This window comes from Anaerobacillus alkaliphilus, from assembly GCF_004116265.1.
Taxonomy (GTDB): Bacteria; Bacillota; Bacilli; order Bacillales; family Anaerobacillaceae; genus Anaerobacillus; species Anaerobacillus alkaliphilus.
This window is the reverse complement of record NZ_QOUX01000046.1, coordinates 576,715-1,038,087: the sequence shown is the minus strand read 5'-3', so window position 1 is coordinate 1,038,087 and position 461,373 is coordinate 576,715. Positions and strand designations below refer to the sequence as shown.

The window sequence follows — 461,373 nt, the reverse complement described above, 5'->3', positions numbered from 1 at the left end:
ACGTACTGATGTTGAACTTCCATGGGAGTTTACAGATAAAGCCGAAGCATTAAAAGCACAAGCTCTAAAATAAATATATGATTAAAGTGATCTTTTTCCTTTGGGAAAAGATCACTTTTTTTTGTTGAAAGCATTTTATGAATAATTTCTTATAATTGTCACAATTGGAATGTTAGATTTTGTCGTTACTGCGTAAGCGTTTACCGTTGCCGTTATAAAAAGAATTTTTTCTAAGGTTTTGTAAAAATGAATAATTATTCACAATTCTTTGTAGGATTTTGTCACAAGAAAAATATGAATTTTCACTATTTTTGGTATTAATATAGAGGTATTAGTTTTTTTGTAATAGAAATTTATTAATAGTGAAAATTTAGAAGATTTAGTAATTTAATATAGTAAAGTTAGGAAAGGAAGGGACTTGTGGGAACTACTCCAATCATAAGTGATCATGATCTATATTTATTTCATCAGGGAAACCTATTTCAAAGTTATACAGTTATGGGGGCACATCTCCTTAACGAAAAAGGGAAAAGTGGAGTTCGTTTCACGATGTGGGCACCAAATGCAGAAAATGTTAGTGTTGTAGGAAATTTCAATAGCTGGAATGGAACATTACATGAAATGAATCGAGTGAGTGAGAACGGTATCTGGTCACTATTTATTCCTGGATTAAAGGATGGAGATTTGTACAAGTATGAAATACATACTGAGAAAGGGGATATACTTCGAAAAGCAGATCCCTATGCTTTTTTCTCTGAAGTTAGACCAAATACTGCCTCTAAAGTGACATCCCTAAGCGGTTACAAATGGAATGATCAGAGTTGGTATAAACGCAAGCAACAACAAAATATATATGAGGAACCACTCTTAATCTACGAAGTACATCTAGGATCTTGGAAGCTACATGAAAATGGGGAATTCTATACATATCGCGAACTTGCCCATGAACTTGTGGATTACGTAAAGGAGTTGGGATATACACATATAGAGATTTTGCCTGTGTCAGAACATCCTTTTGATAAATCATGGGGCTATCAGTTAACAGGTTATTTTTCAGTAACAAGTCGCTACGGCACACCTGACGATTTTAAATATTTCATCGATTGTTGTCATCAGAAAGGGATTGGTGTCCTACTCGATTGGGTACCTGGTCATTTTTGTAAGGATGACCATGGATTGCGTCTTTTTGATGGTAAACCAGTTTTTGAGTACGAAGACATACAGAAAGCGGAAAAGAAAGAATGGGGAACTTTGACGTTTGATTTTGGTAGACCAGAGGTAGTCTCCTTTCTAATTTCAAATGCACTATTTTGGATGGATGTTTACCATATTGATGGTCTCCGAGTAGATGCTGTGTCTAGCATGCTTTACTATAATCACGGAAAAAGTGATGAAGAGGCAGAGGTTCGTAACCAATTTGGAGGATATGAAAACTTAGAAGCAATCGCTTTTTTACGTAAATTAAATGAAACAGTTTTCCATTACTATCCAGAAGCTTTAATGATGGCTGAGGAATCGACTGCCTGGCCTAATGTTAGTGGACCTACATATCTTGGAGGACTAGGCTTTAACTTTAAATGGAACATGGGCTGGATGAATGACATGCTTAAATATATGGAATTAGATCCAATTCACAGAAAATATCATCATCATTTAATTACATTCTCTTTTCTATACGCATTCTCAGAGAACTTTATCTTGCCTCTTTCTCATGATGAAGTTGTTCACGGGAAAAAGTCATTGTTAAATAAGATGCCTGGGGACTATTGGCAGAAATTCGCTAATTTACGGGTGTTTTTAGGATACATGGCTACACACCCTGGGAAGAAGCTCTTGTTTATGGGTGGGGAATTTGGTCAGTTTGATGAGTGGAAAGAGCTTGAGGATCTTGACTGGGAACTATTAGATTATGAAATGCACTTGAAAATGAAACGTTACGTCGAAAAATTAAATGAACTGTATTTAAATGAGAAAGCTCTTTGGCAACTAGATCATGAGCAAGATGGGTTCGAGTGGATTGACCCTAATAACTATGAACAAAGTATTATTTCATTTATTAGGAAGGGCCTAACAGAAAGAGAACAGTTAATTATTATTTGTAATTTCACACCTGTGGTGTACCACCAATATAAGATTGGTGTTCCATTACTTACTGATTATCAGGAAGAGTTTAATAGTGATTCAATTGAATACGGTGGTTCAGGTCAAATAAATACTGGGCTTATCAAAGCAAGAGATGAGAATTGGCATAACCAAGCTTTTACAATCGAGGTTACCGTTCCACCATTATCAATTAGTGTATTTCGACCAATTAACATTCCAATTTCGCAAACTTTACAGGGGGGTATTCACAATGAACAGAAAAAAAGAGTGCGTCGCAATGTTACTAGCAGGGGGAGAGGGGAAGAGACTAGAGCTTCTAACAAAAAACCTAGCTAAACCTGCTGTTTACTTTGGCGGCAAATACCGTATCATTGATTTTCCATTAAGTAATTGTACCAACTCTGGTATTGATACTGTTGGTGTCCTGACTCAGTATCAACCTCTTGTTCTTAATTCCTACATTGGGATTGGTTCCGCCTGGAGCTTAGATCGAAAACATGGTGGGGTTACAGTACTGCCACCATTCCAAGCTCAAAACGGTGGAGATTGGTATAAGGGTACTGCGGATGCAATCTATCAAAATATAAATTTTATTGAGCAATATAACCCAAAATACGTCCTTATATTATCAGGGGATCATATTTACAAGATGAACTACGCAAAGATGCTTAAGCATCACAAGCAAAAAGAAGCGGACGTAACAATATCTGTCATTGAAGTACCTTGGGAAGAAGCGAGTAGATTTGGAATATTAAACACTACAGACGATTTACGTATTCATACATTTGATGAAAAACCTGCAAATCCACAAAGCAATTTGGCATCAATGGGCATTTATATCTTTAACTGGGAACTATTAAAAAGTTATTTAATCGAGGATGCTCAAAATCCACACTCAAGTCATGACTTTGGGAAAAACGTCTTACCAACTTTATTACAAGATGGTAAACGATTGTATGCTTATCAATTTGAAGGTTACTGGAAAGATGTAGGAACTGTAGAGAGCCTTTGGGAAGCAAACATGGACTTACTTGAAAATGAACCACAGTTTAACTTAAATGAGTCTGGTTGGCGAATGTATTCTGTAAATCCTAATCAACCTCCACAATACATATCTAGTAGAGCTACCGTTAGTCAATCACTGATTAACGAAGGATGTTTGGTTGATGGTAACATTGATCACTCTATTTTGTTCTATGGAGTTCAAATTGGCGAAGGAAGTATGGTTAAGGATTCGGTGATCATGCCAAATGTAAAAGTAGGAAAAAATGTGGTCATTGAAAAAGCAATTATTGGTGAGAACACAGTAATTGAAGACGGAGCAATTATTAGGGCAAAGGTTGGAGACGAAAGAGATATTGTCTTAATAGGTGAGAATAGCCGAATTATGGCTGAAGAAGATACAGTTCAGACGAAAGTACACTAAGGGGGTCTACGGGACTATGGAAATTATGGGAGTAATAAATTTAGATAATGAGCAAGATTTCTTAAACGAGTTAACGTACTTTCGTTGTGGTGCTGCTGTACCGTTTGCCGGAAGGTACCGTCTGATTGACTTTGTTATATCTAATATGACACATGCAGGTATGACGGATATTGCGGTCTTTACAAGAAAAAAATACCGATCGTTAATGGATCACTTAGGGAAAGGGAAGTCTTGGGACTTAGATACAAAATATGGCGGTTTATTTATCTTGCCACCAGATTGGAATGATCCAACAGACATATCAAAAGGTGATTTGCAACATTTTCATAATAACTTAGACTACTTTTATCGTGGAAAAGCAGAATATGTACTCGTTTCCGGGAGCCAACATATTTGTACTGTTGACTACCAAGAAGTCTATGAACATCACCTAAAAACAGGTGCGGATGTAACGGTGATTTATAAGAAAGTTGAGATGTTAGAGCCAGAACATAAGCACTGCAGAAAATTAGAAACGTCTGATGAGGGACGTGTCATTAAGGTAACAAACGAGGAATATAACAATAATGTTTATATGAATATGTACTTAGTTAGTAAAAAACTATTATTACAGCTTGTTGAGTATGGTATTGCCCATGGTGCAACTCATTTCTTCAATGATTGTATTGCAAGCGAAACTGCAAATTTAAATGTTCAGGCTTTTGAATATAAAGGTGTTTATTCAGTGGTAAATTCAGTGCAAAGCTATTATAAAAATAGTTTGCAGATCTTAAACCCAGATTTTTACCGAGAGTTATTCTTCAGCGAACAGACAATTTTGACTAAAGTTAAGAATGAACCACCTGCTAGGTATTTACAAGGGTCTGTTGTATCAAATTCATTAGTAGGAAATGGTTGCATCATTGAGGGCACAGTTGAAAATAGCATCTTGTTCCGAGGTGTCGTTGTAAAAAAGGGTGCAGTGATTAAAAACTCTATTGTCATGCAACGTTGTGATATTCAAGAAAATTCAATTTTAGAAAATGTCATTCTAGATAAAGATGTAACACTAACAGAAGGAAAACGATTAATTGGAAATGAACAAATGCCATTTGTTATTCCAAAGCAAAAAGTAATTTAATAGAGTCTTAAAAAGATAGGACTAAGGAGTATGAAATAGTCATGCTTCTTAGTCTATATTGAACAGTATTCATAAGGAGATGTTAATTAATGAAAGTCCTATTCGTTGCTACTGAATGTACCCCATTTATTAAAACAGGGGGACTTGCTGATGTGATTGGTGCACTACCAAAAGAATTAAAGAAAGAAGGCATAGACGTTCGTGTCGTTCTTCCTAAATATGAAGCGATCCCTGAAGGTTTTAAGACAGATATGGAGACAATCTACACGGGTACTGTCCCAGTAGGATGGCGAAACCAATACGTTGGTGTAGAAATGTTAGTAAAAGATGAACTAACCTACTATTTCATCGATAACGAATATTACTTCAAGCGGGAAGGTCTTTATGGATTTTATGATGATGCAGAAAGATTTGCATATTTTAATCGAGCAGTCTTAGAAATGTTACCACAGATTGATTTTCAACCTGATGTGATCCATTGTCATGATTGGCAATCAGCGCTAATCCCTTTATTTTTAAAGACTCACTATTGTGAACAGCCGTTTTATCATGAAGTAAAAACAATGTTTACAATTCATAATCTAAAATACCAAGGGATATTTCCAAAAGAAGTTCACTTTGAATTATTAGCTTTAGGGGAAGAACATTTTGAGGGTGTGGAGTTTGATGGTTGTGTGAATTACCTCAAAAGTGCTCTCATCCATGCAAACATTCTTACAACGGTAAGTGAAACGTATGCCAATGAAATTCAAAATCCTTATTATGGTGAGAAGTTAGATGGTTTATTAAGATACCGTAGTGGTGAACTACACGGCATCGTTAATGGCCTTGACTACTTGGAATATGATCCTATGAACGATCCAAATTTAACGTTCCCTTACCGAAGTGCCAAAAGCAAAAAACAAAAAAATAAACGTGAATTGCAACAGCAGTTAGGTTTACCTGAGCAAGAAGAGGTACCGATGCTTGCTATCGTTACACGTTTGGTAGAACAAAAAGGATTAGACTTGGTTACTCATATCTTTGAAGACCTTGTAAAGGAAGATGTTCAAATTGTAATACTAGGTACAGGTGATAGAGAATACGAACAATACTTCTTAGACGCTGCAACAAGATATCCAGAGAAAGTTTCCACTCATATTACATTTAATGAGGGATTTGCCAGAAAGATTTATGCAGCAAGTGATCTATTTTTAATGCCATCACGGTTTGAGCCATGTGGTATTGGGCAGTTAATTGCTCTTCGTTATGGAAGTGCACCTGTTGTTAGAGAAACTGGTGGACTAGTTGATACAGTAAGACCTTTTATTGTAGAAACGCTGCAGGGTAATGGATTTAGTTTTGCTAATTATAATGCCCACGACTTTCTGTTTACAATAAAAGGCGCGTTATCTGTTTATGAGGATCCAACTTTATGGTCTGCGTTGATGAAGAACATGGCAAAGTCGGATAACAGTTGGAATAAATCAGCAAGAGGATACGTTGATCTTTATCTCAGCGTAACAGGAGGCTATTAAATGACTTTTAGCTCGAATGAAAACAATCCGATTATTACTTTAGAAGAGTCTAATATATTTGCAGATAAACAAACTTTTATTAAAGAATTTTTAGAAACATTAGCCAATATACGCAGTAAAACTCTTGATGAAGCATCTCCCCTTGATCTTTACAATACGTTAGGTACGATGGTTCGAAATCATTTGAGCAAAAACTGGATAAGCACAAATAAGCAATATCAAATGAGCGGACAGAAGCAGGTCTACTATTTCTCTATGGAATTTTTAATGGGGCGCCTTTTACATTCAAATATGTTAAATCTAACAATTGAAAACGTTGTAAAAGAGGGCTTTGAAGAACTAGGAATTAATCTCGCCACTATATTTGAGGAAGAACATGACGCAGGTCTCGGGAATGGTGGATTAGGTCGCCTTGCTGCGTGTTTCTTAGATTCTATTGCTTCTTTACAGTTGCCGGGACATGGATGTGGTATCCGCTATAAATATGGTCTTTTCGAACAAAAAGTAATTGACGGATATCAAGTTGAACTTCCTGATTACTGGTTAAAAGAAGATTATGTTTGGGAAGTACGTCGTTCGGATCGATCAGTCACGGTTTGCTTCGGAGGGCATGTTGAGAGTGAGGAAATAAATGGGAAGTTAGCATTCCAGCATAAAAATTATGAAGCTGTATTAGCTGTTCCTTATGATGTTCCAGTAGTTGGTTTCGAAAATAAAACCGTTAATACCCTAAGACTATGGAGTGCTGAACCATCGATTAACGAGCATGAAATTCAAACATCAGATCGAGAAAACTACTACAAGTTTCTAAACTATAAACGATCAATTGAGTCTATTTCAGAGTTTTTATACCCAGATGATTCTCATTATGAAGGTAAGAAGCTTCGTTTAAAGCAACAATATTTTCTTGTTTCTGCTGGACTTCAAAGCATTATAAACTCATTGAGAAGAAAGTCTAAGCATAGTTTGTTAGATTTACCCGACAAAGTAGTTTTTCACATTAATGACACACATCCAGTCTTAATTATTCCTGAGCTAATGCGAATACTAATGGATGAAGAGGGACTTAGTTGGGACGAAGCTTGGGATATTACAACAAAAACATGTGCTTATACGAATCACACTACGCTCGTTGAAGCTTTAGAAAAATGGCCAATTAATCTTTTTCGAGAGTTATTGCCACGAATTTATATGATCGTTGAAGAAATAAATGAGCGTTTTTGCCGTCAGCTCTGGGAAAGGTATCCTGGAGAGTTTGATCGAATAAGTAATTTAGCAATCATTGCTCATGATCAAGTTCGAATGGCACATTTAGCGATTGTGGGTAGTTTCAGTGTGAACGGAGTTGCAAAGCTTCATACAGAAATTTTAAAGCACAGGGAAATGAATAACTTCTTCACCGTATATCCAGAAAAGTTTAATAATAAAACCAATGGGATCACTCATCGCAGGTGGTTAATGAACGCAAATCCAAAGCTTGCGGAGCATATTACTGAATCTATTGGCCAGCGTTGGTTAAAGCAACCACGTGACTTGATTGGTATTTTAAAATATGCGAATGATGCATCTTTTCAAGAAAAGGTATCGCAAGTCAAATTGGAAAACAAAATTCATTTAGCAAAGTATATTAAAGATAAGACGGGGATTGTTATTGATGAGCATTCAATATTTGATGTTCAAGTAAAACGACTCCATGCTTATAAACGCCAGTTATTAAATGTTTTTCATATAATGGAGTTGTATAATCTTCTGCGTGAGAACCCTAATATCGACATGGTCCCACGAACATTTATTTTTGGAGCAAAGGCAGCACCAAGTTATTTCTTTGCGAAAAAAATAATAAAACTAATTAATACAGTTGCAAATGTTGTTAATAATGATCCAAATATAAAAGGGAAATTGAAGGTTGTATTTTTGGAGAATTATAGTGTTTCAATGGCAGAGAAGATCATCCCAGCGGCTGATGTAAGTGAGCAGATCTCCACAGCAAGCAAGGAAGCTTCAGGAACTGGTAATATGAAGTTTATGATGAACGGCGCTTTAACAATCGGTACACTCGATGGTGCTAATGTAGAAATTCATGATATGGTAGGGAAGGACAACATATATATTTTTGGATTAACATCAGATCAAGTATTAAATTATTATAGCCATGGTGGCTATGTGGCAAGAGATATTTACAATAGTGATATAAGACTTAGAACAGTTCTAGATCAACTACTTGATGGATTTTTTGGGGAAGAAAAGGTTGAATTTAAAGATATTTACTATCAAATTTTATCTAATAACGACGAATATTTTGTGCTGAAGGATTTTGATAGTTATGTAGAAGAACATCAAAAAGTGGACCTCACTTATCGGGATCAAAAAGAGTGGTTAAAGAAATCAATTATTAATATTGCTCACTCTGGTAAGTTTTCAAGTGATCGAACGATTAGTGAGTATGCAACTGAAATATGGGGAATAAGACCATATAAGATAGAGTAACGAATGGAGGTCTGTGCGGATGCACAGACCTTTTTGGGGATTATTTATCTTTATTATGAGTCTACTACATTGGTTTATAGGACAAGAGTACATTTTAAGAGATTTTAGTACATTCATCTAATCGGGTTGTCCGTTCTTCTCGTATCTTACTATAGGGAGAATTGAAAGGAGGACTATTTATGAAGCCTTTAAGAACTCCGATGACAACGATAGGGAATTTAAAAATTACGAATGTTTCTGGTGGCGCTTCTCTTAATTTCGGTCCAGCCATTCATAAGGGGCACCAAGCAAATATGAAAATTGAGACTGGGGAGTATATCATTGGCGATGAATTTAATTTTGGATGTCCGCCAGAGGAAGAAGAAAATAATGATAATGATGATAATGGTAATGGTAATGATGAGATGGAAAATGATGATGAGAACTATTTTAGTGATAACGAAGATGAAGATGAAGACGAAGAGCTTGAGTACGACAATAAAAAACCCACCAATGGTAAGCGGTGGAAGTGGGTCGATGGAAATTTAAAAAGGGCTGATCAAATAGAAGAAGACGATGATTAAAATAACTGGTAGCGAGGGCAAAGTGAAAGAATTTTAGAGTTGGTCTTTATTCGGACTACTTTCCCAACAGAAGTAGTCCGAATAAGGGGCGTTTTGGAATGGATCAACAGTTAATATTATTCTTGGTTACCAAATCCTCCTAGCAACTGGAAAACACGCGCAGCAAGAACAATCTTGGTTACCGAATTCTCCTAGCAACTGGAAAACACGCGCAGCAAGAACAATCTTGGTTACCGAATTCTCCTAGCAACTGGAAAACATGCGCAGCAAGATCAATCTTGGTTACCAAATTCTCCTAGCAACTGGAAAACATGCGCAACGAGATCAATCTTGGTTACCAAATTCTCCTAGTAACTGGAAAACACACGCAGCAAGATCAATCTTGGTTACCAAATCTTCCTAGAAACTGGAAAACACGCGCAGCAAGAACAATCTTGGTTACCGAATTCTCCTAGTAACTGGAAAACATGCGCAGCAGGATCAATCTTGGTTACCGAATCCTCCTAGTAACTGGAAGATATGCGCAACGAGATCAATCTTGGTTACCGAATCCTCCTAGTAACTGGAAAATATGTCCATTAAGATTTATTTCGAAATTCCAATAAGGTGCCTATTCACTTCTCACCCATACCTATACAAAAAAACTAGTCCGAATAGCTAAGTCGCACATTCAGACTAGTATATTATATTGAAAATGACTTTCACTTCTCTTCATCTTGCAAACTTTTATAATATTGACCTTTTTCTACATACTCACGGCGTATTCTTGCCATATCATTAAGATCATTCTCAGTTAGTTCTCTTATGACTTTGGCAGGGCGACCAAATGCTAACGTATTAGGAGGAATTTTTTTCCCCTGAGGAACAAGGCTACCTGCTCCGATAAACGCACCCTCACCAATTTCAGCTCCGTCAAGAATAATCGAGCCCATCCCTATTAATGCATTTTTACGAATGCAACAACTGTGTAAAAGTACTTGGTGGCCAACAGTCACATCGTCTTCAATTATTAATGGATATTGTGGGCTTTGATGGAGTGTACAATTGTCTTGGACATTTACACGGTCTCCAATTAAAGTTGGAGATACGTCACCACGAATAACTGTGTTAAACCATATGCTTGAGTGTGCCCCTATTTTTACATCACCTGTCACTGTAACGAAATCGGCAATAAATGCAGTTTCGTCAATTTCCGGTAATTTTCCTTTATAAGGATAGATCATAATTTGAATCCCCCTGATTGTCATGTTATTTTTATAGTACCAATATATTTATAGTAAGGAAACTACTCTCAATTTTATCAAAATTAGGAGTTAATAGATAGTAAATAGGGGGATGATCGTATGTGGGTTTGGGAGAGTAAAGACGCAAAAGCGGTATTTGTGTTAGTTCATGGAGCAAATGAACATCATGTTCGTTATCAATGGTTAGTCCAGAAGTTAATCAACGAAGGATTTCATGTTGTCATGGGAGATTTACCAGGTCAGGGGAGAAAGCCAAAAGCAAGAGGGCATGTAGAGAGCTTTCAAGAGTATATTGATACGATAGAAGAGTGGTATAAACGTGCACAGGAATTTCACTTACCAATCTTTCTTCTAGGCCATAGTATGGGCGGTTTAGCCGTCATACAGACTATGCTTCAAAAAAAACTAGACGTTAATGCAATTATTCTATCTTCACCATGTCTAGGTTTAGTCAATCCACCATCTAAGTTTTTGCAGTATAGTGCTATTCCCCTTAATAAATTCATTCCGAAACTACGTTTGGCAACTAACCTTGCACAAGTAACACGATGTGAAGAGATGCTAAAGAGAGATGAGTCAGATATTCATATGGTGAAAAAGGTTTCAATCCGCTGGTTTATGGAATTAAAAACTGCAATGGCCAATAGTCACCGTGATGTTCATAACTTTCCCAATGTTCCACTTGCAGTCCTTCAAGGGGGAGATGATTTAATTGTCGACAAGTCTGCTGTACTAGATTGGTTTCATAATGTCCCATTAACCGATAAATATTATAAAGAATTTCCAGGTTTGTATCACGAAGTATTTAATGAGCCAGAGAAGGAAACAGTGTTTGAGATAGCAAAAGGGTTTATGGAGTCACATCTATAAAATATATTTTTATATGAGACATATCTTAGACGCGCTCAGTGTTTCTAGAAAGGAGTTTATCTTGAGTATACCAAAGCAACCTTTGACGTTAATGACGAAAATTTACAAAGACGTATTGCCGCGAGTTCACCAAAATCTAAATTATTGGAAACAAAAGGCGGATGATATCCCTGATCCAGAATTACGAAAACAAGCCTTAGCAAGTATTGAAACAAAAACCTTTCATTGTGAGGGTGGGAGTATCTACGGATTGTTAGCTAAAGCAGATATTGATAAAACCATTGAGTTTATCGTTGCTTATCAAACAATTAGTGATTACTTAGATAATTTATGTGACAGGAGCACATCTCTTGATCCTAGAGATTTTCGTACTTTACATAATTCGATGCTACACGCACTTACAGCAAATGCTCCTTTAGAAAATTATTACCGCTATCGTGAAGAACAAAACGATGGCGGCTATTTACAGGAGTTGGTACGAACATGTCAGCAAGTACTTCAGAGTTTACCATCATATGAGAATATAGGTGAACAGATTATCGAGCTTGCGGAATATTACTGTGACCTTCAAGTACATAAACATGTGAAAGTGGACGAACGTGTACCCAGACTAGAAAACTGGTTTAATACCCATAGAAACCAACTACCTCCAATGAGTTGGTATGAGTTCTCAGCGTGTTCAGGCTCTACATTAGGTATATTTTGTTTAGTCGCCTATGCTACAAGCGAAGGTTTTACAAGAGAAGAAGCTCAAAAGGTCAAGGAAAGTTACTTTCCTTGGGTTCAAGGCCTGCATATTTTACTCGACTATTTCATCGATCAAGAAGAAGATCGACAAGGTGGAGATTTGAATTTTTGCTTTTACTATGATGATGAACAGCATTTAATTGAAAGGCTAGAGCATTTTGCTAAAAAAGCAGATTTAAGTATTCAGAGTATGCCACACCAATCATTCCATTATTTTATTAATAAAGGTTTATTAGCGATTTACTTAGCCGATGAAAAGGTACGGAAACAAAGAAACGTGAGAGAACTAGCTAAACGATTAATTCGCATTGGTGGAGGTTCAACAATGTTTTTCTATATCAATGGTTGGCTTTATCGAAGGTTAAAAAAATAGTATGAGGCTTAGAGGATCAATTTATTTCTCTAAGCTTTTTTTTTCATCCAAAATGATCTGAGAAAACCAATCAAAAATTTCATAGGAAATTGAGTTTTTCATTAAGCAATGGGTAAGATAATAATACTTAGACTGAACAAACTACTTAGTAAGGGGAGTTTTTTCATGAAACTTACACCAGAGCAGAGAATTACCTTGCATGGGTTCAATAATTTAACAAAATCACTAAGCTTCAATATGTATGATGTTTGCTATACTAGGACAAAAGAAGAGCGTGAAGCTTACATAGAGTATATTGATGAGCAATACAGTGCAGAAAGGTTGACTCATATACTAAACACCGTTTCTGATATTATTGGTGCACATGTGTTAAATATTGCGCAACAGGACTATGTTCCTCAAGGAGCAAGTGTGACAATGCTTATTTCCGAGGAACCGGTAGTAGAAGTACCAACAAGTCAGTTTGAGGAATCACCTGGTCCGCTCCCAGATAATGTTGTTATGCAATTAGATAAAAGTCATATAACGGTTCATACGTATCCAGAATACCACCCTGATGAAGGAATAAGTACGTTTAGAGCAGATGTTGATGTTTCCACATGTGGAGAGATTTCACCATTAAAAGCACTGAATTATTTAATCCATTCTTTTGAAACAGATGTGATGACAATTGATTACCGTGTTCGTGGTTTTACGAGAGATATTAGTGGCCATAAGCTGTTTATTGATCATGAAATAAATTCAATCCAAAATTACATTCCGGATGATGTGAAAAACCTGTTTGATATGATTGATGTAAATGTTTATCAAGAGAATATCTTTCATACTAAATGTAAATTAAAAGAATTTGATTTAGATAATTATCTGTTTGGATATAAAAAAGACAAATTAGCTAGAGAAGAAGCTGAAGAAATTACACAGAAGCTTACAATGGAAATGGATGAGATCTTTTACGGTAAAAATATGTATAATTAAGAGCAATTCAAGCCCGGTATTAAAGGGTTCCTAGTTTTTTTTGCCGAAATTCCGCTCATACCTAACTCAGATTTCTCCCTGATTGCATAGGTTAGAATTATGTAACAGGGAAGGTGGTGTTAGAATGTTTGGACCGGTAACTGGTGCAGCTGCAGGTACAGCAGCTGGCTTTGCTGCAGCTCCATTTGCAGGCCCTGCAGCTCCTTTAGCGGGTGCGGCAGCGGGCGCAGCTTATGGTGCGGCAACGCCTACGTACGGCGCTGGCTTTGGAGCAGCTCCTATGCACGGCGCTGGATTCGGAGCAGGCCCTATGCACGGCGCAGGCTATGGTGCGGCTCCTGTAACAGGATGTGGATACGGTGCAATGCCTGTAGCTCCTGCAGCTCCTATGCATGGAGGCGGACGTGGCTTTGCGTTAATCGTTGTATTGTTTATTTTGTTGGTGATCATTGGAACGGCTTGGGTAACACCAACAGTTTAATTATTAAAAGGAAAGAGGCTGACATAAGTCAGCCTCCTATTTTTTATCGTTTTTCAATCGCAACGATAAAAGGTGGATTATTCTTTTGATTTAAAAATTGATAACTTAAGACATGGGCTTCCGTTTGATCGATCTTACTAACAAAGTTTAACACTTCGTCTTTTTCTAATTTTCCTTCTTCATGACCATAGTAAATAACTAATACGATGATTCCACCTTTTTTAAGCATAGAAAAAATATCGGTAATAGCAAGTAAAGTTGTATCAGGTTTGGTCACAATCGCTTTGTCTCCACCAGGAAGGTAGCCAAGGTTAAAGATGGCACCGGCAATATTACCTCTAGATGATGTAGGTAATAGCTCTTTAACTGCTTCGTGACCTTGTTGGTATAGAGTTACTTGAGAGAGAGCATCGTTAGTTTCTAGACGTTCTTTTGTACTTAGAATAGCTTGTTCCTGGATGTCAAACGCAAACACGTGACCCGTTTTTCCTACGAGTTGAGCTAGAAATAACGTATCATGACCGTTTCCTGCCGTTCCGTCGATAACAGAGTCACCTAGAGAAACGGCATTTGTCAGGAGTTGTCTAGCAAAAGGGAGAATTCCTAAGACCTTCAATACCATTACCCCCTTTGATAGTGCTTACCTTGCCAGCTGTTTCTGTTTTTCAATTCAGCCTCTATTCCGTTCAGTACTTCCCATTTGTTTAAACTCCACATTGGTCCAATCATTAAATCTGCAGGACCATCACCCGTTAAACGGTGGACGATCATGTCGGGCGGAAGAACTTCTAACTGATCACAAACCAATTTAATATAGTCTTGTGCACTCATAAACTCGAGCATCCCTTTTTCATACTGTTTTACCATTGGAGTTTTCTTAAGTAGATGAAGTAGGTGTATTTTAATCCCTTGAACATCTAATTTTGCAACTTCTTTCGCTGTTTCCATCATCATGTCATAATTCTCTAATGGCAAACCATTGATAATATGGGAGCAAATTCGAATGTTATGTTTTCTTAGTTTTTCTACTCCCTCAACATATGTTTGATAGTCGTGGGCTCTATTAATTAAATCAGCAGTTCGTTGGTGAACAGTTTGTAATCCTAATTCCACCCAAAGATAAGTTCTTTTGTTTAGCTCGCCTAAATATTCTACGACGTCATCTGGTAAGCAATCAGGTCTAGTAGCAATTGACAAACCTACGACACCTTCTTGCTCTAAAATAACTTCGTACATTTCTCTTAACTGTTCTACAGGTGCATAGGTATTGGTATATGCTTGAAAATAACCTAAATATTTACCATTAGGCCACTTTTCGTGCATCTTAGCTTTAATGGTGTTAAATTGTGTTACAAGGTCATCTTTTCTGTCACCAGCAAAATCACCTGAGCCTCGTTCACTACAGAATGTACAGCCGCCACTAGCAACCTTTCCATCTCGATTTGGACAATCAAAACCTGCATCTAGCGGAACTTTAAATATTTTCTGCCCAAACTGCTGGCGCAGATGAAAGCTCCACGAATGGTATCTTTTCTCACCAAACATAATTGGGATTTGTTCATTTAACTTATTCATAATATTCCTCTCTACTTAACATAATTAGTGTTTTTTAGTACCACTACAGACTTACAACCTTATCTATAGCTTGCTCAATTTGTTCACTACTTAAATCATAATGTGTGGTAAACCGAACAGTTGTCGGACCAAAACCTACAGCAAGTATTCCTACTTCTTTTAATTCTTCAATAAACTGAGCAGAGTCTTTTCCTGTTCTCGTTATATCAACTAAAACAATGTTCGTGTCGACACTATTAACAACCTCTAATAGTGGATGTTTGCTAATTCCTTCTGCTAGACGTTTTGCATGATCGTGATCTACAGCTAAACGATCTATCATCTCTGTTAAAGCGATCAAGCCAGCCGCCCCTAATATTCCAGCTTGCCTCAACCCACCGCCCAATCGTTTTCGCCACTTACGAGCTTTATCAATAAATTCTTTTGATCCTGCTAAAATAGAACCAACTGGAGCACCTAGCCCTTTTGATAAGCAAACTTGAACCGTTGTTGTGTATTGGGTAAAAGCTGTTAACGGTTCACCTAAGGCAACAGCTGCATTGAAGAGACGTGCACCGTCTAGGTGGATTGGAACATTATGTTCTTGTGCAATGGCAAATAATTCTTTCATATGGCTAGGTGGTATGACAGCCCCACCTCCACGGTTATGGGTATTTTCTAAGCAAATAAGCGTTGTATCAGGAAAATGAATATCATTTGTCCGAATCGCTAGTCTAAGTTTTTCAGGATCAATCATTCCGGCATTTGACTTAATTGTACGGGGTTGGACACCTGCAAACGCGGAAATGGCACCACCTTCATAATAAACAATGTGCGAGTCTTCGTCTAAAATGATTTCGTCCCCTTGTCTACAATGAGTAAGCACAGCAATTTGATTTCCTTGAGTTCCACTTGTTACAAACAAGGCAGCTTCTTTTCCTAACATTTCTGCCGCTAATGTTTCCAATTGATTAATGGTTGGATCTTCTCCATATACATCATCGCCAACTTCTGCTTTATACATAGCCTCACGCATTTTTTGCGTTGGTCTTGTAATTGTATCACTTCGTAAATCAATCATGTTTCTTCCCCCTGAATCTTGGCTTTTTGAGCATTTTATCACAGATTGGCTTTAAACATCTAGAAAAAGCTCGAACAATCATTTGAAGATTATGGGATAATAGTTTATTATTGTTTGTTTTTAAAAATTGCTCTTGGCATAGTAAATTAAAAAGCTACACTAACGAATACTAATGAAACAAAAAGTTAAAGAAAGTTGGTGTGACAGTTATGAGGGAAAAAAGTATTGCAACGTTTGGGATGGGGTGATTTTGGGGACCTGATGCTCGGTTCGGGCATCTTAGTGGTGTTTTAAGGACTCGTGTTGGCTATGCAGGTGGAACCACATGTAATCCTACTTATAAAAAAATGGGCGATCATACTGAGGCACTTGAGCTAGAGTTTGATCCAAAGTCTATATCGTATGAAGAGATACTTACATTTTTTTGGCACAATCACAATCCAAATCGCGGCAATTACAAAGGGAGACAATACATCTCAATCCTTTTTTATCATGATCAATCTCAAAAAAAAGCAATTGAAGTTGTCAAAAAAAAGATAGAGAATAATCTTCAGCAAGAAATACAAACAGAGATTGTGCCATATAATGGTTTTACACTAGCCGAGGATTATCATCAAAAATATTATTTAAAAAGATACCCAATAGCAGTAAAAAGGTTAATGGAAGTGTATCCAAGTATAGAAAGATTTCACAATTCAACCTTGGTCGCAAGATTAAACGGATTTGTAAAAGGATATGGCAATCTCACGACGATTAGGCAAGAAGTTTCTAGTTGGGATATAAGTGTTTCTGAACAACAAAGTCTGTTAACAGCACTATCTACTATACGTTGGTAAAAACTTGGCTTAGTTATTGAAGCCTCTGACCATCTCGAAAGTAACATTTTTCTACAAAATTCTGCGTTGCTAAATATAGAGATATAACATACAATTCTTAGAGATACGAAATAAGAAAATAAGAGATAGAGATAAAGAGAGAGGTAGAGGTCATTATGCCTAAAGCGTTATGGTTACTAGTCATCGCAATGGTGATAAACGTAACAGGCGCTTCTTTTTTGTGGCCACTTAACACGATCTATATTCATCAAGAGTTGGGGAAATCACTGAGTGTTGCCGGTCTTGTTTTAATGGCAAATGCAGGAGCAGGAATTGTTGGTAATTTGCTTGGTGGACGACTTTTTGATCGAATTGGTGGGTACAAAACCATTCTATTGGGAATAACCATTACAATGGTTAGCGCATTTACGTTAGCATTTTATCACACTTGGATTTATTATGTTGTATTAATGGTTGGCTTAGGTTTTGGATCAGGGATCACCTACCCGTCTATGTATGCGATGGCCGGTTCAGTTTGGCCTGCAGGAGGTAGAAAAGCCTTTAACGCCATCTATGTTGCTCAGAACCTCGGTGTTGCTGTTGGAGCAGCGCTAGCAGGTCTTGTAGCTTCGTTTCGGTTTGATTATGTATTTTTTGCAAACGGATTTATGTATATTATCTTCTTCTTAATTGCTTTCTTTGGTTTTAGAAATATTAAGGTAGATCCGTCAGAAACAGTACAAACGAATATTTTTGAACAAGGGTTAGCAGTGGAGAACAAAGCAAGATTTAAGGCTTTATTAATTTTATGTATCGGCTTTATTATTTGCTGGATTGCGTATGTTCAATGGCAATCAACGATCTCTGTTCACACACAAGCGTTAGGTATTAGCTTAACTCAATATAGCATTATCTGGACTGTGAATGGTGCCTTAATCGTACTTGGTCAGCCAATCATCTCTCTAATGATCAAAAAATGGTTCCATACATTAAAGGGGCAGATTTATTTTGGTCTTGCTATTTTTATGGTCGCATTTTTCGTCGTGGCTCAAGCAGAAGTTTTTCTAGTTTTTGTTGTTGCGATGATCATATTAACGATTGGGGAAATGTTTGTCTGGCCAGCGATACCAACAATCGCTAACCAGTTAGCCCCTAAAGGAAAAGTAGGGTTCTATCAGGGTGTTGTAAATAGTGTAGCTACTGCTGGTAGAATGGTTGGACCATTTTTGGGTGGTGTAGTGGTTGATTTGTTTGGAATGCAAGCATTATTCTATGGATTAATGATGTTTTTCATGGTGGGTTTTATCTCTACTTACCTGTACGATCGTCATCTAGTAGGTACAGCAGTTCACAAAGAAGCAAATGCAAGTTAATGAAAGGTCTTGGATTATATTCATTTTCCAAAAAAAATATTTCACAATTATGACATGTTGTATAAAATATAAAAACTTTGACAAAAATGTGAAATAAGCTATTGACTTTTATTCGACAAATTTATACAATACGAATTATGAGTTATTAATCATAACTTCTATATCTAGTAAAAACAATGATGAGGAGTAGTAATGGAACCTCGTGACCTAGAGAATTGACGGTTGGTGCAAGTCAATCACAAAGTCCATGAACTCGCCTTAAAGTTGCAAGGGTGAACGAATAGTAGCTCTTGACGTCTGGCCTCGTTACGGTGTCAATAAGTGAGTGTATCCAACACTAAATTGGGTGGTACCGCGGGAATAATTTTGTTAATAACCTCTCGTCCCTAACGTTAACGTTAGTGGTGGGAGGTTTTTTATTTTGTCTTAAAAGCAATTACCACAACTTTACAGTCTATACTCGAAGCTTTACACTACTAATACATAAAGAGAAAAATAAGGAGGTTATTTACATGTCATTTTCACATCAAGATATAGAGAAAAAGTGGCAAACGTATTGGGAAAACAACAAAACATTTAAAACAGGTGAAGACGAGACCAAAGAGAAGTTTTACGCATTAGATATGTTTCCATTCCCATCAGGGGCGGGGCTTCATGTTGGTCACCCTGAAGGTTATACAGCAACAGACATCCTTTCAAGAATGAAACGTATGCAAGGCTATAATGTGCTTCACCCAATGGGGTGGGATGCATTCGGTTTACCAGCTGAGCAATACGCACTTGATACGGGGAACGATCCGGCTGAATTTACAAATAAGAATATTGATACGTTCCGTCGACAAATCAAATCACTAGGTTTCTCTTACGATTGGGATCGTGAAGTAAGTACGATTGACCCAGATTACTACAAATGGACGCAATGGATTTTTCTAAAATTGTATGAGAAGGATCTTGCTTATATTGATGAAGTTGCGGTTAACTGGTGCCCTGCTTTAGGAACAGTTTTAGCAAACGAAGAAGTGATTGATGGAAAAAGTGAGCGTGGTGGACACCCAGTTGAACGCCGCCCGATGAAGCAATGGATGCTAAAAATTACAGCTTACGCTGACCGTTTATTAGACGATCTTGAAGAACTTGATTGGTCTGAGAGCATTAAGGATATGCAACGTAACTGGATTGGTCGCTCTGAAGGAGCAGAAATTCATTTTGAGATTGAAGGCCATGACAAAACGTTTACAGTCTTTACAACACGTCCTGACACGTTATTTGGTGCTACTTATGCAGTATTAGCTCCCGAGCATAAACTTGTCGATCAAATTGTGAATGCTGAACAAAAAGAAGCGGTTGAAGAATACCGCAAGCAAATCTCGATGAAAAGTGATTTAGAACGTACAGAACTTTCGAAAGAGAAAACAGGTGTTTTCACAGGTGCCTATGCCATTAACCCTGCTAATGGTGAAAAACTACCGATCTGGATTGCTGATTATGTATTAGTAACATACGGAACAGGAGCTATTATGGCAGTTCCAGCACACGATGAGCGAGACTATGAGTTTGCTCGTGCCTTTGAGCTACCGATTATTGAAGTAGTAGCTGGTGGGAATGTAGAGGAAGAAGCATATACAGGTGATGGCACACTTGTGAACTCTGACTTCCTGAATGGGTTAACGAAAAAAGAAGCAATTGGGAAGATGATTGCTTGGTTAGAAGAAGAGAAGAAAGGTAATAGCAAAGTAACTTTCCGTCTGCGCGATTGGTTATTTAGTCGTCAACGCTATTGGGGGGAACCTATTCCAATCATTCACTGGGAAGATGGTACTATGTCAGCTGTTCCAGAAGAAGAGCTTCCATTACTTTTACCTAAGATGGACCAAATCAGACCATCTGCTACTGGTGAATCACCGCTAGCTAACAACCAGGAATGGTTGAATGTCCTTGATCCTGTTTCAGGAAAAAAAGGTAGACGCGAAACAAATACGATGCCAAACTGGGCAGGTAGTTGCTGGTATTACCTACGATATATTGATCCAAAGAATCCAGAAGCATTGGCAGATCCAGAAAAATTAAAGCAATGGTTGCCAGTAGACATTTACATTGGTGGAGCAGAACATGCAGTTCTTCACTTGTTATATGCTCGCTTCTGGCACAAGTTCCTATATGATTTAGGGATTGTTTCAACAAAAGAACCATTCCAAAAACTATACAACCAGGGCATGATTTTAGGTGAAAACAATGAAAAAATGAGTAAATCTAAAGGGAATGTTGTCAACCCTGATGATATCGTATCAAGCCACGGAGCGGATACACTTCGTTTATACGAAATGTTTATGGGTCCATTGGACGCTTCGATTGCCTGGAGCGAAAATGGATTAGATGGAGCCCGTCGTTTCTTAGACCGAATTTGGCGTTTACTAGTAACTGAGGAGGGGCAACTAAGCCCAATCATTACTGAGACGGAGGGAACCGAGGCGTTCCAACGCTTATATCATCAAACAGTCAAAAAGGTAACTGAGGATTATGCAGGGTTACGCTTTAATGTGGCAATCTCACAACTAATGGTATTTATTAACGAGGGCTACAAGCAACAGCAATTACCAAAAGCACTTGTTGAAGGCTTTGTAAAGTTACTAGCACCAGTTGCACCGCACATTGCCGAAGAGCTTTGGGAAAAGTTAGGCCATAACGAAACGTTGGCATATGCTGCTTGGCCAACTTTTGATGAGAGTATGCTTGTAGAAAATGAAGTTGAAGTAGTTGTTCAAGTGAACGGCAAGTTGAAAGGCAAGCTATTAATGCCTAACAACTCTAGTCGCGAAGAAATGGAAGAGCTAGCGAAAAATGATGCAAAAATTAAAGAAGAACTTGAAGGGAAAACGATTCGTAAAGTCGTTGTCGTACCAAATAAGTTAGTGAATATCGTCGCGAATTAAATGATAAGAGAGTGTACCAAAAGGGAACGTAAGAGAGTCTCACGTGACATTTGATGGCAGAGGAAGTTTCAAAAGGGAACGTAAGCCAGCCTCACGTGACATTTGAAGCGAGAAATTGTTCCAAAAGGTAACGCAAGCCAGCCTCACGTGACATTTGATGGCAGAGAAAGTTTCAAAAGGGAACGTAAGAGAGTCTCACGTGACATTTGAAGCAAGAAATTGTTTCAAAAGGTAACGCAAGCCAGCCTCACGTGACATTTGAAGCAAGAAATTGTTTCAAAAGGGAACGTAAGATAGCCTCACGTGACATTTGAAGCAAGAAATTGTTTCAAAAGGGAACGTAAGAGAGTCTCACGTGACATTTGATGGCAGAGAAAGTTTCAAAAGGGAACGTAAGAGAGTCTCACGTGACATTTGAAGCGAGAAATTGTTCCAAAAGGTAACGCAAGCCAGCCTCACGTGACATTTGATGGCAGAGAAAGTTTTAAAAGGGAACGTAAGAGAGTCTCACGTGACATTTGAAGCAAGAAATTGTTTCAAAAGGTAACGCAAGCCAGCCTCACGTGACATTTGATGGCAGAGAAAGTTTTAAAAGGGAACGTAAGAGAGTCTCACCTGTAAATAGGTTCCCTTTAAGGCTATGTTTTTACTTCATAAACATTTCACGTGTCCACATTAAGTTTTATATAAAATAAAGAGGCTGAGCTCGAAAGTCATTTTTCAATGATCTTTTGAGTCAGCCTTTCTTTTTGAAATTAAGCTAATACGCCATCTGCTGCACCTTTCCCAGCAGTATATCCAGTAGAAAAAGCAACAGTTATGTTAAAGCCACCTGTATACCCGTGTATATCTAGGACTTCCCCACAAAAAAATAGGCCATTCATGAGCTTTGATTCCATTGTTTTAGGGTTTATTTCTTTTACGGATACACCACCACCGGTAACAAAGGCTTTTTCAATCGAAAGGGTCCCGTTTACTTTAAATGTAAAGTTCTTAATCAGAGAAGCTAAGTGGCGTAGTTTTTCGTTTGAAATATTGGCAAATGTATCATTTGGATCAATCATTGATCTTTCTAAGAAAAAATGCAGAAGACGCTCAGTTAGGTATCCGTATCCTTTCAAACTATTTTTTACAGCTTTCTTTTCATTTTCTTTAGCAATAGCTCTTAATTCTTGGAATACTTCTTCGCCACTTTTCAGTGGAAGTAAATCAACACTCATTTCAATTGTATTAACAGAGAATTTCTTTAAAGCTTTTACTACGTATTGGCTACAACGTAATGCAATTGGACCTGAAATACCAAAGTGAGTAAAAATCATATCTCCTTCATGACGTTTAAGAACTTTCCCTTTTGGACTAACCACCGATAATCCAACATCTTTTAACGAAATACCTTGCAATACTTTTTCTTTAATGAAGGGTTCATTTGAGGTAATCGGCACTTCGGTTGGGAATAGTTCCGTAATTGTATGTCCAGCTTTTTCAGCCCAAGGATAGCCATCACCAGTACTTCCAGTGTGAGGAACGCTTTTTCCACCTACGGCAATAATGACTGCTTTACTATGAATGGTTTTCCCATTTTCAAGCTTAATGCCAATGACCTTACCTTCTTCGTAAAGTACCTCGTCTACAGAAGTATTTGTCCACATTTGAACACGTTGTTCCTGAAGTTTCTTTAATAGTGTTTCAACGACGGTTACTGCTTTATCAGTGATCGGGAACATCCGTCCACGATCTTCTTCCTTTAATTTAATCCCTAAATTTTCAAAGAACTCGATAATATTTTCGTTATTAAAGACGGCAAACGGACTATACATAAAGCGCCCATTTCCAGGGATATGAGCGATTAATTCTTTCTCTTCCATCCGATTTGTCACGTTACACCTTCCGCCACCAGAGATCGCTAATTTCCGACCGAGCTTGTTACCCTTATCTACTAGGAGGACATTAGCACCATGCTCACTTGCAGAAATCGCTGCCATAAGCCCTGATGGCCCCCCACCAATTACTATTACATCATACATATGTAAACACCTACCATTTTTAAATACGGCTCTTTTCGTAAACTTTTATGAATATTACAACAAATTATATAGATTAAAATAAGTGGTTTTATTGATAATTCAATTTAAAGTCTAGAAAAGATGCCCGCCAAACCTTGTGTAATGCGTATACTGCTTAATTTAAGAAACAACAATTTATATGAAAATTGCTTTATATAAACACAACCTTTGTATTTTAACATGAAAAGTTTATGATCTACTAATCCCTATTTTAGGTTTGTTAAACTTTTTTCATACTGTCTATACCTGTGAGGAGCTTTCCAAGCATAAAAAAGCTATCGTTTTAAACAACGATAGCTAACTTTTTAAAAATGGAATTCAATCTGGTCTTCATATTTGGTTAAAAGCTCGGTTCGTATTGTTTCTACCTGAGCTTCAATATCTGACTCTGGTCCTTCTGTAAGATCTACGTATTCCATTAAGTAATTATTTGCGATTAATTTTTTTCGTAAGCCATCTTTCCAAATCGTATCAATATACTCTTTTGGAGTTATATTGTAAAGTTTACTTTTAGCAGTAAGAAACGTAATGGCTTCCTGATCATATTCAAAAATCTGATGAGTTTGGTCTACTAATGCATCTAACGTAAATTCATCATATGTAATTCCAGCTTTTTCAGCTTCAGCCAACAGCATTTCTTGAAATAATAGGTCATTAGCTGCATCTTCTAGAGTTTCCTCATCGGATACTTTGGCATTTTCTGCATCTTTTTCAGTGATTGTTTCATTTAAAAATGTAATTAATGGTTTTGATTCATTTGTAGCTTCATCGTTGTTTCCGCAAGCTACTAAGAGAACGCATAAAAAGCAGATTAACATAAAACCTAGCTTTTTCATCAAATTCACTCCTATCTATTTGTTTTGGATTTATTAACTGTACCATAGTCACGAATGGAAAATCTAGAATTAGAGACAAGTATTGTAGTAAGTGGGCTTAATCAGCGATATCTGCTAATATTGCTAATTTCTCTTTTCGTTTATTTTCTTCCTCAATAGCAATACTATTTGGACTAATCATATCTAGTATAAATAGCGTAGGAATAGAAGCTAGATTGTATTCCTGTACTTCTAGCGTTAGTACTTCTTCATTTTGAAAATCACCTTCATAGACACCTATTACTGGGCGGGTAGGAAGTGCCGGATTTTGCCTAACGACTAGCCCTTGCTTCGAATTGGAAAGCTTCACAGAATGTCCATTTGGAAAAACAGAAAATGTCCTTATAAATGCATTCATGACGTCTATATGGACAATTTTTTCCGTTAATACCATCATAAATTCAATGGCTTCATATGGTGTTAATGTTGGATAATCTGAAAATTGTGATGATAAGTTATCGATACAATCTGCAACAGTTAATATTTCGGCAAAACGTTGAACGTCTTTATTGTGATTTGGTTTATATGGAGGCAACGGTATTTTTTCTTTTAGAAAAAAATCAACCTTTTGCTTCATTTCCCTAAATAACGTAAATACTTCTGCACTTAATGTGTTTAATTCAGTTAAATGCTTTCTACTATTATCACTCTTGATCATTTCGTGAAGAAGTGCGGTAGTAGTAATTGTTTTTAAACCTTCTTTATTAATTCCTAATTTTGTTCCAATGGTCGTAGCTACGATACAGACATGAAGAGTGTGGATAAATACGGCATTTTCTTTTGAACGAATGTCTATTAGTTGAACTAATATATCCTTATGAAGCTCAATCTCTTGGATCAATTTATCAACATTTTCTTTAATAAGGACCAAATCGATCGCTTGGTTATTGTTAATTGTATCCACAACATAGTATAGACAAGCTAATGTCTCAATTTTCGTTTCCTGAGAGACGTTTTCCTCCAACTCAATAGAGGGCATATTGATATGTTTAACGAATATTCCAGTAATCCCTAATTTTTTCAGTTTTGTAATCATCCCAACAGTTAGGACGATATCCTCTTTAACTAGAATTATCTTACCGGCTCCGTAGATGTTTCTCCCGTTAATGTCACCTGAAACAACATCATTGATTGGCTTATATAACATTTTTCTGTATCTCCTCATCCATGTTTACAATAGGTTGTTTTCGCAAAGTTTGTTTCTTTCGTAAAAATCCCAAAAGCCGGATTTTTACACAAATCACTAAGAAGTTACCACTAGGGCTTTTTTATCTTAAAATAATCGGAAAAATACCCTAGATGAAGATATCAGCCAATAAATTATGTAAGAAAAGAGTACAATGTTTACGAAAAGAGCCTTACAATAAATACATTATATAGTACAACTATCCAAAGGTAATAGCTTTTTAGATAGAATGTTTACAAAAAGAATCGAACCTCGAATTGGTTATGTATGTTTGTCGTTGTACCTAGTGACACAAACTGCTAAAATGAATGACAGTAGAATGCTTGAATAAATCATTATTATATATAATTTTAAAATAGAAGAGGTGCTTTATGGCGGACTCTAAGTTGGTAAGAGGTACATTGATATTAACAGCCTCTATCTTCATTTCGAAAATACTAGGATTAATTTACATATTTCCTTTTCAAGCAATCGTAGGGCTTGAAGGGTTAGCTTTATACAGCTTTGGTTACATTCCCTATACCGTTCTTTTAAGTGTGGCTACTCTCGGGATCCCATTGGCTGTTTCAAAGTTTGTTTCAAAATATAATGCCCTAGGAGATTATGAAACGGGTCGAAGGCTTTTTAAATCTGGATTAATCGTTATGTCGATTACTGGACTAATTTCGTTTTTCATTCTCTTTTTATTAGCAGAACCTATTGCTAATCAAGTAGTAGATGGGAAGGACCTAAAAGGAAATACTATTGATGATGTCATATTAACTATACGGATGGTCAGTGTAGCCCTATTGGTCGTTCCGATTATGTCGTTAATTCGAGGATATTTTCAGGGGCACCAGTCGATGGGACCCACAGCGGTATCTCAAGTTATCGAACAGATTGTTAGAATTATCTTTATCCTTTGTTTAACATTTGTGATCGTCCATGTCATGAATGGATCAATAGCGCTTGCAGTTGCGTTTGCTACTTTTGGAGCTTTCGTTGGAGCGCTTGGTGGTTTAACAGTGTTATTATACTATTGGTTTAGGCGTCGAGTGCACTTAAATAATCAACTCCTTGAAAGTAAAGTAAATCATCATTTGCCATTAACATCGATTTATAAGGAGCTAATCACCTATGCGCTACCGCTATCGTTTGTAGGACTTGCTATTCCCTTATATCAAATGATTGACTTAATGACGTTTAATAAGGCTCTATATGGAATAGGATATGATCAAGTAGCGGTTGATAAGGCATTCGGAGCATTTTCACAAGCAGCGCACAAACTCATCTTAATCCCTGTTTCCATTGCTACAGCGATGTCATTAACCATTTTGCCAACGATAACAAAATCGTATATAAATAACGATCAAACGTTATTACAAAGACAAGTCACTCAAACGTACCAGATTATTCTTTATTTAACTCTACCTGCTGCGATAGGACTTTCTTTACTTGCAAATCCTGCTTACGGGGCACTGTTTGGTCTAGAGGATATCGAAATTGGAGCGTGGATTTTACGATACTATGCGCCAGTAGCTGTGTTATTTTCAATCTTTGCCGTAACGTCAGCAATTCTCCAAGGGATTAATCAGCAACGCTTTGCTGTTATAGGTTTACTGGCTGGTTTAATTGTAAAATTAAGCTTTAATACGTTTTTTTTAACACAACTAGGAGCTGTAGGAGCCATCTATGCTACAGGGTTGGGGTATTTAACTTCTTTGGGGGTAAATATCTGGGCCATTGGAAAGTATGGCAATTACAATTATACGTTTGTCCTGAAACGGTTCTTACTTATTTCTATCTTTTCTTTAATCATGGCGGTTATCGTCGTAGTGACAAAAGAAGCTGTAAGCATTGTACTACCGTTGGAAAATCGTCTAAACGCCTTTATTGTCTTACTAGTCTCCGTGGCTGTAGGAGGACTTGTCTATTTATATTTAGGCATACGTTCCAACCTAGCGGGACAGATATTAGGTTCTCGCTTTAAGTTTCTAAATAAGAAGCAAAGAAGTCAGGAGAGTGGCAGTTAACCGTTAACTGCCACTCTAATATATCTATTAGTATTGTGGTCCACCAATTCCAAAGCCTAATTGACGTTCCAAGCGGCGGAGACGGCGATTTAACCGTTCAATTTCTTCTCCTTGACGCTGTGTTACTCTTTCTAACTGAGTTACTCTTAGCTCTAAGTCCCTTGGTCGTGGTGGTGTTGGGCCAGGAGTAGGTCCTGGTGGAAAAAATGGAAAACCAGGATAAAACTGGTTTTCAGGGAACTGACGATAGTCGTACATAAGATCGCTCCTTTTGATAGGTATGTGTCACTCAGTAATTAGTCTATGTCTAGATAAAAGGGAAGTTTTAGGTCAGAAGCCTAATTATAAAAATTGGGCCCAAGGAATCTCTTTTTCTAGGAATATCTGTCTGCTATAATTAAACGTAATCGGTCAAGGAGGGATAGTATGGAAGTATCGTTAAAAAAAGAAAATGATTGGATTTTAATCGGAACGGTACTCTTGCTAGTCTCGTTTGGTTTAATCATGATTTATAGTTCGAGCTATGTAATTGGATATGATCGTTATCAAGGGGCTTACTTGCATTTCTTTAAAAAGCAATTACAATTTATTATCGTTTCAGGAGTCCTTTTTATATTCTTTATGATGTTTCCCTATAGATACTATCAAAAATTAGTCTTTCCAATCGTCCTAACATCGTTTGTTTTGCTAATTTTAGTCCTTACTCCGCTAGGTGTTGAAGTTAAAGGGGCGCAACGTTGGTTAAATCTTGGGTTTATGAGGCTTCAGCCATCAGAATTTGTGAAGCTTTGGATGATCATCTATTTAGCTCATGTTTATTCGAGAAAACAAGAGTATATAAATCAATTTGTCAAAGGGGTCTTACCTCCTTTATTAATTGTTGTAGGGATATTTATCTTAATTATGCAACAACCCGATTTAGGTACAGCGTCATTGATATTGGCCGTGGCGGGGTTGATTGTATTTTGTTCTGGAGCAAAAATGTTTCATTTAGTAACATTAGGGAGTATTTCGGGTTTTGTTGTTTGGATTTACGCCAGATCAGAGGAATATCGGATGAATCGAATTACCGGTTTTATGGATCCGTTTGCTGATGAAACTGGGACAGGCTATCAACTTATTCAGTCCTATATAGCCATAGCACACGGTGGTATAACAGGTGCAGGCTTTGGTCAAAGTGTTCAAAAGTTATTCTATTTACCAGAAGCTCATACTGATTTTATTCTAGCAATTGTAGCAGAGGAGCTGGGCTTGTTCGGGGTCATATTTGTGTTTCTTTGTTTAGGAATTATTGTTTTCCGAGGGGTAGTAATTGGGACAAGAGCCAACACACCTTTTGGGAGTTTGTTAGCCTTTGGGATAGCCTTTCAGATTGCTTTACAGGTTTGTTTAAACGTTGGAGCGGTCTCAGGGGTTCTACCTATTACAGGAATTCCACTACCATTAGTGAGTTACGGTGGATCATCATTAATGATTACAGCGATAAGTCTTGGTATTCTTGCAAACATTGCTAGATATACGAATAAGAGAGTAGAATCGAGTAATGAATTAAATAAGGTAAGTTAAAAAGGTACTTTTTTGATAAGTACCTTTTTATATTCTAAGAAGAAGAGAAGTTCCCGAAAAAATACCTTTGTTTAAATAAAACTGCTATGATAACATTAATAGTTAGGAATTTAAAACAGTCCACAATAGTGGTTTTGATAAATACAGGAGGAAGCGAGTGCCATGAACGAACGTAAAACATATTTTCAACAGTTAGATTATACGTTATTGTTTTTAATCTTTTTACTTATGTGTATCTCCTTACTTGCTATATATAGTGCAGCAATGGCGGGGCAATATAATATTGAACCTGCAGCTTTTGTGAAACGACAGGTAGTATGGTTTATTATCGGGTCTATGTTAATGATCGGAGCAATGTTAATAGACTATGACATGTTTAAAAATTTTACAATTCCTCTATATGTCATAGGGTTAGTCTTACTAATAGCTGTACACTTTTATGGGATTGAAAGAAATGGTTCCCAACGTTGGATAAGCATTGGGGGAAATTTATTTCAACCATCCGAGTTTGTAAAAATCTTTTTAGTCCTTGCTCTAGCACACTTACTTTTCCTAATAACTAAAGATTATCGCGAGCGCTCGTTAAAAGAAGACTGTATTGTCGTGTTAAAGGTAATGGCAGTAGGATTTCCACCCTTCTTTTTAATCTTAGTACAGCCGGACTTAGGAACTGCCTTAGTTATTGCAAGTATTATGGCAACGATGTTATTAATGGCAGGAATATCGTGGAAGATATTTGCCTTTCTAGGTGCTTTAGTAGTCTCTTTTCTATCTACCTTGATTTGGCTTCATAATAACTTCTTTGAATTGTTTACAAGCATTATAAAGCCACATCAATTGAGACGTATATATGGTTGGTTAGATCCAGAGAGTGATCCAGGAGATATGGGTTACCAACTACTTAATGCCATGCAAGGGATTGGTTCAGGCCAGTTGTATGGCAAAGGATTTACTGAAGGAGTTTTATCGAAAAGTGGGGCTGTACCAGAAATTCATACTGATTTTATTTTTACTGTGATTGGGGAAGAATTTGGCTTCCTCGGTGCGACAATCTTAATTGTTATCTATTTCTTACTTTTTTATCGAATGATTATTATCGCCTTTAGTTGCAATAATATTTTTGGTAGTTACTTAGTAGCTGGTATTATTGGACTTCTCGTTTTTCAGATTTTCCAAAATATCGGTATGACTATTGGGTTAATGCCAATAACCGGTTTAGCACTTCCTTTCGTTAGCTACGGTGGTAGTGCATTATTAACAAATATGATCGCAATTGGTATTGTCCTGAATGTTAACATTAGAACAAGACACTACATGTTTGGATCAGAAGAACTAGCATAACAAAGAAAGGTTGTTAATCAAATGATTACAACCTTTCTCTTCGTCTATATATAGGAGAATTTACCACCGTTGTGAGAATAAAGTCTACAGATGTTAAAAAAGAGAGGTGTAAAAAATGTACTTAGTCGTTGGATTTGGAAAACTGGCTCAAAGTGTTTTACAATTGAATTCATATCATCAAGAGATATTTATTTACTCAAAAACAAGAGAAAAGGTAGAGACTTATCGAGATCCGCGTATTACATATCTTACAAAAGAAGAGTTCGGGAGAGTTAGGTATGTTTTGTTAATGCTTCCTGCCTCAGAAGTGAACGAATTTATGCAAATGCATGAAAAGTATTTTGGTGACGGAACCTTGTTTTATAGTTTTGCAACAGCGTTGAAAATTCAAGCGATAAAAACGAGACATGAAGTCATCTCTTGTAAACTAGCCGGTCACGCAAAACAAATGGTCGAAGATCAGCACGGATTATTTGTAGTTTCAAAAAACGTGAATGTTGTTCCTCTAAAGACCTTTCTTGGCGAAAGCTTTACCATTATCGAAGGGAATGAAGAAGAAGTCTTGCTTGCAAATTCGTTAGGAACAAGAGCAGCAATCGAAATGATTATTGAATTAGAGGAAAAGCTAAAGAAAGCAGGTATTCAAAAAGCTGTTATTGATCAAACGCTTTTCCAAGTCACTCGTGGAAATATTAAAACTTTTATTAACGGTGAATTAGGCGACTTTGCAAGAAAAATTGTGGATGAAATTAAAAGGGGAGGACAATGAGTTGAGGTTAGATAAATTCTTAGCAAATATGGGGTTTGGAAGTAGAAAAGAAGTAAAAAAGCTATTGAAGACAGGAGCAGTTCAGATTAATGATACTGTTATAAAAGATGCTAAATTTCATATCGAAGTAGATCAGGATCTTGTTACAGTCCACGGAGAAGAAATTGAGTACAAGGAGTTCATTTATTTAATGATGAATAAACCTCAAGGGGTCATTTCAGCGACTGAAGACTCAAAGGATGAGACAGTCGTTGATTTACTAGAACTAGAAGATGCTCATTTCGAACCGTTTCCGGTAGGTAGATTAGATAAAGATACAGAAGGATTTGTTTTGCTAACAAATAATGGGAAATTAGCTCATGAGTTACTATCACCCAAAAAACATGTACCTAAAACATATTTTGCTCGTATTGATGGTAATGTTACAGCTGAAGATGTAACAAAGTTTAAAGAAGGTGTGACTCTTGATGATGGTTACTTAACTAAGCCAGGTGATTTGGTTATTCTAAACTCAGGACCAACCTCGGAAATAGAACTTACAATAACAGAGGGGAAATTTCATCAAGTAAAGCGAATGTTTATTGCAGTTGGTAAAAAAGTTACATATTTAAAACGCCTTTCTATCGGTCCGCTAAAACTAGATCCATCATTAGAGCTTGGTGAATACAGAGAGTTAACGGAAGAAGAAGTAGACAAACTAGTAAATAGAGAATTGTAGTGACAAAAAGAAAGTCCCCAGCTTTCTAGTTGGGGAAGTTTTCTTGCTATATTATTTTTCTATAGACATTTAATCGTAATTAAGAAACTCTCGTTTTTTTGCTTGTTGTGGTCCATTTGCCACGGCTAGGACTTTTGACTAACTTATTGTACTCTAGTACATTTAAGTCTCTTTGTACCGTCCTAGGGGTAATTCCAAATTCTTCAACTAATTCATTCGTCGAAACAGTTCCCCTTTTTTTAATGTAAAGGTAGACGGACTTAATTCGGTTTAGCATCCGATCAGTTGAAGTTTCCAAAATACCACTCCTTATCATTTTTCATTTCTTCAATCATAAAGAAATACCTTGTATTTCTAATACAACTGCAGGCAGCTGTAAAAATGAAGGTTACTTCATTTTTATGGTGAATACATGAGCTTTATACGCTTTTTGTGTTTCAAATGGATTAGCCTCTTTAGATTAAGCTGGTTACCTAAGAGTGGATGAGGGGCCGATGCCACTGCGTCAATTTTCAAGCGTGGTAACTGCTTGAACTGCTTGAGTATTCATGGAGCACTTAAGTAAGCTGAGGGTTAACATTTGTTGTAATTGTAAAGTAGAAGAAACCATCATTTTACTAAGGTTCACATCAAACCCTCCTTTATCGCAATTGTACAACAATTACAATAATTTAGCAAAGGAATGCGATAAATTGGGTGTTAATATTATGTTAAAATATTACATTATTATTAAATTATAAAAATTTAAGAATAGGTTTGGAGGTAGGAAAGATGAATATTAGCTGGAAAAATGAAGTTGAGAAAAGAAAAGACGCATTACTCAAGGATACTTGTAACCTAATCATGATAAAAAGTGTGTTGGACGATCAGGCAAATTCAGTTGCTGCTCCTTTCGGAGAGGGGATAAATCAAGCATTAGAGTTTATGCTTGATCTTGGCAATAATTCAGGATTTGAGACAAAAAACATAGAGGGTTATGCAGGGCATATTCAATGTGGTTCAGGCGAAGAATTAATTGGCGTATTAGGTCATATTGATGTTGTTCCAGAAGGAGATGGTTGGTCTACTGATCCTTATGGAGCTGAAATCCTTGAAGGGAAGATTTATGGCCGTGGAGCGATTGATGATAAGGGCCCGACAATGGCTGCCTTTTATGGTATGAAAATAATCAAAGAATTAGGTTTACCTCTATCTAAACGGGTTCGCTTAATTATAGGAGCAGATGAAGAAAGTCAATGGCGGTGTGTAGATCGCTATTTTCAAGTAGAAGAAATGCCAACTATGGGGTTTGCTCCAGATGCAGACTTTCCCATAATCAATGCTGAAAAGGGAATTTGTGATATGGAGCTAGTGTTCCAAAACATAGGAAATGATATAAGTCCATTAAAAGCATTTCAGGCTGGTAGAAGGTTTAATATGGTACCGGATTTGGCAACAGCAACCGTGAAGGTAGATCAACCAGAAGAAGTTATCAAAAATTACAAGCAATATTTAGATGAAACTAAATTGCATGGAGAAGCAACGTACAATGGTGATGACGTTAGCTTTACTCTCGAAGGTCTGTCGGCACATGGGATGGAGCCAGACAAAGGAAAAAATGCAGGCATCTTCCTAGCAAACTTTTTAACTACATTAAATTTAAAAGGTAATGCAGGTGAATTCCTAGCGTTTATTACAAAATATTTTTATAAAGACTCTCGTGGACGTACATTAGGACTCAATTACGAAGATAAGCAAACTGGTCCACTGACAATCAATGTTGGGAAAATCAACTTTAGTAGTGATAGTGCAAGGGTAGGATTAAATCTACGTTATCCGGTTACATATGATTTTGATAAAGGTCTTAACCATCTTGAAGAGATGATTAGGGAAAAAGGTATTGTCGTTGATTTAAAGACACATGCTAGACCACATTATGTAAATGCTGAACACCCATTAATTCAGACCCTTCAAGAAGTGTATACACGACAAACAGGTGAGACTGCAACCCTCTTATCGACAGGTGGCGGAACCTATGCAAGAAGCCTAAATGCAGGAGTTGCTTTTGGCGCACTCTTTCCAGGAAGACCAGAACTCGCTCACCAAAAAGATGAATATATTGACATTGAAGACCTATTAAAAGCTACGGCACTCTATGCTGAAGCTATTTATGAATTAGCGAAATAAATATACATCGGAGGCAAGCCAGGTAATAGTATGAATGGTTTGCCTCTTCATTAATTATCTTTAACTAACATAAAGAATAACGACTATTTTTTATATTATTCTCTGGAAAGAAAGGGTCATGTTCTTTGATAGCAACATTACTAGCAATACTCATCTTCATTCTTACGCTCCTTTTTGTGATTTGGCAGCCGAGAGGTTTATCTATTGGCTGGTCGGCTTGTGGTGGAGCTGTCTTGGCATTAATCTTTGGCGTAGTTAATGTAGGAGACGTTATAGATGTCACAGCAATTGTTTGGAATGCCACGTTAACCTTCATAGCAATTATTATCTTTTCCCTTATTTTAGATGAGATTGGTTTTTTCGAGTGGGCGGCTCTACATATGGCAAGATTCGCTAAAGGGAATGGAGTAAGAATGTTTATCTATGTTTCCATTCTTGGAGCAATTGTAGCTGCTTTTTTTGCAAATGATGGAGCAGCACTAATTCTGACGCCAATTGTACTTGCAATGGTTCGTAATCTTAGGTTTGAAGAGAAAATGGTATTTCCGTTCATCATTGCTAGTGGCTTTATCGCTGATACGACATCATTACCTTTTGTTGTTAGTAATTTAGTTAATATCGTATCAGCGGATTTCTTTGGCATAGGTTTTGTGGAGTACGCAACGAGAATGGTTGTCCCAAATCTTTTTTCGCTTACAGCTAGTATTGTAGTTTTATATTTATACTTTAAGAAAAGCATTCCTACAAAGTATGATTTAGCTAATGTTAAGGAACCTAAAGAAGCTATTAAGGATGAGAAGTTATTTCGGTTTTCCTGGTACGCATTAGCTGTACTTCTAATCGGATATTTTATTAGTGAGCCATTACATATCCCGGTATCCCTTATCGCTGGTATAGTTGCAGCTATGTTTTTATTGATGTCTCGAAAAAGCCCTGCTGTTCAAACAAAATTAGTTTTAAAGGGAGCCCCTTGGTCCATTGTCTTTTTTTCGATTGGTTTGTATGTAGTCATCTACGGATTACGTAACGTAGGACTTACATCTGTTTTAGCTGATGTTATTCAAGTAGCAGCAAATCAAGGTCTATTTGTAGCTACCATTTCAATGGGGTTTATTGCGGCCATTCTTTCATCTGTTATGAACAACTTGCCAACTGTAATGATTAATGCCTTGGCTATTGCAGAGACACAAACAAGTTTAGAGATAAGAGAGGCACTTATTTATGCCAATGTTATTGGCTCAGACCTTGGGCCAAAAATAACCCCAATTGGCTCTTTAGCTACTTTGCTTTGGTTACATGTACTAAGAATTAAAGGGATTAAGATTTCATGGGGAACATATTTTAAAGTAGGGGTCGTATTAACGGTTCCAACCCTACTTTTTACTCTCATTGGTCTTTACCTAGTACTACTATGGGCATAAAGAAAATCCACCAAGGTCATTTGCCTTGGTGGATTTTTTAGATTGGTTTAGAATTTCCTTTTTTTAATTCTTTTTTTAGCTCTTTGAACACACGACGATAGTGCTCTTTTTCAGTTTTAGATACTTCTTTATCTCCATACCTAACGCTTTCATAGGTGGTCACGATGACATCTTTATGATCGTCGTTAAAGCTCATTCTCTTAAACCAGTCCTCAACAGTTTCATTATGTCTTCGTCCTTCGCCTTGTTTAGCCATGAACTTTTCGAAGTCATAAAACAATCTGCGAATTTCATTTTTAGGACGGCTACTACTGAACCAACTAGTTTTTGGTTCTCTTTTCCTAATAGGCGATGCTTCCTCTTTGTCACTAAACTGCACGTATTCGCGAAGCGTAAATACTCCTGCCTTCTTAAAGATAAGATAAAGAATGACAATGAATATGATAATTCCAATAATCCAAGGCAGAATGTCTAGATTTGTAGCAGTGACTTCTTCAAGAATTATTTCCTCACCTTCATTATTATAGAAGCCTGCTTCTTCTGCCGGGCCTCTTCTTCTTAACGGAATATTCAATAAAGAGGCTAGGTAAACGAATGGGACACCTAATAGCCATACGACATATAATACTTGCCTAAAAATAAACGTGACGACTAGTCGAATGAGATCATAAGAGACTACTGCAAGAACAGTAAAACTACCAAGTGCAGCGAGACCCCCTAACTGCCATTTCATTTGATTCCATTTATCAGTTGCTGATTTAGAAGATAGAAAAGATAACTTAAGTACTTTTAAACTAAGGATTAGAAAGAACTGAACGAAAGTGATAACTAAAAATACTTGATTTACCTCCATATAGAAAAAATAAAGGTAAAAAACTACACCTACCAAAAAAGTCACAATTAGCAAGCCCATTTCATTAGGATCATTATCTTTGACATGATAGAGAACTCTCCAAAAAACAATGGTAGCTAATAATAGCCCTAAGAAAAATGAAAATCCAAGCGACATTCCGACAAGTGCAAGGATAGGAATTAGTAACAGTCCAACTTTTTCAGATTTATATTTTTCTATAAAAGGTTGGTAGAAAATAATCCCACAAGCAACTAAAACAGTAAAACTAAAGATAGGTAGCGGTGTTCCTTCTGCCGTATAGAACGGTATTAATAACATAAATAAGAAAAGCATTTCTAATGAGAGATGGAAAAAACGTGTCACCCTAATTTGCCATGGTTTCATTTTTACTCCCCCCTAGTAAAACTACTTTCCCTACATCCTCAGAAGACTCAACTCGATAAATAGAAGCGCCTGATCTCTTCCAATCCCGATAAACCACATCTTCCTCCTCACCAGTCGGTCCAAAGTGTAAGATGAAAGGGGTTAATGTTGTTCGCATTTTAATTAGCTTTAGCATCGCGAAGGCCGGGGTTGTTACCGTATACTTACTTACTCTTGCTAGAAGCTCTAATGCTTTTAGCAAATGGTCTTTCCCAAGACCTTTTGGTAAGTGGATAAACATCGATTTAGGAATCCTAGTATTAATATAAATCTCAAATGATATATTGTGTTTTGTAGCGAATTGACAGACAAATGCCACATGACTTAAGATGTCTTCAAGATTTTTCACTGTTAATTGTGATCGATCTTTATTGTAGAGATTGATGACGATTGTCCAATTTAAGATCGTTGTTTTTTCGTAAAGTTTTGTTTGTAGAGTCGTTGTCCTTGCTGAAGCTTTCCAATGAACTCGGTTAAAGGGATCACCTGAAACGTATTCCCGAGTCCCCATCGTCATCATCATGTCTTCATGGAGTGACCTTTGCCTTGGAATGTCACCTTGACGTTGTTGAACGACCTGGTCAATTCCTGACACGGTTTTAGGTGTAGGGTAGACAATGATTTCACGACGGAAATAGTCTCGATAGTAGAGTTCTAATTTACTGAGTTTTAATAAATCGTATACAGTAACATCAATCGTACGAATCGTAGCAACGCCACGTTTTAGTGCTGTTACTTCAATATTCTTTTTCTTTTGTGTTAATGGCGAGATAGATAATGGAAATGAGTACGTTTCTTGAGGTGTTTCACTATTCCCGACTTGAACAGCATGATCATAATCATAGAAGATAAACGATACTTCACTGTTGAAAATTGGTATCTTACCTGAGTTTTCTAGTGGAATGGTAATGTTTCGTTTGTCTTCAGGGAACATTCGGATAACCTCAGTTTCGTCAAACACCTTGGTTTTTTCTGCAACATATTTTAAATAGTAATGATTCACTAAGATAAAGATTGTAAATAAAAATGCTAAACCAAAAATGAGCGGTGATCTCATCACTAAGGCTATGAAAAGAAGAATAGGAACTGACCAAAATAAGGTCCCATAAATTGCTTTAGGAATACTGTGTTCTTGGTTCCAACTCATTAAGATACAGCTCCTGCTTCCACTGGTACTTCCACTTTACCCAAAATTTCCAATAGTACTTCTTCCTTTGTTTTTCTCATAGAACCTTCAATAGAGAGAACTAGGCGGTGTGAGAGCACATAAGGTGCCATTACTTTTACATCTTCAGGAATAACAAAGCTTCTTCCAAGGATATACGCTCTTGCTTGTACAGCTCTCATTAAAGCAAGTGTTCCACGAGGACTCACCCCTACTTCTACAAACTCTGATTGCCTTGTTGCAGCAATAATTTTTAACATATATGTTTCAACATCATCTGAAAGAGTCACTTTTTTAAGTTCATTTTGCATTTCCTCAATTTCATTTAGTGAGAGAACTACTTTTAGGCTTTCAATTGGCTCACTTTCACGATACATAGAAAGCATTTGCTTTTCTTCTTTTAATGTCGGATAGCCGACTTTTATTTGCATTAAAAAACGATCCATTTGAGCTTCTGGTAATGTAAAGGTTCCTTGTTGCGAATCAATCGGGTTTTGTGTCGCAATAACAATAAATGGTTTTGGTAGTGGTAATGTTTCACCATCAATCGTAACCTGACGCTCTTCCATTACTTCAAGTAGACTAGATTGTGTTCTAGGTGTAGCACGGTTTATTTCATCTGCTAATAGAATATTCGTCATCACTGGACCTGGACGGAGTTCAAATCCTTGTTCTTTTGGGTTAAAGAATTGAATACCAGTAACGTCACTTGGTAATACGTCTGGCGTAAATTGTACGCGGCGGAATTTTGCATCTAAGCACTTAGCAATTGATTTTGCTAGCATTGTTTTTCCAGTCCCTGGTACGTCCTCTAAAAGGATATGGCCTCTTGCAAGGATAGAGATCATCACTAATTCAGTCATGTCTTCTTTGCCTACTAGTACAGTGCCAATGGAAGATTTAATTTCTGTAATTTTTTCATTTCTATTCATCATTTTACCCCTTATCTAGTAACTTTGTTTTTCTCCTATACTATTATTTCACGATTTTCAGATAAAGTCGAATATTTTTAACATTAAAAATAACTATATAGAAAGCCCTACATTATGTAGGGCTTTCTTATAGTTATTTTTCAAAATCAAATAAATCTGTCGACAAATACCGTTCCCCAGTATCACATGCTATTACAACAACCACATCATTAGGAGATAAGCGTTTCGCAACTTCAAGAGCAGCAAAACAGGCAGCGCCAGAAGAAGGTCCAACAAGGATTCCTTCTTCACGAGCTAAACGTCGTGTTACATTATAGGCATCTTCATCTTCAATTTTTAGAATTTCTCCATACACATCCTGGTTTAAGATTGGAGGAATGAAACCTGGACTTGTCCCTACTAATTTGTGAGGACCAGGTTTTCCTCCAGACAAAACAGGCGAGCCGGCAGGTTCAACCACATGTACAGATACATCTGGGTAGAGTTCCCGTAATTTTTCTCCTGTTCCCGTAATCGTACCACCAGTACCAGATGCCGCAACAAATGCAGAAAGTGATCTTCCAATACTATCAAGAGCCTCTTTGATTTCAAGAGCAGTAGTTAAGCGATGAGCCTCTGGATTAGCATCATTTTCAAATTGCATTGGCATAAAGCTATTGGGGATTTCCTTTACTAGTTCATGAGCCTTTTGAATAGCACCAGGCATTTTTTCGTCCCCAGGTGTTAAAACGACATCTGCCCCGTATGCTTTCAAAATATTAATTCGTTCTTTCGACATTGTATCTGGCATTGTTAAAATGGCTTTATAGCCACGAGCTGCAGCGTTCATAGCAAGGCCGATACCAGTATTCCCGCTAGTCGGTTCAATAATTGTAGAGCCTTTTTTTAATAAGCCGTCTCTTTCTGCTTGTAGGATCATTTGATAGGCAGCCCGATCTTTTACACTTCCACTTGGGTTCATAAACTCTAATTTCAGATAGACATCTGCCCCTGTTTTACTTGGGAGATGGTTTAACTTTACTAATGGAGTTTCACCAATTAAATCTGCGATATTGTTTACTACGCGCACAGCCAAACACTTCCTTTCCTTCTCCTAAAGAGTTACACTTACTACTATTATATACATATAAGTTTATCATAATTATCGTGATAATTCCTATCATTTAAATTGGGATTATGTTAGGAGGAAAGTTATGAAATATAAAGGTGTTATGTTTGATATGGATAACACAATCTTACAATCAAACATTGATTTTAAAAGGATGAAAGAAGGCTGTAAAAAAATTCTAGTAGCAAACCAGGTTGATAAGTGGAAAAGTATTGATAGTCTTAGTACAACTTCACAGTTAATCGAGCTTGGAAAAAAGTATGAATTAGTCTTTGGTGATCAAAATAAGATTGTTGAACAGATGCTAGCGGTAGCTACTGTGTGTGAGACTGAAGGAATGCGAGGAGCTACTTTAGAAAAGAGTGCCCAACAAGTTCTTCAAGTTCTGTCATATACGAAAACATTAGTAATTGTTACTAATAACGCGACAAAAGCCGCAAGAGTAGCCTTAAATGATACAGGTGTCAATCGTTACTTTGATCAAATTTTCGGTAGGGAGCAATTCCCAGCTCTAAAACCCTCGTCAGAGGCAATTATTACGGTCCTTGAGCAGTATCCAGGAATTCCTGCTTCGGATTGGGTAATGGTCGGTGATTCTTGGATTGATGGGAAAGCAGCCGAAGGAGCTCGGGTAGACTTCATTGCGTACCAAATGACCGAAGATAAATTGATTGAACATAAAATTCAACCAGTAAAGGTAATCTCCAACTTAAGGGAATTAGTTTAAGTTACTGTATTAAAACAATCAATTCTGTGATATAACAATATAATAAGGAGTGTGGAAGTATGACAAACCAACCTCATTTTTTTATTGCTGTTCCAATAAATGAGAAGATGAAAGAAAAATTGGGTTCCTGGCTTCAGCAATCTCAGCCACCATTTCAAAAATTTGTTCATGAAAAAGATTTCCATATTACTTTGGCCTTTCTAGGTGGAGTAGCCCCTAAACTCTTAGAACAACTTAAGGGTGGGCTACAAACCGTTTCCGAGCAACATCCTCCGTTTTCGTTAACCATTCAAGATCTCGGTTTTTTTGGTCAAAAGGCAGGACCAAGAATTTTCTGGGCAGGTGTGAAGCATGAACAAAAGCTATTTGACTTACAAAAACATATCTACGAAACTTGTGTTAACGTCGGAATTGATCTTGAGAAAAGGGCGTATAGTCCACATATAACATTGGCTCGTAAATACATCGGTGACGTTCCTTACAATGATCAGGAGCTAAAACAATCATTCTTCACTACTTTTAAAGATGATGAAAGTTGGAGGGTATCTTCCTTTGTTATTTATCAAACTCATTTAAATCGAACTCCCAAATATGAAGTAGTTGCATCGTTCCAATTAGAATAATTTTATGAATGGGAATGGAGGTGTGGTAAAGCATGAAGCTCTTTCAAATCATGGTTCAAATAGCTGTTTTATACGGATTTTTCTTAACTGGGAAATGGATCCAAATGGTTCTCGGTTTAATGATTCCAGGTAGTATTATTGGAATGATCCTTTTTTTTATTATCTTGCTATTAGGCCTGTTTCCAACAAGATGGTTTGAGAATGGTTCAGAACTTATGCTTAGTCACATGCCGTTCATGTTTTTACCTGTGACCGTAGGTATAGTAAATTATTTTTCACTTTTTCAGGGGAAGGGTCTATTACTAGTCGTAGTCGTATTAGTTAGTACTATGATTGTTATAGCTAGTTCAGCTTATATCGGTCAATTGATGGTAGAAGGGAAGGAGCGACAGCAATGAACGAAATGGGAATAACGATCGTTGTGATTTTAGCTACGGTAGGTACTTATATTCTCTCCCGGAAATTTTACCAAAAATATCCTTCGCCAATTACAAATCCACTATTAATTGGTACGTTTTTGTTAATCCTATTATTAGTAGGGAGTGGTACCTCCTACGAAACGTACATGATAGGTGGGAAGTGGATAGAACATTTGTTAGGTCCCGCAGTAGTTGCTTTAGCCTTTCCGCTATATAAAAATAGAAAAATATTAACAAAATATCTTCTCCCTTTATGTTGTGGAGTAACGATAGGAGCATTTTTAGGGATTATCAGTGGTGCTGGACTATCGAAATTACTCGGAATTGAAGATTTACTGATTTACTCTCTAATTCCGAAATCCGTGACTACACCAGTAGCGATGGAAGTCGCAGCTACACTTGGAGGTATCCCAGCCTTAGCAGCTCTATTTGTAATGATTGCTGGAATTGGTGGAGCGATCTTTGGTCCAGTCTTGTTAAAGTTTTTAAAGGTTACTCATTTTTTAGGCATAGGTGTTGGTCTAGGCAGTGCAGCTCATGCAATTGGGACATCTAGAGCACATGAATTTGGAGAGTTGGAAGGAGCTATTAGTACAGTATCAATGACTCTAAGTGCAGTTATTGTTTCCTTCCTTGGTCCTATATTATTTTATGTCTTTTATTAACATATAGAATAATCGTAACATTACTATAGTTACTGACTTAATTTGTTGAATTGTGATAATATTTTATTACAGTCTTTTTTTAGTTATTTTAGATAAATACAAACCAAAACTGTAAACCTAGACTACATGGAGGATTATTTGTGGCTCACTTAATAAAATTAGAGGATTATGTATCCCGGTATCAATATGATATGTATCGGTACCCGAGTCAGTTCTCCCGCCTAAAAAGAGAACGTTGGGATCGACTAAAGATAGAATGGGAAAATTCAAAAATTAAAAATAAAATTACTACAGAACAACCTGTAATAGAAGAACAAAAAAGTACTATTATTAACGCCTTTAGTATGATAAAAAAATGGTATAAAGGAGAAGAGGAAGAACAGGACAACGAGCAAGATGAAGTGGATAGGTATCGATTTAGGTATACTACATTAGAAGAATTAAAGCCAATCTTTCTGAGGGAGCTTTATGACTTTCAACTAAATTGGGCAAGCTCTACGCTACGAGAAATTTCTACCCTGAAAAAACAATACTATTACGATGCAACATTAAAGTGGTTATTACAATCGTTTCCTGACAATTATTTTGTCTTATATTACCCTACGGTATCATACCCGAAGGCACCGGTTCAATTTGATATCTTATTAATTGGTCCAACCGATATTTGGTGTATTGTTAATCTAGATGGCTCTGAAAACACAATCTTCCATAAATTTTCAGACAGATATTGGCTGGAAGTAAAAGCTGGAGAGGAACGTAAAGTGGTTAACCCGTTCTTGTCACTAAACAGAATGAGTACGATTGTAAAAAGAATTTTAGCTGATACTGATTTGGATATGAATGTTAAAAAGGTAGTCTATACAAAAAATGGTTATATCGACGTGGAAACACCTAAAAATGTAGCAACTTTTCTTGATCAGCGGTCGATTTATGAATGGAATGAGAAAATGAAGAAGAATTCTTCGCCAATTAAATCCGTCCAACTTAAATTTTCACAATGCTTACTTGATGTGTGTCAAACTAACTCTAGATTGAGGAACAATTTGGAACAATCTGATGAAGATTTAAATGAAATTGATCCTGAAGATTATTAAAGCTATAATGAGAAAAGAAAGATTGAGCCCTCTAGTTTAGAGGGTTCTTGTTGAAGGGACGAAAAAGTACAAATGGAAAAGCATGTTTTGTCTGAGGCAACATTTTGTCCTATGTCTTATACTTGGATTGTCCAAAAACAATTAAGTTGTTATGGCGAAACAGAGTATATGATTGAGATTAAGGAATTAGATGGTTGTGTTAGCTATGGAGCAACATATGGCGAAGCTAGGGCTGGTTTAGGGGAAGCAATTCAAATTTGGTTTAAACATAGGAATGAACAGAGAAGATTTCACAAAACAACGAAAATGAAAACACACTTCATTCAACTTGAACCGAAAATGACAAAAGAAGAATTTGAACAAATAAATAGAAGATTGCTAAAATTATTATTAAAATAGAGGCTAGGTAATGGAAAAACCTAGGACCTCTATTTTTTATTGAGTGGGTGATCTGCTTACAACTAAAAGGATCAATGGAATATCAGCGTATAATTTCTGGAAGCATTGGGTAGGATAGCTTGGCGTAGTGTATATAAAGCAAAGTACAATTTCAGAAACGATAGAATTTAACATGAAGTACGTCGACTTTCCCCGTCAATCTATCCTCATGAAAAGTTTATTCTATTGTCTTAAAGAAATGAACATGTTTTTAACGGATTTCATATAAATAATATAGGTCAATTAACTAATTTATCTAATCCTTACTAGCAAATGTATTAAGAAGAAATAAGTGAAAGGAGAGAATCCTGTGGCGAAACATGCATATATTGATGAACTGAGATTAATTACAATTCCATTTGCAGAAGTTGAAGAGGAACTCTCCAATTTTAAACTTATTAATATGCTTAGCCAAGAAGAAGTTCATATTACAAACTGGGAAAAGAAGCCAGAAAGATTACGCTATGAAATATATTTACAAGATGAGATTGAATTAGGTGTAGAATACAAGCTAATAGTCAATATGCACCTCGAATATGAAACCAAAATTGGTCAAGTTGTTCGAACAATACCTTTTGACGATCGTTTTTATTATGATGGTGAGCTAGGTGTTAGCACTAGTAGTGAAGGTACCACTTTTAAGCTATGGGCCCCAACGGCAACTAAGGTTGTCCTTGTTTTTTACAACTACGAAGAAGATGGGGAACAGATTTTTTCACCTAGTAGAAATAATAAAGGTGTGTGGGAACATACTACCCCTCAGAATTTAGATGGAACTATCTATATGTATCGTGTAAAAGTTGATGGAGTATGGAGAGAAGCGGTGGATCCTTATGCTAAGGCGGTAACGGTTAACGGGGAAAAAGGAGTTGTCGTTAACTTAACTTCTACAAATCCTAATGGTTGGCTCGAATTTAACAAGCCAGAGTTCTTGCATCCAACAGATGCACTGATCTACGAGTTGCATATAAGAGACTTTTCGAGCTGCGAAAGTAGTGGAATCACTTACAGAGGGAAATTTAAAGGTTTAATTGAAAAAGGAACAAAAGGACCCTGTGGCACCATTACTGGTTTCGATTACCTAATTGACTTGGGGGTTACTCATGTTCAATTACTACCAGTTCAAGATTTTGGCAGTGTAGATGAGACAAGACAGTTTGATAAATATAATTGGGGTTATGATACCATCCATTACAACGCGCTAGAAGGAAGTTACTCACTATATCCGAATTGTCCAAAAGCAAGAATAACTGAACTCAAAGAGGTCGTTCAACAGTTTCATCAGAACGGATTAAGGGTTGTATTAGATGTAATCTATAATCACGTTTATATTCATGAAGAATCAAACTTTGAAAAAATCGTACCGGGTTACTATTTCCGCTACAATTTAGATGGCAGTTTAGCAAATGGGACTGGTGTAGGAAATGATTTGGCCTCCGAACGCAAAATGGTTAGACGGTTTATTGTTGATTCAGTTACGTATTTAGCCAAAGAGTTTCATGTTGATGGATTTAGATTTGATTTAATGGGGATTCTTGATATTGAAACAATGAGAAAAATTAAACAAACCCTTGATGAAATTGATCCAACAATTTTAGTGATTGGAGAAGGATGGGATTTAGCTACTCCGTTAGCTAGTGAGGAAAAAGCTATTATAGCAAATTCTGATCATTTACCTGGAATAGGTCATTTTAATGATCAGTTCCGAGATAAATTAAAGGGAAGTATCTTTCATCAAGAAACAAAGGGTTTCTCTAACGGTAACGGTGGATTAAAAGAAGACTTTAAAATGCTAGTCAGCGGAAGTACAAAAGATTTTTATCATGTCCCTGGCCTTTTTAGTGACCCGTATAAATCTGTAAATTATGTCGAGTGTCATGATAATCACACACTTTGGGATAAACTAATTCTTGCAAATCCACATGATGATGAACAAACCAGAAAATTAATGCATCGTTTAGCTACAACTATTACAATCCTAAGTCAGGGTATTCCATTTCTTCATGCAGGTCAAGAATTTTTTCGGACAAAAAGAAATGTAGAAAATAGCTATAATTCCCCAGATGATATTAATAGGTTAGATTGGAAACGCAAAGCGCTTAATATCGACAATGTGGATTATATCAAAGGGCTAATTGCACTACGAAGTCAAAACTCTGTTTTTCGTTTTGTGAAAAGGGAAGATGTAAAAAAACATATGTATATTCTTGATACACCTTCTTATGTACTGGCTTATCTGTTAAAAAAGGAAGATGGCATCTTTGTTGTCGCTCATAATAGTGCAAAAGAAAGCAAAGAAGTAATCTTGCCTTCGAGTGGTAGATGGGAAGTTTTTGTTGAGGAAATTACAGCCTCTCCTACGCCATTTCGGTACTTTGAAGGAGCAAAGATTACGATACAATCACTAACTACAACAGTACTTTATCATCGTAAATAAGAGTTTTACTATATTGTAGGATATAGAAGCGAGGTTATAGGTCTCTAGTCTATATTCTACATTTTTTTTATATTATCTAAAAAAAATAGTAATACTTTTGGGAAAGATGTTTTTTTCATATGTTCTTTACAAAAAATGCGTTATACTAGTATCATAAGAGTTTAACGAAGTTTTTTTGTAACATTTTCAGAAATTGAGGGTGAAGTAGTTGGAACATTTATTAGGCGAAGGATGGCAGGTAGTACCTGCTGGAGGTGCAACAGGAGAAGCATACTATGCCCAGCACGGTGAAGATGAGCTGTTTTTAAAACGGAACTCCTCCCCTTTTCTAGCAGTATTATCGGCAGAAGGCATAGTTCCGAAACTACTTTGGACAAGACGTTTAGAAAATGGAGATGTTATTACTGCTCAAAGGTGGGTTAACGGTAGAGAATTAAAGTCCTTTGAAATGAAAGGCGAACTAGTAGCTCAACTGTTAAGTAAAATTCATCGTTCTAAGGAACTTCTTGATATGTTTAAACGAATTGGTAATGAACCCTTGACTCCAAATTTAATCGTAAATGAACTTACTGTCAGAGTTAGTGAGATGTCTTTGGAAAAACCAATCATCCATCATGCGATTTCTTATTTAAGAAATCAAATGGCAGAGGTACAACCAGAAGAATTTGTGGTTTGTCACTGTGACATTAACCACAATAATTGGGTTTTAAGTGGAGACGGTGACTTATTTCTTATAGACTGGGATGGGGCAATGGTGGCCGATCCTGCTTTGGATTTGGGTTTACTTTTATACTGGTACATTCCTCGTAATGAATGGGCAGGCTGGTTAAAAAGTTATGGAATTCTATTAAATGACGAATTATGCAAACGAATGCATTGGTATGTCATTTCACAAACAATATATGCAATTCTCTGGCATAAACAAAGAAGTACTGTTGCTGAGACGAATTACTGGATCTCTTATTTAAGTGATTTACTAGAAGTTGAAACTGTTATTGAACTATAAATCATATAAAAATAAAACGCTCATGTTGAGCGTTTTATTTTTTAGGAGATCTAATAAGTAAAGCCTAGCATAAGTCTCCAGTAAATACCGTACTATTTAGTAAAGGAAGTTTTTTTCAAGGAGTTAGCTGGATGAGAGCAATTTTTCGACTATGCCTATTAGTACTATTTTTCTTTTCTCAAGTAGACCAAGTCTTTGCACATAAGATGTTTATTGAACCCGTTAAAGAAGGGACAGTCAAGGTACAATACGAGGATGGTAGCTTTTCAAAACGAACAGTTGTGTATGTTTATGACGAAAAAGGAAATGAAATACAAAAAGGCGCACTAGATGATAAAGGATACTTTTATTTTGATCCATTACAGGCAAAGGTGCTAAATGCAAGTGATGGAATTGGCCATTATACGGAATGGCAGGTAGGAGAAACAATGAATGGGAAGAGTTTATACTCTCGTTGGGCCAGTGCAATTGTTGTTCTACTGTGTTGTTTAGTAATTGCGCTATTGTTTAGTAGCCGTAGTAAAAAAAAGAAACAGCATCACCTGGCTTAATGTCAAGTGTGCTGTTTTTTTGTTCACCATTTTATGACATATTTCCAGGGCAATATTTCCATGGACGCTAAAAATGTTGAAGCTTTATAATATTTCGTGTCTTATTGACAAAAATACTTACTTATTTGAAATTTTCAATAGATTCGATCCATTGATCTAATTGAGAAGTATTTTCGTTACAGTTTCCATTTGTACAATAACTAGAGATACTTGCCATGGTTTGTTTCATCGTTTGATCTAATTGTTCCTGGTTTTGTAGTGCTAATGCGAGGCGGGACATTTGACTAAATTCATCTTCAGTTCCAAAACCTGCTTGTTGTTGGTTTTTTAAAATGTCTGACAATAGGGTTAGTTGATCTTGATAATTCATTCTTACACATCCTTTTAAAACTATTCTGCATGTTAGGATGTGTATTGAGAGTTGCTTTTATCCATTAATAATACGTAACGAAGGTATTAGTAACTTTATCAGCAAGTGACTGTTTATTCTTAGATAGAGTTAAAAGAAACCCAGGGAAAAAGAGCCATTTTAGTGCTTCTCTTTTTAAAAATGTTGACTTTGATATTTCTTTTGCGCTTGTATCTAAAAACTTTATTCCTGCAATCATCATACCAATTGTTCGATGTGTTTTGAACGTTAGTGGTAAAATGAAAGCATACGCAAGAAGAGCGAGAACTTGGATCAAAATTGCTGTATAAAATAAGTGCGGTTCAAATTCAAGAATATAGGATCTAATATAAGCAAAATCATCATTAGGTGAATTCGATGTAATAATCATCCAAGATGTAGTGATAGTTCCGACAATAACCCATAAAAAAAACATTGTTAAAACATCGTAAATAAATCCTAATAATCTACTAAATGGGGTAGCTCGATAGTGAGTAGCAGTTAATTTTTCAATCCACTTTTGATTTAATGACATATATTCACCTCCAATCCACTTATTCTTACGTAAGAGATTGGAAAAAGTTTCAAATTTCCCAAAAAAAATCTTTAATGGCGAATAGCTAATGAAAATGGACTAAGTTCGTTAATTGACATTTTCCTCACATGTTGGAGATAATTCAATTTAGTAAAAATTTTGGTCAATGCTTTTTCGCGACCTTTTTGGGTTGAAATGTTCAATTTTTTAGTTAAATGTAATAAGTTTTCCGCCTCTCTGAGTAGCCGCGGATAATGCTTATGAAAGTGGTTTTTGTATTGCCTTAATAGTTCTTCATCTATATGTGCTAAATAGTATAACTTTGTCAATAGGAACAGAGCATGTTCATTTTCATATGGTGATACTGTTCGAAGAGAACTCCATTGCACTGCATTTTCGAAGATATCAGTTGCGACTAAATGTTCTCGTTCGGAAATTCGATACCCTTCTTTTTTTAAACGCTTTGAAATATGTATTTCTTCTAATGTTTGTTGCATGTCGTCAACAAATATTTTGATAGTATCTTCTACATCTTCTTTGTAAAGGAATCGAATAAACTGCTCTTTATCCATTAATAATACCTTTTCTAACTCCTGAGCAATGGCAATATCCAAAAGTTCACTAGTAAATTCCTCTAAGTCTGTTATCCCAATAATGATGATGGTTTTTTCTTTATCTACTAAAGTTGTTGTTACATCGCCATACTCTTTTGAAATCGGATGTAGTGCTCCAAAAATAATAAATAACTGCTCTTTTTTTAGGGCTTCAAGATATTTTGCATAGGTTTTTTCTGATACAAACACCTCATCTGTATCCCCTTGTGAAGAAGTGTAATAGGGGATAGTATAACTATATACGGGTTCGGGTTGGTTAATCATTACTTTTCACCTTCTAACTAAAAATTGATGGCTAAACTAGTCGGATACTAATGGAATTGAGCTTCCTACGTTAAGTTTTATTTTTATCATCTTAACCTATTGTATCGATTTTTAACGGATAGTTAAAGATTGTTGTAATTTATGATAAACTTACCCTTGGAACTAAAGAGAAGTGGGTGTGAAATATGATTTTTTCAAATATTATTATTGATGGTATCTATGCAGATACAAAATCATTATTACCAAATGTGTTGATGAAAAAGGAAGAGTTGTTAGAAGAAATAAAGATGTTTGAATACACAATGGCTCAAGTAAAAAAACATCCGTGGCAAGACATAACAATAAAAGAAGTAAGGCGTGATCAATCTAGCCCGTTATACCAAAAAATTCAATCCTCTTATGTAGGTAGTGATCCTGAAGAGGACTATAAAGAGGTGATTGTTTGGGAGATTGCTGAAATGCTTTATATAACAGCTGCTGTTGATCATGATCCTACAATTGCTTTGAAATGGGATGTAGTAGTTTTTAATTAAACAAAAGCTCTATATTTTCATTTTGCAGGATTTTTATAAAAGGCTCTTTTCGTATACATTGTGGCTTTTCTATCCTAAAATTATCGGAAAAATACCCTAGATGAAGATATCAGCCAATAAATTATGTAAGAAAAGAGCATTACTTACTAAATTAGTGGTGAATTCTTAGTAATTTGTGTAAAAATCCGGCTTTTGGGATTTTTACAAAAGCAACAAATTTTGCGAAAACAGCCTTATAAAATGAGATTGAATTTACTTTTTTAAGTGAGGATGAAAAGACATGAGATTAAGAAATAAACCAGGTGCAACAGATGAGTTGTTGCAGCACCCTACAATTGTTATTCAACATGCAGATACAATGAAGGGAAAATGGCATGACGAAGTCTTTGGTAATCGCAATCCTATTCATATAGAAGTAGGTACTGGTAAAGGACAATTTTTGACCGGTATGTCTCAACTTCATAAAGATATTAACTACGTTGGTGTTGAGAAATATGATAGTGTCATTATTACAGCTCTAGAACGTATTCAAGAAGTTGGAGTACCAAATTTTAAGCTTTTAAATGAAGATGTTACGAATATCACCAGCTACTTTGCCGAGGACGAAGTTGACCGAGTGTATATTAACTTTACTGATCCTTGGCCAAAAAATCGCCATGAAAAGCGACGTTTAACTCACGAGGGTTTTTTACGCATGTACGAGCAGATTATGAAGAAAAATGGCGAAATTCATTTTAAGACTGATAACCAAGCACTCTTTGAATACTCGCTACACAGTTTTTCAAAATACGGTATGATTTTAAACAATGTTAGTTTAGATCTTCATAATAGTGATATAGAAGGAAATGTCATGACAGAGTATGAAGAAAAGTTTTCAAGAAAAGGAATGAGAATTTATCGATGTGAAGCGCAATTCAGGTAACGGTACTTGAATTAAAGGGGGAATAATTTGTGGAACAATTAAAAGTAGGCGAAGTAACTTTTACGTGGTTAAATGGTGGTGTTACTCATATGGATGGAGGGGCTATGTTTGGGGTTGTACCTAAACCTTTGTGGTCTAAAAAATATCCTCATAATGAGTTAAATCAAATTGAATTACGAACTGACCCAATTCTAATACAGTTTGCTGGAAAAAACATCTTAATTGAAACGGGCATTGGAAATGGGAAGTTTTCAGATAAACAAAAACGGAATTACGGAATTACAGAAGAATCGTTTATTCAAGAGAATCTAGTAGAGTTAGGTCTATCAACAAAGGACATTGATTATGTCTTAATGACACATATGCATTTTGACCATGCTAGCGGGATCGCAAAATGGAAAGGTGAAGAACTAGTCCCTACTTTTGAAAATGCCACAATTTATACAAGTGAAGTGGAATGGAATGAATGCAAAAACCCAAATATTCGTTCACGGAATACCTATTGGGAACAAAACTGGAAGCCAATTGAGCAACAGATATTGACTTTTACAGAACAAATAGAAATACTTCCAGGTATCCGTATGCATCATACAGGCGGTCACAGTGATGGGCACAGTATTGTTACAATTGAGAGTAATGGTGAGTTATTTATTCATATGGCGGATTTAATGCCTACTCACGCTCATCAAAACCCGCTTTGGGTATTAGCTTATGATGATTATCCAATTTCTTCAATTGCAGCTAAGGAAAAATGGGCAAAAGTTGGACTAGATAGAGAGGCTTGGTATATTTTTTATCATGATGCTAAATATCGCGCCTTAAAATGGAATAAGAATTTAGAAGTAGTACAAGAAGTCTTGCGAGAAATAAAATAGCATATACAGTTGTAAGAGTTGATATCTGGACATATCAGCTCTTTTTTTCTGTTTAGCTAGATATGGTTACGCTTTCATTCACTATCTCGAGCAGATACATATGACTTTCCTTCGACCGGTTGTATATGATTGAGTGCCATGTTAGCATAAAAAGGCATGGAAAAAGATAGGAGGCAATTTGATGTTTACAAATGAAACGATCACTTTTATAGGGGCAGGATCAATGGCTGAGGCAATGATTGCAGGCCTACTAAAAAATGAAATTGTAGCTCCACAGCAAATTATCGTGACAAATAAAACAAATGTTGAACGTAGAAGCGAATTGAAGGAAACATACGGAATTAACGAAACAAATAACCTTGAATTTGCAATAAAAGAAGCAACAATTGTTATATTGGCTATTAAGCCAAAGGATATAACAACTATTACGAATAAATTACGAGGGGTAATAACAGAAAAACATGTTATTATGTCCGTTTTAGCTGGTATAACCTCTTCCTTTATAGAAGAAGAACTAATGGCAGCTATACCAGTTATACGTGTCATGCCAAACACCTCAAGTATGATTGGCGAATCTGCTACTGCTATCGCTGGAGGGAAGTATACCTCGATGCCTCAGATGCTAATGGCAAAAGACTTACTAACAGCTATTGGTCAAGTGTTTGTTATTGAAGAAGAACAAATGGATGTTTTTACAGGTGTTGCTGGTAGTGGCCCTGCCTATTTTTATAAACTTATCGAGCATCTCCAAAAAGCTGCTTGTGATGGCGGTCTAAAGCCCCCATTGGCTAAAGAAATAGCTGTCCAAACGATAGTAGGTGCTGCGAAAATGCTAGAGGAAACGAGCACAGAACCCGCAACGTTACGTAAAAATATTACTTCACCAAATGGAACGACTGAAGCTGGCTTAAAGGCATTGGAAGCAGCAGGTGGATGCACAGCAATTGAAGCAGCAGTTAAAGGAGCGGCTAGTCGTTCAAAAGAATTACGTACGGAGTATGAAGCAGTAATATCAAAATAAAAAATTGGAGAATATAGATTAATAGCCCTTTCCACTACTTTGGATGGGGCTATTGTTTTTTGATAGGATACTTAATAATTCATTATGTCTGCCATATGAAGCAGTTCCATAAATTTTTAGTGGAAAATTGTAGAATTTATTATATGATGAATTTAGCTAGTCATAGAGTAATTGAGAGGTGCACATTGAGTGAACAGTATAGAAACACTTTTATTAAATATCCTCTTTATCATTATATTTCTATTGTTTGTACCGTTATTTTTAGAAAGATACTCGAAATCATTTTCATTTACACAGAAGAAATGGGTATTAACAATTTCAGCTAGTATAGCAATTGTTAGCTGTATGTCTTTTCCTGTTCATATTCTTGATGGTTTTATTTTTGATTTAAGATGGATCCCTGTGATTGTGGTCGGTTTATATGGAGGACTACCAGCAAGTGTATTCTTAGTTTCAATTACGATCGTTTACCGGTTCTTTCTTGGTGGTGGAGGAATTTATTCTACAATTATTATTGGTGTAATCGTATTGTTTTACTTGTTTTTAGTAACCAAGCCGTTTGTAAAATCTTCATTAAAGAAGAAATTGATGATTGGAAGTTGCTTTTCATTTTCTGTAGGAGTTTTCGTTTTAATAGTGCTCAATATAATAGCTGGTATTTCAATAAATTTCTCACTTATTTTACTCTATTTATTTTTAACTCCATTTACCTCGTGTTTAATTATTTATATCCTAGAAGTAATTAAAGAAACGATTTTTTTTAACAGTAAATTAATTAAGGCTGAGAAGATGGAAATTGTAAGTCATCTAGCCTCGTCAATATCCCATGAAATTCGCAATCCTTTAGCCGTAGTAAGAGGTTTTCTACAAATGATGGAGCAAATGGATTTGTCAGCACAAAAAAATAAAGAGTTTCTCGATATTTCGATTGCTGAAATTGATCGAGCAAATGATATTATTCGAAACTATCTAACTTTTGCTAAACCGTCACCTGAAAATATTGAAATAATAGATATTAAACAGGAACTAGAGCGAGCTTTAAACATTATTACCCCATTAGCAAATATGAATTGCGTAGAAATAGATGCTAATTTAGAACAGTCTTATTACATAATAGGGGAAGCGCAATTACTTCAACAATGTTTGCTAAATATTGTAAAGAACTGTCTTGAAGCAATGCCCGAGGGGGGGCAACTTCAGATTAGTACGTCAAAACTTAGCCAAGAAATTATGATTACCATTACAGACAACGGGCAAGGAATGACAAAGGATCAACTCTCTCGTTTAGGAGAGCCTTATTTCACTACAAAAGGGAGAGAAGGAACTGGTCTTGGCATGATGACAGCTATCCAAATAATTAAAATGATGGATGGGCGTTTGAATGTGAAGAGTACAGTAAATAAAGGGACAACCTTTCAGATTACCTTACCCCTACAAGAAGTAGCATTAAATGAAGTTGCTGCAACAAATAATTAACAGAAAAGCCCCCATAATGAACTGCACCCCAATTGTTAGACACAACTAACGATTGGGGTGCAGTTTTATTTATGACTAAATTTACAAGTGATACGAAATTAATGATCATTGAAGGCTATAACTCGAAAATAACTTCTCAAAAAGAATATGCAAAGCAGCTAGGTGTTACAAGAGCACAATTCCAATATTGGTTGAAGTTATATGAATTACATGGAGAAGAAGGACTTAAAAACACCTATACAAACTGTTCTGTTGGATTTAAACTAGATGTACTAAACTACATGGTTCAAACTGGTGCGTCATTAATGGATACCGCAGCCCTTTTTAAACTCTCTAGTTATACAATGGTGTATGATTGGCAGAAAAAGATGGAGGTTGGTGGTGTAGAAGCCCTTGAACCGAAACAAAAGGGACGTCTATCCATGAAAAATAAATCTACTAACCAACCAAAAGAGGCACCAGCCAAAGGATCAGTCGAGGCATATGAAGCGCGTATAAGACAATTAGAAATGGAAAATGAGTATTTAAAAAAGTTGAATGCCTTAGTTCAAAAAAAATCACCAAACAAGACAAAGCACAAGTAGTCTATGAATTAAGGCATAAATACCCGGTGAAGGCACTCGTGAAGCTCGCTGATATTCCACGTAGTACATACTATGATTTAGTGAAGAGAATGAAACGTCCAGATTCAGACAGTGATTTAAAAGCTGAAATTAAGGCCATTTATGAAGAACATGAAGGTCGTTACGGTTACCGTCGTATTCGTGATGAGCTAACAATTCGTGGGCAAAAAGTGAATCACAAAAAGGTTCAACGTATCATGAAAGAGCTTGGTCTAAAATGTCTGGTACGCATGAAAAAATATAAATCTTACAAAGGTACTGTAGGAAAAATCGCGCCGAATCATTTAGATCGCCAATTTACAGCGGATGCCCCAAATCAGAAGTGGGTAACGGATATTACAGAGTTTAAATTATTTGGTGAGAAACTCTATTTATCACCTGTATTAGATTTATTTAATGGAGAAATTATTACGTATACAATCGGCTCAAGACCAACATATTCACTTGTTTCAAAGATGTTAGAGAAAGCTCTAGAGAGGTTACCAGAAGAGCATGAACTACTAATGCATTCAGACCAAGGTTGGCATTATCAGATGAAACAGTATTGTCATGCCCTCCAAGAAAGAGGAATCATTCAAAGTATGTCTCGTAAAGGAAACTGTTACGATAATTCGGTGATGGAAAATTTCTTTGGGATTATGAAATCAGAATTCCTTTATTATAAGGAATTTGAAAGTATAGAGCATTTTATGCAAGAACTGGAAAAGTATATGAAATACTATAATACGAAACGGATGAAGGCAAAATTAAAAATGAGTCCGGTACAATACCGAACTCATTTTGAGCAAGCTGCCTGACAAAATAACCGTGTCTAACTTTTAGGGGTCACTTCATAATCGGGGGCTTTATTTCTTACTATTATTCTACCTTTATCTTATCAATTTCATAAATTGAGATAAAATCAATTTCCTTATCGGAATACCCTGGTTGATTGTTCGTTGACATTGGGATATAGAATGCATTAGAGTCCTCATCCCAGTGAGCTAAGACTTGGATAACTGCTGGCGTTTCAACCTTTTCCATTATACGTATGCTTCTTAACAGTTGATTTCCTTCAAGCGTTGCAATATAGACATTGTTTAAGTGCTCATCGTTTTCATAAACAATCGTATCAAATAGCAACTTAGTACCATCAGGAGATACACTGTAAGAAGGCGTCCAAGTACCTTCAGAATCCCTACCACCAGAAACCACTTTATTTACTTCTTCGTTAGCGATATCGTATAGGAATATTCCAGGTTCATTATTATAAACCCCGTTAAAAATGAGTATATCTTCGTTTAATAACTCGAACTGCCAAATGCTATCTTGCTCATGTGGAAAACTAAGGACCAAATCTTTTTTACTATCTAGCGACAATCGATAGATAGCATTACCTTCCTTTTGATTGTAAAAGGAAAAGTAAAGAGCCCCATCATACATTTTTGGCGAACCGAACGAACTATTTTCCAGATTAAATAATTCCTTGTAATTTAGAGTTGTTTTTTCTTGTGTCTCAGTATCTACAAAAACATAATGAGAAGTGTTGAAATCATAATAAGTAATGTATTTTCCACTGGGATCGGCAAAAGTAATATCTCCTACAGCGTTAGTACTAGTTGCTATTCTTACAGATTCTTCCGTCTTGAAATTGTAAACAATTGCCTCGTTATTCATAACACTTAATACTTTCGTTCCATCTTTGGAAAGTTGCTTTGCCTGTAAATCTGTTATTTTACTCGTTTTTTCATTGCTAAGGTTGGATTGGTATAACCAATTTTCTTTTGTAATTAGTAGCTCATCTTTGGTGATTTTTAGTAACTCACCGTATGTTACCTTTTCCCTTAATGCAACCTGCACAGCTTGAGAGACTGCAACTTCTGCATCTGCCATCGTACTCTGTGAAGCAACGTTGTCGTAAACTATGACTGTTTTCCCTTCACTGTTTACTCTGTCCATTAGCTGACACCCTGACAATGTTGATAGTGCAATTGTTATTCCTAAAATACCTGTTACTATCTTCATACTCATACCTCCTAAATTTGATTTACAACTTGAGTTTAACCAATTCATATTGCCAAGTTATTCGTAGATATTGCCAAGTTGTTGCCAAATCGGAAGTTTGACAGAAAAAGTGACTAGATTATTTTCTCCTTGAACTGTGATTGTTCCAGAGTGATTTTCGACAATCTGTTTGCAGATAAAAAGTCCAAGTCCGCTGCTGCCTTTTTCGACTCTATTCGTTTTACTGCCCTGATAAAATGGTTCAAACACTTTTTCTAAGACTTGCTTAGAGAGATACTGGCAGTGATTTGTGATGTGTAACACAATTTCTTCAGAATTTCCTATGCCGACTATGTGAATGACAGAGTGTTTATCTCCATACTTGATCGCATTATCTAACAAATTAAGGAGCAACTCACGTAATTTATTTTCCCTTCCAGCTACTAGTAGATGTGTCTCTACGTTAGAAGTGATTTTCATTTCATATTTTGTAGCCTTTACCTGCAGATCCTCAACCGATTGTTTAATAATGTGGGTTAAATCTACTTTTTTTATCTCTTGGTGATCACGCTTTGATAGTTCAATCACTTCAATAACCATTTGATGTAGGCGATCACTCTCCGTTTTAATTCTTCCTGCGGCTTTAGCTAGAAACTGTGGGTCATTAAAGTCTTTATCGGATAGGATCTGAGCATAGCCAGAAATCGTTGTCAGTGGTGTTTTTAATTCATGAGTAACATTATTAAAGAATTCACGCCGACTTTTCTCTAATTGAATAACCTTTAACTTTTCAGTCTCAATCGTTGTGATATTCTCTTTAATTTGTGTCTTCATTTCGTGGAAGCAATTTGTTAGTTCCTCAATTTCGTCGCCTGTTTCTACCACAAGCTTTGTTTCATAATTCCCATTAGCTACGTCTGTAAATGCCTTTTGCACATCGGAAAGCGGTCGAACGATTTTATTAGAGAGTATGTATGAAAAAACAAAGATCGCTATAAATAAAAATAATGTGAATACGGTCAAGCTTGTTAACACTCTCTGGTTGGCTTCAAAAAGGGCTGAATAGTCTTTAGACAGCCGGATAATTCCAAGCGACTTACCATTAATAAAGACTGGAAAAGAAAAGTTTACCCAAGTTCGTTTGTCGATGAGATTAATTGTAAAAGCAGCTTTGTTTTGCAACGCGAGATTTACGTCCTCATTGGAACTATTCTCGATAATTTTACTCGGGTTGGTATTAGTAATGATGTACTCATTTCGATCGCCAACGGCTTCGTACAAAAATAAGCCTTCTTCGTTATAGAGGGAGATGTTGCCTATTAGATTAGAACTTAATTCTTGTACTAACCGCTCACCATCTTTCTGAAAAACACTATTTTCTGTTAGATTTTTTAAAAGTAAATACTGTTTTACATATTCTCTTGAATACTTCTGAAAGCTTACCATGTCATTCTTTATAATCGTCTCACTATTTTTGTAGAGCATGTTACTAATGACCGCATTTAATAGAAGTAAGGCAATAGTAAAGATCAATAGAAATCCATATAAAAATTTTTTTCGGATGGATAATTTCAGCTTCATCGTTTTTCGCCTTTCATTTTATACCCTATTCCGAATACAGTTTCAATAATAGAAGGGTGCGAGTCAATGTCTAATTTTTTACGCAAACGTTGAACATGAACGTCGACTGTTCTAAGATCACCTTCGTAGTCCATGTCCCAAACATAATCTAGTATTTCTTGCCTCGAAAACACGCGGTTTTTATGTTCAGCAAGTAAAAGAAGAAGCTCGTACTCTTTTGGCTTTATTTTTACTTCTTGATCTGCCTTTAACACAGTTCTTGACTTTGGTTCAACCTTAATGAACTGGTTAATTGTTAGATAGTGTTCTTTTGATACTAACCCTTCAGTTCGGCGGAGAGCAACTTTCACTCTAGTAAGAAGTTCTCGAATATCGAAAGGTTTTGTCATATAATCATCTGCCCCAAGCTCAAGTCCTAAAATTTTATCAACAATATCATTTCTAGCAGTCAGCATAATAATCGGAATATGTTGGTGTTGTTGAACAACGGCTTTACAGATATCAAAACCGCTCATATCCGGAAGCATCACATCTAGTATTAGCAAGTCCGGTTGTGAGTTTTCAATTAAAGCAAATGCTTCTTTACCAGAGAAAGCACACTGCACAAAATACCCTTCTTTTCGTAACGAATAGCTAATGATATCTGAAATAGACTCTTCATCTTCAATAACAACAATTTTCTTTGTAATCATACGTTCTCCCCTGAAATTCAGTTTATATATCTATTGTACTACCAAGTTGTTGCCAAGTTATGAACGAATTGTAAAAACATGAAAAAGGTTATTGTTCAAACGAACAACAACCCTCAATCTATTAGTAGGATTTTCCATCAATTAGTATTTGTGATGCGTTCATATAGATAGGGCGCATAGCTTCGTAGTATGGTTGTAATCCTAGATGAATTTGGTCCCAAATCGTCACTGAAGACTCCCAATCACCCTTTTTATCAAACTCTACTACTTGCTCATATAATGGTTTAATGGCTAGCTTATCTTCTTCGGTTAAGGTAAATTCTTGAAAACTTAAAAACTCCTCAAAACTAGGTGCTTGAAAGTTTGCTAAGTAATATGGTTTTAGGACTTCATGAAAATTAACCCACTTTTCACTTGCTAGTTCCCATTCACCATTTGCTTCGGCTGAATTTGCTTCATTGTAAAATGTCTCTAAGCGTAAAAGGTCCTGTGACTCAATTTCAAACTCGATTCCTTGCATATATTCTAGAAAACTAGGTGTAGTATAAGTTGTATCTCCGTAGTACTTATTTAAAATGTTGTGGAACTCGACCATTTTTTCATCCGACAAAGCTACCTGGCCACTTTTTCGAAGAGAAACATGCTCATTATAAATAGCCTCAAGTCTCGTTAAATCGTTTTCATCTACCTTTAATCCATAGTGGCTAAAGTAGTCAACGAAAGTTTCTGGAACCCAGGCAGCAATATAATAAGGCTCAAGAATTTGATGAATACTTTCCCAGACATACATGGACTCATCCCATTTTTTTTGCTTGTCAAGCTCTATAGTTAGATTATATAAAGTTTCGACTTTTTTGAAATCGTCATTTGTTAATTCCTCAGGCAAATGAATTTTATAATAAGAAAAATCTTGTAGGTCCTCAAAAGAGATAAACGTTCCTTCAATCGTAATTGATGAACCTTCTTTAATATTCATTGCCTCAATTTCTTGTTTTGTATAATGGCTTAAAATAACATGATATCGTTTTCCATTCGTATCTAAGAGTTGCAATTCTTTTCCATAAATAAATTCAACAGTGCCAGTTACCTTCTCCTCTACTTGAATGAGATACTCAGGTTTAGTTTCATTTGGATTAGTTAGAGTTGTTGCATACGTAGAAGTGAAAGAAGTAAAACCGATTGTGAAAACAGACGCAACGATCATTACTTGTTTTACGATTTGTTTTTTCATAGTACATGCTCCCTTTTGAGTGATGATATAAAAAGTTAATTTCAAAGAGTTAGTCGCTTCGGCATGAGATTTGTTACAAGGCAAGAAAAATATTTTTTAATAGAAAATACCTAATGTAATTTACTGTACATATTTTGGAAAATGTTGATATGATTGAACTAACTAAAGGAGGCGATTTTATGACAGTTGAGAGCTATCATCGAGCATTCGGAGTGTATGGAATATGCCTTCAAAATCGAAAGCTGTTGGTGATTAAAAAGAACATTGGACCATATATTAACCGTTATGACCTACCTGGTGGCAAATTAGAGGATGGAGAGAGTTTACTTGAAGGAATGCACCGTGAGTTCTTTGAGGAAACTGGATTTTATGTTAAGGTGAAAAAAAATCTAGGTGTTGCAGACTTTATTTTACCTTGGAAATGGCGAAAGATTACCCACGTTCACCATATCGCTGTTTTTTATTTAGTCCAATTAACCCGTGGTGGATTTAATGACCCTGAACAATTTGAGGGACAAGATTCAAATGGAGCCCTCTGGTTTCCGATTGATGAGATAACAGCTGAGAATGCTTCACCGTTAGTACTAAAAGCAATTGAATGGTTTGAAACTAGAAAATTAGGTATGGATGTCCATCGCTTTGAGCAGTGGGAAGTAAAGAGTAAAGGGTGAAAAGCTATGGGGAAAAAGATTTACTTAATAAGACATTGTGCAGCAGAGGGGCAGGCTTCCGAAGCAAAACTCACGAAAGAAGGTGAAATTCAAGCAGAGGAACTGGCTCAGTTTTTTAAGGATATGCGGGTAGATCGTATCATTTCAAGTCCGTTTCAAAGAGCTCTACAAACGATTCAACCATTGGCAGCAATACGTGACATTCAGATTGAAATGGACGATAGATTAGCTGAGAGAATTTTAAGTTCAGAGAATTTGGTGGACTGGCAGAGTAAGCTAATGGAAACTTTTAGCGATCTAGATCTTACATTTCCAGGTGGAGAGTCTAGCCGTGATGCGATTAAACGTATAGTAAGTGTTGTTGAAGATATTTTTCTTAGTGAAGAGGAAAACACCATTATTGTTACACATGGAAATCTATTAAGCTTGTTTTTACATCATATTGATGAAACTTTTGGCTTTGATGAATGGAAAGCTTTAAGCAATCCCGACGTTTTCTTAGTAAGGGAAGGGGAGGTAGAAATTCAACGATTATGTGGCGATAAAATGCAGGCTTATTGGTAGAAAATTTGTTTTCTGGACATGGACTTCATTCTTGCGGACGTACGTTCCGTTATTTTGGCAAAAAACGCACTTTTCAAAAATAAGAGGACACACGTTCCGCTATTCTGCTAAAAATCGCTGTTTTTTCACGATTTTACTTAAATAGGGAAGGTATGTCCTCCAAATTCAAAAAAGAGCCTTTTTTGAAAAAATAACGGAACCTCTGTCCGATTGGAAGGGCTTGTCCTTATTTTGTTTCTGCTAGTAATTCTTCGTAAGGCGTTAAGTCAATTTTTTTGGCTTTCAGTAGCTTAACTGCGCGATCCTGCATTGCTCCTGGTGAAGCAGTAATATACCCTTTAATAACATCATCTTTTGTGATGGTGTCACCTTCAGCTACGGCAATAATCTTCTTTTCGATTCCTTTTCGTGCCATAGGTCGAGCAAAAATGGGAATAGGTTTTAATAGCTCCTCCAACAATTCTTTTGCTTCTGTATTCCATTCCATTCAAATCAATCCCTTTCATTTATGTAAAAAACTAAATCGTATGTAGAAAATCATATACTTCTAACATCATTATTGCAATGAGGTCTTATATCACTAAAATAAGTTTTGTTAAATAACACCAATTTTATACATGTACTGAGACTAAAAAAGATAGACAATTGCTAATAGCCTTTATCTATCTTTTTATTGTCTATAGTCCCTCATCTTCAAATCTTTTTAGGTCATTATTATGACCGATAACTATTAAAATATCATTTTCAAAAATTTCGTGAGTAGGTGGTGGTGAGATGATAACTTCTTCTCCGCGTTTAATACCGAGAATTGTACATCCATATTTTGCACGAATATCTAACTTTGCAATCGTTTGGTAGGATACTTTTCGGCTTGCGATGAGTTCTACAATACTGAATTCTGGAGATAATTCAATATAATCAATGATTTTTTCCGAGACTAAATAATGGGCAATTCGAACTCCCATATCATGTTCTGGATGAATAATGCGATCAGCACCAATTTTTTCGACAACCTTGTGGTGGTATTGGTTTTGAGCTTTCACCCAAACTTGTTTTACATTTAGTTCTTTAAGTAAAAGTGTACAAAGGATACTCGCTTGGATATTATCACCGATAGCGACAATGACATGCTCAAAGTTACGTATTCCTAGTGATTGTAACGCGTTTTCGTCAGTGGCATTAGCAACAACTGCATGCGTGGAATACCGGGAAAAGTTGTTAACTCTATCTTCGTTCGTATCTATTGCTAAAACCTCATGCCCCATTTGATATAGCTCTCTGCAAACGCTGCCGCCGAAACGACCTAAGCCGATAACGGCAAATTGCTTTTTCATGTTGTAAGACCCCTTTAATTAATTATCAAATAAAAAGGCTCTTTTCGTAAACATTGTTGCATTTTACCCTAAAATAATCGGGAAAAATACCCTAGATGAGGATATCAGCCAATAAATTTTGTAAGAAAAGAGCAATACTTACTAAATTAGTTGTGAATTCTTAGTATTTTGTGTAAAAATCCGGCTTTTGGGATTTTTACGAAAGCAACAAACTTTGCGAAAACAGCCAATAAAAAAGATCATTACAAAGAATGATCATTACCTATCTCTTAGATCTTACTCTTTTAAATGCTTACGAGATAGCTTCCGGATTAGGGACTAAAGAGTAACCTTTGCCCTATGTGCGAGTTGGAAAAAATGTTTCCCCGCTCAATAAGTAACTTAGCTTTTTTGATTTTGCAATGTAAATTTACTCCTGAAACAGGTAAAAGTCAATGTCTTTTTAAATAATACTTTTTATCCGAATATTCTAAAATAGCTAAACGGAAACTGGTCTGTCATGAGAAAAATTATGTACAAATCTATGGAAAAATGACCGAAAGACTCTTCCATTTTTATACTATTTGGACTATTCTAAAAGAGCAAGACTAACATCGGGTTGGTAAGGGGTGAGATAAACATGTATGATGTTGAAGGATTGCTATTAAATGTGCTAGTTTTAGTTTTTTTTCTATTATTTGTTCCATTAGTAATGTTGAGAAACAGAAAGTCAGCTACTCGTCATTATAAAAAGAAAATCTTTATCGTATCTTCTAGTTTAGCAATTATGACATGTATTACGTTCCCCATCGATTATAGCGATGGTTTCTTTTACGATTTACGTTTTGTTGCGCAAATCATTGGCAGTTTATATGGTGGGTTGCCTGCAAGTGTTATTTTATGGGTCATTACTGTTGGTTACCGGGGTATTTTTGGTGGTCTAGGTGTATACTCAACGCTCATTGTTTCAACTACGATATTGTTTTTAACCGTCCTATTTAGACAAAAATTCTTCTTCGCCTCAAAAAAGAAAAAGGTTACGATGGGAGCTTGTTTTTCCATCATTACCAGTAGTGTAGTAATCCTAAATACAATGTTTTTATTTAATCTACCAGTGATCAACTCTGCAGATGTGGCACATTTTATTTTACAGTTGTGTTCAATTGTAAGCTTAATTTACATAATGGAAGTGGCACGAGAAACTACCTTTATTAACAAAAGAATTATCAAAGCCGAAAAAATGGAGGTAGTGAGTCATTTAGCTTCCTCAATATCCCACGAAGTAAGAAATCCCCTTGCAGTAGTTAGAGGATTTCTTCAAATGATGCAAGAGACAGACTTACCTATTGAAAAAAGAAAAGAATTTCTGAAGATCTCAATTGATGAAATTGATAGAGCAAATGATATTATTAGAAATTACTTAACATTTGCTAAGCCCTCACCAGAAAATGTTGAAATTCTTAATATTAAACAAGAGCTTGAACGAGCCATTGAAATTATTAAACCGTTAGCTAATATGAATTGTGTGGAAATTGCAACCAATATTCACCAATCCTATGTGAAAGGAGAATCTCAACTTCTTCAACAGTGTTTATTAAATATTACTAAGAATTGTATAGAAGCAATGCCTAATAGCGGAGTCCTACATGTTCGTACAGAAGAAAAGCATGATCAACTACTAATTGAGATTGTTGATAGCGGAACAGGTATGACTGAAGAGCAATTATCAAGACTTGGTGAGCCTTATTTCACTACAAAGGGAAGAGATGGGACAGGTCTTGGTATGATGGCGGCTATCAAGATTATTGAACTTATGAACGGGAAAATCCAAATACATAGTAAAATAAACGTAGGAACCAACTTTGAAATTTCTCTTCCTCGCGTTTCTATTGTTAACGAGCAAATAGCGGCAACTACAGAAGAATAAGAGTAAGAGGATAAGAGGAACAATTCTTATCCTTTATTACTTTTTTGCTGAAAGGAACTGTGTAAAAAAAGAGTTTTCATCCATAATTTCAAAGCGAAAATTTTGATTTCTTAGGTCCTCGATAATCTCTACTAATGCTTCTGGCGTGGTAGTTTTTGGTTTGCTATCATGGAATAAAATCACCAATTCATTTTTTCCGTTTGTACTATCTACCACTTGTTCAATAATTTCCTTTTTTGACCTATTATTAGAAAGTGAATCTTGAGAATCGACATTCCAGTCCGTATGAAGATAACCTAATTCTGTCATCATTCCTACAATTTCGTTCATAATATCTTTTCCACCATAGCGTTGACTAATTGAGTTGTTAGATCCACCTGGAAATCTCATTAATTTTGGTGCAAAACCAATGGTCTCAATCAAGAGACTTTCTAGTTTTCTGAAGTCTTCTAAAAAGGCTTCTTTTGATTTGTAGATGATACTGTAATCATGTGAATAGGTGTGATTCCCAATAGCATGACCTTCGTCTACAATTCTTTTATATAGAGACTTTTCATAATCGCCACGTTTGCCATTAACAAAAAAAGTAGCCTTAATTCCTTCAATTTTCAATAAGTCTAGAATTATTTCTGTATTTTTTGAGGGTCCGTCATCAAATGTAAGGAAAGCAATCTTCTCATCACTTACATTACCAAAGTAAGTAGGCCCAGCGAAAAAGGATCGTTTCACTACTGGAGGCTCATTTATGACGATGCCTTCAATTTCTTTTGTAACAAAGCGGATACTCTTCTCAGAAGAAATCTCCTTTTTAAACATGTATTTCGTGCCAATTGTTTCACTAAATTGAACTGGATTTCTATCGAATACATATTCTTTCTTTTCATTATGTTCCCTAGCATATGTATCCAATGCTTGAAAAGTAATGAGCGAAAAATGGATCATTAATAGAATAAGAGGTATTAAGTATTTCAAACAAATTCCCCTTCCACTGCAAAGAGATAAAGTAGTCTTACTTAACCTTTATGAGTGTAAGTGCTTGTCCCATAACTACTTTTAAGGTATAAAAAAATAAATTTATAAAGAGAAATAACTAAAGCTTTTTTCTTCATAGGCCACTATAATTTTAAAAGAAAGATCTATTATGGAAAGTTGAGGAATTTTTATGGGTATATCATTAGTAGTAATCGACAGGAGTAATTGGGAAGACGCCATTCAGCTATCAGTAGCAGAAGAGCAAAAATCTTATATTGCATCTAATCTGTATTCTATTGCTGAAGTTCAATTTTTAGAGACTTTTCAGGTTATGGCGGTTTATCTAGCCGATACGATGGTAGGCTTCACGATGTTTGGTATTGATCCTGATGATAATAATTTTTGGATTTATCGATTAATGATAGATCAGAAGTATCAAGGGAAAGGTATTGGGAGACAAGCCATTCAACTCATTATCGAGGAAATACATAAACAGAATATAGATAACATTCCGTTCATAATGATTGGGTACCATCCGAATAATTTATTAGCAAAAAAGGCTTATCAAAAAGCAGGGTTTATTGAAACTGAGTTAGCTCCCTGGGGGGAACAACTTGCCATGTATCAGCTTTAAGGCTTAGGCTCCTAAGTAGTTACTACGTTTTTTATTATTAATCTCGTAAAACGGGTTATACTTGATGTATAATAATTTAGTAAATGCCGTAACTACAATGAGTAGTTGCTTAAACCATACTTGATTTGAATTGAAAGAGAGTGAGACATAATGGGTCGTAAATGGAACAATATTAAAGAAAAAAAAGCGTCAAAAGATGCAAACACTTCTCGTATATACGCCAAGTTTGGACGCTTAATCTATGTGGCTGCTAAGCAAGGTGAACCTAATCCAGAGTCAAACCAAGCTCTAAAGGTTGTTCTTGAACGTGCAAAGACGTATAGTGTACCTAGAAACATCATTGATCGTGCGATAGAAAAGGCAAAAGGAAGTTCAGATGAAACTTATACTGAATTACGTTACGAAGGTTTTGGACCAAACGGATCAATGATTATTGTTGACACGTTAACAAACAACGTTAATCGTACTGCTGCAGAAGTACGAGCTGCTTTTAGTAAAAATGGTGGGAATATGGGTGTAAATGGCTCTGTTTCTTATATGTTTGATGCTACTGCGGTTTTCGGTATTGAAGGTAAGAATTCAGAAGAGGTGCTTGAGCTTTTAATGGAAGCAGACTTAGATGTTCGTGATATTTTAGAAGAAGAAGATTCTGTCATTGTATATGCAGAGCCTGATCAATTTCATGCAGTTCAGGAAGCATTTAAAGAGGCTGGAGTTACTGAATTTACAGTCGCAGAACTTACGATGATCGCGCAAAATGATGTAACACTTCCTGAAGATGCACAAGTGAAGTTTGAAAAGATCATTGATACATTAGAGGATTTAGAGGATGTTCAACAAGTGTACCATAATGTTGATTTAGGTGAATAAGTAATTAATAAATGCAGACCTCTAGTAGGTCTGTTTTTTCAAGGGAATGAGTTGAAAAAAGTTACTGTAGGAAAACGGACAATGGAGGTTACCTATGCTTCATCATGTTGAAATTTATGTTTCAAATTTACCCAAATCTCTAAGGTTTTGGGGTTGGTTATTAGAAGAACTAGGTTATGAGGTTTATCAACAGTGGGAGAAGGGACAAAGTTGGAAGTATGAAGGCACCTATATTGTCTTTGTTCAAACTGAGGAACGTTTTTTGGATGTTGAGTATCATCGTTGTCGCGTTGGTTTAAATCATTTGGCGTTTCATGGAAAATCAAAAGAGCATGTGGACCTGATTACCAAGAAACTTAGAGGAATGGGTGAGAAAATCCTTTATGATGATAAACATCCTTATGCTGGTGGTAAAGATTACTACGCTGTTTTCTTTGAGGACCCAGATCGAATTAAAGTGGAGATAGTAGCTCCTTAAATCTTTAGCAGGGTTAGAGGTCAACTTGTACTAAATTTCCTTGGTGAAGGGGATTATCAAAGACTACAAAAAAGATGGTGGTTCATTTTATTTGAACCCCATCTTTTTTACTCTATTGAAAAGGTAACCAATTCACTTTCCAAATACCTTTTTCATTTAAGGTTAATCCAAAGCTTAATCCTGGTTCTAAAAGGATTGAAATGCTGGCATAACCATCTTCGTTATTAATAACTTCATGGAATTCACCATGAAGTATCTTTTCTTCAATAAACTGGCGGCGCTCGCTATCACTTTGACTTTCAATGGCCTCCACGAAATCTTCAAGTGTAGGGAAAGCTCTTAGATATTCGTCTGTAATAAAGAAAGAGTATTGTGTTTCGTAGTCTTCTAGGTATTCTGCATAATAATAGAATTTAAAAATATCTAGTGGACGTATTCCACGTAGCACTTCTTCGTCTTTGCTGTTTGCATATTGAGTAAAGATAGCTAGTAGGTCTTCAGTTAGAAAAATAGACTCTGACTTTTCAGTGCTTCCATAGGTATCGGAGGCAGTATCCTCAGTCTTATATAACCTTGTTTCGACTCCAGATCGAGCGGTTTCTGGCATACTAGACTCGTGTTGTGAGAAATGTAAATTTTCCATAAGGAGATTACCAGTAAAGAAAACCCCGATCAATAGTAGACATGCAGTTAGTAAATTAGGAATTAAGCTTTTCGAATAACGATGATTATTTTTAGTTTGACTTATTTTTCTACGAATCCGTATTTTATCTTCATCCGTAAAAACTTGTTTTGTTGACAAAAACTCATCAAATTGATCTTTTAGTTGATTTAAATCTTTATTCAATCGTCTCACCTCTAGTTCCCATGTAAAGGGTGTGTAGTTTTTCTCTTGCACGCTTTAGTCTAGTTTTAACTGTACCTTGGTTTATTCCTGTAACAACTGAAATTTCTTCGACAGAGAACTCCTTATAATAAAACAAGAGAATTACTTCCCGGTATTTAATTGGTAGTGACATGACTTTGTCCATTAAAAAATTGTCGTCATCTTTTTGAATAGCTTCAACCTCAGGTGTTCTATTGTCCGCCTTTGTAAAGGAGATAACCTTTTCAAATAATTGCATGTTTTTAAAATGCCAGCTTTTTTTAAAATCTTTACATCTATTTATGGCAATCGAGTAGATCCAAGTACGAATTGCTGATTTTCCTGTAAATTGGTCAAGCTTCATATAAATCTGAACAAATACATCTTGAGTTAAGTCATCAGCTTGGGCCCAATTCTTTGTGTAGGTGTAAATTAAACGTTTTATTTCTTCCCCGTATTGTGTCATAAGTTGCTCAATAGCATCATCCTTGTCCATGCTACTGAACTTGTGATCACAACTAACATTTTCCTTATGCGCTTGCAAGTAAGTTCCCGCCTCTCTTATTTACCTTTAATTATAAGACGACGCTCGCCAAACATCGGTTTCAAATTGATTGTTTAAAAATTGTTATCAAATCTTTAAAAAAAAATACAAGTATTAAGGGAGCGCTAGACTCCGACCTTTATTACTTGTATTTTTCGTCATGAGGGATTTTATGTTTTTTATTGATTACCTCATAAAATAAATTACCATCAACATCTGGACTTTGATTTTGAAGTTGCACCATATGCGCCATTAGTTTCTTAAATTCCCTTACAGTTAAAGGTCTTGCATCAGGTATTAATTCATAGCCGAGCTGTCCGTTAGCTTCAATTGTTGCGTTTTTTACATCTGAGATATTGGAAACACCGTTTTGTCGTAGTTGCATCTCTATCTTATCAATCGTCAAACGCATTTTACGTAAATTTTCTAAGTTAATCTGGCCATTTTCAATAACACTTTTTGCTTTACCTGTAAATAACTTTTCCAAGCCATTAAAATGAACTTGCAAATACTCAACAATGATAAGAACTCCAATAAAAATACCAATTGAAATAATTGTTTTCGTTACACTATCCTCGATGATTGGTTGAACAATAATCGAACCAATTGAAATCATGATAACTGTTGTTGTAACAGTCATCTGTGCAATTGATTTTCTTCCAGAAACCCTCAAAAAGAGAAAGCCTACTAAAACTAATAATATCGATTCCCAAATAAAATCTAACTCCATAAAACCACCTCATAAAAACATTGTATTATTAGTATTGTTATCAATAAATCTATCTGTATGTATATAAAAAAAAGAGCTTGCATTTGCAAGCTCTAATCCTGTGATGTTAACTCCAAAATGGTACCTGTATGACCATCAACGATAAAATCAAATTGATAAAAATCTCCTTCAATCGTACAAGATACACCGCCACGATACACCGTATAATCTAAAAGATTTTTTTCATAACTTTCTGGGATCATGTGAATCCAAGATCCTTCGACTACGCCTTGTTTATTTAGTTTCTGCTTCACAACTCGTAATGCTTTTTCAGGTGAAATGAGTTCCTTTGTAAGTTGATCTTTGAGGACCGCACCTACAACAAAACCGATCCCTGCTCCTAATAAAAATCGCTTAAAGCTCATAATTATGTCACCTCTTTCTAAATGTTAACGCTTTATTTATTATAGTTAATTTTTCCTTTATAATAAATAAAACTAAGTAAATTTTAAAAATAACTACACAACTTAGTATAACTAATTTTACCATAAAAACAAAATCAACAAAAAAATGAGGGGTATGGGTGGAAAGGTTCTGAAACTTTCGTTAAAATAGAACTGTACATAATATTACGGTATCCGAAGGGAGTATAAAATGAATCAAGAAACATTACAACTGTTTAAAACGTTAACCGAACTTCAAGGGGCTCCAGGGTTTGAACATCAGGTTCGTAAATTTGTTCGTAGCGAATTAGAAAAGTATAGTGATGAAATTATTCAAGATCGTCTAGGAAGTATCTTCGGAGTCAAGCGTGGTGACGAAAACGGACCTAAGGTAATGGTTGCAGGTCATATGGATGAAGTTGGATTCATGGTAACATCAATTTCAGATAAAGGTCTCATTCGTTTCCAAACTCTAGGAGGTTGGTGGAGCCAAGTATTACTTGCACAGCGTATGCAAGTTATGACTGACAATGGTCCGGTCATCGGGGTAGTTGGTTCAATTCCGCCGCATTTATTAGACGAAGCTAAACGTAGTAAACCAATGGAAATTAAAAATATGTTTATTGACATTGGTGCTGACGACAAAGCGGATGCAGAGAAAATCGGAATTAAACCAGGCCAGCAAATTGTCCCAATTTGTCCATTCACACCAATGGCGAATGAAAAGAAAATATTGGCAAAAGCATGGGATAACCGTTACGGTTGTGGGCTTGCAATTGAGTTACTAAAAGAATTAAAAGATGTAAACACCCCAAATATCTTATTCTCTGGTGCTACGGTCCAAGAAGAAGTAGGTTTAAGAGGAGCTCAAACAGCTGCTAACATGATCGAGCCTGATATTTTTTATGCACTAGATGCTAGTCCAGCCAATGATGCAACTGGAGACAAAGACTCTTTTGGACATCTAGGAAAAGGTGCTTTACTTCGTATCTATGATCGAACAATGGTTACTCATCGAGGAATCCGTGAATTTATTCTAGATACAGCAGAGACAAATAACATTCCTTACCAGTATTTTATCTCCCAAGGTGGTACAGATGCAGGGAAGGTTCACATTTCTGGAAATGGAGTTCCGTCAGCAGTGATTGGTATTTGTTCTCGTTACATTCATACTTCAGCCTCAATTATCCATGTTGATGATTACGCGGCAGCTAAAGAACTGTTAGTGAAACTTGTAAGAACAACTGATAAAACTACTGTTGAAACTATTAGAAACAATGGTTAAAATATTTTTATAGATGGTATTATACATCTAGTACAAACCCACATAGTAAAATTGCGGAACAGACTCGGAAACAAGCCGAGTCTGTTTTTTAAATAAAAATATCGAACAAATGGGAGGTTTAGATGAGAGTAGCAATTGGTTCAAAAAACCCTACAAAGGTTGCTGCAGTAGAGGGTGTCCTAGGAAGTTCATTTGAGATCGTAGCGTTGGACGTGCCTTCAGAAGTAAGCGAGCAACCGTTCGGAGATGAAGAAACAATTAGAGGAGCCGTTAATCGTGCAAAGGCTTGTTTAAAATCAGTAAATGTTGATTTTGCGATCGGTCTTGAAGGTGGAGTGACTGAAACTGAATATGGGTTAATGGTTATTAATTGGGGAGCGCTCGTAGATTACAAAGGGAACGTATTTATCGCTAGTGGTGCTAGAGCAGTTCTTCCAGGTGAAGTTTCAGCTGAGATCAATCATGGCAAAACATTAGGGCAAGCAATGGATGTGTACACCAAGAGAAACGGTGTAAGTAAAAAGGAAGGTGCAATGGGGATTATTACAAATGGGCGATTGAATAGAGATGAAATGTTCGCTCATGTTATTAAAGTGCTTATTGGTCAATATGACTTTCATAACGCGGTGAACGTAAAATAATAGCTAGGCTTGAATAAATTCAAGCCTAGCTATTATTTATATACTAAGTCATAAACTTCATCAGTAAATTTTTCAGGAAGATCATCAAAAATTACTTTTCCTTCTTTTAAGGCAATAATTCTAGTGGCATATTGTTTAGCCAATACGACATCATGTACATTGATAACCGTAAGTAAGTCATACTCATTATGAAGAGACTGTAGCAATGAGAAAATACGGTTAGCTGTACCAGGATCAAGACTAGCAACAGGCTCATCTCCTAAAAATACTTTGGGATTTTGAAGTAACGCACGAGCGATCGCTACTCGTTGTTTCTGCCCACCACTTAGCGCTTCTACGCGTTTGTCTTTATGTCCGACTAAGTCAACATGTTCTATCATGCTGATTGCCAACTTTTTTTCCTCTTGTGAAAAAATTCCGAACAAATTCTTCCAAGGTGAACGCTTTCCAAACATCCCGGTTAATACATTTTGAAAGACACTAAGACGGGGGATAAGGTTGAAATGCTGAAAAATCATTCCCATTTCTACACGAACTTTTCTAAGTTGTCCCTCTTTTAGGCGAGAAAGGTCTTTGTCATTCCAAATGACTGCCCCTGTAGTTGGACGCTGTAATCCATTTAAACAACGAATAAATGTTGATTTTCCAGCGCCACTCTTTCCAAGAATACAGATGAATTCTCCTTTTTGAAAAGAAATGTTGATGTTTGAAAGGGCATGTTCCTTGGCTTTTGGGTATTTTACATATAGTTCGTTTACTTGTAACATTTCAATCACCTCAAATAACCCTTTCTCGAATTTTTCCACCGATAAAATCTACAACGATGACTAACACAATGATGACGAAAATATCCATGGCTACCGACTTGTATTGGAAGGTTTGAAAATGATTAAACAGTTGTTGCCCTATTCCACCAGCGCCGATAAAGCCTAAGATTAATGATGTTCGGATAGCAACTTCAAAACGGTAAAAAAAATGACTAAGAACATTTGGCCATATTTGCGGAAGAATTGAAAATAAAACAGCAATCCATCTTGTAGCACCAACCGATTTCATAGCTTCTTGTGGTCCGATTTCTGCTGATTCAATAAGCTCAGAGATTAACTTTCCTAGCACCCCAATATTATGTAACATGATAGCGAGCACGGCTGGGAAAGGACCTAGTCCAAGCGAAACAACAAAAATTAAGCCAAATACAATTTCAGGGATAGAGCGAAGTCCACTGAGCATCGAACGGTTAAACCAACAAAATAGTGGGTGTCGACTCGTATTCCTTGCAGCCATAAAACTAAGTGGAATAGCAAAAATTAATGCAAAAACAGTTCCCAAAAAAGCCATAGCCAGAGTTACAAACGATGCATCGATTAGCCTTGGCAGAATTGTCCAGTTTGGAGGGAAAAACTGATCTCTAATAAAATAAAACATATTAGGAACATTTTTAAACTTTTCAAATTGAAATTGTGTAAGTTCCATACTATACCATATGAGTAATGCAAAAATAATTCCGAAAAAAATGTATCTAGGTTTAAACCAGACCATAGATTGTTCTCCCCTAATGTTAAAATAGTTGAATAGCTTTAAACTCAAAATTCGAGTGTAACTGAATGAATTTCATATTTACCTTAATGGCGATCCAATGAATGATGAAATTCAGTGAACAATAAAGTTAAAAGAGGAACGCCAAAGCGCTCCTCTTCAGTATAACACTTCATAGGTTTTACTTCCTATTTTCCACCTAAATCATCATCCATCCTACCATCTATAATCGCCGCATTACGAATTGCATCGTAATCCTCATTTGTTGCTGTTGTAAAAGCAGTCGCACCAAAAGCATTTAATATATCTTCATCTGTAATACTAACAAATGCTTCTTGAAGTGCAGTAATCGTCGCTGTATCCATGTTAGGTTTTACAGCCCATGGATATTGGAAAATTCTTTCTGATTTCCAAACGATTTTAAAATCATCTGCATTAAGTTTTCCAGAGCGAATTTGCGCTTCAAAAATAGCACTGTCAATAGCTCCTACAAGAACACTACCATTTAGAACTGATTGTGCTGTAATATCATGACTACCAGTATAAGTTACTTGTGCAAAGTCATGATCATCTTCAGAACGGAAAACACCTCGTTCTTTCAACTCAACACCGGGAATTAAAGAACCTGATGTAGAAGAAGGACTTCCGAAAGCTAAGCTAACATTTTCTTTGTCCTCCAATAATTCGTCAAGTGTTTCCCAAGGTGCATCAGCCTTTGTAATAAAATAAGAATGATAGTAAGGCTCTCCATTTACAAGCTGTGTAATAATGGCTTGAGCTCCACTGCGTTCATGTGCTATTACATATGTTAGTGGACCAAAGTAAGCCATATCGATATGTCCGTAGTTTAAAGCTTCAACAACACCGTTATAGGCTGGATAATGGTCAATTTTTACCGGTCTCCCTAGTTTTTCCTCTAATTCTGCTTGAAGTTTATCCATAGCAGTTTCCATTTCACCTTCAGATTGCGAAGGAATAAGACCAATTACTAGCTCGCTAGTTTCTTCAGTAGCTTCTGATCCCTCTGTTAGCGTGCCTTCTTTTGTTTTCTCTTTGCTTTCTTCTGTTTGACCGCCACATGCTGCGATAACTAGAATGAGAGCCAAAAGCATCATCAGTAAACCCTTTTTCATCTCTTTCTCCACCTCAATAATTAATAGTAATTTGTATAATAACAAATTATTATTAACTTACCATAATTATTATATGAAATCTAATATTTATTGTTGGGAATTAAAAGTATTTTTTCTAAAAAATACTCTGGTACAGCTGAAAATTGAATAGTATCAATGCTTGTCACCTATTCCTAGGTGATGTATGATTATAGTAAATAAGTGCAAATCCGTTTAAATCATATAGAGAAAAGTTTATAGAAATCACCAGAGGAGGTGAAGGAATGAAACTAAAGTTCGTTATAAACAAATTAATGCTTTTATTAGTTATAGTTCTTATCACTGGTTGTAGTGTAAGCAAAGAACAAGCGATTGAATTAGCGAAAGCATCATTTGAAGTTGGAGTGTCGGAAGAAGCAAAAGAGCAAAATCAAACAACCGATTTATTTAGCTATTATCTTCCTGCAGATTTACAAGTGGAAGAAATAACAGAGAATAACTTAATTTTATCGAAAGGTGACCAGTTATTCTTAATCTTCTCTAATCCAGCAGAAGGCTCGCTTAGTCAAGTAAACTTTGAACAAGATAAGTTAGTAGAAGAAAAAGCAATACTAATAGAAAAACAAGAGATAGACGGTTTATTTAGTTATATTATAGTTTCTCCTTTTGAGGATGGTAAATATAAAGTAATCGTAGGTATAGGTGGCGAAAAAGGGACAACCGTTACAGAAATCGGGGATTTTAAGAACAGTGTGGATACGTTGTTAGATATTATTAAGTCAATTAAATATTAGGAATAGGATGTCTTAGCCAAGTTGGTATAGACATCCTCTTTTTTATTATAGCTGTATATACATTTAACTTGTCATATGTAAATTAATTAAATAAGATAGAATGGTAAATAATGATTGTAATATTAATTAGGAAGGTGTGTTCACTTGCGAAGTTTTTTACATAAAAAAGGTGTAGACCTATCATTAAGGACCTATTTTGTTACAGCTTTAAGTTTTATGGCATTGGGGCTTTTTTCCTCTCTAATCATTGGTTTAATTATCCGTACAGCTGGACAGCAAATTTGGTTTTTAGAGCAATGGTTTGTACCGATGGGACAATTGGCTATGGATTTAATGGGTCCAGCAATTGGAGTAGCGGTAGCTTTTGGTTTAAACGCACCAAGGCTTGTTCTATTTCCTGCGGTTGTAGTAGGCTCAGCCGGTGCAATACTTGGAGGACCAGCTGGTGCATTCGTTGCTACTGTTTTAGCTACTGAAATTGGGAAGTTAGTTTCTAAAGAGACGAAATTAGACATCATTGTTACACCGTTTGTAACGATTTTTACTGGTTATGTCGTAGCAAACACAATTGGTCCTGTAATTTCTAGAGGTATTGAAGAGTTTGGTGCATTAATTATGTGGTCAGTAGATCTTCAACCGCTTCTAATGGGCATTTTGGTTGCTCTTTTTATGGGCTTAGCATTAACGGCACCGATATCAAGTGCAGCGATTGCGTTTATGCTTGGGTTAGAGGGAATAGCTGCGGGGGCTGCAACAGTAGGTTGTGCTGCACAAATGATTGGCTTTGCAACTAGTAGTTATCGTGAAAATGGTTTCTCAGGCTTTATTGCCCAAGGGATTGGAACATCTATGCTTCAAGTACCTAATATTGTAAAGAATCCATTTATTTTAATTCCGCCTACCGTCGCCGGAATGGTTCTTGCACCGTTTGCAACGATTTTTTTTCAAATGGTTAATAATCCTGCGGGTGCTGGAATGGGAACAAGTGGTTTTGTAGGGCAGATTATGACTTTTACCGTTATGGGCTTTACTGGCGACGTCTTTATGAAAGTTTTCCTACTGCATTTTGTGGGTCCAGCTGTGATAAGCTTAATTTTGTCAGAGATCCTAAGAAAAGTTGGTCTAATAAAATTTGGAGATATGAAGATCGATCAATAATTTTGGTGATGAAAAATAAAAGAGATGGTGGGGGAAATTAATGAAAGTACTAGAGTCCAAAGATATGTATAAGAGTCAACTACAAACAGGTCTTTCTGTCGTGATGTTCTCAGCAAACTGGTGCCCAGATTGTGTCGTAATTCAACCTGTATTACCAGAAATTGAAGAAAAATTTTCACAATTTACTTTCTATTATGCGGATCGAGATAAGCTGATTGACTTATGCGTAGAATTAGAGGTATTTGGAATTCCAAGTTTTATCGCATATCACAATGGCGAAGAAATTGATCGCTTTGTTAGTAAGGATCGTAAAACGAAAGAGGAAATTGAGAAATTTTTGCAAGACACTTTTGATAAGTTATCAAAATAAAGTTGAGAAGCAGGTAGTCACTTGGGTGACTACTTTTTTATATAGAAGCATTATTTTTTGATCAAGATGTATAACATGTTAAAATGATAAGGTGAATTAGAAAAGGAGGCTTATTTTATGAAGCCATTAGAGATAAAACGAGAATTAGAAAAACGATTGCAGCAACCACAACGTCGAATTTCCTATGATAGAGATGAACAAAAATTAAGAATAGATGATATCAATGTGAACAAAGGTGTTACCCTTTCTATCTCAAAATTAGCGGCAAAATGGTCGGAGAAAAAAGAAACTGCCATTGATGAGGCGGTTCACTATGTTGAATCTGCATTACAAGCAATGGCTACACCATTTACATTAAAGGGCAATGAGAAGGCCATTTTTCCGGTTCTTCGGTCAACTTCTTTTACGACACTTTCGGGAGATGGAAAAGAGTTATTATTTGAGGAACATACTGCCGAAACTAGAGTCTATTATGCAATAGATCGTGGAACAACCTTTACTTTATTGACTAGAGAAATAGTTGAAAGTGAGCAGCTTGATCCAGCCAAAATTAAGGAAATGGCGATGTTTAATCTTCGTTCACTTAAAACAGAAGCCAAGAAAGATGTTGTTGCAGGGAATACTTACTACTTTATAAATACCAATGACGGTTATGATGCAAGTAAGATTTTAAATGAACAACTATTAAAACAATATGCCAAAACAGCAGAAGGTGAACTCGCCCTTGCAGTTCCGCACCAAGACGTATTAATTATTGCAGATATTGTTAATGAAACTGGTTATGACGTGCTTGGACAAATGGTTTTCTCATTTTTCACGAATGGCAGAACTCCAATTACGGCTCTACCTTTTATTTATGAAAATGACAAGTTTGAACCAGTGTTTATCCTTGCTCAAAGAAAACCTAAACAATGATTTTAAAAATGGTGAGTGATGCTCACCATTTTTTTGTTTTTGTGATAATTCCATCAGGAAATCACACTCTAATGGAGAGGGAGGTGTAATGATGGAAAAGACAAACCCAGGAAATGATAACATGCCTGACTTCGAGAAATTATCTGATCGCGTCATAGTCGAACCTACAGATAGCCCGTTTTTAGTCATGAAAACAAACTTAGACCCAAAAGATGTCACAGAGGATAATCCATATTTTCAAATTGAAAGTAAGAAAGAAACAAAAAAGTTTAAGGAATATTTTGACCAAGAATAGCAGAAAAGAAACGAGCCCTAAATTGGGCTCGTTTTAGCTCATCTCATAAACCAGCCATTCAGATATTTTTCCGCCCATCTTGTTGTAAAGTGATTGAGCGATTAAATTGTCTTTGGCTGTTTCCCATGTCATATAAGCAAAGTCATTTTCTCTTATATAGGATAAGCTAGTTTGAAAAAGTTGTTCACCTATCTTTTCTCCTCTAGCATCCTCATTGATAAACATGTCATTTAGAATTGCAACCTTCTTCAATTGCAGTGTACTAAATGAAAAGTAGAGCGTAGCAAAACCTACTAATTTTTCTTCTTTTTCGGCTACAAACTGAATGCCACTAGAAGGCTCCATAATTAATCGGTGTATTAAAGCCTCAACATCTTCTTCTTTTGGCTCAGGTTTTTGATAAAAATCAACAATGTAGTTTTTCATTAATTGAACTAAATCTTTTGCATCCTCTTTGACTACTTGTCTAATGATAAATTGACTCATCTTGCACGTCCTATTCTTAATAAATAATGTTTAGTGGTAAATTCGCTAAAAATATTAAAAATTCCTACTAGAATGTAATTTTAGGTATTTTTTCACAATCTCCATTTGTTCCTAGAAAAAACTAGTGGTTTTTTCCTTTTTTACGTTATTATTAAACTAGCAGATAGGAAATTCATCCTTGATAAGCATAATACAATTACTTCCGCATTCATATCAGAGAAAAGGTGATTTCATGTACAAACGATTAAAAATAGCCTATAAAAAAATTCATTCTTTTTTATTCGGGCAAGAAGAGGAACATATACATACTCGTGAAGAACGAAAGAAATATTATGGGAGAATTAGGTCTGAGGCAGAAACAGAAGCAAAAATGATTCATCAGTATCCTAAGGAAGGTAAATTTCGCTTTCCGATGATTGCGGATGAACCTTCTGTTACTAAAGCAAAGCCAACAACTAACCAGGTTTTTCAGAGAAATCAAGAGCAAGTTTCTAATAAACAGAAAAAAGTAACACCATTGGAAAAATCAAAAGAGCAAAAACGAGTAAAATCTGAAGATAATGCTGAAGTTAGTCCAGTTCAGGAAAAGGTACGGAAGAAGTTTCAGGGAGTTAACTTCAAGGCGACAAATATTCCCTCACCAATATATGCGTTTGGTAAACCGCCAGGGTCGAATAGGTCAGTATTGACAGATGATGATGTTCCCAATGAAACCTTGAATATCCCAATTGAACTTGACGAAAAGATAGTAGAACTCAATCGAGATGATTTTTCTAAATTACTGATACCTATGCCTGCTATGCAGATCAATGGAGTAGAGTTTACAACTTTGACTGATGAAACTTTAGAAGCTGGCGCTGTAAATGAATTATATAGAAAAGATAACTTTATCGTCTCTGATTTGGATCATGCACGAGATAACTTAGTAGAGCAAATTGACCAAGAGGACAATGGTTTACAAGAAACGATTAATGAACTAAACCATGAACTTGAACTGCACGTTTATGAAGAGGAAGATATTTGGGACGAAAACTCCAATGAGGACGAGGGCTATAATGACTCTTTAGAAGGAATAGAACGAGTAGTAAATTCGGACAATTGCCTTCTAACACACGAGGAATATGTAACTGAAGAACCCTCTCCTACTGCAATTGAAGATTTTGAAGAACTGATGGTGCAATCGATAAATGAGACTCATGAAGAGATTGCAGCAGCATTTACTGAGGTAAGTGAAGAAACTACTGCCCAAGATAGGGAGGAGCTTGAACAATTACCGTTGAAGTTGAATATAAATAACAATGAAACTACAAAAGATGACAAGGATGTTCCAAGAAAAACAGTTGTCCCTTTTAATGTATTAATGTTTCATAAGGATCGCCTAGCACAAAAAAGAACAGAAGCAATACCTGAGAAGACGTACCAATTTCCTACTCTACAACTATTAAATATACCTCCAAGGCAGCCTGAGAACAGTCATAAGTGGCTTGATGAAAAAAAAGATACACTTGAAGTTACTTTAGCCAATTTTAATGTTCAAGCAAAGGTTGTTGGTGTAACTAGAGGGCCTTCCGTTACTCGCTTTGAAATTCAGCCAGAGCCAGGGGTGAAGGTAAGCAAGGTAACAGGGTTACAGGATGACATTAAACTTAGTTTAGCTGCAAAGGATATTCGGATGGAGGCACCTATTCCGGGTAAGAACGCAATTGGGATTGAAGTTCCTAATGATGTGAGTGATCCAGTTGTGATCAGAGAAATCTTACGTAGCTCTGAGTTTCAAAAAAGTCCATCTCCTCTAACAGTTGCGCTCGGGTTAGATATTGAAGGAAAGCCGATCGTCACTGATATTCAAAAGATGCCACATGGATTAATTGCTGGTGCTACTGGCTCGGGGAAAAGTGTCTGTATTAATTCCATTCTAGTCAGCATAATGTTTAAGGCAACTCCGGAGGAAGTAAAACTAATGCTTGTCGATCCGAAAATGGTCGAGCTCGCTCCATATAATGATATTCCACATCTGGTAACTCCAGTAATTACCGATGCTAAGCAAGCAACAATTGCACTAAAATGGGCCGTTGAAGAAATGGAACGTAGATACGAACTATTTGTTCAAAATGGCGTTAGAGATATCAAACGATATAATGAGGTTATGAAAATCGATGGTGACCCAACACCTGCAATGCCGTATATTGTCATTGTCATTGATGAGTTAGCGGATTTAATGATGGTCTCCCCTCATGATGTGGAGGAAGCCATTTGCCGTATTGCTCAAAAAGCTAGAGCTTGTGGGATCCACTTGCTTCTTGCTACTCAAAGACCATCTGTTGATGTTATTACAGGATTAATTAAAGCGAATATTCCTACACGAATTGCCTTTTCTGTGTCTTCTCAGGCTGACTCTCGAACGATTATTGACTCAGGCGGTGCCGAAAGGTTGTTAGGCAAAGGTGATATGCTGTTATTTGAAAATGGTTCGTCCAAACCTGTTCGAGTACAAGGAAACTATGTCTCAGATGAAGAAATTGATCGAGTAGTTGCATTAGTTAAAGCGCAACGAAAACCTAACTTTCTTTTTGATAAAGAAAGTCTCATTAAAAGCTATGAAACTGTAGTTGATCAAGAGGATGATTTGTTTGAAGAAGCTTGCTACTATGTTTTAGAGCAAGGTGGTGCATCTTCCTCAAGTCTACAAAGAAGATATCGGATTGGTTTTAATCGAGCTGCTCGCCTTATCGATATGATGGAGGCTAGAGGAATTATTTCTGAGGCAATGGGTTCAAAACCAAGAAATGTTCTTATCTCTGAGGAAGAGCTTTCTGATAGAATGTAAATAATCTTGTCGAAGTAGTAAGTTGTAAGTGCGATCTAAATTACTAACTTATTCTATTTTACATTCTAAACTATTACGTTTAAAATAGAATGAAATAAGGTATGTCTACAAATATTTTTACCTTGTTTTCTGTAAAAAGGTTCTATATGATTAATATGTTGGTGTTTTATTGGTAATAATTGAATAAGGGATGTAAGTGAGAAAGGCAAGTTTTTACTTTAAGTTTTTCTGTTATATGAGTCTAGCTATACCATACTTTATCATTAAGGAGTGGTCACGATGCAAGAGATTCAATTATCAAGCTTAGTAAAATCTATTTCTCCTCAATGGCTTTCCTTATTGACGGACGAAGAGCTAAACATGCTTATCGTATTAAAGCATGGATTTACCAATTTAAACGAGTCTGACGTGAAAGAAATTATTGAAGCGGCAATACTTGAGCAGCATAAAGGGATTCTTTTTCATTAAATTGTCTTTACATTGCCCGTGACAGGAGATTTGTCCGTCACGGGCATTCTAACATTTACATAAGGATTTTGCCTCGCTGAAGAGGCTCTTATATAAAGGAAAATATCGTTACACAACAAGGAGTATCGTTATGAAAGAGATCAAGTTAAAGTTAGAAGGAAAAATTAAGAGGTTAACAAATCAAACATTTAAGTTCGATGAAAGAATTAGTGAAGGTTGGTTTTCAGCTGTATACTTTCTTAAGACTAAGGAAATCGTTGAACGGTTCAAGAAAGATAATATTGTTACGATGCAATTTTTTCAAAAAACCGACGCAATCCTTTGTGGAACGGATGAAGTAATTGCACTTATTAAGACGTTTGCTAGTAATCCAAATGATTTAGAGATTTATTCATTAAAAGATGGCGATAAAATTGTTCCGTTTGAAACGGTGTTAACAATTACAGGTCCTTATCAAAACTTCGGTTATTTAGAAGGAATTATAGATGGAATTCTAGCTAGACGTACATCAGTAGCAACAAATGTATACAATGTAGTGAAAGCAGCTAGTTTATCTGGCGTGAAGAAGCCCGTAATATTTATGGGAGATCGTGATGATCACTTTACTCAACAAGCTGGAGATGGCTATGCAGCTTACATTGGAGGCTCTACTGCCCAAGCAACTCATGCCATGAATGAATGGTGGGGAAAAAAGGGTATGGGAACAATGCCACATGCCTTAATACAATTATTTGAAGGCGATGTAGTGGCAGCAACACATGCTTATAAAGAAACATTTCCAGAAGATGACCTTATGGCTCTTGTTGACTACAATAATGATGTCATCACTGATGCTCTTAAAGTTGCTCGTGAATTTGGAAATGAATTAAAAGGTGTTAGAATTGATACATCAAAAACAATGGTTGACCAATACTTTTTTAGGAATCCTGATGTACTAGGCTCGTTTGATCCTCGTGGCGCAAACCCCGAGCTTATTTTTGCCTTAAGAGAGGCTTTAGACAATGAAGGGTTTGGGCATGTGAAAATTATTGGCTCAGGTGGTTTCGATGCTAACCGTATTGAAGAGTATGAAAAAAGAGGGGTACCAGTTGATATTTATGGTGTTGGTAGCAGCTTGTTAAAAATACATATAGGCTTTACTGGAGATAATGTACGTTTAAATGGGCAACACCAAGCAAAAACAGGTCGAAAGTATCGATCAAATCCACGTCTAGAGAAAATAGACTAAAAATGAAACACAAGTTCTATGACTTGTGTTTTTTCATTTTGAAATCTGAAAAAGGGTATTCATACTTTATGAAGAATAGTTCTATATTAGAGGTGAGAGGAGTGAAAATGATGTTTCCAACATTAGAAACCGAAAGACTTATCCTAAGAGAAATTACGAATGCTGATGTAAACGGGATATATAGTTGCTTCTCCAACGAAGAGGTAACAAAATTCTATGGTCAAAATTCAATACATACAGTTGAAGAGGCAAAGCAATTCATTGAGTTTTTTGCGAAAAGTTATCAGGAACAACGTGGGATTCGATGGGGAATTGAATGTAGAGATACAAAAGAATTCTTAGGAACGATTGGCTTTAATGCTCTTTCACGGAAACATAAAAGAGCAGAGTTGGGCTACGAACTTCATCCGAGTCACTGGAGAAAAGGGTACGCAAAAGAAGCTATTCGAGCAGTTCTCACTTATGGCACGAAAGATTTAGGCTTAACACGAATTGGCGCTGTAGTATTCTTAGATAATATTGCCTCCAATAATCTGTTGGAAGGTTTAGGATTTATAAAGGAAGGTGTATTAAAGAAATATATGTATCAAAATGGTGTCGCTAATGATACCAATGTATATGGCTTTATTCCTCCTGAATAGCATTTTGTTAATTTCTACTCCAAAAGGGAAATAATATAACTAGGAAAGGGGATGTTAGGATGAATTATGTCGGTTGGTTATTTGTGTTAGCAGCCTATATTGCTGTCATCGGAATTTATATCTCATTTAGACAAATGTTGAATGTTGTTTCGAGCAAAATTCAGAATGGAGAACAAGTCGATCAATCAGGCTTCCAAAAAGAAATGGGGCATTTCTTCCTTCGAGTAGCTTTAATCGAGACTATTCCGATAATTTTTATTGTTGCAGGTTTTATTCAAATGGAAAGTGTAGCCTCTGGATCAGGTATTTATGACATTATTTTGCAACTAGGTTTAGTTCTTATTATTCTTTTCTTTGGTATTATTAATTTGTTTCGACTTAGGGGACAGATCATTAGTTTACCAGGAATTGATCAAATGAGTAGGAGTTTTGTGAATACATTAGTTTTTATTGGGTTAGGGCTGATTACTGCTATTCCAATTATATCAATCGTAGCATTGTCGTTATTGACGGCATAGTAGAAAGAAGCATTGCAAAGCAGTGCTTCTTTTTGGGGTTAATAAAAACTACTTGAAAATAGATGATAAATTATTTATAGTATTCTCAAGCTTCATAATTTGAGTTGTAATTGAGGTATCTGAATGCAATATTTGACTATACTTCTTACCATTTTACTAGGTATTTCGTTTCCACAATCCCAAACTATGATTGTGGATAAAGGCGAACTTATTCAATTAGATGAAACAATAACAGAAAACGCAATTTGTCTTTTGACAAACGAAGATAACGATAAAATCGTTAAGCAACATAAGATTTTTTCTCAGTGGGCTATAGATCAACAAGCTACCTTTAGCAGGGTTTTACTTTCATCTCCAATCTACCTATTAAAGCGACAACAATTACTGCTTGTAATTAAATATAATACTACTTATTACACCCATCTCTTTTAGGACAATTCTTAAAAGAGAGGTGAAAAACAAATGAGCAACCTTAATGAAAAGGAAAACTACGAAGCTAAGTTTTTTGTTAAAGAGTCATTAAATGGCTTATTAATTGGCTTAGTTTTGATGGTATTTGTATTTGCTTTCGTTCATTTTGTATTAGGTATTAAAGCTTTTTCATAATTTAGAGGCTACCCTTGGGTAGCCTTTCTACTTTCCAATTTAAAAGAAATAACGGATAATATAAAGAAATCTACTATAACGAGGTATGAAAATGGAGTTAATAGAAATTCTTTTATCACTTCCTATATGGGTCGATATAGGAGTCTCAGTATTTATTTTTGTGTTTTTTCTTCTCCTAAGAAAGCTTTTTACAAAATATGTATTTCGATTAATAATTAGGATGAGTAAAAAATCTCCTACCGCTTTATTTACTAATGTATTCCTCGCATTTGAGAAACCATTAAGGTGGTTTTTTGTATTCCTTGGATTATATTTAGCAATTAATGCTCTACCCTATGAACATGGGTTTGAAGCACGTATCACTCAAATGTATCGAACTTTGATTATCGTTTTAATTACATCTGGTCTTTATAATTTAGCATCAACCTCATCCCCTATTTTTGAAAAGGTAGGTAAGAAGCTTCATTTAGAGGTTGATAAAATATTAATACCAGTTCTTTCAAAACTCCTGCGTTTTTTAATTGTTGCAATAAGTTTAAGTGTAATTGCTCAAGAGTGGAATTTTGATATTAATGGTTTTGTAGCTGGATTAGGGTTAGGAGGACTTGCGCTTGCCTTTGCTGCACAGGAAATGATTGAAGATTTTTTTGGTGGAATTATTATTATGACTGAAAAGCCATTTACTATAGGAGACTGGATAAAAACGAAAGATGTAGAAGGTACTGTAGAAGAAATTAGCTTTCGAAGCACAAGAATTCGGGCGTTTCGCCAAGCAGTTGTTACAGTGCCGAATTCTACTTTAGCCAACACAGCAATATTAAATTGGACAAAAATGGGAAAAAGACAAATTACCTTTCATTTAGGTGTAACAAAATCAACGTCTAAAGCAAAGCTAGAAGCCGTTATTAAAGAAATTGAATTAACTTTAAGAAGTCATCCAGATATCCATCAAGAAACAATTTTTGTTCGTTTTGATGGATTTAATCAAAACAGCTTGGATATATTTTTATATTTCTTTACGAAAACAACGGTCTGGGGAGAGTACTTAGGAGTAAAAGAGGATATTAATCTTAGAATACTAGAGATTTTGCAAAAAGAAGGTGTCACAGTTGCTTTCCCTACTAGGACATTATATGTTGAATCAAAACCTCAAAAGAAAGAAGTTGTCACAGAAAAGGAAGTTAACCTAAACTAAGTTCTAAAAGTCTTTGCACGCGGCAAAGGCTTTTTTTACAATTGAAGTACTGTAACTATAAAGAGAATTGAATATAATTTCATTTTTTTTAACAAAACTGCGACGAATTTATATCCTTTTGCGTCTACATAGAGAATATCTAAATGAAAGGGGGAATAATCAATGTTTAACAAGAAACGTGATATTAATGATTGGTATATCGAGCATAGTCATTCTATTTTTAATTATATATACATGTTAACTCATGATTATCAAAAGGCTGAGGATTTAACTCATGAAACGTACATTAAGGCCTATAAGTCGTATGAAATGTTTCAACATAATTCAAGTCCAAAAACTTGGCTGTATCGTATTGCTCATAATGTGACAGTTGACTACTTCCGAAAAAGTAAGCCATTGGTTTTCTTTAAAAATTTATTCTTAGCTTCAGACCCCACTCCTTTACCTCAAGATATTGTAGAAATGAAAGAGGAGGTAAATGAAATCTATATGATTTTACAGAGATTAAAATCCTCTTATCGTGAAGTAATTATTTTACGGAAGATTAAAGAGTTTTCTACTAAAGAAACATCAGAAATCTTAGGCTGGTCAGAAAGTAAAGTCAAGTCAACCTTATCAAGGGCCTTAGTAGAATTTGAAGAAAGATTAATAAAGGAGGGTTATGAATATGAGCAAAAAGTGGAATTTTTCAGATCTAAATCAGGTTCGTTGGAGTGAACAACGAAAACAAGCCGTTCATTATAAAATAATGGAAGATATCGATAAGCTAGATCGCAAAAGAGGAAGAAAACATATTATGGCCTATTTAACGAGCTGTGCTTTATTTCTAGTTGTTTTATTTGGGGCTTACCAACTATTTCTGAATGAAGAACAGAACCCTGTTGTTGGAGAAGACGAAAAATTAGTGGTAGATGAGAACAAAGAGGAAATAAATATTCAGGAAAAAACGCTCAAGGTGAACGATGATTATAAAACTCTTCGTTACCATGGGACTATTTCTAGTAGTGAAGATTACTACGAAGTAGCGATGACTGACAACGATGTTATGTATTTTATTCCGGTAAGTACAAGGGCAACAATTGATATTTTGCAGCAGGTCAATTTCGAGTATGACTTTAACCAAAATCATAGAATTGCCTACGGTTTGCAGTTTGCCCGATCTGATATTCCGCTGGAGTCATACGAAATAAAAGACGGACATCTACATCTATATTTTCAAAAGAAGGACTTGATGAATTTACGAGGATCAACAGGTGCAAGTATGGGAATTTTTAGTATTCATACATTTGCTCGAAACTTTAGTGATCAAGTAACCCACTATACAGCTTATGGCGATGGTGAACCGTTTCTTCATGAAGGAGAAGGTTTCGATCTTATTAATGTTCCATTAGATACGAGTATGATGTACTTCCCAATGAAAACGCACAGAGGGATATTTCTTCAACAACAATACAATTACCAACTAGAAACAATTGAAACGGTACTAGGCCGACTGTTTGCTGTTCATAAATTAGCGGTAACAGATGAAGAGATAGACCTATCAATGATTTCTTTAGAAAAGATAGAAGAAAGGGATACTATGACGGTTTTTCGATTAGCAGGTGATCTCAACGAGGCTGTTAACAAAAATGACATCGAAAAAGTAAGCTTAAAGAACTTGATCATCCATGGTGTTGGAGCAAATGCTAGAGAACAGTTAGACCATGATCAAGTTCAAATCTATTTAAACGATGAATTGCTCTTTGAAGGAAATCTAAGTCACATTAGAATTAATGATATCGATGACATAATTTACCGAAAGACTGAGTCAACAATTAGAGCAACGCTAATTCCGAAAGCTAGTGCTGCGCTCACTCATTTAGAACATGAAGCTTGGGAGCTGTTAATGAGATTTATTCATCCTGACAAAGGGTTGCTATTTTCCCCATTCGCTAATGTAGATAAAGAACAAGATGTTAAATTTACAAGAGAAGAAGTTGCAGCTTTTGCTACAGATGAAAAGACTTATATTTTTGGACACCATTTTGCTATGGATAACTATGAATATGAGTATACTCCAAAAGATTTTGTGAAATCTATCTTCATAAATTTTGAATATCAAAATTTGATTGAGGAAAAAGTTCCTTATCAAATCGTAACGTTTAACCAAGAGTATAAGTCAAGTGGAGGGATCATTAATAATATTCCAGAAGCTTATCCTGAAGGAAGGTACGTAGAATTCTTTGCTCCGGCTCCAAGTGATAATGAGGTGCTATGGCAAGCACTACGGTTTGTATTCGAAGAAGGGGAAGATAAGCAATGGTATCTAGTTGCGATTGTACGAGATGTTCATTCCCCATAATTCTAAGCTGGTAGCTGCAGGTTTTGTAGCTACCTTTTATTAATGAATTCATTTATCCTTGCATAGAATTAATACTGGAGAGAAAAAAATCTCTTACTAACCCTTGGAATTCAAACTAATGTTAATTAAATTGTGAAATGATGGATAGAATAAAATAAAAATATAGTTTTATAACTAAGCATCCTGCATAATATTTAAGAATTTTTTAATCATTAGAAATATAAAATTTATTGTTACTATTCGCTAAGTTAACTGATACGTGGTTATGAACGTGGATATCTGTTATAATATTTCAGAATGTGTTCGAAAAAATAACATTTATACATATTAGGCATATACTTAATTGAGGTTGTATTTCACGTTTATTCAAAAGAACGAATACGAATACGTTACTAAATGTTTGGATGCATAGCAACAATAAATAGGTTAATACAGAAGTGTGGAGGTCCAACGTATGACAATCTACCATTTTATTGGAATTAAAGGGTCTGGAATGAGTGCTCTAGCTCAGGTACTACATGACATGAAATTTAAAGTACAAGGTTCAGATGTCGATAAAACTTTTTTTACACAAAAGCCTTTAGAAGCGAAAGGTATTGAAATCCTACCGTTTCACAGAGGAAATATTCAGGAAGGCCAAACATTGATTGCTTCACCTGCTTATAGTGAAGATCATGAAGAAATTTCTGAAGCACTTCAAAGATCAATGGATGTGCATAAATATCCGTTATTTTTGGGTCAGTTTATTCAAAACTTTACTAGTATTGCAGTAACAGGTTCACACGGAAAAACGTCGACAACAGGGCTTTTATCTCATGTCTTAGGTGCAGCAAAGCCTACATCGTTTTTAATTGGTGATGGTACTGGGAAAGGTGAAGTAGACAGTGAGTACTTTGTATTCGAAGCTTGTGAATATCGTCGTCATTTTTTAAATTATAAGCCAGACTATGCGATTATGACGAACATTGATTTTGATCATCCTGATTATTTCTCTGATGTGAATGACGTATATTCTGCTTTTCAAGAAATGGCCATGCAAGTAAAAAAAGCGATCATTGCTTGTGGGGATGATGAACATTTACAAAGTATTCAAGCACAAGTACCTGTAGTTTTTTATGGATTAGAAGATCATAATGATTTCCATGGGACGAATATTCAAGTTACGCCGGCCGGAACAACTTTTGATGTATTTGTTCGCAATACTTTTTATGGCACTTTTACAATACCTGGATATGGTGGGCATAATGTTAAAAATGCGCTAGCAGTTATTGCTTTATGTCATTATGAAGATGTACCTACACAAATCATTGCTGATCAACTTCAAACTTTCCCGGGTGTTAAAAGACGTTTTAGTGAAAAGTTTATTGGCGATCAAGTAATTATTGATGATTATGCACATCATCCAACTGAAATTTCTGCAACAATTGAAGCTACGAAGCAAAAGTATCCGCTTAGAGAAGTTGTCGCCATCTTTCAGCCACATACGTTTACAAGAACAAAAGCTTTCTTAGAGGAGTTTGCAGTTAGTTTAAGTAAGGCTGATCAAGTCTATTTATGTGATATCTTTGCTTCCGCAAGGGAAAATGGAGGAGCGCTAACGATCGAAGATCTACGAAGCCTAATTCCGAATGCAAAGTTAATTCATGAAGATACAATTGACCAACTTAAGCAACACCACTCAGGTGTGTTGTTATTTATGGGTGCCGGTGACATCCAGAAGTTTCAACAAGCGTATGAAGGGAAATTACCATAGGATGACCTCGGTCATCCTTTTTATTTTACCTTGACGAATGAATGGATTAAGTTTTTCTAACAGATTAGGCAACTAGAGAAAAAAAGTAGGTCTTATTTGCTTTAAAGAAGTATAAAAATAGGATGTAAAAAATTATATTTGCTCTCATTTCATTGTGTGGTAACATTTTCCTATGAAAGTACTGTATTGATAAAAGGTGGGATACTATGTTTGCTAGAAAAACACGAAAAATGAATAGTGACTTAGGGATAGCTGTGCTTGAAGAAGTAGAAATTGGAAAAGTTAAGCAAACTATTTTAATTAGAGGCGAAGATATCCATAATCCCATTATGCTTTTTCTACACGGTGGCCCTGGAACAGCACAGATTGGCTTTGCTCCTAAATTTCAAGGTGAACTTGAGAAGGAATTTACGGTAGTCAACTGGGATCAACGTGGATCTGGTTTATCATACTCTACGGAATTAAAGAAAGAAGACCTTTTAATCGAGCAGTTTGTCTCAGATACGATTGAGCTAATTACCTACTTACTGGAAAAATTTAAGCAACCAAAGTTATTTTTAGTTGGACACTCATGGGGGACCGTATTAGGAATACTTGTTTCACAGAAATCACCAGAATTATTATATAGTTATATAGGTATTGGGCAAGTAGTAAATATGAAAGAAGGAGAGAAGATCTCCTATGAATATACAATTAGAAAAGCTCAGGAATTAAACAAAAAGAAGGCCATAAAGCAGCTAGCAAACTATGATATAAATGACTTGAAAACGTTGGATATCCAAAGGAAATGGCTAACAGAATTTGGTGGCTCTTATATTAATGTCAGTATGTATAACCTAATTTATTCTAATATGATTTTTGCAAAGGAATATACATTTCGTGATTGGATGAATTATATGAAGGCTGGTAAATCGTCTTTACATGCACTTTGGGATCAAATGCTTGAAATTGACTTTCTCACAACTGCGACTGAATTACAAGTACCTGTCTATCTATTGACTGGGAAACACGATTATCAAACTCCATTTTCGTTAGCAGAAAGATATTATGATAAATTACAATGTCCTTATAAGGAACTAATTTGGTTTGAGAAATCAGGACATTTGTTAAATTATGAAGAAACGAATAAGTTTAACTATGTTTGTATCGAGATAAAGAAAGAACAGTGTATAGTTGTTTAAAGGAAAATATTATAAAAAGATGCAAGGAAGCTCGGCTTCTCTTGCATCTTTTTATTTGGCTGTTTTCGCAAAGTTTGTTGCTTTCGTAAAAATCCCAAAAGCCGGATTTTTACACAAATTACTAAGAATTCACCACTAATTTAGTAAGAAATGCTCTTTTCTTACATAATTTATTGGCTGATATCTTCATCTAGGATATTTTTCCGATAATTTTAGGATAGAAAAGCCACAATGTATACGAAAAGAGCCTTTTATTTGGCTGTTTTCGCAAAGTTTGTTGCTTTCGTAAAAATCCCAAAAGCCGGATTTTTAAACAAATTACTAAGAATTCACCACTAATTTAGTAAGAAATGCTCTTTTCTTACATAATTTATTGGCTGATATCTTCATCTAGGGTATTTTTCCGATAATTTTAGGATAGAAAAGCCACAATGTATACGAAAAGAGCCTTTTATTTTTATTTAAGATTTTCAGGATTTAACCCTTGTAATTCTTCAATCACAAATCTGCCATCTTTACGAATTAACACATCATCGAAATACATTTCACCGCCCCCGTACTCAGGGCGTTGAATGTTTACAATATCCCAATGAATGGAGGAATGGTTGTCGTTGAACGCATCATCGTAACATTGACCTGGCGTGAAGTGAAAGCTTCCATCTATTTTCTCATCAAATAAGATGTCTTTCATTGGGTGTTGAATAAATGGGTTTACGCCGATGGCAAACTCCCCTATATATCGAGCACCAGCGTCGGTGTCAAAGATCTTGTTCAAACGTTCCGTATCATTTGCAGTTGCTTCGACTATTTTACCATCTTTAAATGTTAATTTAATATTCTCAAATGTGAAACCTTGATATGGTGAAGGTGTGTTATAGGTAATTGTTCCGTTTACTGAGTTCTTAACAGGTGCAGTATATACTTCTCCATCTGGAATGTTCATTTCCCCTGCACATTTAATAGCGGGAATATCTTTAATAGAGAAGGTTAAGTCCGTCCCTTCCCCTGTAATCCGAACCTTATCAGTTTTGTTCATTAGGTTTACTAATGAATTCATAGCTTTATCCATTTTTCCATAGTCTAAATTACAAACATCGAAGTAGAAGTTCTCAAATGCTTCAGTACTCATGCTTGCAAGTTGTGCCATAGATGCACTTGGATAACGAAGAACAACCCACTTTGTTTTTGGAACGCGTATTTCTCTATGTACTTTTGTCCCTACTGTTTTGCCGTGAAGTGCCATTTTATCAGAAGGAACATCGGATAATTCACTAATATTATCTCCAGCTCGTAGGCCAATATAGGCATCCATTTTTTTCATTACATTTGCTTCAAATTCGGCAACACTGCTTAGTTGCTCTTCGTTTGCATTGAGCAAGAGAGCACGATCAACTTCGTGATCTTTAAGAGAAACAAAAGGGTTTCCTCCCGCTTTATATGCTTCTTCGATTAAAGCTTTAACAAGTTCTTTTTGAAGACCGAAATTTTCAATTAAAACGTTTTCTCCTTTTTGTAGTCTTACGGAGTAATTAATTAAGTTTTTTGCTAAGATTTGAATTCTTGGGTCTCTCATAAGGCACCTCCAAAATAAATAATTCGATTATAAAAATATTTTACCCTTTAAACGTTCCTACGTCTAATTTCTTCAAAATAATTTAAGAAATAAATTAAGAGGAACTTAGGACATTTTGTAGAATAGGTATAGGAGTGATAAAATATAATTGGATATTTTTATAGAATAAATTAGTACGTAGAAACTTTAATCTTGTTTGATTTTTTTGGATTTAGGGTAAAGCTTCATTATGGAAAGTATTACTTCAAGGGGTGTAAAAAAGAATGGAAATTATTTTGTATTTAAGTATTGCTTTAGTAGCAATAGCCTTTACTGTTTTGGTTATTTATATTGCGAGAACCTTAACGGCAGTTCAAAAAACATTACTTAATGTTGCGAATACGATGGAAGGGTTAAATAAACAAATGGACGGGCTTACACGTGAAACGACAGAACTACTTCATAAAACCAATCAATTAGCTGATGATATACAGGAAAAATCTAAATCATTAAATAGTGTTTTTCATTCTGTAAAAGACCTTGGTGGTTCACTAAATGGTTTAAATCAATCGATACGCAAAGTATCTGACTCAGTTGCTAGAACTACCGAGCAACAAAGTGATAATATTGCCCAAACAGTTCAATGGGGAAATGTTTTAATCGACTTATATTCGAAATGGAAAGCTAAAAAAGCGACAGAACAATCAAAACAGATGTAAATTGCTACTAAAATTAGGCATTTTTTTAATGTACTTACACGTTTTGCCTATATTTTGAATAAATAATGTTAAATAAGGGAGGAAGAAAACAATGAGTAATGATAATAATATGAACACAAAAGATTTCGTTATTGGTGCATTAGTAGGTGGTATTGTGGGAGCTGCTTCTGCTCTACTACTAGCCCCTAAGTCTGGAAAAGAACTAAGAGAAGATTTAAATCAGCAAGCTCTTACAGCAAAAGAGAAAACTTCAGGATTAACACAAACGGCTATAGAAAAGAGTTCGCAATATGCAAATATTGCTAAGGAAAAATCTTCAACCATTGCTAAAACAGTATCTGAGCAATCTTCACAATTAATAGGTCGTGTAAAAGAATTAACAGAGAGCGTAAAAAAAGACGTAGAAGAGTTAAGTCAATCAGCTGATGAGTTAACTACAGATTTTGAAGAGGCTGGAATTGAGATTGCTAACACTGTGAAAAAAGAAGTAGCAGAATTACATGATGCTGTCGTAGAAGAAGAAATTAGTGAAGAGGAAGTTATCCCTACCAGAGCATAAAAAACTTTGATTAGGATTACGGGAAGATTGCATAAAGGCTTTCTCTAAAAATTAGGGAAAGCCTTTATGTATGAAGCAAAACATAAATAAAAGGGGTTAAAACATGCCATTACAAAAGCTGTCTACATTTGAAGAGTTAGAGCAATTGCTTTCTGAAAAAGATACCTTATTATTTTTAAAAAATAGCACGACATGTCCAATTAGCCATGAAGCATATCGTCAGTACGAGAAACTCGCTAATGAATTAGAAGAAACCATTTATTTCCTTAATGTTCAAGAAGCGAGGCCGTTCTCAAATGAGATTGCTGAAAAATTTTCTGTAAAACATGAAAGTCCACAAGTTCTTCTTTTTAAAGATAATAGTGTGACATGGAATGCATCTCATTGGGATATTACTTATAAAAACTTGAAAAACAATTATCATCAATAAATGGACAGAAAAAAAAGCTAGGTACCTAGCTTTTTTTTTCTGTCCATTTAATTTCAAGTTGATCTCCTGTATGAATAGGGGTTGAAAACGAGGCATTATTTTCGTTTCTTAAGATGGATAATGTCTTGCTTTCTTGAGCTGATAAATTAAATTCTACAAAACGAAAGACATCTTGAAAGATAAAAGGATCTTTTGCCTTTACAGTGACAGTTATTTGGTCACTAGGAAGTATTTGTGAATGTAATTCTAACGTTTGTCCTTGACGGTTTACCTCGACTAATGGTTTTGTTATTTTTACTTGCTGACCATTAAAGAACACGGTGATCTCATGTAAAGCCGGAATTTCTTGATGGGTAAGAAGAGTCTCTACGGTTAGAGGATGTTTCTCAATCCCTTTAATATTTATGACATCTCCATTTTGTACCCATGTATTTGGATGTGCTTTGACTCCATTTTTTGTAATGAGATCCTCAAGCAATATGGAAATTTTCTTTTTGTTAAGAAAAACCACAAATGGTTTAAGGCTTTGACTAAGGTCGTAAAGGTGAAGTGTAGGGAGGATCTCCTCAATTGTATAAGAATGCTTCATATCAATAACATCACGATCTTTAATTGCATCTTCTAAAGTTGTGGTGTTCCCATTCTTTATTATTTTTGCAGCTACTTGATAGCTCTTACCGTTAATAGTAACAGTGGAAGAAGGAAGAGCTTCTAAAACATCGCCTACTGTAGCAACGGCACTTTTACCATGAGCACCAGCTTGGACAAAAATAGCATCACCTTCTTTAAGTGGTGTATCTAAGTTACAAGCCTCACCATTTCTTTCAAGTATAGGAGGTTGTCCATGTTCTCCGGGAATAGAAATGAGCCGACCATTTACAGTTACCATAATTGCCATCCCTGGCTTTCCATATAACTTCGATAACTCTACTCCAGCAGCTATTAGTCCATCACCCACTGTTAACTGTTTGATATCAAACAGTCGGATTGTCTGTTCATTTACTCTTACACTAACGTATTCAACTGGACTTTCTTTAGCTGCAATTGCTATTCCAATTGGTGTGACTAGTTCTGGACCAGCAGGAATTGAAGGGGGAATAGATAAAGATTTTATTGCATCAATACCCCTTATTGCTACCCTATTCTCAGGTAGTTGAAGTGATTTAGCAATTTCTTTCGCTAAATTTGGTGTCATTGAACCGCCACCAACTAACATAACTGCTTTAGGTGGTTTCTTATTTAAGTTTAGTATCTCAGATGTAATACTATGAGCTAGATTTTCAATGGCACCGGAGATAGGTTGAATAATATCTTCTCTTGAATAACTGGTCTCGAACCCTAAAATATCAGTTATAATAACTTCTTCGTGTGTAGTTAACTGTCTTTTAACTAACTCAGCCTCAGGAAAATCGAGTAAAAATTGATCACTAATGGCCTCAGTAATCTCATCACCTGCAACGGGTACCATGCCGTAGGCAGTTACTGTTCCTAAATCGGTAATCGCAATATCCGATGTCCCTGCTCCAATATCCACTAGCGCTACATTTAGCCGACGCATCGAAGGAGGAATTAAAACGTTAATAGCTGCAATTGGCTCTAGTGTCAAAGCTTCTAATTCTAAACCAGAACGGGTAAGTGCAGCAAGTAAAGACTCGACAACGACTTTAGGTAAGAAAGTTGCAATAACTTCAGCAGATGCAACATACCCGCTTTGATCTACAAGACTACCAATTTCTTCACCATCAAGTTGGTAAGATAGCACTGAATAACCAACACAGTAGTAGTTGATACTGTGATGATCTTCTTGTTCTAATGCAATTTCATATTGTGCTTTTTGTACGGCACTCAGTTCAAGGTGTAAGATATCTTTTCGTTCAAACATTGGCTTTTTTGTAATATCTACTTCGACTTTTGCACGTTTGGTTTTCAATGACCGCCCAGCAGCAGCTACGCAAACCTTTCGGAGTGGCCCATGTTTTTGTTCAAGTTTTTCTTTGATGGTAGTAATGACTTTTGTTACAGCCATCACATTATGTATTTGACCGTCAACCATTGAACGCTCATCATGTTCTTGGATCTCGATATCAATGATCTCGTAACCATCGTCACTATCTTTTAAAAGCAAACCAACAACTGAACGTGTTCCAATGTCTAGTCCGAAAATTGGTGATGATTCCATAATTACTCACCTTCTTTATCTAGGTAATTTAATTGATTTTTATTGAAAAAATGCATTCAAACAAAGTTGTTATCACTTTAACACTTAAAAGCGTTTAATTATTAAAGAAAAAATTGGTGACAAGACTTGTATAATCGTTTATAATAATCCCTAACTTATAAGAAATGTACCATACTTTGAGAAACTTTTAAATAACTAAACGAGGAGTGGAGTAGGAATGGGTAATGAACAGTTAGAAGAGCTGAGAAGTAAGTTAGATGAGGTGAACCTTAAGTTATTAGATACAATTAACGAAAGAGCAAAGTTGGTTCAAGAAATTGGTAAAGTTAAAAGTGCCCAAGGTGTTAACCGCTTTGATCCAGTCCGCGAACGCAAGATGTTAGATTTAATTTCAGTAAATAATGAAGGGCCTTTTGAAACGTCTACTTTATTGCATTTATTCAAGCAGATCTTTAAGGCGAGTTTGGAACTTCAAGAAGACGACAATCGTAAAGCGCTTCTAGTATCTAGGAAAAAACATCCTGAAGATACAATTGTAAATATTAAAGGTGAAGCAATTGGTGATGGTATACAACGCTTAATAGCTGGGCCATGCTCTGTTGAGAGTTACGAGCAGGTAGCAAGTGTTGCAAAGGTTCTTAAAGCACAAGGCGTGAAGATATTACGAGGCGGAGCATTCAAGCCAAGAACTTCTCCTTATGATTTCCAAGGACTTGGATTAGAAGGACTACAGATCCTTAAACGTGTAGCGGATGAATACGATATGGCTGTAATTAGCGAGATTGTTGATCCCAAGGATATAGAAGCAGCTGTTGAGTATCTTGATGTCATTCAAATAGGTGCAAGAAATATGCAAAACTTTGAACTACTTAAAGCAGCAGGTTCTGTAAATAAGCCTGTGTTATTAAAGCGTGGGTTAGCAGCAACAATAGAAGAGTTTATTAATGCAGCTGAATATATTATTTCAAAAGGGAACGGAAACATCATTCTTTGCGAACGAGGTATTCGTACTTACGAAAAAGCTACGCGTAATACATTAGATATTTCAGCAGTGCCGATCTTAAAACAGGAAACACATTTACCTGTAGTAGTTGATGTAACGCACTCTACAGGTAGAAGGGATTTACTCCTACCTACTGCTAAGGCTGCTTTAGCAATTGGTGCTGATGCGGTTATGACAGAGGTTCACCCTGACCCAGCAGTAGCTTTATCAGATTCTGCACAGCAAATGGATTTCGAACAATTTAGTAAATTTATGGGTGGTCTTAGAGAATCAGGATTGTATAAGTTATAAGATAATACACTATGGAAAAGTGGCTTAGAGGTTCTAAGCCACTTTTCATATATTGATTGCTTAAGTTCTCGCGTAAAAAAGAATAGTTCACCATCCAACGAGATATCCTAACAAAAAATGGGTAGGAGTTGGAAAATAATGAAGGGTATATTTACAATGGTAGTTCTAGTACTATTTATCTGTAGTAGTTGTAATGTAGGAAATTTTCAAGGTCAAATGGATACACCACTTGAGTATTCTCAGTATACTGCTCCAGTCATTAATGACTATGAATATGAGCAACTTATTTCTTTTTTATATGAAGCTGAAATCATGATGAGAAAGCCGATTGAAGACGCCACAATGAATGATGATGGAATAAAAATATTTTCAAATCCAATTAAAACAAAACATGATCTTTTTTTGTATTATCAAACGTATTTATCAAATGAACTTGCTGATACGATGTCACGTAAGTTGAGCGATTTAAGTAAAAGTCGCGACTATGAGTATTTAGCTGTGTCTAATGATGACATTGAATGGTTCAGTATTCATGATGCTGACCGTGACTCAATTAAGGTTATTCAACATACCACTGTTCAAAGTGTAGTAGAAATGAATGTAAAAACAGACCCTAATACGCGAATTCAGTATACGGTTATGAAAGACGGTCTTGGAGAAAATCCGAAGATTGTTCAAAAAACTGTTTTGTATAACTAAGGTTGATCTCCTTAGCTTCTTTCATACATAGTCGTTGAAAAGTAAAAATAAATTTAGGAGAAAAATCCGACAAAAAATATGAAATTCTTAAAACATTTATCTTTTTTGTCGATATAAGTAATGTAAAGGATTGAAGACCTCCTAAATGTATCGTATGATAAGGTTAAATTCTTGAAAACATGAAAACCATTTTATGGATATTATAGAGGAGGCTTTTTTACGTGAATACGACAATTTATGATGTAGCAAGAGAAGCAGGGGTTTCAATGGCAACTGTATCCCGTGTAGTGAACGGGAATCCAAATGTAAAACCGACGACAAGAAAAAAGGTCTTAGAAGCAATTGAAAAATTAGGTTACCGCCCTAATGCTGTAGCGCGTGGTTTGGCTAGTAAACGCACAACAACAGTAGGAGTAATTATTCCCGATATCTCAAGTATTTTCTTTGCAGAGCTAGCAAGGGGAATTGAAGATATTGCCACTATGTATAAATACAACATCATTTTATGTAATTCTGATCAAAACAAAGAAAAAGAAATTCACCTTATCAACACGTTATTAGAAAAACAGGTAGATGGGATTGTATTCATGGGTGGAGAGATTACTGAAGACCACGTAGAAGAGTTTAAGCGTTCACCAGTACCGATTGTATTATCAGCAACAGTAGATGCAAAAAAAGAATTTCCGTCTGTAAACATTAACTATGAGCAAGCTGCTTATGATGCAGTGAAATTTTTGATCGAGAAAGGTCACAAGCGAATTGGCTTACTTACAGGTTCCCTTGAAGATCCAATAAATGGATACCAAAAGTTTGTAGGCTATAGAAGGGCGATTGAAGAATTTGCGAGCCCATTCCATGAGGAAAATGTTGTAATTGGAGACTATACGTACGACTCTGGTATTGAAGCAATGGACAAGTTCTTAGAGTTTCCTGAACGCCCGACAGCAATCTTTGCTGGTTCAGATGAAATGGCACTTGGGATTATTCACGGTGCACAAGATCGTGGGTTACATGTACCAGAAGATTTAGAGGTTATTGGCTTTGACAATACGAGATTAGCTGCCATGGTTAGACCGACGTTAACTTCAGTTGTTCAACCAATGTATGATATAGGTGCAGTTTCTATGCGTTTGTTAACGAAGTACATGAATAAGGAAGAAGTAACAGATGAAGTTGTACTACTTCCACATAGAATTGAATTTAGAAATTCAACCAAATAAAGAGAGTGAGTTTCAGTTAGGGAGAGGAATATGAAAAGATTTGACATGTTGACACCAATCGGAATATTTTTAGGGTTAACCATGGTTATGTTTGCTATTTATAGTACTAGTAGATCCTTTGGTGGTGTGATTTACTTTGTACAGTTATCCTCTATTTTTGTTGTGTTTGGTGGATTAATAGCAGCTCTCTTAATCAATTTCTCGATGAAAGAGATTAAACTAGTCCCAAAGGTCTTTAAAGAAGCATTTAATGAGGATCGTCAGGACTTAACAACCTTAATAAATACTTTCGTAGAGCTATCTACAAAGGCAAGAAGAGAAGGATTACTTGCACTAGAAACAACACTCGAAGAAGTAGAAGATCCCTTTATCAAAAAAGGTGTTTTACTCGCTGTAGACGGAATTGAACCCGAGATTATTAAAGATATTATGATGGCAGAAGTTGTTGCGATGGAGGAGCGCCACCGTAAGGGCCGAGCAATTATCGAAAAGTGTGGGGAATATGCTCCCGCTTGGGGTATGATTGGAACACTAGTTGGTTTAGTGTTAATGCTTCAAAATTTAAATGACCCATCCACATTAGGACCTAATATGGCAATAGCTTTATTAACAACGCTTTATGGTTCTTTACTTGCAAATCTTGTATTTATACCTATGGCTAGTAAACTTGGAAACAAAACTGATGAAGAGGTTTTTGTCAAGCAAATCATCGTTGAAGGTGTTATTGGCGTTCAATCAGGCCAAAATCCGAAAATATTAGAAGAGAAATTAAGTGCCTTCCTACCTGAAACTAGCAAGAATAAGTTTGAAGTTGAAGGGGAAGGAGCAGCCGTGGATGGAGCGTAGACGTCAACAAAAACAAGATAAGGGTGCACCGAAATGGATGGTAACCTTTTCCGATTTAATGACTCTTATTCTAGTATTCTTTATACTTTTATTTTCCATGTCAGTTGTAGACGCAACTAAGTTTCGAGCAGTTGCAGAATCTTTTCAACAAAGAGCAATTTTTGAATTTTATCCGTCATTAATACCTTTTGAAAATCCAGCTGAGGACACGAATGTAAAGAGAGACCCATCTAATGATGTGAATGATCCTTTTCGCGACCTTAAAACTAAAGAAAAAGATAATGATTATGAACTAGATTTACTAATTCAAGAAGTTGAACAGTTCCTACAAGAAAACCAGTTAACCGAGGTTATTTCAGCCTCAAGAGATGATCGTGGAGTGGTACTGGTTTTGCAAGAGCGTACGCTATTTGAAACTGGAGAAGCTCAAATTCTAGAAGGGGCTAAACCGTTCCTAGCAAAAGTGGGTAGCCTACTAGAAACAATTCCAAACTTAGTTAAAGTAGAAGGACACACGGATAGTAGACCAATTAGCACATTTCGTTACCCATCTAATTGGGAATTATCAGGAGCAAGAGCAAGTAGTGTTATTCGTTATTTAATAGAAGAAAATGAAATTGAGCCTTATCGTTTCCTAGCTGTTGGATATGGCGATACAAGGCCTGTCGTACCAAATACGACGGTTGAAAACCTTCAAAAAAATCGCCGTGTTGTCATAGTTATTTCTGACCCTAATTATAATGAAAGTGAACTATATTAATTACCTAGGAGGTTATCCTAGGTTTTCTTTTTTTGGACAAAAATGTACAATGGTAAAGACTACGAAATGTATTGAATATTGAAAGGGTGTCTTGAATGAAAATAGGGATTATTGGAGCAATGGACGAAGAGATTAAACGATTAAAGGAAAACATTGAGATACAAGAAGAAATAGTAAAAGCAACAATTACTTTCTATGTAGGAACGTTCGAAGGTAAGCAAGTAGTAGTTTGTAAATCAGGTGTTGGAAAAGTCAATGCAGCTATTACTACTCAATTACTTGTTGACATTTTTGCAGTGAACAAGATTATATTTACAGGTGTAGCTGGAGCAGTTGACCCAGAACTAAATATTGGCGATATTGTTATTTCTACGAGTGCTGTTCAACATGATTTAGATGCGTCTGCCTTAGGGTTTAAAAAGGGTGAAGTTCCGATGTTTGCTTATTCATCAGATTTTCCAGCAGATGAGCAGTTAATAAAGTTAGCTGAACAAGCGGCAAAAAATCTTGATGATGTAAAAACTGTGAAAGGTAGGATATTAAGCGGCGATCAATTTATTGCTGACCATAAAAAAGTCGAGGAACTAGGACACCTCTTTGAAGGAAAGTGTGTAGAGATGGAAGGGGCTTCGGTTGCCCATGTAGCGATGCTAAACGATATTCCGTTTGTGATTATTCGTTCTATGTCGGATAAAGCTAACGGTGAAGCTGATGTGAATTTCACTGAATTTACCAAGTTAGCATCAGAACGTTCTTTCTCAATTGTTCATTCTATGGTAGCGGGTATGTAATAAATTAATGTAGGTCATTATCAGTAGTCTTGGTTGAAAAGACTATGATAATGACCTTTTCCATGCAATTTAACCATCCCTCACTCTTTTATAACCATGTTAATCCTCTCTCTTCCTTAATTTCTCCTTCTCATTCCTAAGATGTGAAAGAGCTTTTTCTAGGGTAAGTGAGTTTTTTTCGGAAATCTCTTTTTTTCGTGGTATTTCTGGATAGAGAGGTGACGGATCTTCCCAAGTTGTTGGTAACTCAACAGGTGCATCTTTCTGCCACCTTTTTAACCATTCTCCCGGAAGAGAACCAGTGCCTATCTGATTGTCTGTCATCTCTAACCAAAGCATGGACCAAGCCCGTGGGACAACTCTCCATATATCATATCCACCACCACCAACGGCAATCCATTTCCCACCGCAATATTCGTGGGCAATCTCATGGGCTAGCTTTGGGATCTCTCGATATATTTCCATCGTTGAGCAAAGATGTGTTAGTGGGTCATAATAATGTGAGTCCACTCCGTTTTGGGTAAGTATTACGTCAGGTTTGAAAAAATCAGCGACCTCTCTTAACGATGTTTTGTAAGCATGGATCCATGATTCATCCTCGGTAAATGCATCTACAGGAACATTAATGGAATACCCATAACCCTTTCCACTACCGCGTTCATTGACGTTACCCGTACCAGGAAATAGGAAGCGACCAGTTTCGTGGATGGAAAGGGTACAAACGTCATCATCATCGTAAAAAGCCCATTGGACACCATCTCCGTGGTGGGCGTCAGTGTCTACATAAAGGACTCTTGCATTATATTTTTTGCGCATATATTCAATGGCAATAGAACTATCGTTATAGATACAAAATCCAGAAGCTCGACCTTTAAACCCGTGATGTAGTCCTCCACTAAGGTTACAGGCGTGTAAGTAGCTGCCACTCATGACTAGATCAACAGCAGTTAAAGTTCCTCCTACAAGGAGAGCGGCTGCTTCATGCATGTTAGGGAACATTGGCGTATCGTCCGTACCAATACCATAGCTTGTAGCCATTGATGGTCTTAATTCTCCTTTGCTTGCAAGTTTGACAGCGTTTACGTATTCTTTATCGTGAATAAGTAATAGCTCTTCATCTGTTGCTAATCTTGGTGGAATAATGTCTTCTGGTTTTAAGGCATTACATTTACCAAGTAAATCATACGTTAAATCGAGACGTTTTTGATTAAAGGGGTGATCATTAGAGAATTTGTAGGTTTGCTGCTCTTCAGAATAAATAAAAGCGGCATTCTTCATAATGACATCCCCGGTAAGTTTGGCCATAAGACTTTATAGCCTTCCCTTTCTATATCAGAAATAACCCCCCGTGGATCCATCGTCTGTAGTCTGAAAACAAGTACTTTTTTTTCTAAGTCTTGACTTGGGTATACCAAAACACTTGTGATGTTTATATTGCGTTTTTTAATAATTGTAGCTATTTCCGCAAGCATTCCTGCAATATTCTCTACTAGCACTTCAATTTGCGAGCTAGGCTGATGAGCCCCCATTAGTTGTACGAGTGTGTGTAAAATATCAGTTTCTGTAATGATTCCGACTAATTTATCATCTTCTTCAATTGGCAAGCAACCGATATTATGTTCATAGAACATAGAAGATACATCTTCAACGAAATCGAGAGGATGTGCAGTAATGACATCTGTTATCATAATCTTTGAAACAGGGTTTGCAAAATAATCAAGATGTTCTTCTGTATCAAAAACAGATGACCTGGCATCTCGAATATCCCGGTCGGAAATTATTCCAACTAGATCATCAGTTTCATTGACAACTGGCAAATGGCGAACGCGATTTGCATTCATTAGTTCATGTGCTTCATTAATGGTAGAGCTATCTAATATCTTTATGACATTTCGTTTCATTATTTGTTCAACAATCATTTAGAATTCACTCCCCTATCATGGATTAAGATTTTTTATGTAGAATTTTTTCTGGGAAGTGCTAAGTCATGAGGTAATACCAAATTCTACAGCTCATTTATTAGTACATAAAGCGATTTTGGAATCGAATCCTATCAAATCTTTGAATTGAGTCCTGATCTATTCTATTTCCAATTCGGACCATTAAACAATTTGCCGGGTGAGAACAGATTTCAGGATCATCAGTTGCAAACCAGACTAATCCGCCTGCATTCATCATTTTCTCCATAGCTTTACGATAGTCCCAAACAGATAAACCAGTACCTTTTAAATCCCAGTGCCAGTAATATTCTGTTGTAATGATTATATAATCGTTCATAGCGTCATCCATCATGGAGACCCGGAGCATATTCTTACCTACCTTACACCCACGATAAGGTGCAGCAACTTCAATGGCACCTAATTCAAGCAAGTTGTCCATGTTTGCTTCGGACCATCTTTCTAATTCGTCCGGATATATAAATGTTGCATATCCGATGATGGTGTCATGGTCTCTAGCAATGATAATTCGCCCTTCTGGTAGATCGGCAATGCCTAGTAGAGCATGAAACTGTTTTTGAGCTGGTCTAAAGGCTACTAAACCTTCGTGAAATTTATAGGAAGCAAGTTCCTTTGCCGAGATAGGTCCTTCAATAATTAGCGTATGTTGTCCTGCTTTTAATTCTAGTGCATTGTAAGTTTTTTTGTGTATCATTCAAGCACCACCTTAGAAATAAAGAATAATAGAAATTAACTATATTATACATGAAAAAAAGGATTTTTTTATCATTTTGGAGAATTTGACTTATAAATAGTTAAAATAATTTAAACAATTGAGAAAATTCTATAAGTATATTACAATAAATATATTGTTATAGAACATAAGTATAGAGGGGGAAATATATGAAAATGCCAATAATTCCTGCTGTAAAAGGAGACTTTCATTTAGAAGATTATGAAACAGTTGTGGAAAGCTTTGATTGGAGTCAAGTTGAGGAACAATTTTCTTGGTATAAGACTGGGAAGATGAATATAGCATTTGAAGCAATTGACCGTCATGCTCAAGGTGTCAAGAAAAATCAAGTTGCCCTCTACTATAAAGATGATTTTAGACGTGAGAAATATACGTTTAAAGAAATGATGGAAAATACAAATAAAGCAGGTAATGTTCTAAAGCAACTTGGAGTTGAGAAAGGTGACCGAGTCTTTATTTTTATGCCAAGGTCTCCTGAACTATATTTTTGTTTGCTAGGAGCAATTAAATTAGGTGCTATAGTTGGGCCACTTTTCGAAGCATTTATGGAAGCGGCTATTTTTGACCGTTTAAATGATAGCGCTGCAAAAGTTTTGGTTACGACACCAGATTTAGTGGAGCGTGTTGCTAAAGATAATTTACCCAACCTTAAGAAGATCGTATTAATTGGTGATGAAGTAAGTGAAAATGACAAAGTGGTTAATTTTAAACCATTATTTGAACAGGCGAGTAAAAAATTAGAAATTGAATGGGTTGACCGTGAAGATGGGATGCTTCTTCATTATACATCAGGCTCAACTGGAAAGCCTAAAGGAGTCATGCATGCACATAACGCAATGATACAGCAGTACCAGACAGCAAAATGGGTACTCGATTTAAAAGATGATGATATTTATTGGTGTACAGCTGATCCTGGCTGGGTTACTGGAACTGTCTATGGAGTATTTGGACCATGGCTTCATGGTGTTTCTAATGTCGTTCGCGGTGGACGTTTTAACCCCGAAGATTGGTATAAGACCATAGAAGAGTATGGAGTTACCGTTTGGTATAGTGCACCGACTGCATTTAGGATGCTAATGGGCATAGGAGAAGAATTAGTTAATCGTTTTGACTTAACCTCATTACGCCATATTCTTAGTGTTGGTGAGCCGCTAAATCCTGAAGTCGTTAAGTGGGGAGTAAAAGTGTTCCATTTACGAATTCATGATACTTGGTGGATGACTGAAACCGGTTCGATGATGATTTGTAACTACCCATCATTAGGGATAAAGCCTGGTTCAATGGGTAAGCCAATTCCAGGAGTTGAAGCAGCTATTATTGATGATCAGGGTAACGTTCTACCACCTAATCGAATGGGGAACCTAGCTTTGAAGAAAGGTTGGCCATCAATGATGCGTGCGATCTGGAATAATCCTGAAAAGTATAAAGAATACTTTACTCATAATGGTTGGTATATTTCAGGAGATTCTGCTTACATGGACGAAGAAGGTTATTTCTGGTTCCAAGGAAGAATTGATGATGTCATTAATACTTCTGGGGAGAGAGTTGGTCCATTTGAAGTGGAGAGCAAACTGGTTGAACATCCGGCAGTTGCTGAAGCAGGAGTAATTGGCATCCCTGATCCTATTCGTGGCACAATTATTAAGGCCTTTATTTCGCTTAGAGAAGGCTATGAACAAAGTGATGAACTAAAAGAAGAAATCACCCTATTTGTTAAGCGGGAGCTTTCTGCTCATTCAGCACCTAGACAAATTGAATTCCGTGATAAGTTGCCAAAAACAAGAAGTGGTAAGATTATGAGAAGGGTATTAAAGGCGTGGGAGCTAGATTTACCTACAGGAGATCTTTCTACAATGGAAGATTAAACGGTTAAAAAGAAAGTGCATGGTCCTCATAAAAGGAAACCATGCACTTTCTTTTCTTTTTTATATTCGAAAACTAACGAGTAGATTTCGAAAGAATTTCTTTATAGAGTGGTTATAGGTAAGCTCATCTAATGGATCTGGAATTACGCCATTATCATCGTCGTCGTCATCACCATCACCATCACCAGGTGGCTTTGGAGGTTTATTTTTATCTCTATCTCTAGGACCATCTTCATTAGATGGGTCATCGAAATCGTCATCACCAGGAGCATCTAGCGAGTTTCCGGTATAGACAACCTGAGAACCTGAAGACTCTCTACCTAATACGTCAACTGCAGTCACTTTATAGGTAAATGACCCTGTATTAAGCTTCATTTGAAGCTCTTGATCAGACCTAACTATATTAGCAACTGCAAATGAGTCGCTGCCGCTTGCAGCACGGTATACTCGATATCCTACAATATCCTCATCGTCGTGAGCACTCCAGAGGAGTGTATCACCATCTACCCAAACCGTGGATATTGGTCCAGGAGTTTTCCCGTTGTCCTCTGCAAATCGATCAGGAATAATACGTTCCCAATCAATCGGGATAAATTCTAAGATACTCTCATCTTCAAAGTATTCGTTTTTAATCGTTATTCCAGATTGAGTAAACTCTTCTGGTGTACTCTCAAGTGCACGGTATGGTTCACCTTGGAGCATCACAAATCTTACTCTTTCAAGGCTATCATCGTTTGCTGTAGGAACATATTTTACATTGAACAAGTCAGTTTTTACAAGTCCTGCTTCATGACATAATTCAGATGGAAGCAATCCAGAAATTCCACAAAACATTTGGCTGACTATCCCACTAGGCATTTTAAAACCTTCAGTTGGTGAGATATAATCTGGATCCACATCGTAGGCAGCATTTGCTAGAGTTGCCCAGATTTTCTGAGTTCTTGGTCCAGTTCTTCCTTTTAATGGGCGATTTGTATCGTATCCAATCCAGACACCCATCGTAAAGTTTGGATTAAAGCCTACATACCAAGAATCGTACGCACTATTCGTCGTTCCAGTTTTACCTGCTAAGTCAGTTTTGAAGTTTAGCATACCAGGTAAGCCAGGTGCTGTTCCAGGTGGAACATGTACATCTCTTAGCATATCTAAAGTAAGATATGCCGTTTGTGGAGAAAATATTTCGCTCTCCTGATGCTCGTGTTGGTAAACAAGTTTTCCATCCTTTGATACAATTTTGTCTATCATATAAGATTTTATAAATTTGCCTTCATTCGCAAACACTGTATAGGCATTTGTGTTCTGTTCTACGGTAACCCCTAAATGTAAACCACCGATTGCTGTTGGTTCAAAAGGCTCACCTTTGATGAGATTGTTAATTCCCACTTTTTCGAGTGTTTCTCTAGCGTAATCATGCGGAACACGGTTAAAAGCTTTAACAGCAGGAACGTTTCTGGAACGTTGAAGTGCCTCACGAGCTGTCATCAAACCAAGGTGATTATTACCAAAGTTCGTAATTTCCTTTTCTGGTTCATTTTTATAGTACATTGTTGTATCAGCTAGGATATATCCAGGTTGTAATAAACCTAATTCCATAGCTGGAGCATATGCAAGAAGTGGTTTCATTGTCGAACCGTTTTGACGATATGCTTGTGTAGCATGATTGGTGCTCTCACGGCTATGGTCACGTCCACCAACGAAAGAGATAATCGCCCCTGATTTGTTATCAAGAAGAATTGCACCAACTTCTTCAGGTTCACCTAAATCATTTACTCCACCAAATAAACTACTATCCTTTATAGCTTGTTGGTGTGCATCATAGATGTCTTTATTAACAGTTGTGTAAATTTGATAGCCGTTTCGACGTAAATCACGACGAGCTTGCTCGCGATATTTACCAGCTAGTGCGATTCGTTCTTCGCGTTCTTCAATATCTTCTAATATTACTCCGTCTTTTTCCATCATCTGCATAGAAAAGATCTCAATAGCTCTTCGTTCCACTTCTTGTAATAAGAATGGATATTCAGAGAGAGTAGTTGGTGTCGGGTCAGTTAAATTTGCACGAATATCATATTTTAGGGCAGCATCAAATTCTCTTTCCGTAATATAACCTTTATCTCTCATCCTTGTTAATACAGTCCTCATTCTGTTTAAAGATGGTTCAAGATTTTCCTTAACTCCACGTCCTTGAGATAAAAATGGGGTATACCCAAATGGACTTTGTGGCAAACCGGCGATATAGGCTGCTTGTGGTATAGATAAATCACTTGCATCTACACCAAAAATACCTTGAGCGGCTGCTTGGATACCTGCAATATTTCTACCATTTGCGTTCCTACCAAATGGAACAACGTTTAAGTATGCAGCCAAGATTTCATCTTTCTCAAAGAAATTTTCAAGACGCATGGCCAAAAGAATTTCTTTTGCTTTTCTTTCAAAGGATACTTCATTTGTTAATATTTGGTTTTTAATTAATTGTTGTGTTAGTGTACTTCCCCCAGTTTGAATAGAGGAGTTAGAGAACTCTTGATAAGTAGCTCGTAAAATAGCTTTAGGGACAATTCCATCATGTTCAAAGAAGTATTCATCCTCAGTTGCAATAAATGCATTAATAAGGTGTTCTGATACGTCTTTAATGTCAATTTCTCTTCGCTCTAATTCAGATGGTAGGTCACCTAAATAAACATCATTAGCAAAGTATATTTCAGTAATTTCTTCATAGTTATAGATATCCATTCTCATTTCTTCTTTGTTTCGAATTGGCTCGTTCATAACCAGTGAGGCAAAGAAACCGGCACCTGCTCCGCCTACAAAAAGCATTAGTGAAATAACCCCAACAAAAAAGATTAATAATAAATTCCATACTACTTGATAGGTTATTCTAAAGCTTTTAAAAATCTTTTTGCCATTTAAAAAATTTACGATAGATTGTATTGAGAATCGTCTATCAGAACGTTTATTATCCATGGATTAATACCTCCTAAATGTTCACAAAATATTATATCATATATTGTCGTTTGTTGGATATGAAGCCAGCTGAAAAAGTAAACATTGACAATATGGTATATATTTGATAAAAATATAGCAATAATACATTCAATATGTAAAAGCTATGAATGGACAACAGTAGTAGGCAAATCCCTGTTAAAGTATTGTTCCAGACAATTGATTTGGAACAACTTGTTAGAGAGCTGGTGGAAGGTGCAAACCAGTACAAACTTGCTTATGAATTACTTCCAAGAGCTTCCTTTGCGAACAGTGTTTTACGTTAAGTAGTAAAGGACGGATTAAACCGTTATTTTTACCGAAGTGGAAGGTAATAATTACTTTCAACAAGGGTGGTACCGCGACTAAATAGCTCGTCCCTTTTTTGGGATGGGCTTTTTCTATTTTTAGAAGGCTCTTTTCGTAAACATTGTGGCTTTTTCCCTAAATTAATCGGATAAATACCCTAGATGAAGATATCAGCCAATAAATTATGTAAGAAAAGAGCAATACTAACTAAATTAGTTGTTAATTCTTAGTATTTTTAAGCAACAAACTTTGCGAAAACAGCCTTTTAGAAAGAAGTCTAGGTAGATGTATTCTAACTAAGAAGGAGAGAAAGAAAATGGATTTGTTAAAGGATTTAGAATATCGTGGGTTAGTTAATCAAGTAACAGATTTAGAAGGGTTAACAAAGCAGTTGGAAGAAGGGAAAATAACTTTGTACTGTGGGTTTGATCCAACTGCGGATAGTCTGCATATTGGCCATCTACTAACAGTACTAACATTACGTCGTTTTCAATTAGCTGGTCATAAGCCCCTTGCTCTTGTTGGGGGAGCAACAGGCTTAATTGGTGACCCAAGTGGAAAGAAAGCTGAAAGAACACTTAATGAAAAAGAGATTGTAGTTCAATTCAGTAACCGTATTAAAGAACAACTATCGCAATTTTTAGATTTTGAAGGTGAAAATCAAGCGAAAATAGTCAATAATTATGATTGGATTGGAAATCTAGATGTTATTTCCTTTTTAAGGGATGTAGGGAAAAATTTTGGGATCAACTATATGTTAGCAAAAGATTCGGTAGAATCACGCATTCAATCAGGAATTTCTTTTACTGAATTTAGTTACATGATTTTACAATCGTATGACTTTTTAAAATTATTTGAACAGGAAAACTGCCGACTGCAAATTGGTGGAAGTGATCAGTGGGGGAACATAACGGCTGGTCTAGAATTAATTCGGAAATCTACTGATGAGCAGGAGAAAGCTTATGGTTTTACAATTCCATTAGTGACAAAAAGTGATGGGACTAAATTTGGTAAAACTGAAGGTGGAGCGATTTGGTTAGATGCAGAAAAAACTTCTCCATACGAATTGTACCAATTCTTTATTAATACCGATGATCGCGATGTAATCAAGTTTATTAAGTATTTTACATTTTTAACTCACGAAGAAATTAATGCATTAACTGAGGAAGTCGCTACTGCTCCAGAGAAGCGAAGTGCGCACCGTAAGTTAGCAGAGGAAGTAACAAAACTTGTTCACGGTGAGGAAGCTCTAAAACAGGCAATTAGAATCTCAGAAGCGTTGTTTAGTGGTGAAATTGCTAGCTTAAGTGCAGCGGAAATTAAGCAAGGTTTTAAAGATGTTCCTTCATACGTATGTGAAGAAGAGGAAATTGGGTTACTTGATTTATTAATTGCTTCCAAAATTGCTCCTTCAAAGCGTCAAGGTAGAGAAGATATCCAAAATGGTGCTATCTATGTAAATGGAGATCGTGTGACTGACTTAGAGAAGGTTATTAGTAAGGAAGATCGAATTGAGGGACAGTTTACAATTATCCGTCGAGGAAAGAAGAAATATTACTTAATTAAATACAGCTCTTAATAGTAAATGGCAAGCCTAGCTTGCCATTTACTACTTTTGTTTGGACACTAAGGAAGCTACTCTCTCTGCATTTTCCAGAAAATACGATAAAATAAAAAAACCACGCAAAGGCGTGGTTTTTTATTAACAACATCTTAACGAGAGTAGAACTCAACGATAAGTTGCTCAGTAACTTCAGCAGGTAATTCAGAACGCTCTGGTAAGCGAGTGAATGTAGCTTCTAGTTTGTCTTCATTGAAGTCAAGGTAAGCAGGTACGAAGTTGTTCACTTCTACAGCTTCTTTAACTACAGAAAGGTTTAATGATTTCTCACGAACGCTAATTGTTTGACCTGGTCTAACGCGGTATGATGGGATATCAACGCGTTTACCATCAACCATCACGTGGCCATGGTTAACTAATTGACGAGCTCCACGACGTGTACGAGCTAATCCCATTCTGTATACTAAGTTATCTAAACGAGACTCAAGTAAGATCATGAAGTTCTCACCTTGGATACCAGCCATTTTACCAGCATCATCAAAGATACGACGGAATTGACGCTCATTTACACCGTACATATGACGAAGTTTTTGCTTTTCTTGTAACTGAACACCATATTCAGATAATTTCTTTCTTTGGTTAGGACCGTGTTGTCCCGGTGCGTAAGGGCGTTTTTGTAATTCTTTTCCTGTTCCGCTTAATGAAATTCCTAAGCGACGAGATAATTTCCAAGATGGACCTGTATAACGAGCCATGAATGACTCCTCCTTTGTTATTTTAATATTGATAAAATAACAACAGTTCTTAGTAATCCCTTCAAAAGCTCATTTTATATTCATGCACTTTCGCTTCGACAGCTGGAAGTTACACAATGCACCTCATTAAAACTTTTCAGCCGCAGTTAATGAGGTATAAAATAAGAAGAGGTCATTTGAAGTTTACCTTGGCTGTCATATTTTACACAAAGAATAGTATATGTTCTAGCTAATAGAAAGTCAAGAGCTGATTAGAATACCGGGAGAAATTAACATAGGTGTGTTAGCAAAATAGTCAAATTTATAGTACTAAAAAATAGCAATTTCATGAGAAACTGTTAGTATACCAAGTATGACTACTCTAGTATAAAATAACTAAATTCAAGTTCAGTAATTGTTAAATTTTAGTTTATTATAGTAAATAATAACTATATATTCTATAATTAAGAAGTCAATATCAATTCTCAGCGAACGGTGGTGAGCTCATGAAAATAGAGAGAAACAAAAATAGTCCCGTCAATCTATCTGAAATATTCCAGGCTACATTGGCCCTAGATAATGAAATTCAAAAAACAATTCCTTCAGCTATCTTCTTTTTGGCTAATGAAAATGGACAGGTCGTTGTAACAAACAAAACTACCCCGGGATTTCCTAAAGTAGTTGAGGAAGGCATGCCGAGTTTTCTGACGAAAGGTCAGTTTCCGGTTGTTGTTACAAGCCGTTACCATGTTGATGTAATTTCATTGATTTTGCCACAAAATGACAAGACTTGGGATGGTTTTTTAGGTGTAATAGTAGATGTAGTTGATGCAAATAATGAATCACTTCGAACTTTCCTATTGTGTTTTAAACAAACTCTTCTCATGACCGCTCATTTATTAGAAACAAAGCAAAAGTTATTGCTGCTACAGAAGAAAGAAAGCAGTGAACAACTGTTATCTACGGTTTTAAAAGAGACTGAGTACACCGAAAACGTTGACGTTTTTATAACTGTTTTTTTAGAAAAAATAAAAGAGTTTGTTGGTATTGGTGAGTTTACGTTTTTGCTAGTAAATCATATTGAGGATAGGTTCATTCCACGCTATTCAACAGATAATAGTGGTGGTTTAAAAGAAATGATAGAAGAGCATCCACTAACAGTAAGTGACGTTAGTAATGCACTAAACATGTTAAAGGTTGACGAAGATTTGATACTAGTAAGAAATCATCCTCTCCAAATGGGAGTTACAGCCTTAAATGAATTGTATGAAGACTATGCATTCATTCCTCTAGTAAAAGAAGGAAAACTATTCTCTGCTCTTGTTTATGGAGTTAATCAAGAGAGGATAAGTTCGTATTTAGAAACTCATCTGATAGACTTACTAGTCGATGGAATGGGTATTATCTATAAATTGTATAATTATGAACTGGTTTTAAATTCACAAAAACGAAAAGATCTATTATTAAATGTAACTAAAAAATTTCATTCATCAATGGATGTAAGTGCAATTTTAAGCGACATTATAGATGCTTTAAAACAGGTATTTCCGAGTTTTGATGTTTATCTACTACTTTCTCATGAATGGGAAGTAAGTGATGAACTCCCAATTATGCAGCTAAGCTATGGAAAAGACAAATCAAATGAAGTAGCAACTAACGCCTATCTAACAGGTAAAATTCAGATAGAGGATATCATTTTAGATAGAAAATCTGTTCTTTATGCCCCTTTACGTGGAAAACAAGGCGTTTATGGGGTGTTAAAGATCATGGCAAGTAATTCTTTCGTATTCCCACAACATGAAATAGATTTTATTGAAGTTTTAGCAGACACTGGCGGAAATGCAATTGAAAATGCTGAACTATATCAGCAATCGAGGCAACTTGTAGAAGATCTACAACTAATAAACCGCACATCTCATGAATTAAATTCAAATTTAAGATTATCAGAAACGATTAGTTATATGAAAAATCAAATAAAAATGTCTTTTGATGCACAGGAAATAGGCTTCTTTCTATTTCGTCCCAATGGTGAATTTGAAGTGATTGAAGGGAGTTCAAATTACTTTCTCAAAGACTCTAATTTATCTGAAATTGTAACGATTTGTCGGCGAATTAAAAATAATCAGGATCCTTTGTTCATTGGAGATTTATCATCAGAATTTCCATATTTATTAAAGCCACTACGGTCCTTTATAGGGGTACCAATGGTACAAAGTGGTAAAATAATAGGAGCTGTATTTATCGTTCATGAGTATGCTTATCATTTTTCATTTAATCAGTTTAAGTTACTTCAATCTCTAATCCATCACTCTACATTAGCCTTTACAAATTCCATGCTCCACGAAGAATTAGAAACTTTAGTGATCACTGATCACCTTACTAGACTTTATGCTAGGAACTTTTTAGACGAAAAAGTACAAGTGTCTATGGAAAAAGATGCTTATGGGTGTTTTTTATTATTTGACATTGATGATTTTAAACAAATAAATGATGTATATGGTCACCAAGTAGGGGACGATATTATTATTCAAGTTGCTAATATATTGAAGCAAAATATAAAAAATACGGATATTGCAGCTAGATGGGGTGGAGAGGAACTGGCAGTTTATTTACCAAAAGTAGATCTTGAGGTTGGAGCAATTGTGGCAGAGCGCATCCGCAAAAAGGTCTCTCGAGAAACCTCACCACCAGTTACAATCTCTTGTGGGATCTCACATTGGAAGCAGTCCAATTTGGATAAATCACTTAAAACACTATTTAATAATGCTGATAAAGCCTTATACTCTGCAAAACGTACTGGAAAAAATGTTATTGTTAGTTTTGATAAGGACACATGTTATTTATAAAAGGCTCTTTTCGTAAACATTGTGGCTTTTTTATCCTAAAATAATCGGAAAAATAATCTAGAGGAAGATATCATCCAATAAATTATGTAAGAAAAGAGCAGTACTTACTAAATTAGTGGTAAATTCTTAGTGATTTGTGTAAAAATCCGGCATTTGGGATTTTTACGAAAGAAACAAACTTTGCGAAAACAGCCTTATAAAATGACAGGGGGCATTAGGATAAATTCTTCTAATGCCCCCTGTTTTCGACTTTTTCAATGTTTTTTTGCAGAAAAAAGTGGTTTGACAACTAAAAGTATCACTATATGTAGAAACATCTTGTCTTATTGTCGATAAGAAATAGCAGGACTTATCCAACTTTTTTTGAAAAGTTATAGTAACAAAAAAAATCGTAAACACAACATATATCATGGATAAGAGGTGAGTATCGTGGAAAAGGGTGAGAATACGAAACGAAGAGTGATGGAAGCGGCAGTATCACTATTTAACGTGAAAGGGTATAGTGGTACCTCAATACGAGCAATTGCAGAAAAGGCTGGAGTTAACGTTGCCCTCATTTCATATTACTTTGGTAACAAACAGGGTCTTATGGAAAGGCTAATGATTGACTTTTTAGAGGAGTATACAAACATAACTGAAAAGGGCTACCGTGATCTAGCAAACTCAACTGCAAAAGACTGTTTATCTTATGTTGTAGAAAACTTATTAAAGTACCAACAACAAAACCATCATCTAGCAAGATTTGTGCATCGTGAAGTAACATTAGATTCTACATTAGTCAGGGAACTAATGATGACTTACTTTATGAAAGAAAAACATTTTATGAAAAATATAATTGAAGCAGGAGTAAAACAAAAGGAGTTTCGACCTGTTGCTAGTGATTTTGCCTCAATACAAATCCGAGCGCTTGTAACTATGCCGTATTCACAACCACAATATATCCGTGAAGTCTACCATCTCAATCCACATGAAACGTACTTTAGCCAAAAATATTATAGTCATATTGAAAAGTGGCTTAATGAATTTTTATATAAGTCTGTCCTTGTCTAAAAACATACAATCTTCTAAAAAACAATTAATTGGGTTCATTCTTTTTCATGCGTAGTTCGTATAGAAAGAGGATGAAATTTTTTTTGTTCAAATTAAGAAAAACTTTGAAAAAAATAAGTCAAAAATTGTTATTCATGGTATCATGTTAATATCGAAATTTATCGATTTTTATAATTTAATGATAAAGACAAAATAAAATCTAATTTTCTAGTGAATATTACATAAACAACAATGGTTGATGGAGGCTTAAGAATGCTGCAATATTTTATTTATGCAATTTTAATAGTTATCATAACTATTATCATATACGGAGCTGTTTCAAGAAAAAGAGTTTACAAAGAGGTTGACCGCTTGGAAGGTTGGAAAATAAAAATAATGAATAAACCGGTCACCGATGAAATTGCAAAAATTAAAGGGTTAAATATGTCTGGTGAAACAGAAAAGAAATTTGAAAGTTGGCGGAACGAGTGGGATGAAATTCTTACACTAAAGCTCCCAGACATAGAAGAACGTCTTTTTGATGTAGAAGAAGCTGCAAACAAATACCGATTTGTCAAAGCAAAAAATATGTCTGAGAATATAGCGAGGGAACTAAAGGATATTGAAGAGAGTATCCAATCTATGTTAGACGACGTGAACTTGTTAATAAATAGTGAAGAAGATAATCGTAAACAAATTGATGACATCCGTAAACATTTTAAGGATGTAAAGAAGTATTATAAACAAAATCTTAATATCTTAGGAACTACCGCTTATGCTTTTGAACAAAGATTAGAACTCATTGATCAGTCTTTCCTTAAATACGAGGCAGCCACAAAAGAAGGGAACTACTTTGAGGCTAGAGAAATTCTATTAATGATGAAAGAAGAAATAGATATAGAAAAGTGGAAAATGGATGAGGTTCCTAAAATCTTAGTTCAAATTGAAACAGAAATACCTTCTCAGTTAGACGAAATCTTTCAAGGAATTAGAGAGATGGACGAAGATGGTTATGTAATTGAGCATTTCTCATTTAAGCAAGATCTTCAAGAAATGAAAAATCATTTACATAAGTTGCTACCTCTACTTGAGGAAGGAAATATTGAAGATGCTGCCAATGCAGTTCACGATATTTATAAAGAGATTGATACTGTTTATGAAACTCTTGAACAAGAAGTCTTGGCTAAGCAATACGTAACCTATGAACTACCTGAGGTTAGAGAAGAATTAGAACAATTAAGAAAAGGTTTCTATGATTTAAAGGCTGATGTTGAGACGATAAAGTTGAGTTACAGAATTCCCGAAGAAGAAATCAAGACACATCTGAAACTTGAAAAGCAAATTAAGGAACTTGTGTATAAACTAAGTGTCATTGAAGATGTGGTGGCAAATGATAAACAATCAAACCTAGCCATAAAAGTATTACTTGAAGAATTTAAAGCTGAGTTGAACTCTCGTAAAGAGATCTTAGATGAATGTGTCGAAACGTTAAATTCCTTACGTAGTGACGAAATAAAAGCAAATGAAACGTTGACAGAATTAAGAGCTAAAGTCCGGCAAGCACAAAGGTTAATTAAAAAGAGTAATATTCCAGGATTGCCAGAGCATGTCCTAATTAAATTGGATGAAGCACAGATAAGTTTACAATTAGCGAATTCTAAGTTGGAAACTATTCCACTTGTCATGAATGATGTCAATGAGGCAATGGAGCAAGCCTTAGATACAGTGAACGATGTGTATGATGTAATCTCTAAGACTATTGAGATGGCACTTACTGCAGAGCGAGTGATCCAGTACGGAAATCGATTTAGAAGTAATAATACCTTTGTTCATGTTGAATTACTTAGAGCTGAAGAGATATTCCGCCTTTATCAATACGAGGAGGCACTAGAAATTGCTCTTAATGTCATTGAAGATTTGGAACCACAAGTACTAGAAAAAATAAATAACTACACATTAGAAAAGGTTTAGCGAATAGCTAAGCCTTTTCTATTAAAATGTAGAAGGAATGAAAGAAAATACTTGCTGTTCTATGTGATAAGAGGCTAAAATGGTGAAAAGGAAATTGAGGTGTGTTGGTTGGGAAAATGGGTTTTGCTTTCGTCAACTGGACTTGCATGTCTAACAGTATGGGGTATCGTTATTTGGTCTATTGTTTTTGCTGATAAGCAACAGTATACGAAATTAGAAGAGGTCGAAAGTGTAATTCAGAGTGAAGAATTAGTAGTTCTTACAAAAACTTCATGGGATGAGGTTGTCGATCATGAGGCTGCTGAAATGCCAACCACAATTGCTGCACTTTTCATGCATTACGGTATCACCAAAACCGATGCGTTAAAAATAGCTCCTAACGGGGTCATATCTATTGATGATTTATTAATAATTGTTACTCATAATGACCAACATTAGCTTGTTGGTTTTTTTTCTTTACAATGTTTTAGTTTAACTTAAATGAAGAGATTTGGGAAAACTAAGAAAGTATTGGTACGTTCACCATCATAGTATTTTATTAACAATTTAGATATGATATTATATTTAGATGCGAAGGAAGTGTAAAGGGGTTATACAATGATTTATTTGGACAACAGTGCTACAACTAAGCCATATAAAGAAGTAATTGATACGTATATGAAAGTCTCAGAAATGTATTTTGGAAATCCATCTTCCCTACATACCTTGGGTAAAGAAGCAGAGGTATTATTAGACCAAGCTAGAGATCAAATAGCGAAACTTCTTAAAGTGTCTAAAAAAGAGATCGTGTTTACTTCAGGTGGGACAGAAGGAAACAATTTAGCTATAAAAGGGACAGCTCTTGAACATCAGGGACGTGGAAAGCATTTAATTACGACTAATGTGGAGCATGCGTCTAATTATGAGGCCTTTGGACAATTAGAAAAGTTAGGTTTTGAAGTTACCTACCTTAATGTAAATGAATCCGGAGAAGTAAATATTGAAGAATTAAAAAAATCATTGAAGGATGATACAATTCTAGTGTCAATGATCCATGTGAATAATGAGTTAGGTTCCATTCAACCTATTAAAGAGGTTGGTGAGTTGTTGAAAAGATACCCAAAGATATACTTTCACGTTGACCATGTTCAAGGGATGACAAAAGTACCAATCTCCTTTAAAGATTGTCATATTGATTTATGTACAATTTCGGGTCACAAATTCCATGGACCAAAAGGCACAGGTGTCTTATATGTCAGGGAGGGGGTAAGGTTATTTTCTTTGTTTACCGGAGGTGTACAAGAATATAACTTACGTGCAGGTACAGAGAATATTCCTGGTTATGTTTCATTGGCAAAAGCACTTAGACTTTCTATGGAAAGATATGTTGCGAATAAAAATCATTTATTCCAACTTCGAGAGCAACTACTAAACGATTTGGTTAAAATTGAGGCTGTAATCTTGAATAGCCCTAAAAATGGTGCTCCTCATATTGTTAATTTCTCTTTACCTGGGATCAAACCAGAGGTTGTCATTCAAGCCTTAAGCAAGAAAGAAATTTATGTTTCGACTAAATCAGCCTGCTCTTCAAAATTAGCTGAACCTAGTCGAATATTAATGGTCTCTGGATTAGGTGAAGAGCGCGCAAAAAGTGCTATTAGGGTAAGCTTTACTTTTGATAATACCATTGAAGAAATTAATGAGTTTGTTCGAACGTTAGTAAGTATTGTTTCGCAATTAAAAGAAGTAATGAGGTAATGAAAATGAATTATAATCATATTGTTATTCGCTATGCAGAATTAGCTTTAAAAGGTAAAAACAGATCTCAATTTGAACGCAGACTACAAGAAAATATAAAAATGGCATTGAAGTCCTTTCCAAATGCAAAAATTGAACGGACGTTTGGAAGAATGTTTATTCAATTGAATGGTGAAGATCATGAACAGATTGCAGAAAAACTTTCAAAAATATTTGGCATTCACTCGTTTAGTTTAGCTGTAAAAGTGGAAAATGAATTAACAAAAATTCAAGATGGAGCCCTTCGAGCACTTTCAGAAATATTAGACGGTAAAAAAACCTTTAAAGTATCAGCAAAACGTGCTAATAAAGGCTTTCCAATTGGTTCACAACAGCTAAATTATGAAGTTGGAAGTTATATTCTACAGAACATCGAAGGACTTACAGTTGATGTTCATCACCCTGATGTTGAAGTGAAAGTTGAAGTTCGTGAAGTGGCTACATATATTACATGTGCTGTTTACCAAGGTTCTGGAGGCCTGCCAGTCGGAACTGGAGGAAAAGTTGTCCTTATGCTTTCAGGAGGGATTGATAGTCCTGTAGCAGGTTATTTAGCTATGAAACGCGGTGTCAAGATCGAAGCTATTCATTTTCATAGTCCGCCTTACACAAATGAACGAGCCAAACAAAAGGTAATTGATTTAACAAAGGTGTTAACAGAATACGGTGGAAAGATTAAACTACACGTTGTTCCTTTTACAAAAATTCAAATGGAAATCCATAAGTCGATTCCAGGAAACTACACAATGACGGTTATGCGACGAATTATGCTTAGAATTAGCGAGCGCATTGCTCTGAAACAAAAGGCTTTAGCAATTACAACTGGCGAAAGTCTAGGTCAGGTAGCAAGTCAAACTTTACACAGTATGCACACGATTAATGAAGTAACGAATATGCCTGTTATTCGACCATTAGTTACAATGGATAAGCTAGAGGTCATTGATGTTGCTCAAAAGATTGGTACATTCGATTTATCGATATTGCCATATGAAGATTGCTGTACGATTTTCCTACCACCAGAGACAAGTACAAAACCTTTACGAGAGAAAGCAAATAAATTTGAAGAAAAATTAGAGATAGATGCTCTAATTGAAGAAGCTTTAGCAAACTTAGAAAGTATGGAGATTACTCCAGGGCAAGAAATAAATAAGGATTTTGAAGGTCTTTTATAGAATTTAATTGACTTGAAACAATTACCAAGAAAAAAAAAGTATTGATTTGCTCTCTTGTACACATCATATGTTTACAAGGGAGGTGAGACACAATGGCAAACAACAACAGCAACAACTCAAACCAACTTTTAGTACCAGGAGTTCAACAAGCTCTTGATCAAATGAAGTATGAAATTGCTTCTGAGTTTGGTGTTAACCTTGGTCCTGATGCAACAGCTCGCGCTAACGGTTCAGTTGGTGGTGAGATTACTAAACGTCTAGTTCAAATGGCTGAACAACAATTAGGCGGCGGTTACCAACAATAATTAAATAAAAATGGCTGTGAGAGGTGACGAGAGTCACCTCTCTTTTTGTATTATGCACAAATTAAAAAACAACAGACCACGAATGGTCTGTTGAAATTTTTGGAAATCAGTTGCAAAAATATCCTAATTTTGTAACTATAGTAAAGGGGGGAGATTATAAAAAGGTTTTTTGAACCCTTTGAAAGAATGAATTATCCTTAAGTTTAAGCATCTTAATTTGCTTTTCTGCTAGTTGAATTTTAATATCATGACAGTGACGGATACTTAATGCTTCATTATCAGCGCCAATGATTGGGTAATCATTTCCGTCTTGGACAACTTTTAATGTTAACGTACTTTCGCCACTTAAAATGAGTGGTGCTCCTAAAGTTCTAAATTCGTTATTATTTAATGAAGCAATTTCGGTCAATTGTATTCCTTTGAGTCTTGGGTCAACGATAGCGCCACCTAGTGATTTGTTGTAAGCTGTACTCCCAGTTGGTGTTGATACTACTAAGCCATCACCTCGGAATGTTTCAAAGTACATATCATCAATAAAGACATCAATAACAAAGGTGCGGATAACATTTGAGCGAATGGAGCACTCGTTAAAGCAGTAAAAGGGCTTTTCGTCATTAACACTAACCATAATTGTAGGATTTTTACGAACTTCTACTTGCTCGTTTTTCATAGCTTCTGTTATAGCATTAATGTCATTTATAGAGAAGTCCGTATAAAAGCCTAAATGGTCACCGGTATTTATTCCAAGATAGAGACAATCTTCCTGAAACTCTGTTTTTCTGAGTGCTTGTAAGAAAGCTCCATCTCCACCGATACTAACGATGATGTTAGCTTGGCGATAGTCATTGACAATGTGAAAATTGTGCTCTTTTGCCAGTGCTTTTAATGGAGTTATTTTTTCTTCAAGTTCCATTGTTGGTTTGTAAAATAAAAAAACATTTCTGCGTGTTGGCATGAGTTTCTCTCCTTTTTGCATAGACGATTATCGTATATATAGTAGTATTTCTTTATTATTTTAGGAAAATCCTGCTTTGTTTATTTTATTAAATTTTTAAGGAGTGTTGAATATGACTAGTAAACGTTGGATCGCATTAGGTTTAGCTTTTTCATTATTTTTTTTATCATTGGCTGTAAATGTGCTAACCTCTGGTATAACTGGCCAATGGACAGGCTTATTTGCAATGGATGATGAAGATGTATGGATTGAAAAAACTATTGAAAAAGGAAATGGTCAAGGAAAGATTGTTGTTTTATATGTAAATGGTGTCATTCAAGAGGGGTATGACGCCCCATCCATCTTTGAATCAGTTACATATCATCACCGTCAATTTCTATCCATGCTTCGCCACGCGAGTGAAGACCCAACTGTAGAAGGAATTATTATTAGAGTAAATTCACCTGGTGGCGGTGTCGTTGAAAGTGCGGAAATTCATGAACTAATTGTGGAAGTACAAGAAGAGTATCGAAAGCCAATTTTTATCTCGATGGCGAGCGTTGCAGCTTCTGGAGGATACTATATCGCAGCCCCTGCTGATAAAATATTTGCTCATGAAGCTACCATTACCGGTTCACTAGGTGTAATTATGCAAACATTAAATGTTAGTGAATTAGCTGAGAAATATGGAGTAAGGCAAGAGACGATAAAAAGTGGAGTGCACAAGGATATCATGTCTCCAATGCGTGAAATGACAGATGCCGAAAGAGCTATATTACAATCTGTGATTGATGATTCCTACCAGTCGTTTGTGGATGTAATTGCAAATGGTCGAAATATGGATCGTACGAGGGTCCTAGAATTAGCAGACGGGAGAATTTACTCTGGTAAGCAAGCTCTTGAGTTAGGTTTAGTTGACGGTCTCGGGAATATGGACCATGTTATAGATGTTTTGCGAGAGGATATTGGTAGAGGGGAAATCGACGTCATAAAATATGAGGTTCCATTTAGTTTTCCAGGTTTCTTAACTATGACAACACAAAACCTTTTGTTAAAGCAACAAGATCCTCTAGGATTAAAGCAACTATTGCGATATTCAAATTCACCAAACTTAATGTATTTATACAATATGGAATAGGGGATGGGTTTTGTGGAGATAGAATTTATTAACCAAGACGATAAAGGATATCGTTATGCTGGTTTTTGGATGAGGTTATGGGCGTATTTATTAGATTTACTTGTTATAGCTAGTATAAATGGCATTCTGATTACTCCATTATCTGCTATAGGTAATTTTAGAGAAGTTGAATTGGCATTTTTTAATGTTGAGGTAATACTTATGGCTGTAGTAACTTTCCTATATTTCCTTCTCCTCACTAAAAAATGGGGTCAAACAATCGGGAAAAGGGTTTTGGGTTTAAAAGTTATTAGTCAGAATGAACATACACTTACCTGGACTTCGCTTATTTTTAGAGAAATTGTTGGAAGATATATTTTACAGGCCTTTTTAATAACGTATACCCTCTATGGGATTGTTGCGTTTCAAAAGAAAAAGCAAGGTATTCATGATTTAATAGGGGAAACCTATGTGATCCACGATGAAAGCTAAAAGTGTAGAATTTCTATTTCGAATGTTTTATTAGATAAATAAACATTCCTGATAGAATTTCTACATTTTTTGTTTAATTTTAACTAGACAAGGTGATAATGGTTGGGAGAAGGAGGAATTTAAGCATGCATTGGATTTGGTGGGTAGTAATTTCGATCGTTTCATCTATCGTTTTGCTTCCTTTTGCAAAGATTACTGTTAATCTTACTTATTTTCATGATCAAGATAATGATGAGCTTAAGGTAAAAATATCAACCTTCTTTGGCTTGGCCTCCTATCGGATTAATATTCCTATTTTGAAAATTGACGAAAATTCCACTTCAATCATTGTGAAAGAAGAACAGCATTCTGCTCTAGGCGATAGTGAGAAAACAGCTAAAATTACACCTGAAATAATCTTACGTGATCTTCGTAAAGCAAAGGACTTTCTTAGACACGTTATTGGTTTTCATACGATTGTAAGAAGGTTTTTTAAAAGGATTTCGATTACAACATTTACTTGGAAAAGTATCTTTGGACTCGGAGATGCGGCATTGACTGGGACGTTAATAGGTGCGGTATGGGGAATAAAGGGGAGTACTCTTGGTATTATTTCAAATTATATGAGACTTAAGGTTGAACCACTTATTGAAGTCCATCCACACTTTCAAAAATTAACCTCGCATACAGAGCTTGCGTGTATTTTTTCATTCAGGCTCGGGTATGCTATAATCGCAGGTTTACAAATCGTTAGACATTGGAAGAAACGTCCGATGTTTACGAGTGATGAAAAAATCTTCAAACAGAACGGAATTTCAGGTTAGGAGGATAAAAAAATGTCAGAACATCCAATTCAAGGTTTAATGAAAACTGCAATGGAAAACCTCAAGGAAATGGTTGATGTTAATACAATCGTAGGTGATCCAGTAGAAACTCCAGATGGAAGTGTAATTATCCCGGTCTCTAAAGTAGGGTTTGGTTTCGCTGCTGGTGGTAGTCAATTTGTCATGGATAAACCTACAACTGGTACAGGCGAAAAAGAACACCCATTTGGTGGAGGTAGTGGTGGAGGTGTTTCCATTACACCAATTGCATTTTTAATTGTGAGTGCTTCTGGGGTTAAAATGGTGCATTTAGATGAAAATACACATCTTTATGAGAAGCTTATGGATTTTGCACCACAAGTTGTAGAAAAAATTCAACAAATGATAAACGGTAATGGAAATAAAAATCAAAATCAAAATCAAAATCAACAAGGTCAGACACCTACGACTGAGGTAAACATTACAGCTGATAAATTAGATTTATAAAATAAAACGGTTGGGCTAGTTCCTTGGAACTAGCCCTTACTCATTACATACATTAATTTTCCTTTAAAGCATATATCTTGAATAAAATTAGAGAAACGACTATATTAACAATGTATGTTAATTTACCGAGGAGGAACATGAAAATGGCAAATGTTACATTTAAGGGAAATCCGATTACATTATTAGGAAATGAAGTTAAGGTAGGAGACGTTGCTCCTGAGTTTACAGTATTGGCTAATGATTTATCTCCAGTTACGGTCGAGGACCTAAAAGGAAATGTAACTGTTATTAGTGTTATTCCATCAATTGATACGGGTGTTTGTGATGCACAAACTCGTCGCTTCAATGAAGAGGCTGCTCAGCTAGCCGGAGTTCGTATTGTAACAATTAGTGTGGATCTTCCATTTGCCCAAAAGCGTTGGTGTGGAGCTGCGGGAATTGACAATGTTCAAACGCTCTCTGACCATCGTGAATTATCTTTTGGAAAAGCATTTGGAGTAGCTATTGAAGAATTACGCTTACTTACTAGATCAGTATTCGTATTAGATACAGATGGTAAAGTTGTCTATACTGAATACGTACCAGAAGCTACTGATCATCCAAATTATGAAGCCGCTATATTGGCAGCAAAAGCTTTAGTATAAATCTAATGAAGCAGACGTTTATCGTCTGCTTTTTGTATCATAATGATAGTAGGAAGAAATGAGAAGGGAGAGCAAAACAGTGGTAGAAAAGTTAGATTTCGAAAACTTTTTTAAAGGGATAGACCAGAGTGCAGAAGCTTTGCAAAATGAAACTGAATTTACATATTTAGAAGCTCTAATACATACAGGAGAATTGTTGTTTAAAGGGGAGACTAATCTTCACTTAAGTGAATTAGCACTCAAAAAATTCAAGAACTCCTTATCAAACATCGACTTAAATAAAATTTCGAAAGAGCAAATTAGAAAGGCGTTTCAACTAGCCATCCTAAAAGGTATGAAAGAAGCAACTCAATCAAACCATGCTATGACACCAGACGCAGTAGCACTTTTTATTAGTTACTTAATAAACAAATTAACGGAGGAAATGGAACATTTTCGTATTCTTGATCCAGCAGTTGGTTCAGGAAACCTCCTTACAGCTATTTTAAATCAATCAACAAAATCTATTTCTAGCTATGGTATAGAACCAGATGAAACTTTACTTCAATTGGCTTATGTAAGTGCGAATTTACAACAACATAATGTTGAACTTTTTCATCAAGATGCATTAATGGATATAATGGTTGACCCTGTTGACATCGTTGTTGCTGATTTACCAATTGGGCATTATCCTAACAAAGAAAATTCAAATCGATATAAACTAAAAGCCAAGGAAGGTTTATCCTTTACCCACCATTTAATGATTGAGCAATCAATAAATTACACAAAGGAAGGAGGATTTTTACTTTTCTTAATCCCTAACTTTCTGTTTGAGTCTGAACAAGCCCAACAACTTCATACATATATTAAAGAGAGTACCTATATTTATTCATTGCTACAATTACCAAAGTCAATGTTTAAAGATGAAAAACATGCAAAAAGCATCTTTATCCTGAGAAAAAAAGCTGATGGTATAAAAGCTCCTAGTCAGGCTTTACTAGCAGAGTTACCGTCTTTTTCTAATAAAACAGCCTTAAGTGAAATGATTAAAAGTATGAACAATTGGTTAGATGCTTATATAAAATAGGTATAAGGAGTGAGTAACCTTTTAGGTGAAAGCTTTTTTTATTTTTAATACAGCAGCACTTTTCATACATTTCCTTTTTTTATCTTAATAAAAACAAGTGATGACAGGTAAGCTAATAACAGTTAATTATAAATGTTTAAAAGAAGTTTACCACTATTGTAATAGTAGTAACACAGACTTTACTATCCGTATGTTACAGTTTCATTATGGTACGGCTAATTAACCAATAATAATAAAGAAAATTTTATGACAAAGATAAAACTGTACTACAAAATATTACGCCTATTTTCTATAAAAGTATTGAATTCTTATAGTAACAATGTTTAAATAATAAAGGTAAAACAACCGGAATTAAATTGAAACTTTTTTAACTTTGAAGGAGATGTAGTAAATGGCAAAAATCATGGCGATAAATGCTGGTAGCTCGTCATTAAAGTTCCAACTATTAGACATGCCAAATGAAACTGTTGTAACGAAAGGTATTGTAGAGAGAATAGGCTTAGGTGATTCTATTTTTCAAATAGATGTAAATGGTGAGAAACAAAAAGAAACACGAGATATTGGAGATCATTCTGAAGCAGTAAATATATTATTAGAAAAATTAACAGGCCTTGGTATAATTAGCTCTTTGGATGAAATAGAAGGTATTGGTCATCGTGTAGTGCATGGTGGTGAAAAATTTAACGATTCAGTAGTTATTACTGAAGAAGTACTAAAAGGAATAGACGAAGTATCAGAATTAGCTCCTCTCCATAATCCAGCAAACATTGTTGGGATTAAGTCATTTATGGAGGTTCTCCCAAAAGTACCAGCAGTAGCAGTATTTGATACGGCCTTCCATCAAACAATGCCGGAGCAATCGTTTTTATACAGTCTTCCATATGAATACTATGAAAAATTTGGCATCCGCAAATATGGTTTTCATGGAACTTCTCATAAGTACGTTTCTGAACGTGCGGCGGAGTTACTAGGAAGACCGATTGAGCAATTACGTCTAATCTCTTGTCACCTAGGTAATGGTGCATCCATTGCAGCAATTGAAGGTGGTAAATCGATCGATACATCGATGGGGTTTACTCCTTTAGCTGGGGTAACAATGGGAACCCGTTCAGGGAATATTGACCCAGCTTTAATTCCTTTTATAATGGATAAAACCAATAAATCAGCTACAGAGGTTTTAGATGTATTAAATAAGAAAAGCGGTATGTTAGCCTTATCTGGTTTTTCAAGTGATCTTCGTGACATTGAGCAACTAGCTGAAGAGGGGCATGAACGAGCAGAATTGGCATTAGAAGTATTTACATCAAGAATTCATAAATATATTGGATCTTATGCAGCTAGAATGCATGGGGTTGATGCAGTTATATTTACAGCAGGTATTGGTGAAAACAGTGATGTTATTAGAGCGCGTGTTCTCAAGGGTCTAGAGTTTATGGGTATTTATTGGGATCCTTCATTAAACCAAGTACGGGGAAAAGAAGCATTCTTAAACTATCCTCATTCACCGGTGAAAGTCATGATTATCCCAACGAACGAAGAAGTAATGATTGCAAGAGATACTGTACGGTTAACCAAATAGGATTAAAAGCATCTACAAGCGAAAGTAGATGCTTTTTTGTTGTCTTTTCATTTCAGTTCCTTAAAGATATTTAGTAAAATATAAATAGCAACATATAGGTGGAGTGATGGTAGTGAAACATATTGCTGACGCAATAGAGGGTGAGCGATTTATCGGATTTCTTCTGGTAAAAGAATTAAATCACCGTATTGCAACAAATGGAAGTGAATATTTTGACCTTATGCTAGGGGATCGTTCTGGTCTGATTGGATCGAAACTTTGGGACGTAACCGAAGAGCAAAAAAGTACAATTACGGTAAAAAAAGTGGTGAAAGTAGATGGCATTGTAACAATTTACAGGAATCAAAAGCAGTTATCTATTCAGAGAATTCGTATAGCATTACCTGAAGACGATGTCGATATGCAAGCTTTAGTTCAAACTGCTGAAGTGCCAAGAGAAGAGTTGTGGCAAGATTTAAGAATGATGATTGAGGAAATTCAGTCGCCTACCTTACATAAACTAGTGAAAACAATTCTAATGTCAAAGGAAACTCGCGAAGCTATAACTACTTTACCTGCCGAGAAGAAAATGCACCACTCATATTATGCGGGATTACTTGAACATATTGTTACCTTATTAAATAGTGCTAGTCAACTTTTCCCTGTTTATCCCCAGTTAAATAAAGATTTAGTAATTGCTACGTGTATTTTACATGATATCGGTAAAACGAAAGAACTGACCGATCCAATTTTTCCTGAATACTCGACTGAAGGGGAGTTAATTGGACATATTGTCTTAGGGATTGAATTAATTAATGATGCGGCCCTTGAAGCAGGAATTAGTAGTCGAGACGAAGAGTTACTGGCACTTAAACACTGTATTCTTTCACACCACGGTGATGTTGATTTAGGTTATGGAAGTGCAATTTCAGGAAAGTTACCTGAAGCTATTTTCTTTCACTATCTAGATCAAATTGATGCGAAATTGAATGCGATGAAGCAAACAGTTTCAGGTAGTTCAGAAGAATGGGTTTATTCCCCAATGTTCAAACGGAAAATTAGAAATAGCTAAGGAGTGGTTCTAGTGGGGTTAACTAGCAGAGAAGAAGCAGTATGGGAAGCAATTGAACAGTGGGAAGAAGAGTATTTTATTGAAGGTGATAAAAATACTATTTACTCTCTTGAAACTAGCCTTAATAAGGCAATTGAAAAATGGCGCCCAGATCTACAGGAACGCTTATTTAATACCATTGATAGTCTTATTTTTCATAGCCATGCTATCTCACAAAACAGCAAATACGATAAAGAAACGACTGCCAAAGTTTTAGACTTTGGAAGAGTATTTAATAGTGATATCAATGAAATTGCAGATATGAAATACTTAACGATTGACCAATTGCGTTTCATTACCAATCAACAATTGGCAAAACAAAGGCTGCTTTCATTAGCTCAAGGTGGTTTTTCAGGAATAGGCGGCTTGTTAACAATTAGTTTAGATCTTCCTCTAATGCTTACAATTAATTTACGCTCAATTCAACTAACGGCTATGACATATGGTTATGATTTGTATAAACCGTATGAGTTAATGCTAGCACTTAAGGTTTTCCATGTAGCAACTTTGCCAAAAACGATGCAAAAAGAAGGTTGGAAGCAGTTAGTAATGGAGCTAAATCATATCGAAGACGAATGGCTTATGTTTGACGAAAAAGACAGTTATAAGTCCACTGTATGGTTACAGCAACCTGTTAAGCAAATTGGTAAAGGAATGGTCTTGTTTCTGCTAAGAAATAAGTTAATAAAGGGGATTCCTCTTTTAGGAATAACAGTAGGTGCTGCAGCAAATTACTTTCTTGCGAAACAAGTGACAGAAATAACTCACCAATTTTATCAAAAACGTTATCTTTTAGAAAAATAAACATTCAACATTCTTAAGTATATATCTTCAATACCCTGCTAAGATGTTGTAAAATTGAAGATACATATTGGGGGTGTCTCTGTTGTATCAATTTGAGTTTGACGAACGTTTAGGTATCGCAATTCCTGATCTTAAAAAAGATTGGAATTCGTACGATAAGGAAACACAAGAAGAAATTTTAACGAAATGGGAAGAAATTCGAGGGGATATCCCAGATCGAGTGAAACACTTAGAAGGAAAAATAAATCGAAAACAAGATGAATTGTATAATGAAGATGATTTTGACAGGTCTTGTACGTTAAATTCTGAAATCTCTGACCTGGCTTCAGCCATAAATGATCTTTGGTTATGGTTTAGGGCGCAAGGAGAAATTACTGGAAGAAGCCACTTTTAATTAAAGAATTATGAATTATGAATTATGAATTGGGTTGGATAAACCTTAAGTTACATGAAAGCTCCTTTATTTGCTTATTCTATAGAATATAGCAAGAAAGGAGTTTTTTATATGGGGCACATGGAAATCGAGGGTACTAAAATTAATTACGAGGACAGTCTTTATGGTGAAGAAGTACTCGTATTTGTCCATGGTTTTATAAGCTCGCTAATCTGTTGGAACCCTATAGTAAGTCATTTATCGAAACGCTTTCGTGTTATTGCTTTAGATTTACCCGGATTTGGCGATACAAAAGCAAGCACCGAATTTGAGTATACATTGGCGAATTACGGGATACTTGTAAACAAATTCATTCAATCGCTCGGGGTAGAGAAAGCTCACATTATTGGACACTCTCTTGGTGGTCAAATTGCTTTGCAAGCAGTGAAAAATAAGCCTGATTTGTATGATAAGTTATTTTTAATCGCGGCATCCGCCCAAAGAAAACGTCCACCATGGATTGCTAGGTTATTCTGTTACTTTCCACTTATTGATGAGGCTGCTTATCAGTTCTACTTTCAAGATGAGTTAGTTAATATTGCACTGAAAAAAGTACTGGCTGGTGGTGTAGGACTTGAGGATGAGATTTTACAGCCATACATAGACTGCTGCAAAAAAAGAGAAGTAGTTCAGGCTGTCATTCAGCTTGGTAAGGAACGAGAGGATGATATGTTGGATGAGGATATTCAAACCATACTTCACCCTACGTACTTGTTATGGGGAAGAGAAGATCAAGTTGTCCCATTAAAAGAAGGTGAGTTTTTGCATAAGAATATGCAAAATTCTACCTTGGCCATCCTAGAGCACTGTGGGCACTTACCAATGGAGGAATATCCTATAGCGGTTTTACATCATATCTATTCGTTTCTTCACCCAAACTTCTTAAATAGTGAATAAAAAAACTAATAAATATTACTTTTTTTTTATGAATATGTATTGCAAAATAATTCGAATATGTTAAAGTATTGATTAACGAATAGAGCAACTGTTGAATAAAAAGTAGAGAGCTTATTATATGAGCCTCTTTTCTTTTGGGACCTGTTGTATAAATATAATAAATAAAGCATCAATATTCATAATTGGAGGAATGGAAGAATGGGGAAGAAAAAAGTAGTTTTAGCATATTCAGGTGGATTAGATACATCAGTAGCAATTAAATGGTTAGGCGATCAAGGGTATGATGTCTATGCTGTTTGTTTAGATGTAGGTGAAGGAAAAGATCTTCACTTCGTTAAAGAAAAAGCGTTAACAGTTGGGGCAGTTGAATCTTATACGATAGACGCAACGAAAGAATATGCAGAAGACTTTGTATTGACTGCATTACAATCACAGGCAATGTATGAAGGGAAATACCCACTAGTTTCAGCTCTTTCTCGTCCACTAATTTCTAAAAAACTAGTGGAAATTGCTAACGAAGTAGGTGCTGATGCAGTAGCACATGGTTGCACTGGAAAAGGAAATGACCAAGTTCGTTTTGAAGTATCAATTCAAGCTCTTAACCCAAATTTAGAAGTGCTTGCACCTGTACGTGAATGGGGCTGGAGCCGTGATGAAGAAATTGAATATGCAAAAGAACATAATGTACCAATTCCTGTAAATTTAGATAATCCATATTCTGTGGATCAGAACCTATGGGGGAGAAGTTGTGAGTGCGGTGTTTTAGAGGATCCATGGGCTACTCCACCAGAAGGGGCATACGACTTAACGGTAAGTATCGAGAACGCACCTAATACTCCAGAATATGTAGAAATCGGTTTTGAACAAGGTGTTCCTATCACATTGAACGGTGAACAATATGACCTTGATAAGCTAATCTTAGAGCTTAATAGACTAGCTGGTAAACACGGAGTTGGCCGTATTGATCATGTTGAAAATCGTTTAGTAGGTATTAAATCTCGTGAAGTATACGAGTGTCCGGGGGCAATGACTCTTCTAAAAGCACATAAAGAACTTGAAGATCTAACATTAACAAAGGAAGTTGCTCATTTTAAACCTGTGATTAGCAAGAAAATTACTGAAATGATTTACGATGGCTTATGGTTTTCACCTTTAATGCCTGCTCTTCAAGCATTTTTAAAGGAGACACAAAAAACGGTTACAGGAACTGTTCGTGTAAAATTGTTTAAAGGTCACGCAATTGTTGAAGGTCGTAAATCTGAATTCTCTCTATATGATGAAAAGCTTGCAACTTATTCTACTGAGGATGAGTTTGATCATAGCGCTGCCGTTGGCTTTATTAAGCTTTGGGGACTACCGACAAAAGTTAGTAGTATGGTAACGAAGAAGGGAGTCAATTAACTGTGTCTGAAAAGCTATGGGGTGGAAGGTTTACAAAGAAAGCTGAAAGCTGGGTGGATGCCTTTGGGGCATCCATCGGCTTTGATAAAGAGTTAGTGAAAGAAGATATTCAAGGCAGCTTGGCACATATTCAAATGTTAGGCAAGTGTGGAATTGTACCTCAATCTGATGTTGAAAAAATCGTAGCTGGACTTATGATTATTCAAGAAAAAGCGGCACGTGGACAACTGGAATATTCTGTACAAAATGAAGATATTCATTTAAATATTGAAAAATTCTTAATTGATGAAATTGGTGAAGTTGGAGGTAAACTGCACACAGGTAGAAGTAGAAACGATCAAGTTGCTACGGATATGCACCTTTACTTACGAAATCAAGTAATAGAAATTTTGGAGTCAATTAAACATCTTCAAGAAGCAATCCTTGAACAAGGGAAGCAACATGTAGAGACAATCCTTCCTGGATATACTCATTTACAAAGAGCACAACCAGTTTCATTTGCTCACCATGTAATGACGTATTTTTGGATGTTACAACGTGATTATGAGCGTTTTTCCGATAGCTTAAAGCGGATAAATATATCCCCATTAGGAGCAGGTGCATTAGCTGGTACGACCTTTCCGATTGATCGTCAATATACAGCCGAGCTATTAGGATTTGAGGGGATTTATGAAAATAGTATGGATGCTGTTAGTGATCGTGATTTTATCGTAGAGTTTTTAAGTAATTCTTCAATGGTTATGATGCATCTTTCCCGTTTTTGTGAAGAATTAATTCTTTGGTCTAGTCAAGAATATCAGTTTATTGAATTGGATGATGCTTTTGCTACGGGAAGTAGTATCATGCCGCAAAAGAAAAACCCTGATATGGCTGAGTTAATTCGGGGAAAAACAGGGAGAGTATATGGTAATTTGTTCTCATTACTAACGGTATTAAAGGGTCTACCGCTAGCCTATAACAAGGATATGCAAGAAGATAAAGAAGGTATGTTTGATACAGTTCACACAGTGAAAGGTAGCCTGCAAATTTTTGCTGGTATGATTGAAACGATGAAAGTATTAGACGCTAATATGGAGAAAGCAACAAATGAAGATTTCTCTAATGCTACAGAATTAGCGGATTACCTAGCAACGAAAGGTATGCCATTCCGTGCAGCACATGAGGTCGTAGGGAAATTAGTGCTTCATTGTATTCAAAGCAAAAAGTACCTATTAGACTTAACTATGGCCGAATTTAAGCAAGCTAGTTCCTTATTTGAGGAGGATATTTATCAAGTACTTGAACCAAAGACGGTTGTTGCAAGACGGAACAGTGCTGGTGGAACTGGTTTTGAACAAGTAAAAATAGCACTAGTTAAAGCTGAAGATATAATAAAAAAGAAATAGTAATAGAGAAAAGAGGATAACCTTTAGGTTGCCTCTTTTCTCTATTTATTGAACATTTTTTAGTTGCGAACGATTAGTACATCACATTTTGCCGTGCGCGCTATATACTCTGAGACGCTACCAATTAGGAGTCGTTCGATTGCACTTAACCCAGTGGCACCGGTAATAATTAAGTCCACTTCATATTTCTTTGCAATATCCTTAGAGACTTTTACCTTTGGAGAACCAAAATCTAAGACACAAGTAGTCTCAATTCCAGCCTTTTCAACTATTGCCTTGTATTCTGAAAGCATATCTTTAGCATATTCCTCAGCCCTAGTAACAATAGCACGATCATATTGTTCAACTGTAGCAAACGTTCTGGTGTCTACGATGTGAGTAATAATTACTTTAGCATGGTCTTTTTTAGCTACATCGATTGCTTTTAGTAAGGCTTTTTTTGCTTCATTTGACCCGTCTACAGCTACTAAAATGTTTGAGTAGTTTCTCTCCATAGGTTTCACCCCTATTTTCAAAATAATGTCATGCTTACAACTAAATTATACCATGTAAAGACTTCTATATTTTGGTGAAGATGTCATAAATCGTGAATGTTTGATGAATAATATCTGAGAAGAAAAAAGGAGGTGATAAAATAAATGAAAGATCCCAAGTATCAGAATACCATTTTTGACGAAGAAGGCGATGCTGTTGTTAGACAACAGTTGTTAGACTCTTATTATGAAGGAACAACAGACACAAACAGAAGAACTGATGACGCTAGTGAAGATACTCAATAAATGTTGGTCAACTACCTTGGTTTTTGTTACCAAGGTATTTATTTTATCTATAGAGATTACTTTAAGAAAAAATATTAGAACTAAGTTTATGAAGCATTCTTTTTTACTTTGAATTACCATAACAATATAATAAAAGTATCATGTAGCTATTACGTTATTGGGGGAGGAGGAGAGTTTCATGCGTCATGCTTTAATTACAGCGGGGACAAAGGGATTAGGAAAGAAAGTATCTGAAAAGTTATTAGAAGATGGTTATAAGGTTTCTGTTAGTTATCGCAGTGATCAAGAAGCTGTTGAACGATTAACTAAGGAATGGGCAAGATATCAAGGTTCATTTCAATTTATTAAAGCAGATGTAACTCAAAAAACTGATATTGAACATTTAGTTGATCAGGCAGCTAATTCTTTTGGGGCTATTCATATTTTAATTAATAATGCAGGACCATACGTGTTCCAACGAAAAAAACTTTTAGAATATAGTGACAGTGAATGGTATGAAATGCTAGAAGGAAACTTAAGCAGTGTGTTCCACTTAGTAAAAAAAGTAGTTCCAATGATGAGAAGAGAAAATTTTGGTCGAATAATCACCTATGGATTCCAAGGTGCAGAAGGAACGCCAGGTTGGTTATATAGATCTGCCTTTGCGGCTGCTAAAGTTGGACTAGTCTCCTTAACTAAAACAATAGCTATAGAAGAGGCTGAAAATCGTATCACAGCTAATATGGTTTGTCCAGGGAATATAGTTGGTGATATGAAAGAGGCATCAATTGAGGATGCTAGAAAGTTTGTTGATAAAGATACTCCTGTTGGACGATCCGGAACAGGTGAAGATATTAGCCGAGTTGTGTCATTTTTGTGCGATGAAAATTCCGATATGATTACAGGTACAGTTATTGAAGTAACAGGAGGAGTAGATGTATTACATCGCTTCCGGTAATACCAATAAAATTGTCCATTATAGGGAAGTATAAATCATCCATTACTTACTAATAGTAGTAATGAGGTGATGAACGTGAAAAAAATGCTTATTTTGTTAATGTTAATTTTGGGTTTATTTATATTACCTTCTCAAAGTAATGCCTTAAATCTAATGGAGAGTTTCTTTCTTAAGATCACAATTAACGAGAATGACTCTGAATTTCAATGGGAGTATACTAGTCCAGGAAAGTATGAATTTGAAAAAGGGACAGAGGTTATAAAGTCCGAGGTAGCTAAACAAGAAATGTTGGCGATAATTAAAACGCTTCAATTATCTGAAAAAGCAAAGGCTGAAGAAATGGTTGAAAGACTAAAAAAAGACAAATATCCCGACATAGAAAGGCTCGATATCCGTTGGATGACAGGAGATCATAAGCTCTTTACATGGGTATGGGAGAAAAAATAAAAAAAGATTGTCTCTCAAAAGATAAGGGTATGGCATTTTGCCATACCCTTATCTAATTTACACAATGATTAATTCCTTCGGAAAACTTGTTAAGCTCTCAAAGCCATCTTTGGTAATAACGATGTCATCTTCGATACGGACCCCACCAATGTTTGGTACATAGATCCCAGGCTCGACGGTAAAAACAGCACCTTCTTGTAAGAGGTCATTATTATTTTCACTCATTGAAGGGAATTCATGAACTTCGATGCCTAGACCATGTCCAATTCTATGTGGAAAGTAATCCCCATAACCAGCGTCATTAATATAATTTCTTGCTGCTAGGTCAATGTCACCAATTCTCGTACCAATCTTACAAACAGAAAGTGCTTGCAATTGTGCGCCTAGTACAGTCTGATAGATTTCTCGTTGTTTTTCGCTAATATCTTGGAATGCTACTGTTCTTGTAATGTCTGAACAATAACCATCAAGTACAACACCAAGATCAAATAATACGAAGTCACCACGTTTGATTTCAGTAAGACCAGGGTTTCCGTGAGGATCAGCAGATTTAGCACCAGTAAGCACCATAGTCGAGAAAGACATTTCGCGAATTCCTTTTTTCTTTAACTCATATTCAATCAATGCCAAGACATCCATTTCGCACTTTCCAGCCTTAATAGCATTTACACCAACCTCAACACCATAATCAGCGAGCTTGGCTGCTTGTTTTAGAATGGCTAGTTCTCCATCATCTTTGATTAATCGAAGGGAATAAAGCTTCTCTTCTACTGATACTAGGTTTCCTTCGGGATAAATGCTTAGTAATGCATTTGCTCTAGTATAAGAGATATGCTCTTTCTCAATAGCAATTGTATTAACGGAAGAATGTTGCTTTTTAAGACGCTGTTCTAGTAAGTGCCACGGGTTCTCAGAATCACTGTAGCTAATGATTTCGTACTCCCAACCTGCAGCTTTTGCTTGTGGTTTTTCCATGTTTGGACAAATCAGAATAGGTTCAGAAGTCGGAAAAATTACGATTCCAACTAAACGCTCATGAGGTTCTGTATAAAATTTTGATAAATAAAAAACATTAGCTTTTGTCTGTACAAAAGCCATATCTATTTGTTTCTCTGCTAACCAGTTCATTACTCCTTTGAGTCGCTGATTCATAAAGACCACCTTTCTTAATTACAAATATATGTATGGTTTCACTTTACCATTTAACTGTTCGTTTGTTAAACAGAACTTCTTTTTTTGTGAAAATTCTAAGAATAAAGCAGGAATTTCTAGTTTTAAAAGGAAATAGATTTGTGAATAAAGGTAAGTAAATAAATTTAATTTGGGGTGTTTATATATGAAACTAACGTATCACGGTCATTCAGTGGTTTTAATTGAAGCTAATGATAAGAGAATTATAATCGATCCTTTCATTAGAGGAAATGGTTCAACAACCTTAAATGTAGAGGAACTTAAAGTAGATGTCATTCTATTAACACATGGTCATAACGACCATGTTGGTGATACCGTTGAATTGGCAAAGAAAAATCATGCTCTTGTCGTAGCTCCATTTGAATTGGCTACGTATTTAGCATGGCAAGGAGTAAATGTTCATCCGATGCACATTGGTGGGGCTTATCAATTTGATTTTGGTAAGGTGAAACTTACACCAGCGTTCCACGGCTCAGCCTATGAAGAAGTAACTACGAAAACGATTGTTTATACAGGTATGCCTGCAGGTATTCTCTTTTCTGCTGAGGGAAAAACAATTTACCATGCAGGTGATACAGCCTTATTTTCAGACATGAAAATGATAGGTGAGCGAAATAACATTGATGTTGCTTTCTTACCAATTGGAGATAATTTTACTATGGGACCTGAAGATGCGGCAACGGCAGCTTTATGGCTTAATGCCAAAACAGTTGTCCCAATTCACTTCAATACATTCCCTGTTATTGAGCAAGATCCACACGCGTTTGTAGCTAGCTTACAAAACGGGATCGATGGAAAGGTTCTAGCTTCAGGCGAGACACTAGAAGTGTAAAATAACCTAGAGGAGACCAGTCACAGTAATGTGGTTGGTCTTCGTTTTTTAAAAGGCTCTTTTCGTAAAATCTGTGGTTCCAATGAGTCAAAATGGTAGGCGATTTAAACGGCATCCTCCTAAAGTCTGGAAAAGTTAGTCAAAATAACGGGTGATTTAGACCGTATTCTCCTAAAGTCTGGAAAAGTTAGTCAAAATAATAGGTGATTTAAACCAGATTCTCCTAAAGTCTGGAAAATTCAGTCAAAATAACGAGTAATTTAAACCGGATTCTCCTAAAGTCTGGAAAAGTTAGTCAAAATAATGGGTGATTTAAACCAGATTCTCCTAAAATATGGAAAAGTTAGTCAAAATAACGAGTGGTTTAAACCGAAATCTCCTAAAGTCTGGAAAAGTTAGTCAAAATAACGAGTGATTTAAACTGTATTCTCCTAAAGTCTGGAAAAGTTAGTCGAAATAACGAGTGATTTAAACTGTATTCTCCTAAAGTCTGGAAAATTCAGTCAAAATAACGAGTGATTTAAACCGTATTCTCCTAAAGTCTGGAAAAGTTAGTCAAAATAACGGGTGATTTAGACCGAATTCTCCTAAATTCCGGAAAAGATAGTCGAAATAACGGGTGATTTAGACTGAATTCTCCTAAAGTCTGGAAAAGTTAGTTAAAATAATGGGTGTTTAAACCACGTTCTCCTAAAGTCTGGAAAAATCAGTCGGAATAACGGGTGATAGTAATGATAGGATATTAATTAAACCAAATCGACCTAAATCTGTAAAAAGTTAATCGGAGTAATGAAATATAAATGATAACTTAATATTAAAGATGTCCGCCATATCTACTGCAATGTCTATCCTAATAATTTGAAAATAGCAATCTTTTGTGAAAACAGCTTTTAAAAACACCAATAACCAATCATCATTATTGTATCCCTGCATATAATTCAATAAGACAACCTATCTGAAGGGGAGAGAAGTATGCGAAGAAATCGTTTGTTATTATGCTTTTTACTTGGTATAGCCATTATGTTTTATGGTGTGCCTTATTTAAACTTCCAGGGAGATACGAAAACTATCGTATTTTCAATAGCTTGGATAGTGTTTGCACTCATTGCTATTAGTGGAAATATGATTGCCCTTCTTTATGGTAAAAGAGTTGAGAGAAGTAGAACAACGAGACAGAAGGCATCACCACAAAGAAAACAAAAAGTACGACAATATAGTTAATTGCCTTGAAAACAAGCTCTCTCATCTATATACTTGTATTAGTACAGAAAAGATAAAGTATGAATACAGGTGGAAAGTGGGGGAGCTTAATGACAAAACATGAACAGATTTTACAACACATACAATCCCTAGAAATTGGTCATAAGATTTCCGTGAGACAAATTGCAAAAGCATTGACTGTTAGTGAGGGGACGGCTTATCGTGCAATTAAGGATGCTGAAAATCAAGGGTTAGTAAGTACCATTGAGCGCGTAGGTACGATACGTATTGAGAAAAAACAGAAAGAGAATTTTGAGAAACTTACTTTTGCTGAAGTTGTAAACATTGTTGATGGACAAGTTCTTGGGGGAAGAGACGGACTACATAAAACACTGAGTAAATTTGTTATCGGTGCGATGAAAGCGGAAGCAATGATGCGTTATGTAGAGGCAGGTAACTTATTAATTGTTGGTAATAGAAATCAAGTACATAAATTGGCCCTACAAGCTGGGGCAGCGGTCCTTCTTACAGGAGGATTTGATACATCTGAGGAAGTGAAGAAGCTAGCTGATGAATTGAACTTACCAATCATTTCAACTTCTTATGATACGTTTACTGTAGCCACTATGATTAACCGAGCTATCTATGATCAATTAATCAAAAAAGAAATTATACTTGTAGAAGATATATATATAAAGTTAGAAGCTACTTATTTCTTAAAGACGAATGATAAAATAGAAAAATGGTTTGAATTTAACGAAAAAACCGGTCACAGCCGCTATCCTGTCGTAGATGAAAACATGAAAGTTCAAGGTATGGTTACCTCAAAGGATGTTATGGGTGTTGAAAAACATATTGAGATTGAAAAGGTCATGACGAAAAGTCCCCTTTCAGTAAACGGCCAGACCTCAGTTGCTTCTGCTGCACATTTAATGGTTTGGGAAGGAATTGAACAACTGCCGGTTGTTGACAACTATAAGAAGCTAATTGGAGTTATTAGCCGTCAAGATGTTCTAAAAGCATTGCAAATGAACCAGCGTCAGCCTCATATTGGTGAAACGATTGAAGACTTAGTAACGAGTAGATTTCAAGATGCAACAATTGGAAATGAAATATGTTATCGTTGTGAAGTCACACCGCAAATGACGAATCAATTAGGAACGATATCTTACGGGGTTTTTACGACGATCGTGACTGAAGCAGGTAGTAGAGCGTTACGTGTTCATAAAAAAGGGGATTTAGTAGTAGAGAATATTACTCTCTATTTTATTAAACCTGTACAAATTGAAAGTATGATTGAGATATTCCCAAGGGTCTTAGAAATTGGACGTAAATTCGGAAAAGTAGATGTTGAGATCTTCCATGAAGGGACAATTGTAGGAAAAGCGTTAGTGATGGCGCAAATTATTGATAGATAAAAAAGAATGTTGCGTAAAGGGCGAGTGCCTTTAAAGCAACATTCTTTCTTAAATGGCTTCTTTTATTTACTATATACTTCTAAAGCAATCTAGCTCTTAGCGTTTGCTTCTTCTAGAACTAATGGGGAATAATGCTTGTATGCTTTAAACCCAAAGATAACATTAGCAGCACCGAGTAAAATAAATATCGTCCCGACAATAAGTGCCACAGGTGTTATTAGGATAATTTGATTTATTCCAAATGAGACTAGAAACACACCGACAGCAATATTTGCCTTTGTTCCAATCCATTTCTTCTCGATAGGGGATTTTGAACGGAAATAATTCACTTTATAGAATAGATAGAAGACTGCAGAGACAACAATTAAAAAAGTAGTAATCAACGAATCCACCTCTTAAAGAATTTTTATAGTTATATTGTAACTTGATTATGTAGGAAAAGCTAATATTAAAATTGTTGGGAGAAAAGGAGAACAGGATGAAGCACGAAATTATTGAAATGATAGAGAAGTATCAAAAAATTATTATTCACCGACACGTCAGACCAGATCCAGATGCTCTAGGTTCCCAGGGGGGTCTAGCATACTTATTGAAAGAGCATTACCCAAAGAAGGAAGTTTATGTCGTAGGTGATGAAGAACCTTCACTTCAATACATCATTGAGATGGACGAATTACAAGATGATATATTTGAAGATGCCTTAATTGTTATTTGTGACACTGCTAATGTAGAACGAATTAGTGATGAGAGGTATAGTAAAGGAGATAAAATAATTAAAATTGACCATCATCCTAACGAAGATCCTTATGGCGATATTATTTGGGTAGATACTAATGCAAGCTCTGTAAGTGAGATGATCTATGAGCTTTTTGAGACATGGAATGATTTAAAAGGGATGGAAATGACCGAGAAGGCTGCAAGATGTTTATTTGCAGGAATAGTTGGTGATACAGGAAGATTTCGTTATCCTAATACAACAGAACGCACATTCCAATATGCAAGTGAGTTAGTAAAACAACCCTTCTCTTTGGTTGACATCTATGAACCGATGGAACGAATTAGTTTAAATGATGCTAGACTTCAAGGCTACATATTAAATAACTTTGAACAATATGAAAATGGGGTAGGGGCAATAAAATTATCTCAATCAATTCTTCAAGAGTACAAAGTGACACCTAGTGACGCATCAAGATTAGTAAACACGTTTGCGAATATAGAGGGAATAAAGGCTTGGGTGTTCTTTGTGGAAGAGCCAGATCAATTAATTAGAGTTAGGTTGCGTTCAAAAAAACCAATTATTAACGGTTTAGCTCAACGGTTTAATGGTGGTGGTCATCCCTTAGCAGCAGGAGCATCTGTTTTTTCTTGGGAACAAGCGGATGAAGTTTTAGCTGGGTTACACGAAATATGCCGTGAAGGTTAAGAAAAAAAGTAATGTAAGCTAAAAAGCTACATTACTTTTTTTTGTGGGATAAACCAAAAACCAGAGGAGGTTACATCTTCATAGACAGTTATTCCAAGGCGTTCCAACTCTTTTTTTACATAAGAAGCCACTTCTTTTGATTCGGTATAAGCAGAGTAGCCAGCTTTAATTTGTTCCACTTTTACCCTTGCTAATTTCTTTCGGCTAATAATCATTGAAACTCCTCCTTATTATTGTTCTACATATCTAGTATACAACAATTTATGGAAAGAAGTGTTTGTCTTGATGATTTATCCGAAAATTTTTAAAACTTTTTTGTCACAATTCGTACAAAGTTAATCAGCTAGGCGAATTTCTACAAATACTTGAAGTTTTGTATACAAAACAAAGTCTCTAACCACAACATGGTATCTCTTGTCATTGACTTCAAATACTTTATTTTCAATTGATTGGTATAAAAGATCTTTACTCTCTGCTACGGATTCAATATTTCTATTGAGAACAGCAGATAGTTCTTTTTCAATTTGACTTCGTAGGTCATGAGTAGAAAGTTCACTCAGTCTAAATGCTTTATCATTTTTGAAGTAAACCTTTACTTCTTGGACCGTCAACTTTTTCTGATTTTCTTTATTCAGTTCATCTTTATCACTTCTTAAGATCTCAATTGTATCTTTTTGGTTTTTAATGGTGGCCTCTTGCATTTTGATTTTTGTAACGAGCTTTTCTTGAACTTCACCAAACTCATAAATGAAAAAGAACCAGCCGATAATCATACCTATAATTACCCCAGCAAAAAAGCGTTGCCATCCAGCCTGTTTATAGTAAGGAGGTATCCGCATCATTCATTAGGCCTCCTGAGTGATCCACTGAATCAGTACTCCCCCCGAATGAGCACCTGAAAGAGCGGCGAAAATCATAAACAATGTTTTGGCAATATCTATATGTGACCCATCATAAATTCCTCTTTCAATACTGTAGATGGCGTCAAAGGTACCGCCAATGGCAGCTACCATTGCCCAAATCTTTAACCCAGTTGCAAGATCATTTATCGTGGACAACGGTGGCTTTCCGATTAAGAATGCACCTATTCCACCAACAATCGCCCCTCCAATTACCACACCAAAGGCGACAAAAAAATCCATGATCAGTGTTGCAATAAATTCTTTATCCATCTGAAAGCCTCTCCTTTATTGAATGTAGAATGTAAAATGAAAATCTGATCAAAAAATTAATAGGGATAAGTTCCTTTCAAAAAGTGGAATTTTCATTCTTAATTATCTTTACTAATACTTATGGGACAAAGTTATTATATATACTTGTAAAGAGTTTTTTTTATGGGTTTCATGATATAAATAAAAGTTCTAATTTGTAGTTCACTATTGGTAGTAATATAATGAAAGAAAAAGATCGTACGTTCTGTTTCGAGTGATTTTGATTGAATGTTGAATGGTCTAATTTTTGCATCTGCCATTCGAAAAGGGGGAAAGAACGTGGAGTTTGTTCATCTTCATGTCAATACTGAATATAGCTTATTAAGAAGTTCTGCGAAAATTGAGGCGCTTGTAGCTCGTGCGAAGGAATTGCAATTTTCTGAGATTGCTATCACTGACCAAAGTGTACTGTATGGAGTAATTCCTTTTTATAAGGCTTGTAAACAGGTGGGAATTAAACCCATTATTGGTCTTGAACTATGTATAACAACCAAAAATAAGGACGAAACATGGATCATCCTTCTAGCAAAATCACAGGTAGGATATCAAAACTTAATGAAACTATCTAGCATTTCTCAGGTCCTTGGTTCTAACCAAAAGAAGCAAGTTGAAAAACATCATTTATTTTCATATTGTAAAGACCTAATTGCAATCAGTTCTCCCTCCAAAGGTGAGATTCAACAGCTAGTTTTGGAAGGTAAGAGTGAGCTTGCACTTCTAACAATAAAAGAATATCAAACGCATTTTGGAGACGACTTTTACATCGGAATTCATGATCATGGTATGGCCACTGAAAAAGAATTAAATTTAAAAATCGTAAAGCTCTCAAGAGAATATCAAATGAACTTGGTAGTTACCAACCAAGTCGTGTATATAAGGAAAGAAGATGCGCTTGCGCAAAGGTGCTTATTGGCGATAGAACAAGGTACAACATTAGAGGAAATAAAAACGGAATTCCATACAAATGAGTACTACTTAAAATCTAAACAGGAAATGGAACAACTATTTTCTCAAATTCCTGAAGCGCTCCTAAATACAAAAAAAATTGCAGATAAGTGTAATCTAATATTGAACTTTGGAGAACATGCTTTACCGAAGTTTCCGCTGCCAGCAGGAGTGAATTCAAAAGAATATTTATTTAAGTTGTGCCAAGAAGGACTACTAACACGTTATAAACTACTTACAGATGAAATACAAGAGCGTTTACTATTTGAACTTAAAATTATAGATCAAATGCAGTTCAATGATTATTTTCTAATAGTGTGGGATTTTATGAAATTTGCACACGAAAAAGGGATGATTACAGGACCAGGAAGAGGTTCTGCTGCAGGGTCATTAGTTGCGTATGTCTTACATATTACCAATGTAGATCCAATTAAATATGATTTGCTTTTTGAACGTTTCCTCAACCCTGAACGTATAACAATGCCAGATATTGATATTGATTTCCCAGATACAAGACGGGAAGAAGTTATCGAGTATGTTTTTCAAAAATATGGTAAAAATCATGTTGCGCAGATTATCACATTTGGGACACTAGCAGCAAAGGCAGCACTTAGAGACATTGGGAAAGTCCTTGGAATCCCTTTAAAGCAAATTGATAGTGTTGCTAAACAGATTTCTTCAAGACCAAATTTGACGATTGATGAGGCTGTTAAAGAGACACCTAGCTTGCAGAAACTTATTCAAGAGAGTGATGTAATAACCGATTGGTTCCACTTAGCAAAAAGGGTTGAAGGTATTCCTAGGCATGCTTCTACTCATGCAGCGGGTATCGTCATAAGTAAGGACCCTTTAACTGATAAGGTGCCAGTACAAAAAGGCCATTACGAAGTTTTGTTAACACAATATCCTATGACAATTTTAGAGGAGATAGGTCTATTAAAGATGGACTTTCTTGGTTTAAGAAACCTATCATTCCTAGAAGAAATTGTTTCTCATATCTATCAAATGGAAGGAAAAAAGATTAACTTGGAAAGTATCCCTTTTGACGATCAAAATACGTTCCAATTATTAGGAGTTGGTGATACAACAGGTGTTTTTCAGCTAGAATCTCCGGGGATGAGACGAGTGCTATCTAATTTAAAACCAACTGAATTTGAAGATATTGTGGCTGTTAACGCTTTGTATAGGCCAGGTCCAATGGAAAACATTCCGCTTTTCATAGCGGGAAAACATAATAAACGCCAAGTTAATTATACTCACCCAGACTTAAAGCCGATATTAGAAAAAACGTATGGGGTTATTATTTATCAAGAGCAAATTATGCAAATTGCTTCTAAATTAGCTGGTTTTTCTCTCGGTGAGGCTGATATCTTAAGGAGAGCAGTTAGTAAGAAGAAATTAGAAACATTGGAAGAACAGAGAAACAGATTTGTACAAGGATGTTTAAAGCGGGGCTATGATCAGAAGATTAGTAATGATGTTTACGATTTGATTGTCCGTTTTGCTAATTATGGTTTTAACAGAAGTCATTCGGTTGCCTATAGTGTTATATCATATCAATTGGCTTATCTAAAAGCCAACTATCCTTCCGCTTTTTTCACTGCACTATTAACAAGTGCGATTGGACAACCTGAAAAAATAAACCAATATATTATTGATGCCAAGAAGAAGGGTATCATTGTTCTTACGCCTTCTATTAATAAATGTAGCGCAGGTTTTATAATTGGTAGTTCAAATGACATAGAATTTGGTCTTGCTGCAATAAAAAATGTCGGTATTAGAGCAATTGAGGAGATTGTTCGAGAACGTCAAAAAGGGGGATATTATAAAAATATCTTTAATTTTTGTGCTAGAGTGAGCACAAGGTATATAAATCGAAGAACCTTGGAGTCACTAGTAGCAGCTGGAAGTTTTGATGATTTTGGTCAACATCGAGCAAGTCTTTTAGCTACGTTGGATTATGCTTTAGAGTTTGGAGAACAGGTGAGGCAACAAACAGAGGATAGACAATCGCAACTTTTTTATGAAGAAGTTAAGGTGCCTGAAGGAATACAAGTTCCACCATTTAAAGATTCTGAAAAACTTCATTATGAAAAAGAGGCATTAGGTTTTTATCTATCTAGTCATCCAATTGAGGACTATTCTGAAGTTGCTAATTCTCATAATCGGATCTTGGTTGCGGATGCTCTAGCCAAAGGCGAAGGAATTGTACGTCTTGCTGGACTTTTAGAGACCATTCGAGTCGTTAAAACCAAAAAAGGGGAACAGATGGCATTCTTAAAGTTTAGCGATGAGAGTGGTGAACTAGAATTGACCGTCTTCCCAAAACAATACCGAGAATTCTTTGCTTTAATGAAGATTGGGCAGTTAGTTTTCTTAGAAGGAAAACTAGAGGTATCCAACGAACGAACGCAAGTAATTATCTCTAAGGTTTTAGATGTAAAAAACCTTTCTAGGAGTCAAATTAAGGAAGGTATATTGTACTTAAAAATAGATCAAAATCATGCTAACCAAACTAAGCTTGTTCAGTTAAAAAGTACGTTAAAAATGTTTCCTGGCAATAGTAAAGTAATTCTTTATTATGAAGAGCGGAAGCAAACAGTTCAATTGTCTGATGAATTTCGAATTACAGCGTCAAATCAATGTATAGAAGCTCTTAATGAAATGCTTGGAAAAGGAAATGTGGTTCTAAAATCGTAAGGGTATGTACAGAATGTCATCATCTGTTATAATGAATAAGGGAGAGTGGTCTGACCACTTTAATACCTGGTTCTAAATTAGTAAGGGGAGAGTGAAGGTTTTATGGCAACATTAAGGGAAGAAGCTTTACATATGCATCGTATTAATAAGGGGAAGTTAGAGACAATATCTAAAATTCCAGTACGTAATGCTTATGATTTAAGTTTGGCATATTCGCCAGGAGTTGCAGAGCCTTGTAAGGAAATATTTGATGATGTTAGCAATGTATATGAGTACACAATGAAAGGCAATATGGTTGCAGTTGTTTCAGACGGAACAGCGGTACTAGGTTTAGGGAATATTGGACCTGAAGCAGCCTTGCCTGTTATGGAAGGTAAGGCACTATTATTCAAATCGTTTGCTGGTGTAGATGCATTTCCGATTTGTTTAGCTACAACAGACATTGAAAAAATTATTGAGACAGTTAAGCTTCTTGAGCCAACATTTGGTGGTGTTAATCTTGAAGATATTGCTGCTCCTAATTGCTTTGTTATTGAAGAACGTCTTAAAAAGGAATGTAACATTCCGATCTTTCATGACGATCAGCATGGAACAGCGATTGTTACAGCCGCTGGTTTATTAAATGCCTTGAAACTTACAGGTAAGTCCATTTCGGAAGTGAAGGTAGTTGCAAATGGTGCAGGAGCTGCTGGTATTGCTTGTGTGAAACTAATGCAACGTATGGGAGTTAAGGATGTTATCTTGTGTGACACAAAAGGTGCTATATACGAAGGCCGTCCTGTAGGGATGAACCCAGTAAAAGATGAAATCGCAAAAGTTACAAATCGCGACAAGGTTCAAGGCACGTTAGCGGAAGTAATCAAAGGTACAGATGTTTTTGTTGGAGTTTCAGTTGAAGGAGCTGTGACAAAAGAGATGGTTGAGAGTATGAATCCAGACCCAATTATCTTTGCTATGGCAAATCCAGTTCCTGAAATTATGCCTGAGGATGCGAAAGCTGCAGGAGCTAGTGTGATTGGAACAGGTCGCTCTGATTTCCCAAATCAAATTAATAATGTTCTTGCGTTCCCAGGTATTTTCCGTGGAGCACTAGATGTTCATGCAACAAATATTAATGAAGAAATGAAAATTGCTGCAGTTGAAGCGATTGCCAGCTTAGTAACTGAGGATCAGCTAAATGCAGATTACGTAATTCCTGCACCATTTGACCCACGAGTTGCTCCAGCGGTAGCAAAAGCAGTGGCGAAAGCTGCCATGGAAACTGGAGTTGCAAGAAGAAAAGTAAATCCTGACGATGTAGAGGCAAAAACAAAAAAACTTGCAATTATTGAATAATCTTTTTTGACAGTCTACATTTCTAAGAGTTCGGAGGAGAGAGTGCATAGCGGATATAGGTAAAACAATTCTGATAAGGATTACTCTAGTCTCTGAACTCTATAAATATAAAAAAGGGTGGTGATAAATTTTTATGTCATCACAACAGGATAAGGTTTATATTGAAATTATTCGAGAGCTAAACCATATTATTCAAGAAGACCACCTTAGTACAGGAGACAAGCTCCCGTCTGAAAGAGAACTATCCGAGCGTCTAAATGTTGGCCGATCTTCGGTTAGAGAGGCGCTTCGGTCACTTGAATTATTGGATTTGATTGAAACTCGTCGTGGTGAAGGAACTTTTATTAAAAGTATCGGTGGGCACCGCTTAGTAGAAATTCTAGCGAGCTTTTTTTTAAGAGAGAAAAAAGCAAGAAATGATTTGGCAGAAACAAGAAAAATTGTGGAAATCGAAGCGTTGAGGCTTGCTTGTGATCGAATTGATGAAAATCAACTCTCAAAACTAGAAAATCTAATTACTCAATCAAAACATAGCTGGGAAAATGGTAACTTTCCAGTCGAAGAAGATTATTTATTTCATAAAACAATTGTTGAATCCTGTCAAAATAGGTTGTTACTTAACATTTGGATTTCACTTGTAGAGTATAGTAAAGTTGCATTACGGGAATCCTTGTCTAGGGAAGGGCGCCCTGAACAATCCATCATGGAACATGAAAAAATCTTTCTAGCATTAAATGCTAGAAATGTAGAGCTAGCCATTGCCGCATTAAAAAATCACCTCGAAAATAGTCGGTTTTAACCGTTATTTGGGGATTATCGTTGGATTGTTTACCTTGAAACTGTTATTTTCTGTATGATATGATTTATGAAAATTTTAATAAAAGATCTTGTCCAAAAGAGAGGTGTTACAGTGTTAAGGGACTTATTTTCTAAGAAAAAGAAGTATGCAACAATTCCTTCAGATCAAGTAAAAATGGATATTCCTGAGGGTTTAATGACAAAATGTCCAAAGTGTAAAACGATTATGTACACCAAGGAATTGAAAAAGAATTTGTATGTATGTGATAGTTGTGGTTTTCACCATCGCATGTCTGCTTATGATCGAATTGCTAGCTTACTTGATGAAGGCACGTTTATTGAGTTTGACAGCAATATGATCTCAAAAGACCCTCTTGCTTTTCCTACTTATGCTGAAAAAACAAAAGCAGATAGAGAGAAAACAGGATTAAATGAAGCGATTGTTACAGGACAAGGAACAATGTCTAATATGAATGTTGTTATTGCAGTCATGGATGCACGTTTTAGGATGGGAAGTATGGGCAGTGTTGTAGGTGAGAAGATTACAAGAGCAATTGAAAAAGCAATTGAATTAAAAGCACCTTTCATTCTTTTTTCTGCCTCAGGTGGTGCTAGAATGCAAGAAGGTGTACTTAGTCTGATGCAAATGGCAAAAACAAGTGCTGCGTTAAAGAAACTTGACACTGCAGGTGGTCTCTTTATTTCAATTATGACACACCCAACAACTGGTGGGGTATCTGCAAGTTTTGCATCACTAGGTGATTATAACTTCGCTGAGCCAGGTGCATTAATAGGCTTTGCAGGTAGAAGAATTATTGAGCAAACGATCCGTCAAGAATTGCCAGATGATTTCCAAACTGCAGAATTTTTGTTAAAACATGGTCAGTTAGATAAAGTTGTATCTAGATTAGAAATGAAACAATTACTTACGACAATCTTTGATATGCATAATGATGTACTGAAGGAGGTGTAGAAACTTGGCTAATGAATTACCATTTGAAAAACCTATAACAGAACTAAAAACAAAGATTGAGGAATTAAAAAAGTTTACTGTTGATAAGGGCATTGATTTATCCGGTGAAATTAGTAAGCTTGAAGAACGTTTAGAACAATTAGAAAATGATATTTACGGCAACATGAAGCCTTGGGATCGTGTACAAATCGCACGTCATAATGAACGACCTACTACTTTGGACTATATTTCTTATTTATTTACTGATTTTATTGAGTTACATGGAGATCGTTTATATGGTGACGATGAAGCAATTGTTGCGGGAATTGCAAAATTTCAAGGAAAACCAGTAACTGTTATAGGTCATCAACGTGGGAAAGATACAAAGGAAAACATACGTCGAAACTTTGGAATGCCCCATCCAGAAGGTTATCGAAAAGCCTTACGATTAATGAAACAAGCAAATAAATTCAAAAGACCAATTATTTGCTTTATTGATACAAAAGGAGCGTATCCTGGAATTGCCGCAGAGGAACGAGGACAAAGTGAAGCGATTGCTAGAAACCTACTAGAAATGGCTGGTTTCGCAGTGCCAATCATTTGTATCGTGATTGGTGAGGGTGGTAGTGGAGGAGCTCTAGCTCTAGGTGTAGGAAATCATATTCATATGCTAGAAAATTCTACATACTCTGTTATATCTCCTGAAGGAGCTGCAGCTCTCTTATGGAAAGACTCAGGCCTTGCTCAAAGAGCAGCTGAAACTATGAGAATTACAGCGCCAGATTTGAAAGAACTTAATGTGATTGATGAAATTATTCCAGAAGTAAGAGGCGGCGCTCATCGAGACGTTAAACAACAAGCCAATGCGATAGGTAAGGTTCTCGACAAATCGCTGACTGAATTAGCTGAACTTTCTGAAGAAGAGCTAATAGAGCAACGTTACGAAAAATTTAACAATATAGGTGAGTACGACACTGTAAACGATGTCATTAGCGTTAAATAAGGGTTAGGCTTTCTCTAAGTGTAGAGAAGGCTTTTTATTTGTCGCTTTTCGTCTATTGTCATAATGAATTAGAAGTGGTATTTTTAACACGTATAGATAATACTAGTACCGAGGACATAGAAATGATGAATGGTTTTTAGAGCTTTAGCCATAAACTAGTTACTAGGATTTGATCTAGAATATTGTTATTGAGGTGAATAGCGTGAAGCGTATAGGAGTTTTAACAAGCGGTGGGGACTCTCCGGGGATGAACGCAGCCATTAGGGCGGTTGTTCGTAAAGCAATTTATCATGATTTAGAGGTTTACGGTGTGTACTATGGTTATGCTGGATTAATTGCTGGCCAAATCGAAAAGCTAGAAATTGGGTCTGTAGGAGATATTATCCATCGAGGTGGAACGAAGCTTTATACTGCTCGTTGTGAGGAATTTCGTACACTTGAAGGTCAAAAAAAGGCAATCGAGCAATTAAATAAATTTGGAATTGAAGGTTTAGTTGTTATTGGTGGAGATGGCTCTTTCCAGGGGGCAAAGAAATTAACAGAACATGGTTTTCCATGTGTTGGGGTACCAGGAACAATCGATAATGACATCTCTGGAACTGATTTTACTATTGGGTTTGATACAGCATTAAACACAATTATTGAAGCGATTGACAAAATACGTGATACAGCAACTTCACATGAACGTACATATGTAATTGAGGTAATGGGCCGTAATGCTGGTGACCTTGCCCTTTGGTCTGGTCTTGCAGACGGTGCCGAAACAATTTTGATCCCTGAAGAAAACTACGATATGGAAGAGGTCATTTCACGTTTAAAACGAGGACATGCTCGTGGGAAAAAGCATAGCATTATTGTTGTAGCAGAAGGCGTAGGAAGCGGTATGGAGATTGGAAAAGTTATTCAAGAGCAAACAAGTCTTGAAACAAGAGTGACTGTTTTAGGTCATATTCAACGTGGAGGCTCACCTACTGCATTTGATCGTGTTCTTGCAAGTCGTCTTGGCGCAAAAGCTGTAGAGCTTCTTATTGCAGGTGAAGCTGGGAAAATGGTAGGGATTCAGAACAACCAGTTAGTTTCCCATGGAATTGATCAAGCCTTATCAATTCCCCACAAAATCGATCAGGATATGTATCAATTATCTAAAGAATTGTCAATTTAGATGATATTTAGATAAATTATGACATACTTTATTCGGATTGGCAACCATAATAGTATGTCGAATTTGAATTAATTGAAGAGAATATGTTATTTAGGAAAGTAGGAGGTTTTTTCATTATGAGAAAAACAAAAATAGTATGTACAATAGGACCTGCGAGTGAAAGTGTTGAAAAACTCTCGCAATTAATTAATGCTGGTATGAATGTCGCTCGTTTAAACTTCTCTCATGGAGATTACGAAGAACATGGTGCAAGAATAACTTCTATTCGTGAAGCCGCTGAAAAAGCAGGGAAACATATTGCGATCTTACTTGATACTAAAGGTCCAGAAATTCGCACAAATAACTTCGAAGATGGAGTAGCAGAACTAGTTGCAGGTAATGAAGTTATTATCTCGATGGAAGAAGTAGTGGGAACAGCTGAAAAGTTTTCTATTACTTATCCTGGATTAGTAAATGATGTTCATGTTGGTTCAAAAATTTTACTAGACGACGGCTTAATCGAACTAGAAGTGATTGAAATAGGTTCTAAAGAATTAAGAACAAAAATTCTTAATAGCGGAACAATCAAGAATAAAAAAGGTGTAAACGTTCCTAATGTAAGTGTGAATTTACCAGGGATTACAGAAAAAGATGCTAATGACATCCGTTTTGGTATTGAGCAAGGTGTTGACTTTATTGCAGCATCATTCGTTCGTCGTGCATCAGATGTCTTAGAAATTCGTGAACTTCTTGAAAACAATAACGCAGGGCATATTCACATCATTCCTAAAATTGAAAACCAAGAAGGTGTAGATAACATTGACGAAATCCTAGAAGTGTCTGATGGGTTAATGGTTGCTCGTGGAGACCTAGGTGTAGAAATCCCAGCAGAAGAAGTTCCGTTAGTTCAAAAGAACTTAATTAAGAAATGTAATGCACTAGGAAAACCAGTTATCACAGCAACACAAATGCTTGATTCAATGCAACGCAATCCACGTCCAACACGTGCAGAGGCAAGTGACGTGGCAAATGCGATCTTTGATGGAACTGACGCAATCATGTTATCTGGTGAAACAGCCGCAGGCCTATATCCTGTAGAAGCTGTGCAAACGATGTATAAAATTGCTGTTCGAGCAGAGTCGGCATTAAAATATGAAGAGTTGTTAAAGCGTAAAGGTAGAGAGAGCCAAAGAACGATTACAGATGCAATTAGTCAATCAGTAGCCCACACAGCTTTAAACTTAGAAGCAGCTGCAGTGGTAACAGCTACTGAAAGCGGTCATACTGCAAGAATGATTTCTAAATATCGACCGAAATCACCAATTGTAGCAGTCACTCACTCTGCTGAAGTTTGCCGCAAGTTAGCTTTAGTATGGGGTGTTTATGCACAACTTGGAACAAAAGCTACTTCAACAGATGAAATGTTAGAAATTGCCGTTCAGGAAGCTGTTAAAACGGAATTTATCGATCATGGTGATTTAATTGTTATTACTGCTGGAGTCCCAGTCGGTGAAACAGGAACAACGAACTTAATTAAAGTTCATGTTATTGGCGAAGTGGTTGCTAAAGGACAAGGGATTGGCCGTAAGACAGCTACAGGTAAAGTGATTGTTGCAAAAACTGCTAGTGATGCTTTGTCTAAAATGGAAGATGGGGCAATATTGGTAACAGTCGGTACCGATAAAGACATGATCGAGGCATTTGAAAAAGCAGCTGCAGTCATTACTGAAGAAGGTGGGCTAACTAGTCATGCAGCGGTAGTTGGCTTAAATTTAGGAATTCCAGTAGTTGTTGGTGTAGAACGGGCAACACATCAATTTGAAGACGGTGACGCGATCACAGTTGATGCTACTAGAGGGAATATCTATAAAGGACATGCAAGTATTTTATAGTCTCTTTTGGACCGCTAAGGTAATCTTAGCGGTTTTTTATTAGCATAATCTACTAGCCTGTCATATAATATAATGACAAGCCATTTTAAAGGAGTAGGTCAAATGTTAAAAATTTTCATCTTACTATTAATTATTGTGCCTGCGTTAGAGATTGGCGTCCTAGTTCTCTCTGGTAATACAATTGGCATTCCTTGGACAATATTACTTGTTATTTTTACTGGAGTACTCGGGGCATGGTTAGCAAAGAAAGAAGGATTAAATACACTTAGATTAGCACAGTTACAATTGCAACAGGGCCAGATACCTAGCGGGGTTATTTTAGACGGGCTATGTATTCTAATTGGTGGAGTAGTATTATTGACTCCAGGTTTTATTACCGATGCCATTGGTTTTTTTCTATTAATTCCTGCTAGTAGAGGAATTGCAAAAGCCTTCATTCAAAAGATATTTGATCGATTGTTGCAGAATGGTTCAATTATTTTTATTAATCGACGCTAAAAAGCTGGTTTATCGATATTTTGATAAATCAGCTTTTTTTTTAGTTAATCTTAAAAATATAATTTCGTAAGTCGCGAAATACATGGGCGTTATGCAAAGTTTGTATAAAGACAAGAATTATTGGCCCTAGTATGAGTCCTAGAAACCCAAAGAGTTTATAGCCTACAAACAAAGACACTAGTGTAGCTAATGGGTCAACTCCAATACTTGATGATAAGATTTTAGGTTCCATAATTTGTCTTTGAACAACTACAACACCGTATAAAATAGAAAGTCCGATTGTCAGTGATAATTGTCCAGAAAAGAAGGTATACAAAATCCAAGGGATAAAGATCAGTCCTGTCCCTAAATATGGGAGTAGATCAACGAAGGCTATGATTAAAGCGATGGTAATCGGGTAATCAACCTTAAGGACTAATAATCCTATTAGTACAATACAACATGTGATAGAGATTAAGGTTATTTGAGCTAGAATAAAACCCACAAATGCCTTCTTTAAGCTTTTCATTACGTCTTTGGTTCGCTCGGCAATCACGTTTGGAAGCCATTTCCGAAAAATAAAGACTAACTTATACCAGTCTTTACTAATAAAGAAGGTCGCTAATAAAGAGAAAATAATAACTGTAGCTAAGTTAGGTAAAGCTAATAAAAAATCGGATATCCCTGTAAGTACAGACTGAATTGTCGAGCTAGCGTTTGAGGTGATATGGTTCGTTATCGTCTCTACATAAGCCTTAATTGTAACTTGTTGATCACTATCTAAAGAATAAAAAATGGTTGATATTTGTTCATAGATGGGCATAATCTTACCAGTAAATATTTTTTGGAATTCATAAATAAGTGATTGGAAGTGAATAGGTACAGATTGTGATAGATAATTAGTACCCATAATAATTTCAGAAATTAAGATTGTAATTGAGCCTATAGTTAGTGACAAAAGCCCAAGTAAGACGATTGATACCGATAACCATCTAGAAATTTTCATTCTCTCTTGAAAAAAGTTAACAATAGGGTTTAAGAAAAAAGCCAGAACTAGTCCAATCATAAAAGGATATGCTGTTTTAAAGGTAATAAATCCTAAGACTGCTATTAAAAATATAATACTTACGACAAGAGTGAGTCTAAGTAGTATTTGAAAGTAGTTAGAGTTCATATTTCTTTCACCTCTTTCAGAAAGGCTTTTTAATAGCGTATGGCTTGTTTTATTATTTTAGAAGCGTAAAAGACAATAATGGATAAATCCTTTTTCGATATCTCTTAATGATAAACAAACTTAGGGACACAAAATTTAATTCGAAATATTGACACAAAAAAGACTTGAAACTTGGCGAAAAAATGAGATTTATGTTAAGATAACAATGGTAAGGCCTACCAAGGAAGGATGCATCAGGTTTGATAACACAGGCAACTGCTTTTATGATAATTCTGCTACTTATTGGTATTATTGCAAAAAATCAATCATTAATTGTTGCAGTAGTAGTTTTGTTACTGATTAAATGGGTTGGTCTAGGTGAGAAAGTGTATCCGTTTATTCAGCAAAAAGGCATTAATGTCGGTGTTACAATTATTACAATTGCCGTACTTGTACCAATTGTTACTGGTCAAATTGGTTTTAGAGAGCTAATTGACTCAATGAAGTCTGTGTATGCTTGGATTGCGTTGGCGGCAGGGATTTTTGTAGCTATTATTGCATCAAGTGGAGTAGAACTGTTGCAAACAGATCCTCATATTACGGCGGCGCTAGTTTTTGGAACAATTTTAGCAGTTGCTCTTTTTAACGGGGTAGCAGTGGGGCCGTTAATAGGTGCAGGCATTGCTTACATGGCAATGAGACTTGTGGCTTTTTTTAGCTCTTTTGGTTCGTGAAAGTTATCACAAGAATTAAAATAGTCGGAATTATTTTCAAATAAAAGTTCACAAAACTGTGGAAAATGTTTATAATTAGAATTGGTTAGAAACTCTTTTGTACATAATAATTTCTATATAAGGAAAAGAGTATGTTCAAAAAGACCCTAAACACTATTTTAAATGATGCTGACGTTTTGGAACAATATGTTCAAAAAAGAACAAAAAAATATTTTACAATAGAACTTTTAAGCTATTGAATAATAGATTACTAGAACTATATCGTCGGCAAACAACTGCTTTTTAGGACTTTTTGGCAAAAGGCCGTCTTCGTTTTCATATGTATTACCTTTAAAAATGAATATTCTATTTGTAAAGGAGAGGTTGAGAAATGAGTACAACTCGTGGTCTTGAAGGTGTTGTTGCAACAACGTCGAGCGTCAGTTCAATTATTGATGGTGTTTTAACGTATCATGGTTTTGATATCGATGATTTAGCAAATAACGCAAGCTTTGAGGAGGTTATCTTCCTATTATGGAATGGCCGTCTTCCAAAAGAAGAGGAATTAAAGCAATTAACTGAGGATCTAGCAAATTATGCAGAGGTTCCACAAGGCGTTATTGATCAAATGAAAATGTACCCAATCGATCAAGTTCACCCTATGGCTGCCCTTAGAACAGCTATTTCATTCTTAGGCTTATATGATTCAGAAGCAGATGACCAATCTGAAGAAGCAAATAAGCGAAAAGCACTTAAGCTACAAGCGCAAATCCAAACGATCGTGACAGCGTTTTCACGTATCCGTGAAGGAAAAGAGCCTGTTGCTCCTCGTAAAGATCTTGGATTTGCAGCAAACTTCTTATACATGCTTACTGGGGAAGAACCTGATGCGATCGCTATCGATGCGTTTAATAAAGCATTAGTGTTACATGCTGACCATGAATTGAATGCGTCAACATTTACAGCACGTGTATGTGTAGCTACATTATCTGATATGTATTCAGGAATAACAGCAGCGATTGGTGCATTAAAAGGTCCTTTACATGGTGGTGCAAACGAAAGAGTTATGGCCATGTTAATGGAAATCGAAAATGTTGAAAATGTAGAACCTTATATTATGAATGCTCTAAGTAACAAAGTGAAAATTATGGGCTTCGGTCACCGTGTATATAAAGATGGCGATCCGCGTGCAAAACACTTAAAAGATATGTCAAAACAATTAACAGCGATTACCGGAGAAGAAAAATGGTATGAAATGTCTGTTAAAATCAATGAAATTGTTACTCGCGAAAAAGGATTATTACCAAATGTTGATTTCTACTCTGCAAGTGTGTACCATAGCCTTGGAATAAAACATGACTTATTTACACCAATCTTTGCAATTAGTAGAATGTCGGGTTGGATTGCTCATATTCTAGAGCAATATAGTAACAACAGACTTATTCGACCTCGTGCGGAATATGTTGGACCTGATAAACAAGTGTACGTACCAATTGACCAACGTTAATTTGATGTGTCGAGAGGTATGATAATTTTTAAAGACAGAAAAAAATTATCAGTATGAGGGCCCGTGAAACTTTGGAGGGGGACTTTTGTAATAAATTATAATCTTTATTCCGCCAATTCATTGGGTTCTCACACTCTCATTACATAATTTTTAGACAAAGAACTAGTAGGAGGTAATAGTGATGGCAAATGGAGAAAAAATTACTGTTCAAGATGGAGTATTAAACGTTCCTAATAATCCTGTAATCCCTTTTATTGAAGGTGATGGAATAGGGCCAGATATCTGGGCTGCAGCTTCAAGAGTATTAGATGCTGCTGTTGAGAAGGCTTATAATGGTGAGAAGAAAATTGTTTGGAAAGAAATTCTTGCTGGAGAAAAAGCCTTTGATCAAACAGGTAACTGGTTACCTGAAGAGACTTTAGACGCAGTGCGTGAATACATCATTGCAATTAAAGGTCCTTTAACGACTCCAATCGGTGGAGGTTTCCGTTCTCTTAACGTAGCACTTCGTCAAGAGTTAGATTTATATACTTGCTTACGTCCAGTGCGTTATTTCAATGGGGTACCATCTCCAATCAAACGTCCTGAAGACACAGATATGGTTATCTTCCGTGAAAACACTGAAGATATTTATGCTGGTATTGAGTGGCAAAAAGGTTCACCAGAAGTTCAAAAAGTGATTGAGTTCTTAAAAAATGAAATGGGTGTAAACAAAATCCGTTTCCCTGAGACATCAGGTATTGGAATTAAACCTGTTTCTGAAGAAGGAACTCAACGTTTAGTTCGTGGTGCAATTGAGTATGCTATTAAGCATGGTCGTAAGAGTGTTACTCTAGTTCATAAAGGAAACATCATGAAGTTTACTGAAGGAGCTTTCAAAAACTGGGGTTACGAGCTTGCTGAAAAAGAATACGGTGATAAAGTATTCACTTGGGCCCAATACGACGAAATCGTTGAAAAAGAAGGTCAAGAAGCGGCTAACAAAGCACAAGCTGATGCTGAAGCAGCGGGCAAAATTATTGTTAAGGATGCAATTGCTGACATCTTCTTACAACAAATTCTTACTCGTCCAAAAGAGTTTGATGTTGTTGCAACAATGAACTTAAATGGGGATTATATTTCTGATGCTCTTGCTGCTCAAGTAGGTGGAATCGGAATTGCTCCTGGAGCAAACATTAACTACGTAACTGGTCATGCAATCTTTGAAGCTACTCATGGTACAGCTCCAAAATATGCTGGTCTTGATAAAGTAAATCCTTCTTCAGTATTATTATCTGGAGAATTAATGCTTCGTCATTTAGGTTGGAATGAAGCTGCTGACTTAATCATGGCTTCTATGGATAAAACAATTAGTGACAAAGTTGTAACATATGATTTTGCTCGCTTAATGGAAGGCGCTACAGAAGTGAAATGTTCTGAGTTCGCTGACGCATTAATTAATAACATGAACTAAAGTAGGTTGACTTACAAGTGTAAATTCAGTTCCGTTTAGAGAACAAGAACTACTTGTAAGTCATCCTTCTCTTTTTATTGAATATTCATCATCAGAATATATGATATCTTTTGAATAGCAACATTATCTGTAAGTATCCTTTTCATATAATTTAAAAGAATAAGGAGCGATATGAAATGGCAATTAAAAGAAGAAAAATTTCTGTTATTGGTGGCGGATTTACCGGTGCGACTACAGCATTAATGGTAGCACAAAAAGAACTAGGAGATGTCGTACTTGTTGACATCCCACAAATGGAAAACCCAACAAAAGGAAAAGCGTTAGATATGTTAGAAGCAAGCCCTGTGCAAGGATTTGACTCAAACATTGTTGGAACATCTAGCTATGAAGATACAGCCGATTCTGATATCGTTGTTATTACTGCAGGAATTGCTAGAAAACCTGGGATGAGCCGCGATGATTTAGTGAATACCAATGCTGGTATTATGAAAGCTGTAACAAAAGAAATCGTAAAATATTCTCCAGATTGCTATATTGTCGTACTTACAAATCCAGTAGATGCAATGACATATACTGTGTTTAAAGAATCTGGTTTCCCAAAAAATCGTGTTATTGGTCAATCAGGAGTTCTTGATACTGCTCGTTTCCGTACATTTGTCGCACAAGAGTTGAATGTATCAGTGGAAGATGTTACCGGATTTGTTCTTGGTGGGCACGGCGATGACATGGTCCCTCTTGTCCGTTATTCTTATGCTGGAGGAATTCCGTTAGAGAAGCTTATACCAGCTGAGCGTCTAGAACAAATAGTTGAACGTACTCGTAAAGGTGGAGGGGAAATCGTAAATTTATTAGGAAACGGAAGCGCTTACTATGCTCCGGCAGCATCGATTGTTCAAATGGTTGAAGCGATCCTTAAAGATAAAAAACGAATTATTCCAACAATTGCTTATCTAGAAGGTGAGTATGGTTATTCAGATCTTTACTTAGGTGTTCCGACTATTATAGGTGGAGACGGAATTGAAAAAATCATTGAACTAGAATTGACTGATGAGGAAAAAGCGGCACTACAAAAATCAGCAGATTCTGTTAAAAGTGTTATGACAGTACTTAAGTAATAAGATGTAGAAATCCGGTTTGACTGACCGGATTTCTACTTATAATTAATTGTAAGCGCTTCATCTTGTGTTTTTCTACTATTTGCTTACATAGTATTATTGATACATAATTGAAAGTGAGGTTACATAATGTTTAATAAAAAGCGTAGATTAGGTAGAAAAATTCAAACAATCAAAGTTGGAGAAAAGTTAGAACTAACCAAGAAAATTGAGGACAAAGATATTTTGTTGTATCTAGGGTTAACTGATGATGCTAATCCTATTTTTATTCAACATGACTATGCATCACAAACTCCATTTCAAAAACCGATTGTACCTCAAATTATGTTAGCAGGAATTATTACATCTGCTATCTCTAAATATTTGCCTGGTCCTGGAAGTTCTGTTCTTAAACAACACTTAACTTTTCCAAAGCCTTTGTACCATTATGGTTCATTGAACTTATTGCTTGAAACTATTGCTGTCAACGAAAGTGAGCATTATGTAGAAATAAAAGTAGAAGGAAAAGATGAATTTGGCACTGTTGTTGTCGAAGGTATTATGGGGGTTTGTCCTCCACATGAGTTAAAATCAATTGCCTATAATTCAGGAACATTTGAGAATTTCTAGTCATTAGCAGTGGTGGTGGGCTTAGCTCCTACCACTTTTTTTGTTTATAGAATTCAATTCTTGTCTACTAGGTACATATAACTTAACGTACAGTAAACACTAAGAATATAAACTTTAATAAATCTTTACATAAAATTTACAATTACCGTTTTGTATAATATCTAAAAAGGTAGTACTATTAATCTTAAAGCATTATGAAAATTCTATGGACAGCCATAGTTACTCTCGGAGGGAAAACTATGAATCAAAGATTATTAGTTGTAGACGATGAAGAATCTATTGTAACACTGCTACAGTTTAATTTAGAACAAGCTGGATATGATGTCGTTACAGCGATGGATGGTAAAACTGCTTTTGAAAAAGCGAAAGATGGCAATTTTGATTTAATAATCTTAGATTTAATGATACCTGAATTAGATGGTCTAGAGGTATGTAAGCAATTAAGACAAAATAAAATTAGCACGCCAATTTTAATGCTTACTGCCAAAGATGATGAATTTGATAAAGTGCTAGGATTAGAATTAGGTGCTGACGATTATATGACGAAACCATTTAGTCCTAGAGAAGTAGTGGCTAGAATTCGAGCGATACTTCGTCGGGTAACTCCAATTCAAGAAGAAAAACTAACAGATACAAAGGTAGTAGCGATAAAAATAGGGGAAGTTGAAATATTCTCCGAAAACTATGAGGTTTTTTATCAGGGTAACCAGCTTGAATTAACTCCAAAAGAGTTTGAATTGCTATTATATCTTGCAACAAATAAAGGCCGAGTATTAACTAGAGATCAACTATTAAATGCTGTTTGGAACTACGAGTTTGTTGGTGATACGAGAATTGTAGATGTTCATATAAGTCATTTGCGGGAGAAAATAGAACCAAATACAAAAAAACCAATATACATCAAAACAATTCGTGGATTAGGCTATAAGCTAGAGGAGCCTCAATTGAATGCATAAATATAGAAATAAGCTTACGATCTCTTTATTGATTGCCATATTTTTTGTATTAGTTGGTTTGGGTCTATTACTGGGGCAACTGTTTAAAGAGTTTTATTTTGAACAGCTTAGTGAGCGCGTATCTAAGGAAGCCAAAATCGTGGCAATAAGTATACTGGAAACTGGATTAGATCATACCGATTTAGGAACTATCGTTAATGATATGGGGGATCAATTAGCCTCAAGAATAACAGTAATAACAGCAACAGGAGAAGTAATCGCTGAAACTGCCACAGACAAAAAACAAATGGAAAACCACCTTAATAGGCCAGAGATTATTCAGGTCCGAGAAGAGGGGGAAGGGCAAGCAATAAGATTTAGTGATACAGTTGGTGCAGATCTTCTCTTTTACGCTGTTCCTCTTCTTGAAAGAGAAGAAATCATTGGATATGTCCGTTTAGGCTTACCCATTCACCTTTTAGATGAAGTTCATAAAAAAGTTTGGGGATTGTTACTTTTTAGTTTCTCCATAGCATTTTTAGTTATCATGCTTTTAAGTTCGAGGATTACGAATGAATTGGCCAAGCCAATTGAAGAGGCAACCTCAGTAGCCAATCAGTTAGCTAAAGGAAACTTTAAAGTTCGAGCTTCTCATGGGAAAAATGATGAAACTGGCCAATTAAGTCGTTCACTTAATGTATTAGCCCAAAATCTAGACGAAGTCACAAAAACATATAAGGCACAACAAGAACGTCTGGAAACGCTGATTGAAAATATGGGTAGTGGACTAGTCTTAATTAACTATAAAGGTGAAATAAGTATTATAAATAAATCCTGTAAAACAATTTTTCAAGAAGATGTTGAACATTGGCTTCATAAAGTTTATCACAACGTGATACCGCATAAACAAATCGTAAAAATTGTACAAGAGATTTTTTTGACTGAAAAGGGACAAAGAAAACAAATCATTTTGCCAATTCAATTAGAAATGCGTCACTTTGATGTATACGGAGCACCTATTATTAGTAGTGGGGAAAAAGAGAGATTAAAGGGAATCGTCCTAGTTTTTCACGATATAACTGAATTAAAAAGACTAGAACAGATGCGTAAAGATTTTGTAGCAAATGTTTCCCATGAATTAAAAACACCTGTAACTTCTGTTAAAGGCTTTACTGAAACGTTATTAGACGGTGCAGCAGAGGATGAAGCTTTACGTAATCGCTTCCTGAAAATCATCTGGGATGAAAGTGAAAGACTTCAAAGTTTAATTCAGGATTTATTAGACTTATCAAAAATTGAACAAAGCAAGTTTCAGCTTAATTGGCAACGTGTGGATTTAAGTATGTTAACTGATGATATTATTGTCATGTTAAGTAATAAAGCTGAAGAAAAAGGTATCATGTTATCAAAGACGAAAGAAGGCTCAGGTGTTATTGAAGGTGACCCGTTACGTATCAAACAAATCATGATTAACCTAATAAATAACGCTATTACCTATACTCAAAAAGGTGGACGAATTGATGTGTTCATTCAAGAGTATAGTGATAAAGTATATTTTTCAGTAAAGGACACAGGGATTGGCATCAGTAAAGAAGAGATACCAAGAGTATTTGAACGGTTTTACAGAGTTGATCGAGCAAGAAGTCGAAATTCAGGTGGAACTGGATTAGGTCTGGCAATTGTGAAGCATTTGGTTGAAGCACATAACGGAGAAATTGTTGTTGAAAGTGAAGTGGGTAAAGGTACAGCATTTACTATTAAATTTAATAAAAACCAGTTAAAATAAGGAATGTTTACAAAAAATTAACAAGTAGTTTATAGTAACTTAATGAATAGTTGCTATAGTTAGTTTTGTAAACTGTAATTGTAAGCAAATAAACACTACACTGTAGTCGGAAATTGACTTACACCCCCTTTTCTTTCGGAAAGCAATTATTGCTTTCCTTTTTTTTGTTTTTTAAAACTGTAAAGTTATGAAACTTTTATTTTATCTAATACGTAAGTATAATGGGTAAAGAGTAAATAAAAACAAAATGGAAAGTGGGGAACATTCATGGTAACAGTGAAGCAAATTATCGTCGGCTTCCTTTCACTCATTGGAATCGCAATTTTAGCTCTGTTCTTAACGACTGGTTGGTATATAGTTGATGAGTCTGAACAGGCAGCACTAATTACTTTTGGTAAGGTTGATGAACATATTACAGAACCAGGATTAAAGTTTAAGTTGCCTTGGCCAATTCAAAAAGTAGAAATCCTCTCAAGAGGTACGTTTACCACTACGGTGGGTTATGATGAAACAAATGGTCAGGTAGTAGAATATCGTGATGAAGCAAAAATGATTACAGGGGATGAGAATATCTTGCTAGCGGACTTAGTAGTTCAATGGCGAATTACAAATCCAGAGAAATTCCTATTTAATTCTAATAACCCTGAGCAAATTTTATTTAGTGCAACCTCAGCATCGCTCCGTGGTGTAATCGGGAGTTCTCGCATTGATGATGCTTTAACAGATCAGAGACCTGCAATAGAAGCTCACGTTTGGGATTATCTTGTTGATCTGATTGAATCTTATGATATTGGTATTTCAGTTATGGATGTAAAACTTCAAGATGTTGAATTACCTACTGAAGAAGTACGTCGTGCTTTTACCGAAGTTACTGATGCTCGTGAGGAACGTTTGACTAAGATAAACGAAGCAAATAAATATCGTAACCAAAAGATGAATGAGGCAAAAGGTGAACAGGATGCTATCATCTCAAGGGCAGAAGGAACGAGAACGGAGCGTTTAGAGCGTGCTCGTGGTGATGTAGCTAGATTTGATGCCCTTTATAATGAGTATCTAATTAACCCTGAAGTAACGAGAACTCGTTTGGTATTAGAGACCTTAGAAAGAGTTCTACCTAATACAGAAATTTATATTATGGACAGTAGTTCTGACACTGTGAAATATCTACCAATTCGTTCACTAGAAAGAACGACTGAGGTAAATCCACCCGCAACGACAACTTCACGACAAGGGAGTGGAAATTAATGACCGATAAAATTATTGATTTTAGTGAAAGAAAACCAACGGATGATTGGAAAAAATATACGAAACTAGGAATATTGTTAGTAGTAGTTATTGGCTTGCTTATGTTATTACTTACTAATATTTTTATTGTACATCAAGGTCAGTTTAAGGTTGTAAGACAATTTGGTGAGGTAGTTCGAGTTGAACAAGACCCAGGGTTGAAGTTTAAAGTTCCTTTTATCCAGTCGGTTTCTACGTTAACGAAAAAACAAATGATATTAGACGTAGAACCAACTGAAATTAATACTCGAGACAAAAAGAGAATTCTAGTTGATAATTATGCGATTTGGCGAATTGATGATCCTCAACAAATGATAGGTAGTGCACAAACAATCGATCGTGCAGAAACAATTATGATGAATTTTATTTATTCAGTCATTCGAGCAGAATTAGGTCAGTTGGATTATGATGAAATTATTAATGAAGAAAAATCTTCTCGAGGTAGCTTTAACGACCGCGTATTAGAACGAGTGAATGAACTCTTAGCTCGTGATAATTATGGTATCTCAGTTACTGACGTGAGAATGAAGCGTACAGATTTACCAGAGGAGAATGAGCAAGCTGTATATCGCCGAATGATTTCTGAGCGTAACTCTATTGCTCAAGATTACTTATCTCAGGGGGATGCAGAAGCTAATCGTATCCGTGCAAATACAGACCGTGAAGTGAAAGAGATTGTTGCAAAAGCAAATGCTGATGCAAACGTAATTATTGCTGAAGGGGAAGCAGGAGCAGCCCAAATCTATAATCAGTCATTTGGTAGAGATGTAGAGTTCTATAATTTATATCGAACATTATTGAGTTATGAGAAGACGATTGATGATCAAACGGTAATTGTCCTACCTGCTGATGCTCCATACGCTCGTATTCTTATGGGGTACAGTAATTAATAGAGTTAAACAAGGGAAGTCTATTTTTGTAAATAGGCTTCCTCGTTTTTTATTCGGCATTGAACATGGTAAAATAAAAGGACAATATTAGATAAATTGGGGTGCATTCTCTTTGAAGAATAAATTAGTGATGATTGATGGTAATAGTATTGCATATCGTGCTTTTTTTGCTTTACCACTGTTAAATAATGATAAAGGTGTTTATACAAATGCTGTATACGGTTTTACAACGATGCTGCTAAAAGTAATTGAGGAAGAAAAACCAACTCACCTGTTAGTTGCCTTTGACGCTGGGAAAACAACATTTCGTCACAAAACTTTCCAAGAATATAAAGGAGGAAGACAAAAAACTCCACCAGAACTTTCTGAGCAATTTCCTCTAATAAGAGAGCTATTAGATGCTTTTAATGTAAAACGCTATGAAATTGAAAACTACGAGGCTGATGACATCATCGGTACCTTAGCGAAAGAAGTTAGTGAACAAGAAGATTGGGAAGTGAAAATCTACTCTGGTGATAAAGACCTGCTTCAACTTGTTTCCGAAAAAGTAACAGTCGCATTAACTAGAAAAGGAATTTCTAATGTAGATACATATGATGAAACATTCGTTTTAGAGAAATATGGCATCAACCCAAAACAAATTATTGATATGAAAGGCTTAATGGGTGATCCTTCCGATAACATCCCTGGAGTACCGGGGATTGGTGAAAAAACAGCAATTAAGCTTTTAAAAGAGTTTGGTTCTGTTGAGAAGCTGCTCGAGTCAATTGATTTAGTCTCAGGGAAAAAGCTAAAGGAAAACCTCACAGAAAATAAAGAAAAGGCTGTTATGAGTAAGGAGCTTGCTACAATTTATTGTGAGGTTCCAATTACGATCCCAAGAGACGAATTAGTCTTTGGGGAATATGATGAACAGAAAGTTATCTCCTTGTTTAAAGAGCTAGACTTTCAATCATTATTAGATCGTTTTGACTTTGATGAGACAGAACTAGTCGAGGAAATAGAAGCGCTTGATTTTACAATTGCTAACGAAATAACGGACGAGATGCTTACAAAGGAGTCGGCAATTGTAGTGGAAGTGTTAGATGAAAACTATCACCAAGCTGATATCATTGGTCTAGCAATTGTTAATGAAAATGGACGTTATTACATTCCTACAGAAATGGCTATAGCGAGCGACACTTTTAAAGAGTGGGCGAAAGATAAAGAAGCCAAAAAAGCGATATTCGATGCAAAACGTGCGGTTGTTGCCCTTGGATGGAAGGGAATTGAACTAGAGGGTATTAACTTTGATCTTCTAATTGCTTCCTATATTCTTGATCCATCAGCTTCTTCCCATGAAGTAGCAGACATTGCTAATCGCAAAGGTAAACGAATCGTCTCTTTAGATGAAGCTATTTATGGAAAAGGTGCAAAACGCAGTATACCAGATCGAGATATAGTAGCTGAGCATCTTGTGAAAAAGGCAAACACAGTCTACACATTAAGAGAAGAAGTTTGTGAAGAGTTAACAGCAAATCAACTAAATGAACTTTTTTACGATTTAGAAATGCCGTTGACGATTATTCTAGGAAAAATGGAAATGACAGGTGTGAAAGTTGACGTTGAACAATTGCGGTTGATGGGAGAAGACTTAGGGGAACAATTGAAAAACCTTGAAAAAGAAATACATAGTCTTGCTGGAATTGAATTTAACATCAACTCTCCAAAGCAGCTAGGCGAAGTCCTTTTTGAGAAACTTAATTTACCTGTGCTCAAAAAAACAAAAACAGGAGCTTCTACATCAGCAGATGTATTAGAAAAGTTAGCGGACAAGCATGAGGTCATTCCGAGTATATTGCATTACCGTCAATTAGGAAAACTAAACTCAACCTACATTGAGGGACTATTGAAGGTTGTCCATCAAGATACAGCAAAAATTCATACGATGTTTAATCAAGCACTGACTCAAACCGGCCGGTTGAGTTCGACTGAACCGAACTTACAAAACATTCCGATTCGCTTAGAAGAAGGAAGGAAAATAAGAAAAGCATTTATACCATCAAGTCCTGACTGGATTATTTTCGCTGCTGATTATTCACAAATTGAATTAAGGGTACTAGCTCATATTGCAAATGATGAAACGCTAATAGATGCTTTCAATAATGGGATGGATATTCATACGAGAACAGCTATGGACGTTTTTCACGTTGAAAAAGATGCTGTGACAGATCTAATGCGACGTCATGCTAAAGCGGTTAACTTCGGGATCGTATATGGAATTAGTGATTACGGATTATCACAAAGTTTAGGAATTACTCGAAAAGAAGCAGGCAGTTTTATTGAAAGATATTTAGAAAGTTTTCCTGGTGTAAGGGATTATATGGATAATATTGTTCAAGAAGCAAGGGAGAAGGGGTTTGTAACGACACTTCTCCACCGCCGAAGATTTTTACCAGAGATTACTAGCCGTAACTTTAATTTACGGAGTTTCGCAGAACGCACAGCTATGAACACACCAATTCAAGGGACAGCTGCTGATATCATAAAAAAAGCAATGGTAAATATTGCGTTAAGAATTGAAGCAGAAGGTCTAGAGGCAAAGTTACTTTTACAAGTACACGATGAATTGATCTTTGAAGCCCCGAAACAAGAGTTGGATAAATTAAAACTGATCGTACCAGAAGTAATGGAATCGGCGATTGACTTAAAAGTACCATTAAAAGTCGAATATGCCTACGGCAGCTCTTGGTATGATGCGAAGTAGTTAAAATTTTGAATTGTGAATTTTGAATTATGAATTAATCAGAAATGCTTCGAAGCAATTCATAAAAGCCATTCAAAATTCATAATTTCTAATTCATAATTGGAATGGGGTGGTTTTATGCCGGAATTACCAGAGGTTGAGACAGTTAAAAGAACGTTACAACAGTTAGTTGTCGGAAAAACGATTCAAGAGATCACTGTTCACTGGGGGAAGATCATTAAAAGACCAGATGATGTTGCAGAATTTTGTCACTTATTAATTGGTCAGACCATTAGGGGAGTTGAAAGAAGAGCAAAATTCTTGAAAATCATCCTTGATAATTATGTCATTGTATCTCACCTTCGTATGGAAGGGCGTTATGGTTTACACGAAAAGGAAGAAGAAATTGATAAACATACACATGTTATTTTTTCGTTCACTGATGGAACTCAGTTACGCTATCGTGATGTAAGAAAATTTGGTACAATGCACCTCTTCCTTAAAGGGGAAGAGGATATCAGTCTTCCTTTAACTCAGTTAGGAATTGAACCTTTTGATGAGAAATTTAAGCCTAGCACCTTAAAGGAAGTGTTTAAGGACTCTAATCGCAAAGTAAAGGTAACCTTATTAGATCAAACTAAGTTGGTCGGACTAGGAAACATTTACGTAGATGAAGCACTTTATCGTTCTGGAATTTATCCAGAACGTGTTGGAAAGGACTTAACAGAAAAAGAGGTAAAAAGACTTCATAAAGAAATAAAGGCTACGCTTCAAGAAGCTATAGATTTAGGTGGTAGCTCTGTGAAGTCTTATGTTAATGGTCAAGGAGAAATGGGCATGTTCCAACAACAATTATTTGTTTACGGTAGAAAAGGTGAGCCTTGTAAAGCTTGTGGAACGGCAATAGAAAAAATTGTTGTAGGTGGAAGAGGAACCCACTTTTGTCCGAAATGCCAAAAGAAATAAAATTATGAATTGTGTATTAGAAATTATGGTGAAAGTTTTGCTTCGTAGACTTTCACTTACATCAATTCATAATTCATAATTCAAAATTAATAAGTACATTGGATGGGCTCCTACCATATACTATCGTATCAGTGGTTGGAAGGAGCTTTGAATATGGTTGAAATTCTTTCCTTACTTTTATTAGCGTTGGCAGTAAGTCTCGATAGCTTTGGAGTTGGGCTAACCTATGGCCTAAGGAAGATGAAGCTTCCTTTTAAGTCTTTGCTGTTTATTGCTTCATGCTCGGCGGTGTCTATTCTTGTTGCCATGACTATTGGTAACATGATTGTCAAATACTTATCACCAAGTATTGCAGAGTCTATTGGTGGCTTGATTTTGATAATGATTGGAGCATGGGCTCTTTATCAGATTTATCGACCAGCGAAAAGAGATGAAAAGAATAAGGAAGACGACGTAATAGTTAATTTTGAGATTAAAGTTTTAGGAGTAGTAATAAAAATTTTGAGAAAACCAATGGTTGCAGACTTTGATAATTCAGGAACAATTACTGGTAGAGAAGCTTTTTTTCTAGGGATTGCCCTTTCATTAGACGCATTTGGAGCAGGGATTGGGGCTGCATTGATTGGATTTTCCCCTTGGTTTATGGCAGCAAGTGTCGCAATTATGAGTGCTCTATGCGTAACACTTGGGATGAAAAGTGGCTATTTCTTTTCAGATTCAAAAATAATGCATAAGTTTTCATTTATACCAGGCTTATTACTGATTATCATAGGGATTATTCGTTTGTAACATTTGTTTTAGGGAGTAAAACGATGATTATTGGATTAACCGGTGGAATTGCTAGTGGAAAAAGTACAGTATCAAAAATGCTAACAGATATTGGTATACCTGTTGTAGATGCAGATGTAATTGCTCGTGAAGTTGTGGAAATAGGAGAGCCAGCTTATGAAAAAATCATTGAAACATTTGGAGCTGATATCTTAGCTTTTGATCGGAACTTGGATCGAAAAAAATTAGGGACAATTGTCTTTAATAATGAAAAACAGCGTTTAGCACTAAATGAAATTGTACATCCGGCTATTCGAAAAAGAATGAAGGACAGAGTCGCACAATGGCAGGAAAAGGGGTATCGGACAATTGTTTTAGATATTCCACTTTTATTTGAAAGTAAATTAACATCAATGGTTGAGAAAATAATTGTTGTGTACGTTGATGAAGAATTACAGCTTGAGCGTTTAAAGTTAAGAGATCAATTTACTGATCAGGAAGCCATGGCACGAATAAGTTCACAAATGCCTTTGCAAGATAAAATTCTCCTCGCTGATGAAGTTATTCATAATCATGGTTCCATTGCTGAGTCAAAAGATCAATTATTAAGTATTTTAAGAAAATGGGACTGTATATAAAGTAGTGGTAGCTTTTTGTTATTATACAAAAGGCTATCTTTTTTGTTTAAATCTATAGACATTCGTACATTTATTAACTATTTTTCGAGAAAAGTGCAAAAAGAACTTCATATATTCATACTATATGTTATACTAATCTTAGAAAACATTTATTTAGTATGACATAATTTTGTGGAGGGATATCATATATGAAAGCGAAAGTAGCAATTAATGGGTTTGGAAGAATTGGGAGAATGGTGTTTCGTAAGGCAATTCTTGATAATAAATTAGAACTTGTTGCAATTAATGCGAGTTATCCTGCAGAGACCCTTGCTCACTTAATTAAATATGATAGTATCCATGGCGAGTTTATGGGGGAAGTGAAAGCTGAAACTGATGATACACTCACTGTTAATGGAAAAAAAATACAGTTAATCAGCGAACGTGATCCTAAGAAATTACCTTGGAAAGAGCTAAACGTTGATATTGTAATTGAAGCTACTGGGAAATTTAAATCGAAAGAAACAGCAGGTTATCATCTTGAGGCTGGTGCTAAGAAGGTAGTTATAACTGCCCCTGGAAAAAATGAGGACATTACAATTGTGATGGGTGTTAATGACCATAAATATAACCATGAGAAACACAACATTATTTCGAACGCTTCATGTACAACAAATTGCTTAGCTCCAGTTGCAAAGGTAATTCATGAAAAGTTTGGTATTGAAAGCGGTTTAATGACAACCATTCATTCGTACACAAATGACCAAAAAAATATAGATAATCCACATAAAGATTTACGCAGAGCAAGAGCTTGTGGTCAATCAATTATTCCGACTACGACAGGAGCTGCAAAAGCTTTATCATTAGTATTACCTGAATTAGAAGGGAAAATGAACGGGCTATCCCTTCGTGTACCAACCCCAAACGTATCGCTTGTGGATTTGGTTGCTACTGTTGAAAAGGACATAACAATTGAAGAGATTAATGAAGCACTAAAAGAAGCTGCAAACGGCTCATTAAAAGGTATCCTTGGCTTTACAATGGAACCACTAGTGTCAATTGACTTTAATGGTAATGAAAACTCTTCAATAATTGATGGTTTATCAACAATGGTAATAGGGAAAAGACAAATTAAAGTATTGGCTTGGTATGACAATGAGTGGGGGTACTCTTGTCGAGTAGTTGACTTAGTAAATTATGTGGCAAGTGAGATCGTAAAGCACTCAGAAATTGGGGTTTCTTAACAGCGACGTTTATAAATAGTACAGCTTTTTAAAGGGTATAGTAAGTTGTATCACCCATCGTTCTGCTATACTTGGGTTCTAAAATATGCAGATTTATCATTGCAAATAAAATCCAAAACAAGTATACTAAATTTCGTGAACTTCATATAAGCAATTAAGGACAGCTTGGTTACTTGAAAGGGTTAGGACCTCTCTGGACTAACTTTCCCCCTTAGTAATCAAACTTCCTGCATGCATGAGAAGGCATGAATATTTAAACGAAGGGGGATTCAACTATGGATACAATGGGTCGTCATGTCATAGCAGAATTATGGGGCTGTGATGTAGAAAAGTTGAATAATATCAGTTTTATTGAGCAATTATTTGTTGATGCAGCATTAGAAGCTGGTGCTGAAGTAAGAGAGGTTGCTTTTCACAAGTTTGCACCTCATGGTGTAAGTGGTGTAGTTATAATCTCTGAGTCACATTTAACAATACACAGTTTTCCTGAACATGGTTATGCGAGTATTGATGTATATACATGTGGTGATCGTATTGACCCTAATGTGGCATCTGATTATATTTCGAAAGGACTTGGAGCCAAAACAGTAGAGCATGTTCAAGTGCCTAGAGGAATGGGTCCAATCCGTGTAGGAAAACTAGAGGTAACTTCATTAAAATCGTAAAGATCCGTAAGGGGTGTATTCGTACACCTCTTTTTTGAGTTTTCTAGCAATTTTTTCATTTTTTGTCTATAATTTTACTAAGGTAATTATTAGAGAGGTGGAGAAAGCATGGGATTTAAAGAAACAATTAATAAATACTTTTCTACGCATACAGAAACAGCTGAGTCACATTATGATGAGGCGTTAAAAACAAGATATTATAAAGCAATGAAGGACAAAGCATTTAACGAAGTCCTAACCTTATTGCATAAAACACAAGGATTTCAAGTGAAGTCAAATTCAATTGATCGAGGAGAAATTATTGTTGAGGGGAAAGCAAAAAAGAAATTCTTTTTGGTAGCTACGATTATTATGGTATCCCCAAATAGAACAGCTGTCGACTTTGCTGTAACAACAGAAACAGCACTTCCTTTAGATTTTGGGTTTAGTGCAAGTGTAATTAAAGAAGTCTACAAAAAAATAGACAAGCATTTAGAATATGTAGGATCCGGACTAGGGGCTTAGACCTCTACAAAGTCAACATAAATAGAGCCTGGTAAAAGTATCACTTGTACTTACTATCATTTTTTTATATCATAATAAAGGACAAGTATTTATTTCGTGATACTATAGAATTATGAAACACTTAGTGTTCTAGTCGTATAAGTGAAAGATTATTTAAGGCAAACATATGGAGATGATTGTTATGCGCTGTCCTACATGTAGTTATAACGGTACTCGAGTACTTGACTCACGCCCAAGTCACGAAGGGCGCTCGATTAGAAGAAGACGAGAGTGTGAAGAGTGTAACTTTCGCTTTACGACTTTTGAAACAGTAGAGGAAACTCCTTTAATCGTTGTAAAGAAAAATGGTAATCGAGAAGAGTTTAGTAAAGAAAAAATCCTCCGTGGCCTTATCCGCGCATGTGAAAAACGTCCAGTACCGTTACAGAAGCTCGAGGAGATAGTTGATAAGGTTGAGAAAGATCTTAGAAACGCCGGTTTTGCTGAAGTTAAAAGTGAGGATGTCGGTGAAAGTGTTATGGAATATCTAGCTAATGTTGATGACGTAGCATATGTTCGCTTTGCATCAGTTTATCGGCAATTTAAAGATATTAATGTATTTATAGAGGAATTAAAAGACCTTTTACAAAAAGCTGATACTAAATAAAAGAGCTTAAGATATGATCTTAGCTCTTTTTTTGTTCTAATTGACAATAGAAAATAACTCTAACAGAAAGTTTTGTTCTTATTTGTACATTTTTCCCTAAATGGTTGTAAAAATTGATTTGAGTTTTTATGTAATTATAAAAAAAAGTGTTAAAATAGATTAGTAAAATACTAGATACGGGTGATGAAAAAATGGCGTTACATTGGATGCATTTATTACCTGTTGATCGTTATATAGTTCGAGCGAACTCCTATATAAACGAAACAGACCGAAAAATTATTACCCTTTTATATCAGCCACTAATTGGAGCAGTTGCCCATAGTCTTTATTTCGCTCTTGAGAGCGAGTTAGAAAAAGATCAATTTACAAGTTTAGAGACAACACACAAAACTTTAATGACAATGATGGGTCTCCCTTTAGATAAAATATTCGAGGAACGGAAAAAGCTTGAAGGAATTGGACTTTTAAATGTTTATAAACAAAAGCTAGATGATGATGTCAGCTATTTATACGAACTACAAAAGCCTTTTAGTCCGCAAGAATTTTTTAAAGATGATGTCCTTAGTGTTTATTTATACAATAGGGTTGGAAAATATCGATATCTCCAGCTAAGAGATCGTTTTACGATCAGTAAGGTCAGTAAAGAGGAGTATAAGGACATTACTATGTCATTTGGAGATGTATTTACTTCCTTGCATCACTCTGAAATCTCTTCACAGCAAGGCGAACTTTCATCTTCACTTGCAATTGATTTGAATCGAGATATCGTCGGTAATGACGATAGTACCCAATCTTATTCAATACTTGAAGATACGTTTGACTTTTCATTATTAACTACTCACCTCTCGAATCTGATCAATCCAAAGACATTATTAACCGAAAAAGTAAAGGATATGATTGTCCGTTTGGCATTTGTATACCGAATTGATCCTTATGAGATGAGTAAAATCATTCAAGACTCCCTACTTCATGACGACAAGGTTGATCTAGATCTTATGAGAGAAAAGGTTAAAAATTGGTATAAGTTCACACACGAAAGCGAACCACCAGGATTAGGGTTACGAACACACCCTCAAAAACATCGAACAATGACAGGAAAACAACCATCAAATGAGGAAGAAGAAATGATCTTCCTTTATGAAACTGAATCCCCTTTAACTTTGCTAGAAAGTAAGTCGGATGGTGCAAAAGTTCCGATTGCAGATGCAAAAATTATTGAATCACTATTATTAGATTACAAACTTTTACCTGGAGTGGCGAATGTACTGCTTGACTTTATTCTCGAAATTAATGATATGAAATTAACAAAATCCTATGTAGAAAAAATTGCAGCGCAATGGGCGAGAAAAAATATAAAGACAGTAAAAGAGGCCATGATTTTGGCCAAGGCAGAATATAAAAAACGTAGTCAATGGGAGCAGGGACTTTCAGAGACAGCTGCTACTAAAGAAGTTTCGGCAAAAACACGTCAGAACAATAACCGCTACGTTAGGAAAGATCGCTTGCCAAAGTGGTTAACAGAAGAGAAAAAGGAAACAAAACCAGGTCAAGAGGATGATATCTCCAAAGTGAAAGAAGAGTTAGAGGCAAAACTAAAGCAGTTAAAATTACAACGTAAACAGGAGGGTTAGAGAATGGAATCTATCCAAGAAACGTTACAAAAAATGAAAAATTCTACTAAATTTTTAAATCAATTCCAACGTTTGAAGGAGGAAGTTCTAACTGATAAAGCAATTATGAACTTTATTCAAGCTAACCCTGATATACTTGAAAGTGAGATTGAGCGGAATATCTCCAGACTATTTGAATTTCGGAATGAGAGAAACCACTGTCATCGATGTACAGGTTTAGACCTGTGCCCGAACATGATGAAAGGATACCAACCAGAATTATATTTAGAGCGAGCCCAAATTCAGCTTAAATATAATCCTTGTCAGATGAAACTAAAAGCTGAAGAAAGCAAACGCCAACAAAAATTAGTGAAAAGCTTATATATACCAAAAGAAATTCTTGCTGCTACCTTTGATCATCTTGACCAAGATAATCGCTCAAGGATTTTAGCCATTGCAAAAGCAGTTGAGTTTGCAACAACGGCAACTCCTGGAACATCAGGAAAGGGTCTCTACTTACATGGTAAGTTTGGAGTAGGCAAAACCTATATCATGGGAGCAATTGCCAATGAACTTGCAGAGAGAAATATCTCAACGATGCTTGTTTATACACCGGATTTTTTCAGAGAATTAAAGTCGGGTATTCATGATGGTTCTTATAACGAAAAACTTGATCTTGTAAAAAATGTACCTGTACTAATTTTGGACGATCTTGGTGCTGAAACAATGTCTAGTTGGGTAAGGGATGATATTTTAGGTGTAATCCTTCAACATAGGATGCTAGAAAAGCTACCAACATTGTATACATCAAACTATGATTTTGAAGAGTTAGAAGAACATCTATCCTATTCACAAAAAGGCGGCATCGAACAATTAAAGTCTAAACGCATCATGGAACGCATCCGTCATTTTGCTGAACCAATTTTCATTGAGGGGAAAAACCGTAGAGGTTAGACGATGAAAACGAAGTAAATCTAATTATACATTTTTTCCTAAAGTATGTTACCATAATAAAAGGTGTTTCTTCTGAAATTATTGATATATTAATAGATATGCTGGATTTACTAAGAGAGATGGGGGTTTTTATATGACAATTGACCGTATCCTTGAACGCGCAGTTAGTGGAGAGCGATTAACGATTGAAGACGCTATTCTTTTATACGAGAGCAACGAAGTGGAGAAAATTGGTGCTGCTGCTAATGAAGTTATGAAAAAGTGGCATCCTGAACCAATTACAACGTTTGTTATCGGTAGAAATGTTAATTATACAAATTTTTGTGATACGTACTGTCGCTTTTGTGCTTTTTATCGACCTCCAGGTCATAAGGACGGATATGTATTAGATGATGAAGTAATACTGGATAAAATTCAAGAAACTGTTGATGTTAATGGAACAGAAATTCTCATGCAAGGTGGAACACATCCGGATTTACCTTTAAGCTACTATACAAATTTACTAGTGAAAATTAAGCAACGTTTCCCTACTATTACGATGCATTCTTTCTCTCCTGCTGAGATCTGGAAAATGGTAGAGGTTTCTGGCCATAGTCTAAAGGAAGTTTTACTTCAGCTTAAAGAGGCAGGACTCGATTCTGTACCAGGTGGTGGAGCAGAAATTCTTGACGATCGTACAAGAATGAAGATTAGTAAGAAAAAAGGCTCTTGGGAACAATGGATCGAGTGTATGAAAATGGTGAAGACCGTTGGAATGCACGGTACAGCTACAATGGTAATTGGCTTTGGCGAATCATACCACGAGCGTGCTTTACATCTTCAGCGTGTTCGTGATGCTCAAGACGAAACAAACTGCTTTTTAGCATTTATACCTTGGACATTCCAACCAGATAATACAAATCTTAAAGCTGAAAAAGTAACACCAGAAGAATACTTGAAAAATTTAGCTATTTCTAGATTGTTTCTGGACAACATTCCAAACTTCCAATCTTCTTGGGTTACAATGGGACCAGAAATTGGTAAAAAATCACTTTCATATGGATGTAATGACTTTGGAAGCACAATGATGGAGGAAAATGTTGTTTCAGCTGCAGGAGCAACTCACAAGGTAAATACAAATCTTATCTTACGATTAATTCGAGAAGCGGGGAAAGTACCTGCTCAACGAAATACGAAGTATCACACCCTGCGTGTATTTAAAGAAGAGGAACAAACAGATAAAGATTTTGTGATGCAAAATTAACCAGCAAAGCCGATGACTTCATCGGCTTTTTCTTTTTCCTAGGGTGACGAACTAAGATCTAGATAATTAATTTCTAGTTATACGCATTATTTTGGATAAGCCCCCATATATATGTATAGAAAAAATAGACACTAGAAGGTAGTTTGCGTCTAATTGTTGTGGGAGGGGCTTTCATTGATAGAGATTTATTTACAAAATAAGCTCGATCGTTATGATTTACTTACTAATTTTAAGGCTGGGCTTCAGGCCTTTATAAAGAATGAGGAAGTTGAACTTTCGGAAGTAAGCGATAAACTATTTATAAAAGTAGATGACACAGTTGATTTTAATGAAACAATAAAACCAGCTTTAACTAAAGTATTAAAAAAGCATGTGGTTGAAACAAAAGAAGATGCCTGGCTTTTAGATATTATTGAGAATATATTTTTTTACGAAAACGAAGAAGAACAGTCTCATATTTTAGTAATGGCGAAGTCAATTTTAGCAGGTGAAAGATTAGATTTACCAAATGTAACAAAATTGTTTTCTACCGAAAAAATTATTGAGGATGCATTTAATACTTTTTTAACTAGAGATTGTAATTTTTGTTATGATTCATTTCTAACATTTCGTTTAAGAGGCTATTTGGATAAATTAATTGATTGTGTAGAAATGGCTATTGATGAGTTCCGTCTAGAACAAGAATATCAAAACCTTTTAGAGAGCTTACGATTTTATTTAAAAAAACGTCTACCGAGATTAAATTGTGTTCATCTAGTTATTGATAAAGAAATCTTTTTTTATGATGAGTTCTTCCAACCAATTTCTGACGAAAAACTAGAAACCTTTTTAGACCGTGAAATTGTTTTTGAAAAGGAAATTCCAATTCAAGAAATGGTAATCAGTCCATTAGTTAGTATTGCCCCAAAGGAAGTTCATCTGTATAGTAATGATATTGATAGTGGTGTGATACATTCTATTCAGAATATATTTCAAGAAAAAGTTCAAATATATAGTAAAAGTGTGTTCGAAAAGAAGAACTATAAAATGCATTAAGGTCGTGGAGAGGTATTTTTTTCTAAAAACCAATTTAAACTTGCTTTTCGTAAAATAAATTCATATAATAACGTACATAAGCAAATTACATCCAAAATAAGTTATGATGAGGACATGAGTTTTATTTTACGGTTTAAAGAGAGGGAAGTATAGCTGAGAGCTTCCTAACACGAAAATAGTACTTACCACCTCTGAACTTCAGTAGGGAACTAATAGTATCTACTGACGGCCACAACCGTTATATCTCATGAGACACAAACGTGTACTGAAGCCCCTATTCTGGGTTACTTAGGTACTTGTGTGAATGAGGGTGGAACCACGAGCGCTACACTCGTCCCTTTTTAGGGATGGGTGTTTTTTGTTTTTTATTTTAATTTTTCAGAAAATAAGGAGTGTTAACTATGGAACAAGTGAAAGTAACTTTCCCTGATGGCGCAATACGAGAGTATGATCAAGGAGTAACGACTGAAGATATTGCAGCTTCGATTAGCCCAGGTCTTAAGAAAAAGGCGGTAGCTGGTAAAGTAAATGGTAAAGTTGTTGATTTATTATTACCGATTACGGAAGATGCGGCAGTAGAAATTGTGACACTAGACTCAAAAGAAGGATTAGAAGTTTATCGTCATAGTACTGCTCACTTAATGGCACAAGCACTGAAACGACTGTATCCAGACATTAAACTAGGAATTGGACCTGTTATTGAAAATGGTTTCTATTATGATGTTGACATGGAGCATGTATTAAAGCCAGAAGACCTACCACTAATTGAAAAAGAAATGAAAAAGATTATTAATGAGAATTTACCGATTAGCCGTAATGTTGTTTCTCGTGAAGAAGCTCTTCGCATTTATGAGGAAATTGGCGATCACCTAAAGCTTGAACTTATTCGTGAGCTTCCAGAAGGACAAGAAATCTCTATTTATGAGCAAGGAGAATTTTTCGATCTTTGTCGTGGACCACATCTTCCGTCTACAGGAAAAATTAAGGCTTTAAAGTTAATGAGTATCGCGGGTGCTTACTGGAGAGGAAGTAGCGATAATCAAATGCTGCAACGTATTTATGGAACAGCATTTCCTAAGCAGGGAGATTTAGATGAATATTTACATTTCCTTGAAGAGGCACAAAAGCGTGACCATCGTAAGCTAGGGAAAGAGCTAGACTTATTCATGTTCTCGGAGGAGTCTCCTGGTATGCCTTTCTATCTACCAAAGGGACAAGTTGTTCGTACAGAACTTGAGAACTTCTCAAGAGAATTACAGCGTGCTGCAGGCTACGATGAGGTACGCACACCATTTATGATGAACCAACGTTTATGGGAGCAATCCGGTCACTGGGAGCATTACCATGAAAATATGTATTTTTCAGAGGTAGATGATACGAAGTTTGCAATGAAACCAATGAACTGCCCAGGGCACATGCTGATCTTCAAGAATGAACTTCATTCTTACCGTGACCTACCAATCCGTATGGCTGAGTTTGGTCAAGTTCACCGTCACGAATTAAGTGGAGCATTAAACGGGATGATTCGTGTACGTACGTTCTGTCAAGACGATGCACATATCTTTGTAACACCAAAGCAAATCGAAAGTGAAATTAAAGAAGTCTTTACACTGGTTGATAAAATTTATAAGACATTCGGTTTCGAGTACTCTGTAGAACTTTCGACTCGTCCAGAAAATTCAATGGGTGACGACCGCCTTTGGGAGCAAGCTGAGAACGCTCTTCGTAATGTGTTAGAAGATTTACAACTACCATATCAATTAAACGAAGGTGATGGCGCATTCTACGGTCCAAAAATCGACTTCCACATTAAGGATGCTCTAAAACGTAGCCACCAATGTGCGACAATTCAAGTTGACTTCCAAATGCCAGAGAAGTTCGACTTAACGTATGTTGATGAAAACAACAACAAAGTTCATCCGGTTGTTATTCACCGTGCAATTTATGGATCTATCGACCGTTTCTTTGGTATTCTAGTTGAACACTTTGCAGGAGCTTTCCCAACATGGCTTGCTCCAGTACAAGTGGAAATCATACCAGTAAGTGATGTTCATCTTGAGTATGCAAACCAAGTGAAAGCTAAACTTTCTGAAGCTGGAGTTCGTGTTCACATTGATACTCGTAATGAAAAAATGGGTTATAAAATCCGTGAAGCACAAATGCAAAAAACTCCTTATATCCTTGTATTAGGTGATAAGGAAATTGAAGACAGTGCTGTAAATGTTCGTAAATATGGCGAACAAAATTCAGAAGCTGTTGGTCTTGAAACATTTATCTTTAACATTAAAGAAGAAATCGCTACTAGAAAAAATAACTTAGTTTAATTTAAAAAAACTGCTGAAACAAGTTTCAGCAGTTTTTTTGTGCGCTACTATTACTTAGGTAAATATTTTTCTTCTATAATAAGTTCAATACTGTTTTAAACGGAATAATTAAAGGCTCTTTTCGTAAACATTGCTCCTGCGGTTACTCGTCGCACTAAAAACTGTTGCTTTATACCCTAAAATAATCGGGAAAAATACCCTAGATGAGGATATCAGCCAATAAATTTTTGTAAGAAAAGAGCAATACTTACTAAATTAGTTGTGAATTCTTTGTATCTTTAAGCAACAAACTTTGCGAAAACAGCCTAATTAAAAGAAAGCAAAAATAAAAAAGTTAACAAGATGTACTTACGCAAATGATCAACTTCAGGATATAATAGAGTTTAACTTCTAGTAAAATACAAGTAAAAGTATAGAACAAATACTGGAATATTATCCGAGCTAGAATTACTGGTTATCATTTTATTGATAACTAGAAACCGTTAGTATTATATAGATATCTTAATTGGTAGAATTTTATAAAAGGCTCTTTTCGTAAACATTGTGGCTTTTTATCCTAAAATAATCGGAAAAATACCCTAGATGGAGATTTCAGCCAATAAATTATGTAAGAAAAGAGCGGTACTTACTAAATTAGTAGTAAACTCTTAGTAATTTGTGTAAAAATCCGGCTTTTGGGATTTTTACGGAAGCAACAAACTCTGCGAAAACAGCTTTATAAATATATAAATCGTGATTACTATTAGGTAAGGAGAAGATTTGGCTTCTCAAGGGGGAATGAAAGATGAGCAAGGATGCAGATCGAATTATAACACCGACCAATTTAGTCTCTGACCTAAGAAAAGAGCTCGTTGGACTTCATTTAAATAATATGGAAGTAACGGCTATTTTAGACGAATTAACTGACCTATACACAGTAATTGATCGCTCTACTATTATTGCGATAACTGATGGAAGTGGAACGATCTTAAGTGTTAACGATACCTTCTGTGAAATTTCTAAATATGCAAGAGAAGAGCTCATAGGAAAAAATCATTCAATCTTAAAATCCGGACACCATACCGTAGAATTTTATCAAAATATGTGGAGAACGATCACTTCCGGAAATGTTTGGGAAGGTGAAGTGAAAAATTTGGCTAAGGATGGTAGTTATTATTGGGTGAAAACTACCATTTTTCCATTAATAGACGACACAGGTGAGCCTTATAAGTTTATAGCAGTTCGCACTGATATAACAGAAGGTAAGCTCTATGAAGATAAAGTAAGAGAGTTACTAAAAAATGATTTTGTTCAGGTGATGCAAAGTCTTGATAACCTCGTTTTTAAACTAAAAAAATGTTGTGATGATGACTATGCTTTTACTTTAATTGCGGGTAAATTAGCTAGTGAGCTCGGGCTAAGTGAAGAGGAGCATCTTCATAAGTCAGTCTCAGCTATCTTGCCAGAAGAGACATTAAAGAAATTATTGGTACCTGTAGAGGAAACATTTTTAGGTGTCACGAAAAATTTTGAACTTAAGTTTAAAAGAAAACATTTATTTATTACTTTTTCCCCGTTTTATCGAGACGGAGAGGTGAAAGAAATTGTGGGTACGATTAGTGATATTACTGAATTAAAGAATTCAGAACTAATTGTTGAACATATGGCTTATCATGATTCTTTAACAGATTTACCAAACCGAAGAGTACTTGATAAAGATCTTTCCAACCTAATAGGTGAGGCAAAAGATTTAAGTAAACAAGTGTCTGTTTTATTTATTGACCTTGATCATTTCAAACGTATTAACGACACATTGGGACATCCTGTAGGAGATTATGTTTTAATCATGGCTGCTCATCGCTTACAAAAAGTGAATATCCGAAAGTTTGTTGATCGATATACTCTTTATCATTTAGGTGGCGATGAATTCGTCTTTGTTTTATACGATACCGATGAAGACAAAACAAAGGAAGTTTGCCAATTTTTATTAAATGTTTTTGAGAGTCCATTTCTTTATAAACAAGCTGATATTCATTTGAAAATAAGTATTGGGGTCAGTGTTTATCCTTCTGGAGGAGAAACCCCAGAAGATTTAGTGAAGAATTGTGACATTGCGTTATTTGCAGCAAAAGATAAAGGAAGGAATACCTACTTATTTTATAATTCAGAGATGAATGAGACGCTTGTGAATAAGTTGAATATCGAAAACGATTTACGAAAAGCGTTAGCAAGTCAAGAGCAACTGCAGCTTTTTTATCAGCCTCAGCTCGATTTACACACAGGAAAGATTGTTGGTTACGAGGCACTTATTCGCTGGTTTCATCCAGAAAGAGGATATATTCCGCCACTCGATTTTATTCAAGTGGCAGAAGATTGTGGCTTAATTATTCCCTTAGGCGAATGGGTTCTTAGAGAAGCTTGTTTGCAGCTGAAAAAATGGCAAGACCTCGGTTTTTCCGATATAAGGGTAAGTGTAAACATAGCAACAAAACACTTTCAACATCCTAGCTTCGTCTCAGATGTGTTGAATACTCTCAAAGAAGCTGAACTCTCGGCTAAATACTTAGAGCTAGAAATAACTGAAAACAGTCTATTGGATAGTACACAATCAACAATTGAAACTTTAACCAAAATTAATGACTTAGGTATAAGGATTGCTATTGATGATTTTGGGACAGGCTATTCATCGTTAAGTTACTTGAAGAATTTTCCCATCTCTACATTAAAAATTGATCAAACCTTTGTGTATGAATTGCCTACTAATACTGGAGATCGTGCAATCGTTTCTTCGATCGTTAATCTTGCTCACAACTTAGGGATGAGAGTGGTTGCTGAAGGTGTGGAAAATAATGACGCTCTTAAGTATTTACAGCAAGAAAAGTGTGATGAAATGCAAGGGTACTTTTTTAGTCGGCCACTTCCTGCCGACAAGGTTTTAGAATTTATGGAAAAACATACCTTGAATATTTAATAAAAAACTAAAAAAAAGACTTGAAATGTTTAATAGTTTCTTGTTAAGATAAACAAGTCAATTTACTAATAGTTTTTATTGGCAATCATGTTTTCTAAAACGATTTACCTTTTGACAAGTTGACAAATGGTTTGCTTCTTGGTATACTTGCTTAGTGAATTAAATATTGGAACCAATGCAAGAAGAAGCGCCCGCTTCTCACCTGGCTGACAAAGAAATGTTTGCAGGTTACTTAGTTGATTAAAATCAATACAGGTGTGGGCGCATTGTGCGTCTACATCTTTTTTATTTGGAAAAAGACAGTCGAATAGTATTCCAAATGAGTAAGTCGTTTTTTCGATTGCATGGATCCTTTCAACGCAGTAGTTTAACTACTTAGCAAAACTAGGTTTACGTATTGCTTATTAAGCAAATTTTTTTAAAACCATGGAGGTGGCTAGTTATTAGTAAAGACATGTTAGTCAATGAGGGTATTCGTGCCCGAGAAGTTCGTCTTATTGGCCCAAACGGAGATCAGATTGGGGTAAAGACGAGGCAAGAGGCTTTAGAAATGGCTCAAAATGCAAACCTTGACTTAGTTATGGTTGCACCTGCTGCTAAACCGCCAGTATGTCGGATAATGGACTTTGGTAAGTTTAGATATGAACAGCAAAAGAAAGATAAAGAAGCTCGTAAAAATCAAAAGATTATTACAACGAAAGAGGTTCGCTTGAGCCCAACTATTGAGTTGAATGATTTTAACACAAAGCTTCGTAACGCTAGAAAGTTTCTTGAAAAAGGAGATAAAGTAAAAGCGGCGATTCGTTTCCGTGGTCGTGCAATTACTCATTCTCAGATCGGTAAAGTTGTTCTAGAGCGTTTGGCAAAAGAATGTGAAGACATTGCATCGATCGAATCGGCTCCAAAAATGGAAGGCCGAAGCATGTTTTTAATTTTAGCTCCAAAAGCTGAAAAGTAAGCTTAACTGGTTTTTAATAGTAGTAATGAATAAGGGAGGATTTACCGATGCCTAAAATGAAAACTCACCGTGGTGCTGCAAAACGTTTTAAGAGAACAGGCTCTGGGAAACTTAAGCGTTCGCATGCATACACAAGTCACTTATTTGCAAACAAATCAACAAAAGCAAAACGCAAGCTTCGTAAAGCCGCTATTGTTTCTAGTGGAGACTACAAACGTATTCGTGAAATGTTAACGTACAAAAAATAATTGATTATTTTCAACACAATGTTGAGAATTTGAGGAGGGAAACACGATGCCAAGAGTAAAAGGCGGTTATGTCGCTCGTCGTCGTCGTAAGAAAGTATTAAAGTTAGCAAAAGGTTACCATGGTTCTAAACATAGATTATTTAAAACTGCGCAAGTTCAGGTAATGAAATCATTACTTTATGCTTACCGTGATCGTCGCCAAAAGAAACGTGACTTCCGTAAGCTTTGGATTACTCGTATCAATGCAGCTGCTCGTATTAATGGTCTTTCTTATAGCCGTTTAATGCATGGATTAAAAGTTGCTGGTATTGACGTAAACCGTAAAATGCTTGCTGACTTAGCTATCAATGACGAAAAAGCATTTGCTCAATTAGCAGCAAAAGCAAAATCTAGTCTATAAATCGAATTAAATTAATAAAGTCACTCTCAAGCACGAGGGTGGCTTTTTAATGTATAATGTATAATATAAAATTAATCTCTATAAAGGTATATTAACTCTTTTAAATTCTACATTATTCATTAAGAAAGTAGGTCAATGTAGTGGCACTGAAGGTCCTTTTAACATATGCTTTTTCTATGACTGTTATCTCTATAGTTACTATGTATGTTGACAAGCAAAGAGCCAAAAAAGGCCAATGGCGTATTTCAGAATATAGCCTATTTATGCTAGCGATTGCTGGTGGAAGTATAGGTATCTATCTTGGAATGAAACTTTTTCGTCATAAAACGATGCATCTTTCCTTTCGTTATGGAGTACCGTTTATCTTTTTTATACAATTTGTCCTAATCAGTTATTATCTTTAATTTTCTTTCATATTTGTTAATAGAGAGGAGGGCGCGCTCATGATTGAACACCTATCAGAAGCCATACCCGTCTATATTGAACAAAGTGGAATACTAGCTCCGATCTTATTTATTTTATTTCACTTAATTCGTCCTTTATTATTTCTTCCGGTCCTCTTTGTTTGTATGGTTGGGGGGTACTTATTTGGGGTATTCTATGGTTCTGTTTTTTCTATTATAGGATTAACTTTAATGTGTATCATCTTTTATTTTATCGCTCAGAAATTCCCTAATGTCCTTTCAAGATTTGCAAAAATGAATCAAAAAATGCTGAAAAATGGTCCATTAACAATGAATCAAATTATGGTTCTTCGTTTAGTTCCATTTGCTCATTTTCACTTACTTTCATTGTATGTTATGGAGCAAACAAGTTCATTTAAGGAATATACAAAATACTCATTTTTAGGGGTCATATTACCCGGAATTATCTTTACTAGTTTTGGTCAGTTACTCATCGATTTACCATTGTTTTATTCAGGAATTCTCTTGTTATTTTTATGTATCATCTTTTTTGGCGTGAAGAGAAGAGGGTTTGAAAAACAAACGAGTATCCAATGGAAAAAATTCTTTAAGGCGAGTTCATAAAAAGCTGTAAATGTCTAATAGAATGACATTTACAGCTTTTTTTTTGTAACAACTGTAACTGAACTTAGGTTCAATACACCTATCCTTTTTATAGAAAAGGATTACTTCAGTAGCAGATCTTTTATCGGGCTTTTCCAAGTTATTTGGGAGTTAGGGTAGGATAAAAGAATTTCCTTCTCTATAAAATAGAAATCTTCTTTATTTAAACCTTGCAGCTTATCGGTATTGTTAGCCCAAACTTGTACATTAACCACTTCAAATGCGCTGTCGGTTGTTCCTAAATATTTTTCCCCTTCAAATATGACTCCGCGATAAGTGATTAAGAAGTTCTTTCTTACATTTTGTTTATCATCTAAAAAGTAAAACTGTTTTTTTTCATGCGCTAGTTCTAACTTCCGTTTTGGATTAACTAAGTATTTAATGGCACTATATGCTAAAATAAAAACGGCTATTAGTAATAAAATTCTGAACAAAAAAACAGCCATGGTCATCACCCCTAGATATAATATCTTTTCTTAGTATATACGTATTAAGATCAATGCACAAAAAACAACTCCTACCATACCTACGTTAAAATAGGATAAAAGGTTTCAAAATTACAGTTGAAAGGAATTTTTATAATGAATGTAACGAAAATGTTTCAAATGCAAAAAGAATTAGACGATAGAATTCGAAAAGAACATGGTTTAATGGACGAAGATCTGATTGATAAAAAAATATTGGCTTTTCAAGTTGAACTGGCTGAATTGGCCAATGAAACTAGATGTTTTAAATACTGGAGTTTAAAGCCTCCTAGTGACAGAGCAGTTATTTTAGAGGAGTACGTTGATGGCCTTCATTTCTTATTATCGATTGGGCTAGAAACCAGTACGACGAACGTATTAGATGAATCATTCAACCAAGAAAAAGTAAGTTTAACAGATCAATTTGCTACGCTATTTGAAGTAACTTCTCAGTTTCGAAAAACAAAAAGCGAAAAACAGTTATCAATTTTATTTCAACAATATATCTACCTAGGTAGCTTATTACATTTTACAATTCTTGAAATAGAAACAGCTTATGTTGGAAAAAATGAAGTGAACCATGAACGACAGGATAAAGGATACTAAGGTAAAGATCGAAAGTGATGCTTTTGTTTGAGAATTACTTCGAGTATCGCTATAATTATGTATGGTACATAATTTTATATAGGGGGTTTACATATGGATAATACATTACAAATGTTAAAAGATTTAACAGATGCAAATGGGATACCTGGTAATGAGAAAGAGCCGCGCGATGTTATGAAAAAGTATATTGAACCATTTGCTGATGAAGTAATTCAAGATAATATTGGAAGCTTAATTGCCAAGAAAACAGGAACAGCTGCTGAGCCAAAGATTATGGTGGCTGGTCATTTAGATGAAATTGGTTTTATGGTAACTAGTATTGATGATAAAGGATTTGTTAGGTTTCAAACTGTAGGCGGATGGTGGGGGCAGGTTATGCTTGCACAACGTGTAACGATCATGACTAGAAACGGCTATGTTCCTGGTGTCATTGGATCAAAACCGCCCCATATATTGCCTCCTGAAGCTCGTAAGAAACCTGTGGAAATTAAAGATATGTTTATTGACATTGGTGCTTCTAGTAGGGAAGAAGCGATGGAATTTGGTTTACGTCCAGGGGACGCGGTTGTACCAGTTTGCGAATTTACTGTCATGAAAAATGAAAAAATGCTCATGGCAAAAGCTTGGGATAACCGTATTGGTTGTGCAATTGCTATTGAAGTATTGCGCCAACTAAAGGATGTTGACCACCCAAACACGGTTTATGGGGTAGGAACTGTTCAAGAAGAGGTTGGCCTTCGTGGTGCCCGTACATCCGCAAATTTAATTCAACCAGACATCGGTTTTGCTGTTGATGTAGGTATTGCAGGAGATACACCTGGAGTGACAGACAAGGAAGCATTAGCGAAAATGGGTAACGGACCACAAATCATCATGTATGATGCTTCTATGGTATCTCATAAAGGATTACGTGATTTTGTTACGGATACTGCTGACGCAGCTGGAATTCCTTATCAATTTGATTATGTTGCCGGTGGAGGAACTGATGCAGGTGCGATTCACCTTACTGCAAATGGATCGCCAGCATTAGCAATCACAATTGCAACACGTTATATTCATAGTCACGCAGCTATTCTTCATAGAGATGACTTTGAAAATGCTGTAAAATTGATTGTAGAAGTCATTAAAAAATTAGATAAAGATACGGTAGCAAAGATTACCTTTGATTAAGAGAAAAAAAGCGCTATTTATTTAGCGCTTTTTTTGCATTTTTCCGAATCAAAAACTAAGTAATAAATTCTAACAATGTTACTGTTAGATTTGGTATCTTCCTTTAAAATAGCTTTTAATAATAATAAAGGCTCTTTTCGTAAACATTGTGGCTTTTTCACCCTAAAATAATCGGAAAAATACCCTAGATGAAAATATCCGCCAATAAATTATGTCAGAAAAGAGCAATACCTACTAACTTAGATGTGATATCTTAGTATCTTTAAGCAACAAACTTTGCGAAAACAGCCTTAATAAAAGACTATGGGGGCGTTAGAAATGAAAAAAGAGGCGATTAAGTTAGCGACCGAAATAATACGTCTCGACTTAATCAGAGATGAATTATTGGAAGAGTTACTTTTGCTTGCGGGGAAGGATGCCCATGAGATATTAAGGGAAGTTCAAAATAAAGGATGGTAAATAAATAAAAAAAGCGGACCAGTTTGGTTCGCTTTTCTTATCAAAATAATTATCTCTGTAAACCTTGTGCAATTGAAGAAATTACTTGCTGTCTGCTTTGTTCGTCCGCTTGCTTCCAGTATACTTCAAAAAGTACACCTAAGCCCGGAAGCATTTTTTCTTCACCGCTTTGCATTGCATCGTCAATTGTTGCTTTTACATCATTTTCAGTGCTATTAGCGACATTTGCTAAAATTGCACCACGTAGATTAAAACCCATTGTGTGCCACTCCTTTTATGGTAAAATAAAAAATAAATCAGAGCCATTTGGCAGTTCTGTTATAGTATGTCAACAATTGGACGAAAATATTTATAATGTAAAGTACAAATCTTTTGTATAGGTTTACTATTTTACATTCTACATTCTAGAGTGAAAAGGGAGTACAAAATGGAACGGATTGAATCACCTAAAAATGTAAGAGTAAAAAATGCTAAAAAGTTGCATTCTCGGAAAGGAAGAGAAAAGCTTGGAAGCTTCATCATTGAAGGAGAGCACTTAGTAGAAGAGGCGCTTAAGTGGAACGTGATTATTAATGAAATATATATTGAAGAAAATTTCCGCATTCCTTCTAGTTGGGAATTAAATAATGTTCAGGTGTTTCTCGTAAACGAAAAGATCATGAAGGAAATTTGTGAAACGGATACACCACAAGGAATTGTTGCAGTATGTGAACTTATTGGTAGAAAGCCATTGCAACTAGAGGAGAATGGAAAATATCTTTTAATTGACCAAATCCAAGACCCAGGAAACTTAGGAACGATTATCCGAACAGCTGATAGTGCTGGCTTATCTGGAGTTATTTTAGGGAATGGAACTGTTGATATTTATAACAGTAAGGTCCTTCGTTCAACTCAAGGGTCTCTTTTTCACTTACCTGTTGTAAGAGGGGAGCTTTCTGAATGGATTGAACAACTCAAACAAGCGAATATTCCTGTCTATGGGACGGCATTAAATGAAAAAGCAAAATCGTACAAAGAAATTGAAGCTCAAGATCGTTTTGCACTTATTTTGGGTAATGAGGGAAGTGGTGTTGCCAAAGAGCTACTTGAACAGACAGAAGAAAATCTTTTTATACCAATTTACGGTAATGCTGAATCTTTAAATGTCGCCATTGCATCAGGTATTTTACTCTACCATTTAAGAAAGTAATAGTCACTTTAAAGAACATTTGCCTTTATGAAAAAAATAAACTATAATTGAAAACGAATTTCATATTGAAAAAGATGAAGAAAGAGAGTAGTAAATTGACCTACGTCATTCAGGGAAGAAGTGCCTAGACTGAAAGCACATCTATGTTCGTATCAATTGAATTCGCTCTGGAATTGGCACCGGAACATAAGGAATAATCTTCTTATTAAGGTCGCATCGGTCATGACCGTTATCAAGTTTGAGTGAACGTTTCTTAAAGTTACGTTAATTAGGGTGGTACCGCGAAGCTTTTCGTCCCTTTGGGATGAAGGCTTTTTTGTTTTTTACAGAAAAGCAAAGGCCTTCAGAGATTAGCCTACCTTGATAATATTTAAAACAAATTGGTTACAATGATGTCTAGCGAAAGCTGCACATTTCAAAAAGGAGGAAAAAACATGCAAGAGCGTTTAAAAGAGCTTCAACAAGAAGCGTTAAATCAAATTAACGCTGCCGAGTCGTTAAAAGAGTTGCAGGAAATTAAGGTTTCTTACTTAGGGAAAAAAGGACCAATTACTGAAGTGCTTAGAGGAATGGGAAAGCTCTCTGAGGAAGAACGTCCAGTGATGGGACAATTAGCTAATGATGTTAGAGCAGCGATAGCTGATAAGCTTGAAGAGAAGGTTGCAAGACTAGAGGAACTAGAAGTAGAAAAGAAACTAGCTAATGAAAGTATTGACGTAACTCTTCCAGGTCGGCCTGCCCAAACCGGAGGTATGCATCCACTTACTTCAGTAGTAGAAACAATCGAAGATATCTTTGTTGGCTTAGGATTTGAGGTTGCTGAGGGTCCAGAAGTAGAAACAGACTATTACAATTTTGAAGCTCTAAACTTACCAAAAGATCATCCAGCTCGTGATATGCAAGATTCTTTCTACATTACTGATGATATTCTCCTTAGAACACATACTTCACCAGTTCAAGCAAGGACTATGGAGAAGTTTAAGGGACAGGGACCAGTTAAAATTATCTGTCCTGGTAAAGTATTCCGTCGCGATGATGACGATGCAACTCACTCTCATCAATTCATGCAAGTAGAGGGACTTTACATAGACGAAAATGTTCGTATGAGTGATTTAAAAGGTGTACTTTTAGAGTTTGCTAAGAAGTTCTTTGGTCCTAATCAAAAAATACGTTTACGACCGAGCTTTTTCCCATTTACAGAACCATCTGTAGAGGTCGATATTTCTTGCGTGATTTGCAATGGAGAAGGCTGTCGTATTTGTAAAGAAACAGGCTGGATTGAAGTACTTGGTGCCGGAATGGTTCATCCACGTGTACTAGAAATGGGCGGATTCGATCCAAAGAAATACTCAGGTTTTGCCTTCGGTATGGGAGTAGAACGTTTAGCGATGTTAAAGTATGGCATTGATGATATTCGCCATTTTTACTTAAATGATAAACGTTTTATTGAACAATTTAAGCGAGCGTAACTATACATTGAATATAGGGAGGAAATAAGCGTGTTAGTATCTTTTAATTGGCTTAAAGATTATGTCCAGCTTAGTGACATTACAGCTGTAGAATTAGCAGAGCGCCTAACAAGAAGTGGTGTAGCTGTTGATATTGTTCATCAATTAAACAAAGGGGTTTCTAACGTTGTTGTTGGCCATGTTGTCACTAGGGAACAACACCCTGATGCTGATAAGTTAAGCCTTTGCCAAGTTGACATTGGTGAAGAAGAGCTTGTTCAAATTGTTTGTGGTGCCAAGAATGTTGCTCAAGATCAAAAGGTTGCTGTTGCAAAAGTAGGAGCAGTTCTACCAGGTAACTTCAAAATTAAAAAAGCAAAGCTTCGTGGACAAGCGTCCAATGGAATGATCTGTTCTTTGCAAGAATTAGGTGTTGAAACAAAGTTCGTACCAAAGGAAGTATCAGAAGGAATATTTGTATTTCCAAAAGGCGCTGAAGTTGGCAAAGATGCATTGGATTACTTAAACCTACACGATGAAGTATTAGAGCTTGATTTAACTCCAAACCGTGCAGATTGTTTAAATATGATCGGTGTAGCCTATGAGGTAGCTGCAATTTTAAGCAGAGAAGTTATCCTTCCGATCCCAAGTCTTACTCAATGCTCTGATCTAGCATCAGACTATATTGAGGTTCGTGTAGATGCTATTGAAGATAACCCAATCTACCGGGCAATGGTTATAAAAGGTGTAAAAATTGCTCCATCGCCATTATGGCTTCAAAATCGTCTAATGTCTGCTGGTATTCGTCCTATTAGTAACGTGGTAGACGTTACCAATTACGTTCTTTTAGAATATGGCCAACCTCTTCATGCGTTTGACTATGATCGTTTCGGTTCAAAAGAGGTTGTCGTTCGAAGAGCTAAAGATGGTGAGGAAATTGTTACATTAGACGATACAACTCGTAAACTAACAAGTGACCATCTAGTTATTACAAACGGAATTGAGCCTGTTGCGGTTGCAGGTGTGATGGGTGGAGCTAAATCTGAAGTTCAAAACGATACAACAACCATTCTTTTAGAGGCAGCATACTTTAAAGGAACAACGGTAAGAAGAGCTTCAAAAGATCTAGGATTACGAAGTGACTCAAGTGTTCGTTATGAAAAAGGGATTGACCCTAACCGTGTAGCATTAGCAGCTGAGCGGGCAGCACAACTCATTTGTGAATTGGCTGGTGGATCAATTCTTGAGGGCTGTGTAGAAGTGAACGAGCTTGAGGCCAAACCACTAGAAGTAGAGATAACTGTTGAAAAGATTAATAAGGCACTTGGAACAGAACTTACAGATGATGTTGTTGCATTAATTTTCAAGAGACTACAATTTTTATATACACAAGATGGCGACATGTTCAAAGTGTTTGTCCCAACTCGTAGACCAGATATTACAATTGAAGCGGATCTTATTGAGGAAGTTGCTAGACTTTATGGCTATGATCATATTCCAACAACATTACCAATTGGTTTAACGACTGCAGGTTCGTTAACACCTAACCAAGTTCGACGAAGAAAAGTTAGACGTTATTTAGAGAGCGTTGGTCTAAATCAAGCAATTACTTATTCTCTAACAAGTTCTAGTAAAGCAATGAGCTTTATTAAAGATCTTGGAGATATTTCACCAATTCGTTTAGCAATGCCAATGAGTGAGGATCGTAGCACGCTTAGAACAAGTTTAATTCCTCATGTATTGGATATCATTCAATATAACCATAATCGTAAGCTAGATGATGTGGCAATTTACGAAGTCGGTTCAATCTTCTTATCTGATGAAAAAGAAGTGACAAAACAACCTCTAGAAAGAGAGATTGTTGCGGGTGCTTTCACTGGAAATTGGATTAGTCATTTGTGGCAAGGTGAGAAAAAGAAAGTTGACTTCTTTGTAGCAAAGGGCGTCCTAGAAGGTCTATTTACCAACCTAGGTGTAGACGGTAGCATTCGTTATGAGACATCAAAAAAGGAAGGCCTCCATCCTGGTCGTACTGCGGCAATTACATTAGGTGGTAAGGAAATAGGTTTTGTTGGCCAACTTCATCCTTCACTTCAAAAGGAGTTGGATATCAATGAAACGTATGTTTTCCAAGTTGATTTAGAAGCAGTTCTTGCTTTTGAAATGAAAGATGTTATGTACGAAGAAATCCCTAAATACCCTTCGATTTCAAGAGACATCGCATTGGTTGTAAAAGAAGATGTTCAAGCACAAGCTGTAAAAGATGTTATTGTAGAGAACGGTGGAAGCTTACTTAAATCTGTTCATCTTTTTGACTTATATCAAGGAGAAAAAATGGAAGCTGGCTTTAAGTCATTAGCATTTTCATTAACTTACTTTGATCCAAGCAAAACACTTACTGACGAGGAAGTAACAAAAGTCCACAGTCACGTGCTAGATGGACTAAAAGAGACTCTAGGTGCAATATTAAGAGCATAACTAATTAAAGCGGAAGGGGGGGCCTCTTCCGTTTTGTACATTGAGGAATAAGCGTATGAGGGTGTTTTCAAGAGGGGGAAAGACTATGTTTAAGGTCTCTAACATAAGTTCGTTGAAGCAGGTTGACTATTGTGTTTGGCATGTTGTTTTCAATATAGAGAACCTTCCACTAGAGTATGCGACTGACTTTCTTTATCTAATAAAAGAACAAAAATGGGTAGTGAATTCGTTGATCACTCACGAATTGACTAGTTTAATGAAAGGTCATACATGTAAATATTGTGGTGAGACAAAGATTGCCTGTTTTGTAGCAAGTCATGATTTTAAGATGATTAAGCAAGGGATAGCAGGACATGAATATTTTCGTGCTCGAGTTAGTGAAGAATTGCAAATAGATAAAAACATCGCTACAGAACTAATGGTAGTGAATAAAAAGTCTGAGTGGGAAAAATTAGCATCTGAAAACCGCTTTTATGGTAATCTTCAACGAATAAAAGAGCGACAAAATGAATAAAAAAACACCTAAAGCTTGGTTAAAGCTTTAGGTGTTTTTTCGCTTTTTCAGTATTAGCAAAATGGATCTTACAATAACTATTTAATGCTTCAATTCCATGTGTTCTAATCAGTTTCGCAGCTGCCTGATCAACATGGGAACCAGCCCCTTTGGGAATTTCAAAGCCGGCACTTTCGCTTAATTTATCCATTTCCTTCACAAATGCATAACGCGCAATAATTGAAGCTGCTGCAACTGACAAATGAAGAGATTCAGCTTTTGTCTGGAAAAACATGTTGTTTTCTTGGACCTTTTCCTTTTGATCAGCAATATAACGAAAATAAATACCACGTTCAACAAACTGATCAATCAGTATCCCATCATAAGGTTCATGATTTAATTTCTTTTTCAGGTGAAGAATTGCTTGATTGTGTAAAATTGCCTTCATCTTTCCTTGATTAAACCCCTTAGCCTGCAAGGAATTATATTTTGTATTCGGAAGTACTAATAGGCTGTAGGGAATTTCTTTTATCAATTGTTTCGCAATTTTGCAGATTTGATCGTCCTTCATTCCTTTTGAATCCTTCACACCTAGTTCTGTGAGATTTGCAAAGTTTTCTGTTCTAACGAAAGCAGCAACAACCGTAATTGGTCCAAAATAATCACCTGTACCTACTTCATCGGACCCTATTAAAGACATGGTTGAAAATTGTGATTGATTTGTAGCTTCTTTTTTAGTAACTGTTTTAGTAGTAGGCGGAGCTGTACCGTTGTTTGCAAATTGTTCCCAAATAGCAGCTTCTTCTTCATGTTTGGCTCCTTGAAAAAGAACCTTACCAGATTTATACGCAGTCACTGAACAGTTAAACGGCTTTGCTGCAAATAGTGCACCAGGAGGTAGTTTTGAAGCTAAATCATCTTGATAGAACTCCTTCATTTTTTCAATCGTTTTTGTATCTAATAGTAAAACTCGCTGTGACAATAGGAAAACCCCTTTATTCATGTGGATTATGAATGCAAATTAGACTCTCTAGCAATACATCATTCTCAATTGTATCACTGCTCCCCAATCTTTCTCAATTATCGTTCGACATATTTCCAATTATGGATGTTCATGTTATGATAGAATGTAGAATTTTTCGTAAATGAAAAAGGTAATTATTAAGTACGTATCTGTATTTGTATTAATGGGATTGTATTTTAAGGGAGGCTCGTTGTGGGAGAAGATCAGATAAAACGACGAACAACGGTAACGATAAATAGCCAAAGTTATGTGATTTCAGGAAAAGTAGATGTAGGTCACATACATGAAGTGGCTAATTTCGTTGATCAAAAAATGAAAGAGATGCGCAAAATCAGTCCTTATTTAGATAAAACACAACTTGCTGTTTTAACTGCTGTCAATATTAGCGATGAATATTTACGGTTAAAAAAACAACTAGAGCAAGAACGTCAAAAGAAAGATGGGGAAAAATAAAAAATGCTTAGCTTAATATTAATCATTCTTTTAATTACTAGCTTTTTTGTAGGATTTCGCAGAGGTTTTATCTTACAACTTATTCATCTAACTGGGTTTATCGTTTCTTTTTTTGTTGCTTATCTATACTATGATGATTTAGCAAAACATATTAGGTTATGGATCCCGTACCCTCAATTTCCAACAGATAATCCAGCATTTATGTTAATAGAGGCATTCAATTTTGAGCATGTATATTACAGTGGTATTGCATTTGCTATTTTATTTTTTGCTACCAAAATTGCCATGCAAATTATCGGATCGATGTTTGATTTTTTGGCTCATTTACCGATACTAAATTTTATCAATGGTTGGCTAGGTGGAATTCTATGCTTCTTAGAAACATTACTAGTACTAGTAGTCCTATTACATATTGCCGCATTACTACCAATTGAGCTAGTACAAGACGTGCTAAAGGAATCTACACTGGCTAAATTAATCTTAGATTACACACCAATTTTATCTAATCAGTTGAAGGAACTTTGGATTGAAAATAGGTTTTAATAGTAGAAGGGGCTGACAGTCGATTAAAGTCAGTCCCTTCTACTGTAAATAAGTTGCTTTGTCCTATCTAAACTAGGTATCATTAGGATTGAGTAGGAACTCTCCAACTTATGTATCTTAATAGACAGGAGATGAACAATGATGAATAAAAAACAAGTCATTCAAGCGTTAGAAACGATTGCAATATATATGGAAATTAAAGGTGAAAATAGTTTTAAAGTGTCTGCATATAGAAAGGCAGCTCAAGCACTAGAAAGTGACGAGCGGACCTTAAATGAAATTGAAGATGTGTCTAAACTAAAAGGAATTGGAAAAGGGACTGCTACTGTAATAGAAGAACTTATGAATGAAGGAAAGTCAAACCTATTAGAAGAATTAAAGGGGGAGCTACCTTCTGGGTTACTGCCATTACTAAAGCTCCCTGGACTTGGTGGAAAGAAGATAGGAAAGCTCTATCAAGAATTACAAGTAGTTTGTATTGAGACCCTAAAACAGGCTTGTACGGAAGAGAGAGTACAGGCTCTAGCTGGCTTTGGTAAAAAAACAGAAGAGAAAATCTTAGCTGCTATTGAGGAGTTTGGGAAACAGCCTGACCGCTTGGCTCTACCGTTAGTAATCCCGGTAGCGGAAAAGATTGAAGAAAACTTAGCCAAAATAGCAGGGATTATTCGATTTTCTCGGGCAGGAAGCTTACGTAGGTTAAGAGAAACGGTAAAGGATTTAGATTACATTATTGCTACAGATGAACCGTTAAAAGTGAAAGAAGAGCTGCTTAAATTTCAAAATGTTGGTGAAATAATTGCAAGTGGTGATACGAAGGTTTCGCTACAACTAAATCTTGATGTCTTTAAAATTTCCGTCGATTTTAGACTGGTAACAGAAGCTGAGTTTGCAACTGCTTTGCATCACTTTACTGGATCCAAGGACCATAATGTTCAAATGAGGCAACTTGCTAAGGATCGCGGTGAGAAAATTAGTGAGTATGGTGTTGAGATTTTGGAAACGGGTGAAGTGATCACCTTTTCTACCGAAGAAGAGTTTTTTAATCACTTTGGCCTTCAATTTATTCCTCCTGAAGTTAGAGAAGGGAATGGGGAGATCGAAGCTTGGAGTCAACCAAACGAACTGATTTCGTTAAATGATATTCGAGGCGATCTTCACATGCACTCAACATGGAGTGACGGGGCCTACTCAATTAAGGAGATGGCTGAAAGAGCTCGCGAAAAAGGCTATTCATACATTGCAATTACTGATCATTCAAAGTTCTTAAAGGTAGCGAATGGTCTAACAGTCGAACGCTTAAAAGCGCAACATGAAGAAATTACGAAGCTTAATGAAAAGTGGGATGATTTTTGTATTTTAACTGGTGTCGAGATGGACATTTTGCCTGATGGTACACTAGATTATAACGACGAAGTAATTGCAGAAGTAGATTTTGTCATTGCCTCTATTCATTCATCGTTCTCCCAAGATAGAGAGACGATTATGAAAAGGTTAACTACAGCATTACAAAATCATCATGTAGATTTAATTGCTCATCCCACAGGAAGATTACTAGGAAAAAGGGATGGCTATGATGTAGATGTACAGTTACTCATAGACTTAGCGAAAGAAACGAATACTGCTTTAGAGTTAAACGCAAACCCTCATCGTCTTGATCTATCCGCCCATTGGGTAAGAGTAGCCCAAGAAAGCGGAGTGAAAATAATCATTAATACAGATGCACATAATCTTGAGATGTTAGATGATATGGAAATTGGTGTAGCTAGCGGGAGAAAAGGCTGGCTAAAGAAAGAGTCAGTAATAAATGCTTGGGAACTAGAAGATGTTTTAAAATTTTTAAACAGAAACAAATGAGGAGTTGGGGTAGTTGTTACAACAGCGTGTATGTCGTCTCCTAGAGTACGATAAAATGAAAAATCAGCTTATAGAACATGTAAGTTCATCGCTTGGAAAGAGAAAAGTTGCGGAACTCCAACCGATGGTAAACATAGATGAAATACAGCATGCACAAAATTCAACGTTTGAAGGAACCAAGGTATTACGCTTAAAAGGGCAGGTTCCTTTAGGTGGTATTCGCGATATAATTGCTAGTGTGAAACGCGCCCAAATTGGTGGGATGCTAAATGAAATGGAATTATTAGATATCTCAAGTACGGTATATGGTGGCAGACGGTTTAAAAAGTTTATTGAAGATATGATTGAGAACGCAATTGAACTACCAATTTTAGAAGAATTAGTAAGGACGATTACACCTTTAACTGATGTAGAACGAGAAATTAAAATGTGTATTGATGACCATGGGCATGTTCTAGATTCAGCTAGTCCAACATTAAGAACAATTAGACATCAAATAAAAAGTCATGAAGCGTCAGTTCGTTCAAAGCTTGAGAGCATCATTCGTTCCTCCAGTAGCCAAAAGATGCTATCAGATTCAATCATTACCATTCGAAATGATCGTTATGTAATTCCAGTTAAGCAGGAATATCGCAATAACTTTGGGGGATTAGTTCATGATCAATCTGCTTCAGGTGCCACATTGTTTATTGAACCTCAAGCAGTAGTAGCGATTAATAATCAATTAAGAGAGGTCCGAGTAAAGGAAAAACAAGAGATCGAAAAAATCTTACATGCCTTGTCTGCTGCTGTTGCAGAGGTAGGTGAGGAGTTACTCCAAAATGTGCGTACATTAGCTGAGGTTGATTTTATTTTTGCGAAAGCGTTGTATGCAAAGGCGATTAAAGCTACACAGCCTAAGTTAAATGATATTGGTTTTATTAATATGAAGCGAGCTCGTCATCCACTGATTGCTCATGAAGAGGTTGTCCCCATTGATATTGAACTTGGGAAATCGTATAGCTCCATCGTTATCACTGGACCTAATACTGGTGGTAAAACAGTTACTTTAAAGACGACCGGACTATTAACATTAATGATGCAATCGGGTTTACATGTTCCTATAGATGAAGGCTCAGAAATGGCAATCTTTCAGTCAGTCTACGCAGATATTGGAGATGAGCAGTCGATTGAACAGAACTTGAGTACGTTCTCATCTCATATGGTGAACATCATTGATATCTTAGAGCATGTTGATCATCAAAGCCTGGTTTTATTTGATGAGCTTGGTGCAGGTACAGATCCAACTGAGGGTGCTGCATTAGCAATTGCTATTTTGGATGATGTCTATCAACGAGGTGCTAGGATTGTTGCCACTACACACTATAGTGAATTGAAAGCATACGCCTATAACCGCCCAGGTGCAATTAATGCGAGCGTTGAATTTGATGTTGAGACATTAAGTCCGACTTATCGATTATTAATTGGAGTTCCTGGTCGTAGTAATGCCTTTGCAATTTCAAAACGACTTGGTTTAAATATTGATATTATTGAAAAGGCTAAAGCACAAATTTCAACTGAGACTAATAAGGTTGAAAATATGATCACATCTCTCGAGACTAGTCAAAAAATGGCTGAAAAAGAAATGGAAGAGGCTGTGAAAATCCGTGAAGAGGCCGAAGCACTTAGAAAAGATTTAGCCGATAAGTTTGCTCAATTTGAACTAGAAAAAGATATGCTTATTGAACAAGCAGAAAAGAAAGCATTTAAAGTGGTTGAAACCGCTAAGGAAGAAGCAGAATTCATTATTGAAGAATTAAGGGAGCTCCAAAAAGAGGCGAATGTGGTAAAAGAGCACCAGTTAATTGATGCCAAAAAACGACTAGATGAAACTGCACCAAAACAGAAGGATAAGAAGAAAAAAGGTGTGGTGAAAAACATCATTAAGGAGCTTTTTCCAGGTGATGAAGTGAACGTTACTAGCTTCAATCAAAAGGGCCATATCGTAGACAAAGTTTCTGATAGAGAATTTCTTGTACAGATTGGCATTATGAAGATGAAGGTAGCTATGGATGATCTTCAGCTGATCGATAGACCTAGACCAATTGAGAAAAAACCCGTAGCAACTGTCCGTGGCAACTCACATCATGTGAAACCGGAATTAGATCTTCGTGGCGAACGTTTTGAAGATGCTATGCTCCGTGTCGAGAAATATCTAGACGATGCTTTACTTGCAGGGTACAGTCAAGTATCCATTATTCATGGAAAAGGAACAGGGGCACTTCGAAAAGGAGTGCTGCAGCTACTAAAAACACATCCTCATGTAAAAAGCTCAAAAATGGCTGGAATGAGTGAAGGTGGGCTTGGGAATACAATTGTGGAATTTAAATAATAAGCTCTTTTCGTAACATTCTTGCTTTTTACCTTTAAAAAATTGGGATTATACCCTAGATGAAGATATTATCCAATATATTATGTAAGAAAAGAGCAATACTTACTAAATTAGTGGTGAATTCTTAGTATTTTGTGTAAAAATCCGGTTTTTGGGATTTTTACGAAAGCAACAAACTTTGCGGAAACAGCCAAATAATTAGCTGTTCGAAAAGGTGGGTGAGTACCCATCTTTTTGAGCAACCTCTAAACGGGAGTTGGAGAAATGGAACGATTATTTCAAATTGACTTTGTGTATACAGCAGCAACTTACAGTGTCGTCGTTTTAGCAACGGTCGTATTCTTAGCAATATTTGAATCGGTAACAAAGTATAATAACTGGCAACAAATAAAAAATGGAAATGTATCGGTGGCATTGGCTACGGGTGGTAAGATTTTTGGTGTCGCTAATATTTTTCGTTTCTCTATACAACATAACGATTCTATCTTAACGATGTTAACATGGGGTGGCTATGGTTTTACTCTGTTATTATTTGGTTATTTTATTTTTGAATTTCTGACTCCAAGTTTTAAGGTTGATGAAGAAATTGCCAAAGATAATCGTGCTGTAGGTTTTTTATCATTTATAATCTCAGTAGGACTTTCTTTTGTGATAGGTGCGGGGATTATTAAATAATTGTTTGGAACGAGATTGGAGAGAAGTAAGTGGAAACACTTTGGAAGGTTTTATTCGTTTTTTGTGCAATATTCATGTTATCCGGTATCATTTATTTATTATTTATCGCATAGATATTGGTAAAAGGAAGAATTAGATTTCTAGTTCTTCCTTTTTTTAACCTGAGAATTCAAAATATTTTTAAAAATCTATTTATTTTTGTAATCGTTTACATTACAATGGTAGTAAGAGGAGAATGCCATCCTGTATTGTAGAGAGTACAGGGGCGTTGTTGTGTAAAGAAACGCAGTGTTTCTTTGGAAAGGAGATGAAAATAAAGGGGGAGATTAAAAATGGAAACAGTTGTTTCTCGTCCATGGTTCGCTCATTATCCAGAAGAAATTCCAACATCATTGAACTATGAGGAAAGGACTTTACAAAGTTATTTGAAGGAGGCTGCAGAAAAACATCCTGATAAAAGTGCTATTCACTTTATTGGTAAAGAGCTGTCGTACAAAGAACTTTACGAATCTTCCTTGAAACTTGCCAATCAGCTTCAGAACTTAGGAGTCAAAAAAGGTGACCGAGTCGCGATAATGTTAGCAAACACGCCTCAAGCAGTCATTAGTTACTATGGTGCTTTATTTGCAGGAGCTATAGTTGTACAAACAAATCCCCTTTACGTAGAAAGGGAATTGGAACACCAACTAAATGACTCTGGTGCTGAGATTATGATTTGTTTAGATCTCGTCTATCCAAGAGTAGCAAACGTACTGAATAAAACGAAGCTTAGAAAGGTAATTGTCACTGGCATTAAGGATTATCTACCTTTCCCTAAGAATTTAATCTATCCGTTTATTCAAAAGAAAAATACTGGTATCAAAGTTAACATTCAGTACAATGATCGGATTTTGAGTTTTGTGAAAGTACTTAATGAAGGTCGTGCCGAAGAAATAGACGTTGAGATTAATCCAAAGGAGGATTTGGCTTTACTACAATATACAGGAGGAACAACAGGTCCTTCTAAAGGAGTAATGTTAACCCACTTTAACTTAGTAGCTAATACAACTCAATGTGTAAGTTGGATGTATAAGTCAAAAAAAGGAGAGGAACGGATTTTAGCCGCTCTACCATTCTTCCACGTTTATGGAATGACAGTAGTAATGAACTTATCTATTATGTATTACTCTAAAATGGTAGTGTTACCTAAGTTCGACCCGCTTGATGTCCTGAAGACGATTGAAAAACAAAAGGTAACGATTTTCCCAGGGGCACCAACAATGTACATTGCTTTGTTAAATCACCCACAATTAAAAGAATTCGACCTGTCATCAATTGATGCGTGCTTAAGTGGTTCAGCAGCATTACCAGTTGAGGTTCAATCGAAATTCGAGCAATTGTCAGGAGGGAAGTTAGTAGAAGGTTATGGGTTAACTGAGACATCTCCAGTAGCCATTGCGAATTTCTTATGGGGGAAGCGTAAGTCTGGGAGTATTGGTGTACCTTGGCCTGATACTGAAGCTGCTATTCTATCAATTGAAACAGGTGAAGAAGCTCTTCCGAATGAAATCGGTGAAGTTATGGTAAAAGGCCCTCAAGTGATGAAGGGCTACTGGAATCGACCAGAAGATACACAAGCTACGTTTAAGGATGAATGGTTCTTAACAGGCGACATGGGCTATATGGACGAAGAAGGTTATTTCTATATCGTTGACAGAAAGAAGGATATGATTATCGCTGGAGGCTTCAACATATATCCGAGGGAAATTGAAGAGGTTCTTTATGAGCATGAGAAAGTCCAAGAGGCTTGTATTGTTGGAGTGCCAGATGCCTATCGTGGTGAAACTGTAAAGGCATTTATCGTTACCAAAGAAGGTCAGAAATTAACGGAGGAGGAGTTAGATCAATATTGTCGTAAACATTTGGCAGCCTTTAAAGTCCCTAGACTTTATGAGTTTAGAGATGAATTACCGAAAACAATGGTAGGGAAAATTCTTCGCCGAGTGTTGGTAGAAGAGGAAAAGAAGAAACTAGAAGATCAAATTTTAGATAAGTAATTCCTAGCTAGCCCTTCATATTGAAGGGCTTTCTTTATTCTGAAGTCAATGTAGAAATTAGCACAATTCGCAACGAAATAAAAAAATTTAAAATTTTGTAACAAATCTCTTTATTATTGTAATCGGTTTCATTACAATAGAGAGGAGGAGAATGTTTTTTTACAATACTATGAAGTTAATAGTATTCTGAAAAACCTAAAATCTTTAGCTTTGGAGAGGGCTAAGCTTTTAGATTTTCACTAGAAAGAGGGGTAAAAAAAGGAGGGCAAAAGAAAATGGAATTGTCGTCTCAAAAGGTATGGTCCAAAAATTACCCTACTGAAATACCTTTCACAATTAACTATGAAGAAAGAACACTACAAAGCTATTTGAAGGAAGCTAAGGAGAAGCATCCAAATAAAATAGCACTTCACTTTCTTGGTAAGGAGCTTACATATTTAGAGCTCTACAACTCAGCGTTAAAGTTTGCTAATCAATTAAAGTCATTAGGTGTTGTCAAGGGGGACCGAGTAGCAATTATGCTAGCAAATAGTCCTCAATCCGTTATTAGTTATTACGGTGCTTTGATGGCGGGTGCTATTGTTGTGCAAACAAACCCTCTTTACGTAGAAAGGGAATTAGAACATCAAATGATAGACTCAGGTGCAAAGATCATGATCTGTCTTGACCTTGTTTATCAGAGAGTTAAAAAGGTTCGTCCAAAAACTACTCTCGAACATGTCATCGTTACAGGTATAAAAGATTACTTGCCATTTCCAAAAAACCTGATTTATCCTTTTATCCAAAAGAAGAACACTGGCATTACTATTAATGTAGATTATGGTGACACGGTGCATTCGTTTGTGAAACTATTAAAAAGTGGTGAGGCAAAAGAAATTCATGTTGATTTTGATGTAAAAGAGGATCTAGCTTTGCTTCAATACACTGGGGGAACAACAGGTGTAGCAAAAGGAGTAATGTTAACTCATTTTAATTTAGTTGCTAACACAACACAGGCAATTAAATGGATGTACAAAATGACTCCTGGTGAAGAAGTAATTATCTGTGCTTTGCCATTTTTTCACGTATATGGAATGACTGTCGGAATGAACTATTCAATTATGCATACGTCAAAAATGATCATCATTCCAAAGTTTGATACAAAACAAATTCTAAAAGATATTCAAAAACACAAAGTGACGATGTTTCCTGGCGCGCCAACTATGTACATCGGCTTAATTAACGATCCTGATATTGAGAAGTATGACCTTTCATCAATTGAAGTATGTATTAGTGGTTCATCGGCACTTCCTGTTGAAGTTCAACAGCGATTTGAGCAGTTGACAGGAGGAAAGCTGTCAGAAGGATTTGGGTTGACAGAGGCGGCTCCAGTTACCCATTTTAACGAAATGTGGGGAAGACGCCCAAGTGGTAGTATAGGTTTTCCTTGGCCAGATACAGATGCAATTATATTAAATGCCGAAACGGGTGAAGAAGCTACACCAGGGCAAATCGGTGAGCTATTGATTAAGGGACCGCAAGTCATGAAAGGTTATTGGAATCGACCAGAAGACACCTATGCAACTCTTAGAGATGGCTGGTTGTACACCGGAGACATGGCCTATATGGATGAAGATGGCTACTTCTATATTGTTGACCGTAAAAAGGACATGATTATTGCTGGTGGCTTTAATATTTATCCACGGGAAATTGAAGAAGTATTATTTGAACATGAGAGCATTCAAGAAGCTGTTATTGTCGGAGTGCCGGATCCATATCGTGGTGAGACTGTTAAAGCTTATATTGTTTTAAAGGAAAATCATCATGTGACTGAGAAGGAGTTAAACACTTACTGCCGAAAGCACTTATCAGCTTATAAAGTACCACGCCTTTATGAATTTAGAGATGAATTACCGAAAACAATGGTAGGGAAAGTGCTACGACGAGCTTTATTAGAAGAAGAACAGAAAAAGCTTGAAGCAAAGAAAAATCAACAAAAAAGTAGCTAACATAAAAGACAAAAAGGTTCTCTTACTACCTAGTGAGAGAACCTTTTTGTAATATTGCTGTCGTTTCTTCACTTATTCCATAACATCATCAACAATTGGCTCATCGGTAATATAATCTGCTCCGTAATGCTTTAATGTTGAGGTGATTTGTTCATAATGCTGTTTAGATTGAGCTTCAATTGTAAAGACAACAGCCCCGCCTTGGACGTGTTTCTCTATTTCTTCAGCCTCATACTTATTAATTCCCATATCCATAAACCCGCCGATAAGACTGCCAGTTGTTGCACCTGCTAAAGCACCATAGATTGGTCCTGCAGCAAGTAAGATACCTAAGCCTGGGAAAGCCAGTAAACTTAAGCCGGTTAACGCACCACCAATTCCACCAAGAGCCCCGCCAATTAAAATACCGTTTAGTGGTGTATCACTACTCATGTCATCACCTTCTGCTCTTGTAGGATCTTGACGATGAATAAAAGAAATGTCATCTCTGGGTACGAAGTTTAATAAAGCATGAAATGCTTCTTCAGCATTATGTAAATGATAAAACGTTGCGATAATATGAGGTCTACCCATCATTCCACCTCCTTACTTTAAGTTTCTTTATTACAAGGTTGAAATATATTCCTTTACAGCTTTTATTTGCTCAGTATTTAACCCCAAACTTGGCAAAGATGGCATAGTGCCGATACCGTTCAATAATATTTTTTGAAGTTCTTCCTCATTGTAGCGTTCTGTAATACCTTGCATCCCTGGTCCAATTTTATATTCATCAGTAACACTGTGACAGCCGAAACAGCTTTGAGAGAAAATGGTTTCCCCATCTGCAGCTACTTCTGCTACCTGATTTAGGGGGACTGCCATGATTAAATAGCCAAAGGCCCAGATGGCTAACAAACAATAGGTAACAACAAGGAAGCGAGGGACTTTAGCATTGCCCATTCGAATGTCTTCAGCCATATCTTCTACTTGGGGAGTAGGTGGTTCATCCATAGGAGCGCCATGTTCTGTTTTTGGGTGTTGTTCTTCAGAAGTGTGAGAACGATCATCGTTGCCTTTATTATTGTCCAAACCTCTACACCTCACTTTCTAATCAATAAAATTTTAATTACTAACTGGCCTACCTTCCGTTTGTGGAGAAGGCTTTAAGCTCATTAAATAAGCAATTAAATCTTCCAGGTCCTGTTCACTTAAATAATTGTAGCTAGGCATTATACTTCCAGGTAATATTTTTTGAGGATTGAGTAAGTGTTCACGATGCCAGTCAGCATTCCAGCGATTTCCGACCCACATTAAGTCAGCTCCTGTCCGTTTTGAACCGAGCATTGCCGGAGCTTCATAATAATAATCAGCTGGTTGAGAAATTGGTCCAAGTGTACTATCTGCTAGAACGGGTCTAACGAACATGGTATGACAAACATGACAACCTTCACGGATGTAAACCTCCCTACCACGGTACTCGGCTGAATCATGTGCAAAGTTACGTAATTCAGCATTTTCATTTGGTACCTGCATCTGGTCATCATAGAATGGTAAATACGCAGTGCCAAAAACTCCTATTAAAAATAAAATAGTTGCGCCAATAATATAAGTTAACATTGATCTTTCATTCGCAAAACTTCCCATTTCTCCTTCACCCCCACTATTAGAATGTAGAATGTAGAATGTAGAATGCAAAATTTAGAATTATTTAGGAGCTACTTCAAAGCTACATTAATTTCAATTCATAATTCATAATTCATAATTCATAATTCAAAATTCATAATTCAAAATTCATAATTCAAAATTCATAATTCTCAATTGTCTTATCAAGCTGTACTTTCATTCGTGTTTTGAGTTTTCTTCGAAAGGCGGATTGTCTTATAGAGATTAATGATAAAGAAAATTTGTGCGACAAACATTAATACACCACCAACTGCCCTAATCCAAAAGAAGGGTTGCATCGCTATTAGCATCTCAACAAATCGAAGTCCATATTGTGCACCTTCAATCCATGCAAATCCCTCAAAAACGCCAGCTGTCCAAGTACTAAACGTAAATAATAACAAGCCAATTGTTGACATCCAAAAATGGGTTTCCATTAATTTTTCAGAATAGATATTTTGATATGTTATTTTTGGAAGGACATAATACATCATCGCGAATGCAACGTAACTAAACGCACCAAAGACCGGTAGATGAGCATGACCAGGAACCCAATCAGTGAATTTTACAATTGAACTAGGTCCTTGAAGTGACTGGAAAGGACCTTGTAAACAGGTTATTAGATAAAAAATCGACCCCGAGACTAGAAACTTTAAAGGTGTATTGTGAGCGACAACATGCCATTTTCCTTTCATCGTTCCGAACACATTGGCAAGTACAGCCCATACGGGAATGATAAGAAGTACTGAAGGGATGATACCAGCTTTCATTAACCACATTGGGATAGGACCATTTTGTAGATGGTGAGGCCCATTCCATACATAGAAAGTCGCGATTGTCCAAAATCCGATTAATGATAAACGATGACTATAAAGTGGGTTTTTCGATAAGTATGGTAGTAAGTAATAAATTAAACCAACACCTACAGTTGTAAACCAGAGTCCGATGACATTGTGACCATAAAACCAAAAAATTAAGAATTGTGGAACACCTGACAGTAATTTATATGGCAGGTTACCAATGATATAAAGTCCAGGTAACCAAATCAGGGAACCCATGAAATACCACAGACTAACATAAAGTTGTTTTTCATTACGTTGGGCAATTGTAGTAAAACATATAAATGCCAATGTAATTATTCCTAAAACAACAACGACATCAAGCCATAACGGCCATTCGCCATATTCTGTAGTTGTTGTATAACCTAAAGTTAAGGCAATCGAACCAGCAACGATAACAAAGTTCCAAATATACGCGAGGGAAACAGCCATCTTTGGAAAAGCTAGTTGATTCCGACAGAGTTTAGGGATAACATAAAATAAAGCACCTATGTTTGCCATAGTGAGCCAACCAAACAGCAACATATTAGTATGGACTGGGCGGATTCTCCCAAATTGAAGGTAAACCTGTAGTGGACCCCATACTAAAAAATTTGGCCAAATAAATTTTAGTGACAATATTAGACCGTAAAGCATACCGACTACAAGCCATATCAGTGACGAGTAGAAAAATATCTTTGTAGGTCGGTACATATCATTAGAGGTTTGTGTGGTCATCAGTTACATCCCTTTCAAAATTGTGTTAATACAAGTAATAAATAACGAATAACCTTACTATTTCCAATTGCAATTTCCTTATTCTCCAAAAATTTCATATTTGAGTTTCTTATAATGAGAAGAGGATTGACATTCATACAATCATAGACTAAAATAAAAAATATGAATGAATAGTCATTCATTATATCATGGTGAAAGGGGAAAACCGAGTGGCTAAGCGAAGAGGCCAAAAATATGAACAGATCATCGAAGCTGCTGTAAAGGTTATCGCCCAAAATGGCTATCATCACTCACAAGTCTCTAAAATTGCAAAAGAAGCAGGGGTAGCTGACGGAACGATCTATCTTTACTTTAAAAATAAAGAAGACATCCTTGTTTCTCTCTTTCAAGAGAAGATGGGGAGATTTATTCAAAAGATTGAAGATGAACTAGCAGGAGAAACGTCAATTGAGGAGAAATTATTATTATTAATAAGTATGCATCTTCAACAATTAGAAGATAACCATGCATTAGCAATTGTAACTCAGTTAGAACTACGACAATCCAACATAGAATTACGTAATCGTATTAATGAGGTGTTGAAAGGTTACTTAAAACTGATTGATACGGTCATTTTACTTGGTATTAAGGAAGGAATTTTTTCGGAAGAACTAGATGTCCGAATTGCTAGGCAAATGGTCTTCGGTACAATTGATGAGGTTGTCACAAACTGGGTCATGAAAGAACATAGATACAGTTTAGTGGCTCTTGCACCATCGGTTCACAAAATGCTATTAAAGGCTTTAAGTAAATGAGTCAATGCTAGTTCGGTAGTGCTTTAATTGAGGTTTATCGTCAAGAGTTTGAGTGTAAGCTTCTTGCTTACGACTCGACTCTGCCTTAAATTCTCAAAAATTTTTACAAATAATTTTCTTAATATTCAATTTTGCTGGAATATGTGGAATAATTATTTAGTAACGTACTACATGAACTTAGAGATTAATAGAATTAAGCATTGAGTAAATCAAAGGAGTGAGTGAGGTTGTCTACGTACCAATTTTTCCTTGTTAAACAGGAAGGGCGGATTGCAACAATTACGATTAATCATCCCCCTGCGAACGCCTTATCGTCTCCATTGCTTCGTGAATTATCTACAGTCTTGGATCAACTTGAGAATGATGATGAAGTAAAAGTAATCGTTCTACATGGACAAGGTAGATTTTTTGCAGCGGGTGCCGATATTAAAGAATTTACTACCGTAGAAACAGGAGCTGATTTTGCTCATTTAGCACAATATGGTCAAAAGTTATTTGATCGCATTGAACAGTTCAAAAAACCTATCATTGCTGCTATTCATGGAGCTGCATTAGGTGGTGGTCTTGAGTTAGCTATGGCTTGTCACATCAGACTTGTTTCAGAATCAACAAAATTGGGCTTACCAGAACTACAGCTTGGGCTAATTCCAGGCTTTGCGGGTAGTCAGAGGTTACCCCGCTATGTAGGTGTTGCCAAAGCAGCAGAAATGATGTTAACAAGTGAACCGATCTCTGGTAAAGAGGCTGTAACCCTTGGTTTAGCAAACCATGCATATAATGAAGAGGAATTAATGGAAAAAGCATATGAGTTAGCAAATAAACTTGTTAAAAAGAGTGCTGTTTCTATGAGACTAGCTCTTGAATTGCTAACATATGTAAACCATCATAATTACGAAGAAGGGGTTAAAAAGGAAGCTGAATTATTTGGCATCGCTTTTGACTCTGAGGATGGTAAAGAAGGTATTAAAGCCTTTATTGAAAAAAGGGCACCTCAGTTTAAAGACAACTAGAGAACATAATAATTTCACAAAAAACGATTATTTTAAAAACACTTGTCCATAACTTAAGGGAGGTTAAAGGAATGAATATTTTTGTAATAATGAAGAGAACCTTCGATACAGAAGAAAAGATTACAGTAAGCAACGGCTCTATAAATGAGGATGGTGCAGAATTTATCATCAATCCTTACGATGAATACGCAATTGAGGAAGCATTAGTTCTTCGTGAAAAACATGGCGGTGAAGTAACAGTGATCTCATTTGGTGAAGAAGATGCTGAAAAAGAACTTCGTACTGCATTAGCAATGGGTGCTGACAAAGCAATTCTTGTTGATAGCGAAGAGGTAGAGGCAAAAGATCAATTCACGACCGCGAAAGTTTTAGCTACTGTGTTAAAAGATAAAGAGTTTGATATTATCTTAGGTGGTAATGTAGCTGTTGATGGTGGATCAGGTCAAGTAGGTCCAAGAATTGCAGAAGAGTTAAACATCGCTCACATTACATCAATCACGAAAATTGACATTGATGGAACTGTAGCTACAATCGAACGAGATGTTGAAGGAGATAAAGAAGTTGTTGAAGTTTCCTTACCAATTCTTGTAACTGCTCAACAAGGCTTAAATGAGCCAAGATACCCTTCACTTCCAGGAATTATGAAAGCGAAGAAAAAGCCGCTAGAGCGTCTTGAATTAGATGATCTTGATCTTGAAGAAGAAGATGTAGAAGCAAAAACCAAAACAGTAGAAATCTTTCTACCGCCTTCGAAAGCAGCTGGTAAAGTTCTAACTGGTGATATTGCAGCTCAAGCAAAAGAACTTGTTTCATTATTAAAGACAGAAGCAAAAGTAATTTAACTGGAGGGGATTTATAAATGGCTAGAAAAGTATTAGTTCTTGCTGATGTACGTGATAATTCATTTCGTAACGTTTCCTTTGAAGCAATTGCTGCAGGTAAAAAAGTAGCAAATGGTGGAGAGGTTGTAAGTGTAGTATTAGGTGAAAATGTAAGCGGTTTAACTTCAGAGCTATTTTATTACGGTGCGGACAGAGTGATTACAGTTGAGAATAGTAGTTTAAAAGAGTATACACCAGATGCATACTCTCAAGCTTTATTACAAGTAATTGATGCTGAAACTCCTGATGCAGTATTTATGGGTCATACAGCTGTAGGGAAAGATCTTGCACCACGTATCGCAATGAAAAAACAATCGGGATTAATTTCTGATGCAATTGAATTAGAAGCTGTTGGAGAAGAAGTAATCTTTACTCGTCCAATATATTCAGGGAAAGCATTCGAGAAAAAAGTTGTGACAGATGGAATGATCTTAGCTACAATTCGTCCGAATAACATTCCTCCTTTAGATAAGGATGAGTCAAGAACTGGCGAAGTAAAGGCTCTTGATGTAGAAATTAAAGATCTTCGTACTATTATTAAAGAAGTTGTTCGCAAAAGCACAGGTGGAGTTGATTTATCAGAAGCAAAAATTATTGTTTCTGGTGGTCGCGGTGTGAAAAGTGAGGAAGGCTTTAAAAAGCTCTATGAATTAGCAGATGTTCTGGGAGCAGCAGTTGGTGCATCACGTGGAGCTTGTGACGCTGACTATTGTGACTATGCGCTACAAATTGGTCAGACAGGTAAAGTTGTAACTCCAGACCTTTATATTGCATTAGGTATTTCTGGAGCAATCCAACACGTAGCTGGAATGTCTAACTCAAAATGTATCGTTGCAGTAAATAAAGATCCTGAGGCTTCTATTTTCAGCATTGCTGATTACGGAATTGTCGGAGACCTATTTGAAGTGTTACCACTTTTAATTGAAGAATTCAAGAAAGAAGTAGTAAGCTCATAACAAACGAAGCGAGCCCATTGGGCTCGCTTATAATATTTACGAAAATACGTGGATATAATTCCTTAAGTAAGGGAAATTTCATAGTGTAAGCAATTTTGTAGCTAGCTTTGTTAAAAAGATGTTATAATACGCTATGAGGTAAAAAGATGGATTTTAGGGAGGATTTAACAATGGCAATTGTAAACGTGACGGATCAAACCTTTACTAGTGAAACAAGTGAAGGAGTAGTTTTAGTAGACTTTTGGGCACCATGGTGTGGACCTTGCAAAATGATTGCACCGGTACTAGAAGAACTTGACGCTGAACTAGGCGATAAAGCTAAAATTGTAAAAATTGATGTTGATGAAAATCAAGAAACAGCTGGTAAATTTGGAGTCATGAGTATTCCAACATTATTAGTAATTAAAGACGGTGAGGTTGTTGATCAAGTTGTTGGTTTCCAACCAAAAGAAGCTTTAGCTGAATTATTAAATAAACACGTTTAGTACGAAAGCCACTTTTAAAGTGGCTTTTTTGTGTGTAAAAAATATCTTCTACATTTTACATTCTACATTTCACAGACAATTATGTTATAGTTACTCTCATATAAATATCATCGATAAGTAGGTGATTAAAATGGAGAAACTTAAGGAAAAACTTGCAATATTGCCAGATCAACCTGGTTGTTACTTGATGAAAGATCGACAAGGAACAATTATTTACGTTGGTAAGGCAAAAATATTGAAAAATAGAGTTAGGTCTTATTTTACTGGTTCTCATGATGGAAAAACGCAGTTGTTAGTAAGTGAGATAGAAGATTTTGAATATATTATCACGTCATCGAACCTTGAAGCATTAATCTTGGAACATAATTTAATTAAGAAGTATGATCCGAAATATAATGTGATGTTAAAGGATGACAAAAGTTACCCATATTTGAAAATTACTGCTGAAGAACATCCTAGGTTAATTACAACTAGAAATGTAAAGAAGGATAAAGGAAAGTATTTTGGTCCTTACCCTAATGCTGGGGCAGCTAGTGAGACGAAAAAACTTCTTGATCGTCTATATCCATTAAGAAAATGTAGCACCATACCCGATAGAGTATGCCTATATTATCATATTAACCAATGCCTAGGACCATGCATTCAAGAAGTGAGCGAAGCTACAAATCGTGAAATGGTTGAGGAGATCTCTCGTTTCTTGAACGGTGGTCATAAAGAAATTAAAAAAGATTTGTTTGCTAAAATGGAAAAGGCTGCTGAAGCATTAGAGTTCGAACGAGCAAAGGAATACCGTGACCAAATTCAACACATTGAGGCAGTGATGGAAAAGCAGAGGATAACAATTGCTGATGATGTTGATCGGGACGTTTTTGGCTTTGCTTACGATAAAGGCTGGATGTGTGTACAGGTCTTTTTTGTTCGTCAGGGAAAGCTAATAGAACGTGATGTTTCGCTGTTTCCAGTTTATCAAGAGCCTGATGATGAATTTTTAACATTCCTAGGACAATTCTATAGTCAAAAAGAGCACATTAAGCCCAAGGAAATATTCCTACCAAAATCAATTGATAAAGAGCTAGCTAGTGATTTTATCCAAGTTCGAACCGTTCATCCTCAAAAAGGACCCAAGAAGGACTTAATTGAACTGGCAGGTAAAAACGCAGAAGCGGCTTTAAAAGAAAAGTTCGCTTTAATTGAACGTGACGAAGCAAAAACGGTTAGGGCTATTGAAAACTTAGGGATTGCTTTAAATATTCATTCACCCCATCTAATTGAAGCCTTTGATAATTCGAACATTCAAGGTGTAGATCCAGTTTCCGCTATGGTCTCGTTTGTTGATGGAAAACCAAATCGTAAAGGATATCGAAAATATAAAGTGAAAACAGTAACAGGCCCGGATGACTATGAATCAATGAGAGAGGTTGTTAGAAGACGTTATTTAAGACAACTTAAAGAAAACCAACCATTACCTGACCTAATTGTGATTGATGGAGGTAAGGGACAAATTTCAGCTGCTCAAAGTGTTATTGAAGACGAGTTAGGTTTATCAATTCCCGTATGTGGTTTGGCAAAAGATGATAAACACCGAACGTCACAATTATTAATGGGTGATCCACCTGAAATAATCCCATTAAAAAGAGATAGTCAGGAGTTTTATTTGTTGCAACGGATCCAAGATGAAGTTCACCGTTTTGCAATTACATTTCATCGTCAAATTCGTAGCAAAACTTTGTTTACATCTGTTCTTGATGATATTGATGGAGTAGGAGAGAAACGGAAACGTACATTGTTAAAACATTTTGGATCAGTTAAGAAAATGAAAGAAGCCGAGTTAGAAGATTTTCGTAGCATAGGAATACCAGAAAAAGTAGCATTGGCTCTAATGGAAAAACTAAAAGAGTAAGATGGAGAGTTTTTCTTTCTCTCCCACATTTACAATTACTTTTTTTTCTGATAAACTACTTCTTAATTGAATATCCAATACTTCAAATGTTGAAGTGGTGGTAGAGGTGCAAAAACCAAGAGTAAATTATCGTAGGATGATGAGGTCCAGTAATGATAATTAAAAGGGGAATTTGCCGAAGTGTAACACTCGCTCACGAGTTTTATGCTGGACCTGCATTGAAGAAATGTAGGGCTGTCACACAGTCACCCCAATGATTGTGTGGAGAACTATCTCACGTGTACGGGAACATTATTTTTCGTTTCTATTGTTTTAACACATTAAAAAGTTAAAGCATCAGTGAGGGTTTTCTTCTTACTGATGCTTTTTTATATGGAAAAACTACTGAGATAGAATTGGGGAAAATATAGAAATTGAAAGGATGTTACGTATGGGGTTAGTGGTGCAAAAATTCGGTGGAACTTCAGTTGGAAGTGTAGAAAGAATCAAACATGTTGCAGGTAGAGTGATAGAAACGGTTGAAAACGGTGATCAGGTTGTCGTAGTTGTCTCTGCGATGGGTAAGTCAACTGATGAGTTAGTAAAATTGGCTAACGATATAACGGATAAGCCTAGTAAAAGAGAGATGGATATGCTACTTAGTACTGGTGAGCAAGTGACTATATCGTTATTATCAATGGCATTACAGGCGAGAGGTTATGAGGCAGTTTCATTAACTGGCTGGCAGGCAGGGATTATCACAGAAGCTTGCCATAGCAATGCTCGTATTACGAAGTTTGAGGAAGAAACAATTAAACAACATTTGGGTGCAGGGAAAATCGTTATTGTTGCTGGTTTCCAAGGTGTAACTGTAGATGATGAAATTACTACTTTAGGAAGAGGAGGATCAGATACGACAGCAGTTGCTCTCGCAGCTGGCTTACATGCTGATCGTTGTGATATCTTTACTGATGTAACAGGCGTATTTACAACAGACCCAAGAGTAGTAAAAAATGCTCGGAAATTAAGCTCAATTTCCTATGATGAAATGTTAGAATTAGCAAACCTTGGTGCAGGAGTATTACATCCTCGTGCTGTTGAGTTTGCAAAAAATTATCAGGTAAAATTAACGGTTCGTTCTAGTATGGTTGAAGAAGAAGGCACAATGATTGAGGAGGAAGTAACAGTGGAAGAGAATTTAGTTGTACGTGGTCTAGCTTTTGAAAGTAATGTGGCTAAAATATCAGTTTGTGGCATGCCAAACCAAATTGAAGGACTATCAAATTTATTTACAACACTAGCTGCAAACAATGTGAATGTGGATATTATTATCCAAAATGTCATCGCAAGTGAGAATACAAATATTTCCTTTTCAGTTCTTTCTGAGAAGTTAACTGAAACGTTAGAAGTACTTGAGCAAAATCGTGAAACATTAAAATTTCAAGAAATCTTGCACGAAACAGGACTAGCCAAAGTATCAATAGTAGGTTCAGGAATGATCTCTAATCCAGGTGTGGCTGGTCAAATGTTTAAAGCTCTTTCAGAAAAAGGGATTTTAATAAAAATGGTTAGTACATCAGAAATTAAAGTTTCTACGGTTGTAGACCAAAAAGATATGGTGTTGGCTGTCGAGACACTTCATGAAGAATTTCAATTAGATAAAGTTAAGGTTACTGTTTAGTATTACTGAGAAAACGAGCAGCATCTTGATGCTGCTCGTTTTTTACACGCTTTCATCGTACACATCCCATTTAACGTGAAAAATCAGCGTTGGATGCCCTTTTTTTTGTACTTCGTTTGTTTCTGTCATATACCCGACAATACGTTGAATTTGCTCAGCTAGAAAACCAGCTTCTAGAGGTCGATGTATTTGTTTTTTTTGCCCAAATAAGCTAGACGTTAACTCAAAGGTTAATTCTGATTTTTTTTCTTTTAACAGTGTTAACTCTCCCCAACCTGCTCGTTGGAAGAAACCAATAATTTCTTCAATGGAGTTAACCGGATATTTTCTTGCAAGTGATTTCCCCGACCAATATAAAATAATATTATGCTCTTTTCCAAGAAGATCTGGTAGAACATCTTCTCTTAATAAATCGTAGCCAAACAAAGGAATTTGCAGTTCTGTTTCATCTATGGTTGTTGTCTTTTTTTGACCAAAGATCATCATCCGTCCCCCAATTTTTTTGTGTAAGTCATGTAGAATTTTAGTATGGCTCTAAGTTCAAACTTATAAATCATTGATTTCTACAATTAACTTTTACTCTATAAAGTATTATACTTCTTTTATTGTGAATTCACTATATGCTATTTCTAAATCTGTGGTATACTAAGTCCCGAACAAAATTCGGAGGTAAAGATGATGAATTTATCTAAAGGTAAGTTTTTAACCCCGTTTCGCATTATTATTATCTCATATATTGTAGCAATGTTTTTATTTAGTTTGTTGCTATATTTACCCATTTCAAGCTTACCTGGTGTAAACGTGACATATCCGGAAGCCTTGTTTACTTCCGTTAGTGCAGTAAGTGTAACTGGACTAACAGTTGTGAATGTTTCCGAAACGTTCAGCTACATAGGTATTATTTTTTTGGCAATAGCTATTCAATTAGGCGGAATTGGAATTATGACCTTAGGGACATTTGTTTGGATGATCTTTGGTAGAAAAATCATTCTTTCTCAAAGAATGCTTATCATGGTTGACCAAAATCAAAATAATTTCTCGGGTCTTGTGAACTTAATGCGTGGGATACTAGTTGTTGCGTTAGCGATTGAATTAATTGGTGCACTTATTTTAGGAACATACTTTTTAAATCATTTCGATACAGTTGGTGAAGCATATTACCAAGGAGCTTTTGCATCCCTAAGTGCTTTTACAAACGCAGGTTTTGACGTTACTGGCCAATCATTAATTCCTTTTGCAAATGATTATTTTGTCCAACTCGTTACTGTTTTGTTGATTTTTGCTGGAGCAATTGGCTTCCCGGTGTTAATGGAGTTAAAGCAGTATTTCTCTAAAGAACACCCGAATTTCAAATTTAGCTTATTCACCAAGATTACTACAGCCACATATTTCATTGTGTTTTTCTTTGGTTTTATCTCCATTTGGGCGTTAGAGTATGGGCACTATTATGTAGGACTAGAGTGGCATCAGCAATTATTTCATTCTTTATTTAATTCAGCTACCGCAAGAAGTGGTGGGTTGGCGATCATGGACGTTTCAGATTTAAGTCTGGCAACACTACTCTTACTTTCAGGTCTTATGATTATTGGTGCGAGTCCATCAAGTGTAGGTGGTGGAATTAGAACCACTACTTTAGCGGTAATGTTCTTAACTATTCGGAGCTTTGCGTTAGGAAAAAGCGATGTGAAGGTGTTTGGTCGTGAAATTCATCAAGAAGATCGACAGAAAGCATTTATTGTCCTATCTGTATTTATTGTGATGTTATTTACAGCGATTATTTTAATTGCTGCTTTTGAAAATAGTAGTGAATTTGCATTAATGGCCATTATATTTGAAGCAAGTTCTGCGTTCGGAACATGTGGTCTCTCTATGGGGATAACACCATACTTAAGCTTACCAAGTCAAATGGTGTTGATGGTACTTATGTTCATTGGTCGTGTCGGTTTGGTTGCCTTCTTGTTCTCTGTACGTAAAAAAGAGACAAAAAGCTATTACAAGTATCCGACAGAACGCATTATTATTGGGTAAAGGAACTGTTCATGAATAAGTTCATGAACAGTTTTTTTTTTTTTTAAAATTAGGAAAATGGAACAATTATTACTAATTGCTCAATAATAGGAAAAAAATCTAGTGAACTTTTAAAAAGTGGTTTTAATGCAATAATTACTCTTGTTTGAAAATTAAGACTTTTTCAAACAAAATTGGCAATTCAAACAATTTGTTAGGAAATAAAGTAAGGAGAAATTCTTACTGTACCAACAATTCTAGCAGGTTTTACTAGGGATTATTTGTTGATTAAACGCTTTCATTAAACAGAATTTTACAAACTGTAAAGTGTATCCGTTTTCTTGACCTAACAGATAGATGAGAGTAAAATAAAAATGTCACATTATATTCAAAGATAGTGTTTTTAATCTTGTTGACAATCCCAAAAAACTATTATCCTAGTGTTTATTCTAGAAATTATGGGGGGATGCGTTCCTAATTATTGTTAAATGTTAAACAAAAAGATTTTTTAGAAAATCAATACTTTAGTTATTCTACTGAAGTATAAAGCTTTCCCAATTGAAAAGCTGAGGTTTTATTACCTTACAAAACTACTATTAACAGGGGGAAACAAAGAATGGCCGGTAATCGAGAATTTTTCTTTCGTAAGTTGCACTCTTTATTAGGAGTTATACCAGTAGGACTTTTTCTAATTGTTCATTTAGCGGTTAACTATTTTGCAACGTATGGAGCAGATACTTACAACCAAGCAGTAAAATTCATGGAAGGTTTACCACTTAGACTTGCTATGGAAATTTTTATCATCTATTTACCAATTTTATTCCATGCTATTTATGGGCTTTACATTGCATTCCAAGCAAAACATAACACGAGTGCATATGGTTACTTCCGTAACTGGATGTTCAGACTTCAACGTTCGACTGGTGTATTCACGGTAATCTTTATCGCTTGGCATGTATGGGAAACAAGAATTGCTGCGGCACTAGGACAACCAGTAAACTTTGATATGATGGTTAACATTGTTGCTAATCCTTACGTTCTAGCATTCTATATTGTTGGTATAGTTGCAGCTACTTTCCACTTCGCAAACGGACTTTGGTCGTTTTTTGTAACTTGGGGAATCACTATTACTCCTCGATCACAACTAATTTCAACGTATGCTACGCTAGGAGTTTTCGCAGTGTTGACGTTTATGGGTGTTCGATCAATCTTAGCATTTATCTAGGCAAAAAATTAAGGAGTGGTCATGATGAGTAAAGGAAATATTGTAATTGTTGGTGGTGGCTTAGCTGGACTAATGGCTACTATTAAAGCTGCAGAAGCTGGTATGCATGTAGATTTATTTTCTGTAGTTCCTGTAAAACGTTCTCACTCTGTATGTGCCCAAGGCGGCATTAACGGAGCTGTAAATACAAAAGGTGAGGGAGACTCGCCGTATGAGCATTTTGATGACACTGTATACGGTGGAGATTTCCTTGCAAACCAACCACCAGTAAAAGCTATGTGTGAAGCTGCACCTGGTATCATTCACTTAATGGACCGTATGGGTGTAATGTTTAACCGCACACCAGAAGGTTTACTAGACTTCCGCCGTTTTGGTGGAACACAACACTCGCGTACAGCTTTTGCTGGTGCTACTACTGGTCAGCAGTTATTATATGCTTTGGACGAGCAAGTTCGTCGTCATGAAGTTAGAGGTTTAGTTAAGAAGTATGAAGGCTGGGAGTTCTTGTCAGCAATTATTGATGATGAGGGTACATGTCGTGGAATTGTAGCTCAGCATTTGGCAACTTCTGAAGTTGTGCATTATAAAGCAGATGCAGTAATCATCGCAACTGGTGGCCCAGGAATTATTTTTGGAAAATCAACGAACTCAATGATTAACACTGGATTTGCTGCAGCTAAGTTATATGAGCAAGGCGTTTATTATGCAAATGGAGAATTTATTCAAATTCACCCAACTGCGATTCCAGGAGATGATAAACTTCGATTAATGAGTGAATCAGCTCGTGGTGAGGGCGGGCGTGTTTGGACTTATAAAGATGGGAAGCCTTGGTACTTCTTAGAAGAGAAATATCCTGCTTATGGAAACTTAGTTCCACGTGATATTGCTACAAGAGAAATTTTCGATGTTTGTGTAAATCAAAAACTTGGCGTTAACGGCGAGAACATGGTTTACTTAGATCTTTCTCATAAAGATCCGAAAGAACTTGATATTAAACTTGGTGGTATCATGGAAATTTATGAAAAGTTCATGGGGGATGATCCTCGTAAACTTCCAATGAAAATTTTCCCTGGAGTTCATTACTCAATGGGTGGAGTTTGGGTAGATTATAACCAAATGACAAATATCCCTGGATTATTTGCAGCAGGTGAAGTTGATTATTCTCAGCATGGTGCAAACCGTTTAGGTGCTAACTCTCTACTTTCAGCTATCTATGGTGGTATGGTTGCAGGACCTAAGGCTGTTCAATATATTAGTGGATTAGAAAAGTCTGCTGATGATTTATCATCTACTCTATTTGATAATCATGTGAAAGAACAACAAGAAAAGTTTGACTCTATCTTAAAAATGGATGGAAAAGAAAATGCATATTCTCTTCATAAAGAGTTGGGAGAATGGATGACTGATAACGTTACAGTTGTTCGTGAAAATAAAAAATTACTTCAAACAGATGAGAAAATTGTTGAGTTAATGGAACGTTATAAAGACATTAATATTAACGATACAGCTAAATGGAGTAATCAAGGTGTTGCCTTTACTCGTCAGTTAGAAGGAATGTTAAACCTAGCTCGTGTAATTACTTTAGGCGCATACAACCGTGATGAAAGTCGTGGGGCACATTACAAACCAGAATTCCCTGATCGTAATGACGATGAGTGGTTAAAAACAACAAAAGCGAAATTCAACGCTGCTAAGAACGCTCCTGACTTCGAGTATGAGGAAGTAGATGTTTCATTAATCAAGCCACGTAAACGTGACTACACTACGAAAAAGAAAGCGAGTGAATAAAGATGAGCCAAAAAACTATTCGATTTATAATCACTCGACAGGCGGACTCTAATTCTACTGCATTTAAAGAAGAATTTGAAATTCCGTATCGTGAGAATATGAACGTTATTTCGGCTCTAATGGAAATTCGTCGGAATCCTGTGAATTCTCAAGGACAAAAGACGACTCCTATTTCTTGGGATATGAGCTGTTTAGAAGAAGTATGTGGTGCTTGTTCAATGGTGATCAACGGCAAGCCTAGACAATCATGTACTGCACTGATTGATCAGTTAGAGCAGCCTATTCGCCTAGAGCCAATGCGTACGTTCCCAGTTGTTCGTGACTTAGTTGTAGACCGTACAAGAATGTTTGAATCGCTAAAGAAAGTAAAAGCGTGGATTCCGATCGATGGTACGTATGACTTAGGCCCAGGACCTAGAATGGCAGAAAGTAAACGCCAGTGGGCTTATGAGCTTTCTAAGTGTATGACTTGTGGTGTCTGTTTAGAGGCATGTCCAAATGTGAATAGTAAATCACCATTTATTGGACCAGCCCCACTTTCACAAGTTCGCTTATTCAATGCTCACCCAACAGGTGAAATGAACAAAGCTGAACGTTTAGAAACAATTATGGGAGAAGGCGGTTTAACAAACTGCGGTAACTCTCAAAACTGTGTTCAGTCATGTCCAAAGGGAATTCCATTGACAACGTCAATTGCAGCTCTTAACCGTGACACGACGATCCAATCCATTAAGAATTTCTTTGGTAGTGACAATAATATTTAATCGCTAAAGTTATAGAGGAGGCTGTAAACAAACTAGTTATTTTGAGACTAACGTTTCAAAAATGCTAGTGAAACAGCCTCTTTTTCTTAATTAATTGTTCGGATAATTCGTTGTAGGAATTAATTAAGAGAACTTTCATAGAATAATATGAATGAATAATCATTCATAAAAAGGAGCGAATTATGATGAAAAACATATCTTACATTGAAAATGTTGAAAGTTGGGTGAGTAGATTTAGTTACTCGTATCCAATCAAAGTTCGTTTTTCGGAAACAGATGCATTTGGTCATTTAAACAACACTAAGGTCTTTGTTTATTTTGAAGAAGGACGAATTGAGTTTTTTAAAGAAATTGGTCTAATGCAAGAATGGTTATCAAGTGGCGGAGAAGGAATCCCTGTTACTTCAGATTTACAATGCGATTATTTACGTCAACTTTACTTTGATGACCGTTTAAATATTTTTGTTAAGGTACATTCGATTGGGAGAACATCTGTTGATCTACACTATATGATTAAAAATGAAAAAGACGAAGTTTGTATCACAGGACGAGGAAGAATGGTTCAAGTTCACAAGAAAACTGGTAAGCCAATGGAGTGGGATGAAAACATGAAGAAAAAACTTGAAACTTCTATCACAACAATGAATATTTAAGTCACACGGTAACACCCTTTCACATAGGATATCGTAGCTAAGTACTAAAATATTCCTATGCATTGCAGCCCGTGCAAGAGAGGGTGAAATTATTGAAAGATCACGAATTCCGACCTAAACCACTACTCACAAAACGTGAGAAAGAAGTATTTGAACTTTTAGTTCAAGATAAGACAACAAAGGAAATCGCACAGGAACTATTCATAAGTGAAAAAACTGTTCGTAATCACATTTCAAACACAATGCAAAAACTTGGAGTAAAGGGGCGCTCTCAAGCAGTCATTGAATTGGTGCGGTTAGGATATTTGAAGATTTAGACTTTTGAAGCTGACTTATAAATGTTGAAGAGACATTTATTAAAGTCAGCTTCAATTAGTTCTAACTTAAACATAATAATTTTTAAAGTTTGTGCTAATTTGTTATAATGAGTAAGATATATTATGTAAACAAAACTTTCAACAGTTTACAACTGGTTCTACCATATAAAAAAACTATATGGAGTTCAGGCTTTCGGTTGATGTAATGGCAAAAAAGAGTAACTTAATTATCTAGTTTTTTTTAAAAAGAGTATTTATAACTGCTGGTATTACAAATATTGGTTTTAAAATTATGTTTATATGACAACTTGAGAAATATTATGTTAAGAATTTGATACAGTACTTGAAATTAAGGACAAAAACAAGGAAAATAAACTCATAATGTCGAAACGCGGACTATACTTTAAGGAGGCATAAAATGGAAGAAAACCAGAATAACGAAACTCAGGTAACGCATATAGAAAAATCTCTTAGAAAGATTGCAGAGCTGGTCAAACAAAAAGGTCGAGAAATTTTAACACAATTTCCAATAACACCTCCACAATTCGTTGCATTACAATGGCTTCACGAATATGGTGATATGACGATCGGTGAATTGTCTAATAAAATGTATTTAGCTTGCAGTACTACAACAGATTTAGTTGACCGAATGGAAAAAAATGAACTTGTAGAGAGAGTGAAAGATACGACAGACCGTCGTGTTGTACGTATCCACTTACTAGAAAAAGGTGCGACGATTATTGGACAAGTAATTCAAAAGCGTCAAGATTACTTAAGTGATGTATTGAAGCACTTATCTAGTGAAGAAGTTAATATACTTGAAAAAAACTTAAGTCACCTTTATGAGGAAATGAAAAGAGACTAATAAGCTACTAAGAAATACAGAGAAAAAGAGGGAAATGTTTGAATAGAGCAATTGGAGTTATTGATTCCGGAATCGGAGGCCTAACTGTAGTAAAAGAAATGCAAAGGCAACTCCCGAAAGAGGAAATCCTTTACATCGGGGATACTGCTAGATGCCCTTATGGTCCTAGACCTGAACAGGAAGTTCGACAGTATACTTGGGAAATGATTAATTATTTGATTGATCGAGAAATAAAGATGCTAGTTATAGCTTGTAATACAGCAACGGCTGTTGTCCTGGAAGAAGCAAGGCAGATATTAGATATACCAGTGATTGGGGTTATTCATCCTGGAGCTATATCTGCTTTAAAGGTCACCAAAAATGATCACGTAGGGGTTATTGGTACAGTTGGTACAATTAACAGTGATGCTTATAAGAAAACTCTACAAAGTATAAATAACCAAATTAAAGTAGAGAGTTTAGCATGCCCGTTGTTTGTACCTCTTGTTGAAAATGGGATTTTTGATGGTGAGGAAGCTTATGAGGTAGTTTCGAAGAGTTTACAACCACTACGAGACGTTAGCATTGACACGTTAATACTGGGGTGTACACATTACCCTCTTATTAGTTCTGTTATACAAAAAGTTATGGGAGAGAATATTGAAATTATTTCTTCGGGTGATGAAACTGCGAGGGAAGTAAGTGCGCTTCTTTATCATAAACAATTACTATATACAGGCGATCGAGAACCTAACCATACGTTTTTTACAACTGGTGAAGAAGTGCGGTTTAAAAGGTTTGCTGAAGGATGGCTTGAATCGAAGATTAACCATGTAACAACGATATCACTTACGTAAAAGCTCTAATCTAGGGCTTTTTATTTTTCCTTCTAATAGTCTATGTAACGTATTACTATTTTACAAACTTCCTGAAAAAAATAAAAGGGTTGGTCTAAAATAGTAAAAAGCTCGTATACATAGTAGTACAAACCATCCAAGGAGGGAATATACATGCGTATAAGTTACAAAGCAGGAGTTCCAGTACTCGTTGCTCTATCTATTGTTGTTTCGGGGTGTAGTGCTGGGTCAAATAAAACAATGACTGAAACTGATCCACCACCAATTAGTTACGTAAATGAGAATGTAACGCTCGATACTGAAGTTGAAGAAACAAGCAATGAAGTCGTTGTTGAAAGTACAATGAGAGAGCTTTATCTAGTTGATCAAAATGGTTTAGTCACACCACAAGCTTTATCTCTACCAAAGTCCGAGGGAGTGGCAAAACAAGCATTAGAGTATTTGGTTCAAGATGGACCGGTTTCACAAATTTTGCCTAATGGCTTCAGAGCAGTACTTCCTTCAGGAACAGAAATCTACGGGGTAAACATTAAAGATGGCGTAGCAATAGCTGACTTTTCTGAGCAGTTTAAAGAGTATCATCCAGAAGATGAGTTGAAAATCCTTCAATCTATTACGTGGACTCTTACTCAATTTGAAAGTGTTGAAACCGTAAAAATTAGAATTAATGGCTATGACCAAGATGTCATGCCTGTAAATGGGACACCAATCGGTGAAGGATTTAGTCGTTCTAACGGAATAAATATGGAAAGTACGAACATTGTAGACCTTTCAAACAGTAAAAGTGTTACATTGTACTTCCTTGCCCAAAATGGAGATAATGTTTACTATGTGCCTGTCACTAGAAGAGTAAATGCGAACGAAGAACAGTTAACAGCAGTAGTGTCTCAACTACTAGCAGGACCTTCTAGCTTTTCAACGTTGTTAACAGATTTTCGTTATGGAGTTCAACTGTTGGAAGAGCCACGTTATGCAAACGGTGTAGTAACAGTTAACTTTAATGAGGCTGTATTAAACCACATGGATGGAACAGCCATTAGTGATGAAGTTTTAAATCTATTAGTTCTTTCTTTAACGGAGCAGTCTGGAGTAGAAAAGGTAGCGATAGAAGTGAATGGCGATAGCAAGGTTTTATTAGAGACTGGTGAATTTCTATCTGAGCCTGTTTCTAGACCTTTAAAAGTAAATTCAGGTAAATACTAATTAGATGATGGGGTGTCTTCAATAAAAAGACACCTCTTTTCGTATTAAAGTGCTTTTTGCTTATTTTCCTGACAGCAATGGTTAAAATAGTTAGGTAGTGAATACGTTGTAGAAGAATGTAATCATTGGTATGATAGAAAATGAATGAAATGTAAGGAGGAAATTGGATGCGTGTTGATGGACGTCAATTAGATGAGTTACGACAAGTACATATAGAAACTGAATATATAAAACATCCGGAAGGTTCTGTTCTTATTACTGTAGGGGATACAAAGGTGATTTGTACAGCGAGTATTGAAGACCGGGTACCACCTTTTATGAGAAATCAAGGAAAAGGCTGGATTACTGCAGAATATTCCATGCTCCCTAGAGCCACGGAGCAAAGAAACATAAGAGAAGCCTCTAAAGGAAAAGTAACAGGCAGAACGATGGAAATCCAACGATTAATTGGTAGAGCTCTTCGTTCGATTGTAGATTTAGAAAAAATTGGTGAGCGGACTATTTGGATTGACTGTGATGTTATCCAAGCAGATGGTGGCACTCGGACAGCTGCCATTACGGGGGCTTTTGTTGCTTTAGTATTAGCTGTCGAGAAATATATGACAGCAGGAAAAATTAACAGCTTTCCAATTAAAGATTTTCTAGCGGCAGTATCTGTTGGTATTGACTCTAAGTTAGGTGAAATCTTAGACTTGAATTATATTGAGGACTCGAGTGCAAATGTTGATATGAATGTCATCATGACAGGAAATGGTCAATTCGTAGAGTTGCAAGGAACTGGAGAAGAGGCAACCTTTACAAGAGAACAGCTAAACTACTTATTGGATCTTGCTCAGAAGGGAATAAACGAGTTATTTTTAGCTCAGATCGAAGCATTAGGTTCAATTGCTGATAAAATTCCAGCACAATTAAAAACAGAAAGATAGGAGTTTTACTAGTGAATGAAATACTCATAGCTACGAAAAATCAAGGGAAAGTTCGTGAATTTGAAGATCTTTTTGGTCAATTTGGGTACCGTATAAAATCATTACTAGATATAAAAAATGCAGTGGATGTTGTCGAAGACGGTGCAACCTTTCAGGAAAATGCATTAAAAAAGGCTGAAACGATTGCTAATCAGTTTCAAATTCCAACAATAGCAGATGATTCAGGTTTAATTGTCGATGCTCTAAATGGAAGACCAGGTGTCTATTCTGCTCGTTACGCAGGTGAGGGGAAGAATGATCTAGCAAATCTTAAAAAAGTGTTAGAAGAATTAAAGGATGTACCGCAAATTGAACGTGCTGCTCGTTTCCATTGTTCATTAGCACTAGCTATCCCTGGAAAGCAAACAGTTGTTGTTGATGGTACCTGTGAAGGGTTTATTACGAAAGAACCTATAGGAGATCAAGGTTTTGGCTATGATCCAATTATGCTTATACCATCACTTGGGAAGACTATGGCACAACTAACGAAACAAGAGAAAAACGCAATTAGTCATCGTTCAGTGGCTTTAAAAGGACTGGCAGAATTATTAAGCAATGCTGTACTGAAGTAGTCCTGTCAGGCTAAATGAATAAAGGGGATCATAGATGAAAGTCTTAATTATTAGTGATAGCCATGGTCTAGAAGAAGAGTTGTTCCAAGTTTTACGTAAACATGAAAAAGAAGTCGAGCTTATGATTCATTGTGGTGATTCCGAACTTCCCAAAGCGTTATTTAATGAGTTCAGTAATTTGCTTATGGTCGGTGGGAATTGCGACTACGACAAGGAATATGATCAAGAAATAACAACAATGGTATCGAACTATAAAGTTTTTATCACGCATGGACATATGTATAACGTAAAGAGCTCAGCTGTAAATCTTTCCTATCGCGCTGAAGAGTTTGGTGCGAAACTTGTTTGTTATGGACACTCGCATATAGCTGTATCTTTTCAAGAAAATGGAGTAGTTTATATTAATCCTGGTAGTTTTAAGTTACCTAGAAAGCGTAAGGAACGTACCTATGTCCTTATAAATTTTAAGGATAACGTCGCAACTGTTACTTATTATGATCATACAGGTACTGAAATTCTAGACTTGAAAAATAGGTATGACCTAGTGTAAAATACAATTAAGCAGCTAAAGAGAAAAAAATCTTAGCTGCTTAATTATAAAAGTGTTGACATTTGGTCATTATAGTTGTATACTAAATATTGTCGCTTAAGAAATACAAAGTTAGTAATGCGGGTGTAGTTTAATGGTAAAACCTCAGCCACGAAGCAAAGCTTCACTGATTAAACTACGAGTTGTCTCGACGGATTTACTTCTGAGCATTTGCTAGAAGAGGAAGAGACATTCCGGAAGGCTGAGAAGTTATTTATTAATAAATCTTGTATATGCGGGTGTAGTTTAATGGTAAAACCTCAGCCTTCCAAGCTGATGTCGTGAGTTCGATTCTCATCACCCGCTCCAAAACAACTTGTCTCAGTAGCTCAGCTGGATAGAGCATGGCACTTCTAATGCCAGGGTCGGGAGTTCGAATCTCTCCTGGGACGCCATTTTTACATAATTTATAGTATAAGTTTTATGGGCTTATACTTTTTGTTTTATTAAGTCGTATATGAACTAAAAATAACCTAGACAATTTGTCTAGGTTATTTTTAGTTCCATCAAATTTTTTTTATTTTTTCATGACTAATAATGGCTTTAATTGCAGTTTGCAGATTTGTTAGTATTGCGTCCTCGGATAGTTTCATGACATTCCAACCGGTACTACGTAGGTATAGTTCCTTGTGTTTTAATCCTAAATAGCGAACAAAAGCTGAACTCGTTTTTGGATAAATAAGAATTGCAATTTTATACTGTTCTAACGCAAGAGGAATAGATAAGTACCCAAGGCGAATATTTGGACTAACATAAATTCCCGATTTTAACAACTGATCATACAAATTTCTTTCGTGGTCTGTATTACACCTATAACGTAAGTTCTTGACTGTAAGGAATTTTCTCTTTTTTGATTGTTTTATCCCTAGTAAATACAGCGTGTTAAAAATAATTGCTAATACTCCGTATTCAAAAAACATCCAATTCATATTGCATCACCTTTACCATTTTGGACACATTATCTCCAAAGTAACCTCGAAAATTTTTAATATTTTTTTTAATTAGAATAAACCTATGACTGACAATCGTGTAAGCGCATTCAATAAGTGTGAGTATTCTAAATTGTCAAATTATTTTTAAAAAAGTGGTTGACCAGCACTAGTAAAGAGCGTATTATAATCCTCAAATACAAAAAACACAGGTGTTAAGACGAAGTTTTTATGTCAGAAATAATGACAAGAAAAACGATTGTAAATAGTTAACCGTTTATAAATATTAAAGTCTGAATATTCAATTAAGTAATGTTGCCACTATCCTTATATAGTAAAATTAATATCATGAGTGGTAATAAACTAGGGAGTTGGAATGATATGCGCAGTGATATGATAAAAAAAGGTGTCGATCGTGCACCACATCGAAGTTTACTTAGAGCTACTGGTGTAACTGAAGAAGACATGAATAAGCCATTTATTGGTGTATGTAATTCATATATTGATATCATTCCTGGTCATGTTCATTTAAATGAATTTGCCAAAGTAGTAAAACAAGCCATTAGGGAAGCTGGTGGAGTTCCTTTTGAGTTTAATACAATTGGGGTGGATGACGGCATAGCAATGGGGCATATAGGAATGCGCTATTCGTTACCATCCAGAGAGATCATTTGTGACGCAGCCGAAACTGTTATCAACGCTCATTGGTTTGATGGAGTCTTTTATATACCTAACTGTGACAAAATAACGCCTGGTATGTTAATGGCATCTGTCAGGACAAATGTTCCTTCGGTTTTTGTAACGGGAGGTCCGATGGAAGCTGGACGTACAAAGGACGGGAAAAGCTTATCACTTGCTTCGGTATTTGAAGGAGTTGGAGCCTTTCAATCTGGGAAAATGTCACGAGAAGAGCTACTGGAGATTGAGTCATCTGCTTGTCCAACCTGTGGATCGTGTTCAGGAATGTTTACTGCAAATTCAATGAACTGCTTAATGGAAATGGTGGGTATGGCCTTACCGGGGAACGGTACAATTGTTGCCACTTCTGATGACCGTAAAAGACTTATCAAGGAAGCCGCCAACCACTTAATGAACTTAATAGAAAAAGATATCCGCCCTAGAGATATTATTACAAAGGAAGCTATTGATGATGCGTTTGCGCTAGATATGGCAATGGGAGGATCTACGAATACAGTTTTACACACTCTAGCTATTGCGAATGAAGCGGAAATAGAATATGACTTAAAGCGAATTAATGAAGTAGCTGAACGCGTTCCTTATCTTTCAAAGATAAGTCCAGCTTCAGATTACTCTATGCAGGATGTTCATGCTGCTGGTGGAGTTAGTGCCATAATAAAGGAACTTTGCACTATTGAAGGAGCCATACATCCAGATAGAATAACGATTACGGGAAAATCTTTATATGAAAATGTAAAACATGCAGAGATTACAAATGATGAAGTTATTCGTCGTAAAGAAAATCCATACAGTCCAGTAGGTGGTCTTTCAATCCTATTTGGAAACATTGCCCCAGATGGCGGTGTCATTAAGGTTGGTGGGGTTGATCCTAGTATCCAAACCTTTGATGGAGAAGCAATTGTATTCAACTCACAAGATGAAGCCTTAGAAGGAATTAACAATGGTTCTGTTAAAGAAGGTCATGTAGTAGTAATCAGATACGAAGGACCAAAAGGTGGTCCAGGAATGCCAGAAATGTTAGCACCAACTTCTTCAATTATGGGTCGTGGATTAGGTACAAAGGTAGCGTTGATAACTGATGGAAGGTTTTCAGGAGCCTCAAGAGGTATATCCATTGGACATATATCTCCAGAAGCTGCGGATGGTGGTCCAATAGCTCTTGTAGAGAACGGTGATCGAATTGTCATTGATTTACCTAACCGTACCATTCACCTAGACGTATCCGAAGAAGAGTTAGCAAATAGAAAAAAATCTTGGGTAGAGCCAGAGCCAAAAGTGAAAAAAGGTTATCTCGCTAGATATTCAAAGCTAGTAACCTCTGCCAATACTGGTGGAGTGATGAAATACTAATTTTTTTTACAGTGAAGTTTTAATACAGAAAAACGTTGAAGAGGAAAAGTAAGAATAAGGTACGTATCTTCAGAGAGCCGTTGTTGCTGCGAAACGGTGGTACCCCTTGTTCCGAACTCACCTCTGAGTGTCAATATGAAAAAGAAGAAATTCTTAGTAGTATTGACCGAGTGATACCGTCACTCGTTATCAAAAATGAACGAACTATTCGTTCCTGAGGTGGTTATTTGAGGAAATAGCCATGAAAAAGGGTGGTACCGTGAAAAGAAACCTTTTCACCCCTTACCGATAGCGTCTTTGCGCTTTCATTAGGTGGTGAGAGGTTTTTTGTTTTTAAAAATAGGGAGTTTTTATTCATTTGAAAAATAGTTGTGGTCAAAACAGCACAAGTGCTGATGAATTCATATCAACTTGTAAGGGGGATAAAAATGAGTACCAAGTTGAGAAAAAAGGAAACTATTGCAAATCATGAAAAAAAGGTGATGACGGGGTCTTCGATGTTAGTTGAAGCGTTAAAAGCAGAGAATGTTGACGTAATTTTCGGATATCCTGGAGGAGCAATCTTACCTACTTTTGATGAGATCTATAAGGATGGTATTCGTCACATTTTGGCTAGGCATGAACAAGGTGCCATCCATGCAGCCGAGGGTTATGCAAGAGTTTCTGGGAAACCAGGAGTTGTCATTGTAACCTCTGGTCCAGGTGCCACAAACGTTGTCACAGGTATTGCTGATGCCATGATGGACTCATTACCATTAGTCATTTTCACTGGTCAAGTAAGTACAGCAGTTATTGGAACAGATGCATTCCAAGAATCAGATGTAATAGGAATTACAATGCCAATTACAAAACACAACTATCAAGTTAGAAGTGCTGATGAGTTACCTAGAATAATTAAAGAGGCTTTTCATATTGCTACTACAGGAAGACCTGGTCCTGTCCTTATTGATTTACCAAAAGATGTTTCAATTGAAACTGGAATATTTGACTATAGCAAAGAGGTTAATTTACCTGGGTATCAACCGACATATCTTCCAAATAAATTACAGATTAGAAAGCTAGTCGAAGCTGTTAGTAGTGCTAAAAAGCCAGTGATCTTAGTTGGAGCGGGTGTATTACACGCCAAAGGCTCAAGAGAATTACTGGAATATGCTGAACAGCAACAAATACCGGTAGCTTCCACGTTATTAGGTCTAGGGGCTTTCCCAGGTATTCATAAATTATTTCTAGGGATGGCAGGGATGCATGGTACTTACGCTGCAAATATGGCAATCTATCAAAGCGATCTATTAATAAGTATTGGTAGTCGATTTGATGACCGTGTAACGGGGAATCTTCAAAAGTTTGCGCCGACAGCCAAAATTGCTCATATTGACATTGATCCAGCTGAGATCGGCAAAAACATTGAGACTCATATTCCAATTGTTGCTGACGCTAAAGAAGCTCTAAAAGAGCTTGTTGCTCAAAACGGTTTAAAAGGACCGAATGCGGTATGGAACGAAGAGTTGCACCAACTAAAGGTAGAATATCCTTTATGGTATAACGAAGATCCATCTGTTATTAAACCTCAGCAACTTATTGAACGCATTTATGAAAAAACGAATGGTGAGGCGATTGTTACAACAGATGTTGGCCAACACCAAATGTGGACAGCACAATTCTTCAAATTTAATAAACCAAACCGCTGGGTAACCTCAGGGGGCTTAGGAACGATGGGATTTGGTTTTCCTGCAGCGATTGGTGCTCAAATAGCAGAACCAAGTACACCTGTTATCGCAGTGATGGGAGACGCTGGTTTCCAGATGACTTTGCAAGAACTATCACTGCTTCAAGAAATGAGGCTACCAGTGAAACTTGTGATTGTGAATAATGCATCATTAGGTATGGTGCGTCAATGGCAACAAATCTTCTACGAAGAGCGCTATTCGAATTCATTATTTCCAGTCCAACCTAATTTTGTTAAATTAGCGGAAGCTTACGATATTAAAGGGATGCGAGTCGATCATCTCGCAGACTTAGATGCTGCTGTTGAAGAAATGCTGAACCATGATGGACCTGTCTTGGTTGATTTCAGGGTAGCGGAAAAAGAAAATGTTTACCCAATGGTAGCGCCTGGAGCAGGTTTACATGAAATGATTGGAGTGAAACCAGAATGAAACGAATTATTACCGCAACAGTAAATAACGTTTCAGGAGTTTTGAACCGTGTAACAGGAATGTTGGCCAGAAGACATTATAACATCGAAAGCATAACTGTAGGACACACAGAAAACCCAGCGATATCAAGAATGACGTTTGTTGTTGTAGTTGATAACAAGAAAAGCGTTGAACAAGTAATTAAACAATTAAACAAACAAGTAGATGTTTTGAAAGTTTCTGATATTACTGATGAATCAATCGTTTCTCGCGAATTGGCCTTAATCAAAGTTTTTGCAACGGCTCAGCACCGTAGTGAAATTGCAGCAACTATTAATCCATTCCGAGCTGTGATCTTGGATGTTGGCAGAGAAACAATGACAGTTCAAGTAACAGGCGATCAACAAAAGGTTGAGGCATTAATAGAATTACTTCATCCTTTCGGGATTAAAGAACTAGCAAGGACTGGTATAACAGCCTTTAAGAGAGGAAATAAAACTTCTAATAATGAACAAAGGGTTTCTCTAATTAACTAGTTACACCTCTAAAAGTCGCAATATTCAAATTATGAATTCTGGATTATGAATAGATTGTGAGTTACTCACTAAGTATATTCAAACTACTAATTATATTAAAAAGGGAGATGTTGAGAAATGGCAAAGGTATATTATAACGGGGATGTAAATGAAACAGTTTTACAAGGGAAAAAGGTAGCGGTAATTGGATACGGTTCACAAGGTCATGCACATGCACTAAACCTAAAAGAAAGTGGAGTAGATGTTGTAGTTGGCCTTCGTAAAGGAGGATCTTGGGATAAGGCTGTAGCTGACGGCCAAACGGTTTTATCAGTTAATGATGCATCAGCCTTAGCTGATGTGATCATGGTTCTATTACCTGACGAATATCAACCAAAGATTTATAAAGAAGAAATTGAACCTAATTTGACAGCAGGAAAGGCATTAGTATTCGCACATGGATTTAATGTTCATTTTAGCCAAATTACTCCCCCTGATAATGTTGATGTATTTTTAGTAGCACCTAAAGGCCCTGGGCATTTAGTTAGACGTACGTATACAGAGGGAGCAGGTGTACCGGGATTAATTGCAGTCTATCAAGATGCCACTGGTGAAGCAAAAGAATTAGCTTTAGCTTATGCGAAACAAATTGGTGCGGCTCGTGCTGGAGTTCTTGAGACGACATTTCAAGAAGAAACAGAAACAGATTTGTTTGGGGAACAGGCGGTTCTTTGTGGTGGAACAACGGCTTTAGTAAAGGCAGGTTTTGAAACGCTAGTGGAGGCTGGTTATCAACCAGAAGTTGCATATTTTGAGTGTTTACATGAACTAAAATTAATTGTCGACTTAATGTATGAAAGTGGTTTGGAAGGAATGCGTTACTCAATTTCAGACACTGCACAGTGGGGAGACTTTGTATCAGGACCTCGTGTTGTAACACACCAAACGAAACAAGCAATGAAGGATATTTTAACTGACATCCAGACTGGAAAATTTGCAAAAGGTTGGATTTTAGAAAATCAAGCGAATCGACCAGAATTTAACGCAATTAATGCTCGAGAAAAACAACACCCAATTGAAGTAGTGGGCAGGCAGCTTCGTGAAATGATGCCGTTTGTTAAAGCGAAATCAAAAGGTGTGGTGACAAGTGCGAAAAATTAATGTCTTCGACACGACATTAAGAGACGGAGAACAATCTGCAGGGGTTAACTTAAACTTTGAGGAAAAATTAGAAATTGCCAGACAATTAGAGCGGTTAAACGTAGATATTATTGAAGCGGGATTTCCCGCTTCATCACCTGGTGACTTTCGTTCAGTGAAAGCTATTGCTGATACAGTACGAGGTTGCTCTGTAACTGGTTTGTCACGTTCTATTCAAAAAGATATTGATACATCTTGGGAGGCGTTAAGAGGCGGTATTGAACCAAGGTTGCATATCTTTATTGCAACTTCTCCTATTCATATGGTCCATAAATTAAAGAAGTCTCCTGAACAAGTAATTGAAACAGCTGTGGAAACTGTCAAATATGCGGCTAAGTTTTTCCCTACTATTCAGTGGTCAGCAGAAGATGCCTGTAGGTCTGATCTAAACTTCTTGGTGAGGATTATTGAACAAGTGATTGATGCAGGAGCATCGGTCATTAATATTCCTGACACGGTTGGTTATATTACTCCACATGAAATCGGACATATTTTTAAATACTTAAAAGAAAATGTTCGTAACATTGATCGTGCAATCTTATCAACCCATTGTCATGACGATTTAGGAATGGCTGTTGCCAATTCATTATCAGCTATTGAACACGGTGCAGGTCAGGTTGAGTGTACAATCAACGGGATTGGGGAACGAGCAGGCAACGCAGCGTTAGAAGAAATAGCAGTTGCTCTAAAAATTCGAAGTGATTACTATCATGCACAGACACGCTTGAAGCTTCACGAGATTAAGAGAACAAGCACATTGGTGAGTAAACTTACTGGGATGGTAGTCCCTAACAATAAAGCGATTATTGGTGCAAATGCATTTGCTCACGAGTCTGGCATTCACCAAGATGGTGTTCTAAAGGAAAAAACAACCTATGAAATTATTACACCAGAGTTAGTAGGTGTTTCATCAAACCGAATGGTGTTGGGTAAGCATTCAGGTCGCCATGCTTTTAAAGAAAAAATTAAAGAGCTAGGTTATTCAGTGAATGATGAAGAATTAAATCGTTTGTTTATAGCATTTAAAGACTTAGCTGATAAAAAGAAAGAGGTAACTGAGGAGGACATATTTGCTATTCTTACAGAAGAAAGAGTGGCAGCAGCGATTGCCTACTACAAGGTTCAGCAATTACAAGTGAACTATGGCACAAACAACATACCTACAGCCACTATTACTATGACTACTCCTGAAGGTTTAGAACTACAAGAAGCAGCGACAGGATCAGGTAGTGTCGAAGCGATTTACAATACTCTAGAACGAATGATTACGTCCCCTATTAAACTATTAGACTATCGAATTCAATCTGTTAGTGGCGGTCGTGATGCATTAGCTGAAGTATACGTAAAAATCAATTATCAAGAAACTGAAACGAGCGGGCGTGGAACAGCCCATGATGTCCTAGAGGCATCTGCAAAAGCCTATATTAATGCAGTTAATCGTATTTTAAATCGGAAATTAAAAGAAGATTTATCAATAAAAGTGCATTCGTAAATTCTACTATCCAGGCTTAAGAATTCAATTCTTAAGCCTGCTTTCTAAGGGGGAAGGACGTTGAAAAAAAAACTTACTGTAATTCCAGGGGATGGCATTGGTCCTGAGGTAATTAATGCGGCAGTTAAAGTATTAGATGTAATCGGAGATAAATATAATCACGAGTTTACTTACCATTATGCAAAATTAGGAGGAATTGCCATAGACGAGGAAGGTACCCCTCTTCCGCAAGAGACTATTGATTTATGTAAAGCTAGTGATGGCGTTCTGTTGGGTGCAGTAGGTGGACCGAAGTGGGATAAACTCCCAGGTCATATGCGTCCAGAAAAAGGTTTATTAGGGATCCGGAAAGCGCTTGAATTATATGCTAATTTACGACCTGTTACAGCGCAAAGAAGTTTACTAGATGCGTCAACATTAAAAAGAGAAGTTATTGAAGGTGTTGATCTTATGATCGTTCGCGAGTTAACGGGTGGGTTATATTTTGGTCAACCTCAAGAGCGAAGACAAGGTCCTGATGGTGAAGTAGTGGTAGATACCCTGTATTACAAAAAATCTGAGATTGAAAGAATTATTATAAAAGCTTTTGAATTAGCGAGAATACGAAACAAAAGAGTGACTTCAGTTGATAAAGCTAATGTTTTAGAGTCTAGTCGACTATGGCGGGAGGTAGCGGAAGAGGTTGCAAAAGAATACCCGGATGTACAATTAGAGCACATGCTTGTTGACAACGCAGCCATGCAGCTGATTCGTAATCCAAAACAATTTGATGTGATCGTTACGGAAAACATGTTTGGTGATATTTTAAGTGATGAGGCATCAATGCTAACGGGTTCTTTAGGAATGCTTCCTTCCGCTAGTATTGGTAGTGACGGGCCTGGACTCTTTGAACCGATACATGGGTCAGCACCTGATATTGCCGGAAAAGGAATTGCTAACCCATTAGCAACAATTCTATCAGTAGCGATGATGCTACGTTATTCGTTCTTCCTATCAGAAGAAGCCGATGCGATTGAAACAGCAGTTTCCAATGTGTTAGAAGCTGGATACCGGACTGGAGATATCGCTGAAAAAGGTGAGCAAATCTTAAATACAGAAAAAATGACGGATAAAGTTATAGAAAATATTGAATGTAAAATTAAGAATTAAGAATTCTAGATTCTACATTTAGCATTTTACATTCTCAAAGGAGAGGATCTGGATGACGAAAAAAACAATTATTGAAAAGATCTGGGAAGAGCATACCGTTGTCGAAGAAGCAGGGAAACCAACCCTTTTATATATTGATCTTCACATGGTACATGAGGTGACTTCTCCCCAAGCATTTGAAGGGTTGCGTTTAAAAGGTAGAAACGTGCGACGTCCTGACCTTACGTTTGCGACGATGGACCATAATGTCCCAACTGTTAACCGCTATATAATCACAGATGAAATTGCCAAAAAGCAGATGAATACTCTTTCAGATAATTGTGCAGAGTTCGGTATTACTATTGCAGATTTAGAGAGTCCTGAAAATGGGATCGTACATGTCATTGGTCCAGAGCTTGGATTGACCCAACCAGGAAAAACAATTGTTTGTGGAGATAGCCATACATCCACACATGGAGCATTTGGTGCACTAGCATTCGGGATTGGGACAAGTGAAGTGGAGCACGTTTTGAGTACACAAACACTATGGCAATTAAAACCTAAAACATTACAACTTCATGTAAAAGGCGACCTACCTTTAGGAGTAACTGCCAAAGACGTTATTTTAGGTATTATTGCGAAGTTCGGCGTTAATTTCGGAACAGGTTCCGTTATTGAATTTACAGGAGAAGCAATTCGCAATATGACAATGGAAGAGCGAATGACAATTTGTAATATGAGTATTGAGGCAGGAGCCAAAGCCGGATTAATTTCCCCTGATGATGTTACGTTTGAGTACTTAAGAGGAAAACAATTTTCTCCAGCAGGAGAAGAGTTTGAAGTAGCGGTTAATAAATGGAAGCAACTGGCTACTGATGAGGGGGCTGAGTATGATTTGACATTAGAAATTGAAGCCTCTGAAATTGAACCACAGGTTACCTGGGGGACTAATCCATCACAAGGTATTGGGATTAATGGTTTCATTCCTAATCCAAATGATGCAGTTACAAATACAGACAAAAGAGCAATTGAACAAGGACTAGATTACATGGGGCTTGTCCCGGGCATGTCAATGAAGGATGTGGAAATTCAACATGTCTTTATTGGCTCATGTACGAACTCACGTATGAGTGACTTAAGAGCTGCAGCCAAAGTAGCAAAAGGTAGGAAAGTGGCTCAAGGGATTAGGGCAATGGTTGTTCCTGGTAGTCAAAAAATTAAATTACAAGCAGAAGCAGAAGGCTTGGACCAAATATTCTTAGAGGCTGGCTTTGAATGGCGTGAGTCTGGATGCAGTATGTGTTTAAGCATGAACCCAGATTTTGTTCCAGAAGGAGAACGGTGTGCATCTACCTCCAACCGGAATTTTGAAGGGCGCCAAGGGAAAGGGGCTCGAACACACCTTGTTAGTCCTGCAATGGCTGCTGCTGCAGCAATCGCAGGGAAATTTGTTGACGTACGAACATTCTCAGAGGCAACGGTATAGAAAATAAATAATTGAAAGGAGATTTTTACTATGGCTGGAATTGTTATTCATGAAGGTAATACTGCAGCATTAAATCGTGTAAATGTTGATACAGATCAAATCATTCCTAAACAATTTTTAAAACGAATTGAACGAACAGGATTTGGCCAATATTTATTTTATGATTGGCGTTTTCAATCTGATGGTACTAATAACCCGAATTTTGAGTTAAACCAACCTCATAATGAAGGAGCAACAATATTAGTTGCAAACCATAATTTTGGTTGTGGATCATCAAGGGAACATGCTCCGTGGGCTCTACAAGACTATGGCTTTCAAGTAATCATTGCGCCTAGTTTTGCTGATATTTTTTATAATAATTGCGTAAAAAACGGAATATTAGCGATCAGATTAGGTGAAGATGAAGTGGAGCATCTATTAGAGAAAGCAGAAAAAGATAGTTATCGTCTCACTATCAATTTACAAAAACAAGAAGTCACTGATCCAGAAGGTTTTTTAGCTAGTTTCACAATTGATCCATACTGGAAAGAAATGCTCATGAATGGGTGGGATGAAATTTCGGTTACTTTAAAATATGAGGAGCAAATTAGCAATTATGAAGAGGTAAGACGGTCGTAATACCTTTTAAGGGGCTGCATAATCAGCCCCTTAATTTTTAATTTTACATAATTATTGCTTCTTTCTTGGAAATACATCACTTAGCTATCACAGTTAGTTCCATTTCGTTGTAATTCAATTTTTGGAATGGTAAACTGAGAAGAAACTAAGCTGAAAGAGTGGAGCGAATGTTTCATGAGTGAGGAACAAAAAAAGCGACAAGATAAGGTGGTTTTGTTTCCTGGCGTTGTGGATAAACTAGTAGGGAAAGGTATGGACTCCCTAAAAGAGAAACGTTTTTCACAGGCACATTCCTACTTTGAACAAGCCTTAAACATAGAACCTGATCATCCTCAAGGAAGATTTGGGGTTGCATTGAGCCTTATTGAACAAAGTAGACTAGAGGAAGCAAAAGATGTAACTGAGAACATGTTGAAAGAGGATATCGGTAATTATTACGACATTCTTCAAGTACATATTTCGTTATTAGTGCAATTAGGGCATTACGCTGAGGTAGTAACTATGCTTGAAGGGATAATGGAAGAAGAAAAGCTTCCAGCTAACCTAGCAGAATCGTTTTACCATTTGTTACATTTTAGCCGCCAAATGGTCGATGATGGTACTCCAATAGAGATTGCTGACGATATCCAATTTGCTTCAGAAGAACTTATACTCATGCTTAATGAAGGTTCTCCAGAAAAACAGTGGATAGCTATTCAGATGCTTGGTAAAAAGTCAAACCATATTTTCTTTGAGTCTGTGAAGGACTTTTTGAAAGATGGTAAGCAAGACCCTATTTTAAAGAGTTTGATTTTACAGCTTTTAAAAGAAAAAAAAGTGGAAGAAAACATTGAAATACATAAGTTCGGTAAAGTGTTAGATATAAACATTTCTGAAATAGATCACGAATTAAATGAGGAATTTAGAAATGAGACATTGACGATTGTAGCTCGGCATCTAGAAAATGATAACCCTAGCTTATTTGATGTGGTACGTCAGTTATGGAGCCATTATCTTTTGGCACTTTACCCGTTTTCACCAGAACCTTTTACCCCATCCATATGGGCTGCTGCCCTACATAAAACAGGTGCAGAAATGACGGGTATTGAGGAAGATGAGCGTCATTTAGCAAACCAATATGGAGTGAAAGTAGCTGAGGTGCAACAATGTTCCTTGAAAATTAACATAATTGAGCAGGAAACGTTTAAAGGTGTTTAAATACATATCTGTTTTTTCGTATGTCTAAAGACTATCTGTAAAACTAATATCTGACAGTTGAAATGCTATAGCTGTATGTTATAATAGAGTGGTTGTAAAAGGTGGATTAGCATATACTTTTCGTGCTTTGTCATAAAGTATGGAAAAAATTTAGGTTTTTGTTATTACATAAGAAACAAGCCTAGTCTTAAATACCACAAATACTTAACACGAATGAAAATGTTGGAGGGAAAGAATAAATGACTGCAAAATGGGAAAAGTTAGAAGGAAACCAAGGCGTTCTTACAATTGAAGTAGAAGCTGCACAAGTTGATGATGCTTTAAATCAAGCATTCAAAAAAGTAGTAGGGAAAGTAAATGTACCGGGATTCCGTAAAGGGAAAATTCCTCGTGCAATGTTCGAACAACGTTTTGGTGTAGAGTCTCTATATCAAGATGCTTTAGACATCTTATTACCAAGTGCATATGCTGCAGCAATTACTGAAACAAAGATCGAGCCAGTTGACCGTCCTGAAATTGACGTTGAGCAAATGGGCAAAGGTCAAAACTTAGTCTTTAAGGCTACTGTAACAGTTAAGCCAGAATTACAACTTGGTGAATATAAAGGTTTAGAAGTTGAAGAATTGGAAACAACTGTAACGGACGAGGATGTTGAGTTAGAATTAAAACGTCTTCAAGAAAAGCATGCAGAATTAACCGTTGTTGAAGATGGAACTATCGAAAATGGTGATACAGCAGTTATCGACTTCGAAGGTTTTGTTGATGGAGTTGCTTTCGAAGGTGGTAAAGGTGAAAATTACTCATTAGAAATCGGTTCAGGATCTTTCATTCCAGGTTTTGAAGAGCAATTAGTAGGTGTTAAGTCTGGAGAATCAAAAGACGTTGAAGTATCATTCCCAGAAGAGTACCATGCAACTGACCTTGCTGGAAAGCCAGCTGTATTTAAAGTAACAGTTCATGATATTAAACGTAAGCAACTTCCAAACTTAGATGATGAGTTTGCAAAAGATGTTAATGAAGAAGTTGAAACTTTGGATGCGTTAAAAGCAGATATCAAAGAAAAAATGACTCAAGACAAAGCAACTGAAGCAGATCACCACAAACGTGATACGTTAGTTGAAAAAGCTGCTGAAAACTCAACAGTTGATATTCCTGAAGCAATGATTGCTACTGAAGTTGATCGCATGTTAGAAGAGTTTGGTCAACGCTTACAGTCGCAAGGATTAAGCTTAGACATGTACTACCAGTTCTCTGGTCAAGATGAAAATGGTATGCGTGAACAGTTTAAAGGAGATGCTGATAAGAGAGTTCGTATCAACTTAACTCTTGAAGCAATTGCAGAAGCAGAAAAACTTGAAGTATCTGATGCAGATGTTGATGCTGAATTAGAAAAAATGGCAGAACTTTACCAACGTTCTGTAGATGAGTTAAAACAAATTCTAGCAATGCAAGGCGGAATTGATGCTTTAAAAGCTGACTTAAAAGTACGTAAAGCAGTAGATTTCCTTGTAGAAAACAGCAAATCTGCGTAATAATAAATATGAACAAGGCGCGATCTTATCGTGCCTTGTTTTATACTAAAGTAATGTAAAATATTTACTCTATGTTTCTTTTCAATACATACTGCCAAGTTTTTCTGCTGATTAAGGAGGGAAAAGAGAGGTAAAAATTGAACTAAATACATATACTTATTTATATCTTTACATATTCTTTAAAAGCATTTGGTTTACAATATAAAGTTTTATTTAACAACGAAAATACATATAATTTGAGAAGTATAGGTGCTTCTATTAGCGCTTATTCATGTAACTATGTTAAAATTCAATACATAATGAAATACGGATGTAAGTCAAGTCAATTTTAGTAAACATATGTGAAGATATAGAACTAACTTTGAGGGGTGAAATGTTTATGTTTAAATTTAATGATGAAAAAGGTCAACTTAAATGTTCTTTCTGTGGTAAAACACAAGACCAAGTAAGAAAGCTTGTCGCCGGACCTGGCGTATATATATGTGATGAATGTATCGAGCTTTGTACAGAAATTGTTGAAGAAGAGCTTGGCACTGAAGAAGAAGTAGATTTTCAAGATATTCCTAAGCCAAAGGAAATCAGAGAAATCTTAGATGACTATGTAATCGGTCAAGAACAAGCAAAGAAAACTTTATCAGTAGCAGTTTATAACCACTATAAACGTATTAACTCAGGCCAAAAAGGCGATGAAGTTGAACTTTCAAAAAGTAATATTTGTATGATTGGACCAACAGGAAGCGGTAAAACACTTCTTGCTCAAACAATGGCTCGTATTCTAAACGTGCCGTTTGCTATCGCTGATGCAACGAGTTTAACAGAAGCTGGGTATGTTGGTGAAGATGTTGAGAACATCTTATTAAAACTAATCCAAGCTGCTGATTATGATGTTGAAAAGGCTGAAAAAGGGATTATTTATATTGATGAAATTGACAAGGTTGCTCGTAAATCGGAGAACCCATCAATTACTAGAGATGTATCAGGTGAAGGTGTCCAGCAAGCATTATTGAAAATTCTTGAAGGTACAACAGCAAGTGTTCCACCACAAGGTGGGAGAAAGCATCCTCATCAAGAGTTCATCCAAATTGATACTACAAATATTCTGTTTATTTGTGGTGGTGCATTTGACGGTATCGAGTCAATTATTAAACGCCGTCTAGGTAAAAAAGTGATTGGTTTTGGTTCTGACGCAGTTAAGGAAGAACTAAAACCAGGTGAATATTTATCAAAAGTATTACCAGAAGATTTACTACGTTTTGGCTTAATCCCTGAATTTATTGGACGTTTACCAGTTATTTCGAGTTTAGGGCAGCTAGATGAAGCAGCACTAATTGAAATTTTGACCAAGCCAAAAAATGCTTTAGTTAAGCAATACCAAAAATTATTAGAGCTTGATGATGTAGAGCTATCCTTTACTGAAGATGCGTTAGTTGAAGTTGCTAAACAAGCAATAGAACGCAAAACTGGTGCTCGCGGTCTCCGTTCAATCATTGAAGGTATCATGCTAGATGTTATGTTTAAATTACCTTCTCGCGATGACATTGCGAAATGTAAGATAACTGCTGAGGTCGTTAGAGACAAAGCATTACCTGTGCTCGAAACAAAGGATGGCGAAGTTATTCAACAAGTTCCAAAAGAAAGTGCATAAAAAAAAGCTAGCGATCTCTATAGGTCGCTAGCTTTTGTATATTCACCATATAGTTACTAACAATTATTCCCTTCTCACATTTTGAAGATTACTCCATTCATTACCGGAGATACTAAAGTCAATCGATCTTGAAAAAATGTAGGAGGTTACTTCATGAATTGGACAGGAATTGCATTGTTAATCCAACTATTTTTTGGGATAATTATTGGTCTTTATTTTTGGAACCTGTTAAAAAGTCAGAGAACACAACGGGTTTCAGTTGATAAAGAATCAAGAAAAGAGCTAGAACAACTGCGCAGAATGAGAGCGATTAAGCTTAGTGAACCACTCTCTGAAAAGGTTCGACCTAAGAACTTTGATGAAATTGTAGGGCAAGAAGATGGAATACGCTCTTTACAAGCTGCTTTATGCGGGCCAAATCCACAACATATTATTATCTATGGACCACCAGGTGTAGGAAAGACTGCTGCAGCAAGATTAGTATTAGAAGAAGCAAAAAAAAATCCTACGTCACCCTTTAGAAGTTCAAGTGTATTTATTGAACTAGATGGGACTACCGCTCGGTTTGATGAACGTGGAATTGCTGACCCCTTAATTGGCTCAGTCCATGATCCAATTTACCAAGGAGCAGGTGCAATGGGGCAAGCAGGTATTCCTCAACCAAAACCAGGTGCAGTTACGAAAGCACATGGTGGTGTCTTGTTTATCGATGAAATCGGTGAACTCCACCCTATTCAATTTAATAAGTTACTAAAGGTTCTAGAAGATCGCAAAGTTTTCTTAGAAAGTGCATATTATAGTGAAGAGAATACACAAATTCCCCAACACATTCATGATATTTTTAAAAATGGCCTTCCAGCAGATTTTAGACTTATTGGGGCAACAACGAGAACACCAGCAGAAATTCCACCTGCGATCCGTTCCCGTTGTTTAGAAGTTTATTTTAGGGCTTTAAAACCTTCTGAAATAATTAAAGTAGCAAAGAAAGCTGTACAAAAGATTGAGTTTGAATATGAAGATGGAGTTTTAGATTTAATCTCTAAGTATGCTACAAATGGTCGTGAGGCAGTTAACATTGTACAAATCTCTTCAGGTATCGCAACAGCTGAAGATCGAAAACAAATAAAGCTATCTGATGTTGAATGGGTAATTCATTCGAGTCAACGTTCGCCTCGTCCAGAAAAAAATATCCATCAGGAACCAAAAGTTGGTTTGGTTAACGGATTGGCAGTTTACGGACCAAATTTAGGAGCAATAATTGAAATTGAGGTTACTGCTTATGAAGATAAGGGTAATGGTAAAATTAACATTACTGGTATTGCAGAAGAAGAAAGTACAGGTGATCGTAGTCGATCAATTCGAAGAAAAAGTATGGCAAAAGGCTCAGTAGAAAATGTTCTAACCGTATTAAAACGAATGGGAGTTCCAACGGATGATTATGACATCCACGTAAACTTTCCAGGAGGAACACCAATAGATGGACCTTCTGCAGGTATTTCTATGGCTACAGCCATCTATTCTGCGATCCATGATATTAAAGTAGATAACTCATTAGCCATGACTGGGGAGTTAAGTATTCATGGGACGGTAAAACCAATTGGTGGTGTTGTAGCAAAAGTAGAAGCTGCAAAACAAGCAGGAGCAAAACGTGTCATAGTCCCTATTGAAAATTACCAATCAATCTTTAGCGAGCAATCCGACATAGAGGTCATTGCCGTACAAACTCTTCAAGAAGTATTTGACCTATCCTTCGTTGCGGAAGAATTCTCCTCAGATGAAGAGGTTATCCCTGCAAGTGCTATTAATGCTTTAAATGATCCAACACCAATATAAAGATAAAGAAGGGGAGAAGAACCATCCCCTTCTTACTTAACTCTAATTGAGTTATATTAGACAAAGATGGTACGATAGGATAAAATTGTACAAGATTAACTATAACTGGCAACTAGATAATGATTTGATGTAATTGCATTTTACATGCTGACAAAAGTTAAATACTATCTCTTCTTAGTGAGATGGTGTTATATGGAGGTGTATACATAATGGAGAAAGAAACAAAAGTTATTCCCCTTTTGCCGTTACGCGGAATACTTGTTTATCCAACAATGGTACTTCATCTAGACGTGGGGAGAAGTAAATCTGTTCAAGCTCTAGAGCAAGTGATGGTTAATGACCATACCATTTTCTTAGCAACCCAACGTGAAATTGCCATAGATGAACCTACCGAAAATGAAATTTATACAATTGGTACCCTCGCAAAAGTAAAACAAATGCTGAAATTACCAAATGGTACGATACGGGTATTAGTTGAAGGGTTACAACGGGCGAAAGTAGAACGTTTTCTTGAAAATGAAGAATATTTTGAAGTGGAAATGACCCTTATTGATGATGAAATAAGTGGTGATGCGGAAGAACAAGCCTTAATGAGAAACGTTTTACATCAATTTGATCAATATATAAAGCTTTCAAAGAAAATATCAGCTGAGACATTAGCTTCAGTTGCTGATATCCTAGAACCTGGACGTTTGGCAGATGTTGTTGCGTCACATCTTCCTCTAAAGATCGTTCAAAAGCAAGAAATATTAGAAACAATTTCTGTAAAAGATCGTTTAAGTAAATTAATTGAAATCCTTAACAATGAAAAAGAAGTGCTAGGGCTTGAAAAGAAAATTGGTCAACGAGTGAAAAAGTCTATGGAACGCACGCAAAAAGAATACTATTTACGTGAGCAAATGAAGGCGATCCAAAAAGAACTTGGTGACAAAGAAGGTAAAGAAGGGGAAATTGATTCTTTTAAAGAGCGAATTGAGCAAGCAAAAATGCCTGAATCTATTGAAGAAAAGGCTTATAAAGAGCTTGAACGTTATGAAAAGATGCCAGCAACATCAGCAGAAAGTTCAGTAATCCGCAATTATTTAGAGTGGTTAATCACTCTTCCTTGGAATAAAGAAACAACAGATGTATTAGATATTCATCGTACTGAAACAATTTTAAATGAAGATCATTATGGACTTGAAAAAGTAAAAGAGCGTGTTCTTGAATATTTAGCTGTTCAACAGTTAACAAACCAGTTAAAAGGTCCAATCCTATGTTTAGCAGGACCTCCTGGGGTCGGGAAAACCTCTTTAGCCCGTTCGATTTCTCGTTCATTAGATCGAAATTTTGTCCGTATTTCCTTAGGTGGTGTTCGAGATGAAGCGGAGATTAGAGGTCATCGTCGCACGTATGTCGGTGCAATGCCTGGAAGAGTCATTCAAGGAATGAAAAAAGCTGGAACTATCAATCCTGTATTTTTATTGGATGAAATAGATAAGATGGCTAGCGACTTCCGAGGCGATCCATCATCTGCTTTATTAGAGGTATTGGATCCAGAACAGAATAATACGTTTAGTGACCATTTTATTGAAGAGCCTTATGACTTATCAAAGGTTATGTTTATTACGACTGCCAATAATGTTGGTACAATACCAGGTCCGTTACTTGATAGAATGGAGATCATTCATATTCCAGGTTATACTGAAGTTGAAAAGCTTCATATTGCTAAAGACTACCTGTTACCTAAACAAATGAAGGATCATGGACTTGATAAAGGGAAAATTCAAGTGAAGGACGATGCAATGTTAAAGGTCGTTCGCTATTATACACGAGAAGCTGGAGTCCGTAATTTAGAGCGTCAAATGGCAACTCTTTGTCGGAAAGCTGCTAAGATTATCGTATCAAATGAGAAAAAACGTGTTGTAGTTACTGCCAATACGATTGAACAAATGCTAGGTAAGCCAAGATTCCGTTACGGCATTGCAGAGGAAGTAGATCAAATTGGTGCAGCAACAGGTTTAGCCTACACTTCTGCAGGTGGTGACACTCTTGCGATTGAAGTTTCCCTTGCCCCTGGTAAAGGTAAACTAACCCTAACTGGTAAGCTAGGTGATGTCATGAAGGAATCTGCTCAAGCGGCATTTTCATACATCCGCTCACGTTCGGCTGAGCTTCATATTGATCCAACTTTCCATGAGACAAATGACATTCATATCCATGTTCCTGAAGGGGCAACACCAAAAGACGGTCCTTCTGCTGGGATTACCATGGCTACAGCACTTATTTCCGCCCTCACTGGTCGAGCTGTTCGTAAAGAAGTGGGGATGACTGGTGAAATTACGCTAAGAGGACGAGTGTTACCAATTGGTGGGTTAAAGGAAAAATCAATGAGTGCACACCGTGCAGGGTTAAAAATTATTATTCTACCAAAGGATAATGAGAAGGATATAGATGATATTCCAGAGAGTGTCCGCAATGATTTAACATTTATACCAGTATCACACTTAGATGAAGTACTTAAGCATGCGCTAGTAGGAGAGAAGAAATGAAGGTTACACAATCAGATATAGTAATAAGTGCAGTAAAACCAGAGCAATATCCAGCAACAGGCTATCCAGAGGTTGCCCTTGCTGGACGCTCGAATGTAGGTAAGTCTTCTTTCATTAACAAGATGATTAACCGAAAGAACTTAGCGAGAACTTCATCAAGGCCAGGGAAAACACAAACACTTAACTTCTATGTCATTAATGAAATGATGTACTTTGTTGATGTACCTGGTTATGGTTTTGCGAAAGTTTCAAAAAGTGAACGTGACGCATGGGGAAGAATGATTGAAACGTATATTACCAACCGTGATACATTAAAAGCTGTTATTCAGCTAATTGATATCCGTCATGAACCAACAAAAGATGACATTTCCATGTATGAATGGTTAAAGCATTTTGAAATACCAGTGATCATTATTGCCACAAAAGCGGATAAAATCCCTAAAGGGAAATGGCAGAAGCACGAAAAAGTAATCAAAGAGAAATTAAATAAAGATCCTAATGATCCTATTGTCGTTTTCTCCTCTGAAACCGGTTATGGCAAAGAGAAGGCTTGGAGCACTATGGAATCATATTTATTTGGTTCGAAGAAAAATGAACCAGAACAGTTATAAAAAATAAGAAGGCGAAAATTCGCCTTCTTATTTTTTATGGAGCCAGATTGTTGTGACACTCGAAGTTTCTTGATCTGCTTCAAATGATAACGCATAATTACCTAGCTGGTAAGAGTAAGTTAAGATGCTATCTAATTCTGAGTAATGAATACTCGAAGGTTGACCTAACATCGTTGGAACTTCTTGCAAAATCGATTTAATTCGATTACCAGGCATGTTCACGGCCTTTACAACCTCGTTCTCATCAAAGATATAGACGATATCGTTATAAGAATACAAAATTCCACCATTGTACCAATCACTAACAATAGGCTCCCCTTTCAATGCAATTACTTGATCTTTGCTTGTACCAATAGTGATAGGGGATGTATACATTTTTCCTAGTTTTCCAGCAACTAAAAATTCTTCTGTCAACTCTAGATCATGGTAACTTACATAAAAATCGTCAACTCTATCCCATAAATCCAAATAAAAGCGTCCCATCTCAAACCCATATGTTGTAACCTCATCGTTAAATTTATTGATATCAATCAATTCAATTTTATCGTTTCTTAACCACGTGTAAAACTCGATACTTGGTTCTAGACTATGCGGAAGAAATTCTACAAGCACTCCTTGAAATACACCGTCTTTAATCTCCTTTACTTTGTCTATGCTTTTTATGATTTCATCAATAGAAGTAAGCTGACTTTCACTGTATAGTAGTGGAACTTCAAGGAGGTCATCAGAACTAATAAAGGTCTTATCAGCGGCTAAAGCATTTGTATTAACGTCAAACATCTTGTCTACAAGAATACTTGCTTCTCCAAACTGACTGTCAACTGTTCCACAAGCAACTAAAAAACTTAATATAACTAACTGAAAGATATATTTCATGGGAGGCCTCCTCTATTTCATTACATAGCCTCTTACTTCGAGGGTTATTAGAGAAATCCCTAGTAGCATTTGGAAAAACTTTCCGACTCATAATTACATTACTAGTAAGAAGAGTGAAGAATTATAGAAGATGATCGTTGTTTTTTACGAAAGAAGGAGGTCTTTGGTAGAAGAAGTTGTAGAAAAAATGAGGAATATGCAAATGAAAAGTTTTGGAATGACAACAGGTAAATTTCACGGCCAGTGGTTTCGCTATTTTTATGGTTTTACTACTTTTCTAGTTTTCGCGGTCATAAGATCAGTTATTACTGTAAAAAAGGACAAGGGTTCTGTTATTTTTAGGAAAATTAACAGAACCCTTGTCCTTGAAAAGCAAAAAACTACGTTTTTTTATAGAATAACGGAATCCCTGTCCTCGAATTTAGCCTAGGAAGTAATGATCTATATTATTTCCTAAAAAACAATAAATAAATTCCTCCTACTATTAAAGCAATTGGCCAGAAGTTTTCTATATAGCTATAAAGAGATCCAAATAAATCAACGAATTCACTGTACATAAAAGCAACCAATGAAATAAGTAGTAAAATCACTCCCGGGACAAGCCCATCCTTCTTTGTTTTACTATACCTAAAAAGGAAAGCAACACCAATAATTAATGTAAACATCGCCCAGTGATCTGGCCAAAATGAAAATAGATGTAAGCCGTGAAAGTGAATTCCTAAACCGACTAGTAAAATACCAGTAAAAATAGAATGATAGTCTTTTCCAATATAGGCTTGAAACAAAAAAGCTAAGCCGATTATGACAAGAATAGACGGCCATGAAAAAACTGATTGAATAAATGGGATATTGTAATTTTGCAGTAAGAAGATAAGTCCAACACCAATAAGTAATACACCTGGGAAAATACCTTGTCGCTTCACATTTTCTCTCTCCTCAATTATGTATATTCTTTCTAAAATCAAACCATATTCCCTTAAATTTGACAACCTTTTATCTGATTAGCAATAATTCTACATTCTTACAATGTAATTAATCTAAAAACATGTTAAAATGGATGAATGAAAGTTGGATAAGTACGAAAAGATACAATAAAAGGTTATCCTAGTAAAATTTAGACCTACTTTTTCAGGAATTCCCATGATGAATTCACGGTCTGTTCACAATCATATTTTTGTACAAGTTGGTTGACATGTTATAATATGTTGTAGGTATATATTTTTTCGCACGTGAAAAGTATGGAGTTAAGAAACCATTTGGGGGTGAAAAAACGTGCACATCCTAGTTACTAGTTTAAATTATAAATCAACGCCGGTTGAAATTCGAGAAAAGTTTACGTTCCAAGGGGAGGAGCGAACTAGTGCGATTTCTAGGCTTATAAATACGAAAAGCATCTTAGAGGGTGTAATCGTTTCCACTTGTAATCGTACAGAGATTTATGCAGTAGTGGATCAATTACACACGGGAAGATATTATATAAAGAATTTTTTATCACAATGGTTTGATCTACCAATGGATGATTTTGTTGAGTATTTAGATATTTATGAAAATGATCGTGCAATAGAGCATCTATTCCGAGTTACCTGTGGATTAAATTCAATGGTAGTCGGAGAAACACAAATTCTTGGTCAAATTAAAGAGAGTTTTCTATTTGCGCAAGAGCAACAAGCTACAGGTACTGTTTTCAATCAATTATTTAAGCAGGCCGTTACTTTAGCAAAACGAGCGCATTCTGAAACATCAATTGGTGAAAATGCTGTTTCTGTAAGTTATGCTGCTGTTGAATTAGGAAAAAAAATATTTGGTGATTTCAAAAATAAGCACGTCCTTATTTTTGGTGCGGGTAAGATGAGTGAGCTTACAGGTAAACATCTTCATGCCAATGGTGTAGGCAAAGTAACTGTTATTAATAGAACGATGACTAAGGCAGTTGAATTAGCTGATAAGCTTTTAGGTGACGCAAGACCGTTAAATGAATTAACAGAGGCATTAGTCGATGCGGATATCTTAATTAGTTCTACTGGGGCAAAAGATTATGTAGTAACAAAAGAGATAGTCGAATCTATTCTTAAAAAGCGTAAAGGTCGTCCGTTGTTTATGGTAGATATTGCAGTTCCACGTGATATTGACCCTTCATTAAGTAAATTAGAAAGTGTTTACTTGTATGATATTGATGACTTAGAAGGAATTGTAGCAGCTAATCTAGATGAGCGAAAACGTGAAGCTGATAAAATTGAAATTATGATTGATAATGAAATAGCAGATTTCAAAAACTGGTTGAGTACGTTAGGAGTGGTTCCTATTATTTCTTCATTACGTTCAAAAGCCCTTGCCGTTCAGGAAGAAACAATGGCTAGTCTTGAGCGAAAATTACCGAATTTATCAGACCGTGAAAAGAAAGTGTTAAGTAAACATATGAAGAGTATTGTGAACCAGCTTTTACGTGATCCGATTGTAGCTGCAAAAGAATTAGCTGCTGAACCAGATGCAGAAGAGTCTTTAGCATTGTTTACAAGAATTTTCGCCCTTGAATCGGAAGCTGCAGAGGAAAAAGAGTCCTGTAGTCAGTTAGGGGAGAAAGCAGAAGTTAAGCTAGAAGTCGTAGCTTATCCAAGAGATGCTGTAGTTCGCTCCTAAGAGAGGAGTTTTTCGGCAATGTTGAATTTTATCTATATGTTCACTGTGGTTTTATATTGTTTAAGTGTCATAGGCTATTTTGTTGATTTCTTACACAACAACCAGAAGGTAAATCGTATCTCCTTCTGGTTGCTTTCTATTGTCTGGATACTTCAGACAATCTTTTTCATTTCACGAATGGTTGAGTACAACCGTTTGCCAATTATGACATCGTTTGAAGGGCTTTTCTTCTATGCGTGGATAATCGTGAGTGTTTCACTAGTTATAAATTGGTTTTTTAAAGTGGATTTCTTTGTATTTTTCACAAATATTTTCGGTTTCGCAATCATGACCTTTAGTGTTTTTGTTCCTACTGGTGATGTACCAGCGACATTGCAGGAGCTTTTAACATTTGAGTTGTTGTTTATTCATATAACACTTGTATTATTGGCATATGGTTCGTTTACCTTCGCCTTTATTTTCTCGATAATGTATTATTACCAGCACCAAATGTTGAAAAAGAAGCGGTGGGGAAAGCGATTAATCCGTTTTGGAGATTTGTCTAAATCAGAGCATCTTGCATTTATGTTTACAATGCTTGGCTTCCCGCTATTATTAATGGGTGTGATCTTGGGGATTATTTGGGCAGCCGTTGCTCTAGATCAAATACCATGGCTTGATGCAAAGGTAATTACTTCAGTTTTAGTATTAGTGGTTTATGGCTATTACTTATATAGAAGAGTAGTAAACAAAATTCAGGGGTATTCATTAGTATTACTGAACATTGCCGGCTTCCTTCTTATATTAATTAATTACTTTTTATCAGGAACGCTTTCAAAGTTTCATTTATGGTACTAAAAGATAATTGTGAATGTTAAATTGTGAATTTTGAATTGAAGTAGAAATTCCTTCAAGCCTTTAATTCATAATTCATAATTCACAATTCAAAATTATTCATGGGGGTTTATCATGCGTAAAATTATTGTTGGTTCTAGAAAAAGTCAGCTAGCTTTAACTCAAACGAATTGGGTGATTGATCAACTAAAGAAAATTGACGATTCTTTCGAGTTTGAAGTTGAGAAGATTGTGACTAAAGGTGATCAAATTCTAGATGTAACTTTATCTAAAGTTGGTGGAAAAGGTTTATTCGTGAAAGAAATTGAGCAAGCAATGCTTAATAATGAGATAGATATGGCTGTCCATAGTATGAAGGATATGCCTGCAGTTTTACAACCTGGCTTAACAATTGGAGCAGTACCAAAGCGTGTAGATCCTCGTGATGCCCTCATTTCAAATAGTGGTAAAGGTTTAATGGACTTAGAGCCAGGAACAGTTGTGGGAACAAGTAGCTTACGCCGGTCTGCACAACTTCTAGCTAAACGTCCAGATTTAGAGATTAAGTGGATCCGTGGGAACATCGATTCTCGTTTGAAAAAATGTAAAGACGGCGAGTATGATGCGATTATTTTAGCTGCAGCAGGACTTGAGCGGATGGGGTGGAGTTCAGAGGTAGTTACAGAATATTTGTCTTCTGAATTATGCGTACCAGCAGTTGGGCAAGGTGCGTTAGGGATTGAATGTCGTGAAGATGATAAAGAATTAAGAGAGCTTTTAAACAAATTTACTGATGAGCAAACAAAGCGCTGTGTAACTGCTGAGCGTGCATTCCTTCATAAAATTGAGGGTGGTTGCCAGGTGCCAATCGCCGGCTACGCGGAGTTAAACGCAAATGGTGAAATCGTTCTTGTTGGTTTAGTTGGTTCACCAGACGGGAAAACAATTTTACAGGAAACACTAGTTGGGACAGATCCACAAAGTTTAGGAATAGAATTAGCGAATAAGCTCCTTGAGAAAGGTGCAAAAGAAATTCTTGATGCTGTGAAGGCAGACCTAGATATATAATGTCTCTTCAAGGGAAACGAATATTAGTAACGAGGGCAAAGGCGCAAGCTTCTGCTCTCTCATTTCAAATTCAGAAAAATGGTGGAGTTCCAATTGAGTTACCTCTTATTACTATAACTGGTATAACAGACAAAACAGCAATTCTCAATGCGATCAATACAATACATACATATAATTGGATTGTTTTTACAAGTAAAAATGGGATAGACTTTTTCATGAAGGAATACATGGCTTATAGGCGAGATATAAAAATTCCTTGTAAAATTGCTGTTGTTGGAAAAAAAACAGAAGAAAGTCTACTTAGTTATGGCCTTAAAGCTGATTTATTACCGGAAACTTTTGTAGCAGAGAGTTTATTACAAAGTCTAAGTAAGGTTGTTCATCGAGGAGAGCGTGTATTAATCCCACGTGGCAACTTAGCTAGAGATGTCATATCCGATGGATTACGTGCCAATCAGATTTTTGTTCAAGAACTAACTGTATATGAAACTGTCATTGAGAAAAGCTCGAAAGATCATCTCTATAGAGCCATTAAAAATCACGAGATAGATATTGTAACGTTTACGAGTTCATCAACAGTTGACTATTTTGTTCGTTTATTAGAGGGGACAAAGTGGCGAGAGTATATAGAACAATTAATGTTTGTTTCTATTGGACCAATTACAACAAAAACTATGCTAAAACATCGACTACCTGTTCATATCGAACCTGAAGAATATACCATTCAAGGCATGCTTACTAGTATCATGGAAACTCTAAAGGAGGAAAGATCATGTTAGAATTCAAAAGACATCGACGCTTACGTCAAACAGCCAATTTGCGCTCAATGGTAAGAGAAACTCAGTTAAAGAAAGAAGATTTAATTTATCCGCTATTTGTCGTAGAGGGTGAAAACCAAAAGAACGAAGTTGCTTCTATGCCGGGAGTTTTTCAGATATCACTTGATTTGTTAGAAGAAGAAATTCAATCGATTACGGATTTAGGAATTGTTTCTGTCATTGTTTTTGGAGTGCCAAAGGAGAAAGATGAGGTTGGGACGTCTGCTTACTGTGAAAATGGAATTGTTCAACAAGCAATAAGAAAGATTAAGAAACTTAATCAGGAATTAGTGGTAATTGCTGACACATGTCTTTGTCAGTTTACGAACCATGGGCATTGCGGTGTGATCGAAGAAGGAACGGTTCTAAATGATCCAACATTAGAACTTCTTGCGAAAACAGCTGTTTCACAAGCAAAAGCGGGTGCTGATATCATTGCTCCTTCAAACATGATGGACGGATTTGTAGCAGCCATTCGTCATGGCTTAGATGAAGCTGGATTTGCTCATATACCAATTATGTCGTATGCAGTTAAATACGCTTCCGCATTTTATGGCCCTTTTAGAGACGCCGCTCATAGTGCTCCTTCATTTGGTGATCGTAAAACCTATCAAATGGACCCTGCCAATCGTTTAGAGGCTCTTCGTGAAGCAGAAAGTGATGTCTTAGAAGGTGCTGACTTTTTAATTGTAAAACCAGCGCTATCTTATCTAGATATCATTCGTGAAGTAAAAGACAATTTTTCTTTTCCAGTTGTTGCTTATAATGTAAGTGGTGAGTATTCAATGATTAAAAGTGCAAGTATGAACGGTTGGATTGATGAAAAAGCTGTTGTTATGGAAAAGCTAATTAGTATGAAGCGCGCTGGTGCGGATTTAATCATTACCTATTTTGCTAAAGACGTGGCCAAATGGCTTAGCTAAATTTTCATCAAAGAGTGTAGAGCCATTTTCTCTACACTCTATATTATGAAGGGGGATTAAAATGAGATCATTTGAAAAATCAAGTGCAGCATTTGCAAAAGCTAAAGAATTACTTCCAGGTGGGGTAAACAGTCCTGTTCGTGCCTTTAAATCAGTGAAAATGGATCCAGTATTTATGGAGCGAGGGAAAGGCTCGAAAATTTTTGATATTGATGGAAATGAGTACATAGACTATGTTCTTTCGTGGGGACCTCTTGTTTTGGGACATGCGGATGATCAGGTAACAGAAGCAATCAAGAAAACCGCTGAGCTCGGAACAAGTTTTGGTGCACCAAGTGAATTAGAAACAAAAATGGCCGTATTGGTTATAGAGCGCGTTCCAAGTGTTGAAGTAGTTCGTATGGTTAACTCTGGTACCGAAGCAACAATGAGTGCCTTACGTTTAGCTCGTGGCTACACTGGTCGTAATAAGATCTTAAAATTTGAGGGTTGCTACCATGGTCATGGGGATTCTCTATTAATTAAAGCGGGGTCAGGTGTAGCGACATTAGGGTTGCCTGATAGCCCAGGAGTTCCAGAAGCTGTTGCAATGAATACGTTAACCGTACCTTATAATGATTTAGAAAGCTTAAGCTACGCTTTTGAACAATATGGCGACGATATTGCAGCAGTTATCTTAGAACCTGTAGCTGGGAATATGGGAGTTGTATTACCACAACCTGGTTTCTTAGAGGCAATCCGTGAAATAACTACAAAAAACGGATCGCTACTAATTTTTGATGAAGTAATGACTGGATTCCGTGTTGGCTACAATTGTGCTCAAGGCGTATTTGGAATTACCCCTGACCTTACGTGTTTAGGCAAAGTAATTGGTGGTGGTCTTCCTGTTGGTGCTTATGGTGGTAAACGTGAGATCATGGAAATGATCGCACCAAGTGGACCAATTTATCAAGCGGGTACATTATCTGGTAATCCATTGGCGATGACTGCTGGTTATGAAACATTATCTCAACTAACTCCAGATCATTATGCTGAATTTGATCGATTAGGGAAAAAGCTTGCTGAAGGTTTATCGGAAGCTGCAACGAAGTATGGCATTCCACACAGAACGAGCCTAGCAGGTTCAATGGTTGGGTTTTTCTTCACAGATCAAGAAGTCATTAACTACGAAACAGCAAAAACATCTGACCTAGATCGCTTTGCAACGTATTTCCGTTATATGTTAGAAGAAGGTGTATCATTACCTCCATCTCAGTTTGAAGGAATGTTCCTTTCAACGAAACATACGGATGAGGATATCGAAAAAACAATTGCAGCTGCCGAAAAGGCGTTTGCGAAGTTAATATAGTAATATTCTTGAGGGTCTAGCACTAAGATATAGTGTTGGACCTTTTTTATTTACAATTAATGTGGAATTTTCCTTAAAAGAATCATATTTTCCCAAGTCTTGTCATACATCTTTAACGTATTGGTATAAGTCCGTTAAACGGGACGTGTTCCTTCAGTTGCGGAAGTAATTCAAATAATAAATCGAGGAGGAGAGGTAGTTGACACAAGATCATTCATCAAAGCTATCATTTTCCATTGAAGAATCAGTGTGGCTGAATAAAGGGCAGGAAGTAGACGAAATCATATCATTATCATTAGATCCAGAAATTACTGTACAAGAACAAGGGGAATACGTATTAATTCGCGGTGGTTTGAAACTAACAGGTGAATATCGATCAAATAATAACGCAACTTCTTCTGAAGAAACAGAGTCACTTGCATCGCAAGTAGCATTTCGTTCTATTGAGGAAGTGACATTAAATGAGGATGGAACAGGAGAGATTAGGCACCATTTTCCGATTGATGTAACGATTCCACAAGAGCGTATTCGAAGTTTAGATGATATTTTTGTTATTGTCGACTCATTTGACTACGACTTACCAGAACGTGGCTGCATTCAATTGACTGCAGATATCTCAATTACTGGTATGGCATCTGGTACTACTAAACGGGATGCTGTTGAAGAGCTTAATAGTTCGGAAGAAGAAGAGCGAACCTTCCATTTTGAGGCTTACAATCAAGAACAAGCTGAAGAGGTTGAAACTGTTGTAGCGTTTCCTTCTGGAGAGGCAGAGGAAACAGTGGAAGTTGAACGAGTAGAGGAAGAGCAGGAAGTTGTTTTAGAGCAAGTGGAAGAAGCAGAAATTGTGCTTGAAGCAAATGAGGCTGCTCAGGAAGTACGTTCTAGTGACGGAGTAGAACTAACTGATCAAGAAGTTGAAACTGAAAGGGAGCGTGCTGAAGAAGCTGCGCTAGAGTCAGTTTCAGAAGAAGTAGTGGAAGAAGTTGAAACCGTAGAAGAAGTACCTGCAGCAGCTGTTGAAGTAAAAGAAGTGAAGATGCCAGCTATTGCTTTCGGTGTAATCAAGGATCGTCCTAAAGATAGTACAGAGTCAAATGCTAGTGGAGAACCAGTAGCAAAAAGTGAAGGCTTTAGTTTATCAAAGAGCTTCTCTACCACTAGAAGACAAGAAGTAAAACAACAGAAACAGTCAGAGGTAAGAAAAGATACGGAAGCATCGGAACATGAAGAAACGCAAGTAGTCGAAGCAAAAACACCACGAGAAGAAAATGCGTTATATTTAACAAAAATGCTTACTAAGGGTGAAGGTGAGCAGTTTAAGAAGTTAAAAATTTGTATCATTAGGGAAAACGAAACGTTAGAAACGATTGCTGCAAGATATGAAATAACACAAAGTACATTAATTCGTGTTAATCGGTTAAATGACTCAAATGTTACAGAGGGACAAATCTTGTATATTCCTGTAACACAATAAAGCGATGGATAGGGTGCAGGAACATGGATATGTTACGTCGAGTGAAGATAGAGTACGGGCTATCAGATTTGCAATGGGTGAAGACGGATGAAATTTTCCAAAGTGAGAGTGGAAAAAAACGGATTCGGTTCTGGAAGGATAAACAACTGCTCCAATGGCATGTGAAATGGCGTGACGAGATCAGTAAGCAGTCAGGGATATTGCTAGATAGAATGATCCGTACAAAAGATGGCGAGCCATTTTTCATTTGTGACAAAGGCTGGGCAACGATTCATGATGAAATTGATGGAGAGTACCCAACCCTTGGGAAAGAAAAAGACTGGGGAAGGCTTATTGGTCATTCATTAGCCTATGGGCTTCATCAAAGTGACGAATGTCAACGATTTAGAAAAAGGCAAGAGCCTTCCCTAAAATCAGTAAAACAAATGATAGATCAACTCGACGATATCGACCCGATGGTAAAGCTTGTATTAGAGCGTAGTTATTTTGAGGCAAATAATCGCTCAAGAAAAGCACAACAATTAAAGAAACGTATTCAACAAAACAAACTCCCTATCCTAACGCCATTTTCAAATCTAGAGAATGCAAGAGAAGTGTTTTTCCATCTGTTTTGGGTATGCGGCGCTGATCAACCTGTTCAAGGCTATGAACCTGTTCGGAAGTTTTTAGAAGATTGGTTTAGTAACAACGGAGAAGACTCTACGATCGCATTACTAGACAATATTGATCACTACTTTTCACTAAAAGAGGAACAAGGTTTACTCCTGATTACTGAGCTATTAACACCATATGAGTTAGATCAAACGGTAATTAGATTATCGGAAAAAAATTCTGAAACGGCTAAAATCATGGATGATTATTTTAAGGATTGGGAAACGACAAGAAAGCTCGTGATATTGTTAAGTGGTTGGATTGAGAAAGAAAGAGAAAAGGCGGTGGCTAAATGATTACAAATAACGCACCCCAGAACTCTATCGGGCATATTCTTTTCCAATATGACTTATATCCTGAGAAAATTGAACAGTTTGGTAAAGTAAAGAAAATTGTATCTTCTCGGGGAACATTTGCCCTAAAAGAAACGAGAATGACTCAAGATCAAGCAAACTGGTTTTGCCATTGTATGAGTAGATTACAAAAACTTAACTATAAACAAGTAGTCCCACTTGTTGCGACGAAATATGGTGATTTAACAGTTACAAAAGGGAATAAAACCTATTATTTGCAGCCTTGGTTTACAGAGGACCCGCAAATTCCTGAAGAGAAAAAAGAAAAAATCCTCTTTAAACAATTGGGGAAGCTTCACGGGTTAACGGTAAAACATCAAGAGTTTTCAAAAGAAACGATTGAAACATCAGCACAGGATCTAATTAGTAGATGGGAGAAGCGCAGGCTTGATATGGAATATTTTGCTGAAGAGGCAGAACGAAAAACCTATATGTCTCCTTTTGAACTCACGTTTCTCACACATTATAGTCGACTAGATATGATGGCGACTACAGCTACAAAATATCTTAAAGAGTGGCATGATCAGTGTTTAGAAAAGCAGAGTTACCGTGCAGTCCTTTGCCATAGCAAACTAGATCGCTCTCATATTTTCTATCATCCGAATGGGTACGGATATTTATTTAATTTTGAAAAGGCAGAACTTGATACACCTGCACGAGATTTAGCGATATCCTTTCGAAAATCGTTTCAATACACGCTTTGGAATGAGGATCAGGGAGCAGAATGGTTGGATACGTATCAGCAATTCTTGCTTTTAGAAGAAGAAGAGAAGAAATTGTTTGCAAGCTATTTAATCTATCCGGAACTAATCTTTCATTGCTTGGACCTTTATAAAAATAGAGATGGAAGTATAACAGAATTACAATACGTTCAATTATTAGAAAAACGTATTATTACGATGACTAGGGTACAACACTTTATTCACCAGACATTATTAAATGATAAAAGCAGTCAACCTTGAACTGCACCCCAATTGTTAGACACAACTAACGATTGGGGTGCAGTTTTATTTATGACTAAATTTACAAGTGATACGAAATTAATGATCATTGAAGGCTATAACTCGAAAATAACTTCTCAAAAAGAATATGCAAAGCAGCTAGGTGTTACAAGAGCACAATTCCAATATTGGTTGAAGTTATATGAATTACATGGAGAAGAAGGACTTAAAAACACCTATACAAACTGTTCTGTTGGATTTAAACTAGATGTACTAAACTACATGGTTCAAACTGGTGCGTCATTAATGGATACCGCAGCCCTTTTTAAACTCTCTAGTTATACAATGGTGTATGATTGGCAGAAAAAGATGGAGGTTGGTGGTGTAGAAGCCCTTGAACCGAAACAAAAGGGACGTCTATCCATGAAAAATAAATCTACTAACCAACCAAAAGAGGCACCAGCCAAAGGATCAGTCGAGGCATATGAAGCGCGTATAAGACAATTAGAAATGGAAAATGAGTATTTAAAAAAGTTGAATGCCTTAGTTCAAAAAAAATCACCAAACAAGACAAAGCACAAGTAGTCTATGAATTAAGGCATAAATACCCGGTGAAGGCACTCGTGAAGCTCGCTGATATTCCACGTAGTACATACTATGATTTAGTGAAGAGAATGAAACGTCCAGATTCAGACAGTGATTTAAAAGCTGAAATTAAGGCCATTTATGAAGAACATGAAGGTCGTTACGGTTACCGTCGTATTCGTGATGAGCTAACAATTCGTGGGCAAAAAGTGAATCACAAAAAGGTTCAACGTATCATGAAAGAGCTTGGTCTAAAATGTCTGGTACGCATGAAAAAATATAAATCTTACAAAGGTACTGTAGGAAAAATCGCGCCGAATCATTTAGATCGCCAATTTACAGCGGATGCCCCAAATCAGAAGTGGGTAACGGATATTACAGAGTTTAAATTATTTGGTGAGAAACTCTATTTATCACCTGTATTAGATTTATTTAATGGAGAAATTATTACGTATACAATCGGCTCAAGACCAACATATTCACTTGTTTCAAAGATGTTAGAGAAAGCTCTAGAGAGGTTACCAGAAGAGCATGAACTACTAATGCATTCAGACCAAGGTTGGCATTATCAGATGAAACAGTATTGTCATGCCCTCCAAGAAAGAGGAATCATTCAAAGTATGTCTCGTAAAGGAAACTGTTACGATAATTCGGTGATGGAAAATTTCTTTGGGATTATGAAATCAGAATTCCTTTATTATAAGGAATTTGAAAGTATAGAGCATTTTATGCAAGAACTGGAAAAGTATATGAAATACTATAATACGAAACGGATGAAGGCAAAATTAAAAATGAGTCCGGTACAATACCGAACTCATTTTGAGCAAGCTGCCTGACAAAATAACCGTGTCTAACTTTTAGGGGTCACTTCACCTTCATAAGGCTGGCTGCTTTTTTTATGAAATGATAGAATAACGTAAGCAGTTGATTGAATAACCTGCTCAATTGATAGAATAAGTCTTTAAGTTGATCGAATAACTCCCTCAAATGATAGAATTGTAATGAACGAGCTTAAAATAACCCTATTACATAGGATAAATACATGAAAACAAGGATTGCTAATAACACAACATCAATCGTTGTAGGAAATAAAATTGTTCGAAATAGCTGAAAAACTGTTAAAGGAATTAGAAATTGATAGCCAACATCACGAACTCTTCGTAACCAAAGAGGAAGTCGGTATTTACCTTTTTTAAACACAAAAAGACCTCCTTTTTTCTCCTTTTCTTGTAATTATCATATGCACAGGTAAATAGGCTTGTGAATAAGTTTTCCATAAACGTATAACATAAGGAAAAAGAAGGAAGTGACTCTTTTGAATCAAATTTTTCTTATGTATGAAATTCTCTGGGGAATTGTTTGTATCTGGCTCATTTGGTTTGTTGTTCGTGTCGTGTTTAGTAAAGAAAATGATCAATAGTACGAGGTGCCTCTTTTGAAAGTAATATTTCGAATTGCTTGGAAAATAATAAAGGAAAAACGTCAGCGTGCTTTTTTGCTTGGAGGAAGTACAGCGGTTGCTGCTTTCTTGTTATTTACAAGTTATTTCTTTATACATTCTTTAAATGATAGCATGGGTGCAATTGAGGGACGATTGGGTGCGGATATTATCGTTGTCCCTAAAGGAATGGGCGCTTATGCAGGCGAAAACATTGTCACAGGTGCAGTAAATGACCTCTATTTTGATGAGAGCCTAGTCGTCGATCAAATTTCCAAGATAGACGACATCACTGAATGGGCACCCCAACTGTTTTTAGAAACGATTTCAACCTCTTGTTGTGGGACAATGGGAGATTTTCCTGTAGTCGCTTATGACCCTGAACGAGATTTCACATTAAAAACATTCATGCCGGGGTTTCAGCAGTTAGCTGAAAATGAGATTGTCATCGGTATACATGCTGGCGGGGAACGATTTTTATATCATTACGATGATGAATATATTAAAGAAAAAGTCATGTTATTCCAAGAACCATTTATGGTTAAAAATGCCTTATTTCCAACAGGTACAGGCGCAGACGAGACCATTTTCATGAGATTAGATACAGCGAGAACTTTGATAGCCAAGGTAGACCCATTAAAACATCTTTCCACATCAGCGTTATCAGCTATATATATAAATACAACTCCTCATACACAACTCTTTGTGAAACAGCAACTTGAGTTAGGTTCAAAAGGGGTAGATGTAGTACTAGGCTCTGGTCTTAAAGACCAACTACAACAGCAGGTATTTCCATTAAAGCTACTAAGCTACATCATGATTGCAGTTGCGTTGTCTTTAACTCTTTTACAAGTAGTTACCCTATTTTCAGCATTAATCAGAGAAAGGCAAAAAGAAATTGGGGTCTTATTTGCACTAGGTGTTACAAAAACGAATGTGTACCAACTATTACTTGTAGAGGCGGCAATTGTTTCAATAATTGGTAGCAGTGTAGGAGTGCTATTTTCATTAAGTATCTTATATGATCAACAGACTCTCTTATATTTGATTTTTCAATTGCCACTAGTCTTACCTGATTTTCAAACGAGCCTGATGATTGGCTTGGTAACAATATTCATAATAATGGTTTGCACGATAATCGCTGCATTTTTTCCTGTTCGTGCTTTTTTCTCGCAAGAACCTTATGAGGTTATGACAGAAGGTGAGAGCTAATGATAATGTTCGAAGATGTTAATAAGGAATACTTCCTTACTAGAAGGAAATCAATTCTTGCTTTAAAGAATATAAATTTTAGTATTAATAAAGGAGACTTCGTTTCTATCGTCGGACCTTCGGGTAGTGGGAAATCAACACTACTAGCATTGGCTAGCTTGCTAGACAAGCAAACATCTGGTGAGATTTGGATAGATGGTACCAAAACATCACAGCTAAAAGACAGTGAAAGAACAAATTTACGTTTTAAACTGTTTGGGATGATCTTTCAATTTGCAAGCTTAACTCCAGGAGTGCCTCTCTTAGAAAATGTTATGCTACCGTTACTGTTACGAGGTGAGAAGCGGCAACACTTAGAAGCAAGAGCATTGTCTCTTCTTCAAACAGTTGGTATAAAAGAAGATTATACTTCGCACCTACCCTATCAACTTAGTGGTGGTGAACAACGTCGAGTTGCGGTTGCAAGGGCGTTATTAAAACGACCGGAGGTACTTTTTGCAGATGAGCCTACCTCAGCTTTGGATGCAGTGACAGCAAAAGAAATTACAAATTTATTTCAGCGATTAAATCAACAAGGTACAACGATTATCATGGTGACCCATGATCGTCAACTTGCCAAAGAGGGAACTTCATTGCTTGAAATAAAAGACGGGGAATTACTGAAAACCTAATTGTCCATTATGAATTATGACTTGCTAGTGTATGGTGGTAAAAAAAATAGGCAATACTTTTAATGGAAATTTTCATGGAAGCTATTGACGGTTTTCAATGTAACCATGTAAAATGTTAGTACACAATTTGAATACGAGACATGCTTAGATTGGGAAGAGTACATCTCTAATACCACCAGAGAGAAAAATCATGTTATTGGATAACATTGCTGAGAGATTTTTCAGGAGCTAAAGATAGAAGGTCGCCCATGAGCAGCTTATTTGAATGAAAAGTTACTTACTTTTCTTAGTAGCTTAAGCCGGTTTATAACCGTTAGATGAATGAAGTGTGCAGTTAGCAACGTTTTTTTGCTAACCGCAAACAAAGGTGGTACCGCGAATATACTCTCTTCGTCCTTTGAGGATGGAGGGAGTTTTTTTATTTAATTATGAATTATGAATGATGAATTTTGAATTGCTCTTGGGTTAGTCCTCGAAGCTCCTCTAATTAATTCATAATTCACAATTCACAATTCAAAATTGGTTTTGAAAAGGGAGGAAAATAAGAGATGGCAAATCAAGAGATATCAATGCCAACAAAGTATGACCCGAAGAGTACGGAAGCAAAATGGTATCCGTATTGGTTAGAAGGAAAGTTTTTTGAAGCAAAAGGTGAGGAAGGTAAGACACCTTATACAATCGTTATTCCTCCGCCAAACGTAACAGGTAAGCTTCACTTAGGTCATGCCTGGGACACAACGTTACAAGATATTTTAATTCGAACGAAACGTATGCAAGGTTATGATGCCCTATGGTTACCTGGAATGGACCATGCAGGTATTGCAACGCAAGCGAAAGTAGAAGGCAAACTTCGCGAAGGAGGAGTAAGTCGTTATGACTTAGGTCGTGAAAAGTTCCTAGAAAAGTCTTGGGAATGGAAAAGTGAGTATGCTGATTTTATCCGTAACCAATGGTCAAAATTAGGGCTTTCTTTAGATTATTCTCGTGAACGTTTTACACTAGATGAAGGTCTTTCGAAAGCAGTACGTGAGGTATTCGTAAAGCTTTATGAAAAAAAGCTAATTTACCGTGGTGAATACATTATTAACTGGGACCCACAGACCAAAACGGCCCTTTCTGATATAGAAGTAATTCATAAAGATGTTCAGGGTGCTTTTTATCACATGAAGTATCCATTAGTGGATGGTAGTGGACATATCGAAGTTGCAACGACACGCCCAGAAACCATGCTAGGTGATACAGCTGTTGCAGTTCATCCTGAAGATGAGCGTTACAAACATCTGATTGGGAAGAAAGTAAAACTACCAATCGTAGGCCGTGAAATTGAAATTGTTGCTGATGATTATGTAGACATGGAATTTGGTTCAGGCGCAGTAAAGATTACACCAGCTCATGATCCAAATGACTTTGAGATTGGTAACAGACATAATCTAGAACGTGTTTTAATTATGGATGAGTCTGGAAAGATGAATGAAAATGCTGGGAAATATCAGGGCTTAGATCGTTTTGAATGCCGTAAACAAATCGTAAAAGATTTACAAGAAGAAGGCGTTCTCTTTAAAATTGAAGAGCATATGCACTCAGTTGGTCACTCTGAGCGTAGCGGTGCTGTTGTTGAGCCATATTTATCGACACAATGGTTTGTAAAAATGGGTCCATTAGCTGAAGAAGCAATCAAATTGCAACAAAAAGATGAGAAAGTAAATTTTGTACCTGAACGTTTTGAAAAAACGTATTTACACTGGATTGAGAACATTCGTGATTGGTGTATTTCACGTCAATTATGGTGGGGACATCGTATCCCAGCTTGGTATCACAATGAAACAGGTGAAGTGTATGTAGGGCATGACGCACCTCAAGATAGCGAAAATTGGACACAAGATGAAGATGTTCTAGATACTTGGTTCTCATCTGCATTATGGCCATTTTCAACAATGGGTTGGCCAGATCAAAACTCAGCAGACTTCAAACGTTATTACTCAACTGATGTTCTTGTAACAGGTTACGATATTATTTATTTCTGGGTTGCTAGGATGATTTTTCAAGGATTAGAGTTTACAGGAGAACGCCCATTTAAAGACGTATTAATTCATGGGTTAGTTCGTGACTCTGAAGGACGTAAAATGAGTAAGTCCTTAGGAAACGGTGTTGACCCGATGGATGTTATCGACAAATATGGTGCTGATGCGCTTCGTTTCTTCCTTTCAACAGGAAGTTCCCCGGGAAATGATTTACGTTTCTATTGGGAAAAAGTCGAATCTACTTGGAATTTTGGGAATAAGATCTGGAATGCTTCGCGTTTTGCTTTAATGAATATGGAAGGTTTAACGCATGAGGAAATCGATTTAACAGGGAAAAAATCAATTGCTGATCAATGGATCTTAACACGTCTTCAAGAAACGATTGATGATGTAACTCGTCTAATAGATGTTTATGAATTTGGAGAGGTTGGCCGTCTGCTTTATAACTTCATTTGGGATGACTTCTGTGACTGGTATATTGAGATGGCAAAATTACCGTTGTATGGTGAAGATGAAGAAGCGAAGAAAATGACTCGTTCAATTCTTGCTCATGTACTTGATCAAACGATGAAGCTACTACATCCGTTTATGCCGTTTATCACGGAAGAAATTTGGCAGCACTTACCTCACCAAGGAGAGTCAATCACTGTTGCAGCGTGGCCAGTGAAAAATACTGAGCTTGTTTTCCCAGAAGCAACGAAGAAAATGAATTTACTAAAAGAAATTATTCGCTCTGTTCGTAATACGAGAGCAGAATTAAATGTACCGATGAGTAAGAAAATTGAGCTTTTAATTAAAGCTAAAGACGAGACGATCTTAAGTAATCTTGAAGAAGGACGTAGCTATTTAGAGAAGTTCTGTAATCCTGACCAATTAAAGCTTGGTACTGATCTTCAAGCACCAGAGAAGTCTATGTCTTCAGTTCTAACAGGTGTAGAACTTTACTTGCCATTAGCAGGGTTACTAGACTTAGATGCGGAAATTGCTCGTTTAGAAAAAGAGGTAAAACGCCTTGATAGTGAAGTGGAACGCGTTCAAAAGAAATTAAGTAATCAAGGATTTGTAGCAAAAGCTCCTGCAGCTGTTATTGAAGAAGAAAAAGCAAAAGAACAAGATTATTTAGATAAACGTGCAACAGTTCAATCAAGAATTGATGAACTAAAAGCATAAATAGTAAAAGCCCACTAGAGTTCTAGTGGGCTTTTACTATAGAGGTGTTTCTCGAAATGTGATATTTTTGAATTGATTTGTTTGCTTATCAAATTCAACATCGACAAAGACACCGAATTCTTTACTTCCATGACGGAGCCAAAGCTTAAATTTTTCAACTGCTATTTTCTCGTTAATGTCTTTTCTACCGATATGAAGATAATCCACGACATCTGCATAAGGATATTTTTTAATTGTTTCTGTAACTGCAATATTTCCCCATTTCGCATACGCTGGTGTTTCTTTCTCAGCCATTGTATGGACATGATAGATACTTGATAAAATAATTACTAAAAGACAGACCAGTAACTTTTTCATTTATTACACAACCCCTTTACGGTTATTATGTGTAATAAACGAACTTAACACTCAATGGTTTTTAAGACAAACTCTAAATAGTGCTTAACGATATTAACCTTTGAGTTGGCATATAGTGTTCTTGAACCAGCAACATCTTCAATCTCGTTAAAAACAAAAGATCCATCTTTATTGAATAAGAAATCAATTCCTACGAAACCTATATCACCTTTGAATTGCTCAATCACCTTGTAGACTAGTGATTTTTCATTCTCTGAGAGATCATAAAGTCGAGCCTGTCCTCCTAATGAATAATTAGCACGGAAATCTCTGTCAGAATAACGAAGAATTGCTGCAATGATCTCATTACCAACAACAAAGACACGAACATCTTTGCCAGGGACGTCTCCCATTTTTTGAATGATTATTTCTTTAGCTGTAATTGTTTCGAGTAACTGTTCTAGTTCTTCTTGGTTACTCGCGGAGAAAACTTCGTTGCCACCTTTGCCAGCTACTTCTTTTACCACAATAGGATAAGAGAAAGGGATTGACTGTGGACGAAATTCTTCTCTACGAACAAACACGGTATCAAGCATCGGTATACCCTTGCCGGCTAAATACTGATGAGTTTTTCCTTTATGATTGCTAATTTCCGATGTAAATGAAGTATTGAAAACTTTTAATCCTAAGTTTTCTAATTGTTTACTTAATAGAGGATCGTTGTTTCTCATGATAACAAAGTCAGGATACTCAATCTTTTCCCCTTGGTGCAGAAGAAATAAATCGTTGTTTGCTATTCCATAACTAAGATCTTCTTTTATTAAAACATGGAGTTTAATATCTAATTGGACTGCCTCTTCCATAAACCAAGAAATAAAACCTTCGTTAAGTTCTGACATTTCTTGATTATAAATTAACCAACCTGTTTTTTTCATTGATCATTCCTACCTAACTACTCGAGATTTTCTTGATGAAACATCCCCCATATTATACACTATCAAATAGTATCAAACTTAGATTAAAGGAGATCTTATGATGATTTCATATAAAGAAGCATGTGACGTTGTGTTTTCAGCACAAAAATTTGGTATTAGTTTAGGGCTAGATCGAATGGAATTGATGCTAGAGGAGTTAGGTAACCCTGAACGACAAATACCAGCTATTCATTTAGCAGGTACAAATGGGAAAGGCTCTACGTTAACCTATTTAGCTGCTATTTTTACAGAAGCAGGGTACAGTGTCGGAACGTACACATCACCTGCCATTAATAAATTAAACGATAAGATCAAAGTAAATGGTGAAGAAATTTCTGATGAGGATTTTGCAAATATTATAGAGGAATTTCAGCCTGTTATCGAAAATGTCAGTAAGACAAGCTTTGGTCCACCGACTGAATTTGAAATCCTGACAGCTGTAGCGTTTAAATATTTTGCAGTAAAAAAGCCGGATATCGTTTTTATTGAAACAGGACTTGGAGGAAGGCTCGACTCAACAAACGTAGTATTTCCGCTTGTATCGATTATCACAACTATTGGTCATGACCATATGGATCTTCTTGGCAATACCATTGCTAAAGTGGCAGCAGAAAAGGCTGGAATTATTAAAGAAGGAGTTCCGGTTGTTTCTGGCTGTAAGCAAGAGGAGGCAGTTGAAGTAATGAGAAATCGTTCGCAACAACTATCTTCATCCCTCTATCAGCTAGATGAGGATTTCCAATGTATTCATCAAGGCGATCATTTTGCTTTTAAGTGGGAAGATATGTACCTTGAGGATTTGAAGACCGGAATGATAGGGAAACATCAACAAGAAAATGCCACGCTAGCAATGATGGCTATTCAGGCATTAAAACAGGAGTTTTCTATCTCAGAACATGCGATTCGCAGAGGGGTAGCAAATGCGAAGATTGCCAATCGGATTGAGATCGTACATGAACACCCAACGATTATTTTCGATGGTGGCCATAATTTAGAGGGCATGGAAGCACTTTCTCAGACATTAAGCTCTAATTTTCAGGGGAAAAACATTTATATTCTTTTTTGTGCAATGAAGGATAAAGATATAACGGCGATGTTAAAGCCACTAATAGACCTTGCTACTGAAATTATCCTAACTAAGTTTGATTTTGAACGGGTAATGGACCCATATCAAGTGTATTCAAATTTACCGCTTCAAAACATGAAGGTAGTGGAGAATTCGCTTGAAGCTTACGACCAAATCAAACAAAAACTGCATTCAAATGATGTTCTAGTAGTAACTGGTTCATTATACTTCTTAAATCATGTTCGGAGTGAAGTTGTAAATAATTTCCTTTAACCAAAAAAATAATCTTTTTCAATTTTCAAACATCAGGTACAATAAAGACAAATATAATCGATCCCGAGGTACTTGTATGAAAAAAAATATGTTTTTATCAATGGTTTTAGTTTTCTTTTCCACACTTTTTCTATTAACCTTCCTTGCAGGAGGTTTATATTTATTCGATAAATTGGCGAGACCCAATGCTGTAAGTGTCGAGGCTGAAACGTTGCACCGTCAAACATTGATGCACTCGACGATTGATAAGTTACTGAGGTTTCGTGAAAATGATGTTGCTGTTTTTTTTTCATTTAAAAGAACCTGACCAAAAAAATGTAATCACAATTGCATTTGCTGGGGATGTCATGATGGAAGGTTCAATAGAGCGAGCAATGAATACACACGGAATTCATTTTCCATTTGTACAAGTACAAGATGAACTACAACAAGTAGACTATGCCATCGTTAACTTAGAAACTGCTGTAACAAATAGAGGAACACCTTACGAAAAACAGTTTAATTTTCGGACAGGCCTAAATTCTTTGCTAGCGCTAAAAGAAGCCGGCTTTGATATGGTCTCATTAGCTAATAATCATACGATGGATTATGGTGAAGAAGGCTTGCTCGATACGATAAAATACGTCAAAGAAGCGGGACTTGACTATGTCGGTGCAGGTAAAAATAGTGAAGAAGCTTATCAAGCTTATTATCTAGAACTAAAAGGGAAAAAGATAGCTATTTTAGGATTTTCAAGAGTCTTACCTACAGGGACTTGGTATGCGACAGCTTCAAAACCTGGAATAGCAAGTGGGTATCAAGTTGATCGAATGGTAAGGATTGTTGAGAATGTTAAACATGAAGTAGACTACCTATTTGTGTTTATGCATTGGGGAATAGAACGTCAGCACATTCCAGAGCCCTATCAATTTAAAGACGCTAGAGCACTGATAGATGCAGGTGCAGATGGTGTTATTGGTGCACATCCTCACGTTTTACAAGGACTAGATTACTATAATGGTAAACCAATTGCTTATTCACTAGGAAACTTCTTATTTCCCGATTATGTAAGTGGCCTTACAGCAGAATCTTGCATACTAACTCTAGTAATTGACGGTGATGAAATTTATATGAAGTATACTCCTTATCTAATTACAGGTAATCAAGTGGCAGCATTAGATGGACAAGATTTTGACAAAAGGCTTGAGGCTATGGAGGCTCTGTCTTATAACGTGAGGAGAAATGGCTCTTATTTTTTTAGTTACTAAATCTATCTATTACTTTAGAACTATTTGTTAGTAAAGGACATTAGTGTACGCACTAATGTTTTTTTTGTAGAATTAACTGAAATTATTGGGAAATTAAAAGAAGTTAACAAAATACTTATGTTCAATTTGTCATTTAATGCTATAATATAGAGTAGATAAATGTATAGAAAACAGGACTTTTTACATAGTTTCAAGAATAATTAAATTTTATAGAAGGGGAGTGAAGTGGGAATGATGAGAAAAAAACTATTCAAGTGTTTATTAGCAACCATACTAGTATTATCCTCTTTTCCATTTGCTAGTTTATTAGATAGCAGCGTAGAAGCCTCGACATCAATGAAAAAGCGTGTTTTGGAGATTGTCGATAGTGGAGAATCTCAGCTTAAAAGTGTGTTAGGAACATCTGGGTATGAAATTGATACAATCCGGATGAAGCGCTTCGTTGCCCTTCGTGAAGAGTTAGATGGGAAGTACGACTTCATTTATATTGGTAGTGGAAATTATTCGACAGCACAAGTTCCGACTGAACAAACGTTTAATACTACAAATTTAATGAACGATATTACAAACTTAAAAGCAGATGAAATTATCAATGATTATATTAATAAGAATCAATTAGTCATTTTGCATAATGATACTATTACGAAAAATAACGATAAACTTAAGAATAAATTTATAAAATACACAACTGAACAAAGAAACAACGTGAAATTTATAAATAATGTTAATGAAATTTCAAGTATCGTTACTAACTTCTATCAACAAAATGATTTAAGACCGCGTGTACAAATCATTGAAGCACCAAAAGAGTATCCGGATAGTAAGTCTTATCAAGCGAATGAGGTTATTTCTTTTCGTTTTAACGTAAATCGCAAAACAACAAATGAGCTAACTGCGAATTTGTATATAGACGCGAATTTTAACCATACGTTTGCGTCTAATGAATTAGTACAAGCAGTTGTTGTATCTGGAAGTGAAGGTGTAATTCAATACAAATTACCAAAGGGTTACTCTGGGTTACGCTACTGGAAACTAGAGATTGTTGATCGAAATACGAGATTAAAGGATTATGTGACAGGCGTTTTCCAATTTAAAGGGGAAAAGGTCAATATCAAAGTTTTACAGGTAACTAGTGGTGAAAACGATAATAGCCGTTTGACAAGATCTCAAAATATGAACCAATCTTACTTATCTACAAATGATTACCATATTCATATTGATACTGTAAGTATGCAAAACTTTACTGACTCGGCTCACAGGTTTTCTCATACAAAGCTAAATGGTAACTATAACATGATTATTTTTGGTTTTAATGACTCTTACGATCGAAATACAACACTGACAGGAAATGCAGCAAAGTCAGTTCAAGCGTTTATTAATACTGGACAAAGTGTGATGTTTACTCATGATACCATTGATGGAACAAGAGATAACTCAATTAAAGTTTGGAAGGATCATTTTCAACCAATAACAGGCCAAATTGCACCTAAGACAAATTTAGGTAGAGGTGCAAGTGCATCTACTACTAATACCAAAAAAGTAAATAGTGGTTTATTAACTCAATTCCCATATAATCTTGCTGACAACATTAAAATTGCGACAACTCATAACCAATATTACACATTAAATTTAGAAGATCCGAGTGTTATTCCTTGGTATAATATTACTGGAAGTTCTAGGGATGTAGATGATAGTTGGAATCATTACTATACCTATTCTAAAGGAACAGTGACATTCTCTGGTACTGGTCATACGAATAATAGCTTTCCTGATGAAGAGCAAAAGTTGTTTGTTAACACGATGTTCAGGGCATTTCTAGGTGCTAACACTGCGCCAGGGATGAATATTATTTCACCAGGAGAGGGAAGACACCATTTAAGTAGTCAAAATTTAGAGTTAGTTTATGAAGCTTTTGATTTAGATCTAACAGATAGGCAACTAAAAACTAGAGTTTACATTAATAACTCCAAAGAACCTATTTATACGAATAATCAAGTGGCAAACGGTGCAATAGTACGTTACACAATTGGACATGAACATCTTACAGTAGGAACAACAACAATAAGAATTGAAGTTGAGGACTCATCAGGGGCGATTGCAATTCGAGAAAGAATTATTAATGTTCAAGAAGCTGAACTTAATATTAGTAAGACGGTAAATAAAACAAGAGCTCTTATTGATGAGTCAGTTACAGTTACGTACTCTATCTCTTTAAATAATACCTCTGGCCTGATAAGTGATGGAAAAGCGCAACAAGGAAAGGTGTTTCCTTATGCAGTTGCTAAAGAACATTTAACAGATTTAGAAATACCTGTAGCAGATGGTAATTCACAGGGCAACTATGGTTGGGTTGAGTCAAATGATGGTAGTGGTGCTAGCAGATTAGCTGCCATGATTTTGGCTGAAGAAAGATTAGACGTTGTCATTAATCAACCAATTACGACTGAGCCTGGTAATATGAACATGACTGAAACAGTAAAAAGATGGCTAAATGGACAAACAAAAATTGTTTACTTACCGATCGTGGAGGATTACCCTAATGGGCGCAAAGATATCCCTGTTAAAGACATTGGTATTTTTGAAATGTTTGAAAAGAGTAATGGAAGAGTGTATTTAAGGTTTAAAGATTACACAACTGAAATGGATCATATAACGTTATCAAATATTAAAATTCAAGACTTTCTTCCGAAAGGAATTAATTTGGTAACGAATAAAACAAATATTACTAAGCAGGATACCAGTCTTGGAACAAATGTAACAATTACCCTTGCAGATATGACGTTAAAACAACTGTTAAATCAACCTGTAGTGGTTGAATATACTATAAAGAGTAATCAACCAGGTGTTTACGTAATGGATCAATCAATGTTGCATTACCAGTTGGGAAATAGTACACAAAGTTCAATTCCGTTTAATGCCATTGCATTAGAAGTTGTACAACCGATAACAGGTGTTCAAATTAGATCGACAACAAATGAGATCTTTGTTGGCCATAGTCCGGTGCGTTTGTTATTTGATATTATACCAGACAGCGCAACAAATAAAGCTGAGGCAGTTAACTCCGCAATCTGGACATCAAGTAATCCAAGTGTGATTTCTATTGACCAAAATGGTTCTATTACAGCTCATCAAGAAGGAAATGCAACCATTATAATCTCTGTACAGGATGTTGATGGTGTCAATGGTGGTGTACCATTCACACATAGTTTAAATGTTGCGGCTATTCTTCCATTAGAAAATATTCAAGTTCAAGGCAGTTCAGATCTATTCGTTGGTGATCAACAAACCTACACAATAAAAACGAGTCCAGATGGCGTTAATGTAGGTACAGTGGAGTGGTCAATCATTCAAGGAAACGATATCATCGAACTAAATAATGACGGTAGATTAGTGGCTAAAAAGCCTGGGAATGCAGTTATAGGAGCACGAATTGTTTATAGAGGAAAAGAGTTTACCGCAACACGTACTATTAATGTGAAGCAATTTAGTATTGATCCAAAAGAAACTGAAATAGCTATTGGAGAATTTATTAACTTGCAAGCGAAACTATATAAATCTAGTACCGTTTCAGATAATATAACCAATGTTTCCTGGACAAGCTCTGATTTTAGTGTAGCTTCAGTTAACGGAAATGGTAGAGTAGAAGGTAAAAAAGAAGGTACAGCAACAATTACTGCTAAACTAGTGGTTAATGGCTTAGAAAGAACTGCTACGGCAGTTGTAACAGTGAAAAAGATACCATTAACAGGCATTGATGCTGACGATAAGATTTTTATAGAAAAAGGTAAAACGAAAGATATTCAGCTAACATTTACACCAAGTAATGCTACGAATAAAAAAGTTTCCTTTACATCCAATCGTTCTGGCTTTGCAAATGTAGATAACCACGGTAGGGTTAGAGGGATTGAAGTTCGTTATAAAACAGTAAACGGCGAGTTAGTTATTGTTCCAGCAGCTACTATAACTATCACTTCGGAGGATGACGATAAGATTAAGACGACCATTGATATCATCGTTATTGAGCCAGGTAGTGGGAATAATGGCAATAACCCTGGGGGTAACAATGGTGTTAGGATAGGTTCTGATAGGTGGTAGTTTCTTAGAAAAAACGTAAAAGGCTGACAATCAATGTTTGTCAGCCTTTTATCTTAAAAGGAGTAATTCTCTTGAAAAAGAAATACTTGATTTTTGCAATCATCATTTGTAGCTTAATAACTGTCTCTTGTTCCAAAAAAGAACCTACTTCAATGGAACTGCAGAGTTTATTCTATCATATCCTTTTGGATGATTATGAAGAAGTAGAAACTCTATTAAAGGAAGGCGTAAATGCTAATGTAGAAAATGAAGACGGCTTTTCAGCACTTCATTATGCTATTTTCATTGAACATTTTGAAATCGCAGAGCTTCTTATTGAGCATGGAGCAAATTATAATTATAAGACTTTAAAGGACAATAATCTATTAATCGAGACTGTTTTTAGAGGTGACTCAGAAACAGCAAAATTAATGATTGATAAAGGTGGCTACAATCTTAATGAGGTCGGCCCTATGAACTGGCCACCTTTATTAGAAGCAATTCGCTTTGGTCATACTGATATTGTTGAATTGTTGCTTGAAAAAGACGTCAATGTTAACTTCAAGGATAGCAATGGCTGGACCGCTCTTCATGAAGCAGCCTATTCTGGCTTTGATGACATTATTAAGATGCTAGTAGATAGCCATGCAGATGTTACGGCAAAAAATGAACGTGGCTTTACTCCTCTGCATGTAGCTACACTTGGTGGTTATCCAAATAGCGCTAAAATTCTTTTAGAGAGTGGATCCTTTGTTGATGAGTTAGATGTTCACAAGCGAACACCACTTCATATTGCTGCCGAACAAGGCTTCTATGAAGTGGTTCAGTTGTTAATTGAATTTGGAGCAGATCGTCATATTGTTAACGAAGACGATAAAACACCTCAACAAATGGCTGAAGAGTGGGGCCATTTGCAAATTGTTAAAATATTAAATTAAAACACCTTACAAAACGGAAACGTTTTGTAAGGTGTTTTCATGTTAATAGGCTATTTACGGTTAAATTCCCTACGATCTAAAAGGATATTAAAACTCGTTGTCCTGGGTAAACCGTTATATGCTTTTGAGCTAGAATAAGCAGGTGTTAAAATTTCAGGGGTATGGTTTACATAAAACCTTGAAGTTTCTTTACCTAAACTTTTCTGGTCTATTTGCCCGGGCAGATACTCAATAGTGGAGCTGTTCTTTTCTACTTCACCCCTCACTGCGTTAACAAATAAATCTCCTTCAGCAAATATCCCACCGTTTATTTTTACTTTTGAACCGACTCCATACAAGGTTGCATCACTTGCTGTATATAAGAAGGCATTGATCTCATTTTCACTTGTATACTGATCAAATTCATTAATTCTAGTTACTTCTAGTCCATTATTTGAAAATAAAATTAATGAATGTTGCGTTTCATCTTTCTTTTGAATATTCGCACTATAGATGAAAGCTTTGCCACGGGCAAAGATTGTTGAGTCGAACTTTAAATTTTGTCCAATAATCGTCACATTGCCATTTACTAAGAGATTACCATCAACAGTTAAACCGTTACTAGGATCATCAGGTTGGATTAGCAAATCTCCATTAATAACTACCCAATGCCCCATGGGGACTGTTAAATCTTTCCCAAGTGTGTACGAATCCCCATCCTCAATATTAATTATTAACGAGCATTTATTATATAAGTTACAATTGTCTTCAATCAACTGATTAAAATTAACATCTTCTGCATTTTCAATAGTTATAGTAAATTCCTCAAATCCCCCAGTCGGATTTGTATACGGTATATGATCCGGGTGTTGTAAATTCGTTAAGGCAATGTCGTTGTATTTATCAACAAATGTTTTTTCAACGTCGACATCATTAAAGAAATCAATCTCACCAATTTCTATTTGGCTTTCACTTTCAGCATTATAGTAAGCTGCAGTTGTAGGTGTAAGGAGATATTCATTGTTTTTAAAGACGAATTTCTTATTTGGTTGGTCAATAACTACTTCCCCTTTTATATAAGGAAAGGCAGTATCAATTGACTGCGGTCCACTATAGATGTAATCAGCAACATCCCTGATTACAAGGCTATTCCTTGCATAAACGTGACCAAGGATAGTTGAGGCACCGTTAAAATTAAGTGTTTTACTTGATCCAATTGCGTAATATAGAAAACTAGGTATAGCAGAGAGATATACCTTTTGACTAAACTCTACAATCCGGCCATTAGAATTTTTCGCTCGAGTTAGAATAACAAATTCTCTTGAAAAATCGCGATTACGATCAAAAGGAGTATCTTCAGGTATATAGATCACATAACTTGAAGGGGAACCATTGTAGGTGAAATCTTCAACCTTAAATGGCGCCAGAAAATCATCGGTAATCTGGTTGTGTTCTCTTAGTGGTATTATCTCACCTTTATAATCAAACGTTACTTTAATTAGTGCAAGTGCTTCCTCTATTGACTTCTGTGCCTCATGAATAGTCACTATATCTTCTTCTCGATAACTGGTTTGTTTAGCATCATTTAAGGTGTTTCCTAAAATCGCCAATCCGAGCACGGTGAGAACTACGCACATGAGTAAGACAAGAAGAAGAGCTGATCCTCTTTCATTATTTATCATCTGTGTCACTCCTAAAAACCAAAAGTACTTTCTAACTTCATTGGATCGTTTCTCTTTCCTTCGAGTTGGACAAAGTCTAAAACTAACGTAATCTTTAATGACCCATTTTTACAAGGGCGGTCCGTAGGACAATCCAACAACTCAATTTTCGAATAATCTTCAAACATTGCTTCAAGATCTAACGATTGATTTTCTTTTGTTAGTAATTTGATGTTTTCACTATTAAGTTTTATCGTTTCTTCATTAGCTAGATCATCAATTTTAATTAAGTGTAGATTGTTGTTGTTAAACTCTAGTACTAATGTTTCATTTTTTTTGACTCTAGGGTTTCCAATAATACCATATTCAACTGAATACCTAGAGATTGATCCCCCAGTGCTATCTCCATCGAAAGACCGTTTCATAACGATTTTGTGATCACTTACTTGTTCAACAGCGTCAGGGAAGAAAAGGTAGATTTCATTAAGGATCCTTCCAACCATATAATCAGCTTCGCTTCTTAACTGTACTTCACTATTAATAGCTTGATAGTTTTTTATACCATTTGTAAGGACAGGATAAAGAACAACGGAGATAGCTGAAAATATAGATAGGGCAATAAGGAGTTCAATTAGGGTTATTCCTTTCGAGTTACTAAAATAATTTATAACGGATTTTTTCATGACTAATAAAACCTCGCAATGTTTCAGTTTTTCTTTCTCTTAGTCCGCTCACCCACGTAGCATGAACCTCAACTGAAATAAGGAGATCTTGAAGAGTAGTGGCATCAATTGGACTATCGATTGATGGCTCAAAATCCTTTAACTGAAGGATGATGGAATACTCGATCCCATTTATTTCGGGTTTGAAAAAGGATAAACATTTTGTTTTACTATCTAAATCATTTTCCGGTGCAAGTCGGCCATCATCAGTAATAATTGGATGCAGTTTTGCAACGTTAAAGATATTTTCAACTGCATCAATTTTACCTTCACACAGAAGTTCAGAAGTGATGATCTTATTTCCAACGGCGTCATTCGTAAGATTATCCATTGTTTTTATAGTTTCATAAAAAGTTTTGTAAGTCTCAAACTCTACATTTTCTAAATAAGTTAGTGCATTTCTTGCGGCATAAGTGGCGACATTTTTTTGTTGATTATACTTAGAGTAGTTCATCGATTGCATGAAGAAGTTAAAAACTGGAACAATTAAGATGGCTAGAATGACGAGTGCCAACAACACTTCGAGTAATGTGAAACCTTCTTTACTTTTTAAGTAATTGTCCATAAAATGATTAAACCTCATCTTTCAAAATATGTAACTTTATTATACAATAAAATAATATACAATAGTGTCGAATAATAGTGAAAATAGTGGTTATTTGGAGGTGTATACTTGGAGTACGTTATTTTGACATTAATTGGCGGGGGTATTCTTTTTTTAGTCTTCTATTTCTTACCTCTAGGACAAGGCTTATTACAAAAAACAATCTATGTAATATCGGCAATTATTTTTTCGAACTTATTCATTGTTAGTAGGAAAATCTTTGATCTATGGCAAGCTGTGTTAATTCTGCTTTTAGTACTATTTTTAGTAACGTACATATTTACAAAAAAACAGGTATTTGCCATCAGTTCGACTAAACCAGAGGACGACAGAAGCTCAGAAGAAGGATTCGTGCAATCTGATGTTGTTGATGAAACGGTGATCATTCAACCATTTGTAGATGAAAACCCTCAGGTAGAAAATCTTGAAGACGAGAAACTATCTACATTACAAGGAGAAAGTCTCCCAGTAAAGGCTTACCTCGAAAATTTAATAGATGAAGGGCAAGTTAAGGAAACGAATGAACTTTTGGAGAATAACCAAATTGACATTGTAGGACTTCAAGAACAGATAGAAGAAAACGATCAATTATTAGAAGAGATTGAAATACGTAATTTTAATGAAACGAAGGATGAAGCAGAAATCCTTCATGAAGATCAATTAACTCTAATTGAAGATGATACTAATCAAAGCGACGATGAACAATCATATGAATTCCTTGAAGCTCGAATGGACGTTTTTGCCCAATTAGAAGATGAAGTTTCTGAAGAAACTGAAACAAATGGACCATTTGAAGTTGAAGCTAAAGTCTCGAACAGTAATGAAAACTTAGAAGAATTTCCAGTAGATGAACAGGAAGATGGAAATATAAGACCTTTCACCATTGTTGACGATCTAGAACTTGATGTTCTTTTAGCAGAAGTGGCTGCAACTACCGAACTTAGTGATATTGAGGATTTAGTTGAAGACTTTACGGTTCCCTTAGTAAAAGATGAGGTTTACTCACTCACTACTAGTGGAGAAGATGAGTTAGTTGAAACTGTACCTTATGAAACAGACTTTTTCGTTGATGAAATACAAGTAGAAGAAGTCATTCGTAAAGTGGAACATTCTCAAAAGCAATTAAATCGCAAACTACAAGAAACTCTTCTAGATCAGCTAGCTTGGTACAAAACAAGAGTCCCAGCTACTGAATATGAAAGTTTAATTCAAGAACATCTTCATGAGGATTTAAATGACTTGGATTATTATACCTTTGCATCATTGCTTCGTGACTACTATATTGAAAGTAAGCAATATCAAAAATTAGCCCTATTATTAATGGGCTTAAATGAACGTTTCAGTGATAAACCAATCATTCAAGCGGAAATTTTGTTCTTTTTAGAAAAGTTTTATGACAAACTATGACTAATTTCATGGTAAAATAAGCTCATTAGCAAAGATGTGTAGAAATTTGTAAGATAAAATAGATAGGTGTGGTGACGTTTAATGAAAACGAGTAAACAAATAATAGGATTACCTATTATAAGTATTAACGATGGTAAAGAACTCGGAACAGTTAAGTCTTTAGTTGTAAACCCTGATCAAGGTACGGTAGATTTTATTACGATTCATCATGAAGATTGGCAGGTTAGTGTAAAAGCAATACCATTCAAAAAAGTTATTGGTGTAGGTGACTATGCGTTAACTGTTGAAAGTGAAATGAATATTATTGATTTAACTGAAATTCCAATTGCAAATCAGTTGGTAACGAAAAATATAAAAGTAATTGGCGCAAGAATGATGACGAAAAAAGGTCAATTATTAGGACAAGTAACAGAGTTATATGTAAACGATGATAATGGTTCGATTGTTTCGTTAGAACTTTCTTACAACAATGAGCATGTTTTCTTGTCATCAAACCAAGTTCTCACTTTTGGAAAAGACATTTTAATTGTTAATGAAGATGCGGATCAGTATTTTATGGCAAGTGTTGATGAAATTCATACTGGTTCACAACGAAATGAGGAAGTAGAATTTACTCCTGAGCTTGAGGGTGAAGAAGAAGATCTTTCACAAACATTTTTGGAGCGTCAAATTTCCTTACTTGAAGGAAAGAAAGTGACTGAAGATATTTACAGTAAAAATGGCGACCTACTTATCAAAGAAGGAACCGTTTTAACGAAGGATGTAATTATGGCAGTTCACAATGATGGTCCTTCTGGTATGGTGTCATTATCAATGAATGTTGAGAATGAGTAAGGAGGTCTATACCTTTGACTTCCAATCAACTAATTAAGACAACAACTGTATCATTTATCACTCTTTTTATCAGCACTGCACTATTGATTGGATTTACCTACGGTGGAAGCTTTGCATACAGCACAGTATTTCCACCGTCAACTCTTCTTGACAAAAATACAAGAGTTGCTAACATTTCCATTGGAGAAATGACGATTGAAGAGGCTACGAAAGTATTAAGAGAGGAAACCGAAGGGTGGAAAGCGACCAATGCGGTTTCTTTTCTCTATAAAGATAATCTTAGTGTAAATGTTGCTGCACCGCTTTTTTTCTTTGATATTGATGGTTCAATTCAATATGCCAAAACAAACAACATTGCTCCTCTCTTTGTATCTATTAATGAGGGGACGGTAGATGAGATGTTACATCAACTATCGAGCGTTAACCTTGTTGAAAAAATCGATCTGGACTTGCTCTATAATGATCTGCAAGCTTATGCTAGGTCGCTTAAACAAGAAGATCTTCAAGTAAATATACATGATTATATTTTAGCAACCTACCAGGATCAGAAAGTGGTTGTTTCAGAAGCCTATATAGCTAATTTTACTAATAGTGAAACGTTAAAGCAGTTGGCAACCGCTGTTAGTGGAACGATACTAGAGCCAAGGCAAACCACCTCATTTTTTACAATGGTTGCTGATACTGCCAAAAATCAGTCATATGAAATGAATGTAGTGGCAACTGCTTTGTATACAGCGCTTCTTTCAACGAATTTTGAAATCGTTGAAAGGCATATTGATCAAACTTTACCTGATTATAGTGAGTTAGGTTTTGAAGCGTTTGTCTCATACCCTAGTAATGACCTAAGATTTTATAATCCAAATTATATTCCTTACACAGTCGAGATTAATCTACATCCAGACTTTATGCACCTTGTAATTGTAGGTTATCCTCTTGAAACAAAAGTCCGTGTTGAAAGAGAAAATGAACAATCATTTGATCCAAAGACGGTTTTACAGTTTTCAGCACTTGTTGCTGAAGGAGAACGGGAGATAGTTAACCCGGGACAATCTGGATTTGCTGTCAATGTACTAAGAAAGACATTTAGTTCTAATAATAGTTTACTATTTTCAGAGCTAATTTCAGAAGATTTTTACCGACCTGCTCACCGTATTGAAATTAGAAGTTTAATAAAAAAAGAGGAACCGTTATCCTCTGATTACCAATACGATTTTGGCATAACAAACCCAGGTTCTGACATTGAAAATGAGACTGGTGAGATTGCGGAAGAGCCAGAGGGAAAAGAAGTAGATGAACAATCTTCTGAAACTGACTCGAGCGAAGAAACTAAAGGGTATTAAATTGGAGGATTACCATGTCAAAAGTTCGTAAACGGCTAGGTGATATATTAGTAGAAGCGGGACTAATTACAGAGGAACAGTTGCAGCAGGCTTTAAAGGAAAAAACAGAAAAGCAAAAGCTTGGTGACGCACTCTTACAACAAGGCTTTATTACGGAACAACAGTTAATCGAAGTCTTGGAGTTCCAATTAGGAATACCGCATGTGAGTTTATATCGTTATCCTATTGATCCTAAAATGACTTCATTTATTCCAAAAGATACGGCAACAAGAAATTTAATTATGCCACTAAAACAAGAAGGCGATAAAATTCTTGTGGCAATGGCTGATCCTATGGATTTCTTCGTCATAGATGATCTACGGCTATCAACTGGTTTTCAGATTGAAGCTGCGATTGCGACAAAAGATGATATCCTCCGGGCAATTAATAAGTATTATGATTTTGATGACTCTGTGGAAGAGTTAATGGAATCAAAACAGATCGAAAAAGAGCAAGAAGAAACGGTCACAAATGAAGACTCACCAATTGTTAAATTAGTCAATCAAATTCTACAACGAGCAGTTCAACAAAAGGCTAGTGATATTCACTTTGATGCTCAGGAGACAAAAGTCGCAATAAGGTATCGAATTGATGGAGTGTTAAAGACAGAACGGACACTTCCAAAACACATGCAAAATATGCTCATTGCCCGAATTAAGATTATGTCAAACCTTAACATTACTGAAACTCGTGTTCCTCAAGATGGACGGATAAAGGCTTCGATTGATTTTCATCCAATTGATTTGCGTGTTTCTACTCTTCCAACGGTTTATGGTGAAAAAGTAGTAATGAGGATCTTAGATTTAGGGAATTCCTTAAATGATATTGATAAACTCGGGTTTAACAAAATTAATTATCAACGCTTTATGAGCATGATTAAACGACCAACAGGGATTGTTTTAATCACAGGGCCAACTGGCTCTGGGAAATCCTCGACTCTATATGCAGCATTAAACAAGTTAAATAGTGAAGAGGTAAATATTATCACTGTAGAAGATCCGGTTGAATACCAACTTGAAGGTATAAATCAAATTCAAGTAAATGCCAATGTCGGAATGACGTTTGCTAAAGGATTACGTGCAATACTTCGTCAAGATCCGGACGTTGTTATGGTCGGAGAAATTCGAGATAAAGAGACGGCTGAAATCTCCATAAGAGCATCTTTAACTGGGCATCTAGTCTTAAGTACATTACACACGAATGATACGATAAGTACAGTTACGAGATTAGTTGATATGGGCCTTGAACCGTTTCTAGTAGCTTCATCTGTAACAGGAATTGTTGCTCAGCGTCTAGTTAGACGAATTTGTCGTGACTGCAAAACAGAACAAGAGCTTACTGTTCGGGAAACCCAAATCTTTGCGAAGCGTGGTATTAAAGCTGAGAAAGTCTATAAAGGTAAAGGTTGCCCAACGTGTAATATGACTGGTTACAAAGGACGTTTAGCAATTCATGAGATTTTGGTCATTGATGATGCGATCCAGAAAATGATCATGAACAACCGTCCCGTTCACGAAATTCGTGATTATGCGATGAAGGTAGGTACGATCTTTCTGGTTGATGATGGTTTAATCAAAGTGAAACAAGGATTGACGACAACAGAGGAAATTCTTCGTGTTGTTACGGAGTAATTTTTTTACTGAGAGTAGGTGGAGAAATGAAAGAGCGAATTGAACTATTAATGAAGGCAGCTTTTGAATTAAAGGCATCTGATCTTCACTTAACAGTTGGAGTTCCGCCAATCATGAGAATTAATGGTGATTTAAAGCAATATGGCAAAGAAGTCCTTAAGCCTAACGATACAGAAGAAATGGCCATGGCCTTACTCTCTAACCAATTAAAGGATACCTTTAAAGATCGTGGTGAGATTGATTTTTCTTATGGAATTCCAAATGTTTCGCGCTTTCGGATTAATGCCTATCACCAACGCTCATGTGTTAGTTTGGCAATTCGAATAATTCCAACCAAAATTCCATCGTTAGAAGAATTAAATATGCCAGAAATACTAAAGAAAGTTGCGACAATTCCCCAAGGGTTAATCCTAGTAACAGGACCAACTGGAAGTGGGAAGTCTACAACGCTTGCAGCAATTATTGATTATTTAAACCATACTTCTAGAAAGCATATTATGACACTTGAAGATCCGATCGAATATTTGCATAAGCACCATTATTGCATCATTAACCAACGCGAGGTTGGCTTTGATACGAATAATTTTGCCAATGCATTAAGAGCGGCACTTAGACAAGATCCTGATGTCATTTTGGTGGGAGAAATGCGCGACTTAGAAACGATTAGTACGGCCATTACAGCAGCGGAAACAGGTCATTTAGTTTTAGGAACATTACATACAACTGATGCTCCTGCAACCATAGACCGAGTCATTGATGTATTTCCGCCAAGTCAACAACCGCAAATTCGAATTCAATTAGCGTCTGTATTAAAAGCGATCGTCTCTCAACGATTATTCCCAACAATAGATAAAACAGGACGTTGTGCAGCAACTGAAATTTTAATCAATAACTCGGCGATTGCCAATTTAATCCGAAATGAAAAGATCCATCAAATCCATAATATTATGCAAACAAGTAAAGCAAACGGGATGCATACATTAGAAATGTCGATCAAGAGCTTAATACAGCAAGAGTTGATCTCAAAAGAAGTTGCAGCTCCTTACCTAGTAGAAAGGGAGCAGTAAGATGGCACAATTTCAATTTGAAGGTCGTACTCGTTCTGGAAAAAAGCAAACAGGAATGATTAATGGCAACACGAAGCGAGATGTAATAGCAAAATTACGAGAACGTGGTGTTGCAGTCACTCAAATTTCGGAAGTAAAGGAATCGGTCTTCCGGAAAGATATAGTCATCGGAAACCCTGTTAAATACCAAGATTTTGTCATTTATTTGCGACAGTTTTCAACCCTGTTAAAAGCAGGTGTCACCTTAGTTGATGCAACGAATATTTTGTCTAAGCAAACGGAGAGTAAATACCTAAGGAAAGCACTTGCAGAAGTTGAGGAAGATATTCGCGCTGGAAATCCATTTTCAGATAGTGCGGCAAAGCATAAAAAGATCTTTCCGCCGATGTTTATTAATATGATGCGCGCTGGAGAAGCAAGTGGAACGATTGATGAAGCATTAGAACGTCTTGCTGATCACTTTGAAAAGCAGTACCAAACAAGGCAAAAGGTATTCTCTGCGATGGCATATCCGACAGTTATTGGGTTCATAGCGATATTTGTTGTGATCTTTCTCTTAACAACGGTTGTACCAACGTTCGCTAATATGTTGCTTAGCTTTGGTGGTGAATTACCTGCAATTACTGTATTTGTCTTAAGTGCAAGTGAGTTTGTTCAATCGTCTTGGTGGCTGTTTATTATCCTAGCAATCGGGCTCTATGTAGCCTTCCTAGTAGTCAAAAGCAAACCAACTAGTAAATACTATTTAGATTTTGCAATTCTTAGACTGCCAATCTTCGGAAAAATGCTACAAAAGGCAGCACTGGCCCGAATGGCACGAACATTAAGTTCATTATTTTCAAGTTCTGTACCAATTTTACAAGCAATTGCGATTGTCGAGAAAGTCGTCGAAAATGAAGTGATTGCAAGAACATTGCAAAAATCACGAAGATCATTAGAGGCCGGTTTGCCATTAACTGAGCCGATGCGAGATCATTGGGTGTTTCCACCTTTAGTTGTTCAGATGATTGCGATTGGCGAAGAAACAGGTTCTCTAGATCAAATGTTATCAAAAGTCGCCGATTTTTATGAAACAGAAGTAGAAAATGCCACTGATCGGTTAAAGTCTTTAATCGAGCCATTAATGATTGTGTTCTTAGCGGCCATCGTTGGTACAATCGTTATTGCGATCATGGTACCGATGTTTCAAATCTATTCCGAAATTTAGTGAAAATAGTAGAAAAATAGTACAATGTATCTAATTTTTGTAGTACAATAGACTTGGAAGTGAAGAAAGATCATCTACAATATGGGCACTTTGATGATCTGGAGCTAGTAGTGCAACCGGCCAGTTTACAATTATTCATGAGCTAAAACCAGTTAAATAGAAGGACAAGCTATCATTTTACATCATAAGAAATATCCTCCTAATTAAAACTGCAGATAGGGATTGAGTAATCGTGAGTGGTTTTTTTATATTTACTAACAAACTTAAAAAGCGAGGGATTTAACATGTTAAAAAGATTAAAAGATCAACGTGGTTTAACATTAATTGAGTTACTAGTAGTAGTAGTTATTTTAGGAATTATCGCTGCAATTGCAGTACCAAGTGTTGGGGGATTGATTGATAATAGTAAGAAGGATGCGCATGTGGCAAATGCTACGCAAATGATAAGTGCTGCCAAGTTGGCGATGACATCAGAGAAAGCATTGCAAACTCAAGCAAATCATACAGATGGATTAAAAATATCTCTTAGATATCTTGTTAAGCAAGGTTACATTGAATTACCAAAAGATCCTGATAACGGAACGTATTCAATGATGGCAGATGCAACAGATGCTAAAACCTTATACGGAACAAGCGCAAATGACCGAGGAGCTTCTTACGTTGTGGTTACTAGAAATACTACTACTAATCAGTATGAATACACAGTTAGATTATTTAATGGTACTCGAGGAGTTAGAGATGGTGATAATCCAGTTGCAGAGGCTAGCTTAGATAGAACACAAGTAAAATAGTTAAATTTAAATAACTTAGATAGTTAAAAGGACTTGATCCCATGGAAATCATACTCCACATCTACCTTTTCCTCCTAGGTCTCATCCTAGGGTCATTTTACAACGTAGTTGGATTACGAATACCTAAAGGTCAGTCAATATTGAAACCGCCGTCTCATTGCCCTTCGTGCAATGAGCGGCTTCGTTTTATCGACCTTTTTCCAGTATTCTCATATCTAGCTTTTCGTGGCAAATGTCGTCATTGTAAAACGAGGATATCACCAATTTATCCTGTTTTTGAATTAACGACAGGTATATTGTTTGCAATCTCGCCAATCTTTGTTGGCTGGTCATTCGAATTACTTATCGCACTTTTACTTATTTCATTATTAATTATCATCTTTGTTTCTGATCTTCATTATATGATTATTCCAGACCGTGTCCTGTTATTTTTCCTGCCTTTATTCATTTTAGGCAGAGTACTTGGGCCAATGGATCCGTGGTGGAGTCCAATTGCCGGTGCTTTCGTTGGCTTTTTCCTTCTCTACGCCATCGCTGTTGTTTCGAAAGGTGGCATGGGCGGGGGAGATATCAAGTTGTTTGGAGTGCTTGGAATTGCTTTAGGTCTTCAAGCAACACTCTTGACCTTGTTTTTTGCAGCCTTTTTAGGTTCAATTGTTGGTTTAGTTGGTATCCTTTTGAAAAAAGTAAAAAGAGGGAAACCAATTCCTTTTGGTCCATTTATTGCTGTTGGGGCTCTTATAGCTTATTTTTTTGGACAGGAAGTTATTGGCTGGTATCTTACACTATTAACCTTTTCATAAAAAGCGATATAATATAGTAGACGTATATGTTTTAGGGGGAAGAATGAATGGCATTTCTTTTTGGTAAGAAACCACCAGTAAATATCATCATAAAGGATCATGTGATTCGTTACGTTGATAGTAAAGCGAACAATCTTCAGTCTATTAAGGAGTTTGGTGAAAGATACCTTCCTGCTGGGCTTATTCGTGATGGAAAGATTGTCAATAGAGACAGTTTAATCAATATCTTAGAGGAATGCGTTGAAAACTGGGGTCTCAAGAAACGCAACGTTAATTTTCTTGTACCTGATTCGACCGTTCTGTTTCGCAAGGTTTCTATCCCTAAAGACGTTGCTGATGATGAAATAAAAGGCTATCTATTTTTTGAAATTGGCACATCCATTCATTTGCCATTTGAGGATCCAATCTTTGACTATCACATACTTGGTGAAATAGAGGATAAAAAAGAGATATTACTTTTTGCTTCGCCCGAAAAAACGGTACTAGAATATGAGCAGTTGTTAGAGACAGTCCAGTTAAAACCAGTAGTTGCTGATTTATCTTCGTTGGCCTCTTATCGGCTGTATCATTATTTAGACCTATCTAAACCTAATGAACACCTTTTATTGCTGCAAGTTTCTATTAACTCTATTAATCTCAGCATTTTTCATCAGCATAAACCGGTGTTTATGAGGCATTTAAACATCGTTGATCTTGACAATTTGTGGTCAGAGAAATTAGACGATAATGGAGATCTAGCGATTTATTGTCAAAACGTCGAGAAGATGACTGGCAATTTGCAAGACAACTTCTTAGAGATAGAACGTGTCATCAACTTTTATAAATTTTCGATAAATCAAGGTAATGCTGAAGTAACGAAAATTTTAGTTACTGGTGATCACCCTTATTTAGATTATATTAAAGAGAAGCTAGCAGAAATGACCAGTATAAACATCATTTCTTTAACGGATGATGAGTTTAAATTAACAAAAGGTGAAAGCATTCCTTATCGTTACCATTTACCACTTGGCTTGCTTTTAAAAGAGGTGTAACGAATGCTTGTTGATATTAATCTACTTCCACAAAAACCAAAGCGAAGTTTAAAAGCAATCATTATTACAGCAACAATCTTAGCAACAGCCCTTGTTTTTTTCATTAGTGGGTATTTTATTTATGATAGTAAAAAAATGAGTCTCGCTACCATCCAAAATGAAACCGAAATGGTCATCAAGCTCCGGGAAATCGCCGAGCAAGCAAATCTAGAAGAAGCTCCAACAGATATACTAGTAGAATTACAAGACAAAATAGAGTGGATTGAGAGTCAGCATATCTCTACAGTTTATCTACTAAATCATTTTGTCTCATTACTACCACAGCGTGGCTTTTTTATGAATTATCAATATAATGACCAAGGTACGGTTTCAGTGACCATTCAGTTTGATTCTCCTCGTGAGGCAGCGGCGTATTTAAGTCGCTTAAACGAGTCAACGTATGTTGGTAAAGCAACACTTCAGCAGTTATCGGTTTCAGAGGTAACTGATGAGAGAGAAGATCAAGAGCTTGAAGAACGTTTTCGTTATTTGCCTAGATATATTGGAAACTTTACGATTGATGTAAATCGAGAAGCGATAAAAATAAAGGATGACAAAGGAGGCAATTAAAATGAATCGAGAAAGCTTAAGAAACAACAGCATCCTGATTTTGATTAATAGCCTTGTTGTTATTTCTCTCATAGCTGCATATTTTCTCTTTATTCCCCCATTAAATCAATCAATTAATGCTGCAGAGGAACAACTTAAGTTTGAAAAAGCTCTCTTAGAGGCAGTAGAAAAAAACGTCTACGTGCCTATATCGTTGTCGGATGTCGACGTGAAAACGTTGCAAAGAAAAGTTCCTGTATTGCCGTTAGTAGATCAATTCATTCTAGATTTAGAAAAAGCCGAGGTTTTTTCTGATAGTTTTATTACTAGTTATAGTTTTGCTACAAGTGAATACTCAGGTACAGGCCTTCAAACCGAAGGAGTAGAGGAAGAAGTGGGACAAGCTCCTATGGGAGTTGAAAAAGTGACTGTCAATATGTCAGTCATTTCACCAGGGTTTGAAGAGTTAGTTCAGTTTTTAGAGCGTATTGAGCGATTACAACGGGTGACGAAAGTAGATTCTCTATCATTTACTGGTTATCCTGAAGTAACTTTACTTGAGCAAACTGGGGATGATATTACTTTTTCAGTATCGATCTCCACATTCTACTTACCAGAATTAGAAGAGTTCAGTGAATACTTACCGGTACTAGCATATCCTCAAGATAATCAAAAGTATAATCCGCTGTTTTACCGAGTAAAAGGAGAAAAGGCTAGTGAAACAGACGAATAATAAAGGGATGACCTTAATTGAGCTATTGGTTGTCGTCGTAATCTTAGGTATTCTTGCTACAATAGCAGTCATTGGCTTTGGAACAATTATTGAACAGTCAAAGGATCGGGCATTCGTTGCCAATGCCTATACATTTAAAGAAGCAGCGGAGAAATATTATTTATCATCAGGTAGTTTTACAACTGAAATAAATTCTGATCCCTTTACCTATGAATTACTAGTAGGTTCTGGATTTTTGGAGCTGTTTAAAGATCCATATACAAACAATATGATGCCTTTAAATGGTTTTGACTCGCAAGTTAGTATTGTAAGGGAAAACGGTAACCTAACATACTATATTTGCTACATAGGTGAAACTCGTAAACTTTGTGAAAATGATGGTACTGGTATTCAATTTGAAAATATCAGTACGGATAAAATCAAATCAAATTCAAATTAGACAAAAATTTTCCAACAAGACGACAAAAGTCTTGTTCTTTTTTTTCTCTTCTATGTTAGGCTAATAAAGTCTAGTCTATTAATTCTCTTAAAAAACTCCTTAGAATCACTTACAATCATTTTAATTTATAATTCATAATTCATAATTCAAAATTAATCAATTCTAGTTCTATCTATCAAACTCACTTAATAGACTATAGTAAATTGAAAAAGGAGAGAGGAGCTGGCGAAGGATGGACAATACGAAGAAGAATGACCGGCGAATTTCAATTGTCTTAAATGGGAAAGAAAAGTTATATGAAGAGCTCGAGAAGGACAAGCAAGCTTATGAAGAAGTATTAAATGAAGAGATTGCTGCTACACAAGAAGAAGAACGTTCAGAAGAATTTGAGTGGATTTTATCTGATCCTTCACAGAAAAAACCTGCAACTAAGGTTGTTGATATAGGTGAACGGCGTCGTGATAAAAAAAGGTTGGTAGGACCTTACTGGGATGATGGGAAAAGTGTAGATTCGCCAAAACTTCCATCGACGAAACGAAAGAAAAAACAAAACTTTGAATTTAAATCTCTACCATTAGGATTAATCGGCATTGTCTTGTCGGCGATTGTTGTTGGTGTGAGTTTCGGCTTTATGATGTTAACGATTTTTACAGGAGAAAAGGGAGATCCGTTAGTTACTCCAACCACAACACCTGTTCAATCGCAACCTCAAGTAGAGGCACCTATTGTGATGACGCCTGGGCAAATCCCAATCTTAGGTGTGGAAGTGGTGCAAGGTGGCGCTTATTCTTTACTAGAAAAAGGGCAAGAGGTGTCACAGGAATTAATTAGTCAAGGTTTTGCAGCAGCAGTGACACAGAATACAGATCCGGTCTTTTTATTTATTGGGCTAGGTCTTGATAAAGAACAAGCGGCAGTCGTGGCTGAAAAATATAGAGAAAACGGACAAGAGGTATATTTAAAACCATATGCAGTAACTGCTACAGGGATTATTGAAACTCAAGAACAAGCCTCCTATCTTGAAACGGGAGTTGACTTATATCAACAGCTTACTTTGTTAGCGGTAAACGGTATGGCGACAGGCGGTTCGCTTATTACCGATGAAACCTTGAATGAACTTACTGAAACTTATAAAACACTTATATCAATCGTTGATCCTTTTCTGACGAACGATATTCATCAACAAAATGCGGTGATTTTTCAAACCGCCTTAACTGGGGCATACGAGAGTATTAAGGGGTATGCTTCAACCAATAATCAATCTAACCTATGGAAAGCTCAGCAATATTTACTCGATGGTTTATTTGCTTATGAAAACTTAATTAAAAACCTTTAGAAGAGTCGACGAAACGTTGGCTCTTTTTTTCAGCTAAATGATTTACTTTGACATTTCTAAAATTACAATTTATAACTAGTAATGGTACATACTATAAAAATGTAGTTTAACTCAAAAGAAAAAATGGTTTTTAAGAGAGATGGAGGTCTACTTATGTCAGATGTTCGAATTGAACGAGACTTAATGGGAGAAAAGGAAATACCAAAAACTGCTTACTACGGAATTCAAACGGCTCGTGCCATTGAAAATTTCCCAATAACAGGGATACCACCGCACCGTGAATTAATTCGCGCATTTGCTTACGTAAAAAAAGCTGCAGCAATGGCAAACAGTGATGTTGGTGTCTTAAATAAAAAGATCGCTGAAGCAATCGTACAAGCTAGTGATGAAATTATCGAGGGAAAACTTGTAGATCAATTTGTTGTTGATTCTATTCAAGGTGGGGCTGGAACATCATTTAATATGAATGCAAATGAAGTAATTGCCAATAGGGCAATTGAAATTATGGGTGGAGAAAAAGGGAATTATATGTTAATTAGTCCAAATACCCATGTCAATATGGCTCAATCAACGAATGATGCATTCCCGACGGCAATACATATTGCTTCACTACATCTAGCAAAAGGTTTACTTAGTTCGTTAGAACAGTTGATTTCGGCAATGCAAGGAAAAGCGAAGGAATTCGATCAAGTGATAAAAATGGGCAGAACTCACTTGCAGGATGCCGTTCCAATTCGTCTCGGACAGGAATTTGGAGCATATACGAGAGTTCTTTCTAGAGATTTACAACGGATTAAAAATTCTGTTGATCATTTATATGAGATTAACATGGGAGCAACAGCTGTCGGAACAGGGTTAAATGCATTACCAGAGTATATAACGCTTGTTGTGAAGTATATTGCAGAGCATACCGGAATGCCATTTACAAATGCTGAGGACTTGGTTGATGCTACGCAAAATACCGATGCATATACAGAACTATCAAGTGCGTTAAAAATTTTAGCAATTAATTTATCGAAGATTGCTAATGATTTACGTCTCATGAGCTCAGGTCCATTGACTGGTATAAATGAGATTAATTTACCTCCTAGACAGGCTGGTTCTTCGATTATGCCAGGAAAGGTTAATCCAGTTATGGCAGAGGTAATTAACCAAATTTCGTTCCAAGTGATAGGAAACGACCATACAATATCTCTAGCATCAGAAGCGGGACAGCTGGAATTAAACGTGATGGAGCCAGTTCTTGTTTTTAATTTATTGCAATCATTAACAATCCTTCAAAATGGTTTGAACGTATTTAGAGAATATTGTATTGAGGGTATAACTGCAAACATTGAGCGTTGCCGCGAAATGGTTGAGAACAGTGTCGGAATTATTACAGCAATTAATCCACATGTCGGATATGAAGTAGCGGCAAGGGTAGCCAAAGAAGCCATCCAAACAAAACGGCCAGTTCGTGAAATTTGTATAGAAAAAGGAATTCTATCAGAAGAAGAATTAAACGTTATTCTTGATGCCAATGAAATGACTGCACCAGGGATAGCTGGAGCAAATTTATTATTTAGAAAGTAATTTTTTTTGAAAAAAGAATTGAAATTTTTGTACATGATTTGCTATGCTAAACGTATCCTTTGTACAATTTTTTCGTTCTTTTTTCTTATCTACAGATAAATTGAAGCAAAGGAGAATTTCTGTGAAAAAACTCATTTTAGCCTCAGGCTCACCTCGCCGCAAACAACTGCTAGAACAAGGGCAGTTACAATTCTCTATTTCCACAAGCACTGTTGACGAAACCATCACTGAACCACTAAATCCAGAAGAAGTAGTAGAGCAACTATCGTTAAGAAAAGCTCAAGATGTATTTAGCCGTTTTGACGATTCAATAATTATTGGAGCAGATACAATTGTTTCTATAAATGGAACTATTTTAGGGAAGCCTAAGGACGAAGAAGAGGCTTTTCAAATGCTACAACAATTATCTGGGAATGAACATGACGTCTACACAGGTGTAGCTATTCTTTCAAAGGAAAAAACAATCGTATTCCATGAACGAACGATTGTATCCTTTTGGGAACTTACTACTGCAGAAATTGAAGACTATATTTCAAGTGGCGAGCCTTTTGATAAGGCTGGTTCCTATGGGATTCAAGGATTAGGTGCGTTATTTGTAAAAAAAATAAATGGTGATTACTTCAACGTTGTAGGCTTACCGTTAGCGAGGACAGTGAGAGAGTTACAAAACTTTCAAAATTCAATTTCGTGATCGGGAGTTGCCTCTAACGTCGCTTCTCCCAGTAAAAGGAGGAGTTTAAGTATGGGAGTAAAGCCACTTATGATTCGTGACGTTCCAACAGAAGAAAGGCCAAGGGAAAAGATGTTAAAAGAAGGGGTACACGTACTAACAAATCAAGAGCTAATTGCGATCATCTTAGGTACTGGGACTAGGGAAGAGTCAGTATTGCAGTTGGCACAACGAATTTTATATGACTTTCAAGGCCTAAGGTTCTTGAGAGAGTCCTCAGTTGATGAACTGACCAAGATTAAAGGAATCGGGAATTCCAAAGCTGTTCAATTACTGGCTGCTCTAGAACTTGGAAGTAGGGTCCATAAATTTCAACAAGAGGATCGTATTATTATTCGTTCTCCCGAAGACGTATCACGCTTTATGATGGAGGATATGCGTTTTTTAACGCAAGAGCATTTTGTAGCCCTCTATCTAAATACAAAAAATCACGTCATTCACAAGAAGACAATTTTTATCGGGAGCTTAAATGCATCTATCGTTCATCCAAGAGAGGTTTTTAAAGAAGCGTTTCGACATTCTGCAGCATCCATCATTTGTTTGCATAATCATCCTAGTGGTGACCCAGCACCGAGTAAAGAGGACATAGAAGTCACAAAACGCTTAGTTGAAACAGGAAAAGTCATCGGGATAGAAATGCTGGACCATATCATTATCGGGGACAGAAAATTTGTTAGCTTGAAGGAAAAAGGCTACGTATAATGTGGAATTGTGAATTACGGAATTCTGAATTGATATTGCTCTGCTTCGAAGCTTGGCATCATCTGTCACAATCCATAATTCAAAATTGATAATTAAAATTACTGTTCTTTTTCAATTTTTTTCAGTATAATAAAGGTTATGGATTTTAATTAAGCAACCAGAATTTACTTAAATGAGCTTATGCTTTCCATTGAAGGGAGATACATAGATGTTTGGTGGTTTTTCAAAAGATTTAGGAATAGATTTAGGCACAGCTAATACGCTAGTGTATGTGAAGGGAAAAGGAATTATCGTTCGTGAACCTTCTGTAGTAGCGATTAGAACAGATACAGGAACAATTGAAGCAGTAGGAAATGACGCGAAAAACATGATCGGTCGTACACCAGGGAATATTGTGGCGGTTCGTCCAATGAAAGATGGTGTTATTGCTGATTTTGATACGACAGCAACAATGATGAAGTACTTCATCAGACAGGCTCAACGTAACCGTTCAATTTTTACCCGTAAACCGAATGTAATGGTTTGTGTTCCATCTGGGATTACAGCGGTTGAGAAGAGAGCAGTTGAAGACGCTACGAAGCAAGCAGGAGCGAGAGAGGCATATACGATTGAGGAGCCTTTTGCAGCAGCTATTGGCGCAGATTTACCTGTGTGGGAACCAACTGGAAGTATGGTAGTTGATATCGGTGGTGGTACGACAGAAGTAGCAATTATCTCACTTGGAGGTATTGTTACAAGTCAATCCATCCGTGTTGCTGGTGATGAAATGGATGATGCAATTATTCAGTACATTAAGAAGACCTATAATCTAATGATCGGTGAGCGGACAGCAGAAGCAGTTAAGTTTGAAATTGGTTCGGCTGGTATTCCTGAAGGTATCGATGATATGGAAATTCGCGGTCGTGATTTAGTAACAGGTCTACCAAAGACAATTACGATTACTGCACGTGAAATTGCTGAAGCATTAGAAGATACAGTAAGTACGATTATTGAAGCGGTGAAGAATACGTTGGAGAAGTCTCCACCTGAACTAGCTGCTGATATTATGGATCGTGGAATTGTGCTAACAGGTGGTGGTGGGTTATTACGTAACCTTGACCGTGTCTTAAGTGATCAGACGCATATGCCTGTGTTAGTTGCTGAAAATCCATTAGATTGTGTTGCTATTGGAACAGGAAGGGCATTAGAAAACCTTCATTTATTCCGTTCTAAGGCAGGAATTACCGTTCGTTCAAATCGTAAGTAAGTAGGTGTGTTCAATGCCCCAATTTTTTTCAAATAAAAGACTAATAGTGCTTCTCGTTAGTATAATTCTGTTGGTGGCATTAATAGGCTATTCCATGAGTGATCGACGAAGCTTAACATGGCCCGAACAGTTTATGAAAGATTCAGTAGGTTGGGTCCAAACCATGTTTAAACAACCCGCTCTTTATGTAGCGGGTTTCTTTGAGAATGTAAATGAAATGAGAAACATTTACGATGAAAATCGAGTATTAAAAACACATTTAGATCAATATGCACAAACGGCTGTTGAAGTAAATGTACTACGACGACAAAATGAACAACTTAAAGAAGCACTAGATATTAAAGAGAGTTTATATGATTACAACATCATACCTGCTCTTGTCATTCATCGTTCTCCAGACCGCTGGAATGAGTTTGTTGGGATAAATAAAGGAGAGCAAGATGGGATTGAACGAGATATGGCTGTAATCACGTCCAAGGGATTAGTTGGAAAGGTGAGGCATGTCTCTCAATTTACTTCCACTGTCCAACTTCTAAGAGATCATGATCGTACAAACAGGATATCGGCAATGGTTGATGGTGAAGAAACTGAAGTTTTTGGATTTATTGAAGGATTCGATGAGCAAACTGGTGCATTGATGCTTCGAAAGATTGAAGCAGATGCAGAAATTGAAGAAGGTCAAACAGTTGTAACATCTGGATTAGGCGGGATATTCCCGCGTGGATTATTAGTGGGGAAAGTTGTTCGGGTTGAAGCTGACGAGTATGGGTTAACGAAAAATGCTTTTGTTGAACCGTCAGCAAGTTTCCATAATTTAGATTATGTTATGATCATTAAACGAAATGCACCAGCTATAGATGAAAGAATTTTAGTAGAAGAGGAGGAAGACTAATGCAACGTTTTCTTCTTCCTTTTATTATTTTTCTTCTGTTTATCATTGAAGGAACGATTATGCAAATTATAACCCCTGAAAGATTTGGGTCAGACTATATTATCATTCCTCGTTTTGCTTTTGTAGTAGTCATTATTGTTGCTATATTTTTTGGGAGAACGACAGGTACCGTATATGCTTTGGTCCTGGGTTTGCTTCAAGATGTCATATACACGCATGTATTAGGTGTTTATATGTTTAGTATGGCTTTCATTACATATTTACTCGGTTTTTCTTTTAAAGTTTTCCAAAAAAATCTGTTTCTATTAATCATTACAGCTGTTTTTGGGACGATCCTTTTAGATTACCTAGTATATGGAATATACTCTATGATTGGTATTACAACAATTCTTCATAATCTATTTTTTTATGAGCGTTTGATGCCAAGTCTGATCGTAAATACTGTCTTTTTAATAATTTTTTCCTTTCCATTACGAAAGTTATTAATTTTCTTACAAAATAAAGACGATATTGAAGAAAAAATCCATAAAAGAAAAAGGGATTTCAGGTGGCAACGTTGAATAAAACAAAGTTGAGGTGAACTTTGGACCATGGTAAAAACAAACTACGTAACGATAAGAGGAACCAAAGAAGGCCTAATCTTAATTTTAGACGACGAATGTTCGTTTTCTGAACTAGTTAGTGAGCTCGAAGAAAAGCTTTCCTCAAATTACCCACAAATATCAGAAGGACCTGCAGTAAATGTTAAGGTTTCAGTAGGTCATCGGTATTTATCAGATGAACACAAACAAAAGTTAACAGCGGTTATTAGTGGACAAAAAAGTTTTGTTATTACCCAAATTGAATCAAATGTAATGACAAAAGAAGAGGCAGAACTTATCCGAAAAGAAGCACAAACGACGACACTCGTAAAAGTGGTTCGCTCGGGACAAGTATTGACGTTTACTGGAAATATATTACTTATAGGTGATGTGAACCCTGGTGGAACGGTACTGGCTACCGGGAACATATATATTCTAGGTGTCTTACGTGGAATTGCCCATGCAGGTATTGATGGAGATAAAGAAGCGATCATCTCAGCTTCAAAAATGGAGCCTTCACAATTACGGATTGCAGATATTGTTAGCCGTGCTCCGGATACAAAAGATGACGACACCCACGAGATGGAATTCGCCTATGTAGGTTCAGATCATCAAATAGCTATTGAAAAAATACAACACCTAGGGAAGATACGTCCCGGGATTACAAACATAACAACGTAGAAATGTAGAATGAAAAATGTAAAATGTAGAATGGGTAAAAGTTATGCTCTAAGCAAAACTTACAACAATTCTACACTCTACATTCTAAATTCTACATTGAATTTAGAAAGGGGAGTTTCGCATGGGAGAGGCGATTGTAATTACTTCTGGGAAAGGCGGAGTTGGAAAAACAACTACATCTGCAAATATTGGTACTGCCCTTGCGCTTTCGGGGAAGAGAGTCTGTTTAGTTGATACTGACATTGGTCTTCGTAATCTTGATGTGGTTATGGGATTAGAAAACCGAATTATTTATGATATTGTTGATGTTGTAGAAGAGCGTTGCAAACTGCATCAAGCTCTTATTAAGGACAAGCGCTTTGAGTGTTTAATGCTCTTGCCAGCAGCACAAACAAAAGATAAATTAGCAGTAAATCCAGAGCAAATGAAAATGATTGTAAAGGAATTAAAAGAGGACTACGACTATGTTATCATCGATTGCCCAGCAGGGATTGAACAAGGCTTTAAAAATGCTGTTGCTGGAGCTGATAAAGCGATTGTAGTTACTACACCAGAAACCTCTGCTGTTCGTGATGCTGATCGAATTATTGGCCTACTAGAGCAAGAAGAAAATATAGATCCACCAAAACTAGTAGTGAACCGAATTCGCAGTCATATGATGAAAAATGGTGACATGTTAGATGTAGATGAGATTGTTTCAATTTTAGCAATTGAGCTTATAGGGATTGTAGCTGATGACGATGATGTTATTAAAGCATCGAACAAAGGTGAACCGATTGCTTTTCAACCAACGAGTCGAGCGTCTATTGCTTATCGAAACATAGCTAGACGTATATTAGGAGAATCCGTTCCACTTATGTCCTTAGATCAGGACAAAGGAATGCTTTCAAAAATGAAAAAGTTCTTTGGGATGAGAGCTTAATTTGTCGAAAAATAAAAAGTGTAGTATGATAGGTAGTATTGAAAGTTAGCGAGGAGTCTTGCTAGCTTTTTCTATTTTTTCTGGAATGGAATACCAATTTTTAAAAGGAAAGATTATTATTGAGGTGATAAATGTTGAATTATGAAATGATATTTGAAAATGCTAAGAACTGGACAAAAGAAGCAGGTGAAAACTTACGAGAAAGCTTAAAACAAGCAATTGAAGTAGAATTTAAAACCTCGGCATCTGATCTTGTTACAAAAAAAGACCGTGAAATAGAGCAGCTCTTCGCTCAAAAAATTAATGAGATATATCCGAGTCACATGATATTAGGGGAAGAGGGAACTGTTGCAAGTCAAGATTATGTATTTGCAGAGTCGGAAGTTTGGGTAATTGACCCTATTGATGGAACAACAAACTTTGTAAATCAAAAAATGAATTTTGCCATTTCTGTTGCGTTTTATGATAAAGGACAACCAGTGATAGGAATTATTTATGATCCAATTAAGGATGAGCTTTTTTCAGCATTAAAAGGTCATGGAGCTTATCTAAATGATGAAAGAATTGAGTCTCTAAAAGCTTGTAAACTTCAAGAGGCGTTAATTAGTGTGAATAGTCTTTGGACAATTCCTAATGAAAAAATTGAAGAGAAAAAGTTATTTCCAATTGTAGAAAATGCACGTGGGATACGTTACATTGGTTCTGCTGCTTTAGAAATTGCCTGGATTGCTGTTGGCAGGCTAGATGCTTATATAGACTTCCGCTTATCTCCATGGGACATAGGGGCAGGAATTGTCATCTTAAGAGAGCTAGGGGGAGAAGCCACTACATTAGAAGGTCATGAAATAGATATGACAAACACTTCTACTACATTATTTTCTCGCCCAGGATTAAGTGCAGAAATTAGAAGTTACTTAGCATAATAAATGAATTAAGTGTGGGTTCAAAGATTGAAGGTCCCACATTTATTTTGTAAATTGTAAAAGATACCTGGAAAAATATTCAATTCTAAATATTGCTACAATTAGAACTTTTTCATTTTGAGAAAGTTTTTAAAGACAAGTAGAAAACACTTGTTGTATAGTAGTAATTGTGAGTTTGGTAGACTTGTTTCGACATAGTTGGTAAAGTTTCATAGAGAAAAACCAATCGAATACATAGATTTAAGGTTTGTAAAGAAATTGTAAATTTATCCATACTTGTCGAAATCTGTGATGCTATTATTCATGTGAAAAAACAAATCAAAAAAAACAAAGTGAGGTCATTATCTTGAAAAAATACTTATTGTTAGTATTATCTGCAATGTTAATGTTTGTTCTTGCAGCATGTGGTTCGTCAGAAACTAGCACAGAAGAAGTACCAGCAACTGAAACTACTACAGAAGCAACTGAAGAAGTAGTAGAAATGCCTGCGAAATTAACAATGGGCTTTATCCCATCTCAAGAAGCTGACAAAATTGCTGATACAGTTAAGCCACTTGAAGAAAAATTAAGTGAAATCCTTGGAATTCCAGTTGAAGCTCAAGTAATGGTTGACTTCGTAGGTCTAGTTGAGGGTATGAGAACTGGCCAAATCGATATCGGTTTCTTAAATCCATTTGGATTTGTACAAGCTGAAGAACGTGCAGGGGTAGAAGTTATCTTAAAGTCTATCCGTAATGGTTCTGACTCTTACCAAGCTCAATATGCAGTTGCTGCTGACTCTGATATTCATTCTATCGAAGATTTAGTAGAAGCTCACGGATTAGTTTGGGCTTATGCTGATACTTTATCAACATCTGGTTTCTTATTCCCAGCTGCTCACATCATGAGCTTAGGAGTAGAAAACTTAGACGATCACTTCACGCAAATCGTTGTTGGTGGACATGACAATGCTATCTTAGCTGTATTAGATGGTACTGCTGACTTCGCATCTACATTTGACGATGCTCGTACTCGTTTAGAAGCTGAATACCCAACTATCATGGAAGACATCCGTATCATTGGGTATACTAACCCAATTCCAAACGATACAATCTCAGTTCGTGCTGGTTTACCAGTTGAGTTAAAAGAAGCTATCCGTACTGCTTTCTTAGCATTCAACGAAGATGAAGATATGATGCAAGTAATGAACGAAGTTTATACTTGGAGTGGAATTGCTCCAGCTGCTTCTGCAGACTATGATGTTGTTCGTGATGTATTTAACATCTTTAAAGATCAATTATCTCAATAATATTTTAATTATGAGGGAGATGCATAAAGCTTCTCCCTTTTTTAAGGGAATTTTGTCAAAATTTGTTGCATTTTAAGAGTTTTACTTATAGCATTAAAGTATCAGAAAAGCTCAGCGCTCTTGAGTAAGATAAGCTAAGTTTTTCTAATAATTTAAGAAGTCTGATGTCTGAATTTGTTTGTTAAATATTGGTTTTTAATTAAGGGTTTGTTAGTTAAAAGTATCTTATAAAGATGAGGGGTTTATTTCATGATTGAATTTAAAAATGTATCCTTAACCTACCCAAACGGGCATCAAGGGTTAAAAAACGTAAACTTAAAATTAAACGATGGTGAGTTTATCGTTGTCGTTGGTCTATCAGGTGCAGGAAAATCAACTCTTATTCGTAGTATCAATCAGTTAGTAAAGCCTACTGAGGGTGAACTAATTATCGATGGTGAAAACACTTTAGCTTATAAGGAAAGACAATTACGTAAACTCAGAACTAGAATTGGTATGATTTTCCAAAACTACAATCTAGTAAAAAGAACATCTGTATTAAAAAACGTATTATCAGGAAGATTAGGTCATACTGGTACTTTTCGTAGTTTATTAGGTTTATTCCCTCAGAATGATGTTCGTCTAGCGCTAGAAAGTTTAGACCGTGTTGGAATTGTGGAAAAAGCGTATGTTCGTGCCGATCAACTAAGTGGTGGACAGCAACAACGTGTAAGTATTGCTAGAGCATTAACACAAAAACCGAAAATCATTTTGGCTGACGAGCCAGTAGCAAGTCTTGATCCGCCAACTTCACATATTGTAATGAAAGACTTAAAGAAAATTAATCGTGAAGATAACATTACAACAATCGTAAACCTTCACTTCATTGATATGGCTATGGAATATGCAGACCGAATTATCGGAATGAGAGCTGGGGAAGTAGTTTTTGATGGCCCTGCGAGTTCTGTAACTGAACAAACGTTTGAAGAAATTTACGGACGTAAAATTAGAGAAGATGATGTTCTTGGAGGAGATGAGGAGTAATGCAACCAGTTCCAAATCCAGTCAAAACAAGTCCAGGTCGCATTCCTATCATTCCAACAAAAACAAAAACAAAAATGACATTAATTTTACTTGTCGTTGCGTTTTTATATGGTTTATCAGCATATGTGACTGAAGCGTATCCGAATAAAATTATTACAGGTCTTCCACATGCTATTGATTTTGTGAAAGATGATTTATATCCTCCAAACTGGAGCTATTATAAAACGGTGTCTACTAGATTATTAGAAACTTGGAATATTGCTCTATTAAGTACGACAATAGCAACACTTTTTTGTTTGCCGTTTGCATTTTTAATGGCGTCAAATATTAACACGAACAAATATCTTTATAGTGCTATTCGTTTTGGGATGAATGTTCTTAGAACAATTCCAGAATTACTTTTAGCAGTAATTTTAGTAGCGGTTGTTGGCTTAGGACCACTATCGGGGGTAGGGGCATTAGCGTTATTCTCCCTAGGGATTTTAGCAAAGCTTCTTAGTGAATCAATTGAATCAATTGATAAAGGACCTTTAGAAGCGATCCGTGCAACTGGTGGAAACGTTTTTCAAGTAATTAGATATGGAGCAATGCCACAGATCTTACCACACTTTACTTCTTATTCTTTATATGTACTTGAAATTAACGTTCGTGCATCGATTGTATTAGGTTTCGTAGGTGCTGGTGGTGTTGGTCAAATCTTAAAACAGCAGTTAAATTTGTTTAATTATGCCAACGTATCTACCATCATCATTATGACTTTTATCGCTGTAACGGTCATTGATGTTATTAGTACCCGTATAAGGGAGAGATTAGTGTAATGAATTTAGATAAACAATTTAACATCCAAAGACCTGACCGAACGAAATATTGGATAAAATTTGGTCTAATAACATTAATAATGGCAGCGTTATATTTTATTGCCATTTCTACAACAAATTTAAGTTATAAAGGCTCAAGACTATCTGCTTTTGATTTATTCAAGCGTTTATTCTTTGATACATTCTTTGATGCTACGGTTCAAGCGAGAATTCCAATGTACATTGGCTTTATGTTTGAAACACTAGCAATTGCCTTTGCTGGGACATTAATTGGAGCAATCTTAGCAATTCCAGTTGGATTTTTAGCTGCAAAAAATATGAGTGGTCATCTTTCAAGTATTGGTAAAGGGATCTTAAACGCAATCCGTGCTTTTCCAGAAATCTTATTTGCAATTATTTTCGTAGCGTCTGTAGGGATGGGACCATATGCTGGGGTTTTAGCAATTGGAATTAACTCTATCGGGATGTTAGGTAAACTCTATTCAGAGGTCATTGAGTCAATTGATATGAGTGTCGTGGAAGCACTAAAAGCAAGTGGTGCAAATCGTCTGCAGGCAATGTGGTACGGTGTAATTCCACAGGTTATCCCAGAGTTCTCTTCGTATGCTATTTATCGATTTGAAATTGACGTACGTGCCTCAACAATCCTAGGAATGGTTGGAGCTGGTGGTATTGGTGCGCCAATCATCCTAGCCTCAAATCAACGTGCTTGGGAACAAGTGGGGATGATGTTAATTATCATCATTGTTGTTGTAACAGTTATCGACTACTTAAGTGCATACATCCGTAAAAGAATTGTTTAATAGAAATAAGATTGAGAGATTAAACATTTGATGGTTGGTCTCTTTTTTAATGTAGAATGAAAATTAACAATTGAGAATTATGAATTATGAATTATAAATTTCGTTGCAAAGCTTCGAAGCTTAACTAAAGCATTCTACATTCTACATTTTAAATTTAGCCTCTTCGAATAAACGAAAATTGATAGCATAACCAACCCGGACAAGTCATATCTATTAAATATAGAATATTTGCAAGGAAAGCTTCGACGCTTTTCTTACACCAATTCTACATTTTACATTCAACATTCTACATTCAGAAAAGGGGATGACTAATAGATGGCTGACCGGGTCGATGAAATTCGTCGTAAAATTCAAGCAAGGAGAAGAAAGATAGCTAGTGATATTGGTAGAAAAGAACGTTCACAACCACAATATTATCCTAGTCACACTGAGTTTCGAGATGAGCCAGATTTTTATTTTCCAAGCGATCAAAAAGGACAAGGACAGCAAGAAGATAAATTTTTTAGAAAAGATATCTTAATGCTACAAGTGTTGGCTTCTGTTTGTTTGTTCTTAGTCATTGGTATAATGTTTAAAACTCAAATCCCTCAGTTAGAGGGTGCAAGACAGTTTGTAATAAATTCATTTGAAGAAGAATTTCAATTTGCTGCGGTTGCTAATTGGTACGAAGATCAATTTGGTAAGCCACTAGCTCTATTACCTACGACAAGAGATGTCGCCTTAGAAAATTATGAGTCTGAACCAATTCAGATGGCATATGCAGTACCTGCGACTGGTCGAGTAACCAAAAGTTTTGACCAGGATGGGAAAGGTGTGATCGTAGAAACAGTTTCAAACTCAAATGTTGAAGCTGCAAGAAGCGGTATGGTACGTTTTGTGGCAGAAGAAGAAAACCTAGGGAAAACGGTGATCATCGCTCATTATGATGGTGGAGAGTCATGGTATGCCATGCTTGACCATGTTGAGGTAAAACTTTATGACCACATTGATGCTGGAGATAAAATTGGGACTGTTTCGTTACAAAATAATAAAGGTTTCTATTACTTTGCTTTAAAAGAAGGGGAAACGTTTATTAATCCACTTGATGTGATGTCTTTTGACTAATATGTTTTCTTTATTAAAGAAAATAAAAATTAATCCGCTATTCTGGTTTGTAATTGGAATCGGTATCATAACTGGGTATTTTAAAGAAGTAATTATGGTTTTTACGATTGTATTTATTCACGAAATGGGTCATAGTGTCGTGGCCCATTTTTTTAAATGGAGAATTCGTAAAATAGAGTTATTACCCTTTGGTGGCGTAGCTGAGGTTGAAGAGTATGGGAACCGCCCCTTAAAACAGGAATTTTGGGTGATTATAGCTGGACCACTTCAACACATTTGGTTAATCGGTTTATCATATATCTTATTACCTTTTGAATTTTGGACGGTACATGACCATCATATGTTTCTTACACATAACATCATGATATTATTGTTTAATCTAGTACCAATCTGGCCATTAGATGGTGGGAAACTTATGTACTTATTGTTCTCTACAAAGTTATCTTTCCAAAAAAGTTTAGATACTACCTTAAGATGTTCACTAGTATTATTGTTTATTTTTGCTGGTATTACTCTATATCTCTTTCCATTCCATTTAAATTTGTGGATAGTTTTAGTTTTCCTTTTATTCTCCCATTATTTTGAATGGAAGCAAAAAAGCTATGCATATATGCGATTTCTGATGGAAAGGTATTACAAACCTGAAGAACCATTTGTTACCACTGTCCCGATTATTGTTCCAGCACAATTATCCGTTCAAGATGTGTTAAAACAGTTTAGACGAGGTGTGAAACACAAAGTAGTTATAAAGGACTTTTCTGTCGCGCCCAAAGTAACCATTTATGAAAAAGTCATTTTAACTGCTTTTTTTGAAAAAAAACAAGCAAGCAGACCAATTGGACTTCTCAATCCACCATAAAACTTTGGAAATAATAAGGATAATGTTATAATTAAATAACGTAATGATAAACCAGCCCTAGTAAAGTGGCTGGTTTTTTCGGAATTAGTGAAAAGAAGGGGTATAGATGAAGACATTTATTTTTAATATGCTCACCAATGAACGCCGTCTTGCTATTTTAGAGAATAAAAAAGTAGTTGAATTGTTAATAGAAAGACCTGAAATTAATAAAATTATCGGAAATGTCTATAAAGGAAAAGTCGTAAATGTTTTACCTGGAATGCAAGCTGCTTTTGTAGATATCGGCCTTGATAAAAACGGTTTTTTATATCGCGATGAGCTCGTTAGCTTTCAACAGTCAAGTGAGGATGAAGAAGTTAAAAAGCACCGCTCAATTTCGCAATACATAACTGTTGGCCAAGAAATTCTCGTTCAAGTTACGAAAGAAGGCTTTGGGAAGAAAGGTCCTAGACTAAGTGAAGTTGTTTCATTTCCTGGTAAGTACATTGTGTATATGCCAAATGCTGGATATATTGGGGTTTCAAAACGAATGAAAAATGAAGAAACTCGGGAAGAATGGCGGAAAATTGGTGCTGATCTCTGCAAAGATGACGAAGGCATGATTATCCGAACAGCTACCGAAGAGCTAACAAAGGAACAAGTCGCACAAGACCTATTCTTCCTACGAAAGCTTTGGGAAGAAGTTTGGAGAGAAGGGAAAAACTTAAAACCACCTGCGCTTATCCATGAAGATAATTCAATCATAGAGAAAGTTGTCAGAGATATTAATTTTGACGAAGTAGATCAAATCATTATCGATACTATGAAAGATTATTTATTATTAAAAGATATGTTTTCTCCATACCCAGAATTATTGGAAAAATTACATTTTTATCAACAAAAAGAAAGCATCTTCGCTCATTATCAAATTGAGTCTGAACTAGAAAAGGCGATGCGGAGACAGGTATGGTTAAAGAACGGCGCGTATTTGGTTATTGATCAGACAGAAGCTCTAACCGTATTTGATGTAAATACAGGAAAATTTACTGGAAAGTTAGATTTACAAGATACGATAGTGAAAACAAATCTAGAAGCTGCAAAAGAAATTGCGAGGCAATTACGCCTCCGCGATATTGGTGGTATTATTATTATTGATTTTATTGATATGAAGCATGATAAAGATAGAGAAACCATAATGACTGCCTTTAAAGATGTACTAAGAAATGATCGTACAAAGACGAATATCTTAGGATTTACTGGGCTTGGTTTATTAGAAATGACACGGAAGAAAGTACGTCAAAATCTTCAGGATAGTGTCTCGACGACATGCCCAACTTGCCTTGGGAAAGGAAAAGTGTTGTCAGATGAAGCTGTCGCCTATAAGGTTGAACGAGCCCTTTGGGAGTACAAAGGGATGGATAGTGAAGCTCTTCTTGTAGAAGTACCACCTAGTGTAGTATCAATCATTAAGGGAGAACAAGAGAAGCACCTTACTCAATTAGAAGAGGTATTAAATTATAGAATTTTCCTTAAACCAAATCCTTGGGTAGCACCAAATGATTTTGCGGTTCGCTTTATAGGAACCGTGGAGGAAGCAGAACTTAGAATGTAGAATTATGAATTATGAATTATGAATTATGAATTATGAATTATGAATTATGAATTATGAATTCCTAGTGACTACTGCTTCGAGGTTCAGCTAAAAAACAATTCAAAATTCCTAATTCACAATTGATTCATCATTGACTATACCCACTATAAATGGTATTATATTTCTTGTTAGTTATTTGGATAACCTCCAAAGAGCTATAACCGCTCATTAAAGGGTTTTTAAGTGTTTGCTTTAGCAAAACACCCTCAGTGGCGAGTCTGAGTATATTAAGGAGGTGCACGTAAATGTACGCAATTATTGAAACTGGTGGTAAGCAAGTTAAAGTTGAAGAAGGTCAAGTGATCTACATCGAGAAATTAGACGCTGAAGTTGGTGAAACAGTAAGCTTCGACAACGTATTATTAGTTGGTGGAGACGCTGTTAAAGTAGGAGCTCCATTCGTAGAAGGAGCAACTGTTACAGCTAAAGTTGAAAAAGTAGGTCGCGCGAAGAAAATCTTAGTTTATAAGTACAAAGCTAAGAAAAACTACCGTCGTAAGCAAGGTCATCGTCAACCTTACACTAAAGTTGTTATCGAAAAGATCAACGCGTAAGGTATACTTATGATCAAGGTTAAAGTTGTTCGAAACATCGACAACACGATCAGATCTTTTGAAATGAGTGGTCACGCAGAAGCTGGACCATACGGACAAGATATTGTCTGTGCTGGAGCATCAGCCGTTTCAATTGGAACTGTCAATGCAATCGATACATTATGTAACGTTCAGCTAGAAGTTGAGCAGAATGCCGATGGTGGCTTTCTCCGCTGCACTGTTCCAACCGGTTTGGATAGGCAAAGATATGAGAAAGTACAGCTTATCTTAGAAGCCATGGTTGTATCGCTCAATTCTATTGCTGAAGGATACGGCAAATATATTACAATTAGGGAAACCTAGGAGGTGAATTCTCATGTTAAAAATGAACCTTCAATTTTTCGCATCGAAAAAAGGGGTAGGTAGTACAAAGAACGGTCGTGACTCAATCTCGAAACGTCTTGGTACAAAGCGTGCTGACGGTCAAACTGTTACTGGCGGATCTATCTTAGTTCGTCAACGCGGTACACGTATTTACCCAGGTGTAAACGTAGGTAAAGGTGGAGACGATACATTATTCGCTAAAGTTGACGGCGTTGTTAAGTTCGAACGTCTAGGTCGCGACAGAAAGCAAGTAAGTGTATACCCAGTAAGTCAAGAAGCTTAATAGCTTAAATGAAGCTCTAGCCAAATGGTTAGAGCTTTTTTGCCGTGTTAAATTAGTGTAGAATGAAACCAAATTGAAATTAGAATTTTTCTTGGAGGAGAGTCATATGAAACTAACAGTAATTGGCCACTGGGGCGCCTACCCTGAGGCAGGTGACGCAACATCTTGTTATTTATTGGAGCATGATAACTTTAAGTTGTTAATTGATTGCGGCAGTGGAGCGCTATCTCAATTGCAAAACTTTTGTTCATTACATGAGATCGATGCTCTCATTATTTCTCACTATCACCATGACCATATTGCCGATATTGGACCATTGCAATATAGTCGGTTAATTGATCGTGATATTGATAAAACGGCGAAACCACTGATGGTTTATGGGCATCCATACGATCAAGAAGAATTTCAAAAACTAGCGTATCCTCCTCATGTTTTATCTTACATATATAACGAAGAGCATGAATCTAAGATAGGTCCATTTACTATTAGGTACTTAGAAACACAACATAAAGCCAAATGCTTTGCGATGCGTATTGAACTTAATGGAAAATCGATTGTCTATACTGCAGATAGTAGCTATATGGAAACGTTTAATGAATTTGCAAATGAGGCTGACTTATTTATTTGTGAGACCAGTTTTTACGCCCATCAAGATGGGAAACCTTACGGACATATGAACAGTATTGAAGCAGCCACCATTGCAAATGATGCCAGAGTTCAAAAACTTGTACTAACTCATTTGCCTCACTTTGGGGATCCTGAGCAGTTAGTAAAGGAAGCTAAATCACTATATAAAGGTGATACTATTTTAGCTAAGAAAGGTTTAGAATTCGTCTTATAAGCTGGTAACTTGAACAAAACACCAAAACAATCGTTTTGGTGTTTTTCTACATTTTCTTACAGATATTGATGTAAATTTACATGAAATTTACACTGGCTTAAAATTTATTTGGCATAATTTCTTAGATAAATAAAATTTCATACAAAGTGGGGATCTAGGTGAAGAGTAAAGTAAGAATGTTTATTCAACTATACAAAAATAAAATATATAAGAGAGGGAAAAAACAAGAAGTAAAACAGCGGCCTAGCTTTTTAGAAAAGATTACATTACAAACAAGGCTCACCTTTCTCTTTTTAACATTACTAATTCTATCTTTATCTGTGGTGGGTTCGGTATGTTATGTTCAATCTAGAGAAAACACAATGAAGATTATTGAAAACCGTCTAATTAGAGAAGTTAATGTTGCAGATGAAGTGGCAGCAAATTTAATCTATGCTTATATTGGTGATGAGCCTGGATTTATTAAAAGATTTGAGAAAAGAGTAATTCCTAATCAAGCAGCCGAATTAATACAAGATGGCTTAGATCCAGACTTTTATCTCATTAAGTCTCAACAAGTTTATCCGTTTCCTATTAGTTCGAACTCTAATATAAACTTTACTGAAACTTTGGTAGAAGATATTCTTCGAAAAGATAACGGTATTCTTCATGCAAAAATTGATGGAATTCATTATACGTTAGCGTTTAAACAAGTACAGGAATTAAAAGGCACCTTTGTTTTATTAGTTCCAACCAATGATTACTTAGGCCCCATTAAAGTGTTAGGCCAATTTATCATTATCACAATTGTCATTAGTTCTATCATAGCCTTTATATTTACTATGCTTATGTTACGTACTATCACTCGCCCGTTAACTGCACTTAGAAATGTCATGAGGGAAGTTAGATCTGGAGATATGACACAAGAAATAAAGATTAGTACAACTATTCCGGAGATCGCTTCACTTATTAAAAGTTTTAATCAAATGATGGTAAAAATGAAAGAGATGATAGCTGAAATAAATGTAACGACAAAACAATTATCGTCTACAAGCCTTGATTTAAAAACATCAACAATTACCGTCTTAGAGTCTAATAATAGCTTAGTTGAAGCTATTTCAGTTGTGAAAATTGGTGCAGAGCAAACAGCTGTTTCTTCCGAAGACAGTATTGATACGTTTCAGGAGATGAAATATCAGATTGAGAACATATTTAGCAATATGGACGAAGTAATTACAAGTGCAACAGGGATGAATAATTCAGCACAGAAAGGTGAACTTCATGTAAAAGAAGTAATTCATAGTACGAAGAAGTTTGGAGAAGAGTTTCAGGAAATGACTGGTACAATTAATCTCGTAAAGGAATATTCCCTATCCATAGCAGATGTAGTAAGTCTAATTAAGAACATTGCAGAACAAACCAAGTTATTATCGTTAAATGCAACCATTGAAGCAGCTCGAGCTGGTGACGCTGGAAGAGGATTTGCGGTGGTGGCGAGTGAAGTTCGTAAATTAGCAGAGCAGTCTGCTCATGCAACAGAAGAAATTACTCAGACGATTGGAAGAATGGAGCAAATAGTTTTAAAAGCTTCTAATGATTTTTTCCATATGCATGGTAATTTTAAGTCAAATCTATCAGTGATAGGTGAATCGCAAACTGCTTTTAGTCATTTAACGGACGAAATTGAGGTAGTAAACAAGAAAATCGGTGAAATGAAAGAGCTTCTAGGAGAGTTATCCATATCTTTGCCACAAATGGAGGCAAGTGCTGAGAGTTATGTCTCAGTTTCTCAAGAAACTCTTGCTAACTCGGAGGAGATCTTAGTAATTTCAGGAGAACAAAACGAACAAATGAAAAACACCCATGAAGTTAGTCTAAAGTTAAATGAACTTTCAAATTCTCTAAGTCAAATGACCGCTCAGTTTAAAGTAAATAATTACTAGAGAAAAAGGAGTAAGCAATCTAAATAATTTGGTTGCTTACTCTTTTTATTTATATTGTATAAGTTTGATAGATAAATTTTATAAGGCTAATTGTAAATTTTTAAGAGGAATAAAGCTTAATTTTACTCATTTCTTTTGAAGTACATTTACAAATGGACTAGATTGTTAACAATTTCTTTACACTACGTTCATTCCAGCTTCAAATTCAGGGAGTAAATTAGTACTTGTGAAGGAGATAGATTAAAAGATTTGATCTCTAACACAAAATAAAAACGAAACATTTTCGGGAGGAAATTACCAAATGAAGAAGTTTAAACGTTCAATGTTAGCATTAACAATTGCAGCTGTACTTACAACAGTGACAGCTTGTGGAAGTGGAGAACAGGCAAGCAAGACAAACACCCAAACAGCTAGCAATACTACTGAACAAAAAACTGAACAAAAAACTGAGAAACAAGAAGAAAAACTATCTGGAACAATCGCGATTGATGGTTCATCAACAGTGTTCCCAATTTTAGAAGCAGTTTCTGAAGAGTACAACTTAATTCAACCAAACGTAAAAGCTCCAGTAGGTGTATCTGGAACTGGTGGTGGATTTAAGCGTTTCGTAATCGGTGAAACTGATTTTAGTAACGCTTCTCGTCCAATCAAAGAAGAAGAAGCAGCTCTTGCTAAAGAAAACGGTGTTGAATATATTGAGTTAAAACTAGCATTCGATGGATTATCGGTAGTAGTTAGTAAGGATAATGACTTTGTAGATTACTTAACAGTTGAAGAATTAAATAGAATGTGGGTTGATGGATCAGATGTTGTTACTTGGAAAGATCTCCGTCCAGAATGGCCTGAAATCAAAATTGAATTTTTTAGTCCAGGACATGACTCAGGAACTTATGATTACTGGAATGAAGTAATCCTAAAGAAAACAGATATTCGTAAAGATGCACAACTTTCAGAAGATGACAATGTTCTAGTTATGGGTGTATCAGGTGGTAAGGGTGGAATTGGTTACTTCGGTTATGCTTATTACTATGAAAACCAAGATAAGTTAAAAGTTGTTCCAATCGACAATGGTAATGGTGCGATTACACCAACTGAAGAAACAATTAATAATGGAACTTATGCGCCGCTTTCAAGACCAATGTTTATGTATGTAAACAAAGAAGCGTTAAAACGTCCAGAAGTTTTAGATTACTTAACATTCTTAAATGAACATGTAGGTGAATTAGCGTTAGAAGTAGGGTATATTAACATGCCGCAATTAGAATATGATAATAACGCTGAATTAATTAAAAAGGCTAAATAGTTTTTAATAAAAAGAAGGAATAGGGATGACCATATAAGTCATCCCTTCCAATATGTTTTACGCAATTAGGGGGATGGAAATGAAAAAAGAAAATAGATCAGTGAGTGAAATGATTGCAGATAATCACTCAAAAAGATCAATCCTAAAATTCACAGAAAATACAGTTCCGAAATTTTTTCTAGTTTGTGCTAGTATCTCAATTTTAACTACATTAGGTATCGTATTTACGTTATTATTTGAAACCTTCACTTTTTTTAAAACTATCTCTTTTTTCGAATTTATTACTAGCAAAGAATGGCATCCAATGCACTCAAACCCTAACTTTGGTATTCGACCTTTAATTACTGGTACTCTATTAGTTTCAGCGATTGCTGTAGTTGTAGCAGTTCCAATAGGGCTAGGGGCAGCAATCTATTTAAGTGAGTATGCTTCTGAGAAGAGGCGGAAAATGATTAAGCCTATATTAGAAGTTTTAGCTGGAGTTCCTACAATTGTATATGGATTTTTCGCACTTACGTTTGTAACACCAATGCTTAGACAAGTAATTCCTGATTTATCTATTTATAACGCATTAAGTCCGGGAATTGTTGTAGGTATTATGATAATCCCGATGATTGCATCCTTATCGGAAGATGCAATGAGCTCAGTTCCGAACTCAATAAGACAAGGAGCTTATGCATTAGGATCAACAAAATTTGAAGTAGCGATAAAAGTTGTATTGCCTGCTGCTCTCTCAGGTGTCATTGCATCATTTGTATTAGCCATTTCAAGAGCGATTGGTGAAACGATGATTGTAACAGTTGCCGGTGGTGCTAATCCAACATCAGCCATCGATATTACAAGTGCTATTCAAACAATGACTGCTTATATTGTTCAAGTAAGTTTAGGTGACGCCACATATGGATCAACGGTTTACTATAGTATTTATGCTGTAGGGATGACACTATTCGTATTCACTCTAGTGATGAACATATTAGCACACTTTATCTCACGAAAATTCAGGGAGGAATATTAGAATGGAATTGGCAAAGAAACAGACACAAGCTATAAAAAATATTCCTACTCGTTTAATAAAAAATAAATTCTTTTCTTTTGTATTTTTACTAGCTACACTTACTGGCTTACTAGTTTTATCAATATTACTATACCGAATTTTCACTCAAGGAATTGGTTATATAAACTGGGATTTCTTTACGAGTTTTGCATCTAGACGCCCAGCAGATGCAGGTATTAAAGCAGCAATTTTCGGTACCATTTGGATGATGGGAGTAACTGCTCCTATAGCCTTTATCTTAGGTGTAGGGACAGCGATTTATTTAGAGGAGTACGCCAAGAAGAATATGTTTACAAAATTTATTCAAATGAACATCTCCAACTTAGCAGGTGTACCTTCGATTGTCTTCGGTCTATTAGGTTTAACACTTTTTGTCCGCGGACTAGGCTTAGATCGAAGTGTATTAGCCGGAGGGTTAACAATGGCATTATTAATTTTACCGATCATCGTAGTAGCTTCACAGGAAGCTATCCGAGCGGTACCGAAAGATTTGCGAGAAGCATCATTTGGAATGGGAGCAACAAAGTGGCAAACGATACGACGTATTGTGATCCCAGTTGCATTGCCTGGTATTTTAACTGGTAACATTCTGGCTCTTTCAAGAGCAATTGGTGAGACAGCACCGTTAATTATGATTGGTGCGTTAACCTATATCGCTTTTGTTCCAGAAAATTTAATGAGTCAATTTACAGTTATGCCAATTCAGATTTTTAACTGGACGTCACGTCCGCAAGAAGAATTCCAGTATGTAGCTGCCGCTGGTATTATTGTTTTACTTGGTATGCTAATTATTATGAATTCAATCGCTGTTTTAATAAGAAATAAATTTCAAAGAAGATATTAATAAACTATCAGTCTAGGGGGATAATCATGACGACAGTTGCAGTTCAAACAAAAGTAGTTCACAAAACTAAAGATGAAGCAGTTTCAAATACAAATAAGAAGAAAGTATATGAAGTAAATCAATTAAATTTATGGTACGGAAAAGATCAAGCGTTAAAAAGCATTAATCTAGATTTCCATGAGAAGGATGTAACAGCTATCATCGGTCCATCAGGTTGTGGAAAATCAACATTTATTAAAACATTAAACAGAATGGTAGAAATGGTACCAAGTGTTAAGACATCTGGAAGCATTATCTACCAAGGAAGAGATATCTTTGATCCTAAGTTTCATGTGGAAGAGTTGAGGACGAAAGTTGGCATGGTGTTTCAAAAGCCAAATCCGTTCCCTAAAACAATCTATGAAAATATTGTTTATGGTCCAAGAATTCATGGGATTAGAAATAAAAAGGTGTTAGACGAAGTTGTTGAGAAAAGCTTACGTGGAGCTGCATTGTGGGAAGAAGTAAAAGATCGCTTACACGAGAACGCCTATGGTCTTTCAGGTGGGCAGCAACAACGATTATGTATTGCTCGTTGTTTAGCTGTTGAACCGCAAGTTATTTTAATGGATGAGCCTACAAGTGCTCTTGATCCAAAATCAACTCTTAAGGTTGAAGAACTTATGGAAGAATTAAAGCAACAATACTCTATTATTATCGTTACTCATAACATGCAGCAAGCCGCTCGAATTTCGGATAAAACAGCATTCTTCCTTAACGGTGAAGTTATTGAGTATGACAATACAGATCTCATCTTTTCAAACCCTAGGGATAAACGAACAGAAGACTATATTACAGGAAGATTTGGATAAGGGGAGAGTTTGCATGCACACTAGAGAAACGTTTCATACGGGGTTAAGTGGGTTAAAAGAGAGTATTGTATCATTAGGTAATCAAGTGAACGAGGCATTTATACAAGCAATGGAAGCATTCATTACCAATGACTTAGCAAAATTTAAAGAGATTAAGGAAAATGACGCGAGAATAAACCAACAAGAAATTCAAATTAACGAGAAGGCAACTGTACTAATTGCCCGACAACAACCAGTAGCTTCAGACCTTAGAAAGATTATTGTCGCTTATAAGGTTTCGAGTGATTTAGAAAGAGTAGGCGATTTAGCTGTTGATATTTGTAAGGCAGCCGGGCGTATTCCAATGACAGAGTTAGAAATTGATACAAGTTTGTTGTCACAAATGTCAGAGTTAGCAAGTGAAATGATTTCAAAGGCATTAATTGCTTATGAACAAGGTAATGTCCTTGAAGCACAAAAAATTGCTCAGTTAGATGACAAAGTAGACGAAATGTACTCTCAATTTGTAAAAAAAATATTTAACATTGTTATTTCGGAGCAACTTGAGATTGAACAAGTAACACAATTAGCTTTTATTTCACGATACATTGAACGAATTGCTGACTATGCAACAAATATTGCCGAGTTAATTATTTATGAAGTAAATGGTAAATATTTCGATTTAAATTAGTTTTTTAAAAGGGGAGACAGAATATGTCTCTCCTTAAAAACCTAGAATTAGAACTATCTGGAGGTCGCAAATGAGCCAAACAGTTCTCATCATAAATCCAGAACCACTTATTACTTCAAAGGTAAGTGACTCGTTCCGTGAAGCTGGATTTTTACATTGTCATACTAGTGATTTAGAAGAAGGGTTACACTTAATAAAGGACTTACAACCTGTCCTAATCATTTTAGACTTAGATTTTACCAGGTATCAAGCATTTGATTTCTGTAGAACCCTCAGAATGCAACAACAAAATTGGACGCCACTTATTTTAATGTCAGAGCGAGATGAGGAATTTGATCTCGTACTAGGTTTGGAACTAGGCGCAGACGACTATATCCGTAAACCAGTAAGAGCAAAAGAATTAGTTGCTAGAGTAAAATCAATCTTGAGACGTCAAAGTATGGTTTGGCCAGACCTACGACAAGAAGTTTCGAACTTACCATTAAAAGATGACATTCTGGTAAATGGTGATATTTCAATATCACCTGCAAACTACAGTGTTTATGTCAAAAATATTCTGATAGATTTAACTATGAAAGAATTTGAAATACTACTTTACCTTTGTCAAAACAAAGGAACGCCTATATCAAGAGAACAATTGCTATCAGTTGTAGGTGATGAGCAGATACTTGCAGACCCACGTGTTATTGATGTCTTCATTAGTAGAATACGGGAAAAGATTGAACCTTGTAGAAACAAGCCATTGTATATTAAAACCGTTAGAGGAATTGGTTATATGATGGTTGAGCAAAAAGTATATGTACTCTAGAGAACCTTCTATCTAAGTGACCTAGAAGGTTTTTAGGTATTGTTAACTATATTAAATTTAGGTAAAAGCTACATTGTATTACATCTGCTCGAACATAATAGATATACTACTATTTGCGGAGTGAATACTATGTCGCTTAATCAAACGTTCATAAAAGTAGATCATATAAATATCTATTGTGAATATTCATTAAATGAAAAACCCCCAATATTCTTAATCCACGGGTTCGCTTCTTCGACATACACCTTCAATCGTCTTTTACCTCTACTCGAAAGAAATTTTTCTATCATTGCCATTGATTTGCCTGGATTTGGTAGAAGTGAGAAGTCAAAGTCATTTCATTATTCATTTGCTAATTACGCAAAATTAATAGGTGAATGTATCAATTACTTTAATCTTAACAAGGTTACTATTGTTGGTCATTCAATGGGTGGACAAATCGCCTTGTATGTGGCTAAAGCTATTCCTGAGAAAATTAATAAATTAATTCTATTAGGTAGTTCCGGTTACTTACAGAAAGCGAAAAAATCCTTAATTTGTTGTTCATATGTACCTTTTTTCTGCCATTTTGTTAAATGGTATGTCTTAAAAAAAGATGTAAAGGAGTATTTACATAACGTTTTTTATAATAAGTCCTTAATTACAAAACAGCATATTGATGAGTTTGCAAAGCCTTTAGCAGAAAAAGACTTTTATAGCTCACTAGTACGTTTATTAAGGTACCGCGAAGGCGATTTAACGAGTGAGGAGTTACGAGAAATAAATCTACCGGTCCTCTTGATTTGGGGCAAAGAAGATCGCGTTGTTCCTGTTCACGTTGGTAATAAACTAGTGGAAGATTTGCCTAACGCTACTTTAGTCACGTATAAAGAAGCAGGGCACTTAATCACTGAGGAACGACCAACGGAAGTTTTTCAACAAATCCTTACTTATACATCGTGTAAATAACCTCAATCTATCTTTAGGGAATCTTTACTGTAGCTTAATAATCTCTTGATAAAATGGTGGGTATAAAGCTTACTATTTTTTTCGGGAGGTTAGGTTATGAAGATTCGCAAGGCAATTATTCCGGCAGGTGGATTAGGTACAAGATTTCTACCAGCAACAAAAGCTCAACCAAAGGAAATGTTACCAATTGTTGATAAACCTACCATTCAGTATATTGTTGAAGAAGCAGTGGAATCTGGGATTGAAGATATTATCATTGTGAGTGGTCGGGGAAAACGGGCGATAGAAGACCACTTTGATAAGTCCTATGAGCTAGAGGCTACACTTTCGTCTAAACAAAAGTGGATCCAATTAGAAGAAGTTCAGGCAATCTCTAAATTAGCAAATATCCATTATATACGTCAGAAAGAACCTCTCGGCTTAGGTCATGCCATAGCCTCATGCCAATCTTTCATCGATGACGAACCTTTTGCTGTACTGCTTGGTGACGATATTGTGAAATCCATTGATACCCCATGTCTAAAACAACTTATCTCCATTCATCAAAGGTATCACTCTTCAGTAGTGGGGGTGCAACCGGTAAGTGATGCTGATGTATCAAAGTATGGGATTGTTGCGCCAAAGGGTTCAGAAATTGAAAAAGGTGTTATCCATCTTCAGAGCCTCATTGAAAAACCTGCAATTGAAAAGGCACCATCTAATTATGCAATTATGGGGCGATACATTCTCCGTCCCGAGATATTTCCAATCTTACAAAACCTCAAGCCTGGGGCTGGGGGAGAAATCCAGCTAACGGATGCTATTAATTTGTTAAATGAAACACAAATTGTTTTGGCCTACCACTTTGAAGGGATTCGCTATGACATAGGTGATAAGTTAGGGTTTATTAGAGCTACTCTAGACTTTGCACTTGAAAGAGAAGATCTTCAAACAGACTTACGAATTTATATGGAAGCACTGATTAAGAAACAACCAGTCTTAAAATAATAAGGTGGAGGTTTTGGCATAGTGAAGATATCAGTAGTAGGAACGGGCTATGTTGGGTTAGTGACAGGGGTTACCCTCTCAGAGATCGGCCATCAAGTCATTTGTTTGGATGTAGATACACTGAAAATAAAAATGCTTCGAAATGGTCAATCTCCGATATATGAGCCTGGTTTAGAAGATTTGCTAAGAAAAAATATAAACGATGGAAATATTTGGTTCACATCTTCTTCTACACAAGCCTTTGCAGACTCAGAGGTGATATTCATAGCTGTTGGAACACCTGCTAATCATGACGGTACAGCTAATCTATTTTATCTGGAACAAGCGGTAATTGAAATTGCTAAAAATATCAAAAAACGACAAATAATCGTTACCAAGAGTACAGTCCCTGTAGGCACAAATCAGTACATTAAGAAGCTAATTGAAAAATATACAACTGTTGAATTTGATATTGTATCGAACCCCGAATTTTTACGTGAGGGTTCGGCTATCTACGATATGTTTCATGGAGATCGAATTGTTATTGGGAGTGAATTGGATGAAGCAGCGGCTATTATTGGCCAGCTATATAAACCCTTGAAAATACCAATCTATAAGACTGACATTCGCAGTGCTGAAATGATTAAGTATGCCTCAAATGCATTTCTGGCTACAAAAATAAGTTTTATTAACGAAATTGCAAATCTTTGTGACAAAGTGGGTGCGAATGTCGAAGCGGTTTCTTACGGTATGGGACTCGATCAACGAATCGGAAACCAATTTTTACAGGCTGGGATTGGGTATGGGGGCTCTTGTTTTCCAAAAGATACTAAAGCTCTAGTTCAACTAGCTGGAAATGTAAAGCATGAGTTTGAGCTTCTGAAGGCGGTTATAGATGTAAACAATAAACAGCAAATGCTACTAGTAGAAAAAGTTAAAAAACGAATAACATCATTGTTACACAAGAATATTGCTGTTCTAGGTCTAAGCTTTAAGCCAAACACTGATGACATGAGAGAAGCAGCATCACTAGTCATTATTGAAGAATTAGTGAAACAGGGTGCAACAGTCATAGCGTATGATCCAGTTGCTATAGATGAAGCAAAAAAATACTTGCCAACAGAAGTTGTTTATGCCAAAAGTATTGAAACGGCAATAATAGATGCCGATGTGGTTTTGATCTTAACGGAATGGGAAGAAATTAAAAGCTTTAATCTGCATCAGTACAAAGCACTAATGAAGAAAGCGGTCATATTTGACGGTCGTAATTGCTATTCTCTTCCAGAAGCAGAGAGGGCAGGTGTTGAATACTATTCTGTTGGGCGCCCTTTAGTGATGAAACAGACGATTGATGAAGCTAGTCTATCTCCTATCTATAGTGACAAAAAGGACACTACGGCAAGTTAGCGATTTATAAAGATCTGATAGTAACAAGCAAAAACCCAAAGTCCTAAATATGGACTTTGGGTTTTTGTATCTAAAGTAAGCCAAGCCAGACAAGAATGATTGAACTAATTGTTCCGAGCAAAGCTCCTATGATGCAATCTGTTGGGTAATGTAGACCAAGGTACATTCTAGAAAATCCTATCATTAAAGCAATCGGTAGAAGTATGATTGCAAGCAAAAGAGAATGTAAAGAGAAGACAATAGCAATTGAAAAAGCTGCTGTTGTATGTCCAGAAGGAAAGGAATAATCTTTAAGAGGGTTTGAGCTTAAATTTACACCAGTAAGTTTATCGTAGGGGCGTTTGCGACAATACACCTTTTTAATAAGATGCACAATAACGTGGCTTAATGCTAAAGATAATAGTGCTTCAATAGCCCAATATCTAATCAGGCTCTCACTAAAAAAGATAATGATGAATAGTGAAGTAATTGTAAAAGTTGCACCACCCATATGTGTCAATTTAGGTAAAAGAAAATCAAAAATTCTACATCGTAATTGTTGGTTAACAAAATGAAAAATATGAGTATCGTTCGTTGTAATCCATGTGACTAACCGGTTCATCACAATTCCCCCGTTCATTCTCTTATGGCATTTGTCGTTACCACCATCCTAATATGAAAATGTTAAGCCAACGTTATCGGATTGTTTAGTTTTCTTAGTAAAAATTAATACGACCTCAATATTGTTTTCACAAATTTTTGTTACATTTAGATTGTGAGTAATAATCCAATAGCGAACGGGAGTGTGTAAAGATGCGAATTGCAATTTTTTCTGATACTTACGCCCCAGAGATTAATGGTGTTGCCAAAACATTAAAAAGGTATACGAATTATCTAGAAGCACGGGGGATTGAATACAAACTATTCGTTCCTGAAAGTAGTACACCTGTGCCAACTGTTCCGCAAGTTCAGAGATTTACGAGCATTCCCTTTGTTTTATATCCTGAATGTCGCATTGCCCTTCCTAACCCACTTCACATTAGACAAACACTTGACGACTTCAATCCATCCCTCATTCATATTGCAACACCCTTTAATCTTGGTCTATTTGGATTGCATTACGGAAAAAAACATAACATTCCTATGGTTGCTTCGTACCACACACATTTTGATGACTACTTAGAGTATTATCACTTAACCTTTTTGCAAAAGTGGATTTGGAAATACATGTCTTGGTTTCATCGTTACTTTGAAAAAGTATATGTCCCATCAGAAAGCACAAGAGAAAAGCTCCTTAGTCAACAGATCCACGACAAGATTGAACTATGGGGCCGCGGGGTTGATCATTCATTTTTCTCGCCCGAAAAACAAACAAGTAAAATTAGAGAAAAATATAACATCAAAGAAAAAAATATTCTCCTTTATGTAGGAAGGATTTCTCCTGAAAAAGATGTTCAGGTGGTACTCAACACATTTCACAAGCTACCAGAAAAAATTAAAAAAGATACTCATTTACTCATGGTTGGTGACGGTCCGCTACTAAAACAATTATCAGAGCTAGAGTGTGAACAAATCACTTGGACTGGGTTTATGGAAGGAAACGATTTAGCTGAGGTATATGCCTCTAGTAACGTTTTTATCTTTCCATCATCAACTGAAACGTTTGGAAATGTAGTATTAGAAGCTCAAAGCTCAGGTTTGCCTGTAATAGGAGCAAGAGCTGGGGGAGTGCAACACCTAATCAATCATGGACAGAATGGCTTTCTATGTGAACCAAAAAATACACAAGAGTTTGCTAGATATACGTCTCTTTTATTAGATGATTGTCAGCTACAGCAGAAATTAGGCGATCATGCTTGTCAGTTTGCTAATGCTCAATCGTGGGAGCAAATATTTGATCGTTTACTTGCTAGTTTTGAAGACGTACTGAAAAAAAAGCAAAGAATTACAGCCTAGCTATATTTTAGTTAAAAGGAGCGTTTCGCATATGGAAGGTCCGAAAGTTTTAATCTTAACATCAAATTACGGAAATGGTCATCTTCAAGTAGCAGATTCACTTGTCCAGGAGTTTAAGCGATCAGGTGGGAATCAAGTCATTGTGAAAGATCTATTTTATGAAACAAGTCCTACTTTTAATGAATGGACCAAAAAAATCTATTTGAAGAGCTTTACTAAAAGTGGCAGGCATATTTATCGACTTTTTTATTACAGTAGTAAGCAAATTACAAAAAGAAAAAATTTAAAACTATTATCCTATGGCTATTCGAAACTATGTAAAATTGTTGATCAAGAAAAGCCAGATGTGATTATTAATACATTTCCGTCTTTTGCCGTTCCGTTTCATCGATCAAAAACGAAAGCTATTATACCTACTTATAATGTGATTACGGATTATTGCTTACACCATTCATGGATACATCCAAACATTGATAAATATTATGTTGCATCGAGAAAACTAAAACAAGATTTACTAGAGCTAGGTATTAGTCAAACAAAGATTTTTGTTTCAGGTATGCCGATTAATCCAGTTTTTGAAGAAACCACGTTCAGAGGAGATCTTGTTCAAAAATATCAAGTAAATCCAACCAAGAAAACAGTTTTAATCGTAGCAGGAGCTTATGGTGTGTCAAATGAAATGAAGGAAATTTGCGACAGATTAAAAGACGATCCTGTCATCCAACTACTCATCGTTTGTGGGAAAAACGTTGAGCTTTATAATCAGTTAAAAACAAAATATCAAACATATACGGATATCAAAGTTTTTGGATATGTAACTGAAATGGCTGAATTATTAAAAATATCTACTTGTGTAATTACAAAACCTGGTGGAATTATTCTATCTGAAGCGATGGCTATGAATACACCGATTGTGTTACCAAAAGCAACTCCTGGGCAGGAACGAGAAAATGCCCAATTTTTTCAAGAACAAGGGGCAGCTGTTTGGCATGAAGATAAAGATAAATTAGTGACTGAAATTAAACATCTTATTCGAAACGAAATGAAACTCATTGAAATGAAGGAAAATCTTTCGATGCTACATTTTCCAAACTCATCCAGAGCAATTATTAATGATATCTTAAGGCAATATGACTGTTCGAAAACAAATGAGAAATATCTTAAACTTTAAAATGGAGGCAGGACGATGGATACAACGACACATGTAACGACAGGTATTAGTCTTGCAGGTTTGTCTTTCTTAGATCCTACGATAGCAAGTCATCCAGATTTAGTAGTTGGGGTGTTATTGTGTACAGTCATCGGCTCAAATGCACCTGATATCGACTTTCTTTTCAAATATAAGGGAAATGAAACATATGTTCAGGAGCATCGGGGCATTAGTCATTCAATACCTGCTGTTCTACTTTTGTCGTTTTTACTATCATTACTAGTTTCATTGTTTTATGGTGGCTCATTCTTTTTCACCTTGTTCCTTTGGACACTGATATCCGTGATCATACACGTTCTATCAGATATTTGTAATATTTATGGTACACAGGCGTTTCGCCCTTTCACAAAGAAGTGGATTGCATTAAATATTCTACCTATTTTTGATCCAGTTGTTATGACCCTACAAGTCATTGGAATTGTGTTATGGATCAATGGTGTTCAGCCTGGATATACGTTTTCATTTGTATTTCTATTTATCCTCAGTTATATTTCCCTTCGTTTTTTCATGGCACAAAAAGTATTAAAAGCCGTTGATGCGAAGAAGAATGAAGTGTATACGATACTACCTTCTTTTAGCGTATTTTCATGGACTGTTATAGCTAGTTGTGAAAATCATTATAGGTTAGGAAAATACAAGCGTGGAAAGGTAAGTTGGTCAAAAGTATTGGATAAGAACTGTGGTGATAATCAAATTATTAAGGCAGCAATGAAAAATCGCTTTGTTCATCAACTACTTCAATATTCGCCTTACTTACATGCAAAAATCGTTAAGAAGCATGACGGCTATGAAGTCCATTGGTTTGATTTACGATATCAATCGAGGATTGATGAACCCTTTGTTGCAATTATTCAGTTAGATCATAAATTAAATCTCGTGAAGAGCTATGTAAAACGTGGGTTAATTTCAATTCCAGAGAGAGTGTAAACTTTCGTTCTAATCTTAACAAATCTCCTAAACTTTTACACTTACTTAAAGAACCCACTAAATTTCCTTAAAGAATGGGTGATAAAGTAGAAATCAGAGGAAGAGCCGGTTTCTTATACGTAGTACTCAAAGCCATTAGTAGGGTAATAGAAGGAGGATGTTATGACAAACTACAAAGCGATTGTCCTAGATTTAGATGGAACATTATTAAAGAAGGATGAAACGATTTCAAGTCAAAATAAAGAGTTTCTATTAGAACAAAAAGAGCAAGGGGTAAAGGTAATTCTAGCAACTGGTCGTCCGATAAATATGACTTTGCAATATCATCAGGAATTACAGTTAGATACCCCGATAATAAGCTTAAACGGAGCAGTTATTTTTGATCGTCAAGAACAGAAGGTAGTTCAACAGTCAATCATTACACCTAAAGAAGTGGAACATGCATTTGAAAAAGTTTCAGATTCTGCGCAAGTGATGATCAGCCATACATCGAAGGCAAATTATCAGATGATAAACTTAGTAGGGAACTATATAACTGAGAATTGGCCAGTTGAACCAACTGGAGCAGTCCCAGCACCATATGAGCCTATCTTAAAACTTTCTGTCCATTTTAAGGATGTTTCATCGGCTTCGGATGCGTTAGCGCTTTTACTAGCACGTTTTGAAATAGCCAATTGGGGAGACAGCTTCGAAATGACGAAAAAGTCAGTAACGAAGTGGCACGCCTTACAAACAGTCTTACATTATTTTCAAATCTTGCCCGAAGAAGTGGTCGCATTTGGTGATGGGCCAAACGATGTGGAAATGTTGAAAAATGTAGGTACAGGAGTTGCGATGGAAAACGGGCGTTTCATGGCAAAGAAAGTTGCAAAATACATTACCACTCATCATGATCAAGACGGTGTTGCAGAATTCTTTAAAATGAATAGAAAGTCATTACAAATCGTTTAAATGAATAATAGGAATACGGCGATACTGAATGTGTATCGCCGTTTTTACGTGAAGGAGATAATCTTATGGACTTGAATATTAATAAGAACAATAGTCAAAAGACGATTACAGCTGTAGCATTAGTTACAGCCATTTGTTTATTAGGAGACTCAATGCTTTACATTGCTCTACCTATTTATTACAAAGAGGTTGGTCTACAGTCCCTATGGGAAGTGGGTTTAATACTATCGCTTAACAGACTAATTCGAATTCCGATTAATCCGTTTGTAGGCTGGGTATATAGAAAAATTTCCTTGAAATTAGGACTAATCATCTCCGTAATTCTAGCAGTTATTACTACGGTAGGTTATGGTATTGGTCACGGGTTATTTATCTGGATTATATTGCGTTGTCTATGGGGTATTTCTTGGTCGTTTTTAAGGCTAGGCGGTATGTTTACAGTGATCGAGTACGCCACTGATGAAAATCGTGGAAGACTTATGGGATTATATAATGGACTTTACAGATTAGGAAGTTTATTCGGAATGTTGCTCGGAGGTATTCTAGTAAGCATCTACGGATTTAGTTTTGTATCGATCTGTTTCGGTCTTTTAATGATTGCCAGCTTTCCGCTTATTAGTTGGTTAGTACCCTCAGTGAACTCTGAGAAAGTAATGGGGGTACCATATATAGATTCATTGAAAAGTTTAGTGACAAAACAAGTCATGTTAGTTATTGTGAGCGGTCTGTTACTAGCATTAATCATTCAAGGGATGTTTGTTTCTACACTTAGTCTAGTTATGCAGGAGCTGTTTACGAATGAAATAAACATCATAGGATTTACTTTAGGGATTACGGCATTAGCAGGGATCATACAAGGAGTACGTTGGGCTTGGGAACCATTTGTTGCGATGAGGTTTGGTCAACTTTCAGACGGTAACAAAGGCAGGCTCCCTTTGTTTATCTTCTTTCTTATGACAGGAGCGATATCTTTTTCATTACTTCCAGTAGGCATGCCAATGCCAATTTGGATTAGCATCACCTTCTTATTTATGTTTTCATCGACTATCTTAACAACACTGATAGATGCGATAGCTGCCGATGTTGGCAAGAAATCTGATCTGAACGTAGTTATGACCTATTACACTGTCTTCTTAGATTTTGGCGCAGCATTAGGGCCAATACTGGCATATTTTATCATAGGTTATCAAAATGGTCTCTTTCTTAGCTTCTTTCTAGGTGGAAGTGTATTAGTGATTTTAGCTTTACTTTGGTCGAAAGAACAGGTAACTTTAAGAAAACATCAAGAGCTAGAGCAATCGTTACTATAGATCTAGTAATTCTTGAATCTATCACCTAATTAATGTAAAATAGATAAGAACGTGTATTCTTATTTTTGTTTATTATATTGTAAGGAGGGTTAAGAGATGTTAGTTGTAAAACCGTCGCCGTTAACAGATGTGGCAAATGTTGACCGACTCACCCAGCATTTCCGAAAACAAAAAGAAGTAGGGAAACCTATTTATTACATATTACCTTCTAATAAGTATCTCCAAGAAGCCAGGAAACGCAAAGCTGGTATGGCATTTAAAACATTTGATGACTTAGCAGATCTAGTTCTTAAAAAAGCAAAAGTAGAATTTTTCCCTGTATCAGAAACGGAGCGGACATTATTCTTCCAGGAACTCATTGCTAGAGATAAAAAGAGATTTCTTCAACCATCTGAGGAGCTTCGACATAAAGCGAAAGCATATGCTGAGACGTATGGTCAATTAAAACGAATCGGCGTAAGCATTCACGAATTGCCACCTCAGTATAAACAAATGCAAAGTGTATTTCAGGAATACGAATTAGAGTGGGTTCAGAAACAACGTTTACTAGACCCAGAAAATCGTATTCATGAAGCAGTTTCGTTACAAATGGAAGACAGCTTAAATTTAGGCGGCATCGTCATTGATGGCTATTTAGACTTTAGTACTCTTCAATATATGGTTATTCAATACTTTGTATCTCTGGGGTTTGATATCACTGTGTATTTGCCAGAAATTGATCATGCTGAAATTCTAGTAGAAACATTAGATCAGCTCTCTATATTAGGTTTTCATGCTGAAAAATCAGAGGAAATTCAAATTGAGAAACTACCTCTTGTTGAAGTAAGTTCAGCTACTACGATGGAAGAGGAAGTCTATGGTGTTCTAGATGACATTAGTCAAAAGTACGATGAACAAGCCATAAAGAATGTAGGTATCCTCTTAGCTGATGAAAGAGCCTATCTTGACATGTTACTAAAAGTAGCCAGAGAGAAAGACATACCAATAAAGCAGCCGATAAAAAAGAACGTAACTGACTCGTTACTTTTTCAATTTATTTATCAGTCTTTGTTAAAGCATAGCGGCAGGTTTTCTAGTCGATGGGACTCTCTCGATTTAATTGATACTTTGTTAAGACTTCAGTTCTTACAGAGCTTTGACTATATGACAAAAAAGAAGGCGTATATCGAGAGCGAATCCTTAGAAGAGAAAATGAAAGAAGCAGTTGAACAGTTTATTTCGTTTCGACAAGAATTACCCAAAAAAGCCAGTTTAGTTTATTACCTCTCAGTAGTAAGAGATTTATTAGCAAAGAGCGAATTAACGGATAACTGGAAAAAACATTTACTACAAGATGAAAATACAAAAAAGCTTCAACAAATTCGGTTTGAGTGGAAAGCTTATGATTTTTTACTAGCATTCCTTAATCAAAAAATAGAAATGTTACAGGAGCAAGGACTTTCAGAACTAGAAGTCCATTATCAAATATTTGTAGAGTGGTTTTATGAGGGATTACAAAGAGGAACAATTTATATTGAACGGGCACCTTTAAAAGGAGTTCAACTATACTCATTTCGCGATATTGCTTTGTTTGAAGGAGAGCATATCTACGTTCTTGGGCTGAATGAAGGAACATTTCCAAAGGGGCATAAACTAGGTGGTTATCTACAAGAAAGTGATTTAAAAAAACTTCCTGTACCATTTGCGGCACCTACTAGCAAACTGTTTAGGAAGAAGGATGATGCCTTTTTTCAACAATTGTTTCTATTAGCGGACAAGCTTTCATTTTCATATGTAGTTGGTGTTGATCCCCATAATCCTTTATTACCTTCAGGATATTTAGAGCCTTGGAAACAGCAAATCATTGATAGAAAATATAGTACTGTCAATCGCTTTGCAAAAAATGAGAGCTTTTCTACCTATGATTACGAAGAAAAGATAGCCTATCATGTTGGCTTAGGAAAACGTGTTTCTTCCATTCCAATGCGATTACAAGCAATGGTTCATACTCTTGACTTTCTAGAAGCAGGAATTGAGCAAGTATCAGCAAAATGGCACGGAAAATTAAAGCGTGAAAAGATGTCGGTCACGATGCTTGAAAGCTATGCGATGTGTCCTTTTAAATATGCGTTGGAACGAATTCTAAATGTTAAGGAGCCAACTGAAAAAAGAACTACGATTGATTTTCGAGATGTAGGTTCAATGCTACATGCGATTATAGAGAAGTTTTATAAACAATTGAATTTAATTGGTAAGCCTTTTTCTACGTTTACAGCAGAAATGACAGAGGAAGCTGATCATATTTTAATGGATATTTTCGAAGATGAGTGGGCTGTAGTTGAACAACAGCATTTAGACTTTTCACAACTACAATTATCAATTGAAAAAGAAGACTGGCAAAAGAAGTTGCGCAAATGGTGGCTTGCTGAGAAAAAACACTTTTGGGAAAATAAACAACTTCAAACGATGCACCTCTTCCGTTTAGAAGAGTCGATTGAACTTGATCTTAAATTGAATGAGGAAGTAACGATTACGTTAACTGGGAAAATAGATAGAATTGATATTGATGAGCATGGCTTTGTAATCTATGACTACAAATCGGGACTTGCTTCATTAAATTTTGATAAGGAAGTTAGGCCAGGTTTGAAACTACAATTACCGTTATATTTAGTGGCGATGGAAAAACGCTTATTAAACGGTCATTATCAAATTGATCTATCTAATATTTTCACAAGTGTACCAGAAAACGTGACAGCTCACGGAGCTTCCTATATTTCTCTAAGAGATCCTTTAAAAAGAGCCGGCAATAGTGTCTGGCGGGAAGAACATTTTGGGAAAAATAGTCCGTTCTCAGTAAATTATCGAGCTACGAAAGAGGAGACCCTTTCGTCTGAAATTCTACTTGCAAAGTATCAATTAAAAGAGCGCTTAGTCGAACTCTTGAATGGCAGTAGTAAGGACTTCTCAGTTAGACCTTTGAAGTGTATTAACAGTTGTGTATATAAACCTGTTTGTCGAGTCACCCAAGATCAAATTGAAGAAGGCGAGGGTGAGTGGAAATGATGAATTTTAACGAGGAACAAAAAGAAGCAATTTTTAGTGAAAAACCTCTCGTTGTAATATCAGCAGGAGCTGGGTCAGGAAAAACCCGGGTATTAACTGAACGTTTTATTTATCTATGTGAACAAAAGCTTCAAGAAAAATTAGGGAATGAAAGCTCAGCGATAGGGGCAGCAGTAGATGAAATTGTCGCAATTACCTTTACTGAGAAAGCAGCCCGAGAGATGAAAGATCGTATCCGCGGACGAATTGAAGAGAAACGGAGATCGGTTGAAACTAGTTATCAAGAAGAAGAGCAGCCTTTAGCGAGGAAATATTGGTTAGAACAAAAAGAGGCGTTGGACGGAGCATTAATAACAACATTCCATAGTTTTTGCCACAGGCTGTTACATGAATATGCCTTTGAAGCAGATATCACACCAAATTTTACGATACTAGATGACATCCAAGCTAAGCTTATTCAAATTGACATATTTGAAGAGATGTTCGACTCACCGGACTACCACCGGATGTGGCAACCTTTATTTAACTATTACACACGAAATCAGTTAAAAGATTCGGTAAAATCAGTGTATAGTCAGATGAAGGAAATAGTTGCAACCGTTTCTTCTATAGAGGAATTCTTTGATAGTGAACAAATTATTGAACTTCAATTAAGCTCTATTAAAACTGATCAGAAAAACGTACTTGAGAGTTTCTATAGAAATGTCAGGCCTTATATCATGATGTTAGAGGAGACAGATAAAGCTCAAAAGAAGATTATCGAGCATTTTGGAACTGTTAGTGAACACTCATTGACTGATCCTGAAACCCTTTTTATCGAGCTAGTAGATTCTATGCCGAAAAAAATCAACAATGCATGGCAGGAAAGTAATCCTCCTTTGTTTGAGTTATATGATCAGTACTTTAAACCACTGAAAGATACGTGGAAAAAACTTCAATTACCAACAGAAGCAGAAATTGAAGAGTTAAGAGAAATTATTAAACTCTTTTCTCATATGCTTACCGTATTTCATGAGCGGTATGACTCAGTGAAACGTGAACGTGCCGCACTAGATTTTTCAGATTTACAGCAACGAGCAATTTCACTTTTAGAAAATGAAGCGGTGCAAAACGCTTGCCGACAAAAGTACAAGCATATGATGATTGATGAGTTCCAGGATACAAATCAGCTTCAAATGAATATGTTGCTATATATTAAACCAGCATACAGATTTGTCGTCGGCGACGGTAAACAATCGATTTACAGTTTCAGAGGTGCTGATGTTAGTTTGATGAAAGAGTTAGTTGAATACTCTAAACAAGACCATCACAGCGACTTTATTAATATGAGCACAAATTATCGAACCTGTGATAGCATTATTCAATTTGTAAACGAGGCGTTTAATGAGATCATGGGTGGCGAAGAATCAAGCTCAGACGTTTCCTATAAAATTAATTATACGAATATCAATAGTCATCGTAATGGAAGCGAAGAACAAAAGTGTCGTGTTGAGTTGATTACGATTCCAGCTGAAGTAGATAACGAGAAAGAAGAAACTGATGATACTAATGATGATGAAGTTCTACAATCTGAATATGAAGTGATTACGAATCGAATGCTCGAAATCATGAGCAAGCAAGATCCAATAGTAGCCGATAAAGAGACGTGGCGAGGAGCTACATGGCGTGATTTTGCCATCTTAATCCAGGCTAGAACGAAGTTAGCAAAGTTAGAGAAATCATTAAAAGATAAAGGAATTCCTTATGTCGTCTACGGTGGAGTTGGGTTCTATGAAAAGCAAGAAGTAAGAGATATGCTCACACTTCTAAACTGGGTTAATCGCCCATGGGAGCCACTTTATATTCTTTCATTATTACGTAGTCCTTTATTCGGAGTTTCAGTAGAAGGATTTTTAACGATTGATGAATGCTTAGAAGAAGAAACTAGTTTGGCAGCCTATATATATGGGGGACACTTTCAAACTGATAGTCATATTGATCAAAATCTTCGAGAAGCACTAGAAAAGTTAAAACAGTTTTATGAAGAGTTTGTTCCTTATATACCTCAATCTTCAATGAAAGAGTATTTAACAGATTTTTTTGTGAATTCAGGTTTAAAGTCAATGTTGCTGCTTCAAAGAAACAATATCCAATTAATTAAGAACGTGGAAAAGTTAATTGATGTTTTGGCACAGTTTCAAACCGCTTCCCTAGATGAGTTGTTAAAACAAGTGAAACAGATAGCAGCCTTGTCTGAGAAAGAAGGCGAAGCTGAAGTTGAGCTTGCTGAAGGAAATATGGTTCATATTATGACTGTACATGCTTCAAAAGGACTAGAATTTCCAATTGTTTTTCTACCTGATTTAGCAAAAGGTCCTAAAGGGGATTCAGGTAGTATCCGATTTGATAAAGACGTTCGCCTTGCCTTGCAGTATAAAAAAGAAGTAGATCCTTTGAAAAGCCCAGAAGAAAAATCTTCACCTTCATTTAAAACAATTAAATCTCGCTCTAAAGACCAAGCAATTGAGGAAGCTAAGCGATTATTTTATGTAGCTGTAACTCGGGCAAGAGACTATTTAGTCTTATCGACTGTCGCAAAGAATAAAAGTGATTCTTGGTATGACATGCTTACTCGCGCATTAGAAGAAAACGGACATTTGCATCCGTTCATCAAAGAAATAGATCAGGTACCTGAGTTGGATAAATGGGAAGATGAGGGAACAATTTATCAACCACCTGCTAATGTAAACAAACAGTTAGTTCAACAGAGTTTTTCTGTTTCTGAAGTTATGACTTTTATTAATGACCCCTTAAACTACTACTATAAATATATTGTAAAAATTGAAGATGAATGGTTAAGAGAAACTACGGAAACAGAATGGAGAAATGATGGTTCTGTTGGCTTATCAGGCGCAACTCTTGGTTCAATCGTTCACCGAGCTTGTGAACTATTAGATAATGGTTACGACTTGGCTGAGGCGAAAGAGGAAGCTCTAGCCATTGTAGAAGATGAGTTTGACAAAAACAAATACGAACTAGGGTTAGATCAACTTATTCAAAATTACCACATACTAGAAGAATTAGATTTAGGGTCTACGGTTGAGAATGAATGGCCATTTATAGTAGAAATTGAAGAAGTTCAACTTATTGGTGAAATCGATAAAATCGTAGAAAAGAATGGTCAGTATCATTTGATTGATTTAAAAACGAATAAGAGCTCAAATTACAATGAGTTAGTTGATTATTACACACCGCAACTCTACCTATACAAAATGGCTTTTGAGCAAACATATAATCGAGATGTAAAGGATCTGTCTTTATTTTTTATGAGGGGTGGCAAAGAAGGGTTTTATACAATACCGTTATCTACTACGTATGAGGAAGAGCTTAGGAATGTAATAAAAAGAATGGCGTTCCTCAAAAAGACAAACGCACCTAAACAGGCTTATATCCAGCTTTAAATTATTTTTAAAATTAATGTTTACAAACTCTCTATTATTGGATATAATTTCCTATGTAAGATAAATATACCTTGAAAGGAGCTGAACGAAATGATCATGAATAAAGGAATGGTATCAATCGTTAACCAACTAAATATCTTTCGTTCGGTATCTGAAGCGTAGTTATTTTATCAATCATTGGAATTATAAAATAATTTATTATGCCACAGGACCGTGTAGATCCTGTGGCTTTTAATTTTTGAAAGATGTACGAATAAGTATGTCAAAAGCTAAACCACAGGGCCTATTTCCCTGTGGTTTTTTGTTTTAAGTATCAGTCTTAAGACTGAAGAAATTCACAACTTCTGACTGTTTAGTGGCAGAGGGAAACTTTATAAAATAAAACCAGAGGTAAAGAGGGAATTGCCAGTGAAGAAATGGTAAAAGATTTCTTAGCTGTTCAATCATAAATAATGGAATTTGAAGGAGGTGAGGTTATGTTAGTAAATTTATTCTTTTTCACTATAACGATATCAAAACGCAAATATTCTAGTGATGAAATTGAAAAAGCATATGAAATGAATAAGATCGAATCACATATTGAACGATCAAAATCTAAGCAGTTTGAACAAATGAAATTTCTATAAGTTTTTTAATCTTTCTAATCTAATCATAAGGAGGTTTTTTAAATGTCAATGAGAATTTGCTTTCCAGTATTAGCTTGGTACAAAAAGGTGAAAGGCTTAACCTAATTACGGTTATTTGAAGGGAGGTCTTAGGATGGTATTTAATATTTTCTTTTTAACAATTACCATTACGAAACGACAATTATCTAGAGTTGATCTTGAGCGTGCGCTAAAAGCACAAATAAATGAACAACTTGTTGAAGAAAATCGTCAACGTAGTATAACACTACAACGTATAATATAAAATATTAGTAGAGACTACCCCTCAGGTAGTCTCTTATTAATAGAATTAACAAATCTAAATTTTCTTTTAATAGTAAGTTACTTGTTTTCTTTGAAAGATTATACTACTCTTTTTAAGTACAGGTAGAAAGGAAGTGCGATACATATGGAACAAATGATTAGAAATGGACAAGTTTTTGTATTTGATTTAGATGGAACTTTATATGAGGGAACGGATCACTTTGATTATTATGCTGAACGACTATTGTTGGACGTAGCAGAAGAAAATAAAGAGGCGTTTCGGATTGATTATGAAAAAATGAAGACCGGAGATCATCCTGTGAAGATTGGAAAAGCATATGACGTAGAGCGTGATATGGTTTTAACTCTTGACCCGTTTACGTTAAAAGTAGTCAAAGCAGAAAACTGGGCTGGAGAAGAGTTGTCCGAAGAAAAGAAAAATGAATTATATAGTGGTCTGTTAGCCTTCAATTTTGAAACAATGATTGCAATTGGGGATGGCTGGTGGCTACCATTCGTGGCTGCAAAGCATTATGGCGTGCAGAAATGTTATCCTCGATATGTTGAAACGAAGGAATATATGGTGACTGAACAATTTCAATTAGAACAAATTCCTGGTGTTAGACAAGGCCTTGAGAAACTAAAAGAAACAAAAAAAATTGTTCTTGTGACGAACAGTGATATTGATGATGTAGGTCGTTTGTTAAAAGAGTTAAATCTAGATGGGATTTTTGAGCATATTGTAACTTCTGCTCAAAAGCCTTCAAGAACAGTAGAAATTTTTAAACAAATCATTGAACAGTATGAAGTGAAGCCAGAAGAAGTAGTCTCTATCGGTGATAACTTTATCAACGAGATCGCCCCCGCACTTCAAATGGGGATGAGTGCTATTTATATCGATCCACTCCAAGGAGATCTTTCACATGACCAATTGCAAGTCGTCAAAAGTCTTGGAGACTGTTTTTAATTAAGTAAAGAAGCTGATTTAGAAGGACGTTGTCCTTTTAAATCAGCTTTTTCTTATAGGCTCTTTTCGTAAACATTGTGGCTTTTTCAGCCTAAAATAATCGGAAAAATACCCTAGATGAAGATATCAGCCAATAAATTATGTAAGAAAAGAGCAATACTAACTAACTTAGTTGTGAATTCTTAGTATTTTGTGTAAAAATCCGGATTTTGGGATTTTTACGAAAGCAACAAACTTTGCGAAAACAGCATTCTTATAAAACTACACAATTTGACAAATCATGAAAAAAATTGTTTTTTATTTTTAAATTTTGTGTTAATTTAAAGGTAATGAACACATATTCATCACTTTTTCAGACAAAACAAAGATTATAAAAGGGGAGACTTCAATGGCTGATCATCTACAAATAATCCAAGAGCGCAACAAGTTACTTATGAAGTTATTATGGTTTTCGTTCGGTTTAGGACTAGCTAGTAATTTCATCTCACAAGTACCATCAAGTGGAATTATTGCATTTACCATCACAGGAATTTTGGCAGTGGGAACCATTTCGTTTATGACGATAAAAAAGATTTTTGTCCAATATATCCAATATGTTGTGGTTGTTGGTTTTAGTATATTAATCTTTGTTATGGTCTTTACATCTCCAAAACTATCAAATTATTTTATGATATATGTTGCTGTTGCATTTATGACCCTATATCATAACTATCGCTCGATCGCAGCAGCATCGATCTCTGGTTTGATTTTGTCCAATTACTTCTTTTGGGCATATCGCGATGAGATGTTCTTTGGGGTTGACCATAAAGTCTTTCTATCAATGAATGTAATGTACATCGTTATTACGGGTGTATTAATATCGCAGGCAAGAATAGGCGAGAAAATGCAGCAGCAGATGGACCAACAACATAAAGCAATGTTAGAAGGAAAAGAAAAAGTAGACCAGTTATTAACAGAGGTAGGAAATTCGGTACAAGTGATAACAAATTTTAGTGAAACATTAAAAGGAAATATAGGAGCAACCGCAACAATCTCTAATGAATTAACAAGTGCTTTTGCTGAAGTAACAAAGGGCGTGGAGGCACAAGCAGTCAGTGTAGCAGATATGAATGAGTCAATGTCGAGTACGAAAGAAGTAGTCTCAAATGTTTCAAAAATATCAATGGAAATGGGCGTTATTTCCTCACAAACAAGAGATCTTACAATTACTGGTAATGACTACGTGACAGAACTCTCTTTACATATAAATCAGGTGAATGAGTCAATAGCAACATCGAGTCAATTACTAAGAGAATTAAATATACAAACGAATCAAATAGGAGACATTTTAACTTCAATAAGTGAAATCTCTAATCAAACAAACCTCTTAGCCTTGAATGCTGCCATCGAAGCAGCAAGAGCTGGAGAACATGGGAAAGGCTTCGCAGTAGTTGCCCAAGAGGTTCGTAAATTAGCTGAAGGTTCTCAGAGGTCAACAATCGAAATCAGTCAAATATTGACCGAAATTCAAGAAAAGACAATGTTAGTGACAAAACATATTGAAACAGGTGAACAATCAGTATCTACTAGTATTTCTGCTACAAAACAAACGAAGGACAATTTCGAATTAATTTTAGAGAACACGGCAAGTGTAGCTTCACAAGCTGAGAAAGTAAAAATGATGCTGTTACAACTAGAAGAAGTATCAGCGGCTATGTCAAATGAAATCGTCTCAGTATCGGGTGTTACTCAGCATTCGAGTTCTCAAACAGAAGAAATATTAGCACATGTGGAAGAACAGCATCAGCGAATAAAGACTATCATGGATTCTTTTATACAGTTAGATGATTTAACAAAACAGTTACAAGGTTTGCTTGATACTGATGCATAAAAAAAATGAGGACTCCAGGGAGTCCTCATTTTTACTTATTCAAACTAAATTCGAATGTGAAGAGCTTCTTGTACAGGAACGTAATCGTACCCTAAGTCTTTAGCAACAGCTTCATAAGTAACAGCGCCGTTTGCAACGTTTACTCCAAGCTCTAATGCTTTATTTTCAGTAACTGCAGTAAAGACACCTTTGTTAGCAATCTGTAATGCATATGGAATTGTAACATTCGTAAGAGCAATTGTTGAAGTACGTGGAACAGCTCCTGGCATGTTTGCTACTGCGTAGTGAACCACACCATGTTTTTCATATGTTGGCTCACTGTGAGTTGTGATACGGTCTACAGTTTCAAAAATACCACCTTGGTCAATTGCAACGTCAACAACTACTGATCCAGCGGACATTGTTTTGATCATGTCCTCAGTGACAAGTTTCGGTGCTTTAGCACCTGGAATAAGAACTGCACCAATAACAAGGTCAGATTCGCGGACTGCATCAGCAATGTTCAACGGATTTGACATAAGTGTGTTAACACTGCTTCCAAAGATGTCATCAAGATAACGTAAGCGCTCTGGGCTTAAATCCATAATCGTTACATCAGCGCCAAGACCAATAGCAATTTTAGCAGCGTTTGTTCCTACAACCCCACCACCAATTACTGTTACTTTCGCTCTCTTAACTCCAGGAACTCCAGCAAGTAAAATTCCTTTGCCACCTTTTGGTTTTTCTAAGAATTGCGCACCAATTTGGGCAGCCATTCTACCTGCTACCTCACTCATAGGTGTAAGTAGTGGGAGTGTACGATTTGTTTCAACCGTTTCATAAGCAATGGCGATAACACCTTTACTTGTTAATGCTTTAGCTAACTCTGGTTCAGCAGCTAAATGTAGGTATGTAAATAATACTAATCCATCTCTGAAGTACTCATATTCTGATGAAAGAGGCTCCTTAACTTTCATAACCATGTCAGCTTTGTTCCAAACATCAGCTGCAGATTCCAAAATTGTAGCACCTGCTTCAATATAATTTTCATTTGTGAAACCGCTACCAACACCAGCGTTTGTTTCAATCATAACTTCATGACCTGAATTTACGAAAGAAATAACTCCAGCAGGTGTAATCGCAACGCGATTTTCATTGTTTTTAATCTCTTTAGGTACACCAATAATCATCTGTAAATCCCTCTCTTTTTCTCTTAAATTTTTCACCAGCTTAAGTATAATTTGTTTTGATATAAGTAAGCAATTAAATTTTATCAAATTAGCTAAAAAACTTATAAAAACAGACGAAAATAGAGGCTATCTGTCATAGGGTAATGCTAAGCACTATGAAAAGTAGCCTCTAATAAATGTTTTAGTGAAGTCTTCGCTTATCATATTTCATTTCTAAACGGTCTTTTACAAATTGACTATGATCTTCAGTAGAGAGAAACCCCACGTAATCCATTGGGATTACATCGTAATAGACGTAATAATCGCCGTTGGTAAACCGAACATACAAGGAATGGGTAATATCATCATATGTTGCGGATTTAATATGTGGAGAATTAAAGTTTGTTGTTTCCAAGATCTCATCTCCTTTTTGTCCTTTTGGTCATATATTTTTACTATTCCCATTTAGGAAAAAGAGAAACATGAAATTTAAATAAAAATTAAACGCAAAATTTCTTCTTTGGAAAGTAGTTTCCCACTTGATACGACTTTCCCATTCACCACTAGTGCTGGCATATAGATAACCCCATATTTTTTTGCGTCTGGGAAGGAATCAATCTTTTCAATTTCAGCGTAAATACCTTTTGCTTCAACAGCTTCTAATACTCGTCTCTCAAAAAGTTTACAATTAATAGATGATGTCACTAGGAGTTTTATTTCCATGGTTATACCCTCCCTATTGTTTCTAAGAATACTATATAATGAACTATAAGTTAATTGAGTATTCTTTTCTGACAAAGGTGTGAATTAGGATAATTATTGGAAAAATGTTAACTAAGTGTTCACTTGTGGACCATGCCAAAAAATTCGGCAAAGCAATTATTTCCCCCGAGACAAATTAACTAATTCTAACAATTTAAATATCATTTGCTAAAAAGAAAAAGACCACTTCTCAAAAAATGAGTAGTGGCCTTTAATTATACTATGTAGTAGAAGTTTTTTTCTGGTTGGAAAATTTAAGAGTGAATTCTGTCCCACTGCCTTTTTTACTAGTCACACTGATTACACCACCAAGTGTTTGTACGATATTATATGAAACTAGCAAACCTAATCCAGTGCCTTTCTCTTTTGTAGAAAAAAATGCAGAACCAAGTTGCTCTATTTGATCACTACTTAACCCTATTCCTTGGTCTTTTACAACAATTGTAAAATAGTCCTCAAATTTAGTAAGAGCTATATTTATTTCTCCACCATCTGGCATAGCTTCAATACCATTTTTAACAAAGTTGATCATTGCCTGAATTAATTTACCTTCTTCGCCATAAAGATACGTATTCGGTTCTATTGATGAGGTCACATTTACATTATTTATTAAAGCATAAGCCTCAACGCAGTTAATAACCTTTTCAATCGATTCACTGACATTAAAGTATTTTTTTCGCTGGTCTTTTGGTTTTGCTAAAGATAAGTAATCTGTAATAATAGCTTGAGCACGATCTAATTCCCCTAGAGCTAATTGTAAAAATTGGCGCTCCTTTATCGAAATTTGTTCGTTGTTAGATATTAATTGGATAAAACCACGTGAAACAGTCATTGGATTTCGAACTTCATGTGCAATGGATGCAGCAAATTCACTGACAAGATGAAGTTGGTCATTTTTTTCAAGCTCTAACTTTAATAGTTGTTGGTCGTTTAATTTCTCTATAATAAATACCATGATGGAGGCTGTAATAGGAACGATAAATAGATATGAATACATGGCAAGAATGTTAGTAATCTCCTTAACAAATGTAGCAATAAAGAAAAAGCTCATTAAAGGGACAAAGAAAGTTGCTAAAAATGTCACAGCGATTTTTCTTCTTAAGGACAGGGAATGGAAGAATTGTCTAATTGTGAAGCCTAACAAATAGGATAGAGAAATGGTAAGTAATGAAAAATAAAAGCCATCTCCACCTAGGTAATAGCGGTACAAAATCGTAAATAAGACGATGAAAATACTAATATGTATCGGTGCAAATAATAAAGCAAATAACAGAGGTAAATAGCGTAAATCATATAAAAAACCATCTTGATAGTATATTGGAAAACTCATAGTAAGGTAAATAGAGAGAATACATACTAACCCGAAGAGGTAATTAGTGATGGTGCCATTTTTAGTTTTGGTGCGGAGTTCCCATAAAAAGTAGTACATAATGATAGGCAAAAAGATAAAAAGAACGTTTAACAAAACATCTTTTATAGATTCTGGCATAGAAAATCCCCTTACCAAATAATAGGTTATATACACATCTATCATACTTATTCTAGTAAAAAGTGTCAATAAGTGGAATGGTGCCGATTTATAACGTAAGCAAAAATGTAGTATGTATTTTTATCTGTTGGAAAAAAATATAAAAAATAAGGAAAGGAAGGTTGAGCATGAAACGTGTCTCATTAAATATTGCCATATTTTTATTAATAGCGTGGGTTGCAGCGTTATTGCTAAACATTGATATTTACCGAAAAGCAAATATAGAAGTAAGTTTATTTGGCCCGATTATTGATGGCATTTTGATTATGTTCATTGGCTTGATAGGCTACGTGCTGGTTGCAAAGTTCCATCATGCAAACGATACCCGAAAATGGGTAAACACGAGTTTAGTTTTATTAGGATTATGTACGGTCTTTATGATATCATTCTTCTATATAACGACGTTCCGTTAGCTCACGTTGTTGTTAGTAACAATTTAAGGAGGTGAGTACTGGTGGAATTCCCTTTTGATTTGTCTATTATTTGGTTATCGTTATTGCTTTCATTGCTATTATTAATGGCATATATCGTTCAGTCTGGCTATTTACCTTCTTTCAAGAGGCATAAGCTAAGAGTAAGATTGAATGAAAGTCTAAGAAATATTGAAGCCCCCATAAATGTTTTGTCAGGTCGACTTCATATTATATTTCGAAAAATACCGACAAAAGAATTAGGTAGCAATTTAATAGATGAAGACCATTGTTTCCTTCTCAAGAAACAAGTTATTTTTTCATACATTGAGGAGGAAGTTGTCTATGGGAATTAATCATCAAATACTCACGTTTAAGGTAAAGAATTTCATTTTATTATTAGTCTCAATACTTTCATTTTTAGCGCTAACAGGCTGCGGCATGGAGAAAGTACCAATTACAGCTGAAACACCTGGAGTGTTTAATCATTTCCTTGTGTACCCATTTTCTTGGTTACTTTTAAAAGCAGCTATTTTATTTGGAAATAGCTACGGACTGTCTATTATTGGAGTAACTGTTCTCATTCGAGTGGCTCTCTTACCTTTAATGGTAAAACAATCGAAAAACATGAAATTAATGAGAGAACTGCAACCAAAGCTTAACCTCTTAAAAGAAAAGTATGCAAAGAAAGATGAAGTAACGCAAAAGAAGCTTCAAGAAGAAATGATGATGTTGTTTAAATCAGAAGGTGTGAACCCCATTGGTAGTGGATGTTTACCCGTATTAATCCAAATGCCAATTATGATAGCCTTTTATTACGCAATTATGAGAACAGAGGAGTTAGCCAGACATTCATTTCTATGGTTTGATTTAGGAGCAGCTGATCCATTTTACCTCCTACCAATATTGGCAGCGCTCATGACTTACTTACAGCTAAAAGTGTCTGCTTCACTACAACCTGTAGCAAATAATCAATTAGCAATCCTAAACAATATTATGCCAGTCATGATATTAGTTTTCGCGTTAAATCTTCCTTCCGCCTTATCGTTGTACTGGGTAATCGGTGGAGTTTTCGGGATAGTTCAAACGTATTTCTTGAATATAGATCGTTCGCAGGTAAAGGAAATAGTGAAAGGTCAATAGTAAAGAATAAAGTAGAGAGTGTCCCAAAAGGGAACGCAAGACAGCCTCGCGTGACATTTGATGGCAGAGGAAGTTTTAAAAGGGAACGCAAGACAGCCTCACGTTACATTTGATGGCAGAGGAAGTTTTAAAAGGGAACGCAAGACAGCCACATGTGATAAATGAAGCGAGAAATTGTTTCAAAAGGGAACGTAAGACAGCCTTACGTGACAAAAGATTCAGAGGAAGTTTCAAAAGGGAACGAAAGACAGCCTCACGTGACAAATGAAGCGAGAAATTGTTGCAAAAGGGAACGCAAGACAGCCTTACGTGACAAAAGATGGCAGAGGAAGTTTCAAAAGGGAACGCAAGACAGCCTCACGTGACAAATGAGCGAGAAGTTGTTTCAAAAGGGAACGCAAGACAGCCTCACGTGATAAATGAAGCGAGAAATTGTTTCAAAAGGGAACGTAAGAGAGTCTCCCCTGTAAACACGTTCCATTTAGGGCTATGTAATTACTTTATAAACATTTATACGTGTCCACATTAAGTTTTATATAAGATAAAGAGGCTGAGCCTCGAAAGTCATTCTTCAATGATCTTTTGAGTCAGCCTCTACTTTTCTTTGTTATATGTCTGAACAAAGATACTTTCTTTCCCTCAAGCAATTCAAATTGTACATTCGTCATAAGGACAGTGTTCACAGCGAAGTTGTTCTTGAAGGAACTTTAAGTTATGAATCGTTATATATTTCGATTGTAACGAGATAACCCCATCATTTATTAAGGCTTTTAGAATTCTACTAATACTCTCCCTAGTAGCTCCGATATAATTTGCTAATTCTTGATTCGTTAGCTTTTTGTTAATGAAAACCCCGTCCTCACGAATTTGTCCATGTGCATGACTTAGTCGAATTAGAATTGAATAAAGTGCTCCAGTCTTTCCACAAAAAATTAAATCACGAAACTGTGAGAGAAGAATATTATGATGTTTCGAAAACCATTTCATAAATGCTAACGCAAACGATCCATTTTCTAAGCAGAGTTCTTCTAGAACGATTCGCTCAAAACGGATTAATACTGCATCCTTAATAACGTCTGCATTACATGTTGCCTTTAAGTTGTTGTACAAGCTAAACTCACCGACAAAATCATCTTTTTGTTTAAGTTGAAAGAACAGCACTTTCCCTTCGATGTTTGTCTTACTTAAACGAATTCTTCCTTTCCTTACTAAATAGATATGGGTTGGAGGGTCACCTTCTAAAAACAAGGAGCTACCACTTTTTATATAAATTTCAGTTCCCTTTCCTAGTAATAAAGCTTGTTCTTCTTTTGTCAATTCATTAAGAAAAGTCTCTTCTTCTAGATTGTCAAACATTCAGATCCCCCCAAAAAGAAAGTGGAAAACTGTTCATTTTATTTTTCTAGGGAATACAGTTCTCCAAATCAAATTTATGTGTTCTAATGGGCAATATATGTATCTTTAAAATAGCATAATGAGATCGAAAACACTGTGAATAATTTGAGAATTTTCATTTTATCAGACTCTCATTTATAATAAATTGACGTGTTAAATTAAATCCATAGAAAAAGGGGATATGATTTTGAAAGTTTTAGTAACAGGTTTTGAACCATTTGGTGGAATGGAAGTAAATCCAACTGCGCAGCTTTCACAGGCTATATCTGAAGATGAAATAAATGGTATTGAAATATACTCTGCAACCTTACCAGTTGTCTATGACTTATGTGTACAACAGTTACTTTTAAAAATAGAAGAAATTTCACCTGATGTAGTAATTAGTTGTGGCTTAGCATTTGGGAGAGCGAGTGTCACTATCGAAAGAATTGGGATTAATATTAAAGATACAGCTGGAGAAGGTCAAAAAGGAGATAATCAAGGAGATAAGCCAATTGATGAGAGAATTATACCTGATGGACCAGACGGACTTTTCTCAACATTGCCAATTCGAACAATAACAACTCAATTGAAACAGGCCGGAATTCCAGCACAAATATCAAATTCAGCGGGGACTTATATTTGTAATAATACGCTATATGGTATGCTACATTATATTATTGAGAAAAATTTGGCAATTCGAGCTGGTTTTATTCATTTTCCAGCTACCCCAGAGATGACTGTAGATAAACCGAATGTAGCAAGCATGGCTTTTGAAACGCAGCTTAATGCGTTAAGGACTATTGTAAAATCGCTAGCTGTATAAATACTTTGAACATAGATCCTCTATTGGTAGCAGTAGAGGAATTTTTTTAAACTGAATTAATTATCTAAAAAATTTGAAAGTTGAAAATAATTAGATAAATGTTTATAATAAATAAAAAGGGGGTTTTAATATGGAAAAGTACGTAATTAACAAAAAAATGCTGAGACAACTTACGGTAATGAATAACCATAGAGAGCCTTCACAACAAGTACTTGACTCCTTGTATGCCCAAATGGTCTTAGAAGTAGCTATTTATCAATTTCAAAAGTCTACAGTACAATTAGAAATTGATGCTGCTCTTATAGAAGGAAATAAGGAGCATTTTGCAACCCTTGTAGCAAAATATAATGAACTCGTAAAAAAGTACCAAAAAGGAATTCATTTAACAGAACAAGGCTTTAAATACACATTAAAATTTGATGAATAATAAAAAAAGAAGAATTATAAAGAGGCAAACTTTAAGAGTGTAAATACTAACACTTAAAGGAGCCTCTTATATTTTTGTATACCTACTGAAGCAATATCTTAACTTTTTCTACATTATCTAGTTCATCAATTTGCCAAGGTACGATCACGCATTTACTAGCTAGATTGCTTCTTACTTTATTAATCCACTCTTCTTCAGAATTAGCTCTCCCTTGAAGAATAGGATCCTCTGAATTTGCAGCTTGAAAGCTTTGGTTAATGATCCACCATTTCGGGTGAATATCTGCTCTCCTAAGGTCATCTTGAAGCCTACTTGCTTCAAAGACTGGAGTTGCTTCAGGGAGTGTTACAATGATTACGTCAGTTACCTCAGGATCACGTAACCTTGGTAAGAGCTTCTTAATATTTTCAGGCATATCTCCGTTAGAACGTGAAACTTCTTTATGGTAGGACTCAGCTGCATCTAATAAAAGGAGTGTGTGTCCAGTAGGGGCAGTATCAATAACAACAAATGTGTCTTTGGATTTATCAACAATTTTGGCGAAAGCGCGAAAAACTGCAATTTCCTCTGTACACGGTGAACGTAAATCTTCTTTAATATACTCTAGACTATCTTCATCTAGGGTAGCTGCCACCTTACTTAAGACCTCATCTCGATATAATTCAACTTCAACTTTTGGATCTATCCTACTTACAGAAAGATTTTCAAGCAATCTTTCATCGTGAATAATATTTGATAAATGTGCTGCAGGATCAGTAGTAGTCAAATGAACTTTATGACCTTCTTGAACTAATCCAATAGCTACTGCCACTGCCATCGTTGTTTTTCCAACCCCCCCTTTCCCCATTGTCATAATGACTCCATTATTTTTTTGAGAAATGGAACTAACCAACGTATTTAAAGAGGCAATCTCCTTTGCTGTATGAGAACTATTCAAAGGAACTGAGGCTAGTTCTATCGGTTCAAAAAAGCTTTTTAAGGCCTTTAATCCAGTTAAATTATAAGGTACAAGTGGTAGATAATAGCTTTGTAACTTAGATAGAAAATCTGGTTGCTGTTCTAGTGCATGCTGTTGTCGTTTCTCTAATTCCTTGGCAATCGTATCATCTGTCTTAGTTGCTTTGAAGAGACCATTCAAGATTAGTACTTGATTTGTTATACCAATATCACTAAGTTCCATTGAAGCCCGGTTTGCTTCACGTAGTGAAGAAGGCTCTGGCCTAGAAACGAGAACTAATGTCGTTTCTTCACTGTCAGAAAGTGCATGGACAGTAGTAGCATACAATTCTTTCTTTGCCGCTAGTCCTGATAAAGGTCCTAAGCAGGAAGCACCAGTCGTATTATCTTCTAAAAATGAAGACCAGGCTGTAGGTAGTTGTAACAATCGCAGAGTATGACCAGTAGGAGCAGTGTCAAAAATAATCTGATCAAATTGCTTCGTTACCTCTTGGTTCGCAAGTAAGTTTGTAAATTCATCAAAGGCTGCAATTTCAACTGTACAAGCACCAGATAATTGTTCTTCCATATTGTCTATAGCTGCCTTAGGAAGTTTACCTCGATATGGCCCTATTAAACTCTCGCGGTAATTTCTAGCTGCTTCCTCAGGATCCAGATTAGACGCAAATAAGTTTGGTACGTCCTTAATCGCTGTCGGTAAGTTCGATAATGCCTGTCCAAAAACGTCTTCAAGGTTGGAAGCAGGGTCTGTGCTTACAATTAGGACTCGACTTCCAGCTTTGGCTAAAGCTAGTGCTGTAGCGCATGCTGTTGAAGTTTTTCCGACGCCACCCTTCCCGGTAAAGAAAATATGTCTTGTTGTCGGAAGTTTATTTGGGTGAAATAGTTCCATTATGTACCATATCCTTTCTTTGGTGTGAGAGATGAGATGTAAAATGTAGAGATATCATTGCCACATTTTACATCTGATAGCATTCTTAATTCGTTTTAAAATCTAATGTTAACTTTGGTGCTTTTACTTCTAATTCACTAACTTCGATATTTAACCAAGAAGCTAATTCCGTTTTTGTTGGGTAGTTATGAGTTTTTTTAATCTTCCCATCAACGACTGTTGCAGGTAGTGCATCAACGCCTTCAGCTTCCATTAAAAGACCGATTTCACTGTTTAATACATATGGCTCCGCATTTTGAGCTAAATTATGTCTAATTACGTCATAGCCTTTATTTTGAAGTGTTGCAACATCTCTAGCTATTCTTGTTAACTCAGGATCCACTTCAGGACCACATACTCCTGTCGGGCAACAAAGGGCTGGATCAAAAATTTCAATTTTTTTCGTCATATCAGTTCCTCCTAATGATCTTTCGTCTAGTATTACCTCAAAAACATTTATGCTTTACATTAGTGTAACATAATCTACATTGACATATAAGTATATAATTATATAATATGAGTGAGAGTGAAAGGGGAGAAATAATGGAAAAGATCCAGATAGATAAAATGGCCATAGTTCTTAAGCTTTTGGGAGATAAAACTAGGTTAACAATTATCTTACTATTAAAAGAAAGTGATTGTTGTGTATGTGAGTTTGTTGAACTGTTTGATATGAGTCAGCCTTCCATTAGTCAACATGTCCGCAAACTAAAAGATGCAAATTTAATAACAGAAACCAGAAAAGGACAGTGGATTTTTTATTCGTTAAACAAAAACTCTGAATTCTATGAAACAATCCTATCAATAACCGAACATTTACCTGCGCAAGAAGAAAAGATTATTCAATTAGAAAAACTGGGTAAAAAGATTAGCTGTGATTAACAAAGGAGAGTGAGAAAGAAAATGAGTAGTGAAGCTAAAGAGAAAAAGGGAATAGGCTTTTTTGAACGCTACTTAACTGTTTGGGTAGCTATTTGTATCATAATGGGTCTTGCGATAGGGCAATGGTTACCAGCAGTACCAGAAACGTTAGCAAAATTTGAATATGCACAAGTATCGATACCAGTTGCTATCTTGATCTGGTTAATGATTTATCCAATGATGGCACAAATTGATTTTACTAGTATCGTCAATGCTGGAAAAAAGCCAAAGGGATTAGTTATTACACTTGTTGTGAACTGGTTAATTAAACCGTTTACGATGTTTTTCTTGTCTTGGATATTTTTTAAAGTCATATTTTCACCATTTATTTCAGGTGATTTAGCGACTGAATATATTGCAGGTGCGGTACTACTAGGAGCAGCACCATGTACGGCTATGGTATTCGTTTGGAGCTACTTAACAAGAGGAGATGCAAGCTATACTCTTATCCAAGTCTCTGTAAATGATTTAATTTTAATCTTTGCCTATGGACCGATCGTTATGTTTTTGCTTCGAATAAATAATGTCATTGTCCCTTATGAAACAGTGATTTTGTCTGTGGTGTTATTTATTGTTATTCCACTTGTTGCAGGATATTTATCAAGAGTTGTCTTAATTAAAAATAAAGGTAAAGAATGGTTCGAACAAGTATATTTAAAGCGCGCTGGTAAATTTACGATGGTTGGATTACTTCTAACCTTAATTATTATCTTCTCTTTCCAAGGGGATGTGATCTTAAGTAACCCGTTTCATATAGGACTAATTGCAATCCCATTAATCATACAAACATTTCTAATCTTTGTAATCGCCTATTTCTGGGCAAGGAGATGGAGACTTCAACATAATGTTGCTGCACCTGCAGCGATGATTGGAACGAGTAATTTCTTTGAACTAGCTGTTGCTGTTTCAATTGCATTGTTTGGTTTAAACTCAGGTGCAACATTAGTAACTGTTGTGGGTGTATTAGTAGAAGTGCCATTAATGCTTTATTTAGTAAAGATTGCAAACAATACACGACATTGGTTTCCAGAACCAAAAGTAGCCAAATAATAGTCGTTATTGATATAAAAACCTTAAAGGAGAATTATAATGTCTAAGAAAGTTATTTATTTTTTATGTACTGGCAACTCTTGCCGTAGTCAAATGGCCGAAGGGTTTGGTCATCATTATTTAGGTGATGAATGGGAAGTCTATTCAGCTGGAATTGAAGCTCACGGTGTAAATCCTAACGCGGTAAAAGCAATGAAAGAAATTGATATCGATATTACTAACCAAACATCGGATACGATCGACCCAGAAATATTAGCTAAAGCTGATCTTGTTGTAACGCTTTGTGGGCATGCCAATGATGTTTGTCCGGCAACGCCTAAAAATAAAGAGCGCGTTCATTGGGGCTTTGATGACCCAGCAAAAGCTGAAGGGACAGATGAAGAAAAATGGGCATTCTTCCAACGAGTCCGTGGCGAAATCGGTGATCGTATTAAAACATTTAAGGAAACTGGAAAATAAGATGTTGGAAAAGAGGTGCTAAGTTAATTAGGCACCTTTTATTTCGTGGGTAAGATAATTTAGCTGACAAGTGAGACTTAATATTTTGATCGTTGTATCCTCCTGATCTTAATAAATGCATTAGGAACATCCCTGATAACTAATCCTTCTAAAATATAGAAAGTGTACGCATTTACTTCCTTCTCGGTTACCGCATTCTCCTACAAACTGGAAAATAGGCGCATTAAGAAAGTTCTTGCTTACCGAATTCTCCTACAAACTGGAAAATAGGCGCATTAAGAACGTTCTTGCATACCAAATTATCCTATAAACTGGAAAACAGGCGCATTAAGAACGTTCTTGCTTACCGAATTATCCTATAAACTGGAAAACAGGCGCATTAAGAACGTTTTTGGTTACCGAATTCTCCCATAAATTGGAAAATAGGCGCATTAAGAACGTTTTTGGTTAGTAAATTCTCCTACAAACTGGAAAACAGGCGCATTAAGAACGTTCTTGGTTACCAAATTCTCCTACAAACTGGAAAACAGGCGCATTAAGAACGTTCTCGTTTACCAAATTCTCCTACAAACTGGAAAACAGACGCACTAAGAGCATACATTCTTGCTTACTTTGTATATCCGTATAAAAACATCCTGTCACTTGTGAAAGTGCGATCAAATAGGAAACTATTGACAAATCACTGCTATTTTCGTAAAATTCAGATAGACAGTAGACTGACTAGTCGGTCTACTTGTAGTACATAAAATTTGTGAGTCACTTTTCCGTTATACCAATTTGGTAAGATGAGGTGAAATGAATGTTTAAAAAAGTATTAATTGCTAATCGTGGTGAAATCGCAGTAAGGATTATTCGAGCATGTCAGGAACTTGGAATTTCAACAGTAGCTGTTTATTCTCAAGCAGACAAAGAGGCGCTCCATGTTCAATTAGCTGATGAAGCTTATTGTATCGGACCTTACCTATCGAAAGAAAGTTATTTAAAGCAAGTAAATCTGTTGAGTGTAGCAACAATTACTGGCGTTGATGCGATCCATCCTGGCTATGGTTTTTTAGCTGAGAACGCTGAATTTGCAGAGCTATGTGGAGAATCAAATATTACGTTTATTGGTCCTTCGCCAATGGCCATTCAGAAAATGGGTGCTAAGGCAGTTGCTAGAGACACGATGAAAGCAGCAGGAGTACCGATTGTTCCAGGTACTGACGGGATCATTAACGATGTAGAACAAGCACTTATTACTGCGCGTGAAATTGGGTTTCCAGTGATCATTAAAGCTACAGCAGGGGGCGGCGGTAAGGGGATGCGTGTTGCGCAAACTGAAGCCGAACTTCAAAAAGCAGTGACAATGGCCCAACAAGAAGCAGAAACGGCTTTTGGAAACGCAGGCGTGTACTTAGAGAAATATATTGAAGAACCTAGACACATAGAGATACAAGTGTTAGGAGACACATACGGCAACGTCATTCACCTAGGTGAGCGTGATTGTTCGATCCAAAGAAGACATCAAAAATTAATTGAAGAAGCTCCTTCGCCAGCTTTAGATGAAGAATTACGTTCAAAAATGGGTGAAGCAGCTTTAAAGGCAGCAAATGCTGTTCAATACACAGGTGCTGGCACAGTCGAATTTTTATTAGATAAACATAGAAATTTTTATTTTATGGAAATGAATACTAGAATTCAAGTAGAGCATCCAGTAACAGAAATGGTCACAGGTGTTGATTTGATAAAAGAGCAACTTTTGGTTGCAGCAGGTTATCCTCTATCAATCTCACAGGAGGATATCGTTATTAATGGTTGGTCAATTGAATGCCGAATTAACGCTGAAAATCCTGCGAAAAATTTTATGCCATCTCCAGGAAAAATTGAAACGTATCTACCACCAGGCGGGTTTGGTGTTCGAGTTGATAGTGCGGTGTACCAGGGGTATAGTATTCCACCATATTATGACTCAATGGTTGCGAAACTAATTGTTCACGGAAAAACTAGGGAAGAAGCTATTGCAAGAATGAAGCGGGCTTTAAATGAGTTTGTTATTGCTGGTGTAGATACGACAATACCGTTTCATATTGCTCTTCTTGAACATGAAGACTTTATCAACGGGAACTTTAATACGAAATTTCTAGAACTTAACAAAATTATGTAAGAGATAGGCCCAAAGGATGGAGGCGATGTTTTGTGAAGGATAAACCTACAAAGGAGAAAATAACAGAAGTAGCACTCCAACTTTTTGAGCAGAATGGTTATCATGCAGTTACTGTAGATAAAATTGTTACATTAAGTGGAACGAGTAAAGGGACTTTCTATCATTACTTTAAATCAAAAGATGAACTTCTTTATAGCGTGCACGATTATTTTATCACTTATGTTCTTGATAAAGCCACCGAAGCATATGAAAAATGGCAGACTCCTACTGAAAGGCTTAACGCCATTATTAAATCTTTTGTGATGATGTTTGATATGTATCGGCCGCACGTTACGGTGTTTTATCAAGAGAATCTATACTTGGCACCAGAGTATTTTTATGAGATTAAGAAAAAACGCGATCAGTATAAAGAGATGATGTTCAAAGTTGTTCAAGAAGGAATTGATATAGGAGAATTCAGGCGCGAACTACCTGTTCCTATAACATCCATGGCAATTTTCGGAATGATCAATTGGACGTATAAATGGTATAAAGAGGATGGGAAAAATTCGATTTCAGAGATTGCTAACATCTATGCAAATTTTGTTCTTCATTCGATCTTAACAAACGAAGCATTAAAAAAATATGAAAGTTTAACAACCTTAGGAGGAAAAAATGATGTATAAAATTAATGATTTAAGAGAATTGATCCGTGCTGTTGACCGCTCTAACATAGATGAGTTAATCGTAAAGGGCGAGAATAATGAAAAAGTTGTTATCCGTAAAAAAAGTGCGGTTACCCATACAATAACCGGACAAATGGAAGCGTTGCCACAAAGATATGAAGTGTCAAATACTCAGCCTAACCCTGCTACTCCAGTTGCACCAACACAAGAGGTAAAAGAAGTTGTTCCAGCTCCTTCAGCAGCACCAATTGAAGAAAATCTTCACAAAATCACATCACCAATGGTAGGGACATTTTATGCAGCACCGTCGCCTGAAGCAGCACCTTACGTAAAAAAGGGTGATCAAGTAAAAAATGACACAGTTGTCTGTATTGTTGAAGCAATGAAACTAATGAACGAGCTTGAAGCAGAAGTAAGTGGGGAAATAGTAGAAGTATTAGTAGAAAATGGCCAACTAGTCGAATACGGTCAACCACTTTTCCTTGTTAGAGTGTAACCTTTATGTAAGCTCTTGATCAATATTACTCTAGAGGAGGTCGACAAAACGAATGGATATGTTTGATAAAATAGAAGAAATGGAAGAACGGCGTTGGAAAGTTAAAAATGGTGGTGGTGAAGCTAGAATTGAAGCTCAGCACAATCGTGGGAAATTGACTGCGAGGGAACGAATTGATCTTCTAGTGGATGAAGACACCTTTGTTGAAATAAATCCTTTTATTGAAAATCGTGGTTTGGCACTTGCATCTGGGAGTTCAGAGGCCCCAGGTGAAGGAGTAGTTACTGGTTATGGAAAAATTGATGGTCGTTTAGTTTTTATCTTTTCACAAGACTTTACCGTTTTTGGTGGAGCGCTTGGTGAAATGCATGCCACAAAGATCGCAAAAATTATGGACTTTGCAGCTGAAAATGGAGCACCAATCATCGGATTAAATGACTCTGGTGGTGCCAGAATTCAAGAAGGTGTTCTTTCTTTAGATGGTTATGGACATATTTTTTATAGAAATTCAATTTATTCAGGAGTAATTCCACAGATTTCCGTCATTATGGGACCTTGTGCAGGTGGAGCGGTCTACTCGCCTGCGATTACAGATTTTGTTTTTATGGTAGAAAAGACGAGTCAGATGTTTATCACTGGACCAAAAGTAATTAAAAGCGTGACTGGGGCTGATATTGCAACGGAAGATTTAGGTGGAGCAAAAGTACATTCTTCATTAAGTGGAAATGCTCACTTCACAGCAGCTACTGAAGAAGAGGTTCTAAAAGAAGTACGGAAATTAATTAACTTTTTGCCACAAAACAATCAAGAAAAAACACCAACAAAGCCACCTATGATTGAAAAATCAAGAAATGAGCGCATTGATGAACTGATTGACTTAGTACCTATCGATGGAACGAAGGTGTATGACGTACGCAAAGTCATTATGGCGATCATTGACGATGAAAATTTTATGGAGGTTCAACCATCTTTTGCGAAAAATATTGTGGTCGGTTTTGCTAGGATTAATGGCGAGTCAGTGGGGATTGTAGCAAATCAACCAAAGTTTATGGCTGGCGGACTAGATATCGATTCCTCTGATAAGTGTTCAAGATTTATTCGCTTTTGTGATTGTTTTAATATCCCTATTATCACCTTTGAAGATGTGAGTGGGTTTATCCCAGGGATAAAACAGGAACATGGCGGAATTATACGCCATGGTGCCAAGATTTTATATGCTTATTCTGAAGCGACTGTACCGAAAATAACGGTTATTCTTAGAAAGGCCTTCGGTGGTGCTTATGTTGCTTTAAATAGTAAAGCAATCGGGGCTGATTTAGTGTTTGCATGGCCAAATGCTGAAGTAGCAGTGATGGGACCTGAAGGTGCAGCAAACATTATCTTTTCAAAGGAAATTTCAGAGAGTCCTAATCCTGAAGAAACTAGACAAGCAAAAATTCAGGAGTATCGCGAGAAATTTGCCAATCCATATGTTGCGGCTTCTAATGGGATGATTGATGATGTTATTGATCCACGTGATACAAGGAAGAGCCTAATTAATGCTCTTGAAATGTTAAAAAATAAAAAGAAGTCATTGCCGAAGAAAAAACACGGGAATATTCCATTGTAAAACTATGGAAGTCTAGAGTAATCAATACATCTCTACACTCAACACTTTAAAGGCAGGTGACTAATTAGATGTGTCCTAAAGAAAGTAAAGAAAATATTTTCCAATACATTTGTGATTATCCAATACCTACGTATGATGAGTGGAAGGTAGCTGTTGAAAAATCATTAAAAGGAGTTCCTTTTTCAAAACTATTAACAAGAACATACGAAGAGATAGTACTTGAACCAATGTACCAACAAAAAGATGTCGATCGTTTAGAATTTCTCTCAGCTCTACCGGGTCAATATCCGTTTGTCAGAGGCACAGGAATTGAAAACAATTGGCTGGTAGCTCAAGAAATGACCCACCCAGTACCTGAAAAACTAAACGAATGGTTAAAGGAAGATCTACAAAAAGGTGTTAATGCAATAAATCTAGTACTAAATAGTGACAGTAAGCAAGGGATGGTAAGCAAGACTTCTCGACGATCCGGTACCGCCATCTCTACTTTGTCTGATTTAGAAACAATTTTTAGTGATATAAAAGTTAATAGGTACCCCTTAGTCATACAATCTGGGGCAAATGCCAGCATCATAGGACTTATTGCGGCCTATTATGAAAAGCATAACTTACCATTAACCGATCTTAGAGGCTACATTGGGATGGACCCACTATCGATATTAGTTAGTGAAGGATCTTTACCAAATAGCATTGATCGTTATTTAGATCAAATGGCAGAAATTCTTAAGTGGAAGCTAGACAATAAATTAGATGTTAAGACAGTCTTTATTGATAGTAGTCCATACCATAATGGAGGAGCAAGCGCTGTTCAAGAGCTAGCCTTTATCATTGATACAGCTGTTTACTATATTCGGGGATTACAAGAACGAGGATTTTCAATTAATGAAATTGCTGGCTCATTCTGTTTCTCATTATCTATTGGCTCAAATCTATTTATGGAATTAGCGAAAATTCGTGCAGTGAGAATTCTTTGGGCAAACGTAATTGAAGCCTTCGGGGGAAATGAAGAAAGTCAAAAGCTTACAATTCACGCAAGAACCTCACAATGGACCAAAACCATTTATGATCCTTACGTGAATATGCTACGTGGAACTGTTGAAGCGTTCACCGCCGCTCTTGGGAGTGTCAATAGCTTACATGTTAGTCCCTTTGACGAAGCCTTTGCTTTACCAAATACTTTTTCTCGCAGAATTGCAAGGAATATTCAATTTATTATTCAAGAAGAAGCACATATATCCAAAACAATGGACCCAGCAGGTGGCTCTTGGTATGTAGAGCATTTAACTGAGGAAATAACAAATAAGAGCTGGGAGCTATTTCAACAAATAGAAGCCTTGGGTGGGATGTACAAGGCCTTAAATTTGGGAACTCCACAAAAACTTGTAAACGAAGTAGCAGCTAAGAAAAAGGCTGATATAGAAAAAAGGAAACTAGTCTTTGTTGGTGCAACTATGTATCCTAATAATCATGAATCATTTCCATTAGAGCATTATGAGGAAATGAAAAACGTTGTGGAGAAACAAAGTAAGCTCTCTAAACAGGAACAACCAGTAGATTTTTCGATTAAACCAGGGAATATCATGGTAGACGTTATTAAAGCCTGGAAGAACGGAGCATCACAAGAAACAATTATGAAAGACTTGGTGAAAGGAAGCACAACTTCAATAGAAAGAATTGAAGGCTTTCGAGCAACTGATGCTTTCGAGTTACTACGTTATGCAAGTGAAAAGAATAAGGCAACTGGTCAATCTGCGAGTGTTTTCTTAACAAGTATCGGGCCTTTGTCATCTCACAAACAACGATCTGATTTTATTACCAGCTTTTTTGAAACTGGTGGATTTGATGTCATAAAAAACAATGGTTTTACAGATGTTGAAGAGGCTATTAAACAGACAATAAGTACCGAAGCAACAATTGCAGTTCTATGTGGTAAAAATGAAGACTACCTTGATCAAGCGCTAGAAATCGTTGCAGCTGTTAAAGAGCAGCGACCTGATATGAAAATTTTTGTAGCTGGGAAACAGGAAGAGTTTCTAGAAAATCAGTTACTAGAGATAGGCCTTAATGGATTTATTCATATGGGAACGAATTGTTATCAATTATTAAAGCAACTACATGGAGAAGAGGAGGAAATGGTCAATGAGTAATCCAGATTTTACGAAACTAACGTTAAAAAAGGGTCCTACCGTTGAGCAACAAGCACCTTCGTTCTCCGATGAACATTCGTTTCGAACGTTAGAGCAAATAACTGTGAAACCTTTATACACAGGTGAAGATACAAAAGGGCTCGAACATCTTGACTATGTTTCAGGAATTGCGCCATATTTACGAGGACCTTATCCGGCAATGTATAAGACGAGACCGTGGACGGTAAGGCAGTATGCGGGTTTTTCTACGGCTGAAGAAAGTAATGCTTTTTATCGTCGTAATCTTGCTGCCGGACAAAAAGGACTTTCGATTGCTTTCGACTTAGCGACGCACAGAGGCTATGATTCAGACCATCCCCGCGTGATTGGTGATGTTGGGAAAGCCGGGGTTGCAGTAGATTCGATTTTAGATATGAAGATCTTATTTGATGGAATTCCTTTAGATAAAATGAGTGTCTCAATGACAATGAATGGTGCTGTATTACCAGTGCTGGCTTTTTATATTGTGGCTGCTGAAGAACAAGGAGTTAGCCAAGAGCAACTAACAGGAACGATTCAAAATGATATTTTGAAGGAATATATGGTACGAAATACGTATATTTATCCTCCTAAGCCATCAATGAAAGTAATTGCTGATATTTTTGAGTACACCTCTAAGCACATGCCGAAATTCAACAGTATTAGTATTTCCGGGTATCATATGCAAGAAGCCGGAGCAACTGCTGATATTGAACTAGGCTACACGTTAGCGGATGGCATTGAGTATATTCGAACAGGTATAGAAGCAGGGTTAGACGTCGATGCGTTTGCACCGCGATTATCATTTTTCTGGGCAATTGGTATGAACTATTTTATGGAAGTGGCCAAGATGCGTGCAGCTAGATTACTTTGGGCAAAGCTATTAAAACAATTTAACCCTAAAAACGAAAAATCACTAGCTTTGCGTACTCATTCTCAAACTTCTGGATGGAGCTTAACAGAGCAGGATCCTTTTAACAATGTTGCAAGAACATGTATTGAGGCATTAGCAGCTACGTTAGGCCATACTCAATCTTTACACACAAATGCTTTAGATGAGGCAATTGCTTTACCAACTGACTTCTCAGCAAGGATAGCTCGAAATACCCAGTTATTTTTGCAAGATGAAACAGGAATTTGTAATGTGTTAGATCCTTGGGGTGGCTCTTATTATGTAGAAACATTAACAAAAGAGTTGGCAGAAAAAGCCTGGGGTCACATTCAAGAGGTTGAGAAACTTGGAGGAATGGCAAAAGCAATTGAGACAGGGCTACCAAAAATGAGAATTGAAGAAGCCGCTGCGAGACGCCAAGCTCATATCGATTCGAAAAAAGAAACAATCATCGGTGTGAACAAATACCGGCTTGAACAAGAAGATCCTATCGAAATATTAAATATTGATAATTCGGCAGTTAGGGAAGCACAAATAAAACGACTCGAGTATTTAAGGAATAACCGTGATGAGCAGAAAGTTTCTGAAGCACTTCAAGCAATAACACGAGCCGCTGAGTCAGGTGATGGTAACCTATTAGCGCTTGCAATTGAAGCAGCTCGGGCTCGAGCAAGTTTAGGTGAAATATCTGATGCTTATGAGAAAGTTGTTGGGAGGCATAAAGCAGTGATTAGGTCGATTAGTGGAGTTTATCGTGCTGAGTTTGCCGAAGAAGAACAAATTAATAGCGTTAGACAGAAAGCCGATGAATTCTCTGAAAATGAAGGCAGAAGACCGAGGATTATGATTGCAAAACTTGGTCAAGATGGTCATGACCGAGGGGCAAAAGTAATTGCAACTGCGTTTGCTGATTTAGGCTTTGACGTAGACATTGGACCACTATTCCAAACGCCAGAAGAAGCAGCTATTCAGGCTGTCGAAAACGATGTTCATGTGATTGGCATGAGTTCGCTCGCTGCTGGTCATAAAACATTGCTTCCTGAGGTAGTGAAAGAATTAAAGAAGCTCGGGCGTGATGATATTTTAGTCATTATTGGTGGAGTAATTCCCCCACAGGATTATGACTATTTATTTGAACAAGGGGCAGCAGCCATTTTCGGACCTGGTACAGTTATTCCAGTTGCAGCTCTGAAAGTGTTAGAAAAAATTAACGAGCAACTTAATGAAGAATGAGGAATTCAGAATGTAGAATGTAGAATGTAGAATGTCTGAAAATCTACGTTCTACATTTGAAAGGAGATGGCTATGGACCGAAACGAGAAAGCTCCTAGACGAAAGAAACAATTAGATGTCAATGACTACGTAAATGGAGTTTTAGAAAATAATCGTGCTATTTTAGCCCAGACAATTACTCTTGTTGAAAGTAATGCTGAAAAGCACTTTGATCTCGCACAGGAAGTCATCACTAAATTGATACCTTATACTGGGAACTCTATCAGAATAGGTATCACTGGTGTTCCAGGGGCTGGAAAGAGTACATTAATTGAGGCATTTGGAACTTATTTGTGTAGTTTAGGACACAAGGTCGCCGTTCTAGCTGTTGATCCTAGTAGCCAAATATCGAAAGGAAGCATTCTAGGAGATAAAACTAGAATGGAACAGTTAGGAAGAAACAAACGAGCGTTTGTCAGGCCAACACCAGCTGGCGGTACTTTAGGTGGTGTCGCAAGGAAAAGTAGAGAAACAATGCTAGTCTGTGAAGCAGCTGGGTATGATGTCATCATCGTAGAAACAGTAGGTGTCGGTCAAAGTGAAACGACGGTTAGGTCAATGGTTGATTTATTCATTGTTTTAATGATTACTGGAGCTGGCGATGAGCTACAGGGAATGAAAAAAGGTGTCTTAGAATTAGCTGATGCTATTTTTATTAATAAAGCCGATGGTGATAACAAACTGAAAGCATTGGCTGCAAAAGAAGAATACAACCAGATCCTTCATTACATCCCACCAGCGACAAAGGGCTGGGAAACTAGAGCGTATACATGCTCTGCCATTACCGGAGAAGGGATAACTCAGCTTTGGGATCTTGTGGGAGACTATATTGCTCATACAAAAGAAACTAACGTGTACTTTGAGAGAAGAAAAGAGCAATTATTTTTATGGCTACAGGAAACATTGCAATCTCAACTATTACAACGATTTTATGAACACGCTAGTATAAAAGTAAATTTGCCAAAGTATAAACAAGAAATCGAAGAAGGGCAGATATCAGTTACCTTGGCAGCAAAAAAGCTGATAGAGCAATATGACCTTCTAAAATAAAATGGTGATATAGATAGTAACCAAACTATTTATGTCACTTTTTTTCTTTTTGTAAGCAAAAAGAATACAAGCAGGAAGCTAGATATGGTAGGATTTAATTAAACAATGCAACTAGGGGTTGAGACAATGGAAAGCTGTTCCAAATGTACAAAGGAGTTTTATATCCTTGATCAAGGTATAATTGAAATTCAATCAATAAATCAAGTTATTATGACATCTATTAAAGAACTTTTAACTAACATAGATATTTCGTATCATGGACAAGATTTTCATGTCCGTTTCCAGTATGAATCTATTGAACAGTTAATTTCAGTTTTAAAAGAAATTGACCATTCGTTTAATCAAGATACAAAAGGAAAGTTATATTGTATAACGAAACACATCCAAGCTAATGCTGAGCACTTTTCACCCAATACACCATTTCTTGAATTCTATCACAGAGCAAGTAATAGAGAATATTTAACGATCATTAACGAGCAACTTTTTACAAGTTTTCTACAACCAGTCGTTTCTTTGAAAAATTTAAACGTATATGGGTATGAGTTTTTATTAAGGCCATCAGGTGATATAAGCTTTAATCCTGGGGAATTATTTTCTTTCTCGAGGAAAGCTGGTTTGCAATCACTTTTAGATAGTCAGGCGAGAGTCTCTTCAATAAAAACTAGTGCACAACTTGTGGAAAACGGATTCAAAAGATTTATTAATTTCTTACCATCGTCGATCTATGACCCGAACCATTGCCTGAGAAGTACTTTTGCTGCGGTAGAAAAGTACGGTGTAGATGCAAATGATCTAATTTTTGAAGTAGTAGAGACGGAACGAATTGATGATATAAATCACCTGAAAAACATTTTTGATGTATACAAGAAACATGGAATAAAGGTAGCATTAGATGACTTAGGTTCTGGTTTTGCGACAATGGAAGTACTAAAGCAATTACAACCTAATTACGCAAAGCTCGATCGTTCAATTATTGATTATTGTGATCAAAACAAGGAGAAGCAAGAAACAATTGCAAAGATTGTTCAGATTGCCAATGAATATAATATTATCCTTCTTGCTGAGGGGGTAGAAAGAAAAGAGGAAGCTGAATTCTGTAAAACTATCGGGATCCCACTAGCACAAGGGTACTATTTTGCACCACCTTCATCTAAGCCGATAAGTTCCTTAACGAGTAGTGCTTTGTAAAATCTAGACGCAATCCCACTGATTCGTCCTCCGGTATATCTAGACATCTAAAGGTTTTCAAAAAAAAGGCTTTCCCTATAATTTATTGTAGGAGAGCCTTCTTTAACTATTTAAATTCAGTTTTAATGACCATGTGGATGAGGTGTAGGAGTTGGTTCAGCAAATTTGGAATAACTCTCGTCAATATAGTTTCTAATATCTACTAAAGATACTCCTTGTTCATGTAGTTTTTGCACATCCAGTGCAATTTCAATACAGATACCTCAGCCAGCGCCGTGATCATCATAAACTACTAAATCATCAGTACTTTCAGTGTTAGAGATAAAGCAATCTTTCACGTTATTATGATTAAAAGGATCAATATAACAATTACAATAACACGGAATATGTTCTAATATCCCTTCTTCAGCATCTACAGCATATTGATAGGCTGCCATAGCACCGGGATGTTTTGCATTATAAACGTAATCAGGAAAATTATAAGAATTTGCTTCTTCTGTTGAACTATTACACCCAGTTAATGCTAGAAGCAGAACTACAAACATGAAGAAGAACATCTTATTCAGTCTAATACCCATTTAACTCACCCTCTCTTCTTTGTCTTTCTCTATGCTTTTATTATACAATGTTTCGTTCGTTAAAAAAGTAGCAGTTATTACAAATTCATGATATCCACATAATTAACGTAAATTGTGGTAATTTGTGAGAAAATATGTTTTATAGAAATGCTAGATTTCATTTTTATTATAATGATAGTAAGCTAGATTTAGCTTGAAAAAAGATATAAGGGGGTACATAATGAGTCAATTAGAAATATTGCAATGGTTTACACAATTACAAAATCCATTTTTGACTGAAATTGCAAGAGTTTTAACATTCTTAGGGAATGAAGAGTTTTATTTTTTGATTTTACCGCTTGTGTATTGGTGTTTTTCTAAGACAACCGGTTTTAGGCTATTTTACATTTTTATTTTATCAATGTACGTAAACTCATTTTTAAAAATTCACTATGCAATCACTAGACCAATTGGAGCAGAAGGGGTAAACAATCTTTTTGTGAGTTCAGCTGAAGTAGGAAGTCATTATCCACATGATTCGTTTCCGAGCGGTCATGCTCAAGGATCTGCAACCTTATGGGGTTATCTCGCTTATTCTAGTCGATCCACAAAGATAATGGTTAGTGCGGCAGTTCTAATTTGTCTTATTTCTGTTTCTAGACTTTATACGGGCCTTCATTGGCCAACTGACATACTTGTTGGCGTTGGGCTAGGTCTTGTTATTATTACGATTGCCGTTTTCTTAGATAAGTATGTAACGAATTTATCTCTAACTGTAAAATGGGTTCTAGCAATTATTGTACCTTTATTATTGTTATTTATTTTCCCAGAGGAAGAGGGCTTTAAATTTTCCGGTATCCTTTTAGGCGCTGGAGTTGGTTACTTATTAGAAGGAAAGCTTGTGAATATGAAAATAAGCAAAAGTATTGGGAGAAAAATTCTAGCTTTTGTGGTGGGGATTGCAGGGATGTTTGCCATCCAAGTTGGGGTAAAAGAGATTTTTCCTGAGGAATTCATCTTTGACTTCATTCGCTATGGCTTAATTGGTTTATGGGGCCTTTTGTTAGCTCCAATTGTCTTCATATCACTTAGAATTTATGAAAAGGACAATAAAAAAGATATCTATCCACCAATACAGGGATAAGAAAAAGCATCGGGGATTGACTCCCGATGCTTTTTTATAAGGCTCTTTTCGTAAATATCGTTGCTTTTTTACCCTAAAATAATTGGAAACATACACTAGATGAAGATATCAGCAATAAATTAAGTCAGAAAAGAGCAATGCTTACTAAATTAGTTGTGAATAATTAGTATTTTGTGTAAAAATCCAGTTTTTGGGATTTTTACGAAAGTAATAAACTTTGCGAAAACAGCCTTTTATAATGTAGGAGTAATATAGGCCATATTACCAGTAATCAGTAAAACCCCTAAAATCACCAAAAGCACACCGCTAATAAATGAAATAGTGCGGATATGTTTTTTTAGATTGTTTAGGAATTGGAAGCCAAGTGTACTAATTATTCCGATTACTAAAAACGGTAATCCTAAACCTAACCCATATACAAACAACAGACGTCCACCACGCCACATTGTCTCTGAGTCGGCAGCCATGATTAAGATGGAACTTAGCATAGGTCCAATACAAGGGGTCCAACCAAACCCGAAGGCTAACCCCATCAGAGCGACACTCCATAGACTATTCTTCTTTTTAAATAGAAAATCTAAACGGAACTCTCTATTTAGTAGCTGAAATTTCAATAGGCCAAGTAAATGTAATCCAAATAAGATAACGATAAACCCAAATAACTTAGAGAAGTTCTCTGAATAGCTTAATGCAACTGAACCTAATGAAGAGGCAGTCATCCCAAGTAAAATTAAGGGAATGATCAAACCAAGGATAAACATGCTAATTCGTAAAATAATCCTTGAACGATGATGACGACTATCTTTAAGTTTAGTAATGGAAAGCCCAGTTATAACTGCTAAATAACTTGGAATAAGTGGTAAGATGCAAGCCGATGTAAAGGATAGGATTCCTGCAGTAAAAGCTAGAATATAATCCATAGCTATTCTCCTTTATGGAACTTATGATAAACATCCTCATAGCGTTGAAGAAGCTCAGTTGCATCTAAAATAATAAAAGGATAAGAACCTAGATTATTTCCTTCTTCATCAAAGAATACATAAGTGGGTGAAACATTCGCACCGTAGTGATTTGCGATACTTCTGTCTAAATCTAGTCCATATAAGTGTGTTGCTTTGTACTCATTTTCAAACTTTTCTTGGATTTCTTTTCTCTTGCCATGGAAAATGATTGTAATTACTTCAAATTCATCCTGTTCTCTAGCAAAATCCTGAATAAAAGGCATAGAAAAGGAACAGCACTCACATGGCACGATAACAAACTGTAAAATAGTTTTCTTTTTCCCGATGTAATCGTTTAATAAGATTGGTTCTTCACCATGAAATCGTTCTACAGTTATTATATCCGGGTTTTTATCAACAGCAAAAAAGCCATATAGAGTATATCCAATCCCTCCTAAAATAAATAAAACAAGAACAATGGATATTTTGTTAACCATTTGATAGTCTCCTTTACTATGGTAGTTTAAGTGTTAAAATAGAGTTGAAAAAAGAGATGCATCTTTCTATACAGTCATCATACTAAAAAAAGGGGAAATTATTTTGAGAAAGTTTAACTTATTTATGACATTTTTTATTATGGTAATGGTAGTAACCGGCTGTTCCACTAGTAATCCTCCGGCTGAAGTACAAGTCACGTTTCTAGATGATGGACAAACTATATCAACCAATGATTTTCATACATATACTGTTCAAATAAAGAATAAAGACGGACTAGCTCTAGATGTTGAAAGTGTTTATATGTTTATGAATATGAAAATGATGAACCACCCAATTGAAGGAACTATGAATAAGGTTGACACGGGCTTATATGAGATAGACTTACCGCTAGCTATGAGCGGTGACTGGTATGTTGATGTGAGCGTTACCTATAAGGGTGAGACTATCGTGTATGAAGATTTTTCAATAACAGCAGAAGGACCAAAGCAAATGGAATGGATGAAAGGGTTCAATAAAGATCATAAATAATAACAATGGTCCACACTTTAGAGAATTAGATCTAGAAAAATTAAGTTCTATTTCCTCATTATTGGTCTAAACTTATATAGGAAGACTTTGTCCATAAAATTATTCCGTTTTATGGACTTTTATTTTGGGAGGGAAGAGGTTATGAAGAAATTTTTTTTAGGAGTTTTGATTATATATGCTGTTTATGCAGTTTTGATTAGTTCCTATTTAGTCTTAGTTGAAACTCCTTTGCCGGCACAATACATAGGTACTGAAGCAGATCCGCAAATGTTTATGAGTGAAGAACAATTAGTTTTATCTTCTGAACTATCTAAGTGGAGAAATGTCATTTACTTCATTCATACCCCATTTGAATGGATGATTTATTTATTCGTCTTACTCTTTGGACTCAGTCAACTTTTTGCTCGTTGGTCCGAGAAGGTTGTGAAATATCATCTTTTTCAAACGGGTTTATATGTTATTTTATTATCTTGCGTTAGCTTTATCTTATCGTATCCATTTAAATATCTTTCCTACTCAATTAGTAAGCAGTATGGGATTTCCATTCAAACATTTCATAGCTGGATGAAAGATCAATTTATTAGTTTTTGGGTCGGAGCCATATTATTAATTATCGTGGTCCATGTGATTTGGTTTCTAATTAATAAAAGTCCGAAAAGATGGTGGTTTTATACATGGTTACTTTCTATACCGTTTACATTATTTCTAATGTTTCTTCAGCCGGTTGTGATTGACCCTTTATATAATGATTTTTACCCAATTCAAGATAAGGAGCTAGAAATAGCAGTATTACAAATGGCTGAACAAGCGGATATACCTGCTGATAGGGTGTACGAAGTGAAAATGTCCGATAAAACAAATGCTTTAAATGCATATGTAAATGGCATAGGAAAAAATCTTAGGATTGTCTTATGGGATACAACTCTCGAGAGGTTAACACAGGATGAAGTATTATTTATTATGGCTCATGAAATGGGACACTATGATCTTCATCATTTAAGACAGTTACTACTAGGTACGATTGCTCTTTCCTTCATTGGATTATTCATTGTAGGGAAACTCTATCATGTAACGATCCGGAAGTACGGAAATAAAATGAATCTAAAGCATCATGATCTTGCAGCGATACCAATAATACTATTAATTCTATCTTTGTTAAGCTTTGCAGCAAGTCCAATGTCAAATATGGTCTCAAGGGCCTATGAATACCAGGCGGATCGTTATGCAATCGAACTGACCAATGATATTGAATCGGCAGTTTCGACGTTTCAACGGTTATCCTCAGAAGGTTTATCTGATGTTAATCCACCAGCAATCGTGAAATTCTTTCGCTATACACATCCACCTATGGTTGAGAGAATTACGCAGTTACGAAAGTATTATGAAGAAATCAACTGAATGACGCAAGTAAAAAGGTACCATCTAGGGAGAGTACTGCAAAGTTTGCAGTACTCTCCTAGGCATGGTACCTTTTTGCTTCAATACTAATTGGTAGCTTTTGTTTTTCTTGAACAAAAAAGACTGCTGCTAAAATGCAAAGAATTCCAATAAATTGCCAACTTGTTAAAAAGTCACCAAACATGAAAATGCCTATGCAAGCTGCAACAACAGGTTCAATTGTTGCGGTGATTGAGGCTCTGCTAGTTTCCACTTTTTCTAGCCCTTTGGTATAAAGTAAGTAAGCTAAAACTGTTGGAAAAAGTCCTAAACTAAAGCCATAACCCCAGATTGGCATTGTTGAAGCTATATTTTCGACTTTCCATAGACCGCTCGTTGGTAGTAAAGCAATCGTTGCAAAAATAAATGTGTAGGTTGTAACTGTTTGGGAGTCATATTTTGCTAATGCATATTTACCAAAAATGCTATAAAGCGCATAACCAAGTCCTGAACCTAAACCAACTAAAATCCCAAATAAACTAAGTTGTGTTTGTTCTAAAGGAAATAGTCCGATGACAAGGACACATCCAAATAATGTGAGAAGTAAAGCTAATAATTTACGATTTGTGAGCCATTCCTTAAATAAAAATCTTGATAGGATTGTTACAAATGCAGGCCCGGTATAGAGTAAGACTGCAGCTACTGAAAGAGATACTTCTTGAATAGCCGTAAAAAAGCACCAGTTAAAAAAAACAATCGAAAAAATTCCTGTCCCAATAAAATATTTAAAATCACGCTTTTCAATTTTTAATAAAGATGGATTTTTAATGAGTAACGCTAATAGTAAGATGATGGCAGCGAATGTAACTCTGACAGTAACTACCTGTATCGGTGTTAATCCATACTCATATAGTTTCTGTACGAATATCCCGATTGTCCCCCAAAGAGCAGCACCAATGATGATAAAGAGATATGCTATTTTTTCCATAATTCACCTCTAGATAACTTTATCACAAATCACAAAAAAAAAGAACAGGTCTATAATGACCTGTTCTAAACAACTAAAACGCGATTAATATTTCTTAAAACAAACGGACGACTTATATGCTCTTTCGGATCAAAGTAAGAAATTAATAGAGAAGGTTCATTTATTACTTCATTTGTTGCTAAATAACGGTCTAGGTCAAATGGGATAACCTCAATCATTGTATGCTTAAAAAGATCTTTAATAGAGAATTGCAATGCTAGGAATTCTTCAGGCATTACTTGTTGATTTTCAATAGCATATTCAAACAACTTTGTTTGCTGTTCTTTCGTTAATGTGAAGTCCCACCACGTTTTACGCGGTTTATGCTTATGATGTAAGAAGAAGTCGTAAATCATCAATCCTTTAACAACTTCAAGGTTAACAACTGTTCTAGTTTGTAGAAAGGCCAATAGCCGGATATATAAATCTTCCAATTGGTGACCAATTTTGCCCCAGCCTTGCTCGTCCCAAAAATCGCCGAATTCTTGGAAAAAGTCGAATGCAGTTTCAAATTCGTTTTCAATCAAATACTCAATTGTATTGTCCATTCGATGAGCATTCCAATATTTTTCTAGTATATCCTCCACGCGTTTAATTCTAATAATTTCAGAAAAGGATAAGATATCATTTTTCAAGATTTCATATGGTGAGTGGTCCATGTAAACATACCCATATTTTTCAGCTTGGTTTCGTAACCCTGTTCCACGAAGCATTTTTAAGAACCCTAACTGCAGTTCTTCTGGCCTCATTTCAAATACATCGTTAAACGTTTTCTTAAAAGAGTTATAATCTTCTTCAGGAAGACCAGCAATTAGGTCTAAATGTTGGTCAATTTTTCCACCTTCTTTTACCATTCGAACAGTTCTTGAAAGCTTTTCAAAATTTTGTTTCCGTTCTACTAGGATGTTAGTAGCGTCATTTGTTGATTGGACACCAATCTCGAAACGGAAAATACCAGGAGGTGCATGAGTATTTAAGAAATCAAGCACTTCAGGTCTCATAATATCAGCGGTTATCTCAAACTGAAAGACACAGCCTTGATGATTATCAATTAAGAATTGAAAAATTTCGAGAGCGTAATTTCTTCTAATATTAAAAGTCCGGTCAATAAATTTAATTAATTTTGCTCCGCTTTCAATGAGATAAAGTAAATCAGCTTTGACTCTTTCAATATCGTAATAACGAACTCCCACTTCTACAGAAGATAAGCAGAATGAACAACTAAAGGGACAACCACGACTTGTTTCAAAGTAGACAATTCGTTTACTTAAATCTTCTTTGTCTTCTTGAAACCTATATGGTGTTGGGATCGTATTTAATTTTATATTGGGTCTTTGAGGATTAACGATAATTTCGTCACCCTTTCGGTACCCGGCACCAAAGACAAGATGGTATTTACCTGAACCAGTCATTTCATCTAGTAAATGTTTAAAAGTTTCTTCACCTTCTTTAAACACAATAAAATCAACTTCGGGTACACGTTGTAACCAATCGGAAACATCAAACGATACCTCAGGACCACCAAAGATAATTTTTATCTCTGGCTTTACCTTTTTTAACATCTTTACTACTTCAATCGTTTCTTCAATGTTCCAAATGTAACAACTAAACCCAATAACATCTACGTTTCTGCTATATAGGTCTGTAACAATATTTAATGTTGGATCTTTGATCGTATATTCTTTTATTTCAACATCATAATCTGCTTCTGTATAGGCTTTAAGCAGTCGAAGTGAAAGGGCAGTGTGGATATATTTTGCATTTAAGGTAGTTAATAGTATTTTCAAAGATAAATCCCTCAATTCCAGTATAGTAAGACTATCGTATTTTAACATAAAAAACATATATATTAATACATTATCATCATAACCATGAATGGAAGGTGTTAACAGTCAAAGAAAAAACAAAAAAAATAGAAGGGTTTCAAGTATCTAAATGGAAATACTACTATGAGTAAAATTATGGAGTTGGAATTCATAATGAAAATTTTAAAATCAATCTTGTTAGTTTTATCTGTTTTGTTCCAACTAGCTGCTATCGTATATTTCTTTATCGACGTAGTCACTGCATTATACTTAATAGCTTTTAATGTTTTATGTTTCATCCTAGTAATTGTATTAATAGTCGTGGAAAGAATAAAAGAAAAAAGAGAGGAAGATGATGATGATTATCGCAACTACTGAGAGTATTCCAGGAAAAGAGGTTATTGCTTATAAGGGGTTTGTAAAAGGTAGTACTATCCAAGCAAAGCATATTGGTAGTGACCTGTTAGCCGGCTTAAAAAATATTGTTGGTGGAGAAATCAAAGAATACTCTGATATGATGGATAAAGCAAGAAAGGTTGCCATAAGTAGAATGGTAAAAGATGCTGAAGGAATGGGAGCAAATGCAATTGTCGCTATGCGCTTGCAAACATCAAGTGTAATGAATGGAGCTGCTGAGATTGTTGCCTATGGAACAGCGGTAGTGGTTAAAGAATAAAATAGTAACAGTAAAATCCCTTGTTCAAAAAATGGTCAAGGGATTTTTACATAGTTAAAATTAAAAGTACATAGACCTATCCAATAGTTTACCCATGAGGACGATGTCATCATAACTTCCATCGAAGGTTTTCACTTGGTTTCTTTGCCGTCCTTCTTCAATAAAACCAACTGATTTGTATAATGCAATGGCATGATTGTTAGAAGCTAATACTTCTAGGCAAAGCTTCTCTAACAGAGGATGAAATTCGGCCCAATGAATTAGAGTTGTAAGAAGTGCTTTACCAATCCCGTTTCCACGCCAATTTTTATTGACAATCATTCCTACTGTTCCATGATGAGCATATTTTTGAAACATCCCTCGTTGAAATGTTAGCAAGCCAATTATGTTCTGATTGTGCTCAGCAACAATTATTAAGTTAGAAGGGTCCTCATTATAAAAAAATATAAATTCTCTTTGCTGTTCTTCGGTAACTGTAAATTCTTCAACGGTAGTGATTAACGTATCATTTTCTTTTATTACATCATAACTTAATTTTACAATGGCACCTGCGTCCCTTGGGCTACCTGTACGAAGAATTACTCTATTTCCGTTTCGCGTAATAAACTCATGAGGTATTATTGCACCCATAACAACCACTCTTTTCATATCAACATACTGCAATATATGTTAGGTCCTAAAAAAGTGCTACCCATAAGTATAAATAAGAGAGAAACAAAATAAAATGAACTGCTTTCGTTCATAAGATCTTTGCTTATTGCATAACATTTGATATCTTCACGATTGAAGAAGCAATGTCTTAATTGTGCTAGCTTATGTTGAGGAGGTTATTTAGGAAGTATGGGTAATAAGCCTAAATTCAACGAATTAGCTAAGTTTTAGCACAAGACATTCAACTAATTCATAAGATTGATAGTGTCAACTAGTACCTAGTTCAAAACGGGAAGGGGTAAAAGAATGTCTTGCGGATGTAACAGCAGTAAACCAACACCAGGCATGATGTCACAATATATGGGGATGCAACAACAAGATATGATGCCACAACATATGGGGATGCAACAACAAGATATGATGCCACAACATATGGGAATGCCACAACCAGGGATGATGCCACAACATATGGGAATGCAACAACCAGGGATGATGCCACAGCACATGGGAATGCAACAACCAGGTATGATGCCACAGCATATGGGAATGCAACAACCAGGTATGATGCCACAGCACATGGGAATGCAACAACCAGGTATGATGCCACAGCATATGGGAATGCAACAACCAGGTATGATGCCACAGCATATGGGAATGCAACAACCAGGTATGATGCCACAGCATATGGGAATGCAACAACCAGGTATGATGCCACAGCACATGGGAATGCAACAACCATGGATGATGCCACAGCATATGGGAGAGCAACAACCAGGTATGATGCCACAGCATATGGGAATGCAACAACCAGGTATGATGCCACAGCACATGGGAATGCAACAACCAGGGATGATGCCACAGCATATGGGAGAGCAACAACCAGGTATGATGCCACAGCATATGGGAGATTTAGTGCCTGAAAATACAAGAATGACTGACTTTGACGATGATTTAGAAGAAATACAAATTAATTGGAACAATAATAACAGCAAAAATATGTACTAAACATAAGGTTTTAAAAAGCGGAACACTCAAATGCAATTAGCAACTGAGTGTTCCGCTTTCTCTGTTATTGCTCTATAAGTTCTTTCTCTTTATCTTGTATATAGTCGTTTGCAGAGACAACTTTATCAGTTTTCTTTTCAGGTTGCTTCCAATGTTTCTCGCTACCAGGTAGATCATCAAACCATGCAGCATCTTTAGGACAATCTAGCACCATGAACTTTCCATATTCTTTATCACGAGATTGATGATACTTTAAGTAGGCTTTGCCATCTTCAATAGCCAATATTTCAATTTTACCAGAAGTATGACTCATTGATAAACGAACTCGTTTACCTAAGCCAGAGGTCTGTGCTTTTGCTTGTTCAACAATATGATAGGCTTCTTCAAGAGTAAGAACAAAATCGTTGTTACCCGCTACCGGTCTATTAATAAAGAAGTAATAAGGTGTGACACCTGCCCAACTTAAACGATCCAAGAGTTCTGATAATATAACGGGGTCATCGTTAATGCCTTTAAGTACAGGAGTTTGATTGACAACAATTGCCCCAGCATCATGGAGGGCTTGAAACCCTTTTATAGCTTCTGGTGTAATTTCTCTAGGGTGGTTAATGTGAGCCATGACATAAATACGTTTTTCTGGCGTGGAGTATTTTTTAATTAATTCTAGAAGGGATTTGTCCTCATAAATGCGCATTGGATTAAACACAGGCATTTTTGAGCCAAGGCGAATAATCTTCACGTGATCAATCGCACGGAGCCGTTCAATAATTTGTTCTAGTTTTTTTGTAGCTAGGATTAAAGAGTCACCACCGGTAAGCAATACATTATTTATCTCTGGAGTCTTGGCGATATATTCAATACCTGGATTAACATCGCTCATTGCTTCTTTGATATCGTTACGGAACAATCGTTTCCTAAAGCAGTACCGACAATATGCACCACATACTTCAGAAACAATCAGTAAAGCAGTTGTTCCATATTTGTGCTGGCAACCAGGTACAACATAATTCGTTGCTTCATCGGAAGCATCCCAGCGTCCATATTCTGCAAGCTCTCCTTCGTTTGGTATAACTAGCTTGCGGATGGGATCGTTCGGATCATTCCAATCAATTAAACTTAAATAATAGTCATTGACACGAAAAACATATTTATCGGTAATTTTTTTTAGTGTTTCTCTTTCTGCAGCTGGAATACCTTCAATCTTGTCAATATTAGTAACATATTTAGGCATTGCCATATCATCAGCTCCTTTTCTACTAATCTATAATTAATTATAGCAAAAATGACCAAAAAAGGTCAAAAATGGAGTTATTCTTTTAAATATAAAAATAAATGAAGGGAATTCTTCGTTTTACTAGATCTTTCGTGAAATTAATCATTCTTATAATGTAATTGATGAAATAATTCTTTCATAAATAGATTTTGCTTGTTTAATAGTGTAAGATGATTTAAAGAATATTTTGCCAATAAGGTGAGGTTTGGTCGGAGAACTATATAAAAAGCGGGGCAGTGATTGGTGATGTATACAAGTGATGTCTATCGGAGAATTATTGACAATCGAGAACAAATGAGTAAATCACATAAAAAAATTGCTAACTACCTAATTGAACATTCAGATAAAGTGGCATTTTTAACTGCATCAAAGCTTGCTAAACTTGTTGGGGTTGGTGAAGCAACGGTTATAAGGTTTGCTGTATTTTTAAACTATGAAGGGTATCCTGACTTTCAACGTCATTTACAAGAAGCTATTCAACGAAAGTGGACTGCTGCGGATGTGTTTGCGAGCACTACAGATATAGAAGAAAAAAATGAAAATGTTGTTAGAGAAATCTTGAATGATGATATACAAAATCTAAAAGTGACATTAAAACAAATTGATATAGAAGTGTTTGAAAAGGCTGTAGAGGATATTCGAAATGCCAAACGTATTTACATTATTGCGTATCGGAGTGCTGCTAGTTTAGGGTTATTTTTAGAATTTTACTTAGATCTTGTTCTACAAAATACAGAATTAATTCGTCAAGCCGATGGTGTTTCTGAACACTTGTTAGACATTAAAAGTGAGGATCTAGTGATTGGTTTTGGATTTTCAAGATATACAAAAAGGACGGTTGATGTCTTAAAGTTTGTAAAACAAAGAAACGCCAAAACGGTTGTGATTACTGACCATTTACTTTCTCCACTAGTCCCATATGCTGACCGAGCCTTAGTTGCATCTACTACAATAAATTCTTTTATTGACTCGCTATCTGCTCCATTTAGTATTGTTAACGCTTTAATTACGGCAGTTACAAGAGCTGAGCAAGTAAAAGTGGAAAAACGACTTCAAGATTTAGAAGGGTTATGGGAAAACTTTAACGTGTTTCATGAATAGTATTTAGTAAAAAGCACCCTCATTTTTGAGAGTGCCTTTTGGTATATCATTGATAACTTTTAGGAAGCCTCAGATTTAGTTGAGACAAATGACATCTCTACCCATTTTCTTGATTTCCATCTTCTTAACATCAACAACCCTCTTAGCCATTCGTCAACGATAAATGCGATCCAAACCCCTATTAGCCCTAATCCAAAAACTACGCCTAGAATATAAGATAAAGTAACTGCCACACCCCACATGGACAAAATGCCTACATAGACAGGGTACTTCACGTCACCAGCAGCCCTAAGACAATTAATTACTACTAGGTTAAAAGCTCTTCCAGGTTCAAGTATAATTGTTAGTAAAATTAGTGTGAAACCTAAACTAATAATATCAGGATTATCAGTAAATATACCTAAAAAGGGTCTACTAAATATACTAAAAAGAACGCCCATTCCTAAGGAAACAAAAATTGCTATTTTTAAACTTTTTAAGCAACGGTGGTAAGCTTCCTCTAACTTTTCAGCTCCTACATAGTGGCCAATTAAGATTTGAGTACCTTGACCAATAGCAATTGAAAATAACAAAATAAACATCATAATATTTTGTGTATAAACCTTAGTTGTCAAAGCGATTGTTCCCATTGAAGCAATAAAATAAGTAATAGCTATTTGTGATGTGTTATACGATAAATGCTCGCCAGCTGACGGAATGCCAATTTTTAATAGTTTCTTAAGTTCAACTTTAGGAAAGGCTTTAAAAAGAAATGAGTATGGCAACTGTCCTTTGATCCGGTAACGCAAGACTGCGAACATCGCTATTAGACCAATACAACGGCTAATAGTCGTCGATATCGCTACCCCTGTAACCCCCAAGACTGGAAGTCCAAAAGGACCAAAGATAAATAAGTAGTTACCAATTACGTTAATAAAATTCATACCGATTGTTACATACATGGCATCTTTCGTGAACCCATGACTACGAATAATTGCAGCGACAGTCATAATTAACGCTTGGATAAAAGCAAACCCACCGACAATACGCAAGTATATTAACGAATTATCCATTAATTCGGCTGGTATATTCATTGCTTTTAGAATAGAAGGAGCAAAAATAAACAGGATAAAACTTAATAGTACACCAAAAATTAGATTTGCTATGATAGAAACGACAGCTATCTTATTTGCATCTTGTTCTTGTTTTGCACCGATGTATTGAGCAATTAAGATACTAGTTCCAGTCGCAATAAAACCAAACATAACAATTATGACATTAATTAGCTGATTGGATACTCCAACAGAAGCAACGGCATTGTCATCATACTGACTAAGCATCAGAGTATCTGCATTACCCATTAGCATGTGTAAAAAGATTTCAATAAAAATAGGCCATGTTAGCGCAAATAAAGTTAACTTAGCAGCTTTTTTTGATTTAACAGTCATAGTATTCCTCACTTTATTTACCGAAATTTACCTTTAAAATTGGACAAAATCGAATTTTGAAGTATTCTTATTGTAAAGGTTTTTTTACCTGATTTAAAGATATAATATCGATTATTATTGGACTTTTACGACCTATAATAAAGGAGAGAATTTATGAATACGCTAACATTTCAAGTACCACCTTTTCCTACCTATATAACTGGTGGTGAGGATTATTTTAAAAAAGGTAAGAAACACATGAAGAGGGTTTTTTCAGTGTTCGATATCTTAATTGTAAAAAAGGGTTGTATTTACATGATTGAAAATGACGAAAAATACGATGTGAAGGAAGGAGAGTATTTAATTCTCGTTCCGGGATTTGAACATGCTAGCTATCAGCCTTGCCAAACAGATACCTCTTACTATTGGATCCATTTTCAACTAGAGGTTCCATATGAATTGAAAAACCTTTCTGATATTAACTGGGGGTTGATTGTAAAGCAGGATAGGACGTATACGGAACCTGCAAAGCATACATTTCATTTACCACGATATGGAAAGATAGGAAGTAAGGAGTTTATCTTCCATGAAATTGAACGTCTGTATTCTTTAAACGAAGCCAATACTCCTGAAAAACGGTTGAAGGAACAAATTGTGTTTCAGGAGCTTATTTTACAATTGCAATCTGATTCCATTAGGATTCCATCGAGCGCTGAACAAGTGACAAAACAAACAATAACGTTTATCCAAACTCATTATAAAAACGACAAGATTAAAATGGAGACTATCTCAAAAGAGCTATTGTTTCATCCAGACTATATTACTCGATGCATGCAAAAAACAATTGGAGTTACTCCAATGCAATACTTAAACTTCTATCGGCTTTCCGTAGCAAAACAACTACTTTCAACAACAAATGAAAAACTAGAAGCGATTGCTAAGCAAGTAGGGATATCCGATAGCACCTACTTTTCTAGACTTTTTAAAAAAGTGGAAGGAATTACAGCAATGGAATATCGTAGATTAGTAAAGCGTGAGGGTAGATAATACTAAATCTTTAGTCCTATCTTTGCGTTTTCTTGCAAGAAAACTATTGGAAGCGCTTTTAATTTACGGTAAAATAGAGGTGTATAACTGCAACCGTTTGCGCAATTTAATATTCGGAGGAATGTCTATGAAGCAAAAAGGAAAGCGCACAGTAAAGGTCATCCACAAGTTGTTTTTATTAAATTTTCTATTAATCTTTGTCATTGTGAGTTCAGGGGTGTTCATCTATTACAATAACAATAAGGTTATAGGTCAGTTTAATGATTTTAAGGAGATAGACGTTGTCCAAGAAGATTATAATCATTACATACATTTAATGAGTGCAATTGCGATTAATAACTATGAATTAATTACTAGCGGCTACTCTAAGGCTAATGTAAATAAGCTAAATGATCGCTTAAAAGAAGCAAATGAGCAATTTATTAAAATAGTTCCCTATTTCCAAAGTGTTGACGAACTAAGTAATCATCTTCTTCGTTTGGAAGAAGTTCTAATTTCTTATAATGACATAGCTGAAAATCATTTCTCAAAAATGTTTGTAGGTGAAGAAATCGAAAGAATAAAAAATCGAATTACTCCTATCGTTTCGAGAAATGAAAATACAACAGCTAACGTAAATGATCGTGTCATTAACCACTTCATGGGTATGAAAAAAGCTTCTGAAGAAAGCCTTTTACAATCCTTACAGCAAAGTAACCAAACACTACTAACAAGTATCGTTGTTTCTATTATTTTTTCAGTTTTTATTGTCATTATCTTTGGAAGAAATATAAATAGTGGCGTTAAGTTAATAGTTCAACGTATCCAAGCATACAAGCAAGGAAATTATTCTTATAGAAGTTTAACTAAACGAAAAGACGAATTTGCTTTTATTGATGCTTCTCTAGAAGACTTAGGAAAGACTATTAATAATACGATTGAGAAAAATGTAGCTGCTGCAGATTTAGTCTACAATTCCACAAAAAATCTTATAGTTTATTCAAATAGCAATGTAGCAGCATCAACTAATATTAAAAACCTAATTAGTGAGATCCATCAACAAGTGTCAGGGCAAGTTGATCATACAAATTCAATTTCATCAGTAACTGAAGAAGTTTCGGCTAGTTCCGATGAGATAGCAGTGGCTTCAGATATTATCCAAAGAAATATGGAACAAACGAACAAAGAGGCAAATGATGGGGTTAAGAGTGTAACAAATTTAAATAAGTCCATAAATGAAGTCTCTGAAGAAATGAACTCATTAGTTCCTGTAATAAGCAGTGTTGTTGAAAGGCTCGAACATATTTCTAAGTTCCTACTAGGGATCGACGAAATCACAAGTCAGACAAATTTACTTGCGTTAAATGCTTCAATAGAAGCAGCTCGAGCAGGAGACAAAGGAAAAGGTTTTGCAGTTGTTGCTAGTGAAATTCGAAAGCTATCGACCCAGACAAATCAATTTTCAGAAAAAACAAAAGAAGTGATAGGATTAATCCGGGAAGATACTTCTAATGTAGTTCAGAAATTTCAGGTCTTTCATGACCTGTTTAATAATGCGGAAAAAGTAGCTAACGATATCACCATAACTTTTTATGATATCTCTAAAAATACTAGGAATTTAAACACTCAAAATACAGAGATTACTAGTGCAATTGAGGGGATCTCTGGTGGTATTAATGAAGTTGCTCATTCAATATTAGAGTTAGCGGAAACAACTTCGACTTTATCAAACCAAACAGAAATTATCTTGCAGGATATTTCGGTGCAGGATCAAAATATGATTGAAATGGACGAGTTAGTTCAACGTTTGCAATTGACTGCAAATGATCTTATGAGGACGATTGCACTACTTAAAAATGAGAGACACCTAGATTGACAAGAATTTTTAACAAAGTTCCTTAAAAAATACTTGTAATCTGATTTGGGCATAGTATAATAAAGTTAAAGAAAGATCATGCAAGCGATTTCATAGATTTTTGAGTAGCTTGCTTTTCTTTTGAAGATTTGCGCAACCGTTTGTCTGATGTTTAATGAACGCTTTACATAATTGTCGTTAATCAAAATGATTATTTGAGAAATTCAGGTAACGAGAAATTCACGTAAGTCTATGGTATAGGTTTTAAGAAATGATGATAAATTAAACCTAGGCTAACGCAGTGGGATTGACTCGTTTAATAATGACATATTTAGTAAGCGGTTCATTTCACATACTTAAAAACCTTACAAAAATTAAAGGGGGAAATAAGAAATGTTTAAAAAATCAACATTACTTACACTTGTACTAATGTTAGTGTTCTCACTAATGTTAGCTGCTTGTGGACCACAACGTGAAGAAGCTCAGCCAACTCCAGCACCAGCTGAAACAGGTGACGCTACTACAGATGATGCTACTGATGCTGATCTTCCAGCAAAACCAGAAAGCTTAACTATGTGGGTTAACGATGAAGAAAGCCAGTTACAAGCTTACGAAGAAATCACTGCGAAATACGAAGCTGAAAGAGGAATTACTGTAAATATCGTTCCTTTCTCAATGCTTGATCAACTTGATGCTTTATCATTAGATGGACCTGCTGGTCTTGGGCCAGATTTATTCTTCCATCCGCATGACCGTGTAGGTTCAATCCACTTACAAGGTTTAGCTGCTGAGTTAGAAGTAACTGAAGAAATGCTTGCTGGTTACCCAGAAGGAGCTATTCAAGCACTTAGCTATGAAGGTTTCCAATATGGTATTCCTGCTGTAATCGAGACTTATGGTTTATTCTATAACACAGATTTAATCCCAGAAGCTCCTCAAACTATGGATGAGTTAGTGGAAATTGCAAAAGGATTAACTAATGCTGCAAATGATGAGTATGGTTTCTTAATGGAAGCAACTAACTTCTATTTCACATACCCATTCTTAGCAGGTCCTGGTGGCTATGTATTTGGTCGCGATGCTGAAGGTGGATACAACATCGAAGATATCGGTTTAGGTAACGAAGGCGCAGTACAAGGTGGACAATTAATTCAATCTTGGTTTGAAGAAGGATTAATTCCTCGTGGTATTACTGGAGACGTTATGAATGGTTTATTTAGACAAGGAAAAGTTGGAGCTGTTGTAACTGGTCCTTGGAGTATCCCTGATTACGTTGCTGATTTAGGAGATAAATTAAAAGTTACGACTTTACCTACAATTGACGGTAAAAACTTAAACTCTTTCTCTGGAGTTAAAGGCTGGTTCGTATCTGAATATAGCGAAAACAAATATTGGGCTACTGATTTAGCTCTATTCATTACAAATGCTACTAACGGCGAACATTACTTCAACGTTGCTGGAGAAATTCCTGCTCGTACTGACGTAACAATTGAAGATGAGTTAAGAAATGGTATCCTTGCTCAAGCTGAATTTGCTGAGCCAATGCCAAACGTACCTGAAATGTCTCAAGTTTGGACTCCAATGGGAGACGCGTTACAATTCATCTCTAATGGTGAAGATGTAGCTGAAGTATTACAAGAAGCAGTAGATCAAATTGCAGAACAAATTGCACTAACTGCTGGCAACTAAATTAAATCATGGGCGGGAAAGGAATTCCTTTTTCGCCCCACTTATTCAAGCAGGAGGATGCTGATATGTCGTCTAAAAACGAACAGCAAAGTTTAGAAAGTAAGAAAAAAGTTAATAGTCATAACCCGACTCTAGCTACCCTGTTATCATTTGTACCTGGATTAGGTCAATATTATAACCGAAGATACATTAAAGGTTCGATCCTTTTTATTCTCTTTGCTGCTTTCATAATTGCCTTTTATGACTTTTTAAACATCGGTTATTGGGGTTTATTTACGCTAGGAACTGTACCTCGTATTGATGACTCAAGGGTTTTATTAAGTCAAGGTATCATTTCACTTATTTTGACAGCCTTCGCTTTAACGTTCTATGTTGCTAACATCATCGATGCACGTAAGGACGCAAAGAGAATACAAGAAGGGTGGACAATTCCTTCAATGAAGGATGCATTCCGTGATGCATGGGATAAAGGCTTTCCATATCTTCTTGTTGGACCAGGTCTATTCTTATTAGTTTTTGTTGTAATATTTCCGTTACTATATATGGTTTTCATTGCCTTTACAAACTATAGCTTATACAATTCACCACCAAGGCATTTACTTAGTTGGGTAGGTTTTGATAACTTTAAGGCACTTATTACAATGCCAATTTGGCGAAAAACATTTTTCACCGTTCTTTCTTGGACAGTAATCTGGACAGCGGTAGCTACATCATTACAAATTGGTTTAGCTATGTTCTTAGCTATTATTGTTAATGACCCAAGGGTAAGGTTCAAACGCCTTATTCGAACAGTGTTAATTTTACCATGGGCAGTTCCTGCTTTCGTAACGATTATTATTTTCTCAGCAATATTTAATGATAATTTTGGTGCAATAAATCGAGATATTATTATCCCGTTGTTTGGTGGTGATGGTATACCTTGGCTGACAGATCCGTTCTGGACTAAAGTAGCTTTAATTTCTATTCAGACTTGGTTAGGTTTTCCGTTCGTATTTGCACTATTTACAGGGGTTTTACAAAGTATTTCTTCTGACTGGTACGAAGCAGCCGACATTGATGGGGCCAACCGTTGGCAAAAGTTTAGTAATATTACGTTCCCGCATTTAATGTTTGCAACTGCACCATTATTGATCATGCAATATGCAGGGAATTTTAATAACTTCACCATAATCTACCTATTTAATCAAGGTGGTCCTGCAGTCAGGGGACAAAATGCCGGTGGAACTGATATCTTAATTTCATGGGTATACAAATTAACATTTGAAACGAGCAATTTTAATATGGCAGCAGCAATTTCCATTCTCTTAGGATTAATGGTTGCAACCTTTGCCTTCTTCCAATTCAGAAAAACAAAGTCCTTTAAAGAGGAGGGTAATTACTAATGGCTATGACTAAAAAAACGAAAAACTTTCTAGAATTAACAGTGATTTATGCAGTTATTGCAGTCATGTTTGTGATTATCTTTTATCCAATTCTTTGGGCATTTGGCCTTTCACTAAACCCAGGAACGAGCCTATATGGAGCGAAAATGATCCCGGATAACTGGTCATTTGTTCACTATGAATGGTTGTTCTTTGATCCAAGAAGTAATTATATTCAGTGGTATAAAAACACGTTATTTGTTGCTTTTATAACATCAGCTGCATCAACGTTCTTTGTATCATTAGTTGCCTATGCATTTTCTAGATATCGTTTTACTGGACGTAAATATGGGTTATACGCATTCTTATTACTACAAATGTTCCCTGCTCTAATGGCGATGGTTGCTTTATTTATTATCTTAAACTTCATTGGTTTATTAGACTCTTTATGGGGCTTAATTCTTATTTACGTGGGTGGATCTATCCCAATGAACGCCTTCCTTGTAAAAGGATATTTTGATACTATTCCAAGAGAGCTTGATGAAAGTGCGAAGATTGATGGTGCAGGACATTTCCGAATATTTTTCACAATCATGCTTCCTCTTGCAAAACCAATTTTGGCTGTAGTAGCATTATTTAACTTCATGGGACCATTCATGGATTTCCTTTTGCCAAGGATCGTTTTAAGAAGTTCAGATAACTTTACACTAGCACTAGGGTTGTTTAACTTCGTTAATGATCAGTTTGCCAATAACTTTACAAGGTTTGCTGCAGGAGCAATGCTAATTGCAATTCCTATTGCACTTATCTTCTTAATGTTACAACGTTATCTAATAAGTGGTTTAACATCAGGAGCAACAAAAGGATAATAACATCCCAAGTGGACGAATAGATACGGGCTAAGGATTCTCTTGATATTTTTCCTTTACCGTATCTTTTTCTTTGCTATTCAAACAATAAGACAAAGCATTTATGCAAATGTATAGGAGGAAACAAAATGCAAGATACAAGCTTTGCAATACATCCAGGAACCAAAAAACAATTAGTCGGTGAAAACTTTAAAGAAGTCGGTAGACTAAAATCTTACTCTGTTAAAGACGGAGTCGTTTCACTAATCACGGAAAGCGGCTTTGCTTCTATCTCAATCTTTAATGAAAACATAGTAAGAATTACAATGAATCCTAAGCAAGAGCCCATTACAAAAACGAGTTTTGCTGTAATTGGAACAAATGAAAAAATTACACCAGATGTAACTGAAGAGGAAACAGAATTAACTATTAAAACAAGTAAGTTTATGCTTAAAGTAGCTAAAGATCCATTACGCATCTCAATCTTTGACAAGGATGGCAATGTCATCGTTGAAGAAGAAACAAAAGGCATGGCATATAATGAAACAGGTGAAGTCGTTTGTTTTAAAAAAATGGAAGCTTCTGACCACTTTTATGGTTTTGGAGAAAAGACTGGTTTCTTAGACAAGCGTGGCGAAAAAATGGAAATGTGGAACACTGATGTTTATGCTCCTCATAACCCTGAAACAGATGCTCTTTATCAATCAATCCCATTTTTCCTTACACTAAGACAAGGGAAAGCTCACGGAATTTTCTTCGATAATACAGGAAGAACACACTTTGATTTGAGAACAGAAGTTGATACATACTCGTTTAAAGCAGAGAGTGGACAACTTGACTATTACGTTTTTGCTGGACCTTCATTAAAGGATGTATTAGGGCAATATACTACCCTAACAGGAACAATGCCATTACCTCCAAAGTGGGCATTGGGTTATCACCAATCACGATATAGCTATGAAAGTGAAGAGGAAGTAAGGGAGTTAGCAAATAACTTCCTTGAAAAGAAAATTCCTCTTGATGCTATCTATCTTGACATACATTATATGAATGGTTACCGAGTGTTTACATTTGACCATGATCGTTTCCCGACACCTAAAGCACTTATTGAGGATCTTAAGAAGGCCGGTATTAAGATAGTACCAATCGTAGATCCAGGTGTGAAAGAAGATCCTGAATATCCAACGTATCAAGAGGGTGTTCGAGGCAATCATTTCTGCAAATATATTGAGGGTAATATCTACTTTGGTGATGTTTGGCCTGGGAATAGTGCATTTCCTGATTTCACATCTACAGAAGCACGAAAGTGGTGGGGTGAAAAACACAAGTATTATGCTGACTTAGGTATTGAAGGTATCTGGAATGATATGAACGAGCCTGCCATCTTTAATGACACAAAGACGATGGATGTGAAAGTTATTCATGAAAATGATGGTGATCCAAAAACACACCGTGAATTGCATAATCTTTATGGTTTTTTCATGGGAGAAGCAACTTACGAAGGAATGAAAAAACTGCTAAACGGCAAGCGGACTTTCTTACTTACGAGGGCTGGGTATGCAGGTGTTCAAAGATATGCCTCAGTTTGGACTGGTGATAATCGAAGCTTCTGGGAGCACTTACAGTTAGCCCTACCAATGTGTATGAATTTAGGAATGTCTGGCGTTGCTTTTTGTGGACCTGATGTCGGTGGCTTTGCTCATGATACCTCAGGGGAATTACTAATTCGTTGGACTCAATTTGGAACATTTACACCGTATTTCAGAAACCATAGTGCTATTAATACACTTCGTCAAGAGCCTTGGTCCTTTGGTGAAGATGTTGAAGGGCTAGTAAAAAAATATATTGAGCAAAGATATGTTTGGTTACCACATTTATATACGTTGTTCCGTGAAGCTAATCAGACCGGTGTACCTGTGATGAGACCGCTTGTTCTAGAGTATCCAACAGATGAGAATACGTTCAATTTATCTAATCAATTTATGATTGGGGATAATGTCATTGTCGCTCCAATTATGACACCAACTACGAGCCATCGTGTGGTTTATTTACCTGAGGGGAACTGGATTAATTATTGGACAGAAGAATCGCTAGTTGGTAATAAACATCATCTCGTTGAAGCTCCGATTGATATTTTACCGATCTTCATAAAAGAAGGTACAATTATTCCTCATGGTTCAGTAAAACAATCAACGGCAACACCGGAAGATGAAATTACGTACCATGTTTATCTTGGCGAAAAATCAAATGCCTCATACCGCTTATACGAAGATGATGGTGCAACCTTCGGTTACGAGTCAGGAGTTACATTCGAGCAAGAAGTTACATGTGAGAAAGACGATAAAACAATTACTATCTCAGTAAAAGAATCTAACGGAAGCTATGACCCAACGTGGAGCAAAGAAACGTTTGTTATTCATCATTGTGATGCAAGTGTTGAAGTTGAAATTAATGGAGACGTAATTGACAAAGGTAACAAAATCTATAACGAAAGTAATAAAACTTTAAAAATTACGATACAAAGGTAAAAAAATACATTGTTAAGCTTTAGAATAATAGCTAAACTAAAATATAGAATATGCAAGAAATGAGGAGGAACTATGGCGGTAACAATAAAGGATGTTGCAAAGTTAGCAAATGTTGCGCCTTCCACCGTGTCTCGAGTAATTGCTAATAGTCCGAGAATTAGTCAAAAAACAAAAGATAAAGTACGGGAGGCAATGGAGAAGCTAGGTTATCATCCAAATTTCAATGCTAGAAGCTTAGCTAATAAAAGTACCAATACAATTGGAATAGTGATGCCTAGTTCTGCAAACAAGGCATTCCAAAACCCGTTTTTCCCTGAGGTAATTCGTGGGATAAGCACGAAAGCCCATCAAGAAGGATATGGTTTATACTTATCCACTGGACAAACAGAAGATGAGATATTCCAAGAGGTTGTTCACATGGTACAAGGTGGCAGAGTAGATGGGATTATCTTACTCTACTCTCGAATAAACGACAGAATTATGCCATATTTGAAGCTACACGATTTTCCTTTTGTCCTCATTGGGCGCCCCTATGGTGAGCAAGAGCAGGAAATCACATATGTAAATAATGACAACTATAAAGCGGCAAAAACAGTAACGGAATATTTGATTTTACTTGGACATCAACATATTGCCTTTATCGGTGGTGAACTAGACTTTGTAGTCACTATTGATCATAAAAGAGGATATGAACAGGCACTCCAAAATGCCAATATCCCGTTAAAAGATGAATATGTCGTATTCCATCAGGAGCTACAAGAAGGTGGGCAAGATGCAATCATAGAGTTGATGAGTCTCATGCAACCACCTTCTGCTCTTGTAGTCTCAGATGATATTATGACATTTGGTGTAATGAGAATGTTAAACGAAATGGGCATAAACGTACCAGATGATATATCGATTATTAGCTTTAACAATGTGTTAGTTTCTGAAATGTCGTCACCGCCAATGTCTACAGTTGACATTAATATATTTGGGTTAGGTTTTGAGGCGACGAACTTAGTAATTGAGAAAATTAAACAACCTGAACTAGAGCCAAAAAATGTGATTATTCCTCATAAATTGGTGAAACGTCAAACGTGTAAGAAAGTTGTTTATCTGAATAGTTAAATCAAAAAAGAGTAGGAATTAATAATTCTTACTCTTTTTTGTATATGGCTGTTTTCGCAAAGTTTGTTGCTTTCGTAAAAATCCCAAAAGCCGGATTTTTACACAAATTACTAAGAATTCACCACTAATTTAGTAAGTAAAGCTCTTTTCTTACATAATTTATTGGCTGATATCTTCATCTAGGGTATTTTTCCGATAATTTTTTAGGATAGAAAAGCCACAATGTATACGAAAAGAGCTTTGTATATAGAATACTGTAGACTAATGCTGTAATATGTAAAATATTCCATGTCTATGGTATAATTGTCTTATTGTTAGAAAAGGTAGGTGTCTAGTTTGGCTAATTATAAATGGTTTCGTGTAAGTTTAGGTATTATTATGTTTTTTCTCATTATATATTTGGGAACGCTTGTACAATTTATGTTTCGACCAATCGTTGTATTTGTGGAAACCTTATTTTTCCCGATGTTACTAGCAGGTGTCTTATATTATCTATTTCGTCCAATTGTCAATCTATTGGATAGGAAAAGAGTTCCAAAAACCTTAGCAATTATCATTATATACTTAGCAGTTGTTGGGCTAGTTACCCTATTAGTATTAATAGTAGGGCCAGTCCTACAAAGACAGGTAAACAGTCTTGTCAACAATTTTCCATACTTGATCAATGAATTCAGAGCGCTTATTATTCAATTACAGGAAAACGAATGGTTTAATCGTTTTCAGGCAACTGATACTTTTTCTTTAGACAAATTATCAGCAAATATGACGCAGTATATTAATCAAGCCTTTAATATTATTAGCACTAATATATCTGGTTTGGTAAGTTTTATTGCAAACTTAGTGATTATTTTCATCATTATTCCATTTATTCTTTTCTATATGCTTAAAGAAGGGGAGAAAGCTCCACAGCAAGTGATAAGATTTTTACCTGAAAAGCATAGAAATGAAGGAAAGAAGATACTTGGCGATATGGATGTAAAGCTAAGTTCTTATATTCAAGGACAAATTTTAGTTAGTTTATGTGTTGGTATTTTAATGTATCTGGGATTTTTGATTATTGGAATTGAATACTCGTTAATTCTTGCTTTAATTGCGATGTTTACAAATGTAATTCCCTTTGTAGGGCCTTGGATTGGTACTGTACCTGCAGTTATCGTAGCATTAATTCATTCACCTTTCATGGTGGCTAAAGTATTAATTGTAATCATTGTTGTCCAACAGTTTGAAAGTAACTTTATTTCTCCACAAATAATGGGGAAAAAACTTGATCTTCATCCTCTGACAATTATCTTGTTATTAATTGTTGCAGGTAGGTTTGCGGGTATTATCGGTATGATTTTAGCTGTTCCAACCTATGCAGTACTTAAAGTGGTGATTAGCCATACATACCGACTAATAAGGCTTAGGAATAAATTTGAATAAGTGATACTAGAGTGTGAAATCAATTCACACTTTTTTTTGAAAATATAAATAAGGAATTATTTGTTATTAAAAACTATTTAACGTAAATATTAATAAAAGGTCTTAGTAGTTATGTAAATAAAAGGAGGTATTTTATGAATATAGGGATTTTAACTTCAGGTGGAGATAGTCAGGGAATGAATAGTGCTATTCGCGCGATTACTCGAACTGCGATTGTTAAAGGGCATAAGGTTTTCGGAATTCAAAAAGGTTACCAAGGGTTAATGGAAGGCCTATTTATTCCTCTAGATTTACGTGATGTGGGAGATATACTTCATCGCGGTGGGACGTTTCTACAATCGGCAAGATCATTAGAGTTCAAGGAAGCTACTGGCCAAGAAAAAGCGCTTGCGAAATTAAGAGAAGCTAACATAGATCATCTGGTCGTAATTGGTGGTGATGGAAGTTATCATGGTGCTTTAGCATTATATGAGAGAGGCTTTCCTACCTATGGGCTTCCAGGAACAATTGATAATGACATTGCTTGCACAGACTATACCATTGGTTTTGATACGACAGTTAATCTAGTTGTAGGTCTGATAAATAATGTTCGTGATACGTCAACCAGTCATGAAAGGACAAGTATCATTGAAGTTATGGGAAGAGGTTCAGGGGATATAGCCTTGCATGCTGGAGTTGCTAGTGGAGCAGATGTGATCATTATTCCTGAGGTTGAATGGTCAATGGATGAAGTCTGTCAAGTAATACACGAAGGCTTTAATAGAGGAAAAAAACATGGAATCGTTGTTGTTGCAGAAGGAGCTGCAAGTGGTGAGCATGTAGCCGAAGAAATAGAAAGAAAGACTGGACTTGAAGCAAGGAGTACAAAACTCGGATATGTTCAACGAGGTGGTAGCCCTTCGGCTTTTGATCGTATTCTAACAAGTAGAATGGGTGATAAAGTAATTGAATGTATCGAGAGTGGTATCTCAGGGGTAGCTATAGGAATTGAAGGTGGCGAGATTACTTCCCATCCTCTAAAGGAAGTGTTAAGTAAAAAATCTACATTTGATGTAAAGCTTTATGAGATTGCGAAAAACCTATCTAAGTAAAGCATAATACTTGTTTTTGTATGGGGGATTATGTAAAGTTAAAGGAACAGTAAAGCTTTGAAAGTGAGGAACAAATATGTCCTTTATGCATGAAGGTGTGAAACAAATTGAGCTTAATGAGCTTAAGGATATTCTAAGTAACAAGCCTGAAAATGTAATTATTATTGATGTTAGAGAACAGGAAGAATATGATTCTTTTCACATTCCTGAAATACCATTAATACCAATGTCCAATTTCCCAAATATAATTGATGATTTAAAGAAAGATAAGGAATATATATTAGTTTGTCGTAGTGGTAGTAGAAGTCATAATGTTGCTCGTTTTCTGAAAGCGAATGGGTTCGAAGAGGCTCATAATTTTTATGGTGGTATGCTAACTTGGGATGAAGAAGTCCATACAGGTCCAGAAAATGTAATCACTGATCTAAACAAATTATACGAGTAAAGAAATGATAAGGGGGGCAAACATTGTCCCCCTTATTAATTATAAGTGATTTGTCTTCTTTGAGTACTGTCGCTCACCGCGTTCTTCCGCATTTTTTTCCTTTAATACATTTTTCAAATGACGTTCAGCATTATGATCTTGTTTCTTTTTGTCATCGTCTTTTGTATGTGGCATAAAAATTACTCCTTTCACCTAAGTTTCGTTATATTATGTCCTTGTTGAAAATGACGTATGTATAGAGTAAGTTTAGCATTAGATCTGTAAAATGTAGGTATTTTGTTAAAGATTGGGTATAGTAAAAAATAATGAAAGGTGGTTAGAGGTCTTGGAATTACTTAAAAACATGGTGATCTATATCGTTGGAACTTTTCTAATCGCTGTAAGCTTAAACTTTTTTCTCATCCCAGCAAATGTTTTTGCGAGTGGATTTACTGGTATTGCCCAGATACTAGCAGCAATGACACCAATTTCAACGGGAATATCACTTTTTTTGTTGAACATCCCGGTTGCTATTTTAGGTTGGATGAAGATCGGTAAAAAATTCACGATTTTTAGCTTCGTGAATGTTGCATTATCAACTGTTTTTCTAGAGATTTTACCTATTGTAACAATTTCTGAAGACATCTTACTAAATTCTGTTTTTGGTGGTGTCATTATGTCTATCGGAGCAGGAATGATCTTAAAATACGGATCATCGACAGGTGGAGTTGACATTATTGCATTAGTCTTAGCAAGATATAGTGATCGACCATTAGGTACATACTTCTTTATAATCAATGCGGTTATCGTTTTAACTGCAGGACTAATTTTTGATTGGGAAAAAGCCTTGTATACTTTAGTTACCTTGTATGTTGGATCCAGGATAATTGATGCTATTCATACCCGCCATGTGAAGTTGACAGCTATGATAGTCACTAGCAAACCTGAAGAATTACAACAGGCTATACATGAACAACTCACTCGCGGGATAACTAGAATTCCCGCAAAAGGTGGCTATACAAAGGAAGAAAAAGAAATGTTAATGATTGTTATAACCCGTTACGAATTATACAACTTAAAACAAATTATTGCGGCAGTTGACGATAAAGCATTTACTAACATTGTTGAAACAGCAGGTATATATGGCTTATTTAGAAAAGAAGACTAGTCTTTTGGCTTTTATTTGTATGTTTAGCCTGTTAGTTGGTTGTGGGACAAACGAGAGGAGCATAGAATATAGTGTTGGTGGTAACGACAATATGACATCAATTCTAAATGTTATGAAAGTGGGGAATGTAATGAGGTTTAAACTTTCATTAACGAACGAAACAGATGAGAAGGTCTTCTTGCAATTTCCTTCAGGTCAACAATTTGAAATCATTGTAAAAGATCAAAGTAGCAACGTTGTCTATAAGTATAGTGAAGGAAAGATGTTTACGATGGCAATTGTTACGAGAGAAATGGCACCAGGTGAAACGCTTGTATGGGAAGACGAATGGAATGAAGCGGTCCCTGGTACATATGTTATTACTGGTGAACTTCAAATCATTTCTGTTAATGGAGAAAGTGTTGATCGAAATCAATTCATTACTAAGAAAACGATTAATTGGGAGAAATAGGCGCACCTATTTCTCCTTTTGTATTAAATCATCTTCTACTCGGTCACCCACAGCCTTTAGAAAGTTAACCCATTCCTTGCTTAGTACTTCTTTGTTTAATGGGGCAGTTTCAATCATTGGGGTTTGTTTCATTTTCCAATAAGAGTCGAAAGGTTCTGGTAAATTATCTTTTGTCATAGAGATTACCTCGCTTACTGTTTGAGTTTAGACGGCTTGCGCTAGGATAAACTTGAAATTCTTAGCTTTAAGAAGTGTTCTAGTTCATCTGTTGTAAGCTCTGACATTTTATTTTCATTAGTATTTAAGATTTGATCTGATAGTGCTTGTTTCTTTTCAAGCATTTGATGAATTTTTTCCTCAAGTGTACCTTTGGTTAATAACTTGTGAACCGTAACATCCTCTGTTTGACCGATTCGATAAGCGCGGTCGGTAGCTTGATTTTCAACAGCCGGATTCCACCAACGGTCATAATGAATGACGTGGGTAGCAGCTGTTAAGTTTAAACCTACACCCCCAGCTTTTAAAGAAAGAATAAAAAATGGTACATCTTCATTCATAAATTTCCAAATAAGCTCTTCGCGTTTATGTCGTTGCAAGCTTCCATGTAGAAATGGTATTTCAGTATCAAACATTTCATTTAGCCCTTTTTGAATGAGGGTACCCATTTCTTTGTATTGGGTAAAGATAAGCGCTTTTTCCTGATTTGAAGCTATAGTTTCACATAAAAGTATTAGTTCTTCCCACTTTTCTGAGCGATTTTCTAGGTTACCGCCATCTTTTAAATAGTGGGCAGGGTGGTTACAGATTTGTTTAAGTTTTGTTAGACTACTTAGGATTAAAGCACGTCTTTCCATTTCAGAGACAGTGTCTATACGATCAAAAAGATCATTAATTACTGCCTGATATAAACTTGCCTGTTCAACCGTTAAACCAACGCGATGGACAATCTCACTTTTACTTGGTAATTGTAAATGTATATGTTTATCCTGTTTTGTTCTTCTTAGTAAGAAGGGTGATATCATTACTCTTAATTCATTAAGTTTTTCATTTGATTGTTCAACCCCTTCAATTTCCTTAATATAGACTTTGGAAAATTGCTGGTATGAACCTAAAAAATGATCATTAAGAAGATCAATAATTGACCATAGTTCTTTTAACCGGTTTTCAATTGGAGTTCCTGTTAATGCGATTCGATGAACTGCCTCAATTTCTTTAATGCTCCGTCTTTGTTTCGTTTCTATATTTTTTATGTGCTGGGCTTCATCTAAGATGAGAGTTTCCCATGGTTGCCCAGTCCAGATTACCTCGTCACGGACGGCTAAGGAATACGAAGTGATTACGATATCTACATCTGTTAATGTTTTCAGAAGTTCTTCATCTGTTGAACGTTGCTGTCCATGATGTACGTAAACCTTTAAGGACGGAGCAAATTGATGTAATTCGTCTTCCCAATTCCCAATCAGTGATGTCGGACAAATTAGCAAATACGGGTGCTTTAGTTTCCCACCGTATAGTTCCTTAACCGCAAGTAAATAAGAAATGGTTTGAATGGTTTTACCAAGACCCATGTCGTCAGCAAGACAAGCACCAAAACCAATTTTTCGCATATTTAACAACCAAGAAAAGCCGGCATGTTGATAGGGTCTTAAAGAACCATTAAGACCTTGTGGGATAGGTGCCTTATCCCAAGAATGTTTAGTAAGATCACTTAGCATAGTTGTAATTTTTTTGTTCCAATGAGCTTCCCAACGAATATTTTTTTCGTTTTCTTCTTGAAGTTGTAGTTGAAACGCCTCTATATAAGTGAGCTTTTTTTTATTTTTATAGGCTTCAATTTTAGACTGTATTTGTTGGGCTGCATTCACGTCCCAAAACACCCATTTGCCTCTTAATTTTACAATTGGTCTTTTATGGTTGACGAGTTCTTGAAATTCTTGTTCAGTGACAGATAGACCAGCCACTGAAATGGAATAATCAAAATCGGCAATCGCTTGCCAATTTAATAGTGGTTCTGCCGTTCCTCTTATTTCATGTATGTCCTTTTGCTTTAGGGTCACAGCAAAATGATCCTCTTTTTTATTCCACCAACTAGGAACTAGAACAGCAAGGCCTAACTCTTGGAATGCTAAATCATTGCTTGCTACTAGTTCATATGCCTCATCGATAGACACTTTAATAGATGGTGTTGATAGTGAAAAGCGCTGAAATAGTTCTATCCTGCTTTTTCCCTTTTGTAGTACATCTTTAAAGAAAGTAATAGGGTTATCTCGCCATGGGTGCTTTCCTACTAGAAGATCAGCGACATCAATCATTAATGTTTGATCAACACGATCTTGAATAAAAAGTGTTAAATTCCAAAGATCTGTTCCTCTATCTTCTTCAACTCTTAGTCCAAGTTTAAAAGGAGCTACTTCTACAGCACCAATACTCTCTAAAAATTGTTGATGAATTTCATGTGAGGTAGTCATTTGAGCATCTTCTTTAATACTGGCTAACATAGTTTTTATTGCTGGTGTTTGACTTGTATTTAATTCCTTATAAGCCCTAACGACATTTGGGTCTGTATTTAGGATGTGAGTAAGGTATTGGTTTACAAATTCAAGACAAAATTCTCTTAACGATGTTTTTTCATTTGCTTTGTCAATCAGTGAAGAGTTAACAGGGATAAGCGATAATAGTGAAGGTGGTACAGCCTCCAGCCAATCAGCAAACTGAAACGTGGGTAGATCCCACAATCCATTAGGATTTGGTAATAGATTTCCTGATTTAATTTCGTTCAAAAGCGTTTTTAATAGAATTTGGATAAATAAGAAATCATCAGCTAGCTGCCATTCTTCATTATTGGTGATATTTATGAGAGTTGAAATGAAAGAGTAACTCTCATTTAGTGAAATCTCAAGTCCCTGTATAGGGAATAAATGATGCTCATAATTGGCTGGTACATGATATACAGGAACATTTCCTGCTTCACTATAAAATAAACGTTGATCAAGTGGAACCTGTATATGACATTCACAAGTTGGTAGAAACGTCCCGTAAAAAGAAGCTTGGTGGGAACGGAATAAAGCTAACTTTAATTCAAAGGGAGAATATAGAAAAGGATATTTAAAGGGTTCGATATCCACATACTTTTTGTGTTTTTTCTGTTCTCCCCATACCACTAGACTGTAGCTACCTTTTCCTTTTAAGATACCAGCATGAACGATAATTGGATTTGGATTGTAATTATTTATCAATTGTCTTCAGCTCCTGAATAAATGCCCGAAAAGTTTTAAATCTTTGTCTTAAGCCGTGAAGGTAAGTAGCAAATATTGCAGTTTTGTCTATTTTTTCATAAATAATCTTTAATTGTTTTATGTAATAAGCCGCTTCTTCGTAATGTACACGAGATTTTTTTTGAACTAATCGTTCAACTAATTGGTGGTAAAAGGGTAGAAGTAAAGCAGGTTGCTGTTTCATAACCATTTTTAATAGTTTTTCAATTTCTGGCGTAAGGGAATTCACTTCTCGTTTCTGAATTAGTAATGAAGCAATACCTTCTTGAAATAATTCTTCTTCGCTTATGATTTGATAATAGGTTGCTTCGGTCTGTGGTCGAAACAGATTTTCCTTTAGGTTTGGTAGGATATATCGTAGAACAGTTTTTTTTTCAATATCCCCCATTTTTTTCATACGTGATTTATAGCTTATAAAGGAGGGTTGCTCAAGCCAGTTCTTCCAAACGATTGTTAGTTTCTCTTCGCTTGTTCCTGTTTCAACCAACATATCCTCATAAAGGTTTCCAAGAATAGTTCCTTGTTTTGGTTTCTCGTAGGGAAAGAATAAATCAAACCAGTGCTTCATCATCACATAATCATTTTTTTGCTCCATAATAAAGAAGTGATCAATTAAATCGCTAGGATGTAGTCTTGTTTTTAATTCTTTTAATAATGAGAGTGAACGTACGCCATCATTTGCTTGAAGAAAAAGTAGACTAGCAAGCTTTGTTATGAAGAGATTGCTGTTGTTATTTTTGACTAATAATAATTCAGCATATTTAATCAAGGTAGTTTCTCTCTCTTCACAAAGTAGCCAGGTTGCAATTAATTTCTCGTACGGTGAACCATTTTCTTGTTTTTCCAATAACTCAAAAAGTAAACCAGTATACCATTCGTAAAAAGCTGATCCTTTAAGCACTTCTTCCTTAATCGTGGGATATGCCTGCTGTAGTAATTCATTAAAGAATGCTAAAAAGCGATTTTGTCTGAAACGATAGGTTTCATATTGATTGGCTTTTTTATATAAGCCATCAATTAATACTGTAAGTGCTAAAACCTGAAGCTTAGTGTTTTCTGGATTAACATTTTTTTTGATTTCCTCAAAAAACTGTTTAATGATTAGGTTTGAATGTTCATTACTGAAATGACCACTTTTAGAGAGTAACTGATAGATACTTTCTACAAAAGGTATCAGATCGTGTCCTAATTGAGCCATTGTTTTAGCCGGATTTTCGAATGAATAATCTGAGTTCACAATTACTGAAAGCGTTGAAGCATTATTTAGTAGTTTTTTTAGTTCATACAGGACAGCTACCATATGTTTGCATTTACTCTCATACGGACAATCACAATGACTTAGTGCTAAGTTCTCTAAATTTAACTCCACATTGTAAGTGTTTGCTCCAGTTACAGATGCCCTAAGTTTATCGTTGTTTATATCCATCTTGGAAACATTTCCGTTGTAAAAATACTGTTGACCTCTCTCAACAATTCTACTCTGAAAAAACTGTTGCAAAAAGTTATCTACATCCATTTCTAATTGCTCTTTATTCATAAGTCACCACTTAGTTTACAAGTTTTAAATTACTCTATTGAAAAGCGCAAATGGGAATATCCCCCATGAACTTTTCTTATCATCTCTTTATTGTAATACGAAAAGGTACAAAAAAACAAATGACCCATATACATGGGTCTAAAATAAAAAAGAATATATAGTTAGTACGGTAATGGAACTTATGACAACAATTATTAAATTAGCTCCGAAAAGAGCAACTGACAAGGCTGTGATACCACCAATAATTCCAAACCAAATATCCTCTTGGATATACAAAACTCCCGGGAAGATTAGTGCTCCTAAGGCGGCATACGGAACGTTTTGTAATACTGCTTTTACTCTAGGGGGCATTTCTTTTCCGTTCATTGTTATAAGAGGAAGTACTCTAGGAATATAAGTTACAATCCCCATTCCTAAAATAATGATTAGCATTGTTGTTGACATTATCCACACTCCTTATCAATGTTTTCCTGATGAGCATCCATCATGTTTGTCTTCTTCGAATAAAGTACCTCAATTCCTGTTGCTGAAGCTAACGTAGCTATAATAATTGCCCACCCGGTAGGAATAAACAACGTAAGTATTGCATTAAGAAAAGCTGCAAAGCATGCGAGCATGATTATTTTTCGATGTTTTTTTAATGATGGAACTAAAAGTGCGATAAATAATGCGTAAAGTGCAATGGACATACTTTTTTGCAAAATCTCCGGTAGCGAAGTACCAATGATATAGCCAATTCCTGAATTAATGACCCAACTTGAATAGGCGAGACAACCAACCCCTAATATATATGGACTTGTAAGTTTTCCAGCTTTTGTCGAGGTGACCGCAAATACTTCATCAGTCATTCCAAATGCATAGACCCCTTTAATAATTGGGTTATCTTTCTCGGCTTTTTCACTAATTGCAGTACTCATTAATAAATGGCGTATATTAATAATGAACGTAGTAAAAATAATCTCAAGAGCGCCGGTTCCAATCGCAATTAAACTCAATGCCATATATTGAGAAGCACCTGCAAAAACAAAAGCGCTCATGCCAATTGTCTCAAGAAGTGTTAATCCGGTTGTTTCGGCTATGAAACCAAAGGTTAAAGCAACTGGTAAATACCCAAGGGCAATACTTAAGCCCGCATAAATTCCCTGAAGAAATTCAGACTTTTGCTTATGTATAGAAGGAAATAACATTGTTTTAAAATCTCCTTTATCGTGCATAATAGAACTATTTTACTCCTGCAGGGGTAAATCTGTAAATGTAGAACGTGAAATGTCGTCAGTAAAAATTGATCTACGCTACTCTACATAAATGAAAGGGTGATTTGTTTGAAGATGATCCATGATGTTTATAAGATGTATAAGGATCACTTAACAGGTGATGAAGAAGATATATTAGTCATTGTTTATGGTATTTTAGATGGGTTTAAAAACGAGGATTATTTGCGTCTGTTCCAGGAACTTCATCCTGATGAAAAGTTTGAGATGACTGTTCTTTATTTATTTGAAAAATTGCGTTTGAAAATCGCTCAAGAGGGGTTAGGACATATAGGTAATGGGGACGATCAGGATGATCGTATTTTACACTAAAAAGAGGAATTTTGATTGAAGTATTCACATTCAATCAAAATTCCTCATATTATTTTTTAAACCAATTGTGCAAATTTATTAGAAAGTTCTATCTTTTCATCGTCAGATAACATTTGTTCTGCCATCGGAAATAAAATGTTTTCTTCCTTCATAAAGTGGTCCGTTAAAGTCATGTAGACGATTTTCAAGTGGCGGAAAATAGTAAGTGCTTCATCTTTAGTAATGATTTTCTTTTCATTTTTAATGCTTTCTACCTTGTCCATAAATTCTTTTAAATTTAATTTTGCTGTATTGTGTTCGTACTCCATAACTGCTATTGGTCCACCTTCTCGACCAATATATTTTACCATCATTTCAAATAAGATATCTTCCTCTCGATCAGAATGAGGCTCTAATTCTTCAATAAAAGCTGTTATTTTAAGATGAAGATTGTTAATAGCATCGTTCCAATCTTCTACCGAATTACTTGATTCGTAAGACAATACCAGCTGATTAAATTCAGCCATTTTTGCAAGTAGGGAAGGATGTTCATCAATTAATTGTTGTAAGGGAGCACAATAATTTATTTCTTTAGGATTGCCAAAGCCTCCAAAACAAGGTGAGTTATGATTCATAATTAGTTCCTCCTTGGATAACAAGTGATATTTCATTTCTATAATGTAAGTTTAGCTTAATCTCTACTTGTGGGAGGTGATAAACGTCACAATAACAGAAAAAGAAATGTGCATGTAGAAAGTTCCATAGGGGAAATTTATATACGAGGTGATAAAAGTGTATACAAATGAAGAACTAAAAGAAATCTTACAATCATCATTAGATCACGAAGAAGAAATGATGAGGACCTATCTAATTGCTGCTGAACGAATTGATGAAAGTGAGGAATTAAAGCTCAGGCTTAGAGAATTTGCAGAAGGAAATGCGAAACGTTCGCGCCAATTAATCGATGAGCTAAAACGATTTATTAATTAATGGTGGCTGTGTTTACTCAAAGCTTGGATGGCTTTTGTTCCTACACCAACGAATGTCTCGATAATGGTTTGTCCACCAGCAATAGCAAAAATAAATATGATTGGAATAAAGATGGTAGGGTAAAGCAAATAACCTAATCCAATAATAATTGCACTCCATACTCCTGCACACCAATAGCAATTTAATAGGTAACCCAGCTTAGAGTCAGGAACGTTCTTAGTTCGTGTGTGTCCATTTTCTTCAACAACAGTTGTTGCTTTTAAAAAAGGTTTTCTTATAAATTCAGTGATTTTATCAAATACAATTAAATGAGTAAATCGATAACTCGCTAGAATAATCATAATGAACATCATCCAACTTATCTCAACCATTACCATTTCCTCCTAATTATCGGTGCTGTACTTTACATGGTATTTACTAAAATCATTAATTTAATACAAAACTATTTGAAGCAGTTTTATTTAATTGCAAGCCCTCTATCATTGAAAGATAGGGGGCTTAATCTTTTTCGATTAATGGGAAAAAGTAATTCTTTTTAATATTTTTTTTGAGATTTCACAATATGAAATAATCTGATAGTTTGCAATATTCAAAAACGTTAAAGTAGTAATATAAACAAGGTGTTAATAGTGCAAATCTAGTTGAAAGGTAGTTCGAGACTATTTTTTTAGATTTCATTATTTTAAATTCTTATTAGTATAAATCCTTGTATGAAATTTGGAGGTGGTTGAGTAATGGATGTTAGAGAACTAAGAAATTGTTTTGGGCGTTTTGCTACTGGTGTTACAGTTGTGACCTGGAAGACAGATGATCATGAATACAACGGTATTACCGTTAATTCGTTTACTTCCGTTTCCTTAGACCCTGCACTAGTATTAGTTTCAATTGATAAGAAAGCAAAAGCTTGTCAAGCGCTTGAAAACAGACCGTTTGTTGTAAATATTCTAGCAAGCAATCAAGAACCAATCGCTTGGCAGTTTGCCGGTCGACCACAAGAAAAGCTTACTCTTGAATGGGAAGAAACTGAAGTTGGACCTAAAATAGCTGGTGCAATAGCAACAATAGAGTGTATACCATGGAACGCCTATGAAGGTGGAGATCATATTCTTTTTGTTGGTGAAATAAAAGCTTTTTCTTATAACGATAAAGATGCCTTAATGTTTTTTAAAGGGAAATTTATTAATAATTAAGCTTATAAAGAGGAGGAATATTATGGGTATTAGAACAGGGCAACAATATATTGAAGCGATTAAATCACGCCAACCTGAAGTATGGCTTGGAGGAAGAAGGGTAACAGACGTCTACAACGAACCTGTATTTCAACAACCGATTAAAGAAATTGCTAAACTATATGACCTTCAACACGACCCAGACTATCAAGACCGAATTACCCACGTTTGTGAAGAAACTGGAGAACGAGTAAATAATGCATTCCTAAACCCAACTTCAAAAGATGATTTGAAAGCTCGGAGCGAATTGTTTGAAGTATATGCTAGAGCTACATTCGGACTTATGGGCCGAACGCCAGACTTCTTAAATGTTGTAGTTACTGGAATGGCAAGTAACTCGTGGTTCCTCGATAAATACAATCCGGATTGGTCAAAAAATATTAGAAACTATTATCGATACATTCGTGACAATGACTTATTTTTAACGCATGCCATCATTAATCCTCAAAATGATCGTAGTAAAGCTTCCTACGAGCAAGAAGATATGTTCACTCATTTAGGAGTTGTGGAAGAGAAGCCAGAAGGTCTAGTGGTACGCGGTGCAAAAATGCTTGCAACTCTAGCACCAATTACTGATGAAGTAATCATCTATTCTTTTCCAGGGTTTCAGCCTGGTGATGAAAGATATGCTTTAGCGTTTGCAGTTCCAATTGATACTCCAGGATTAAGACTTCTCTGTCGGGAACAGATGCAGGATGGCAAGCGTTCTTACTTTGATCATCCTTTAGCATCACGATATGAGGAGATGGATGCCGTATTAGCCTTTAATGATGTTGTCGTTCCATGGGACCGTGTCTTCTTGTACAACAATGTTGAAGCTGCTAATCTATTATATCCAAAAACAGGAATTGCCCAGCAACCTGCGCATCAATCAGGTGTTAGAGGATATGTAAAACTGGCATTTGCAGTTGAAGTAACTTGTAGATTAGCAGATTCAATTGGAGTCGATAATTTTTTGAACGTTCAAACTGACTTAGGCGAACTTGTCCAATCGGTAGAGGTCATTCGTTCTCTCTTACGTGTAGCTGAGTATGAGTATGAGACTACAGAGACTGGAGAAGTAAGGCCAGCAGCTGCACCACTTGAAACTATTAGAGGGATGCTACCAACAATGTATCCACGTGCGATAGAGGTCATGCAAACCATCGGTGCAGGCGGGTTATTAATGTCACCAACTGGAAATGACTTTGCAAATACTGAACTAAGAGGAGATCTTGATAAATATTATGCAGGCCGTGCTGGAGTTTCTGCAGAGGATCGAGTCCGTCTTTTTAAACTAGCTTGGGATTTATGTGGAGAAGCATTTGGCCAACGTTTACTACAATACGAGCGTTATTACACGGGGGACCCTATTCGAAAGAGAGCAATTTTTTATAATCAATACAAGCGTAAAGCTACATTCTCAATGGTCGATGATGCTTTAGATGGAGCAGCCGAATTGTTGAAAAATGACGACAAAAAAATAGAACGAACTGTAAATTGATAAAGGTATATCCATAATTATCTAGAATACGTTAGCAAATTGTAGATAAAGTGGGTGAAGTCGTGATTTCCTCAGTTCGTAAGATTGCGAAGATTTTAGATTGTTTTACTGAAGATTCACCAGTATTAGGTAACCTTGAAATAGCCGATAAATTAGGAATGAATCCGAGTACTGTTCATCATTTAGTCCGTACATTGTGCCAGGAAGGGATATTAATTCAAGATAGCCGAAAGAAATACAGACTAGGTTGGAAGTTACTTGAATGGAGTAACCATGTCATGTATCAACAAGAAATTTACAGTGAAGCGATACCTTTAGTGGAAGGCCTTGTAAGCAAATACAAGGGAACTGTTCATATTGGAATGTTTGATGCAGGAGAAGTTCGATTTGTCTTGAAGGTTGCTTCAAAAAATTCTGTTCAAGTACCTACATACGTGGGTGCCAAAAAACCGGCGTACTGCACGAGTACAGGGAAAGTACTTCTTTCATACAACCCATCCTATATACAGCCGACAATATCAAAAGGGTTGTTACAACGGGGACCGAATACAATTACATGTGTGAAAAAACTTAAGGAAGAATTAGAAATCATTCGAAAACAGGGTTATTCAATTAGTAATAATGAAAATGAAAATGGTCTTTATGGGATCGCAGCACCAATTCAATCGTATACGGGACAGACCGTTGCCGCTTTAAATATGGTTGGACCTGTTTCTTATATGCAAGGGAATGAAGGGCACGCGATTATCCAAAGCGTAAAAAAGACAGCGCAGTTAATATCACGAGAACTAGGATATATTAACTCTATTTGAAAACGCTTACAAGTGTATTTGTTAATAATATTCCACAAAAACCTATAAGGGGGAATTTCAATTGAGATTGAATTCAAGAGTATTTAACATCTTAAAAGTAATCGAGGACAACAAAGATTTGTTGAAACCGCCAGTGAATAATAAAGTTCTTTGGGAAGATTCAGAATTTATTGCGATGTTACTTGGGGGACCGAACAAACGTCGGGATTTTCATGTAGATCCTTCTGATGAATTTTTCTATCAAATTAAAGGTGACTGTTATGTTGAATGTATTAATGAAAAAGGAGAGCGTGAGGTTGTAACGGTAAAAGAAGGTGACATGTTCATGCTTCCTGCAAATGTACCACATTCTCCACACCGAGTGGCAGACACTTACGGTATTGTACTTGAGAGAAAGCGTGCGACTGGAGAGCTAGAAGATTTTGTCTGGTTCTGTGAAAAGTGTAATGCTGAGATGCATCGGGCAACTGTCCAATTAACGAACATTGAGACACAGGTAAAGGGTGCTATTGAACAGTTTAATGGAAGCTTGGAATTGAGGACTTGTAATCATTGCGGTCATGTTATGTCCGAGGAAGCGGCTGAGTGGGTATGCGAATAGACTTTCATACACATATTATTCCACCAGAGTTGCCAAATTTCGTTGAAAAGTATGGTCAGGAGAAATGGCCGCTACTTGAGCAAACGTGCACATGCGGAGCGAACATCATGGTTGCTGGAAAAGTTTTTCGAGAAGTAACCGATCAAGTATGGTGCGCTCATAAACGAATACAAGATATGGACCGTGAAGGTGTTGATATTCAAGTTCTCTCACCAATACCTGTGACGTTCTCGTATTGGGCACCAATAGAGCAAGCATTAGAGATGGCGCAAATCCAAAATAACTTTATTGCGAATACCGTCAACGAGTTTCCTAATCGCTTTGTTGGCCTCGGAACAGTACCAATGCAGGACAGCAAAGTAGCCATTCAAGAAATGGATCGTTGTATGCACGACTTGAAACTTGCTGGTATTGAGATTGGTACAAATGTGAATGGGAAAAACTTAGATGCCCCAGAACTAACTGAGTTTTTTCGAAAAGCTGAAGAGTGGCAAGTACCTTTGTTTATACACCCATGGGAAACGATGGCGAAGGAACGGACCCCAAGACACAACTTTATGTACACGATTGGAATGCCAAGTGAGACAGCTCTAGCCGCAGCAAGTCTTGTTTGGAGTGGCGTTATGGAGAAGTTTCCGAATTTGAAAATTTGTTTTGCTCATGGAGGTGGATCATTCCCATACATTCTACCTCGCCTTGATAAGGGTTGGGAAGTATGGCCACATCTACGTCTAACAACAGAACCACCAAGTTATTATGCGAAGAAATTTTACTTTGACTCATTAAACTATGATCCTCTAACCATAAAATATCTCATTGATAGATTTGGAGAAGATAAAGTGCTAATGGGTTCAGATTATCCGTTTTTATTACGCGAAATTCCCCCGGGGAAGGTCATTGATGAAACCATGGACCTTTCTGAAAAACAACGTAGACTTTTGCTAGGGGAAAATGCCATGAGGTTTCTAAATCTAAAGGAGAGGGTTGATGAAAATGGAACAACAACTCATGCATCCAGAGGAGAAGCTTCGAAACTTGGGAATTGAGCTTGCTCCAGTACGAACAGCTGTCGGGAATTATGTCAGCCATGTTCGAGTTGGTAACTTAATTTTTACATCAGGCCAGGGTGTCGACCAATACCACGGAAAATTAGGGCGTGAACTTGATATAGAGACAGGGTACAAGGCTTCTAGGCAATCTATGTTAAATCTATTAGCTGTATTAAAGCATGAACTAGGGGATTTGGCGAAAGTGAAAAGAATAGTTAAAATCCTAGGTTTTGTGAACTGCACGGAGGATTTTAAGGATCAGCCTAAGGTAATGAATGGGGCATCTGACCTATTAGTTGAAGTGTTTGGAGACAAAGGCAAACATGCAAGGTCAGCAGTTGGGATGGCCCAATTACCGAACAATACGGCGATCGAAATTGAAATGATTGTTGAAGTAGAGGATGAATAGTAGTAATTACGGTGGCAATCTCCTTTGTCACCGTAATGTAATCATCTATTGACCTAGAAATGGAGGGAGAAGTTATGCAACTAAAGGAAAAAAACATCCAGAGAATACAACCGATTGATTGTAGGCACTTTATAGATGGGCAATATGTTGACTCTACAAGCTTGAAAACATTTGATAATATCAATCCCGCTACTGAGACAGTGATTGGAAAAATCGCTGAAGGTGGGAAAGAAGAAATAAATTTGGCGGTTGCAGCAGCCAAAAAAGCTCTCAAAGGACCATGGAAAGATCTGACTACTAGAGAAAGGTCTGATTTGTTACGTAGAATTGGTGATGGGATATTAGCTAGAAAAGAAGAGTTAGCAGTCTTGGAAGCTATGGATACTGGTAAACCATATGAGTTAGCGCTAGAGATGGATATCACTCGTTCAGCACATAATTTTTACTTCTTTTCTGATTATCTTACATCATTAGGGAATGAGTCGTACCAACAGGACGATAAAGCCATCCACTATTCTATTCGTAGGCCAGTTGGCGTAGTTGGTATGATTAACCCTTGGAATTTACCTTTGTTATTGCTGACATGGAAATTAGCGCCTTGTTTAGCAGCGGGAAATACAGCTGTTATGAAGCCCGCTGAATGGACGCCTATGACCGCAACGGTATTAGCTGAAATTTGTCAAGAAGCTGGTGTGCCGGATGGAGTAGTTAATGTCGTTCATGGCTTTGGAGCCAATTCAGCAGGTTCAGCGCTAACTGAACACCCTGATGTGGATGCAATTACATTTACCGGTGAGACAACAACCGGTACAGCAATTATGAAGGCTGCGGCTCCAACATTAAAGAAGCTTTCCTATGAATTGGGTGGGAAAAATCCAAACATTATCTTTGCAGACTCTGATCTCGACGAAGTGATTGAGACTACATTGAAATCAAGCTTTATGAACCAAGGTGAAGTATGTTTGTGTGGTTCTAGAATTTATGTTGAACAGCCAATCTATGAAACGTTCCTAGAAAAATTTGTAGCGAAAACGAAAGAGCTACGAGTGGGTGATCCTTTTCATAAGGAAACTAGAGTTGGCGCCGTAATTAGTAAAGAGCATTACGAAAGAGTTCTAGGTTATATAGAAATTGCTAAAGCTGAAGGCGGTACAATTCTAACAGGTGGAGGTCGTCCTGATGGTGAAGAAGTTGGTTACTTTATTAGTCCAACAATCATCACTGGCCTAGACCGAAACTCTCGATGTGTACGTGAAGAGATCTTTGGCCCTGTGGTTACCGTTCTACCTTTTGAAACAGAAGCAGAAGTGATTGAACAAGCGAACGATACTCATTATGGTTTAGGCACATCGATATGGACGAATGACTTGCGTAGGGCACATAGAGTTGCTCACCAAATTGAGGCAGGGATTATTTGGGTAAATACGTGGTACTTACGAGACTTACGCACACCTTTTGGAGGAATGAAACAAAGTGGCTTAGGTCGTGAAGGTGGTATGCATAGCTTTGATTTTTATAGTGAAATATCTAACATTACGATCAAGCTTTAGATGGGGGTGTATTCTTGACAGTGACGGCAAAAGAATTTTCAGAGTATCTAGCAAATGCGGAGTGTAATCGTAGGGGAGTTCAGCCCTTAACTGAGATAGAACCAAATTTAAGTGTGGAAGAAGCATATCAAATCCAATTAGCGACTGTTCAAAGAAAAATTGATCAAGGACAATTCGTAGTTGGAAAGAAAATAGGTCTTACTTCAGTTGCTATGCAAAATTTCCTTGGTGTTAATGAGCCTGACTACGGACACTTATTTAACGAGATGGTTGTTGAAGTTGGAAAAGACATTTCTTTTTATCGTGTTATGCAACCTAAAGTTGAAGCAGAAATTGCGTTTATATTAAAAGAGGATCTAGTTGGACCGAATGTTACTGCGGATGATGTACTCCGTGCGACAGATTATGTTGTGCCGGCCTTAGAAATTGTAGATAGTAGAATTCTAAATTGGAAAATAAAACTAGCAGATACGATTGCAGATAATGCTTCTTCTGGATTATTTGTACTTGGAAAGATGCCGGTCGATGTACAAAATATAGACCTTGCTAAAGTAAAGATGTGCTTTTATAAGAATGGAGAGCTAGTAAATACTGGTGTCGGTTCAGATGTTCTTGGTCATCCTGCTAATTGTGTAGCTTGGCTAGCAAACAAAATCTCTCATTTTGGAATTTCATTGAAAGCAGGAGAGGTTATATTATCAGGAGCTTTATCTGCAGCTGTTGATGCAAAACCTGGGGATGAGTTTAAGGCAACAATTGATGCCTTAGGGGAAGTAAATGTTCGTTTTGCTGAGGGGGAATAAACAGCTATGAGAAGAGTAAAAGTTGGGATTATTGGTTCTGGGAACATAGGAACTGATTTATTAATGAAACTCCAGCGCTCAAGGCTAGTAGAGGTTACGACAATGATTGGGATTGATCCTAAATCTGACGGATTAAAGCGTGCCAGTGCTTATGGATGCACAATTATTATGAATGGGATAGACGGTTTCTTAGAGAAACCAGAGTTAGCAGATATATTATTTGATGCTACCTCAGCTAGTGCTCATTATCGTCATGTTGAAGCTTTAAAAGGTACAGGGAAACAGTTAATTGACTTAACACCAGCTGCAATCGGTCCTTTTGTTGTTCCATCTGTGAACCTAGGTGAACACATGGATGAGCCGACAATGAATATGATTACATGTGGTGGTCAAGCAACTATTCCAATAGTTTATGCGATTAATCAAGTGAGTCAAGTAGAATATGCTGAAATTGTCGCCACAATTTCTAGTAAGAGTGCAGGCCCAGGAACTCGCGCAAATATTGATGAATTTACGGTTACGACTGCTAGAGGAATTGAAGAAATTGGTGGTGCCAAAAAGGGAAAGGCAATCATTATACTTAATCCTGCAGAGCCACCGATTATCATGAGAGATACAGTCTACTGTTTAGTAGATAAAGAAACTATAAACGAAGCTAAAATTCTCATATCTATCAATAATATGGTAGAAAAAATACAGGAATACGTCCCAGGTTACCGGCTAAGAACAGAACCGATTTTTGAAGGGAATAAGGTCACAGTCTTTTTGGAAGTAGAAGGGGCTGGAGATTACCTAGCTAGCTATTCAGGAAACCTTGATATTATGACAGCTTCAGCAGTTAGGGTGGCTGAGGAGTTGGCAAAACACCGACAAGTAACAACAACGCAAAATAACTAAGCTGGCTCCTCATAAAACGGAAAGGAGATCAAAATGATAGAACGTGACGTAATCATTACGGAGGTAGCGTTAAGAGACGGTAGTCATGCCATGAAACACCAATATACTGTTGATCAAGTTGTAGATGTAGCAAAGGCACTCGATTTAGCAAGAGTCCCTTATATCGAAGTATCACATGGCGACGGATTGGGAGGTTCCTCGTTACAATACGGACTTTCTGCTACTGATGAATTTGAGTTAATTAATGCCGCAGTATCTGTATGTAAGCATGCGAAAATCTCAGTTTTGCTTCTACCAGGTATTGGCACAGTTGAAGATTTAAAAAAGGCAGCAAACCTTGGCGCAAAAATGGCGAGGATTGCCACCCATGTGACCGAAGCTGATGTGTCCAAACAACACATAATGGTTGCCAAAGAATTGGGAATGGAGACTGTTGGTTTTCTCATGATGGCCCATATGGCTCCAATAAACACCTTAGTTTATCAAGCAAAATTAATGGAAAGCTACGGAGCTGACACGGTATATGTCGTTGACTCTGCAGGCACTTTATTGCCTGATCAAGTGAGAGAACGTATCAAAGCATTGCGTAATAATTTACATGTAAACATAGGCTTTCATGGACATAACAATCTTTCATTAGCAATGGCAAATACACTAGTGGCCATTGAAGAAGGTGCAACTAGAATTGATGGCAGTGTTCGCTGCCTAGGTGCAGGAGCTGGAAACACTCAAACTGAAGTATTAGTAGCAGTTCTTGATCGCCTTGGTTTAAAAACTGGAATTGATCTTTATAAGATGATGGATTTAGCCGAAGAGATTGTAGCACCAATTTTGCCTATACCGCAGGAAATTACGAAAGGTAGTCTCGTCCTCGGGTTTGCAGGAGTGTACTCTAGTTTTCTACTACACTCAATTACAGCCGCTAAACGCTTCGGGCTTGATCCAAGGGATATCCTTGTAGAACTAGGGAAACAAAAAGTAGTTGGTGGGCAAGAAGATATGATTATAGACGTTGCTAGTGAATTAGCAAAACAAAAGACAAATGCAATTTAAGGAGGTTAGGCGGGTGAATTTACAACAAATTGCTAAACACATCGATTTCCATCAGCAAAACGGAACTGAAATGGATAAAATTACAATTGAATACCCTTCCTTACATGTAGATGATGCCTATGAAATTCAGAGACTATCTATTGAAGAGGCAATAGCTCGCGGTGACGAACTAATAGGTATGAAAATGGGTTTAACAAGTGTTGCAAAGCAAAAATCAGTAGGTGTAGAAGAAGCGATTTATGGCAGGCTAACACGGTCGATGGAGCTCATGGAACCAACTCTAGGTATGAAAGGTCTTATCCATCCTCGAGTAGAACCGGAAATCGCCTTTGTCTTAAAGAAAGACTTAGAGGGAGAAAATGTAACAGTTCGTGATGTTTGGGCAGCGACAGAATGTGTCATACCGGCTTTAGAGGTCATTGATAGCCGTTACAAAAATTTCTCTTTTACACTAGAGGATGTTGTCGCAGATAATGCTTCTTCTACAAAGTTCTTACTTGGATATCAGGCATATTCTCCATATCATACCCAATGGGATCAAATAAAGGTTGAAATGTTTCGTAACGGTGAGCTTGTACAAGAAGGCGTTGGTGCTGCAGTTTTAGACCACCCAGTTCGCTCTGTTGTCGAACTGGTCAAAATGTTAAGTAGAAGAGGCGAATCACTAAAAGCCGGTATGGTGATTTTTACGGGTGCAATTACCGAAGCAATTAATGTGTACGAAGGAGACCAAATTGAAGTCAAGTTTGATCAGTTAGGTATCCTTAGTTTAAAAGTAGAGGAATAAATGAAATTATGCCAATTGCACATATTCATATTCTTGAAGGAAGAACTCGAGAACAAAAGAAAGACTTAATTAGAGAAGTAACGTTGGCAATCAGTCGTAGTCTTCAGGCCCCACCTGAAAAGGTGAAAGTCTTAGTTATTGAGATACCAAAAGATAATTGGGCTACCTCGGGAATTACGAAGGCAGAAGAGGATCAATAGTAGTGGAGTTAGGAACATGTTTTGAAGAATAACCTACAATTTTCATTCCATTGGATATTGGATACAAAAAAGTCACTGCAAATTATACAAATTTTGATTTACCACCCTATCAATAGTTGATATTTCCAAAAATAGGAGGAGATTTATGTGAAGAAAATCAAAAGAATTGCATCCGTCTTGGCAGTGTCTACAATGTTATTATTTGCAACAGCGTGTGGAGGTGGGACGAGTAAAGAATCAAGTTCAACAGAAACCTATTCCTTTAAATTGGCCCATATAACGCCTACCAACCATATGTGGCACATAGCTGCAGAAAAGTTTGGTGAAGAACTTAAGGAACGCTCTGGTGGAAGAATGAGTTTAGAAATATATCCAGCGAGTCAATTAGGAACAGAAGCAGACATGGTGCAACAGATTGCCTCCGGTTCAGTAGATTTCGGTCTAATAACATCTGCATACATGAGTTCGAGGTCGCCATCATTTGCTGCGTGGTTTATGCCATATGCGTTTGAGACATTAGAGGAAGCACATGAAGCTCGTACCTCCGAAGTTGCGAAAAAAATTCTAGGAACGTTAGATGAGCAAGGATTAGTTGGTTTAGATTATCTATTTGCAGGACAACGTGTCATGCTCTTTAAGGATAGAGAAGTATTATCGCCTGCTGATATGGCAGGATTACAACTTAGGGTTACACCAAGTCCACCGATGCAAGATTTTTATCGTTCAACTGGAGCTTCTACAGAAGGACTACCACTGCCAGAAGTTTACGCAGCAGTTCAGACAGGAGTCATTGATGGTATGGATATGGACCTTGATGCAACTATAACAAACAAATACTTTGAAGTAGTTAAGCATGCAGCTGTTACTAACCATATGGTCTGGCCATCTGTTGCCATTGTTAATAAAGGTATGTTTGAAGGAATGTCTGAGGCTGATCAAAAGATTGTTCGTGACGCCTTCAAAGTAGCGGCGGACTTTGCTGTGACTACTCGTGCTGGTCAAGAAGAAGAGTTTAAACAAATCTTGCGTGATGAAGGTATGAATGTCTATGAGTTAGACAGCAGTGTTTTTGCAGATCAGATTAGAGAATTTGACGAGAAGTATGGTGCCGTAGATCCACTCATTAAAGAATTTATTGAAAAGTTTAGAAAATAATGTTAAGAAGGGGGAGATCCAGTGAAAACGTTAAGCAATGGTATTTCAATCATTGAAAAATCGCTTGCCGTTGTCCTTATGTTTTCCATGGCTGTAATCGTTACAATGGCTGTTTTTTTTAGATACTTCCTTAATTCCCCCTTATCTTGGGCTGGGGAAGTATCAATATTTTTACTAGTTTGGATAAGCTTTATTGGCGGTAGCTTGGGACTAAAATACAAGTCTCAAGCTTCTGTTACTATTCTCGTTGAATATGTTTCTTTATCTGTAAAAAGAATTCTATTAATTATTGGACATTTATTAATGCTGATGTTTCTCATCTTTATTCTTTACTACAGTTATAAATGGGTGCTGTCGCCTAGTGTAGGTTTTCAAAAGTCTAGTGCAATATTATTGCCGATGTGGATACCGTTTAGTGCAGTACCTATTGGTTTAACTTTTGCCACGGTACACCTACTAGCGAACCTCTTAGATATTTTACGTGAGGGGGATGCTAAATGACGTTCTTAGTGGTACTAGCGTTTTTTATTTTACTTTTATTAGGGATACCTATTTCTCTTGTCTTGGGAATGACAACAGTATTATACTTTTTACTCGTTGGAAATCCAATCTTATTAGAGTCCACTCCTATGAGGCTTTTCTCAGGTTTAGAAAATTTCGGATTACTAGCAATTCCGCTTTTTATGCTTGCTGGAGAATTGATGAATAGTGGGGGGATTACAACGAGGCTTGTGAAGTTTTCTAGGGTGTTAATAGGTCATGTTCGTGGTGGGTTGGCCTATGTCACAATCATCTCCAATATGTTCTTAGCGTCAATCCTTGGCTCAGCAAATGCTCAAGCAGCGATGATGAGTAAAGTAATGGTCCCTGAAATGGAGAAGGAAGGGTATAAACGAGAATTCTCTGCCTCACTTACACTTGCATCTTCAATCGTAGCTCCTATTATACCACCAAGTATGATCTTTATTATTTATGGGACATTATCTGGAACATCCATAGGTGGACTATTTATGGCCGGTATTATTCCTGGTATTATGTACGGAATTGGGTTTGTTTCTTTAATCGCGTATTTAGGATATAAGCACAACTTTCCAAAGAGTGAAAAAGCGACTACTAAAGAAATTATATCAAGTACAATTAATGTACTTCCTGCATTACTTGTTCCAATAATTATCGTTGTCGGTATCTTAAGTGGGGTATTCACTGCGACAGAGTCCGCTGCTGTTGCCTGTCTCATTGCTTTCTTAATCGGGGCTTTTTGGTACAAAGAATTAAAGGTAAAAACCGCCCCGAAAATCCTTATAAACACAGTAATAAGTACTGCTACTGTTACGTTCTTAATTGCAATGGCAAATATATTCGGCTGGATGATTGCTTTTGAACAAATTCCTCAATTAGTAGCAAATTCGATGCTATCATTCACTGAAAACCCACTTGTATTCTTACTTCTAGTTAACCTTATGTTGTTATTGTTAGGAGCAGTTTTAGACGGTATTGCCGCTCTTATTATCTTAATACCTGTTTTAATGCCGTTAGTGGTAGCATTCCAAATTGATCCTATTCATTTTGGAGTGGTCATCTGTATTAACTTGACAATTGGACTATTAACTCCTCCAGTTGGTACTGGTTTGTTTATTGTCTCGTCAATTGCTGAAGTAAGGTTTGAAAAACTAGTAAAGGCAATTTTGCCATTCTTAATTATGGGCATTTTGGTGTTGTTTGTTATCACATATTGGGAGGATGCTGTCTTACTAATTCCAAGGTTACTAGGATTTTAATACGTCGAGACATGTTTGTAAGTTTTCAAAAGAATAGGTGAATAAGTCTGAAAAGGAGATAAGTTCTCCTTTTTTTCTTTTACAAACATTTAATTAGGATATTTCCTTAAATTGTGCTAAATTATATTTACACAAAAGATGTAATTTTATTGTACATAAAAAGGGGTTAGGATAATGGATATAGCTATTAAAAAACCGAAGATTACCTTAATGTTCTTGGTTTTACTGCTAATTGTGGGGACAATTACGTTTTTTCAATTACCAAAGCGGGAAATTCCTGAGTTTACCTATGACATTGGATCAATAACGACAATCTACCCTGGAGCTACTCCAGAAAAAGTAGAGCGAGAGATAACATCTCCATTAGAAAGAGACTTGCAGGCAATTATCGGGATTAGGGAAATGACATCCGTTTCAGCAGCAGGTGTTTCTAATATTACAATTCAGTTACAAGATGGCACGGATAAGACTGCGGTTTTTGCTAAAATTAGAAATGTAGTTTCACAAGTTAGTAGTACATTTTCAGACGAAGTTATTTCGCCGACGATTCGTGAAGATATTCAAATGGGTGCCTTAAGCTCGTATCACATATTATCACCGGATAGAGAAAAATTATATCAACTCAGGGACAGTATTGAGCAATGGCAAACGGAGATCGAGGGAATTCCTGGAGTCCGTGGAACTATTGTCAAAGGTATTCCTCAAGAAGAGTTAGTTATTAGTCTAGAAACGGAGAAGATGACTAGAAAAGGTATTATTCTTCCTCAAGTGTTAAATAGTCTTAAGGGAGAGTTTGAGACAATTCCTCTGGGGACTCAACAATCCAATGATTCAATAGTCCAATTAAGCATTGCAACATATCAATCTATTACAGACATAGAAAAAATATATGTAGGGTTATCAGCTGGAAATGAGGCAGTCTATGTAAGTGATATTGGTAATGTTGAATTACGAAGTTTAAAACCAAAGGACTATATCACATATAATGGAACACCAGCCTTATCATTTACGGTTTTGCCAGAACAGGGTGTTGATATTCCTTCTTTACAAAAGAAGGTTGATGAAAGACTAGAGCTATTAACTAGCGATCTTCCAGAGCAAGTGACAATAGATTTATTCTATACACAAAATACGATTGTCGCTCAAATATTCAAGGATCTCTCAATTTCTTTTATCATTTCTATTTTTGCCGTCATTATCATTACCTTATTGGGAATGAATTTAATTTCTGCAATTATTGTTGCCTTAGCCATTCCTACATCTATCATATTAGGTCTCATACCTCTCCCATATTTAGGGGTAGACTTAAATCAAATTTCAATAATTGGATTTATCATTGCCTTAGGAATACTTGTTGATGATGCGATTGTTGTAAATGATAATATTCAACGTCGTTACAGGCTTGGAGATGGCGCATTAAAAGGAGCATTAATAGGTACTAGAGAAGTTAGAGTATCAATTATTACATCAACACTTGCAGTTGTCTTTACGTTCTTTCCGTTGTTATTTTTATCTGGAGGAAACGGTGATTTTATTCGTGCTTTACCTAGCGTACTAATTACGACAATCATTGCCTCTACAATCGTTTCATTAACACTTGTACCAATTTATTCAAGTTGGCGTAGAAACAACTCCAAGAATGAACAGGTAGTAAAACTAGGCATTTTAGGTGGACTGATTGAAAGATTAGCAAACTGGTACAGTGAAAAAATCTTGAAAAGAGTAGTTAAAACTCCAGTGAAAATAAGTATCATTGGTCTTGTTGTTTGTACATTAGCATATGGGCTTATTCCGTTTATACCTATTGTCTTTTTTCCAAGTGCTGATCGAAGTGAAGTGACTGTTGACGTTACTTTACCTGTTGGCATAACAATGGAGAGAACAAACGACTATTTACTAGAGATAGCAAATCAACTAGCTGAAGACGAAGCAATAAAAGAAATATCTATCTATACAGGAGCAGGACTACCAGGTCTATTTGGCCAAGTGATGACTGGATCAGGTGAAAATACAGGTCAAATCTTGCTTAGGGTAGATAGAGAAAAACAAAAAGCAGACGAAACAATTGCCAAATGGACGGGGCAACTAAGAGGTACATTTCAAGATGCTGAAATAAAAATGACTACAATTGAAACTGGACCGCCAGTAGGTGCTCCAATAGCTATTAAAGTGGCTGGTCCACAGCTTAATGAGTTAATGAAGATCGTTACTGAAATTAAGCAAGAAATCGAGTTACTAGAAGGAAGCGGTGTAGTGGTTGATGACATTGGTTCTCCATTAACGACGATTGTCTATGAACCAAATCGAGAGGTCGTAGAAAAACATGGATTTACATTGCGTGAGATAAGTGAACAAATCCGTTTAGTAACTCTCGGTTTTCCCTTTGGTAACTTTGATACAGGAAAAAATAATGTAAATATGAGGGTTATTGTTGACGAAGTAGCAAAAGGCGAACAAGTAGATATGAGTGAACTATTTTTACCTAGTAAGCAAGAGATAGAGGGACAGCAACCTATCATTGTGAGTTTTAGTGAATTGCTAGTAGAAACGAAAACTGACCAAATTCAAAAAATTCCTCACATAAATGGGCAACGGACAATAACGATTAGAGCTTACCCTGGAGAAGAACAAAAAGCAGCATTAGAACAACAAATTGACAGGATTATTAATGGGATCAGTAAAAGCGAAGAGTATTCAATAACTGTAGGCGGGGAGTCAGAAGCTAGAACCGATTTCTTTATAGAAATCACGAAATTATTTTTTATAGTGATCTTCCTAATCTACATTGTAATGGCCATTCAGTTTTATTCCTTAATAACACCAATTCTTGTCATGAGTACAGTTTATTTAGCCATATCTGGAGCTATTTTCGGGTTATTTATTACCCAAGTAGGGATAGGTTTTATGGCGATGATGGGAATTGTTTCCTTAGCAGGGATTGTTGTTCGAAATTCAATAGTCCTAATAGAGTTTATTGAACAAAGATTAAGAGATGGTTATGAGCTAACAGAGGCAGTCATAGAAGCAGGAAGGACTAGACTTCGTCCAATTTTGTTAACTGCACTTACTTCAATAGCTGCTTTATTACCAATTGCCTTTGGTGGAGATGTATTATTTAAACCATTAGCTATCTCAATTATTTCTGGTTTGCTTTTCTCAACAATTTTTACAGTAGTTTTAGTACCTGCTTTTTATATATCTGCGTTTAAAAATAGAATTGCTAAAACGAAAGAATTAGAGAGCGATATTTAACTACAATAAAAAAGCTAACTGGATCAAATATCCAGCTAACTTTTTTAAATATCTGTAGTATAATAATTATGGTTTTTCAATTTTTATTATTGAGATTTATTCAATGCAATTCGAATAAATCTCTTTTTTTTATTTCATTCCAGGTAATTGTGGCTTTGTAAAGATTGGTGGTTGACCTCCTAGTGATCTTAAGAATTCAGCTAAGTCAGCTTTTTCGTCACTTGTTAAGTTTAGTGGATTGATTAATCCACTTTTATTCGGATGATTATCTCCGCCTCGATTGTAGTACTCAATAACTTCCTCAAGTGTTGCGATACTTCCGTCACTCATGTAAGGTGCCGTATGCGTAAGACCATATAGTCCAGGAGTACGAATTGCACCTAGATCACTATCATTTCCAGTAACCGCAGCCCGACCTTTATTGTCTCTCTCAATCCCAATATTGTGGAACAAGTTATCAGATAAATTTTCCCCTTGGTGACAAGTGATACAGCTAGCTTTACCAGTGAATAAATCTAAGCCACGGATTTCCTGGGCAGTTAGGGCATTTCTATCGCCTTCTAGGAAACGATCATACGGTGTATCTTTTACAACTACTTGACGTTCAAATGCAGCAATTGCTTTACCGATATTTTCAGCTGTAATGCCATCCTCGAATCCGGCGGTAAAGAATAGGTCTTCATAGCCGTCAATCTCTTTTAATTTTTCGATCAACTCATCTAATGGCTGATTCATTTCACCAGGGTCCTGGATTGGTCCTAATGCTTGTTCTTCTAGTGAAGCAGCGCGTCCATCCCAGAAGTTAGATGTATAGTAGCCTGAGTTAATGACTGTAGGTGAGTTCCTTGGTCCATCGCTACCATCAAACTTTTCAAACGTAGCTCGAGCGTCTCCGTAGCCTAGTTCAGGGATATGGCAAGTCATACAACTTCTTTCATTATTACCCGACAAGCGAGGATCAAAGTAGAGAATTTGCCCTAGTTCCAAAACTTCTGCTGTCATCGGATTTTCTGCAGGAATTGGAATATCACCTAGTGGAACAAGGAGGTTATTGCCTAGTAACCTTTCAATTATTTCGTCAAGATTGTTAGCCTCTGATATTTTAGTCGAGGCATCGCTACTACCACAACCAACTAGACCTATACTTAGCAATAATAGTAACAAACAGCAAAACAAAAAATTTTTCATAATAGAGTTCCCCCTCCAATATGTTTATTGAGAATTAGATTAATAATAGGATTTATTAATCATCCTTCTTTATCATTATTATAATTTAAGTTTTATTAAAAAAGAGTCAAGAAATGTGAACGATTAATGAAATTGTGGGAAAATGTGTTAAAACGCACTGAAATTCTAAAAGAGTATGTAATGTGTGTGATAAATGCAAAAAAACACCTAAAAATTAGGTGTTTTTGTTTATAGGAGCAACTCTATTTCTTTTTTACGTTTCAGTAATCTACGTAATTTTTGTTTTAATTGTTGCATGAAGTTCTTATTGTTTATTTGAATAGCATCGTGCAATTCCATTAATGTGTAGTCTATTTCAAGATTAATAATGTTTATTATTGTCTCTGGTTCAAGGTCATGGTCAAAATCCTGGTACTCAACAATAGCACCATATTGATTCATAACGATTTTCTCACCCCCACTAATTTCGGTAATGGATTGTATAATACCATCCTTAAAGAATGTAATATACTGAGGACCTTCCGTGTAAGTCTTAATAAAACCGCTCCCTTGGTATTCAGTCAACACCAACTCTAGGGCTTTTGCTACTAATTCTTCGCTCACTTTAAGGCAATCGACATTAATCGTAAGTTTTGATCCATTCTTTTTAAAAGGAATTTCATGGATCGATTGGTTTGTATCTATAATTAGGTAGATAATATCGTCGTTGTAGCGCCAATAAAGGGAGCATTTATATTCCATCATTTTATTAATAAATTGTTGGAGCGATTGTTTTGATAATTCTACATGTACGTCATGGAATTCAGCCTCATAAAAATGTGGAACCATCAGAAACCTCCTTACTTAAAAAAGTCAAAAGCTTTTTTTATATCGTATGAAGGGGACTGTTTGAAAAGAAGTAAAAATAACTATTTAATTGCAAGAAAATTCAAATTTTACTTTGCGACCGGTGAATTGAAGACAATAAAAAAACTGGTTAAGATGTAAAGTTAACCAGTTTGAAACTTTATTTAATATCCAATCCATATCTCTTAGAAACGATATCATAAAAACCAAAAGAGTTATACAACCGTTTGGTGGCGATATTATTTACGCCTGTTTCGAGTTCAATTCCTTTTAAGTCATTTTGCTCCGCCCAAAAAAGTGTATGGAGTAAAAGTTTTTTTGCAATTCCCTTTTGTCGAAAATCTTTATGTACATAAAGGTCATTTAACCACATATAGTGACCGCCTTTTTCTAAGCTTATTCCAATATTAAAAAAGGCAAGGCCAACGATTTGCTCAGCCTCTTGCACAATAAATATTTTAGCTGGGGATCCCTCTAGCAAAGCTAAATCAATGGCTTTAGTTAAATTAGTAAGTGCATGACTATCACCAATTGCTTCCATTTGTCCCATCATTAAGTGGGCAATTTCATCTCTAAGTGTTTGATTGGCATTATGTTCTACTAAGAAAACCTCCACGTAAATAACCTCCCAAAATCCTTACGTTATTTTAATATGCTAAAGGTTAATCATAGCAGAAGTTTAGTAAAACATACATAGGGATATTCAAAATGACCTTTATATAAGGCTGTTTTCGCAAAGTTTGTTGCTTTCATAAAAATCCCAAAAGCCGGATTTTTACACAAAATACTAAGAATTCACAACCAAGTTAGTAAGTATTGCTCTTTTCTTACATAATTTATTGGCTAATATCTTCATCTAGGGGATTTATCGGATTAATTTAGGGTAAAAAAGCCACAATGTTTACGAAAAGAGCCTTATATAAAAATCAAAAAACTAGAGGTTTCCCTCTAGTTCCTGTACTAGCGATATTCAGGCAGACTATTCTCTAATGCATCAACTTGATTTTGTAAGTCAGCAAGTTGGCGTTTTTCTGCGGTTGTAGATTGTGCAAAAGCAGAAGATAAATCGTTTCTTGCTTTACCAATTTCTGTTGAAGCTTCTGCGAGCTCCTCAGGAGTAGAGGCTTGTTTTACCATTAATTCTGCTTGTTCTACGCGAGATCTTGCTTGTTGAAATAGTCGATTTCCCATTAACAATCCCCTTTTCTACCCTTAGCTTCAGTTTCTGCAAGCGTTGTTACGTTCCGTTCTCGTTCATTGGCAGGCTGAACGAAACGTTTAGATTTAGATTTTTTGCTCATATGATCTCTCCTTTATTTAAAAGGTACAATCTTATTTTCTGCATTCAATCGAAAAGCTACGCTGGCAATTATCTCAAGCTAAAGATATCTCTGGGAGCTCTATAAGTTAAGATAATCTTCTAAGAAAAGTGCGATTCCATCATTTTCATTAGTCAATGTTATTTTGTTTGCGATTGTTTTAAGTTCTGGAATAGCGTTTTCCATTGCGACCCCGATTCCAGCATATTCAATCATTTCTAAATCATTATCCTCATCACCAAACGCGATAATCCGTTCTTTCGGGATTGAATAATAATCTGCAATTTTTTGTAACCCTACCGCCTTATTTAATCCAGATTTTACGATCTCAATAACATTCCAAGGCGCCCCCCAAACTCGTTGGTCAATAACTTCAGCATGTGCATCTTTTAATAAAGCTCTTAATTGTTTTACGTGATCATCCTTTGGATGTATGAGGATCGAGGTTGGATCTTCTTTTAGGATATGATGAAGGTTTCCAAATTTCACTGGGGAATCTCCCATGGTAAATGTGTCAATAAGCACTTCATCGTGATAACGCAAGTAAAATTCGTCAATAATTTCTACCATAATATTCTTTACTTGAAAGGCTTCACATGTTTCGATTATTACTTTTGCCGTATTAAGTTCTAGAGGAGTGTGATAATAACCAAACCCCTTATGTAATGGATTATGAACAAAAGCACCATTGAAATTAACAATAGGCGAATTTAAATCTAATTCTTCATAATACATTTGGCTGGCACGAAAAGGTCTACCGGTCGCAATACAAACAATATGACCTTGCATTCTAGCTTTTTGAATCGCTTTTTTATTACGAATTGAAATTGTTTTGTCGTCGGTAAGTAAGGTTCCATCTAAATCAATGGCTATTAAATGCTGCATAAGTCCTCCTAAAGGTATCATTTCCATCACAGGTTTATTGTAACTTGCTTTACAAATATTGTCTAAGAAAGAGGGTGCAAAGTTACAGTATTATTATCAAGCATTGATTGTTAGCTGAATTACCAAAACATATTAATACAACTCAAGCTATATTCATGTTATAACTATTATAGATGTTTTTTAGACATACTCCGAAAATTGCTTCCGGGGAGGGAAAAAAATGGTTGAACAATTCTTTTCGTCCTTTACTTTTAGAACCATTTGGACGCCAGAACTAATAATTATTCTCTTATTAATAAGTGGTCTCTATTTTTATATCACAGGTCCGTTACGAAATCGATTTACAGATAGTGAAGAAGTACCTACTAAGAAAAAGGTTTATTTTCATTTAGGGTTATTAGCCGTATATTTTGGGTTTGGTGGACCACTTTATGTGCTAGGTCACTTAATGTTAAGTATGCATATGTTTTCAATGGCCATAGTGTACTTGATTGCTCCGCCGTTACTTTTACTTGGGATTCCTCATTGGATATTTCAGTACCTAGGTAAATTTTCTATTTTACGTGCACCATTTAAAATACTAGGAACGCCATTAATTGGCTTAATATTCTTTAATGCAATGTTTTCTTTTTATCATTTACCTTTCACATTTGATCGATTGATGACAAATAATGGGTTTCATAATATTTATCAATTAGGGATGCTATTTGCAGCCTTCTTGATGTGGTGGCATATTACGCCAGTTTTTCCTAAACAAGATGGACAACTTACAGAATTAAAAAAAATTGCCTATATGTTTGCTAGTGGTGTATTATTTACACCGGCATGTGTATTAGTTATTTTTGCTGGTGGTCCGTTATATGCAATGTATACTGATGTCGCGACTTGGTCGATGGCGATGAGTTATTGTTTGCCATCAGGTGCAGCAATACCATATGAACTATTTTCAGGACAAAATGCACTCACATTATTATCTCCACATCATGACCAACAGTTTGGTGGGGCTATTATGAAAGTGACACAAGAATTGGTGTACGGGGTTGCAATTGGATCTACGTTTAAACAATGGATGAAACGCGATCGGAATAAGGTGGTCATTCCTAATTTCGAAATGATGAATCCAGAAATAAAATAAGTTGGTGATGAAGAATGAAAATTTTAAAACTAGTCTTGTTTACAAACCTTATTGTTCTTTTATCTGGTTGCGGTTTTCTATATAGCGCTCCAGAAACAAAATCTAGAACTATTGTTGATGTTTCAGAAGCTGATTGGCAGGTAGCTGAATTTGAGTATACTAATCACGAAGGATTGCCTTTTGGGTCTAACGATTTAAAAGGACAATATTGGATAGCAAATATGATCTTTGCAAGTTGCCCAACGGTATGTATGACAATGACGCCAAATATGATTTCACTTCAAGAAGAGGCAAAAAAAGCGAATATTGATGTGCAGTTTGTCTCATTTACTGTAGATCCTGAATTTGATGATCCAGAGGGCTTAACAAGGTATGGAAATGCGTATGGTGCGGATTTTGCAAATTATAACTTTTTAACTGGTTATAGTTTGGAGGAGATAAAAGATTTTGCAAGAGTCTCTTTTAAATCGATCATTCAAGAAATTCCTGATTCACTTGACATCATGCATAGTGTTAACTTTTTCTTAGTAGATGGTAATGGAAAGGTTATTCGTATTTATGATGGGAATACTGATTTTAATGCAAAAGCTGTCATAAAAGACTTGAAAAAAGTTGTACGTTAGGAGAAGTTTCTATGAATAAAATAAGTATAACCTTTCTTTTATTTTCATTTTTTCTTGTTGGATGTGGTCATGACCATGAGAAACAAGCAGAGGAAGTAAATTTCTTAGATCCAATAGAGGTAGAATTAGTCACAGTCACAGAACTGAAAGTTAATCAGGAGATAGTAACTCAAGCTATAGTTAGGCAAGGAGACATGCTTGTAACTGATGTCAATGAAGTTATCTTTGAAGTTTGGCAGCATGGAAATCCTGAGTCCTATCGAAGTGTTGAAGGATTAGACAAAGGTGAAGGTGTGTATGAAGTTTCTTGGACTGCTAACGATGAAGGCGTTTATTACATTTATTATCATGTTACAGCAAGAGGTATGCATCGCATGGAAAAACATCAGTTTGTGATTGGCGATGTGGACGTTGAGAAAATTCTAGCAACACCAGATGAAAGACCGAAAAAACATATGCATTAGAGTAAAGGATGTCCGCGTTGGGCATCCTTTACTTTTTATTGTTTTGTTAAGAAATTGTGTCAATTAGGATCTTTAGCTAAAATGAAAGGGAATAAGAGAAAAAGAAAACTGTAAAATGTGAAAAACATCATAGTTTACAATACCTTTTATTTGTTAAAATGGTATAAGAATTGTGAAAGGTGTGACTTCCTATGTATTTAGACCGAAAGCCGATAAAAGTACACGAAGCAATAGAGGCTGTGTTACAATTTACACAGACCGGTAAAATAGAATATATACCAATTGATGAAAGTGATAACAGATACCTTAAAGCTCCGATAAGAGCTGACCACGATATTCCACCTTTTGATCGCTCGCCATTAGATGGTTTTGCTGTGAGAGCTAATGATACTAAGTTAGCGACTAGAGAGAAGCCAATTGAACTTGAGGTTATAGAAACAGTTGGAGCAGGTGGGCTTGCAAAACAAGTTCCCCAACAAGGACAAGCGATTCGAATTATGACTGGGGCAAAAATGCCTGCAGGAACGGATGCCATCGTTATGTTTGAACTGACAAAGGAAATTGAAAGAGACGGAAAAACATACATTGAAATTAAAAGGTCCTTTAAACCAGGAGATAACATATCATTTCAAGCCGAAGAAACTCGCACAGGAGATATACTTGTGAACTCAGGGAGACAAGTGGACCCAGGTGTGAAAGCGCTGTTAGCTACTTTTGGTTATAGTAAAGTACCCGTGGCAAAAAAACCGGTTGTTGGTGTCTACGCCACTGGGACGGAGCTGCTTGATGTTCACCAACCATTAGAACCGGGAAAAATTCGTAATAGCAACTCTTACATGGTTACCTCCCAGATTTCAAAAGCAGGAGCCATCCCTAAATATTATGGTAAGTTAGTTGATGATTTTGATCATTGCTATGAAGCAGTTGCAAACGCATTAGATGAAGTAGATGTATTGATTACAACAGGTGGGGTTTCTGTAGGAGATTTTGATTATCTTCCAGCAATCTATGAAAAACTCGGTGCAAATGTCCTTTTTAACAAAATAGGGATGAGACCAGGGAGTGTGACGACAGTAGCTGAATACAAGGGAAAACTTCTATTTGGATTATCTGGTAATCCATCAGCATGTTATGTTGGTTTTGAATTATTAGTTCGACCTTGGATTCATCATTTTATAGGTTCAGATAAGCCGCATTTACAAATTGTACAGGGAGTCTTAAAAGCAGACTTTCCGAAACCAAACCCTTTTGTCCGTTTTATTAGAAGTAAAATGACAATTGAGGAAGGGAAAATTTTTGCTGAGCCAGTCGGTTTAGATAAATCAGGTGTGGTTACGTCCCTCGCCAATTCAGATGCCTTAGTTGTGTTACCAGGGGGAACGAGGGGGTATAAAAAGGGAGACGTTGTTGATGTTCTTCTACTGAATGGTGAGGGAGGTAAAGACATTATTAAAATAGGAGCTGTGTAACGAGTATGAAAATTATTCAAATTGTAGGCTTCAGTAATAGTGGGAAAACAACCTTGGTAGAGAAATTAGTCTCGCATTCAACTCAACATAGCCTTCGTGTCGGAACAATTAAACATCATGGTCATGGTGGGGAACTGAGATCTCAAGATGAAGGTAAAGACTCTTGGAGGCACCGTCAAGCAGGAGCACTTATCTCGTCCGCTGTTAGTAAAGGGGTTTTACAGCTAAATGTTTTACAAGAAAAGGAATGGGCACCAGATGAACTGCTGAAGCTTTACTTGAATTTCCCAATTGACGTTGTGATAGTGGAAGGATTTAAACAGTCACCGTATCAAAAAGTGGTTTTAATTAAAAAATCTTCCGATATTCAATTACTATCAACACTTGAAAATATAATTTGCGTGATTAGTTGGATCCCACTAGATGATGATGTAAAACAAAAGTTAGATATAGTGTATTACCAACTAGAAGACGAGAGTAACTATATTAATTTCTTATTACAAAAGTTGAAAGGATAAGAAAATGAGCGAAAAACTATTTTTAATTACCGATGAAGTGATTTCAATTCAAGAGGTTGTTGATAAAGTAGTGCATCCCAATGCAGGGGCAATAAATACATTTATCGGGACTGTCCGTGAGTTAACAAAAGGAAAGAAAACAATCTATTTAAAATATGATGCCTATGTAAGTATGGCAGAAAAGAAACTAGCTCAAATTGGTGATGAAATTCAAGAACGTTGGCCTAATGCTCTTGTGGCAATAACTCATCGTATCGGTCGCTTAGATATTACTGATATTGCGGTAGTCATTGCTGTCTCAACACCTCATCGAGCAGACTCTTATGATGCGAGTCGATATGCGATTGAGAGAATTAAAGAAATTGTTCCAATTTGGAAAAAAGAACATTGGGAAGATGGGGAGGAGTGGATGGGTGATCAACTTGAAAAAACTCCTTATCCAACGGGAAAACCAGAGGAGGAACATCTATAATGATTAAAGTACTATTTTTTGCAGAATTAGAGGAAATTGTAGGAACTAGAGAATTTACGATTGATCAAACAGAAATGACAGCACTAGAAGTGAAGGAATTCTTAAAAAAACAATTTCCTACATTACCCGTTGATCGAGCAATGATGGCTGTTAATGAAGAGTATGTAGAAGAAACCGACGTTGTAAAAGCAAATGATATTGTTGCCTTTATTCCTCCAGTAAGTGGAGGCTAAAAAAGCTGCCATAGGGCAGCTTTCTTCATACTCAAAAGAATAATTTCCGAATTTCTGGACTCATTTTCTCTGGGCTCCATTCAGGTTCCCAAACTAAATTTACATCAACTTTTTCTACTGTAGGTAAAGATTGGACTGCTGATTTAACACCATTCACCAATGTGTCATGTAAAGGGCAACCAGGGGTTGTTAATGTCATTGTAATCAATACAAGGCCTTCATTTTGGATGGTAACTTCATAAATTAGACCAAGACCAACGACATCAACACCAAGTTCAGGGTCTATAACCTTTCTTAGCGCTTTTGTCACTTCCTCTTTTGTTACTAAATAATCCAATGATATCACTCCTTATCCTTAAGAATACGTGAAGACCTTTAAAATGTGTGCGAAGTAAAAAATGATACATAGTCCAAGACAAACTTGAGATATGAAAGCTAGCATAGGTAGTTGAAAGTAAATGCTGCTCGCTAAAAGAATAACCATAATACTTAGAAATAAAAGTCTGTAAAAAATGATTTGTTCATCAATCATCTGATGCAAGGAAGGTACATCTTCCTTGCCTACCCGCTCACCAAAGCAGAATGTCCACCACAAAAACGGAACAATCTTAGATAAATAACCTAGGATTGTTACTCCAACCCACCCAAATAAATAAAGAACACTTATGGCAGTTAAAAATGATAATGACTGAAACAAGCTTGGTTTGAAAAACAGTGCTCCTATTGAAATAACGACAAATAAAATAAATGCATCTAACGCATAAACCGTTAATGTAATTCCTTTCCCTGGATTTCTTTTAAACTTTTTTTGTTGAATTTGGTAAATGTGAAATCGATACAAACCAAGTGCTATTAAGAAAAGACCTAGTCCACATATGAGTACAACAAAACCTAGCTGGAGAAAAAAGTTTACGGTAATGACTACTAGACTTAGGTGTAAAACTATTAATATCCATTTTTGCAATTTAATCGGGTACCCGTGAGCTAAATAAAACATTGGGAGCATCTTAAAGCTAAAACCGACAATTAGAAACAAGAACCACCCGACAAAACCAAACCAAATATGAGTTGCTAATAAGCTTGAGTGGTGTGTTAGGAATAGACTAAATGCGAAATTGACCCCCATTAATAGTCCACTGACGACAGTTAAAAGTAAATAGACAAACGAGCTAATCGTTGCAAACAAAATACTAGTAAATGCATTCGCTTTTTTTATCGTTAGAAAAATATTAGCAAGAAAGATCACAACACCAGTAACAGCTAGAATTGAAGAACCAATAATGATAAGTGGATGAAACTGAAAGAAACCAATTAAGATACCAATTGAACCTGTCGTAAATAAAAAATAGTGTAAAACTCCAAGACGAATGCTATAAAGTGTTTCGTTTGTCACAACCGGGACTAGTTGATAAACTGCACCCATGGCAAGAGTTGTTGCAAAACCTAAAATGAATAAATGAACAGCACCAATTCCTACTGCTGACCTAATCGTAGCACCTTCAAAAAGGGGACCACCAACAATCAAAAATATTGAAAATACAAATAAGGAAAGAAAGGAGGTAATGATGAACGAGAATGGTAGGTAAAAGTTTGACTTCGTTTGGTCTTTCCCAACTAGAGTTCCAGTGGTTATATTCATCACTAACCTCCATTTTTCGTAATTACAACCTCTACCGATCCATCTTCCATTTCTATTGGCTTATACTCATAGCCTAGTTGGTTTAATTCCTCAATTAGAAATGCAGGTAGACGATCATTTCGAATTGTTAACACCTCACCATTTTTCATAGATGTTAGCCTCGCTAAAGTGCGGACCATTGGTTGTGGCGGTTCAAGTCCTCGGTTATCCAAATAATAGCTGTTTGTGTCATCTTGTCCAACTGATGGTATATCTTGCTGTGGACAATTGGGTCTATCTATGTTTTCGTGTTTATTCTTCCAAAATAGTAAGCTACGTTTTTTCTTTTTAAAAGTTGTAATAAAATGATCATCAGCTCTTTTCTCAACAAGATTTTCATACCCTCTCGTTTTAAGTAGTGTCATAAGAGGTGTAGGTTTAATCGTCGAGTGAAGGACAAAGATATCACTTTTTTCTAAAGTTTTAACCGTTGTCATAATTTTTTGAAATGGTTCAAGCTTGTTTTTTAAGTCTTCACGTACATCTAATACTACTATTTTTCCATTCATTGCAAATTCATCTCCTTATATTGATGTTATTTCCTTCATTATAGAGTTATTTTTAAGGATAGTAAGTGACAGTTATCACAAATGATAACGATTATCACATAGCTCTTTTTTATTATTTTTAAAATCAGTGTAAATGTATAAAAATAAAGAAAGGTGAAGTCTCATTTTTGTTAACCTTTACTATTAGTAGTGTTTAGTTGTTATTAAAAATTGAGAAAAAAATAAAAATACAGTTGATTTTATTTTTATTCACACATATAATAAAAAACATCATAAGATTGTTACATGAAATAACAAGGGAAATGAGGAGAAAATATGAAAGCAGCTATTATTGGGGCTACTGGTTATGGAGGGGCAGAGTTAATTAGGCTTCTACACCAACATAAATATGTTGAAGAATTCACACTCCACTCTTCTTCCCAATCTGGAGTGGCCATTTCTGAAAGCTATCCACAATTGACGAATATTACAAATCAATCACTACAATCGATTAATATAGAGCAAATATCTAAAAATGCAGACGTTGTCTTCATGGCAACACCTTCAGGAATTTCAACGGAAATTACACCTGCCTTTATAGAGAATGGTGTGAAGGTTATTGATTTATCTGGAGATTTACGCTTTAAAGATCCAAATGTATATGAAAAGTGGTATAAGAAAACGTCAGCAGCAAACGAAGTACTTGAGAAAGCCGTTTATGGTTTAACTGAACTTAATCGAGAAAAAGTAAAGAATGCTAGTTTAATAGCAAATCCAGGCTGCTATCCTACAGCAACAATACTTGGCCTTTATCCACTTTTAAAAAATATTGCTGTTGAGGCAAACTCAGTAATCATTGATGCCAAATCAGGGGTGTCAGGTGCAGGTCGGAAAGCAAGTCTAGGAACGAGTTACTGTGAAGTGAATGAAAACTTTAAGATTTATAAAGTCAATGAGCATCAACATATTCCTGAAATAGAGGTGGCTTTAAAAACTGCCAATAATCAATTAGGGCCAATTAAGTTCAATACTCACTTAGTACCAATGACACGAGGGATTATGTCAACAATCTATTGTCAACCCCTCGCTTCCGTAAGTGAGAAATTGCTTCGAAATTTATATCAGCAGTACTATGAAAATGATCGTTTCGTACGAGTACGGAAAGAAGGAGAATACCCAGCAACAAAAGAAGTGTATGGGTCGAATTTCTGTGATATTGGAATTACTTTTGATGAACGAACTGGCTGGATAACAATTGTTTCTGTCATCGATAATTTAATGAAAGGGGCTGCTGGTCAGGCAGTTCAAAACTTAAACGTTATGCACGGAATTGATGAAGGAACGGGTCTACTCGGGGCGCCAATTTTTCCATAGGCAAAAAAATAATGAGGTGAAGAGGTTGGATACAGTGATAAAAAATAATTCAATTACTCCTGTTGAAGCAGGGAGTATTGTTACTCCTAAAGGATTTTGTGCTGCAGGAATTCATACAGGTGTAAAAAGGTATCGTTTAGATTTAGGTGTGATTTATTGTGAAGTTCCGGCAAGTAGTGCTGCCGTTTATACATTGAATAAGGTGCAAGCAGCACCCATTAAAGTAACAAAAGATAGTATTTCAAAGGAAGGCAAACTTCAAGCAATCATCGTTAATAGTGGTAATGCAAATGCATGCACAGGCACTAAAGGAGTTGAAGATGCCTTTACAATGAGGCAAGCAACTGCGGAGGTTTTTGATATTCCTGAACGTTACGTTGCAGTCTCTTCAACCGGTGTTATTGGAGAATTTCTTCAAATTGAAAAAATTGTTAATGGGATCAAGAAAATAAAGGCATTAACTCAAGTGAAATTTGATGCAGCTGAGCGATTTAATGAAGCGATTTTAACAACAGATACAATTAACAAAAGAGCATGCTTCCAAACAACGATTAATGGCAAGACTATTACATTTGGCGGTGCTGCAAAAGGGTCAGGAATGATCCATCCGAATATGGCGACAATGCTTGCTTTTATTACAACAGATGCAAATATTGAGCCTGTATGGCTACAAAAAGCACTTAGTCATGTTATAGATTTAACATTCAATCGAATTACTGTGGATGGCGATACATCTACAAATGATACAGTCGTAGTAATGGCAAGTGGTTTAGCTAATAATGAGTCACTAACCGATGAGCATCCTGAGTGGGACCAATTTGTTTCAGGCCTGCAAATGACATGTGAGCACCTTGCCAAGAAGATTGCGCGCGATGGGGAAGGTGCGACAAAGCTGATTGAAGTTCAAGTAAAAGGTGCTATGAACGACGAAGATGCTGGAAAGGTAGCGAAGGCAATTGTAGGTTCTGATCTTGTAAAGTCAGCAATCTATGGTACAGATGCAAACTGGGGACGAATTATTTGTGCAACAGGATACAGTGGTGCCGAAATTAATCCAGATACAATTGATATTTCCATTGGGAATATCCAAACACTAAAAAATGGCATGCCAATTCCTTTCTCGGAGGAGGAAGCAACACAATATCTAGGAACAGAAAATATTCTGATTTATGTAGATTTACATTTAGGTGATGGTTACGGAAAAGCTTGGGGCTGTGATTTAACATATGATTACGTAAGAATTAATGCAGGCTATCGAACGTAAAAAAGGGGAGCAGATCAATGAACGATTGTATCGTTGTCAAATGTGGCGGTAGCACCTTAAAGGAATTATCTGAACAATTTTTTTCTAGCATGAAGTCGTTAAAGGATTTAGAAATGACACCCATCATCGTCCATGGTGGTGGGCCTGAAATTAATAGTTTGTTAGAACGATTGAAAGTTTCAAGTGAGTTTGTTAATGGGCTCCGTAAAACAAATGTAGAGGTTTTAGAAGTTGCTGAAATGGTACTTACAGGAAAAGTGAACAAATCAATCGTAACAAGTCTTCAAAAAGCAGGTCTAACCAGTATTGGTATATCTGGTTGTGATGGTGGGTTGCTAGAGGCAGCACCAATAAATATAGAGGAACTTGGGTATGTTGGCCAAGTGACAAAAGTAAATGGTGAGTTTTTAACCAAGATAATTGATATGGATCTCGTTCCAGTTATCGCTCCAATTGGAATGGATGAAGAAGGGAACCATTATAATATAAATGCCGACACAGCAGCTGGCGCCGTTGCAGAAAGTATTCAGGCAAGGAAAATGGTCTTTGTAACGGATGTCCCTGGAATATTAAAAAATCAAGAGTTACAGAAACTTGTAACAGTTTCAGAGATTGAAGAGATGATAAACGACGGGACCATATATGGTGGGATGATCCCAAAAGTAAAAGCTGCTATACAATGTCTCCAAGGTAATATAGAGGAAGTTTATATTATTAATGGCAAAGGTGGAGACCTAATGGCCAATGGAGAACTAGTAGGAACAAAAATTGTTAGATCAAAAGAATTGATAAAGAACTAATTATGAATTAAGAATTGAGAATTATGAATTATGAATTACTACTAGAAAGAAAGACTTCGAAGCTTTGCGAGAGACAATTCAAAATTGACAATTGACAATTAAAAAAAGCGGGTGTTCTCATGAGTAATTTATTCCCTACCTATAATAAATGGCCAATTAAAGTGAAAGAAGCAAGTGGTTTAACCCTTATTGACGATCAAGGAAAGAAATATTTAGATTTTGTTGCTGGTATTGCTGTCTGTAACCTAGGACACTGCCACCCATATGTAAACGAAGCAATTAAAACACAGCTAGATAAAGTTCTTCATGTCTCTAATTTGTTTCATGTTGAAGGGCAAGAAGAGGTTAGTGAGTTATTAGTCTCCCATTCTAGTGGTGATGCTGTATTTTTTTGCAATAGCGGTACAGAGGCAAACGAAGCTGCTATTAAGCTAGTTAGAAAAGCAACAAGTAAAAAGAAAATTATTACATTTTATCAATCATTCCATGGCAGAACAATGGGAAGTCTTTCGGCAACAGGTCAAGAAAAAATCCACCTTGGATTTGGTCCTTTATTAGAAGGCTTCGTATATGTACCTTATAACGATTGCAACTCCCTAATAAACGCTGTAGACGAAGACGTAGCCGCAATTTTCCTTGAAGTTATTCAAGGTGAAGGTGGAGTCCATGAAGCTAGCGTTCAGTTTATTGAAACGATAAATCAATTAAAAGAAACATACAATCTGTTAGTAGTTGTCGATGAGGTTCAAACTGGAATTGGGAGAACTGGTAAGGCATTTGGTTACCAACATTATCCTCTATCACCTGATATTATCACTGTGGCTAAGGGTTTGGGAAATGGATTCCCAGTTGGAGGGCTGATCGGCAAAGCGCATTTAGTTGAAGCTTTTGGCCCAGGGAGTCATGGATCAACATTTGGAGGCAACCCTTTGGCTATGGCTGCAGCAAAAGCAACTCTTGAAACGATATTTAATCACGAATTCTTGCAAGTAGTAGAGGAAAAGGGTAGTTACTTCTTTTTAAAACTAACTGAAAAGCTTAATTCAACAACTATGGTTAAAGAAATTCGTGGAAAAGGTTTAATGATAGGAATTGAATGTAATCAGGATGTTACTCCGATTATTGGATCATTAAGAAATAATGGTTTACTTGTATTAAATGCAGGACCAAATGTCTTACGTCTACTACCACCATTAACTGTTTCTTATGAAGAACTAGATCAGGCTATTAGTTTAATTGCTTTAGAATTAAATAAAATACCAGTATAATAGATCATTTTTTTTACCTACAGATGAATAAAAATTCAATGTGTTGTAATTATTATTCGTTGGTGAGCAGAGAGGAGAAAGTAATGTGAAGGGATATATCGTTTTATCAACAGGTGAATTCTTTGAAGGTGAGTTATTAGGGAATGACCAAGAGGTTTATGGTGAGGCAGTTTTTTTTACTGGCATGACCGGATATGAAGAAGTGATTACTGATCCTTCTTTTAAAGGACAGATTGTTGTATTTACGTACCCTCTGATCGGTAATTATGGAATTAACGGGAGCGATCAAGAAAGTAAAATCCCTCAAGCTTCAGCATTAATTATGCAAGGATGTAGGAATCAAGGCTACCATTACGAAGCGAAGCAGCCGTTAACTGAATATGCAAAAAAGCACTCTATTCCGATATTAGTAGGAGTTGATACAAGAGCGGTTGTAAAAAGGATTCGTGAATTAGGTGATATGGGCGCAATCATTACAACCAATTTGGAGACGGTTGATTTTAGTACAAAACAAGGAATTGAAACAAGAAATCTTGTCGAAGAGGTTTCAATTACAGAAATGGAAACGTACGGTGATGGAGAATATCATGTTGTCATGATTGATTTTGGTTATAAAAAATCAATTCTATCCAATTTAGTTCAATTGGGTTGTAAAGTAACTGTTGTTCCTTTTGATACAGATGAAAAAACAATTCAGAGTCTTCAACCAGATGGAATTTTGTTATCTAATGGACCAGGTAATCCAAAGAAATTGTTACATTTGGCACCACAAATCAAGAGGTTAGCAACAATGTATCCTACGATGGGAATATGTTTGGGTCATCAATTGTTAGCGTTAGCGTTTGGTGGGAATACGGAGAAACTACGGTTTGGACATAGAGGCGCAAACCAACCAGTTCAAGACCTATTTACAAAGAAAGTCTACATTACTTCTCAAAACCATAGTTACTTCGTTACTGACGAAAGTTTAAAACAGACAGGGTTTATCCCACGTTATATAAATATTAACGATCGATCGATTGAAGGTATGTCACATAAACAGTACCCAATCACATCAGTACAGTTTCATCCAGAGGCCCATCCAGGACCTTCAGATTCAGAAGAGATCTTTTTACACTTTCTAACGGACATGAGTAGCAAGAGGAGAGAAAAAGCATATGCCTAAGCGTCAAGACATTAACAAGATATTAGTCATCGGCTCTGGCCCAATAGTGATTGGGCAGGCGGCTGAATTTGATTATGCGGGAACCCAAGCTTGCCTTGCGTTAAAAGAAGAGGGTTGTGAAGTGGTCCTTATTAATAATAATCCCGCAACTGTCATGACGGATAAAGCGTGTGCTGATGTTGTTTACTTTGAACCGTTGACGGTAGAAAGTGTTGAAAAAATCATTCAAAAAGAAAAGCCAGATGGGATCTTAGCTACGTTAGGTGGTCAGACTGGTTTAAATTTAGCTTTATCTCTTCATAGCCAAGGTATCTTAGATAAGTACAATGTACCTTTGTTAGGGACACCGATTGAGTCAATCATGAAGGGGGAAGATCGTGAAGAGTTTCGCGCTTTGATGCACGAGTTAGATGAGCCTGTACCAGATAGTGAAATTGTGGAAAGTGTTGAGGCGGCTCTTCAATTTGCTGAACAAGTAGGCTTTCCGATTATCGTTCGTCCTGCATATACACTAGGTGGTGCTGGTGGTGGAATTGTTGATGATGAAGACTCACTAAAGAAGATTGTTAAAGGTGGTTTAACGGCTAGCCCAATTCATCAGTGCTTGATTGAAAAAAGCATTGCTGGTTTTAAAGAAATTGAATATGAAGTTATGAGAGACTCAAATGATACGTGTATTACAGTTTGTAATATGGAGAACATTGATCCTGTTGGAATTCATACAGGAGATTCCATTGTTGTGGCTCCTTCACAAACCCTCTCAGATGTGGAATATCAAATGTTACGATCGGTATCTGTTAAAATAATTCGAGCATTAGGAATAGTCGGAGGGTGTAACATTCAATTTGCCCTAGACCCATATAGTAAGCAATATTATCTAATTGAAGTAAATCCGCGAGTAAGTAGGTCTAGTGCTCTAGCTTCTAAGGCAACTGGTTACCCAATTGCGCGTATCGCTGCTAAATTGAGTTTAGGTTATCAGTTACATGAGTTGATAAATCCAGTAACAGGTCACACGTATGCTAGTTTTGAGCCTGCCTTGGACTATTGTGTTGTAAAATTCCCACGTTGGCCATTTGATAAGTTTACACAAGCCAATCGAAAGCTTGGTACACAAATGAAAGCAACTGGAGAAGTAATGGCTATTGAAAGAAATTTAGAATCTGCCTTTCAAAAAGCAGTCCGTTCCCTAGATATTAAAGGAATTATTGGTTTGGAGCTTTCAGTTGTGAGAGAACTCTCCGACAATGATCTATGGCAAAGTGTCAAAGAAGCTGACGACTTACGATTTTTTGCCATTATTGAATTACTACGAAGAAAAACTTCAGTAGAGGAAATTCATCTTGCAACGAAAATAAACTATTTTTATCTAGACAGTTGGAAGTTCTTAGTTGATCAAGAAAATAAAGCAAAGCGTCTTTCCTTTCAAACAGTAACGAATGAAGAGTTACGACAATTTAAAATACATGGATTTTCAGATGAATGGTTAGCTCATGTTTGGAATGTAGGTAAAGAAGACCTCCGCAGAAAACGTCACCAATATAATATTTACCCATCTTACAAAATGGTAGATACATGTGCAGGTGAATTTGTTGCAAAGACTTCTTACTATTATTCTAGTTGGACGGGTGAACAAGATGTAGATACCCATACGACAAAGAAAAAAATTGTCATCATTGGCTCTGGTCCAATCCGTATAGGTCAAGGTATTGAGTTTGATTACTGTTCAGTACACGGCGTTTTAGCCCTAAAACAACAAAATTATGAAGCAATTCTAATTAATAATAATCCCGAAACAGTAAGTACGGATTATGAGATTGCTGACCGTCTATACTTTGAACCACTAACAACTGAGGATGTCTTGAATATTATTGAGTTGGAGAAACCCGAAGGAGTCATCGTTCAATTTGGTGGGCAAACTGCCATCTCGTTAGTGAAAAATCTTGAAGAAGCGGGGGTTCTTTTATTAGGAACCAATCATGACACAATTGATAAGTTAGAGGATCGTGACCGCTTTTATAAATTCATGAAAGAAGTAAATGTTCCACACATCCCAGGAGTCACTGCTTTTGATGAGGAGGATTTATTATTAAAGGCAAATAGTATTGGATTTCCTATATTAATTCGTCCTTCATATGTAATTGGAGGTCAGGGGATGATGGTTTTCCATACGAAAGCGGACTTAACAAATTATTTAAGTGATAAATTCTCAAAGGTTGGCTTCCCGATTTTATTAGATGCTTTCTACCCAGGAATGGAAATTGAAGTAGATGCATTAACTGATGGTGAAAATGTAGTTGTTCCTGGAATGTTTCAGCATATTGAACGTGCAGGAGTTCATTCAGGTGATAGTATTTCAGTAATACCTCCACTAACTGTTTCAGAAGTTCATAAGCAAGAAGTTATTGATTACACAAAACGAATTGCTAGAGGTATGGATTTTAAAGGTGTGTTCAACATACAATTTGTGATTTATCAAAATAAAATCTTTGTATTAGAAGTTAATCCTAGAGCATCAAGAACAGTACCTATTTTGAGTAAGGTAACAGGAATGAACATGATTAGTTTAACAGTTAGTTTACTAATGAATGGCTCGTTAACTGACTATGTTGAAACGTTAGATTATCAAGTCGAACCGCCATACTTTACTGTAAAAGCACCGATCTTTTCTTACTCGAAGTTACCAGACGTAGACCCAAAGCTAGAAGCAGAAATGAAGTCTACTGGTGAATTAATTGCTATTAGTGAAAATCTAGATGAAGCATTTCGAAAAGCTTTTATATGGGGAGAGCGAGATATACCAGAGCTTTTCAAACGAAGAGGATCTATATTTTGTGACATAGAACAGATTCAAAAATCTGAATTCGCTCCTTTAAAAGAAGTGCTAGAACAACTTAATTATAAACTTGTGACAGAAGAAATCATCAAGTTTGAGGATTGGGTTAATGACGAAAACAGCGTTTGTTATTTGTGTGTAGAAAGTATAAAAGAAAACACAAAGACAAGAAGAATAGAAGCGCTAAAAAATCGTTTGCCAGTAGTAACGGAATTATCAACATTTAGTTACATGGTTCGTAGCTTAAGTCAACCAGATTACAAAGTAAATTCGATTGAGTATTGGTTAGGAAAATATGAAACAAAAAAAGATAGTTTAGTAGGAACCAGAAAATCAAAATAAGGATGTGAAGCTCTTGACTGTGTTATCGTTACTTGAGTCGGGAATAAATATTAAAAAATATAAAGGGAAGAATTTCTTAACTTTATTAGATTATTCTTCAGAAGAAGTACTGGAACTATTACACTTTTCTAGGTTATTAAAACAATATCAAAAAGAGGGTGTTCCACATCAATATCTTGTAGGGAAAACCTTAGCGATGATTTTCGAAAAGTCATCTACTAGAACTAGAGTTTCTTTCGAAGTTGGAATGAACCAACTTGGTGGATCTGCATTGTTTCTAAGTTCAAAAGATTCTCAGTTAGGTAGAGGAGAGCCTATCTCGGATACTGCGCAAGTTCTTTCGAGGTATGTTGATGGCATTATGATTCGTACACATGGACATGAGATTATTGAGGAATTAGCAAACAACTCAACAGTACCTGTTATTAATGCTCTTACCGATGACTTTCACCCTTGTCAAGCAATGGCGGATCTTTTGACAATTTATGAAGTGAAAGGGACATTTAAAGGTATTAAAACAGTTTATGTAGGTGATGGAAATAATGTAGCCCATTCTCTTTTAATTGGTTGTGCAAAAGTAGGGATGGATGTAACGATTACTACCCCGATTGGTTATGAACCGAAACAATGGATTGTTGAAGAAATTAAAGCGATTTGTGAAGAGACTGGTGCAAAATTTCATATTACAAACGATCCAATTGAGGCTGTCCAAGGAGCAGATGTGATATATACCGATGTATGGACTAGTATGGGTTATGAAGAAGAAACGGCAAAAAGATTAGCAGACTTTGAAGCTTTTCAAGTGAATGAGGAACTTGTGAAGTATGCCAAAAAAGATTATATGTTCCTTCATTGTTTACCAGCCCATAGAGGTGAAGAAGTATCAATCGAAGTTATTGATGGAAAAAACTCGTTCATATTTGATCAAGCAGAAAACCGTTTACATGTTCAAAAGGCCATTTTAGTAGCCTTATTGGGCAGTTAAAAAGAACTTGGCGAAACGCCAAGTTCTTTCGTCTTTAGTTCACAAAACCTTCACATGCAAACGAAGTGATTTTGTGATGTTTCTCACAGAATATAAATGATAATAAAAGTATCATAAAGACAAGCAATAAAGCTTTAGTTATACAGGTCTTGTTCATTCGCCCAAATGTAACAAGAATGTTTACTAGTTTAACCTAAGCTAAAATAACAAAGAAAATAAGTAATAAGTACCCTAACAAAATGTTACCAAATAACAACGTTATAGTGAAAGACATGAATAATTCTTCTTGTTCATTTGACCCCCAATCTTTTGAACGTAGTAGACTGGCGATTACCCAAGTCGCCTTATTTTTTTGAAAAAATAACAAAAACTATGGCATAGGATAAAAGTGCCATAGTTTTTAATTTATATATTCCTTTAGTAAGTCTAGATTATGGATAATAAGATAGCCTTGCTTTTTTGTGACAATTTTTTGTTGTTTTAATTGGTTCATTAACCTAGTCACACTTTCCCTCGTAGCCCCAAAAAAACTGCCTAGGTCTTCGTGCGTCAGCTTTATTTTTATCTTCAGTCCATCCGATTCTGTCACGCCATATTCCTCTGCTAATCGAACTAAAGTAGCAGCCAATGCACCAAACTTACCATATAAAGCAACATCTCTTAGAGTTGCTTGGGAGATACGAAGTCTCTCTGAGACAAACCGAAACATTGAGATCGCTAACTGTGGGTGTTGGAGAAGAAATGTTTCTAGTTCATTATTTTTTATAAATGATACATAGCCTCCTTCAATACAGATTGCCGTTGCTGGGTAAGTACTACCAACTTTTGCGAACAATGCTACTTCTGCAAACATGTCTCCGGTCTGCCTTATTGTTAGAGCAATTTCTTTACCATCAGGTGTACTTTTGTTAATACGAACCTTACCTTCATTAATAAAGTAAATGGCTTCTGCAGGGTCAAACTCTTGAAACAAGACTTCACCTTTCGTCATTTTTTTCGTTTGGACAATTTCTATCAATTGTTCTTTTTGTTCATTAGGTAAAGATGAAAAGATAGGGATATTATCTAAAAATCTAGTCCTGGTCAAAATGATAGCCTCCTTAACAGTAAACTATTCTAGTGTTATGAATTAACTTTACCATTAGTAACTAAGAAAATGTGTGAATATAGTCACAGCCAAAATTCTTAAAGCGTTGAACGTTCTTGAATTTGACATATTTAGACTAAAAATAGTAATTGAATTATATCAGTGTGATGCGCTTCACATTTTTTACTATTATATTTTGCTAAGATAAAATCAAAATCCACTGATTAAGGAGGAACGAATCATGATTAGTTGTGTTTTAGACCATGTGGGTAACGATAATTTAATTGTCATTTCTGGTGGGACTGCGCCACACATTGGAGCTGTAGTGATTGCGACATATGAAAAAGGACAAGTAAAGGTTATTAGCTATGGTTTTCCTAATCATAAAGAAGAAGACCTATTTGTTGAACTAGCAAAAGTTTGGTGTAATACATTCCAACAAAAGACAGTTATTTTAGGTGGGATTCACATTGACAATGCTACTAAAGAACAAATAGAGTCCCTTTGTAATGAAACGTGGGACAAATTCTTTCATTTAATGGCAGATCAAAAAGCTTCTAAAATCCTAGCTTAAATATTCGGTTAAGAGACGAAACAGTTGTCTCTTTTTTTTTGCTTACAGAGATACACCATACCTTGTGATAAATCTCACTGTCAATTAAGTCTAGTTCACTTATCATTTAGACAAAGGTAATTTACTCAATGAAAAGAACGGAGGTATAACATGGATTTATCCTTCTTATCAACTAAACCAAAAAATTATGATGAAAATCCGTTCATTGTTATCTGGGAGGTAACAAGGGCTTGTGCATTAAAGTGTCTACACTGTCGAGCCGAAGCGCAATATCAAGCAGATCCGAGACAGCTTTCTTTTGAAGAAGGCAAAAAGTTAATAGATGATATAGCTACAATGGATAACCCGTTATTTGTTTTTACCGGGGGAGACCCGTTAATGAGACCAGACTTGTATGAATTAGCAAGATATGCGATAGAAGAAAAGAAACTACCGGTATCAATGACACCAAGTGCAACCCCAAAAGTGACGAAAAAAGCAATTGACCAAGCAAAGGAGGTTGGTCTCTCGAGGTGGGCATTTAGCCTTGACGGATCAACGGCAGAAATTCATGATCATTTTCGTGGAACAAGAGGTTCTTATGATCTCACGATGAACGGCATCGACTACTTAAAAGAATTAGATATTCCTATTCAAATTAATACGACAGTTTCTAAGTACAATTTAGAAGATCTACCTAAGATGGCTGAAAAGGTTAAAGATATGAATGCTGTTTTGTGGAGTGTATTCTTTCTAATTCCAACTGGAAGAGGAATGGAGAAAGACATGATTTCTCCAGAAGAGCACGAAGAAGTAATGAAATGGTTATTTAAAGTTCAGCAAGAAATGCCATATGGAGTAAAGGCAACAGAGGCACCGCATTATCGACGAGTTGCCTTACAGGAAAAGAAACGCTTAAACCTAAGTAACGCACAAGGGAATAAACGTCTCGATACACTTGGAAGAGCCCCTAAAGGCGTGAATGATGGTGATGGCTTCATTTTTATTAGTCACATTGGTGACGTATACCCAAGTGGCTTTCTCCCTGTTAAGTGTGGAAACGTTCGTGAAACACCACTTCCAATTATTTATCGTGAGAGTCCAATCCTAAAAGAGTTAAGGGATAAAACGTTATTAAAAGGCAAGTGTGGCGTTTGTGAATATAAAGAAATATGTGGAGGATCTCGCGCAAGAGCATATGCTTTAAGTAATGATTACCTAGAAAGTGATCCGTATTGTGCGTATATTCCTAAAGTCCTCCAACAATAAAACTTGAAATCATTAAGGTATGGATAGATAAACGTCTATTCGTGCCTTTTTTTGTTTCTAAGTTAATTTTATAGTTTTCAAGGTGTTTCTTACATACTTGCTAAAAACTTGCTGAACAATGACTATTTTGTGAACATGAAATCCTTTAATTGGATAAAGCGTCGTTGATGTAGCAAGGTTTTTAAACACTTTTTACACGTTGTTAATGTAACTAATGTTTTTTCTGTGAGAAAATTCACAGGGGTGGTGTGATAAATTGCACAGTGGTCGAATCGTGTCTCACCTACAATAAGGTTAAGAAAACAAGTTAAGCACTGCTCACAGCTAACAGGCCTATAGTTGTTCAACGTGCAATTACCTCTAAGGAGTGATATAGAGATGAATAACCTACAAACAAATTTTTCTTCGGATGACACAGTGAAAGAGTCGAAGTTTAGTATGAAAACACTAGAAAGATCTTTTTATTCAAAGACGAGTATGTATTGCTTTTTTATAACAGTATTTCTTTTTCTAACAATGTATATCGGAACTGGGCAGTTTGCAAAAGTGGATTTGATGCTTATGGGATATATGGTTGCCACGTTTATCTTCTTTATTGGGATCACAGTAAGGATGGCAGCTTGGTTAATAAGACCAGCAACCAATCAAATGATCAAACGTAGTATTCAAAACTTACGGACAAAAGAACGCACAACACGAAATGTAACAGCAATTGTTAAAACGCTAGTTGACAATATCATTTTACAGAAGTTTATCTTTAAGCGTGGTATATATCGCGGTATACAACATTGGTTAATTGCATGGGGATGTATCGGCTCATTTGCAATTACATTCGCCCTTACATTAGGATGGATGCACTTTAAACTAATTGATGCTACAACATATCAAGTAATGGTATTTAATATTCCGACCATCAAAATGCACGCAAATGGATTACTTGCAAATCTATTTTATAACGGGTTAAACATCACAGCTTTAATGGTCTTAGTAGGTATCGTTATGGCCTTACTAAGAAGAATTAATAATCATGACTTAAAGGTTACAGAACGTGCGGAGTTTGATTTAATACCACTTTATATACTCTTAGCGGTAACCGTATCTGGATTACTATTGACACTCTCATATAAGTTTTTGGGCGGGCTTGCGCACCCTCAGTTAGCATTACTACATCAAATTACAGTTGTTTTATTCTTGATTTACTTCCCATTTGGAAAGCTGTTCCACTTGCCGATCAGACCTTTAGCAACAGCGGTTCCGATGAACTATCAGGAGGAAGTTATGGTCGATACAAGATCTTGTAACAGTTGTGGAACGAAATATAGTAGCGATGATCAAATTACTGATGTAAAAACAATCTTACACGCACAACAGTTTGATTTAAAACTAGAAGATGGCACGTATTTAGCAGATTATTGCCCCAGTTGTCGTCGTAGAATTCGAGTTATGAGTCAATTAAACTTAGGTACGGTTAAAGGTAATCCATATGGGCCTGTGCAGACAAACAATGGAATTCATATTCCTGGCTTTGGTAGAAAAAGATCAGACGAATTTTATAACAAGGATGAAAAGTAAAAGAGCTTTTCTCATAGAGGAGGATATATTATGACACAGTTTCTAGCTAAAGAAGGCGTCAAAAATTTGCACCGTGAAGGTGAAAAATTAATAACTACTCATTGCTGTTATTGCGGGATGCAATGTGGAATGCATATTAGATTAAATGAAAAAACGGGGAAGGTTGTTGGAGTAGAACCTCGATATGATTGGCCTGTGACTTTAGGTAAGATGTGTCCGAAAGGTGTCACTGCGTATCAAACAGTCGATCATGATGAAAGAATTACAACACCTCTAATAAAGAAAAATGGTCAATTTGTAAGAGCTAGCTGGAATGAAGCTCTTGATCTAATAGAGAAAAACTTTAAAGAACTTCAAGCAAAACATGGGAAGGATGCTTTATCAGTTTATGGTGGGGTATCAATGACCAATGAAAAATGTTACCTAGTAGGAAAATATGCTCGCGTAGCATTAGGAACTCGCTTTGTTGATTATAACGGTCGTTTTTGTATGAGTTCTGCAGCTGGCGGATTTATGAAAACACTAGGTACTGACCGTGGTTCTACGTTACCTTGGACAGAACTTGAGCACACTGATTGTTTCTTCATCTCTGGTTGGAACGCAGCAGAATGTCACCCAACATCTATTCAATGGTTATGGAAAGCTAGAGACAAAGGAGCAAAAATGATTGTCGTAGACCCTCGTGAAACTCAAATTGCTCGTCTAGCAGATGTTCATTTAGATATTAAATCTGGTTCTGACTCTGCACTAGCTAACTGTATGTTACACATCCTCGTTCGTGATGGTTATGTTGATGAAGAGTATGTAAACGAACGCTGTAACAATTTTGAAGAAATGAAGGAGATGGTTAAACTATTTACTCCTGAGTATACTTCAAAAATTACAGGTGTAACAGTTGAAAAACTTGAAAAAGCAGCACGTATTTATGGGCAATCGCCAAGATCTGTGGTTATGTTCTGCCGCGGGATTGAACAACAGTCTAAAGGTGTTGATAACGTCTGTATCTATACTTCAATGGCATTGCTCAGAGGACAAATTGGGAAGTTTGCGTCAGGTGTAGCAACCGTTACTGGTCAAGGAAATGGTCAAGGTGGTCGTGAGCACGGACAAAAAGCAGATGCTCTTCCAGGGTATCGTAAAATAGCTGACCCAGAACACGTGAAGTATGTAGCTGGAGTTTGGGGAATTAAACCAGAAGAAATGCCAAAAGCAGGTGTATCTGCTTATGAGATGTTTGATGAAATTCAACAAGGAAATATTCGTGCAATGCACGTCATGTGTAGTAACCCAGCGGTTTCCGCACCTAATACAGAATATGTATGGGATAGCTTTAGAAAATTAGATTTTTTAGTCGTAAGTGACTTCTTCATGTCAGAAACTGCAGAGTTTGCAGATGTTATTCTTCCAGCCACAACTTGGGCCGAAGATGAAGGTACTACAACGAATTTGGAAGGTCGCGTTATTCGTATTCGTAAAGTAAAAGATCCAATCGGCGAGTCAAAAACAGATTGGCAAATTATGAAGGCAATTGCTGAGCGTATGGGTAGAGGAAACTTCTTTCCTTATGAAAATGTTCCACAAATTTATGAAGAATTCCGTATTGCAACAAAAGGTGGAAAAGCTGATTATTATGGAATCACATATGATCGTATTGATAAAGAAGATGGAGTCTTTTGGCCTTGTCCTTCTGAAGACCATCCTGGAACACCGACAATGTTTAAAGAGAAGTTTGATACACCAAATGGAAAAGCAAATCTAGCCGTTGTTGACTGGCAAGCACCTGCAGAGATACCTACTGCTAACTATCCACATACATTAACGACTGGTCGAGTTGTCTTCCATTATTTATCAGGTACGCAAACTCGTCGTGTGAAATTCTTAATGGAGCAATGTCCACTTCCATACGCTGAGTTACATCCAGAGTTGGCTAGTCAATACAACTTAGCGAATGGAGATAAAGTGAAGTTAACGACTCCACGCTCGTCAATGGTTGTCGATGTACGTTTAACAAAAGCAATCCGAAATGATCATGTATTCGTTCCTTATCACTGGGGTAAAGAGCTTTCAATTAACCAATTAACAAATCCAGCCCTTGATCCAACTTCAAGGATGCCAGAGTTTAAAGTTTGTGCTGTGAAAATAGAGAAAGTGTAAATCGCTAGGAGGAGGAACGATAATGAATAAAATAATGTATCTTGAATTCGAACGTTGTATAGGTTGCCGCTCATGTCAAGCCGCATGTCGTGAATGTGGTGGGCATGATGCGAAGGAACGTAACTATGTTGAGTATGTTGATTTCATGGAAAGTCGTCAAACATTTCCAATGCTTTGTATGCAATGTAAGGATCCAGCATGTGCAAGGGTATGTCCTGCTAACGCTATTCAAATAACTCCTGAAGGAGTAGTTCTATCAGCAATGGAAGAGAAATGTATCGGCTGTAGAAACTGTACGTTTGGATGTCCATTTGGTATTCCAAAATTCGATTTTGAAGAGAATAAAATGTATAAGTGTGACATGTGTTATGACAGAACACAGCACGGGATTTCACCAATGTGTGCATCTGTATGTCCGAGTGATGCAATTCGTTTCATCGATTTTGATGAAATGCAAGCATTACGTCGTCGTAGAACGCAAATGAACTTAATTGAAGGGAAGAAACCTTCAGAGCAAGATAAATGGCAATATGTACCTGAATTTTTCGGAGTATACAGTGACTAATAAGTATTGAGGAAAACCCTTCCTCACTTAAAGCGAGGGGTGCCCTCGCTTTAAGTTTTTCAAATATGTGAATGGAGGGTAAACATCATGACATGTAAAAAAAAGCTAGCACGTAATCAAAAAGATACAAACGATGACATGATTAACTTAGTAGATAATCTCAATCAAGAAGATGACTTAAAATATAACCGTCGTGCATTTCTAAAAACTGCCGTAGGTACATCTGTTGCTTTAGGTGTAGCCACGATCCCTTTCTCAGTAAAAGCAATGCTGGGGATAGCTGAAAAAAATTATGAGAGAGTTGAAATTGCGAAATTGGCAGATTTACCACAGGGGGATTCGGTAACGTTCTACTATCCAACAGATAAAGATCCTGCTCTATTAATTCATACTGTGAATGGCGATCTGAAGGCATACAATAGTGCTTGTACACATCTAATGTGCCCGGTCTTCTATGAGAAAACTCAGGATGTTCTATTATGTCCATGTCATGCAGGTTATTTTGATGTGAACAATGGCCATCCTAAAGCAGGTCCACCACAACGCGAGCTTCCATTAATTGAGATTGAGGTGGATAAAGGAATTGTTTATGCAGTAGGGAGGCAGTATCGCCATGGGTAAGAAAACTTGTTGGGGAATTATTATTGCTACGATCATTATTAACGTCATCATGGTACAGTGGACTGTTGAGGCTTACTACGGAAGGGAATACAAGTCAATCTTGATTTATAGTGGGGTAAGTATCGTTTCTGCTTTTATTGCGCTACTTGTTTTCTTGCAGTGGCGTAAGGTTGAATACAAATAGACATAAATATAGAACAATTTTCTATAGGGGGAGTTAAAAATGGCTAGAATAACAAGATGGGAGCCAGAAAATGAACAGTTTTGGGAAGCTGAAGGGAAAAGACACGCCAGTCGAAACCTTTGGATTTCCATTCCGGCTTTATTACTAGCATTTGCAGTTTGGCAAATTTGGTCAGTAACAGCAGCAAGTTTAAATGACATTGGATTTAACTTTACGAAATCTGAATTATTTACACTAGCTGCTCTTCCAGGACTGACAGGTGCAACGCTACGCATTATTTACACATTTGTTGTACCAATTTTTGGTGGACGTAACTGGACAATTATCAGTACAGCGTCACTTTTAATACCGGCAATTGGAATAGGAATTGCTGTCCAAAATCCAGAAACAACGTTTATGACTATGGCAATTTTAGCAGCGCTTTGTGGTCTAGGTGGAGGGAATTTTGCTTCATCAATGGCAAATATCAGCTTCTTCTATCCGAAGAAAGCAAAAGGTACTGCATTAGGGTTAAATGCAGGTATTGGTAACTTAGGAGTAAGTGCTGTACAATTCATTGCCCCGCTAGTTGTGACAATGGGAGTTTTTGGAGCAGTAGCAGGCAATCCGCAAGTTTTACCAGATGGTTCAAATGTCTGGATCCAAAATGCAGCGTTTGTTTGGGTAATTCCGATTATCTTAACAGTAATTGCTGCAATCTTTGGGATGGATAATTTACCGGGAACAAAAGCTTCAGTGAAGGAGCAAGCAGTTATTTTCAAAAACAAGCATACGTGGATTATGACTTTCCTTTACGTTATGTGCTTTGGTTCTTTTATTGGATATTCAGCCGCTTTTCCGTTATTAATTCGAACTGAATTTCCTGAGGTAAATGCTTTACAGTTTGCGTTTCTTGGACCATTAGTAGGTGCGTTGATTCGTCCATTTGGTGGCTGGCTATCAGATAAAGTTGGTGGTGCAATTGTAACTTTTATTGACATTATTGTTATGATTGGTGCTACATTAGGAGTTCTATATTTCTATAACCAAGGAAACTTTACAGGATTTCTCATTATGTTCCTTATCCTATTTGTGACAACAGGTATTGCTAATGGATCAACATTTAGAATGATCCCATTTATTTTTAACAACCCAAAAGAGGCTGCGGCTGTATTAGGATGGACGTCAGCAATTGGAGCTTATGGCGCATTCTTAATTCCGAAGATCTTTGGATGGTCTATTGATACAACAGGAATGGCAAACACGGCCTTATATATTTTCATAGCTTACTATGTTGCGAGCTTATTCGTTACTTGGTACTTCTACTCACGTAAAAATGCAGAGGTTAAGTGTTAATTTAGGAATGATTTAGCTGATAGTTAACAATTTGTTGGTATAATATGTAAAGGGTGCCTAAATGGTACCCTTTTTCAATTAATTGCCTCCATATCATGTTTTACTTTGTATATCTGTTCATGATAAAATAATTTAATATGTACACAATATTGACAAAAACCATCCATAAATACGTGGTTTGATCTCTTTAATTACCATTATGATAGTGTTAAGATAATAATTAATATAACTATTTAAAAAATTATGGAAAAGAGGTTTTCTTAAATGGAAAAGAAAGAGCTGGAAATGAAGCGCTTCTTTAATGAATTGTCAAAAGAAAACCAAGACTTGTTATTATCGATTGGCTTGGAAATAAATGCAAAGAGTGGGACGTTTTTATTTCACGAAGGTGATTTTCCTGAAAATGTATTCCTAGTTCGTTCTGGGAGAGTTCGTCTAAGTAAAATGACTGCTGATGGAAAAGAGTTTAGTGTTCATTTAAAACAAAAGGATGAGCTTGTGGGGGAAGTAGGCTTATTTAATGATATGTCCATTAGTGTGACGGCTGAAGTGATTGAAGATGCGGTTTTAGTAAAATTTGATCGTCCTGTACTAGAAGATATTTTTCGCCGAAATGGTGAAATTGCGGTTGCTTTTATGAAGTGGTTTGCAAGACATACACAATCTACTCAAGCGAAGTTTCGAGATTTAATCCTCTGTGGAAAAACTGGTGCCTTTTACTCAACTTTAATTCGTTTCAGTAATTCCTACGGTGTCAAAACAGATGACGGTATTATAATAAATGTTCAGTTAACTAACCAAGATATTGCTAGCTACATCGGCACTACGAGGGAAAGTATTAATCGTATGCTTAATGATTTAAAGAAAGATAAGATCATATCTGTTGAAAAAGGACTAATTACAATTAAAGATATGCAATTTTTAAAGGACTATTTGCATTGTGGAGACTGTCCTGTAGAAATTTGCACAATATAGAAAAACGACATGAAACGTTCATGTCGTTTTTCTTTTGGAACTTATTTGAGTTTCTAATTTCTTAAGGATTTTAAAATTCACCAGTTGCTAGTATTAACAAATTATTTCCTGAAAAAACTTGTTCGCCACTTTTGCTTAATATGGTGCAACTGATAATTCGAAAATGGCTATTGTCAGTTTCGTCTTTATGAGCTTCTAGTAATATTCCTTCACCTTTGAGTTGTTGGTCTTGGTATACTTGAACCTTTTGCCCTTCCATCGAGACGTGTTTTGCTGTCTCCAAAAAACGTACCCATTGTTCCCACCCACTAACGATAAAAGCCTCACTTCCATCTTCCAAATACCCCATTAAAGCAAGGTGATCGTCAACTGATGCTCCAATGTTTTCAGCAATGGTTTTAACTACTTTATGAAGATGCTTATATTGATCGAAAGAAAGCTCTTTAGAAAATGTTAAAAGTAATTGTTTCGTTTCAGCAGCATGAGTAATAGTTGCTCTATAAGCATTTTCATTTGAGATATACTTTCCGTTGTCATAGTTAAAATGAAGACTTTTTAATGTTTCAAAAACAGGTTGTTGTCCCTGATATTGAAAAGTAACTTGTAACAAACAAATCAACCCCTGTAGTTAGTCTTATACCTTGATAGTAACAAGAAAACTCTATTACAACAGTATAAAATATCACAATTGTGTGAAGTAGATAGAAACTGTGATAATAATCACTTAGATCATAATATTATTACAGTAAAATAAAATCATAAGTAAGTTCTCGTAAAGAGGGGGTTTTATAGATGAAATGGTTTATTCCACGGGAGCATGGGGCTTGGGCAATGTTAATCGTTCCGTTTATGTTAGGAATGTTTGCTAGTGGTACCACTTTTTTACATTTTATTTTCTTTATTGGTGTCCTAGCTTTTTACTTTTCATCAGGTCCATTATTTGCCTATATTAGAAAACCAAAGCTAAACAAAGAGATTTTACCCTCTTTGCTTATATATGTGAGTATTGGCTTGTTGTTTACGGTACCTTTAATTTATTTTACACCAAAGATTTTCTTAATTAGCTTATTCATTTTACCGTTATTTACACTAAATATATACTTTGCAAAAATAAAGAAAGAGCGATTATTTATCAATGATGTTATAGCTATTACAGCATTATCGTTTCTCGTCATTATTTCCTATTACCTAGGTTTAGGAGTGATTGATCAAAAAGCGATTTGGCTGATGTTAATTAACATTATCTTTTTCACTGCAAGTGTTTTTCATGTAAAAACACTCATTCGTGAAAAAGGAAATATCAGGTTTTTATGGGCATCACATGTTTTTCACGGTTTTACTATCATATTATTTTTAGTTATCCATCCCCTAGTTGCATTTGCGTTTCTAATTGGTGCGATGAAAACATGGTTCATGCCAAGGGATATTCGTTATAAACCGATTCAAATTGGCCTTATAGAAATCGCAAACAGTGTTTTATTTTTAGTTATTATCGGGTTCTTTTACTAATTGAACCTGAACTTCCCAAAATAATCTTAACCAAGATAACTCATATTAAATAAGAGTTACTCATTAAAAAAATTGGGGAGTGAAGATAATGGGACAAAGTCGTCAATTTACCCATGGACAAAAAGCACCTAATAATGGTATTTATGTTGAGATCGGTGAGACTGGGGATATGGTTCAAAATCCCAAAAGTGTTAAGCTGAAAGCTGGCGATTCTTTTCCAGAAACAAGTAATCAAAATCGCAAATGGACATATAAAAGTAAATTCGGAAGGTAACAGCATTAGCTGTTACTTTTCTTTTTATAATGGATGTTTTCGCAAAGTTTGTTGCTTTCGTAAAAATCCCAAAAACCGGATTTTTACACAAAATACAAAGAATTCACAACTAATTTAGTAAGTATTGTTCTTTTCTTACAAAATTTATTGGCTGATATCTTCATCTAGGGTATTTTTCCGATTATTTTAGGATAAAAAGCCACAATGTTTACGAAAAGAGCCTAATAAAAAGAAGAATAAATATTCTAAGCTAGGATTATTATAAAAATAATATGAAATAGAGCTCAGTTGTATATTCTAAGCTTAATAATAGTTCGGAGGGAAAACTAATTGGAAAAGGAAAAAAGGGAAGAATTAGAAGCTTTGCTAGCTCAAAAAAACTCAAACTTAACGTCACATGGGAAAGAAAGGATTGAGGAATTACAAGGTGATTTAAAGGATTATGAATAAAATAGGCTTTGTTCTGTCAATCAAAGAAAATCCCTGCATACATTATAAAGAAGAAACCTATGCGAGGGATCACGAAATGGCAATTAAAGAGAGATTTTTTCTTGTTGGAGAAGAGTGGAACGTCATTCACTTACCTAGTAAACCAAATGGATTTGCAGTTTTTATTATCGGTGATGTAAACAATTATGTTCAGTCGAATACAAGTTCGTGGCACCAGCGTCCTGATCAAGTTGAGTTCATTAAAGAGCTAAAAAAAGCGGGATATACTGTCGTTTCCTCTAATTTATTCGGAAGGAATTGGGGAAGTGAAGAAGCGTGTTATTACTTGCAAAGATTATATGAGGAAGTTATGAAGAAAGAAATTCTAAATAGAAAGGTACACATCATTGCTGAAGGGATGGGAGCTCTAGTTGCGGCCAAACTTGTGCCAAACCTTCTAGGGGTTTTTCGTTCTGTAGTTATGATAAATCCGTGCCTAAATTTAAAGGATTATTTTCATCGAGAGAAAAATAATAAACTATTTTATAAACGTTTTCTAAAAGAATTAAAGAAAGCCTACCAACTTGATATAGATATGCTTGAATTAACGATATCTTCAATGGATATTAGTCATTATAAAGCTATGACAGTACCAACGAAAATATTTCATTGCATGAATGCCACACCATTTTCATTACAAGACCACGTTCGTCCATATGAACAACTGTGTAATACCACCAATACCACAATTGTCGATGTCTCTATTTTCCTGAAATCTAAACCCTTTTCTGAACTTGCAAGACCGACAATACAGTTTTTAAAAAACCATGAAAAAAACTTATAAACACCTTGCTCTTATATAAACGGAGGAGGTGTTTATACATTTTGGTTACTCTTAATGTACTAAACAGTGGAGATTATTCATATAAATAATAAATGAAGTCTAATGGGGGAGTTTTATAATGAAAAAAGTAGTTGTTACCGGTGCCCTAGGATTTATTGGCTTTTCTTTGTGTCAGCGTCTAGTTGAGAAAGGAATAGAGGTAATTGGTATCGATGGTATGGTTGACGAACGATTAAAAGATTTATACGAAGAGAAACTGTTGTGGATTGGTAGAAACTCTTTGTTTCAGTTAATAAATAAAAGAATAGAAGATATAGATTTAGAAGAAATTATGAAAGAAGTAGATGTAGTCTATCATTTAGCAGCAGCTACTAGTAGAGATCGAAATTGGGGGTTACTAAGAACGACAATCGAAGATAACGTAGGTGTTACCGGTAAAATCATTAATGCTTGCGGAAGTAATGTAAAACTTATCTTTACCTCTTCTACACAAGTTTACGGTGAGAGGACTGGAGTAATTACTGAAAAAACACCACTTAATCCAATTACCCCATATAGTTTAACAAAAATGGCTGCTGAATCCTTAATAAAAACTAAATCTATTGAAACAAATCTACAGTATATCATTTTTCGATTACCAACCATTTATGGTCCTTGGCAAAGATCTGACATGACTTACTGTCAATTGCTGACTCAACAACTTTCGAATACAGATAAAAAAGTTGATTACGACCGAGTGACAGAAGATATTTTGTATATTGATGATATTCTTGATACACTTATTGTAGCTGGTATGAAAAAAGAGTGTAAAAATGAAATCTTTAACTTAGCTACTGGAAAAATTAATGAGTGGTATCGTGGTAAGGCAATCATTAAAAAAGATCCTAGCCTTATTCCTAATGATGAAAGAATGCATGTCTCGATAAACAATGGTAAAGTAGTCAAAGAGTTAGGGTTTAAAGTTTCAACCACACTTGAAGAAGGAATTAAAAAACAAAGAGATCATATCGCAAAGTATAGGAATTTGTTTTAGTTTAGGAGTAAAATGAATGAGTTCAAAACAGGTCATTACAGGGTTTCTGTTATTCACCATTGTAACAGTAGGCATCTTTTTAGTAGTACACCAATTACTTGATGTAAATGAAGGTATTAGCGTTGTCGTTGCGTTTATTGGTGGTATTATTGCGGAAATTTTATATCGAAAGAAAAATAAAGAAAACTAGGTTGAGTAAACCTAGTTTTCTTTAATGAACGAGTTTTCGTAAAATCTAATATTAGGATATTTATCTTGAGCAGTCCTCATTTGAAAGTCATTTTCAAATAGAACTACAAGTCGATCATCACGGTCTTTTACTAAGTTACGTTGAGTACGCATAAAAGCTTCAAGATCTTTTTTCTCACCTGACACCCACCTTGCATAAGAAAAAGGTAGACGTTCTAGACGGATATCCACTTTGTACTCAGATTTTAGTCGGTGCTCAAGTACTTCGAATTGAAGTACACCTACAACACCAACAATTTGTTGTTCAACGACTTTCTGATAGGTCTGGAAAAGCTGAATTGCACCTTCTTCTGTTAACTGTCTTATTCCTTTTTCAAACGACTTATGTTTAAGCGCATCTTTTACAGAAATGGCGCAAAAATGTTCTGGTGAGAAATGTGGCATTTCGTCAAATTCAAAAGAGCCATTCTCAACGAGTGTATCTCCAATTCTGAAAGTTCCTGGATCAAATAACCCGATAATGTCTCCTGCATATGCCTCCTCAACAGCATTTCTACTTTGTGCTAAAAACTGTGTTGTTTGAGCAAGGCGTAGAGGTTTTCCTAACCTAACGTGGTTTACAGACATTCCTTTTTTAAATGTACCAGAAGTTATCCGCAAGAACGCAATCCGATCTCGGTGGGCAGGGTTCATATTCGCTTGAATTTTAAAGACAAATCCAGAAAAATTTTGATCAAGTGGTGTAATGGTTCCTTCATTACTTTTTCTAGGTGTAGGTGATGGAGCCATTTCTAAGAAATGATTTAAGAAAGTTTGTACCCCAAAGTTAGAGATGGCACTACCATAGAATATTGGTGTCAATTGACCGTTATTAATTAGCTCAATATCAAATTGATCCCCAGCAACATCAAGCAATTCCATTTCTTCACGAAACTGTTTCACTAAACTCTCATCTTTAATGATTTCGTCAATGATTGGATCTTCTGGTCCGTTGACATCAATAATGTCAACATGGCTTGGATTTTTATGATTATAAAGTTCCAAGCGATTTTTGACACGGTCAAATACAGCCTTGAAGTCCTGTCCCATACCAATCGGCCAATTCATAGGGTAAGAACGAATTCCTAAAACTTCTTCTAATTCCTCCATCAACTCGAAAGGTTCTTTCCCTTGACGATCTAGTTTATTAATAAAGGTAAAAATAGGTATACCTCTCATACTGCATACCTTAAATAATTTAATTGTTTGTGCTTCTACCCCTTTAGCAACGTCAATAAGCATTGTTGCTGAGTCAGCAGCAGTTAACGTTCTATACGTATCTTCACTAAAGTCTTCATGCCCAGGTGTATCTAAGATATTCACATGATAATCGTTGTATTGAAATTCCATGACAGAACTCGTTACCGATATTCCACGTTGCTTTTCAATCTCCATCCAGTCACTTAAAGCATGCTTTGAGTTTTTTCTTCCTTTTACAGTACCAGCTTCGCGTATGGCTCCTCCAAAATAAAGAAGTTTTTCAGTTAATGTTGTCTTCCCAGCATCGGGATGGGAAATGATAGCAAAGGTTCTTCTCGACTGAACCTCTTGTTCAAAGTTTGTTTTCATATAATTTGTGCCTCTTTCGTAAAAAAGTAACAATATTAGGCATTTAATTTCCTAATAAATCATTTATAATAGTAATAGGGTTGGGTCCCTATGTATAACAACATACAATTCTTTACGTATGTATTTCATTGCTTGATTTTAACATATATCCGAATGTTAAAAAAGGGGGATTACAAATAACAATACATTCTTGTTATTTTCATATATAATATAGTAAGCGTTTTACTTGCTTGTTAGTTGAAAAACTTTGGTGACAGTCTCAGAAAAACACAAAAGTTTTTCTAATCGCAAAAGGAGAGTGCTTAACACTTATGAAATTTATTCGTATCAGTCTAGTAATCTTAACCTTTCTATTTACAATAGGCTGTTCTACAAGTACTGAAACAAATACAATAACAAAAGTTGGTCTCCTCTTACCACATAATATCGATGATCAAGGATGGAACAGTAAAGGGTATGAGGGATTATTGAAAATTCATTCTAGCTTAAATCTCGATGTTTTTTATAAAGAAGAAATTAATTCAAAGGAAAAAGTGGTACAGGCAATTGATGAATTTGTAGACAGCGGTGTAAACTTAATATTTGGTCATGGGCATTTGTTCGCTCCATTTTTTATGGAATTGAAAGATGACTTTCCAAATGTTCATTTTGTAACTTTTAATGCGGATGTTGAGGGAGATAATATTACCAGCCTGCATTTTGAGGGCTATTCAATGGGTTTTTTTGCTGGTATGTTGGCTAGTGAAATGTCAGATTCTAAAATAGTTGGAGTCCTTGCAGCTTTTCCATGGCAACCCGAAGTGGAAGGATTTGTAGATGGTGTTAAATTTCAAAATGCTGAAGTTGAAGTTCAGGTGGAATTTGTTTCTAGTTGGGTTAATGTTGATGTAGCAATAGAACTTTATAACCGGATGGTTAATGACGGAGTCGATGTTTTCTACCCTGCTGGTGACGGTTACCATGTAGCGATCATAGAAGAGGTAAAAAAACATGGATTATATGCTATCGGATTTGTTGGAGACCAATCAGATATGGGTCAATCGACTGTTTTAACTAGTACGATACAACACGTAGACAATTTATACGAACTTGTTGCAGAGAAGTTTTTAAAGGGAGAGCTAGATACAGGAAATAAGTATTATGACTTTGCCGAAGGAGTTATTTCGCTTGGTGCCTTTAGTACAGAAGTTCCTGGTGAAGTCCAAATACAGATTAATGAAGCCATTAATACATATATAGAAACCGGTAAACTTCCAAATGAGTCTTATTAAATAAGAAAAGAGTAGACGTATAGAATATTTTATTCTAAACCTACTCTTTCTTTTTTTTTAAAAGGCTCTTTTCGTAAACATTGTGGCTTTTTTATCCTAAAATAATCGGAAAAATACCCTAGATGAAGATATCAGCCAATAAATTATGTAAGAAAAGAGCAGTCCTTACTAAATTAGTAGTAAATTCTTAGTGATTTGTGTAAAAATCCGGTTTTTGGGATTTTTACGAAAGCAACAAACTTTGCGAAAACAGCCTTTTCAAAAAAAGGGCGATTTATCGATTGAAAAACCCCAATGGACATACTCAATGGTGGACATATGCACATATGATGATACAGATTAAGTGAAAGTAGGTACGAATACCCTTTCTTAGAAAGATAGTGTCAAAATTAAAGGAGGATTTATTATGTACCCTGGTTATTATCCAACCATATATGATTATAGATCACATCAACATGCTCAGCACCATCATCATCCTGGTGGAGGTGGTAGTTCAACAATGCTACCAATTTTGGCTGGCTTAGCTGGCTTTGCTGGAGGGGGATTATTAGCAAATGCATTTAATAGCCCAGGAGGTTTCGGTCCAGGAGGCTATGGACCAGGAGGCTATGGACCAGGAGGCTATGGACCAGGAGGCTACGGACCGGGAGGCTATGCACCAGGAGGCTATGGACCAGGAGGCTATGGACCAGGAGGCTACGGACCGGGAGGCTATGCACCAGGAGGCTACGGAGTAGGAGGCCCTAAACCAGGAGGCTACGGAGCAGGAAGCCCTGCACCAGGAGGCTACGGACCAGGAGGCCAGCCAGGCTATTAATATTTTTAGTTGTTTCTAAGTCATTTAGTTGTTTTAGAGAAGATATCTTCTGGTTTAAATAATTCATTAATTTATTTAAAGCTAGAATACGCCGCTACCATCAGGAAGAGTAGCGGTGTATTCTTTTTGTCCCATGTTTTGTAAAATAAAAAACTATTTTTTTCCTTTAAACAAATCAAACAATGGCCCCATTTTTTTTAATGAAGGACCTAGTTTGTTTGCATAATCCATTAACATATCAAATTGTTGCATCATCTGAACAAAATCGAGTTCAGGAGCCTGGGGGTTAGTTTCATTATTGTTTTTCTCTGTCATGTTTTCAGGCTTTGATAAATTTTTATCCTCTAATTTTGTAGTTTCTAAGTTGGCCTCGAAGTCTTTAGTCGCATTTTGAGGATCATCATCTTTTGTCACCTCTAGTGAAGTGGGTCTTCTTGTAGGTCCAAACATTAAATTATCAAAAACACTTCTTCCATGAGAAGGACCAACTTGTTTGTTCTCATCCATTTCTATTAACCTCCCTTACGAAACATTTGTACAATATAAAATTATGTTGTGGTTTTAAAGAGAGTGCAGAAGATATAGCCCGAATTTGCCTCAACCGATTATTTGGTAGACAAAGAGAAAAAGATCGATTAAAATTAGTACTAGGTCATAATAATAACTCGTATGATAGGGTTTTGAATTCGTATATTTTTATTGAGATAATTTTTTAATACACTTTTTATACAGGAGGTAAGGGGAATGGGGAACGTAGGAATACTTGGTATGGGATCCTATATACCGGAAAATATAATAAAAAATGTAGACTTAGAAAATAGAATGGATACTTCGGATGAGTGGATACGAACGAGGACTGGTATTGAAGAGCGTAGATTTGCGCCAGAAGAACATAATACATCACATATGTGTTTTGTAGCTGCTAAAGAAGCGTTAGAACATGCAGGTGTAAAGCCAGAAGAAATAGATTTAATTATCGTAGCGACCGTTACACCAGATCGACCATTTCCTTCAATGTCGGCAGTCATCCAGCACCAATTAGGTGCTACGAAAGCTGCTGCAATGGATGTTAGTGCGGCTTGTGCAGGTTTTATGTACGGTATTGTTACCGGTAAACAGTTTATCCAAACAGGAGATTATAAATATGTCTTAGTCGTTGGAGCAGAGAAGCTGTCGAAACTAATCAATTGGGAAGATCGAAACACAGCTGTGTTATTTGGAGACGGAGCTGGTGCTGCAGTTTTAGGAGCCGTTTCAAAAGATAGAGGTATTTTGGCCTTCGAGTTAGGTGCTGATGGCACTGGCTCCGAACATATTACTCAAGAAGGTAAATACTTAGTGATGAACGGGAGAGAAGTCTTTAAATTTGCTGTTCGTCAAATGGGTGAATCTGCTATGAGTGTTATTAATAAGGCAGGATTATCTAAAGAAGATGTAGACTTTCTTGTACCACACCAAGCAAATATTCGAATTATGGAGTCTTCAAGACAAAGACTTGAATTACCAGAAGAAAAAATGTCGAAAACAGTACATAAATATGGAAACACTTCATCGGCTTCTATACCCATGGCTCTAGTTGATGAAATTAAAGGTGGCAAGATTAAAGATGACGATATCGTCATTTTAGTAGGGTTTGGTGCTGGTTTAGTCTGGGGCTCAATCGCGATACGTTGGGGCAGATAAAATAAAAAAGGAGAGTAAAAAGAATGAAGCAAAATCGTGTTGTAATTACAGGCTTAGGTGCAGTTACTCCATTAGGAAATACTGTTGCGTCGACTTGGGAGAATGTTGTGGCCGGAAAATCAGGCATTGGCAAGCTTACAAGAGTAGATGCTACACAATTTCCAACAGTTGTTGCTGCAGAATTAAAGGACTTTGATCCTGGTCATTACATGGACAAAAAAGAAGCTAGGAAAATGGATCGATTTACTCAATATGCCGTAGCAAGTGCCATAATGGCTGTTGAGGATGCTAAGTTAGATATTAATGAGAGTAACGCTGATAGGATTGGTGTTTGGATCGGATCGGGTATTGGTGGCATGGAAACCTACGAGCAGCAATTTGCAATCTTTCAGGAAAAAGGTCATCGCCGTGTTAGCCCGTTCTTTGTTCCTATGCTTATTCCAGATATGGCATCTGGACAAGTATCAATTACATTAGGGGCGAAAGGTATCAATTCATGTACGGTAACAGCCTGTGCTTCAGGAGCTAATTCAATCGGTGATGCATTTAAAGTAATTGAACGTGGTGATGCTGATGTTATGATTACCGGTGGCTGTGAGGCTCCAATTACCAATATGGCAATGGCAGGTTTTAGTGCAGCGAAAGCGTTATCGACAAATCCAGATCCAGCTACTGCAAGTCGCCCATTTGACCTAAATCGAGATGGGTTTGTGATGGGTGAAGGTGGAGCCATTTTAGTCTTGGAATCACTTGACCATGCTCAAAAACGTGGTGCCGCTATTTATGCAGAAATCGTAGGCTATGGTGCAACAGGAGATGCTTACCATATCACTGCTCCAGCTCCAGAAGGTGAAGGCGGCGTGCGAGCAATGAGAATGGCATTGAAAGATGCGGGATTAAATCCAGAAGATATTGATTATATGAACGCTCATGGCACGAGCACCCACTATAATGATAAATATGAAACATTAGCGATTAAACAAGTATTTGGGGAATATGCAACTAAGCTTGCTGTTAGTTCAACGAAATCAATGACAGGACACCTATTAGGGGCTGCGGGTGCTATCGAAGCTATATTCTCTGTCAAGGCAATTGTTGATGGAATCATTCCTCCAACGATAAATTATCATACACCAGATCCGGAATGTGATTTAGATTATGTCCCTAATGAAGCGAGGAAACAGGAAGTTAGAGCTGTTCTTAGTAACTCACTAGGCTTTGGAGGGCATAACGCAACTTTAGTGTTTAAGAAGTTTAATGGATAATTAAAACAAGGAGTTTGGTTATTAACCAAACTCCTTGTTTTTGCGTTCTACTTAGGTTACTCGCCGTCATTGAAGGCATTTACTTCTTCTAATTCTAAGAATTCATAAATCGCTTGTTTATTTTTTTCCATATTTAACTCTAATATTGCCCCTGCATGACTATTTCTAGAGTCAACATAAGTTCCTTCTACGGGTATTGTTAACGTTTCAACGCTATCAATTGGGTTAAGAAAGAAATTGCGACCGTAATCCAAAAATTGAGAATTTTGAATATTTGTTGTGATAAACGGTTCTACCGCACCTAATAGCTTGGGAAGACGAGTGATTCCAGAAAGTGAAATAAGATCATCTTTTAGAATAGAAAGAACTTCCTGTTGACGACGTACTCTTCCAAAATCATTATCACGATCATTACGGAAACGTACATATTGTAATGCTTCTTTACCGTTTAGACGTTGTACTCCCGGTTCAAAGTTAATATATAAGCCTCCAGCAGTGTCTTCATAGAACATTCTTCTTGCTATATCTACCTCAATCCCATTAGGTGAGATAATATCCACAACACGAGTGAACCCATTAAAATCTACTAACGCATAATAGTGAATATCAATATCAAAATTTTCTTTAATTGTTTTTCTAAGTAGTTCTGGACCACCTAAGAAAAAGGCGGTATTAATTTTATTATTACGATAACCAGGTATTGATACGTAGCTATCTCTCATTAAGGAGATGAGCTTTGCCTTACCATTTTTAGGTTGATATTGTGCAACCATAATTGTATCAGTTCGGGCAGGTCCCCCATCTTCATTATCAACACCTACTAAAAGGACATGGATATAGTCTGCTACGTCATCATCACCAAAAAATTCAATATCTTCTTCAGATTGTTTACCATTGTTTTCTTCTATCAGACGAATTGACTCTTCCCTGGCTTTTTCGTATTGGTTGGTTGTATAGGCGGCAGCTGATAAAGCTAGCAATATAAATATTAATACAGTAAGGATAATAATTTTTCGTTTAATGGTCTTATTTTTCCCACTTTTTTGTCTTCTGTTAGTCAACCTTTATCCACTCCTTTAAGCATACAATGTTGATTATAGCAGAAAAAGAGCTGTTTTTGTAGGTT

Annotated in this window: 439 protein-coding genes, 2 tRNA genes, 1 pseudogene, 2 riboswitches and 8 other annotated features (1 of these 452 only partly in view); of the genes and pseudogenes, 341 read left to right on the top strand and 101 right to left on the bottom strand. The window is 36.1% G+C overall.

What is annotated here, in order from left to right:
• The 7 genes from metK to DS745_RS20205 all read left to right on the top strand — a co-directional run.
• Window positions 1–73 carry the 3' end of a methionine adenosyltransferase gene (gene metK / locus DS745_RS20235; protein ID WP_129080017.1) on the top strand. Its footprint begins 1,133 nt before the window's first position, so only the last 73 of its 1,206 coding nucleotides appear in the window; the start codon falls outside the window, past its left edge; it ends in the stop codon at window positions 71–73.
• Window positions 74–420: 347 nt separating this feature from the next.
• Window positions 421–2,439 carry a 1,4-alpha-glucan branching protein GlgB gene (gene glgB, locus DS745_RS20230; protein WP_241657875.1) on the top strand — a complete coding sequence of 673 codons (2,019 nt, stop codon included), beginning with the start codon at window positions 421–423 and terminating at the stop codon, window positions 2,437–2,439.
• A complete protein-coding gene (locus tag DS745_RS20225; RefSeq protein WP_129080016.1) occupies window positions 2,354–3,529 on the top strand; it encodes a glucose-1-phosphate adenylyltransferase in 1,176 nt (391 codons plus the stop codon). The genes glgB and DS745_RS20225 overlap by 86 nt, the downstream gene beginning before the upstream one ends.
• A gap of 16 nt (window positions 3,530–3,545) precedes the next feature.
• Window positions 3,546–4,649 carry a glucose-1-phosphate adenylyltransferase subunit GlgD gene (gene glgD, locus DS745_RS20220; RefSeq protein WP_129080015.1) on the top strand — a complete coding sequence of 368 codons (1,104 nt, stop codon included), beginning with the start codon at window positions 3,546–3,548 and terminating at the stop codon, window positions 4,647–4,649.
• Window positions 4,650–4,738: 89 nt separating this feature from the next.
• Window positions 4,739–6,166, top strand: coding sequence for a glycogen synthase GlgA (gene glgA, locus DS745_RS20215; RefSeq protein ID WP_129080014.1), 1,428 nt, complete (start codon window positions 4,739–4,741; stop codon window positions 6,164–6,166).
• Window positions 6,167–8,653 (top strand): glycogen/starch/alpha-glucan phosphorylase, encoded by a 2,487-nt coding sequence (locus DS745_RS20210; protein ID WP_277750940.1) that lies wholly within the window; start codon window positions 6,167–6,169, stop codon window positions 8,651–8,653.
• Between the two features lie 179 nt (window positions 8,654–8,832).
• Window positions 8,833–9,216, top strand: a complete 384-nt coding sequence (locus tag DS745_RS20205; protein WP_129080013.1) for a hypothetical protein — start codon at window positions 8,833–8,835, stop codon at window positions 9,214–9,216.
• A gap of 701 nt (window positions 9,217–9,917) precedes the next feature.
• Here the strand turns inward: DS745_RS20205 and DS745_RS20200 are convergent.
• Entirely contained in the window at window positions 9,918–10,439 is a 522-nt protein-coding gene (locus tag DS745_RS20200) for a gamma carbonic anhydrase (protein ID WP_129080012.1), read from the bottom strand.
• 120 nt (window positions 10,440–10,559) lie between these two features.
• Between DS745_RS20200 and DS745_RS20195 the strand changes: the two genes are divergently transcribed.
• From DS745_RS20195 to DS745_RS25220, 4 genes are all read left to right on the top strand, one after another.
• On the top strand, window positions 10,560–11,330 hold the full coding sequence (locus DS745_RS20195; protein WP_129080011.1) for an alpha/beta hydrolase: 771 nt from the start codon (window positions 10,560–10,562) through the stop codon (window positions 11,328–11,330).
• 61 nt (window positions 11,331–11,391) lie between these two features.
• On the top strand, window positions 11,392–12,450 hold the full coding sequence (locus DS745_RS20190; protein WP_129080010.1) for a tetraprenyl-beta-curcumene synthase family protein: 1,059 nt from the start codon (window positions 11,392–11,394) through the stop codon (window positions 12,448–12,450).
• Between the two features lie 165 nt (window positions 12,451–12,615).
• Window positions 12,616–13,425: an adenosylmethionine decarboxylase gene (gene speD, locus DS745_RS20185; RefSeq protein WP_129080009.1), complete on the top strand. Its 810-nt coding sequence runs from the start codon at window positions 12,616–12,618 to the stop codon at window positions 13,423–13,425.
• A gap of 124 nt (window positions 13,426–13,549) precedes the next feature.
• Window positions 13,550–13,906 (top strand): YjcZ family sporulation protein, encoded by a 357-nt coding sequence (locus DS745_RS25220; protein ID WP_241657874.1) that lies wholly within the window; start codon window positions 13,550–13,552, stop codon window positions 13,904–13,906.
• A 43-nt stretch (window positions 13,907–13,949) separates the two neighbouring features.
• On the opposite strand, the gene mnmM is transcribed toward DS745_RS25220, so the two are convergent.
• From mnmM to ltaE, 3 genes are read right to left on the bottom strand one after another with little or no spacing between them, the layout of a single operon-like run.
• Window positions 13,950–14,522 carry a tRNA 5-(aminomethyl)-2-thiouridylate-methyltransferase MnmM gene (gene mnmM / locus DS745_RS20175; RefSeq protein ID WP_129080008.1) on the bottom strand — a complete coding sequence of 191 codons (573 nt, stop codon included), beginning with the start codon at window positions 14,520–14,522 and terminating at the stop codon, window positions 13,950–13,952.
• 5 nt (window positions 14,523–14,527) lie between these two features.
• Window positions 14,528–15,481 (bottom strand): tRNA modification radical SAM protein MnmL/YtqA, encoded by a 954-nt coding sequence (gene mnmL, locus DS745_RS20170; protein WP_129080007.1) that lies wholly within the window; start codon window positions 15,479–15,481, stop codon window positions 14,528–14,530.
• A 43-nt stretch (window positions 15,482–15,524) separates the two neighbouring features.
• On the bottom strand, window positions 15,525–16,541 hold the full coding sequence (gene ltaE, locus DS745_RS20165; RefSeq protein WP_129080006.1) for a low-specificity L-threonine aldolase: 1,017 nt from the start codon (window positions 16,539–16,541) through the stop codon (window positions 15,525–15,527).
• A gap of 260 nt (window positions 16,542–16,801) precedes the next feature.
• On the opposite strand from ltaE, the pseudogene DS745_RS20160 reads away from it, so the two are divergent.
• The 3 genes and pseudogenes from DS745_RS20160 to leuS form a co-directional block, all read left to right on the top strand.
• Window positions 16,802–17,377 (top strand): annotated as a pseudogene (locus tag DS745_RS20160) (peptide-methionine (S)-S-oxide reductase MsrA); the annotation flags it as partial.
• 155 nt (window positions 17,378–17,532) lie between these two features.
• Window positions 17,533–18,729: an MDR family MFS transporter gene (locus DS745_RS20155; protein WP_129080004.1), complete on the top strand. Its 1,197-nt coding sequence runs from the start codon at window positions 17,533–17,535 to the stop codon at window positions 18,727–18,729.
• 167 nt (window positions 18,730–18,896) lie between these two features.
• Window positions 18,897–19,120, top strand: a binding site (T-box leader).
• 121 nt (window positions 19,121–19,241) lie between these two features.
• On the top strand, window positions 19,242–21,659 hold the full coding sequence (leuS, locus tag DS745_RS20150) for a leucine--tRNA ligase (RefSeq protein WP_129080003.1): 2,418 nt from the start codon (window positions 19,242–19,244) through the stop codon (window positions 21,657–21,659).
• Between the two features lie 755 nt (window positions 21,660–22,414).
• Here leuS and DS745_RS20145 read toward each other — a convergent pair.
• The 3 genes from DS745_RS20145 to DS745_RS20135 form a co-directional block, all read right to left on the bottom strand.
• Complete coding sequence (locus DS745_RS20145) at window positions 22,415–23,683, bottom strand: BaiN/RdsA family NAD(P)/FAD-dependent oxidoreductase (RefSeq protein WP_129080002.1); 1,269 nt, start codon at window positions 23,681–23,683, stop codon at window positions 22,415–22,417.
• Window positions 23,684–24,027: 344 nt separating this feature from the next.
• A complete protein-coding gene (locus DS745_RS20140; protein WP_129080001.1) occupies window positions 24,028–24,558 on the bottom strand; it encodes a hypothetical protein in 531 nt (176 codons plus the stop codon).
• Window positions 24,559–24,655: 97 nt separating this feature from the next.
• On the bottom strand, window positions 24,656–25,744 hold the full coding sequence (locus tag DS745_RS20135; RefSeq protein WP_129080000.1) for an HD-GYP domain-containing protein: 1,089 nt from the start codon (window positions 25,742–25,744) through the stop codon (window positions 24,656–24,658).
• 410 nt (window positions 25,745–26,154) lie between these two features.
• On the opposite strand from DS745_RS20135, the gene DS745_RS20130 reads away from it, so the two are divergent.
• The gene (locus DS745_RS20130) at window positions 26,155–27,795 is read left to right on the top strand and encodes a putative polysaccharide biosynthesis protein (RefSeq protein ID WP_129079999.1); all 1,641 of its coding nucleotides are present in this window, start codon (window positions 26,155–26,157) and stop codon (window positions 27,793–27,795) included.
• A 27-nt stretch (window positions 27,796–27,822) separates the two neighbouring features.
• Here the strand turns inward: DS745_RS20130 and DS745_RS20125 are convergent, their stop codons facing one another.
• Window positions 27,823–28,053, bottom strand: coding sequence for a hypothetical protein (locus DS745_RS20125; protein ID WP_129079998.1), 231 nt, complete (start codon window positions 28,051–28,053; stop codon window positions 27,823–27,825).
• Between the two features lie 168 nt (window positions 28,054–28,221).
• Here DS745_RS20125 and ftsW point away from each other — a divergent pair, with 168 nt between their 5' ends.
• The 4 genes from ftsW to DS745_RS20105 all read left to right on the top strand — a co-directional run bounded on the left by ftsW (window position 28,222) and on the right by DS745_RS20105 (window position 32,189).
• A complete protein-coding gene (gene ftsW, locus DS745_RS20120) occupies window positions 28,222–29,361 on the top strand; it encodes a putative lipid II flippase FtsW (protein WP_129079997.1) in 1,140 nt (379 codons plus the stop codon).
• 162 nt (window positions 29,362–29,523) lie between these two features.
• Window positions 29,524–30,702, top strand: a complete 1,179-nt coding sequence (rodA, locus tag DS745_RS20115; protein WP_129079996.1) for a rod shape-determining protein RodA — start codon at window positions 29,524–29,526, stop codon at window positions 30,700–30,702.
• A gap of 115 nt (window positions 30,703–30,817) precedes the next feature.
• Window positions 30,818–31,471 carry a hypothetical protein gene (locus DS745_RS20110; RefSeq protein ID WP_129079995.1) on the top strand — a complete coding sequence of 218 codons (654 nt, stop codon included), beginning with the start codon at window positions 30,818–30,820 and terminating at the stop codon, window positions 31,469–31,471.
• Window position 31,472: 1 nt separating this feature from the next.
• Complete coding sequence (locus DS745_RS20105) at window positions 31,473–32,189, top strand: pseudouridine synthase (RefSeq protein ID WP_129079994.1); 717 nt, start codon at window positions 31,473–31,475, stop codon at window positions 32,187–32,189.
• Between the two features lie 79 nt (window positions 32,190–32,268).
• Here DS745_RS20105 and DS745_RS20100 read toward each other — a convergent pair whose 3' ends face one another.
• Together DS745_RS20100 and DS745_RS25410 are read right to left on the bottom strand one after the other, a co-directional pair.
• On the bottom strand, window positions 32,269–32,487 hold the full coding sequence (locus DS745_RS20100) for a DeoR family transcriptional regulator (protein WP_196121287.1): 219 nt from the start codon (window positions 32,485–32,487) through the stop codon (window positions 32,269–32,271).
• Between the two features lie 207 nt (window positions 32,488–32,694).
• A complete protein-coding gene (locus DS745_RS25410) occupies window positions 32,695–32,817 on the bottom strand; it encodes a hypothetical protein (RefSeq protein WP_277750939.1) in 123 nt (40 codons plus the stop codon).
• 143 nt (window positions 32,818–32,960) lie between these two features.
• On the opposite strand from DS745_RS25410, the gene pepV reads away from it, so the two are divergent.
• Entirely contained in the window at window positions 32,961–34,355 is a 1,395-nt protein-coding gene (gene pepV, locus DS745_RS20095) for a dipeptidase PepV (RefSeq protein ID WP_129079992.1), read from the top strand.
• A 125-nt stretch (window positions 34,356–34,480) separates the two neighbouring features.
• The gene (locus DS745_RS20090) at window positions 34,481–35,776 is read left to right on the top strand and encodes an arsenic transporter (RefSeq protein WP_129079991.1); all 1,296 of its coding nucleotides are present in this window, start codon (window positions 34,481–34,483) and stop codon (window positions 35,774–35,776) included.
• Window positions 35,777–35,813: 37 nt separating this feature from the next.
• Here the strand turns inward: DS745_RS20090 and DS745_RS20085 are convergent, their stop codons facing one another.
• The 4 genes from DS745_RS20085 to cysK form a co-directional block, all read right to left on the bottom strand.
• Window positions 35,814–37,013, bottom strand: coding sequence for a hypothetical protein (locus tag DS745_RS20085; protein ID WP_129079990.1), 1,200 nt, complete (start codon window positions 37,011–37,013; stop codon window positions 35,814–35,816).
• Complete coding sequence (locus tag DS745_RS20080; RefSeq protein ID WP_129079989.1) at window positions 36,994–38,199, bottom strand: DUF58 domain-containing protein; 1,206 nt, start codon at window positions 38,197–38,199, stop codon at window positions 36,994–36,996. The genes DS745_RS20085 and DS745_RS20080 overlap by 20 nt, the downstream gene beginning before the upstream one ends.
• Window positions 38,199–39,149, bottom strand: a complete 951-nt coding sequence (locus DS745_RS20075) for an AAA family ATPase (protein ID WP_129080112.1) — start codon at window positions 39,147–39,149, stop codon at window positions 38,199–38,201. Before DS745_RS20075 ends, DS745_RS20080 begins: the two co-directional genes overlap by 1 nt.
• A gap of 133 nt (window positions 39,150–39,282) precedes the next feature.
• Window positions 39,283–40,218: a cysteine synthase A gene (gene cysK / locus DS745_RS20070; RefSeq protein ID WP_129079988.1), complete on the bottom strand. Its 936-nt coding sequence runs from the start codon at window positions 40,216–40,218 to the stop codon at window positions 39,283–39,285.
• Window positions 40,219–40,342: 124 nt separating this feature from the next.
• On the opposite strand from cysK, the gene DS745_RS20065 reads away from it, so the two are divergent.
• The 9 genes from DS745_RS20065 (at window position 40,343) to DS745_RS20025 (ending at window position 48,217) form a co-directional block, all read left to right on the top strand.
• Window positions 40,343–40,984: an HAD family hydrolase gene (locus DS745_RS20065; RefSeq protein ID WP_129079987.1), complete on the top strand. Its 642-nt coding sequence runs from the start codon at window positions 40,343–40,345 to the stop codon at window positions 40,982–40,984.
• A gap of 59 nt (window positions 40,985–41,043) precedes the next feature.
• On the top strand, window positions 41,044–41,607 hold the full coding sequence (thpR, locus tag DS745_RS20060) for an RNA 2',3'-cyclic phosphodiesterase (protein WP_129079986.1): 564 nt from the start codon (window positions 41,044–41,046) through the stop codon (window positions 41,605–41,607).
• Window positions 41,608–41,639: 32 nt separating this feature from the next.
• Window positions 41,640–42,005, top strand: coding sequence for a CidA/LrgA family holin-like protein (locus DS745_RS20055; protein WP_129079985.1), 366 nt, complete (start codon window positions 41,640–41,642; stop codon window positions 42,003–42,005).
• Window positions 42,002–42,691, top strand: a complete 690-nt coding sequence (locus DS745_RS20050) for an LrgB family protein (protein ID WP_129079984.1) — start codon at window positions 42,002–42,004, stop codon at window positions 42,689–42,691. Before DS745_RS20055 ends, DS745_RS20050 begins: the two co-directional genes overlap by 4 nt.
• A 140-nt stretch (window positions 42,692–42,831) precedes the next feature.
• Window positions 42,832–43,785, top strand: a complete 954-nt coding sequence (locus tag DS745_RS20045; RefSeq protein ID WP_129079983.1) for a nuclease-related domain-containing protein — start codon at window positions 42,832–42,834, stop codon at window positions 43,783–43,785.
• 72 nt (window positions 43,786–43,857) lie between these two features.
• A complete protein-coding gene (locus DS745_RS20040; protein ID WP_129079982.1) occupies window positions 43,858–44,184 on the top strand; it encodes a type II toxin-antitoxin system HicB family antitoxin in 327 nt (108 codons plus the stop codon).
• A 349-nt stretch (window positions 44,185–44,533) separates the two neighbouring features.
• On the top strand, window positions 44,534–46,660 hold the full coding sequence (gene pulA, locus DS745_RS20035) for a type I pullulanase (protein ID WP_129079981.1): 2,127 nt from the start codon (window positions 44,534–44,536) through the stop codon (window positions 46,658–46,660).
• A gap of 208 nt (window positions 46,661–46,868) precedes the next feature.
• Complete coding sequence (locus DS745_RS20030) at window positions 46,869–47,666, top strand: phosphotransferase family protein (RefSeq protein ID WP_129079980.1); 798 nt, start codon at window positions 46,869–46,871, stop codon at window positions 47,664–47,666.
• 131 nt (window positions 47,667–47,797) lie between these two features.
• The gene (locus tag DS745_RS20025; RefSeq protein WP_129079979.1) at window positions 47,798–48,217 is read left to right on the top strand and encodes a hypothetical protein; all 420 of its coding nucleotides are present in this window, start codon (window positions 47,798–47,800) and stop codon (window positions 48,215–48,217) included.
• Window positions 48,218–48,338: 121 nt separating this feature from the next.
• Here the strand turns inward: DS745_RS20025 and DS745_RS20020 are convergent, their stop codons facing one another.
• From DS745_RS20020 to DS745_RS20010, 3 genes are all read right to left on the bottom strand, one after another.
• Window positions 48,339–48,587: a YtzH-like family protein gene (locus tag DS745_RS20020; RefSeq protein ID WP_129079978.1), complete on the bottom strand. Its 249-nt coding sequence runs from the start codon at window positions 48,585–48,587 to the stop codon at window positions 48,339–48,341.
• Between the two features lie 64 nt (window positions 48,588–48,651).
• On the bottom strand, window positions 48,652–49,140 hold the full coding sequence (locus DS745_RS20015; protein ID WP_129079977.1) for an RDD family protein: 489 nt from the start codon (window positions 49,138–49,140) through the stop codon (window positions 48,652–48,654).
• A gap of 71 nt (window positions 49,141–49,211) precedes the next feature.
• Complete coding sequence (locus DS745_RS20010; protein ID WP_129079976.1) at window positions 49,212–50,018, bottom strand: hypothetical protein; 807 nt, start codon at window positions 50,016–50,018, stop codon at window positions 49,212–49,214.
• A 185-nt stretch (window positions 50,019–50,203) separates the two neighbouring features.
• Here DS745_RS20010 and DS745_RS20005 point away from each other — a divergent pair, with 185 nt between their 5' ends.
• The 6 genes from DS745_RS20005 (at window position 50,204) to DS745_RS19980 (ending at window position 56,265) form a co-directional block, all read left to right on the top strand.
• Window positions 50,204–50,551: a hypothetical protein gene (locus tag DS745_RS20005; protein WP_129079975.1), complete on the top strand. Its 348-nt coding sequence runs from the start codon at window positions 50,204–50,206 to the stop codon at window positions 50,549–50,551.
• Window positions 50,552–50,831: 280 nt separating this feature from the next.
• Window positions 50,832–51,473, top strand: coding sequence for a tRNA (guanosine(46)-N7)-methyltransferase TrmB (gene trmB, locus DS745_RS20000; protein WP_129079974.1), 642 nt, complete (start codon window positions 50,832–50,834; stop codon window positions 51,471–51,473).
• 29 nt (window positions 51,474–51,502) lie between these two features.
• Window positions 51,503–52,348, top strand: coding sequence for a YtnP family quorum-quenching lactonase (locus DS745_RS19995; RefSeq protein ID WP_129079973.1), 846 nt, complete (start codon window positions 51,503–51,505; stop codon window positions 52,346–52,348).
• Window positions 52,349–52,529: 181 nt separating this feature from the next.
• Entirely contained in the window at window positions 52,530–53,369 is an 840-nt protein-coding gene (proC, locus tag DS745_RS19990) for a pyrroline-5-carboxylate reductase (RefSeq protein ID WP_129079972.1), read from the top strand.
• Window positions 53,370–53,558: 189 nt separating this feature from the next.
• Window positions 53,559–54,845, top strand: coding sequence for an ATP-binding protein (locus DS745_RS19985; RefSeq protein ID WP_129079971.1), 1,287 nt, complete (start codon window positions 53,559–53,561; stop codon window positions 54,843–54,845).
• A gap of 71 nt (window positions 54,846–54,916) precedes the next feature.
• Window positions 54,917–56,265 (top strand): IS3 family transposase gene (locus DS745_RS19980; protein WP_129078797.1). Its coding sequence is split into 2 segments (ribosomal slippage): window positions 54,917–55,370 and window positions 55,370–56,265, totalling 1,350 coding nucleotides; the frame shifts between segments, so codons are not numbered across the junction.
• 61 nt (window positions 56,266–56,326) lie between these two features.
• Here DS745_RS19980 and DS745_RS19975 read toward each other — a convergent pair.
• The 4 genes from DS745_RS19975 to DS745_RS19960 form a co-directional block, all read right to left on the bottom strand.
• Window positions 56,327–57,472, bottom strand: a complete 1,146-nt coding sequence (locus tag DS745_RS19975) for a TolB-like translocation protein (protein WP_129079970.1) — start codon at window positions 57,470–57,472, stop codon at window positions 56,327–56,329.
• Between the two features lie 57 nt (window positions 57,473–57,529).
• Window positions 57,530–59,032 carry a HAMP domain-containing sensor histidine kinase gene (locus DS745_RS19970; protein WP_129079969.1) on the bottom strand — a complete coding sequence of 501 codons (1,503 nt, stop codon included), beginning with the start codon at window positions 59,030–59,032 and terminating at the stop codon, window positions 57,530–57,532.
• Window positions 59,029–59,724 (bottom strand): response regulator transcription factor, encoded by a 696-nt coding sequence (locus DS745_RS19965; protein ID WP_206662940.1) that lies wholly within the window; start codon window positions 59,722–59,724, stop codon window positions 59,029–59,031. Before DS745_RS19965 ends, DS745_RS19970 begins: the two co-directional genes overlap by 4 nt.
• A gap of 121 nt (window positions 59,725–59,845) precedes the next feature.
• Window positions 59,846–60,955 (bottom strand): hypothetical protein, encoded by a 1,110-nt coding sequence (locus DS745_RS19960; protein WP_129079968.1) that lies wholly within the window; start codon window positions 60,953–60,955, stop codon window positions 59,846–59,848.
• A 179-nt stretch (window positions 60,956–61,134) separates the two neighbouring features.
• Here DS745_RS19960 and DS745_RS19955 point away from each other — a divergent pair, with 179 nt between their 5' ends.
• The gene (locus tag DS745_RS19955) at window positions 61,135–61,626 is read left to right on the top strand and encodes an NUDIX hydrolase (protein WP_129079967.1); all 492 of its coding nucleotides are present in this window, start codon (window positions 61,135–61,137) and stop codon (window positions 61,624–61,626) included.
• 6 nt (window positions 61,627–61,632) lie between these two features.
• Entirely contained in the window at window positions 61,633–62,190 is a 558-nt protein-coding gene (locus DS745_RS19950; protein ID WP_129079966.1) for a histidine phosphatase family protein, read from the top strand.
• 226 nt (window positions 62,191–62,416) lie between these two features.
• On the opposite strand, the gene DS745_RS19945 is transcribed toward DS745_RS19950, so the two are convergent.
• Together DS745_RS19945 and DS745_RS19940 are read right to left on the bottom strand one after the other, a co-directional pair.
• A complete protein-coding gene (locus DS745_RS19945) occupies window positions 62,417–62,677 on the bottom strand; it encodes a DUF2621 family protein (protein WP_129079965.1) in 261 nt (86 codons plus the stop codon).
• A 190-nt stretch (window positions 62,678–62,867) separates the two neighbouring features.
• Complete coding sequence (locus DS745_RS19940; protein ID WP_129079964.1) at window positions 62,868–63,524, bottom strand: potassium channel family protein; 657 nt, start codon at window positions 63,522–63,524, stop codon at window positions 62,868–62,870.
• A gap of 619 nt (window positions 63,525–64,143) precedes the next feature.
• Between DS745_RS19940 and DS745_RS19935 the strand changes: the two genes are divergently transcribed.
• Window positions 64,144–65,430, top strand: a complete 1,287-nt coding sequence (locus DS745_RS19935) for a sensor histidine kinase (RefSeq protein WP_129079963.1) — start codon at window positions 64,144–64,146, stop codon at window positions 65,428–65,430.
• 36 nt (window positions 65,431–65,466) lie between these two features.
• Here the strand turns inward: DS745_RS19935 and DS745_RS19930 are convergent, their stop codons facing one another.
• Window positions 65,467–66,402, bottom strand: coding sequence for a polysaccharide deacetylase family protein (locus DS745_RS19930; RefSeq protein ID WP_129079962.1), 936 nt, complete (start codon window positions 66,400–66,402; stop codon window positions 65,467–65,469).
• Between the two features lie 190 nt (window positions 66,403–66,592).
• Between DS745_RS19930 and DS745_RS19925 the strand changes: the two genes are divergently transcribed.
• The 3 genes from DS745_RS19925 (at window position 66,593) to DS745_RS19915 (ending at window position 68,384) form a co-directional block, all read left to right on the top strand.
• Window positions 66,593–67,036, top strand: coding sequence for a GNAT family N-acetyltransferase (locus tag DS745_RS19925; RefSeq protein ID WP_129079961.1), 444 nt, complete (start codon window positions 66,593–66,595; stop codon window positions 67,034–67,036).
• 150 nt (window positions 67,037–67,186) lie between these two features.
• Window positions 67,187–67,906 (top strand): YebC/PmpR family DNA-binding transcriptional regulator, encoded by a 720-nt coding sequence (locus DS745_RS19920; RefSeq protein WP_129079960.1) that lies wholly within the window; start codon window positions 67,187–67,189, stop codon window positions 67,904–67,906.
• 94 nt (window positions 67,907–68,000) lie between these two features.
• The gene (locus DS745_RS19915; RefSeq protein ID WP_129079959.1) at window positions 68,001–68,384 is read left to right on the top strand and encodes a VOC family protein; all 384 of its coding nucleotides are present in this window, start codon (window positions 68,001–68,003) and stop codon (window positions 68,382–68,384) included.
• Window positions 68,385–68,496: 112 nt separating this feature from the next.
• On the opposite strand, the gene DS745_RS19910 is transcribed toward DS745_RS19915, so the two are convergent.
• The 4 genes from DS745_RS19910 to DS745_RS19895 all read right to left on the bottom strand — a co-directional run bounded on the left by DS745_RS19910 (window position 68,497) and on the right by DS745_RS19895 (window position 70,927).
• Window positions 68,497–69,231, bottom strand: a complete 735-nt coding sequence (locus DS745_RS19910; protein WP_129079958.1) for a hypothetical protein — start codon at window positions 69,229–69,231, stop codon at window positions 68,497–68,499.
• A complete protein-coding gene (locus tag DS745_RS19905) occupies window positions 69,224–69,793 on the bottom strand; it encodes a sigma-70 family RNA polymerase sigma factor (protein WP_129079957.1) in 570 nt (189 codons plus the stop codon). The genes DS745_RS19910 and DS745_RS19905 overlap by 8 nt, the downstream gene beginning before the upstream one ends.
• A 142-nt stretch (window positions 69,794–69,935) precedes the next feature.
• Window positions 69,936–70,523: a DUF421 domain-containing protein gene (locus DS745_RS19900; protein WP_129079956.1), complete on the bottom strand. Its 588-nt coding sequence runs from the start codon at window positions 70,521–70,523 to the stop codon at window positions 69,936–69,938.
• A gap of 92 nt (window positions 70,524–70,615) precedes the next feature.
• Window positions 70,616–70,927, bottom strand: a complete 312-nt coding sequence (locus DS745_RS19895; RefSeq protein ID WP_129079955.1) for a PepSY domain-containing protein — start codon at window positions 70,925–70,927, stop codon at window positions 70,616–70,618.
• A 229-nt stretch (window positions 70,928–71,156) separates the two neighbouring features.
• Here DS745_RS19895 and DS745_RS19890 point away from each other — a divergent pair, with 229 nt between their 5' ends.
• Together DS745_RS19890 and DS745_RS19885 are read left to right on the top strand one after the other, a co-directional pair.
• Window positions 71,157–72,230, top strand: a complete 1,074-nt coding sequence (locus DS745_RS19890) for a M42 family metallopeptidase (RefSeq protein WP_129079954.1) — start codon at window positions 71,157–71,159, stop codon at window positions 72,228–72,230.
• A gap of 122 nt (window positions 72,231–72,352) precedes the next feature.
• Entirely contained in the window at window positions 72,353–72,871 is a 519-nt protein-coding gene (locus DS745_RS19885; protein ID WP_129079953.1) for a DUF84 family protein, read from the top strand.
• Between the two features lie 32 nt (window positions 72,872–72,903).
• Here DS745_RS19885 and phnC (DS745_RS19880) read toward each other — a convergent pair whose 3' ends face one another.
• The 3 genes from phnC (DS745_RS19880) to phnD form a co-directional block, all read right to left on the bottom strand.
• Window positions 72,904–73,638 carry a phosphonate ABC transporter ATP-binding protein gene (gene phnC / locus DS745_RS19880; protein ID WP_129079952.1) on the bottom strand — a complete coding sequence of 245 codons (735 nt, stop codon included), beginning with the start codon at window positions 73,636–73,638 and terminating at the stop codon, window positions 72,904–72,906.
• Window positions 73,639–73,648: 10 nt separating this feature from the next.
• Complete coding sequence (gene phnE, locus DS745_RS19875) at window positions 73,649–74,410, bottom strand: phosphonate ABC transporter, permease protein PhnE (RefSeq protein WP_129079951.1); 762 nt, start codon at window positions 74,408–74,410, stop codon at window positions 73,649–73,651.
• A 185-nt stretch (window positions 74,411–74,595) separates the two neighbouring features.
• On the bottom strand, window positions 74,596–75,540 hold the full coding sequence (gene phnD, locus DS745_RS19870; protein WP_129079950.1) for a phosphate/phosphite/phosphonate ABC transporter substrate-binding protein: 945 nt from the start codon (window positions 75,538–75,540) through the stop codon (window positions 74,596–74,598).
• 263 nt (window positions 75,541–75,803) lie between these two features.
• On the opposite strand from phnD, the gene DS745_RS19865 reads away from it, so the two are divergent.
• The 5 genes from DS745_RS19865 (at window position 75,804) to DS745_RS19845 (ending at window position 79,051) form a co-directional block, all read left to right on the top strand.
• The gene (locus DS745_RS19865) at window positions 75,804–76,313 is read left to right on the top strand and encodes a hypothetical protein (protein ID WP_129079949.1); all 510 of its coding nucleotides are present in this window, start codon (window positions 75,804–75,806) and stop codon (window positions 76,311–76,313) included.
• A 144-nt stretch (window positions 76,314–76,457) separates the two neighbouring features.
• The gene (locus DS745_RS19860) at window positions 76,458–77,471 is read left to right on the top strand and encodes a PTS sugar transporter subunit IIC (RefSeq protein WP_129079948.1); all 1,014 of its coding nucleotides are present in this window, start codon (window positions 76,458–76,460) and stop codon (window positions 77,469–77,471) included.
• A gap of 40 nt (window positions 77,472–77,511) precedes the next feature.
• The gene (locus DS745_RS19855; protein WP_129079947.1) at window positions 77,512–77,841 is read left to right on the top strand and encodes a thioredoxin family protein; all 330 of its coding nucleotides are present in this window, start codon (window positions 77,512–77,514) and stop codon (window positions 77,839–77,841) included.
• A gap of 117 nt (window positions 77,842–77,958) precedes the next feature.
• Window positions 77,959–78,756, top strand: a complete 798-nt coding sequence (locus DS745_RS19850; protein ID WP_129079946.1) for a DUF1444 domain-containing protein — start codon at window positions 77,959–77,961, stop codon at window positions 78,754–78,756.
• 91 nt (window positions 78,757–78,847) lie between these two features.
• Entirely contained in the window at window positions 78,848–79,051 is a 204-nt protein-coding gene (locus DS745_RS19845; protein ID WP_129079945.1) for a hypothetical protein, read from the top strand.
• Window positions 79,052–79,084: 33 nt separating this feature from the next.
• On the opposite strand, the gene DS745_RS19840 is transcribed toward DS745_RS19845, so the two are convergent.
• The gene (locus tag DS745_RS19840) at window positions 79,085–79,537 is read right to left on the bottom strand and encodes a GNAT family N-acetyltransferase (protein ID WP_129079944.1); all 453 of its coding nucleotides are present in this window, start codon (window positions 79,535–79,537) and stop codon (window positions 79,085–79,087) included.
• 232 nt (window positions 79,538–79,769) lie between these two features.
• Between DS745_RS19840 and DS745_RS19835 the strand changes: the two genes are divergently transcribed.
• The 12 genes from DS745_RS19835 (at window position 79,770) to DS745_RS19785 (ending at window position 92,295) form a co-directional block, all read left to right on the top strand.
• Window positions 79,770–82,364, top strand: a complete 2,595-nt coding sequence (locus DS745_RS19835; RefSeq protein WP_129079943.1) for a DNA translocase FtsK — start codon at window positions 79,770–79,772, stop codon at window positions 82,362–82,364.
• A 279-nt stretch (window positions 82,365–82,643) separates the two neighbouring features.
• The gene (locus DS745_RS19830) at window positions 82,644–82,832 is read left to right on the top strand and encodes a hypothetical protein (protein ID WP_129079942.1); all 189 of its coding nucleotides are present in this window, start codon (window positions 82,644–82,646) and stop codon (window positions 82,830–82,832) included.
• 130 nt (window positions 82,833–82,962) lie between these two features.
• The gene (locus DS745_RS19825; protein ID WP_129079941.1) at window positions 82,963–84,060 is read left to right on the top strand and encodes a nicotinate phosphoribosyltransferase; all 1,098 of its coding nucleotides are present in this window, start codon (window positions 82,963–82,965) and stop codon (window positions 84,058–84,060) included.
• 110 nt (window positions 84,061–84,170) lie between these two features.
• Complete coding sequence (locus DS745_RS19820) at window positions 84,171–84,701, top strand: GNAT family N-acetyltransferase (RefSeq protein WP_129080110.1); 531 nt, start codon at window positions 84,171–84,173, stop codon at window positions 84,699–84,701.
• 59 nt (window positions 84,702–84,760) lie between these two features.
• Window positions 84,761–85,219 (top strand): hypothetical protein, encoded by a 459-nt coding sequence (locus tag DS745_RS19815; protein ID WP_129079940.1) that lies wholly within the window; start codon window positions 84,761–84,763, stop codon window positions 85,217–85,219.
• A 123-nt stretch (window positions 85,220–85,342) separates the two neighbouring features.
• Window positions 85,343–85,651, top strand: a complete 309-nt coding sequence (locus DS745_RS19810) for a hypothetical protein (protein ID WP_129079939.1) — start codon at window positions 85,343–85,345, stop codon at window positions 85,649–85,651.
• Window positions 85,652–85,681: 30 nt separating this feature from the next.
• Window positions 85,682–85,825, top strand: coding sequence for a hypothetical protein (locus tag DS745_RS24965; protein WP_196121286.1), 144 nt, complete (start codon window positions 85,682–85,684; stop codon window positions 85,823–85,825).
• A 91-nt stretch (window positions 85,826–85,916) separates the two neighbouring features.
• Window positions 85,917–87,020: a mechanosensitive ion channel family protein gene (locus tag DS745_RS19805; protein WP_129079938.1), complete on the top strand. Its 1,104-nt coding sequence runs from the start codon at window positions 85,917–85,919 to the stop codon at window positions 87,018–87,020.
• 162 nt (window positions 87,021–87,182) lie between these two features.
• Window positions 87,183–87,737 carry an RNA polymerase sigma factor gene (locus tag DS745_RS19800; RefSeq protein ID WP_129079937.1) on the top strand — a complete coding sequence of 185 codons (555 nt, stop codon included), beginning with the start codon at window positions 87,183–87,185 and terminating at the stop codon, window positions 87,735–87,737.
• Window positions 87,688–89,361, top strand: coding sequence for a hypothetical protein (locus DS745_RS19795; RefSeq protein ID WP_129079936.1), 1,674 nt, complete (start codon window positions 87,688–87,690; stop codon window positions 89,359–89,361). Before DS745_RS19800 ends, DS745_RS19795 begins: the two co-directional genes overlap by 50 nt.
• A gap of 454 nt (window positions 89,362–89,815) precedes the next feature.
• The gene (gene murC / locus DS745_RS19790; protein WP_129079935.1) at window positions 89,816–91,114 is read left to right on the top strand and encodes a UDP-N-acetylmuramate--L-alanine ligase; all 1,299 of its coding nucleotides are present in this window, start codon (window positions 89,816–89,818) and stop codon (window positions 91,112–91,114) included.
• 206 nt (window positions 91,115–91,320) lie between these two features.
• Window positions 91,321–92,295 (top strand): alpha/beta fold hydrolase, encoded by a 975-nt coding sequence (locus tag DS745_RS19785; RefSeq protein ID WP_129079934.1) that lies wholly within the window; start codon window positions 91,321–91,323, stop codon window positions 92,293–92,295.
• Between the two features lie 457 nt (window positions 92,296–92,752).
• On the opposite strand, the gene DS745_RS19780 is transcribed toward DS745_RS19785, so the two are convergent.
• Window positions 92,753–93,868: an aminopeptidase gene (locus tag DS745_RS19780; RefSeq protein ID WP_129079933.1), complete on the bottom strand. Its 1,116-nt coding sequence runs from the start codon at window positions 93,866–93,868 to the stop codon at window positions 92,753–92,755.
• Between the two features lie 263 nt (window positions 93,869–94,131).
• Between DS745_RS19780 and DS745_RS19775 the strand changes: the two genes are divergently transcribed.
• The 3 genes from DS745_RS19775 to ytxJ all read left to right on the top strand — a co-directional run bounded on the left by DS745_RS19775 (window position 94,132) and on the right by ytxJ (window position 95,555).
• Entirely contained in the window at window positions 94,132–94,566 is a 435-nt protein-coding gene (locus DS745_RS19775; protein WP_129079932.1) for a DUF948 domain-containing protein, read from the top strand.
• 91 nt (window positions 94,567–94,657) lie between these two features.
• Entirely contained in the window at window positions 94,658–95,125 is a 468-nt protein-coding gene (locus DS745_RS19770; protein ID WP_129079931.1) for a YtxH domain-containing protein, read from the top strand.
• Between the two features lie 103 nt (window positions 95,126–95,228).
• The gene (ytxJ, locus tag DS745_RS19765; protein WP_129079930.1) at window positions 95,229–95,555 is read left to right on the top strand and encodes a bacillithiol system redox-active protein YtxJ; all 327 of its coding nucleotides are present in this window, start codon (window positions 95,229–95,231) and stop codon (window positions 95,553–95,555) included.
• Between the two features lie 25 nt (window positions 95,556–95,580).
• Here the strand turns inward: ytxJ and DS745_RS19760 are convergent, their stop codons facing one another.
• A complete protein-coding gene (locus DS745_RS19760) occupies window positions 95,581–97,734 on the bottom strand; it encodes a cell division protein FtsA (RefSeq protein ID WP_129079929.1) in 2,154 nt (717 codons plus the stop codon).
• A gap of 217 nt (window positions 97,735–97,951) precedes the next feature.
• Here DS745_RS19760 and DS745_RS19755 point away from each other — a divergent pair, with 217 nt between their 5' ends.
• The 6 genes from DS745_RS19755 (at window position 97,952) to DS745_RS19730 (ending at window position 103,344) form a co-directional block, all read left to right on the top strand.
• Window positions 97,952–99,028: a bifunctional 3-deoxy-7-phosphoheptulonate synthase/chorismate mutase gene (locus DS745_RS19755; RefSeq protein WP_129079928.1), complete on the top strand. Its 1,077-nt coding sequence runs from the start codon at window positions 97,952–97,954 to the stop codon at window positions 99,026–99,028.
• A 138-nt stretch (window positions 99,029–99,166) separates the two neighbouring features.
• A complete protein-coding gene (locus DS745_RS19750; RefSeq protein WP_129079927.1) occupies window positions 99,167–99,727 on the top strand; it encodes a hypothetical protein in 561 nt (186 codons plus the stop codon).
• Between the two features lie 221 nt (window positions 99,728–99,948).
• Window positions 99,949–100,947 (top strand): catabolite control protein A, encoded by a 999-nt coding sequence (gene ccpA / locus DS745_RS19745; protein ID WP_129079926.1) that lies wholly within the window; start codon window positions 99,949–99,951, stop codon window positions 100,945–100,947.
• 30 nt (window positions 100,948–100,977) lie between these two features.
• Window positions 100,978–101,793 carry a flagellar motor protein MotP gene (gene motP, locus DS745_RS19740; RefSeq protein WP_129079925.1) on the top strand — a complete coding sequence of 272 codons (816 nt, stop codon included), beginning with the start codon at window positions 100,978–100,980 and terminating at the stop codon, window positions 101,791–101,793.
• Window positions 101,783–102,553, top strand: coding sequence for a flagellar motor protein MotS (gene motS / locus DS745_RS19735; protein WP_129079924.1), 771 nt, complete (start codon window positions 101,783–101,785; stop codon window positions 102,551–102,553). Before motP ends, motS begins: the two co-directional genes overlap by 11 nt.
• 95 nt (window positions 102,554–102,648) lie before the next feature.
• Window positions 102,649–103,344, top strand: coding sequence for a 5'-methylthioadenosine/adenosylhomocysteine nucleosidase (locus tag DS745_RS19730; protein ID WP_129079923.1), 696 nt, complete (start codon window positions 102,649–102,651; stop codon window positions 103,342–103,344).
• A 99-nt stretch (window positions 103,345–103,443) separates the two neighbouring features.
• Here the strand turns inward: DS745_RS19730 and DS745_RS19725 are convergent, their stop codons facing one another.
• From DS745_RS19725 to DS745_RS19715, 3 genes are all read right to left on the bottom strand, one after another.
• On the bottom strand, window positions 103,444–104,649 hold the full coding sequence (locus DS745_RS19725; protein ID WP_129079922.1) for an acetoin utilization protein AcuC: 1,206 nt from the start codon (window positions 104,647–104,649) through the stop codon (window positions 103,444–103,446).
• Window positions 104,619–105,263 carry an acetoin utilization AcuB family protein gene (locus DS745_RS19720; RefSeq protein WP_129079921.1) on the bottom strand — a complete coding sequence of 215 codons (645 nt, stop codon included), beginning with the start codon at window positions 105,261–105,263 and terminating at the stop codon, window positions 104,619–104,621. Before DS745_RS19720 ends, DS745_RS19725 begins: the two co-directional genes overlap by 31 nt.
• 100 nt (window positions 105,264–105,363) lie before the next feature.
• Window positions 105,364–105,996: a GNAT family N-acetyltransferase gene (locus tag DS745_RS19715; RefSeq protein WP_129079920.1), complete on the bottom strand. Its 633-nt coding sequence runs from the start codon at window positions 105,994–105,996 to the stop codon at window positions 105,364–105,366.
• A gap of 188 nt (window positions 105,997–106,184) precedes the next feature.
• Between DS745_RS19715 and acsA the strand changes: the two genes are divergently transcribed.
• Window positions 106,185–107,900, top strand: a complete 1,716-nt coding sequence (acsA, locus tag DS745_RS19710) for an acetate--CoA ligase (protein WP_129079919.1) — start codon at window positions 106,185–106,187, stop codon at window positions 107,898–107,900.
• Between the two features lie 60 nt (window positions 107,901–107,960).
• Here the strand turns inward: acsA and DS745_RS19705 are convergent, their stop codons facing one another.
• Entirely contained in the window at window positions 107,961–110,864 is a 2,904-nt protein-coding gene (locus tag DS745_RS19705; RefSeq protein ID WP_129079918.1) for a transglycosylase domain-containing protein, read from the bottom strand.
• 136 nt (window positions 110,865–111,000) lie between these two features.
• Window positions 111,001–111,267 (top strand) — a binding site (T-box leader).
• 240 nt (window positions 111,268–111,507) lie between these two features.
• Between DS745_RS19705 and tyrS the strand changes: the two genes are divergently transcribed.
• Entirely contained in the window at window positions 111,508–112,770 is a 1,263-nt protein-coding gene (gene tyrS, locus DS745_RS19700; protein ID WP_129079917.1) for a tyrosine--tRNA ligase, read from the top strand.
• Window positions 112,771–112,904: 134 nt separating this feature from the next.
• On the opposite strand, the gene rpsD is transcribed toward tyrS, so the two are convergent.
• A complete protein-coding gene (gene rpsD, locus DS745_RS19695; protein ID WP_129079916.1) occupies window positions 112,905–113,507 on the bottom strand; it encodes a 30S ribosomal protein S4 in 603 nt (200 codons plus the stop codon).
• Between the two features lie 485 nt (window positions 113,508–113,992).
• On the opposite strand from rpsD, the gene DS745_RS25215 reads away from it, so the two are divergent.
• The 7 genes from DS745_RS25215 (at window position 113,993) to DS745_RS19660 (ending at window position 122,585) form a co-directional block, all read left to right on the top strand.
• The gene (locus tag DS745_RS25215; RefSeq protein WP_241657872.1) at window positions 113,993–116,332 is read left to right on the top strand and encodes a sensor domain-containing diguanylate cyclase; all 2,340 of its coding nucleotides are present in this window, start codon (window positions 113,993–113,995) and stop codon (window positions 116,330–116,332) included.
• 429 nt (window positions 116,333–116,761) lie between these two features.
• Complete coding sequence (gene refZ, locus DS745_RS19685) at window positions 116,762–117,382, top strand: forespore capture DNA-binding protein RefZ (RefSeq protein WP_241657871.1); 621 nt, start codon at window positions 116,762–116,764, stop codon at window positions 117,380–117,382.
• A 252-nt stretch (window positions 117,383–117,634) separates the two neighbouring features.
• Window positions 117,635–119,332 (top strand): septation ring formation regulator EzrA, encoded by a 1,698-nt coding sequence (ezrA, locus tag DS745_RS19680; protein ID WP_161568324.1) that lies wholly within the window; start codon window positions 117,635–117,637, stop codon window positions 119,330–119,332.
• A gap of 108 nt (window positions 119,333–119,440) precedes the next feature.
• Complete coding sequence (locus DS745_RS19675) at window positions 119,441–119,770, top strand: hypothetical protein (protein ID WP_129079914.1); 330 nt, start codon at window positions 119,441–119,443, stop codon at window positions 119,768–119,770.
• A gap of 159 nt (window positions 119,771–119,929) precedes the next feature.
• Window positions 119,930–121,069 (top strand): cysteine desulfurase family protein, encoded by a 1,140-nt coding sequence (locus DS745_RS19670; RefSeq protein WP_129079913.1) that lies wholly within the window; start codon window positions 119,930–119,932, stop codon window positions 121,067–121,069.
• Window positions 121,070–121,074: 5 nt separating this feature from the next.
• On the top strand, window positions 121,075–122,280 hold the full coding sequence (gene thiI, locus DS745_RS19665; RefSeq protein WP_129079912.1) for a tRNA uracil 4-sulfurtransferase ThiI: 1,206 nt from the start codon (window positions 121,075–121,077) through the stop codon (window positions 122,278–122,280).
• 92 nt (window positions 122,281–122,372) lie between these two features.
• Complete coding sequence (locus DS745_RS19660; RefSeq protein ID WP_129079911.1) at window positions 122,373–122,585, top strand: alpha/beta-type small acid-soluble spore protein; 213 nt, start codon at window positions 122,373–122,375, stop codon at window positions 122,583–122,585.
• 154 nt (window positions 122,586–122,739) lie between these two features.
• On the opposite strand, the gene DS745_RS19655 is transcribed toward DS745_RS19660, so the two are convergent.
• Entirely contained in the window at window positions 122,740–123,540 is an 801-nt protein-coding gene (locus tag DS745_RS19655; protein ID WP_129079910.1) for an NAD kinase, read from the bottom strand.
• A gap of 112 nt (window positions 123,541–123,652) precedes the next feature.
• On the opposite strand from DS745_RS19655, the gene sppA reads away from it, so the two are divergent.
• The 13 genes from sppA to argH all read left to right on the top strand — a co-directional run bounded on the left by sppA (window position 123,653) and on the right by argH (window position 135,716).
• Window positions 123,653–124,657, top strand: a complete 1,005-nt coding sequence (gene sppA, locus DS745_RS19650) for a signal peptide peptidase SppA (RefSeq protein ID WP_129079909.1) — start codon at window positions 123,653–123,655, stop codon at window positions 124,655–124,657.
• Between the two features lie 12 nt (window positions 124,658–124,669).
• The gene (locus tag DS745_RS19645) at window positions 124,670–125,128 is read left to right on the top strand and encodes an RDD family protein (RefSeq protein ID WP_241657870.1); all 459 of its coding nucleotides are present in this window, start codon (window positions 124,670–124,672) and stop codon (window positions 125,126–125,128) included.
• Between the two features lie 125 nt (window positions 125,129–125,253).
• The gene (locus DS745_RS19640) at window positions 125,254–125,931 is read left to right on the top strand and encodes a DUF2953 domain-containing protein (RefSeq protein WP_161568323.1); all 678 of its coding nucleotides are present in this window, start codon (window positions 125,254–125,256) and stop codon (window positions 125,929–125,931) included.
• A gap of 12 nt (window positions 125,932–125,943) precedes the next feature.
• Window positions 125,944–126,417 (top strand): GerW family sporulation protein, encoded by a 474-nt coding sequence (gene ytfJ / locus DS745_RS19635; protein WP_129079906.1) that lies wholly within the window; start codon window positions 125,944–125,946, stop codon window positions 126,415–126,417.
• 143 nt (window positions 126,418–126,560) lie between these two features.
• Entirely contained in the window at window positions 126,561–127,061 is a 501-nt protein-coding gene (gene tpx, locus DS745_RS19630) for a thiol peroxidase (RefSeq protein ID WP_129079905.1), read from the top strand.
• Between the two features lie 79 nt (window positions 127,062–127,140).
• Complete coding sequence (locus tag DS745_RS19625; RefSeq protein WP_241657869.1) at window positions 127,141–128,127, top strand: class I SAM-dependent methyltransferase; 987 nt, start codon at window positions 127,141–127,143, stop codon at window positions 128,125–128,127.
• A gap of 391 nt (window positions 128,128–128,518) precedes the next feature.
• Complete coding sequence (locus tag DS745_RS19620; protein ID WP_129079903.1) at window positions 128,519–129,706, top strand: acetate kinase; 1,188 nt, start codon at window positions 128,519–128,521, stop codon at window positions 129,704–129,706.
• Between the two features lie 106 nt (window positions 129,707–129,812).
• A complete protein-coding gene (locus tag DS745_RS19615) occupies window positions 129,813–130,757 on the top strand; it encodes a 3'-5' exoribonuclease YhaM family protein (protein ID WP_338324556.1) in 945 nt (314 codons plus the stop codon).
• 12 nt (window positions 130,758–130,769) lie between these two features.
• Window positions 130,770–131,600 carry an EcsC family protein gene (locus DS745_RS19610; RefSeq protein WP_161568322.1) on the top strand — a complete coding sequence of 277 codons (831 nt, stop codon included), beginning with the start codon at window positions 130,770–130,772 and terminating at the stop codon, window positions 131,598–131,600.
• A gap of 79 nt (window positions 131,601–131,679) precedes the next feature.
• Complete coding sequence (locus tag DS745_RS19605; RefSeq protein ID WP_129080107.1) at window positions 131,680–131,994, top strand: hypothetical protein; 315 nt, start codon at window positions 131,680–131,682, stop codon at window positions 131,992–131,994.
• Between the two features lie 111 nt (window positions 131,995–132,105).
• On the top strand, window positions 132,106–132,930 hold the full coding sequence (locus tag DS745_RS19600; RefSeq protein ID WP_161568321.1) for an alpha/beta fold hydrolase: 825 nt from the start codon (window positions 132,106–132,108) through the stop codon (window positions 132,928–132,930).
• A gap of 198 nt (window positions 132,931–133,128) precedes the next feature.
• Entirely contained in the window at window positions 133,129–134,331 is a 1,203-nt protein-coding gene (locus DS745_RS19595; protein ID WP_129079899.1) for an argininosuccinate synthase, read from the top strand.
• A gap of 2 nt (window positions 134,332–134,333) precedes the next feature.
• Complete coding sequence (gene argH / locus DS745_RS19590) at window positions 134,334–135,716, top strand: argininosuccinate lyase (protein ID WP_129079898.1); 1,383 nt, start codon at window positions 134,334–134,336, stop codon at window positions 135,714–135,716.
• A 59-nt stretch (window positions 135,717–135,775) separates the two neighbouring features.
• Here argH and DS745_RS19585 read toward each other — a convergent pair whose 3' ends face one another.
• Entirely contained in the window at window positions 135,776–136,210 is a 435-nt protein-coding gene (locus tag DS745_RS19585) for a universal stress protein (RefSeq protein ID WP_129079897.1), read from the bottom strand.
• 144 nt (window positions 136,211–136,354) lie between these two features.
• Here DS745_RS19585 and DS745_RS24685 point away from each other — a divergent pair, with 144 nt between their 5' ends.
• The 3 genes from DS745_RS24685 (at window position 136,355) to DS745_RS19575 (ending at window position 137,879) form a co-directional block, all read left to right on the top strand.
• Window positions 136,355–136,495 carry a hypothetical protein gene (locus DS745_RS24685; protein ID WP_161568320.1) on the top strand — a complete coding sequence of 47 codons (141 nt, stop codon included), beginning with the start codon at window positions 136,355–136,357 and terminating at the stop codon, window positions 136,493–136,495.
• A gap of 178 nt (window positions 136,496–136,673) precedes the next feature.
• Window positions 136,674–137,432 carry an SDR family oxidoreductase gene (locus DS745_RS19580; protein WP_129079896.1) on the top strand — a complete coding sequence of 253 codons (759 nt, stop codon included), beginning with the start codon at window positions 136,674–136,676 and terminating at the stop codon, window positions 137,430–137,432.
• Between the two features lie 75 nt (window positions 137,433–137,507).
• Complete coding sequence (locus tag DS745_RS19575; protein ID WP_129079895.1) at window positions 137,508–137,879, top strand: hypothetical protein; 372 nt, start codon at window positions 137,508–137,510, stop codon at window positions 137,877–137,879.
• Between the two features lie 57 nt (window positions 137,880–137,936).
• Here DS745_RS19575 and DS745_RS19570 read toward each other — a convergent pair whose 3' ends face one another.
• Entirely contained in the window at window positions 137,937–139,031 is a 1,095-nt protein-coding gene (locus DS745_RS19570; RefSeq protein WP_129079894.1) for a M24 family metallopeptidase, read from the bottom strand.
• 184 nt (window positions 139,032–139,215) lie between these two features.
• Between DS745_RS19570 and DS745_RS19565 the strand changes: the two genes are divergently transcribed.
• The 3 genes from DS745_RS19565 to DS745_RS19555 all read left to right on the top strand — a co-directional run bounded on the left by DS745_RS19565 (window position 139,216) and on the right by DS745_RS19555 (window position 142,520).
• Window positions 139,216–139,902 carry a metal-dependent hydrolase gene (locus DS745_RS19565; protein WP_129079893.1) on the top strand — a complete coding sequence of 229 codons (687 nt, stop codon included), beginning with the start codon at window positions 139,216–139,218 and terminating at the stop codon, window positions 139,900–139,902.
• 972 nt (window positions 139,903–140,874) lie between these two features.
• Window positions 140,875–141,123: a hypothetical protein gene (locus tag DS745_RS19560; RefSeq protein WP_129079892.1), complete on the top strand. Its 249-nt coding sequence runs from the start codon at window positions 140,875–140,877 to the stop codon at window positions 141,121–141,123.
• An 89-nt stretch (window positions 141,124–141,212) separates the two neighbouring features.
• Window positions 141,213–142,520: a CBS domain-containing protein gene (locus DS745_RS19555; RefSeq protein ID WP_129079891.1), complete on the top strand. Its 1,308-nt coding sequence runs from the start codon at window positions 141,213–141,215 to the stop codon at window positions 142,518–142,520.
• An 89-nt stretch (window positions 142,521–142,609) separates the two neighbouring features.
• Here DS745_RS19555 and DS745_RS19550 read toward each other — a convergent pair whose 3' ends face one another.
• On the bottom strand, window positions 142,610–142,903 hold the full coding sequence (locus tag DS745_RS19550) for a YtpI family protein (RefSeq protein WP_129079890.1): 294 nt from the start codon (window positions 142,901–142,903) through the stop codon (window positions 142,610–142,612).
• A 95-nt stretch (window positions 142,904–142,998) separates the two neighbouring features.
• Between DS745_RS19550 and DS745_RS19545 the strand changes: the two genes are divergently transcribed.
• On the top strand, window positions 142,999–143,943 hold the full coding sequence (locus DS745_RS19545; RefSeq protein ID WP_129079889.1) for a DHH family phosphoesterase: 945 nt from the start codon (window positions 142,999–143,001) through the stop codon (window positions 143,941–143,943).
• Between the two features lie 26 nt (window positions 143,944–143,969).
• Here the strand turns inward: DS745_RS19545 and DS745_RS19540 are convergent, their stop codons facing one another.
• The 3 genes from DS745_RS19540 to ytrH form a co-directional block, all read right to left on the bottom strand.
• On the bottom strand, window positions 143,970–144,158 hold the full coding sequence (locus DS745_RS19540) for a YtzJ family protein (protein WP_129079888.1): 189 nt from the start codon (window positions 144,156–144,158) through the stop codon (window positions 143,970–143,972).
• Window positions 144,159–144,278: 120 nt separating this feature from the next.
• A complete protein-coding gene (gene ytrI / locus DS745_RS19535; RefSeq protein WP_241657868.1) occupies window positions 144,279–144,785 on the bottom strand; it encodes a sporulation membrane protein YtrI in 507 nt (168 codons plus the stop codon).
• Between the two features lie 3 nt (window positions 144,786–144,788).
• Window positions 144,789–145,115, bottom strand: a complete 327-nt coding sequence (gene ytrH, locus DS745_RS19530) for a sporulation membrane protein YtrH (protein ID WP_129079887.1) — start codon at window positions 145,113–145,115, stop codon at window positions 144,789–144,791.
• A gap of 318 nt (window positions 145,116–145,433) precedes the next feature.
• Here ytrH and DS745_RS19525 point away from each other — a divergent pair, with 318 nt between their 5' ends.
• The 8 genes from DS745_RS19525 (at window position 145,434) to DS745_RS19490 (ending at window position 156,418) form a co-directional block, all read left to right on the top strand.
• Window positions 145,434–148,799: a DNA polymerase III subunit alpha gene (locus DS745_RS19525; protein ID WP_129079886.1), complete on the top strand. Its 3,366-nt coding sequence runs from the start codon at window positions 145,434–145,436 to the stop codon at window positions 148,797–148,799.
• A 102-nt stretch (window positions 148,800–148,901) separates the two neighbouring features.
• Window positions 148,902–150,134 carry an NADP-dependent malic enzyme gene (ystJ, locus tag DS745_RS19520; RefSeq protein ID WP_129079885.1) on the top strand — a complete coding sequence of 411 codons (1,233 nt, stop codon included), beginning with the start codon at window positions 148,902–148,904 and terminating at the stop codon, window positions 150,132–150,134.
• 133 nt (window positions 150,135–150,267) lie between these two features.
• Window positions 150,268–150,933: a FadR/GntR family transcriptional regulator gene (locus DS745_RS19515; RefSeq protein WP_129079884.1), complete on the top strand. Its 666-nt coding sequence runs from the start codon at window positions 150,268–150,270 to the stop codon at window positions 150,931–150,933.
• Between the two features lie 111 nt (window positions 150,934–151,044).
• A complete protein-coding gene (gene accD, locus DS745_RS19510) occupies window positions 151,045–151,905 on the top strand; it encodes an acetyl-CoA carboxylase, carboxyltransferase subunit beta (RefSeq protein WP_129079883.1) in 861 nt (286 codons plus the stop codon).
• Between the two features lie 4 nt (window positions 151,906–151,909).
• A complete protein-coding gene (accA, locus tag DS745_RS19505) occupies window positions 151,910–152,887 on the top strand; it encodes an acetyl-CoA carboxylase carboxyl transferase subunit alpha (protein ID WP_129079882.1) in 978 nt (325 codons plus the stop codon).
• 202 nt (window positions 152,888–153,089) lie between these two features.
• The gene (gene pfkA, locus DS745_RS19500; RefSeq protein ID WP_129079881.1) at window positions 153,090–154,049 is read left to right on the top strand and encodes a 6-phosphofructokinase; all 960 of its coding nucleotides are present in this window, start codon (window positions 153,090–153,092) and stop codon (window positions 154,047–154,049) included.
• 116 nt (window positions 154,050–154,165) lie between these two features.
• Window positions 154,166–155,920: a pyruvate kinase gene (gene pyk / locus DS745_RS19495; protein ID WP_129079880.1), complete on the top strand. Its 1,755-nt coding sequence runs from the start codon at window positions 154,166–154,168 to the stop codon at window positions 155,918–155,920.
• 102 nt (window positions 155,921–156,022) lie between these two features.
• Window positions 156,023–156,418 (top strand): FxsA family protein, encoded by a 396-nt coding sequence (locus tag DS745_RS19490; RefSeq protein ID WP_129079879.1) that lies wholly within the window; start codon window positions 156,023–156,025, stop codon window positions 156,416–156,418.
• Window positions 156,419–156,458: 40 nt separating this feature from the next.
• Here DS745_RS19490 and ytvI read toward each other — a convergent pair whose 3' ends face one another.
• Window positions 156,459–157,571, bottom strand: a complete 1,113-nt coding sequence (ytvI, locus tag DS745_RS19485; RefSeq protein WP_129079878.1) for a sporulation integral membrane protein YtvI — start codon at window positions 157,569–157,571, stop codon at window positions 156,459–156,461.
• 239 nt (window positions 157,572–157,810) lie between these two features.
• Here ytvI and DS745_RS19480 point away from each other — a divergent pair, with 239 nt between their 5' ends.
• From DS745_RS19480 to DS745_RS19345, 28 genes are all read left to right on the top strand, one after another.
• The gene (locus DS745_RS19480) at window positions 157,811–158,284 is read left to right on the top strand and encodes a DUF441 domain-containing protein (protein ID WP_421721835.1); all 474 of its coding nucleotides are present in this window, start codon (window positions 157,811–157,813) and stop codon (window positions 158,282–158,284) included.
• Window positions 158,285–158,654: 370 nt separating this feature from the next.
• Window positions 158,655–159,770, top strand: coding sequence for a citrate synthase (gene citZ, locus DS745_RS19475; RefSeq protein WP_129079877.1), 1,116 nt, complete (start codon window positions 158,655–158,657; stop codon window positions 159,768–159,770).
• Window positions 159,771–159,951: 181 nt separating this feature from the next.
• Window positions 159,952–161,223 carry an NADP-dependent isocitrate dehydrogenase gene (icd, locus tag DS745_RS19470; RefSeq protein WP_129079876.1) on the top strand — a complete coding sequence of 424 codons (1,272 nt, stop codon included), beginning with the start codon at window positions 159,952–159,954 and terminating at the stop codon, window positions 161,221–161,223.
• Window positions 161,224–161,399: 176 nt separating this feature from the next.
• Window positions 161,400–162,338 carry a malate dehydrogenase gene (gene mdh, locus DS745_RS19465; RefSeq protein ID WP_129079875.1) on the top strand — a complete coding sequence of 313 codons (939 nt, stop codon included), beginning with the start codon at window positions 161,400–161,402 and terminating at the stop codon, window positions 162,336–162,338.
• Between the two features lie 126 nt (window positions 162,339–162,464).
• A complete protein-coding gene (locus tag DS745_RS19460) occupies window positions 162,465–162,947 on the top strand; it encodes a MaoC/PaaZ C-terminal domain-containing protein (protein ID WP_129079874.1) in 483 nt (160 codons plus the stop codon).
• A 239-nt stretch (window positions 162,948–163,186) separates the two neighbouring features.
• The gene (locus tag DS745_RS19455) at window positions 163,187–163,903 is read left to right on the top strand and encodes a response regulator transcription factor (protein ID WP_129079873.1); all 717 of its coding nucleotides are present in this window, start codon (window positions 163,187–163,189) and stop codon (window positions 163,901–163,903) included.
• A complete protein-coding gene (gene pnpS / locus DS745_RS19450; RefSeq protein ID WP_129079872.1) occupies window positions 163,896–165,668 on the top strand; it encodes a two-component system histidine kinase PnpS in 1,773 nt (590 codons plus the stop codon). Before DS745_RS19455 ends, pnpS begins: the two co-directional genes overlap by 8 nt.
• Before the next feature lie 267 nt (window positions 165,669–165,935).
• Window positions 165,936–166,913: an FtsH protease activity modulator HflK gene (hflK, locus tag DS745_RS19445; protein ID WP_129079871.1), complete on the top strand. Its 978-nt coding sequence runs from the start codon at window positions 165,936–165,938 to the stop codon at window positions 166,911–166,913.
• Entirely contained in the window at window positions 166,913–167,842 is a 930-nt protein-coding gene (gene hflC, locus DS745_RS19440; RefSeq protein ID WP_129079870.1) for a protease modulator HflC, read from the top strand. The genes hflK and hflC overlap by 1 nt, the downstream gene beginning before the upstream one ends.
• A gap of 130 nt (window positions 167,843–167,972) precedes the next feature.
• Window positions 167,973–170,588, top strand: a complete 2,616-nt coding sequence (gene polA / locus DS745_RS19435; RefSeq protein WP_129080104.1) for a DNA polymerase I — start codon at window positions 167,973–167,975, stop codon at window positions 170,586–170,588.
• Between the two features lie 117 nt (window positions 170,589–170,705).
• Window positions 170,706–171,533 carry a DNA-formamidopyrimidine glycosylase gene (mutM, locus tag DS745_RS19430; RefSeq protein WP_129079869.1) on the top strand — a complete coding sequence of 276 codons (828 nt, stop codon included), beginning with the start codon at window positions 170,706–170,708 and terminating at the stop codon, window positions 171,531–171,533.
• Window positions 171,534–171,686: 153 nt separating this feature from the next.
• Window positions 171,687–172,322, top strand: coding sequence for a sporulation membrane protein YtaF (ytaF, locus tag DS745_RS19425; protein ID WP_129079868.1), 636 nt, complete (start codon window positions 171,687–171,689; stop codon window positions 172,320–172,322).
• 23 nt (window positions 172,323–172,345) lie between these two features.
• Window positions 172,346–172,939 carry a dephospho-CoA kinase gene (gene coaE, locus DS745_RS19420; RefSeq protein ID WP_129079867.1) on the top strand — a complete coding sequence of 198 codons (594 nt, stop codon included), beginning with the start codon at window positions 172,346–172,348 and terminating at the stop codon, window positions 172,937–172,939.
• 188 nt (window positions 172,940–173,127) lie between these two features.
• A complete protein-coding gene (locus DS745_RS19415) occupies window positions 173,128–174,162 on the top strand; it encodes a glyceraldehyde-3-phosphate dehydrogenase (protein ID WP_129079866.1) in 1,035 nt (344 codons plus the stop codon).
• A gap of 275 nt (window positions 174,163–174,437) precedes the next feature.
• A complete protein-coding gene (gene speD / locus DS745_RS19410; RefSeq protein WP_129079865.1) occupies window positions 174,438–174,827 on the top strand; it encodes an adenosylmethionine decarboxylase in 390 nt (129 codons plus the stop codon).
• Window positions 174,828–174,935: 108 nt separating this feature from the next.
• A complete protein-coding gene (locus DS745_RS19405) occupies window positions 174,936–175,331 on the top strand; it encodes a DUF1499 domain-containing protein (RefSeq protein WP_129079864.1) in 396 nt (131 codons plus the stop codon).
• Between the two features lie 181 nt (window positions 175,332–175,512).
• On the top strand, window positions 175,513–175,977 hold the full coding sequence (gene nrdR, locus DS745_RS19400) for a transcriptional regulator NrdR (protein ID WP_129079863.1): 465 nt from the start codon (window positions 175,513–175,515) through the stop codon (window positions 175,975–175,977).
• A 191-nt stretch (window positions 175,978–176,168) separates the two neighbouring features.
• Entirely contained in the window at window positions 176,169–177,608 is a 1,440-nt protein-coding gene (locus DS745_RS19395) for a replication initiation and membrane attachment family protein (RefSeq protein ID WP_129079862.1), read from the top strand.
• A gap of 3 nt (window positions 177,609–177,611) precedes the next feature.
• Window positions 177,612–178,541: a primosomal protein DnaI gene (gene dnaI, locus DS745_RS19390; RefSeq protein ID WP_129079861.1), complete on the top strand. Its 930-nt coding sequence runs from the start codon at window positions 177,612–177,614 to the stop codon at window positions 178,539–178,541.
• A 133-nt stretch (window positions 178,542–178,674) separates the two neighbouring features.
• A complete protein-coding gene (mqnC, locus tag DS745_RS19385; RefSeq protein WP_129079860.1) occupies window positions 178,675–179,784 on the top strand; it encodes a cyclic dehypoxanthinyl futalosine synthase in 1,110 nt (369 codons plus the stop codon).
• Between the two features lie 174 nt (window positions 179,785–179,958).
• A complete protein-coding gene (gene ytxC, locus DS745_RS19380) occupies window positions 179,959–180,819 on the top strand; it encodes a putative sporulation protein YtxC (RefSeq protein WP_161568319.1) in 861 nt (286 codons plus the stop codon).
• A 94-nt stretch (window positions 180,820–180,913) separates the two neighbouring features.
• Window positions 180,914–181,161, top strand: a binding site (T-box leader).
• Window positions 181,162–181,220: 59 nt separating this feature from the next.
• Window positions 181,221–183,143: a threonine--tRNA ligase gene (thrS, locus tag DS745_RS19375; protein ID WP_129079858.1), complete on the top strand. Its 1,923-nt coding sequence runs from the start codon at window positions 181,221–181,223 to the stop codon at window positions 183,141–183,143.
• Window positions 183,144–183,927: 784 nt separating this feature from the next.
• Window positions 183,928–186,093 carry a sensor domain-containing protein gene (locus DS745_RS19370; protein WP_129079857.1) on the top strand — a complete coding sequence of 722 codons (2,166 nt, stop codon included), beginning with the start codon at window positions 183,928–183,930 and terminating at the stop codon, window positions 186,091–186,093.
• Between the two features lie 173 nt (window positions 186,094–186,266).
• Window positions 186,267–186,385, top strand: a sequence feature (ribosomal protein L20 leader region).
• Window positions 186,386–186,547: 162 nt separating this feature from the next.
• Entirely contained in the window at window positions 186,548–187,051 is a 504-nt protein-coding gene (gene infC, locus DS745_RS19365; RefSeq protein WP_071315686.1) for a translation initiation factor IF-3, read from the top strand.
• Between the two features lie 47 nt (window positions 187,052–187,098).
• Window positions 187,099–187,299 carry a 50S ribosomal protein L35 gene (gene rpmI, locus DS745_RS19360; RefSeq protein WP_129079856.1) on the top strand — a complete coding sequence of 67 codons (201 nt, stop codon included), beginning with the start codon at window positions 187,099–187,101 and terminating at the stop codon, window positions 187,297–187,299.
• A 46-nt stretch (window positions 187,300–187,345) separates the two neighbouring features.
• The gene (gene rplT, locus DS745_RS19355) at window positions 187,346–187,699 is read left to right on the top strand and encodes a 50S ribosomal protein L20 (RefSeq protein WP_129079855.1); all 354 of its coding nucleotides are present in this window, start codon (window positions 187,346–187,348) and stop codon (window positions 187,697–187,699) included.
• Between the two features lie 140 nt (window positions 187,700–187,839).
• On the top strand, window positions 187,840–188,103 hold the full coding sequence (locus tag DS745_RS19350) for a DUF1294 domain-containing protein (protein WP_241657867.1): 264 nt from the start codon (window positions 187,840–187,842) through the stop codon (window positions 188,101–188,103).
• Window positions 188,104–188,142: 39 nt separating this feature from the next.
• Window positions 188,143–188,727 carry a TVP38/TMEM64 family protein gene (locus DS745_RS19345; RefSeq protein WP_129079854.1) on the top strand — a complete coding sequence of 195 codons (585 nt, stop codon included), beginning with the start codon at window positions 188,143–188,145 and terminating at the stop codon, window positions 188,725–188,727.
• Between the two features lie 101 nt (window positions 188,728–188,828).
• Here the strand turns inward: DS745_RS19345 and DS745_RS19340 are convergent, their stop codons facing one another.
• A complete protein-coding gene (locus tag DS745_RS19340; protein WP_129079853.1) occupies window positions 188,829–189,212 on the bottom strand; it encodes a sigma-w pathway protein ysdB in 384 nt (127 codons plus the stop codon).
• Between the two features lie 135 nt (window positions 189,213–189,347).
• On the opposite strand from DS745_RS19340, the gene DS745_RS19335 reads away from it, so the two are divergent.
• The 3 genes from DS745_RS19335 to DS745_RS24960 all read left to right on the top strand — a co-directional run bounded on the left by DS745_RS19335 (window position 189,348) and on the right by DS745_RS24960 (window position 191,465).
• Window positions 189,348–189,836, top strand: coding sequence for a dUTP diphosphatase (locus DS745_RS19335; RefSeq protein ID WP_129079852.1), 489 nt, complete (start codon window positions 189,348–189,350; stop codon window positions 189,834–189,836).
• Between the two features lie 93 nt (window positions 189,837–189,929).
• Entirely contained in the window at window positions 189,930–191,006 is a 1,077-nt protein-coding gene (locus tag DS745_RS19330) for a M42 family metallopeptidase (RefSeq protein WP_129079851.1), read from the top strand.
• A gap of 318 nt (window positions 191,007–191,324) precedes the next feature.
• Complete coding sequence (locus DS745_RS24960; protein ID WP_196121285.1) at window positions 191,325–191,465, top strand: hypothetical protein; 141 nt, start codon at window positions 191,325–191,327, stop codon at window positions 191,463–191,465.
• Between the two features lie 49 nt (window positions 191,466–191,514).
• Here the strand turns inward: DS745_RS24960 and sspI are convergent, their stop codons facing one another.
• Window positions 191,515–191,724 (bottom strand): small acid-soluble spore protein SspI, encoded by a 210-nt coding sequence (sspI, locus tag DS745_RS19325; protein ID WP_129079850.1) that lies wholly within the window; start codon window positions 191,722–191,724, stop codon window positions 191,515–191,517.
• Between the two features lie 168 nt (window positions 191,725–191,892).
• Between sspI and DS745_RS19320 the strand changes: the two genes are divergently transcribed.
• The 4 genes from DS745_RS19320 to DS745_RS19305 all read left to right on the top strand — a co-directional run bounded on the left by DS745_RS19320 (window position 191,893) and on the right by DS745_RS19305 (window position 197,094).
• Window positions 191,893–192,654 carry a TrmH family RNA methyltransferase gene (locus DS745_RS19320; protein ID WP_129079849.1) on the top strand — a complete coding sequence of 254 codons (762 nt, stop codon included), beginning with the start codon at window positions 191,893–191,895 and terminating at the stop codon, window positions 192,652–192,654.
• A gap of 68 nt (window positions 192,655–192,722) precedes the next feature.
• Window positions 192,723–192,956 (top strand) — a binding site (T-box leader).
• A 132-nt stretch (window positions 192,957–193,088) separates the two neighbouring features.
• Entirely contained in the window at window positions 193,089–194,123 is a 1,035-nt protein-coding gene (gene pheS, locus DS745_RS19315) for a phenylalanine--tRNA ligase subunit alpha (RefSeq protein ID WP_129079848.1), read from the top strand.
• Window positions 194,124–194,153: 30 nt separating this feature from the next.
• Window positions 194,154–196,580, top strand: coding sequence for a phenylalanine--tRNA ligase subunit beta (gene pheT / locus DS745_RS19310; protein WP_129079847.1), 2,427 nt, complete (start codon window positions 194,154–194,156; stop codon window positions 196,578–196,580).
• Window positions 196,581–196,665: 85 nt separating this feature from the next.
• Window positions 196,666–197,094 carry a hypothetical protein gene (locus DS745_RS19305; protein WP_129079846.1) on the top strand — a complete coding sequence of 143 codons (429 nt, stop codon included), beginning with the start codon at window positions 196,666–196,668 and terminating at the stop codon, window positions 197,092–197,094.
• A gap of 19 nt (window positions 197,095–197,113) precedes the next feature.
• Here DS745_RS19305 and rnhC read toward each other — a convergent pair whose 3' ends face one another.
• Window positions 197,114–198,055: a ribonuclease HIII gene (gene rnhC / locus DS745_RS19300; protein ID WP_277750938.1), complete on the bottom strand. Its 942-nt coding sequence runs from the start codon at window positions 198,053–198,055 to the stop codon at window positions 197,114–197,116.
• Window positions 198,056–198,289: 234 nt separating this feature from the next.
• On the opposite strand from rnhC, the gene DS745_RS19295 reads away from it, so the two are divergent.
• The 7 genes from DS745_RS19295 to DS745_RS19265 all read left to right on the top strand — a co-directional run bounded on the left by DS745_RS19295 (window position 198,290) and on the right by DS745_RS19265 (window position 208,020).
• Window positions 198,290–198,550, top strand: a complete 261-nt coding sequence (locus DS745_RS19295; RefSeq protein ID WP_129079844.1) for a cell division protein ZapA — start codon at window positions 198,290–198,292, stop codon at window positions 198,548–198,550.
• 3 nt (window positions 198,551–198,553) lie between these two features.
• Window positions 198,554–199,093 (top strand): CvpA family protein, encoded by a 540-nt coding sequence (locus tag DS745_RS19290; RefSeq protein WP_129079843.1) that lies wholly within the window; start codon window positions 198,554–198,556, stop codon window positions 199,091–199,093.
• A gap of 141 nt (window positions 199,094–199,234) precedes the next feature.
• Window positions 199,235–200,950, top strand: coding sequence for a DNA polymerase/3'-5' exonuclease PolX (gene polX, locus DS745_RS19285; RefSeq protein ID WP_421721837.1), 1,716 nt, complete (start codon window positions 199,235–199,237; stop codon window positions 200,948–200,950).
• 55 nt (window positions 200,951–201,005) lie between these two features.
• Complete coding sequence (locus DS745_RS19280; RefSeq protein ID WP_129080102.1) at window positions 201,006–203,321, top strand: endonuclease MutS2; 2,316 nt, start codon at window positions 201,006–201,008, stop codon at window positions 203,319–203,321.
• A 264-nt stretch (window positions 203,322–203,585) separates the two neighbouring features.
• Window positions 203,586–203,996 (top strand): DUF350 domain-containing protein, encoded by a 411-nt coding sequence (locus DS745_RS19275; protein WP_129079841.1) that lies wholly within the window; start codon window positions 203,586–203,588, stop codon window positions 203,994–203,996.
• A 332-nt stretch (window positions 203,997–204,328) separates the two neighbouring features.
• Complete coding sequence (locus DS745_RS19270; protein WP_129079840.1) at window positions 204,329–206,032, top strand: long-chain-fatty-acid--CoA ligase; 1,704 nt, start codon at window positions 204,329–204,331, stop codon at window positions 206,030–206,032.
• Window positions 206,033–206,307: 275 nt separating this feature from the next.
• A complete protein-coding gene (locus DS745_RS19265) occupies window positions 206,308–208,020 on the top strand; it encodes an AMP-binding protein (RefSeq protein ID WP_129079839.1) in 1,713 nt (570 codons plus the stop codon).
• A gap of 72 nt (window positions 208,021–208,092) precedes the next feature.
• Here DS745_RS19265 and DS745_RS19260 read toward each other — a convergent pair whose 3' ends face one another.
• From DS745_RS19260 to DS745_RS19245, 4 genes are all read right to left on the bottom strand, one after another.
• Entirely contained in the window at window positions 208,093–208,593 is a 501-nt protein-coding gene (locus DS745_RS19260; protein ID WP_161568318.1) for a DUF1269 domain-containing protein, read from the bottom strand.
• A gap of 30 nt (window positions 208,594–208,623) precedes the next feature.
• Window positions 208,624–209,088 carry a cytochrome c gene (locus DS745_RS19255; RefSeq protein WP_129079837.1) on the bottom strand — a complete coding sequence of 155 codons (465 nt, stop codon included), beginning with the start codon at window positions 209,086–209,088 and terminating at the stop codon, window positions 208,624–208,626.
• 33 nt (window positions 209,089–209,121) lie between these two features.
• Entirely contained in the window at window positions 209,122–209,643 is a 522-nt protein-coding gene (locus DS745_RS19250; RefSeq protein WP_129079836.1) for a cbb3-type cytochrome c oxidase subunit II, read from the bottom strand.
• A gap of 182 nt (window positions 209,644–209,825) precedes the next feature.
• The gene (locus tag DS745_RS19245; protein ID WP_277750943.1) at window positions 209,826–211,193 is read right to left on the bottom strand and encodes a cbb3-type cytochrome c oxidase subunit I; all 1,368 of its coding nucleotides are present in this window, start codon (window positions 211,191–211,193) and stop codon (window positions 209,826–209,828) included.
• A gap of 233 nt (window positions 211,194–211,426) precedes the next feature.
• Here DS745_RS19245 and DS745_RS19240 point away from each other — a divergent pair, with 233 nt between their 5' ends.
• From DS745_RS19240 to DS745_RS19210, 7 genes are all read left to right on the top strand, one after another.
• Window positions 211,427–212,011 carry a TetR/AcrR family transcriptional regulator gene (locus DS745_RS19240; RefSeq protein ID WP_277750936.1) on the top strand — a complete coding sequence of 195 codons (585 nt, stop codon included), beginning with the start codon at window positions 211,427–211,429 and terminating at the stop codon, window positions 212,009–212,011.
• Between the two features lie 227 nt (window positions 212,012–212,238).
• The gene (locus DS745_RS19235; RefSeq protein WP_129079833.1) at window positions 212,239–213,021 is read left to right on the top strand and encodes an enoyl-CoA hydratase; all 783 of its coding nucleotides are present in this window, start codon (window positions 212,239–212,241) and stop codon (window positions 213,019–213,021) included.
• A gap of 71 nt (window positions 213,022–213,092) precedes the next feature.
• A complete protein-coding gene (locus DS745_RS19230) occupies window positions 213,093–213,863 on the top strand; it encodes an electron transfer flavoprotein subunit beta/FixA family protein (protein WP_129079832.1) in 771 nt (256 codons plus the stop codon).
• Between the two features lie 17 nt (window positions 213,864–213,880).
• Window positions 213,881–214,858 carry an electron transfer flavoprotein subunit alpha/FixB family protein gene (locus tag DS745_RS19225; protein ID WP_129079831.1) on the top strand — a complete coding sequence of 326 codons (978 nt, stop codon included), beginning with the start codon at window positions 213,881–213,883 and terminating at the stop codon, window positions 214,856–214,858.
• Window positions 214,859–215,028: 170 nt separating this feature from the next.
• The gene (trxA, locus tag DS745_RS19220) at window positions 215,029–215,343 is read left to right on the top strand and encodes a thioredoxin (protein ID WP_129079830.1); all 315 of its coding nucleotides are present in this window, start codon (window positions 215,029–215,031) and stop codon (window positions 215,341–215,343) included.
• Window positions 215,344–215,473: 130 nt separating this feature from the next.
• On the top strand, window positions 215,474–217,243 hold the full coding sequence (uvrC, locus tag DS745_RS19215) for an excinuclease ABC subunit UvrC (RefSeq protein ID WP_129079829.1): 1,770 nt from the start codon (window positions 215,474–215,476) through the stop codon (window positions 217,241–217,243).
• A gap of 93 nt (window positions 217,244–217,336) precedes the next feature.
• A riboswitch (Lysine riboswitch) is annotated at window positions 217,337–217,523 on the top strand.
• A 150-nt stretch (window positions 217,524–217,673) separates the two neighbouring features.
• The gene (locus DS745_RS19210; RefSeq protein WP_129079828.1) at window positions 217,674–218,903 is read left to right on the top strand and encodes an aspartate kinase; all 1,230 of its coding nucleotides are present in this window, start codon (window positions 217,674–217,676) and stop codon (window positions 218,901–218,903) included.
• Between the two features lie 42 nt (window positions 218,904–218,945).
• Here the strand turns inward: DS745_RS19210 and DS745_RS19205 are convergent, their stop codons facing one another.
• Window positions 218,946–219,386 (bottom strand): YslB family protein, encoded by a 441-nt coding sequence (locus DS745_RS19205; protein WP_129079827.1) that lies wholly within the window; start codon window positions 219,384–219,386, stop codon window positions 218,946–218,948.
• Between the two features lie 195 nt (window positions 219,387–219,581).
• On the opposite strand from DS745_RS19205, the gene DS745_RS19200 reads away from it, so the two are divergent.
• The 14 genes from DS745_RS19200 to DS745_RS19135 all read left to right on the top strand — a co-directional run bounded on the left by DS745_RS19200 (window position 219,582) and on the right by DS745_RS19135 (window position 231,082).
• Entirely contained in the window at window positions 219,582–220,931 is a 1,350-nt protein-coding gene (locus DS745_RS19200; protein WP_129080101.1) for a TrkH family potassium uptake protein, read from the top strand.
• Between the two features lie 595 nt (window positions 220,932–221,526).
• Window positions 221,527–222,135, top strand: coding sequence for a succinate dehydrogenase cytochrome b558 subunit (locus DS745_RS19195; protein ID WP_129079826.1), 609 nt, complete (start codon window positions 221,527–221,529; stop codon window positions 222,133–222,135).
• A 24-nt stretch (window positions 222,136–222,159) separates the two neighbouring features.
• A complete protein-coding gene (gene sdhA, locus DS745_RS19190; protein WP_129079825.1) occupies window positions 222,160–223,923 on the top strand; it encodes a succinate dehydrogenase flavoprotein subunit in 1,764 nt (587 codons plus the stop codon).
• Window positions 223,924–223,925: 2 nt separating this feature from the next.
• The gene (gene sdhB / locus DS745_RS19185; RefSeq protein ID WP_129079824.1) at window positions 223,926–224,687 is read left to right on the top strand and encodes a succinate dehydrogenase iron-sulfur subunit; all 762 of its coding nucleotides are present in this window, start codon (window positions 223,926–223,928) and stop codon (window positions 224,685–224,687) included.
• 185 nt (window positions 224,688–224,872) lie between these two features.
• A complete protein-coding gene (locus DS745_RS19180) occupies window positions 224,873–225,340 on the top strand; it encodes an acyl-CoA thioesterase (protein ID WP_129080100.1) in 468 nt (155 codons plus the stop codon).
• A gap of 92 nt (window positions 225,341–225,432) precedes the next feature.
• A complete protein-coding gene (locus DS745_RS19175) occupies window positions 225,433–225,657 on the top strand; it encodes a helix-turn-helix domain-containing protein (protein WP_129079823.1) in 225 nt (74 codons plus the stop codon).
• Between the two features lie 418 nt (window positions 225,658–226,075).
• Window positions 226,076–226,522 carry a MarR family winged helix-turn-helix transcriptional regulator gene (locus DS745_RS19170; RefSeq protein ID WP_129079822.1) on the top strand — a complete coding sequence of 149 codons (447 nt, stop codon included), beginning with the start codon at window positions 226,076–226,078 and terminating at the stop codon, window positions 226,520–226,522.
• A 38-nt stretch (window positions 226,523–226,560) separates the two neighbouring features.
• On the top strand, window positions 226,561–227,358 hold the full coding sequence (gene racE / locus DS745_RS19165) for a glutamate racemase (RefSeq protein ID WP_129079821.1): 798 nt from the start codon (window positions 226,561–226,563) through the stop codon (window positions 227,356–227,358).
• Window positions 227,359–227,511: 153 nt separating this feature from the next.
• Complete coding sequence (locus DS745_RS19160) at window positions 227,512–228,561, top strand: GerMN domain-containing protein (RefSeq protein WP_129079820.1); 1,050 nt, start codon at window positions 227,512–227,514, stop codon at window positions 228,559–228,561.
• 167 nt (window positions 228,562–228,728) lie between these two features.
• Complete coding sequence (rph, locus tag DS745_RS19155) at window positions 228,729–229,487, top strand: ribonuclease PH (RefSeq protein WP_129079819.1); 759 nt, start codon at window positions 228,729–228,731, stop codon at window positions 229,485–229,487.
• A gap of 11 nt (window positions 229,488–229,498) precedes the next feature.
• Window positions 229,499–230,098, top strand: coding sequence for an XTP/dITP diphosphatase (locus DS745_RS19150; RefSeq protein ID WP_129079818.1), 600 nt, complete (start codon window positions 229,499–229,501; stop codon window positions 230,096–230,098).
• A 34-nt stretch (window positions 230,099–230,132) separates the two neighbouring features.
• Window positions 230,133–230,648, top strand: a complete 516-nt coding sequence (locus DS745_RS19145) for a metallophosphoesterase family protein (RefSeq protein WP_129079817.1) — start codon at window positions 230,133–230,135, stop codon at window positions 230,646–230,648.
• A gap of 274 nt (window positions 230,649–230,922) precedes the next feature.
• Window positions 230,923–230,996 (top strand) — tRNA-Gly (locus DS745_RS19140).
• A 9-nt stretch (window positions 230,997–231,005) separates the two neighbouring features.
• Window positions 231,006–231,082, top strand: a tRNA-Arg gene (locus DS745_RS19135).
• A gap of 111 nt (window positions 231,083–231,193) precedes the next feature.
• On the opposite strand, the gene DS745_RS19130 is transcribed toward DS745_RS19135, so the two are convergent.
• A complete protein-coding gene (locus DS745_RS19130; protein WP_129079816.1) occupies window positions 231,194–231,616 on the bottom strand; it encodes a hypothetical protein in 423 nt (140 codons plus the stop codon).
• 381 nt (window positions 231,617–231,997) lie between these two features.
• On the opposite strand from DS745_RS19130, the gene ilvD reads away from it, so the two are divergent.
• From ilvD to yihA, 14 genes are all read left to right on the top strand, one after another.
• Window positions 231,998–233,665, top strand: a complete 1,668-nt coding sequence (gene ilvD, locus DS745_RS19125; RefSeq protein WP_129079815.1) for a dihydroxy-acid dehydratase — start codon at window positions 231,998–232,000, stop codon at window positions 233,663–233,665.
• A gap of 26 nt (window positions 233,666–233,691) precedes the next feature.
• Window positions 233,692–233,951, top strand: a binding site (T-box leader).
• A 142-nt stretch (window positions 233,952–234,093) separates the two neighbouring features.
• On the top strand, window positions 234,094–235,821 hold the full coding sequence (gene ilvB / locus DS745_RS19120) for an acetolactate synthase large subunit (RefSeq protein WP_129079814.1): 1,728 nt from the start codon (window positions 234,094–234,096) through the stop codon (window positions 235,819–235,821).
• Complete coding sequence (gene ilvN / locus DS745_RS19115) at window positions 235,818–236,336, top strand: acetolactate synthase small subunit (protein ID WP_129079813.1); 519 nt, start codon at window positions 235,818–235,820, stop codon at window positions 236,334–236,336. The genes ilvB and ilvN overlap by 4 nt, the downstream gene beginning before the upstream one ends.
• 117 nt (window positions 236,337–236,453) lie before the next feature.
• Window positions 236,454–237,476 carry a ketol-acid reductoisomerase gene (gene ilvC / locus DS745_RS19110; protein WP_129079812.1) on the top strand — a complete coding sequence of 341 codons (1,023 nt, stop codon included), beginning with the start codon at window positions 236,454–236,456 and terminating at the stop codon, window positions 237,474–237,476.
• Window positions 237,463–239,007 carry a 2-isopropylmalate synthase gene (locus tag DS745_RS19105; protein WP_129079811.1) on the top strand — a complete coding sequence of 515 codons (1,545 nt, stop codon included), beginning with the start codon at window positions 237,463–237,465 and terminating at the stop codon, window positions 239,005–239,007. Before ilvC ends, DS745_RS19105 begins: the two co-directional genes overlap by 14 nt.
• A gap of 60 nt (window positions 239,008–239,067) precedes the next feature.
• Window positions 239,068–240,156, top strand: coding sequence for a 3-isopropylmalate dehydrogenase (gene leuB, locus DS745_RS19100; protein ID WP_129079810.1), 1,089 nt, complete (start codon window positions 239,068–239,070; stop codon window positions 240,154–240,156).
• Between the two features lie 52 nt (window positions 240,157–240,208).
• Entirely contained in the window at window positions 240,209–241,621 is a 1,413-nt protein-coding gene (leuC, locus tag DS745_RS19095) for a 3-isopropylmalate dehydratase large subunit (RefSeq protein ID WP_129079809.1), read from the top strand.
• Between the two features lie 30 nt (window positions 241,622–241,651).
• The gene (leuD, locus tag DS745_RS19090) at window positions 241,652–242,239 is read left to right on the top strand and encodes a 3-isopropylmalate dehydratase small subunit (RefSeq protein ID WP_129079808.1); all 588 of its coding nucleotides are present in this window, start codon (window positions 241,652–241,654) and stop codon (window positions 242,237–242,239) included.
• A gap of 174 nt (window positions 242,240–242,413) precedes the next feature.
• Window positions 242,414–243,436 (top strand): tetratricopeptide repeat protein, encoded by a 1,023-nt coding sequence (locus DS745_RS19085; RefSeq protein WP_129079807.1) that lies wholly within the window; start codon window positions 242,414–242,416, stop codon window positions 243,434–243,436.
• A 239-nt stretch (window positions 243,437–243,675) separates the two neighbouring features.
• Entirely contained in the window at window positions 243,676–244,968 is a 1,293-nt protein-coding gene (gene tig / locus DS745_RS19080; protein ID WP_129079806.1) for a trigger factor, read from the top strand.
• 379 nt (window positions 244,969–245,347) lie between these two features.
• Window positions 245,348–246,613, top strand: coding sequence for an ATP-dependent protease ATP-binding subunit ClpX (clpX, locus tag DS745_RS19075; RefSeq protein WP_129079805.1), 1,266 nt, complete (start codon window positions 245,348–245,350; stop codon window positions 246,611–246,613).
• Between the two features lie 153 nt (window positions 246,614–246,766).
• Window positions 246,767–248,446, top strand: a complete 1,680-nt coding sequence (lonB, locus tag DS745_RS19070) for an ATP-dependent protease LonB (protein ID WP_129079804.1) — start codon at window positions 246,767–246,769, stop codon at window positions 248,444–248,446.
• A gap of 209 nt (window positions 248,447–248,655) precedes the next feature.
• On the top strand, window positions 248,656–250,977 hold the full coding sequence (gene lon / locus DS745_RS19065) for an endopeptidase La (protein ID WP_129079803.1): 2,322 nt from the start codon (window positions 248,656–248,658) through the stop codon (window positions 250,975–250,977).
• The gene (gene yihA, locus DS745_RS19060) at window positions 250,974–251,588 is read left to right on the top strand and encodes a ribosome biogenesis GTP-binding protein YihA/YsxC (protein ID WP_129079802.1); all 615 of its coding nucleotides are present in this window, start codon (window positions 250,974–250,976) and stop codon (window positions 251,586–251,588) included. The genes lon and yihA overlap by 4 nt, the downstream gene beginning before the upstream one ends.
• A gap of 27 nt (window positions 251,589–251,615) precedes the next feature.
• On the opposite strand, the gene DS745_RS19055 is transcribed toward yihA, so the two are convergent.
• Complete coding sequence (locus DS745_RS19055) at window positions 251,616–252,464, bottom strand: DUF4309 domain-containing protein (RefSeq protein WP_129079801.1); 849 nt, start codon at window positions 252,462–252,464, stop codon at window positions 251,616–251,618.
• A gap of 446 nt (window positions 252,465–252,910) precedes the next feature.
• Window positions 252,911–253,387, bottom strand: a complete 477-nt coding sequence (locus tag DS745_RS19050) for a LiaI-LiaF-like domain-containing protein (protein WP_129079800.1) — start codon at window positions 253,385–253,387, stop codon at window positions 252,911–252,913.
• A 349-nt stretch (window positions 253,388–253,736) separates the two neighbouring features.
• Here DS745_RS19050 and hemA point away from each other — a divergent pair, with 349 nt between their 5' ends.
• From hemA to DS745_RS19000, 10 genes are all read left to right on the top strand, one after another.
• Complete coding sequence (hemA, locus tag DS745_RS19045; protein WP_129079799.1) at window positions 253,737–255,101, top strand: glutamyl-tRNA reductase; 1,365 nt, start codon at window positions 253,737–253,739, stop codon at window positions 255,099–255,101.
• Between the two features lie 18 nt (window positions 255,102–255,119).
• The gene (locus DS745_RS19040; protein WP_129079798.1) at window positions 255,120–255,938 is read left to right on the top strand and encodes a cytochrome C assembly family protein; all 819 of its coding nucleotides are present in this window, start codon (window positions 255,120–255,122) and stop codon (window positions 255,936–255,938) included.
• A 111-nt stretch (window positions 255,939–256,049) separates the two neighbouring features.
• Window positions 256,050–256,982, top strand: coding sequence for a hydroxymethylbilane synthase (gene hemC, locus DS745_RS19035; protein ID WP_129079797.1), 933 nt, complete (start codon window positions 256,050–256,052; stop codon window positions 256,980–256,982).
• The gene (locus DS745_RS19030) at window positions 256,982–257,761 is read left to right on the top strand and encodes a uroporphyrinogen-III synthase (protein ID WP_129079796.1); all 780 of its coding nucleotides are present in this window, start codon (window positions 256,982–256,984) and stop codon (window positions 257,759–257,761) included. Before hemC ends, DS745_RS19030 begins: the two co-directional genes overlap by 1 nt.
• Window positions 257,755–258,723: a porphobilinogen synthase gene (gene hemB / locus DS745_RS19025; protein ID WP_129079795.1), complete on the top strand. Its 969-nt coding sequence runs from the start codon at window positions 257,755–257,757 to the stop codon at window positions 258,721–258,723. Before DS745_RS19030 ends, hemB begins: the two co-directional genes overlap by 7 nt.
• Before the next feature lie 61 nt (window positions 258,724–258,784).
• Window positions 258,785–260,071, top strand: coding sequence for a glutamate-1-semialdehyde 2,1-aminomutase (gene hemL / locus DS745_RS19020; RefSeq protein ID WP_129079794.1), 1,287 nt, complete (start codon window positions 258,785–258,787; stop codon window positions 260,069–260,071).
• A 199-nt stretch (window positions 260,072–260,270) separates the two neighbouring features.
• Window positions 260,271–261,548, top strand: coding sequence for a stage VI sporulation protein D (spoVID, locus tag DS745_RS19015; protein ID WP_129079793.1), 1,278 nt, complete (start codon window positions 260,271–260,273; stop codon window positions 261,546–261,548).
• 23 nt (window positions 261,549–261,571) lie between these two features.
• Complete coding sequence (locus DS745_RS19010) at window positions 261,572–262,495, top strand: hypothetical protein (protein WP_129079792.1); 924 nt, start codon at window positions 261,572–261,574, stop codon at window positions 262,493–262,495.
• A complete protein-coding gene (gene ysxE, locus DS745_RS19005) occupies window positions 262,492–263,514 on the top strand; it encodes a spore coat protein YsxE (protein ID WP_129079791.1) in 1,023 nt (340 codons plus the stop codon). Before DS745_RS19010 ends, ysxE begins: the two co-directional genes overlap by 4 nt.
• A 51-nt stretch (window positions 263,515–263,565) precedes the next feature.
• Window positions 263,566–264,914 (top strand): IS3 family transposase gene (locus DS745_RS19000; RefSeq protein ID WP_129078797.1). Its coding sequence is split into 2 segments (ribosomal slippage): window positions 263,566–264,019 and window positions 264,019–264,914, totalling 1,350 coding nucleotides; the frame shifts between segments, so codons are not numbered across the junction.
• Window positions 264,915–265,089: 175 nt separating this feature from the next.
• Here DS745_RS19000 and DS745_RS18995 read toward each other — a convergent pair.
• Complete coding sequence (locus DS745_RS18995; protein ID WP_129079790.1) at window positions 265,090–265,278, bottom strand: hypothetical protein; 189 nt, start codon at window positions 265,276–265,278, stop codon at window positions 265,090–265,092.
• 235 nt (window positions 265,279–265,513) lie between these two features.
• On the opposite strand from DS745_RS18995, the gene DS745_RS18990 reads away from it, so the two are divergent.
• The 3 genes from DS745_RS18990 (at window position 265,514) to DS745_RS18980 (ending at window position 270,590) form a co-directional block, all read left to right on the top strand.
• Window positions 265,514–266,728 carry an ABC transporter permease gene (locus DS745_RS18990; protein ID WP_129079789.1) on the top strand — a complete coding sequence of 405 codons (1,215 nt, stop codon included), beginning with the start codon at window positions 265,514–265,516 and terminating at the stop codon, window positions 266,726–266,728.
• A complete protein-coding gene (locus tag DS745_RS18985; RefSeq protein WP_129079788.1) occupies window positions 266,728–267,399 on the top strand; it encodes an ABC transporter ATP-binding protein in 672 nt (223 codons plus the stop codon). The genes DS745_RS18990 and DS745_RS18985 overlap by 1 nt, the downstream gene beginning before the upstream one ends.
• Window positions 267,400–267,535: 136 nt before the next feature.
• Window positions 267,536–267,800: a binding site (T-box leader), on the top strand.
• A gap of 147 nt (window positions 267,801–267,947) precedes the next feature.
• Window positions 267,948–270,590, top strand: a complete 2,643-nt coding sequence (locus DS745_RS18980) for a valine--tRNA ligase (protein ID WP_129079787.1) — start codon at window positions 267,948–267,950, stop codon at window positions 270,588–270,590.
• A gap of 36 nt (window positions 270,591–270,626) precedes the next feature.
• On the opposite strand, the gene DS745_RS18975 is transcribed toward DS745_RS18980, so the two are convergent.
• Both DS745_RS18975 and DS745_RS18970 read right to left on the bottom strand, forming a co-directional pair.
• A complete protein-coding gene (locus DS745_RS18975) occupies window positions 270,627–270,947 on the bottom strand; it encodes a DUF3889 domain-containing protein (protein WP_129079786.1) in 321 nt (106 codons plus the stop codon).
• Between the two features lie 44 nt (window positions 270,948–270,991).
• Window positions 270,992–271,861: an ATP-grasp domain-containing protein gene (locus DS745_RS18970; RefSeq protein ID WP_129079785.1), complete on the bottom strand. Its 870-nt coding sequence runs from the start codon at window positions 271,859–271,861 to the stop codon at window positions 270,992–270,994.
• A gap of 100 nt (window positions 271,862–271,961) precedes the next feature.
• On the opposite strand from DS745_RS18970, the gene DS745_RS18965 reads away from it, so the two are divergent.
• The 5 genes from DS745_RS18965 to DS745_RS18945 all read left to right on the top strand — a co-directional run bounded on the left by DS745_RS18965 (window position 271,962) and on the right by DS745_RS18945 (window position 279,498).
• Window positions 271,962–273,239, top strand: a complete 1,278-nt coding sequence (locus DS745_RS18965; protein ID WP_206662939.1) for a bifunctional folylpolyglutamate synthase/dihydrofolate synthase — start codon at window positions 271,962–271,964, stop codon at window positions 273,237–273,239.
• Window positions 273,240–273,315: 76 nt separating this feature from the next.
• Window positions 273,316–273,546 (top strand): hypothetical protein, encoded by a 231-nt coding sequence (locus DS745_RS24680; RefSeq protein ID WP_129079783.1) that lies wholly within the window; start codon window positions 273,316–273,318, stop codon window positions 273,544–273,546.
• A complete protein-coding gene (locus DS745_RS18955) occupies window positions 273,509–274,486 on the top strand; it encodes a CapA family protein (protein WP_129079782.1) in 978 nt (325 codons plus the stop codon). The genes DS745_RS24680 and DS745_RS18955 overlap by 38 nt, the downstream gene beginning before the upstream one ends.
• A 231-nt stretch (window positions 274,487–274,717) precedes the next feature.
• On the top strand, window positions 274,718–278,581 hold the full coding sequence (locus tag DS745_RS18950; protein WP_129079781.1) for a DUF5057 domain-containing protein: 3,864 nt from the start codon (window positions 274,718–274,720) through the stop codon (window positions 278,579–278,581).
• Window positions 278,582–278,652: 71 nt separating this feature from the next.
• Entirely contained in the window at window positions 278,653–279,498 is an 846-nt protein-coding gene (locus DS745_RS18945) for an ankyrin repeat domain-containing protein (protein ID WP_129079780.1), read from the top strand.
• A 50-nt stretch (window positions 279,499–279,548) separates the two neighbouring features.
• On the opposite strand, the gene DS745_RS18940 is transcribed toward DS745_RS18945, so the two are convergent.
• The 3 genes from DS745_RS18940 to DS745_RS18930 are packed head-to-tail and all read right to left on the bottom strand — an operon-like array spanning window position 279,549 to window position 282,425.
• A complete protein-coding gene (locus tag DS745_RS18940; RefSeq protein WP_129079779.1) occupies window positions 279,549–281,159 on the bottom strand; it encodes a hypothetical protein in 1,611 nt (536 codons plus the stop codon).
• An 11-nt stretch (window positions 281,160–281,170) separates the two neighbouring features.
• Window positions 281,171–281,821, bottom strand: coding sequence for a PulJ/GspJ family protein (locus DS745_RS18935; protein WP_129079778.1), 651 nt, complete (start codon window positions 281,819–281,821; stop codon window positions 281,171–281,173).
• Window positions 281,793–282,425, bottom strand: coding sequence for a prepilin-type N-terminal cleavage/methylation domain-containing protein (locus DS745_RS18930; RefSeq protein WP_161568317.1), 633 nt, complete (start codon window positions 282,423–282,425; stop codon window positions 281,793–281,795). Before DS745_RS18930 ends, DS745_RS18935 begins: the two co-directional genes overlap by 29 nt.
• A 108-nt stretch (window positions 282,426–282,533) precedes the next feature.
• On the opposite strand from DS745_RS18930, the gene DS745_RS18925 reads away from it, so the two are divergent.
• From DS745_RS18925 to DS745_RS18715, 43 genes are all read left to right on the top strand, one after another.
• Window positions 282,534–283,871, top strand: coding sequence for a TIGR04086 family membrane protein (locus tag DS745_RS18925; protein WP_129079776.1), 1,338 nt, complete (start codon window positions 282,534–282,536; stop codon window positions 283,869–283,871).
• Window positions 283,872–283,952: 81 nt separating this feature from the next.
• Window positions 283,953–284,705, top strand: coding sequence for a PRC-barrel domain-containing protein (locus DS745_RS18920; protein WP_129079775.1), 753 nt, complete (start codon window positions 283,953–283,955; stop codon window positions 284,703–284,705).
• Between the two features lie 14 nt (window positions 284,706–284,719).
• A complete protein-coding gene (locus DS745_RS18915; protein WP_129079774.1) occupies window positions 284,720–286,045 on the top strand; it encodes a VanW family protein in 1,326 nt (441 codons plus the stop codon).
• 14 nt (window positions 286,046–286,059) lie between these two features.
• Complete coding sequence (locus DS745_RS18910; protein ID WP_129079773.1) at window positions 286,060–287,715, top strand: GspE/PulE family protein; 1,656 nt, start codon at window positions 286,060–286,062, stop codon at window positions 287,713–287,715.
• A 26-nt stretch (window positions 287,716–287,741) separates the two neighbouring features.
• On the top strand, window positions 287,742–288,782 hold the full coding sequence (locus DS745_RS18905; protein WP_129079772.1) for a type IV pilus twitching motility protein PilT: 1,041 nt from the start codon (window positions 287,742–287,744) through the stop codon (window positions 288,780–288,782).
• A gap of 1 nt (window position 288,783) precedes the next feature.
• On the top strand, window positions 288,784–289,989 hold the full coding sequence (locus DS745_RS18900) for a type II secretion system F family protein (RefSeq protein WP_129079771.1): 1,206 nt from the start codon (window positions 288,784–288,786) through the stop codon (window positions 289,987–289,989).
• Between the two features lie 46 nt (window positions 289,990–290,035).
• Window positions 290,036–290,119, top strand: a riboswitch (cyclic di-GMP riboswitch).
• A 154-nt stretch (window positions 290,120–290,273) separates the two neighbouring features.
• Complete coding sequence (locus DS745_RS18895) at window positions 290,274–290,780, top strand: type II secretion system protein (RefSeq protein WP_129079770.1); 507 nt, start codon at window positions 290,274–290,276, stop codon at window positions 290,778–290,780.
• A 41-nt stretch (window positions 290,781–290,821) separates the two neighbouring features.
• Window positions 290,822–291,583, top strand: coding sequence for a prepilin peptidase (locus DS745_RS18890; protein WP_129079769.1), 762 nt, complete (start codon window positions 290,822–290,824; stop codon window positions 291,581–291,583).
• 47 nt (window positions 291,584–291,630) lie between these two features.
• Window positions 291,631–292,614: a type IV pilus biogenesis protein PilM gene (pilM, locus tag DS745_RS18885; protein ID WP_129079768.1), complete on the top strand. Its 984-nt coding sequence runs from the start codon at window positions 291,631–291,633 to the stop codon at window positions 292,612–292,614.
• Between the two features lie 3 nt (window positions 292,615–292,617).
• Window positions 292,618–293,223: a hypothetical protein gene (locus DS745_RS18880; RefSeq protein ID WP_129079767.1), complete on the top strand. Its 606-nt coding sequence runs from the start codon at window positions 292,618–292,620 to the stop codon at window positions 293,221–293,223.
• Between the two features lies 1 nt (window position 293,224).
• Window positions 293,225–293,935, top strand: a complete 711-nt coding sequence (locus DS745_RS18875; RefSeq protein ID WP_129079766.1) for a hypothetical protein — start codon at window positions 293,225–293,227, stop codon at window positions 293,933–293,935.
• Entirely contained in the window at window positions 293,919–294,374 is a 456-nt protein-coding gene (locus DS745_RS18870; RefSeq protein ID WP_129079765.1) for a type II secretion system protein, read from the top strand. Before DS745_RS18875 ends, DS745_RS18870 begins: the two co-directional genes overlap by 17 nt.
• Before the next feature lie 232 nt (window positions 294,375–294,606).
• Entirely contained in the window at window positions 294,607–295,710 is a 1,104-nt protein-coding gene (locus DS745_RS18865; RefSeq protein WP_129079764.1) for a hypothetical protein, read from the top strand.
• Between the two features lie 153 nt (window positions 295,711–295,863).
• Entirely contained in the window at window positions 295,864–297,282 is a 1,419-nt protein-coding gene (gene aspA / locus DS745_RS18860) for an aspartate ammonia-lyase (protein ID WP_129079763.1), read from the top strand.
• A gap of 121 nt (window positions 297,283–297,403) precedes the next feature.
• Window positions 297,404–297,973: a Maf family protein gene (locus DS745_RS18855; RefSeq protein ID WP_129079762.1), complete on the top strand. Its 570-nt coding sequence runs from the start codon at window positions 297,404–297,406 to the stop codon at window positions 297,971–297,973.
• Window positions 297,974–298,024: 51 nt separating this feature from the next.
• Window positions 298,025–298,714 carry a RadC family protein gene (gene radC, locus DS745_RS18850; RefSeq protein WP_277750935.1) on the top strand — a complete coding sequence of 230 codons (690 nt, stop codon included), beginning with the start codon at window positions 298,025–298,027 and terminating at the stop codon, window positions 298,712–298,714.
• Window positions 298,715–298,922: 208 nt separating this feature from the next.
• Entirely contained in the window at window positions 298,923–299,960 is a 1,038-nt protein-coding gene (locus tag DS745_RS18845; protein WP_129079761.1) for a rod shape-determining protein, read from the top strand.
• 13 nt (window positions 299,961–299,973) lie between these two features.
• Window positions 299,974–300,852, top strand: a complete 879-nt coding sequence (gene mreC, locus DS745_RS18840) for a rod shape-determining protein MreC (protein WP_129079760.1) — start codon at window positions 299,974–299,976, stop codon at window positions 300,850–300,852.
• Window positions 300,852–301,412: a rod shape-determining protein MreD gene (mreD, locus tag DS745_RS18835; protein WP_129079759.1), complete on the top strand. Its 561-nt coding sequence runs from the start codon at window positions 300,852–300,854 to the stop codon at window positions 301,410–301,412. Before mreC ends, mreD begins: the two co-directional genes overlap by 1 nt.
• A 30-nt stretch (window positions 301,413–301,442) precedes the next feature.
• Window positions 301,443–302,114, top strand: coding sequence for a septum site-determining protein MinC (minC, locus tag DS745_RS18830; protein WP_129079758.1), 672 nt, complete (start codon window positions 301,443–301,445; stop codon window positions 302,112–302,114).
• A 121-nt stretch (window positions 302,115–302,235) separates the two neighbouring features.
• Window positions 302,236–303,036 carry a septum site-determining protein MinD gene (gene minD / locus DS745_RS18825; RefSeq protein ID WP_129079757.1) on the top strand — a complete coding sequence of 267 codons (801 nt, stop codon included), beginning with the start codon at window positions 302,236–302,238 and terminating at the stop codon, window positions 303,034–303,036.
• Between the two features lie 131 nt (window positions 303,037–303,167).
• The gene (locus DS745_RS18820; protein ID WP_129079756.1) at window positions 303,168–303,959 is read left to right on the top strand and encodes an inositol monophosphatase family protein; all 792 of its coding nucleotides are present in this window, start codon (window positions 303,168–303,170) and stop codon (window positions 303,957–303,959) included.
• Between the two features lie 346 nt (window positions 303,960–304,305).
• Window positions 304,306–305,247 (top strand): phosphate/phosphite/phosphonate ABC transporter substrate-binding protein, encoded by a 942-nt coding sequence (locus DS745_RS18815; RefSeq protein ID WP_129079755.1) that lies wholly within the window; start codon window positions 304,306–304,308, stop codon window positions 305,245–305,247.
• Between the two features lie 249 nt (window positions 305,248–305,496).
• Window positions 305,497–306,270 carry a phosphonate ABC transporter ATP-binding protein gene (gene phnC / locus DS745_RS18810; protein WP_129079754.1) on the top strand — a complete coding sequence of 258 codons (774 nt, stop codon included), beginning with the start codon at window positions 305,497–305,499 and terminating at the stop codon, window positions 306,268–306,270.
• Window positions 306,270–307,088 (top strand): phosphonate ABC transporter, permease protein PhnE, encoded by an 819-nt coding sequence (phnE, locus tag DS745_RS18805; protein ID WP_129079753.1) that lies wholly within the window; start codon window positions 306,270–306,272, stop codon window positions 307,086–307,088. The genes phnC (DS745_RS18810) and phnE (DS745_RS18805) overlap by 1 nt, the downstream gene beginning before the upstream one ends.
• Entirely contained in the window at window positions 307,088–307,891 is an 804-nt protein-coding gene (gene phnE, locus DS745_RS18800; protein ID WP_129079752.1) for a phosphonate ABC transporter, permease protein PhnE, read from the top strand. The genes phnE (DS745_RS18805) and phnE (DS745_RS18800) overlap by 1 nt, the downstream gene beginning before the upstream one ends.
• Window positions 307,892–308,206: 315 nt before the next feature.
• Window positions 308,207–308,995: a M23 family metallopeptidase gene (locus DS745_RS18795; protein ID WP_129079751.1), complete on the top strand. Its 789-nt coding sequence runs from the start codon at window positions 308,207–308,209 to the stop codon at window positions 308,993–308,995.
• 1 nt (window position 308,996) lies between these two features.
• The gene (locus DS745_RS18790) at window positions 308,997–309,854 is read left to right on the top strand and encodes a M50 family metallopeptidase (protein ID WP_241657884.1); all 858 of its coding nucleotides are present in this window, start codon (window positions 308,997–308,999) and stop codon (window positions 309,852–309,854) included.
• A 106-nt stretch (window positions 309,855–309,960) separates the two neighbouring features.
• Window positions 309,961–311,445, top strand: coding sequence for an Rne/Rng family ribonuclease (locus DS745_RS18785; protein WP_129079749.1), 1,485 nt, complete (start codon window positions 309,961–309,963; stop codon window positions 311,443–311,445).
• A gap of 188 nt (window positions 311,446–311,633) precedes the next feature.
• Window positions 311,634–311,714, top strand: a sequence feature (ribosomal protein L21 leader region).
• Window positions 311,715–311,729: 15 nt separating this feature from the next.
• Window positions 311,730–312,038 (top strand): 50S ribosomal protein L21, encoded by a 309-nt coding sequence (rplU, locus tag DS745_RS18780; protein ID WP_129079748.1) that lies wholly within the window; start codon window positions 311,730–311,732, stop codon window positions 312,036–312,038.
• 9 nt (window positions 312,039–312,047) lie between these two features.
• Complete coding sequence (locus tag DS745_RS18775; protein ID WP_129079747.1) at window positions 312,048–312,380, top strand: ribosomal-processing cysteine protease Prp; 333 nt, start codon at window positions 312,048–312,050, stop codon at window positions 312,378–312,380.
• Between the two features lie 13 nt (window positions 312,381–312,393).
• Window positions 312,394–312,684 carry a 50S ribosomal protein L27 gene (rpmA, locus tag DS745_RS18770; protein ID WP_129079746.1) on the top strand — a complete coding sequence of 97 codons (291 nt, stop codon included), beginning with the start codon at window positions 312,394–312,396 and terminating at the stop codon, window positions 312,682–312,684.
• 106 nt (window positions 312,685–312,790) lie between these two features.
• A complete protein-coding gene (locus DS745_RS18765) occupies window positions 312,791–313,525 on the top strand; it encodes an MBL fold metallo-hydrolase (RefSeq protein WP_129079745.1) in 735 nt (244 codons plus the stop codon).
• A 158-nt stretch (window positions 313,526–313,683) separates the two neighbouring features.
• Entirely contained in the window at window positions 313,684–315,447 is a 1,764-nt protein-coding gene (locus tag DS745_RS18760; protein ID WP_129079744.1) for a methyl-accepting chemotaxis protein, read from the top strand.
• Between the two features lie 301 nt (window positions 315,448–315,748).
• Window positions 315,749–316,750 carry a PstS family phosphate ABC transporter substrate-binding protein gene (locus DS745_RS18755; protein WP_129079743.1) on the top strand — a complete coding sequence of 334 codons (1,002 nt, stop codon included), beginning with the start codon at window positions 315,749–315,751 and terminating at the stop codon, window positions 316,748–316,750.
• Between the two features lie 73 nt (window positions 316,751–316,823).
• A complete protein-coding gene (pstC, locus tag DS745_RS18750) occupies window positions 316,824–317,765 on the top strand; it encodes a phosphate ABC transporter permease subunit PstC (RefSeq protein WP_129079742.1) in 942 nt (313 codons plus the stop codon).
• Between the two features lies 1 nt (window position 317,766).
• Window positions 317,767–318,648: a phosphate ABC transporter permease PstA gene (gene pstA / locus DS745_RS18745; protein ID WP_129079741.1), complete on the top strand. Its 882-nt coding sequence runs from the start codon at window positions 317,767–317,769 to the stop codon at window positions 318,646–318,648.
• A gap of 26 nt (window positions 318,649–318,674) precedes the next feature.
• On the top strand, window positions 318,675–319,499 hold the full coding sequence (pstB, locus tag DS745_RS18740; RefSeq protein WP_129079740.1) for a phosphate ABC transporter ATP-binding protein PstB: 825 nt from the start codon (window positions 318,675–318,677) through the stop codon (window positions 319,497–319,499).
• A 13-nt stretch (window positions 319,500–319,512) separates the two neighbouring features.
• Window positions 319,513–320,169, top strand: coding sequence for a phosphate signaling complex protein PhoU (phoU, locus tag DS745_RS18735; protein ID WP_129079739.1), 657 nt, complete (start codon window positions 319,513–319,515; stop codon window positions 320,167–320,169).
• Between the two features lie 70 nt (window positions 320,170–320,239).
• Window positions 320,240–320,977, top strand: a complete 738-nt coding sequence (locus DS745_RS18730) for a response regulator transcription factor (protein ID WP_129079738.1) — start codon at window positions 320,240–320,242, stop codon at window positions 320,975–320,977.
• Between the two features lie 129 nt (window positions 320,978–321,106).
• Window positions 321,107–321,925, top strand: coding sequence for an alpha/beta fold hydrolase (locus tag DS745_RS18725; protein WP_129079737.1), 819 nt, complete (start codon window positions 321,107–321,109; stop codon window positions 321,923–321,925).
• Window positions 321,926–322,021: 96 nt separating this feature from the next.
• Window positions 322,022–322,912, top strand: coding sequence for a UTP--glucose-1-phosphate uridylyltransferase GalU (galU, locus tag DS745_RS18720; protein ID WP_129079736.1), 891 nt, complete (start codon window positions 322,022–322,024; stop codon window positions 322,910–322,912).
• A gap of 21 nt (window positions 322,913–322,933) precedes the next feature.
• Window positions 322,934–324,298, top strand: a complete 1,365-nt coding sequence (locus DS745_RS18715; RefSeq protein ID WP_129079735.1) for a UDP-glucose dehydrogenase family protein — start codon at window positions 322,934–322,936, stop codon at window positions 324,296–324,298.
• Between the two features lie 70 nt (window positions 324,299–324,368).
• On the opposite strand, the gene DS745_RS18710 is transcribed toward DS745_RS18715, so the two are convergent.
• A complete protein-coding gene (locus DS745_RS18710) occupies window positions 324,369–324,899 on the bottom strand; it encodes a phosphatase PAP2 family protein (RefSeq protein ID WP_161568316.1) in 531 nt (176 codons plus the stop codon).
• Between the two features lie 191 nt (window positions 324,900–325,090).
• Between DS745_RS18710 and DS745_RS18705 the strand changes: the two genes are divergently transcribed.
• The 11 genes from DS745_RS18705 to DS745_RS18655 all read left to right on the top strand — a co-directional run bounded on the left by DS745_RS18705 (window position 325,091) and on the right by DS745_RS18655 (window position 340,858).
• Window positions 325,091–326,233 (top strand): glycosyltransferase family 4 protein, encoded by a 1,143-nt coding sequence (locus DS745_RS18705; RefSeq protein ID WP_129079733.1) that lies wholly within the window; start codon window positions 325,091–325,093, stop codon window positions 326,231–326,233.
• Between the two features lie 31 nt (window positions 326,234–326,264).
• Window positions 326,265–327,404: an MGDG synthase family glycosyltransferase gene (locus tag DS745_RS18700; RefSeq protein ID WP_129079732.1), complete on the top strand. Its 1,140-nt coding sequence runs from the start codon at window positions 326,265–326,267 to the stop codon at window positions 327,402–327,404.
• A gap of 15 nt (window positions 327,405–327,419) precedes the next feature.
• Window positions 327,420–328,370, top strand: coding sequence for a metal-dependent hydrolase (locus DS745_RS18695; protein WP_129079731.1), 951 nt, complete (start codon window positions 327,420–327,422; stop codon window positions 328,368–328,370).
• Window positions 328,371–328,532: 162 nt separating this feature from the next.
• The gene (locus tag DS745_RS18690) at window positions 328,533–329,321 is read left to right on the top strand and encodes an HAD family hydrolase (RefSeq protein ID WP_129079730.1); all 789 of its coding nucleotides are present in this window, start codon (window positions 328,533–328,535) and stop codon (window positions 329,319–329,321) included.
• 65 nt (window positions 329,322–329,386) lie between these two features.
• On the top strand, window positions 329,387–330,631 hold the full coding sequence (locus DS745_RS18685) for an MFS transporter (RefSeq protein WP_129079729.1): 1,245 nt from the start codon (window positions 329,387–329,389) through the stop codon (window positions 330,629–330,631).
• Between the two features lie 96 nt (window positions 330,632–330,727).
• Entirely contained in the window at window positions 330,728–333,673 is a 2,946-nt protein-coding gene (locus DS745_RS18680; RefSeq protein WP_129079728.1) for a PD-(D/E)XK nuclease family protein, read from the top strand.
• On the top strand, window positions 333,670–337,113 hold the full coding sequence (locus DS745_RS18675; RefSeq protein ID WP_129079727.1) for a UvrD-helicase domain-containing protein: 3,444 nt from the start codon (window positions 333,670–333,672) through the stop codon (window positions 337,111–337,113). The genes DS745_RS18680 and DS745_RS18675 overlap by 4 nt, the downstream gene beginning before the upstream one ends.
• A gap of 476 nt (window positions 337,114–337,589) precedes the next feature.
• Window positions 337,590–337,739 (top strand): YrzI family small protein, encoded by a 150-nt coding sequence (locus DS745_RS18670; RefSeq protein ID WP_161568315.1) that lies wholly within the window; start codon window positions 337,590–337,592, stop codon window positions 337,737–337,739.
• 133 nt (window positions 337,740–337,872) lie between these two features.
• Window positions 337,873–338,022 (top strand): YrzI family small protein, encoded by a 150-nt coding sequence (locus DS745_RS18665; RefSeq protein ID WP_129079725.1) that lies wholly within the window; start codon window positions 337,873–337,875, stop codon window positions 338,020–338,022.
• A 144-nt stretch (window positions 338,023–338,166) separates the two neighbouring features.
• Window positions 338,167–338,988, top strand: coding sequence for an HAD family hydrolase (locus tag DS745_RS18660; protein ID WP_129079724.1), 822 nt, complete (start codon window positions 338,167–338,169; stop codon window positions 338,986–338,988).
• A 388-nt stretch (window positions 338,989–339,376) separates the two neighbouring features.
• Complete coding sequence (locus tag DS745_RS18655; RefSeq protein ID WP_129079723.1) at window positions 339,377–340,858, top strand: methyl-accepting chemotaxis protein; 1,482 nt, start codon at window positions 339,377–339,379, stop codon at window positions 340,856–340,858.
• 44 nt (window positions 340,859–340,902) lie between these two features.
• On the opposite strand, the gene ald is transcribed toward DS745_RS18655, so the two are convergent.
• The 4 genes from ald to DS745_RS18635 all read right to left on the bottom strand — a co-directional run bounded on the left by ald (window position 340,903) and on the right by DS745_RS18635 (window position 344,257).
• Entirely contained in the window at window positions 340,903–342,027 is a 1,125-nt protein-coding gene (gene ald / locus DS745_RS18650) for an alanine dehydrogenase (RefSeq protein ID WP_129079722.1), read from the bottom strand.
• Between the two features lie 181 nt (window positions 342,028–342,208).
• Window positions 342,209–342,421: a KTSC domain-containing protein gene (locus tag DS745_RS18645; protein ID WP_161568314.1), complete on the bottom strand. Its 213-nt coding sequence runs from the start codon at window positions 342,419–342,421 to the stop codon at window positions 342,209–342,211.
• Window positions 342,422–342,495: 74 nt separating this feature from the next.
• Window positions 342,496–342,729 (bottom strand): thioredoxin family protein, encoded by a 234-nt coding sequence (locus tag DS745_RS18640; protein ID WP_129079720.1) that lies wholly within the window; start codon window positions 342,727–342,729, stop codon window positions 342,496–342,498.
• Between the two features lie 259 nt (window positions 342,730–342,988).
• Window positions 342,989–344,257: a sensor histidine kinase gene (locus DS745_RS18635; RefSeq protein WP_161568313.1), complete on the bottom strand. Its 1,269-nt coding sequence runs from the start codon at window positions 344,255–344,257 to the stop codon at window positions 342,989–342,991.
• 167 nt (window positions 344,258–344,424) lie between these two features.
• Between DS745_RS18635 and DS745_RS18630 the strand changes: the two genes are divergently transcribed.
• From DS745_RS18630 to yidC, 3 genes are read left to right on the top strand one after another with little or no spacing between them, the layout of a single operon-like run.
• Window positions 344,425–344,709: a hypothetical protein gene (locus tag DS745_RS18630; RefSeq protein WP_129079718.1), complete on the top strand. Its 285-nt coding sequence runs from the start codon at window positions 344,425–344,427 to the stop codon at window positions 344,707–344,709.
• Window positions 344,710–344,750: 41 nt separating this feature from the next.
• Entirely contained in the window at window positions 344,751–345,062 is a 312-nt protein-coding gene (locus tag DS745_RS18625) for a hypothetical protein (protein WP_129079717.1), read from the top strand.
• Window positions 345,052–345,849 (top strand): membrane protein insertase YidC, encoded by a 798-nt coding sequence (yidC, locus tag DS745_RS18620; RefSeq protein WP_129079716.1) that lies wholly within the window; start codon window positions 345,052–345,054, stop codon window positions 345,847–345,849. The genes DS745_RS18625 and yidC overlap by 11 nt, the downstream gene beginning before the upstream one ends.
• A gap of 648 nt (window positions 345,850–346,497) precedes the next feature.
• Here yidC and DS745_RS18615 read toward each other — a convergent pair.
• Window positions 346,498–347,205 carry a Crp/Fnr family transcriptional regulator gene (locus DS745_RS18615; protein ID WP_129079715.1) on the bottom strand — a complete coding sequence of 236 codons (708 nt, stop codon included), beginning with the start codon at window positions 347,203–347,205 and terminating at the stop codon, window positions 346,498–346,500.
• A gap of 220 nt (window positions 347,206–347,425) precedes the next feature.
• On the opposite strand from DS745_RS18615, the gene pcp reads away from it, so the two are divergent.
• Window positions 347,426–348,049 (top strand): pyroglutamyl-peptidase I, encoded by a 624-nt coding sequence (pcp, locus tag DS745_RS18610; RefSeq protein ID WP_338324555.1) that lies wholly within the window; start codon window positions 347,426–347,428, stop codon window positions 348,047–348,049.
• Window positions 348,050–348,179: 130 nt separating this feature from the next.
• Complete coding sequence (locus DS745_RS18605; protein WP_129079713.1) at window positions 348,180–348,476, top strand: IDEAL domain-containing protein; 297 nt, start codon at window positions 348,180–348,182, stop codon at window positions 348,474–348,476.
• Between the two features lie 82 nt (window positions 348,477–348,558).
• On the opposite strand, the gene arsA is transcribed toward DS745_RS18605, so the two are convergent.
• Together arsA and arsD are read right to left on the bottom strand one after the other, a co-directional pair.
• Window positions 348,559–350,328 carry an arsenical pump-driving ATPase gene (gene arsA / locus DS745_RS18600; RefSeq protein ID WP_129079712.1) on the bottom strand — a complete coding sequence of 590 codons (1,770 nt, stop codon included), beginning with the start codon at window positions 350,326–350,328 and terminating at the stop codon, window positions 348,559–348,561.
• Window positions 350,329–350,410: 82 nt separating this feature from the next.
• Window positions 350,411–350,773: an arsenite efflux transporter metallochaperone ArsD gene (gene arsD, locus DS745_RS18595; RefSeq protein ID WP_129079711.1), complete on the bottom strand. Its 363-nt coding sequence runs from the start codon at window positions 350,771–350,773 to the stop codon at window positions 350,411–350,413.
• Between the two features lie 134 nt (window positions 350,774–350,907).
• On the opposite strand from arsD, the gene DS745_RS18590 reads away from it, so the two are divergent.
• The 11 genes from DS745_RS18590 to DS745_RS18540 all read left to right on the top strand — a co-directional run bounded on the left by DS745_RS18590 (window position 350,908) and on the right by DS745_RS18540 (window position 364,274).
• Entirely contained in the window at window positions 350,908–351,246 is a 339-nt protein-coding gene (locus DS745_RS18590; protein WP_129079710.1) for an ArsR/SmtB family transcription factor, read from the top strand.
• 21 nt (window positions 351,247–351,267) lie between these two features.
• On the top strand, window positions 351,268–352,335 hold the full coding sequence (gene arsB / locus DS745_RS18585; protein ID WP_129079709.1) for an ACR3 family arsenite efflux transporter: 1,068 nt from the start codon (window positions 351,268–351,270) through the stop codon (window positions 352,333–352,335).
• Window positions 352,336–352,374: 39 nt separating this feature from the next.
• Window positions 352,375–352,794, top strand: coding sequence for an arsenate reductase (thioredoxin) (arsC, locus tag DS745_RS18580; RefSeq protein ID WP_129079708.1), 420 nt, complete (start codon window positions 352,375–352,377; stop codon window positions 352,792–352,794).
• Between the two features lie 799 nt (window positions 352,795–353,593).
• The gene (gene accC, locus DS745_RS18575; RefSeq protein ID WP_129079707.1) at window positions 353,594–354,937 is read left to right on the top strand and encodes an acetyl-CoA carboxylase biotin carboxylase subunit; all 1,344 of its coding nucleotides are present in this window, start codon (window positions 353,594–353,596) and stop codon (window positions 354,935–354,937) included.
• Window positions 354,938–354,969: 32 nt separating this feature from the next.
• Window positions 354,970–355,602 (top strand): TetR/AcrR family transcriptional regulator, encoded by a 633-nt coding sequence (locus DS745_RS18570; RefSeq protein ID WP_129079706.1) that lies wholly within the window; start codon window positions 354,970–354,972, stop codon window positions 355,600–355,602.
• Entirely contained in the window at window positions 355,595–356,098 is a 504-nt protein-coding gene (gene accB, locus DS745_RS18565) for an acetyl-CoA carboxylase biotin carboxyl carrier protein (RefSeq protein ID WP_129080098.1), read from the top strand. Before DS745_RS18570 ends, accB begins: the two co-directional genes overlap by 8 nt.
• A 52-nt stretch (window positions 356,099–356,150) precedes the next feature.
• Entirely contained in the window at window positions 356,151–357,707 is a 1,557-nt protein-coding gene (locus tag DS745_RS18560; RefSeq protein ID WP_129079705.1) for an acyl-CoA carboxylase subunit beta, read from the top strand.
• 68 nt (window positions 357,708–357,775) lie between these two features.
• Complete coding sequence (locus DS745_RS18555; RefSeq protein WP_129079704.1) at window positions 357,776–359,854, top strand: methylmalonyl-CoA mutase family protein; 2,079 nt, start codon at window positions 357,776–357,778, stop codon at window positions 359,852–359,854.
• Window positions 359,847–361,997, top strand: a complete 2,151-nt coding sequence (scpA, locus tag DS745_RS18550) for a methylmalonyl-CoA mutase (RefSeq protein ID WP_129079703.1) — start codon at window positions 359,847–359,849, stop codon at window positions 361,995–361,997. Before DS745_RS18555 ends, scpA begins: the two co-directional genes overlap by 8 nt.
• 72 nt (window positions 361,998–362,069) lie before the next feature.
• A complete protein-coding gene (gene meaB / locus DS745_RS18545; RefSeq protein WP_241657866.1) occupies window positions 362,070–363,086 on the top strand; it encodes a methylmalonyl Co-A mutase-associated GTPase MeaB in 1,017 nt (338 codons plus the stop codon).
• Window positions 363,087–363,212: 126 nt separating this feature from the next.
• Window positions 363,213–364,274: an EAL domain-containing protein gene (locus DS745_RS18540; protein ID WP_161568312.1), complete on the top strand. Its 1,062-nt coding sequence runs from the start codon at window positions 363,213–363,215 to the stop codon at window positions 364,272–364,274.
• A 122-nt stretch (window positions 364,275–364,396) separates the two neighbouring features.
• Here the strand turns inward: DS745_RS18540 and DS745_RS25210 are convergent, their stop codons facing one another.
• Window positions 364,397–364,852, bottom strand: coding sequence for a PCYCGC motif-containing (lipo)protein (locus DS745_RS25210; protein ID WP_421721832.1), 456 nt, complete (start codon window positions 364,850–364,852; stop codon window positions 364,397–364,399).
• Window positions 364,853–365,072: 220 nt separating this feature from the next.
• On the opposite strand from DS745_RS25210, the gene DS745_RS18525 reads away from it, so the two are divergent.
• On the top strand, window positions 365,073–365,975 hold the full coding sequence (locus DS745_RS18525; RefSeq protein ID WP_129079699.1) for a phosphatase PAP2 family protein: 903 nt from the start codon (window positions 365,073–365,075) through the stop codon (window positions 365,973–365,975).
• Window positions 365,976–366,208: 233 nt separating this feature from the next.
• On the opposite strand, the gene DS745_RS18520 is transcribed toward DS745_RS18525, so the two are convergent.
• Entirely contained in the window at window positions 366,209–366,895 is a 687-nt protein-coding gene (locus DS745_RS18520) for a cytochrome c biogenesis CcdA family protein (RefSeq protein WP_129079698.1), read from the bottom strand.
• Window positions 366,896–366,897: 2 nt separating this feature from the next.
• Window positions 366,898–367,413, bottom strand: coding sequence for a TlpA family protein disulfide reductase (locus DS745_RS18515; protein ID WP_129079697.1), 516 nt, complete (start codon window positions 367,411–367,413; stop codon window positions 366,898–366,900).
• Between the two features lie 103 nt (window positions 367,414–367,516).
• Between DS745_RS18515 and DS745_RS18510 the strand changes: the two genes are divergently transcribed.
• Window positions 367,517–367,942 (top strand): hypothetical protein, encoded by a 426-nt coding sequence (locus DS745_RS18510; protein ID WP_129079696.1) that lies wholly within the window; start codon window positions 367,517–367,519, stop codon window positions 367,940–367,942.
• A gap of 141 nt (window positions 367,943–368,083) precedes the next feature.
• Entirely contained in the window at window positions 368,084–369,340 is a 1,257-nt protein-coding gene (locus DS745_RS18505; RefSeq protein WP_129079695.1) for a M48 family metallopeptidase, read from the top strand.
• Between the two features lie 58 nt (window positions 369,341–369,398).
• Here DS745_RS18505 and DS745_RS18500 read toward each other — a convergent pair whose 3' ends face one another.
• Complete coding sequence (locus tag DS745_RS18500) at window positions 369,399–370,307, bottom strand: DMT family transporter (RefSeq protein ID WP_129079694.1); 909 nt, start codon at window positions 370,305–370,307, stop codon at window positions 369,399–369,401.
• Between the two features lie 65 nt (window positions 370,308–370,372).
• Complete coding sequence (locus tag DS745_RS18495) at window positions 370,373–372,133, bottom strand: B12-binding domain-containing radical SAM protein (protein WP_129079693.1); 1,761 nt, start codon at window positions 372,131–372,133, stop codon at window positions 370,373–370,375.
• 192 nt (window positions 372,134–372,325) lie between these two features.
• On the opposite strand from DS745_RS18495, the gene DS745_RS18490 reads away from it, so the two are divergent.
• A complete protein-coding gene (locus DS745_RS18490) occupies window positions 372,326–372,529 on the top strand; it encodes a hypothetical protein (protein WP_129079692.1) in 204 nt (67 codons plus the stop codon).
• Window positions 372,510–372,827 carry a YbjQ family protein gene (locus DS745_RS18485; protein WP_129080096.1) on the top strand — a complete coding sequence of 106 codons (318 nt, stop codon included), beginning with the start codon at window positions 372,510–372,512 and terminating at the stop codon, window positions 372,825–372,827. The genes DS745_RS18490 and DS745_RS18485 overlap by 20 nt, the downstream gene beginning before the upstream one ends.
• Window positions 372,828–372,887: 60 nt before the next feature.
• Here DS745_RS18485 and DS745_RS18480 read toward each other — a convergent pair whose 3' ends face one another.
• Window positions 372,888–373,457 carry a GNAT family N-acetyltransferase gene (locus tag DS745_RS18480; RefSeq protein WP_161568310.1) on the bottom strand — a complete coding sequence of 190 codons (570 nt, stop codon included), beginning with the start codon at window positions 373,455–373,457 and terminating at the stop codon, window positions 372,888–372,890.
• Window positions 373,458–373,784: 327 nt separating this feature from the next.
• Here DS745_RS18480 and DS745_RS18475 point away from each other — a divergent pair, with 327 nt between their 5' ends.
• Window positions 373,785–374,483, top strand: a complete 699-nt coding sequence (locus DS745_RS18475; protein ID WP_129079690.1) for a mediator complex subunit 15 domain-containing protein — start codon at window positions 373,785–373,787, stop codon at window positions 374,481–374,483.
• 64 nt (window positions 374,484–374,547) lie between these two features.
• On the opposite strand, the gene DS745_RS18470 is transcribed toward DS745_RS18475, so the two are convergent.
• Window positions 374,548–375,720, bottom strand: coding sequence for a KamA family radical SAM protein (locus tag DS745_RS18470; RefSeq protein ID WP_129079689.1), 1,173 nt, complete (start codon window positions 375,718–375,720; stop codon window positions 374,548–374,550).
• Between the two features lie 282 nt (window positions 375,721–376,002).
• On the opposite strand from DS745_RS18470, the gene DS745_RS18465 reads away from it, so the two are divergent.
• Window positions 376,003–376,857, top strand: a complete 855-nt coding sequence (locus DS745_RS18465) for a MurR/RpiR family transcriptional regulator (RefSeq protein WP_129080095.1) — start codon at window positions 376,003–376,005, stop codon at window positions 376,855–376,857.
• A 59-nt stretch (window positions 376,858–376,916) separates the two neighbouring features.
• Here DS745_RS18465 and DS745_RS18460 read toward each other — a convergent pair whose 3' ends face one another.
• Window positions 376,917–378,284 (bottom strand): MATE family efflux transporter, encoded by a 1,368-nt coding sequence (locus DS745_RS18460; RefSeq protein WP_129079688.1) that lies wholly within the window; start codon window positions 378,282–378,284, stop codon window positions 376,917–376,919.
• Between the two features lie 153 nt (window positions 378,285–378,437).
• On the opposite strand from DS745_RS18460, the gene DS745_RS18455 reads away from it, so the two are divergent.
• The 10 genes from DS745_RS18455 to DS745_RS18410 all read left to right on the top strand — a co-directional run bounded on the left by DS745_RS18455 (window position 378,438) and on the right by DS745_RS18410 (window position 391,638).
• Window positions 378,438–379,310 (top strand): AraC family transcriptional regulator, encoded by an 873-nt coding sequence (locus DS745_RS18455; protein WP_129079687.1) that lies wholly within the window; start codon window positions 378,438–378,440, stop codon window positions 379,308–379,310.
• A 127-nt stretch (window positions 379,311–379,437) separates the two neighbouring features.
• On the top strand, window positions 379,438–381,165 hold the full coding sequence (locus DS745_RS18450) for a methyl-accepting chemotaxis protein (RefSeq protein WP_161568309.1): 1,728 nt from the start codon (window positions 379,438–379,440) through the stop codon (window positions 381,163–381,165).
• 372 nt (window positions 381,166–381,537) lie between these two features.
• Window positions 381,538–382,833: an extracellular solute-binding protein gene (locus DS745_RS18445; RefSeq protein ID WP_129079685.1), complete on the top strand. Its 1,296-nt coding sequence runs from the start codon at window positions 381,538–381,540 to the stop codon at window positions 382,831–382,833.
• A gap of 65 nt (window positions 382,834–382,898) precedes the next feature.
• Window positions 382,899–384,215, top strand: a complete 1,317-nt coding sequence (locus DS745_RS18440) for a sugar ABC transporter permease (protein ID WP_129079684.1) — start codon at window positions 382,899–382,901, stop codon at window positions 384,213–384,215.
• A 5-nt stretch (window positions 384,216–384,220) separates the two neighbouring features.
• Window positions 384,221–385,063 carry a sugar ABC transporter permease gene (locus DS745_RS18435; RefSeq protein WP_129080094.1) on the top strand — a complete coding sequence of 281 codons (843 nt, stop codon included), beginning with the start codon at window positions 384,221–384,223 and terminating at the stop codon, window positions 385,061–385,063.
• A 128-nt stretch (window positions 385,064–385,191) separates the two neighbouring features.
• On the top strand, window positions 385,192–387,570 hold the full coding sequence (locus DS745_RS18430; RefSeq protein ID WP_129079683.1) for a glycoside hydrolase family 31 protein: 2,379 nt from the start codon (window positions 385,192–385,194) through the stop codon (window positions 387,568–387,570).
• A 72-nt stretch (window positions 387,571–387,642) separates the two neighbouring features.
• The gene (locus DS745_RS18425; protein WP_129079682.1) at window positions 387,643–388,680 is read left to right on the top strand and encodes a LacI family DNA-binding transcriptional regulator; all 1,038 of its coding nucleotides are present in this window, start codon (window positions 387,643–387,645) and stop codon (window positions 388,678–388,680) included.
• A 327-nt stretch (window positions 388,681–389,007) separates the two neighbouring features.
• Window positions 389,008–390,102 carry an AI-2E family transporter gene (locus DS745_RS18420; RefSeq protein WP_421721831.1) on the top strand — a complete coding sequence of 365 codons (1,095 nt, stop codon included), beginning with the start codon at window positions 389,008–389,010 and terminating at the stop codon, window positions 390,100–390,102.
• Window positions 390,103–390,236: 134 nt separating this feature from the next.
• Window positions 390,237–391,193 carry a 6-phosphofructokinase gene (gene pfkA / locus DS745_RS18415; protein ID WP_129079681.1) on the top strand — a complete coding sequence of 319 codons (957 nt, stop codon included), beginning with the start codon at window positions 390,237–390,239 and terminating at the stop codon, window positions 391,191–391,193.
• Between the two features lie 76 nt (window positions 391,194–391,269).
• Window positions 391,270–391,638, top strand: coding sequence for a rhodanese-like domain-containing protein (locus tag DS745_RS18410; RefSeq protein ID WP_129079680.1), 369 nt, complete (start codon window positions 391,270–391,272; stop codon window positions 391,636–391,638).
• Between the two features lie 39 nt (window positions 391,639–391,677).
• Here the strand turns inward: DS745_RS18410 and DS745_RS18405 are convergent, their stop codons facing one another.
• Window positions 391,678–391,812: a DUF3941 domain-containing protein gene (locus tag DS745_RS18405; protein WP_129079679.1), complete on the bottom strand. Its 135-nt coding sequence runs from the start codon at window positions 391,810–391,812 to the stop codon at window positions 391,678–391,680.
• A gap of 169 nt (window positions 391,813–391,981) precedes the next feature.
• On the opposite strand from DS745_RS18405, the gene DS745_RS18400 reads away from it, so the two are divergent.
• Window positions 391,982–392,785 (top strand): YitT family protein, encoded by an 804-nt coding sequence (locus DS745_RS18400; protein ID WP_129080092.1) that lies wholly within the window; start codon window positions 391,982–391,984, stop codon window positions 392,783–392,785.
• A complete protein-coding gene (locus tag DS745_RS18395; RefSeq protein ID WP_129079678.1) occupies window positions 392,760–393,236 on the top strand; it encodes a BsuPI-related putative proteinase inhibitor in 477 nt (158 codons plus the stop codon). The genes DS745_RS18400 and DS745_RS18395 overlap by 26 nt, the downstream gene beginning before the upstream one ends.
• A gap of 6 nt (window positions 393,237–393,242) precedes the next feature.
• Here the strand turns inward: DS745_RS18395 and DS745_RS24675 are convergent, their stop codons facing one another.
• From DS745_RS24675 to DS745_RS18375, 5 genes are all read right to left on the bottom strand, one after another.
• Complete coding sequence (locus tag DS745_RS24675; protein WP_161568308.1) at window positions 393,243–393,413, bottom strand: hypothetical protein; 171 nt, start codon at window positions 393,411–393,413, stop codon at window positions 393,243–393,245.
• A 41-nt stretch (window positions 393,414–393,454) separates the two neighbouring features.
• The gene (locus DS745_RS18390; RefSeq protein WP_129079677.1) at window positions 393,455–396,472 is read right to left on the bottom strand and encodes a DEAD/DEAH box helicase; all 3,018 of its coding nucleotides are present in this window, start codon (window positions 396,470–396,472) and stop codon (window positions 393,455–393,457) included.
• On the bottom strand, window positions 396,462–398,048 hold the full coding sequence (locus DS745_RS18385) for an SWIM zinc finger family protein (RefSeq protein ID WP_129079676.1): 1,587 nt from the start codon (window positions 398,046–398,048) through the stop codon (window positions 396,462–396,464). Before DS745_RS18385 ends, DS745_RS18390 begins: the two co-directional genes overlap by 11 nt.
• Before the next feature lie 138 nt (window positions 398,049–398,186).
• A complete protein-coding gene (locus DS745_RS18380) occupies window positions 398,187–398,492 on the bottom strand; it encodes an AzlD domain-containing protein (protein ID WP_129079675.1) in 306 nt (101 codons plus the stop codon).
• Window positions 398,492–399,262, bottom strand: a complete 771-nt coding sequence (locus DS745_RS18375) for an AzlC family ABC transporter permease (RefSeq protein ID WP_241657864.1) — start codon at window positions 399,260–399,262, stop codon at window positions 398,492–398,494. Before DS745_RS18375 ends, DS745_RS18380 begins: the two co-directional genes overlap by 1 nt.
• Before the next feature lie 114 nt (window positions 399,263–399,376).
• Here DS745_RS18375 and DS745_RS18370 point away from each other — a divergent pair, with 114 nt between their 5' ends.
• On the top strand, window positions 399,377–399,631 hold the full coding sequence (locus tag DS745_RS18370) for a DUF6154 family protein (RefSeq protein ID WP_241657883.1): 255 nt from the start codon (window positions 399,377–399,379) through the stop codon (window positions 399,629–399,631).
• Between the two features lie 56 nt (window positions 399,632–399,687).
• On the opposite strand, the gene DS745_RS18365 is transcribed toward DS745_RS18370, so the two are convergent.
• Window positions 399,688–400,245 (bottom strand): hemerythrin domain-containing protein, encoded by a 558-nt coding sequence (locus DS745_RS18365; protein WP_161568307.1) that lies wholly within the window; start codon window positions 400,243–400,245, stop codon window positions 399,688–399,690.
• Between the two features lie 157 nt (window positions 400,246–400,402).
• Between DS745_RS18365 and DS745_RS18360 the strand changes: the two genes are divergently transcribed.
• Entirely contained in the window at window positions 400,403–400,600 is a 198-nt protein-coding gene (locus DS745_RS18360; RefSeq protein ID WP_129079671.1) for a hypothetical protein, read from the top strand.
• On the opposite strand, the gene DS745_RS18355 is transcribed toward DS745_RS18360, so the two are convergent.
• Window positions 400,597–400,971, bottom strand: a complete 375-nt coding sequence (locus DS745_RS18355; protein WP_129079670.1) for a DUF1360 domain-containing protein — start codon at window positions 400,969–400,971, stop codon at window positions 400,597–400,599. The two genes, DS745_RS18360 and DS745_RS18355, sit on opposite strands and share 4 nt — an antisense overlap.
• Window positions 400,972–401,334: 363 nt before the next feature.
• On the opposite strand from DS745_RS18355, the gene DS745_RS18350 reads away from it, so the two are divergent.
• The 16 genes from DS745_RS18350 (at window position 401,335) to DS745_RS18275 (ending at window position 417,658) form a co-directional block, all read left to right on the top strand.
• Window positions 401,335–401,790: a flavin reductase family protein gene (locus DS745_RS18350; protein ID WP_129079669.1), complete on the top strand. Its 456-nt coding sequence runs from the start codon at window positions 401,335–401,337 to the stop codon at window positions 401,788–401,790.
• A gap of 22 nt (window positions 401,791–401,812) precedes the next feature.
• Window positions 401,813–403,312 (top strand): 4-hydroxyphenylacetate 3-hydroxylase family protein, encoded by a 1,500-nt coding sequence (locus tag DS745_RS18345; RefSeq protein WP_129079668.1) that lies wholly within the window; start codon window positions 401,813–401,815, stop codon window positions 403,310–403,312.
• A 62-nt stretch (window positions 403,313–403,374) separates the two neighbouring features.
• Window positions 403,375–404,124: an IclR family transcriptional regulator gene (locus tag DS745_RS18340; protein WP_129079667.1), complete on the top strand. Its 750-nt coding sequence runs from the start codon at window positions 403,375–403,377 to the stop codon at window positions 404,122–404,124.
• Window positions 404,125–404,185: 61 nt separating this feature from the next.
• A complete protein-coding gene (locus tag DS745_RS18335) occupies window positions 404,186–404,725 on the top strand; it encodes a 3-hydroxyanthranilate 3,4-dioxygenase (protein ID WP_129079666.1) in 540 nt (179 codons plus the stop codon).
• Window positions 404,716–405,771: an amidohydrolase family protein gene (locus tag DS745_RS18330; RefSeq protein WP_129080091.1), complete on the top strand. Its 1,056-nt coding sequence runs from the start codon at window positions 404,716–404,718 to the stop codon at window positions 405,769–405,771. Before DS745_RS18335 ends, DS745_RS18330 begins: the two co-directional genes overlap by 10 nt.
• Window positions 405,719–406,183, top strand: coding sequence for a RidA family protein (locus DS745_RS18325; RefSeq protein WP_129080090.1), 465 nt, complete (start codon window positions 405,719–405,721; stop codon window positions 406,181–406,183). The genes DS745_RS18330 and DS745_RS18325 overlap by 53 nt, the downstream gene beginning before the upstream one ends.
• A 74-nt stretch (window positions 406,184–406,257) precedes the next feature.
• Window positions 406,258–407,733, top strand: a complete 1,476-nt coding sequence (locus DS745_RS18320) for an aldehyde dehydrogenase (RefSeq protein ID WP_129079665.1) — start codon at window positions 406,258–406,260, stop codon at window positions 407,731–407,733.
• Between the two features lie 14 nt (window positions 407,734–407,747).
• A complete protein-coding gene (locus tag DS745_RS18315; protein WP_129079664.1) occupies window positions 407,748–408,536 on the top strand; it encodes a 2-keto-4-pentenoate hydratase in 789 nt (262 codons plus the stop codon).
• A gap of 6 nt (window positions 408,537–408,542) precedes the next feature.
• A complete protein-coding gene (locus DS745_RS18310) occupies window positions 408,543–409,433 on the top strand; it encodes an acetaldehyde dehydrogenase (acetylating) (RefSeq protein ID WP_129079663.1) in 891 nt (296 codons plus the stop codon).
• 33 nt (window positions 409,434–409,466) lie between these two features.
• Window positions 409,467–410,486 carry a 4-hydroxy-2-oxovalerate aldolase gene (dmpG, locus tag DS745_RS18305; protein WP_421721830.1) on the top strand — a complete coding sequence of 340 codons (1,020 nt, stop codon included), beginning with the start codon at window positions 409,467–409,469 and terminating at the stop codon, window positions 410,484–410,486.
• 13 nt (window positions 410,487–410,499) lie between these two features.
• The gene (locus DS745_RS18300) at window positions 410,500–411,273 is read left to right on the top strand and encodes a 2-keto-4-pentenoate hydratase (RefSeq protein ID WP_241657863.1); all 774 of its coding nucleotides are present in this window, start codon (window positions 410,500–410,502) and stop codon (window positions 411,271–411,273) included.
• A gap of 8 nt (window positions 411,274–411,281) precedes the next feature.
• Window positions 411,282–411,473 carry a 2-hydroxymuconate tautomerase gene (locus DS745_RS18295; protein WP_129079661.1) on the top strand — a complete coding sequence of 64 codons (192 nt, stop codon included), beginning with the start codon at window positions 411,282–411,284 and terminating at the stop codon, window positions 411,471–411,473.
• Window positions 411,474–411,620: 147 nt separating this feature from the next.
• Window positions 411,621–412,628 (top strand): TRAP transporter substrate-binding protein, encoded by a 1,008-nt coding sequence (locus DS745_RS18290; RefSeq protein ID WP_129079660.1) that lies wholly within the window; start codon window positions 411,621–411,623, stop codon window positions 412,626–412,628.
• Between the two features lie 21 nt (window positions 412,629–412,649).
• Window positions 412,650–413,129: a TRAP transporter small permease gene (locus DS745_RS18285; RefSeq protein ID WP_129079659.1), complete on the top strand. Its 480-nt coding sequence runs from the start codon at window positions 412,650–412,652 to the stop codon at window positions 413,127–413,129.
• Entirely contained in the window at window positions 413,126–414,406 is a 1,281-nt protein-coding gene (locus DS745_RS18280) for a TRAP transporter large permease (RefSeq protein WP_129079658.1), read from the top strand. The genes DS745_RS18285 and DS745_RS18280 overlap by 4 nt, the downstream gene beginning before the upstream one ends.
• A gap of 174 nt (window positions 414,407–414,580) precedes the next feature.
• Window positions 414,581–417,658 carry an efflux RND transporter permease subunit gene (locus DS745_RS18275; protein WP_241657862.1) on the top strand — a complete coding sequence of 1,026 codons (3,078 nt, stop codon included), beginning with the start codon at window positions 414,581–414,583 and terminating at the stop codon, window positions 417,656–417,658.
• A gap of 129 nt (window positions 417,659–417,787) precedes the next feature.
• Here DS745_RS18275 and DS745_RS18270 read toward each other — a convergent pair whose 3' ends face one another.
• The 5 genes from DS745_RS18270 to DS745_RS18250 form a co-directional block, all read right to left on the bottom strand.
• Window positions 417,788–418,846 (bottom strand): cytochrome-c peroxidase, encoded by a 1,059-nt coding sequence (locus DS745_RS18270; protein WP_129079656.1) that lies wholly within the window; start codon window positions 418,844–418,846, stop codon window positions 417,788–417,790.
• 228 nt (window positions 418,847–419,074) lie between these two features.
• Window positions 419,075–419,674: a hypothetical protein gene (locus DS745_RS18265; protein WP_129079655.1), complete on the bottom strand. Its 600-nt coding sequence runs from the start codon at window positions 419,672–419,674 to the stop codon at window positions 419,075–419,077.
• Between the two features lie 178 nt (window positions 419,675–419,852).
• On the bottom strand, window positions 419,853–420,308 hold the full coding sequence (locus DS745_RS18260; protein ID WP_241657861.1) for a GNAT family N-acetyltransferase: 456 nt from the start codon (window positions 420,306–420,308) through the stop codon (window positions 419,853–419,855).
• Window positions 420,309–420,652: 344 nt separating this feature from the next.
• Window positions 420,653–420,883 carry a DUF3813 domain-containing protein gene (locus DS745_RS18255; protein ID WP_129079654.1) on the bottom strand — a complete coding sequence of 77 codons (231 nt, stop codon included), beginning with the start codon at window positions 420,881–420,883 and terminating at the stop codon, window positions 420,653–420,655.
• Between the two features lie 209 nt (window positions 420,884–421,092).
• The gene (locus DS745_RS18250) at window positions 421,093–421,896 is read right to left on the bottom strand and encodes a Cof-type HAD-IIB family hydrolase (RefSeq protein ID WP_129079653.1); all 804 of its coding nucleotides are present in this window, start codon (window positions 421,894–421,896) and stop codon (window positions 421,093–421,095) included.
• A gap of 220 nt (window positions 421,897–422,116) precedes the next feature.
• On the opposite strand from DS745_RS18250, the gene ctaG reads away from it, so the two are divergent.
• The 7 genes from ctaG (at window position 422,117) to moaD (ending at window position 426,810) form a co-directional block, all read left to right on the top strand.
• Window positions 422,117–423,031 (top strand): cytochrome c oxidase assembly factor CtaG, encoded by a 915-nt coding sequence (gene ctaG / locus DS745_RS18245; RefSeq protein WP_129079652.1) that lies wholly within the window; start codon window positions 422,117–422,119, stop codon window positions 423,029–423,031.
• Between the two features lie 14 nt (window positions 423,032–423,045).
• Window positions 423,046–423,654 (top strand): SCO family protein, encoded by a 609-nt coding sequence (locus DS745_RS18240; protein WP_129079651.1) that lies wholly within the window; start codon window positions 423,046–423,048, stop codon window positions 423,652–423,654.
• A gap of 11 nt (window positions 423,655–423,665) precedes the next feature.
• On the top strand, window positions 423,666–424,118 hold the full coding sequence (locus DS745_RS18235) for a FixH family protein (protein WP_129079650.1): 453 nt from the start codon (window positions 423,666–423,668) through the stop codon (window positions 424,116–424,118).
• 191 nt (window positions 424,119–424,309) lie between these two features.
• The gene (locus DS745_RS18230) at window positions 424,310–425,587 is read left to right on the top strand and encodes a molybdopterin molybdotransferase MoeA (RefSeq protein ID WP_129079649.1); all 1,278 of its coding nucleotides are present in this window, start codon (window positions 424,310–424,312) and stop codon (window positions 425,585–425,587) included.
• 5 nt (window positions 425,588–425,592) lie between these two features.
• Entirely contained in the window at window positions 425,593–426,105 is a 513-nt protein-coding gene (gene mobB, locus DS745_RS18225; RefSeq protein WP_129079648.1) for a molybdopterin-guanine dinucleotide biosynthesis protein B, read from the top strand.
• 4 nt (window positions 426,106–426,109) lie between these two features.
• Window positions 426,110–426,577 carry a molybdenum cofactor biosynthesis protein MoaE gene (locus tag DS745_RS18220; RefSeq protein WP_129079647.1) on the top strand — a complete coding sequence of 156 codons (468 nt, stop codon included), beginning with the start codon at window positions 426,110–426,112 and terminating at the stop codon, window positions 426,575–426,577.
• Entirely contained in the window at window positions 426,577–426,810 is a 234-nt protein-coding gene (moaD, locus tag DS745_RS18215) for a molybdopterin converting factor subunit 1 (RefSeq protein ID WP_129079646.1), read from the top strand. The genes DS745_RS18220 and moaD overlap by 1 nt, the downstream gene beginning before the upstream one ends.
• Before the next feature lie 31 nt (window positions 426,811–426,841).
• Here moaD and DS745_RS18210 read toward each other — a convergent pair whose 3' ends face one another.
• The 3 genes from DS745_RS18210 to DS745_RS18200 are packed head-to-tail and all read right to left on the bottom strand — an operon-like array spanning window position 426,842 to window position 428,997.
• A complete protein-coding gene (locus DS745_RS18210; RefSeq protein WP_241657860.1) occupies window positions 426,842–427,147 on the bottom strand; it encodes a metal-sulfur cluster assembly factor in 306 nt (101 codons plus the stop codon).
• An 18-nt stretch (window positions 427,148–427,165) separates the two neighbouring features.
• A complete protein-coding gene (locus tag DS745_RS18205) occupies window positions 427,166–428,449 on the bottom strand; it encodes a hypothetical protein (RefSeq protein WP_129079645.1) in 1,284 nt (427 codons plus the stop codon).
• 2 nt (window positions 428,450–428,451) lie between these two features.
• Window positions 428,452–428,997 carry a DUF2249 domain-containing protein gene (locus DS745_RS18200; RefSeq protein WP_129079644.1) on the bottom strand — a complete coding sequence of 182 codons (546 nt, stop codon included), beginning with the start codon at window positions 428,995–428,997 and terminating at the stop codon, window positions 428,452–428,454.
• Between the two features lie 315 nt (window positions 428,998–429,312).
• Here DS745_RS18200 and argC point away from each other — a divergent pair, with 315 nt between their 5' ends.
• The 7 genes from argC (at window position 429,313) to argF (ending at window position 439,010) form a co-directional block, all read left to right on the top strand.
• Window positions 429,313–430,350 carry an N-acetyl-gamma-glutamyl-phosphate reductase gene (gene argC / locus DS745_RS18195; protein ID WP_129079643.1) on the top strand — a complete coding sequence of 346 codons (1,038 nt, stop codon included), beginning with the start codon at window positions 429,313–429,315 and terminating at the stop codon, window positions 430,348–430,350.
• A gap of 25 nt (window positions 430,351–430,375) precedes the next feature.
• Window positions 430,376–431,614, top strand: coding sequence for a bifunctional ornithine acetyltransferase/N-acetylglutamate synthase (gene argJ / locus DS745_RS18190; RefSeq protein WP_277750933.1), 1,239 nt, complete (start codon window positions 430,376–430,378; stop codon window positions 431,612–431,614).
• Between the two features lie 17 nt (window positions 431,615–431,631).
• A complete protein-coding gene (gene argB, locus DS745_RS18185) occupies window positions 431,632–432,414 on the top strand; it encodes an acetylglutamate kinase (RefSeq protein WP_129079641.1) in 783 nt (260 codons plus the stop codon).
• A gap of 119 nt (window positions 432,415–432,533) precedes the next feature.
• A complete protein-coding gene (locus DS745_RS18180; RefSeq protein WP_129079640.1) occupies window positions 432,534–433,682 on the top strand; it encodes an acetylornithine transaminase in 1,149 nt (382 codons plus the stop codon).
• Between the two features lie 85 nt (window positions 433,683–433,767).
• Window positions 433,768–434,847 (top strand): carbamoyl phosphate synthase small subunit, encoded by a 1,080-nt coding sequence (locus tag DS745_RS18175; RefSeq protein ID WP_129079639.1) that lies wholly within the window; start codon window positions 433,768–433,770, stop codon window positions 434,845–434,847.
• Window positions 434,840–438,025 carry a carbamoyl phosphate synthase large subunit gene (locus DS745_RS18170; RefSeq protein ID WP_129079638.1) on the top strand — a complete coding sequence of 1,062 codons (3,186 nt, stop codon included), beginning with the start codon at window positions 434,840–434,842 and terminating at the stop codon, window positions 438,023–438,025. Before DS745_RS18175 ends, DS745_RS18170 begins: the two co-directional genes overlap by 8 nt.
• Before the next feature lie 13 nt (window positions 438,026–438,038).
• On the top strand, window positions 438,039–439,010 hold the full coding sequence (argF, locus tag DS745_RS18165) for an ornithine carbamoyltransferase (protein ID WP_241657859.1): 972 nt from the start codon (window positions 438,039–438,041) through the stop codon (window positions 439,008–439,010).
• A gap of 400 nt (window positions 439,011–439,410) precedes the next feature.
• Here the strand turns inward: argF and DS745_RS18160 are convergent, their stop codons facing one another.
• Window positions 439,411–440,097: a Crp/Fnr family transcriptional regulator gene (locus DS745_RS18160; protein ID WP_129079637.1), complete on the bottom strand. Its 687-nt coding sequence runs from the start codon at window positions 440,095–440,097 to the stop codon at window positions 439,411–439,413.
• A gap of 241 nt (window positions 440,098–440,338) precedes the next feature.
• Between DS745_RS18160 and lpdD the strand changes: the two genes are divergently transcribed.
• The 9 genes from lpdD (at window position 440,339) to DS745_RS18115 (ending at window position 449,325) form a co-directional block, all read left to right on the top strand.
• A complete protein-coding gene (gene lpdD / locus DS745_RS18155) occupies window positions 440,339–440,671 on the top strand; it encodes a prenylated flavin chaperone LpdD (RefSeq protein WP_129079636.1) in 333 nt (110 codons plus the stop codon).
• 150 nt (window positions 440,672–440,821) lie between these two features.
• Complete coding sequence (locus tag DS745_RS18150) at window positions 440,822–441,919, top strand: TIGR04053 family radical SAM/SPASM domain-containing protein (RefSeq protein ID WP_129079635.1); 1,098 nt, start codon at window positions 440,822–440,824, stop codon at window positions 441,917–441,919.
• Window positions 441,920–442,297: 378 nt separating this feature from the next.
• Window positions 442,298–443,491, top strand: a complete 1,194-nt coding sequence (locus DS745_RS18145) for an MFS transporter (protein ID WP_241657858.1) — start codon at window positions 442,298–442,300, stop codon at window positions 443,489–443,491.
• Between the two features lie 30 nt (window positions 443,492–443,521).
• A complete protein-coding gene (gene fdhF / locus DS745_RS18140; protein WP_129079634.1) occupies window positions 443,522–445,645 on the top strand; it encodes a formate dehydrogenase subunit alpha in 2,124 nt (707 codons plus the stop codon).
• Window positions 445,646–445,667: 22 nt separating this feature from the next.
• Window positions 445,668–446,210: a 4Fe-4S dicluster domain-containing protein gene (locus DS745_RS18135; RefSeq protein ID WP_129079633.1), complete on the top strand. Its 543-nt coding sequence runs from the start codon at window positions 445,668–445,670 to the stop codon at window positions 446,208–446,210.
• 87 nt (window positions 446,211–446,297) lie between these two features.
• Window positions 446,298–446,831: a Rieske 2Fe-2S domain-containing protein gene (locus DS745_RS18130; RefSeq protein WP_129079632.1), complete on the top strand. Its 534-nt coding sequence runs from the start codon at window positions 446,298–446,300 to the stop codon at window positions 446,829–446,831.
• Complete coding sequence (locus tag DS745_RS18125; protein WP_129079631.1) at window positions 446,824–447,015, top strand: hypothetical protein; 192 nt, start codon at window positions 446,824–446,826, stop codon at window positions 447,013–447,015. The genes DS745_RS18130 and DS745_RS18125 overlap by 8 nt, the downstream gene beginning before the upstream one ends.
• A gap of 39 nt (window positions 447,016–447,054) precedes the next feature.
• Window positions 447,055–448,350, top strand: a complete 1,296-nt coding sequence (locus DS745_RS18120; protein WP_129079630.1) for a NarK family nitrate/nitrite MFS transporter — start codon at window positions 447,055–447,057, stop codon at window positions 448,348–448,350.
• 264 nt (window positions 448,351–448,614) lie between these two features.
• The gene (locus DS745_RS18115; RefSeq protein WP_129079629.1) at window positions 448,615–449,325 is read left to right on the top strand and encodes a Crp/Fnr family transcriptional regulator; all 711 of its coding nucleotides are present in this window, start codon (window positions 448,615–448,617) and stop codon (window positions 449,323–449,325) included.
• A gap of 70 nt (window positions 449,326–449,395) precedes the next feature.
• Here the strand turns inward: DS745_RS18115 and DS745_RS18110 are convergent, their stop codons facing one another.
• On the bottom strand, window positions 449,396–449,935 hold the full coding sequence (locus tag DS745_RS18110; RefSeq protein WP_129079628.1) for a hypothetical protein: 540 nt from the start codon (window positions 449,933–449,935) through the stop codon (window positions 449,396–449,398).
• A gap of 182 nt (window positions 449,936–450,117) precedes the next feature.
• Between DS745_RS18110 and DS745_RS18105 the strand changes: the two genes are divergently transcribed.
• From DS745_RS18105 to DS745_RS24670, 5 genes are all read left to right on the top strand, one after another.
• Window positions 450,118–450,834: a YwiC-like family protein gene (locus DS745_RS18105; RefSeq protein WP_129079627.1), complete on the top strand. Its 717-nt coding sequence runs from the start codon at window positions 450,118–450,120 to the stop codon at window positions 450,832–450,834.
• 88 nt (window positions 450,835–450,922) lie between these two features.
• Window positions 450,923–451,108, top strand: a complete 186-nt coding sequence (locus DS745_RS18100; protein WP_129079626.1) for a YjzC family protein — start codon at window positions 450,923–450,925, stop codon at window positions 451,106–451,108.
• 442 nt (window positions 451,109–451,550) lie between these two features.
• Window positions 451,551–452,381, top strand: coding sequence for an alpha/beta fold hydrolase (locus tag DS745_RS18095; protein WP_129079625.1), 831 nt, complete (start codon window positions 451,551–451,553; stop codon window positions 452,379–452,381).
• Between the two features lie 118 nt (window positions 452,382–452,499).
• Window positions 452,500–453,414 carry an NAD-dependent epimerase/dehydratase family protein gene (locus DS745_RS18090; protein WP_129079624.1) on the top strand — a complete coding sequence of 305 codons (915 nt, stop codon included), beginning with the start codon at window positions 452,500–452,502 and terminating at the stop codon, window positions 453,412–453,414.
• 16 nt (window positions 453,415–453,430) lie between these two features.
• Window positions 453,431–453,604: a hypothetical protein gene (locus DS745_RS24670; RefSeq protein WP_161568306.1), complete on the top strand. Its 174-nt coding sequence runs from the start codon at window positions 453,431–453,433 to the stop codon at window positions 453,602–453,604.
• Between the two features lie 11 nt (window positions 453,605–453,615).
• Here the strand turns inward: DS745_RS24670 and DS745_RS18085 are convergent, their stop codons facing one another.
• Complete coding sequence (locus tag DS745_RS18085) at window positions 453,616–455,211, bottom strand: peptide chain release factor 3 (protein WP_129079623.1); 1,596 nt, start codon at window positions 455,209–455,211, stop codon at window positions 453,616–453,618.
• A gap of 311 nt (window positions 455,212–455,522) precedes the next feature.
• Here DS745_RS18085 and DS745_RS18080 point away from each other — a divergent pair, with 311 nt between their 5' ends.
• Together DS745_RS18080 and DS745_RS24955 are read left to right on the top strand one after the other, a co-directional pair.
• Window positions 455,523–456,482, top strand: a complete 960-nt coding sequence (locus DS745_RS18080) for a BMP family ABC transporter substrate-binding protein (RefSeq protein WP_129079622.1) — start codon at window positions 455,523–455,525, stop codon at window positions 456,480–456,482.
• 406 nt (window positions 456,483–456,888) lie between these two features.
• Entirely contained in the window at window positions 456,889–457,299 is a 411-nt protein-coding gene (locus DS745_RS24955; protein ID WP_196121283.1) for a hypothetical protein, read from the top strand.
• Window positions 457,300–457,452: 153 nt separating this feature from the next.
• On the opposite strand, the gene DS745_RS18070 is transcribed toward DS745_RS24955, so the two are convergent.
• The gene (locus DS745_RS18070) at window positions 457,453–457,806 is read right to left on the bottom strand and encodes a hypothetical protein (protein WP_129079621.1); all 354 of its coding nucleotides are present in this window, start codon (window positions 457,804–457,806) and stop codon (window positions 457,453–457,455) included.
• 237 nt (window positions 457,807–458,043) lie between these two features.
• On the opposite strand from DS745_RS18070, the gene DS745_RS18065 reads away from it, so the two are divergent.
• Together DS745_RS18065 and fabF are read left to right on the top strand one after the other, a co-directional pair.
• Window positions 458,044–458,982, top strand: a complete 939-nt coding sequence (locus DS745_RS18065) for a beta-ketoacyl-ACP synthase III (RefSeq protein WP_129079620.1) — start codon at window positions 458,044–458,046, stop codon at window positions 458,980–458,982.
• A 23-nt stretch (window positions 458,983–459,005) separates the two neighbouring features.
• Window positions 459,006–460,247, top strand: a complete 1,242-nt coding sequence (gene fabF / locus DS745_RS18060) for a beta-ketoacyl-ACP synthase II (RefSeq protein ID WP_129079619.1) — start codon at window positions 459,006–459,008, stop codon at window positions 460,245–460,247.
• 56 nt (window positions 460,248–460,303) lie between these two features.
• Here fabF and DS745_RS18055 read toward each other — a convergent pair whose 3' ends face one another.
• On the bottom strand, window positions 460,304–461,308 hold the full coding sequence (locus tag DS745_RS18055; RefSeq protein WP_129079618.1) for an LCP family protein: 1,005 nt from the start codon (window positions 461,306–461,308) through the stop codon (window positions 460,304–460,306).
• Between the last annotated feature and the right edge of the window lie 65 nt (window positions 461,309–461,373).

Bases quoted from the DNA above. Each gene is read 5' to 3' on its own strand.
- DS745_RS20225 (WP_129080016.1), top strand. From the start codon at position 2,354: ATGAACAGAAAAAAAGAGTGCGTCGCAATGTTACTAGCAGGGGGAGAG.
- glgD (WP_129080015.1), top strand. From the start codon at position 3,546: ATGGAAATTATGGGAGTAATAAATTTAGATAATGAGCAAGATTTCTTA.
- glgA (WP_129080014.1), top strand. From the start codon at position 4,739: ATGAAAGTCCTATTCGTTGCTACTGAATGTACCCCATTTATTAAAACA.
- DS745_RS20210 (WP_277750940.1), top strand. From the start codon at position 6,167: ATGACTTTTAGCTCGAATGAAAACAATCCGATTATTACTTTAGAAGAG.
- DS745_RS20205 (WP_129080013.1), top strand. From the start codon at position 8,833: ATGAAGCCTTTAAGAACTCCGATGACAACGATAGGGAATTTAAAAATT.
- DS745_RS20200 (WP_129080012.1), bottom strand. From the start codon at position 10,439: ATGATCTATCCTTATAAAGGAAAATTACCGGAAATTGACGAAACTGCA.
- DS745_RS20195 (WP_129080011.1), top strand. From the start codon at position 10,560: ATGTGGGTTTGGGAGAGTAAAGACGCAAAAGCGGTATTTGTGTTAGTT.
- speD (WP_129080009.1), top strand. From the start codon at position 12,616: ATGAAACTTACACCAGAGCAGAGAATTACCTTGCATGGGTTCAATAAT.
- DS745_RS25220 (WP_241657874.1), top strand. From the start codon at position 13,550: ATGTTTGGACCGGTAACTGGTGCAGCTGCAGGTACAGCAGCTGGCTTT.
- mnmL (WP_129080007.1), bottom strand. From the start codon at position 15,481: ATGAATAAGTTAAATGAACAAATCCCAATTATGTTTGGTGAGAAAAGA.
- ltaE (WP_129080006.1), bottom strand. From the start codon at position 16,541: ATGATTGATTTACGAAGTGATACAATTACAAGACCAACGCAAAAAATG.
- DS745_RS20155 (WP_129080004.1), top strand. From the start codon at position 17,533: ATGCCTAAAGCGTTATGGTTACTAGTCATCGCAATGGTGATAAACGTA.
- leuS (WP_129080003.1), top strand. From the start codon at position 19,242: ATGTCATTTTCACATCAAGATATAGAGAAAAAGTGGCAAACGTATTGG.
- DS745_RS20145 (WP_129080002.1), bottom strand. From the start codon at position 23,683: ATGTATGATGTAATAGTAATTGGTGGGGGGCCATCAGGGCTTATGGCA.
- DS745_RS20140 (WP_129080001.1), bottom strand. From the start codon at position 24,558: ATGAAAAAGCTAGGTTTTATGTTAATCTGCTTTTTATGCGTTCTCTTA.
- DS745_RS20135 (WP_129080000.1), bottom strand. From the start codon at position 25,744: ATGTTATATAAGCCAATCAATGATGTTGTTTCAGGTGACATTAACGGG.
- DS745_RS20130 (WP_129079999.1), top strand. From the start codon at position 26,155: ATGGCGGACTCTAAGTTGGTAAGAGGTACATTGATATTAACAGCCTCT.
- DS745_RS20125 (WP_129079998.1), bottom strand. From the start codon at position 28,053: ATGTACGACTATCGTCAGTTCCCTGAAAACCAGTTTTATCCTGGTTTT.
- ftsW (WP_129079997.1), top strand. From the start codon at position 28,222: ATGGAAGTATCGTTAAAAAAAGAAAATGATTGGATTTTAATCGGAACG.
- rodA (WP_129079996.1), top strand. From the start codon at position 29,524: ATGAACGAACGTAAAACATATTTTCAACAGTTAGATTATACGTTATTG.
- DS745_RS20110 (WP_129079995.1), top strand. From the start codon at position 30,818: ATGTACTTAGTCGTTGGATTTGGAAAACTGGCTCAAAGTGTTTTACAA.
- pepV (WP_129079992.1), top strand. From the start codon at position 32,961: ATGAATATTAGCTGGAAAAATGAAGTTGAGAAAAGAAAAGACGCATTA.
- DS745_RS20085 (WP_129079990.1), bottom strand. From the start codon at position 37,013: ATGAAACCATGGCAAATTAGGGTGACACGTTTTTTCCATCTCTCATTA.
- DS745_RS20080 (WP_129079989.1), bottom strand. From the start codon at position 38,199: ATGAGTTGGAACCAAGAACACAGTATTCCTAAAGCAATTTATGGGACC.
- DS745_RS20075 (WP_129080112.1), bottom strand. From the start codon at position 39,149: ATGAATAGAAATGAAAAAATTACAGAAATTAAATCTTCCATTGGCACT.
- DS745_RS20065 (WP_129079987.1), top strand. From the start codon at position 40,343: ATGAAATATAAAGGTGTTATGTTTGATATGGATAACACAATCTTACAA.
- thpR (WP_129079986.1), top strand. From the start codon at position 41,044: ATGACAAACCAACCTCATTTTTTTATTGCTGTTCCAATAAATGAGAAG.
- DS745_RS20055 (WP_129079985.1), top strand. From the start codon at position 41,640: ATGAAGCTCTTTCAAATCATGGTTCAAATAGCTGTTTTATACGGATTT.
- DS745_RS20050 (WP_129079984.1), top strand. From the start codon at position 42,002: ATGAACGAAATGGGAATAACGATCGTTGTGATTTTAGCTACGGTAGGT.
- DS745_RS20040 (WP_129079982.1), top strand. From the start codon at position 43,858: ATGGAAAAGCATGTTTTGTCTGAGGCAACATTTTGTCCTATGTCTTAT.
- DS745_RS20025 (WP_129079979.1), top strand. From the start codon at position 47,798: ATGAGAGCAATTTTTCGACTATGCCTATTAGTACTATTTTTCTTTTCT.
- DS745_RS20020 (WP_129079978.1), bottom strand. From the start codon at position 48,587: ATGAATTATCAAGATCAACTAACCCTATTGTCAGACATTTTAAAAAAC.
- DS745_RS20015 (WP_129079977.1), bottom strand. From the start codon at position 49,140: ATGTCATTAAATCAAAAGTGGATTGAAAAATTAACTGCTACTCACTAT.
- DS745_RS20010 (WP_129079976.1), bottom strand. From the start codon at position 50,018: ATGATTAACCAACCCGAACCCGTATATAGTTATACTATCCCCTATTAC.
- DS745_RS20005 (WP_129079975.1), top strand. From the start codon at position 50,204: ATGATTTTTTCAAATATTATTATTGATGGTATCTATGCAGATACAAAA.
- trmB (WP_129079974.1), top strand. From the start codon at position 50,832: ATGAGATTAAGAAATAAACCAGGTGCAACAGATGAGTTGTTGCAGCAC.
- proC (WP_129079972.1), top strand. From the start codon at position 52,530: ATGTTTACAAATGAAACGATCACTTTTATAGGGGCAGGATCAATGGCT.
- DS745_RS19975 (WP_129079970.1), bottom strand. From the start codon at position 57,472: ATGAAGATAGTAACAGGTATTTTAGGAATAACAATTGCACTATCAACA.
- DS745_RS19970 (WP_129079969.1), bottom strand. From the start codon at position 59,032: ATGAAGCTGAAATTATCCATCCGAAAAAAATTTTTATATGGATTTCTA.
- DS745_RS19965 (WP_206662940.1), bottom strand. From the start codon at position 59,724: ATGATTACAAAGAAAATTGTTGTTATTGAAGATGAAGAGTCTATTTCA.
- DS745_RS19960 (WP_129079968.1), bottom strand. From the start codon at position 60,955: ATGAAAAAACAAATCGTAAAACAAGTAATGATCGTTGCGTCTGTTTTC.
- DS745_RS19955 (WP_129079967.1), top strand. From the start codon at position 61,135: ATGACAGTTGAGAGCTATCATCGAGCATTCGGAGTGTATGGAATATGC.
- DS745_RS19950 (WP_129079966.1), top strand. From the start codon at position 61,633: ATGGGGAAAAAGATTTACTTAATAAGACATTGTGCAGCAGAGGGGCAG.
- DS745_RS19945 (WP_129079965.1), bottom strand. From the start codon at position 62,677: ATGGAATGGAATACAGAAGCAAAAGAATTGTTGGAGGAGCTATTAAAA.
- DS745_RS19940 (WP_129079964.1), bottom strand. From the start codon at position 63,524: ATGAAAAAGCAATTTGCCGTTATCGGCTTAGGTCGTTTCGGCGGCAGC.
- DS745_RS19935 (WP_129079963.1), top strand. From the start codon at position 64,144: ATGTATGATGTTGAAGGATTGCTATTAAATGTGCTAGTTTTAGTTTTT.
- DS745_RS19925 (WP_129079961.1), top strand. From the start codon at position 66,593: ATGGGTATATCATTAGTAGTAATCGACAGGAGTAATTGGGAAGACGCC.
- DS745_RS19920 (WP_129079960.1), top strand. From the start codon at position 67,187: ATGGGTCGTAAATGGAACAATATTAAAGAAAAAAAAGCGTCAAAAGAT.
- DS745_RS19915 (WP_129079959.1), top strand. From the start codon at position 68,001: ATGCTTCATCATGTTGAAATTTATGTTTCAAATTTACCCAAATCTCTA.
- DS745_RS19900 (WP_129079956.1), bottom strand. From the start codon at position 70,523: ATGGAGTTAGATTTTATTTGGGAATCGATATTATTAGTTTTAGTAGGC.
- DS745_RS19895 (WP_129079955.1), bottom strand. From the start codon at position 70,927: ATGAGCTTTAAGCGATTTTTATTAGGAGCAGGGATCGGTTTTGTTGTA.
- DS745_RS19890 (WP_129079954.1), top strand. From the start codon at position 71,157: ATGAATCAAGAAACATTACAACTGTTTAAAACGTTAACCGAACTTCAA.
- DS745_RS19885 (WP_129079953.1), top strand. From the start codon at position 72,353: ATGAGAGTAGCAATTGGTTCAAAAAACCCTACAAAGGTTGCTGCAGTA.
- phnC (WP_129079952.1), bottom strand. From the start codon at position 73,638: ATGTTACAAGTAAACGAACTATATGTAAAATACCCAAAAGCCAAGGAA.
- phnE (WP_129079951.1), bottom strand. From the start codon at position 74,410: ATGGTCTGGTTTAAACCTAGATACATTTTTTTCGGAATTATTTTTGCA.
- phnD (WP_129079950.1), bottom strand. From the start codon at position 75,540: ATGAAAAAGGGTTTACTGATGATGCTTTTGGCTCTCATTCTAGTTATC.
- DS745_RS19865 (WP_129079949.1), top strand. From the start codon at position 75,804: ATGAAACTAAAGTTCGTTATAAACAAATTAATGCTTTTATTAGTTATA.
- DS745_RS19855 (WP_129079947.1), top strand. From the start codon at position 77,512: ATGAAAGTACTAGAGTCCAAAGATATGTATAAGAGTCAACTACAAACA.
- DS745_RS19850 (WP_129079946.1), top strand. From the start codon at position 77,959: ATGAAGCCATTAGAGATAAAACGAGAATTAGAAAAACGATTGCAGCAA.
- DS745_RS19845 (WP_129079945.1), top strand. From the start codon at position 78,848: ATGGAAAAGACAAACCCAGGAAATGATAACATGCCTGACTTCGAGAAA.
- DS745_RS19840 (WP_129079944.1), bottom strand. From the start codon at position 79,537: ATGAGTCAATTTATCATTAGACAAGTAGTCAAAGAGGATGCAAAAGAT.
- DS745_RS19835 (WP_129079943.1), top strand. From the start codon at position 79,770: ATGTACAAACGATTAAAAATAGCCTATAAAAAAATTCATTCTTTTTTA.
- DS745_RS19830 (WP_129079942.1), top strand. From the start codon at position 82,644: ATGCAAGAGATTCAATTATCAAGCTTAGTAAAATCTATTTCTCCTCAA.
- DS745_RS19825 (WP_129079941.1), top strand. From the start codon at position 82,963: ATGAAAGAGATCAAGTTAAAGTTAGAAGGAAAAATTAAGAGGTTAACA.
- DS745_RS19820 (WP_129080110.1), top strand. From the start codon at position 84,171: ATGTTTCCAACATTAGAAACCGAAAGACTTATCCTAAGAGAAATTACG.
- DS745_RS19815 (WP_129079940.1), top strand. From the start codon at position 84,761: ATGAATTATGTCGGTTGGTTATTTGTGTTAGCAGCCTATATTGCTGTC.
- DS745_RS19810 (WP_129079939.1), top strand. From the start codon at position 85,343: ATGCAATATTTGACTATACTTCTTACCATTTTACTAGGTATTTCGTTT.
- DS745_RS24965 (WP_196121286.1), top strand. From the start codon at position 85,682: ATGAGCAACCTTAATGAAAAGGAAAACTACGAAGCTAAGTTTTTTGTT.
- DS745_RS19805 (WP_129079938.1), top strand. From the start codon at position 85,917: ATGGAGTTAATAGAAATTCTTTTATCACTTCCTATATGGGTCGATATA.
- DS745_RS19800 (WP_129079937.1), top strand. From the start codon at position 87,183: ATGTTTAACAAGAAACGTGATATTAATGATTGGTATATCGAGCATAGT.
- DS745_RS19795 (WP_129079936.1), top strand. From the start codon at position 87,688: ATGAGCAAAAAGTGGAATTTTTCAGATCTAAATCAGGTTCGTTGGAGT.
- murC (WP_129079935.1), top strand. From the start codon at position 89,816: ATGACAATCTACCATTTTATTGGAATTAAAGGGTCTGGAATGAGTGCT.
- DS745_RS19785 (WP_129079934.1), top strand. From the start codon at position 91,321: ATGTTTGCTAGAAAAACACGAAAAATGAATAGTGACTTAGGGATAGCT.
- DS745_RS19780 (WP_129079933.1), bottom strand. From the start codon at position 93,868: ATGAGAGACCCAAGAATTCAAATCTTAGCAAAAAACTTAATTAATTAC.
- DS745_RS19775 (WP_129079932.1), top strand. From the start codon at position 94,132: ATGGAAATTATTTTGTATTTAAGTATTGCTTTAGTAGCAATAGCCTTT.
- DS745_RS19770 (WP_129079931.1), top strand. From the start codon at position 94,658: ATGAGTAATGATAATAATATGAACACAAAAGATTTCGTTATTGGTGCA.
- ytxJ (WP_129079930.1), top strand. From the start codon at position 95,229: ATGCCATTACAAAAGCTGTCTACATTTGAAGAGTTAGAGCAATTGCTT.
- DS745_RS19760 (WP_129079929.1), bottom strand. From the start codon at position 97,734: ATGGAATCATCACCAATTTTCGGACTAGACATTGGAACACGTTCAGTT.
- DS745_RS19755 (WP_129079928.1), top strand. From the start codon at position 97,952: ATGGGTAATGAACAGTTAGAAGAGCTGAGAAGTAAGTTAGATGAGGTG.
- DS745_RS19750 (WP_129079927.1), top strand. From the start codon at position 99,167: ATGAAGGGTATATTTACAATGGTAGTTCTAGTACTATTTATCTGTAGT.
- motP (WP_129079925.1), top strand. From the start codon at position 100,978: ATGAAAAGATTTGACATGTTGACACCAATCGGAATATTTTTAGGGTTA.
- motS (WP_129079924.1), top strand. From the start codon at position 101,783: ATGGAGCGTAGACGTCAACAAAAACAAGATAAGGGTGCACCGAAATGG.
- DS745_RS19730 (WP_129079923.1), top strand. From the start codon at position 102,649: ATGAAAATAGGGATTATTGGAGCAATGGACGAAGAGATTAAACGATTA.
- DS745_RS19725 (WP_129079922.1), bottom strand. From the start codon at position 104,649: ATGGCCAAACTTACCGGGGATGTCATTATGAAGAATGCCGCTTTTATT.
- DS745_RS19720 (WP_129079921.1), bottom strand. From the start codon at position 105,263: ATGATTGTTGAACAAATAATGAAACGAAATGTCATAAAGATATTAGAT.
- DS745_RS19715 (WP_129079920.1), bottom strand. From the start codon at position 105,996: ATGATACACAAAAAAACTTACAATGCACTAGAATTAAAAGCAGGACAA.
- acsA (WP_129079919.1), top strand. From the start codon at position 106,185: ATGAAAATGCCAATAATTCCTGCTGTAAAAGGAGACTTTCATTTAGAA.
- DS745_RS19705 (WP_129079918.1), bottom strand. From the start codon at position 110,864: ATGGATAATAAACGTTCTGATAGACGATTCTCAATACAATCTATCGTA.
- tyrS (WP_129079917.1), top strand. From the start codon at position 111,508: ATGGATTTGTTAAAGGATTTAGAATATCGTGGGTTAGTTAATCAAGTA.
- rpsD (WP_129079916.1), bottom strand. From the start codon at position 113,507: ATGGCTCGTTATACAGGTCCATCTTGGAAATTATCTCGTCGCTTAGGA.
- DS745_RS25215 (WP_241657872.1), top strand. From the start codon at position 113,993: ATGAAAATAGAGAGAAACAAAAATAGTCCCGTCAATCTATCTGAAATA.
- ezrA (WP_161568324.1), top strand. From the start codon at position 117,635: ATGCTGCAATATTTTATTTATGCAATTTTAATAGTTATCATAACTATT.
- DS745_RS19670 (WP_129079913.1), top strand. From the start codon at position 119,930: ATGATTTATTTGGACAACAGTGCTACAACTAAGCCATATAAAGAAGTA.
- thiI (WP_129079912.1), top strand. From the start codon at position 121,075: ATGAATTATAATCATATTGTTATTCGCTATGCAGAATTAGCTTTAAAA.
- DS745_RS19660 (WP_129079911.1), top strand. From the start codon at position 122,373: ATGGCAAACAACAACAGCAACAACTCAAACCAACTTTTAGTACCAGGA.
- DS745_RS19655 (WP_129079910.1), bottom strand. From the start codon at position 123,540: ATGCCAACACGCAGAAATGTTTTTTTATTTTACAAACCAACAATGGAA.
- sppA (WP_129079909.1), top strand. From the start codon at position 123,653: ATGACTAGTAAACGTTGGATCGCATTAGGTTTAGCTTTTTCATTATTT.
- DS745_RS19640 (WP_161568323.1), top strand. From the start codon at position 125,254: ATGCATTGGATTTGGTGGGTAGTAATTTCGATCGTTTCATCTATCGTT.
- ytfJ (WP_129079906.1), top strand. From the start codon at position 125,944: ATGTCAGAACATCCAATTCAAGGTTTAATGAAAACTGCAATGGAAAAC.
- tpx (WP_129079905.1), top strand. From the start codon at position 126,561: ATGGCAAATGTTACATTTAAGGGAAATCCGATTACATTATTAGGAAAT.
- DS745_RS19620 (WP_129079903.1), top strand. From the start codon at position 128,519: ATGGCAAAAATCATGGCGATAAATGCTGGTAGCTCGTCATTAAAGTTC.
- DS745_RS19615 (WP_338324556.1), top strand. From the start codon at position 129,813: ATGGTAGTGAAACATATTGCTGACGCAATAGAGGGTGAGCGATTTATC.
- DS745_RS19600 (WP_161568321.1), top strand. From the start codon at position 132,106: ATGGGGCACATGGAAATCGAGGGTACTAAAATTAATTACGAGGACAGT.
- DS745_RS19595 (WP_129079899.1), top strand. From the start codon at position 133,129: ATGGGGAAGAAAAAAGTAGTTTTAGCATATTCAGGTGGATTAGATACA.
- DS745_RS19585 (WP_129079897.1), bottom strand. From the start codon at position 136,210: ATGGAGAGAAACTACTCAAACATTTTAGTAGCTGTAGACGGGTCAAAT.
- DS745_RS24685 (WP_161568320.1), top strand. From the start codon at position 136,355: ATGAAAGATCCCAAGTATCAGAATACCATTTTTGACGAAGAAGGCGAT.
- DS745_RS19580 (WP_129079896.1), top strand. From the start codon at position 136,674: ATGCGTCATGCTTTAATTACAGCGGGGACAAAGGGATTAGGAAAGAAA.
- DS745_RS19570 (WP_129079894.1), bottom strand. From the start codon at position 139,031: ATGAATCAGCGACTCAAAGGAGTAATGAACTGGTTAGCAGAGAAACAA.
- DS745_RS19565 (WP_129079893.1), top strand. From the start codon at position 139,216: ATGAAACTAACGTATCACGGTCATTCAGTGGTTTTAATTGAAGCTAAT.
- DS745_RS19560 (WP_129079892.1), top strand. From the start codon at position 140,875: ATGCGAAGAAATCGTTTGTTATTATGCTTTTTACTTGGTATAGCCATT.
- DS745_RS19555 (WP_129079891.1), top strand. From the start codon at position 141,213: ATGACAAAACATGAACAGATTTTACAACACATACAATCCCTAGAAATT.
- DS745_RS19545 (WP_129079889.1), top strand. From the start codon at position 142,999: ATGAAGCACGAAATTATTGAAATGATAGAGAAGTATCAAAAAATTATT.
- DS745_RS19540 (WP_129079888.1), bottom strand. From the start codon at position 144,158: ATGATTATTAGCCGAAAGAAATTAGCAAGGGTAAAAGTGGAACAAATT.
- ytrI (WP_241657868.1), bottom strand. From the start codon at position 144,785: ATGATGCGGATACCTCCTTACTATAAACAGGCTGGATGGCAACGCTTT.
- ytrH (WP_129079887.1), bottom strand. From the start codon at position 145,115: ATGGATAAAGAATTTATTGCAACACTGATCATGGATTTTTTTGTCGCC.
- ystJ (WP_129079885.1), top strand. From the start codon at position 148,902: ATGGCAACATTAAGGGAAGAAGCTTTACATATGCATCGTATTAATAAG.
- DS745_RS19515 (WP_129079884.1), top strand. From the start codon at position 150,268: ATGTCATCACAACAGGATAAGGTTTATATTGAAATTATTCGAGAGCTA.
- pyk (WP_129079880.1), top strand. From the start codon at position 154,166: ATGAGAAAAACAAAAATAGTATGTACAATAGGACCTGCGAGTGAAAGT.
- DS745_RS19490 (WP_129079879.1), top strand. From the start codon at position 156,023: ATGTTAAAAATTTTCATCTTACTATTAATTATTGTGCCTGCGTTAGAG.
- ytvI (WP_129079878.1), bottom strand. From the start codon at position 157,571: ATGAACTCTAACTACTTTCAAATACTACTTAGACTCACTCTTGTCGTA.
- citZ (WP_129079877.1), top strand. From the start codon at position 158,655: ATGAGTACAACTCGTGGTCTTGAAGGTGTTGTTGCAACAACGTCGAGC.
- icd (WP_129079876.1), top strand. From the start codon at position 159,952: ATGGCAAATGGAGAAAAAATTACTGTTCAAGATGGAGTATTAAACGTT.
- mdh (WP_129079875.1), top strand. From the start codon at position 161,400: ATGGCAATTAAAAGAAGAAAAATTTCTGTTATTGGTGGCGGATTTACC.
- DS745_RS19455 (WP_129079873.1), top strand. From the start codon at position 163,187: ATGAATCAAAGATTATTAGTTGTAGACGATGAAGAATCTATTGTAACA.
- pnpS (WP_129079872.1), top strand. From the start codon at position 163,896: ATGCATAAATATAGAAATAAGCTTACGATCTCTTTATTGATTGCCATA.
- hflK (WP_129079871.1), top strand. From the start codon at position 165,936: ATGGTAACAGTGAAGCAAATTATCGTCGGCTTCCTTTCACTCATTGGA.
- hflC (WP_129079870.1), top strand. From the start codon at position 166,913: ATGACCGATAAAATTATTGATTTTAGTGAAAGAAAACCAACGGATGAT.
- polA (WP_129080104.1), top strand. From the start codon at position 167,973: ATGATTGATGGTAATAGTATTGCATATCGTGCTTTTTTTGCTTTACCA.
- mutM (WP_129079869.1), top strand. From the start codon at position 170,706: ATGCCGGAATTACCAGAGGTTGAGACAGTTAAAAGAACGTTACAACAG.
- ytaF (WP_129079868.1), top strand. From the start codon at position 171,687: ATGGTTGAAATTCTTTCCTTACTTTTATTAGCGTTGGCAGTAAGTCTC.
- coaE (WP_129079867.1), top strand. From the start codon at position 172,346: ATGATTATTGGATTAACCGGTGGAATTGCTAGTGGAAAAAGTACAGTA.
- DS745_RS19415 (WP_129079866.1), top strand. From the start codon at position 173,128: ATGAAAGCGAAAGTAGCAATTAATGGGTTTGGAAGAATTGGGAGAATG.
- speD (WP_129079865.1), top strand. From the start codon at position 174,438: ATGGATACAATGGGTCGTCATGTCATAGCAGAATTATGGGGCTGTGAT.
- DS745_RS19405 (WP_129079864.1), top strand. From the start codon at position 174,936: ATGGGATTTAAAGAAACAATTAATAAATACTTTTCTACGCATACAGAA.
- nrdR (WP_129079863.1), top strand. From the start codon at position 175,513: ATGCGCTGTCCTACATGTAGTTATAACGGTACTCGAGTACTTGACTCA.
- DS745_RS19395 (WP_129079862.1), top strand. From the start codon at position 176,169: ATGGCGTTACATTGGATGCATTTATTACCTGTTGATCGTTATATAGTT.
- dnaI (WP_129079861.1), top strand. From the start codon at position 177,612: ATGGAATCTATCCAAGAAACGTTACAAAAAATGAAAAATTCTACTAAA.
- mqnC (WP_129079860.1), top strand. From the start codon at position 178,675: ATGACAATTGACCGTATCCTTGAACGCGCAGTTAGTGGAGAGCGATTA.
- thrS (WP_129079858.1), top strand. From the start codon at position 181,221: ATGGAACAAGTGAAAGTAACTTTCCCTGATGGCGCAATACGAGAGTAT.
- DS745_RS19370 (WP_129079857.1), top strand. From the start codon at position 183,928: ATGAGCAAGGATGCAGATCGAATTATAACACCGACCAATTTAGTCTCT.
- infC (WP_071315686.1), top strand. From the start codon at position 186,548: ATGTTAGTCAATGAGGGTATTCGTGCCCGAGAAGTTCGTCTTATTGGC.
- rpmI (WP_129079856.1), top strand. From the start codon at position 187,099: ATGCCTAAAATGAAAACTCACCGTGGTGCTGCAAAACGTTTTAAGAGA.
- rplT (WP_129079855.1), top strand. From the start codon at position 187,346: ATGCCAAGAGTAAAAGGCGGTTATGTCGCTCGTCGTCGTCGTAAGAAA.
- DS745_RS19345 (WP_129079854.1), top strand. From the start codon at position 188,143: ATGATTGAACACCTATCAGAAGCCATACCCGTCTATATTGAACAAAGT.
- DS745_RS19340 (WP_129079853.1), bottom strand. From the start codon at position 189,212: ATGGCTGTTTTTTTGTTCAGAATTTTATTACTAATAGCCGTTTTTATT.
- DS745_RS19335 (WP_129079852.1), top strand. From the start codon at position 189,348: ATGAATGTAACGAAAATGTTTCAAATGCAAAAAGAATTAGACGATAGA.
- DS745_RS19330 (WP_129079851.1), top strand. From the start codon at position 189,930: ATGGATAATACATTACAAATGTTAAAAGATTTAACAGATGCAAATGGG.
- DS745_RS24960 (WP_196121285.1), top strand. From the start codon at position 191,325: ATGAAAAAAGAGGCGATTAAGTTAGCGACCGAAATAATACGTCTCGAC.
- sspI (WP_129079850.1), bottom strand. From the start codon at position 191,724: ATGGGTTTTAATCTACGTGGTGCAATTTTAGCAAATGTCGCTAATAGC.
- DS745_RS19320 (WP_129079849.1), top strand. From the start codon at position 191,893: ATGGAACGGATTGAATCACCTAAAAATGTAAGAGTAAAAAATGCTAAA.
- pheS (WP_129079848.1), top strand. From the start codon at position 193,089: ATGCAAGAGCGTTTAAAAGAGCTTCAACAAGAAGCGTTAAATCAAATT.
- DS745_RS19305 (WP_129079846.1), top strand. From the start codon at position 196,666: ATGTTTAAGGTCTCTAACATAAGTTCGTTGAAGCAGGTTGACTATTGT.
- DS745_RS19290 (WP_129079843.1), top strand. From the start codon at position 198,554: ATGCTTAGCTTAATATTAATCATTCTTTTAATTACTAGCTTTTTTGTA.
- polX (WP_421721837.1), top strand. From the start codon at position 199,235: ATGAATAAAAAACAAGTCATTCAAGCGTTAGAAACGATTGCAATATAT.
- DS745_RS19280 (WP_129080102.1), top strand. From the start codon at position 201,006: ATGAAAAATCAGCTTATAGAACATGTAAGTTCATCGCTTGGAAAGAGA.
- DS745_RS19275 (WP_129079841.1), top strand. From the start codon at position 203,586: ATGGAACGATTATTTCAAATTGACTTTGTGTATACAGCAGCAACTTAC.
- DS745_RS19270 (WP_129079840.1), top strand. From the start codon at position 204,329: ATGGAAACAGTTGTTTCTCGTCCATGGTTCGCTCATTATCCAGAAGAA.
- DS745_RS19265 (WP_129079839.1), top strand. From the start codon at position 206,308: ATGGAATTGTCGTCTCAAAAGGTATGGTCCAAAAATTACCCTACTGAA.
- DS745_RS19260 (WP_161568318.1), bottom strand. From the start codon at position 208,593: ATGGGTAGACCTCATATTATCGCAACGTTTTATCATTTACATAATGCT.
- DS745_RS19250 (WP_129079836.1), bottom strand. From the start codon at position 209,643: ATGGGAAGTTTTGCGAATGAAAGATCAATGTTAACTTATATTATTGGC.
- DS745_RS19245 (WP_277750943.1), bottom strand. From the start codon at position 211,193: ATGTACCGACCTACAAAGATATTTTTCTACTCGTCACTGATATGGCTT.
- DS745_RS19230 (WP_129079832.1), top strand. From the start codon at position 213,093: ATGAATATTTTTGTAATAATGAAGAGAACCTTCGATACAGAAGAAAAG.
- DS745_RS19225 (WP_129079831.1), top strand. From the start codon at position 213,881: ATGGCTAGAAAAGTATTAGTTCTTGCTGATGTACGTGATAATTCATTT.
- trxA (WP_129079830.1), top strand. From the start codon at position 215,029: ATGGCAATTGTAAACGTGACGGATCAAACCTTTACTAGTGAAACAAGT.
- uvrC (WP_129079829.1), top strand. From the start codon at position 215,474: ATGGAGAAACTTAAGGAAAAACTTGCAATATTGCCAGATCAACCTGGT.
- DS745_RS19210 (WP_129079828.1), top strand. From the start codon at position 217,674: ATGGGGTTAGTGGTGCAAAAATTCGGTGGAACTTCAGTTGGAAGTGTA.
- DS745_RS19205 (WP_129079827.1), bottom strand. From the start codon at position 219,386: ATGATCTTTGGTCAAAAAAAGACAACAACCATAGATGAAACAGAACTG.
- DS745_RS19200 (WP_129080101.1), top strand. From the start codon at position 219,582: ATGAATTTATCTAAAGGTAAGTTTTTAACCCCGTTTCGCATTATTATT.
- DS745_RS19195 (WP_129079826.1), top strand. From the start codon at position 221,527: ATGGCCGGTAATCGAGAATTTTTCTTTCGTAAGTTGCACTCTTTATTA.
- sdhA (WP_129079825.1), top strand. From the start codon at position 222,160: ATGAGTAAAGGAAATATTGTAATTGTTGGTGGTGGCTTAGCTGGACTA.
- sdhB (WP_129079824.1), top strand. From the start codon at position 223,926: ATGAGCCAAAAAACTATTCGATTTATAATCACTCGACAGGCGGACTCT.
- DS745_RS19180 (WP_129080100.1), top strand. From the start codon at position 224,873: ATGAAAAACATATCTTACATTGAAAATGTTGAAAGTTGGGTGAGTAGA.
- DS745_RS19170 (WP_129079822.1), top strand. From the start codon at position 226,076: ATGGAAGAAAACCAGAATAACGAAACTCAGGTAACGCATATAGAAAAA.
- DS745_RS19160 (WP_129079820.1), top strand. From the start codon at position 227,512: ATGCGTATAAGTTACAAAGCAGGAGTTCCAGTACTCGTTGCTCTATCT.
- rph (WP_129079819.1), top strand. From the start codon at position 228,729: ATGCGTGTTGATGGACGTCAATTAGATGAGTTACGACAAGTACATATA.
- DS745_RS19145 (WP_129079817.1), top strand. From the start codon at position 230,133: ATGAAAGTCTTAATTATTAGTGATAGCCATGGTCTAGAAGAAGAGTTG.
- DS745_RS19130 (WP_129079816.1), bottom strand. From the start codon at position 231,616: ATGAATTGGATGTTTTTTGAATACGGAGTATTAGCAATTATTTTTAAC.
- ilvD (WP_129079815.1), top strand. From the start codon at position 231,998: ATGCGCAGTGATATGATAAAAAAAGGTGTCGATCGTGCACCACATCGA.
- ilvB (WP_129079814.1), top strand. From the start codon at position 234,094: ATGAGTACCAAGTTGAGAAAAAAGGAAACTATTGCAAATCATGAAAAA.
- ilvN (WP_129079813.1), top strand. From the start codon at position 235,818: ATGAAACGAATTATTACCGCAACAGTAAATAACGTTTCAGGAGTTTTG.
- ilvC (WP_129079812.1), top strand. From the start codon at position 236,454: ATGGCAAAGGTATATTATAACGGGGATGTAAATGAAACAGTTTTACAA.
- leuC (WP_129079809.1), top strand. From the start codon at position 240,209: ATGACGAAAAAAACAATTATTGAAAAGATCTGGGAAGAGCATACCGTT.
- leuD (WP_129079808.1), top strand. From the start codon at position 241,652: ATGGCTGGAATTGTTATTCATGAAGGTAATACTGCAGCATTAAATCGT.
- DS745_RS19085 (WP_129079807.1), top strand. From the start codon at position 242,414: ATGAGTGAGGAACAAAAAAAGCGACAAGATAAGGTGGTTTTGTTTCCT.
- tig (WP_129079806.1), top strand. From the start codon at position 243,676: ATGACTGCAAAATGGGAAAAGTTAGAAGGAAACCAAGGCGTTCTTACA.
- clpX (WP_129079805.1), top strand. From the start codon at position 245,348: ATGTTTAAATTTAATGATGAAAAAGGTCAACTTAAATGTTCTTTCTGT.
- lonB (WP_129079804.1), top strand. From the start codon at position 246,767: ATGAATTGGACAGGAATTGCATTGTTAATCCAACTATTTTTTGGGATA.
- lon (WP_129079803.1), top strand. From the start codon at position 248,656: ATGGAGAAAGAAACAAAAGTTATTCCCCTTTTGCCGTTACGCGGAATA.
- yihA (WP_129079802.1), top strand. From the start codon at position 250,974: ATGAAGGTTACACAATCAGATATAGTAATAAGTGCAGTAAAACCAGAG.
- DS745_RS19055 (WP_129079801.1), bottom strand. From the start codon at position 252,464: ATGAAATATATCTTTCAGTTAGTTATATTAAGTTTTTTAGTTGCTTGT.
- DS745_RS19040 (WP_129079798.1), top strand. From the start codon at position 255,120: ATGTTGAATTTTATCTATATGTTCACTGTGGTTTTATATTGTTTAAGT.
- hemC (WP_129079797.1), top strand. From the start codon at position 256,050: ATGCGTAAAATTATTGTTGGTTCTAGAAAAAGTCAGCTAGCTTTAACT.
- DS745_RS19030 (WP_129079796.1), top strand. From the start codon at position 256,982: ATGTCTCTTCAAGGGAAACGAATATTAGTAACGAGGGCAAAGGCGCAA.
- hemB (WP_129079795.1), top strand. From the start codon at position 257,755: ATGTTAGAATTCAAAAGACATCGACGCTTACGTCAAACAGCCAATTTG.
- hemL (WP_129079794.1), top strand. From the start codon at position 258,785: ATGAGATCATTTGAAAAATCAAGTGCAGCATTTGCAAAAGCTAAAGAA.
- DS745_RS19010 (WP_129079792.1), top strand. From the start codon at position 261,572: ATGGATATGTTACGTCGAGTGAAGATAGAGTACGGGCTATCAGATTTG.
- ysxE (WP_129079791.1), top strand. From the start codon at position 262,492: ATGATTACAAATAACGCACCCCAGAACTCTATCGGGCATATTCTTTTC.
- DS745_RS18985 (WP_129079788.1), top strand. From the start codon at position 266,728: ATGATAATGTTCGAAGATGTTAATAAGGAATACTTCCTTACTAGAAGG.
- DS745_RS18980 (WP_129079787.1), top strand. From the start codon at position 267,948: ATGGCAAATCAAGAGATATCAATGCCAACAAAGTATGACCCGAAGAGT.
- DS745_RS18975 (WP_129079786.1), bottom strand. From the start codon at position 270,947: ATGAAAAAGTTACTGGTCTGTCTTTTAGTAATTATTTTATCAAGTATC.
- DS745_RS18970 (WP_129079785.1), bottom strand. From the start codon at position 271,861: ATGAAAAAAACAGGTTGGTTAATTTATAATCAAGAAATGTCAGAACTT.
- DS745_RS18965 (WP_206662939.1), top strand. From the start codon at position 271,962: ATGATTTCATATAAAGAAGCATGTGACGTTGTGTTTTCAGCACAAAAA.
- DS745_RS24680 (WP_129079783.1), top strand. From the start codon at position 273,316: ATGAAAAAAAATATGTTTTTATCAATGGTTTTAGTTTTCTTTTCCACA.
- DS745_RS18955 (WP_129079782.1), top strand. From the start codon at position 273,509: ATGATGTTGCTGTTTTTTTTTCATTTAAAAGAACCTGACCAAAAAAAT.
- DS745_RS18950 (WP_129079781.1), top strand. From the start codon at position 274,718: ATGATGAGAAAAAAACTATTCAAGTGTTTATTAGCAACCATACTAGTA.
- DS745_RS18940 (WP_129079779.1), bottom strand. From the start codon at position 281,159: ATGATAAATAATGAAAGAGGATCAGCTCTTCTTCTTGTCTTACTCATG.
- DS745_RS18935 (WP_129079778.1), bottom strand. From the start codon at position 281,821: ATGAAAAAATCCGTTATAAATTATTTTAGTAACTCGAAAGGAATAACC.
- DS745_RS18930 (WP_161568317.1), bottom strand. From the start codon at position 282,425: ATGGACAATTACTTAAAAAGTAAAGAAGGTTTCACATTACTCGAAGTG.
- DS745_RS18920 (WP_129079775.1), top strand. From the start codon at position 283,953: ATGAAAACGAGTAAACAAATAATAGGATTACCTATTATAAGTATTAAC.
- DS745_RS18910 (WP_129079773.1), top strand. From the start codon at position 286,060: ATGTCAAAAGTTCGTAAACGGCTAGGTGATATATTAGTAGAAGCGGGA.
- DS745_RS18905 (WP_129079772.1), top strand. From the start codon at position 287,742: ATGAAAGAGCGAATTGAACTATTAATGAAGGCAGCTTTTGAATTAAAG.
- DS745_RS18900 (WP_129079771.1), top strand. From the start codon at position 288,784: ATGGCACAATTTCAATTTGAAGGTCGTACTCGTTCTGGAAAAAAGCAA.
- DS745_RS18895 (WP_129079770.1), top strand. From the start codon at position 290,274: ATGTTAAAAAGATTAAAAGATCAACGTGGTTTAACATTAATTGAGTTA.
- DS745_RS18890 (WP_129079769.1), top strand. From the start codon at position 290,822: ATGGAAATCATACTCCACATCTACCTTTTCCTCCTAGGTCTCATCCTA.
- pilM (WP_129079768.1), top strand. From the start codon at position 291,631: ATGGCATTTCTTTTTGGTAAGAAACCACCAGTAAATATCATCATAAAG.
- DS745_RS18880 (WP_129079767.1), top strand. From the start codon at position 292,618: ATGCTTGTTGATATTAATCTACTTCCACAAAAACCAAAGCGAAGTTTA.
- DS745_RS18875 (WP_129079766.1), top strand. From the start codon at position 293,225: ATGAATCGAGAAAGCTTAAGAAACAACAGCATCCTGATTTTGATTAAT.
- DS745_RS18865 (WP_129079764.1), top strand. From the start codon at position 294,607: ATGGACAATACGAAGAAGAATGACCGGCGAATTTCAATTGTCTTAAAT.
- aspA (WP_129079763.1), top strand. From the start codon at position 295,864: ATGTCAGATGTTCGAATTGAACGAGACTTAATGGGAGAAAAGGAAATA.
- radC (WP_277750935.1), top strand. From the start codon at position 298,025: ATGGGAGTAAAGCCACTTATGATTCGTGACGTTCCAACAGAAGAAAGG.
- DS745_RS18845 (WP_129079761.1), top strand. From the start codon at position 298,923: ATGTTTGGTGGTTTTTCAAAAGATTTAGGAATAGATTTAGGCACAGCT.
- mreC (WP_129079760.1), top strand. From the start codon at position 299,974: ATGCCCCAATTTTTTTCAAATAAAAGACTAATAGTGCTTCTCGTTAGT.
- mreD (WP_129079759.1), top strand. From the start codon at position 300,852: ATGCAACGTTTTCTTCTTCCTTTTATTATTTTTCTTCTGTTTATCATT.
- minC (WP_129079758.1), top strand. From the start codon at position 301,443: ATGGTAAAAACAAACTACGTAACGATAAGAGGAACCAAAGAAGGCCTA.
- minD (WP_129079757.1), top strand. From the start codon at position 302,236: ATGGGAGAGGCGATTGTAATTACTTCTGGGAAAGGCGGAGTTGGAAAA.
- DS745_RS18820 (WP_129079756.1), top strand. From the start codon at position 303,168: ATGTTGAATTATGAAATGATATTTGAAAATGCTAAGAACTGGACAAAA.
- phnC (WP_129079754.1), top strand. From the start codon at position 305,497: ATGATTGAATTTAAAAATGTATCCTTAACCTACCCAAACGGGCATCAA.
- phnE (WP_129079753.1), top strand. From the start codon at position 306,270: ATGCAACCAGTTCCAAATCCAGTCAAAACAAGTCCAGGTCGCATTCCT.
- phnE (WP_129079752.1), top strand. From the start codon at position 307,088: ATGAATTTAGATAAACAATTTAACATCCAAAGACCTGACCGAACGAAA.
- DS745_RS18795 (WP_129079751.1), top strand. From the start codon at position 308,207: ATGGCTGACCGGGTCGATGAAATTCGTCGTAAAATTCAAGCAAGGAGA.
- DS745_RS18790 (WP_241657884.1), top strand. From the start codon at position 308,997: ATGTTTTCTTTATTAAAGAAAATAAAAATTAATCCGCTATTCTGGTTT.
- DS745_RS18785 (WP_129079749.1), top strand. From the start codon at position 309,961: ATGAAGACATTTATTTTTAATATGCTCACCAATGAACGCCGTCTTGCT.
- rplU (WP_129079748.1), top strand. From the start codon at position 311,730: ATGTACGCAATTATTGAAACTGGTGGTAAGCAAGTTAAAGTTGAAGAA.
- DS745_RS18775 (WP_129079747.1), top strand. From the start codon at position 312,048: ATGATCAAGGTTAAAGTTGTTCGAAACATCGACAACACGATCAGATCT.
- rpmA (WP_129079746.1), top strand. From the start codon at position 312,394: ATGTTAAAAATGAACCTTCAATTTTTCGCATCGAAAAAAGGGGTAGGT.
- DS745_RS18765 (WP_129079745.1), top strand. From the start codon at position 312,791: ATGAAACTAACAGTAATTGGCCACTGGGGCGCCTACCCTGAGGCAGGT.
- DS745_RS18755 (WP_129079743.1), top strand. From the start codon at position 315,749: ATGAAGAAGTTTAAACGTTCAATGTTAGCATTAACAATTGCAGCTGTA.
- pstC (WP_129079742.1), top strand. From the start codon at position 316,824: ATGGAAATGAAAAAAGAAAATAGATCAGTGAGTGAAATGATTGCAGAT.
- pstA (WP_129079741.1), top strand. From the start codon at position 317,767: ATGGAATTGGCAAAGAAACAGACACAAGCTATAAAAAATATTCCTACT.
- pstB (WP_129079740.1), top strand. From the start codon at position 318,675: ATGACGACAGTTGCAGTTCAAACAAAAGTAGTTCACAAAACTAAAGAT.
- phoU (WP_129079739.1), top strand. From the start codon at position 319,513: ATGCACACTAGAGAAACGTTTCATACGGGGTTAAGTGGGTTAAAAGAG.
- DS745_RS18730 (WP_129079738.1), top strand. From the start codon at position 320,240: ATGAGCCAAACAGTTCTCATCATAAATCCAGAACCACTTATTACTTCA.
- DS745_RS18725 (WP_129079737.1), top strand. From the start codon at position 321,107: ATGTCGCTTAATCAAACGTTCATAAAAGTAGATCATATAAATATCTAT.
- galU (WP_129079736.1), top strand. From the start codon at position 322,022: ATGAAGATTCGCAAGGCAATTATTCCGGCAGGTGGATTAGGTACAAGA.
- DS745_RS18710 (WP_161568316.1), bottom strand. From the start codon at position 324,899: ATGAACCGGTTAGTCACATGGATTACAACGAACGATACTCATATTTTT.
- DS745_RS18705 (WP_129079733.1), top strand. From the start codon at position 325,091: ATGCGAATTGCAATTTTTTCTGATACTTACGCCCCAGAGATTAATGGT.
- DS745_RS18700 (WP_129079732.1), top strand. From the start codon at position 326,265: ATGGAAGGTCCGAAAGTTTTAATCTTAACATCAAATTACGGAAATGGT.
- DS745_RS18695 (WP_129079731.1), top strand. From the start codon at position 327,420: ATGGATACAACGACACATGTAACGACAGGTATTAGTCTTGCAGGTTTG.
- DS745_RS18690 (WP_129079730.1), top strand. From the start codon at position 328,533: ATGACAAACTACAAAGCGATTGTCCTAGATTTAGATGGAACATTATTA.
- DS745_RS18685 (WP_129079729.1), top strand. From the start codon at position 329,387: ATGGACTTGAATATTAATAAGAACAATAGTCAAAAGACGATTACAGCT.
- DS745_RS18680 (WP_129079728.1), top strand. From the start codon at position 330,728: ATGTTAGTTGTAAAACCGTCGCCGTTAACAGATGTGGCAAATGTTGAC.
- DS745_RS18675 (WP_129079727.1), top strand. From the start codon at position 333,670: ATGATGAATTTTAACGAGGAACAAAAAGAAGCAATTTTTAGTGAAAAA.
- DS745_RS18670 (WP_161568315.1), top strand. From the start codon at position 337,590: ATGTTAGTAAATTTATTCTTTTTCACTATAACGATATCAAAACGCAAA.
- DS745_RS18665 (WP_129079725.1), top strand. From the start codon at position 337,873: ATGGTATTTAATATTTTCTTTTTAACAATTACCATTACGAAACGACAA.
- DS745_RS18660 (WP_129079724.1), top strand. From the start codon at position 338,167: ATGGAACAAATGATTAGAAATGGACAAGTTTTTGTATTTGATTTAGAT.
- DS745_RS18655 (WP_129079723.1), top strand. From the start codon at position 339,377: ATGGCTGATCATCTACAAATAATCCAAGAGCGCAACAAGTTACTTATG.
- ald (WP_129079722.1), bottom strand. From the start codon at position 342,027: ATGATTATTGGTGTACCTAAAGAGATTAAAAACAATGAAAATCGCGTT.
- DS745_RS18640 (WP_129079720.1), bottom strand. From the start codon at position 342,729: ATGGAAATAAAACTCCTAGTGACATCATCTATTAATTGTAAACTTTTT.
- DS745_RS18635 (WP_161568313.1), bottom strand. From the start codon at position 344,257: ATGCCAGAATCTATAAAAGATGTTTTGTTAAACGTTCTTTTTATCTTT.
- DS745_RS18630 (WP_129079718.1), top strand. From the start codon at position 344,425: ATGAAACGTGTCTCATTAAATATTGCCATATTTTTATTAATAGCGTGG.
- yidC (WP_129079716.1), top strand. From the start codon at position 345,052: ATGGGAATTAATCATCAAATACTCACGTTTAAGGTAAAGAATTTCATT.
- DS745_RS18615 (WP_129079715.1), bottom strand. From the start codon at position 347,205: ATGTTTGACAATCTAGAAGAAGAGACTTTTCTTAATGAATTGACAAAA.
- pcp (WP_338324555.1), top strand. From the start codon at position 347,426: ATGATTTTGAAAGTTTTAGTAACAGGTTTTGAACCATTTGGTGGAATG.
- DS745_RS18605 (WP_129079713.1), top strand. From the start codon at position 348,180: ATGGAAAAGTACGTAATTAACAAAAAAATGCTGAGACAACTTACGGTA.
- arsD (WP_129079711.1), bottom strand. From the start codon at position 350,773: ATGACGAAAAAAATTGAAATTTTTGATCCAGCCCTTTGTTGCCCGACA.
- DS745_RS18590 (WP_129079710.1), top strand. From the start codon at position 350,908: ATGGAAAAGATCCAGATAGATAAAATGGCCATAGTTCTTAAGCTTTTG.
- arsB (WP_129079709.1), top strand. From the start codon at position 351,268: ATGAGTAGTGAAGCTAAAGAGAAAAAGGGAATAGGCTTTTTTGAACGC.
- arsC (WP_129079708.1), top strand. From the start codon at position 352,375: ATGTCTAAGAAAGTTATTTATTTTTTATGTACTGGCAACTCTTGCCGT.
- accC (WP_129079707.1), top strand. From the start codon at position 353,594: ATGTTTAAAAAAGTATTAATTGCTAATCGTGGTGAAATCGCAGTAAGG.
- accB (WP_129080098.1), top strand. From the start codon at position 355,595: ATGTATAAAATTAATGATTTAAGAGAATTGATCCGTGCTGTTGACCGC.
- DS745_RS18560 (WP_129079705.1), top strand. From the start codon at position 356,151: ATGGATATGTTTGATAAAATAGAAGAAATGGAAGAACGGCGTTGGAAA.
- DS745_RS18555 (WP_129079704.1), top strand. From the start codon at position 357,776: ATGTGTCCTAAAGAAAGTAAAGAAAATATTTTCCAATACATTTGTGAT.
- scpA (WP_129079703.1), top strand. From the start codon at position 359,847: ATGAGTAATCCAGATTTTACGAAACTAACGTTAAAAAAGGGTCCTACC.
- meaB (WP_241657866.1), top strand. From the start codon at position 362,070: ATGGACCGAAACGAGAAAGCTCCTAGACGAAAGAAACAATTAGATGTC.
- DS745_RS18540 (WP_161568312.1), top strand. From the start codon at position 363,213: ATGGAAAGCTGTTCCAAATGTACAAAGGAGTTTTATATCCTTGATCAA.
- DS745_RS18525 (WP_129079699.1), top strand. From the start codon at position 365,073: ATGAGTCAATTAGAAATATTGCAATGGTTTACACAATTACAAAATCCA.
- DS745_RS18520 (WP_129079698.1), bottom strand. From the start codon at position 366,895: ATGGATTATATTCTAGCTTTTACTGCAGGAATCCTATCCTTTACATCG.
- DS745_RS18515 (WP_129079697.1), bottom strand. From the start codon at position 367,413: ATGGTTAACAAAATATCCATTGTTCTTGTTTTATTTATTTTAGGAGGG.
- DS745_RS18505 (WP_129079695.1), top strand. From the start codon at position 368,084: ATGAAGAAATTTTTTTTAGGAGTTTTGATTATATATGCTGTTTATGCA.
- DS745_RS18500 (WP_129079694.1), bottom strand. From the start codon at position 370,307: ATGGAAAAAATAGCATATCTCTTTATCATCATTGGTGCTGCTCTTTGG.
- DS745_RS18490 (WP_129079692.1), top strand. From the start codon at position 372,326: ATGAAAATTTTAAAATCAATCTTGTTAGTTTTATCTGTTTTGTTCCAA.
- DS745_RS18485 (WP_129080096.1), top strand. From the start codon at position 372,510: ATGATTATCGCAACTACTGAGAGTATTCCAGGAAAAGAGGTTATTGCT.
- DS745_RS18480 (WP_161568310.1), bottom strand. From the start codon at position 373,457: ATGGGTGCAATAATACCTCATGAGTTTATTACGCGAAACGGAAATAGA.
- DS745_RS18475 (WP_129079690.1), top strand. From the start codon at position 373,785: ATGTCTTGCGGATGTAACAGCAGTAAACCAACACCAGGCATGATGTCA.
- DS745_RS18470 (WP_129079689.1), bottom strand. From the start codon at position 375,720: ATGGCAATGCCTAAATATGTTACTAATATTGACAAGATTGAAGGTATT.
- DS745_RS18465 (WP_129080095.1), top strand. From the start codon at position 376,003: ATGTATACAAGTGATGTCTATCGGAGAATTATTGACAATCGAGAACAA.
- DS745_RS18460 (WP_129079688.1), bottom strand. From the start codon at position 378,284: ATGACTGTTAAATCAAAAAAAGCTGCTAAGTTAACTTTATTTGCGCTA.
- DS745_RS18455 (WP_129079687.1), top strand. From the start codon at position 378,438: ATGAATACGCTAACATTTCAAGTACCACCTTTTCCTACCTATATAACT.
- DS745_RS18450 (WP_161568309.1), top strand. From the start codon at position 379,438: ATGAAGCAAAAAGGAAAGCGCACAGTAAAGGTCATCCACAAGTTGTTT.
- DS745_RS18445 (WP_129079685.1), top strand. From the start codon at position 381,538: ATGTTTAAAAAATCAACATTACTTACACTTGTACTAATGTTAGTGTTC.
- DS745_RS18440 (WP_129079684.1), top strand. From the start codon at position 382,899: ATGTCGTCTAAAAACGAACAGCAAAGTTTAGAAAGTAAGAAAAAAGTT.
- DS745_RS18435 (WP_129080094.1), top strand. From the start codon at position 384,221: ATGACTAAAAAAACGAAAAACTTTCTAGAATTAACAGTGATTTATGCA.
- DS745_RS18430 (WP_129079683.1), top strand. From the start codon at position 385,192: ATGCAAGATACAAGCTTTGCAATACATCCAGGAACCAAAAAACAATTA.
- DS745_RS18425 (WP_129079682.1), top strand. From the start codon at position 387,643: ATGGCGGTAACAATAAAGGATGTTGCAAAGTTAGCAAATGTTGCGCCT.
- pfkA (WP_129079681.1), top strand. From the start codon at position 390,237: ATGAATATAGGGATTTTAACTTCAGGTGGAGATAGTCAGGGAATGAAT.
- DS745_RS18410 (WP_129079680.1), top strand. From the start codon at position 391,270: ATGTCCTTTATGCATGAAGGTGTGAAACAAATTGAGCTTAATGAGCTT.
- DS745_RS18405 (WP_129079679.1), bottom strand. From the start codon at position 391,812: ATGCCACATACAAAAGACGATGACAAAAAGAAACAAGATCATAATGCT.
- DS745_RS18400 (WP_129080092.1), top strand. From the start codon at position 391,982: ATGGTGATCTATATCGTTGGAACTTTTCTAATCGCTGTAAGCTTAAAC.
- DS745_RS18395 (WP_129079678.1), top strand. From the start codon at position 392,760: ATGGCTTATTTAGAAAAGAAGACTAGTCTTTTGGCTTTTATTTGTATG.
- DS745_RS24675 (WP_161568308.1), bottom strand. From the start codon at position 393,413: ATGACAAAAGATAATTTACCAGAACCTTTCGACTCTTATTGGAAAATG.
- DS745_RS18385 (WP_129079676.1), bottom strand. From the start codon at position 398,048: ATGAATAAAGAGCAATTAGAAATGGATGTAGATAACTTTTTGCAACAG.
- DS745_RS18380 (WP_129079675.1), bottom strand. From the start codon at position 398,492: ATGTCAACAACAATGCTAATCATTATTTTAGGAATGGGGATTGTAACT.
- DS745_RS18375 (WP_241657864.1), bottom strand. From the start codon at position 399,262: ATGCACGATAAAGGAGATTTTAAAACAATGTTATTTCCTTCTATACAT.
- DS745_RS18370 (WP_241657883.1), top strand. From the start codon at position 399,377: ATGATCCATGATGTTTATAAGATGTATAAGGATCACTTAACAGGTGAT.
- DS745_RS18365 (WP_161568307.1), bottom strand. From the start codon at position 400,245: ATGAATCATAACTCACCTTGTTTTGGAGGCTTTGGCAATCCTAAAGAA.
- DS745_RS18355 (WP_129079670.1), bottom strand. From the start codon at position 400,971: ATGGTTGAGATAAGTTGGATGATGTTCATTATGATTATTCTAGCGAGT.
- DS745_RS18350 (WP_129079669.1), top strand. From the start codon at position 401,335: ATGGATGTTAGAGAACTAAGAAATTGTTTTGGGCGTTTTGCTACTGGT.
- DS745_RS18345 (WP_129079668.1), top strand. From the start codon at position 401,813: ATGGGTATTAGAACAGGGCAACAATATATTGAAGCGATTAAATCACGC.
- DS745_RS18330 (WP_129080091.1), top strand. From the start codon at position 404,716: ATGCGAATAGACTTTCATACACATATTATTCCACCAGAGTTGCCAAAT.
- DS745_RS18325 (WP_129080090.1), top strand. From the start codon at position 405,719: ATGGAACAACAACTCATGCATCCAGAGGAGAAGCTTCGAAACTTGGGA.
- DS745_RS18320 (WP_129079665.1), top strand. From the start codon at position 406,258: ATGCAACTAAAGGAAAAAAACATCCAGAGAATACAACCGATTGATTGT.
- DS745_RS18310 (WP_129079663.1), top strand. From the start codon at position 408,543: ATGAGAAGAGTAAAAGTTGGGATTATTGGTTCTGGGAACATAGGAACT.
- dmpG (WP_421721830.1), top strand. From the start codon at position 409,467: ATGATAGAACGTGACGTAATCATTACGGAGGTAGCGTTAAGAGACGGT.
- DS745_RS18295 (WP_129079661.1), top strand. From the start codon at position 411,282: ATGCCAATTGCACATATTCATATTCTTGAAGGAAGAACTCGAGAACAA.
- DS745_RS18280 (WP_129079658.1), top strand. From the start codon at position 413,126: ATGACGTTCTTAGTGGTACTAGCGTTTTTTATTTTACTTTTATTAGGG.
- DS745_RS18275 (WP_241657862.1), top strand. From the start codon at position 414,581: ATGGATATAGCTATTAAAAAACCGAAGATTACCTTAATGTTCTTGGTT.
- DS745_RS18270 (WP_129079656.1), bottom strand. From the start codon at position 418,846: ATGAAAAATTTTTTGTTTTGCTGTTTGTTACTATTATTGCTAAGTATA.
- DS745_RS18265 (WP_129079655.1), bottom strand. From the start codon at position 419,674: ATGGTTCCACATTTTTATGAGGCTGAATTCCATGACGTACATGTAGAA.
- DS745_RS18255 (WP_129079654.1), bottom strand. From the start codon at position 420,883: ATGGGAAATCGACTATTTCAACAAGCAAGATCTCGCGTAGAACAAGCA.
- DS745_RS18250 (WP_129079653.1), bottom strand. From the start codon at position 421,896: ATGCAGCATTTAATAGCCATTGATTTAGATGGAACCTTACTTACCGAC.
- ctaG (WP_129079652.1), top strand. From the start codon at position 422,117: ATGGTTGAACAATTCTTTTCGTCCTTTACTTTTAGAACCATTTGGACG.
- DS745_RS18240 (WP_129079651.1), top strand. From the start codon at position 423,046: ATGAAAATTTTAAAACTAGTCTTGTTTACAAACCTTATTGTTCTTTTA.
- DS745_RS18235 (WP_129079650.1), top strand. From the start codon at position 423,666: ATGAATAAAATAAGTATAACCTTTCTTTTATTTTCATTTTTTCTTGTT.
- DS745_RS18230 (WP_129079649.1), top strand. From the start codon at position 424,310: ATGTATTTAGACCGAAAGCCGATAAAAGTACACGAAGCAATAGAGGCT.
- mobB (WP_129079648.1), top strand. From the start codon at position 425,593: ATGAAAATTATTCAAATTGTAGGCTTCAGTAATAGTGGGAAAACAACC.
- DS745_RS18220 (WP_129079647.1), top strand. From the start codon at position 426,110: ATGAGCGAAAAACTATTTTTAATTACCGATGAAGTGATTTCAATTCAA.
- moaD (WP_129079646.1), top strand. From the start codon at position 426,577: ATGATTAAAGTACTATTTTTTGCAGAATTAGAGGAAATTGTAGGAACT.
- DS745_RS18205 (WP_129079645.1), bottom strand. From the start codon at position 428,449: ATGAATATAACCACTGGAACTCTAGTTGGGAAAGACCAAACGAAGTCA.
- DS745_RS18200 (WP_129079644.1), bottom strand. From the start codon at position 428,997: ATGAATGGAAAAATAGTAGTATTAGATGTACGTGAAGACTTAAAAAAC.
- argC (WP_129079643.1), top strand. From the start codon at position 429,313: ATGAAAGCAGCTATTATTGGGGCTACTGGTTATGGAGGGGCAGAGTTA.
- argB (WP_129079641.1), top strand. From the start codon at position 431,632: ATGAACGATTGTATCGTTGTCAAATGTGGCGGTAGCACCTTAAAGGAA.
- DS745_RS18180 (WP_129079640.1), top strand. From the start codon at position 432,534: ATGAGTAATTTATTCCCTACCTATAATAAATGGCCAATTAAAGTGAAA.
- DS745_RS18170 (WP_129079638.1), top strand. From the start codon at position 434,840: ATGCCTAAGCGTCAAGACATTAACAAGATATTAGTCATCGGCTCTGGC.
- lpdD (WP_129079636.1), top strand. From the start codon at position 440,339: ATGATTAGTTGTGTTTTAGACCATGTGGGTAACGATAATTTAATTGTC.
- DS745_RS18150 (WP_129079635.1), top strand. From the start codon at position 440,822: ATGGATTTATCCTTCTTATCAACTAAACCAAAAAATTATGATGAAAAT.
- DS745_RS18145 (WP_241657858.1), top strand. From the start codon at position 442,298: ATGAATAACCTACAAACAAATTTTTCTTCGGATGACACAGTGAAAGAG.
- fdhF (WP_129079634.1), top strand. From the start codon at position 443,522: ATGACACAGTTTCTAGCTAAAGAAGGCGTCAAAAATTTGCACCGTGAA.
- DS745_RS18135 (WP_129079633.1), top strand. From the start codon at position 445,668: ATGAATAAAATAATGTATCTTGAATTCGAACGTTGTATAGGTTGCCGC.
- DS745_RS18130 (WP_129079632.1), top strand. From the start codon at position 446,298: ATGACATGTAAAAAAAAGCTAGCACGTAATCAAAAAGATACAAACGAT.
- DS745_RS18125 (WP_129079631.1), top strand. From the start codon at position 446,824: ATGGGTAAGAAAACTTGTTGGGGAATTATTATTGCTACGATCATTATT.
- DS745_RS18120 (WP_129079630.1), top strand. From the start codon at position 447,055: ATGGCTAGAATAACAAGATGGGAGCCAGAAAATGAACAGTTTTGGGAA.
- DS745_RS18115 (WP_129079629.1), top strand. From the start codon at position 448,615: ATGGAAAAGAAAGAGCTGGAAATGAAGCGCTTCTTTAATGAATTGTCA.
- DS745_RS18105 (WP_129079627.1), top strand. From the start codon at position 450,118: ATGAAATGGTTTATTCCACGGGAGCATGGGGCTTGGGCAATGTTAATC.
- DS745_RS18100 (WP_129079626.1), top strand. From the start codon at position 450,923: ATGGGACAAAGTCGTCAATTTACCCATGGACAAAAAGCACCTAATAAT.
- DS745_RS18095 (WP_129079625.1), top strand. From the start codon at position 451,551: ATGAATAAAATAGGCTTTGTTCTGTCAATCAAAGAAAATCCCTGCATA.
- DS745_RS18090 (WP_129079624.1), top strand. From the start codon at position 452,500: ATGAAAAAAGTAGTTGTTACCGGTGCCCTAGGATTTATTGGCTTTTCT.
- DS745_RS24670 (WP_161568306.1), top strand. From the start codon at position 453,431: ATGAGTTCAAAACAGGTCATTACAGGGTTTCTGTTATTCACCATTGTA.
- DS745_RS18085 (WP_129079623.1), bottom strand. From the start codon at position 455,211: ATGAAAACAAACTTTGAACAAGAGGTTCAGTCGAGAAGAACCTTTGCT.
- DS745_RS18080 (WP_129079622.1), top strand. From the start codon at position 455,523: ATGAAATTTATTCGTATCAGTCTAGTAATCTTAACCTTTCTATTTACA.
- DS745_RS24955 (WP_196121283.1), top strand. From the start codon at position 456,889: ATGTACCCTGGTTATTATCCAACCATATATGATTATAGATCACATCAA.
- DS745_RS18070 (WP_129079621.1), bottom strand. From the start codon at position 457,806: ATGGATGAGAACAAACAAGTTGGTCCTTCTCATGGAAGAAGTGTTTTT.
- DS745_RS18065 (WP_129079620.1), top strand. From the start codon at position 458,044: ATGGGGAACGTAGGAATACTTGGTATGGGATCCTATATACCGGAAAAT.
- fabF (WP_129079619.1), top strand. From the start codon at position 459,006: ATGAAGCAAAATCGTGTTGTAATTACAGGCTTAGGTGCAGTTACTCCA.